The 456,132-nt window shown below is 72.3% G+C and carries 371 protein-coding genes, 5 tRNA genes, 3 rRNA genes and 48 pseudogenes (1 of these 427 only partly in view); 294 read left to right on the top strand and 133 right to left on the bottom strand.

The genetic code is table 11. The features are described from left to right. Positions 1-618 carry the 5' portion of a Crp/Fnr family transcriptional regulator gene (locus ACOBQU_RS17475; RefSeq protein WP_006382668.1) on the bottom strand. It extends 57 nt beyond the left edge of the window, so 618 of the gene's 675 nt are visible here — the first part of the coding sequence; it begins with the start codon at positions 616-618; its stop codon lies off the left edge, out of view. 524 nt (positions 619-1,142) lie between these two features. Between ACOBQU_RS17475 and nth the strand changes: the two genes are divergently transcribed. From nth to ACOBQU_RS17460, 3 genes are all read left to right on the top strand, one after another. Then, positions 1,143-2,219 carry an endonuclease III gene (nth, locus tag ACOBQU_RS17470; RefSeq protein ID WP_423628045.1) on the top strand — a complete coding sequence of 359 codons (1,077 nt, stop codon included), beginning with the start codon at positions 1,143-1,145 and terminating at the stop codon, positions 2,217-2,219. Between the two features lie 73 nt (positions 2,220-2,292). Then, positions 2,293-3,111 (top strand): NUDIX hydrolase, encoded by an 819-nt coding sequence (locus ACOBQU_RS17465; protein ID WP_423628043.1) that lies wholly within the window; start codon positions 2,293-2,295, stop codon positions 3,109-3,111. A 104-nt stretch (positions 3,112-3,215) separates the two neighbouring features. Next, positions 3,216-4,418 carry a MarP family serine protease gene (locus ACOBQU_RS17460; protein ID WP_423628041.1) on the top strand — a complete coding sequence of 401 codons (1,203 nt, stop codon included), beginning with the start codon at positions 3,216-3,218 and terminating at the stop codon, positions 4,416-4,418. A gap of 38 nt (positions 4,419-4,456) precedes the next feature. Here ACOBQU_RS17460 and ACOBQU_RS17455 read toward each other — a convergent pair whose 3' ends face one another. From ACOBQU_RS17455 to ACOBQU_RS17430, 6 genes are all read right to left on the bottom strand, one after another. Further along, complete coding sequence (locus ACOBQU_RS17455; protein ID WP_423628039.1) at positions 4,457-4,642, bottom strand: hypothetical protein; 186 nt, start codon at positions 4,640-4,642, stop codon at positions 4,457-4,459. A 283-nt stretch (positions 4,643-4,925) separates the two neighbouring features. After that, positions 4,926-5,873 carry an alpha/beta fold hydrolase gene (locus ACOBQU_RS17450; protein ID WP_423628037.1) on the bottom strand — a complete coding sequence of 316 codons (948 nt, stop codon included), beginning with the start codon at positions 5,871-5,873 and terminating at the stop codon, positions 4,926-4,928. Continuing rightward, entirely contained in the window at positions 5,870-6,370 is a 501-nt protein-coding gene (locus ACOBQU_RS17445; protein ID WP_423628035.1) for a phage holin family protein, read from the bottom strand. The genes ACOBQU_RS17450 and ACOBQU_RS17445 overlap by 4 nt, the downstream gene beginning before the upstream one ends. A gap of 198 nt (positions 6,371-6,568) precedes the next feature. Next, a complete protein-coding gene (gene nhaA, locus ACOBQU_RS17440; protein WP_423628033.1) occupies positions 6,569-7,966 on the bottom strand; it encodes a Na+/H+ antiporter NhaA in 1,398 nt (465 codons plus the stop codon). Between the two features lie 367 nt (positions 7,967-8,333). Next, the gene (gene acs, locus ACOBQU_RS17435) at positions 8,334-10,337 is read right to left on the bottom strand and encodes an acetate--CoA ligase (protein WP_423628031.1); all 2,004 of its coding nucleotides are present in this window, start codon (positions 10,335-10,337) and stop codon (positions 8,334-8,336) included. A gap of 49 nt (positions 10,338-10,386) precedes the next feature. Further along, positions 10,387-13,026, bottom strand: coding sequence for a SulP family inorganic anion transporter (locus ACOBQU_RS17430; RefSeq protein WP_423628029.1), 2,640 nt, complete (start codon positions 13,024-13,026; stop codon positions 10,387-10,389). A gap of 317 nt (positions 13,027-13,343) precedes the next feature. Between ACOBQU_RS17430 and ACOBQU_RS17425 the strand changes: the two genes are divergently transcribed. Next, a complete protein-coding gene (locus ACOBQU_RS17425; protein ID WP_423628027.1) occupies positions 13,344-14,726 on the top strand; it encodes a hypothetical protein in 1,383 nt (460 codons plus the stop codon). 159 nt (positions 14,727-14,885) lie between these two features. Here the strand turns inward: ACOBQU_RS17425 and ACOBQU_RS17420 are convergent, their stop codons facing one another. Next, entirely contained in the window at positions 14,886-15,866 is a 981-nt protein-coding gene (locus ACOBQU_RS17420; RefSeq protein WP_423628026.1) for an ATP-binding protein, read from the bottom strand. A gap of 101 nt (positions 15,867-15,967) precedes the next feature. On the opposite strand from ACOBQU_RS17420, the gene ACOBQU_RS17415 reads away from it, so the two are divergent. After that, the gene (locus tag ACOBQU_RS17415) at positions 15,968-16,780 is read left to right on the top strand and encodes an oxidoreductase (protein WP_423628024.1); all 813 of its coding nucleotides are present in this window, start codon (positions 15,968-15,970) and stop codon (positions 16,778-16,780) included. 507 nt (positions 16,781-17,287) lie between these two features. Here ACOBQU_RS17415 and ACOBQU_RS17410 read toward each other — a convergent pair. Continuing rightward, positions 17,288-18,112 (bottom strand): HAD family hydrolase, encoded by an 825-nt coding sequence (locus tag ACOBQU_RS17410; RefSeq protein WP_423628022.1) that lies wholly within the window; start codon positions 18,110-18,112, stop codon positions 17,288-17,290. 522 nt (positions 18,113-18,634) lie between these two features. On the opposite strand from ACOBQU_RS17410, the gene ssd reads away from it, so the two are divergent. The 7 genes and pseudogenes from ssd to ACOBQU_RS17375 all read left to right on the top strand — a co-directional run. Then, on the top strand, positions 18,635-19,771 hold the full coding sequence (gene ssd, locus ACOBQU_RS17405; RefSeq protein WP_423628020.1) for a septum site-determining protein Ssd: 1,137 nt from the start codon (positions 18,635-18,637) through the stop codon (positions 19,769-19,771). Continuing rightward, the gene (locus tag ACOBQU_RS17400; RefSeq protein WP_423628018.1) at positions 19,768-20,937 is read left to right on the top strand and encodes a TadA family conjugal transfer-associated ATPase; all 1,170 of its coding nucleotides are present in this window, start codon (positions 19,768-19,770) and stop codon (positions 20,935-20,937) included. The genes ssd and ACOBQU_RS17400 overlap by 4 nt, the downstream gene beginning before the upstream one ends. Further along, positions 20,934-21,833: a type II secretion system F family protein gene (locus tag ACOBQU_RS17395; RefSeq protein ID WP_423628016.1), complete on the top strand. Its 900-nt coding sequence runs from the start codon at positions 20,934-20,936 to the stop codon at positions 21,831-21,833. Before ACOBQU_RS17400 ends, ACOBQU_RS17395 begins: the two co-directional genes overlap by 4 nt. Beyond that, positions 21,830-22,642 carry a type II secretion system F family protein gene (locus ACOBQU_RS17390; RefSeq protein WP_423628014.1) on the top strand — a complete coding sequence of 271 codons (813 nt, stop codon included), beginning with the start codon at positions 21,830-21,832 and terminating at the stop codon, positions 22,640-22,642. The genes ACOBQU_RS17395 and ACOBQU_RS17390 overlap by 4 nt, the downstream gene beginning before the upstream one ends. A gap of 278 nt (positions 22,643-22,920) precedes the next feature. Continuing rightward, positions 22,921-23,109 (top strand): DUF4244 domain-containing protein, encoded by a 189-nt coding sequence (locus ACOBQU_RS17385; RefSeq protein WP_423628012.1) that lies wholly within the window; start codon positions 22,921-22,923, stop codon positions 23,107-23,109. A 100-nt stretch (positions 23,110-23,209) separates the two neighbouring features. Continuing rightward, the gene (locus ACOBQU_RS17380; RefSeq protein ID WP_423628010.1) at positions 23,210-23,545 is read left to right on the top strand and encodes a TadE family type IV pilus minor pilin; all 336 of its coding nucleotides are present in this window, start codon (positions 23,210-23,212) and stop codon (positions 23,543-23,545) included. A 47-nt stretch (positions 23,546-23,592) separates the two neighbouring features. Further along, positions 23,593-23,961 (top strand): annotated as a pseudogene (locus ACOBQU_RS17375) (Rv3654c family TadE-like protein); the annotation flags it as partial. Positions 23,962-24,183: 222 nt separating this feature from the next. Here the strand turns inward: ACOBQU_RS17375 and ACOBQU_RS17370 are convergent. Continuing rightward, a pseudogene (locus ACOBQU_RS17370) lies at positions 24,184-26,836 on the bottom strand (DEAD/DEAH box helicase). An 81-nt stretch (positions 26,837-26,917) separates the two neighbouring features. On the opposite strand from ACOBQU_RS17370, the gene bldG reads away from it, so the two are divergent. Together bldG and ACOBQU_RS17360 are read left to right on the top strand one after the other, a co-directional pair. Beyond that, a complete protein-coding gene (gene bldG, locus ACOBQU_RS17365; protein WP_423628009.1) occupies positions 26,918-27,259 on the top strand; it encodes an anti-sigma factor antagonist BldG in 342 nt (113 codons plus the stop codon). A 138-nt stretch (positions 27,260-27,397) separates the two neighbouring features. Continuing rightward, a pseudogene (locus tag ACOBQU_RS17360) lies at positions 27,398-27,840 on the top strand (ATP-binding protein). Between the two features lie 177 nt (positions 27,841-28,017). Here ACOBQU_RS17360 and ACOBQU_RS17355 read toward each other — a convergent pair. Next, positions 28,018-28,800: an NAD(P)H-dependent oxidoreductase gene (locus ACOBQU_RS17355; RefSeq protein WP_423628007.1), complete on the bottom strand. Its 783-nt coding sequence runs from the start codon at positions 28,798-28,800 to the stop codon at positions 28,018-28,020. 98 nt (positions 28,801-28,898) lie between these two features. Between ACOBQU_RS17355 and ACOBQU_RS17350 the strand changes: the two genes are divergently transcribed. From ACOBQU_RS17350 to ACOBQU_RS17300, 11 genes are all read left to right on the top strand, one after another. After that, entirely contained in the window at positions 28,899-29,717 is an 819-nt protein-coding gene (locus ACOBQU_RS17350; RefSeq protein WP_423628006.1) for a helix-turn-helix domain-containing protein, read from the top strand. Between the two features lie 391 nt (positions 29,718-30,108). After that, positions 30,109-32,511: a sodium-translocating pyrophosphatase gene (locus tag ACOBQU_RS17345; RefSeq protein ID WP_423628004.1), complete on the top strand. Its 2,403-nt coding sequence runs from the start codon at positions 30,109-30,111 to the stop codon at positions 32,509-32,511. A gap of 368 nt (positions 32,512-32,879) precedes the next feature. Then, on the top strand, positions 32,880-33,470 hold the full coding sequence (locus tag ACOBQU_RS17340; protein ID WP_423628002.1) for a small secreted protein: 591 nt from the start codon (positions 32,880-32,882) through the stop codon (positions 33,468-33,470). A 941-nt stretch (positions 33,471-34,411) separates the two neighbouring features. Then, positions 34,412-35,908, top strand: a complete 1,497-nt coding sequence (locus ACOBQU_RS17335) for a DUF7059 domain-containing protein (RefSeq protein WP_423634558.1) — start codon at positions 34,412-34,414, stop codon at positions 35,906-35,908. 370 nt (positions 35,909-36,278) lie between these two features. Continuing rightward, the gene (locus ACOBQU_RS17330) at positions 36,279-36,476 is read left to right on the top strand and encodes a hypothetical protein (RefSeq protein ID WP_423628000.1); all 198 of its coding nucleotides are present in this window, start codon (positions 36,279-36,281) and stop codon (positions 36,474-36,476) included. A gap of 546 nt (positions 36,477-37,022) precedes the next feature. Continuing rightward, positions 37,023-39,869 carry a type I DNA topoisomerase gene (gene topA, locus ACOBQU_RS17325; protein ID WP_423627999.1) on the top strand — a complete coding sequence of 949 codons (2,847 nt, stop codon included), beginning with the start codon at positions 37,023-37,025 and terminating at the stop codon, positions 39,867-39,869. Between the two features lie 221 nt (positions 39,870-40,090). Beyond that, positions 40,091-43,441 carry a dTMP kinase gene (gene tmk, locus ACOBQU_RS17320; protein WP_423627997.1) on the top strand — a complete coding sequence of 1,117 codons (3,351 nt, stop codon included), beginning with the start codon at positions 40,091-40,093 and terminating at the stop codon, positions 43,439-43,441. 181 nt (positions 43,442-43,622) lie between these two features. Beyond that, positions 43,623-44,828, top strand: a complete 1,206-nt coding sequence (locus ACOBQU_RS17315; protein WP_423627995.1) for a DNA polymerase III subunit delta' — start codon at positions 43,623-43,625, stop codon at positions 44,826-44,828. 157 nt (positions 44,829-44,985) lie between these two features. After that, positions 44,986-46,566, top strand: coding sequence for an alpha/beta hydrolase (locus tag ACOBQU_RS17310; RefSeq protein ID WP_423627993.1), 1,581 nt, complete (start codon positions 44,986-44,988; stop codon positions 46,564-46,566). Between the two features lie 99 nt (positions 46,567-46,665). Further along, positions 46,666-46,739, top strand: a tRNA-Thr gene (locus ACOBQU_RS17305). Positions 46,740-46,786: 47 nt separating this feature from the next. Further along, entirely contained in the window at positions 46,787-48,367 is a 1,581-nt protein-coding gene (locus tag ACOBQU_RS17300; RefSeq protein WP_423627992.1) for an AMP-binding protein, read from the top strand. 193 nt (positions 48,368-48,560) lie between these two features. On the opposite strand, the gene ACOBQU_RS17295 is transcribed toward ACOBQU_RS17300, so the two are convergent. Further along, positions 48,561-49,352 (bottom strand): TetR family transcriptional regulator, encoded by a 792-nt coding sequence (locus ACOBQU_RS17295; RefSeq protein WP_423627990.1) that lies wholly within the window; start codon positions 49,350-49,352, stop codon positions 48,561-48,563. Between the two features lie 15 nt (positions 49,353-49,367). On the opposite strand from ACOBQU_RS17295, the gene ACOBQU_RS17290 reads away from it, so the two are divergent. From ACOBQU_RS17290 to ACOBQU_RS17280, 3 genes are all read left to right on the top strand, one after another. Further along, the gene (locus ACOBQU_RS17290; protein WP_423627989.1) at positions 49,368-49,574 is read left to right on the top strand and encodes a hypothetical protein; all 207 of its coding nucleotides are present in this window, start codon (positions 49,368-49,370) and stop codon (positions 49,572-49,574) included. A 409-nt stretch (positions 49,575-49,983) separates the two neighbouring features. Further along, the gene (locus tag ACOBQU_RS17285; RefSeq protein WP_423627987.1) at positions 49,984-50,139 is read left to right on the top strand and encodes a hypothetical protein; all 156 of its coding nucleotides are present in this window, start codon (positions 49,984-49,986) and stop codon (positions 50,137-50,139) included. Between the two features lie 101 nt (positions 50,140-50,240). Beyond that, positions 50,241-50,945 carry a class I SAM-dependent DNA methyltransferase gene (locus ACOBQU_RS17280; RefSeq protein WP_423627985.1) on the top strand — a complete coding sequence of 235 codons (705 nt, stop codon included), beginning with the start codon at positions 50,241-50,243 and terminating at the stop codon, positions 50,943-50,945. A 56-nt stretch (positions 50,946-51,001) separates the two neighbouring features. Here the strand turns inward: ACOBQU_RS17280 and ACOBQU_RS17275 are convergent, their stop codons facing one another. Together ACOBQU_RS17275 and ACOBQU_RS17270 are read right to left on the bottom strand one after the other, a co-directional pair. Further along, positions 51,002-51,454: a hypothetical protein gene (locus ACOBQU_RS17275; protein ID WP_423627984.1), complete on the bottom strand. Its 453-nt coding sequence runs from the start codon at positions 51,452-51,454 to the stop codon at positions 51,002-51,004. 136 nt (positions 51,455-51,590) lie between these two features. Then, positions 51,591-52,508: an alpha/beta fold hydrolase gene (locus tag ACOBQU_RS17270; RefSeq protein WP_423627982.1), complete on the bottom strand. Its 918-nt coding sequence runs from the start codon at positions 52,506-52,508 to the stop codon at positions 51,591-51,593. Between the two features lie 239 nt (positions 52,509-52,747). Between ACOBQU_RS17270 and ACOBQU_RS17265 the strand changes: the two genes are divergently transcribed. From ACOBQU_RS17265 to ACOBQU_RS17250, 4 genes and pseudogenes are all read left to right on the top strand, one after another. Next, positions 52,748-56,314: a BTAD domain-containing putative transcriptional regulator gene (locus ACOBQU_RS17265; RefSeq protein ID WP_423627980.1), complete on the top strand. Its 3,567-nt coding sequence runs from the start codon at positions 52,748-52,750 to the stop codon at positions 56,312-56,314. Beyond that, positions 56,307-56,720, top strand: coding sequence for a hypothetical protein (locus ACOBQU_RS17260; protein WP_423627978.1), 414 nt, complete (start codon positions 56,307-56,309; stop codon positions 56,718-56,720). Before ACOBQU_RS17265 ends, ACOBQU_RS17260 begins: the two co-directional genes overlap by 8 nt. 91 nt (positions 56,721-56,811) lie before the next feature. Beyond that, a complete protein-coding gene (locus ACOBQU_RS17255; protein ID WP_423627976.1) occupies positions 56,812-57,618 on the top strand; it encodes a response regulator transcription factor in 807 nt (268 codons plus the stop codon). Then, positions 57,608-59,607: pseudogene (locus ACOBQU_RS17250) on the top strand (sensor histidine kinase). Before ACOBQU_RS17255 ends, ACOBQU_RS17250 begins: the two are co-directional and overlap by 11 nt. A gap of 91 nt (positions 59,608-59,698) precedes the next feature. Here ACOBQU_RS17250 and ACOBQU_RS17245 read toward each other — a convergent pair. The 4 genes from ACOBQU_RS17245 to ACOBQU_RS17230 form a co-directional block, all read right to left on the bottom strand. Continuing rightward, on the bottom strand, positions 59,699-59,953 hold the full coding sequence (locus ACOBQU_RS17245; RefSeq protein WP_423627974.1) for a hypothetical protein: 255 nt from the start codon (positions 59,951-59,953) through the stop codon (positions 59,699-59,701). Beyond that, positions 59,920-61,458, bottom strand: a complete 1,539-nt coding sequence (locus tag ACOBQU_RS17240; RefSeq protein WP_423627972.1) for a bifunctional 3'-5' exonuclease/DNA polymerase — start codon at positions 61,456-61,458, stop codon at positions 59,920-59,922. Before ACOBQU_RS17240 ends, ACOBQU_RS17245 begins: the two co-directional genes overlap by 34 nt. A 725-nt stretch (positions 61,459-62,183) precedes the next feature. Further along, on the bottom strand, positions 62,184-62,642 hold the full coding sequence (locus tag ACOBQU_RS17235) for an NUDIX domain-containing protein (protein ID WP_423627971.1): 459 nt from the start codon (positions 62,640-62,642) through the stop codon (positions 62,184-62,186). Positions 62,643-63,601: 959 nt separating this feature from the next. Continuing rightward, positions 63,602-63,811 carry a hypothetical protein gene (locus ACOBQU_RS17230; protein ID WP_423627969.1) on the bottom strand — a complete coding sequence of 70 codons (210 nt, stop codon included), beginning with the start codon at positions 63,809-63,811 and terminating at the stop codon, positions 63,602-63,604. 171 nt (positions 63,812-63,982) lie between these two features. Here ACOBQU_RS17230 and ACOBQU_RS17225 point away from each other — a divergent pair, with 171 nt between their 5' ends. Both ACOBQU_RS17225 and ACOBQU_RS17220 read left to right on the top strand, forming a co-directional pair. After that, positions 63,983-64,720: a DUF6879 family protein gene (locus ACOBQU_RS17225; protein WP_423627967.1), complete on the top strand. Its 738-nt coding sequence runs from the start codon at positions 63,983-63,985 to the stop codon at positions 64,718-64,720. Positions 64,721-64,733: 13 nt separating this feature from the next. Then, entirely contained in the window at positions 64,734-65,582 is an 849-nt protein-coding gene (locus ACOBQU_RS17220) for a helix-turn-helix domain-containing protein (RefSeq protein ID WP_423627965.1), read from the top strand. 2 nt (positions 65,583-65,584) lie between these two features. On the opposite strand, the gene ACOBQU_RS17215 is transcribed toward ACOBQU_RS17220, so the two are convergent. Next, positions 65,585-65,797, bottom strand: coding sequence for a hypothetical protein (locus ACOBQU_RS17215; protein ID WP_423627963.1), 213 nt, complete (start codon positions 65,795-65,797; stop codon positions 65,585-65,587). 81 nt (positions 65,798-65,878) lie between these two features. Between ACOBQU_RS17215 and ACOBQU_RS17210 the strand changes: the two genes are divergently transcribed. After that, positions 65,879-66,367 carry a hypothetical protein gene (locus ACOBQU_RS17210; protein ID WP_423627961.1) on the top strand — a complete coding sequence of 163 codons (489 nt, stop codon included), beginning with the start codon at positions 65,879-65,881 and terminating at the stop codon, positions 66,365-66,367. 259 nt (positions 66,368-66,626) lie between these two features. On the opposite strand, the gene ACOBQU_RS17205 is transcribed toward ACOBQU_RS17210, so the two are convergent. Then, a complete protein-coding gene (locus tag ACOBQU_RS17205; RefSeq protein WP_423627959.1) occupies positions 66,627-68,813 on the bottom strand; it encodes an FtsX-like permease family protein in 2,187 nt (728 codons plus the stop codon). A 226-nt stretch (positions 68,814-69,039) separates the two neighbouring features. Between ACOBQU_RS17205 and ACOBQU_RS17200 the strand changes: the two genes are divergently transcribed. From ACOBQU_RS17200 to ACOBQU_RS17190, 3 genes are all read left to right on the top strand, one after another. Continuing rightward, positions 69,040-70,206, top strand: coding sequence for a DUF2786 domain-containing protein (locus tag ACOBQU_RS17200; protein WP_423627957.1), 1,167 nt, complete (start codon positions 69,040-69,042; stop codon positions 70,204-70,206). Between the two features lie 49 nt (positions 70,207-70,255). Then, on the top strand, positions 70,256-70,642 hold the full coding sequence (locus ACOBQU_RS17195) for a MerR family transcriptional regulator (RefSeq protein WP_423627955.1): 387 nt from the start codon (positions 70,256-70,258) through the stop codon (positions 70,640-70,642). A 102-nt stretch (positions 70,643-70,744) separates the two neighbouring features. Further along, on the top strand, positions 70,745-73,066 hold the full coding sequence (locus tag ACOBQU_RS17190; RefSeq protein WP_423627953.1) for an FUSC family protein: 2,322 nt from the start codon (positions 70,745-70,747) through the stop codon (positions 73,064-73,066). A 177-nt stretch (positions 73,067-73,243) separates the two neighbouring features. Here ACOBQU_RS17190 and ACOBQU_RS17185 read toward each other — a convergent pair whose 3' ends face one another. The 5 genes from ACOBQU_RS17185 to rpmB form a co-directional block, all read right to left on the bottom strand. Then, positions 73,244-73,426: a hypothetical protein gene (locus tag ACOBQU_RS17185; protein WP_423627951.1), complete on the bottom strand. Its 183-nt coding sequence runs from the start codon at positions 73,424-73,426 to the stop codon at positions 73,244-73,246. 433 nt (positions 73,427-73,859) lie between these two features. Beyond that, a complete protein-coding gene (locus tag ACOBQU_RS17180) occupies positions 73,860-74,132 on the bottom strand; it encodes an SgcJ/EcaC family oxidoreductase (protein WP_423627950.1) in 273 nt (90 codons plus the stop codon). Positions 74,133-74,470: 338 nt separating this feature from the next. Beyond that, positions 74,471-74,647, bottom strand: coding sequence for a hypothetical protein (locus ACOBQU_RS17175; RefSeq protein ID WP_423627948.1), 177 nt, complete (start codon positions 74,645-74,647; stop codon positions 74,471-74,473). Positions 74,648-75,211: 564 nt separating this feature from the next. After that, on the bottom strand, positions 75,212-75,517 hold the full coding sequence (gene rpsN / locus ACOBQU_RS17170; RefSeq protein WP_423627946.1) for a 30S ribosomal protein S14: 306 nt from the start codon (positions 75,515-75,517) through the stop codon (positions 75,212-75,214). Next, complete coding sequence (rpmB, locus tag ACOBQU_RS17165) at positions 75,517-75,753, bottom strand: 50S ribosomal protein L28 (protein WP_423627944.1); 237 nt, start codon at positions 75,751-75,753, stop codon at positions 75,517-75,519. The genes rpsN and rpmB overlap by 1 nt, the downstream gene beginning before the upstream one ends. A gap of 75 nt (positions 75,754-75,828) precedes the next feature. On the opposite strand from rpmB, the gene rpmG (ACOBQU_RS17160) reads away from it, so the two are divergent. From rpmG (ACOBQU_RS17160) to ACOBQU_RS17145, 4 genes are all read left to right on the top strand, one after another. Further along, positions 75,829-75,993, top strand: coding sequence for a 50S ribosomal protein L33 (gene rpmG / locus ACOBQU_RS17160; RefSeq protein WP_423627942.1), 165 nt, complete (start codon positions 75,829-75,831; stop codon positions 75,991-75,993). A 5-nt stretch (positions 75,994-75,998) separates the two neighbouring features. Continuing rightward, the gene (locus ACOBQU_RS17155) at positions 75,999-76,259 is read left to right on the top strand and encodes a type B 50S ribosomal protein L31 (protein ID WP_423627940.1); all 261 of its coding nucleotides are present in this window, start codon (positions 75,999-76,001) and stop codon (positions 76,257-76,259) included. Next, complete coding sequence (locus ACOBQU_RS17150; RefSeq protein WP_423627939.1) at positions 76,259-77,401, top strand: CobW family GTP-binding protein; 1,143 nt, start codon at positions 76,259-76,261, stop codon at positions 77,399-77,401. Before ACOBQU_RS17155 ends, ACOBQU_RS17150 begins: the two co-directional genes overlap by 1 nt. Before the next feature lie 456 nt (positions 77,402-77,857). Beyond that, on the top strand, positions 77,858-78,076 hold the full coding sequence (locus ACOBQU_RS17145; protein WP_423634556.1) for a DUF397 domain-containing protein: 219 nt from the start codon (positions 77,858-77,860) through the stop codon (positions 78,074-78,076). 295 nt (positions 78,077-78,371) lie between these two features. On the opposite strand, the pseudogene ACOBQU_RS17140 reads toward ACOBQU_RS17145, so the two are convergent. Further along, positions 78,372-78,874: pseudogene (locus tag ACOBQU_RS17140) on the bottom strand (ATP-binding protein). A gap of 328 nt (positions 78,875-79,202) precedes the next feature. Here ACOBQU_RS17140 and ACOBQU_RS17135 point away from each other — a divergent pair. The 6 genes from ACOBQU_RS17135 to ACOBQU_RS17110 all read left to right on the top strand — a co-directional run bounded on the left by ACOBQU_RS17135 (position 79,203) and on the right by ACOBQU_RS17110 (position 84,937). Next, positions 79,203-80,114 carry a helix-turn-helix domain-containing protein gene (locus ACOBQU_RS17135; protein ID WP_423627937.1) on the top strand — a complete coding sequence of 304 codons (912 nt, stop codon included), beginning with the start codon at positions 79,203-79,205 and terminating at the stop codon, positions 80,112-80,114. A 59-nt stretch (positions 80,115-80,173) separates the two neighbouring features. Continuing rightward, entirely contained in the window at positions 80,174-81,631 is a 1,458-nt protein-coding gene (locus ACOBQU_RS17130) for an aldehyde dehydrogenase family protein (RefSeq protein WP_423627936.1), read from the top strand. A 200-nt stretch (positions 81,632-81,831) separates the two neighbouring features. After that, positions 81,832-82,383 (top strand): DinB family protein, encoded by a 552-nt coding sequence (locus ACOBQU_RS17125; RefSeq protein ID WP_423627934.1) that lies wholly within the window; start codon positions 81,832-81,834, stop codon positions 82,381-82,383. A gap of 25 nt (positions 82,384-82,408) precedes the next feature. After that, on the top strand, positions 82,409-83,056 hold the full coding sequence (locus ACOBQU_RS17120; protein WP_423627933.1) for a PadR family transcriptional regulator: 648 nt from the start codon (positions 82,409-82,411) through the stop codon (positions 83,054-83,056). A gap of 127 nt (positions 83,057-83,183) precedes the next feature. Next, positions 83,184-84,134: an ATP-binding cassette domain-containing protein gene (locus ACOBQU_RS17115; RefSeq protein WP_423627931.1), complete on the top strand. Its 951-nt coding sequence runs from the start codon at positions 83,184-83,186 to the stop codon at positions 84,132-84,134. Then, positions 84,131-84,937, top strand: a complete 807-nt coding sequence (locus tag ACOBQU_RS17110; RefSeq protein WP_423627929.1) for an ABC transporter permease — start codon at positions 84,131-84,133, stop codon at positions 84,935-84,937. The genes ACOBQU_RS17115 and ACOBQU_RS17110 overlap by 4 nt, the downstream gene beginning before the upstream one ends. 239 nt (positions 84,938-85,176) lie before the next feature. Here ACOBQU_RS17110 and ACOBQU_RS17105 read toward each other — a convergent pair whose 3' ends face one another. Continuing rightward, complete coding sequence (locus tag ACOBQU_RS17105; protein ID WP_423627928.1) at positions 85,177-86,592, bottom strand: glutamate decarboxylase; 1,416 nt, start codon at positions 86,590-86,592, stop codon at positions 85,177-85,179. A gap of 154 nt (positions 86,593-86,746) precedes the next feature. Here ACOBQU_RS17105 and ACOBQU_RS17100 point away from each other — a divergent pair, with 154 nt between their 5' ends. Together ACOBQU_RS17100 and ACOBQU_RS17095 are read left to right on the top strand one after the other, a co-directional pair. Further along, on the top strand, positions 86,747-87,508 hold the full coding sequence (locus tag ACOBQU_RS17100; protein ID WP_423627926.1) for a MerR family transcriptional regulator: 762 nt from the start codon (positions 86,747-86,749) through the stop codon (positions 87,506-87,508). Positions 87,509-87,656: 148 nt separating this feature from the next. Further along, on the top strand, positions 87,657-88,871 hold the full coding sequence (locus tag ACOBQU_RS17095) for a DedA family protein (RefSeq protein ID WP_423627925.1): 1,215 nt from the start codon (positions 87,657-87,659) through the stop codon (positions 88,869-88,871). Between the two features lie 52 nt (positions 88,872-88,923). Here ACOBQU_RS17095 and ACOBQU_RS17090 read toward each other — a convergent pair whose 3' ends face one another. Then, entirely contained in the window at positions 88,924-90,600 is a 1,677-nt protein-coding gene (locus tag ACOBQU_RS17090) for a threonine/serine ThrE exporter family protein (protein ID WP_423627924.1), read from the bottom strand. Positions 90,601-90,744: 144 nt separating this feature from the next. Then, a complete protein-coding gene (locus tag ACOBQU_RS17085; RefSeq protein ID WP_423634555.1) occupies positions 90,745-91,236 on the bottom strand; it encodes an inorganic diphosphatase in 492 nt (163 codons plus the stop codon). 124 nt (positions 91,237-91,360) lie between these two features. On the opposite strand from ACOBQU_RS17085, the pseudogene dacB reads away from it, so the two are divergent. The 6 genes and pseudogenes from dacB (at position 91,361) to folE (ending at position 99,572) form a co-directional block, all read left to right on the top strand. Continuing rightward, positions 91,361-92,829 (top strand): annotated as a pseudogene (gene dacB, locus ACOBQU_RS17080) (D-alanyl-D-alanine carboxypeptidase/D-alanyl-D-alanine endopeptidase). 538 nt (positions 92,830-93,367) lie between these two features. Then, positions 93,368-94,489, top strand: coding sequence for a zinc-dependent metalloprotease (locus ACOBQU_RS17075; protein ID WP_423627923.1), 1,122 nt, complete (start codon positions 93,368-93,370; stop codon positions 94,487-94,489). A 229-nt stretch (positions 94,490-94,718) separates the two neighbouring features. After that, positions 94,719-95,954 carry a tRNA lysidine(34) synthetase TilS gene (gene tilS / locus ACOBQU_RS17070; protein WP_423627921.1) on the top strand — a complete coding sequence of 412 codons (1,236 nt, stop codon included), beginning with the start codon at positions 94,719-94,721 and terminating at the stop codon, positions 95,952-95,954. Between the two features lie 86 nt (positions 95,955-96,040). Continuing rightward, positions 96,041-96,601, top strand: a complete 561-nt coding sequence (hpt, locus tag ACOBQU_RS17065) for a hypoxanthine phosphoribosyltransferase (protein ID WP_423634553.1) — start codon at positions 96,041-96,043, stop codon at positions 96,599-96,601. Positions 96,602-96,825: 224 nt separating this feature from the next. Then, the gene (gene ftsH / locus ACOBQU_RS17060; RefSeq protein ID WP_423627919.1) at positions 96,826-98,856 is read left to right on the top strand and encodes an ATP-dependent zinc metalloprotease FtsH; all 2,031 of its coding nucleotides are present in this window, start codon (positions 96,826-96,828) and stop codon (positions 98,854-98,856) included. Between the two features lie 110 nt (positions 98,857-98,966). After that, positions 98,967-99,572 (top strand): GTP cyclohydrolase I FolE, encoded by a 606-nt coding sequence (gene folE, locus ACOBQU_RS17055; protein ID WP_423627918.1) that lies wholly within the window; start codon positions 98,967-98,969, stop codon positions 99,570-99,572. Positions 99,573-99,697: 125 nt separating this feature from the next. Here the strand turns inward: folE and ACOBQU_RS17050 are convergent, their stop codons facing one another. The 6 genes and pseudogenes from ACOBQU_RS17050 to ACOBQU_RS17025 all read right to left on the bottom strand — a co-directional run bounded on the left by ACOBQU_RS17050 (position 99,698) and on the right by ACOBQU_RS17025 (position 104,772). Beyond that, positions 99,698-100,186, bottom strand: coding sequence for a DUF3180 domain-containing protein (locus ACOBQU_RS17050; protein ID WP_423627916.1), 489 nt, complete (start codon positions 100,184-100,186; stop codon positions 99,698-99,700). A gap of 56 nt (positions 100,187-100,242) precedes the next feature. Next, positions 100,243-100,837, bottom strand: a pseudogene (folK, locus tag ACOBQU_RS17045) (2-amino-4-hydroxy-6-hydroxymethyldihydropteridine diphosphokinase). Further along, positions 100,834-101,193: a dihydroneopterin aldolase gene (gene folB, locus ACOBQU_RS17040; RefSeq protein ID WP_423627914.1), complete on the bottom strand. Its 360-nt coding sequence runs from the start codon at positions 101,191-101,193 to the stop codon at positions 100,834-100,836. Before folB ends, folK begins: the two are co-directional and overlap by 4 nt. 187 nt (positions 101,194-101,380) lie before the next feature. Continuing rightward, entirely contained in the window at positions 101,381-102,025 is a 645-nt protein-coding gene (locus ACOBQU_RS17035; RefSeq protein ID WP_423627912.1) for a nuclear transport factor 2 family protein, read from the bottom strand. After that, positions 102,022-102,927, bottom strand: a complete 906-nt coding sequence (folP, locus tag ACOBQU_RS17030; protein ID WP_423627910.1) for a dihydropteroate synthase — start codon at positions 102,925-102,927, stop codon at positions 102,022-102,024. The genes ACOBQU_RS17035 and folP overlap by 4 nt, the downstream gene beginning before the upstream one ends. Before the next feature lie 30 nt (positions 102,928-102,957). Continuing rightward, the gene (locus ACOBQU_RS17025; RefSeq protein ID WP_423627908.1) at positions 102,958-104,772 is read right to left on the bottom strand and encodes a phosphatidylglycerol lysyltransferase domain-containing protein; all 1,815 of its coding nucleotides are present in this window, start codon (positions 104,770-104,772) and stop codon (positions 102,958-102,960) included. Positions 104,773-105,068: 296 nt separating this feature from the next. On the opposite strand from ACOBQU_RS17025, the pseudogene ACOBQU_RS17020 reads away from it, so the two are divergent. Then, positions 105,069-106,198, top strand: a pseudogene (locus ACOBQU_RS17020) (alpha/beta hydrolase). Between the two features lie 279 nt (positions 106,199-106,477). Here the strand turns inward: ACOBQU_RS17020 and ACOBQU_RS17015 are convergent. Then, the gene (locus tag ACOBQU_RS17015; RefSeq protein WP_423627906.1) at positions 106,478-107,635 is read right to left on the bottom strand and encodes an ABC transporter ATP-binding protein; all 1,158 of its coding nucleotides are present in this window, start codon (positions 107,633-107,635) and stop codon (positions 106,478-106,480) included. 173 nt (positions 107,636-107,808) lie between these two features. On the opposite strand from ACOBQU_RS17015, the gene ACOBQU_RS17010 reads away from it, so the two are divergent. The 4 genes and pseudogenes from ACOBQU_RS17010 (at position 107,809) to ACOBQU_RS16995 (ending at position 111,988) form a co-directional block, all read left to right on the top strand. Beyond that, complete coding sequence (locus tag ACOBQU_RS17010; protein WP_423627905.1) at positions 107,809-108,549, top strand: ABC transporter permease; 741 nt, start codon at positions 107,809-107,811, stop codon at positions 108,547-108,549. Continuing rightward, positions 108,546-109,219 (top strand): annotated as a pseudogene (locus tag ACOBQU_RS17005) (ABC transporter permease). The gene ACOBQU_RS17010 and the pseudogene ACOBQU_RS17005 overlap by 4 nt, the downstream one beginning before the upstream one ends. A gap of 396 nt (positions 109,220-109,615) precedes the next feature. After that, on the top strand, positions 109,616-110,578 hold the full coding sequence (locus ACOBQU_RS17000; RefSeq protein ID WP_423627903.1) for an ABC transporter substrate-binding protein: 963 nt from the start codon (positions 109,616-109,618) through the stop codon (positions 110,576-110,578). 252 nt (positions 110,579-110,830) lie between these two features. Beyond that, the gene (locus tag ACOBQU_RS16995) at positions 110,831-111,988 is read left to right on the top strand and encodes a hypothetical protein (RefSeq protein ID WP_423627902.1); all 1,158 of its coding nucleotides are present in this window, start codon (positions 110,831-110,833) and stop codon (positions 111,986-111,988) included. 277 nt (positions 111,989-112,265) lie between these two features. Here ACOBQU_RS16995 and ACOBQU_RS16990 read toward each other — a convergent pair whose 3' ends face one another. After that, positions 112,266-113,693 carry a PH domain-containing protein gene (locus ACOBQU_RS16990; RefSeq protein ID WP_423627900.1) on the bottom strand — a complete coding sequence of 476 codons (1,428 nt, stop codon included), beginning with the start codon at positions 113,691-113,693 and terminating at the stop codon, positions 112,266-112,268. A gap of 200 nt (positions 113,694-113,893) precedes the next feature. Then, positions 113,894-114,478, bottom strand: a complete 585-nt coding sequence (locus ACOBQU_RS16985; RefSeq protein WP_423627898.1) for a PH domain-containing protein — start codon at positions 114,476-114,478, stop codon at positions 113,894-113,896. A gap of 165 nt (positions 114,479-114,643) precedes the next feature. Here ACOBQU_RS16985 and ACOBQU_RS16980 point away from each other — a divergent pair, with 165 nt between their 5' ends. Continuing rightward, the gene (locus tag ACOBQU_RS16980) at positions 114,644-115,738 is read left to right on the top strand and encodes an NADH-quinone oxidoreductase subunit D (RefSeq protein WP_423634551.1); all 1,095 of its coding nucleotides are present in this window, start codon (positions 114,644-114,646) and stop codon (positions 115,736-115,738) included. Here the strand turns inward: ACOBQU_RS16980 and ACOBQU_RS16975 are convergent. Further along, entirely contained in the window at positions 115,703-116,740 is a 1,038-nt protein-coding gene (locus ACOBQU_RS16975) for an SAM-dependent methyltransferase (protein ID WP_423627896.1), read from the bottom strand. The two genes, ACOBQU_RS16980 and ACOBQU_RS16975, sit on opposite strands and share 36 nt — an antisense overlap. Before the next feature lie 106 nt (positions 116,741-116,846). On the opposite strand from ACOBQU_RS16975, the gene ACOBQU_RS16970 reads away from it, so the two are divergent. Next, positions 116,847-118,049, top strand: a complete 1,203-nt coding sequence (locus tag ACOBQU_RS16970) for a sensor histidine kinase (protein ID WP_423627894.1) — start codon at positions 116,847-116,849, stop codon at positions 118,047-118,049. A gap of 169 nt (positions 118,050-118,218) precedes the next feature. Beyond that, the gene (locus ACOBQU_RS16965) at positions 118,219-118,935 is read left to right on the top strand and encodes a response regulator (RefSeq protein ID WP_423627892.1); all 717 of its coding nucleotides are present in this window, start codon (positions 118,219-118,221) and stop codon (positions 118,933-118,935) included. An 85-nt stretch (positions 118,936-119,020) separates the two neighbouring features. Here the strand turns inward: ACOBQU_RS16965 and ACOBQU_RS16960 are convergent, their stop codons facing one another. Next, positions 119,021-120,130: a DUF5937 family protein gene (locus ACOBQU_RS16960; protein WP_423627890.1), complete on the bottom strand. Its 1,110-nt coding sequence runs from the start codon at positions 120,128-120,130 to the stop codon at positions 119,021-119,023. A gap of 292 nt (positions 120,131-120,422) precedes the next feature. Between ACOBQU_RS16960 and ACOBQU_RS16955 the strand changes: the two genes are divergently transcribed. Then, positions 120,423-120,659 carry a hypothetical protein gene (locus ACOBQU_RS16955; RefSeq protein ID WP_423627888.1) on the top strand — a complete coding sequence of 79 codons (237 nt, stop codon included), beginning with the start codon at positions 120,423-120,425 and terminating at the stop codon, positions 120,657-120,659. On the opposite strand, the gene ACOBQU_RS16950 is transcribed toward ACOBQU_RS16955, so the two are convergent. Then, entirely contained in the window at positions 120,619-121,857 is a 1,239-nt protein-coding gene (locus tag ACOBQU_RS16950; protein ID WP_423627886.1) for a threonine aldolase family protein, read from the bottom strand. The genes ACOBQU_RS16955 and ACOBQU_RS16950 overlap by 41 nt on opposite strands. Before the next feature lie 81 nt (positions 121,858-121,938). Here ACOBQU_RS16950 and ACOBQU_RS16945 point away from each other — a divergent pair, with 81 nt between their 5' ends. The 10 genes and pseudogenes from ACOBQU_RS16945 to ACOBQU_RS16900 all read left to right on the top strand — a co-directional run bounded on the left by ACOBQU_RS16945 (position 121,939) and on the right by ACOBQU_RS16900 (position 130,898). Beyond that, positions 121,939-122,994, top strand: a complete 1,056-nt coding sequence (locus tag ACOBQU_RS16945) for a Rossmann-like and DUF2520 domain-containing protein (RefSeq protein WP_423627885.1) — start codon at positions 121,939-121,941, stop codon at positions 122,992-122,994. Beyond that, positions 122,991-123,988 (top strand): annotated as a pseudogene (panC, locus tag ACOBQU_RS16940) (pantoate--beta-alanine ligase). The gene ACOBQU_RS16945 and the pseudogene panC overlap by 4 nt, the downstream one beginning before the upstream one ends. 31 nt (positions 123,989-124,019) lie before the next feature. Continuing rightward, positions 124,020-125,721 (top strand): annotated as a pseudogene (locus ACOBQU_RS16935) (L-aspartate oxidase). 85 nt (positions 125,722-125,806) lie between these two features. Further along, positions 125,807-126,733: a carboxylating nicotinate-nucleotide diphosphorylase gene (nadC, locus tag ACOBQU_RS16930; RefSeq protein WP_423627882.1), complete on the top strand. Its 927-nt coding sequence runs from the start codon at positions 125,807-125,809 to the stop codon at positions 126,731-126,733. A gap of 6 nt (positions 126,734-126,739) precedes the next feature. Next, the gene (locus ACOBQU_RS16925; protein WP_423627880.1) at positions 126,740-127,546 is read left to right on the top strand and encodes a type III pantothenate kinase; all 807 of its coding nucleotides are present in this window, start codon (positions 126,740-126,742) and stop codon (positions 127,544-127,546) included. Positions 127,547-128,260: 714 nt separating this feature from the next. Further along, positions 128,261-128,887, top strand: coding sequence for a hypothetical protein (locus ACOBQU_RS16920; RefSeq protein ID WP_423634550.1), 627 nt, complete (start codon positions 128,261-128,263; stop codon positions 128,885-128,887). A gap of 49 nt (positions 128,888-128,936) precedes the next feature. Continuing rightward, on the top strand, positions 128,937-129,080 hold the full coding sequence (locus ACOBQU_RS16915; RefSeq protein ID WP_423635029.1) for a hypothetical protein: 144 nt from the start codon (positions 128,937-128,939) through the stop codon (positions 129,078-129,080). Between the two features lie 225 nt (positions 129,081-129,305). Further along, positions 129,306-129,743 carry a BlaI/MecI/CopY family transcriptional regulator gene (locus tag ACOBQU_RS16910; RefSeq protein ID WP_423634548.1) on the top strand — a complete coding sequence of 146 codons (438 nt, stop codon included), beginning with the start codon at positions 129,306-129,308 and terminating at the stop codon, positions 129,741-129,743. A gap of 9 nt (positions 129,744-129,752) precedes the next feature. Further along, a complete protein-coding gene (locus ACOBQU_RS16905) occupies positions 129,753-130,337 on the top strand; it encodes an amino-acid N-acetyltransferase (RefSeq protein ID WP_423627878.1) in 585 nt (194 codons plus the stop codon). A 225-nt stretch (positions 130,338-130,562) separates the two neighbouring features. Next, on the top strand, positions 130,563-130,898 hold the full coding sequence (locus tag ACOBQU_RS16900) for a histone-like nucleoid-structuring protein Lsr2 (protein WP_423627876.1): 336 nt from the start codon (positions 130,563-130,565) through the stop codon (positions 130,896-130,898). Here ACOBQU_RS16900 and ACOBQU_RS16895 read toward each other — a convergent pair. Next, a pseudogene (locus ACOBQU_RS16895) lies at positions 130,877-131,520 on the bottom strand (SCO3374 family protein). The gene ACOBQU_RS16900 and the pseudogene ACOBQU_RS16895 sit on opposite strands and share 22 nt — an antisense overlap. Before the next feature lie 465 nt (positions 131,521-131,985). Here ACOBQU_RS16895 and ACOBQU_RS16890 point away from each other — a divergent pair. Continuing rightward, a pseudogene (locus ACOBQU_RS16890) lies at positions 131,986-134,510 on the top strand (ATP-dependent Clp protease ATP-binding subunit). A 126-nt stretch (positions 134,511-134,636) separates the two neighbouring features. Here ACOBQU_RS16890 and ACOBQU_RS16885 read toward each other — a convergent pair. From ACOBQU_RS16885 to ACOBQU_RS16870, 4 genes and pseudogenes are all read right to left on the bottom strand, one after another. After that, positions 134,637-137,707: pseudogene (locus ACOBQU_RS16885) on the bottom strand (NACHT domain-containing protein). A gap of 46 nt (positions 137,708-137,753) precedes the next feature. Next, the gene (locus tag ACOBQU_RS16880; protein WP_423627874.1) at positions 137,754-138,740 is read right to left on the bottom strand and encodes a PDDEXK nuclease domain-containing protein; all 987 of its coding nucleotides are present in this window, start codon (positions 138,738-138,740) and stop codon (positions 137,754-137,756) included. 205 nt (positions 138,741-138,945) lie between these two features. After that, on the bottom strand, positions 138,946-139,389 hold the full coding sequence (locus ACOBQU_RS16875; RefSeq protein ID WP_423627872.1) for an RICIN domain-containing protein: 444 nt from the start codon (positions 139,387-139,389) through the stop codon (positions 138,946-138,948). A 91-nt stretch (positions 139,390-139,480) separates the two neighbouring features. Then, positions 139,481-142,338, bottom strand: a pseudogene (locus ACOBQU_RS16870) (NACHT domain-containing protein). A gap of 337 nt (positions 142,339-142,675) precedes the next feature. Here ACOBQU_RS16870 and ACOBQU_RS16865 point away from each other — a divergent pair. After that, positions 142,676-143,230, top strand: coding sequence for a M23 family metallopeptidase (locus ACOBQU_RS16865; protein WP_423627870.1), 555 nt, complete (start codon positions 142,676-142,678; stop codon positions 143,228-143,230). Positions 143,231-143,425: 195 nt separating this feature from the next. Here the strand turns inward: ACOBQU_RS16865 and ACOBQU_RS16860 are convergent, their stop codons facing one another. Then, positions 143,426-144,007, bottom strand: a complete 582-nt coding sequence (locus ACOBQU_RS16860) for a TetR/AcrR family transcriptional regulator (RefSeq protein WP_423627868.1) — start codon at positions 144,005-144,007, stop codon at positions 143,426-143,428. Between the two features lie 188 nt (positions 144,008-144,195). Here ACOBQU_RS16860 and ACOBQU_RS16855 point away from each other — a divergent pair, with 188 nt between their 5' ends. From ACOBQU_RS16855 to ACOBQU_RS16845, 3 genes and pseudogenes are all read left to right on the top strand, one after another. After that, complete coding sequence (locus ACOBQU_RS16855) at positions 144,196-145,803, top strand: MDR family MFS transporter (protein WP_423627866.1); 1,608 nt, start codon at positions 144,196-144,198, stop codon at positions 145,801-145,803. 127 nt (positions 145,804-145,930) lie between these two features. Then, positions 145,931-146,314, top strand: a pseudogene (locus ACOBQU_RS16850) (helix-turn-helix transcriptional regulator); the annotation flags it as partial. 200 nt (positions 146,315-146,514) lie between these two features. Next, positions 146,515-146,958, top strand: a complete 444-nt coding sequence (locus tag ACOBQU_RS16845; protein ID WP_423627864.1) for a VOC family protein — start codon at positions 146,515-146,517, stop codon at positions 146,956-146,958. 87 nt (positions 146,959-147,045) lie between these two features. On the opposite strand, the pseudogene cseC reads toward ACOBQU_RS16845, so the two are convergent. From cseC to ACOBQU_RS16820, 5 genes and pseudogenes are all read right to left on the bottom strand, one after another. Next, a pseudogene (cseC, locus tag ACOBQU_RS16840) lies at positions 147,046-148,613 on the bottom strand (two-component system sensor histidine kinase CseC). Between the two features lie 116 nt (positions 148,614-148,729). Continuing rightward, positions 148,730-149,443: a two-component system response regulator CseB gene (gene cseB, locus ACOBQU_RS16835; RefSeq protein ID WP_423627862.1), complete on the bottom strand. Its 714-nt coding sequence runs from the start codon at positions 149,441-149,443 to the stop codon at positions 148,730-148,732. A 161-nt stretch (positions 149,444-149,604) separates the two neighbouring features. Further along, positions 149,605-150,252: a hypothetical protein gene (locus tag ACOBQU_RS16830; protein WP_423627860.1), complete on the bottom strand. Its 648-nt coding sequence runs from the start codon at positions 150,250-150,252 to the stop codon at positions 149,605-149,607. 74 nt (positions 150,253-150,326) lie between these two features. Beyond that, on the bottom strand, positions 150,327-150,884 hold the full coding sequence (locus ACOBQU_RS16825; protein ID WP_423627858.1) for a SigE family RNA polymerase sigma factor: 558 nt from the start codon (positions 150,882-150,884) through the stop codon (positions 150,327-150,329). Positions 150,885-151,175: 291 nt separating this feature from the next. Further along, complete coding sequence (locus ACOBQU_RS16820) at positions 151,176-152,102, bottom strand: A/G-specific adenine glycosylase (protein ID WP_423627856.1); 927 nt, start codon at positions 152,100-152,102, stop codon at positions 151,176-151,178. A gap of 511 nt (positions 152,103-152,613) precedes the next feature. Between ACOBQU_RS16820 and ACOBQU_RS16815 the strand changes: the two genes are divergently transcribed. Beyond that, on the top strand, positions 152,614-154,188 hold the full coding sequence (locus ACOBQU_RS16815) for a sensor histidine kinase (protein ID WP_423627854.1): 1,575 nt from the start codon (positions 152,614-152,616) through the stop codon (positions 154,186-154,188). After that, the gene (locus ACOBQU_RS16810) at positions 154,185-154,859 is read left to right on the top strand and encodes a response regulator transcription factor (RefSeq protein ID WP_423627852.1); all 675 of its coding nucleotides are present in this window, start codon (positions 154,185-154,187) and stop codon (positions 154,857-154,859) included. Before ACOBQU_RS16815 ends, ACOBQU_RS16810 begins: the two co-directional genes overlap by 4 nt. Positions 154,860-155,138: 279 nt before the next feature. Here ACOBQU_RS16810 and ACOBQU_RS16805 read toward each other — a convergent pair. After that, a pseudogene (locus ACOBQU_RS16805) lies at positions 155,139-155,744 on the bottom strand (phosphatase PAP2 family protein); the annotation flags it as partial. Positions 155,745-155,941: 197 nt separating this feature from the next. Here ACOBQU_RS16805 and ACOBQU_RS16800 point away from each other — a divergent pair. Next, positions 155,942-156,778 carry a hypothetical protein gene (locus ACOBQU_RS16800; protein ID WP_423627850.1) on the top strand — a complete coding sequence of 279 codons (837 nt, stop codon included), beginning with the start codon at positions 155,942-155,944 and terminating at the stop codon, positions 156,776-156,778. Positions 156,779-156,951: 173 nt separating this feature from the next. Here the strand turns inward: ACOBQU_RS16800 and disA are convergent, their stop codons facing one another. Together disA and radA are read right to left on the bottom strand one after the other, a co-directional pair. Next, positions 156,952-158,076 carry a DNA integrity scanning diadenylate cyclase DisA gene (disA, locus tag ACOBQU_RS16795; RefSeq protein WP_423627848.1) on the bottom strand — a complete coding sequence of 375 codons (1,125 nt, stop codon included), beginning with the start codon at positions 158,074-158,076 and terminating at the stop codon, positions 156,952-156,954. A gap of 91 nt (positions 158,077-158,167) precedes the next feature. Next, on the bottom strand, positions 158,168-159,577 hold the full coding sequence (gene radA, locus ACOBQU_RS16790) for a DNA repair protein RadA (protein WP_423627846.1): 1,410 nt from the start codon (positions 159,575-159,577) through the stop codon (positions 158,168-158,170). Between the two features lie 381 nt (positions 159,578-159,958). Between radA and ACOBQU_RS16785 the strand changes: the two are divergent. Continuing rightward, positions 159,959-161,724, top strand: a pseudogene (locus tag ACOBQU_RS16785) (BACON domain-containing protein); the annotation flags it as partial. A 23-nt stretch (positions 161,725-161,747) separates the two neighbouring features. Here the strand turns inward: ACOBQU_RS16785 and ACOBQU_RS16780 are convergent. Next, positions 161,748-162,485: a hypothetical protein gene (locus ACOBQU_RS16780; RefSeq protein ID WP_423634547.1), complete on the bottom strand. Its 738-nt coding sequence runs from the start codon at positions 162,483-162,485 to the stop codon at positions 161,748-161,750. A 257-nt stretch (positions 162,486-162,742) separates the two neighbouring features. On the opposite strand from ACOBQU_RS16780, the gene ACOBQU_RS16775 reads away from it, so the two are divergent. The 5 genes from ACOBQU_RS16775 to ACOBQU_RS16755 all read left to right on the top strand — a co-directional run bounded on the left by ACOBQU_RS16775 (position 162,743) and on the right by ACOBQU_RS16755 (position 167,988). After that, the gene (locus ACOBQU_RS16775; RefSeq protein WP_423627844.1) at positions 162,743-163,675 is read left to right on the top strand and encodes a Ppx/GppA family phosphatase; all 933 of its coding nucleotides are present in this window, start codon (positions 162,743-162,745) and stop codon (positions 163,673-163,675) included. A 248-nt stretch (positions 163,676-163,923) separates the two neighbouring features. After that, complete coding sequence (locus tag ACOBQU_RS16770; RefSeq protein ID WP_423627842.1) at positions 163,924-164,748, top strand: sugar phosphate isomerase/epimerase family protein; 825 nt, start codon at positions 163,924-163,926, stop codon at positions 164,746-164,748. Further along, positions 164,745-165,374, top strand: a complete 630-nt coding sequence (locus ACOBQU_RS16765; RefSeq protein WP_423627840.1) for a TetR family transcriptional regulator — start codon at positions 164,745-164,747, stop codon at positions 165,372-165,374. The genes ACOBQU_RS16770 and ACOBQU_RS16765 overlap by 4 nt, the downstream gene beginning before the upstream one ends. A 192-nt stretch (positions 165,375-165,566) precedes the next feature. Continuing rightward, complete coding sequence (ilvD, locus tag ACOBQU_RS16760; RefSeq protein WP_423627838.1) at positions 165,567-167,420, top strand: dihydroxy-acid dehydratase; 1,854 nt, start codon at positions 165,567-165,569, stop codon at positions 167,418-167,420. Between the two features lie 193 nt (positions 167,421-167,613). After that, the gene (locus tag ACOBQU_RS16755) at positions 167,614-167,988 is read left to right on the top strand and encodes an SH3 domain-containing protein (protein ID WP_423627836.1); all 375 of its coding nucleotides are present in this window, start codon (positions 167,614-167,616) and stop codon (positions 167,986-167,988) included. Between the two features lie 167 nt (positions 167,989-168,155). Here the strand turns inward: ACOBQU_RS16755 and ACOBQU_RS16750 are convergent, their stop codons facing one another. Continuing rightward, on the bottom strand, positions 168,156-170,501 hold the full coding sequence (locus ACOBQU_RS16750; RefSeq protein ID WP_423627834.1) for a serine/threonine-protein kinase: 2,346 nt from the start codon (positions 170,499-170,501) through the stop codon (positions 168,156-168,158). A gap of 231 nt (positions 170,502-170,732) precedes the next feature. Here ACOBQU_RS16750 and ACOBQU_RS16745 point away from each other — a divergent pair, with 231 nt between their 5' ends. From ACOBQU_RS16745 to proC, 5 genes and pseudogenes are all read left to right on the top strand, one after another. Further along, positions 170,733-171,245, top strand: a complete 513-nt coding sequence (locus ACOBQU_RS16745) for an EamA/RhaT family transporter (protein WP_423627832.1) — start codon at positions 170,733-170,735, stop codon at positions 171,243-171,245. Between the two features lie 269 nt (positions 171,246-171,514). Next, the gene (locus tag ACOBQU_RS16740) at positions 171,515-172,357 is read left to right on the top strand and encodes a class I SAM-dependent methyltransferase (protein ID WP_423627830.1); all 843 of its coding nucleotides are present in this window, start codon (positions 171,515-171,517) and stop codon (positions 172,355-172,357) included. 226 nt (positions 172,358-172,583) lie between these two features. Continuing rightward, a pseudogene (locus tag ACOBQU_RS16735) lies at positions 172,584-173,378 on the top strand (ABC transporter ATP-binding protein); the annotation flags it as partial. A gap of 82 nt (positions 173,379-173,460) precedes the next feature. Further along, positions 173,461-174,198, top strand: coding sequence for an ABC transporter permease (locus ACOBQU_RS16730; protein ID WP_423627828.1), 738 nt, complete (start codon positions 173,461-173,463; stop codon positions 174,196-174,198). Between the two features lie 108 nt (positions 174,199-174,306). Further along, complete coding sequence (proC, locus tag ACOBQU_RS16725) at positions 174,307-175,149, top strand: pyrroline-5-carboxylate reductase (protein WP_423627826.1); 843 nt, start codon at positions 174,307-174,309, stop codon at positions 175,147-175,149. Positions 175,150-175,376: 227 nt separating this feature from the next. On the opposite strand, the gene ACOBQU_RS16720 is transcribed toward proC, so the two are convergent. Beyond that, positions 175,377-175,967, bottom strand: coding sequence for a cysteine hydrolase family protein (locus ACOBQU_RS16720; protein WP_423627824.1), 591 nt, complete (start codon positions 175,965-175,967; stop codon positions 175,377-175,379). Between the two features lie 74 nt (positions 175,968-176,041). On the opposite strand from ACOBQU_RS16720, the gene ACOBQU_RS16715 reads away from it, so the two are divergent. Beyond that, positions 176,042-177,061: a GlxA family transcriptional regulator gene (locus ACOBQU_RS16715; protein ID WP_423627822.1), complete on the top strand. Its 1,020-nt coding sequence runs from the start codon at positions 176,042-176,044 to the stop codon at positions 177,059-177,061. Here ACOBQU_RS16715 and trpS read toward each other — a convergent pair. Next, a complete protein-coding gene (trpS, locus tag ACOBQU_RS16710) occupies positions 176,989-178,026 on the bottom strand; it encodes a tryptophan--tRNA ligase (RefSeq protein WP_423627820.1) in 1,038 nt (345 codons plus the stop codon). The genes ACOBQU_RS16715 and trpS overlap by 73 nt on opposite strands. Before the next feature lie 886 nt (positions 178,027-178,912). Here trpS and ACOBQU_RS16705 point away from each other — a divergent pair. The 11 genes and pseudogenes from ACOBQU_RS16705 to ACOBQU_RS16655 all read left to right on the top strand — a co-directional run bounded on the left by ACOBQU_RS16705 (position 178,913) and on the right by ACOBQU_RS16655 (position 191,590). Continuing rightward, positions 178,913-180,443: ribosomal RNA gene (locus tag ACOBQU_RS16705) — 16S ribosomal RNA — on the top strand. Between the two features lie 312 nt (positions 180,444-180,755). Then, a 23S ribosomal RNA gene (locus ACOBQU_RS16700) occupies positions 180,756-183,881 on the top strand. An 86-nt stretch (positions 183,882-183,967) separates the two neighbouring features. Next, positions 183,968-184,084: ribosomal RNA gene (rrf, locus tag ACOBQU_RS16695) — 5S ribosomal RNA — on the top strand. The 16S, 23S and 5S rRNA genes sit together here, the layout of an rRNA operon. Before the next feature lie 61 nt (positions 184,085-184,145). Continuing rightward, positions 184,146-184,790, top strand: a complete 645-nt coding sequence (locus ACOBQU_RS16690) for an HAD family hydrolase (protein ID WP_423627818.1) — start codon at positions 184,146-184,148, stop codon at positions 184,788-184,790. A 43-nt stretch (positions 184,791-184,833) separates the two neighbouring features. Continuing rightward, positions 184,834-186,085, top strand: a pseudogene (locus tag ACOBQU_RS16685) (MFS transporter). Further along, the gene (locus tag ACOBQU_RS16680) at positions 186,036-187,208 is read left to right on the top strand and encodes an acetoin utilization protein AcuC (protein WP_423627816.1); all 1,173 of its coding nucleotides are present in this window, start codon (positions 186,036-186,038) and stop codon (positions 187,206-187,208) included. Before ACOBQU_RS16685 ends, ACOBQU_RS16680 begins: the two are co-directional and overlap by 50 nt. A 273-nt stretch (positions 187,209-187,481) precedes the next feature. Then, positions 187,482-188,297 carry a phosphatase gene (locus ACOBQU_RS16675; RefSeq protein WP_423627815.1) on the top strand — a complete coding sequence of 272 codons (816 nt, stop codon included), beginning with the start codon at positions 187,482-187,484 and terminating at the stop codon, positions 188,295-188,297. Between the two features lie 129 nt (positions 188,298-188,426). Beyond that, complete coding sequence (locus ACOBQU_RS16670) at positions 188,427-188,636, top strand: helix-turn-helix domain-containing protein (protein ID WP_157164103.1); 210 nt, start codon at positions 188,427-188,429, stop codon at positions 188,634-188,636. Positions 188,637-188,768: 132 nt separating this feature from the next. Continuing rightward, positions 188,769-188,867 carry a 30S ribosomal protein bS22 gene (locus tag ACOBQU_RS16665; RefSeq protein WP_003948845.1) on the top strand — a complete coding sequence of 33 codons (99 nt, stop codon included), beginning with the start codon at positions 188,769-188,771 and terminating at the stop codon, positions 188,865-188,867. A 448-nt stretch (positions 188,868-189,315) separates the two neighbouring features. Continuing rightward, positions 189,316-190,407 carry an NAD-dependent epimerase/dehydratase family protein gene (locus ACOBQU_RS16660; protein ID WP_423627813.1) on the top strand — a complete coding sequence of 364 codons (1,092 nt, stop codon included), beginning with the start codon at positions 189,316-189,318 and terminating at the stop codon, positions 190,405-190,407. Between the two features lie 14 nt (positions 190,408-190,421). Next, positions 190,422-191,590, top strand: a pseudogene (locus ACOBQU_RS16655) (lysophospholipid acyltransferase family protein). A gap of 227 nt (positions 191,591-191,817) precedes the next feature. Here the strand turns inward: ACOBQU_RS16655 and ACOBQU_RS16650 are convergent. The 3 genes from ACOBQU_RS16650 to ACOBQU_RS16640 all read right to left on the bottom strand — a co-directional run bounded on the left by ACOBQU_RS16650 (position 191,818) and on the right by ACOBQU_RS16640 (position 195,597). Continuing rightward, the gene (locus tag ACOBQU_RS16650) at positions 191,818-192,996 is read right to left on the bottom strand and encodes a DUF5667 domain-containing protein (RefSeq protein ID WP_423627811.1); all 1,179 of its coding nucleotides are present in this window, start codon (positions 192,994-192,996) and stop codon (positions 191,818-191,820) included. Positions 192,997-193,373: 377 nt separating this feature from the next. Next, positions 193,374-194,153, bottom strand: a complete 780-nt coding sequence (locus ACOBQU_RS16645; RefSeq protein WP_423627809.1) for an ECF subfamily RNA polymerase sigma factor, BldN family — start codon at positions 194,151-194,153, stop codon at positions 193,374-193,376. A gap of 475 nt (positions 194,154-194,628) precedes the next feature. After that, positions 194,629-195,597, bottom strand: coding sequence for an HAD family hydrolase (locus ACOBQU_RS16640; protein ID WP_423627807.1), 969 nt, complete (start codon positions 195,595-195,597; stop codon positions 194,629-194,631). A 131-nt stretch (positions 195,598-195,728) separates the two neighbouring features. Between ACOBQU_RS16640 and ACOBQU_RS16635 the strand changes: the two genes are divergently transcribed. From ACOBQU_RS16635 to ACOBQU_RS16605, 7 genes and pseudogenes are all read left to right on the top strand, one after another. After that, positions 195,729-196,010, top strand: a complete 282-nt coding sequence (locus ACOBQU_RS16635; protein ID WP_423627805.1) for a glutaredoxin family protein — start codon at positions 195,729-195,731, stop codon at positions 196,008-196,010. 339 nt (positions 196,011-196,349) lie between these two features. Beyond that, the gene (locus ACOBQU_RS16630; RefSeq protein WP_423627803.1) at positions 196,350-197,105 is read left to right on the top strand and encodes a redox-sensing transcriptional repressor Rex; all 756 of its coding nucleotides are present in this window, start codon (positions 196,350-196,352) and stop codon (positions 197,103-197,105) included. Next, positions 197,102-198,739, top strand: a complete 1,638-nt coding sequence (locus tag ACOBQU_RS16625; protein WP_423627801.1) for a glutamyl-tRNA reductase — start codon at positions 197,102-197,104, stop codon at positions 198,737-198,739. Before ACOBQU_RS16630 ends, ACOBQU_RS16625 begins: the two co-directional genes overlap by 4 nt. Further along, positions 198,736-199,695, top strand: a complete 960-nt coding sequence (gene hemC, locus ACOBQU_RS16620) for a hydroxymethylbilane synthase (RefSeq protein ID WP_423627799.1) — start codon at positions 198,736-198,738, stop codon at positions 199,693-199,695. Before ACOBQU_RS16625 ends, hemC begins: the two co-directional genes overlap by 4 nt. Continuing rightward, positions 199,692-201,370, top strand: a pseudogene (locus ACOBQU_RS16615) (uroporphyrinogen-III synthase). The gene hemC and the pseudogene ACOBQU_RS16615 overlap by 4 nt, the downstream one beginning before the upstream one ends. Before the next feature lie 131 nt (positions 201,371-201,501). Next, positions 201,502-202,491: a porphobilinogen synthase gene (gene hemB, locus ACOBQU_RS16610; RefSeq protein ID WP_423627797.1), complete on the top strand. Its 990-nt coding sequence runs from the start codon at positions 201,502-201,504 to the stop codon at positions 202,489-202,491. Positions 202,492-202,583: 92 nt separating this feature from the next. Next, a complete protein-coding gene (locus ACOBQU_RS16605; protein ID WP_423627795.1) occupies positions 202,584-203,546 on the top strand; it encodes a zinc-binding dehydrogenase in 963 nt (320 codons plus the stop codon). A 4-nt stretch (positions 203,547-203,550) separates the two neighbouring features. Here the strand turns inward: ACOBQU_RS16605 and ACOBQU_RS16600 are convergent, their stop codons facing one another. The 3 genes from ACOBQU_RS16600 to ACOBQU_RS16590 all read right to left on the bottom strand — a co-directional run bounded on the left by ACOBQU_RS16600 (position 203,551) and on the right by ACOBQU_RS16590 (position 205,921). Then, positions 203,551-204,423 (bottom strand): NAD(P)-dependent oxidoreductase, encoded by an 873-nt coding sequence (locus ACOBQU_RS16600; RefSeq protein WP_423627793.1) that lies wholly within the window; start codon positions 204,421-204,423, stop codon positions 203,551-203,553. Between the two features lie 164 nt (positions 204,424-204,587). Then, on the bottom strand, positions 204,588-205,121 hold the full coding sequence (locus ACOBQU_RS16595; RefSeq protein WP_423627792.1) for a DUF4232 domain-containing protein: 534 nt from the start codon (positions 205,119-205,121) through the stop codon (positions 204,588-204,590). 98 nt (positions 205,122-205,219) lie between these two features. Continuing rightward, positions 205,220-205,921 carry a DUF4232 domain-containing protein gene (locus ACOBQU_RS16590; protein ID WP_423627790.1) on the bottom strand — a complete coding sequence of 234 codons (702 nt, stop codon included), beginning with the start codon at positions 205,919-205,921 and terminating at the stop codon, positions 205,220-205,222. Positions 205,922-206,153: 232 nt separating this feature from the next. Between ACOBQU_RS16590 and ACOBQU_RS16585 the strand changes: the two genes are divergently transcribed. Further along, positions 206,154-207,971, top strand: coding sequence for a helix-turn-helix domain-containing protein (locus tag ACOBQU_RS16585; RefSeq protein WP_423627788.1), 1,818 nt, complete (start codon positions 206,154-206,156; stop codon positions 207,969-207,971). A gap of 109 nt (positions 207,972-208,080) precedes the next feature. Further along, complete coding sequence (locus ACOBQU_RS16580) at positions 208,081-209,286, top strand: PLP-dependent aminotransferase family protein (RefSeq protein WP_423627786.1); 1,206 nt, start codon at positions 208,081-208,083, stop codon at positions 209,284-209,286. Positions 209,287-209,368: 82 nt separating this feature from the next. Here ACOBQU_RS16580 and argS read toward each other — a convergent pair whose 3' ends face one another. Then, a complete protein-coding gene (gene argS, locus ACOBQU_RS16575; RefSeq protein ID WP_423634545.1) occupies positions 209,369-211,126 on the bottom strand; it encodes an arginine--tRNA ligase in 1,758 nt (585 codons plus the stop codon). A 319-nt stretch (positions 211,127-211,445) separates the two neighbouring features. Here argS and lysS point away from each other — a divergent pair, with 319 nt between their 5' ends. Together lysS and ACOBQU_RS16565 are read left to right on the top strand one after the other, a co-directional pair. Continuing rightward, a complete protein-coding gene (gene lysS, locus ACOBQU_RS16570; protein ID WP_423627784.1) occupies positions 211,446-213,248 on the top strand; it encodes a lysine--tRNA ligase in 1,803 nt (600 codons plus the stop codon). 165 nt (positions 213,249-213,413) lie between these two features. Next, positions 213,414-213,617, top strand: coding sequence for a hypothetical protein (locus tag ACOBQU_RS16565; protein ID WP_423627783.1), 204 nt, complete (start codon positions 213,414-213,416; stop codon positions 213,615-213,617). 10 nt (positions 213,618-213,627) lie between these two features. Here ACOBQU_RS16565 and ACOBQU_RS16560 read toward each other — a convergent pair whose 3' ends face one another. From ACOBQU_RS16560 to ACOBQU_RS16550, 3 genes are all read right to left on the bottom strand, one after another. Next, positions 213,628-215,181 carry a DUF2637 domain-containing protein gene (locus tag ACOBQU_RS16560; RefSeq protein WP_423627781.1) on the bottom strand — a complete coding sequence of 518 codons (1,554 nt, stop codon included), beginning with the start codon at positions 215,179-215,181 and terminating at the stop codon, positions 213,628-213,630. 203 nt (positions 215,182-215,384) lie between these two features. After that, a complete protein-coding gene (locus ACOBQU_RS16555; protein ID WP_423627780.1) occupies positions 215,385-216,287 on the bottom strand; it encodes a DUF3558 domain-containing protein in 903 nt (300 codons plus the stop codon). Between the two features lie 130 nt (positions 216,288-216,417). After that, complete coding sequence (locus tag ACOBQU_RS16550; protein ID WP_423627778.1) at positions 216,418-217,470, bottom strand: DUF3558 domain-containing protein; 1,053 nt, start codon at positions 217,468-217,470, stop codon at positions 216,418-216,420. Positions 217,471-217,684: 214 nt separating this feature from the next. Here ACOBQU_RS16550 and ACOBQU_RS16545 point away from each other — a divergent pair, with 214 nt between their 5' ends. Beyond that, positions 217,685-218,878, top strand: coding sequence for an RtcB family protein (locus ACOBQU_RS16545; protein WP_423627776.1), 1,194 nt, complete (start codon positions 217,685-217,687; stop codon positions 218,876-218,878). A 51-nt stretch (positions 218,879-218,929) separates the two neighbouring features. On the opposite strand, the gene ACOBQU_RS16540 is transcribed toward ACOBQU_RS16545, so the two are convergent. The 3 genes from ACOBQU_RS16540 to ACOBQU_RS16530 form a co-directional block, all read right to left on the bottom strand. Next, entirely contained in the window at positions 218,930-219,646 is a 717-nt protein-coding gene (locus ACOBQU_RS16540) for an LAGLIDADG family homing endonuclease (RefSeq protein WP_423627774.1), read from the bottom strand. A gap of 255 nt (positions 219,647-219,901) precedes the next feature. Beyond that, positions 219,902-220,681 (bottom strand): SDR family NAD(P)-dependent oxidoreductase, encoded by a 780-nt coding sequence (locus ACOBQU_RS16535; protein WP_423627772.1) that lies wholly within the window; start codon positions 220,679-220,681, stop codon positions 219,902-219,904. A 64-nt stretch (positions 220,682-220,745) separates the two neighbouring features. Then, positions 220,746-221,081 (bottom strand): YnfA family protein, encoded by a 336-nt coding sequence (locus tag ACOBQU_RS16530; protein ID WP_423634543.1) that lies wholly within the window; start codon positions 221,079-221,081, stop codon positions 220,746-220,748. 172 nt (positions 221,082-221,253) lie between these two features. On the opposite strand from ACOBQU_RS16530, the gene ACOBQU_RS16525 reads away from it, so the two are divergent. Beyond that, entirely contained in the window at positions 221,254-221,850 is a 597-nt protein-coding gene (locus ACOBQU_RS16525) for a hypothetical protein (RefSeq protein ID WP_423627770.1), read from the top strand. 43 nt (positions 221,851-221,893) lie between these two features. Here ACOBQU_RS16525 and ACOBQU_RS16520 read toward each other — a convergent pair whose 3' ends face one another. Beyond that, on the bottom strand, positions 221,894-222,463 hold the full coding sequence (locus tag ACOBQU_RS16520) for a GNAT family N-acetyltransferase (RefSeq protein WP_423627768.1): 570 nt from the start codon (positions 222,461-222,463) through the stop codon (positions 221,894-221,896). A gap of 39 nt (positions 222,464-222,502) precedes the next feature. Next, positions 222,503-223,315 carry a DUF6597 domain-containing transcriptional factor gene (locus ACOBQU_RS16515; RefSeq protein ID WP_423627766.1) on the bottom strand — a complete coding sequence of 271 codons (813 nt, stop codon included), beginning with the start codon at positions 223,313-223,315 and terminating at the stop codon, positions 222,503-222,505. Between the two features lie 94 nt (positions 223,316-223,409). Here ACOBQU_RS16515 and ACOBQU_RS16510 point away from each other — a divergent pair, with 94 nt between their 5' ends. Continuing rightward, on the top strand, positions 223,410-224,084 hold the full coding sequence (locus ACOBQU_RS16510; RefSeq protein ID WP_423627764.1) for a TIGR03086 family metal-binding protein: 675 nt from the start codon (positions 223,410-223,412) through the stop codon (positions 224,082-224,084). Between the two features lie 85 nt (positions 224,085-224,169). Here the strand turns inward: ACOBQU_RS16510 and ACOBQU_RS16505 are convergent, their stop codons facing one another. Continuing rightward, entirely contained in the window at positions 224,170-224,607 is a 438-nt protein-coding gene (locus tag ACOBQU_RS16505) for a hypothetical protein (RefSeq protein WP_016640275.1), read from the bottom strand. A gap of 367 nt (positions 224,608-224,974) precedes the next feature. Here ACOBQU_RS16505 and hemL point away from each other — a divergent pair, with 367 nt between their 5' ends. The 10 genes from hemL (at position 224,975) to ACOBQU_RS16455 (ending at position 235,392) form a co-directional block, all read left to right on the top strand. Further along, positions 224,975-226,300 (top strand): glutamate-1-semialdehyde 2,1-aminomutase, encoded by a 1,326-nt coding sequence (hemL, locus tag ACOBQU_RS16500; protein ID WP_423627762.1) that lies wholly within the window; start codon positions 224,975-224,977, stop codon positions 226,298-226,300. Positions 226,301-226,386: 86 nt separating this feature from the next. After that, positions 226,387-227,034 carry a histidine phosphatase family protein gene (locus ACOBQU_RS16495; protein ID WP_423634541.1) on the top strand — a complete coding sequence of 216 codons (648 nt, stop codon included), beginning with the start codon at positions 226,387-226,389 and terminating at the stop codon, positions 227,032-227,034. 220 nt (positions 227,035-227,254) lie between these two features. Next, a complete protein-coding gene (locus ACOBQU_RS16490; RefSeq protein WP_423627760.1) occupies positions 227,255-228,592 on the top strand; it encodes a hypothetical protein in 1,338 nt (445 codons plus the stop codon). 99 nt (positions 228,593-228,691) lie between these two features. Then, positions 228,692-229,327, top strand: coding sequence for a TlpA family protein disulfide reductase (locus ACOBQU_RS16485; RefSeq protein ID WP_423627758.1), 636 nt, complete (start codon positions 228,692-228,694; stop codon positions 229,325-229,327). 1 nt (position 229,328) lies between these two features. Next, a complete protein-coding gene (locus ACOBQU_RS16480; protein ID WP_423627756.1) occupies positions 229,329-230,096 on the top strand; it encodes a cytochrome c biogenesis CcdA family protein in 768 nt (255 codons plus the stop codon). Between the two features lie 4 nt (positions 230,097-230,100). Continuing rightward, positions 230,101-232,026, top strand: a complete 1,926-nt coding sequence (resB, locus tag ACOBQU_RS16475) for a cytochrome c biogenesis protein ResB (RefSeq protein WP_423627755.1) — start codon at positions 230,101-230,103, stop codon at positions 232,024-232,026. After that, positions 232,023-233,171 (top strand): c-type cytochrome biogenesis protein CcsB, encoded by a 1,149-nt coding sequence (gene ccsB / locus ACOBQU_RS16470; protein ID WP_423627753.1) that lies wholly within the window; start codon positions 232,023-232,025, stop codon positions 233,169-233,171. Before resB ends, ccsB begins: the two co-directional genes overlap by 4 nt. 80 nt (positions 233,172-233,251) lie before the next feature. Then, positions 233,252-233,887, top strand: a complete 636-nt coding sequence (locus ACOBQU_RS16465) for an RNA polymerase sigma factor (protein WP_423627751.1) — start codon at positions 233,252-233,254, stop codon at positions 233,885-233,887. Then, entirely contained in the window at positions 233,884-234,846 is a 963-nt protein-coding gene (locus ACOBQU_RS16460) for a CU044_5270 family protein (protein ID WP_423627750.1), read from the top strand. Before ACOBQU_RS16465 ends, ACOBQU_RS16460 begins: the two co-directional genes overlap by 4 nt. A 42-nt stretch (positions 234,847-234,888) precedes the next feature. After that, positions 234,889-235,392, top strand: a complete 504-nt coding sequence (locus tag ACOBQU_RS16455) for an SRPBCC domain-containing protein (protein WP_423627748.1) — start codon at positions 234,889-234,891, stop codon at positions 235,390-235,392. Here ACOBQU_RS16455 and ACOBQU_RS16450 read toward each other — a convergent pair. Then, positions 235,389-236,363, bottom strand: coding sequence for a quinone oxidoreductase family protein (locus ACOBQU_RS16450; RefSeq protein WP_423627746.1), 975 nt, complete (start codon positions 236,361-236,363; stop codon positions 235,389-235,391). The two genes, ACOBQU_RS16455 and ACOBQU_RS16450, sit on opposite strands and share 4 nt — an antisense overlap. Before the next feature lie 110 nt (positions 236,364-236,473). Between ACOBQU_RS16450 and ACOBQU_RS16445 the strand changes: the two genes are divergently transcribed. Beyond that, a complete protein-coding gene (locus ACOBQU_RS16445) occupies positions 236,474-236,800 on the top strand; it encodes an ArsR/SmtB family transcription factor (protein WP_423627745.1) in 327 nt (108 codons plus the stop codon). Between the two features lie 194 nt (positions 236,801-236,994). Here the strand turns inward: ACOBQU_RS16445 and ACOBQU_RS16440 are convergent, their stop codons facing one another. Continuing rightward, positions 236,995-237,282 (bottom strand): PLDc N-terminal domain-containing protein, encoded by a 288-nt coding sequence (locus ACOBQU_RS16440; RefSeq protein WP_423627743.1) that lies wholly within the window; start codon positions 237,280-237,282, stop codon positions 236,995-236,997. 88 nt (positions 237,283-237,370) lie between these two features. On the opposite strand from ACOBQU_RS16440, the gene ACOBQU_RS16435 reads away from it, so the two are divergent. Genes ACOBQU_RS16435 through ACOBQU_RS16425 form a run of 3 tightly spaced genes read left to right on the top strand, consistent with a single transcriptional unit; the run spans position 237,371 to position 240,439 of the window. Continuing rightward, positions 237,371-238,822 (top strand): menaquinone biosynthesis decarboxylase, encoded by a 1,452-nt coding sequence (locus tag ACOBQU_RS16435; protein ID WP_423627741.1) that lies wholly within the window; start codon positions 237,371-237,373, stop codon positions 238,820-238,822. Then, entirely contained in the window at positions 238,819-239,721 is a 903-nt protein-coding gene (gene mqnP, locus ACOBQU_RS16430) for a menaquinone biosynthesis prenyltransferase MqnP (protein WP_423627739.1), read from the top strand. Before ACOBQU_RS16435 ends, mqnP begins: the two co-directional genes overlap by 4 nt. Positions 239,722-239,746: 25 nt before the next feature. Continuing rightward, entirely contained in the window at positions 239,747-240,439 is a 693-nt protein-coding gene (locus ACOBQU_RS16425) for a UbiX family flavin prenyltransferase (RefSeq protein ID WP_423627737.1), read from the top strand. Here ACOBQU_RS16425 and ACOBQU_RS16420 read toward each other — a convergent pair. Continuing rightward, positions 240,436-240,567, bottom strand: a complete 132-nt coding sequence (locus ACOBQU_RS16420; protein WP_423635027.1) for a hypothetical protein — start codon at positions 240,565-240,567, stop codon at positions 240,436-240,438. The two genes, ACOBQU_RS16425 and ACOBQU_RS16420, sit on opposite strands and share 4 nt — an antisense overlap. Positions 240,568-240,706: 139 nt before the next feature. On the opposite strand from ACOBQU_RS16420, the gene ACOBQU_RS16415 reads away from it, so the two are divergent. From ACOBQU_RS16415 to ACOBQU_RS16395, 5 genes and pseudogenes are all read left to right on the top strand, one after another. Continuing rightward, complete coding sequence (locus ACOBQU_RS16415; protein ID WP_030685400.1) at positions 240,707-241,162, top strand: Lrp/AsnC family transcriptional regulator; 456 nt, start codon at positions 240,707-240,709, stop codon at positions 241,160-241,162. Positions 241,163-241,258: 96 nt separating this feature from the next. Beyond that, positions 241,259-242,410, top strand: a pseudogene (gene mqnE, locus ACOBQU_RS16410) (aminofutalosine synthase MqnE); the annotation flags it as partial. Between the two features lie 123 nt (positions 242,411-242,533). Beyond that, entirely contained in the window at positions 242,534-242,827 is a 294-nt protein-coding gene (locus tag ACOBQU_RS16405) for a DUF4229 domain-containing protein (RefSeq protein ID WP_423634539.1), read from the top strand. A 395-nt stretch (positions 242,828-243,222) separates the two neighbouring features. Further along, positions 243,223-244,551, top strand: coding sequence for a dicarboxylate/amino acid:cation symporter (locus ACOBQU_RS16400; protein ID WP_423627735.1), 1,329 nt, complete (start codon positions 243,223-243,225; stop codon positions 244,549-244,551). A 216-nt stretch (positions 244,552-244,767) separates the two neighbouring features. Continuing rightward, positions 244,768-245,385 (top strand): TetR/AcrR family transcriptional regulator, encoded by a 618-nt coding sequence (locus ACOBQU_RS16395; protein WP_423634537.1) that lies wholly within the window; start codon positions 244,768-244,770, stop codon positions 245,383-245,385. Here ACOBQU_RS16395 and ACOBQU_RS16390 read toward each other — a convergent pair. Next, positions 245,371-246,230, bottom strand: a pseudogene (locus tag ACOBQU_RS16390) (MaoC family dehydratase). The gene ACOBQU_RS16395 and the pseudogene ACOBQU_RS16390 overlap by 15 nt on opposite strands. Positions 246,231-246,307: 77 nt before the next feature. Continuing rightward, positions 246,308-247,660 carry a 3-oxoacyl-ACP reductase gene (locus tag ACOBQU_RS16385; protein WP_423627733.1) on the bottom strand — a complete coding sequence of 451 codons (1,353 nt, stop codon included), beginning with the start codon at positions 247,658-247,660 and terminating at the stop codon, positions 246,308-246,310. A gap of 293 nt (positions 247,661-247,953) precedes the next feature. Here ACOBQU_RS16385 and ACOBQU_RS16380 point away from each other — a divergent pair, with 293 nt between their 5' ends. Beyond that, complete coding sequence (locus tag ACOBQU_RS16380; RefSeq protein ID WP_423627731.1) at positions 247,954-249,525, top strand: alpha/beta hydrolase; 1,572 nt, start codon at positions 247,954-247,956, stop codon at positions 249,523-249,525. Between the two features lie 3 nt (positions 249,526-249,528). Here the strand turns inward: ACOBQU_RS16380 and ACOBQU_RS16375 are convergent, their stop codons facing one another. Continuing rightward, positions 249,529-250,386 (bottom strand): helix-turn-helix domain-containing protein, encoded by an 858-nt coding sequence (locus ACOBQU_RS16375; protein WP_423627729.1) that lies wholly within the window; start codon positions 250,384-250,386, stop codon positions 249,529-249,531. A gap of 168 nt (positions 250,387-250,554) precedes the next feature. Between ACOBQU_RS16375 and ACOBQU_RS16370 the strand changes: the two genes are divergently transcribed. Next, complete coding sequence (locus ACOBQU_RS16370; RefSeq protein ID WP_423627728.1) at positions 250,555-251,976, top strand: MFS transporter; 1,422 nt, start codon at positions 250,555-250,557, stop codon at positions 251,974-251,976. 86 nt (positions 251,977-252,062) lie between these two features. On the opposite strand, the gene ACOBQU_RS16365 is transcribed toward ACOBQU_RS16370, so the two are convergent. The 4 genes and pseudogenes from ACOBQU_RS16365 to ACOBQU_RS16350 form a co-directional block, all read right to left on the bottom strand. Beyond that, positions 252,063-252,542: a cupin domain-containing protein gene (locus ACOBQU_RS16365; RefSeq protein ID WP_423627726.1), complete on the bottom strand. Its 480-nt coding sequence runs from the start codon at positions 252,540-252,542 to the stop codon at positions 252,063-252,065. A 195-nt stretch (positions 252,543-252,737) separates the two neighbouring features. Then, on the bottom strand, positions 252,738-253,745 hold the full coding sequence (locus ACOBQU_RS16360; protein WP_423627724.1) for an AraC family transcriptional regulator: 1,008 nt from the start codon (positions 253,743-253,745) through the stop codon (positions 252,738-252,740). Between the two features lie 90 nt (positions 253,746-253,835). After that, positions 253,836-254,150 (bottom strand): AzlD domain-containing protein, encoded by a 315-nt coding sequence (locus ACOBQU_RS16355; RefSeq protein ID WP_423627722.1) that lies wholly within the window; start codon positions 254,148-254,150, stop codon positions 253,836-253,838. A 146-nt stretch (positions 254,151-254,296) separates the two neighbouring features. Continuing rightward, positions 254,297-255,121: pseudogene (locus ACOBQU_RS16350) on the bottom strand (AzlC family ABC transporter permease); the annotation flags it as partial. Positions 255,122-255,200: 79 nt separating this feature from the next. Between ACOBQU_RS16350 and ACOBQU_RS16345 the strand changes: the two are divergent. Beyond that, positions 255,201-255,779, top strand: a complete 579-nt coding sequence (locus ACOBQU_RS16345) for a helix-turn-helix domain-containing protein (RefSeq protein ID WP_423627720.1) — start codon at positions 255,201-255,203, stop codon at positions 255,777-255,779. A gap of 265 nt (positions 255,780-256,044) precedes the next feature. Here ACOBQU_RS16345 and ACOBQU_RS16340 read toward each other — a convergent pair whose 3' ends face one another. Continuing rightward, a complete protein-coding gene (locus ACOBQU_RS16340; RefSeq protein WP_423627718.1) occupies positions 256,045-256,890 on the bottom strand; it encodes a MurR/RpiR family transcriptional regulator in 846 nt (281 codons plus the stop codon). A 422-nt stretch (positions 256,891-257,312) separates the two neighbouring features. Between ACOBQU_RS16340 and ACOBQU_RS16335 the strand changes: the two are divergent. The 6 genes and pseudogenes from ACOBQU_RS16335 (at position 257,313) to ACOBQU_RS16310 (ending at position 263,660) form a co-directional block, all read left to right on the top strand. Beyond that, positions 257,313-258,502: pseudogene (locus tag ACOBQU_RS16335) on the top strand (C45 family autoproteolytic acyltransferase/hydolase). Beyond that, the gene (locus ACOBQU_RS16330; protein WP_423627716.1) at positions 258,499-260,163 is read left to right on the top strand and encodes an ABC transporter substrate-binding protein; all 1,665 of its coding nucleotides are present in this window, start codon (positions 258,499-258,501) and stop codon (positions 260,161-260,163) included. Before ACOBQU_RS16335 ends, ACOBQU_RS16330 begins: the two are co-directional and overlap by 4 nt. A gap of 5 nt (positions 260,164-260,168) precedes the next feature. Next, positions 260,169-261,116, top strand: coding sequence for an ABC transporter permease (locus ACOBQU_RS16325; RefSeq protein WP_423627714.1), 948 nt, complete (start codon positions 260,169-260,171; stop codon positions 261,114-261,116). After that, complete coding sequence (locus tag ACOBQU_RS16320) at positions 261,113-261,955, top strand: ABC transporter permease (RefSeq protein ID WP_423627712.1); 843 nt, start codon at positions 261,113-261,115, stop codon at positions 261,953-261,955. Before ACOBQU_RS16325 ends, ACOBQU_RS16320 begins: the two co-directional genes overlap by 4 nt. Continuing rightward, complete coding sequence (locus tag ACOBQU_RS16315; protein WP_423627711.1) at positions 261,955-262,890, top strand: ABC transporter ATP-binding protein; 936 nt, start codon at positions 261,955-261,957, stop codon at positions 262,888-262,890. The genes ACOBQU_RS16320 and ACOBQU_RS16315 overlap by 1 nt, the downstream gene beginning before the upstream one ends. Further along, positions 262,887-263,660 carry an ABC transporter ATP-binding protein gene (locus tag ACOBQU_RS16310; protein ID WP_423627709.1) on the top strand — a complete coding sequence of 258 codons (774 nt, stop codon included), beginning with the start codon at positions 262,887-262,889 and terminating at the stop codon, positions 263,658-263,660. The genes ACOBQU_RS16315 and ACOBQU_RS16310 overlap by 4 nt, the downstream gene beginning before the upstream one ends. Positions 263,661-263,805: 145 nt before the next feature. Here the strand turns inward: ACOBQU_RS16310 and ACOBQU_RS16305 are convergent, their stop codons facing one another. Continuing rightward, positions 263,806-264,009, bottom strand: coding sequence for a cold-shock protein (locus tag ACOBQU_RS16305; protein WP_108954893.1), 204 nt, complete (start codon positions 264,007-264,009; stop codon positions 263,806-263,808). Positions 264,010-264,411: 402 nt separating this feature from the next. Between ACOBQU_RS16305 and ACOBQU_RS16300 the strand changes: the two genes are divergently transcribed. The 4 genes from ACOBQU_RS16300 to ACOBQU_RS16285 all read left to right on the top strand — a co-directional run bounded on the left by ACOBQU_RS16300 (position 264,412) and on the right by ACOBQU_RS16285 (position 272,251). After that, a complete protein-coding gene (locus ACOBQU_RS16300; RefSeq protein ID WP_423634535.1) occupies positions 264,412-265,224 on the top strand; it encodes a menaquinone biosynthetic enzyme MqnA/MqnD family protein in 813 nt (270 codons plus the stop codon). 351 nt (positions 265,225-265,575) lie between these two features. After that, positions 265,576-267,318 carry a protein kinase domain-containing protein gene (locus ACOBQU_RS16295; protein ID WP_423634533.1) on the top strand — a complete coding sequence of 581 codons (1,743 nt, stop codon included), beginning with the start codon at positions 265,576-265,578 and terminating at the stop codon, positions 267,316-267,318. Positions 267,319-267,334: 16 nt separating this feature from the next. Then, positions 267,335-267,787 (top strand): hypothetical protein, encoded by a 453-nt coding sequence (locus tag ACOBQU_RS16290; RefSeq protein WP_423627707.1) that lies wholly within the window; start codon positions 267,335-267,337, stop codon positions 267,785-267,787. 33 nt (positions 267,788-267,820) lie between these two features. Further along, positions 267,821-272,251: an FtsK/SpoIIIE domain-containing protein gene (locus tag ACOBQU_RS16285; protein ID WP_423634531.1), complete on the top strand. Its 4,431-nt coding sequence runs from the start codon at positions 267,821-267,823 to the stop codon at positions 272,249-272,251. A 224-nt stretch (positions 272,252-272,475) separates the two neighbouring features. Here ACOBQU_RS16285 and ACOBQU_RS16280 read toward each other — a convergent pair whose 3' ends face one another. The 7 genes from ACOBQU_RS16280 to ACOBQU_RS16250 form a co-directional block, all read right to left on the bottom strand. After that, positions 272,476-272,742, bottom strand: coding sequence for a WXG100 family type VII secretion target (locus ACOBQU_RS16280; protein WP_190136665.1), 267 nt, complete (start codon positions 272,740-272,742; stop codon positions 272,476-272,478). 243 nt (positions 272,743-272,985) lie between these two features. After that, entirely contained in the window at positions 272,986-273,513 is a 528-nt protein-coding gene (locus ACOBQU_RS16275) for an RDD family protein (protein ID WP_423627704.1), read from the bottom strand. Between the two features lie 13 nt (positions 273,514-273,526). Further along, complete coding sequence (locus tag ACOBQU_RS16270) at positions 273,527-273,793, bottom strand: hypothetical protein (protein WP_423627702.1); 267 nt, start codon at positions 273,791-273,793, stop codon at positions 273,527-273,529. Positions 273,794-273,803: 10 nt separating this feature from the next. Then, positions 273,804-274,655, bottom strand: a complete 852-nt coding sequence (locus tag ACOBQU_RS16265) for a hypothetical protein (protein ID WP_423627701.1) — start codon at positions 274,653-274,655, stop codon at positions 273,804-273,806. Between the two features lie 26 nt (positions 274,656-274,681). After that, the gene (locus ACOBQU_RS16260; protein ID WP_423627699.1) at positions 274,682-275,722 is read right to left on the bottom strand and encodes a hypothetical protein; all 1,041 of its coding nucleotides are present in this window, start codon (positions 275,720-275,722) and stop codon (positions 274,682-274,684) included. 243 nt (positions 275,723-275,965) lie between these two features. Beyond that, positions 275,966-277,009, bottom strand: coding sequence for a hypothetical protein (locus tag ACOBQU_RS16255; protein ID WP_423627697.1), 1,044 nt, complete (start codon positions 277,007-277,009; stop codon positions 275,966-275,968). Continuing rightward, complete coding sequence (locus ACOBQU_RS16250) at positions 277,006-277,683, bottom strand: hypothetical protein (RefSeq protein WP_423627696.1); 678 nt, start codon at positions 277,681-277,683, stop codon at positions 277,006-277,008. Before ACOBQU_RS16250 ends, ACOBQU_RS16255 begins: the two co-directional genes overlap by 4 nt. Before the next feature lie 146 nt (positions 277,684-277,829). Here ACOBQU_RS16250 and ACOBQU_RS16245 point away from each other — a divergent pair, with 146 nt between their 5' ends. From ACOBQU_RS16245 to ACOBQU_RS16170, 16 genes and pseudogenes are all read left to right on the top strand, one after another. Further along, positions 277,830-278,483 carry an ATP-binding protein gene (locus tag ACOBQU_RS16245; protein ID WP_423627694.1) on the top strand — a complete coding sequence of 218 codons (654 nt, stop codon included), beginning with the start codon at positions 277,830-277,832 and terminating at the stop codon, positions 278,481-278,483. Positions 278,484-279,075: 592 nt separating this feature from the next. After that, entirely contained in the window at positions 279,076-279,792 is a 717-nt protein-coding gene (locus ACOBQU_RS16240) for a hypothetical protein (protein WP_423627692.1), read from the top strand. A 13-nt stretch (positions 279,793-279,805) separates the two neighbouring features. Continuing rightward, entirely contained in the window at positions 279,806-280,642 is an 837-nt protein-coding gene (locus ACOBQU_RS16235) for a hypothetical protein (protein ID WP_423627690.1), read from the top strand. Continuing rightward, positions 280,639-281,946 carry a CpaF family protein gene (locus ACOBQU_RS16230; RefSeq protein WP_423627688.1) on the top strand — a complete coding sequence of 436 codons (1,308 nt, stop codon included), beginning with the start codon at positions 280,639-280,641 and terminating at the stop codon, positions 281,944-281,946. Before ACOBQU_RS16235 ends, ACOBQU_RS16230 begins: the two co-directional genes overlap by 4 nt. A gap of 23 nt (positions 281,947-281,969) precedes the next feature. Then, the gene (locus ACOBQU_RS16225) at positions 281,970-282,992 is read left to right on the top strand and encodes a type II secretion system F family protein (protein WP_423634529.1); all 1,023 of its coding nucleotides are present in this window, start codon (positions 281,970-281,972) and stop codon (positions 282,990-282,992) included. Positions 282,993-283,023: 31 nt separating this feature from the next. Next, the gene (locus tag ACOBQU_RS16220; RefSeq protein WP_423627687.1) at positions 283,024-283,953 is read left to right on the top strand and encodes a type II secretion system F family protein; all 930 of its coding nucleotides are present in this window, start codon (positions 283,024-283,026) and stop codon (positions 283,951-283,953) included. Between the two features lie 64 nt (positions 283,954-284,017). Next, on the top strand, positions 284,018-284,269 hold the full coding sequence (locus tag ACOBQU_RS16215; protein ID WP_423627685.1) for a hypothetical protein: 252 nt from the start codon (positions 284,018-284,020) through the stop codon (positions 284,267-284,269). An 8-nt stretch (positions 284,270-284,277) separates the two neighbouring features. Next, a complete protein-coding gene (locus ACOBQU_RS16210; protein WP_423627683.1) occupies positions 284,278-284,760 on the top strand; it encodes a TadE family protein in 483 nt (160 codons plus the stop codon). After that, the gene (locus tag ACOBQU_RS16205) at positions 284,757-285,200 is read left to right on the top strand and encodes a TadE/TadG family type IV pilus assembly protein (protein WP_423627682.1); all 444 of its coding nucleotides are present in this window, start codon (positions 284,757-284,759) and stop codon (positions 285,198-285,200) included. The genes ACOBQU_RS16210 and ACOBQU_RS16205 overlap by 4 nt, the downstream gene beginning before the upstream one ends. Positions 285,201-285,337: 137 nt before the next feature. Beyond that, entirely contained in the window at positions 285,338-285,796 is a 459-nt protein-coding gene (locus tag ACOBQU_RS16200; protein ID WP_423627680.1) for a TadE/TadG family type IV pilus assembly protein, read from the top strand. A 267-nt stretch (positions 285,797-286,063) separates the two neighbouring features. Next, positions 286,064-289,219 (top strand): BTAD domain-containing putative transcriptional regulator, encoded by a 3,156-nt coding sequence (locus ACOBQU_RS16195; protein ID WP_423627679.1) that lies wholly within the window; start codon positions 286,064-286,066, stop codon positions 289,217-289,219. 12 nt (positions 289,220-289,231) lie between these two features. Then, positions 289,232-289,954 (top strand): prepilin peptidase, encoded by a 723-nt coding sequence (locus ACOBQU_RS16190; RefSeq protein WP_423627677.1) that lies wholly within the window; start codon positions 289,232-289,234, stop codon positions 289,952-289,954. Between the two features lie 170 nt (positions 289,955-290,124). Then, entirely contained in the window at positions 290,125-291,339 is a 1,215-nt protein-coding gene (gene mqnC / locus ACOBQU_RS16185; RefSeq protein ID WP_423627676.1) for a cyclic dehypoxanthinyl futalosine synthase, read from the top strand. 7 nt (positions 291,340-291,346) lie between these two features. Beyond that, positions 291,347-291,852: pseudogene (locus tag ACOBQU_RS16180) on the top strand (imidazolonepropionase-like domain-containing protein). A gap of 197 nt (positions 291,853-292,049) precedes the next feature. After that, positions 292,050-292,745 carry a demethylmenaquinone methyltransferase gene (locus tag ACOBQU_RS16175; RefSeq protein WP_423627674.1) on the top strand — a complete coding sequence of 232 codons (696 nt, stop codon included), beginning with the start codon at positions 292,050-292,052 and terminating at the stop codon, positions 292,743-292,745. A gap of 151 nt (positions 292,746-292,896) precedes the next feature. Then, the gene (locus ACOBQU_RS16170) at positions 292,897-295,824 is read left to right on the top strand and encodes a hypothetical protein (RefSeq protein ID WP_423627673.1); all 2,928 of its coding nucleotides are present in this window, start codon (positions 292,897-292,899) and stop codon (positions 295,822-295,824) included. A gap of 22 nt (positions 295,825-295,846) precedes the next feature. Here ACOBQU_RS16170 and ACOBQU_RS16165 read toward each other — a convergent pair whose 3' ends face one another. After that, positions 295,847-296,209 carry a PASTA domain-containing protein gene (locus ACOBQU_RS16165; RefSeq protein ID WP_423627671.1) on the bottom strand — a complete coding sequence of 121 codons (363 nt, stop codon included), beginning with the start codon at positions 296,207-296,209 and terminating at the stop codon, positions 295,847-295,849. Positions 296,210-296,278: 69 nt separating this feature from the next. Beyond that, on the bottom strand, positions 296,279-296,803 hold the full coding sequence (locus ACOBQU_RS16160; protein WP_423627669.1) for a GNAT family N-acetyltransferase: 525 nt from the start codon (positions 296,801-296,803) through the stop codon (positions 296,279-296,281). 97 nt (positions 296,804-296,900) lie between these two features. On the opposite strand from ACOBQU_RS16160, the gene ACOBQU_RS16155 reads away from it, so the two are divergent. Further along, the gene (locus tag ACOBQU_RS16155; protein ID WP_423627668.1) at positions 296,901-298,193 is read left to right on the top strand and encodes a geranylgeranyl reductase family protein; all 1,293 of its coding nucleotides are present in this window, start codon (positions 296,901-296,903) and stop codon (positions 298,191-298,193) included. 161 nt (positions 298,194-298,354) lie between these two features. Here ACOBQU_RS16155 and ACOBQU_RS16150 read toward each other — a convergent pair whose 3' ends face one another. Next, a complete protein-coding gene (locus ACOBQU_RS16150; RefSeq protein WP_423627666.1) occupies positions 298,355-299,215 on the bottom strand; it encodes a C40 family peptidase in 861 nt (286 codons plus the stop codon). A gap of 945 nt (positions 299,216-300,160) precedes the next feature. Here ACOBQU_RS16150 and ACOBQU_RS16145 point away from each other — a divergent pair. The 14 genes and pseudogenes from ACOBQU_RS16145 (at position 300,161) to nuoN (ending at position 316,368) form a co-directional block, all read left to right on the top strand. Then, positions 300,161-300,520 carry an NADH-quinone oxidoreductase subunit A gene (locus tag ACOBQU_RS16145; RefSeq protein WP_030678082.1) on the top strand — a complete coding sequence of 120 codons (360 nt, stop codon included), beginning with the start codon at positions 300,161-300,163 and terminating at the stop codon, positions 300,518-300,520. Positions 300,521-300,551: 31 nt separating this feature from the next. After that, entirely contained in the window at positions 300,552-301,106 is a 555-nt protein-coding gene (locus ACOBQU_RS16140; protein ID WP_423627664.1) for a NuoB/complex I 20 kDa subunit family protein, read from the top strand. Beyond that, positions 301,103-301,852, top strand: coding sequence for an NADH-quinone oxidoreductase subunit C (locus ACOBQU_RS16135; RefSeq protein WP_423627662.1), 750 nt, complete (start codon positions 301,103-301,105; stop codon positions 301,850-301,852). Before ACOBQU_RS16140 ends, ACOBQU_RS16135 begins: the two co-directional genes overlap by 4 nt. Further along, positions 301,852-303,186: an NADH-quinone oxidoreductase subunit D gene (locus ACOBQU_RS16130; protein WP_423627660.1), complete on the top strand. Its 1,335-nt coding sequence runs from the start codon at positions 301,852-301,854 to the stop codon at positions 303,184-303,186. The genes ACOBQU_RS16135 and ACOBQU_RS16130 overlap by 1 nt, the downstream gene beginning before the upstream one ends. Continuing rightward, positions 303,183-304,049: an NADH-quinone oxidoreductase subunit NuoE gene (gene nuoE, locus ACOBQU_RS16125; protein ID WP_423627658.1), complete on the top strand. Its 867-nt coding sequence runs from the start codon at positions 303,183-303,185 to the stop codon at positions 304,047-304,049. Before ACOBQU_RS16130 ends, nuoE begins: the two co-directional genes overlap by 4 nt. A gap of 76 nt (positions 304,050-304,125) precedes the next feature. Next, positions 304,126-305,442 carry an NADH-quinone oxidoreductase subunit NuoF gene (gene nuoF, locus ACOBQU_RS16120; RefSeq protein ID WP_423634527.1) on the top strand — a complete coding sequence of 439 codons (1,317 nt, stop codon included), beginning with the start codon at positions 304,126-304,128 and terminating at the stop codon, positions 305,440-305,442. Continuing rightward, positions 305,439-307,949 (top strand): NADH-quinone oxidoreductase subunit G, encoded by a 2,511-nt coding sequence (locus ACOBQU_RS16115; protein ID WP_423627656.1) that lies wholly within the window; start codon positions 305,439-305,441, stop codon positions 307,947-307,949. The genes nuoF and ACOBQU_RS16115 overlap by 4 nt, the downstream gene beginning before the upstream one ends. Further along, positions 307,946-309,310 carry an NADH-quinone oxidoreductase subunit NuoH gene (gene nuoH, locus ACOBQU_RS16110; RefSeq protein WP_423627655.1) on the top strand — a complete coding sequence of 455 codons (1,365 nt, stop codon included), beginning with the start codon at positions 307,946-307,948 and terminating at the stop codon, positions 309,308-309,310. Before ACOBQU_RS16115 ends, nuoH begins: the two co-directional genes overlap by 4 nt. Continuing rightward, on the top strand, positions 309,303-309,992 hold the full coding sequence (gene nuoI / locus ACOBQU_RS16105) for an NADH-quinone oxidoreductase subunit NuoI (RefSeq protein ID WP_423627653.1): 690 nt from the start codon (positions 309,303-309,305) through the stop codon (positions 309,990-309,992). Before nuoH ends, nuoI begins: the two co-directional genes overlap by 8 nt. Next, positions 309,989-310,855: an NADH-quinone oxidoreductase subunit J gene (locus ACOBQU_RS16100; protein ID WP_423627651.1), complete on the top strand. Its 867-nt coding sequence runs from the start codon at positions 309,989-309,991 to the stop codon at positions 310,853-310,855. The genes nuoI and ACOBQU_RS16100 overlap by 4 nt, the downstream gene beginning before the upstream one ends. Next, positions 310,852-311,151 (top strand): NADH-quinone oxidoreductase subunit NuoK, encoded by a 300-nt coding sequence (gene nuoK, locus ACOBQU_RS16095; RefSeq protein ID WP_384795440.1) that lies wholly within the window; start codon positions 310,852-310,854, stop codon positions 311,149-311,151. The genes ACOBQU_RS16100 and nuoK (ACOBQU_RS16095) overlap by 4 nt, the downstream gene beginning before the upstream one ends. A gap of 14 nt (positions 311,152-311,165) precedes the next feature. After that, positions 311,166-313,120 (top strand): annotated as a pseudogene (gene nuoL, locus ACOBQU_RS16090) (NADH-quinone oxidoreductase subunit L). Positions 313,121-313,125: 5 nt separating this feature from the next. After that, positions 313,126-314,723, top strand: a pseudogene (locus ACOBQU_RS16085) (NADH-quinone oxidoreductase subunit M). Further along, positions 314,720-316,368, top strand: a pseudogene (gene nuoN / locus ACOBQU_RS16080) (NADH-quinone oxidoreductase subunit NuoN). Before ACOBQU_RS16085 ends, nuoN begins: the two co-directional pseudogenes overlap by 4 nt. Before the next feature lie 59 nt (positions 316,369-316,427). Here the strand turns inward: nuoN and ACOBQU_RS16075 are convergent. After that, on the bottom strand, positions 316,428-316,976 hold the full coding sequence (locus ACOBQU_RS16075; protein WP_423627649.1) for a hypothetical protein: 549 nt from the start codon (positions 316,974-316,976) through the stop codon (positions 316,428-316,430). A gap of 275 nt (positions 316,977-317,251) precedes the next feature. On the opposite strand from ACOBQU_RS16075, the pseudogene recQ reads away from it, so the two are divergent. After that, positions 317,252-319,127, top strand: a pseudogene (gene recQ / locus ACOBQU_RS16070) (DNA helicase RecQ); the annotation flags it as partial. Between the two features lie 131 nt (positions 319,128-319,258). On the opposite strand, the pseudogene fahA reads toward recQ, so the two are convergent. Next, positions 319,259-320,531, bottom strand: a pseudogene (gene fahA, locus ACOBQU_RS16065) (fumarylacetoacetase). Positions 320,532-320,722: 191 nt separating this feature from the next. On the opposite strand from fahA, the gene ACOBQU_RS16060 reads away from it, so the two are divergent. Both ACOBQU_RS16060 and ACOBQU_RS16055 read left to right on the top strand, forming a co-directional pair. Then, complete coding sequence (locus ACOBQU_RS16060) at positions 320,723-321,994, top strand: ATP-grasp domain-containing protein (RefSeq protein ID WP_423627647.1); 1,272 nt, start codon at positions 320,723-320,725, stop codon at positions 321,992-321,994. A gap of 208 nt (positions 321,995-322,202) precedes the next feature. Beyond that, complete coding sequence (locus ACOBQU_RS16055; protein WP_423627645.1) at positions 322,203-323,402, top strand: FAD-dependent oxidoreductase; 1,200 nt, start codon at positions 322,203-322,205, stop codon at positions 323,400-323,402. Between the two features lie 24 nt (positions 323,403-323,426). On the opposite strand, the gene ACOBQU_RS16050 is transcribed toward ACOBQU_RS16055, so the two are convergent. Further along, on the bottom strand, positions 323,427-323,684 hold the full coding sequence (locus ACOBQU_RS16050; RefSeq protein WP_423627643.1) for a hypothetical protein: 258 nt from the start codon (positions 323,682-323,684) through the stop codon (positions 323,427-323,429). 504 nt (positions 323,685-324,188) lie between these two features. Here ACOBQU_RS16050 and ACOBQU_RS16045 point away from each other — a divergent pair. The 5 genes from ACOBQU_RS16045 to ACOBQU_RS16025 all read left to right on the top strand — a co-directional run bounded on the left by ACOBQU_RS16045 (position 324,189) and on the right by ACOBQU_RS16025 (position 330,867). Next, positions 324,189-325,031: an HAD family hydrolase gene (locus ACOBQU_RS16045; RefSeq protein WP_423627641.1), complete on the top strand. Its 843-nt coding sequence runs from the start codon at positions 324,189-324,191 to the stop codon at positions 325,029-325,031. Between the two features lie 375 nt (positions 325,032-325,406). Continuing rightward, positions 325,407-326,417 carry a polyprenyl synthetase family protein gene (locus ACOBQU_RS16040; RefSeq protein WP_423627639.1) on the top strand — a complete coding sequence of 337 codons (1,011 nt, stop codon included), beginning with the start codon at positions 325,407-325,409 and terminating at the stop codon, positions 326,415-326,417. A 1,008-nt stretch (positions 326,418-327,425) separates the two neighbouring features. Beyond that, positions 327,426-328,724 carry a LolA family protein gene (locus tag ACOBQU_RS16035; protein ID WP_423627638.1) on the top strand — a complete coding sequence of 433 codons (1,299 nt, stop codon included), beginning with the start codon at positions 327,426-327,428 and terminating at the stop codon, positions 328,722-328,724. Positions 328,725-328,830: 106 nt separating this feature from the next. Next, positions 328,831-329,796, top strand: a complete 966-nt coding sequence (locus ACOBQU_RS16030; RefSeq protein ID WP_423627636.1) for an ABC transporter ATP-binding protein — start codon at positions 328,831-328,833, stop codon at positions 329,794-329,796. A gap of 159 nt (positions 329,797-329,955) precedes the next feature. Further along, positions 329,956-330,867 carry an ABC transporter permease gene (locus ACOBQU_RS16025; RefSeq protein WP_423634525.1) on the top strand — a complete coding sequence of 304 codons (912 nt, stop codon included), beginning with the start codon at positions 329,956-329,958 and terminating at the stop codon, positions 330,865-330,867. A gap of 7 nt (positions 330,868-330,874) precedes the next feature. Here the strand turns inward: ACOBQU_RS16025 and ACOBQU_RS16020 are convergent, their stop codons facing one another. From ACOBQU_RS16020 to ACOBQU_RS16010, 3 genes are all read right to left on the bottom strand, one after another. Beyond that, complete coding sequence (locus ACOBQU_RS16020) at positions 330,875-331,471, bottom strand: flavodoxin family protein (protein ID WP_423627634.1); 597 nt, start codon at positions 331,469-331,471, stop codon at positions 330,875-330,877. A gap of 127 nt (positions 331,472-331,598) precedes the next feature. Continuing rightward, positions 331,599-332,552 carry a M28 family metallopeptidase gene (locus ACOBQU_RS16015; RefSeq protein WP_423627632.1) on the bottom strand — a complete coding sequence of 318 codons (954 nt, stop codon included), beginning with the start codon at positions 332,550-332,552 and terminating at the stop codon, positions 331,599-331,601. A gap of 142 nt (positions 332,553-332,694) precedes the next feature. Beyond that, complete coding sequence (locus ACOBQU_RS16010) at positions 332,695-334,272, bottom strand: hypothetical protein (RefSeq protein WP_423627630.1); 1,578 nt, start codon at positions 334,270-334,272, stop codon at positions 332,695-332,697. Positions 334,273-334,447: 175 nt separating this feature from the next. Here ACOBQU_RS16010 and ACOBQU_RS16005 point away from each other — a divergent pair. Together ACOBQU_RS16005 and rarD are read left to right on the top strand one after the other, a co-directional pair. Further along, a pseudogene (locus ACOBQU_RS16005) lies at positions 334,448-335,328 on the top strand (TIGR03619 family F420-dependent LLM class oxidoreductase). 159 nt (positions 335,329-335,487) lie between these two features. Further along, on the top strand, positions 335,488-336,459 hold the full coding sequence (rarD, locus tag ACOBQU_RS16000; protein WP_423627628.1) for an EamA family transporter RarD: 972 nt from the start codon (positions 335,488-335,490) through the stop codon (positions 336,457-336,459). 81 nt (positions 336,460-336,540) lie between these two features. Here the strand turns inward: rarD and ACOBQU_RS15995 are convergent, their stop codons facing one another. Next, positions 336,541-337,395: an NAD(P)H-binding protein gene (locus ACOBQU_RS15995; protein WP_423627627.1), complete on the bottom strand. Its 855-nt coding sequence runs from the start codon at positions 337,393-337,395 to the stop codon at positions 336,541-336,543. 101 nt (positions 337,396-337,496) lie between these two features. Between ACOBQU_RS15995 and ACOBQU_RS15990 the strand changes: the two genes are divergently transcribed. Then, positions 337,497-338,345, top strand: coding sequence for an AraC family transcriptional regulator (locus tag ACOBQU_RS15990; protein ID WP_423627626.1), 849 nt, complete (start codon positions 337,497-337,499; stop codon positions 338,343-338,345). Here ACOBQU_RS15990 and ACOBQU_RS15985 read toward each other — a convergent pair. Next, positions 338,282-339,730, bottom strand: a complete 1,449-nt coding sequence (locus ACOBQU_RS15985) for an MFS transporter (RefSeq protein WP_423627625.1) — start codon at positions 339,728-339,730, stop codon at positions 338,282-338,284. The genes ACOBQU_RS15990 and ACOBQU_RS15985 overlap by 64 nt on opposite strands. Positions 339,731-339,819: 89 nt before the next feature. On the opposite strand from ACOBQU_RS15985, the gene ACOBQU_RS15980 reads away from it, so the two are divergent. Then, on the top strand, positions 339,820-340,299 hold the full coding sequence (locus ACOBQU_RS15980; RefSeq protein ID WP_423627624.1) for a winged helix-turn-helix transcriptional regulator: 480 nt from the start codon (positions 339,820-339,822) through the stop codon (positions 340,297-340,299). A gap of 55 nt (positions 340,300-340,354) precedes the next feature. Here ACOBQU_RS15980 and ACOBQU_RS15975 read toward each other — a convergent pair whose 3' ends face one another. After that, positions 340,355-340,945: a CGNR zinc finger domain-containing protein gene (locus ACOBQU_RS15975; protein ID WP_423634523.1), complete on the bottom strand. Its 591-nt coding sequence runs from the start codon at positions 340,943-340,945 to the stop codon at positions 340,355-340,357. Positions 340,946-341,032: 87 nt separating this feature from the next. On the opposite strand from ACOBQU_RS15975, the gene ACOBQU_RS15970 reads away from it, so the two are divergent. Further along, on the top strand, positions 341,033-341,482 hold the full coding sequence (locus ACOBQU_RS15970) for a VOC family protein (protein WP_423627622.1): 450 nt from the start codon (positions 341,033-341,035) through the stop codon (positions 341,480-341,482). A 19-nt stretch (positions 341,483-341,501) separates the two neighbouring features. On the opposite strand, the gene ACOBQU_RS15965 is transcribed toward ACOBQU_RS15970, so the two are convergent. Continuing rightward, positions 341,502-341,918: a cupin domain-containing protein gene (locus tag ACOBQU_RS15965; RefSeq protein WP_423627620.1), complete on the bottom strand. Its 417-nt coding sequence runs from the start codon at positions 341,916-341,918 to the stop codon at positions 341,502-341,504. 291 nt (positions 341,919-342,209) lie between these two features. Here ACOBQU_RS15965 and ACOBQU_RS15960 point away from each other — a divergent pair, with 291 nt between their 5' ends. Continuing rightward, entirely contained in the window at positions 342,210-343,115 is a 906-nt protein-coding gene (locus ACOBQU_RS15960; RefSeq protein WP_423634521.1) for a helix-turn-helix domain-containing protein, read from the top strand. A 703-nt stretch (positions 343,116-343,818) separates the two neighbouring features. Here the strand turns inward: ACOBQU_RS15960 and ACOBQU_RS15955 are convergent. Beyond that, positions 343,819-344,685, bottom strand: coding sequence for an SDR family oxidoreductase (locus tag ACOBQU_RS15955; RefSeq protein ID WP_423627619.1), 867 nt, complete (start codon positions 344,683-344,685; stop codon positions 343,819-343,821). A gap of 142 nt (positions 344,686-344,827) precedes the next feature. Between ACOBQU_RS15955 and ACOBQU_RS15950 the strand changes: the two genes are divergently transcribed. Next, positions 344,828-345,244 (top strand): winged helix-turn-helix transcriptional regulator, encoded by a 417-nt coding sequence (locus ACOBQU_RS15950; protein ID WP_423627617.1) that lies wholly within the window; start codon positions 344,828-344,830, stop codon positions 345,242-345,244. 59 nt (positions 345,245-345,303) lie between these two features. Here the strand turns inward: ACOBQU_RS15950 and ACOBQU_RS15945 are convergent, their stop codons facing one another. From ACOBQU_RS15945 to ACOBQU_RS15925, 5 genes and pseudogenes are all read right to left on the bottom strand, one after another. Continuing rightward, entirely contained in the window at positions 345,304-346,386 is a 1,083-nt protein-coding gene (locus ACOBQU_RS15945; protein ID WP_423627615.1) for a 2-oxoacid:ferredoxin oxidoreductase subunit beta, read from the bottom strand. After that, entirely contained in the window at positions 346,379-348,310 is a 1,932-nt protein-coding gene (locus ACOBQU_RS15940) for a 2-oxoacid:acceptor oxidoreductase subunit alpha (RefSeq protein ID WP_423627613.1), read from the bottom strand. The genes ACOBQU_RS15945 and ACOBQU_RS15940 overlap by 8 nt, the downstream gene beginning before the upstream one ends. Before the next feature lie 512 nt (positions 348,311-348,822). Then, complete coding sequence (locus tag ACOBQU_RS15935; protein ID WP_423634519.1) at positions 348,823-349,482, bottom strand: LuxR C-terminal-related transcriptional regulator; 660 nt, start codon at positions 349,480-349,482, stop codon at positions 348,823-348,825. A 238-nt stretch (positions 349,483-349,720) separates the two neighbouring features. Beyond that, entirely contained in the window at positions 349,721-351,061 is a 1,341-nt protein-coding gene (locus ACOBQU_RS15930; protein WP_423627612.1) for a sensor histidine kinase, read from the bottom strand. A gap of 257 nt (positions 351,062-351,318) precedes the next feature. After that, positions 351,319-352,498: pseudogene (locus ACOBQU_RS15925) on the bottom strand (sensor histidine kinase). Between the two features lie 155 nt (positions 352,499-352,653). Between ACOBQU_RS15925 and ACOBQU_RS15920 the strand changes: the two are divergent. The 13 genes and pseudogenes from ACOBQU_RS15920 (at position 352,654) to ACOBQU_RS15860 (ending at position 364,657) form a co-directional block, all read left to right on the top strand. Further along, positions 352,654-353,046, top strand: a complete 393-nt coding sequence (locus ACOBQU_RS15920) for an NADH-quinone oxidoreductase subunit A (RefSeq protein ID WP_423627610.1) — start codon at positions 352,654-352,656, stop codon at positions 353,044-353,046. Further along, positions 353,037-353,725: pseudogene (locus tag ACOBQU_RS15915) on the top strand (NADH-quinone oxidoreductase subunit B). Before ACOBQU_RS15920 ends, ACOBQU_RS15915 begins: the two are co-directional and overlap by 10 nt. Next, positions 353,722-355,101 (top strand): NADH-quinone oxidoreductase subunit C, encoded by a 1,380-nt coding sequence (locus ACOBQU_RS15910; RefSeq protein ID WP_423627608.1) that lies wholly within the window; start codon positions 353,722-353,724, stop codon positions 355,099-355,101. The pseudogene ACOBQU_RS15915 and the gene ACOBQU_RS15910 overlap by 4 nt, the downstream one beginning before the upstream one ends. Beyond that, positions 355,098-356,066, top strand: coding sequence for a complex I subunit 1/NuoH family protein (locus ACOBQU_RS15905; RefSeq protein WP_423627606.1), 969 nt, complete (start codon positions 355,098-355,100; stop codon positions 356,064-356,066). Before ACOBQU_RS15910 ends, ACOBQU_RS15905 begins: the two co-directional genes overlap by 4 nt. Beyond that, positions 356,066-356,641, top strand: a complete 576-nt coding sequence (locus tag ACOBQU_RS15900) for a NuoI/complex I 23 kDa subunit family protein (RefSeq protein ID WP_423627604.1) — start codon at positions 356,066-356,068, stop codon at positions 356,639-356,641. The genes ACOBQU_RS15905 and ACOBQU_RS15900 overlap by 1 nt, the downstream gene beginning before the upstream one ends. Beyond that, the gene (locus ACOBQU_RS15895) at positions 356,638-357,243 is read left to right on the top strand and encodes an NADH-quinone oxidoreductase subunit J (protein ID WP_423627602.1); all 606 of its coding nucleotides are present in this window, start codon (positions 356,638-356,640) and stop codon (positions 357,241-357,243) included. The genes ACOBQU_RS15900 and ACOBQU_RS15895 overlap by 4 nt, the downstream gene beginning before the upstream one ends. Continuing rightward, on the top strand, positions 357,243-357,659 hold the full coding sequence (nuoK, locus tag ACOBQU_RS15890) for an NADH-quinone oxidoreductase subunit NuoK (protein ID WP_423627600.1): 417 nt from the start codon (positions 357,243-357,245) through the stop codon (positions 357,657-357,659). The genes ACOBQU_RS15895 and nuoK (ACOBQU_RS15890) overlap by 1 nt, the downstream gene beginning before the upstream one ends. Then, a pseudogene (locus ACOBQU_RS15885) lies at positions 357,656-359,649 on the top strand (NADH-quinone oxidoreductase subunit L). Before nuoK (ACOBQU_RS15890) ends, ACOBQU_RS15885 begins: the two are co-directional and overlap by 4 nt. Positions 359,650-359,655: 6 nt before the next feature. Next, positions 359,656-361,232: pseudogene (locus ACOBQU_RS15880) on the top strand (NADH-quinone oxidoreductase subunit M). After that, positions 361,229-362,773 carry an NADH-quinone oxidoreductase subunit N gene (locus ACOBQU_RS15875; protein ID WP_423627598.1) on the top strand — a complete coding sequence of 515 codons (1,545 nt, stop codon included), beginning with the start codon at positions 361,229-361,231 and terminating at the stop codon, positions 362,771-362,773. Before ACOBQU_RS15880 ends, ACOBQU_RS15875 begins: the two are co-directional and overlap by 4 nt. A 183-nt stretch (positions 362,774-362,956) precedes the next feature. After that, positions 362,957-363,818, top strand: a pseudogene (gene htpX, locus ACOBQU_RS15870) (zinc metalloprotease HtpX). Beyond that, the gene (locus tag ACOBQU_RS15865; RefSeq protein ID WP_423627596.1) at positions 363,815-364,276 is read left to right on the top strand and encodes a YccF domain-containing protein; all 462 of its coding nucleotides are present in this window, start codon (positions 363,815-363,817) and stop codon (positions 364,274-364,276) included. Before htpX ends, ACOBQU_RS15865 begins: the two are co-directional and overlap by 4 nt. A 114-nt stretch (positions 364,277-364,390) precedes the next feature. Further along, on the top strand, positions 364,391-364,657 hold the full coding sequence (locus ACOBQU_RS15860; RefSeq protein WP_423627595.1) for a GlsB/YeaQ/YmgE family stress response membrane protein: 267 nt from the start codon (positions 364,391-364,393) through the stop codon (positions 364,655-364,657). A 165-nt stretch (positions 364,658-364,822) separates the two neighbouring features. On the opposite strand, the gene ACOBQU_RS15855 is transcribed toward ACOBQU_RS15860, so the two are convergent. Continuing rightward, positions 364,823-365,311 (bottom strand): YajQ family cyclic di-GMP-binding protein, encoded by a 489-nt coding sequence (locus ACOBQU_RS15855; RefSeq protein ID WP_423627593.1) that lies wholly within the window; start codon positions 365,309-365,311, stop codon positions 364,823-364,825. A gap of 199 nt (positions 365,312-365,510) precedes the next feature. On the opposite strand from ACOBQU_RS15855, the gene ACOBQU_RS15850 reads away from it, so the two are divergent. After that, positions 365,511-365,592, top strand: a tRNA-Tyr gene (locus ACOBQU_RS15850). 76 nt (positions 365,593-365,668) lie between these two features. Here the strand turns inward: ACOBQU_RS15850 and ACOBQU_RS15845 are convergent. Together ACOBQU_RS15845 and ACOBQU_RS15840 are read right to left on the bottom strand one after the other, a co-directional pair. Continuing rightward, the gene (locus ACOBQU_RS15845) at positions 365,669-366,760 is read right to left on the bottom strand and encodes a hypothetical protein (RefSeq protein ID WP_423627592.1); all 1,092 of its coding nucleotides are present in this window, start codon (positions 366,758-366,760) and stop codon (positions 365,669-365,671) included. Then, positions 366,757-369,657 (bottom strand): hypothetical protein, encoded by a 2,901-nt coding sequence (locus ACOBQU_RS15840; protein WP_423627590.1) that lies wholly within the window; start codon positions 369,655-369,657, stop codon positions 366,757-366,759. Before ACOBQU_RS15840 ends, ACOBQU_RS15845 begins: the two co-directional genes overlap by 4 nt. A 365-nt stretch (positions 369,658-370,022) precedes the next feature. On the opposite strand from ACOBQU_RS15840, the gene ACOBQU_RS15835 reads away from it, so the two are divergent. Continuing rightward, positions 370,023-370,247, top strand: coding sequence for a hypothetical protein (locus ACOBQU_RS15835; protein ID WP_423627588.1), 225 nt, complete (start codon positions 370,023-370,025; stop codon positions 370,245-370,247). A gap of 93 nt (positions 370,248-370,340) precedes the next feature. Here the strand turns inward: ACOBQU_RS15835 and ACOBQU_RS15830 are convergent, their stop codons facing one another. Continuing rightward, entirely contained in the window at positions 370,341-370,997 is a 657-nt protein-coding gene (locus ACOBQU_RS15830) for an SDR family oxidoreductase (RefSeq protein WP_423627586.1), read from the bottom strand. Positions 370,998-371,119: 122 nt separating this feature from the next. Continuing rightward, positions 371,120-372,280: pseudogene (locus ACOBQU_RS15825) on the bottom strand (amidohydrolase family protein); the annotation flags it as partial. Between ACOBQU_RS15825 and ACOBQU_RS15820 the strand changes: the two are divergent. From ACOBQU_RS15820 to ACOBQU_RS15780, 9 genes are all read left to right on the top strand, one after another. Next, positions 372,201-372,446: a hypothetical protein gene (locus ACOBQU_RS15820; protein WP_423627584.1), complete on the top strand. Its 246-nt coding sequence runs from the start codon at positions 372,201-372,203 to the stop codon at positions 372,444-372,446. The pseudogene ACOBQU_RS15825 and the gene ACOBQU_RS15820 sit on opposite strands and share 80 nt — an antisense overlap. Before the next feature lie 290 nt (positions 372,447-372,736). After that, positions 372,737-372,809, top strand: a tRNA-Thr gene (locus ACOBQU_RS15815). A gap of 49 nt (positions 372,810-372,858) precedes the next feature. Then, positions 372,859-372,931: transfer RNA gene (locus tag ACOBQU_RS15810), tRNA-Met, on the top strand. A gap of 89 nt (positions 372,932-373,020) precedes the next feature. After that, the gene (rpmG, locus tag ACOBQU_RS15805) at positions 373,021-373,185 is read left to right on the top strand and encodes a 50S ribosomal protein L33 (RefSeq protein WP_003956487.1); all 165 of its coding nucleotides are present in this window, start codon (positions 373,021-373,023) and stop codon (positions 373,183-373,185) included. Positions 373,186-373,273: 88 nt separating this feature from the next. Continuing rightward, positions 373,274-373,732, top strand: coding sequence for an FAS1-like dehydratase domain-containing protein (locus ACOBQU_RS15800; RefSeq protein WP_423627581.1), 459 nt, complete (start codon positions 373,274-373,276; stop codon positions 373,730-373,732). Between the two features lie 4 nt (positions 373,733-373,736). Continuing rightward, positions 373,737-374,165, top strand: a complete 429-nt coding sequence (locus tag ACOBQU_RS15795) for a MaoC family dehydratase (protein ID WP_423627579.1) — start codon at positions 373,737-373,739, stop codon at positions 374,163-374,165. Between the two features lie 156 nt (positions 374,166-374,321). Further along, entirely contained in the window at positions 374,322-374,936 is a 615-nt protein-coding gene (locus tag ACOBQU_RS15790) for a TetR/AcrR family transcriptional regulator (protein ID WP_423627577.1), read from the top strand. 111 nt (positions 374,937-375,047) lie between these two features. Beyond that, positions 375,048-376,724, top strand: coding sequence for an MFS transporter (locus tag ACOBQU_RS15785; protein WP_423627575.1), 1,677 nt, complete (start codon positions 375,048-375,050; stop codon positions 376,722-376,724). 796 nt (positions 376,725-377,520) lie between these two features. After that, positions 377,521-378,576: a UDP-N-acetylmuramate dehydrogenase gene (locus tag ACOBQU_RS15780; protein ID WP_423627573.1), complete on the top strand. Its 1,056-nt coding sequence runs from the start codon at positions 377,521-377,523 to the stop codon at positions 378,574-378,576. 19 nt (positions 378,577-378,595) lie between these two features. Here ACOBQU_RS15780 and ACOBQU_RS15775 read toward each other — a convergent pair whose 3' ends face one another. After that, positions 378,596-379,243 carry an NAD(P)-dependent oxidoreductase gene (locus ACOBQU_RS15775; protein ID WP_423627571.1) on the bottom strand — a complete coding sequence of 216 codons (648 nt, stop codon included), beginning with the start codon at positions 379,241-379,243 and terminating at the stop codon, positions 378,596-378,598. Between the two features lie 88 nt (positions 379,244-379,331). On the opposite strand from ACOBQU_RS15775, the gene ACOBQU_RS15770 reads away from it, so the two are divergent. Continuing rightward, positions 379,332-379,928, top strand: coding sequence for a TetR/AcrR family transcriptional regulator (locus tag ACOBQU_RS15770; protein WP_423627570.1), 597 nt, complete (start codon positions 379,332-379,334; stop codon positions 379,926-379,928). A gap of 22 nt (positions 379,929-379,950) precedes the next feature. Here the strand turns inward: ACOBQU_RS15770 and ACOBQU_RS15765 are convergent, their stop codons facing one another. After that, complete coding sequence (locus tag ACOBQU_RS15765) at positions 379,951-380,970, bottom strand: adenosine deaminase (protein ID WP_423627569.1); 1,020 nt, start codon at positions 380,968-380,970, stop codon at positions 379,951-379,953. A gap of 127 nt (positions 380,971-381,097) precedes the next feature. Next, entirely contained in the window at positions 381,098-382,324 is a 1,227-nt protein-coding gene (locus ACOBQU_RS15760) for a pyridoxal phosphate-dependent aminotransferase (protein WP_423627567.1), read from the bottom strand. A gap of 325 nt (positions 382,325-382,649) precedes the next feature. Here ACOBQU_RS15760 and ACOBQU_RS15755 point away from each other — a divergent pair. The 48 genes and pseudogenes from ACOBQU_RS15755 to truA all read left to right on the top strand — a co-directional run bounded on the left by ACOBQU_RS15755 (position 382,650) and on the right by truA (position 421,242). Continuing rightward, a tRNA-Trp gene (locus ACOBQU_RS15755) sits at positions 382,650-382,722 on the top strand. 108 nt (positions 382,723-382,830) lie between these two features. Next, complete coding sequence (gene secE, locus ACOBQU_RS15750; protein WP_423627565.1) at positions 382,831-383,118, top strand: preprotein translocase subunit SecE; 288 nt, start codon at positions 382,831-382,833, stop codon at positions 383,116-383,118. A 77-nt stretch (positions 383,119-383,195) separates the two neighbouring features. After that, a complete protein-coding gene (gene nusG, locus ACOBQU_RS15745; protein WP_423627563.1) occupies positions 383,196-384,107 on the top strand; it encodes a transcription termination/antitermination protein NusG in 912 nt (303 codons plus the stop codon). A 311-nt stretch (positions 384,108-384,418) separates the two neighbouring features. Next, the gene (locus ACOBQU_RS15740) at positions 384,419-384,940 is read left to right on the top strand and encodes a hypothetical protein (RefSeq protein WP_423627561.1); all 522 of its coding nucleotides are present in this window, start codon (positions 384,419-384,421) and stop codon (positions 384,938-384,940) included. A gap of 236 nt (positions 384,941-385,176) precedes the next feature. Further along, positions 385,177-385,611, top strand: a complete 435-nt coding sequence (rplK, locus tag ACOBQU_RS15735; RefSeq protein WP_016645192.1) for a 50S ribosomal protein L11 — start codon at positions 385,177-385,179, stop codon at positions 385,609-385,611. A 107-nt stretch (positions 385,612-385,718) separates the two neighbouring features. Beyond that, complete coding sequence (gene rplA, locus ACOBQU_RS15730; RefSeq protein WP_190134838.1) at positions 385,719-386,441, top strand: 50S ribosomal protein L1; 723 nt, start codon at positions 385,719-385,721, stop codon at positions 386,439-386,441. A gap of 195 nt (positions 386,442-386,636) precedes the next feature. Beyond that, positions 386,637-387,539, top strand: a complete 903-nt coding sequence (locus tag ACOBQU_RS15725) for a hypothetical protein (RefSeq protein WP_423627558.1) — start codon at positions 386,637-386,639, stop codon at positions 387,537-387,539. A gap of 145 nt (positions 387,540-387,684) precedes the next feature. Further along, positions 387,685-388,518 (top strand): DUF1396 domain-containing protein, encoded by an 834-nt coding sequence (locus ACOBQU_RS15720; RefSeq protein ID WP_423627556.1) that lies wholly within the window; start codon positions 387,685-387,687, stop codon positions 388,516-388,518. Between the two features lie 312 nt (positions 388,519-388,830). Then, a complete protein-coding gene (gene rplJ / locus ACOBQU_RS15715) occupies positions 388,831-389,358 on the top strand; it encodes a 50S ribosomal protein L10 (protein WP_423627554.1) in 528 nt (175 codons plus the stop codon). Between the two features lie 137 nt (positions 389,359-389,495). Continuing rightward, the gene (rplL, locus tag ACOBQU_RS15710; RefSeq protein ID WP_423627553.1) at positions 389,496-389,885 is read left to right on the top strand and encodes a 50S ribosomal protein L7/L12; all 390 of its coding nucleotides are present in this window, start codon (positions 389,496-389,498) and stop codon (positions 389,883-389,885) included. 616 nt (positions 389,886-390,501) lie between these two features. Beyond that, positions 390,502-393,986 (top strand): annotated as a pseudogene (rpoB, locus tag ACOBQU_RS15705) (DNA-directed RNA polymerase subunit beta). Between the two features lie 95 nt (positions 393,987-394,081). Next, on the top strand, positions 394,082-397,981 hold the full coding sequence (locus tag ACOBQU_RS15700) for a DNA-directed RNA polymerase subunit beta' (protein ID WP_423627551.1): 3,900 nt from the start codon (positions 394,082-394,084) through the stop codon (positions 397,979-397,981). Positions 397,982-398,117: 136 nt separating this feature from the next. Next, positions 398,118-398,636: a DUF1707 and DUF4190 domain-containing protein gene (locus ACOBQU_RS15695; protein WP_423627549.1), complete on the top strand. Its 519-nt coding sequence runs from the start codon at positions 398,118-398,120 to the stop codon at positions 398,634-398,636. 276 nt (positions 398,637-398,912) lie between these two features. Next, positions 398,913-399,284, top strand: coding sequence for a 30S ribosomal protein S12 (rpsL, locus tag ACOBQU_RS15690; RefSeq protein WP_003948652.1), 372 nt, complete (start codon positions 398,913-398,915; stop codon positions 399,282-399,284). 2 nt (positions 399,285-399,286) lie between these two features. After that, on the top strand, positions 399,287-399,757 hold the full coding sequence (gene rpsG / locus ACOBQU_RS15685; RefSeq protein WP_423627548.1) for a 30S ribosomal protein S7: 471 nt from the start codon (positions 399,287-399,289) through the stop codon (positions 399,755-399,757). Positions 399,758-399,796: 39 nt separating this feature from the next. After that, positions 399,797-401,922: pseudogene (gene fusA / locus ACOBQU_RS15680) on the top strand (elongation factor G). 153 nt (positions 401,923-402,075) lie between these two features. Further along, entirely contained in the window at positions 402,076-403,269 is a 1,194-nt protein-coding gene (gene tuf / locus ACOBQU_RS15675; protein ID WP_423627546.1) for an elongation factor Tu, read from the top strand. A gap of 550 nt (positions 403,270-403,819) precedes the next feature. Beyond that, positions 403,820-404,128 carry a 30S ribosomal protein S10 gene (gene rpsJ, locus ACOBQU_RS15670; RefSeq protein ID WP_003948644.1) on the top strand — a complete coding sequence of 103 codons (309 nt, stop codon included), beginning with the start codon at positions 403,820-403,822 and terminating at the stop codon, positions 404,126-404,128. A gap of 16 nt (positions 404,129-404,144) precedes the next feature. Beyond that, positions 404,145-404,789 carry a 50S ribosomal protein L3 gene (gene rplC, locus ACOBQU_RS15665; RefSeq protein ID WP_423627544.1) on the top strand — a complete coding sequence of 215 codons (645 nt, stop codon included), beginning with the start codon at positions 404,145-404,147 and terminating at the stop codon, positions 404,787-404,789. Between the two features lie 8 nt (positions 404,790-404,797). Beyond that, a complete protein-coding gene (gene rplD / locus ACOBQU_RS15660) occupies positions 404,798-405,460 on the top strand; it encodes a 50S ribosomal protein L4 (protein ID WP_423627543.1) in 663 nt (220 codons plus the stop codon). After that, positions 405,460-405,876, top strand: coding sequence for a 50S ribosomal protein L23 (gene rplW, locus ACOBQU_RS15655; RefSeq protein ID WP_423627541.1), 417 nt, complete (start codon positions 405,460-405,462; stop codon positions 405,874-405,876). Before rplD ends, rplW begins: the two co-directional genes overlap by 1 nt. Before the next feature lie 38 nt (positions 405,877-405,914). Further along, positions 405,915-406,751, top strand: a complete 837-nt coding sequence (gene rplB / locus ACOBQU_RS15650; RefSeq protein ID WP_423627539.1) for a 50S ribosomal protein L2 — start codon at positions 405,915-405,917, stop codon at positions 406,749-406,751. Between the two features lie 12 nt (positions 406,752-406,763). Further along, positions 406,764-407,045: a 30S ribosomal protein S19 gene (gene rpsS, locus ACOBQU_RS15645; protein WP_004984529.1), complete on the top strand. Its 282-nt coding sequence runs from the start codon at positions 406,764-406,766 to the stop codon at positions 407,043-407,045. Between the two features lie 42 nt (positions 407,046-407,087). Continuing rightward, on the top strand, positions 407,088-407,435 hold the full coding sequence (gene rplV, locus ACOBQU_RS15640; RefSeq protein WP_030685471.1) for a 50S ribosomal protein L22: 348 nt from the start codon (positions 407,088-407,090) through the stop codon (positions 407,433-407,435). After that, the gene (gene rpsC / locus ACOBQU_RS15635; RefSeq protein WP_190134826.1) at positions 407,435-408,271 is read left to right on the top strand and encodes a 30S ribosomal protein S3; all 837 of its coding nucleotides are present in this window, start codon (positions 407,435-407,437) and stop codon (positions 408,269-408,271) included. Before rplV ends, rpsC begins: the two co-directional genes overlap by 1 nt. Positions 408,272-408,276: 5 nt before the next feature. Continuing rightward, on the top strand, positions 408,277-408,696 hold the full coding sequence (rplP, locus tag ACOBQU_RS15630; protein WP_423627537.1) for a 50S ribosomal protein L16: 420 nt from the start codon (positions 408,277-408,279) through the stop codon (positions 408,694-408,696). Further along, positions 408,696-408,920, top strand: coding sequence for a 50S ribosomal protein L29 (gene rpmC, locus ACOBQU_RS15625; RefSeq protein ID WP_010036720.1), 225 nt, complete (start codon positions 408,696-408,698; stop codon positions 408,918-408,920). Before rplP ends, rpmC begins: the two co-directional genes overlap by 1 nt. After that, the gene (gene rpsQ / locus ACOBQU_RS15620) at positions 408,920-409,207 is read left to right on the top strand and encodes a 30S ribosomal protein S17 (protein WP_030039759.1); all 288 of its coding nucleotides are present in this window, start codon (positions 408,920-408,922) and stop codon (positions 409,205-409,207) included. The genes rpmC and rpsQ overlap by 1 nt, the downstream gene beginning before the upstream one ends. Positions 409,208-409,298: 91 nt before the next feature. Continuing rightward, positions 409,299-409,667: a 50S ribosomal protein L14 gene (gene rplN / locus ACOBQU_RS15615; RefSeq protein WP_003974257.1), complete on the top strand. Its 369-nt coding sequence runs from the start codon at positions 409,299-409,301 to the stop codon at positions 409,665-409,667. Positions 409,668-409,669: 2 nt separating this feature from the next. After that, positions 409,670-409,993: a 50S ribosomal protein L24 gene (gene rplX, locus ACOBQU_RS15610; RefSeq protein WP_423627535.1), complete on the top strand. Its 324-nt coding sequence runs from the start codon at positions 409,670-409,672 to the stop codon at positions 409,991-409,993. Next, a complete protein-coding gene (rplE, locus tag ACOBQU_RS15605) occupies positions 409,993-410,550 on the top strand; it encodes a 50S ribosomal protein L5 (RefSeq protein ID WP_423627533.1) in 558 nt (185 codons plus the stop codon). The genes rplX and rplE overlap by 1 nt, the downstream gene beginning before the upstream one ends. 5 nt (positions 410,551-410,555) lie before the next feature. Beyond that, entirely contained in the window at positions 410,556-410,741 is a 186-nt protein-coding gene (locus tag ACOBQU_RS15600) for a type Z 30S ribosomal protein S14 (RefSeq protein ID WP_003956452.1), read from the top strand. 211 nt (positions 410,742-410,952) lie between these two features. Beyond that, positions 410,953-411,351, top strand: a complete 399-nt coding sequence (rpsH, locus tag ACOBQU_RS15595; RefSeq protein WP_019888762.1) for a 30S ribosomal protein S8 — start codon at positions 410,953-410,955, stop codon at positions 411,349-411,351. Positions 411,352-411,375: 24 nt separating this feature from the next. After that, positions 411,376-411,915, top strand: coding sequence for a 50S ribosomal protein L6 (gene rplF / locus ACOBQU_RS15590; protein ID WP_423627531.1), 540 nt, complete (start codon positions 411,376-411,378; stop codon positions 411,913-411,915). A gap of 3 nt (positions 411,916-411,918) precedes the next feature. Then, the gene (gene rplR / locus ACOBQU_RS15585; RefSeq protein ID WP_423627529.1) at positions 411,919-412,302 is read left to right on the top strand and encodes a 50S ribosomal protein L18; all 384 of its coding nucleotides are present in this window, start codon (positions 411,919-411,921) and stop codon (positions 412,300-412,302) included. Between the two features lie 37 nt (positions 412,303-412,339). After that, the gene (gene rpsE, locus ACOBQU_RS15580) at positions 412,340-412,945 is read left to right on the top strand and encodes a 30S ribosomal protein S5 (protein ID WP_423627528.1); all 606 of its coding nucleotides are present in this window, start codon (positions 412,340-412,342) and stop codon (positions 412,943-412,945) included. Then, a complete protein-coding gene (gene rpmD, locus ACOBQU_RS15575; RefSeq protein WP_004984515.1) occupies positions 412,945-413,127 on the top strand; it encodes a 50S ribosomal protein L30 in 183 nt (60 codons plus the stop codon). The genes rpsE and rpmD overlap by 1 nt, the downstream gene beginning before the upstream one ends. A 2-nt stretch (positions 413,128-413,129) precedes the next feature. After that, the gene (rplO, locus tag ACOBQU_RS15570) at positions 413,130-413,585 is read left to right on the top strand and encodes a 50S ribosomal protein L15 (RefSeq protein ID WP_055493178.1); all 456 of its coding nucleotides are present in this window, start codon (positions 413,130-413,132) and stop codon (positions 413,583-413,585) included. A gap of 248 nt (positions 413,586-413,833) precedes the next feature. Further along, positions 413,834-415,147: a preprotein translocase subunit SecY gene (gene secY / locus ACOBQU_RS15565; protein ID WP_423627526.1), complete on the top strand. Its 1,314-nt coding sequence runs from the start codon at positions 413,834-413,836 to the stop codon at positions 415,145-415,147. Next, positions 415,147-415,803 (top strand): adenylate kinase, encoded by a 657-nt coding sequence (locus tag ACOBQU_RS15560; RefSeq protein ID WP_423627524.1) that lies wholly within the window; start codon positions 415,147-415,149, stop codon positions 415,801-415,803. The genes secY and ACOBQU_RS15560 overlap by 1 nt, the downstream gene beginning before the upstream one ends. Before the next feature lie 221 nt (positions 415,804-416,024). Continuing rightward, the gene (gene map / locus ACOBQU_RS15555) at positions 416,025-416,861 is read left to right on the top strand and encodes a type I methionyl aminopeptidase (RefSeq protein WP_423627522.1); all 837 of its coding nucleotides are present in this window, start codon (positions 416,025-416,027) and stop codon (positions 416,859-416,861) included. 170 nt (positions 416,862-417,031) lie between these two features. Then, complete coding sequence (gene infA / locus ACOBQU_RS15550) at positions 417,032-417,253, top strand: translation initiation factor IF-1 (protein ID WP_003948620.1); 222 nt, start codon at positions 417,032-417,034, stop codon at positions 417,251-417,253. Between the two features lie 59 nt (positions 417,254-417,312). Beyond that, positions 417,313-417,426 carry a 50S ribosomal protein L36 gene (gene rpmJ, locus ACOBQU_RS15545; RefSeq protein WP_003948619.1) on the top strand — a complete coding sequence of 38 codons (114 nt, stop codon included), beginning with the start codon at positions 417,313-417,315 and terminating at the stop codon, positions 417,424-417,426. Between the two features lie 203 nt (positions 417,427-417,629). After that, positions 417,630-418,010, top strand: coding sequence for a 30S ribosomal protein S13 (gene rpsM, locus ACOBQU_RS15540; RefSeq protein ID WP_190134814.1), 381 nt, complete (start codon positions 417,630-417,632; stop codon positions 418,008-418,010). Between the two features lie 66 nt (positions 418,011-418,076). After that, a complete protein-coding gene (rpsK, locus tag ACOBQU_RS15535; protein ID WP_003948617.1) occupies positions 418,077-418,481 on the top strand; it encodes a 30S ribosomal protein S11 in 405 nt (134 codons plus the stop codon). Between the two features lie 178 nt (positions 418,482-418,659). Next, positions 418,660-419,681: pseudogene (locus ACOBQU_RS15530) on the top strand (DNA-directed RNA polymerase subunit alpha). Between the two features lie 80 nt (positions 419,682-419,761). Beyond that, positions 419,762-420,250, top strand: coding sequence for a 50S ribosomal protein L17 (gene rplQ, locus ACOBQU_RS15525; protein WP_423627519.1), 489 nt, complete (start codon positions 419,762-419,764; stop codon positions 420,248-420,250). Positions 420,251-420,387: 137 nt separating this feature from the next. Continuing rightward, on the top strand, positions 420,388-421,242 hold the full coding sequence (gene truA, locus ACOBQU_RS15520) for a tRNA pseudouridine(38-40) synthase TruA (RefSeq protein WP_423627517.1): 855 nt from the start codon (positions 420,388-420,390) through the stop codon (positions 421,240-421,242). 4 nt (positions 421,243-421,246) lie between these two features. Here the strand turns inward: truA and ACOBQU_RS15515 are convergent. Further along, positions 421,247-422,094, bottom strand: a pseudogene (locus ACOBQU_RS15515) (hypothetical protein). Between the two features lie 74 nt (positions 422,095-422,168). On the opposite strand from ACOBQU_RS15515, the pseudogene ACOBQU_RS15510 reads away from it, so the two are divergent. The 4 genes and pseudogenes from ACOBQU_RS15510 to glmM all read left to right on the top strand — a co-directional run. Next, a pseudogene (locus ACOBQU_RS15510) lies at positions 422,169-423,374 on the top strand (glycosyltransferase 87 family protein); the annotation flags it as partial. Positions 423,375-423,866: 492 nt separating this feature from the next. Beyond that, positions 423,867-424,310, top strand: coding sequence for a 50S ribosomal protein L13 (rplM, locus tag ACOBQU_RS15505; protein ID WP_019329618.1), 444 nt, complete (start codon positions 423,867-423,869; stop codon positions 424,308-424,310). A 41-nt stretch (positions 424,311-424,351) separates the two neighbouring features. Further along, positions 424,352-424,867, top strand: a complete 516-nt coding sequence (gene rpsI, locus ACOBQU_RS15500; RefSeq protein WP_423627515.1) for a 30S ribosomal protein S9 — start codon at positions 424,352-424,354, stop codon at positions 424,865-424,867. A 127-nt stretch (positions 424,868-424,994) separates the two neighbouring features. Beyond that, entirely contained in the window at positions 424,995-426,353 is a 1,359-nt protein-coding gene (glmM, locus tag ACOBQU_RS15495; protein ID WP_423627513.1) for a phosphoglucosamine mutase, read from the top strand. Here the strand turns inward: glmM and ACOBQU_RS15490 are convergent. Both ACOBQU_RS15490 and coaA read right to left on the bottom strand, forming a co-directional pair. Beyond that, complete coding sequence (locus ACOBQU_RS15490) at positions 426,350-427,300, bottom strand: DUF389 domain-containing protein (protein ID WP_423627511.1); 951 nt, start codon at positions 427,298-427,300, stop codon at positions 426,350-426,352. The two genes, glmM and ACOBQU_RS15490, sit on opposite strands and share 4 nt — an antisense overlap. Before the next feature lie 33 nt (positions 427,301-427,333). Then, the gene (coaA, locus tag ACOBQU_RS15485) at positions 427,334-428,332 is read right to left on the bottom strand and encodes a type I pantothenate kinase (protein ID WP_423627509.1); all 999 of its coding nucleotides are present in this window, start codon (positions 428,330-428,332) and stop codon (positions 427,334-427,336) included. 62 nt (positions 428,333-428,394) lie between these two features. On the opposite strand from coaA, the gene ACOBQU_RS15480 reads away from it, so the two are divergent. The 6 genes and pseudogenes from ACOBQU_RS15480 to ACOBQU_RS15455 all read left to right on the top strand — a co-directional run bounded on the left by ACOBQU_RS15480 (position 428,395) and on the right by ACOBQU_RS15455 (position 433,745). After that, positions 428,395-428,763 (top strand): holo-ACP synthase, encoded by a 369-nt coding sequence (locus ACOBQU_RS15480; RefSeq protein ID WP_423627508.1) that lies wholly within the window; start codon positions 428,395-428,397, stop codon positions 428,761-428,763. Between the two features lie 137 nt (positions 428,764-428,900). After that, on the top strand, positions 428,901-430,346 hold the full coding sequence (locus tag ACOBQU_RS15475) for an NAD(P)H-hydrate dehydratase (protein ID WP_423627506.1): 1,446 nt from the start codon (positions 428,901-428,903) through the stop codon (positions 430,344-430,346). Between the two features lie 118 nt (positions 430,347-430,464). After that, positions 430,465-431,604: an alanine racemase gene (alr, locus tag ACOBQU_RS15470; protein ID WP_423627504.1), complete on the top strand. Its 1,140-nt coding sequence runs from the start codon at positions 430,465-430,467 to the stop codon at positions 431,602-431,604. A gap of 55 nt (positions 431,605-431,659) precedes the next feature. Continuing rightward, positions 431,660-432,894: pseudogene (locus tag ACOBQU_RS15465) on the top strand (alpha/beta fold hydrolase). Between the two features lie 69 nt (positions 432,895-432,963). Next, a complete protein-coding gene (gene tsaE, locus ACOBQU_RS15460) occupies positions 432,964-433,440 on the top strand; it encodes a tRNA (adenosine(37)-N6)-threonylcarbamoyltransferase complex ATPase subunit type 1 TsaE (protein ID WP_423634517.1) in 477 nt (158 codons plus the stop codon). A gap of 137 nt (positions 433,441-433,577) precedes the next feature. Beyond that, a complete protein-coding gene (locus ACOBQU_RS15455) occupies positions 433,578-433,745 on the top strand; it encodes a hypothetical protein (protein ID WP_423627502.1) in 168 nt (55 codons plus the stop codon). Positions 433,746-433,963: 218 nt separating this feature from the next. Here the strand turns inward: ACOBQU_RS15455 and ACOBQU_RS15450 are convergent, their stop codons facing one another. Further along, a complete protein-coding gene (locus ACOBQU_RS15450) occupies positions 433,964-434,512 on the bottom strand; it encodes a hypothetical protein (RefSeq protein ID WP_423627500.1) in 549 nt (182 codons plus the stop codon). A 102-nt stretch (positions 434,513-434,614) separates the two neighbouring features. Between ACOBQU_RS15450 and tsaB the strand changes: the two genes are divergently transcribed. The 4 genes from tsaB to ACOBQU_RS15430 are packed head-to-tail and all read left to right on the top strand — an operon-like array spanning position 434,615 to position 437,262. Beyond that, the gene (gene tsaB / locus ACOBQU_RS15445) at positions 434,615-435,271 is read left to right on the top strand and encodes a tRNA (adenosine(37)-N6)-threonylcarbamoyltransferase complex dimerization subunit type 1 TsaB (protein WP_423627498.1); all 657 of its coding nucleotides are present in this window, start codon (positions 434,615-434,617) and stop codon (positions 435,269-435,271) included. Between the two features lie 47 nt (positions 435,272-435,318). Further along, on the top strand, positions 435,319-435,888 hold the full coding sequence (rimI, locus tag ACOBQU_RS15440; protein WP_423634515.1) for a ribosomal protein S18-alanine N-acetyltransferase: 570 nt from the start codon (positions 435,319-435,321) through the stop codon (positions 435,886-435,888). Further along, positions 435,881-437,008: a tRNA (adenosine(37)-N6)-threonylcarbamoyltransferase complex transferase subunit TsaD gene (tsaD, locus tag ACOBQU_RS15435; protein ID WP_423627496.1), complete on the top strand. Its 1,128-nt coding sequence runs from the start codon at positions 435,881-435,883 to the stop codon at positions 437,006-437,008. Before rimI ends, tsaD begins: the two co-directional genes overlap by 8 nt. After that, positions 437,005-437,262 carry a hypothetical protein gene (locus ACOBQU_RS15430; protein WP_423627494.1) on the top strand — a complete coding sequence of 86 codons (258 nt, stop codon included), beginning with the start codon at positions 437,005-437,007 and terminating at the stop codon, positions 437,260-437,262. Before tsaD ends, ACOBQU_RS15430 begins: the two co-directional genes overlap by 4 nt. Before the next feature lie 24 nt (positions 437,263-437,286). Here the strand turns inward: ACOBQU_RS15430 and ACOBQU_RS15425 are convergent, their stop codons facing one another. Together ACOBQU_RS15425 and ACOBQU_RS15420 are read right to left on the bottom strand one after the other, a co-directional pair. Then, a complete protein-coding gene (locus ACOBQU_RS15425; RefSeq protein WP_423627492.1) occupies positions 437,287-438,366 on the bottom strand; it encodes a hypothetical protein in 1,080 nt (359 codons plus the stop codon). Between the two features lie 104 nt (positions 438,367-438,470). Beyond that, the gene (locus ACOBQU_RS15420; RefSeq protein WP_423627490.1) at positions 438,471-439,226 is read right to left on the bottom strand and encodes a TetR/AcrR family transcriptional regulator; all 756 of its coding nucleotides are present in this window, start codon (positions 439,224-439,226) and stop codon (positions 438,471-438,473) included. Positions 439,227-439,365: 139 nt separating this feature from the next. On the opposite strand from ACOBQU_RS15420, the gene ACOBQU_RS15415 reads away from it, so the two are divergent. Beyond that, complete coding sequence (locus ACOBQU_RS15415) at positions 439,366-440,865, top strand: MFS transporter (protein ID WP_423627488.1); 1,500 nt, start codon at positions 439,366-439,368, stop codon at positions 440,863-440,865. 125 nt (positions 440,866-440,990) lie between these two features. On the opposite strand, the gene ACOBQU_RS15410 is transcribed toward ACOBQU_RS15415, so the two are convergent. Further along, positions 440,991-442,196, bottom strand: coding sequence for a class I SAM-dependent methyltransferase (locus ACOBQU_RS15410; RefSeq protein ID WP_423627486.1), 1,206 nt, complete (start codon positions 442,194-442,196; stop codon positions 440,991-440,993). A 90-nt stretch (positions 442,197-442,286) separates the two neighbouring features. Here ACOBQU_RS15410 and ACOBQU_RS15405 point away from each other — a divergent pair, with 90 nt between their 5' ends. The 3 genes from ACOBQU_RS15405 (at position 442,287) to groL (ending at position 445,856) form a co-directional block, all read left to right on the top strand. Next, complete coding sequence (locus ACOBQU_RS15405; protein ID WP_423627485.1) at positions 442,287-443,294, top strand: polysaccharide deacetylase family protein; 1,008 nt, start codon at positions 442,287-442,289, stop codon at positions 443,292-443,294. Between the two features lie 466 nt (positions 443,295-443,760). Then, positions 443,761-444,069: a co-chaperone GroES gene (gene groES / locus ACOBQU_RS15400; RefSeq protein WP_004955293.1), complete on the top strand. Its 309-nt coding sequence runs from the start codon at positions 443,761-443,763 to the stop codon at positions 444,067-444,069. A gap of 158 nt (positions 444,070-444,227) precedes the next feature. Then, positions 444,228-445,856 carry a chaperonin GroEL gene (groL, locus tag ACOBQU_RS15395; RefSeq protein ID WP_423627483.1) on the top strand — a complete coding sequence of 543 codons (1,629 nt, stop codon included), beginning with the start codon at positions 444,228-444,230 and terminating at the stop codon, positions 445,854-445,856. A 167-nt stretch (positions 445,857-446,023) separates the two neighbouring features. Here groL and ACOBQU_RS15390 read toward each other — a convergent pair whose 3' ends face one another. Both ACOBQU_RS15390 and ACOBQU_RS15385 read right to left on the bottom strand, forming a co-directional pair. Further along, positions 446,024-446,809 carry an SDR family NAD(P)-dependent oxidoreductase gene (locus tag ACOBQU_RS15390; protein ID WP_423627481.1) on the bottom strand — a complete coding sequence of 262 codons (786 nt, stop codon included), beginning with the start codon at positions 446,807-446,809 and terminating at the stop codon, positions 446,024-446,026. A gap of 79 nt (positions 446,810-446,888) precedes the next feature. Beyond that, positions 446,889-447,556: pseudogene (locus tag ACOBQU_RS15385) on the bottom strand (MOSC domain-containing protein). An 80-nt stretch (positions 447,557-447,636) separates the two neighbouring features. Between ACOBQU_RS15385 and ACOBQU_RS15380 the strand changes: the two are divergent. Beyond that, a pseudogene (locus ACOBQU_RS15380) lies at positions 447,637-448,532 on the top strand (LysR family transcriptional regulator). A gap of 79 nt (positions 448,533-448,611) precedes the next feature. On the opposite strand, the gene ACOBQU_RS15375 reads toward ACOBQU_RS15380, so the two are convergent. Continuing rightward, on the bottom strand, positions 448,612-448,926 hold the full coding sequence (locus tag ACOBQU_RS15375; protein ID WP_423627479.1) for a WhiB family transcriptional regulator: 315 nt from the start codon (positions 448,924-448,926) through the stop codon (positions 448,612-448,614). A gap of 516 nt (positions 448,927-449,442) precedes the next feature. On the opposite strand from ACOBQU_RS15375, the gene ACOBQU_RS15370 reads away from it, so the two are divergent. The 4 genes from ACOBQU_RS15370 (at position 449,443) to ACOBQU_RS15355 (ending at position 454,100) form a co-directional block, all read left to right on the top strand. Next, a complete protein-coding gene (locus ACOBQU_RS15370) occupies positions 449,443-450,054 on the top strand; it encodes a response regulator transcription factor (protein ID WP_003948568.1) in 612 nt (203 codons plus the stop codon). A gap of 116 nt (positions 450,055-450,170) precedes the next feature. Then, the gene (locus tag ACOBQU_RS15365) at positions 450,171-450,899 is read left to right on the top strand and encodes a sigma-70 family RNA polymerase sigma factor (RefSeq protein WP_423634513.1); all 729 of its coding nucleotides are present in this window, start codon (positions 450,171-450,173) and stop codon (positions 450,897-450,899) included. A gap of 435 nt (positions 450,900-451,334) precedes the next feature. Next, positions 451,335-452,843, top strand: a complete 1,509-nt coding sequence (guaB, locus tag ACOBQU_RS15360; RefSeq protein WP_423627478.1) for an IMP dehydrogenase — start codon at positions 451,335-451,337, stop codon at positions 452,841-452,843. A gap of 132 nt (positions 452,844-452,975) precedes the next feature. Continuing rightward, complete coding sequence (locus ACOBQU_RS15355) at positions 452,976-454,100, top strand: GuaB3 family IMP dehydrogenase-related protein (protein ID WP_423627476.1); 1,125 nt, start codon at positions 452,976-452,978, stop codon at positions 454,098-454,100. A 105-nt stretch (positions 454,101-454,205) separates the two neighbouring features. On the opposite strand, the gene ACOBQU_RS15350 is transcribed toward ACOBQU_RS15355, so the two are convergent. Further along, positions 454,206-454,766 (bottom strand): hypothetical protein, encoded by a 561-nt coding sequence (locus tag ACOBQU_RS15350; RefSeq protein WP_423627474.1) that lies wholly within the window; start codon positions 454,764-454,766, stop codon positions 454,206-454,208. A gap of 103 nt (positions 454,767-454,869) precedes the next feature. Next, positions 454,870-456,123 carry a nucleotide sugar dehydrogenase gene (locus ACOBQU_RS15345; protein WP_423627472.1) on the bottom strand — a complete coding sequence of 418 codons (1,254 nt, stop codon included), beginning with the start codon at positions 456,121-456,123 and terminating at the stop codon, positions 454,870-454,872. Between the last annotated feature and the right edge of the window lie 9 nt (positions 456,124-456,132).

Raw genomic sequence — 456,132 nt, 5'->3', positions numbered from 1 at the left:
CAGGCGCAGCCAGCCGCGGCCCGCGAAGTCGGCGAGGGCCTTGTTGACGGTCTCCCGGGAGGCACCGACGAGCTGGGCCAGCTCCTCCTGGGTGAGGTCGTGCACCACGTGGATGCCCTCTTCGGACTGCACGCCGAAGCGGCGCGACAGGTCGAGCAGGGCGCGGGCCACGCGGCCGGGGACGTCCGAGAAGACGAGGTCGGACATCTGGTCGTTGGTCTTGCGCAGGCGCCGGGCGACGGCGCGCAGCAGGGCGGCGGCCACCTCGGGGCGGGCGTTCAGCCAGGGCTGGAGGTCGCCGTGGCCGAGGCCGAGCAGCTTGACCTCGGTGAGCGCGGTGGCGGTGGCCGTGCGCGGGCCCGGGTCGAACAGCGACAGCTCGCCGATCAGCTCGCCGGGGCCGAGCACCGCGAGCATGTTCTCGCGGCCGTCGGGGGACGTGCGGTGGAGCTTCACCTTGCCCTCGGTGACCACGTAGAGGCGGTCTCCGGGGTCGCCCTCATGGAAAAGAGCGTCTCCGCGCGCGAGCGTCACCTCACTCATGGAGGCGCGGAGCTCCGCGGCCTGCTCGTCATCGAGCGCCGCGAAGAGCGGGGCGCGCCGCAGAACGTCGTCCACGAGTTCTCTCCTTGTCGACCTGCATCAGGGGACGGTTCCCCCAGTTTGCCGGACGGTTCAAACAGTGTGATCAGTCACTCAAGTCTGCCGCACTTGTGACGGAGGCAATGCGGAAGGGGGCCAATTGGGGGCCGATCTGGGGGACCGGCGGGGTACGCGGCTGTCCGGCCGCGGGCCGGACAGCCGCCGCACGGCCCGTGAGAGCACAGGCCACGGCGGCGGCGAGCACGGTTGTCCGGCACGATTCTGCTGTGGGCGAACACGTTTCCGCCACCCCTGAGAATCGGGCAAATCGGGCGGCTTGGGGGTGTGTGGGGGTCGTACGGGGGTCGTGCGACGGGTGCGCGGGGAGCGTGCGACGGGTGTACGGGGGGAGTGTGACGGGGCGTGCGCGAGGGCTCACATCGGGTGAGTGCCGGGGTGGTGCGGGGTGCGCGCCGGGGCCTTCGGGGCGCGGGCCCGCAGGCCGGTGACAAGTGCGGATCCGGGCCGTCCGTGTCAGTGGCGGCCCGTACGCTGACGGCATGGCGAAACGAGGCGCTGGGCGGGCCGCGAGGCCGACGGACGAGACGCGTGCCGACGACGCGGCCGCCGCTCCCGGGACACCGGCGGCGAAGAAGACGGCCCCGAGAAGGACGACGACGCCCAAGAAGGCGACGACGCCCAAGAAGGCGACGACGGCGGCCCCGAACACGACAGCGGCTACGAAGAAGACGGCCGCTACGAAGAAGACAGCGGCCCCGAAGAAGGCAGCCGCTACGAAGAAGTCGGCCGCCACCAAGAAGGCCCCGGCCAAGACGGCCGCCCCCGCCAAGAAGGCCCCGGCCCCGCCGCCCAAGCCCTCCACCGCCCTCGTGCGCCGTGCCCGCCGCATCAACCGCGAGCTGGCGGAGGTGTACTACTACGCCCACCCGGAGCTGGACTTCGAGAACCCCTTCCAGCTGCTCGTCGCCACCGTCCTGTCGGCCCAGACGACGGACCTGCGGGTCAACCAGACCACGCCCGCCCTCTTCGCGGCGTACCCGACCCCGGAGGACCTCGCCGCGGCCAACCCCGAGGTGGTGGAGGAGCTGATCCGCCCCACCGGGTTCTTCCGCGCCAAGACGCGGTCGATCATCGGCCTGTCGGCGGCCCTGCGGGACGACTTCGGGGGCGAGGTGCCGGGCCGCCTGGAGGACCTGGTGAAACTGCCCGGCGTGGGCCGCAAGACGGCCTTCGTGGTGCTCGGCAACGCCTACGGCCAGCCGGGCATCACCGTGGACACCCACTTCGGCCGCCTCGTGCGCCGCTGGAAGTGGACGGACGAGACGGACCCGGACAAGGTCGAGGCCGCCGTGGGCGCGCTGTTCCCGAAGAGCGAGTGGACCATGCTCTCGCACCGGGTGATCTTCCACGGCCGCCGCGTCTGCCACTCCCGCAAGCCCGCGTGCGGCGCCTGCCCGATCGCCGCGCTCTGCCCGTCGTACGGGGAGGGCGAGACGGACCCCGAGAAGGCGAAGAAGCTCCTGAAGTACGAGATGGGGGGCCTGCCCGGGCAGCGCCTCAAGCCGCCGCCGGACTACCCCGGCAAGGCCGCGCCGCCGCTGGGCGCCGCCGGGTGATCCTGGAACCATCCGCGGGGCCCTCGGCGTTGTGCAAGGACGGACGGGGGTGCCGATGACGCACGCGAGTGACATGCACACAGGCGAGACGCACGAGGCGCAGATGACCGACGACCCGCGCCGGGCGGTCCCCGCGCCGTCCCCCGAGCCCCCGCCCGCGCCGGTGACCCCCCACCCCGACGGCCCCCATGAGGTCACCGACGGCCCCCTGGAGGTCACCGCCAGCCCCCTGGAGGTCACCACCGACGGGCTGCCCGCCTGGCTCACGCCGGTGGCGCGGGCCGCCGCCGACGTGCGCCCCGACCAGCTCAGCCGGTTCCTGCCGCCCGAGGACGGGGCGGGGCGGCAGTCCGCCGTGCTCGTGCTCTTCGGGGAGGGCGAGCGCGGGCCCGAGCTGCTGCTGATGGAGCGGGCCAGCTCCCTGCGGTCGCACGCGGGGCAGCCGTCGTTCCCGGGCGGCGCCCTCGACCCGGAGGACGGCGACCCGGCGGCGGACGGCCCGCTGCGGGCCGCGCTCAGGGAGGCCGAGGAGGAGACCGGCCTCGACCCCCGGGGCGTCCAGCTCTTCGGCGTGCTGCCCAGCCTGTTCATCCCCGTGAGCGGCTTCGTCGTCACGCCCGTGCTCGGCTGGTGGCGCGCCCCCAGCCCCGTGCGCGTGGTGGACCCCGCCGAGACGGCCCGCGTGTTCACGGTCCCCGTGGCCGACCTCACGGACCCGGCGAACCGCGCGATGGCCGTGCACCCCCGGGGCCACCGGGGCCCGGCGTTCCTCGTCGAGTCCGCCCTGGTGTGGGGCTTCACGGCCGGGCTCATCGACCGGATCCTGCACTTCGCGGGCTGGGAGCGGCCCTGGGACCGGGACCGCCAGGTCCCACTCGACTGGGGCGCGTGACGAGCATGGCAAGGTGGCGGTGACCGGGCCGCGGGCGCCGCGGCGCGCGTGGCCGACCGCGCGGTGAGCAAGGCGGGCAATGATGCGAGGCGAGGACTGAATCGGTGAACGTGCTGGACATCCTGCTGCTGCTCGCCGCGGTGTGGTTCGCGATCGTCGGGTACCGCCAGGGCTTCGTCGTCGGCATCCTCTCGGTGATCGGCTTCCTCGGCGGCGGCCTCGTCGCCGTGTACCTGCTGCCCGTCGTCTGGGACGCGATGAACGACGAGCGCGCCAAGGTCAGCACGACCGCGGCCGTCGTCGCCGTCGTGGTGGTGATCGTCTGCGCCTCCGTGGGCCAGGCCCTCACCACCCACCTGGGCAACAAGCTCCGCAGGTACATCACCTGGCAGCCCGCCAGAGCCCTCGACGCCACCGGCGGCGCCCTGGTCAACGTGGTCGCCATGCTCCTCGTGGCGTGGCTGATCGGCTCCCTGCTCGCGGGCACGACGCTGCCGACGCTCGGCAAGGAGGTCCGCAACTCCAAGGTGCTGCTCGGCGTCGACCGCGCCCTGCCCGGCCAGGCCGACACCTGGTTCACGGACTTCTCCTCGGTCCTCGCGCGCAACGGCTTCCCCCAGGTCTTCAGCCCGTTCTCGAACGAGCCGATCAAGGAGGTCGACCCGCCGGACCCGAAGCTCGCCCGCAGCGAGGTCGCCGTCACCGCCAAGCGCTCCATCGTGAAGGTCAGCGGCGACGCGCACAGCTGCGGCAAGGCCCTCGAAGGCACCGGCTTCGTCTTCGCGCCCCGCCGCGTCATGACCAACGCCCACGTGGTCGGCGGTGTCGACGAGCCGCGGGTGCAGATAGGCGGCGAGGCCGAGAAGTACGACGCCAAGGTCGTGCTCTACGACTGGGAGCGCGACATCGCCGTCCTGGACGTGCCCGCGCTGCCCGCGCCCGCCCTGGAGTTCGCCTCGGGGGACGCCGTGAGCGGCCAGAGCGCCATCGTGGCGGGCTTCCCCGAGGACGGCCCCTACGACGTCCGGCCCGCGCGTGTGCGCGGCCGCATCACGGCCAAGGGCCCCGACATCTACCACCGCGGCACGGTCCGCCGCGACGTGTACTCGCTGTACGCGACGGTCCGTCAGGGCAACTCCGGCGGCCCGCTGCTCACCCCGGACGGCAAGGTCTACGGCGTCGTGTTCGCCAAGTCCCTCGACGACCCGGACACGGGGTACGCGCTGACCGCGGACGAGGTGCGCGAGGACATCGAACGCGGCCGCACGGCGAACCAGGAGGTCGACAGCCAGGGGTGCGCGCTGTGAGCCGGGCGGTCCCGAAGCGCCCCGAAGGGGCGGAACGCCTAGTCGCGGGTGTGCCGCAACCGCGCCGAGACCCAGCGGGCCCGGCGCCGCAGGATGCGGGGAATGCCGATGGCCTGCGCGGATGCCGAGGGCCCCGGACGGCCCTGGCCGCGCGGGACGCCGCCCACCTCGGTGGCTGCCCGGCGCTTGCGTGCTACGTCACTGTAGTCGTGCGTCCAGCCCATACTCGGACGTCTGCCCGGGCCTCAAGGTCGGTAACCTCGCACAAGAGCCCCAATCGGCCTATGCGCCGGGCAAGTGGCGTTCGTAGCACTGGCGTTCCGGCAGCGGGGTGACGCCCCGTCGCCGTACGGGCGACGCCCCGTCGTCGTACGCCTGACGGGACCCCGTCGCCGTACGCCTGACGGCGCCTCATCGCCGTACGGCGGACAGGCGGCCCGGCGCCGTGCGACGGACACGGACGCGCGCCCCCTGCCCTGTCGTGAGGGCGTGTCAGCGGTAGGCGTGTCAGCGGTCCGGCTCGGGGTCGCGGAGCCAGCCCACCAGCTCGTGGGAGAACGCCACCGGGTCCTCCTCGTGGGGGAAGTGGCCGAGCCCGTCGAAGAGCCGCCAGCGGTAGGGCGCCTCGACATACTCGCCGGAACCGGCGGCGCTGCGCGTGCGCATCACCGGGTCGAGGGAGCCGTGCAGGTGCAGCGTCGGCACCCGCACCGGCCGCTTCATGCGCCGGTAGAACTGGATGCCGTCGGGGCGCGCCATGGACCGCACCAGCCAGCGGTACGGCTCGATGGAGCAGTGCGCCGTGGAGGGGATGCACATCGCGCGGCGGTAGGTCTCCACCGCCTCGTCGTCCGGCAGGCGCGGGCCCGACCAGTCCCGGATCAACCGGCCGACCAGCGCCCCGTCGTCCGCGACGAGCTGACGCTCCGGCAGCCAGGGCCGCTGGAAACCCCACACGTACGACCCGGCCGCGGTCTGCTTGGTGTCCCGCAGCATCGCCGACCGCCAGCGCCGCGGGTGCGGCATGGAGGACACCACGAGGCGGCGGACCAGCTTGGGCCGCATCACGGCGGCCGTCCAGGCGAGGTAGCCGCCCAGGTCGTGGCCGACGAGCGCGGCGTCGGGCTCGCCGAGGCTGCGGACGACGCCGGTGATGTCGAGGGCGAGGTTGGCCGGGTCGTAGCCGCGCGGGGTGCGGTCGCTGCCGCCGACGCCGCGCAGGTCCATGGCCACCGCGCGGAAGCCCGCGTCGGCGAGCGCGGTCAGCTGGTGCCGCCAGGTCCACCAGAACTGCGGGAAGCCGTGCAGGAACAGCACGAGGGGGCCCTCGCCGAGCTCGGCGATGTGGAAGCGGGCGCCGTTCGCGGCGACGTCCCGGTGCGTCCAGGGGCCCTCGATCCGTACGGCCGCTTCGGTCGTCGACCCGTGCTGGGGGGAAGTGGCGGGGTCCGTCATGAAGACGAGCGTGCCACAGCCTTGGCGCCCTGACCGGCTTCCAGCTCAGGGGCACCCGAGGGGCTCACGGCACGGGGGTGCGGCTTGACGTTGGACAGGACCGCGGCGGTCTCCTTGGCCGCGGCGGCCGCCTTCTGCGGGCCCTTGCCCTTCGCGGCCTTCTTCGCGTAGATCACGCCGATCCAGGCGAGCACCCCGGCCACCAGGACGTTCGCGGCGAAGGACAGGACGAAGCAGATCGCCATGTTCCAGCCGCTCCAGGTGCGGATGCCGTAGGCGAGCGCGAAGTTCAGCATCGGCAGCGAGAAGATGAGCACGGAGATGGCCGCGATGAACGCGGCGCTGCCGATCGCGCCGCGCTTGATGTCCTGGGTGACCTGGGCCTTGACCAGCGCGATCTCGTCGTGCACCAGCTCCGACATCTCCTTGCTCGCCGCGGAGACGAGCTGGCCGAGGCTGCGTTCGGTGCCGACGGGAGCGTCGGGTGCGCTGCTCATCGCGTACTCCTCAATTCTGTGACTGCCGGTTCGTGGACCGCCGGTTGGCTGACCGCCGCTCCGCGGGGAGCCGGTGCGCAGGGTCAGGCCGTACGGGAGTCCGTCCGTGCCGAGCCTGTCCACTGGACGGCGGTCCACACGGCGCGGGGCGCGCGGCCTGTCTGCGCGAAACGGATCCGCGCGGAAGTTCTGGTCAGATCATGCCGGACCGTGGCCCCCGTCGCTCGTCCCGGATGCCAGTTGCGCACGCCTGCGGTGCTCGGCGGCCTTCTTCTCGTAGATCGCGGCCATCCGCAGGTGGTACTCCGGATTGTCCTGTTCGTAGATGTCCGGAATGCCGTCGAGGTCCTCGTCGCGCTCCTCGTCCTCCCACATCGCCCGGTACTTCGCGTTCCGCATCTTCAGCAGGATTCCGGACACCACGGCCGCCGTGAGGGAGCCGACCAGGACGGCCGCCTTGACCTCGTCGGTGAGCGCCGGGTCCTCGCTGAAGGCCAGCTCGCCGATGAGCAGCGACACCGTGAAGCCGATCCCGGCGAGCGAGGCGACGGCGAAGACGTCCGGCCAGGCCAGGTCCTCGTTCAGCTCGGCCTTGGTGAAGCGCGCGGCGAGCCAGGTCCCGCCGAAGATGCCGACCGCCTTGCCGACCACCAGGCCGAGCACCACGCCGAGGGTCTCCGGCTGCGTGAAGACATCGCCGAGCGCGCCCCCGGAGACCGCCACTCCGGCGCTGAACAGCGCGAACAGCGGCACCGCGAGGCCTGCCGACAGCGGGCGCACCAGGTGCTCGATGTGCTCGCCGGGGGCGTGCCGCTCGCCCTCCTGCCGGTGGCAGCGCAGCATCAGGCCCATGGCGACACCGGCGATGGTGGCGTGGACGCCGCTGTTGTACATCAGGCCCCAGATGACCAGGCCGAGCGGCACATAGACGTACCAGCCGCGTACGCCCTTGCGCAGCAGCAGCCAGAAGACGGCGAGGCCGATGACGGCGCCGCCGAGCGCCGCGAAGTTCAGGTCGCTGGTGAAGAAGATCGCGATGATCATGATCGCGAAGAGGTCGTCGACCACGGCGAGCGTCAGCAGGAAGGCGCGCAGCGCCGAGGGCAGCGAGGTGCCGATGACCGCGAGGACCGCGAGCGCGAAGGCGATGTCGGTGGCGGTCGGCACGGCCCAGCCGTCCAGGGAGCCGCCGCCCGCGGTGTTCACCAGCGTGTAGACCAGCGCGGGTACGGCCATGCCGCAGATCGCGGCGATGACGGGCAGGGCGGCGGCTTTGGGGTCGCGCAGGTCGCCCGCGACCAGCTCGCGCTTGAGCTCGATCCCGGCGACGAAGAAGAAGACGGCGAGCAGTCCGTCGGCCGCCCAGTGCTGGAGCGACAGGTCCAGGCCGAGCGCGCCGGGGCCTATGTGGAAGTCCCGTACGGTCTCGTAGCTGTCCTTGAGCGGGGTGTTCGCCCAGATCAGCGCGGCGATGGCGGCGACGAGGAGCAGGACGCCGCCGACTGTCTCGGTGCGCAGGGCGTCCGCCACGAACGTGCGCTCGGGCAGGGAGAGGCGTCCGAGCACCTTGCGCTTGCTGTCGGTGGGCGCGACCACGGGGTGACCTCCGGTCGGGTAGGCAGGGCTGAGCACATGCCGACCAGACTTCCCGGCGCACCTCGGTGACTTCTTATCGCGTTGTTGACGTTGATCCTTAGCTTACCTAATCGCTTGGGTGTGCGCCCGACGGGTGCGCGACAGGGGTGCGGCGGGCGGATGGTGGGGGTGCGACAGGCGGGCTGTGGGGGTCCGGCGGGCGTGCTGGGTCCGGCGGGCGGATGGTGGGGGTGCGGCCGGGGGAATCCGTCTCGGCTTCACTCTAGGCAGGACAAAGGCACCCGGCGCGTCGAGCGCCGGGTGCCTTCGTCGGTCCTGCGGGGTGGGGTGGCCGCCCGGGTTCCTTCCGCCCGGGGCCGGGCCCGGGTCAGTCCTCGCTGGGCGCGGCCGGGAGCTTGGACTGGATGAGGTCCATCACGGAGGAGTCCGTGAGCGTGGTGACGTCGCCGAGCGCGCGGTTCTCCGCGACGTCCCGCAGCAGGCGCCGCATGATCTTCCCGGAGCGGGTCTTGGGCAGCTCCGCGACCGGCAGGATCCGCTTCGGCTTGGCGATCGGCCCGAGCGTGGCGCCCACGTGGTTGCGCAGCTCGCCGACGAGGTCGTCGGTCTCCGCCGCCGTGCCCCGCAGGATCACGAAGGCCACGATGGCCTGGCCGGTGGTCTCGTCCTTGGCGCCGACCACGGCCGCCTCGGCCACGGCCGGGTGCGAGACGAGCGCCGACTCGACCTCGGTGGTGGAGATGTTGTGCCCGGAGACCAGCATCACGTCGTCGACCCGGCCGAGCAGCCAGATGTCGCCGTCCTCGTCCTTCTTGGCGCCGTCCCCGGCGAAGTACTTGCCCTCGAAGCGCGACCAGTAGGTGTCGATGAACCGCTGGTCGTCGCCCCAGATGGTGCGCAGCATCGACGGCCACGGCTCGCTGAGGACGAGATAGCCGCCGCCCCCGTTGGGGACCTCCTCGGCCTGGCTGTCCACCACGGTCGCGGAGATGCCCGGCAGCGGGCGCTGGGCGGAGCCCGGCTTGGTCTCCGTGACGCCCGGCAGCGGCGAGATCATCATCGCGCCGGTCTCGGTCTGCCACCAGGTGTCCACGATGGGGCACTTGTCCGCGCCGATGTGCTTGCGGTACCAGACCCACGCCTCGGGGTTGATCGGCTCGCCGACCGAGCCGAGCACGCGCAGGCTGCTCAGGTCGAACTTGGCGGGGATGTCGTCGCCCCACTTCATGAACGTGCGGATCGCCGTCGGCGCCGTGTACAGGATCGTCACCCCGTACTTCTGCACGATCTCCCAGAAGCGGCCCTGGTGCGGGGTGTCCGGGGTGCCCTCGTAGATCACCTGGGTGGCGCCGTTCGCCAGCGGGCCGTACGTGATGTACGAGTGGCCGGTGACCCAGCCGATGTCGGCCGTGCACCAGTACACGTCGGTCTCGGGCTTGAGGTCGAACACGGCGTGGTGCGTGTACGCCGTCTGGGTGAGATAGCCGCCGGAGGTGTGCAGGATGCCCTTGGGCTTCCCCGTCGTACCCGATGTGTACAGGATGAACAGCGGCTCCTCGGCCTCGAACGCCTCCGGCGCGTGCTCGGCCGACTGGCGGCCCACCACGTCGTGCCACCACAGGTCGCGGCCCTCGGTCCAGGCCACGTCCTGCTCGGTGCGGCGGACGACGAGGACCTTCTCCACGCCCTGGACGTCCTCGCGGGCGAGCGCGTCGTCGACGGCGGGCTTCAGGGCGGACGGCTTGCCCCGGCGGTAGCCGCCGTCGGCGGTGATGACCAGCTTGGCGTCGGCGTCCTTGATGCGCGCGGCGATCGCGTCGGCGGAGAAGCCGCCGAACACCACCGAGTGCGTGGCGCCGATGCGGGCGCAGGCCAGCATGGACACGACCGCCTCGGGGATCATCGGCAGGTAGACGGCGACCCGGTCGCCCTTGGTGATCCCCAGCTCCGTCAGGGCGTTGGCCGCGCGGCTGACCTCGTCCTTGAGCTCGGCGTAGGTGATGGCCCGGCTGTCGCCGGGCTCACCCTCGAAGTGGATGGCCACACGGTCGCCGTTGCCCGCCTCGACGTGCCGGTCCACGCAGTTGTACGCGACGTTGAGCGTGCCGTCCTTGAACCACTTGGCGAACGGCGGGTTCGACCAGTCGAGCGTCTCGGTCGGTTCGGTGGCCCAGGTCAGCCGACGGGCCTGCGCGGCCCAGAAGCCGAGCCTGTCAGCCTTGGCCTGTTCATACGCCTCCGCGGTGACGTTGGCGTGCGCCGCCAGGTCGGCCGGCGGCGCGAACCTGCGGTCCTCCTTGAGCAGGTTGGCCAGGCTTTCGTTGCTCACGACATCTCCCTTTCCCAGGGTGTCCGTTGTGTCCCAAGCCACAGCTCATCAGACACCCGGCCCCGGTGACAAGGGCTTGCCGATAATTGGTTTAGACCTCTACCTGGTGGGCGGGTGTGACCTGGCTGAATACGTCATCGGGTCCCTTCCGTAGGGGTGTGCCGCCTGGACTTGCGGAGCTTTTCGTGCTGGCGGGGTGGTCGGGGTGCTGGGGGTGTCCGGTGTGGCCGGTGTGGTCGGGGTGCCCGGGAGGGTCGGGGTGCCCGCTGCCCTCGGGGTACTCGGGGTGCTCGGCGCGCTCGGGGTCGCTCTGTGGGGCGCGGTCCTGGCCCGGCGTCGTGCCGCTCGCCCCGTCCGGGGCCGGACGTCCGGGGCGGTCGCCCTCGGTGAGCAGATACGCCTGTGCCTCGCCCACGTGGAAGTACATCCCGTGCAGTTCGAGCGTGCCCTCGGCGAGCCGCCGCGCGACCGCCTCGTGGGCCCGCAGGTGCTCCAGCTGCTGCACCACGTTGGTCAGGCACAGCTGCTCCACGGCGTCGGCGGGCTCGCGCCCCGCGAGTCGCGGCGCCATCCGCTCCGGCGCCGCGCCCGGCGGCGACCCCGCGCCGTCCGGCCGCGCCCGTGCCCCGTACCCGGCCATCCGCTCCAGGCTCGGCAGCCCGTGCCGCAGCCAGCGCTTCAGCGGCGTCTGCGCTCCGGTCGGCGGCGAGTTGAGCAGTGCCTGCATGGCACCGCACCCCGAATGCCCGCAGACGGTGATGGACTTGACCTTCAGTACGTCCACCGCGTACTCGATCGCGGCCCCCACCGAGTCGTCGCCGCTCTCGGCGCCGGGCAGCGGCACCAGGTTGCCCACGTTGCGTACGACGAAGAGGTCGCCGGGGCCGCTGGACGTGATCATCGAGGTGACCACGCGGGAGTCGGCGCAGGTGAGGAAGAGCTGCGCGGGGCGCTGCCCCTCCCGGGCCAGCCGGGCCAGCTCGTCGCGCACATGGGGCGCCGTGTTCTGCTGGAACGCGCTGATGCCGCGGGCCAGTTGGTGCGCGGCGCCCTGGCGTGCGCCGTCCTCGTCGTGGGGCGCGCTGGCGGTGGCGGGGTCGTGGGGGCGTACGCAGTGGTGGTTGCGCCAGGGTGTCCAGGGCTTGCAGTGGCAGTGGGCCGCGCCCGCGGGCTCGGTGATGGGGCGGCCGCCGCGGCCGGTCAGCTCGACCGTGCCGCCGCGCGCGAGGTGGGCGTCCTGCCAGCTCTGGAGGGTCTCGTACGCCGCGTGGTCCATGAAGGAGCCGTCCAGCTCCACGACGGCCTCGGCGGCGTGCGGCACCTGGTGCAGGGTGCGGCTGAGCCGGGGCACGGCGAGGAAGGTCAACTGCCCCCGGACGTGGATGTGGTGGGTGCCTCCTTCGTCTTCGGTGTGGGTGATGCGGGTGCGGGCCAGGCGGTGCAGGGCGACGGCCACGGCGACGGCGACGCCGAGGGCCACGCCTTCGAGGACGCCGAACAGGACCACGCCGAGGGTGGTGACGACGTAGACCAGGATCTCGCGGTGACGCGTGACCGTGCGGATGTGGTTGAGGCTGACCATCTGGATGCCGACGGCCATGACGAGGGCGGCGAGCGCGGGGAGCGGGATCAGTTCCAGGACGGGCACGAGGAGCAGGGCGGCTACTACTACCCAAACGCCGTGCAGCATCGTGGAGTTCCTGCTGACCGCGCCCGCGTTCACATTGGCCGCGCTGCGCACCGCGACCCCGGCGACCGGCAGCCCGCCGAGCGCCCCGGACACGATGTTCGCGGCGCCCTGGCCGCGCAGTTCGCGGTCGAGGTCGGAGCGGGGCGCCAGTGGCGGGCCGCCCGGGCGGGCGGCGGCGAGCTTGTCGACGGCGACGGCCCCGAGCAGCGACTGCACCCCGCACACCAGCGTGGTGGTCAGCACGGCCGCGACGAGGCCGAGTGCGGGTCCCTCGGGCAGCCCGGCGAGCGCGTGGCTGCGCCAGGACGGCAGGTCGACCTTGTCCATGCGCAGCGCGGCGGCGGCGGTGAGCCCCGTGGCCGCGGAGACCGCGACGAGCGGCGCGGGCAGGCGTCGCAGCGCGCGCCCGGCCCGCCCCGGGATCCGGGGCCAGACGAACAGGACGGCCAGCGTGAGCAGGCTTATCGAGACGGCGGCCGGGTGCAGGTCGGCCAACTGGGCGGGCAGCGCGCCGAGGTTGGCGAGGACGGAGCTCTGGGGGGTGCCGCCGAGCACGATGTGGAGCTGGGCCACGGCGATGGTGATGCCGATGCCCGCGAGCATGCCGTGGACCACGGCGGGGCTGACGGCGAGGGCCGTGCGGGCCACGCGCAGACAGCCGAGGCCGAGCTGGGCGAGCCCGGCGAGGACGGTGATGGCGCAGGTGGTCCGCCAGCCGTACCGCTGGATGAGGTCGGCGGTGACGACCGTGAGTCCGGCGGCGGGGCCGCTGACCTGGAGCGGGGAGCCGCCGAGGCGTCCGGCGACGATGCCGCCGACGGCGGCGGCCACGAGGCCCGCCTGGAGCGGCGCGCCGGTGGCGAGCGCGATGCCCAGGGACAGCGGCAGCGCGATCAGGAAGACGGCGATGGAGGCCGAGAGGTCGGCGCCGGAGATCCGCGGCGACCGGAGCGAGGGCCTCCGGGGCGGCGGGGCGTGTGGCCCTTTGCCGCGTGGGGTGGGGGCCGAGTCGTCAGGGGCGGCTGGGACGCAGGCAGGCATGATTCCCGTCTCCTCCGGGGCGGCGCGGTCGCGGAACAAGGGGTCCTCCGGCGCGGGGGCGCGGAGGGCGGGTCGCGGCCGTGGGTCACGGCGTTGCAGCGGCGGGATGACTCAACTCGCGGGATGACTCAACTCTCGGTAAACGGATCGTAATGCAGAGTAAAGGTCGTGGCAGGATTTTCGGTGCAAATGGGGCAAGCAATCACTCCAACGTATGAATAAAGATGTTCATCGGCTTGTCGTTACGCCGCTTCTGTTCCGCCATGCGAGGTTTCTGGCGATCTGTCCAGACGTGCACGGAAGTAGGTGGGCGGGCGATGGCCGCCACTCAGAGAACCGCCGCGGGTCGGCGGGGCGCCGGTCACTGGCGGGGCGCCGTTCGTCGCGGGGGCGCTGCCCGGCGGTCCGTCGCGGGCCTGGCCGCCCTGCTGGTCTGCGGTGTGGCCCTGGCGGGCTGCTCGGACGGCTCCGACGCGAACGGCGGGGCCGGTGGGGCCGGTGGGGGCCGGGGGAACGGCGCGAAGGAGGGGGCACCCGGCGCGAAGCGTCCCGCGGGCGCCGCCGCGCCGAAGTCCGCGATCCGGCTGATCGGCGACGGCTCCACCGCGGTCACCGGCAAGCAGCCGCTGCTGCCGCGGCCGGAGCGGCTGCGGCCGGGTCAGCGGCCGCCGCAGTTCGTGGTCTTCTCCTGGGACGGCGCGGGCGAGGACGGCCAGAAGCTGTTCTCGCACTTCCGCAAGGTCGCCAAGCGGAACAACGCCACGATGACGTACTTCCTCAGCGGCGTGTACATGCTCCCCGAGGAGAAGCGGGCGCTCTACAAGCCGCCGCAGCATATGTCCGGCAGCTCGGACATCGGCTTCAACGACCGCCAGGGGATCAAGGACACCGTGGAGCAGCTCCGCGGCGCCTGGCTGGAGGGCAACGAGGTCGGCACGCACTTCAACGGCCACTTCTGCGGCAAGGGCCGGGGCGTCGGCGAGTGGTCCGTAGCCGATTGGAAGAGCGAGATCCAGCAGGCCAAGTCCTTTGTGAAGGCGTGGAAGACGAACACGGGCCTCAAGGGCGCGCCACCGCTGCCGTTCGACTACGACAAGGAGCTGATCGGCGCCCGCACGCCCTGCCTGGAGGGCCGCGACAACTTCCTGCGCGCGGCGCGCGAGCTGGGCTTCCGCTATGACACCAGCGGCGTCAACAACCAGGTCTGGCCCAAGAAGAAGCAGGGCCTGTGGGACCTGTCGATGCAGCTCGTCCCGGTCCCCGGCCGCGGCTTCGAGACGCTCACCATGGACTACAACTTCATGGTGAACCAGTCGGGTTCGACGTCGCACGGCGACCCGGCCAAGCACGAGTACTGGGGCGACCAGATGCGCGACGGCCTGCTGAAGGGCTTCGACCGCGCCTATCACGGCAACCGCGCGCCGCTGATCATCGGCAACCACTTCGAGTCCTGGAACGGCGGCACGTACATGCGCGCCGTCGAGGAGACCATCGAGCGGGTCTGCGCGCGGCGCGAGGTGCGCTGCGTGTCCTTCCGGCAGCTGGCCGACTGGCTGGACGCCCAGGATCCGCAGGTCCTCGCCAAGCTGACCCGGCTCGGCGTCGGCGAGGCCCCGAAGGAGGGCTGGCCCGCGTTCCTCGCGGCCCGCCCGGCACCGGCGCCCAAGGGGGTTCCGGGGGCGGAACCGGCCAAGAAGTAGCGCGGGGCGGGGGCGCGCCGCCGGGTGGAGCCCCGCCGGGCCGGGGCGCCCCTGTGTCCGAGGAGCCCCGGGCCGGGGTGACGCCGGGTGGGAGACCCGCCGGGCCGGGGTGGCTCCGGGGCGGGCGCGGCGGGCCGGTGGTGGTGTCGCCGTGGCCGGTCAGGCCGTGGCGACCGCCTCCTCGCGCAGGACGAAGTCGGGGTCGACCTGGGACGCCAGGTCGGCACCGGTCTTCTCGTTGCCCCAGCTCTGGGCGTTCTTCAGGTGGAAGTGGACCATCTGGCGCGTGTACCGCTCCCAGTCGCGGTGTTCGTACGTGGCGTCGGCGGCGTCCTTGAGTGCTTGCAGGGCTTGGCGGTTGGGCTCCTCCAGGAGGTCGAACCGGGGCGGACGGCCCTTCTCCATGGAGCGCACCCAGTCCGAGTGCCCGACGGTCACCAGGAGGTCGTCGCCGACCTGCTCGCGCAGGAAGTCGATGTCGTCCTGGCCCTGCACCTTGTTGCCGACGACCTTGAGGGCGACGCCGAAGTCGCGTGCGTAGTCCTTGTACTGGCGATAGACGGAGACTCCCTTCCTGGTGGGCTCGGCGACGAGGAACGTCATGTCGAACCGGGTGAACATCCCGGAGGCGAAGGAGTCCGAACCGGCGGTCATGTCGACGACCGCGTACTCGTCGGGGCCGTCGACGAGGTGGTTCAGGCACAGCTCCACCGCTCCGGTCTTGGAGTGGTAGCAGGCGACACCGAGGTCGGCTTCGGTGAACGGCCCGGTGACCATCAAACGCACGACGGCGCCGTCGAGTTCCACGGCCCGCGCACAGGCTTCGTACACCGGATTGTCCTCGCGGACCCGCAGCAGCCGGGAGCCCTCGCCGGGCGGCGTCGTCTTGATCATCGTCTCGGCGGAGGCGATCCGCGGGTTGGTGCCGCGCAGATAGTCCTTGATCAGCGGCAGCCGCGCCCCCATGCCGGGCAGTTCGGCCGCCTGCTCCTCGTCGAGGCCGAGAGCGGCGCCCAGGTGCTGGTTGATGTCGGCGTCCACCGCGATGACGGGCGCTCCGGCGGCGGCGAGGTGTCGGATGAAGAGCGAGGACAGCGTCGTCTTGCCGCTGCCGCCCTTCCCCACGAAAGCGATCTTCATGTTCATCTAGCGTAGTGGTGAGATCACCGCCGGATGCGGGCTTGAGTGAAGAAGACCACTCCTTCGTGGGGTGTGGGCCCGGAGTGCGTAGGGTCTTACTCATGAGTACGACAGATCCGCTGGCGCCCTTGGGCGCGCTGCCCGGCGCCGTCGACGCCGTGGCCTCCGTGCGCAAGGCCGTCGACCGCGTCTACGGGCACCGGATCATGCGGCGGCGCAGCACGGAGGTCACCGCGGAGGCCGCGCTGCGCGGCGCGCGCGGGTCGGCCGCACTGTCCGGGGCGGAGTGGGCGCTCGAAGAGGTGCGCAGGCGCAGCGACTTCGGGGGTGACGCCGAGGCGCGCGTGGTGGGCGCGGCGCTGCGCCTGAGCGCGGAGGCGGGTCAGCTGCTGAGCATCTGGCGGCAGTCGCCGCTGCGGGTCCTCGCGCGGCTGCACCTGGTGGCGGCGGCCGACTCCGATGAGGCTGCGGGCCGTCCGCGCCTCGCGGGCGAGGGGGTCGACGAGCCGCTGGTCGAGCTTCCGCTGCCGGACGCGGACGAGGTGGCGGGGCGCCTGGAGGGGCTTTCGCGGCTGATCGTGGCGGGCAGTTCCGCTCCCGCGCTGGTGACGGCGGCCGTGGTGCACGGGGAGCTGGCGGTGCTGCGTCCGTTCGGGTCGTACAACGGCCTGGTGGCGCGGGCCGCCGAGCGGATCGTCCTGGTGGGCAGCGGCCTCGACCCGAAGGCGATCTGCCCGGCTGAGGCGGGCCACGCCGAGCTGGGCCGCGCGGACTACGTGGCGGGCCTCGAAGGCTATGCCTCCGGCACTCCGGAGGGCATGGCGGCGTGGATCGCCCACTGCGGCAGGGCGGTCGAGCTGGGGGCCCGGGAGTCGACGGCGGTGTGCGAGGCGCTTCAGCGGGGGGCCGCGTAGGCGTGCCCGTGGCCGACGTCTTCGGAGAGGCGGCCGTGTCTCCGTAGGGGCGAGGGCTGGCTCTGCGGTGGGGAACCGCCCTGGTGGGGAACCGCCCTGAACAGGGTTGCGGCGGTACGAGCATGCGTACCGCCGCTGGCACGTTCACCGAGTTACCAAGCGTCCTCGAATCATGTGCCCATCAGGTCGGGAACTTTGCCCGTCACCTGGTGCGGCTGGCCCGTAATCGACGGGTCGACGTCGCGTGGGTGCTCGGTGTCCATGCTTCGGTCCGTGGGGCCAATCACTGCGGTTGAAGGTAATCCTCTCGGATGTCCTTGGTCTCGCGGGCCGTTGACTCCTTTGTACTCCTGTCCTCCGGAGAGCGGAAGCCCTGGCCGCACTTCTTTACTTTTAGGTTCAAACAAGGGTGAATCGGACGCTCCGCTTCGGTCGCCCCCGGGGGCGGGTCGACACTCGGCTGGCGCGCCGCCGTCGCTCCCGGTCGGCTCGGGGCGTCGCCCCAGGTCAGCTCGCGGCCGTCCGGCGGCGGCTGGCGAACCAGACCAGGCCCGCGGTGGCGGCCGCCGCCCCCACCGCGGCCGCCGCGACGAGCGCGGGGCGCGGGGGCGCGGACAGCCGCTGCTTGAGCCGTACGGGGCGGTGGAAGTCCAGAATCGGCCACTCGCGCGCGACCGCTTCCCGGCGCAGCGCCCGGTCGGGGTTCACGGCGTGAGGGTGGCCGACCGCTTCGAGCATCGGCAGGTCCGTGACCGAGTCGCTGTAGGCGTAGCAGCGCTCCAGGTCGTACCCCTCCGAAGCGGCGAGCTCCTTGATGGCCTCCGCCTTGGTCGGCCCGTACGCGTAGTACTCCACCTCTCCGGTGAAGCAGCCGTCGTCGCCGACCACCATGCGCGTCGCCACCACCCGGTCCGCGCCCAGGAGTTCGCCGATCGGCTCGACCACCTCGGCGCCCGAGGTGGAGACGATGACGACGTCGCGGCCCGCGGTGTGGTGCTCCTCGATGAGGGAGGCGGCCTCGTCGTAGATGATCGGGTCGATCAGGTCGTGCAGGGTCTCGGCGACGATCTCCTTGACCTGCTGCACGTTCCACCCCCGGCACAGCGCGGACAGGTACGCGCGCATGCGCTCCATCTGATCGTGATCCGCGCCACCGGCGAGGAACACGAACTGGGCATATGCGGTCCGCAGTACCGCCCGGCGGTTGATCAGGCCGCCTTGGTAGAACGACTTGCTGAAGGTGAGCGTGCTCGACTTCGCAATGACCGTCTTGTCCAGGTCAAAGAAGGCAGCCGTGCGGGGCAAGGAGTGGTTTTCCACGAGGTTGAGCATAGGCGCCCACCATTCGGCGTAAGCTGAGGCGCGTGGGTTTGCCTGAGAAGGCTCTCGGGTACACCATGGAAGTCACGGATCGTTCGCGACCGTGCTAACCCGGTCTGGCTCCTCCCCCCGAGTCGGACCGAGGGGACGACCCCCGCTCTCCCCCGGCGGGGGTCGTCGCATGTCCGGGTGGGTTTTTCCTTCCGCTTTCCAGCCCCCGTCCGATCGCCGGGCCCCGTCGTGGGCCGCGCGGGCGGCGGAGTGGCATGTTCAAGATTCGTCACTGAGCGTAGCCGTGGGGCTGCTCTGTGGAAGTCGTTCGGGTCGTCACCGGTATGGGTGACGGAGTTATTCACAGCCAACGTCTTCTCCACAGTTATTGACCAAGATCCACACGATTTCCCGGGATCGCCGCACGCTGATTCCGCTCGCGCAGTTCATGGCCGGATTCCACTGGCCGGACTGCCCGGGCGCGGATCCGGATGCGCACGGACGCGCATTCGGCGGACTTGCAGCGCGAGGGGGCTGGAGATCGTGAACGGAGTCATTGCGTACGAGTCGGCGCCGCCGCCCGACGAACCGACCGGCGGACCGCTGATCGTCACGGAGGACGTCGACCTGCTGGATGACCTGCTGCGGCTGTGCGCCGCGGCGGGCGCGCGGCCCGAGGTGCACCACGGAGTGCCCGAGCGCCGGGGCGGCTGGGAGGCGCCGCCGCTCGTCCTGGTCGGGGACGACGCGGTGGGCCGGGTGCGCGGGGCGGCGCGGCGCCGGGGCGTCGTCCTGGTTGGGCGGGATCAGGACGATCCCGACGTATGGCGGCGCGCGGTGGAGATCGGCGCGGAGGACGTCCTCGTCCTGCCGGACGGCGAGCAGTGGCTCGTGGACCGCATCGCCGACGTCGTCGAGAGCGTGGGAAAGCCCGCGCTGACCGTCGGCGTCATCGGCGGCCGGGGCGGCGCGGGCGCTTCCACACTGGCCTGCGCCCTCGCCGTCACGGCGGCGCGCGACCGGCGGCGCACCCTGCTGGTCGACGCCGACCCGCTGGGCGGCGGCCTGGACGTGCTGCTCGGCGGCGAGCGCGCCGAGGGGCTGCGCTGGCCCGCCTTCGCGCAGTCGCGCGGCAGGGTCGGCAGCGGCGCCCTGGAGGAGTCGCTGCCCGAGCTGCACGACCTGCGGGTGCTGAGCTGGGACCGGGGCGACACGGTCGCGGTCGCGCCGCAGGCCATGCGCGCCGTCCTCGCCGCGGCCCGCAGGCGCGGCGGCGTGGTGGTCGTGGACCTGCCGCGCCGCGTGGACGAGGCGGCGGCGGAGGCCCTCGCGCAGGTGGACCTGGGCGTCCTGGTGGTGCCGAAGGAGCTGCGGGCCGTCGCCGGGGCGCGGCGCGTGGCCTCCGCCGCGGGCATGGTCCTGCGGGACCTGCGGGTCGTCGTCGCGGCCGGTCGGGCCGGAGCGCGGCCGCCCGGCGGCGCCGACGGGCTCGACGCGGACGAGATCGCCCGCCTCCTCGGCCTCCCGCTGATCGGCGAGCTGCCCTGGGAGCACGGCCTGACGGCGGCCCAGACCCGGGCCCGTCCGCCGGGCGGCACGGCCCGCGGCCCGCTCGCCCGGTTCTGCGCCGCCTTCTGGGAGCGGCTTCCGGCCGACGACTCCGTGGGAGGGCGCGTATGAGCGCGGTCGTGGGCGCGCGGTTGCTGGACGACGTCCGCCAGTGGCTCGCCGCGAACGGCACCGACCCGACCCCGGCCCGCGTCGCCGAGGCCCTGCGCGCACAGGCCCGTGTCCTGGGCGACGCGGAGGTCCTGGGCGCGGCCGAGCAGCTGCGGTCGGAGATGGTGGGCGCGGGCCCGCTGGAGCCGCTGCTCGCCGACCCGACGGTGACGGACGTGCTGGTGTCCGCGCCGGACCGCGTGTGGGTCGACCGCGGCGGCGGCCTGGAGCTGACGGACGTGACCTTCCGGGACGCGGCGGCGGTGCGGAAGCTCGCCCAGCGGCTCGCGGCCGTCGCCGGACGCCGCCTGGACGACGCGCGGCCCTGGGCGGACGCCCGCCTGCCGGACGGCACCCGGCTGCACGCCGTCCTGCCGCCGGTCGCCGTCGGCTCGGCGTATCTGTCGCTGCGGGTCGTCCGGCCCCGGGCCTTCACGCTCGCGGAGCTGGTGGCCGCGGGCACGGTGCCGCCCGGCGGGGAGCGGATGCTGCGCGCGCTGCTCGACGCCCGCCTGTCGTATCTCATCAGCGGCGGCACGGGCAGCGGCAAGACCACCCTCCTGAGCACCCTGCTCGGCCTGGTGGGCTCCGCAGAGCGGATCGTGCTCGCCGAGGACTCCGCCGAGCTGCGCCCCGACCATCCGCACGTGGTGCGCCTCGAGGCCCGCCCGGCGAACCAGGAGGGCGCGGGTCTGGTCGGCCTTGACGACCTGGTGCGCCAGGCCCTGCGGATGCGGCCCGACCGGCTCGTCGTGGGCGAGGTCAGGGGCGCCGAGGTGGTCCACCTGCTGGCCGCGCTGAACACGGGCCATGAGGGCGGCTGCGGCACGGTCCACGCGAACGCCGCGGCGGACGTCCCGGCCCGCCTGGAGGCCCTGGGCACGGCCGCCGGGCTCGACCGGACGGCCCTGCACAGCCAGCTCGCGGCCGCCCTGTCGGTGGTGATCCATCTCGTCCGGGACCGGACCGGCCGCCGCCGGATCGCCGAGGTGCACGTCCTGGAGCGCGCCCCCTCAGGGCTGGTGGCGACGGTGCCCGCGCTGCGGTGGGGCGCCGAGGGGTTCGCTCAGGAGCGCGGTTGGCCCCGCCTTGAGGCCCTGCTGGAGAGCCGGGGTGCGGGGCGATGAGCGTGGTGGCGGTGTGGAGTACGGCGCTGTGCGTGGGCGGCTCGGTGTGGCTGCTCGGCGGCCGGGCGCAGGGCCGGGCGCTGCGGCGGGCGCGGTCGGTGCTCGCCCCGGGCCGGGGCGTGGCGCGGGAGCCGGTGGCGCGGCGGGCGGTCGCGTGGGCGCGCGGTCGCGCGAGGCCCGAACTGTGGGTCCTGGTGGGCGGGTTGGTGGTGGCGCTCTTCGGGGAGTCCGTGCTGCCGCTCGTCGCGGGCGTGGTCGGCGTGCCTCTCGCGGGGCGGCTGCGCAGGGCCCGGGACGCCCGCCGGGAGCGGGAGCGGCGGGCGGACGCGGTGATCGCCCTGTGCGGCGCGCTGGCGGGTGAGGTCCGTGCGGGGCGGCAGCCGGGGGACGCGCTGCGGATCGCCCTGGAGGCGGCCCCGGAGGCAGCTTCGGAGGCTGGGGGTGCCGGTGCGGCCGTCGACAGCGGGCTCGGCGGGGCGCGGGACGGGATCCTCGCGGCGGCGCGGTTCGGCGGGGACGTGCCCGGCGCGCTGCGCGAGGCAGCGCGGGAGCCGGGTGCCGAGGGGCTGCTCGGGCTCGCCGCCTGCTGGCGGGTCGCGGTCGACCGGGGCGCGGGCCTCGCGACGGGACTTGAGCGGCTGGAGGGCGCCCTGCGGGCCGAGCGGGACCAGCGGTCGGACCTGAGGGCGCAGTTGGCGGGCGCCCGCTCGACGGCCCTGATGCTCGCCGGGCTGCCCGCCCTGGGCCTGCTGATGGGCACCGCGCTCGGAGCCCGGCCGCTGCGGGTGCTGCTGCACACGGGGCCGGGGCTTGGCTGCCTGCTGGTGGGGGCGCTGCTTGAGGCGGCGGGCGCGTGGTGGGCGGTGTCGATCATGCGGCGGGCGGAGGAGCGATGAGCGAGGCGGAAGTTATCCACAGCCTGGGGGTGGCGGTGTGGGTGGCCGTGCTCGGGGTGTGGATGGTCATGACGGCGCTGGCCGTCCGGTGTGAACGAGCGGCCAGAGCGCGGGTGTCGCTCACGCTGGACGGCGGGCCGCCACGGGGTGAGAGCGGCCCCGGGCCCAGGTGGCGCGGATGGTGGGGCGGCGGCTCGTCCGGGCGCCGGGACACGCTGCGCCGCGGGATGGCGGTGGCCGGGGCGGTCGGCGCCGGGTGGGCGCTGATCGGCGGGGTCGCGGGGCTCGTGGCCGGGGTGGGCGCCGGGTGCCTCGTGGGGCGGATACGGCGCGAGGTGCGGCCCAAGGGCGCGTACGACGAGGGGGAGGCGGCCCGGCAACTGCCCCTGGCGGCCGACCTGCTGGCCGCCTGCGTGGCAGCGGGCGCGGGCCCGGTCGCGGCGGCGCGGGCCGTCGGCGAGTCGCTGCGCGGCCCGGTGGGGGAGCGGCTGGCGTGGGGAGCGGCGCAGATGCGGCTCGGCAGCGAACCGGCCGCCGCCTGGCGGCAACTCGCCGAGATGCCGCACGCCGGTGCGCTGGCCCGCCAGTTGGAGCGGGCCGGGGAGTCGGGGGCGCCCGCCGCAGGACCGGTGGCCCGGCTCGCCGCGGACTGCCGGGCCGAGCGGAGCCGCCAGGCGACGGCCCGGGCACGGAAGGCGGCGGTGTCGATGACGGCGCCGGTCGGGCTGTGCTTCCTGCCCGCGTTCATCGTGGTCGGCGTGGTGCCGGTGGTCATCGGACTCGCGGGCGAACTGACCGGCGGCGGCTGAGGCGCCGGTCGGCTGAGCGAATCAGGCAGCTGGCGGGGCTGGCGCGACGGCACGGGACTGCCGGGAGGTCTCCCGGCAGGTGGGGGTCTCGCGGCAGGTGGGGGTCTCACGGCAGGCGGGAGACCTCGCGGCGGCCGGGAGGTCTCGCGGCGGCTGGGAGGTCTCGCGGCGGGTGGGGGTCTCTCCCCAGGCGGGAGGGCTCTCGGCAGGTGAAGAAGCAAGCGATGGAAATCGGACAACTTTTGGGGGACAGCATGTGGGGACGGAAGTGGGCGCGGATGGCAGCGCGACGACTGCGCCGGAGCGCCAAGAACGCCAGGGACGCGGGCATGGCCACGTCGGAGTACGCGATGGGGCTGGTGGCAGCGGTGGGGTTCGCCGGGGTGCTCTACAAGGTGGTGACGAGCGGCCCGGTCAGGTCGGAGCTCCAGGCGCTCGTGGAGAGGGCGCTCCATGTCCAGTTCTGACCGCTCTGAGCGCCATGCGGGTGGCGCGGCGGACTCCGGAAGGGGCGGCCCTGCGCGGGCCGCCCCGGACGGGGCCGGTGATCGGCGCGATGCGGGGTTCGTGACGGCGGAGGCCGCCGTGGTGCTGCCGACGCTGGTGCTGTTCACGATGGCGCTCGTGTGGGCCCTGCTGGCCGCGTCCGCGCAGATCCAGTGCGTGGACGCGGCCCGGGCCGGGGCCCGCGCGATGGCCCGGCAGGACCCGCCGGGCACGGCTGTGGCGGCGGCCAGGCAGGCGGCGCCGCGCGGGGCGCGGGTGGCCGTCAGCAGGGACGGCGACCTGGTGCGGGTCGAGGTGGTCGCACCGGCGCCCGGGCCGGAGGCGCTGGGGCTCGGCCTGCGGCTGCGCGCGGAGGCCGTGGCCCTGGCGGAGGAGACGGTGGGGGTGGGGCCGTGAGCGGGGGCGCGTGCGCGCGGCGGGGCGGGCCGAGGGCTCGCTGCCGGGTGGGCGATGGGCGCGGTGGTGCCGGTGGGGGTGCCGGTGGGGGCGGGGACCGGGGGGCCGCCACCGTGTGGGCCGTGGTCGTCATGGCCGCGCTCTGCGCGATCACCGGTGCCGTCCTCGCCATGGGCCAGGCGATGGTGGCGCGCCACCAGGCGGGCGGTGCGGCCGACCTGGCGGCGCTCGCCGCGGCGGACCACTGGTCGGACGGCGGCGCGGGGGCCTGCGCGCGGGCCGGGCGGGTGGCGCGTGCGCAGGGCACGCGGATCGTGCGGTGCGAGGTGCGGGGCGCGATCTCGGACGTGACGGCGGCGGCGGACTTCGGGCCGTTCACGGCGGAGGTGAGGGCACGGGCGGGGCCTGCGGGGGCCGGTGCTGGGGGCCTCGGGGCTGATGGCGGGGGCTTCGGGGCCGGGGGCGGCGGGGCTGCCTCTGGCGCCGGGGGTGAGGCGTCCGATGCCGGAGGGGACGCGTCCGGGGCGGGGAGCGCCGCGTCCGGTGCCGGTGGCGGCGCGTCCGGCGCTGGGGCTGCCGTGCACGATGCCGGGAGTGCAGCCGTGCCTGGCGTCCGGGGCGCCCTGCCGCGAGTGCCGTCAGCCCGCGTGGGAGCCGGTTCCGGTATCGGCGTGCGGGCCGGTGGTGGCGTGCGGGCCGGTGGTGGCGTCGGAGCCCATGTCGCCGACGGGGCCGGTGCCGCCCGCAGCAGCGGTGCCTCCCCCGGAGCCAGAGGAATCAGCGGCGCCCATGGTGCCGACAGAGCCCGGGGTGTCGGAGGTGCCCGTGTCCCCGTCCCCGGCGGGCGGGGGCGCGTCCTTCAGGAGGGTGGTGAGCAGGCGGACCGCGCCGCGCTTGTGCAGGGGTTCGTTGCCGTTGCCGCACTTGGGGGACTGGATGCAGGAGGGGCAGCCCGCGTCGCACTCGCAGGAGGCGATGGCCTCGCGGGTGGCGGTGAGCCACTCGCGGGCGGTGTGGAAGGCGCGCTCGGCGAACCCGGCGCCGCCCGGGTGGCCGTCGTAGACGAAGACCGTGGGCAGCAGGGTGTCCGGGTGCAGGGGCACGGAGACGCCGCCGATGTCCCAGCGGTCGCACGTGGCGAACAGCGGCAGCATGCCGATGGACGCGTGCTCGGCGGCGTGCAGGGCGCCGCCGAGGATCTCCGGGTTGACGCGGGCGGCGTCGAGCTGGTCCTCGGTGACCGTCCACCACACGGCGCGGGTGCGCAGGGTGCGGGGCGGCAGGTCGAGCTTGGTCTCACCGAGGACCTCGCCGGTGATGAGCTTGCGGCGCAGGAAGGAGACGACCTGGTTGGTGACCTCGACGGAGCCGTAGCAGAGGCGGCCGGGGCCCCACGGGATCTCGGTGTCGGTGTCGAGGACGGCGATGGCGGTGGTGTCGCGGGCGGTCGTCGAGTAGGGCGGGGCGGCCTCCTCGACGAGCGCGACGGAGTCCTCCAGGTCCAGGCGCCGCACGAGATACGTACGGCCCTGGTGGAGGTGGACCGCGCCTTCGTGGACGGTGGTGTGGGCGGCCGAGGCGTCGACGGTGCCGAGCAGGCGGCCGGTGGCCTCCTCGACGACCTGGACGGGTCTGCCGCCCTCGCCGCGGATGTCCGCGAGGTCGGCGGCGCGCTCGCGGCGGGTCCAGTGCCAGGCCTTCGTGCGGCGGCGCAGCAGCTTCGCGGCCTCCAGCTGCGGCAGCAGCTCCTCGGTGGCGGGGCCGAAGAGCGGGAAGTCGGCGTCGGTGAGGGGGAGTTCCGCGGCGGCGGCGCACAGGTGGGGCGCGAGGACGTACGGGTTGTCGGGGTCGAGGACGGTCGACTCGACGGGCTGCTGGAACAACGCCTCGGGGTGGTGGACGAGATACGTGTCCAGCGGGTCGTCGCGGGCCACGAGCACCGCGAGCGCGCCCTGCCCGGAGCGCCCGGCGCGGCCCGCCTGCTGCCACAGGGAGGCGCGGGTGCCCGGATATCCGGCGATGAGGACGGCGTCCAAGCCGGAGACGTCCACGCCGAGTTCGAGGGCGGTGGTGGCGGCGAGGCCGAGGAGTTCACCGGAGTGCAGGGCCTGCTCCAGGGCGCGGCGCTCCTCCGGGAGGTAGCCGCCGCGGTAGGCGGCGACGCGGCGGGCGAGGGAGCGGTCGACCTCCGCGAGGCGCTCCTGGGCGATCACGGAGATCAGCTCGGCGCCGCGCCGGGAGCGCACGAAGGCGACGGAGCGGACGCCCTGGACGGTCAGGTCGGTGAGCAGGTCGGCCGTCTCGGCGGTGGCGGTGCGGCGGACCGGGGCGCCTTTCTCGCCGTGGAGTTCGGTGAGCGGCGGCTCCCAGAGGGCGAAGACGACCTCACCGCGGGGAGAGGCGTCGTCGGCGACCTCGACGACGGGCAGCCCGGTGAGGCGCTCGGCGGCGACGGCCGGGTCGGCGGCCGTGGCGGAGGCGAGGAGGAAGACGGGATCGGAGCCGTAGCGGGCGCACAAGCGCCGCAGGCGGCGCAGGACTTGGGCGACGTGGGAGCCGAAGACGCCGCGGTAGGTGTGGCACTCGTCGATGACGACGTAGCGCAGGGCGCGCAGGAAGGAGGACCAGCGGGGGTGGGAGGAAGCATCCCCGGTGCAGCATGTCCGGGTTGGTCAGGACGTAGTTGGCGTACTGGCGCACCCACTCGCGTTCCTCGACGGGCGTGTCGCCGTCGTACACGGCGGGCCGCACGGCGGTGCCGAGCGGCTTCGCGAGGGCCCGCACGGCGCGGCGCTGGTCGGTGGCGAGGGCCTTGGTGGGGGCCAGGTACAGGGCGGTGGCGCCGCGGCCGTTCGGAGCCTCGGAGCCGTCGAGGAGCGCGGAGAGCACGGGTGTGAGATACGCCAAGGACTTGCCGGATGCGGTGCCGGTGGCGACGACGACGGAATCGCCGTCCACCGCGTGTTCGGCGGCGCGTGCCTGGTGGGCCCAGGGGTGCTCGATTCCGGCCGACCGCACGGCGGCGATCACCTCGGAGCGGATGCGATCGGGCCAGACGGCATACCGGGGCTCGCGCGGGGGCAGGTGCTCCGTATGAGTGACGCGCGCAGCCCGGCTCGGCCCCGAGGTCAGCCGGTCCAGGACCGTCCGCGGGGCGACGCGGGCCGGGGTGCCCGCCGAGGGTCCTCCGGAAGGGGAAATCTTGGCCATCGGCATCGAGTGTGTCACTGGCGGGATGGACAATGGTCCGAAGGCGTCGTGCACGCCTGCCGGTAAGTGATTGAATGCCATCGCGGCTGGCGATCCGTCCTGGGGGCGTGGGCCGATGTGTCCCGAGGGGCGACCGCTCGATAGCAAGGTGCTGGAGGATCCGTGGACCTGTCTCTGTCGACCCGTACCGTCGGCGATCGTACGGTCGTCGAGGTCGGTGGCGAAATCGATGTTTATACCGCGCCCAAGCTGCGCGAGCAGTTGGTCGAGTTGGTGAACGACGGCAGTTTCCACCTGGTCGTCGACATGGAGCGGGTGGACTTCCTCGACTCCACCGGACTCGGCGTGCTGGTCGGTGGCTTGAAGCGGGTGCGGGCCCACGAGGGCTCGCTGCGCCTGGTGTGCAACCAGGAGCGCATTCTCAAGATCTTCCGTATCACCGGCCTGACCAAGGTCTTCCCGATCCACACGTCGGTCGACGAGGCGGTTTCGGCCACCGACTGAGCTGGAATCCGGCCGTGAGGCCGGACCTCCCGGGCCTGGTCCCGGGTCCGGGCACGAGTCCCGGAGTGGCAGTACGGCGGGGGGCCGGGCCGACGGTCCGGCCCCCCGGTAGCACGCGTGTATGTCCGAGGGGGATGCATGGCCACCGTTGAGCTCCGCTTCAGCGCGCTGCCCGAGCACGTCAGGACCGCCCGCCTGGTGGCGGCCGCGGTGGCACGGCGGGCCGGAGTGGACGAGGCCGTCCTCGACGAGGTCAGGCTCGCGGTCGGTGAGGCCTGCACCCGCGCCGTCGGGCTGCACCAGGCGGCCGGTGTGCCGTCCCCGGTGCGGGTCGCGCTGATCGAGGAGGAGAAGCAGTTCTCCATCGAGGTCGGCGACGAGGCGCCCCGCTCGGTGCCCGGCGGGGTGAACGGCGCGCGGCCGGGCCGCGGCGATGACCCGGAGGCCGAGGGCGAGGACGAGATGGGTCTCGCCGTCATCAGTGGGCTCGTGGACGACGTGGAGGTCACGGCCAGTGAGACGGGGGGCTCATTCGGATGAGCTGGCCCACGGTTTCGCTGGGCGCTGTGCCTGAGCGGTGAGTTCGGTGCCCCCTCCCGGGGGCTGGGGTTTGGCTTCGCCGGGGGTGTTTTGTCCCACCCGCCCGCCCTTTCCCGGGGCTCCGCCCCGGACCCCGTATCGGCGCCTCGCGCCTCGCCCTCAAACGCCGGGCGGGCTGGATTCTTGTGCTCGCCCCCTGCCGTTCGGTGCTGGGTGGGTTACCTCCTATGGAGGGACAGGCCCGTCGTGCCTGGGGGTTCTGTGTGGGGGAGTAGGCGCATGGCGTGGTCGTAGTCGCCGCCTGTCAGGGTGCGGTAGGGGATGGGGGGTGCGGTGAAGAGGGTGTCGAGGCGGTGGGCGTACTGCTCGCGGGCCGTGGCGTAGTGGTCCTGGGGGAGGGCGTTGGCGTGGGGGATCGCGAAGGGGGCCAGTGGGGCCATGCCCGTGAACCAGAACAGGCCGTGCTGAAGAGGGTGCAGCACGTCAGGGAGGTGGCCGTGGATGCCCCGGTCGGAGAAGGCCGTCTCCCGGGCGCCGTACGTCACTGACACCAGGGCGCGGCGGCCCGCCAGAGGGCCCTCGCTGTAGGGCGGGGCGACCGTCGGGCCGTAGGCGAAACCGGCGGTGAAGACCCGGTCGATCCAGCCCTTCAGGATCGCGGGCACCGAGAACCACCACAGCGGGAACTGGAGGATCAGCGCGTCCGACCACAGGACCTTCTCCTGCTCGGCCGCCACGTCCGCCGACAGGCGCCCGGCCAGGGTGGCCTCCTCGGAGGCGGCCATCACGTGCAGCCGCCGGTCCGCGGGGTGGTCGGGGAAGTCGTCCGCGTCGACCGTCGCCTTCCACTTCATCGCGTACAGATCGGACACCCGTACCTCGTGTCCGGCCGCGCGCAGGTGGTCGGCCGCGAAGGTGGTCAGGGAGGCGTTCAGGGAGCGGGGGTCGGGGTGGGCGCTGACGATGAGGATCTTCTTGGGGGACGGGGTCGCTGCTGTCATGGGGCCACGCTCTCCCGGGGGCGAGCGGGCAGCCAGTACCCCCTGTGACCTGAGGAACGCCGATCCTGGTACGGGGAGTCCCCCTCATACTGGAACGCGTGAACGGGGCGAGCGGTGGTGGAGAGGGCGGCGAGGTCGGGGAGCCGCGGCGGGCGCTCGGCCGGTTCCTGCGGGCCCGGCGGGGGCGGGTCGCGCCCGAGCACGTCGGGATCGCCGGGGGCCGACGGCGCCGGGTGCGGGGGCTGCGCCGCGAGGAGCTGGCCCAGCTCGCCGGGATCAGCGTGGACTACTACGTGCGCCTCGAACAAGGGCGGGCCACCCAGCCGTCCCCCGAGGTCCTGGACGCGCTCGCCGGGGCGCTCGGGCTCGACACGGCGGAGCGGCGGCACCTGGCCACGCTGGCCTCGGGCCGCCGCGACCCCGCGCCCGAGGCCCGGGTCAGCCCCCTGCTGCGGCGGCTGCTCGACTCCCTCGACGGCTTCCCCGCCTTCGTCACCGACCACCGGCTCGACGTGGTGGCCTGCAACCCGCCGGGCGCGGAGCTGATCGGCGGCCTGGACGAGCCCGGGCGGCGCGACCGGAACCAGGCGCGGTACCTCTTCCTCGACCCCGCCGCCCGGAACGTCTTCCTGGACTGGCGGGACCGGGCCGCCGAGGCCGTGGGACAGCTGCGGGTCGCCGCCGGGCGCTACCCCGACGACGCGGAACTCGCCGCGCTGATCGGTGAACTGTCCGCACGGAGCGAGGAGTTCCGGCAGATCTGGGACACCGGCGAAGTCGTGATGTGCGCCGCCGGACGCAAACGGCTGCGGCACCCCGTGCGCGGGGTGCTCACCCTCGACTACGAGACGCTGCACGTCCCGGCGGGGCCGGGCGAGCAGGGGCTCGTCGTGCACGTCTTCAGCCCGGGGACCTGAGCGGGAGCCCGGGGGCCTGAGCGGGAGCCCGGGGACCTGAGCGAAGCCCGGGGACCTGAGCGAGTCGGCCACCGGAAATCCAGCCGCCTTTGATCGCCCCGCGCGTGATCGCCCCGCGCGATCGTCGGCGAACGCCGGACGGTCCTGATTTTCCTGCGCCCCGTGTGCCGCCAGTACACGCATGAGCTGCAAATTCCTTTAGTGCGATCAGCGTCAACGCCGACGTCAATGCTTTTGGGGCATTACCGCTTTCGGGGCCAATCCGGGAACGCGATCATTTGCGGGCCCGCACTTGCACGCCAATTCCGTTTGCGGCGCTCTGTTTTGATCAGGTCCGGCTCCCTACAATCCGTCCACATCTTGAGCTCAGCCCAAGCGTCAAGGAGGACGAATGGCGGGGCTTTCTACCCCTCATCAGCTTGACCACCCCTCAATCCTCGCGGAAGCGTCACTGACCGACGACAACCGGCTCATCGTGATGGTCATCGCGGCCGTCGCGGTCGCGGCCCTGGCCGTCGCGTGGGTGCTGGTACGACAGGTACTCGCGGCGGGCGAGGGCACCGACAGCATGAAGAAGATCGCGGCGGCGGTCCAGGAAGGCGCGAATGCCTATCTGTGGCGGCAGTTGCGGACCCTCGGCGTATTCGCGGTCGTGGTGTTCTTCCTGCTCATGCTGCTGCCCGCGGACGACTGGAATCAGCGCATCGGCCGCTCGGTGTTCTTCCTGATCGGCGCGGCGTTCTCGGCGGCCACCGGCTATATCGGTATGTGGCTCGCCGTGCGCAGCAATGTCCGCGTGGCCGCCGCGGCCCGCGAAGCGACGCCCGCGGAAGGAGAGCCGGAAAAGGATCTCACCGCCGTCTCGCACAAAGCCATGAAGATCGCTTTCCGTACGGGCGGCGTCGTCGGCATGTTCACGGTGGGCCTCGGTCTCCTTGGCGCGGCGTGCGTCGTGCTCGTGTACGCGGCCGACGCGCCGAAGGTCCTGGAGGGCTTCGGCCTCGGGGCCGCGCTGATCGCGATGTTCATGCGTGTCGGAGGCGGCATCTTCACCAAGGCCGCCGACGTCGGCGCCGACCTGGTCGGCAAGGTCGAACAGGGCATTCCGGAGGACGATCCGCGCAATGCCGCGACCATCGCCGACAACGTGGGCGACAACGTCGGCGACTGCGCCGGAATGGCCGCCGACCTCTTCGAGTCGTACGCCGTCACGCTGGTCGCCGCGCTGATCCTCGGCAAGGCCGCCTTCGGCGACGCCGGGCTCGCCTTCCCGCTGATCGTCCCCGCCATCGGCGTACTCACCGCCATGATCGGGATCTTCGCGGTGGCGCCCCGGCGCTCCGACCGCAGCGGCATGACCGCTATCAACCGCGGCTTCTTCATCTCCGCGGTGATCTCGCTCGCGCTCGTGGCCACGGCCGTGTTCGTCTACCTTCCGTCCTCGTACGCGGACTTGGACGGCGTCACCGACCAGGAGATCCTCGCCAAGTCCGGCGACCCGCGGCTGCTCGCCCTGGTGGCGGTGGCCATCGGCATCGTCCTGGCCGCGCTGATCCAGCAGCTCACCGGCTACTTCACCGAGACCACCAGGCGCCCGGTCCGGGACATCGGCAAGACGTCCCTGACGGGACCCGCGACGGTGGTGCTCGCGGGCATCTCCGTGGGCCTCGAATCGGCCGTCTACACCGCCCTGTTGATCGGTCTCGGCGTGTACGGGGCGTTCCTGCTCGGCGGTGCCTCGATCATGCTGGCGCTGTTCGCGGTGGCGCTCGCCGGAACCGGACTGCTCACCACCGTCGGAGTCATCGTCGCCATGGACACGTTCGGTCCGGTGTCCGACAACGCGCAGGGCATCGCCGAGATGTCCGGCGACGTCGAGGGCGCGGGCGCACAGGTCCTCACCGACCTGGACGCCGTCGGCAACACCACCAAGGCCATCACCAAGGGCATCGCCATCGCCACGGCCGTCCTCGCCGCGTCCGCGCTCTTCGGCTCGTACCGGGACGCGATCGCGGAGGCCGCCAAGGACGTCGGGCAGAAGCTCGGCGACGGCGCGCCCATGAACCTGGTCATGGACATCTCCCAGCCCAACAACCTGGTCGGCCTGGTCCTGGGCGCCGCGGTCGTCTTCCTCTTCTCGGGGCTCGCGATCAACGCGGTGTCGCGGTCCGCGGGGGCCGTGGTCTACGAGGTGCGGCGGCAGTTCCGCGAGCGCCCCGGGATCATGGACTACACGGAGAAGCCGGAGTACGGGCGCGTCGTCGACATCTGCACCAAGGACGCGCTGCGCGAGCTGGCCACGCCCGGTCTGATCGCCGTGCTCACGCCCATCGCGGTGGGCTTCACCTTCGGCGTCGGCGCGCTCGGCGCGTTCCTCGCGGGCGCCATCGGCACCGGCACGCTGATGGCGGTGTTCCTCGCCAACTCCGGTGGCGCGTGGGACAACGCGAAGAAGCTCGTCGAGGACGGCCACCACGGCGGCAAGGGCAGCGAGGCCCACGCCGCGACCGTCATCGGCGACACGGTCGGCGACCCGTTCAAGGACACCGCGGGCCCGGCCATCAACCCGCTCCTGAAGGTGATGAACCTGGTGGCGCTGCTCATCGCGCCCGCGGTCATCAAGTTCTCCTACGGCGAGGACAAGAGCGTCGCGATGCGCGTCCTGATCGCCGCGCTGTCCATCGCGGTCATCGTCGGCGCGGTGTACGTGTCCAAGCGGCGCGGGATCGCCGTGGGCGACGAGGACAACCCGGGGACGGCGGTCAAGTCGGCCGACCCGGCGGTGGTTTCGTAGCTCGGTCCTTCGGTCCAACACGCGGGCGGGCGGCGCGGATTGACGTGCCGTCCGCCTGTGGCGCGTACGGGGGCCGGGCCGCGGGCCGGGCCTTGCGTGGGGTTCTGGGCGGGACCCTTGAGCGAGGCCTGGAGCGAGGCCTGGAGCGAGGCCTGGAGCGAGGCTTGGAGCGAGGCCTTGAGCGGGGTCGCGCAGGGCGCCGGGAGGGGCGTGGAGGGTCCGGGAGGGGTGCCGTGAGGGGTGGCGTCCGCCCGTGAGCCTTCTCTCGCCTCGCGCGCCTTGGTGCAAATGGCTGCAATAGGGGTGGTACCGGGCCCCTGGCATGCGGTCGCCATCCGCGTGGCGTGTAAGTTCCGGGGCCGAGAGCCATGGAAGGGACCAATCCGGTGAACAAGAAGCTCGCGGCCGCACTGTCCGGCGGTGCGGTACTGGTACTGGCGCTGTCGGGATGCAGCAGTGACGACGACGGCGACAAGAAGCTCGACGACTGGGCCAAGAAGGTCTGCGACACCGCCGTGCAGGCGCAGTCGAAGAAGATCGCGGACGCCAACGCCGCCATCAAGAAGCAGACCGCGGACAACAGCTCGCCGGAGGAAGTGAAGAAGACCGACTCCCAGGCGTTCCAGGACATCTCCGACGCCTACAACGAGCGCAGCGCCGCCCTGAAGAAGGCGGGCGCGCCGCCGGTCGACGACGGCGAGAAGAAGCTGACCGACGCGACCAAGGAACTCGACGGCCTCTCCAAGTCGTACGCGGACCTCAAGACGCAGACCGACAAGCTCGACACCAAGGACCAGGCCGCCTTCGCGGACGACCTCGCGAAGGTCGCGGAGGAGCTGGGGAAGCTCAGCAAGAGCGAGAACGCGGCGCAGAAGCGGCTTGAGGCCGGGGACGTCGGCAAGGCGATGCGGGAGCAGGACAGCTGCAAGTCCACGGGGGGCTCGCCTTCGGCGTCTTGACGGTTCTGGGGCCCTCCTCTGGCCCCTGGGCCTTGCTTCGGTGGGGGCCCTCTTCGCCGGGCGGGCCGCGGGCTGGGGGCGGTCCTTTTCGCTGGGGGCGTGCCCTGGGCTGGGGGCGCCCCTTTGCGTAGGGGGAGCTTCTTGCTTGGGGGTGTCCCTCTTGCTTGGGGATGTCCGTCTTGCTTAGGGGTGCGTCCTTTGCTGAGGGGGTGCTTGTCGGTATGGGGTGCGGTTCGTGGGTAGGGGGTGGGGCTGTGGTTGGGGCTGTGGCTGTGGCTGTGGTTGGGGGTGCGGCTGTGGCTGGGGAGTGGGGCCGTCGCTACGGAGTGCGGCTGTGGCTGGGGAGTGGGGCCTTCACTACGGTGTGTCCCTCTTGCTAGGGGGAGCGCTCGCTGCTGGGGGGAGTGCCTGTCACTGGAGGGTGCGTCTATTGCTGGGGGAAGTGCCTGTCACTGGGGGAAGCGCTCGTTGCCAGGGATAGGCCCTATCACTGAGGGGTGCCCTTGGTGCTAGGGGAAGTGCCCGTCACTGAGGGGAACGCCCGCTGCCGGGGGACGCGCCTGTCACCGAGGGGAACGCCCGTCGCTAGGGATAGAGCCCGTCGCTGAGGGGAGCCGTCGTGGCCAGGGGAAGCGCCCGTCACTGAGGAGTGCCGTCGTCGCCCGGGAAGGCGCCCGTCACTACGGTGTGCCCCCGTCGCTACGGTGTGACCCTGTCACTACCGGGCGCCCTCCTCGCCAGGGGGTGCCCCTCTCGCCAGGGGGTGCCCCTCTCACCAAGGGGTGCCCCTCTCACCAAAGCGGCACCCCTTCGCCAAAGGGCTACCTCTTCCCCAAAGGGCCACCCCCTCGCCAAAGCCGCACCCTTTCGCCGAGGCAGGTAGGGGTCGCCGTACGGCCGGGCGCGGCGGGCCGGGTCACAATGGTCCGGTGAGTCATGGCCTGCCTTTGTCTGATCGTTCCGAAGTCTCCGCGCGCCTGCGGGAGGCCCTCCTGGGGGCCGACTTCACCGCCGACGGGCTGCTCGAACTGCTCGGGGCACCCGCCTACGCGGCGCTCGCCCGCAGCGAGACCGTGCCCGCGCTGCGCGCCACCCGGGGCGACGGCGACCTGGAAGCGCTCGTCCGCCTCTTCCTGCTCCAGCGCCCCGTGCCGCGCGCACGCGTGGAGCGGGTGCTGCCCGTGCGGTCCCTCCTGGAGGCGGGGTGGCTCACCGAGGAGGGCGACGGGCAGCTCAGGGCGACCGTCGACGTGCGGCCGTACGGCGGGCCCGACGGGGAGGACTGGTTCATCGTCTCCGACCTGGGGTGCGCCGTCGGTGGTGCCGGGGGCATCGGCAGCCGCGAGGAAGGCGTGGTGCTCGGCGTCGGCGGCGCGTCCACGACGCTCGCCGGGATCACCGTGCGGACGCCCGTGCGCAGCGCCCTGGACGTCGGCACCGGCTCCGGAATCCAGGCGCTGCACGCGGCGCAGCACGCCACCCGGGTCACCGCCACCGACCTCAACCCGCGTGCCCTGCACTGCGCGCGCCTGACCCTCGCCCTCTCCGGAGCGCCGGAGGCCGACCTGCGCGAGGGGTCGCTGTACGAGCCGGTGGAGGGTGAGACGTACGACCTGATCGTGTCCAACCCGCCGTTCGTCATCTCGCCCGGCGCCCGGCTCACTTACCGGGACGGCGGCATGGGCGGGGACGATCTGTGCCGGTCGATCGTTCAGCAGGCGGGGGACAGGCTGAACGAAGGGGGGTACGCGCAGTTCCTCGCCAACTGGCAGCACGTGGAGGGCGAGGAGTGGACGGAGCGGGTCCGCTCCTGGGTGCCGCGGGGCTGTGACGCGTGGATCGTGCAGCGCGAGGTTCAGGACGTCACGCAGTACGCGGAGCTGTGGCTGCGCGACGCCGGTGACCACCGCACCGACCCGGCGGAGTACGCGGCGCGGTACGACGCGTGGCTCGACGAGTTCGAGGCCCGCAAGACCCGCGGTGTCGGCTTCGGGTGGATCACCCTGCGCAAGTCCGGGGCCGCCGAGCCGTCCGTGACCATCGAGGAGTGGCCGCACCCGGTCGAGCAGCCCCTCGGCGCCACGGTACGGGCCCACTTCGCCCGCCAGGACTATCTGCGCGGGCACGACGACGCCGCGCTGCTCGCCGCGCACTTCAAGCTCGCCGGTGAGGTGGTGCAGGAGCAGGTCGGCCTCCCCGGGGCTGAGGACCCGGAGCACGTGGTGCTGCGCCAGCACCGCGGGATGCGGCGGGCCACGCAGGTGGACACGGTGGGCGCGGGCTTCGCGGGCGTGTGTGACGGCACGCTCAGCGCGGGCCGCATCCTGGACGCCATCGCCCAGCTCATGGGCGAGGACCCCGTGCTGCTGCGGGACCGCACGCCCGCGCAGATCCGGCTCCTGGTGGAGCAGGGGTTCCTGGAGCCGGTCGGCGAGTAGCCGGTGGGCGAGTGGCCCGTGGGCGAGTGGCTGGTGGGCGCGCAGCCGGTGAGCGAGTAGCCGGTCGGCGAGTGGCTGGTGGGCGAGTAGCCGGTCGGCGAGTGGCTGGTGAGCGAGTGGCTGGTGGGCGCGTAGGGGCGGGGCCGGGGGGCGCGGAGTCCGGAGCGCTCGGAAGCCGCGTAACCCGTCCCATGCGCCCGGAGTCAGCCCTTCCAGGAGGGTTTCCGGCCATTGTCGGCTCCTGTTGGCCGCCTGTCGTTCACCCGTGAGTTCACCCCGATTTCGCGTGTCGGTCGCACAGGCGTGCCAGCCTCCGCAGCCGGGGCACCCGAAGGGCGCCGAGGGCGGGACGACAGGGGGAGGCCACGCCATGGAGAGCGGACCAGCGATCTTCGCCGGGGCGGTGTTCGCGCTGTTCGGCGCCGGGCTGCTGCTGTGGACCGGGGTGCGGGTCGCCCACGGGGAGCCGGTGGCCCAGGGGGTGCGCCCGGCGGCCGCCGCGACGTTCACCGCGCTGGCCGGGACCGGGGCGCTGGCGCTCGCGGTGTGGTGCTTCACACGCGTGTGACCCCTCGCGGGGCGCCCCAGACCCGCCCCTTCGCCGAAACCAGGGGGCCAACCCCCTGGCACCCCCGTTGATCGCCGCTCCGGGCCTCGTCCTCAAACGCCGGACGGGCTTGTTCTCCCCGTCCACCCGCCCCAAAAAGGCGGGTGGACGGGGAAGAATCCGCCGCGAAGCGGCGGAGCACCACGCCGAGAGCGGCAGAGAACCACAAGCCTGCGCGGCAGAACTCAGCCCGTCCGGCGCTTGAGGACGAGCCGTCCGGCGCGTGAGGACGAGCGCGCAGCGCGAGGGACGGCGCCCAAGGCCACGGACAGGGCGCACCCCCGGGGCACCGGCACCGCTCAGGGCCCAGGGGCCAGCCCAGGCGGCAGGAATGCCGGTAGTCGGGTTACCGTTCGAGTGGCCGTTGCGGGCTTTTCCCGTTTGACACGGGGGCGGGATGTACCGTCACACTCCGCAGCGACAGCGCAACCGCAAGCGCAGTCAGGTCGCCCCCAGGGCGCCACCAGGGCACTGCCAACCGAGCGTCGACCGGAGAGAAGAGCGAAGTTGTCCCCGACCAGCGAGACCGCACAGGGCGGCCGCCGACTCGTCATCGTCGAGTCGCCTGCCAAGGCGAAGACGATCAAGGGCTACCTCGGCCCCGGCTACACCGTCGAGGCGAGCGTCGGGCACATCCGCGACCTTCCCAACGGGGCCGCGGAGGTCCCCGAGAAGTACACGGGCGAGGTGCGCCGCCTCGGCGTGGACGTCGAGCATGACTTCCAGCCGATCTACGTCGTCAACGCCGACAAGAAAGCCCAGGTCAAGAAGCTCAAGGACCTGCTGAAGGAGTCCGACGAACTCCTGCTCGCCACCGATGAGGACCGCGAGGGCGAGGCCATCGCGTGGCACCTCCTGGAGGTCCTCAAGCCCAAGGTCCCGGTCAAGCGCATGGTGTTCCACGAGATCACCAAGGACGCGATCCAGGGCGCCGTGCGCAACCCGCGCGAGCTGAACAAGCGCATGGTCGACGCCCAGGAGACCCGCCGCATCCTCGACCGCCTCTACGGCTACGAGGTCTCGCCGGTGCTGTGGAAGAAGGTCATGCCGCGCCTGTCGGCGGGCCGCGTGCAGTCCGTCGCGACCCGGCTCGTCGTCGAGCGGGAGCGCGAGCGCATGGCGTTCCGCTCCGCCGAGTACTGGGACCTGACCGGCACCTTCGGCACCGGCCGCGCCGGTGACCCGAGCGACCCCTCGCAGCTCGTCGCCCGCCTCACCACGGTCGACGGCAAGCGCGTCGCCCAGGGCCGCGACTTCGACTCGCTCGGCCAGCTGAAGAGCCAGAACACGCTCCACCTGGACGAGGCCAACGCCCGCGCGCTGGCCGCCGCCCTGGAGCAGACCCGGTTCTCGGTGCGCTCGGTCGAGTCCAAGCCGTACCGCCGCTCCCCCTACGCCCCGTTCCGTACGACGACGATGCAGCAGGAGGCCTCGCGCAAGCTGGGCCTCGGCGCGAAGGCCACCATGCAGGTCGCGCAGAAGCTGTACGAGAACGGCTTCATCACCTACATGCGTACGGACTCCACGACGCTGTCCGACACGGCGGTCGCGGCGGCCCGCGCGCAGGTCACGCAGCTCTACGGCGGCGACTACCTGCCGGACAAGCCGCGCACGTACGCCGGGAAGGTCAAGAACGCGCAGGAGGCGCACGAGGCGATCCGCCCCTCGGGTGATCGTTTCCGCACGCCCGCCGAGACCGGTCTGACCGGTGACCAGTTCCGGCTCTACGAACTGATCTGGAAGCGGACCGTCGCCTCCCAGATGAAGGACGCCACCGGCAACTCCGTCACCGTGAAGATCGGCGGCCGGGCCGCCGACGGCCGGGACGCCGAGTTCAGCGCGTCCGGCAAGACCATCACCTTCCACGGCTTCCTCAAGGCGTACGTCGAGGGCGCCGACGACCCGAACGCCGAGCTGGACGACCGCGAGCGCCGCCTGCCGCAGGTCACCGAGGGCGACGCGCTGTCCGCCGACGAGATGTCCGTCGACGGCCACGCCACCAAGCCCCCGGCCCGCTACACCGAGGCCTCCCTGGTCAAGGAGCTGGAAGAGCGCGAGATCGGCCGCCCGTCGACGTACGCGTCGATCATCGGCACGATCCTCGACCGCGGCTACGTCTTCAAGAAGGGCACGGCCCTGGTGCCGTCCTTCCTCTCCTTCGCCGTGGTGAACCTCCTGGAGAAGCACTTCGGGCGGCTCGTCGACTACGACTTCACCGCCCGCATGGAGGACGACCTCGACCGCATCGCGCGCGGCGAGGCGCAGGCCGTGCCGTGGCTGAAGCGGTTCTACTTCGGTGAGGGCGGCCCCTCCGGAGGCGCGGCCGACGCCGGGAACGGCGACGGCGACCACCTCGGCGGCCTCAAGGAGCTCGTCACCGACCTGGGCGCCATCGACGCCCGCGAGGTGTCGTCGTTCCCCGTGGGCGACGGCATCGTGCTGCGCGTCGGCCGCTACGGCCCGTACATCGAGCGCGGCGAGAAGGACTCCGAGAACCACCAGCGCGCCGACATCCCCGACGACCTGGCGCCGGACGAGCTGACCGTCGCGTACGCGGAGGAACTCCTTGCCAAGCCGAGCGGCGACTTCCAGCTGGGCACCGACCCGGAGACGGGCCGCGAGATCGTCGCCAAGGACGGCCGCTACGGCCCGTACGTCACCGAAGTGCTCCCCGAGGGCACCCCGAAGACCGGCAAGAACGCGGTGAAGCCGCGCACGGCCTCGCTGTTCAAGTCGATGTCCCTGGACACCGTCACCCTGGAGGACGCGCTCAAGCTGATGTCGCTGCCGCGCGTCGTCGGCACCGACGCCGAGGGCGTGGAGATCACCGCGCAGAACGGCCGCTACGGCCCGTACCTGAAGAAGGGCACGGACTCGCGCTCCCTGGAGAGCGAGGAGCAGCTGTTCTCCATCACCCTCGAAGAGGCCCTGGAGATCTACTCCAAGCCCAAGCAGCGCGGGCGCGCCGCCGCCAAGCCGCCGCTGAAGGAGCTGGGCGAGGACCCGGTCAGCGGCAAGCCCGTCGTCGTCAAGGACGGCCGCTTCGGCCCGTACGTGACCGACGGCGAGACCAACGCGACACTGCGGGCGGCCGACTCCGTGGAGGAGATCACCCCGGAGCGCGGTTTCGAGCTGCTCGCGGAGAAGCGCGCGAAGGGCCCGGCCAAGAAGACGGCGAAGAAGGCCGCCAAGAAGGCACCCGCGAAGAAGACCGCCACCAAGGCCACCGCCAAGACCGCGGCCAAGAAGACGACGGCCAAGAAGACCGCCGCCAAGAAGACGACGGCGAAGAAGACCGCCACTACGAAGAAGGCGGCCGCGAAGACGACGGCCGCCGCCGAGCCGACCGACTGACGGCCCCGCGACGGCCGCGCCCCCCGGGGGTGACCTCCGTGGGCTCCCCGGGAGCGGCCGTCGCCCAGGGGGACGGGCTCCTCGGGAGCGGCCGTCGCCCACGGGGGCCGGCTCCCGGGAGTGGCCGTCGCCCAGGGGGACGCCCGTATGGCCGCCCAGGGGGACGCCCGTATGTTCGGGCGTCGCCCCAGGGAAGGGGGCCGTCCAGATAGGCTGGACGGATGACGCGTGCCGAGCAGACACCCGCCATGACCACGGCCCCCGACAACGCCCTGGTGGCGGACTCCCGAGAGCGGGCCGTGCGCGCCCTGCTGCGGGTGCCGCCCCTGAAGCGGCTGTGGAGCGCCCACCTGGTCAGCAGCACCGGCGACGCGCTCGCGCTGCTCGTCCTGGTCATGCTCGGGCTCCAGGCGGCCATCGCGAACGGCTCGTTCGGCGGCGGCTACCGCGGGGTCGCGATCGCCGTGACCGCCGTCTTCGGAGCGCGGATCCTCGCGACGCTGCTCTTCGGAGCGGTGCTGCTCGGCCCTCTGACGTCCCTCACCGCGCCCGACGGCCCCCTGGACCGCCGCTGGACCATGGTCGGCGCGGACGGCGTGCGCGCCGCGCTGCTGATCTGCGCGCCCCTGTGGATCGACTGGACGCCGGACAACGCGCTCGCGGTGCTGCTCGTCACGTCCTTCGTGGTCGGCGTCGCCGAGCGCTTCTGGACCGTCGCACGGGAGAGCGCCGCCCCGGCGCTGCTGCCCGCCCCGCCCCTGGAGGGCGCCGCCGTGCGCCCCCTGCCCGACCACCTGGACGCGCTGCGCCGCCTGACGCTGCGTACGAGCTTCGTGGCGCTGCCGTTCGCAGCCGTCGCGCTCGTCGCCGTGGCCCTCGTCAACAACCTGCTCGGCTCCGGCGTCGACTGGTTCGAGCAGCACCAGGCGGGCCTGCCCGCGTTCGTCGCGGCCGGGCTCTTCGCCGCCTCCGCCTCCGTCCTGTACCTGCTGCGGCTCCCCGGAGCGCACACGCCGCGCCCCCGCAGCCCCCTGGAGGGCCTGCGCAGGCCGCGCACCGCGGGCGGCACCGACAAGGGCCGCACCAGCGCCATCCCGCTGCTCGTCACCGCCTGCGCGGCCGTCGCCGGGGCGATCGCCGGGGCCGTCGCCGTCGCCGTGCTGCACGCCAAGGACCTCCAGGGCGGGCCCGTCACGTACGGCCTGTTCGTCGCCGCGCTGACCGGTGGCACGGTCGCCGGGATCCGGCTCGCGCCCACGCTGCTGCCGTCGCTGTCGCGCCGCCGCCTGTTCGCCCTCGCCATCGCCGTCACCGGCGTCGCGCTGCTCGCGGCGGGGCTGGTGCCCGACGTGACGTCGGTGCTGCTGATCCTGGCGCTCTCCGGAGTGGCGGCCGGGGTCGCCGCCCACACCGGGCACGCGCTCCTCGACCAGGAGGTCGAGGACTACCGCAGGACCCGCACCACCGAGCACCTCCAGGCCGTCGTACGGCTCGTCGTCGCCCTGTGCGCCCTGGTGGCGCCGCTGCTCGCCGCGGTCATCGGGCCGCACCGCATGGTCAACGGCAAGTTCGTCTTCGACCACGGCGGCGCCGCCTTCACGCTGATGCTGGTCGGCGCGCTGCTCCTGCCGGTGGCCGCGCTCGTCCTGGCCAAGGCCGACGACCGGCAGGGCGTGCCCCTGCGCCACGACCTGCGCGACGCGCTGCGCGGCGGCGACGACCCCGTGCAGGCGCCCGCGCCCACCGGCTTCTTCATCGCCCTGGAGGGCGGCGACGGGGCAGGCAAGTCCACGCAGGCCGAGGCGCTCGCCGAGTGGATCCGCGGCAAGGGCCACGAAGTCGTCGTCACCCGCGAGCCGGGCGCCACGCCGGTCGGCAAGCGGCTGCGCTCGATCCTCCTGGACGTGTCGTCGGCGGGCCTGTCGCACCGCGCGGAGGCGCTGCTGTACGCCGCCGACCGCGCCGAGCACGTCGACACCGTGGTGCGCCCCGCCCTGGCGCGCGGCGCCGTGGTGATCTCCGACCGGTACATCGACTCGTCCGTGGCCTACCAGGGCGCGGGCCGCGACCTGTCGCCGACGGAGGTCGCGCGCATCAACCGCTGGGCGACCGGTGGCCTCGTACCGCATCTGACGGTGCTGCTCGACGTGGCGCCCGAGGCGGCCCGCGAGCGCTTCACGGAGGCGCCGGACCGCCTTGAGTCCGAGCCCGCCGAGTTCCACCAGCGGGTGCGCTCCGGCTTCCTCACGCTCGCCGCCGCCGACCCCGGCCGCTACCTGGTCGTCGACGCCGCCCAGGAGCCGGAGGCCGTCACCACGGTCATCCGGCGCCGCCTGGACGTCGTGCTGCCCCTCTCCGAAGCGGAGCTGAAGGCCCAGGAGGAGGCCCGCAAGGCCGCCGAGGAGGAGGCGCGGCGGCGTGCGGAGGAAGAGGCCCGGCGCAAGGCCGAGGAGGAGCGCCTGGAGCGCGAGCGCCAGGAGCAGCTCGCCAAGCTCCGCGCCGAAGAGGAGGAGCGCAAGCGCCGCGAGCTGGAGGAGGCCCAGCGCCGCGAGGCCGAACGGCAGGCGGAGGAGGCCCGGCAGCGCGCCGAGGAGGCCCGCCGCAAGGCCGAGGAGGAGGCGCGGCGGCGCGCCGAGGAGGACGCCCGGCGCAAGGCCGAGGAAGAGGCCCGGCGGCGCGCGGAGGAAGAGGCCCGGCGCAAGGCCGAGGAGGAGGCCCGGCTGCGCGCCGAGGCCGAGGCGCGACGCCTGGAGAAGCAGCGCAGGGCGGAGGAGGCGCTGCGGCGGGCGGAGGAGGCGCGGCGCCTCGCGGAGGCAGCGGCGGCCGCGACGGCGGCGGCCGCGGTGCCACCGCCTCCGGCGGCGCCGCCCGCGCAGGCGCCGACCGAGGCCCCCGTGCCCGCCGAGCCCTCCCGGTCGGCCGGGTCCGCCGGGTCCGCCGCGTCCTCTGGGGCCGCCCAGGGCGCGCCGACCACCCCGGACAACGAGACGACCGTGCCGACCCCGATCGTGGACCCGGCCGCCCTGGGCGCCGTCGATGAGACGGCGAAGCTGCCGCGCGCTACGGAGGCGCGGCCCGCCGAAGGCACGGCCCCGGGGTCCGGCGACGAGACCGCCGTGCTTCCGCAGGTGCCGGTGCCGGGGGCGGCGGACGAGACGACGGTGCTTCCGGCGGTGCGGGACGACGCTTCGGTACGGGACGACGCTTCGGTACGGGATGACGCCGCCGTACGCGGTGACGCCGCCGCACGGGACGAGGCAGCCGTACGGGAGGACGCGTCCGCGCGCGGTGCCCGTGACCTCGCGGACAAGGTGCCGCCGGGCTACTTCCGCGACGAGCGCCCCTCGGACGACGTCGGCCCCAACGACCGTACGCGGGAGCTCCCGCAGGTCACCGAGGACGGCACCCCGCGGCACCGCACCCGCCCCGCGTGGGCGGAGGAGACGCCGATGGACGACCTGCCGTCGCTGGCGGACGAACTGCTGGGCGCGCACGACGACCACGACGACCACGACGACCACGCGGACCGCGCGGACGACGCGGGCGAGGGCCGCGGGCGGCGGCGACGCTGACGGACGGAGGCTCTCCGCTGGTCGACCCGGCGGATTTCCGCAGGTCAGCCCGGCCGTGGGCGGCGTTGTCAGTGCCGTGCCCCACAATGAACTCCGACAGCGCGACGTGAGCTGAGCGACCAGTGCGACGGCCGCGGCGCGGGGCAAGGCGACGCGGGCAAGGCGAAGGCGGTGTGGACCCATGCCGGTATGGGACGACCTGGTGGGCCAGGAGAAGGTGAGCGACCAGCTCGCCGCGGCCGCCCGTGACGCTGACGCGCTGGTCACCGCGGTCGACGCGGCGACCCCGCTGCCCGAGTCGTCGAAGATGACCCACGCCTGGCTGTTCACGGGCCCGCCCGGCTCCGGCCGGGCCGACGCCGCCCGTGCCTTCGCCGCCGCCCTGCAGTGCGTGAGCCCGGACCGCGCGCTCGGCGGCGAGCCCGGCTGCGGCTTCTGCGACGGCTGCCACACCAGCCTGGTCGGCACGCACGCGGACGTGGAGGTGATCCGCACCGACCTGCTGTCCATCGGCGTCAAGGAGACCCGGGAGCTGGTCCGCCGCGCCCAGATGTCGCCCGCCGGAGGCCGCTGGCAGGTCATCGTCCTGGAGGACGCGGACCGCCTCACCGAAGGCGCGGGGAACGTCCTGCTGAAGGCCGTGGAGGAGCCCGCGCCCCGCACCGTGTGGCTGCTCTGCGCCCCCTCCCTGGAGGACGTGCTGCCCACGATCCGCTCCCGCTGCCGCCACCTCACGCTGCGCACGCCCGCCGTGGACGCCGTCGCCGACATGCTGGTGCGCCGCGACGGCATCGAGCCGGACGCCGCCCGCGCCGCCGCCCGTGCCACCCAGGGGCACATCGACCGGGCCCGCCGCCTCGCGACCGACGAGCGCGCCCGCCAGCGCCGCGCCGCCGTGCTCAAGCTGCCGCTGCGCGTCGAGGAGATCGGCGGCTGCCTCAGGGCCGCGCAGGAGCTGATCGACACGGCGGCGGAGGAGGCCAAGCAGGTCGCCGAGGACGTCGACGTCAAGGAGACCGAGGAGCTGAAGACCGCCCTCGGCGCGGCGCAGGGCGGCCGGATGCCGCGCGGCACGGCGGGCGTGATGAAGGAGCTGGAGGACAAGCAGAAGCGCCGCAGGACCCGCACCCAGCGCGACAGCCTGGACCTGGCCCTCGTCGACCTGACCGGGGTCTACCGGGACGTGCTGGCCCTCCAGTTGGGCTCCCGGGTGGCCCTCGCGAACACGGAGGTGCAGGACATGCTGGAGCGCATAGCGCGGAGCACGTCTCCGGAGTCGACGCTCCGCCGCATCGAGGCGATCAGAGCGTGCCGCACGGCCCTCGACCGGAACGTGGCGCCGCTGCTCGCGGTGGAGGCGATGACGGTGGCACTGCGCGCGGGATAACCGGCGCGCGGGATGGCCGACGCGCGGCGAGGGCAGCCGGGTCACACCGGAGGGCACCCCACACGACCGGAACACATGCCCCGTACGACGACCGGAACACGTCACCCGTACGAGAACGCATGGTGATCATCCGGAAGCCGAGAGTTACCCTCGCGGAATGGAACCCTCCCGCCGCTCCCGTCGCCCCCGCCCCGGCGGCCTCGCGCTGAAGGCCACCGGACTGCTCTGCGCGGGACTGCTCGTCTCCGGCTGCTCGTCGGGCGGCTCGTCGACGGACGTCAGCATGGCCGGGCCGTCCAGCGCCACGCCGAAGCAACTGGAGCGGTACTACGGCCAGAAGCCGCGCTGGCGCGAGTGCGGCGCGCCCGGCTTCGAGTGCGCCACGCTGAAGGCGCCCCGGGACTACGCGAAGCCGGACGCGGGCGACGTGCGCCTCGCGGTGTCCCGCAAGCGGGCCACGGGCGGCGAGCGGCACCGCATCGGCTCCCTCCTGGTCAACCCGGGCGGCCCGGGCGGCTCGGCGGTCGACTACCTCCAGTCGTACGCGGCGCTCGGCTATCCGGGCGAGATCCGCGCCCGGTACGACATGGTCGCGGTCGACCCGCGCGGCGTGGCCCGCAGCGAGCCCGTGACCTGCCTCGACGACCGCCGCATGGACGCGTACACGCAGACGGACACCACCCCCGACGACGCCCGCGAGAAGACGGCCCTCGTCACGGCCTACAAGGGCTTCGCGAAGGGCTGCGAGAAGCGGGCGAGGGCGCTGCTGCCCCATGTGTCCACGGTCGAGGCGGCGCGGGACATGGACATCGCGCGGGCGGTCCTCGGCGACGAGAAGCTGACGTACGTGGGCGCGTCGTACGGCACGTTCCTGGGCGCCACCTACGCGGAGCTGTTCCCCGGCCGCGTGGGCCGCCTCGTCCTGGACGGCGCGATGGACCCGTCGCTGTCGGCCCGCCGGATGAACCTCGACCAGACGGCGGGTTTCGAGACGGCCTTCCAGTCGTTCGCGAAGGACTGCGTGCGCCGCGCGGACTGCCCCCTGGGCCGCAAGAGCCCCGCGGACGCGGGCAAGCGCCTGAAGGCGTTCTTCACCTCCCTCGACCGCGCCCCGATCCCCGCGGGCGACCCCGGCCCCGCGGGCGGCCGCAAGCTCGGCGAGGCGCTCGCCACGACGGGCGTGATCGCCGCGATGTACGACGAGTCGGCGTGGCCGCAGCTGCGGGACGCGCTGTCCTCCGCCATGCGCCAACAGGACGGCTCGTCCCTCCTGGCGCTCTCCGACAGCTACTACGAGCGCGACGGCGACGGCCGGTACGCGAACCTCATGTACGCCAACGCCGCCGTGAACTGCCTGGACCTGCCGCCGTCGTTCCGCGGCCCGAGGGACGTCGAAGCGGACCTGCCCGCCTTCCGCAAGGCCTCCCCCGTCTTCGGCGAGGGCCTGGCCTGGTCGGCGCTGAACTGCGCGTACTGGCCCGTGAAGGCCACGGGCAGGCCCCACCGCATCAAGGCCGAGGGCGCCGCCCCCATCATCGTCACCGGCACCACCCGCGACCCCGCCACCCCCTACCGCTGGGCCAAGGGCCTCGCCTCCCAGCTGGCCTCCGCCCGCCTCCTCACCTACGACGGCGACGGCCACACCGCGTACGGCCGCGGCAGCACCTGCGTCGACCGCACGATCAACGCCTACCTGCTCCACGGAAAGACCCCCAAGACCGCCAAGCGCTGCTCATAACCCCAGCTCACCCCCCTCCCCGGAGGGGTGTGCGGAGCACCCTCAGAAACTGTGTAGACTTGCTGACGTTGCTGATCGCACCATGGGTGCGGGACGCGCGCCGCCTTAGCTCAGATGGCCAGAGCAACGCACTCGTAATGCGTAGGTCTCGGGTTCGAATCCCGAAGGCGGCTCATCTGGAACCCCAGGTCAGACTCTTCTGGCCTGGGGTTTTTCGTTCGTGGGTGGTCGTGGGCGGAAGTGGGTGAGGGGTCCCGTGGGTGGAGGGGGCGGGCGGGTGGCCGTGGGGTTCGCGGAAGTGGTTGCTGATCATCCTGAGCGGGTGGCGCTCGTTGAGCCCGGTGGGGGTGGGATGACGTACGGGGAGCTTGGGGAGCGGGTGGGGCGGCTCGGGCGGGCGTTGTACGGGCTGGGGGTGCGGGCCGGGGACACTGTGGCGGCGATGGTGCCGAACAGCCGGGTGTTCTTCGAGTTGCGGCTTGCTACCGGGTGTTCGGGGGTGTACTTCACGCCGTTCAGTCACCACTTCACCACCGACGAGGTGGCGTACGTCGTGGCGGACAGCGAGGCGCGGGTGGTGGTCGTCGACGCCGACCTGCTGGACGTGGCCGGGCCCGCGCTGGATGCCGCCGGGGTGCCCGCCGAGCGGCGCGTGGTGTGGCGGGGGCGGCGGGAGGGGTGGGTCGGGTACGAGGACCTGCTGGCGGGGGTCGCGGAGGGCGGTCCGGCGCCGCGGCCGCGCGCGGGCGGCACCCTGCTCTACACCTCCGGCACCACCGGCCGCCCCAAGGCCGTCCGCAGGGCGCTGGCCGACGCGCCGCCCGGGCCGAGCGCGTACGAACGCGACTTCATGGCGCGCGTCGGCGTACGCCCGGGCCCCTACGTGCAGTTGAGCGCCGCGCCGCTGTACCACGCGGCACCGGGGCTGTTCGCGAACATGGCGATGCAGTTCGGCCACACCGTGGTCCTGGCCGAGCGGCCCGGCCCGGAGGACTGGCTGCGGCTCGTCGACCGGCACCGCGTGCAGGTCGCGTTCGCGGTGCCGACCGTGCTGCACCGGCTGCTGCGCCTGCCCGCCGAGACCCGGCGGCGCTACGACACCTCCAGCCTGACCGCCCTCGTGCACGGCGCCGCGCCCTGCCCCGAGGCCGTCAAACGGGCCGCGATCGACTGGCTCGGACCGGTCCTGTACGAGTTCTACGCCGCCACGGAGGGCGGGGTCACCGCCGCCAGCAGCGCCGACTGGCTGGCCAGGCCCGGCACCGTGGGGCGGCCCATGGCCGGGGTCGACGTGCGGATCCTCGACGACGACGGGGAGCCGGTGGGCGTCGGCGAGACCGGCGCCGTGTACTTCACGCCCGCCGTGCCCTTCACCTACTTCAAGGACCCCGAGAAGACCGAACGGTCCCTGCGCGGCGCCCACTTCACCGCCGGTGACCACGGCTACCTCGACGCCGACGGCTGGCTCTACCTGCGGGACCGGCGCACCGACCTGATCATCTCGGGCGGCGTGAACGTGTACCCGGCCGAGGTCGAGGCCGCCCTCATCGCCCACCCCGACGTCGCGGACGTCGCCGTCGTCGGGGTCCCGGACGAGGAGTGGGGGCAGCGGGTGGTGGCCGTCGTGCAGGTGGAGGACGGGGTGCGGGCGGGGGACGCGCTGGCCGAGCGGCTGGTCGCGCACTGCCGGGGGGTGCTCGCGGGGTTCAAGGTGCCGCGGAGCGTGGTGTTCCGGGAGACGGTGCCGCGGTCCCCTGCGGGGAAGGTGCTGCGGCGGGAGGTTCGGGGGACGGTGGGGTAGGCGGACCTCGCGGGGGCCCAGGGCCTCGCGGGGGCCCAGGGCCTCGCGGGGGGGCCGGGTCCTCGCGGGGGCGCCCCAGGCCCGCCCCTTTCCCGAAACCCGAAACAAGGGGGCCAGCCCCCCGGACCCCCGCTCATCGCGCTTCGCGCTCGTCCTCAAGCGCCGGGCGGGCTGAAGATCCGCACCAGGTCCGTCAGTTCGTCCCGGTAGAGGCGCTCCGGGTCCGCGATCTGCGGGCGCAGCAGGCCGTCGATCTCCAGGGTGACCAGGCCGTGCAGGCGGCCCCACAGGCGCAGGGAGAGGGCCAGGGTCCCGGGGGTGAGGTGGGGAAGGCGGCTCGGGCCGTCTCCGTGAAGGACGGGTTGAAGTCCTCCCAGGTGTAGGCGGAGCCTTCGCAGGCGCGGGCGGTCGTCGCCAGTTCGACGATGCCCAGGCACAGCTCGTACTCCGCCCGCCTGCTGTCCGCCGTGGCCGTGCGCGGGGCGCCGCCCCGGTCGCTGAACAGGAGGCGGAACTCCTGGGGGTGTGCGAGGGCCCACTCGCGGTACGCCAACCCGTGCGCGAGGGCGCGCTCGGCGGGCTCGCGCACGGTGTCGCGGGCCGCGCGCAGGTGCGCCGCCAGGGCCCGGTACGTGTCGGCGGCGAGCGCCGCGAGCAGTGCCTCGCGGGTGTCGAAGTACGTGTAGAACGTGCCCGGCGCCATGCCCATGTCGCGGGCGATGCCGCGCAGCGCGACGGCGTCCACGCCGCCCTCCGCCAAGTGCTTCAGCGCGGTCGCCTTGATCTCGGCGGTGGTCTGCGCGCGGTGGCGGGCCCGGCGGCTCGCCCCTTCCTTCGGAGGGGCGGCCGTCCCCGGGCGGCCTTCTTCGGGGGTGTCATGCGCTCCATGGTACGGCGAGCAAAGATTGAACGGTGTTTGGAAATTGATCGCTGTTCGGTTTACGGTCGTGGTGCGCGCCCGGCGCTGGGCGCGCTCACCGCACACCCAAGGAGCAGCGGCATGACCACGCACGCGTACGGACCCGGGCCGATCGAGGGCTACGGAGTCGGGCCGATCCCCATGGAGGCGGCCTTCACCTCGGACTTCCCGCTGGCGCCGGGCGTCGGCGTGCAGGACATCGTCGACAAGCAGGAGGTGGAGCGCCGTGAGATGGACGTCCGCCCGGCATGTACGCGAAGTACATGCCGAGCCGCTTCGACGAGGTGAGCGGCGCGCACTACACCGGGGGCCGGTACCTCTTCGAGAGCTGGGCCGACGTATGCGACTACGAGCGGTTCACCAGCGAGGAGCTGGAGTTCGAGCCTGGCGTGCCGTTCTGGAGCCGCCCGTTCTTCCTGGACGTGCGGCGGTACGCGTGGCGGGTCGCCGGGGCGCACAACCTGGCGCCGCTCGACACCCACCGGGCGAGCCGCTTCGAGCGGTTCCGGTACGAGGAGGGGGACGCGGCCGGTGCCGGGGCCGCGCTGGAGCGGGCGTTCGCGGCGATACGGGACGAGGCCGGGGCCCGTGGGCACGGCGGGGTCTGGCTGCTGCACCGGCCCGAGCAGCGGCTCGTCGGTCTGCACACGGTCGGGGCGGGGGTGGGGAACTCGAAGGGCCCTCCCTGGGCGCGCTGTTGCCTGCCCGGCTGCGGGCCGAGCCGGTCTTCGACCGCGTCAGCGCGATCCTCTCCCTGTGGCTGCCGAAGTCCCGCCTCGCGGGCGGCGCCCCGTCCGCGTACCCGATGTCGCCCCCGCTGCCGCTGCCGACGGTCGCCCCGCAGGAGGTGTAGCGGTGCGACGGCCGGGCGCGGTCAGGGAGTTGCCCCTGATCAGAGGGTGATGGGCGGGCGGTCGGCGGGCGTTGTCAGTGCCTCGCGCTACGTTCGTCAGCGTGACAGACGTGACAGCCGCGACCGCCGCGACCGGCAAGACGCATCCGCAACCGCCCTCGGACCCGTACCGGAACGGGACCCGGGCGTCGTACGACGCCCTCGCCGCCGAGTACCACGACTACTTCCGGGAGGAGTTGAAGTCCTGGACCCTGGGCCGCGCCATCCTCGCCGCGTACGCCGAACTCGTGCGCGGCAAGGGCCCCGTCCTGGACGTGGGCTGCGGCACCGGAGGGGCCACCGCTCAGCTGCACGACCTCGGGGTGCCCATCCGGGGCATCGACCTGTCGCCCGGCATGGTCGAGAGCGCCCGTACCCACCACCCCCATCTGCGCTTCGACGTCGGCGACATGACGGCGCCGCTCGACGTGCCGGACGCCTCCCTCGGCGGCGTCGTCGCCTGGTACTCGACGATCCACGTCCGCCCCGCCGACCTGCCGGGCGTGTTCGCCGAGTTCCACCGCGTGCTCGCCCCGGGCGGCCAGCTCCTGCTCGGCTTCCAAGTGGGCGACGACGTGCGCCATATGACCGAGGCGCTCGGCCACGAGGTGGACCTGCACTTCCACCGGTGGCAGCCCGCCCGCGTCACGGAGCAGCTCCGGGAGGTGGGTTTCACCTCGCTCGCGCACTTGGTGCGCGACCCGTACGAGGGGGAGCGCACGCCGCACGCCCATCTGCTCGCGGCGAAGCCGCAGGGCGCGGCCTGACCGCCGCCTGACGGTTCGGGGGAGCGGGGAGGTGGTTCAGGGGCAGGGGCAGGGGCTCACCTCGCGCTGCGCGCGGGGTCGCCCTCGCGTTCTCGGGGGCCCCACCACTGGCTGCCGTACCGCTCGGCTTTGGCGCGCAGCCAGGCCGTGAGCTCCGCGCGCTCCTGCTCGTTGGCGGGGCGCAGGTCGGCAGCGCGCACGGTGGCCACGAAGTGGATGAACCGGACGCGGCGGTAGTCACCGTCCACGGCGAGGACCTTGCCGGGGCCGTAGACGTCGGTGACGTCGCTGCCCGCGTGGGCGACGTAGGCGTTCCGGCCGTAGGGGTGGGCGTCGTGGTCGTGGCCGTCGTGGTCGTGGATGTCGTGGTCGCGGAGGACGTGATCGTGGAGGTCGTGATCGTGGGCGTGGGCGTCATGGTCGTAGGTGTGGTCGTGGGTGTGGTCGCGTCGGCCGTAGGGGGCGTACTGGTCGCGGGTGGGGACGCTCTGGTCGTGGGGGGTCGCCATCACGCTTCCTCTCTGCGTGTTCACCTGATTACAGAGTGAGGTCAACTGGGGGATCCCGCCAGAGGCTGGAAGTGACACGTGCGAGGGAGTCCCGCGCTGTGGGGGTGGGGTGGCGGGGGGTGGCGCGGCGTCCGGGTCAGCGGCGCAGCAGCTCCCGCAGGGCCTCGGTGACCGTGGCCGGGGCCTCCTCCGGCATGAAGTGGCCGCAGCTGACGGTCCGGTGGGTGAGGTCGGGCGCCCAGGCCCGCCACAGGGCGGCCGCGTCGAAGCCGAGGGCGGCGCCCCAGTCCTGCTGGAGGACGCCGACCGGCATGGACAGGGTGCGGCCCGCCGCCCGGTCGGCCTCGTCGTGTGCCGCGTCGGCGTGCGCGGAGGCCCGGAAGTCGGCGACGATCGAGGGGACCGCCGCGCGGGACGCCGCCAGGTACGCGGCGCGGACGTCCGCCGGGATCGCGTCCGGCGCCTTCGCCCAGACGTCGAGGAAGTGCCCGAAGTAGACGTCCGGTGCCGCCGAGATCAGCCGCTCCGGCAGCCCCGGGGGCTGCGCCATCAGGAACAGGTGGAACGCCACCGCCGCCGACCGGCCGCGCAGGATGTCCCACGAGTCGAGGATCGGCAGCACGTCGAGGATCCCGAGGTGCGTCACCGCGTCCGGGTGGTCGAGCCCGGCGCGGTACGCCACCAGCGCGCCCCGGTCGTGCCCCGCGAGCGCGAACCGCTCGTGCCCGAGCGCACGGGCCAGCGCCACGATGTCCGCCGCCATGGTCCGCTTCGCGTACGCCGTGCCGTCGGCGGACTCGACAGGCTTGTCGCTCTCCCCGTAGCCGCGCAGGTCAGGGCAGATGACGGTGTGCTCGTCAGCGAGCGCGGCCGCCACGTGGCGCCACATGAGGTGGGTCTGCGGGAAGCCGTGCAGCAGCACCACGGGGGAACCGGATCCGGCTACGGCGACGTTCAGGCGCACGCCGTCGGCGACGGGGACGCGGTGGTAGGCGAAGCCCTCGATGCGGGGGTGGTGGGCGGGGTCTGTCCTGTGGGGGTCGGTGTGTGTCATGACGCCAGCGTCCTGGAGGCGGATCAGCGGCGGATCAGCGGTGGATCAGCGACGGATCAGCGGTGGGGCGGCGACGGATCGGGGATGGGGTGGCGACGGATCGGGGGTGAGGCGGCGGTGGGTCGGCGGTGGGGCGGTCGTGGGGCGGTCGTGGGGCGGCTTTGGGCGGGCCTCTGGGGCGGTCTTGGGGGCAGCGCCCGGCTGAGCGGGTGGTGCGGCGGCGCGGGTACGTTGAAGGGGTGGCGGAGGAGGAAAGGGCGACGTCAGAGGCGGTGACGTTCCAGGTGCTCGGGCCCTTCGGGGCGCGGGGCGCGGACGGGCGCCCCCTCGACCTGAAGGGCCCCCGCCACCGGGCCGTCCTCGCCCGGCTGCTCGTGGCCCGCCGCCGCACCGTCCCGGTGAGCTGGCTCGTCGACGACCTGTGGGAGGACCCGCCGCCGACCGCCGTCGGCACCATCCGCACGTTCGTCGGCGCCCTGCGCAAGGCCCTGGAACCGGCCCGTCCGCGCCGGGCGCCCGCGCGGCTCCTGGTGACCAGCGGCCCCGGGTACGCGCTGCTCGCCGGACCCGGCGCGGTCGACGCGTGGCGGTTCGAGGAGGCCGTACGGGAGGCCGGTCGGCTCCTCCAAGCCGACCGGCCCGAACGCGTGCCGCCGCTGCTCGACGACGCCCTCGCCCTGTGGCGCGGCCCCGCGTACGCGGAGTGGGGCGACGCCGACTGGGCGCGGGCCGAGGTCACCCGGCTCGACGGGCTCCGGCTGCTCGCCGTCGAGCGCCGCGCTGACGCCGCGCTGGCCCTGGGGCGGGCCGAGGAGGCCGTCCTCGACCTGGAGCCGCACGTCGACCGGCATCCCTGGCGGGAGGACGCCTGGCGGCTGCTCGCGCTCGCGCTGTACCGGGCGGGGCGGCAGGGGGATGCGCTGGCCGTGTTGCGGCGGGCCCGGGAGCGGCTGCTGGAGGAGTTGGGGGTGGATCCGGGGGAGGGGTTGCGGCGGGTGGAGGGAGTGATCCTGGGGCGGGGGGTTGAGGCCTCGCGGGGCGCCCCAGGCCCGCCCCTTCACCGAAACCAGGGGATGCCGCCCCTGGCACCCCGCTCCATCGGCCTCCGGCCTCGTCCTCAAACGCCGGACGGGCTGGGTGGTGCCTCGCGTCCCCAAGGGGCGGGCGGGCCCGAACCGCTGCTGGGGCGTGACGAGGAGCTTGCCGCGCTGGGCGCCGTCGCGCACGCTGTCGTGCGGAGCGGGCGGCCAGCGCTCGCCCTGGTGCGCGGTGACGCCGGGGCGGGCAAGACGGCGCTGGTCCGGGAGGCGGCGCGGCGGCTCGCGGCGGACGGCTGGACGACCGCCTGGGGGCGGGCACCGGAGGGCGGCGGCTTCCCGGCGGGGTGGCCGTGGACCGAGATCCTCACCCACCTGGGGTTCCCCGAGCCCGAGCCCGAGTCCGCGCCCGAACCCAAGCCCGGGGCCGATTCCACCCTCCACCCCACCCCCCACCCCACCCCCCAACACGACCCCGCCACCGCCCGCTTTCGCTGGCAGCGGTACGTCGTCGGGCGGCTCGGTGCCGTCGTCGGTCGTGGGCGGCCGGTGCTTCTCGTCCTCGACGACCTGCACTGGGCGGGCGAGGAGACCCTTGACCTGCTCGCCTCGCTGGTGGACGAGGGGCTGCCGGGGCCGGTCCTCGTCGTCGCCACGCACCGCGAGACCGAAGTGCCGCCCGCACTGCGGGAGTTCCTCGGCCGCGTCGCCCGCCGGGAACCCGCGCGGGTGCGGCTCGCCGGGCTGGCCGAGGACGCCGTGGGCGCCCTCGTCCGCGCCGTGACGCGGCTGCCCGTCGACGCCGCCACGGCCCGCGCCGTGCACCGTCGCAGCGGCGGCAACCCCTTCTTCGTACGCGAGATCGCCCGCCTCTACGCCACGGACGGTGCCGTCGCGCTGTCCCGTGTCCCCGACGGCGTACGGGACGTCGTGCGGCGGCGCCTCGGCCGTCTGCCCGCCGGGGCCCGTGCCGTGCTGCGCCAGGCCGCCGTGGTCGGGCCCGTCGCCGACCTCGATGTCCTCGTGGCGCTCGCGGGGGACGAGGAGGCGGTGCTGGAGGGGGTGGAGTGCGCGATCGGGGCGGGGTTCCTCGCGGAGGAGTTCGCGGAGGAGTTCGCGGAGGAGTCCGTGGAGGAGGTCGCGGAGGAGTTCGTTGGGGAGGGCGCCGGGGGTGAGCGGGTGCGGTTCGCGCACGCGCTGGTGCACGAGACCGTGTACCGGGACCTGTCCCGGCCGCGCCGCGCCCGGCTGCACACCGCCGTCGCCGAAGCCCTCACGGCCCTGCGGCCCGACGCGGTCGACGCCATCGCCCACCACTACCTCACCGCCGAGACGCGCCCGACGGCACGCCCGGCCCTGGCCTACGCCGTCGCCGCCGCGCGCCGCGCCGAGTCCGCCGGGGCCCCGCACCGCGCGGTGCGGCTGTGGGAGGGGGCGCTGGAGGCGCTGGGGCGGGTCGAGGGCGCCGGTGGGGGCGTGCCGGGTGGCCGTGGGGGCCCGGCGGAGACGGACGGTGTGCTCGATGTCCTTCGGTGGGGAGCCGGGGCTGATGAGGAGGGCGCGGGGCGGGTGCGGCTCGGGCTGCTGATGGGCCTCGTACGGAACCTCGCTGTCGGCGGGCGGCTCGCCGAGGCGCGGCGGCGGCGCGGTGACGCCCTCGCCGACGCCGAACGCGTCGGCGACCCCGCGCTGCTCGCCCGCGTCATCGGCGCCTTCGACGTCCCCGGCGTCTGGGCCCGCAACGACGACGAGGACCTGTCCCGGCGCGTCGTCACCGCCGCCGAACGCGCCCTGGGCGCCCTCCCCGACGACGGCACCCCCGACCGCCGCGCCACCCGGTGCCGTCTGCTCGCCACCATCGCCATGGAGACGCGGGGCCAGCCGCCCGGCCGGGGTGCCGACGCGGCCCGCGAAGCCGAGGCCCTGGCCCGCGCGCTCGGCGCCGACGCGCACCCCGCCCTGCTGGCCTTCGCCCTCAACGGCCGCTTCCTGCACGCCTTCCACCGCGCCGGGCTCGCCCCCGAACGCGTCCGCGTCGGCACCGAACTGACCGCCCTCGCCGCCCGCCACGGCCTCGTCACCTTCGAGGTCCTCGGCCACCTCATGCTCCTCCAGGCCCATGGCGCCCTCGCCGACTTCCCCCGCGCCGACGCCCACGCCTCGGCGGCCGACGCGCTCGCCGAGCGGTACGGGCTGCCGCTGGTCGGGGTGTTCACGGACTGGTACGGGGCGCTGCGCGCGGCCGTCGCCGGGCGGGTGGGCGAGGCGGAGGCGGCGTACCGGGGCGCGGCCGCGCGGCTGCGGGGCACGGGGATGACCGGGATGGACCGTGGCGGGGAACTGCTGGGGGCGGCCCTGCTGTGCCTCGGGGTGGAGGACGGCGGTGGCGGGGTGCTGGGGCGGCTGGTCGAGGAGGAGCGGGCGGACCACCTGCTGGAGCTGCGGCTGTGCCTGCGGGCACGCGAAGTGCTGAGCGGCGCCGACGTCGACGCCGGGGAGGCCGCCTCCCTGTACCGGGCGTTGCTTCCGGCCTGCGGTGAACTGGGCGGCGCGGGCAGCGGGTTGCTGACGCTGGGGCCCGTCGCTCAGTACGCCGGTGACCTCGCGGTCGCGCTGGGGCGTCCGGCGGTGGCGCGGGACCACTACCGGCAGGCGCTTGCCGTCGCCGAGCGGGCCGGGGCGCGGCGGTGGGCGGACGCGGCGCGGGGCGCGCTGCGGGGCACGCCGTACAGCGCGCTGCGGGCCGTGCGAGGATGCCCGGATGACTGATCCGGTCGGCAGTGCGGTGGACGGGGTGGCGGCGGGGGCGTACGTGCGGTTCGAGTCGCCCGTGCCGCTGGCGGACGGCGGTCGGCCGGGGGTGTTCTTCCTCGCCAACTCCCTTGCGCGGGAGGGCAGGCTGACGGCGGAGCAGTGGGCCTTCTGGCGGGCCGGGAACGACTGGTTCGACGCGGCGTACCCGACGCCGGACGCCGCCGTGTACCGGCAGGCCGGGGCGGTGGCCTGGTTCAAGGCGTCCGCGACGCACCTCATCGAGCGGGTGCCGGGCTACCTGCGGCTCCTCGCCGCGCACGGGGTGGAGTGCCGGGAGGTGTGGACGGACGACCCCGGGCGGGTGGTGTACGAGGACGCGGTGCAGGTGGTCGCCGTGCCGGACGGCGCCGCCCGGGGGTGAGCGGGGGCGCGGGCGGGGAGTTATGAGGATCCTGTCAGGGGCGCCGAGGGGACACCGGAGGGACAGGAGTGGCGCGCTTATCCTCGGGGGCATGTGCGCATTCGTGCTGGTCGCCGAGGACGACGAGAAGCAGGCCGACTTGATCCGCCGCTACTTGGAGCGCGAGGGGCACACCGTCGGCGTCGTACACGACGGGCGCGCCGCGCTCGACGAGGTGCGCCGCCGCGACCCGGACCTGCTGATCCTGGACTGGATGATGCCGGGCGTCGACGGCCTGGGGGTGACACGTGTCCTGCGCTCGGACACCCGGCCGGGCGGGGCGTCGCTGCCGATCCTGATGCTGACGGCCCGTTCGACGGAGGACGACCTGCTGCTCGGCCTGGACCTGGGGGCGGACGACTACCTGACGAAGCCGTACAGCCCCCGCGAGCTGATGGCCCGCGTCCGGACGCTGCTGCGGCGCGCCAGTGGGGCCGCGCACCGGCCGCCGCCCCCGTCGTCGGACGCGGAGGGGCGGGTGCTGCGGGCGGGCGGCCTGGTGGTGGACGCGCTGCGGCACGAGGTGACGGTGGACGGCCGCCCGGTGGAGTGCACGCCGGGCGAGTTCGAACTGCTGACGGCGATGGCGGCGGAGCCGGACCGGGTGTTCACGCGGCCCCAGCTCCTGGACCGCATCCACGGGTCGTCGGGCTACATATCGGCGCGCACGGTCGACGTACACGTACTGAACCTGCGCAAGAAGATCGAGGCGAACCCGCGTGCGCCGCGCCGCCTGGTGACGGTGTTCGGCGTGGGCTACAAGCTGGTGGCCCGTCATGAGCCGGGCGGGGGCGCGGCGGACACGGCGGCTGGCAGGGCGGCTGGCTCGGCGGCGGTGACGGCCCGGCATGGGGCGTGACCAGGGGCTCCGTACGCGCGTCCCGGTCCGCAAGAGCCTGCTGACGCGGCTGCTCGCGGTGTCCGTGCTGGTGTCGGTGCTGTCGATCGCCGCGACGGCGTGGCTCGCCGCGCAGACCACGTCGGGGGCGATCCGGCAGGAGCAGGGACAGGTGCTCGCCGACGACGCGCGGATCTACGACCACCTCCTCGGCCTCGCCGCGACCACCCCGGGCTGGCGCGGTGCCGACCGCGCCGTGCGGCGGCTGGCCGATGACACGGGCCGCCGCATCGCCCTGACCACCGAGGACCGCGAGGTCATCGCCGACTCGGCGGGCCGGGCCGGGGAGCGCGGGGCGCGGCTGCCCGCGCGGGCGTCGGCGGTCGTCGACCCGCTGGCCGTCGACACGACGCTGACGCCGGGCAAGGGCGGCGACTCCACGGCCGACCTGAGCCTCGGCAGCGGCTTCGGCGGCGGCTCCGCCTCCGCGGGCCTCGGCAACGGCACGGGCGGCGTGGACCGGATCGACCCGCGGGCCGTGGGGCCGTTCCGGCTGCCGGGCCCGGAGCGGCGCGAGCTGCGGGCCGCCGCCGAGAAGTACGTGAGCTGCATGCGGGACGCGGGGCTGCGGGCGAAGACGGTGGAGGGGCCGAGCGGCCGCCCGTACGTCGAGCCGCTCGACGAGGGCGCCGAGGACGCCGTCGGCTACCGGTGCGGCAGCGGCTATCTGGACGGCCCGACGCGGACCGAGCTGAAGGCGCTCGCCCGGGTCAACAAGCTGGCCGAGGACTGCATGCGCCGCAAGGGCTCCAAGCCGGTGAAGCTGGGCCTGACGATGTCGCCCGGCGGCGTGCCGAAGCTGTACGCGGCGGTCTCGCCGGTGCCGTCGGAGTCGCCGGTGCCGCCGGTGCCGACGCCCGCCGACGCGGAGGCCGAGCCCCGGCCGGTGACGCCGTCGGGCGGCACGACGGCCGCCGACGCGCTCGCCACGAGCTGCGTGGACAGCGCGCGCCGCGAGCAGCTCGCCCCCTACGTGTCGTCCCCCGCGCTGCTCTTCATCACCAGCCAGGACGGCTCCCGGCCCTCCGAGAGCGGCTTTCGGCTGTCCGGGGCGAACACCGCGCGGCTCGTGGGGCTCGCCGCGGCGATCCTGGCCGTGACGGTCGCCGTGACGGCGTTCGCCGCGACCCGGCTCACCCGGCCGCTGCGCGCGCTGACCACCGCGACGCAGCGCCTGAAGACCGGCGAGGACACCGAGCCCGTACCGGCCCGCTCCGCGGGCGAGATCAGCGCGCTCGCCGCCGCGTTCAACGACATGGCGGCGCACCGGCGTGCCCTGGAGGAGCAGCGCAAGGCGATGGTCAGCGACGTCGCGCACGAGCTGCGTACGCCGCTGTCCAACATCCGCGGCTGGCTCGAAGCGGCCGAGGACGGGGTCGTCGCCACCGACCCGGAGCTGGTCACCTCCCTGCTGGAGGAGGCGCTGCTGCTCCAGCACATCGTCAACGACCTCCAGGACCTGGCCGCCGCCGACGCGGGCACGCTGCGGCTGCACCGCGAGCCGGTGCGCGCCGCCGAGCTGGCCGAGCAGGTGGTGGCCGCGCACCAGGCGCGGGCGGACGCGGAGGGCGTGCGGCTGCGGGCGCGCGCCGAGGGGGATCCATGGCTGACCGCCGACCCGCTGCGGGTGCGGCAGGCCATCGGGAACCTCGTCTCCAACGCGATCCGGCACACCCCGTCCGGGGGGTGCGTCACCGTCACCTGCCGGGGCGCGGGCGACGAGGTCGCCTTCGAGGTCGCCGACACCGGGACGGGGATCCCCGCGGCGGATCTGCCGCACGTCTTCGACCGGTTCTGGCGCGCGGACAAGTCGCGGACGCGGGCCACCGGGGGAGCGGTCTCGGGCTGGCCATCGTGCGGAACCTCGTGCGGGCGCACGGGGGTGAGGTGGGGGTGCGCAGTGAGGTGGGGAAGGGGGCGGTGTTCACGGTGACGCTGCCGGTTACGTGACGCTGCCGGTGGCGTGGCGTGGCGACGTCGCGGGGGCGCGTGGGCGTGGGCGTGGGGGGGGCCTTCGCCGCTTTCCGCTGTTTCGCGTTGGCTACTTCGCGTCGGCGTAGCACTGGACCACCGCCGTGGTGAACGGGAAGCGGACGGGGGTGTCGCCGAACGCGATCCGGCCTGCCAGGTCCCCGGCCTCCCGTACCGCCGCCACGACGGCGTCGGCCTCGTCCTGCGGGCAGTGCACGATGACCTCGTCGTGCTGGAAGAAGACCAGCTCGGCCTTCAGGTCCGCGATGCCCTGGCGCAGCGCGGCCAGCATCAGGAGCGCCCAGTCGGCGGCGCTGCCCTGCACGACGAAGTTGCGGGTGAAGCGGCCGCGGGCACGGGCGCTGGCGGACCCCTGGCCTCCTTGGGTTCCTTGGGGGTCTGTGGGGTCCTGGGCCTCCTGGGGGAGGCCCGCCTCGTCGGCCCAGTCGTCCTCGTGGTCGCCCGGGCCCGTCGCGGGCGGGCTGGTGCGGCCGAGCCAGGTGCGTACGAGGCGTCCCTCCTCGCCCGCCCTCGCCGCGTCGTCGACGTACGCCACCGCTTGGGGAAGCGGCGGCGCAGGGCCGCGAGGTTCTTCAGGCCGTCGCCGGACGTCTGGCCGTAGACCGCGCCGAGCAGGGCGAGCTTGGCGTGTTCGCGGTCGCCGGAGAAGGCGCGGTCCGACAGGCGCGTGTACAGGTCGTCGGGGCTGGCCGCGACGTCCATCAGGCCCCGGTCGCGGGAGATCGCCGCGAGCACGCGCGGTTCGAGCTGGTCGGCGTCGGCGACGACGAGGCGCCAGCCCGGGTCGGCAACCACCGCGCGGCGGATGACCTTGGGGATCTGGAGGGCGCCGCCGCCGTTGGTCGTCCAGCGGCCCGACACGGAGCCGCCCGGCGTGTACTGGGGCCGGAAGCGGCCGTCGCGCACCCAGTCCTGGAGCCAGGACCAGCCGTGCGCGGTCCACACGCGGTACAGCGACTTGTACGTCAGCAGCGGGGCCACCGCCGGGTGGTCGACCTCCTCCAGCTCCCAGCGCCGCGTCGACCGCAGCCTGATCCCGGCCCGCGCGAACGCCTTCACCACGTCCGCGGGCAGGTCCGGACGCACGCGGTGCCCGAACGCGGCGGACACCTCGTCGGCCAGCTCGGCGAGCCTGCGGGGCTCGCCGCTGCCGCCGTACCGCTCGCCGAGGAGTTCGGTGAGGACGTCCCGGTGCACGTCCGCGCGCCACGGCAGGCCCGTCTCGTTCATCTCCGCCGCGATCAGCGTGCCCGCCGACTCGGCGGCCGTGAGCAGCCGCATGCGGCCCGGGTGGGCGGTCGCGCCGTGCCGTCGCAGCTGCTCCGCGTACACCTCCAGGAGCGCTTCGAAGGGGAGGGGCGCCGCCGGGGCCGGGTCGAACAGGGAGTCCTGCGCGCCGGGCTCCGCGGCGCGCTGCGGCGGGTCCGGGGGACGGGTCTTCGGTGCAGGCGCGCCCAGGCGGCCGCCGCCGAGCGGGGCTCGCCGAGCCTGCCCTCGTGGGCGAGGAGGAGGGCCTCGGCGGCCTCGATGTCGTAGCAGCGCGGTACGCGGATGCCCGCGGCCAACAGGCGGGGGTACAGGGTGGCCGTGGAGCGCCAGACCCAGCGGTGCACTCCGGGGCGGCTGCGGATCGCTTCCGCGAGGTCGGGCTCTTGGCGGACGGGGCCTGCCGGGGTGCCGTCCTCGGTGAGCGGCACGAGCAGGGCACCGCCGCCCTTGGGGGTGCCGCGGGGGTTGTCCCCAGGGGTGGGGGTGCCCCTGGGGTTGTCCCCGGGGTTGCCCCTGTCGTTGGCCTCCGCGATGGCCCACCGCCCGCTCTCCATCCCCCGACCATCGCACCCGGCACTGACAATGCCCCTCACCCACCCGCCCGCCCGTGGCCGTCTCGCGTCGGGTGGTCGCCCCCGGTGCCCCTTGCTCACCGTCGGCGTCCGCGGCCCGGTGGGGCGTTGAGCTTTCCCGCCCGCCCGCCCGTGGCTGTCTTGCGATGCGTGGTCGCCCCCGGTGCCCCTTGCTCGCCGTCGGCGTCCGCGGCCCGGTGGGGCGTTGAGCTTTCCCGCCCGCCCGCCCGTGGCTGTCTTGCGATGGGTGGTCGCCCCCGGCGCCTCTTGCTCGCCGTCGGCGTCCGCGGCCCGGTGGGGCGACTCTCCTCCTACCCGCCTGGGGGACGGCGCAGGAGGACGCACAGGGCGCACAGGACGCCAGCGGGACTCAGGACGCCAGTGGGGCTCAGGGACAGATGCCGACCTCACCGACACCGCCCTTCGCCCCGCTGCGCCCACCACGCCCGGTGCGCTGTGATGAGCAGACGGGCGCGGGCTTACGGGGTCAGGACGACGACTTCGCGACGTAGCGCTTGCCGGGGCCGCACTCACGGCAGCGGAACGCGCCCAGGTCGCCCTTCTCTGGGTAAAGCGGTACTGCCCGGTGTCGCGGGCACCGGGGCGCTTTGGGGTGCTCTGCCATCCAATCCGCCTCCTCCATTTCCCGGAGCACGGGGTAGCGAATGCCCGTCTCACCGACGCTGTGGCCACTCACGTCAGAGTGAGGGTCGCGCTGCCGGTCACGTGGACGACTTCCCCTTGCACTAGATACTGGGCGCCCTCTCCCTCTTCGAGGACGCGCAGGGCCGTGCGGATTCGTCGGCACTGATAGGGGTGCGTGCGATGCGAGAGGTCTTCCCGCGCCACCCAGTGCACTCCGCGGAGTTCTTCTGGGTCGGTCAGGATTGGCGCTTCGGGCCCTACTACGCCCATGAAGAAGACGAAGCTGATGCCTTCCCTGGGGTCTCGCTCCCGATTTTCCGGGAAGCAGTCGACGACGAGGAGCCGCAGAGGGCGAAGCTCCAGTCCGACTTCCTCATGTACCTCCCGCGTAACGGCAACATGGGGGAGCTCGTTCGCTAGGGCGCTTCCCCCGGGCAGAATGAAGCCGTCCTTATACACGGGGTCGACGAGGAGCACCCGGCCCGCGTCGTCGAGAATGAGGCCCACCCCGCTCAGTCTGCGACGTGGCGGCGCGGAGACATTCACGCCCTTGTGCATCTGCCCTCTTCTCTCTGCGTCGGCTGCTGCCCCAGTTCGACGGTGACGAAGGTGGTCCTCGTGTGCCAGAAAGTGCAGTGCCGCGTCTCGGCAGCGTGTCGCTTACATGCCGCGTCGACCTTCTCCGCCGTGGCGTTCTGCGGCGCCCGCCATCCGCAGTCGGGGCGCACGCACACGGCACCGACGTACGGATCGGAGTACGGCACGATCCGGGCGTCAGGGATGGTCCGTTCCCCCATCGGCCGTCCTCTCGTGCTGGGGGTCGGCGGGCGGGATGACGTGAATACTCTCGCCCCACGACCGGCGATATTCCCTGTGGTCGGTGTCTCGGAAATGCGCGCCCACCGCCCCGTCAAGGCCATCAGCCTCCGGCGCCTTCGTCGAGGCGGCCCACCCGCACCCCGGATGCTTGCACCGGACCCGTATCGTGCGAGTCGACCCCGGGCTACGCCGCGTGCTGCACTGAGCCGCTGCGAGATCAGCCTTCATGACTTCCTCGTGACGTGGTCACATTCGCGGATCTCACGCGCACGGGAAGCAGCAGCGTCGAAGTCCCCCTTCTTCAGGGCGTCTTTGACCTGACGCTCAAGGGCCTTGCACACGTCGCACCCTCGTCCGAGAGGGGCGAGACGCGGAAGTCGTCTACCAAGGCAAGGCGCCCACCCCCGTTCATGACGCACTCCCCGGGGCCCGGTGGTCGACGTGGACGGGAGCAGCGGCGTCCGTGGTCGGGTCCACCTTCGGGTGTGCCTCGATCCGACGAGAGCAGTCCTCCACCGCCCTCGCATCACCCGCGCCGCGTGCGATCTCCCGCGACGCCGCTGCTACGCCGCACGTACCGCACCCTTCGACGGGCACGGGTTCAAGTTGCGCGGCCTGACGGCCGACTTCGACTCTTGTTGCGTTCCTCACGCAAGCCCGCCTCCTCTGCGGATGACGTCTGCAAGGCGTACGACCACTTCGGCTCGCACGCGTCCCAGGTCCACCAGCCCGGGGCTGAACGAGGCCGCGTCGACGCCCAACGACGGGAGCACGATGCCCGCGTCGGACAGTGCCGCCCGCAGGGCTTCAACTGCCGCGTGTGCGTCGTCCTCTGAGTTGCGCGGCGCTGTGGTCATGCGCAGAACGCTAGAGACAGCGCCGTCCTACCGAGGCCCTTCTTTCTGGAACTTTCGCCAAGCACCTCTTGCCTTTCTTGATATTTCTCATCAAGGTGCTAACGAGCACTAGTTGATGCCTCCCGTGCCTGTGAGCCTGAAGCCGACGCTGATCGAACGAGAGGGGCCGACATGCGCCGACGTCTCCGCTTCAACGGCACGGGATCTGGTGAAGGAGGGTGCCCGGCGGTGCACGAGGATCTGGCCACGGGGGAGGTCATCGTGCACGGTCCGCCAGTCCAGGACCCTGCGGACCTCGCTCGGCTGAAGCATCTTGGGGACGGAGAGGTAGCGATCGTCGTCCCCCGCAACACCCTCGCGGACTTCGGGCCGCGGGACGAGGCGCCGCAGATCATCGACCTCGACGCCTTTGGCCGACTGTTCGAGAACTTCTCGTATACGGCCTGGAGGCTCGAAACGCGCCGCCGGTACGCGTCGGATGAGAAGACCCCCGCCTACGCACAGTTCCTCGCCGGAGAGCGCCCATCATGGGACTACTCGTCTTCCTGGTGCCGCACCATCAGCGAGAAGACGCGTACCGGTGCGCGGGTGGCGCGCGTGCGCGTCGTCGATGCCCCTCCGACCGTCGGCCAGCGGTACCTCCTTGCACACGCCGAGAAGAACGCCGCGCTCGGCGAGGAGATCCGCTTGGTGCGCCGCGACAGGGCGGAGGCGCAGCTCCTGGGCGAGGAAGATTTTTGGATCTTTGACTCCAGGCTCGTCGCTCTGCTCAACTTCGACGAGGACGACGACTTCATCAGCGCGGAGTTGATCACGGAGCCCGCCCGAGTCAACCGGTATGTGCAGCTACGTGACGCCGCGTGGCACTACGCGAAGCCGTACGAGGAGTTCCCCCTTTCCGATGGATAGACGAGCGTGACCGGTGAGCACTGACTATCAGCAAGCGCGTGAGGCTCTGGGACAGCGACTTCGTGAACTGCGGTTCAATCACCCTGCGGGCAAGCTCACCGGTCACCAACTCGCACAAGTCCTGGGTTGGCCTCCGTCCAAGATTTCCAAGCTGGAGAACGGACGTCAGACCGCGACCCCCGACGATCTACGCATGTGGGCGGATGCGACAGGGCAGCCTGACGCGTACGACGAACTCCGCGCCCGTCTGGCGGGCTTTGAGTCGCACATCAGGTCGTGGCGACGGCAGTTGGCGTCGGGCCACCGTGCTTCACAGGAGATCCACAACTCCGTACAGGCGCACGCGTCCGTCCTATGCGCGTGGGAATCGTCGTGGGTTGTGGGCATCCTTCAGACGCCGGACTACGCACGATCAATATTCACCGGGCTCACAGACCTTCACCGGTCTCCGCGGGACATCGAGGAAGCAGTCCGGGCGCGGATGAAACGTCAAGAGCTGCTCTACAGCGGGGACCGACAGTACCGAATCCTCCTGGCTGAGAGCGTCCTACGCTCCCTTGTCTGCCCCCCGGCGGTACTAGCAGCCCAGCTGGACACGCTCTATAACGTGGTGGCGCTGGACACCGTGGAACTCGGCATCGTGCCATTCGGAGCCCCACTGAAGCTGCCTCCTGGAGCCGGTTTCTGGATCTACGACGGCCGACAGGTCGTCACGGAAACCTGGCACTCAGAACTATGGATAGAGGATGCGGACACCGTCTCGTTGTACTCGCGCGTCTGGTCAACCCTCCGCGAATCCGCGGTGTACGGTGCCGACGCACGAAGCGTGATCATCTCGGCGCAGCGTGCGATCTCGCACTGACCTCACTCCGCCGAGTACTCGTGCGCTCGCCCACCCCGCCACTCCACCCACCGGACGGCGTCGAGCAACTCCTCCGCACGTTCGACGCCGACGCCACGCAGGAACCCGGCGGCGTCCGCGTCCGAGTGCGCGAGGCCGAGTACGTCCCCGCGGGCGGGGACCCGACGGACTCCTGTGGGACTGACGCGGTGCACGACGATCGGGGCGGGAGGCACGGCTCCAGGGTGCGGCGTCACGGCCGCTACCGCGCGGGATAGGGTTCGCGGCCTGTTGGCGAGGTGACGAGAGGGGCAGACGTGACGACATACGCCGTTACCGGACACATGGATCTGACCGAGGGCACCGTCGGCCTCGTACGGCAGGCGTTGCGTGACGTGTTCGCGGCGCACACCGAGGGCGACCTCGTCGGCGTCTCATGCATCGCGACGGGCGCCGACACAGTGTTCGCCGAGGAACTGCTCGCCGCGGGCGGCCGCTTGGTCGTCGTCGTGCCGTCGCAGGACTACCGGCAGGCGAAGGTCAAGCCCGAGCACGCCGCGGTTTTCGATCACCTCGTCGAGTCCGCCGCCGAGGTCGTCGTCATGCCGCACGAGACCGCGAACCGGCAGGCGTACGAGTCCGCGAACAGCGAGTTGCTGCGCCGTGGAGACCGTCTCGTCGCGGTGTGGGACGGTACGCCGCCCTCGGGCAAGGGAGGTGGTACGGCCGACACAGTCGAGCAGGCGCGGGCCGAAGGTCTTGCCGTCGACATCGTGTGGCCAGAGGGCGCGGCTCGCCGAGGCTAGCGGCCCAAGAGCGAAGGGCCCCCTCCCGCCCGAAGGGCGCATTCCAGGGGGCTGCCCAGCTTCGGGCTTCGGTCTCCCCGCGGGAGTGCACGGCGCGCGCCCGGTGGCGCGCCTTGCGGATGACCGACACCGAAACGGGGCCCTTGGGCCCCGGCGGCCACCGTTCGATGCCGTACAGCGGGTGCGCCAGTCGAACGTCAACGGGGCAGTGAGCCTCGGGTCCTGGCAGCGGCGGCCCGGGCCCGCCGACGCCCGCTCGTCACCGCTCCTCCCGCCCCTTCAGAAGGGCGCCCACCCCCACCCCCACCACCCCGCACACCCCCGCGCACACCCCCACCGCCCCCCACGGCACCACCACCGTCACCGGCGCCGACAGGCGGGCGAGGGCGGCGGCCTGGGCGGTGAGGCCGACGGCGGTGATCGCGAGGCCGAGCAGCGTGCCGGTGGCGACGGCCAGCGCGGCCTCGCCCGCGGCGACGACGCGGAGCTGGGCGCGGGTGGCGCCCGCGAGGCGCAGGGCGCGGAGTTCGGGGCCCCGGACCGGCGCGGACATCAGGAGCGTCGCCGCGATGGAGAGGGCCGAGTAGACGAGGCAGAGGGCGAGGAGCATCAGGAGGCCGAGCCGGGTCTGCCGCGGCACCCCGGGGTACTCCGCGGCCAGCCACCGCTCGGCGGACCGCACCTGCCCGCCGGTCGCGGCCAGCGCCCGCGTGACGGCCGCGCGGTCGGCGTCGGCGCGCAGCCGCACGTCGAGGCGGTCGACGACGGCGCCCGCGGCGTTCCGCGCGGTGACGTACACGCCGTTGTCCCCGGTGCCGCGGGCCAGCACGGCGGCGATCCGCAGCCGCGCCCGGCGGCCGTCGCCTAGCCACACCGTGACGCGGTCGCCGACGCGGCGCCGCTGCCACTCCTCGGTGACGACGATCGAGCGGTCGTCGAGGTCGCGTACGTCACCGGCCACCACCGGCAGCCGGGTGACCGCCGCGAACGCCCGGGGGTCGGACACGGCCCGCCCGCCGAAGCGCACCAGCGCGCTGCCGCCGTCCTCCCGGACGTGGACGGCGGTCTCGGCGGACGCGGCCACCGTGGCCCCCGGCACCCGAGGGGCCCACCCGGCCCTCGTCCCGCCCGTCACCACCAGGTCGGCCCGCGTCCGCTCCCGCGCCTCCGCGGCCTTCGCCGCGCCCACCGTCTGCGCCGATCCCAGCAGGGTGCCCGCGAGCGCGACGGTGACCAGGACGGGGGCGGCGACGGCGGCGGTGCGGCGCACGGACGTGGCGGCGCCCGCACGGGCCACGCGGGCGAGGGCGGCGGCCGGACGGAGCCGCGCGGGCCAGCCCCCGGCGGGGCGCAGGGGGCCCGGCCAGCGGAAGAGGGCCACGACACGGCGTACGAGGAGCGGGGCGAGCGCGGCGACGGCCGTCGCGAGGATCATCGGCTGGGTCGTGTACGTCTTGCGCTTCAGCAGGTCGGAGGGGTCGCTCCAGAGCGTCCAGGCGAGCAGGCCGAGCGCACCGGCGAGCAGCGCCGCGCCGACGGCACGGCGGCCGTACGGCATCACCGCGGTGTCGAGGGACGCCTCCCGCAGCGCCTCCACGGGGCTGACCCGGCCCGCGCGCCGGGCGGCGGCCCACGCTCCGCCGAGCGCCACGAGCAGCCCGGTCCAGAAGGCGAGCTGGTACGGCCACCAGGTCGGCGACAGGCCCTGGGTGACCGTGAACCACGGCGGCGCCACCTCCGCGTCCACCAGGGCCCGCGCGAGCACCGGCGCCGCCCACGCGCCCGCCGCGCAGCCGGTCGCCGACGCCGCCGCGCCCACCACGGTCGCCTCGCCGAGCAGCCACCGCCGCACCTGTCCGCGCCCGGCGCCCGCCGCCCTGAGCAGCCCGAACTCCCGCCGCCGCAGGGCCACCACGAACGCGAACGTCGACGCCGTGACGAACGCCGACACGAACGCGGCAACGCCGCCCGCCGTGCCCAGGAACGCGTTCACCGCCACCAGCGCCTCGGCGTCCCGCTCCGCCGCCGGGTCGACGCGGCGGCGGTCGTCGCCGGTGAGCACGCGGGCGCCGGTGCCGGACGCGGTGACGGCGGCGCGGACCTCGGCGAGGGGCGCGGTCACGCCCACCGCGTCGGGCGAGCCGTCCCGTCGTACGGTGCCCAGGCGGCGCAGGGCGCGCAGGAGTTCGTTGTCCACAGGGTGTGGATGAGTGAGGCGTTCCGTCACGGTGTCCGTCTCCGGGCCGCGCCGCACCGGCACCGCCAGGGTGTCCCGCCCCGCCACGACCACCGGCGAGGAGGCGAACCGGCCCGGTTCCCGCTCGGGCGGGTCCAGGCTCGCCGCGAGCCCCACACCCATCGCGGCGGTCAGGGCCACCCCGAGGGCGACGGCGACGAACGCGCCGAGGAAACAGGTCCAGCGGGAGCGCAGCGAGGAAAGGATCATCCCCCAAGCGAACCGTCCCGCTCGCCGCGACTCACACCCACCAAGGGGCGAACAAGGGGTAGGCCCAGCACTACCGTCCAAGCCCGTCCGGCGTGTGAGGACGAGCCGCGAAGCGGCGATGAAGGGCGGGGGTGTCGGGGGGCGGCAGCCCCCTGGTTTCGGTGCGGGGGCGGGCCTGGGGCGCACCGCGAGGCCCCACCCCACCCGCCCCGCCTACCCTTCCCCCATGGACTCGGCGATCGACAAGGCACTCGCGACAGCGCTGTACGCGGACACAGGCGACCCCAGCGACGACGCCCTGGACACCGCCGCCTCCCTCCTCGCCACGGCCACCGCCGACCCCACCGCCGCCGCCGAACTCCGCGCCCGCGGTGAGGACCTGCTCCGCCGCGCCTGGTCACGCGGCTGGCAGCCCGCCGACGTCGTCCGCCTGGTGCGCCGCGACCTCGACGACCCGCACGTACGCCTGGCCGCCGACCTCATCCGCACCGAGACCGCCCGCTACGGCGACCGCCTGCCCGCCCGCTGGCCCGCGCAGCTCGTCGCCCTCGACGCGTACGCCCCCTGGCGGGCCCCGGACCGGTTCGCGCACGCCACGGCGGTGCTCACCCTCTACCGGTTCCTGCTGCGGCTGCCCCCGATCGAGCCGATCGGACCGGCGCCGGGCGCCCCCGTCCACGTACCACCGCCGCACGCGGGCGACGAGCCGCGCGCGCTCGCCCGCATCCGCGCCCTGCTCGCGAAGGCGGAGGCGACCGGCTTCCCCGAGGAGGCGGAGGCGCTCACCGCGAAGGCGCAGGAGCTGATGGCCCGGCACAGCGTCGACGAGGCGCTGCTGTCGGCCCGTAGCCACGCGAAGGACCAGCCCGGGGCGTGCCGCGTCGGCGTCGACGCGCCGTACGAGACGGCGAAGGCGATCCTCCTGGACGCGGTCGCCACCGCGAACCGCTGCCGCGCCGTGTGGAACGAGCCCTTCGCCTTCACCACCGTCGTCGGCTTCGAACCCGACCTGGAGGCCGTCGAGTTGCTCTACACCTCGCTCCTCGTCCAGGGCACCGCCGCCATGACCCGGGCGGAGGCCGGGCAGCGCGCGGGCGGCCGCAAGCGGACCAAGACGTTCCGGCAGGCTTTCCTCATGGCGTACGCCCAGCGCGTCGGCGCCCGCCTGGAGGCCGCCGCCCGCCAGGCGACGGGGGAGGAGACCACGGCCGAGCTGCTGCCGGTCCTGGCCTCCCGGGAGGTGGCCGTCGCCGACCGGGCGGAGCGGATGTTCCCCGAGACCAGCACGGCGCGGGTGCGGGGCGTGCGCGACGGCGAGGGCTGGGCGCAGGGCGCGGCGGCGGCCGACCGGGCCCGGATGGGCGGCCCGGGGAAGACGCCGCTCACCCGCTAGCGTTCACCCCTTGGCACGCCGCACTCTTCCCGACCGTCGAGGTGAACGCATGCGCATCGGTGAGCTGTCGGAACGCACCGGCACGTCCCGCAGACTGCTGCGCTACTACGAAGAGCAGGGTCTGATCGTCGCCGACCGCGCCCCGAACGGCTACCGCGACTACGACGAGTTCTACGTGGACCGCGTCCTCCAGATCCGCGGCCTCCTGGACGCGGGCCTGCCCACCCGCCTCATCAAGCAGATCCTGCCCTGCCTGAACAAGCCCCGCGTCATCCACTTCCCCGACGCCACTCCGGAGATGCTGGCCACCCTGGAGCGCGAACTCGACAGCATGAACCGGCGCGTCGAGTGCCTGACCCGCAACCGGGACGCGATCGCGGAGTACCTGGAGGAGGTGCGGGCGATCCGCGACGGCCGCCGCCCCGCGGCCGCCTGACCACCGCGAACCCGCACGCCCCTGTGCATCCGGATAAGCCCCTGTGCACACCTGTAGCCCCCGTACGCCCCTTTCCTCCCATAGGCCCCGTACCATCGCAGAATGACCTGGTGGCGAGCCCTGCGACAGACCGCGGGGGCGGGCCTTGCCGTGGAGCGCCGCCGCCTGGAACCCCTCGTCGCGCTGCGCGGCGCGGCCGGGCTCGCGATCGTGATCGGGGCGGGGCTCGCGCTGTTCGGCCCGGCGGTGGCGGCCAGTTCCGCGTTCGGCGCGTTCCAGGCGGCGATCGCCACGTTCCAGCGGAGCTGGCGCCCCCGCCCCGAGCTGGCCATCGCCTCCGGTACGAGCCTCGCCGTCTCGACGTTCCTCGGGTACGTCTCCGGGGGCCATCCCCTGCTGTTCCTCGCCCTCCTCGTGACGTGGACGTTCCTCGCGGGCCTGAGCTGGGCGGCGGGCCCCACGATCGGCCTGATCGCCACGTCCAACGTGGCGATCATGCTGGTGACGGTCACGCTCCCCACGTCGGTCGCCGAGGCGGCGGGCCACGCGGCGATGATGGTGGCGGGCGGCCTGGTGCAGGCCGCGCTGATCGTCCTGTTCCCGGTACGCCGCTGGGGCGCCCACCGCGACGCGCTCGCGGACGCCCTGGCCGCCGAGGCGGACTACGCGCGGCGGCTGCGCCACGACCCGGTGGCGCCGTTCGACCCGGCGCCGCTGATGGCGGCGCGCGACGCGGCCACCATCACCCCGCGCCAGGCCCGCACCCGCCCCGCCGAACTCCACGGCGCCCGCGGCCTCGCCGAGCGCATCCGCCCCGTCCTCGCCTCCCTCGCCGACCCCGCGGTCGGCGTCCCCGAAGACGGCCCCGCACGCGACCGCGCCCGTGAACTCCTGGCCGCCGCGGCCAGCATCCTCGACGCGGCGGCCCGCGCCATCCGCAACGGCACCCCGGTGGACCTCCCCGCCGGATCGGTCGCCGCCTTCCAGACCCCCGACACCGAAACCGTCCTCGCCCCCTCGCCCCACAGGTCGGCCACCCGCCTGGGAGCCCTCCTGAGGGATGTGGTGGAGGTGGCGGGCGGCGACAGCGGCCAGCATCCCGTCAGCACCACCAAGGCCACCAAGGCCGTCAAGGCCATCAAGAGCTTCAAGCCCGTCCGGCGTGGGAGGACGAGCCGCGGAGCGGCGCTGGGGCGGGGGCGCCAGGGGCGGCAGCCCCCGCCCCACCTCCTCCGCCCCACCCTCACGACCCTCCTCCCCGCCGCCTGCAAGGCGATGCGCGACGAACTCCGCAAGCCCTCCCCGGTACGGCGCCACGCCACCCGCGTCACCGCGGTCGCCGCCACCGGCTACCTCCTGGGCACCTGGCTCCCCTTGGGCCACGGCTACTGGGCCCCCATGGCCTCCGTCATGGTGATGCGCCCCGACTTCTCGCAGACCTACTCCCGCGCGGTGGCCCGCTTCGCGGGCACCCTCGTCGGCGTGGCCCTGGCCACGGGCCTGCTCCAGCTCACCCACCCGGGCACGGCCCTGTCGGGGACGCTGGCGGTGGCCTCCGCGGGCCTGATGTACCTCCTGATGCGTACGGGGCAGATCGCCGCCCAGGCGTGCGTGGCGGCGTACGTCGTGTTCCTGCTCGGCATGGGCGGCGAACAGTGGACGCAGACGGTGCCCGAGCGCGTGGTGCTGACCCTGCTGGGCGGCGTCCTCGCGATGCTCGCGTACGCGGCGTACCCCGCCTGGGAGACCCCGCGCCTGCGCACCCGGCTCGCCGACTGGCTGACGGCGGACGGCCGGTACGCGGCGGCGGTCGTCGGCCACTACGCCGCCCCCGCGGGCCGGGCCTGCGGGGACGTCCGCGAGGCGCTGCTGGCCGCGCGCGACGCCCGTATCGCCTGGCAGGACGCGGTGGAGCGGGCCCGGCACGAGCCCGTACGCCACCGCGGCCTGTCCCGCGCCGCCGCCACGGACGCCGAACACGCCCTGGTCCAACTCGGCCGCGTCGGCATGCTCCTGGAGGCCCACCTGCCGGACCGCGGCGCACCCCCGGTCCCGGCCGCCGCCCGCCTCGCCGAGGCCCTGCGCACCGCGACCGAGCAGGGCGCGAAGGCGGTACGGGAGCGCCGGGTGCCCACGTGGGCCCCGGTCCGCGAGGCCCTGGACGCCTGGGACAGCGCGGGCGCCCCCGACCGCGTCGTCCGCCGCGGCGCCCGCCTCCTCCTGGCGGCCCTGGACGACCTCTCCGAAGCCCTGTCCACCACACCCCCGCCGATGCTGGTGGACGGCACGGACAGCACACGGCAACCACACGAGCCACCCCGGGAAACCGGCCCGAGCCCCCGGCCCGATCCCGCCGCCCCGCACGAGCCCGTCGAGCTGGACCGGCAGGGCAGGCCGCGTGATCAGGGCGAGCGGAGCGAGTGACCTGAACGAGCAGGGTGCACCGAGCAGGCCCGGGGGGCAGGCCGAGCGACTTGCGCAGGTTGGATGAGCCGGGTGAGCTGAGGGGGTGGGGCGGGCCGAAACCAGCGGTGCGGACTGACGACCTTGGGAGCGATTGAGGTGGGGGCGTGCTCGCCTGGCGAGTCGGTTGATGGGTGATCAGCAGGCGGCTTGCCGGGCGGGCACCAGTCCGGTGCTGGGTTCGCGGTGGGGCGCCCGCCGGGCGGAGCGGTCCGCGACCAGCCCGGCGATCGCGAGGCGGGTCACGGCGTAGGTCTCGTGACGGCCGGTACACCGCTGAAGTGGGCGCCACTGCTTGTACTCGGCGTTGGTGTGCTCCACGCAGATCCGAACGGAGGACTGGCGGCGTCGCTGTTCACACCAGGCGTGGTGCTCACTCAGCGGCGCGTCGCCCTTCGGCGGTCTGATCACGCATCCGGCCGGGCCGTACGACGCCGCTGAACGGGGTGCAGCCCTAGCCGTCGCTGAAGGTAGTGGTCTTGCCCCGGACACGAACGCCTTGCAGCCGGGACGGCCCGCGCTCGGGCGGCGGACCTGCACCTCGGCGCTGCGCCAGCGCCGGGACGGTGACCGACAGCGCACCGCGGGCGCTGGCCCAGGCGGCGCCTGGTGTTTATGGACCGGTTCCTGGTCACGCTCGTGCATCTGCACGCACTGGAGGACCCGGGGAGATGCCCGACAGCCAGGCTGGGAGCAGGCCGCACGGGTCCAGGCTTGTCTCACAACTCGCCCGGCCCGTGCGGCCCTTCTCAGGTCACTGGACGAACACTTCCGTGTTCTGGCAGGCGACCAGACGTCGTTGCCCGTGCTCCTTGGCCATGACGTAGAGCGGGGTACCCGGGTTCCAGTACTGCGCGTGAGCGTTGACCGCGGCGACGTCGGGGCGGATGAACAGCACGTCCACCACCTCGTACGTGGCCGTCGAGTCCTTCATGGCGCCCGGCAGCACCTGGTGGGTGAAGGCCGATATCTCATCGCGGTCGGTGAGGCGCTTGCCGTGGTCCGTCGTCCAGATAGGAGTACTCAAGCGTGGCGATCCCCTCAACTGGCCTTGAGATCAAGCCCGAACCCAGATCAATCGATGCCCAACTCGTAAGCGGTCGATGGAGGCCAGGCATGCGGGGCGAGTGAGCTGGCCGAGTGGTGCGGGCTGCACGGGCCGAGTGAGCCGGGCAAGCCCGACGATCCGAGTGCGCCGAACAGGCCCAAAGAACCAGGCCAGCACAGCGAACCGGGCCAAGCCGCCGAGCCGGTTAGCCGACCGAGCGGGTTCAGCCACCGAACGGTTCAGCCGACCGAGCTGGTCAGCCCACCGCCCCGGCACCCCCTGAAGCCCCGGCCCGGCAAACGGCCACGGCACCCGCCTCAGGCCCCCGGCACCTGCGTCGTCGGCAGCCCCTCAGGCAGTTGCCCGCCCTTCGCCTTGACGAACTCGTCCGTGCCGGAGCCCTCCCAGGCGACCCTGAGGGTGGTGGCGGTGACGGACTTCACGCGCCCCTCGGCGCGGTCCGAACTGCCGTCGCTGCACTTCAGCCTGATCATCCGCGGAGCCGCCCCGTCACCGGCGGTGCCGTTGCACACGCGACCGGCGCCGATGAGCGAGGCCCGCTTGCCGGTGATGACGAGGCCGACGGGCTTGCCCCCGGACTGCGCGACCCAACTCCCGTCCAGCTCCCCACCCTTGGACCCCGCAGACCCGCCAGACCCGCCAGACCCACCAGCCCCACTAGAGCCATGCGACCCGCTGGACCCACTCGATCTACCCGATCCACCGGAACTACCAGAACTGTCAGAACCACCAGAGCTGCTCGACCCGCCAGCCCCACCGGACCCCTTACGCCCCTTGCCGCTCCCACCCTCACTGCACCCCGTCAGAACAAGCACGGCAGCAAGCCCCGCCACCGCCGCACCCACCGACACCCTGCGCACACGCCAACGCACCGAAGCCCCCCGTACAGAGCCGGACGAAACCGAAACCGAGCCGAAGCCAAGAGCCGAGCCACAACCAAGCCCCGCAGCCAAGAGCCGAACCGAAGTGAACGGAACCGAACCCCGCCCCCAGCCAAGCACCCGCCCAAGGCCGAGCGGCCAGCAACCGGCGTCAAATTACCAGGACGCCTTCCGCACCCCCGGCAGGAATCCGGCGTGCCCCAGCTCCCGCAGCCGTACCCGTGACAGGCCGAACGCGCCGACGTAGCCGCGCGGACGGCCGTCGACGCTGTCGCGGTTGCGTACGCGGGTGGCGCTGGCGTCACGTGGCTGGCGGGCCAACTCCCGCTGGGCGGCGAGCCGTTCGGGCTCGGGCGTGGAGGGGTGGCGGATGACCTCCTTCAGCTGGGCCCGCCGCACGGCGTACCGCGCGACGGTCGCGCGCCGCTGCTCGTTCTTCGCGATCTTGCTCTTCTTGGCCATCAGACCTTCACCCCGCGCGCACGGATCCTGGCCACGGCGGCCTCGACGCCGATGGTGTCCACGGTCTTGATCCCCTTCGCGCTCAGGCGCAGCCGCACGTACCGGCCCTCGCTCGGCAGCCAGTAGCGCTTGCGCTGGACGTTCGGGTCGAAGCGGCGCGGGGAGCGCCGGTGGGAGTGGGAGACGTTCTTGCCGAAGCCGGGCGCGGCGCCGGTGAGCTGGCAGTGGGCGGACATGGGAGTGACGCACCTCTCTCGCGGGACCCGCCTCCTCCATTTGGAAACGGGATTCATTTTCATATACTAGCGGTCATGGCTCGCAACGAACTCCGCCCGGTCATCAAGCTCCGCTCCACCGCGGGCACCGGCTACACGTACGTCACCCGCAAGAACCGCCGGAACGACCCCGACCGCCTGACCCTGCGCAAGTACGACCCGAAGGTCGGCCGCCACGTCGACTTCCGAGAGGAGCGCTGATCCCCGTGCGACCCGGCATCCACCCGCCGTACGGCCCCGTCGTCTTCCGTGACAAGGCCGCGGGCTTCGCCTTCCTCACGCGCTCCACGGCCACCAGCGACCGGACGGTCGCCTGGGAGGACGGGCGGACGTACCCCGTCATCGACGTCGAGGTCTCCTCGGCGAGCCACCCCTTCTACACCGGACAGCGGCGCGTCCTCGACACCGCGGGCCGAGTGGAGCGCTTCCAGCGCCGCTACGGCTCCGCCGGGTCCGGGGGCCGCTGATGGGCCCCCGCATGGACGTGGTCCTCGTGGCGGGGCTGCACGCCGAGGCCAGGTCGGCGGCCGTGACCCGGCTGCTGGCCACCGTGCCGGGCAGCGTCGCCCTGCACCACGACCTCGCCACGGCCGCGACCGGCGCGGTCACCCGCACCACGCGCGACGCGCACGGCCCGCTCACCACCGGCGAGGCCCCCCTCGTCAACGACTGCGCCTGCTGCGCGCTCCGCGAGGACCTCGTGCCGGAGCTGGAGCGCCTCGCCGCCTCCGGACTGACCCGCCTGGCCGTGGTCGACCTGTGGGACTCCGTGGAGCCGAAGGCCATGGCCGAACTGGTCGCCGCGCACGGCTCGGCCGCGCTGCGCCTGAGCGGCGTCCTGACGGCCGTCGACCCGGGCCTCGTCCTGCCCTCCCTGGGCAACGGCGACGACCTCGCCGACGCCGGACTCGCCGCGGCCGCCTCCGACCAGCGCACGGTCGCCGACACCTGGGCGCGCCAGCTGGAGTACGCGCCCGTCCTCGCCGTACTGGAGTCGGCGGACGCCGACGCCGAGGACCGCGCGCTGCTCGCCCAGCTCCACCCGACGGCCCGGCGGGTCCCGATCGGCCACGGCGACCTGGCGGGCGCGGCGCGCGCGGGCTTCGACGTCGAGGCGGCCGCCGCCGCGCAGCACCCCGCCTGCGCGCTGCTGCCCGCCGAGGCCGAGGAGCACGGGGTGGCCACGCTGGTCTGGCACCGCGACCGCCCCTTCCACCCCGAGCGGCTGTACGCGGCCCTGGAGGAGCTGACCTGCGCCGCGGTCCGCAGCCGGGGCCGCTTCTGGCTCGCCGACCGGCCGGACACGCTGCTGGCGTGGGACGCGGCGGGCGGCGCGCTGTGCGTGGAGAGCGCCGGGCCGTGGCTGGCGGCGCTGCCGGACGCCGCGTGGGAGCTGGTGCCGCCGCCGCGGCGCGCCGCCGCGGCCCTCGACTGGCACCCGCGGCACGGCGACCGCTGCCAGCACCTGGTCTTCACGTCCCCCGGCCTGGACCGGGCGGCTCTGGAGCGGGTCCTGGAGTCCTGCCTCCTGACGGACCGCGAGTACGCGGCGGGCCCCGAGGGCTGGAAGGCCCTCCCGCCCGCGTTCGCCGCCCTCCTCAACCCCTGATCCGCCCCGCCCGCTCCGTCCGCCCGGTCCACTCCGTCCGCCCGGTCCACTCCGACCGCTCGCGTCCACTCCGACCGCTCGCGTCCACTCCGCCCGCTCCGTGCGCTCGCGCCCGCCACCCCACGGTCAAAGTGGACTGGACCATTTCCCGGCCCCAGGGAGCCAGAGGGCCCCGTCCTGCGTCTCTCCCTGTGCAGAAGGGAATCGATCCGGACAACCCGGCACGGAGGACGGCGCGGGGGACCGCGGAAGATCACGTACGGGGGCTGGCGTTCGCATGTCATGCGGGCACGGGAGCAGGTGCTGGAAACGCTGTAACCAGATCACCACGGCACGTGCACGTGCATCTGCCCATGCATCGGCACATGAACACGGCTATGATCCGGGACAGTTGACGGCTACAACAACAGCCACGGCACCACCGGGGAGCGACCTGTGCACGACGTGTTCAACGGCATGGCGGCCACGGATCTTCACGGGGTGGTCTGGCAGAAGAGCAGGCACAGCAACTCGCAGGGGTCCTGCGTGGAGTTCGCGAAGCTGCCGGGCGGCGATGTCGCCGTCCGGAACTCGCGGTTCCCCGACGGACCCGCGCTCGTCTACACCCGTGCCGAGATAGAGGCCATGCTGCTCGGCATGAAGGACGGCGAGTTCGACCACCTGATCAGCGGCTGACTACTCCTGATCCGATCCTGATCCGATCCTGATCCGACCAGCCCTGACGGTGCGTACCACGCGTACGACCGCCAGAAGGAACCAGCAGAAACGATCGTCCACGCGGCTGTCCGCGGCGGCCGGTCGTCCACGGGGACCGTGGCCAGCGGCACGCGCGGGGGCCACGGACGGGGAACGCGGCGCGACGGCCGCGGGAAACGGGGGCATCGGGGGAGCTGTTCCGGCCGGTCGGCGCCCGGCGGCGGCCGCCGTCAACTGCCAGCAACCGCCATGATCTGCCAAGGTCCCTGGTCGGTCAGGCCAGTTGGAACAGCGCCCAGACCACCTTGCCGCTCAGCGCGCCCGCGAGCGGGTGCCAGCCCCAGCCGTCGCTGAAGGAGTCGACGAGGAAGAGCCCCCGGCCCGACTCGGCCGCGAAGTCGTCGAGGATGCTCTCGGCGGTGGCGGTGTCCGGTGCGACGGGACTTTCGTCGCTGGGATCGCGCACCGCGCACACCAGCCGTGACGTCCACCGCATCATGTGCAGACGCACGGGCGCCTCCTCGCCGACCACGCACGCCACTTCGGGGTGCGGGGGCGCGGCGGGCAGGGCGTGTCTGAGGGCGTTGGTGACGAGTTCGGAGACGACCAGGGCTATGTCGTCGAAGCGGTCGTCGAGCTCCCAGGAGCTGAGCGTCTTGCGGGTGAACTGCCGTGCGCTGCCGACCGCTTCGTAGCGGGCGGGCAGGGCGCAGGAGGCCGCGCTGGAGACCGCGGAGGGGTCGAGTGGGGAAGGCCCTGCCGTAACGGCTGGAGCATGGTTGATCCATTCGTCCCCATGCGAGGCACTCCCCGGTTTCGCGGTACAGAGCGATCGAGCGGTGGCGCGGTCGGTACAGCCGGTCGGTACAGCAATGGCACAGCAGTGACGCGTCGACCATGGTTCCGAATGCGTACAGCAGATGCAAGGGCAGATGCACGTGCACGCGCCGGACTTGACCGCTCTCCAGCCGGTTGCCGCCCATTTCTTCCTACGGTTTCTTGCGGAGAGCTTCCGTACGCTTTCCCTTTCCGTGACCGAACGAGTACTGCGCGAAGCGTTTAATGGCAGACTGCGAGTCTCACACCTTGGGGAGGACTGAGCGAAGTGACCGCTGGGGAGTCAAGCGGCTCGGTGGTACGGCGCATCCTGCTGGGCTCGCAGTTGAGGCGTCTGAGGGAGGCGCGCGGCATCACCCGCGAAGCGGCCGGATACTCGATCCGCGCGTCCGAATCGAAGATCAGCCGCATGGAGTTGGGACGGGTGAGCTTCAAGTCGAGAGACGTCGAGGACCTCCTGACGCTCTACGGCGTCACGGACGAGAAGGAGCGCGGCGCACTCCTCTCCCTCGCCAAGGAGGCCAACCTCACGGGCTGGTGGCACAGTTACTCCGACGTGCTGCCCGGCTGGTTCCAGACATATATCGGTCTTGAAGGCGCCGCCTCACTCATCCGGGTCTACGAGGTCCAGTTCATCAACGGCCTGCTCCAGACGGAGGCGTACGCGCACGCCGTCGTCGAGCGCGGTATGAAGGCCGCCGCGGGCAAGGCGGCAGGTCGCAGCCGGTCCGGCCGGGCCGTGCGGGTCAGTCAGGCCGACGTCGACCGCCGGGTGGCGCTGCGCCTGGAGCGGCAGAAGCTGCTGGTGTCCGAGCGGGCCCCGGTGTTCCAGTGCGTCCTCGACGAGGCGGCCCTGCGACGGCCGTACGGCGACCGGGAGGTGATGCGCGGTCAGATCCAGCACCTGATCGACATCTCGGAGCGGCCGAACGTGACGCTCCAGGTCATGCCGTTCACCTTCGGTGGTCACGCGGGCGAGAGCGGCGCGTTCACGATGCTGAGCTTCCCGGAGTCGGACCTGTCCGACGTCGTCTACCTGGAGCAGCTCACCGGGGCGCTGTATCTGGACAAGCGCGAGGAAGTCGCCCAGTACGAGCGGGTGATGGCCGAGCTGCAGGGGGACTGTCCGAATCCGGCCGACAGCCGCGACCTTCTGCGTGGTCTACTCCAACTGACCTGAATCGTCAGTAGTATGACGTGAATTCAGGCGTCAGCTTCCGCGGCAAGGGGTCTTGTCTCATGTCCTTCTTCACCGATCTGGCTCACCAGTACATCGACGGTGAGTGGAAGGCCGGCTCCGGTTCCTGGGACATCATCGACTTCAATCCGTACAACGGGGAGAAGCTGGCGTCGATCACGGTCGCCACGGCGAACGAGATCGACCAGGCGTACCGATCGGCCGAGCGCGCGCAGCAGACCTGGGGCACGACCAATCCGTACGCGCGCCGCCTGGTGTTCGAGCGCGCCCTGCGGATCGTCGAGGAGCGCGAGGCCGAGATCACCGAGGCCATCGTCGCCGAGCTGGGCGGCACGCTGGTCAAGGCCGCCTTCGAGCTGCACCTGGCCAAGGAGTTCCTGCGCGAGGCGATACACCTGGCCCTCGCTCCCGAGGGCCGCATCCTGCCGTCGCCCGACGACACCAAGGAGAACCGCCTCTACCGCGTCCCGGTCGGGGTCGTCGGCGTCATCAGCCCGTTCAACTTCCCGTTCCTGCTGTCGATCAAGTCGGTCGCCCCGGCGATCGCGCTGGGCAACGCGGTGGTCCTCAAGCCGCACCAGAACGCCCCGGTGCTCGGCGGCGCCCTGGTCGCCAAGATCTTCGAGGAGGCGGGGCTCCCGCCCGGCGTGCTGAACGTGGTCATCACGGACATCGCCGAGATCGGCGACGCGCTCCTGGAGCACCCGGTGCCCGCCGTGATCTCCTTCACCGGCTCGGACGCGGTGGGACGGCACGTGGCGACGGTCTGCGCGCAGCACTTCAAGCGCTGCATCCTGGAGCTGGGCGGCAACAGCGCCCTGATCGTCCTGGACGACGCGGACATCGACTACGCCGTGGACGCCGCCGTCTTCAGCCGCTTCGTGCACCAGGGCCAGGTGTGCATGGCCGCGAACCGCATCCTGGTGGACCGCTCCGTCCTGGAGGAGTTCACCGAGAAGTTCGTCGCCAAGGTCAAGACCCTGAAGGTCGGCGACCCCGCCTCTCCGGAGACGCACATCGGCCCGCTCATCAACTCCTCGCAGGCCGAAGGCGTCTCCTCGCTGGTCACCCAGACCGTGCAGGCGGGCGCCACGGCCCTGCTGCACGGCGGCACGGAGGGGAACCTGGTCTCCCCGTCCATCCTCACGGACCTGCCCGAGGACGCCCCGGTGCTGCGCCAGGAGCTGTTCGGCCCGGTGGCGCTGATCCTGCCCTTCGACGGCGAGGACGACGCCGTCCGCATCGCCAACGACACTCCGTACGGCCTGAGCGGCGCCGTCCACACGGGCGACACCGAGCGCGGAGTGCGGCTCGCCCGGCGGGTCAGGACCGGCATGATGCACATCAACGACGGCACGGTGCACGACGAGCCGATCGTGCCGTTCGGCGGCGAGAAGCACTCCGGAGTGGGCCGCCTCAACGGCGAGTCCACCGTCGAGGCCTTCACGTCGCACCGGTGGATCTCCATCCAGTACGGCCGCTCGCGCTTCCCCTTCTGAGAGCGGTCACCTCTGAGAGCGGTCCCTGCTGGGGGCCTGAGAACGGTCCCTAAGGGGAGCGGCCCCCTCTGATCGCAGTCGGACTCTTCCGCCGCGCGGCCCCTTGCGGACAGCAGCTGTCCGCAAGGGGCCGTAGCGTCTGTGGTGTCGGAAAGCCCGGGAGGCGCTCCCGGGGGCAGGACCCCAGAGAGGCGGACACCATGGTCACCCACGTCAACGCGGAAGCCCACGGCGACGAGCGCGGCGCACTCCTCGCCTTCGTGGAGGCCCAGCGCGGCGGCGTCCGCCGCTCGGTGCTCGGCCTGGACGACGAGCAGGCCAAGGCCCGCCCGAGCGCCAGCGAGCTGACCCTCGGCGGCCTGGTCAAGCACGTCGCGGAGGTCGAGCTGAACTGGCTGCGCATGGCCCAGCAGAAGCCCAACGAGCGCCAGCGCACCGAGGAGACCTGGGCCGAGGGCTTCCGGCTCGTCGAGGGCGAGACCCTCGCCGACGTCCTCGCCTTCTGGGCGGAGGTGGCCGCCGAGACCGAGGAGTTCATCCGCTCCGTGCCGAGCCTGAACGACACCTTCCCGCTGCCCGAGGCGCCCTGGTTTCCCAAGGACGAGGCCGTGTCGATGCGCTGGCTGATGCTGCACCTGGTCGAGGAGATCGGGCGGCACGCGGGCCACGCCGACATCATCAGGGAGTCCCTCGACGGCAAGACCGCCTTCGAGCTGGTGGCGCTGGAGCAGGGCTACCCTAGTCAAAGTTGATGAATGTGACGGAAGGGTGCGGTCAATGTCGGCGATCCGGCTGCTGGTCCTCGGGGCCGTCCGCATGCACGGGCGGGCGCACGGCTACCAGGTGCGCAACGACCTGGAGTTCTGGGGCGCCCACGAGTGGTCCAACGCCAAGCCGGGCTCGATCTACCACGCGCTGCGGCAGATGGCGAAGCAGGGCCTGCTCGTCGAGCACGAGACCGCACCCTCCACGGCGGGCGGCCCGCCCCGCACGGAGTACGAGATCACCCAGAAGGGCACCGACGAGTACCGCGCCCTGCTCCGCGCGGCGCTGACCACCGTCGCCCACGACCAGAAGTCCGACGTGCTCTCGGCGGGGATCGGCTTCATGGTCGACCTGCCGCGCGAGGAGGTCGTCTCCCTCCTCAAGGAGCGCGTCAGCGCCCTGGAGGACTGGCGCCACTCCGTCACTGAGTACTACATCCCCGAGGACGGCCCCGAACAGCTCGGGCACATCGGCGAGATCATGAACCTCTGGGTGCACTCCGCCGACGCGGGCAAGGAGTGGACCAAGGCCCTCATCGAGCGGATCGAGAACGGCGCGTACGTGTTCTCCGGAGAGGGCGAGCCGTTCGTCGGCGTGCTGGCCGACGACGAGGAGAACCCCTTCGCGACCGGGGAGAAGCACCCCGGCGACGACCGCTGACCACACCCCCTAGGCGTGCCCGCCACCGTGAGCACTCACTGATCAAGTTTGACTAACCGCACTCCCGGGCAGTAGCGTCCTCGCCTAGTCAAACTTGACTACAGGTGTGCGGGCTGGAGGGAGCCGGATGACGGACGCGATCGTCCTCGCGGGCGTACGGAAGCGGTACGGCGACAAGGACGCCCTGGACGGGCTCGACCTGGTGGCCGGGCGCGGCACGGTGCACGGCGTGCTCGGCCCGAACGGCGCGGGCAAGACGACGGCGGTGCGGATCATGTCCACGCTGCTCAGGGCGGACGAGGGCCGCGTGGAGATCGCCGGGCGCGACGCCCGGCGCGAGGCCGACGCGGTGCGCCGCCGCATCGGTCTGCTCGGCCAGCACGCGGCGGTCGACGAGGAGCTGAGCGGCTGGCAGAACCTGGAGATGTTCGGGCGGCTCCACCACCTGGGCGCCCGGCGGGCGCGCGAGCGGGCGGACGAGCTGCTGGCCCGCTTCGGCCTCGCCGACACGGGCCGCAAGGCGGTCAGGCAGTACAGCGGCGGCATGCGGCGCCGCCTGGACCTCGCGGCGTCGCTCATCACGGAACCGGAGGTGCTGTTCCTGGACGAGCCCACGACCGGCCTCGACCCACGCGGCCGCGCGGAGGTGTGGGAGGCGGTCCGCTCCCTGGTCGGCGGCGGCACCACGGTGCTCCTGACCACGCAGTACCTGGAGGAGGCCGACCAGCTGGCCGACCGCATCTCGCTGGTCGACCAGGGCCGGGTCATCGCGGACGGCACGGCGGACGAGCTGAAGGCGCGCACCGGCGGCGACCGCATCGACGTGGTGGTGCGGGACGCCGCCCACCTGGTGCGGGCGGCGCGGCTGCTGCCCGGCCCGCCGGGCGACGTGACGGTGGACGCCGACCGCCGCCTGGCCAGCGCGCCCGTCACTGACCGCATGGCGGCCCTCACCCGGGTCGTACGGGCCCTGGAGGAGGAGGGCATCGAGGCGGAGGACGTCGCGCTGCGCAGGCCGACGCTCGACGAGGTGTTCCTGAGCCTGACCGGACGCGTGAAGGAGGCCGTAGCGGCATGAGCGCCACCACGAGCGGTACGTCGGTGAGCTGGGCGCTGGCCGACTCCTGGACCATGACCCGGCGCGAACTCGCCCACTGGGCGCGGCAGCCCGTGCAGGTCCTGGTGGGTCTCGTCTTCCCCGTGATGATGCTGCTGATGTTCAACTACCTGATCGGCGGCGGCAAGGGCATCCAAGGTGACTACGCCGAGTTCCTGGTCCCCGGCATGTTCGCGCTGACCATGGTGTTCGGCCTGGACGCCACGATGGTGGCGGTCACCACCGACCTCAACAAGGGGGTCGTGGACCGCTTCCGGTCGCTGCCGATGACCAACGGCGCCGTCCTGGTGGGCCGTTCGGTCGCGGACATGCTCCAGTCCTTCGTGTCGCTGCTCGTCATGATGGGCGTGGGCCTCACGATCGGCTGGCGCTGGCACGGGTCCCTCGCCGGGGTGGCCGGGGCCGTGGGGCTGCTGATGCTCCTGCGGTTCGCGATGCTGTGGCTCGGCATCTACCTGGCGATGGTCGCGGGCAGGCCGGAGCTGGTCACGGCCGTGCAGATCCTGGTGTGGCCGGTGGGCTTCCTCTCCAACGCGTTCACCGTGCCGCAGAACATGCCGGGGTGGCTGGGCGCGACCGTGGAGTGGAACCCGATGTCGGCGACCGCCACGGCCGTCCGGGACCTCTTCGGCAACGACCCCGGGGTCACGGGCACGTCCTGGGCCGCCGAGCACGCCCCCGCCCTCGCCCTCACCTGGCCGATCCTCCTGACCGCCCTGTTCCTCCCCCTGGCAGTACGCCGCTTCACGGCCCTGAGCCACTAGGGGGCAACCCTCGCGGGGGGCGCCCCAGACCCGCCCCTTCCCCGAAACCATGGGGCTCCGCCCCCTGGCACCCCCGAAGATCGGCCTGGCGGCCTCGTCCTCAAACGCCGGACGGGCTGAAACTCTGCCGCGACCGGCAGAATCCAGCCCGTCCGGCGTTTGAGGACGAGGCGCGGAGCGCCAATCAAGCGGCGCCGGGCGCCCACGCCAGGAAAGGGCGCCCCCCCCGCGAGGGCCCCCTAGTGGTGGAACCCCGTCGCCGCCCCCCGGTCCCGCGTCAGCGGACGCGGCTGGCGCCGCAGCTCCGGCAGCAACCGCCCCAGGTCCTCGAGGAACAGCGCGGCGAGGTCCGAGGAGAACCCGTTGCGGCACACCACCCGCAGTACGGCGAGGTCCTCCCGATGCGCCGGAAAGGCGTACGCGGGCACCAGCCACCCCCGCTCCCGCAACCGCCGGGACACGTCGAAGACGTCGTACGCCGTCACGTCCGACGCCGTGGTGAACGCGAACACCGGCAGCTCGTCGCCCCGCGTGAGCAGCCGGAAGTCCCCGAGCGCCTCGATCCGCCCGGCGAGCGTCCGGGCCACGTCCCGGGACGCCCGCTGCACCGCCCGGTAGCCCTCGCGGCCGAGCCGCAGGAACGTGTAGTACTGGGCGACGACCTGCGCGCCGGGCCGGGAGAAGTTCAGGGCGAACGTCGGCAGGTCACCGCCCAGGTAGTTCACCCGGAACACCAGCTCCTCCGGCAGCTCCGCGGGCGAGCGCCACAGCGCCCAGCCGACGCCCGGGTAGACGAGCCCGTACTTGTGCCCCGAGGTGTTGATCGACGCCACCCGCGGCAGCCGGAAGTCCCACACCAGGTCCTCGTCCAGGAAGGGCGCGACCATCCCTCCGGAGGCGCCGTCGACGTGCACGGGGACGTCGAGGCCGGTGCGCTCCTGGAGGGCGTCCAGGGCGGCGCAGACGTCCGCCACGGGCTCGTACGAACCGTCGTACGTCGACCCGAGGACCGCGACGACCCCGATCGTGTTCTCGTCGCACAGCGCGGCCGCCGCCTCCGCGGAGAGGTGGAACCGCTCGCCCTCCATGGGCACCTGCCGCGCCTCCACCTCCCAGAAGTCGCAGAACTTCTCCCAGCACACCTGCACGTTCACGCCCATCACCAGGTTGGGCCGGGCCTCGCGCGAGGGGTAGCGGTCGGCGTTGCGCCGCGCCCAGCGCCGCTTGAGGGCCATCCCCGCGAGCATGCACGCCTCGCTGGAGCCGGTCGTGGAGCAGCCGACGGCCGCCGCCGGGTCCGGCGCGTGCCACAGGTCGGCGAGCATCGCCACGCAGCGCCGCTCCAGCTCGGCGGTGCGCGGGTACTCGTCCTTGTCGATCATGTTCTTGTCCCGGCACTCCGCCATCAGCACGCCCGCCTGCGGCTCCATCCACGTGGTGACGAAGGTGGCGAGGTTCAGCCGCGAGTTCCCGTCGAGCATCAGCTCGTCGTGGACCAGCTGGTACGCCGTCGCAGGCGGCAGCGGGTCCTTCGGCATGCGGTGCTTGGGCGGGGCCTCGGTCATGCCGCCGACCGGGTTGGCCTCTCCGAAGAAGGGGTTCACGGACAGCGGACGCTCGTCACGGCGGTCGTCCGCGCCACGGTGCAGCGCCATGGCGGTGCCTCCGGGTCGCTCGGGGCTCTCCCGGTCACCGTAGGCGGGCACCACGGACACGGCACCCCGGGAGAGGGGGCTTGCACCTCACGCGACGTGAGGACGCACGCTGGTCCACGTCAGGGAGAGGAAAAGGAAAGGAAAGGTGACGGCGGTGAGCTACTCCGTCGGACAGGTGGCGCGCCTGGCCAAGGTCACGGTGCGCGCCCTGCACCACTACGACGAGATCGGGCTCCTCGAGCCCAGCGAGCGCAGCCACGCCGGACACCGCCGCTACAGCGACACCGACCTGGACCGCCTCCAGCAGATCCGCTTCTACAGGGAGCTGGGCTTCCCCCTGGAGGAGATCGCCGTGCTGCTCGACGACCCCGCGGCCGACCCGCGGGAGCACCTGCGGCGCCAGCACGGGCTGCTCACCGAGCGCATCACCAAGTTGCAGGAGATGGCCGCGGCCGTCCAGACCGCCATGGAGGCGAGACGCATGGGCATCGACCTCACGCCCGAGGAGAAGTTCGAGGTCTTCGGAGACTTCGACCCCGACCAGTACGAGGAGGAGGCGCGGCGCCGCTGGGGCGACACGGAGGCGTACGCCGAGTCGCGCCGCCGCACCGCCGCGTACACCAAGGACGACTGGCAGCGGATCAGCACCGCCATGGACGCCCTGCACGCCCGCATGGCGGACCTCCTGGATGCGGGGGCGCCCGCCGCGTCCCCGGAGGCGATGGACGTCGCCGAGGAGCACCGGCTGCTGATCACCGGCAGCTCCTACGACTGCTCGCACGAGATGCACGCCTGCCTCGGCGACATGTACGTGGCCGACCCGCGCTTCACCGCCACCTACGAGGCGATCCGCCCGGGCCTCGCCGTGTACCTGCGGGACGCGATCGCGGCGAACGCGGCGCGGCACGGGGCGTAGCCGCCGCGCGAGGGGAAAGCCGCCGCGCGAGGGGGAAGCCGGGGAGGCCGGGAGGGAACCTGTGCCGCGCACCTCGCGTTGATAACTTTGGGCGGCGGCCGAAGGGCGGCACCCCGCATCCCCCTCACACCCACAGGAGCCCGGAACCGTGCAGACGCTTGCGCTCGGACCAAGCTGGTTGGATCCGGACTACCTCCTCAACGAGTTCGGCCTGTGGGGCCTGCTGCTCATCGTGTTCGCCGAGTCGGGCCTGCTCATCGGCTTCTTCCTGCCCGGCGACTCGCTGCTGTTCACCACGGGCCTGCTGATCACCACGGACAAGCTGGACGTCCCGCTGTGGCTGGCCTGCGTGCTGATCTCCCTGTCGGCGATCCTCGGTGACCAGGCGGGGTATCTCTTCGGCAAGAAGGTCGGCCCATCTCTGTTCAGGCGCCCGGACTCGCGCCTGTTCAAGCAGGAGAACGTGACCAAAGCGCACGAGTTCTTCGAGAAGCACGGCCCGAAGTCCCTGGTCCTGGCCCGCTTCGTGCCGATCGTGCGGACGTTCACGCCGATCATCGCGGGCGTCAGCGGCATGCGGTACCGCTCGTTCATCACGTTCAACATCATCGGCGGCATCCTGTGGGGCGCGGGCGTCACGCTGCTCGGCGCCTGGCTCGGCAAGCACGAGTTCGTCCACAAGAACATCGAGGCGATCCTGATCCTGATCGTCCTCATCTCGGTGGTGCCGATCATCATCGAGTTCCTGCGGGCCCGCTCCCAGAAGAAGAAGGCGAACGCCCAGGCCCCGGCGGCTCCGGCGGCCCAGACGCCCCAGGACGACGCCCCCGAGGCCGCCCACCAGTACCAGCAGCGGCACCCCCAGCAGTCCCCGTCCCAGCAGTCTCCGTACCCCGGCCAGCAGCAGTCCCCGTACCCGGGCCAGTACCCCGACCAGCCCCAGTACCAGTCCCAGCAGCCGCAGTACCAGTCCCCGCAGTACCAGCAGCAGTACCAGCACCCGTACCCGGGCCAGCAGCCCCAGCACCAGCAGTACGGCGGCCGCCCCGACACCCAGCAGTACGCGCCGCAGTACGAGGGCCAGCAGCAGTACGAGGGCCAGCAGTACGACCCCCAGTACCAGCCCCAGTCCCCGTACCCCCACGACAACCAGTACGACGGGCAGTACGGAAACCAGTACGGCAACCAGTACGAGGGCCAGTACGAGGGCCAGTACGGCGCGACCAGCCAGCAGCACCAGGGCCAGCAGCCGTATCCGTACCAGCAGGCCCCGTACCAGGGCCAGCCGGGGCAGCAGGGCCAGCACCCGCAGGGCCAGCGCCCCCAGCACCCCGACCAGCACCCCGAAGAGCCCCGGTACTGAACGGCTGACTGGACGGCTGGCTGAACGGCTGGCTGACCGGCCCCAAGGGCTGCTAGAAGCCGCGCGTCCGCTTGGCCGCGCGGCGCCCCTGCGGCGACGACTGCCGCGGCGCCTTCAGGAAGAGCCGGGACAGCTCACCGCCGAGGTTCACGCCGATGGCGATGGCGAGGGCCAGCGCGGCGGCCTTGGACAGCGAGGCGAGCCCGGGGTTGAGGTTGTTCCGGGCGATCTCCAGGAGCCCGAAGTACGTGGCGCTACCGGGCAGCAGCGGCCCGATCGCCGCCGTCACGTACGGCAGCGCGGACGCGAACCGGTAGCGCGACAGGAGCTGGCCGAACAGGCCCACCAGGCCCGCCGCGACCGCCGTGGCCGCCACCGGCGAGATGTCCCCGGCCCGCGCGAGCGCCCCGAAGACGACCCAGGCGACCCCGCCGTTGAGCGTCACGAGCAGCACAGTGGAACGTTCCTGCTGGAGCAGGATCGCGAACGCCAGGCTCAGCGCCATGGACGCGACGATCTGCACCACCGGCCGGTCCGTGGAGTGGATCGACGTCTCCGGGTTCAGACCCGCGTCGAGCTGCACGCCCAGATAGAGCACCATCAGCACGCCGCAGACGATCCCGACGATCAGATACCCGACCTCCAGGAGCCGGGCGGCGGCGGTGATGTAGTAGCCGGTCAGGCCGTCCTGCACGCCCGCCACCAGCGCCCGCCCGGGGATCAGCGCGAAGAGCCCACCGGTGATCACCGCGGAGGCCCGTACGTCCGGCAGGTCGAGCAGGCTGATCGCCACGCCCATCGCGGCGGGCGGCATCGCCGCCACCACGAACTGGTAGAACTCCGGCAGCCCGCGCCCCGCGCACAGCCACGCGAGCCGGTCCCCGAGCATCGCGCCCACGGCGGCCGCCACGAACACCACCAGGCCACCGCCGACCAGCACGGACGCCGCGCCCGCGAGCAGCCCGCCCGCGGCCGTGAGCGCCCACCCGGGGTAGGGGTGCCGGTTGCGGCGGATCTCGGCGAGGCGCCGGTAGGCCTCCTCCAGGGAGACGTCGACCTCTTCGGAGCTGATGTCGTCGACGAGCTGGTAGACGGCCTGGAGGCGCGTGTAGTCGGTGCCCCGGCGGCGCACCGTGCGCGACGCCGACACGGGGTCGTCGACCAGCGACGGCTGGTACGAGATCGCGATCAGCGTGAACGTGACGTTCGGCTCGCAGCGGTCGAGGCCGTACGAGTGGGTGACGGCGAACATCGCCGCCTCCACGTCCTCCGCGCCCTCGCCGCCCGCGAGCAGCAGCTCCCCGATGCGCAGCGTCAGGTCCAGGACGCGCGGCACCGCGGGCCCGGCGTCGTCCTCGTGCCGCTGCGTCGGCTCGGGCGCGGGGCGCTCGGCGACCGGTGTGCGCAGCATGGTGCGCATCCGGTCCTGCCAGGGCGCCTCCTTGGTGAGGCGGACGATGGGCACGCCGCCGGGCGGAGTGAAGGCGGGCGGCGCCTGCTTCGCCGTGTACGTCTGCGGGGGTGTGAACGCCGAGGACTCCTTGGTGTCCTCCGGCGTCGGCGGCAGCGTCAGACCCGTCGGAATGGTGAACTCCGACGACGGGTGGTCATCCTCCGGCACGGTCGCCTGGTCCACGCCGCCCACCGGTGCGAAGGCGCTGCGCGCCTCGTCCGACAGCGGCTTGCGGTCTTCCTCCTCCGGTTCCGCCACGATCCCAGCCTCGCTCATGTGTACGTACGTCTCGTGCGCACCTTACGTACGTCAGTATGCGCAGTGACGCACGAGCGAACACATGAGCGGGCCGCGTGACCCGGAGAAGGTCACGCGGCCCGCTCACGCCCGCGGCCCCGCTCAGGGGCCGGGCGTCGTCGCTCAGTGGCCGCCCTGGGCCTCGAAGCGCTTGTACGAGGCCTCGATCTCGGCCTCGGCGTCGGCGCGGCCCACCCAGTCGGCGCCCTCGACGGACTTGCCGGGCTCCAGGTCCTTGTAGACCTCGAAGAAGTGCTGGATCTCCAGGCGGTCGAACTCGGACACGTGGTGGATGTCACGCAGGTGCTCCACGCGCGGGTCGGAGGCCGGGACGCACAGCAGCTTGTCGTCGCCGCCCGCCTCGTCCGTCATCCGGAACATGCCGATGGCGCGGCACTTGATGAGGCAGCCGGGGAAGGTCGGCTCGTCCAGGATGACCAGGGCGTCCAGCGGGTCGCCGTCCTCGCCCAGGGTGTTCTCCACGAAGCCGTAGTCCGCCGGGTAGCTGGTGGACGTGAAGAGTCGACGGTCCAGGCGGATGCGGCCGGTCTCGTGGTCGACCTCGTACTTGTTCCGCGAACCCTTCGGAATCTCGATGGTGACGTCGAACTCCACGGGTGGCTCCTCCATGATCAGCACATACTTCGGGTGATTAAGTGTCCCTCACGCAGATGTGTGATCGCGAAAGGGGCAGGTCGTCGTGGACGAGCGCAAGCCTTGGCAGCGGCCTCGACGGCTGCTGCGGCGCCTGGGGCGGCTTGTCGTCAAGCCTCCCGCGCACCTCAGGACCTGGCAGGTCACGGCGGGCTCCGCCGCCACGGGCCTCGCCGTCGCGGCGGTGGCGGTCGTCGCGGCGGGACCCTGGGACTCCTCGGGTCAGCGTACGGCGGAGCGGGACCGGGCGGTTGCCCTGGACAGTGGGGGTGGCGCAGATCACGTAGGCGGAGCCGGGGGCGGGCGCCCCGCGCCCCCGCCGTCCTCGCCGGGCTCAAGCTGGGCAAGGGCGGTCCCGAGGGGGCCGCCGCGCCCGGCCGCGAGGCCCTCGCGGACGCCCTCGCGCCGATCCTCAAGGAGCCCGCGCTGGGCCCCGAGCGCTCCGCCGTCGTCGTCGACGCGGCCACCGGCAGGCGCCTGTACGGCAGGGGCGCGGACGACGCCCTGACGCCCGCCTCCACCACGAAGATCGCCACGGCGGTCGCGGTGCTCGCCGCCGTCGGACCCGACCACCGCCTCACCACCAAGGCCGTCGTCGAGCCCGGCTCCCGGGACGTGGTCCTCGTCGGTGGCGGCGACCCGACCCTCACCGCCCGCAGGACGGGCCGCTACGTGGAGAGCGCCGCGAGCCTGCGCGACCTCGCCGACGACACCGCCCGCGCCCTGAAGAAGCGCGACACGGGCCCCGTGACGCTGTCGTACGACACCTCCCGGTACTCCGGGCCGCCCCGGCACCCCATCGGGCCCAACGAGAACATCACGCCCGTCAGCGCCCTCATGGCCGACGAGGGCCGCCTCGACGACTCCTCCTCGGGCCCGGCGCCGCGCACCGACGACCCCGCGGGCGACGCCGCCCGGAAGTTCGCCGACCTGCTGCGGGACCGGGGCGTCGACGTCAAGCGCGACCTCGGCCCCGGCAAGGCGTCGGACCGCGCCCGCACCCTCGCCACGACCGCGTCGCCGCCGGTGTCCGCCCTCGTCGAGCGCATGCTGACGCACAGCGACAACGACATCGCGGAGGCCCTGGCCCGCGAGACGGCGTACGCCGATGGCGAACCCGCCAGCTTCGACGGCGCCTCCCGGGCCATCCGGGCCCGCCTGGGCAAGCTCGGACTGCCGCTGCGGGGCGCGGAGTTCGCCGACGGCAGCGGGCTCGACCGGGACGACCGGCTGACCCCGCGGCTGCTCGCCGCGCTCCTGGCCCGCGCCGCCGACCCCGACCACCCCGAGCTGCGCCCGGTCCTCACCGGCCTGCCCGTCGCGGGCTTCACGGGCACCCTCGTCAACCGCTACCCGAAGGGGTCGCCCGGCACCGGGGTCGTCCGCGCCAAGACCGGCACGCTCACCGGCGTCAACACCCTGGCCGGGACCGTCGTCACCGCCGACGGGCGGCTGCTGGCGTTCGCCTTCATGACCACCGGCACGACGGATGCCCACGGGGCGCAGGCCGCCCTCGACGCCATGGCCTCGGCGACGGCCACCGCCGACCGCTGACCCGCCCCTCGCCCACCCGCCCGCCCGTGACCGTCTCGCGCGGGGCCCAGGCCCCTGGCGGGGGTCCGCCGCCGTTGGCGCCTGCGGGTGTGTGGGTGGTGTTCCTTGCCCACCCGCCCGCCCGTGACTGTCGCGTGTGGGGTCGGGGCCCCTGGCGGGGGTGCGCCGCCGTTGGCGCCTGCGGGTGTGTGGGTGGTGTTCCTTGCCCACCCGCCCGCCCGTGGCTGTCTCGTGTGGGGTCGGGGCCCCTGGCGGGGGTCCGCCGCCGTTGGCGTCTGCGGGTGTGTGGGGGGGGCTTTCCCGCCCACCCGCCCCTGTACCCGCACCCGCCCACGGCGGCGTACCCCCGTCAGGGGCGGCCCCCTCGTGTCGGGGGTACGGGTGGGCGGGTGGGAAAAGGAACTCCCACGGAGCCGCGGGCGCCGACGGTGGGTCACCCCCACGAGGGGCGTCCACGTCCCCGGTGGGCGGTGCCGGGCGGGCGGGTGGGCGAGCAACCCCATAACGCAGGCGCAGCCAACCACGTACCGTTGACGGCATGACGAGCCTCGGTGGTGCGGAGATGGTCGACTGGAATCTCGCGGTGGCGACCGCGACCCGGCTCGTGCGGCCGGGCCCGGAGGTGAGCCGGGACGAGGCCCGCGCGGTCGTCGCGGAGCTGCGACGGCACGCCAAGTCCTCGGAGGAGCACGTCCGTTCGTTCACCAGAATGGGGACGGACGAGATCCACGACACCCCCGTCCTGGTGGTGGACCGCGCGGGCTGGGTCCGCGCGAACGTGGCGGGCTTCCGCGCGGTGCTGAAGCCGCTGCTGGAGAAGATGAAGGACCGCCGCGGCAGCGGCCCCGGCGGCGCCGTCCTGGGCGCGGTCGGCGGCAAGGTGACGGGCGTGGAGCTGGGCATGCTCCTGTCGTTCCTGGCGTCCCGCGTCCTCGGCCAGTACGAGACGTTCGCCCCGGCGACCCGCGACCTGCCCGCGGGCGCCAACGGCGGCGGCCGCCTCCTCCTCGTAGCACCGAACATCGTGCACGTGGAGCGCGAACTCGACGTGGACCCGCACGACTTCCGGCTGTGGGTGTGCCTGCACGAGGAGGCGCACCGCACGCAGTTCTCCTCCGTGCCGTGGCTGCGCGACCACCTGGAGAGCGAGATCCAGGCGTTCCTGGGGGAGACCGACGTCGACCCGATGACGGTCCTCGAACGCGTCCGCGAGGCCGCCCAGAGCCTCGCGGGCGGCCGCCCCGAGGCCGAGGAGGACGACGGCGGCCGCTCCTTCGTGGACCTGGTGCAGACCCCGACGCAGCGCGAGATCCTGGCCCGCCTGACGGCCGTCATGTCCCTCCTGGAGGGCCACGCGGACTACGTGATGGACGGCGTCGGCCCCGGTGTCGTGCCGTCGGTCGGCGAGATCCGGGAGAAGTTCAAGGAGCGCCGCCAGCGCGGCGCGAGCCGACTCGACCAGGCGCTGCGCAAGCTGCTCGGCCTGGACGCCAAGCTGCGGCAGTACCGCGACGGGGAGCGCTTCGTGCGCGCCGTCGTGGACGAGGTCGGCATGGACGGCTTCAACCGCGTGTGGACCTCTCCGAACACACTGCCCACCAAGGCGGAGATCGCCAAACCAGCGGACTGGGTCGCGCGGGTGCACCGTAGGGCAGACTGAGCGAGGGGATGCGGCAGGCGGCAGGAGAACGCCCCCGCTATCACCCGTCCGAGGGACCGTGAGCCATGGGTAGGCGTGCAATGCTCGGGTAACGGCTCGGTTCTGTCACCATCGACACACTCTCAGTGACCGAACTCGTGAGGTTCAAGTGAACGGGAGCCACGCGAGAGGCCGCTGACTGACTGACCCGACGCTCACCCCCCGAACTTCACGAAGGGAACCAACCGGAATGGGTCCCCATCCTGCGGTCGCGGCGATACGCCTGGCGGTGCGCCGCGTACTCCACGACGTCCTGACCGACCTGGCCGCCCAGAGCGACCTCGCCGCCCCCCGGACCGCACACCCCCCACTGCCCCCACACCCCGCCCTCACCGCGCAGGCCCCCCAGGCCCTCCAGGCCTCCCGGGCCTCCCAGGCCCGCCAGCTCCACGCCACGCGGCCCGCTGAGCCCCCGCAAGCCCCCAGGACCCCTCAGCAGGCGCGCCCCGACCAGGCCCGCCCCGTACGCGAGCGGCAACGCGAGCAGCAGCCCCCCGCGCCGCTCGGGCCCCCCGCGCCGCTCGTGCTCGTCGCGTGCTCCGGCGGTGCCGACTCGATGGCGCTCGCCTCCGCCCTCGCCTTCGAGGCCCCCAAGCTGGGCCTGCGCGCCGGAGCCGTCACCGTCGACCACGGCCTGCAGCCCGGCTCCGACCTGCGCGCCGCCGAGGTCATCGCGCGCATGACCACCCTCGGCCTCGACCCGGTCGAGTCGCTCGCGGTGTCCGTGGGCCGCGACGGCGGCCCGGAAGCCGCCGCCCGCGACGCGCGGTACGCCGCGCTGGACGCCGCGGCGGACCGCCACGGCGCGGCCGCCGTGCTCCTCGGGCACACCCGCGACGACCAGGCCGAGACGGTCCTGCTCGGCCTCGCCCGCGGCTCCGGCATCCGCTCCCTGTCCGGCATGGCCGCCGTCTCCGGCCGCGGCGGCCGCTACCGCCGCCCCTTCCTGCACATCGACCGCCAGACCGCCCGCAAGGCCTGCATGGTGCAGTCCCTGCCGGTCTGGGACGACCCGCACAACGCCGACCCGGCCTACACCCGCTCCCGCCTGCGCCACGAGGGCCTGCCCGCCCTGGAGAAGGCGCTCGGCAAGGGCGTCGTGGAGGCGCTGGCGCGCACCGCGCAGCTCTCCCGGGACGACGCCGACGCCCTGGACACCTGGGCCGCCCAGGCGGAGGCCTCCGTGCGGGACGCGTCCGGGCGCCTGGAGTGCGACAAGCTGTTCGCGCTGCCGCCCGCCGTGCGCCGCCGCATCGTGCGCCGCGTGGCCATCGAGGCGGGTGCCCCGGCGGGCGCGCTGTTCGCCCGGCACATCGAGGAAGTCGACCGTCTGATCACCGGCTGGCGCGGCCAGGGGGCCATCAATCTCCCGGGCAAAGTCGTCGCGCAGCGGCAGGGTGGCAGACTGGTGATCCGGCAAGGCTGACGCGGGACACCGTGCGGAGACGGTTCGAAGACCGTTTCCAACCGTTTCCGACCGTTTTCCGCGGGCCGGTGGGACGACCGAAAGTGATGCGGGTGGACGCGAAAGACATGGGCACCGACCTCCAGTCGGTGCTCATCACCAAGGAAGAGATCGACGCGAAGCTGGCCGAGCTGGCCGCGAAGATCGACACGGAGTACGCGGGCAAGGACCTGCTCATCGTGGGCGTCCTCAAGGGCGCTGTGATGGTCATGGCGGACCTGGCGCGCGCCCTGTCCACCCCCGTCACCATGGACTGGATGGCGGTGTCGTCGTACGGCGCGGGCACCCAGTCCTCCGGCGTGGTCCGCATCCTCAAGGACCTGGACACCGACATCAAGGGCAAGCACGTCCTGATCGTCGAGGACATCATCGACTCCGGCCTGACCCTGTCGTGGCTGCTCTCCAACCTCGGCTCGCGCGAGCCCGCCTCCCTGAAGGTGTGCACGCTGCTGCGCAAGCCGGAGGCAGCGAAGGTCGCCATCGACGTGGAGTGGGTCGGCTTCGACATCCCGAACGAGTTCGTCGTCGGCTACGGCCTGGACTACGCCGAGAAGTACCGCAACCTCCCCTTCGTCGGCACCCTCGCCCCGCACGTCTACGGGGGCTGACGCCCGTCCGCGGGCGGCTGCCGCCGCGGCGGACGGCGGGCGCGGACGGGGCAGACGGCGGACGCCCGGGAACCCCCGGCCGTTTCCTGCCGTTGGAGCATGCGAAGGCGGGATTGCCAGCCGTCCCGTGCGGCTTCGGGTGACAATGCTGGGGTACCGTCCGAAGAACAGTCTTTATCAAACTCACTATGGCAGGAGGTACGGGGCGGCATCGCTCCGTGTGGATGGACGTGAAGCGATACTTCCGTGGGCCAGTCATGTGGATCGTGCTGGCCGTCCTTGCCGTGGTCGTGTTGATGCAGGTCGTCGGTTCGGGCGGCGGCTACAAGACGGTGGACACCGGCCAGGTCGTGCAGGCCATCGACGACAACAAGGTCGAGTCGGCCAAGCTCACGACCGGTGACGATCACACCATCAAGGTCGAGCTCAAGGACGGCCAGAAGGTCAAGGGCAGCAGCAAGATCCAGGCGAGCTACATCGGCGACCAGGGCGTCGAGATCGCCAAGATGCTGCAGGCCAAGTTCGAGGACAAGCAGATCCCCGACGGTTACACCGTCTCGCCGTCGAAGCAGAACCCGTTCGTCGGCATCCTGCTGTCCCTCCTCCCCTTCGTCCTGATCGTCGTCGTCTTCCTGTTCCTGATGAATCAGATGCAGGGCGGCGGCAGCCGGGTCATGAACTTCGGCAAGTCCAAGGCGAAGCTCATCACCAAGGACACCCCCAAGACGACGTTCGCCGACGTCGCGGGCTCCGACGAGGCGGTCGAGGAGCTCCACGAGATCAAGGAGTTCCTCCAGGAGCCCGCCAAGTTCCAGGCCGTCGGCGCCAAGATCCCCAAGGGCGTGCTGCTCTACGGCCCGCCCGGCACGGGCAAGACGCTGCTGGCGCGTGCCGTCGCGGGCGAGGCGGGCGTCCCGTTCTACTCGATCTCGGGTTCCGATTTCGTCGAGATGTTCGTCGGTGTCGGTGCCTCCCGTGTCCGTGACCTGTTCGAGCAGGCCAAGGCGAACGCCCCGGCGATCGTCTTCGTCGACGAGATCGACGCCGTCGGCCGCCACCGCGGCGCCGGGCTCGGCGGCGGTCACGACGAGCGCGAGCAGACGCTCAACCAGCTCCTGGTCGAGATGGACGGCTTCGACGTGAAGGGCGGCGTCATCCTGATCGCCGCCACGAACCGCCCGGACATCCTCGACCCGGCCCTCCTGCGCCCCGGCCGCTTCGACCGGCAGATCGCCGTCGACCGCCCGGACATGCAGGGCCGTCTGGAGATCCTCAAGGTCCACCAGAAGGGCAAGCCGGTCGCTCCGGACGTCGACCTCGCGGCGGTCGCCCGCCGCACCCCGGGCTTCACCGGCGCGGACCTGAGCAACGTCCTCAACGAGGCCGCCCTGCTCACGGCCCGCAGCGACAAGAAGCTCATCGACAACCACATGCTCGACGAGGCCATCGACCGCGTCGTGGCGGGCCCGCAGAAGCGGACCCGGATCATGTCCGACAAGGAGAAGAAGATCACCGCGTACCACGAGGGCGGACACGCCCTGGTCGCGGCGGCCTCACCGAACTCGGACCCGGTCCACAAGATCACGATCCTGTCCCGTGGCCGCGCCCTGGGCTACACCATGGTCCTGCCGGACGAGGACAAGTACTCCACCACGCGCAACGAGATGCTTGACCAGCTGGCGTACATGCTGGGCGGCCGTGCCGCGGAGGAGCTGGTCTTCCACGACCCGACCACGGGCGCCGCGAACGACATCGAGAAGGCGACCGCGACCGCCCGCGCCATGGTCACGCAGTACGGCATGACCGAGCGCCTTGGCGCGATCAAGTTCGGCGGTGACAACACGGAGCCGTTCCTCGGCCGTGAGATGGCGCACCAGCGCGACTACTCGGAAGAGGTCGCGGCGCTCGTCGACGAGGAGGTCAAGAAGCTCATCGAGACGGCGCACAACGAAGCCTGGGAGATCCTCGTCGAGAACCGCGACGTCCTCGACAACCTGGTGCTCCAGCTCCTGGAGAAGGAGACGCTCGGCAAGGAGGAGATCGCCGAGATCTTCGCCCCGATCGTCAAGCGTCCGGCCCGCCCGGCCTGGACGGGCTCCACGCGGCGCACGCCGTCGACCCGTCCGCCGGTGCTCTCCCCGAAGGAGCTGGCCCTGACGAACGGCGCGAACGGAGCGGGTCCCGCGGTCACCGCGGGCGAGTCCGAGGGCTCGTCGTCGATCGAGGTGGCCCCGGAGGACCGCCCCGAGAGCTGACCCCGCCGGTCTCATCAGGCCCGGAATGGATGCCGTGCCCCCCTGGTTCTAGCCTGGGGGCGCGGCTGTTTCGGCCGTTCGCAGGCACCAGAACCAGGAACGAGGCATACATGACCGACCCCGTGACGCTGGACGGCGAGGGCTCGATCGGCGAGTTCGACGAGAAGCGGGCCGAGAACGCCGTGCGGGAGCTGCTGATCGCGGTCGGCGAGGACCCTGACCGGGAGGGCCTGAAGGAGACCCCGGGCCGGGTGGCGCGCGCGTACAAGGAGATATTCGCGGGCCTGTGGCAGAAGCCCGAGGACGTCCTGACGACGACGTTCGACCTGGGCCACGACGAGATGGTCCTGGTGAAGGACATCGAGGTGCTGAGTTCCTGCGAGCACCACCTGGTGCCGTTCGTGGGCGTCGCCCACGTCGGCTACATCCCGTCCACGGACGGCAAGATCACCGGCCTGTCGAAGCTCGCCCGGCTGGTGGACGTCTACGCCCGCCGCCCGCAGGTCCAGGAGCGGCTGACCACGCAGATCGCGGACTCCCTGATGGAGATACTGGAGCCGCGCGGCGTGATCGTGGTCGTCGAGTGCGAGCACATGTGCATGACCATGCGGGGCGTACGGAAGCCCGGGGCGAAGACGATCACCTCCGCGGTCCGGGGTCAGCTGCGGGATTCCGCTACGCGGAACGAGGCGATGAGCCTGATCATGGCGCGGTAGCCCCCTGCGGGGTTCATCGCGCTGGCGCGCTCGTCCTCACGCGCCGGACGGGCTTCTTCCTCCCGCCCACCCGCCCCTAGAAGGCGCGGGTGGGCGGGCAAGCGAGGCACCGACCGCGGGGACCGCTAGGCGGCGGGCGCGGCCCCGCCGTGTTCGTCGTCGCCGTTCTCCGGCAGCTTGCAGACCCGTTCCAGGAAGAACGCCGCCGCTATCACGGCGATGCCCGCGAGGACCGAGAAGCCCGCGTAGTACGCCTGGTCGCGGCGGGCCGGGACGTCCAGGAACTCCAGCATGAACACGCCCACGCCGCCGTACATCCCGCAGACGAGGGCGGCGACCAGGGCGCTGGCCTGGCCGAAGACGACCGCGCGGGCCGCCATCAGCGGCTCCACGCCCTTCGCGCCGGGGCGCCGCTCGCGCTGGGCGCGCAGCCGGGCCCGCAGCGAGATCGCCGTGGCGAGCAGCACCACGGCGATCAGGGCGAGGACGATGGGCGCGGCCAGCGGGACGCGCGGCAGCGTGCCCAGGGAGTCCCACAGGCGGGCGCCCGCCCAGGACAGCACTCCGGCGACGACGAAGAGGCCGGCCAGCGTCCTCACGCGCAGTTGCTTCATTGCGGGGGTCGCCCCTTGTTCCTGTTATGTGCGGCGGGTGGTCATCGGGCCAACGTCTACTCGGGCAGCCTGAGTTCCAGGTCGGCGCGGGGGGTGACGCCCTCGCGGGTGACCTCGGCGAGCAGGTCGGCGACCGGGCCGCGGCCGGTGAGCTTGGCCTCCGGCTCCAGGTCGTACCAGGGGGCGAGCACGAAGGCGCGCTCGTGCGCGCGCGGGTGGGGGAGGGTGAGCACCGGGTCGTCGGAGACCACGTCGGCGTACGCGACGATGTCGACGTCGATGGTGCGCGGGCCCCAGCGCTCGTCCCGGACGCGGTGGAAGGCCTCCTCGACCGCGTGCGCCCGCTCCAGGAGGGAGGACGGGGAGCGTGGTCTTCACGACCACGACCGCGTTGAAGTACGAGGGCTGGCTGCCCGGCTCGACGCCCCAGGGCTCCGTCTCGTACACCGGGGAGACCGCTTTGACGCGCAGGCCCGGGGTGTCCTCCAGGGCGTCGACGGCGCCCTGGAGGGTCTCCAGGCGGTTGCCCTGGTTCGACCCGAGGGAGAGGACGGCTCGCTGGGGGTTGGAGAGGGTGGTGTCGGCGGCGTCCACCTGCTCCACGACGGAGGCGGGCACCGGCTGGACGGTGGGGTCGCTCTGGGGGGTCATACGCGGCTCCGGGTGATCGTGACGGTCACGTCGTCGAACGGGACGGTGATCGGGGCGTCCGGTTTGTGCACCGTGACCTCGACTTCCAGGACCCCCTCGTGCTTCAGGCAGGTCTGGGCGATGCGCTCGGAGAGCGTCTCGATGAGGTTCACCGGCTCGCCCTCGACCACGGCCACGACCTCCTCCGCCACGATGCCGTAGTGCACGGTCTTCGCCAGGTCGTCGTCGGCCGCGGCCGCTCGGGTGTCCAGACCCAGGACCAGGTCCACGATGAAGGTCTGGCCCTCCTCGCGCTCCCGCGGGTAGACACCGTGGTGCCCGCGGGCCTTCAGGCCGCGCAGCGCGACACGATCCACGCGAATCACTCCTGACTGTCGTCGGTATGGCCGGTTCCCGCCGAGTGCGGTCGGCACACCAGCCTCAGTCGAATCTACCTGCGAGCACCGACAGTGTTCGCCCACGGGGGCCGCCGCGGGCGGGGGCACGGCCCGTCCACGGGGGTTCCCGGTGCCCCTACCCACCGTGGCGGCGGCCGCCACCCACTCATGCGGGTGTCTCGCCGTCCTCGTCGTCACCGGACTCGGCGAGCACGGGGGACGCGTGGTGTGACCACAGCTTCCAGCCGTCGGGGGTGCGGCGGAACACGTTCGTGGCGACCACCAGCTGGCCGACGAGCGGCCCCAGCTCGTCGCCGCCGTCGGGCGCGGGGCCGCCGCTGAGGATGTTCTCCGTGCAGGTCACCAGGGCCGTGTCGGCCATGACGCTGACGCGCACGTCGGTGAGGAAGAACTGGATGTACTCCGTGTTCGCCATGATCAGGGCGTACGACCTGAGGACCTCGCCGCGGCCCGTGAGCACCGGCCAGCCCGGGTGGACGCAGGAGATCGCGGGCCCCTGGTCGGCGGAGTCCTCGCCGTCACCCTCGGCGTCCCCGGCCTCCCCGGTGTCCGCGGCCTCCCCGGTGTCCGCGGTGTCCGCCGCGTCTACGGAGTCACCGGTGCCGACGGCGGCCGCGCCCCCGGAGGCGCGGCGCACGCGGTCCGGCGTCTCGCCGGGGGCGGCGTCGGCGAGGTCCGCGGCGTCCAGCCACAGGTCGGACAGCTCGTCGAAGTCGCCCCGCTCCAGCGCTTCGTAGAAGGCGGTGTTGGCCAGCTCGACCTGTTCGACGTCCGTACGGGCCCGGGTCACCGCACCGCCGCCGCTCCACCGGCACCGGCCGGGCCCGCGTCGCCCGCCGCCTGGGTGACGGCCCGCGCGACGCGCACCGCGTCCGCCGTGGCCCGCACCTCGTGGACGCGGACGGCCCAGGCGCCCTGGTGGGCGGCGATCGCGGAGATCGCGGCCGTAGCGGCGTCCCGCTCGCGCGCGGGCGGCGGAGAGCCCTCGGGGCCCGCCAGGACCCGCCCGAGGAACCGCTTGCGGGACGCGGCGACCAGCAGCGGGCGGCCGAGCGAGCGCAGCCGGTCGAGGCGGGCCACGAGCGCCAGGTCGTGCTCGGCGTCCTTGGAGAAGCCGAGGCCCGGGTCGACGACGATCCGCTCGGGCGCGATGCCGCCCGCGACGGCCGCCTCCACGCGCGCGTGCAGCTCGTCCACCACTTCGGAGACGACGTCCTCGTACACGGGCCTGGCGTGCAGGTCGGTGAGGAAGCCGCGCCAGTGCATCACCACGAACGGCGCTCGCGCGGCGGCCACCACCGGCACCATGTCGGGGTCGGCGAGCCCTCCGGAGACGTCGTTCACCAGGACCGCGCCCGCGGCGAGGGCCTGCTGGGCCACGGAGGCCCGCATCGTGTCCACCGACACCGTGACGCCCTCCGCGGCCAGGCCCCGTACGACGGGGACGACGCGCCGCAGCTCCTCGTCCTCGTCCACGCGGGTGGCGCCGGGGCGCGTCGACTCGCCGCCGACGTCGACCAGGTCGGCGCCCTGGGCGACCAGGTCGATGCCGTGCTTGACGGCGGCCGCGGTGTCGAACCAGCGACCGCCGTCGGAGAAGGAGTCAGGGGTGACGTTCACCACGCCCATGACCGCGCAGCGGTCCCACTGCGGCAGTCCCTCGACGATTCCCCGCCCGCGCAACGTACTCATGCCTCAAGCGTAGGCCCGCGCGGGAGCCCGCTACGCCGCCCGCACCTCGTGCTCGGCGGCCTTGGCCGTCTGGTGCGGGCAGGGGCGGGGTCCGGCGGCCCTGCGGCGCAGGAACCGCGGCAGGGCCAGCGTCACGAAGCCCTCGGCCTGCATCGCGGCGAAGCCGATGCGGGGCAGGTCGCTGCTGGCGCGGTAGACCACGAAGCGGGGCTCCCAGCGCGGCTGGAACTTGGCGTTGAACTTGTACAGCGACTCGATCTGGAACCAGCGCGACAGGAAGACCAGCAGGCCGCGCCAGGCGCGCAGGACCGGGCCCGCGCCCAGCTTCTCGCCGCGCGCGAGGGCGGCGCGGAACATCGCGAAGTTCAGCGAGACCTGCTTGATGCCCAGCTTCGGCGCGGCCTGGAGCGCGGCCACGATCAGGAGTTCGTTCATGCCCGGGTCGGCCGAGCGGTCGCGGCGCATCAGGTCGAGGGAGACCCCGTCCTTGCCCCACGGCACGAAGTGCAGGACGGCCTTCAGGTCCCCGTAGGGGCCGGGCGCCTCGTCGGCCTTGTGGGCGGTGGCGATCAGACAGTCGCCGTCGGCCGGGTCGCCGATGCGGCCGAGCGCCATGGAGAAGCCGCGCTCGGTGTCGGTGCCCCGCCAGTCGTCCGCGGCGCGCTGGATCCGCTCCAGCTCCTGCTCGCCGAGGTCACGGATGCGCCGTACGCGCGTCTCGTACCCATTGCGCTCGATCCGCTTGACCATCTGGCGCACGTTGCGCATCGCGCGCCCGGACAGGGAGAAATCCGCGACGTCCACCACCGCCTCGTCCCCCAGCTCCAGGGCGTCGAGGCCGGTCTCGCGGGTCCAGACGTGCCCGCCGGTCTCGGAGCAGCCCATGACGGCCGGGGTCCAGGAGTGGGCCTTGGCCTCGTCCATGAAGCGCTCGATGGCGCCCGGCCAGGCCTCGACGTCGCCGATCGGGTCGCCTGAGGCGAGCATCACACCGGAGACGACGCGGTAGGTGACGGCGGCCTTGCCGCTGGGCGAGAAGACCACGCCCTTGTCGCGGCGCAGCGCGAAGTGGCCGAGGGAGTCGCGGGCGCCGTGCTTGGCGAGCAGCTCGCGCAGCCGGGTCTCGTCGTCCTCGGTGAGCCGCGCGGCCGGGTGCTCGGGGCGGAACGCCAGGTAGATGGTGGTCAGGGCGGTGAGCAGGCCGAGCGCGCCGAGCGAGTAGCCGACGGTCCAGGGGGTGCGGCCGGTGTAGTCGACGGGGCCCTCGACTCCGAAGAGGCCGTACAGGACGTGCATCAGGCGCTCGGAGATGCTGGGGTCGCCGACGACCTTGTCCGGGTGGACGCTGACGATCACCAGGCCGAGCGCGATGGACCCGGCGCCGAGGACCACGAAGTTGGCGAGCGCCCGCCAGCGGCTGCGCGGGTCGGGCAGGGCCGCGAACTCGCCGCGGTGGCGCAGCAGCAGCGCGAGCAGCGCCAGCGAGATGACCGCGCCGATGATCGAGTGCCGGTAGGCGAACTGCGCGACGGCGCCCGCGGGGAGCAGCACGACGGCGGCCCGCCAGGCGCGCCGCTTGTGGCGCCGGAGGCCGTGTGCGAGCAGGAGCAGCAGGACGCCGCAGCTCAGCGAGAGGGCCGCCGCGAACGGCCCGAAGGTGCCGGGCAGGATCTCGGCGACGGTGTGCAGCTTGCTGTGCCGGAAGCGCGGGAACACGCCCGCGGCGATGTTCAGCAGGCCGACGAACGTACAGGCTCTCGCGACCAGGACGGGGACGGACTCGGGGCGGGGGCCGCGGAGGACACGGCGCAGCCTGCCGTCCTTACCTGGAACCGCATCCGACATTTCCCCATCTATCCTGACAGACATCGCATCCCGTAGTTCTGCGAGAGAGCTTGATCCGGTACCAAAACGGCAACCGGCGACATTGCGCCCTCTAGGACGGTCCTTCGGGAGGACGGGTTCACTCCAGAGCGGAAAACCGGCTCAAAGCTGGCGGAAAAGGCACGGCATAGGCAGGGCAAGAGCAGCAAAAAAGGCGCCTGCCCGCCGATCGCGGCTTCGGCCCCCCTGGACCCCGGAGCGAGCCCTTCCGGCCCCCCCGGGAACGAACAGGCAGAAAGCGCAGGCAGGATCATCCCATGGGTCTCACGAGCAACAAAGTGCTGGCACTTGCCGTCACGCTGGCCGTGCTGCTGTTCATCGGCACGGTCTGGCTGTGGCCGAGACTGTCACGACGCAGCTGGCAGGCGGTCACCGGTCGCGTCGGGCTGCTCCTCGGCACGCAGATCGCGATCTTCGCGTCGGTGGGGCTCTTCACCAACCAGACCTTCGGGTTCTACGCCACCTGGGCCGACCTCTTCGGCCAGGAGACCGCGCAGGGCGTCGTCGTCGACCACGACACGGCGGGCACCAAGGGCCCGGTGAAGGTCCTCGACACGCAGACCGTCGACGTGCCCGGCGGCGAGCGGCCAGCCGTCGGCGGCCAGATCCAGAAGGTCGACATCCAGGGCCACGCCTCGAAGATCGCCAGCCCCGCGTACGTGTACCTGCCCCCGGAGTACTTCCAGCCGCAGTACCGCCACCGCACCTTCCCCACCGCCGCCGTCCTGACCGGCTACCCCGGCACCACCGAGGCGCTGATCAAGGGCCTGCACTACCCGCAGACCGCGCACCAGCAGGCCAAGCAGGGCAAGATGCAGCCGATGATCCTGGTCATGCTGCGGCCGACGGTGGCGCCGCCGCGCGACACCGAGTGCGTGGACATCCCCGGCGGCCCGCAGGCGGAGACGTTCTTCGCCAGGGACCTGCCCGACGCGATCAGCGAGCACTACCGGGCGGGCAAGAAGCCCGACTCCTGGGGCATCATCGGCGACTCCACGGGCGGCTACTGCGCCCTGAAGCTCGCCATGCACCACCCCGACGTGTACGGGGCGGGGTGGGCCTCTCGGCCTACTACAAGGCGGCCCAGGACGTGACGACCGGCAACCTCTTCCACGGCGACAAGGACCTGGAGAACCAGGCCGACCTGATGTGGTACCTGGACCACATGCCGCCGCCGAAGACCTCCCTGCTCGTCACCACCAGCAAGAAGGGCGAGGGCAATTTCAAGGACACCAAGAAGTTCATCGCGAAGGTGAAAAGCCCCACACGTGTGTCCTCGATCACGCTCGACAGCGGCGGTCACAATTTCAACACGTGGCGCCGGGAGATTCCCGCCTCGCTGGTGTGGATGAGCGGCAGGCTGAGCGGGGGCTCGGACGTGCGGTGACCGCCGATGGGCGGTGACCGTCCGTGGACGGTTACCGGCTACCGGCTACCGGTAACCGGTGAACGTCGAAACGGCCGAGGCGTCCGGTCTGCGGCTCACAACGAATGAATAACGGCTGGCGGAGTGCGATTTCCGCCAGCCGTTATTCGTTGTCCGAATGTCGCCGGTGGTTGTCGCCAGGGGCGCTGCCGGTTCGCAGTCGGTGGCGCCGTCGGCGGCGTTGTCAGTGGCGGTGTCGGTGGCGCCCCGCTCCGCCCGTCGCCCGGTGGGCGCCCCGCGTCACCCGGCGGTCACCGAAGCCACCGTCTCCAGCTCCACGTCCCCGCGCGCGATGTCCCGCGCGTCCGCCGCCGTCGAGCGCCGCAGCGCCTCGTGCAGCCCGGCCGGGGTGAGCACCCCGAGGAACCGGCCCTCGCTGCGCTCGTCGATCACCGCGATCCACCCGGCGTCGTGCTGGAGCATCGTGGAGAACGCCTGCTTCAGGCTCGCCCCGACCGGCAGCCACGCCTCCATGCGCCGGGCGTGCTCGCGCACCGTGCCCTTGCCCAGGCGCGCGTGCTCCGCGGAGATCCAGCCGTGCAGGTTGTTCTCCCCGTCCAGGACGACGGCCCAGCGGGCGTCGAGCGTGGCGGGCAGCGGGTCGTCGAGGTGCACCACCGGCGGCTGCTCCAGGTCGCCCTCCTCGATCGGCGTGACCGACAGGCGCTTCAGGCCCCGGTCCGCGCCCACGAAGTCGGCGACGTACTCCGTGGCGGGCGTGCCGAGGACGGTCGAGGGGGTGTCGAACTGCTCGATGCGGCCGTGTCCGTAGACGGCGATGCGGTCGCCGAGCCGGACCGCCTCCTCGATGTCGTGCGTGACGAACAGCACGGTCTTGCGCACGGACTGCTGGAGGCGGAGGAACTCGTTCTGGAGGTGCTCGCGCACCACCGGGTCGACCGCGCCGAACGGCTCGTCCATCAGCAGCACCGGCGGGTCGGCCGCCAACGCCCGTGCCACGCCGACGCGTTGGCGCTGGCCTCCGGAGAGCTGCTCCGGGTAGCGGTCGCCGTACACCGACGGGTCGAGGCCGACGAGGTCGAGGAGCTCGGCGGCGCGCTCGCGGGCCTTGGCGCGCTTGACGCCGAGCAGGTGCGGGACGGTCGCCGTGTTGTCCAGGACCGTCTTGTGCGGGAAGAGGCCGACCTGCTGGATGACGTAGCCGATGCGGCGGCGCAGCTGGACGGGGTCGATGCCGGATATGTCGTCGCCGTCGAGCAGTATCCGGCCGCTGGTGGGCTCGATGAGCCGGTTCACCATCTTCATCGTCGTGGTCTTGCCGCAGCCCGAAGGGCCGACGAGCGTGACCAGTTCACCCTCGTCGACGTCGAAGGACAGGTCGTCGACGGCGGTCGTGCCGTCCGCGTACCGCTTGGTCACGTGCTCGAACCGGATCATGATTCCCCATTGTGGCGCGGGTTCTGTGAAGGCCGTATTGCGTCGGTCGTACGAGTCTCGGCGATTGTCAGTGCTCGGCGTTAGGGTCGCGGGACAGATGGACGAACGGACGTGTGTGCGCTGAAGCACATGTCCGGGCGGCATGACAACGGGGAAGCGGGGAGGCGGGGCGGGTGAGCAAGCGGAGCTGTCTCGTGACGAACGACTGGATCTGCGGCGAGTACGTCCGCTCGCGCGGCCAGGAGTTGATCGACGCGACGGTGGAGCACGTGGGCATCACGTTCGCCTCGGTGGCGATCGGGGTGGCGGTGTCGCTGCCGCTCGCGCTGCTCGCGCGGCGCTGGCGGTTCCTCGCGGCGCCGATCCTCGGCGTGACGACGGTGCTGTACTCGATCCCGTCCCTGGCGATGTTCTCGCTGCTGCTGCCGTTCTTCGGCCTGTCCGCGTCCCTGGTGGTCACCGGCCTGGTGCTGTACTCGCTGACGATCCTGGTGCGGAACATCCTCGCGGGCCTCCAGGCCGTCCCCGAGGAGGCCAGGGAGGCCGCCAAGGGCATGGGGTACGGCCCGCTGCGGATGCTGTGGGAGGTCGAGCTGCCCCTGGCGCTGCCCGCCCTGCTCGCCGGGGTGCGCATCACGACGGTGTCCACGGTCGCGCTCACCACCGTCGGCGCCATCGTCGACAAGGGCGGCCTCGGCACGATGATCCTCGACGGCCTCGACACCCAGTTCAAGGCGCAGGTCCTCACGGCCTCGGCGCTGTGCGTCGCCCTCGCGATCACCGCCGACCTGCTGCTGCTCGCGCTCCAGCGCTGGCTGACGCCCTGGACGCGGGTCCGTCGCATACGTACGAGCCGCTCCGCCCCCGCGGCGGACGCGGCCACCGGCCCGGTGAAGGTGGCGGAGCCCGTATGAACGCGCTATCCGGGGCCTACGACTGGCTGACCACGTCCGCCAACTGGCAGGGCGAGAAGGGGGTGTGGCACCGGCTCGCCGAGCACCTCTACTTCAGCGGGGTGTGCCTCGCCGCGGCCTGCCTGATCGCGCTGCCCATCGCGCTGTTCCTCGGCCACATCGGCAAGGGCGGCGCCCTCGCGGTCAACATCTCGAACGTGGGCCGCGCGGTGCCGACGCTCGCCGTCCTGATCCTCCTCACGCTCACGCCGCTCGGCGAGCACGGGGACGTGCCGACGCTGATCGCGCTGGTCCTCTTCGCCGTGCCGCCGCTGCTCACCAACACGTACATCGGCGTGCGCGAGGTGGACCGCTCGGTCGTGGAGGCCGCGCGCGGCATGGGCATGAGCGGGCGTCAGGTGTTCGCCCGGGTCGAGCTGCCGCTGGCGTACCCGCTGATCATGACGGGCGTGCGGTCGGCGGCGGTGCAGATCGTCGCCACGGCCACGCTCGCCGCGATGGCGGGGAGGGCGGCCTCGGGCGGATCATCACGCTCGGGTTCAACCTCCAGGACACGCCGCAGGTCGTCGCGGGCGCGTTCCTGGTGGCGGTGCTCGCCCTGGTCGTGGAGGGCGTGCTGGTGCTCCTCGGCCGCGCCTTCGACCCGATGCGGGGGCGGACCCGTGCGTGACCTGGCGGTGCGCCTTGGGGGTGCCGGGGGCGCCGGCTTGGCGCCTGGTGCCGCCGTGGCGTCCGGTGCGGGCCTGGCCTCCCGTGCCGTCATGGCATCCGGTGCCGTCTTGACGCCTGGTGCCGTCATGGCCTCCCGTGCCGTCATGGCGTCCGGTGCCGTCTTGGCGCCTGGAGCTGCCCTAGCCCTGGCCCCTGGCGTCGCCACGGCCTCCGGCGCGGTCATGGTGTCTGGTGCCCCTGCGGTTTCCGGCGTCGGCCCGGCGTGCGGTGCTGCTCCGGCGTGCGGTGTTGGCCCGGCGTGCGGCGCCGCCCCGGCCTCCGCGGCTCCTCCGATCCTCTGGTCCTCCGGCCGTCCGGCCCGGGGTCCTCGTCACTCTCGAATGGTGGTTCACCGATGAACAGCAAGGCGCGTCGCGCGCGACGGATGGCAGGGGCGGTCTCGGCCGTGGTGGCGCTGACCGCGGGGCTCACCGCGTGCGGCGGCGACAGCCTGGAGGACGACAAGGGGTCGGACGGCGGCAAGGGCGGCGTCGTGGTGGGCTCCGCGCGGTTCACCGAGCAGAAGGTGCTCGCCGAGCTGTACGCGGGCGTGCTGCGGGACGCCGGATACGACGCGTCGGTCAAGACCGTGCAGAACCGCGAGGTGTACGAGCCGCAGCTGAAGAAGGGCGCCATCGACGTGGCGCCCGAATACGCGGCGACGCTCGCCGAATTCCTCAACCTGAAGAAGAACGGCCCGAAGGCCAAGCCGGTCGCCTCAAGTGATCTTGAAGCGACGTATCAGGCGCTCACCAAGCTGGCCGAGGAGCGCGGCCTCAAGGCGCTCCCGGCGGGCGAGGCCGTCGACCAGAACGCGTTCGCGGTGAGCGCGGAATACGCCAGGAAGCACAAGCTCAAGACGCTTTCGGATCTCGGCAGGTCCGGCGAGAAGGTCCGCATCGCCGCCGGTGACGAATGCGACACGCGCCCGTTCTGCGCGCCCGGCCTGAAGTCGAAGTACGGCATCGACGTCGCCGGAATCGACCCCAAGGGCGTCGGCACCACCCAGTCCAAGCAGGCCGTGAAGAACGGTCAGGACCAGCTCGTCCTGACCACCACCACGGACGCCACGCTGAAGAACTTCGACCTGGTGATCCTCAAGGACGACAAGAAGCTCCAGAACGCCGACAACATCCTTCCGGTGGTGAACGCGGAGTCGGCCGGGGACAAGGGCATAGCCAAGGCGCTCGCCAAGCTCACCAAGACGCTCACGACGGACGACCTCATCGAACTGAACCGCAAGGTCGACGAGGAACGGCAGAAGGAAGCGGATGTCGCGAAGGACTATCTGGAGTCGAAGGGGCTGATCAAGAAGTAAGGGCCGCGGACGGGCCGAGTTCGCCCGGCCGGTGCCGAGGAAGGTTGCTGACCGGGGAACTCGGCGGCCCCTGAGACCGTCTGTAGGGGAAAGCGGAACTCACGCGCGCCGGGTTGCGGAATCCGCCCCGCGGGGGTGAGGTGACCGGGCGGGGAGAGAAGTCGCTCAGTACGGTGGGGAGTTGCTGTGGGGGAACGCGGATTTTGGCGGGCGGGGCACCAGACTTCGCCTACGCGCGGTAAGTTTCTGGCCATGCCACGTGGACGTCACCGCCATTCCCCACCACTGCACAGGCTGCTTCCCCCGTCGGCGGTCGCAGGCTTCTCCCTCGTCTGCGCCGGCGGCGCCTGGATGTTCGCGGAACCCGTCGTGCTCCGCGGCCTGGTCGCCGCCTCGGCTGCGAGCGCCGTCCTGGGCTCGGTCGTCATGCGCCGCTGGGACCGGGCGGCGGGCAAGCGGGTCGCCGAGCTGGGCCGTGCCCGCGCCAGCGACGAGTGGCGCTACGAGGAGCGGATAGCCGAGTGCGAGTCCGACCTCGAAGAGGCACGCGCGCTGCGGGCCAAGCTGGAGCAGAAGCTGCGCTCCAAGCGGGCGGAGCTGGCCAACCTGCGCAACGAACACGCCGCGCTCCTGCGCCGGTACGCGACCGCGGAGACCGAGCGCGCCAGCGCCCTCGAAGGGCGGCGCCTGCTCGCTATAGGGGCCACCGAACCGACGCGTGAGCTGCTCCCCGCCGAGACCCCGGAGGACACCGGCGCGGACGGCGAGCCGGGCACGGGCACGGGCCTCGCGCCGACGCTGTACGAGCAGGCCAGGGCGGCGCTCGCCCGCCTGGAGCGGGGCGGCTCCGCGACCGGCGCGGACGCGGACGCCGTGGACGCCGCAGACGCCCCGGAGGGCCGCGTCGCCGACGAGGCGGACGTGGCGGACCCCACCGGCGCGGAGGACGCGGACGGCGATGACGCGGCTGTCCGTGCGGAGGCCGACGCGGCCGCCGGTGGTGACGCCGACGCGGACGACGCCCAGGACGGGCCCCCGGCGAACGCCGGGCACGAGCGTGCCGCCGCCCGGCACTTCACGGTTCCCGCCGGGGCCGCCGCGGCCGTCGTGCCGCCCGCGCAGGTGCGGCGCCCCGTCACCGAAGGCGGCTTCGACTTCTTCGGCACGAAGGGCGGAGCGGCGAAGACCGCGGCCCCCGCCGCCCTCGACGAGGTGCAGAACGCGGACCTCGCCGACGTGGTGGGCGAGGAGGCCCTCGCCGTGCACAAGGCCGCGTCCGAGGCCGAGTTCAAGCCGTCCGACGCGGCGACCGACGCCGAGCGCGGCGTCGGCCAGGTCATCGACCTGACGGCGCACGACGAGACGGAGCAGATCGACGTCGAGGGCCTGCGGACGGCGCTCCAGGCATAGCCCTAGCCCTCGGCTCCCGGCGTAGCCCTAGCCCTCGGCTCCCGGCGCGGGCCCGCCCAGGGTTCCGGCGCGGACGCGGACGCCGCTTCGGGGAGGAACGGTCCTCCACGGAGCGGCGTTTCTCGTATGCCGTACGCGTCTCGTATGCCGTACGTGCCTCGTATGCCGTACGTGCCTTAAATCCCGTACGCACCTCGTACCCCGTGCGCACCGGGTGGCGGAGCCGCCGTGACCACCCACCGGCTGGGGCGTCCGGTGGCGGAGACAGGCCCCCGCCTCAGGCCATCCAGCGGTCCGGCCGCGCCTCCCGCCGCCCCGTGCGCGAGCGCTCCGCCTGGCTCTCCAGGAGGGCCGTCGCCTCAGGCGTGGGCCGCAGCCGCGCGGTCACCGTCTCGTTCGCCCCCGTGTCGACCTTCACGTCGGCCACGCCCTTGAACCGCTCCCAGGGCCCCTGCACCAGCCGTACGCTCTGCACCTTCGCGTGCGGCACCAGTGACAGGCGCCGCCGGAACAGGCCGTGCCGCGCCGCGAACACCGCGTCCGTGACGGCGAGCCCATGCCCCCGCCACCACAGCGGCACGCACCACGCGGCCCGCGTGGGCGGCGGCACGATCTCCTCCGCCGACGGCACCCGCACCCCCGGCAGCACCTGCGCGATCAGCGACTCGGCGACCGCGCGCGGGGCCACCGGCACCAGGACGCCGTTGGCCGACCCGGCCACGTCCAGCTCCACCCGCACCCAGCCCAGGCGCCGCCACAGCAGCGGCTCGACAAGGCTGACGGTCTGCACCCGGCCGGGCGGCACCGTCTCGTGCGCCTTGTCGAGCAGGCCGTGGTCGATGCGGAGCCCGTCCGGGGACTCGCCCACCGTCCAGTCGTACTCCGCGACGAACCGGCCGCCGCTGCTCGCGAAGGCGCCGCCCAGCATCGGCAGCGCGGTCGCGATGACGGTCCACGGGTTGTGCGTGGCGAACCACAGGACCGTCGGCACGGTGAGCGCGGCCAGGGTGAGCAGCCAGGGGGCGCCGGTGAGCAGCAGGGAGACGGCGAGCATGCGGGGCGGCACGTGCAGCAGGGTGCGCACGGGGGCCTCGCCCACCTCGTGGGCGGTCTCCGGGGCGAAACCGGCGGCCCGCGCGAGGAGTTCGGCGCGCAGCGCGGCGGCCTCCCGCTCGCCGAGATAGGCCAGTTCGTCCTTCTTGTCCGCGCCGACGACGTCCAGCTTGAGCTTGGTGACGCCGACGACGCGGGCCAGCAGGGGCTGCGTCATGTCGACGGCCTGGAGGCGGTCGAGCCGGATGTGCGCGGTGCGCCGGAACAGCAGGCCCGTACGGATGCGCAGCTCGGTGTCGGTGACCGCGAAGTGCGTGAACCACCAGCTCAGGAAGCCGTACAGGGCGCCGCCGACGACCACGGCCGTGGCGCCGAGCGCGAGCGTGGTCGCGGTCAGCTCGGAGAGCCTGCGCTGGGTGCCGTCCGGGTCGTGGAAGGCCCAGCCGACGAGTACGGCGATGGGGGCCCAGGCGCGGCGCAGCGGGGTGACGGGATGCAGCCGCCGCTCGCCCTGGCCGGGGGCCTTGACCGGCTGCCGGTCCGCCTCGGCTGTCGGGTTCCCCGGGCCCTGCTGCCCGGCACCGGCCGAACCGTCTCCCGCTGAGGGGCCCGTCCTAGCGGCGCCCGCCGCCGCTTCGGCGGGACGGGTCACTCCGGAGTGCCCCATGTCCCTGGAAGGACCCATGTCTCCGGAGGGCCCGATGTCCCCGGAGGGGCCCACGCCCCCGGAGGGGCCCACGCCCCCGGAGGGGCCCACGCCCCCGGAGGGACCCGCGTCCCCGGAGGGGCCCGCTCCTCCATGCCCGGCCCCGGCCCCGGTCCCCGCCCCAGGCCCAGGGGCCAGCCCCCCGTTCACAGCCCCGCCGATCGGGCCTCGCCGAGTTCGGTGAGGCGGTCGCGGAGGCGCTCGGCCTCCTGGGGGTCGAGGCCGGGGATGCGGGCGTCGGTGGCGGCGGCCGCCGTGTGGAGCTGGACTCCGGCGAGGCCGAAGTGCCGCTCCACGGGGCCGGAGGTGACCTCGACGAGCTGCATGCGGCCGTACGGCACGATCGTCTCCTCGCGCCACAGGACGCCGCGGCTGATGAGGAGGTCGTCGGCGCGCTCGGCGTACCGCCACGACTGCCAGTTCCGCTCCAGGAGGAACCAGCTCCAGGCCGCCGTGGCCAGCGGCAGCGCGGCGAACGCGGCCCACGCGGGCCCGACGAACAGCCAGAGCACCACGCCGAGCGCCCCCGCGAGCGGCACCAGCCACACCACGAGCAGCATCCGGCGCATGCGCAGCAGCCCCCGGGGCAGCCCGGTCCACACCGGCTCCCCCGCGAACGCCCCGGCCGCCCCGGCCGCCCCGGCCGCCCCTGACGTCCCGGGTCCCTCGGCCCGCTGCGGTCCCGGCGCCGTCCCCGACGCTCCCGTCGTCCCCGTCGTCCCCGTGTCCATGCGACAAGCCTACGTACGGCATCTGACAGTGGCGTGGCCGCGCGCGTGCGTCAGACTGTGCGCATGAGCCCCACGACGGAGCACACCGGCAAGACGCAGGCAGCGCGGCGTACGGGGTCGGCCGTGACGACGGTCGGCGTCGGCGGCGCGGCCGAGAGCACCGACATGGTGCTCAACATCGGCCCGCAGCACCCCTCGACGCACGGCGTGCTGCGCCTTCGGCTCGTCCTGGACGGCGAGCGCATCGAGCGCGCGGAGCCGGTCATCGGCTATATGCACCGCGGCGCGGAGAAGCTGTTCGAGGCGCGGGACTACCGGCAGATCGTGATGCTGGCCAACCGGCACGACTGGCTGTCGGCGTTCTCGAACGAGCTGGGCGTGGTCCTCGCCGTCGAGCGGATGCTCGGCATGGAGGTGCCCGAGCGCGCGGTGTGGACGCGCACGCTGCTCGCCGAGCTGAACCGGGTCCTGAACCACCTGATGTTCCTCGGGTCGTACCCGCTCGAACTGGGCGGCATCACCCCGGTCTTCTACGCGTTCCGGGAGCGCGAGGAGCTGCAGAACGTCATGGAGGAGATCTCCGGCGGCCGCATGCACTACATGTTCAACCGGGTCGGCGGCCTCAAGGAGGACCTGCCCGCCGGGTGGACCGCCCGCGCGCGTGCCGCCGTCGCCGCGGTGCGCTCCCGGATGGACGTGTACGACCGCCTGGTGCTCGGCAACGAGATCTTCCGGGGCCGCACCCGGGGCGTGGGCGTCCTCTCCGAAGAGGCGGTCCACGCCTACGGGGTGAGCGGTCCCATCGCCCGCGCCTCCGGAGTGGACTTCGACCTGCGCCGCGACGAGCCGTATCTGGCGTACGGGGAGCTGGGGGACGTCCTGAGGGTGGTGACCCGGCGGGAGGGCGACTGCCTGGCCCGCTTCGAGTGCCTCCTGGAGCAGACGCACAACGCCCTGGACCTCGCGGACGCCTGCCTCGACCGGATCGCGGAGCTGCCGCGGGGCCCCATCAACCAGCGCCTGCCGAAGGTCCTCAAGGCCCCGGAGGGCCACACGTACGCGTGGACGGAGAACCCGCTCGGCATCAACGGCTACTACCTGGTGTCCAAGGGCGAGAAGACGCCGTACCGGCTCAAGCTGCGCTCGGCCTCGTACAACAACATCCAGGCGCTCACGGAGCTGCTGCCGGGGCAGCTGGTCGCCGACATGGTGGCGATCCTCGGGTCACTGTTCTTCGTGGTCGGCGACATCGACAAGTAGCGGGTCCGCGATCCCCACCGGCTGGGTCAGCCAGCCGAAGTCGCCGAGCCCGCCGGGCGCCGTCAGCTCCGCGGCCTCGCCCGCGCGCGCGAGGAGGCGCACGTACGCGGCCGGGTCGCTGGAGGCCAGCGACAGCGGCGGGCGGCCGCCGTGGACGCCCAGGCAGCGCAGGGCCGCGCGCTGGGTGAGCAGCCGCGCCCCGGGCAGCGCGCACGCGTCCAGCGCCACATGGGCGGTGATGTCGCCGCTCCCGTCGGGCACGGGCGGCGTCTCGCGGCCCGCGCGGAAGCCGGTGAGGGTGCCGAAGGGCGGGCGTGCGGCGCGGGTGTGGGCGTAGTCCACGGCGACGGCCAGGCCCCGGGCGAGGGTCGCCACGGCGGCCGCCCAGGCCTCGTCCCGGGGGCGGCCGATCTCCGCGCGCAGGCCGGGCTCGGGCCCCACCGGCCACCACCGGGCGAGCCACTCGGCGTCCGGGCCGTCCACGGGGGCGCCCAGCTCCTCTGTGCCGTCGTCGTCTACGTAGACACGGCACAGGGTGCCGTCGGCGTCCCGCTCGACGACGTCCAGGGGCACGTTGTCCAGCCACTCGTTGGCGAAGAGGAGACCGGTGACGGGGGCGGGGGGCTCCGCGCGCCACAGGACGCGGGGGTCGGCGTCCCCGGGGCGCCGGGCGCGCTCCACGGCGTAGGCGCGCGTACGGTCGGCGACGGACTCCGGCAGGCGGTCCAGCACGGCGGCGGTCAGCTCGCCGCGGCCCGCCCCCATGTCGACGAACGCCAGCTCCTCGGGGTGCCCGAGAGCCGTGTCGACGCGGCACAGGAGGCGGGCCACGGCGTGCGCGAACAGGGGCGACGCGTGCACGGACGTACGGAAGTGACCGGCGGGCCCCTCCGGGCGCCGGTAGAAGCCGCGGGGCCCGTACAGCGCCTCCTCGGTGGCTTCCCGCCACCCGCGCGCGGCCCGGCGTACGCCACCCGCCGCGCTCTGTGCCTCATTCGTCACAGTGAGAAGGCTATGCGGGCCTCCACCTTGGGGAGTACGAGGCGGTCGCAGGGATCGCCCCTCCGGTTGACCCGAGGGGCCTGACACGTTGCCTACGCTGGGTTACGTGCAGCGTCTCTATGACTTTCTCCGCAGACACCCGACGGGAGTCGACGCCTTCTGGGCGCTCGTCCTGCTGGGCATCTCCGGCGTGAGCGCGCTGTCCATGGCGGAGACGCAGTACCGGGACCCGACGCCCTGGGTGATCCCCGTCATCGTCGGCTACAGCGTCGTGATCACGCTGCGCCGCCGGATGACGGAGAAGATGCTGCTGCTCGCGGCGGCCCTCGGGGTCCTGCAGCTCGTGTGCGACGTGGAGCAGCAGCCCGCGAACTTCGCCATGCTCGTGATCATCTACACGGCCGCGGCGGACGGCGCGAAGTGGGCCTCCCGGTTCGCGCTCGTGGGCGGCCTGGCGGCGGCCCCGCTGGCGCAGCTGCGCTGGCCCGAGGAGGAGGTCGGCGCCCTGGGCGGCATCCTCGTCACGCTCTTCACGGTCGTGCCGTTCGCCCTCGCCTGGGTGCTCGGCGACTCCATCCGCACCCGCCGCGCCTATCTGGCGCAGCTGGAGGAGCGGGCCGCGCGCCTGGAGAAGGAGCGCGAGGCGCAGGCCAAGGTCGCCGTCGCGGCTGAGCGGGCCCGCATCGCCCGCGAGCTGCACGACGTGGTCGCGCACAACGTCTCCGTGATGGTGGTCCAGGCCGACGGCGCCGCCTACGTCCTGGACGCCGCCCCCGACCAGGCCAAGCAGGCCCTCGCGACCATCTCCGGCACCGGCCGCCAGGCCCTGGCCGAGATGCGCCGCCTGCTCGGCGTGCTGCGCACGGGCGAGCCGGAGGAGAGCGGCGAGTACGTGCCGCAGCCGGACGTCGAGCAGCTCAACGAACTCATCGAGCAGGTGCGCGGCGCGGGCCTGCCCGTCGACTTCAAGGTGGAGGGCACCCCGCGCCCGCTGCCCAGCGGCGTCGAGCTGACGGCGTACCGCATCGTGCAGGAGGCGCTCACCAACACCCGCAAGCACGGCGGCGAGAACGCGGGCGCCAGCGTCCGCCTCGTCTACTTCGACGACGGCCTCGGCCTGCTCGTCGAGGACGACGGCAAGGGCGCCCCGCACGAGCTGTACGAGGACGGCGGCGCCGACGGCAGGGGGCACGGCCTGATCGGCATGCGCGAGCGCGTCGGCATGGTCGGAGGCACCCTGGACGCGGGGCCGCGGCCGGGCGGAGGATTCCGCATCAGCGCGCTGCTGCCCCTGAAACCCGCACACTGACACCTGTCACCCCGATGCCGACCCCACGCCGCCGCCACGCCGCCACGCCGCCCCGAAGTCCGCGACGACCCGCCCGGCCCCCGATCCGCCCCGCTCTCGCCCGTCCACGATCCGCTCGCATCACCTGGTCCTGACGACGACGGTGATCGCTCCCCGAAGGGACCGCTAGATGTCCATCCGCGTGATGCTCGTCGACGACCAGGTGCTGCTGCGCACCGGATTCCGGATGGTGCTCGCCGCCCAGCCGGACATGGAGGTCGTCGCCGAGGCGGGCGACGGCGTCGAGGCCCTTCAGGCGCTGCGCTCCACCGCGGTCGACGTGGTGCTGATGGATGTGCGCATGCCGAAGCTGGACGGCGTGGAGACGACGCGGCGCATCTGCTCGGACGCCAACCCTCCGAAGGTGCTCATCCTGACCACCTTCGACCTCGACGAGTACGCCTTCTCCGGCCTGAAGGCGGGCGCCTCCGGGTTCATGCTCAAGGACGTGCCGCCCGCCGAGCTGCTGGCCGCGATCCGGGCCGTGCACAGCGGTGACGCGGTGGTCGCGCCGTCCACGACGCGGCGCCTGCTGGACCGGTTCGCGCCGATGCTCCCGGGCACGGCCGGGCAGCCGCAGCACAAGGAGCTGGAGCGGCTCACGGACCGCGAGCGCGAGGTCATGGTGCTCGTCGCCCAGGGCCTGTCGAACGGCGAGATCGCGGCGCGCCTGGTGCTCTCCGAAGCGACGGTGAAGACGCACGTGGGGCGCATCCTGACCAAGCTGGGGCTGCGGGACCGGGTGCAGGTCGTGGTGCTGGCGTACGAGACGGGGCTGGTGCGGGCGGGCGGCGGCGGGGGTGACGCCCCCGAGGGGGTACGCCCCTGGCTGGCCTGGCGGGCCTGACGGGCCCGTGGCGTCGCTCCTGGGCGCCGGACGGGCCGACGGAGCCCAGGACGGGGCCGACGGAGCCCAGGACGGTCCGGGGAGCCTAGCGGAGCACCCCCTCGATGAACTCGCTGCCGAGGCGGGAGACCACGCCCAGGTCCAGCTGGTGCTGCACATAGCGCCCGCGGCGGCGGGTGGTGATCAGCTCGGCCTTCTTCAGGACGCTCAGGTGCCGGGATATCTCCGGGGCCGTCATGCCGTGCGCGTCGGCCAACTCGCCCGTGGTGTACGACCCGCGGGCCAGGTGGCGGCACAGGCGCATGCGCACCGGGTGGGAGAGCGCGGCCATGCGGCGGGTGAGCTGCTCCACGGAGGCGGGCTCGGTGAGCCCCGGGGACGTGATCGGGTACGTGATGGAGGACTGCCAGCCGTACCGGTGCAGGACCATCAGGTGGGGCCAGCCGAGGCTGGTGGGGACGAGCACCAGGCCGCCGTCGCCCGTCCTGGTGTGGCCCGAGGCCATCTTGTCGACCGTGATGCGGCGGGCTTCCTCGTCGAGCGTCACCGCGCGGGACATCGCGCTCAGCGCCTCGCGGAGGCCCTTGCGGCGCAGCAGCTCGGTCTTGTGCCGCGCGTCCGCGGCGAGCTGGTGGCTCAGGCGGCACCAGGTGTCCGCGAAGAACGCCTCGTCGCAGTCCTGCATCAGCTGCCGGAACCAGGCGCGCACGGCGGGCGGGTCGCTCAGGAGGCGCTGGGTGAACCGCACTTGGTGCTCGCCGCGGGCGGCGGCCAGGTCCAGGGCGTGGCGGCGCGTCACCGGGTCGTTCAACGGGTCCGTCACGCGGTTCCGGTCGTAGGCGAGCTGGCAGGTGAACTCCAGGGCGGCGTCCACGAACTGCTCGTCCGTCAGCTTGTCCAGCAGGTCCAGCTCCTCGGTGAGCGTCGCTCCGGGGAGGGCGCTCTTGCCGGGGATCCCGGCGAACGGCGCGAAGACGTCGGAGAACGTCGTCCGCCACAGGAAGTCCGCCTCGCACAGGCGGTCCGCGAGGCTGGGGTCGAGGCGCGCGGAGACGGCCGACGCCCAGCCCTGAAGCCCCGGGTGGTGACCGGGCTCGGACAGCGCGTGCAGCGCCATGCCCAGCTCGGCGAGGGGCGAGGGCACGACATGGACCCGCTCCGGCGTCAGGCCGGTGATGTCGATGCTCACGCTCATGACCCCATGGTGCACCCGGGCACTGACAACGCCGTCGTCGATTGACGACTGCCGTCAATCGACGGGACCTGGCCCCTGGGCCTTGTGCAGGGTGGAGTCACCGCCGACCTCCCGTCGGCACGGGGCGCCGATGCCGCCGCCCTCCCCGCGTGGGGTGCCGCCCCCGTCGGGGCGCCGCCTCTATGGGGCTTCGCCCCTTTCCCCTCTGTTGCCGCTTCGCGGCTCGTCCCCAAGCGCCGGACGGGCTTGCGTGCGCCTGATATGTCAGCTTTTACGTGAAAGGTCGTACGTCATGAGCGTCACCCAGCAGTACCTTCTCGACACCTACCGCGCCGCCCAGCACGGTGACCCGACGCCGCCCGCCCCGGGGGCCGACGACTGGCAGGCCGTGCGCGAGGTGCGCGACTACGGGCGCTTCGCCGCCGTGGTGCGGGAGCGGCCCGCGCGCGGGCGGGTGCGGGCCGCCCTGCGGCGGTTCGCGGGCGCCGTCAGGGGAGGCGGCGTACGAACTCCGCGACCGCTTCCCTGACGTCGTCCGCCGTCCACGCCAGGCCCGGCTCGTTGACCGTGACCTCGGTGACGGACAGACCCGGCGGCCCGTCAGCGAACCAGCGCCAGAAGAGCAGGGTCCCGGTCTCCTCGGCCTGGGCCAGCGCCGCCTCGTTCAGGGCGTCGGCCCCGTACGGCAGCCACACCTGGAACTGGTGGGTGTGCGGCGGGTCGGGGTGCACGCGCGACCAGGGCACCGGGCTCGACGCCAGCGCCTCGCGCAGCGCGTCCGCCACCACGCGCGCGTGGGCGACGTACGCGGGCAGCCGCGGCAGCACCCGCCGCAGGCCGAGCAGCGCGGCCAGAGCCGTGGGGAACTGCTGGAAGCCCAGGCCCCCGTAGCGGTGCCGCCAGGCGCGCGCCTCGTCGACGAGGGTGCCGGGACCGGCGAGCGCGGCCCCGGCGAGGCCTTCGAGGGACTTGTAGAACGACACGTAGACGCTGTCCGCGAGCGCCGCGATCTCGTCCAGGGGACGGCCGAAGTGGGGCGTGCACTCCCACAGGCGCGCCCCGTCGAAGTGCACGACGGCGTCCCGCTCGCGCGCCGCCGCCACGACGTCCTGGAGCTCCTCCCAGGAGGGCAGGACAAAACCGGGCTCCCTGAGCGGCAGTTCGAGCATCAGCGTCCCGAAGGGCTCTTCGAAGTCGCGTACGTCGTCGGCCGTGGGGGAGCGCGGCGCGTCCGTGGGGTGCACCGTGCGCAGGCCGCTCACTACGGAGAGGGCGCCGCGCTCGTGGACCTCCGGGTGGGCGCTCGGGTGCAGCGCCACCGTCGCGTTGCCGGTGCGGCCCGCCCAGGAGCGCAGGGCCGCCTGCTGGGCCTGGGTGCCCGTCGGGAAGAACACGGCGGCCTCCTTGCCCAGCAGCCGCGCCACCTCGTCCTCCAGGTCGGCGACGACCCCGTCCCCGTACAGGTCGACCGGCTGGTCCAGGTCCGCCACGGCGGCGGCCCCTTCGGTGAGGCCCGCCAGGCGCTCGCCGAGCGAGACGGTGGCCGGGGGCCGCGACAGCAGCTTCCGGGCGCCCCGGGCGGCCGCGATCCGCCGCGCCCGGTCGTCGTCCGGCCCGTGGTCCGGCCCGTGGTCCGGCCCGTCGTGTGGCCCGTCGCCCGGCCCGGCGTGTGGCCTGTCGTGTGGCGTCTCTTCCGGCACCCCGTGCGGCGCGTCGTGTGCGGTCATCCACAGATCATCGCGCGCGGTCGTACGAATGCCCACAGCCTGTGGACAGCCGACGGCGCGGCGCCCACCGATAGCGTTAGCATGACGAGAAATCGTCCGGTACCCCGAGCGGACTGGAACGGAAGGCGTCATCGCGTGAACGCACCTCACCGGCCGGAGCAGCACTCAGACCCCAGGGACCGCCCCGCCCGCCTCGCCGTCGGCGTCGTCGGCGCGGGCCGCGTCGGCCCCGCGCTGGCGGCCGCGCTGCAGCTCGCCGGGCACCGCCCCGTCGCCGTGTCCGGGGTCTCCGACAGCTCCGTGCGGCGCGCCGCCGCGATGCTGCCCGACGTGCCGCTCGTGCCGCCCGCCGACGTCCTGGCCCGCGCCGACCTGGTCCTGCTCACGGTGCCGGACGACGCGCTGCCCGGCCTCGTCGAAGGGCTCGCCGAGACCGGCGCCGTGCGCCCCGGCCAGCTCCTGGTGCACACCTCCGGGCGGTACAGCACCAAGGTCCTCGACCCCGCGCTGCGCGCCGGTGCGCTGCCGCTCGCGCTGCACCCGGCCATGACGTTCACCGGCACCCCCGTCGACGTCCAGCGGCTCGCCGGGTGCTCCTTCGGAGTGACCGCCCCCGACGAGCTGCGGCTCGCCGCGGAGGCGCTGGTCATCGAGATGGGCGGCGAACCCGAGTGGATCGCCGAAGAGTCCCGCCCGCTCTACCACGCGGCGCTCGCACTCGGCGCGAACCACCTGGTCACGCTGGTCGCCGAGGCCATGGAGCTGCTCCGGGAGGCAGGCGTCGCCGCCCCGGACCGCATGCTCGGCCCGCTCCTCGGCGCGGCCCTGGACAACGCCCTGCGCTCCGGAGACGCCGCCCTCACCGGCCCCGTCGCGCGCGGCGACGCGGGCACGGTCGCGGCGCACGTCGCCGAGCTGCGCAAGCACGCCCCGGGCACCGTCGCCGGATACCTGGCGATGGCCCGCGCCACCGCCGACCGCGCGCTCGCCCACGGCCTGCTCAAGCCGGAGCTCGCCGAGGACCTGCTCGGCGTCCTCGCGGGCGCCGTGCCCGGCACCGGCACCCCGGGCACCGGCGGCGGCCACGGCGACACCCCTGGCGGCCACGGCGACACCCCTGACGGAGGAGAGCGATGACCGGCCCGACGACCCTGCTGCACACGGCCGCCGAGCTGCGCGCCCGTACGCGGACCGGCCGCCGTGCCGTGGTCATGACCATGGGCGCCCTGCACGAGGGCCACGCCACGCTGATCCGCACCGCGCGCCAGACAGCGGGCCCGGACGGCGAGGTCGTCGTCACGGTCTTCGTGAACCCCCTCCAGTTCGGCGCGGGCGAGGACCTGGAGCGCTACCCGCGCACCCTGGAGGCGGACCTCAAGACCGCCGAGCAGGCGGGCGCGGACGTCGTGTTCGCCCCCTCCGTAGAGGAGGTCTACCCGGGCGGCGAGCCCCAGGTGCGGGTCACCGCCGGGCCCATGGGCCGGGTCCTGGAAGGCGCCACCCGCCCCGGCCACTTCGACGGCGTCCTCACCGTCGTCGCCAAGCTGCTGCACCTGACGGCGCCCGACGTGGCCCTGTTCGGCCAGAAGGACGCCCAGCAGCTCGCCGTGATCCGCCGCATGGTGCGGGACCTGAACTTCCCCGTGGAGATCGTCGGCGTGCCCACGGTCCGCGAGGAGGACGGCCTGGCCCGCTCCAGCCGCAACCGCTATCTGTCCCCCGAGGAGCGCCGCACCGCCCTCGCCCTGTCCCACGCCCTGTTCGCGGGCCGCGACCGGCACGCCGCCCAGGAGGCCCTGCGCGCCCGGGCCGCCCTCGCCCCCGCCACCCACGCGCGCGCGGACGCGCTGAACGCCCTGGGGGAGTCCCGCGCCGCCGCCGACGCGCACGCCGTCGCCCAGGCGGCGCCCGCCGGGCCCGACGCCGTGCGCGCCGCCGCCCGCCAGGTCCTCGACGAGGCGGCCCGGCTGCGCCCCCGCTGGTCCTCGACTACGTGGCGCTCGTCGACCCCGCCGACTTCCAGGAGATCGGCCCCGGCCACCGCGGCGAGGCGATCCTCGCCGTCGCCGCCAAGGTCGGCACCACCCGCCTCATCGACAACATCCCGCTGACCTTCGGAGCGACCGCGTGAAGGCCCGCCCGACCGCGAACGGAGCCTTCGCATGACCCCCACCGGCATACGGCTGCACGCCCCGCGCCCGGCTGGGCCCTCGACGCGGACGTCGTGGTCGTCGGCTCCGGAGTGGCCGGACTGACCGCGGCCCTGCGCTGCTCGGCGGCGGGCCTGAAGACCGTCGTCGTCACCAAGGCCCGCCTGGACGACGGCTCCACGCGCTGGGCGCAGGGCGGCATAGCGGCCGCCCTCGGCGACGGCGACACCCCTCAGCAGCACCTGGACGACACCCTGGTGGCGGGCGCGGGCCTGTGCGACGAGGAGGCGGTGCGCACTCTCGTCACCGAGGGCCCCGACGCCGTACGCCGCCTGATCGCGACCGGCGCCCGCTTCGACGAGTCCGCCGCCGGGGGCCTCGCCCTCACCCGCGAGGGCGGCCACCACCGCCGCCGCATCGCGCACGCGGGCGGCGACGCGACCGGCGCGGAGATCTCCCGCGCCCTGGTCGAGGCGGTCCGCGCCCAGGGCGTGCCGACCGTGGAGAACGCCCTGGTCCTTGACCTCCTGACGGACGCCGACGGGCGCACGGCGGGCGTCACCCTGCACGTCATGGGCGAGGGCCAGCACGACGGCGTGGGCGCCGTCCACGCGCCCGCCGTGGTGCTCGCCACCGGCGGCATGGGCCAGGTCTTCGCGGCGACGACGAACCCCTCGGTGTCCACGGGCGACGGCGTCGCGCTCGCCCTGCGCGCGGGCGCGGAGGTCTCCGACCTGGAGTTCGTGCAGTTCCACCCGACCGTGCTCTTCCTGGGCCCCGACGCGGAGGGGCAGCAGCCGCTGGTCTCCGAAGCCGTGCGCGGCGAGGGCGCGCACCTGGTGGACGCGGACGGCGTGCGCTTCATGGTGGGCGCCCACGAGCTGGCCGAGCTGGCCCCGCGCGACATCGTCGCCAAGGGCATCCTGCGCCGCATGCTGGAGCAGGGCGCCGAGCACATGTACCTGGACGCCCGCCACTTCGGCGCCGACATGTGGGCCACGCGCTTCCCGACGATCCTCGCCGCCTGCCGCGCCCACGGCATCGACCCCGTCACCGAGCCCATCCCGGTGGCCCCGGCGGCGCACTACGCCTCCGGGGGAGTCCGCACGGACGCGCACGGCCGCACCACGGTCGCGGGCCTGTACGCGTGCGGCGAGGTCGCCTGCACGGGCGTGCACGGGGCGAACCGGCTCGCCTCCAACTCCCTCCTGGAGGGCCTGGTCTACGCCGAGCGCATCGCCGCCGACATCGCCGCCCGGCACGCCGACGGCACCCTCCACGCGCGCGTACCGGCCCCCGTGGCCGCCCCGGAGCAGCCGTCCCACCCGCTGCTCCCCCGGAGGCCCGGTTCGCCATCCAGCGGATCATGACCGAGGGCGCCGGAGTGCTTCGCTCCGAGGCCTCGCTCGCCGAGGCCGCGGACCGGCTCGCCCGCGTCCACGCGGACGCGGCGGGCGCGCTCGCCGAGGACGGCAAGACCGCCGAGCCGGGCGTGGAGTCCTGGGAGGCCACCAACCTCCTGTGCGTGGCCCGCGTCCTGGTGGCGGCGGCGCGGCGGCGCGAGGAGACTCGTGGCTGCCACTGGCGCGAGGACCACGCGGACCGCGACGACGAGGCGTGGGGGCGCCACATCGTCGTACGCCTCGCTCCGGACCGGACCCTCGTGACCCGCACCACCGACAACGCACGCTTTCCCAGCACCCAGGAGCAGTGACCGACGTGAGCACCCCGATCTCCCCCTCGCCGACAGCGGTTGCGGCGACGCCTGCGGCTGCGGCGGCGACCCGGCCCACGACGCCGTGGAGTGCGGCCTCGACCCGGCGCTCGCGCGGATCCTGGCCGACGCCGGGCTCGACCCCGTCCAGGTCGAGGACATCGCGCACCTGGCGATCGCCGAGGACCTGGAGTTCTCCCCGGACGCCGTGGACGTCACGACGGTCGCCACGATCCCCGAGGACGCCGTCGCCACCGCCGACTTCACCGCCCGCCAGGCGGGCACCGTCGCGGGCCTGCGCGTCGCCGAGGCCGTCGTCTCCGTAGTGTGCGCCGACGAGTTCGAGGTGGAGCGGCACGCCGAGGACGGCGACCGCGTCGAGGCCGGGGACGTCCTGCTGAGCATCACCGCCCGCACCCGCGACCTGCTCACCGCCGAGCGCAGCGCGCTGAACATCCTGTGCCGCCTGTCCGGCATCGCCACCGCCACGCGCGCCTGGGCGGACGCCCTGGAGGGCACCAAGGCGAAGGTCCGCGACACCCGCAAGACCACGCCGGGCCTGCGCTCCCTGGAGAAGTACGCGGTCCGCATGGGCGGCGGCGTCAACCACCGCATGTCGCTCGCGGACGCCGCCCTGGTCAAGGACAACCACGTGGTCGCCGCGGGCGGCGTGGCGCGGGCCTTCCAGGCCGTGCGCGACCGGTTCCCCGACGTGCCCATCGAGGTCGAGGTCGACACCCTGCACCAGCTCCGCGAGGTCCTGGACGCGGGCGCCGACCTGATCCTCCTGGACAACTTCACGCCCCTGGAGACCGAGGAGGCCGTGGCGCTCGTCGACGGCCGCGCCCTCCTGGAGTCCTCCGGCCGCCTCACCCTGGAGAACGCGGCGGCGTACGCCAAGACGGGCGTCGACTTCCTCGCGGTGGGCGCCCTGACGCACTCCTCGCCGATCCTGGACATCGGCCTGGACCTCAGGGAGGCCGCCGAGGCCCCCGCGCGCGAGGCGGAGTGACCCGCCATGCTGCTGACCATCGACGTGGGCAACACCCACACCGTCCTCGGGCTCTTCGACGGTGAGGACATCGTCGAGCACTGGCGCATCTCCACCGACGCGCGCCGCACCGCCGACGAGCTGGCCGTGCTCCTCAACGGCCTGATGGGCATGCACCCGCTGCTCGGCGAGGAGCTGGGCGACGGCATCGACGGCATCGCCATCTGCTCCACGGTCCCCTCGGTCCTGCACGAGCTGCGCGAGGTCACCCGCCGCTACTACGGAGACGTGCCCGCCGTCCTCGTGGAGCCCGGCATCAAGACCGGCGTCCCCATCCTCATGGACAACCCCAAGGAGGTGGGCGCCGACCGCATCATCAACGCCGTCGCGGCGGTCGAGCTCTACGGAGGCCCGGCGATCGTCGTGGACTTCGGTACGGCGACGACGTTCGACGCGGTCTCCGCGCGCGGGGAGTACACGGGCGGCGTGATCGCCCCCGGCATCGAGATCTCCGTAGAGGCCCTCGGCGTGCGCGGCGCGCAGCTCCGCAAGATCGAGCTGGCCCGCCCGCGCAGCGTCATCGGCAAGAACACCGTGGAGGCCATGCAGTCGGGCATCCTGTACGGCTTCGCGGGCCAGGTCGACGGCGTCGTACGCCGCATGGCGCGCGAACTCGTGGGCCCGCAGGGCGATCCGCGCGACGTCACGGTCATCGCCACGGGGGGCCTCGCCCCCATGGTGCTGGGCGAGGCCTCGGTCATCGACGAGCACGAGCCGTGGCTGACCCTGATCGGCCTCCGCCTGGTGTACGAGCGCAACGTCTCCCGCGGCTGACACCCCGTCAACCCGCCTGCCCCGCGCCTTCGGAGCGGCGAGACAACCCTGGGCGCCCCCCAGGAGTCTTTGCCGGGAGGGGATCTGATTGGGTGTCCGACGACTGGTTCGGACACGGGTGTGGGCGCGGGTGTCGGATGAGCGTGGGGCGGATGGGACGCAGGGGGCGTTGGGGGAGACGGGTCGCTACGGCGGCCCTCGTGGCGGCACCGCTGGCGGGCCTCGCGGCCCCGGTGGCGGTCGCTTCCTCGGGGGCGGTCGGCTCCTCGGTGGGCGACGGGGTGGTGGTGCGGGATGCCGCGGGGGGCGGCGGCGCCGCCCCCGGTGGCGCCGAGCCGGAGGTGACCCCCGCGCCCTCGGGTGACCCCGCGCCGGGTGATCGCATGGCTGACACGGGGGCGGGGGTACTGCCGTGGCTTGCGGCGGGGGGTGCGGCGGCGCTCGGCGTGGGGGCCGTGGCCTTCGCTACGACCCGGCGCCGACCGGACTGACGCCGGGGGGTCTGCCCTCGCGGGGCGCCCCAGACCCGCCCCTTCACCGAAACCAGGGGCTGCCGCCCCTGGCACCCCGCCCTCATTGCCGCTCCGCGGCTCGTCCTCAAACGCCGGACGGGCTTGATTGTCGGGACGCCGCCCCGCCCCCCAAATAAGCGGATTTTGTCCCGTTTGAGCGTATCGTCGCCCCATGCCCACGCCCTACGGATCCCGCGGCGGAATGGCCTTCGGTGCCCAGGAGCTGCGCGTGCTGCGTCGCGCGCTGGCCCAGGCCCTGCATCCCAGTGCCGTCCGTGACCTCGACGACCAGACCGTCCAGGAGTGCGTCCGCCTCGCCGACGACATCGACGAGGTGGCGCGCGAGGGCGCCCGGCTGCGCGCCTTCCTGGTGGCGGACCTCGCCCGCTACCGGGCGGCGCTGCCGGGCACGGTCACCGGCTACCTGGCCCTGCTCGACGACGTGCTCGCCACCGGCTACCGGCCCACCCCCGACGACCTCGCCGCGCTCCGCGCCCTGCGCGGCAACCCGCGCGCCGCGGCCCTGCTCGACCGCTGCCGCCGTCTCGCCGAACAGGACGTCCGCACCCGCCTCGCCGCGGCCACGGCCGTGCCCCCGTCCCGCACCCGGCTGCTCGCCCTCCCCGGAGGACTAGCCGCGCACCAGGCCGCGGCCAAGGACCCGAAGAAACCGGCCCCCGCCACCCCCGCCCCACCCCGGGAGCGCCCCCGCCCCGTCCCCACGCCCGCCGAGGTGTTCCCGCCCAAGCGCCCGGCGCCGCCCGCCGCGCCGCCCGCCCCGCCCACCGCGCCGCCCTCCTCCCCGTCGCGGCGCCTCGCCGCGGGCTAGCTACGCTGGGGGGCATGGACTACGTCTCCGCGCTCCTGCCCCCGTAGTGATGGCCGTGTTCTTCGTCGGTCTCATCGTGACGATCGTCAAGACCCAGGGCGGCGCCAACAAGGCGAAGGAGGACGCCGCCGTCGACGCGGCCATCGCCCGCGCCGAGTCCGTCCGGCAGACCCCCAAGACCGGCGACGCCTGACCAGCGACGCCAGACCGAGGCCACGGGCCCGCCCCGCAGGTCACACGGGCCCGTCCCGCAGGTCAGCGGCCCCAGCCGCCCACCCCCGGCGTACGACGCGCTTTCGCGTCGTACGCCCTTTTTGCACATAAATGACCGCTATGCCACGTCCATCGCGAGATCGTGGCTCTCGCCCACTATTGTTCTGGTGTGCCTCGCCCCTTGGGAGAACTCGAAGACGCAGTGATGACACGGGTGTGGAAGTGGAACCGCCCCGTGACCGTTCGAGAAGTCCTGGAAGACCTACAGCAGGAACGGTCCATCGCGTACACCACGGTCATGACCGTTTTGGACAATCTCCATCAGAAGGGCTGGGTACGCCGCGAAGCGGAAGGCCGCGCCTATCGATATGAGGCGGTCTCCACCCGCGCCGCCTACGCGGCCGCACTGATGAACGAAGCCTGGTCGCAGAGCGACAACCCGGCGGCCGCTCTCGTCGCCTTCTTCGGGATGATGTCGCCGCAGCAGCGGGAAGCCCTCAGCGACGCCGTACGCATGGTGGAAGCCCACGAGATCCCGGCCCCGCCCGCTCCGGAGAACCCGGACCGGGCCGATCGGGCCGCCGAGAACACCGGCCGGGCCCCGGAGAACCCCGACGCCCAGGACGGCCCCGCCGGGCGATAGCGTCCGCTCATGCCAGCACAGCCCGACGAACTCCCGCCCGCCGAACGCCCCGAACTCCCCGCGCCCCGCCTCCTGGCGGCAAATGCGGTGTCGGTACGCAGGGCCCGTACCGCGGATGTCCCGGCAGTGCGCGCCCTGCTCGACGCGTACGTCCGCCGGGGCATCCTGCTCGACAAAGCGACCGTCACGCTTTACGAGGACATCCAGGAGTTCTGGGTCGCGGAACGCGACGACAACGCCGAGGTCGTGGGCTGCGGGGCGCTGCACGTGATGTGGGAAGACCTCGCCGAAGTGCGCACGCTGGCGGTGAATCCTCAGGTCAAGGGCGCGGGCGTGGGCCATCAGTTGCTCGGTAAGTTGCTCGGGACGGCCCGCTGGCTCGGGGTGCGGCGGGTTTTCTGCCTCACCTTCGAAGTCGACTTCTTCGCCAAGCACGGCTTCGTGGAGATCGGCGAGACGCCCGCCGATACGGTCGACACCGATGTCTACACCGAGCTGCTGCGTTCCTATGACGAGGGCGTCGCCGAGTTCCTCGGCCTCGAACGAGTGAAACCGAACACCTTGGGCAACACCCGGATGCTTCTGCATCTGTGATCGTGACGGGAGTATTCCGGGCAGTCACATGCCCCGGTTCCCTATGTCCGAAACGCGCATGTTTCCCGGGATCTCGTCGAGCCGGTCTCTCCCAGGGGTTTGTGTTTTTCCAAGAAAAGCGGTTTGCTTTCCGACGTACTGCAGTGCTGCATATAACAGGGGGCGGCGATTCGGCGGCCCACGCCGCATGGTCCGGCCCTGAAGTTATCGATGAAAGGAAATCCGGTGGCACAGAAGGTTCAGGTCCTTCTTGTCGATGACCTCGACGGCGGCGAGGCGGACGAGACCGTGACGTTCGCCCTCGACGGCAAGAGCTACGAGATCGATCTCACCACCGCCAACGCCGACAAGCTCCGCGGTCTCCTCGAGCCGTACCTGAAGGGCGGCCGTCGGACCGGAGGCCGTTCCAGCGGGCGTGGCAAGGGGCGCTCCGCCGCGTCGAGCGGCAGCCAGGACACCGCGCAGATCCGCGCGTGGGCGAAGGACAACGGCTTCGAGGTCAACGACCGCGGCCGCGTCCCCGCCTCGATCCGCGAGGCCTACGAGAAGGCCAACGGCTGACGGCTCGCGCGCCGCAGGCGGGCCCGGTGGCACTGCGTCGCCGCCGTGCTCACGAGCCGTACGAGATCACTGCCCGCGGCGGAGCCGGAATGGGGGTCGGTTCCGCTGCCGTCCGTCGCGAGCGCGGCCCGTGGCGCGAGGGACGGCAGGGCCGTGAGGGAGGGCAGCGTCCCCTCCACCTCACACCCGGGCTCGGGGGTCGCAGCCAGACGGCGGCTCCCCGTGACCCCGGCACCCCTGGCACCCCCGGTGGCGTCGGCGCGTCCATCAGACCGCCCGCGCCGAGCGCCGTGAGACCCAGGGGGATGTCCCCCCACTCCAGCCAGTCGAGCAGCCCCGGCAGCTCGTCCGCGCTGCCCGCGGCCACCAGCAGCCGCATCGTCTCGCCCCGCAGCGCCACCGGAGCCTTCGGGCCCAGGTGCCGCAGCGCGGCGAAGCCCGCCTCGGCCGGGAGTTCGAGGACGTCGAAGCGCACCCCCGTGACCAGCCGGACACCGGGGCCGGGCGCCACGGGCCACCCGAGGTCGTGCTCGTACCACCGCCGCACCGGCTCCCACTGCCACGCGCTGGCACGCTCGCGCTGATCGGCCGGCGGCCTGGGGTGAGGAACGGTGAGGGCCATGCCAGAGCAACCGTCCCGGGAGGACCGGGGTTACGCCCCGCGTCACGCTGGGTGGCGCTTCGGATGCGTACGGTGGTCATGGCGGGGGCGTGTGGGCGTACTCCACGGCGCAAGGTTGTTCGCCCGTAGCGGAGGGAACCGGTGTGCGCCGCATGGAGTGTCCGTGCATACGGGTAAGACATCCCTAGTGGGGAGGGGCGACACGCGGCGTTCAGGTGGCTCACGTTCGCCAACGGCGTACTAACGGTGAGGGTAACTGCCTGGCCTGCGGGAACATCGTCTCGCACCATCGGGTTGGAGCATGTGTCGGCGTATGAGTCAGGAAGCGTTCCCTACCGTAGTGAGGGTGATCCGGACGGGTGTCGGCAGTTGGAATGAGCGGTCCCCGCTTGCGGGACTAAGCTGCGGAAGGACAGGGAGGGGACCGACCCCTTACTGCCTGACCGCTCTGAGGAGCGATTAACGATGTTCGAGAGGTTCACCGACCGCGCGCGGCGGGTTGTCGTCCTGGCTCAGGAAGAAGCCCGGATGCTCAACCACAACTACATCGGCACCGAGCACATCCTCCTGGGCCTGATCCACGAGGGCGAAGGTGTCGCCGCAAAGGCCCTGGAGAGCCTCGGCATTTCGCTTGAGGCGGTCCGCCAGCAGGTGGAGGAGATCATCGGCCAGGGCCAGCAGGCCCCCTCCGGCCACATCCCCTTCACCCCCCGTGCCAAGAAGGTCCTGGAGCTGTCGCTCCGCGAGGCCCTTCAGCTGGGCCACAACTACATCGGCACGGAGCACATCCTGCTCGGCCTGATCCGCGAGGGCGAGGGCGTCGCCGCCCAGGTCCTGGTGAAGCTGGGCGCCGATCTCAACCGCGTCCGCCAGCAGGTCATCCAGCTGCTGTCGGGCTACCAGGGCAAGGAGACCGCCACCGCGGGCGGTCCTGCCGAGGGCACGCCCTCCACGTCCCTGGTCCTCGACCAGTTCGGCCGGAACCTCACCCAGGCCGCCCGCGAGTCCAAGCTCGACCCGGTCATCGGGCGCGAGAAGGAGATCGAGCGGGTCATGCAGGTGCTGTCCCGCCGTACGAAGAACAACCCCGTCCTCATCGGTGAGCCCGGCGTCGGCAAGACCGCCGTCGTCGAGGGCCTGGCCCAGGCCATCGTCAAGGGCGAGGTCCCCGAGACCCTGAAGGACAAGCACCTCTACACGCTCGACCTCGGCGCCCTCGTCGCCGGTTCGCGCTACCGGGGTGACTTCGAAGAGCGCCTGAAGAAGGTCCTCAAGGAGATCCGCACCCGCGGCGACATCATCCTGTTCATCGACGAGCTGCACACGCTCGTGGGTGCGGGTGCCGCCGAGGGCGCCATCGACGCGGCGAGCATCCTCAAGCCGATGCTGGCCCGCGGCGAGCTCCAGACCATCGGCGCCACCACGCTCGACGAGTACCGCAAGCACCTGGAGAAGGACGCGGCCCTGGAGCGCCGCTTCCAGCCCATCCAGGTCGCGGAGCCGTCGCTTCCGCACACCATCGAGATCCTCAAGGGCCTGCGCGACCGGTACGAGGCGCACCACCGCGTCTCCATCACGGACGAGGCCCTGGTCCAGGCCGCCACCCTGGCCGACCGGTACATCTCGGACCGCTTCCTGCCGGACAAGGCGATCGACCTGATCGACGAGGCCGGATCGCGGATGCGCATCCGCCGGATGACCGCGCCGCCGGACCTCCGCGAGTTCGACGAGAAGATCGCGGGCGTCCGCCGCGACAAGGAGTCCGCGATCGACTCGCAGGACTTCGAGAAGGCCGCCTCCCTGCGCGACAAGGAGAAGCAGCTCCTGGCCGCCAAGGCCAAGCGCGAGAAGGAGTGGAAGGCCGGTGACATGGACGTCGTCGCCGAGGTCGACGGCGAGCTGATCGCCGAGGTCCTCGCCACGGCCACGGGCATCCCGGTCTTCAAGCTGACCGAGGAGGAGTCCTCCGCCTGCTGCGCATGGAGGACGAGCTGCACAAGCGCGTCATCGGCCAGAAGGACGCAGTCAAGGCGCTCTCCAAGGCGATCCGGCGCACGCGTGCGGGCCTGAAGGACCCCAAGCGCCCCGGTGGCTCGTTCATCTTCGCGGGCCCGTCCGGCGTCGGTAAGACCGAGCTGTCCAAGGCGCTCGCCGAGTTCCTCTTCGGCGACGAGGACGCGCTGATCTCCCTCGACATGTCGGAGTTCAGCGAGAAGCACACGGTCTCGCGCCTCTTCGGCTCGCCCCCCGGCTACGTGGGGTACGAGGAGGGCGGTCAGCTCACCGAGAAGGTGCGCCGCAAGCCGTTCTCCGTCGTCCTCTTCGACGAGGTCGAGAAGGCCCACCCGGACATCTTCAACTCGCTGCTCCAGATCCTGGAGGACGGTCGCCTGACCGACTCCCAGGGCCGGGTCGTGGACTTCAAGAACACGGTCATCATCATGACGACCAACCTCGGCACGCGGGACATCTCCAAGGGCTTCAACCTGGGCTTCGCCGCCCAGGGCGACACGAAGACCAACTACGAGCGGATGAAGAACAAGGTCTCGGACGAGCTGAAGCAGCACTTCCGCCCCGAGTTCCTCAACCGCGTGGACGACGTCGTCGTCTTCCCGCAGCTGAGCCAGGACGACATCCTCCAGATCGTCGACCTGATGATCAGCAAGGTGGACGAGCGCCTGAAGGACCGGGACATGGGCATCGAGCTCTCCCAGTCCGCCAAGGAGCTCCTCGCCAAGAAGGGCTACGACCCCGTCCTGGGCGCCCGGCCGCTGCGCCGCACGATCCAGCGCGAGGTCGAGGACACGCTGTCGGAGAAGATCCTCTTCGGCGAGCTGCGTCCGGGCCACATCGTGGTCGTCGACACGGAGGGCGAGGGCGACGCCGCCACGTTCACCTTCCGCGGCGAGGAGAAGACCGCGCTGCCGGACGTGCCGCCGATCGAGTCGGCCGCCGGGGGCTCCGGTCCCAACCTGAGCAAGGAGGCGTAGCCCGCCGCGGCGCGCGCCTGGGGCTGCCCCGGACCGTTTCGTACGGTCCGGGGCAGCCCCGTTCTCGTCTCTGCGGGGCCTATGGGGCCGGGACGGCCCTATGGGGCCGTTCCTGTGGGGACGTTCCTATGGGGCCGGGATGTTCCAGAAGCCGTTGACGACCTCGACCTCGGCTTCGGGGAAGAGGCCTTCGTAGCGGTCGGCCAGGAAGTGGTGGCCGGTCGCGGGAGTGATGGCCACCTTGCGGGCGCGGGAGAAGACGCGGGCCAGGGCGGAGAGGTCCTCGTCTCCGTAGAGGGAGAACAGGCGCAGCGTTTTGATTCCGGGGAGTTCCGGCGCGTCCTGGAACTCCGGCAGTACGAGACGGTCGAGCCGGAGTTCGTCGAGTGCGGGGTGTCCGGCGATCTCCTGGAAGTCCCCGGCGGTGAGTTCGCACGCGCCTTTGTCCAGGGTGAGGTAGGTCAGGGCCGGCCAGTTCCCGAGCCCTCTCAGTCCGGTGGTGCCGAGTGCTCCCGTGAACAGGGCGAGGGTCTTCAGCGGAGCGCCCACGGGAAGCACATGGGTGAGGTCGTCGCCGTTCAAGGTGTAGCCGATGCCGAGTTGCCTGACCGCCGTCAGGTGTTCCACGCCGCGAATGGGGTGGGGATTGTTCGCGAGGCGCAGGTACAGCCAGTCGAGGCGCAATGCGCTCAGGGGGCTGACATCGGTCACCGAAGGGCAGTTGGACAGGGTGACACTGGTGAGGTGGGGCATGCGCCGGAACGCGGTCAGATCGGTGAGTTCCGGGTTGTCGAAGACGGTCAGGCGGGTGAGCGCGTCCGGGTCGACGAAGGTGAGCAGTTCGTCGGCCGAGTAGGCGCCCGAAATGCTGATGCGGGAGTGCGGGGCCACTCGGCGCAGGGTTTCGGCCTGGGCTCTGGTGCGCGCCGAGAAGAACACGTCGTGCGGCAGGACATGGGCGACGATTTCCTCGGCGAACTCGGCGGTGTCGAATTCGTCCCACGCCGAGAGGACCTGGCTGCGCACGCGCGGATCGGGGTGGTCGCGGAACCGCCGCAGCACCGGGAGCGCGAACTCCTGGCCCACCAGGCGGGCCGTGCAGACCACGCCCAGGGCTTCGTCGTCGGTGAGCCCGTCCGGGCCCGGCAGCAGTTCGAGCGCCAGCGGACCGGCGTCCGCCAGGGTGCGGGCCTCGGCTGCCGTGCGCGGCGGGATCAGGCCCGCCGCCCGGGCTTCGACCTCCGCGCGGACCTCCGGGTCCAGGGTCGTGGCGTCCTCCAGGCAGGCCAGGGCGAGCAGGCTCACGCGGGGGAGTCGTCGGCGGCCAGCAGCTGGCGCAGCAGGCGGCCGCGTTCGCGGGGGCGGGCGTGGGCCACGGCCATGCGGATGACGTCCTCCCACTGGGGGTCCCCGGCGTGGCTCACGAGGGCGTCCAGGTGGCCGTCGGCGACGGCGGCCCGCGCGCCCAGGTAGTCCTGGAAGGTGCGGTGCACGAAGTGGACGACGCCGGGCGCCGGTTCGCGCAGGAGGCCGCTGCGCAGCAGCAGGTGCTGGAAGACGTCCCGGGCGTCTCCCTGCGCGGCGGCGGACGCCACCATGGGCAGGGCGCGCTCCAGGAGGAGCAGGGCGCCGTCCTGGTCCATCTCGGTGCGGCCGCTGAGGATCAGGCTGTAGGCGAGGGACTGGAGGAGTTCGAGCCGCACCTCCTCGGTGAGTTCGATGCCGTCGGGGGCGCCCATGCCGCGCTCCCGGTCGCGCCGGGTGAGCAGCATGGACAGGGCGGCGTCGTACAGTTCCTTGCGGCCCTGTGGGAGGAAGCCGCGCCGCTCGCGGTGCAGGGCGCACATCAGGCCGCACATCAGCGGGTTGGTGGCCATGCGGGCCAGGTCGCGCTTGGTGCGCAGCGCGGCGAGGAGGGGTTCCTCGTACGCGTGCGCGTCGGCGGCGGCGTGCCAGCGGCGGACGAAGGTGGTGACGTCGGCGCGGCGCATGGGCGCGAGGGCCAGCTCGCGAAAGCCCCGGTCGGCGAGCCAGGTGGGGCGCACGGCGGTGGGGCGGGTGGTGACGAGCCACTGGTTGCCGGGGTGGGCGAGGACGAGGCCGAGGAGCCAGTCGCGGGTGCGGGCCCGGTCGGCGGCGGGCACCTCGTCGATGCCGTCGACCATGACGAGGGCGCGCCCGGCGCTCAGGACGCGCTCGGCCCAGCCGTCGGGCGGGGTGAGCGGGCAGCCGACGGCGCTGAGGAAGGCGCCGGGCGCGGGCAGGGCGGCGGCCCTGATGAGCGTGCGCAGCGGCAGCACGAAGGGGACGCGGCTGCCCTCGCGGGCGGCGGTGACCGCGAGCCACTGGACGAGGGTGGTCTTGCCGGAGCCCGCGTCGCCGCGCAGCAGGACGCGGGGGTGCTCGGCGAGGGCCGCGTCGGCGGGCAGCTGGACGGTGACGGGCCCGCCTCCGGAGCCGTCGTCGAGGTCGTCGTGCGGGGCGGTGGCGGCGCCGGTCGCCTCCAGGCTCAGATAGGCCACTTCGAGGGGCCAGCGGTCGGGGGACTCGCGCAGGTCGATGCCGTAGATGGTGATGCGGTTGTGCTGTTCGGCCAGGTAGGGCAGGTAGCGGCGCTCGAAGGAGGCGTCCCGGGAGTCGGGGCGTGGACTCCTGGTGATCAGCTCGTCAAGTTTGACGATGATGTCCCGCTGGGTGCGGCTCTGCTCCACCAGGGTGCGGGCCGTGAACGTGGTGCGCTGGGTGAAGAACTGGAGGATGTGGAGGCACGCCCACTCCGTGAGGGAGCCGAGGAACACGGTGGCGTCCGTGGACAGGCCGGTCGGGATGGGGCGCAGTGCCAGCAGTTCGCGGGCGAGGTCGCGGTGGCCGAGGCGCACGGCCTGCACGTCGTCCATGCGCAGCTCGCCGAGGGCGAGGAGGGTGTGCGCGAGGGCGTCGGCGACGGCCTCCTCCTCGTCGGCGGGGAAGGGCCGCTCGCCGGGTGACTCCACGGCCCCGCGCACCAGTCGCGCGGCGAGCTTGCGCACGTCGCCGTCGGTCAGGGTGCGCTTCTCGCCGCGGAAGGACACCAGGGCGGACAGGCGCACGGGCCGGTCGACGAGGCCCGCGCCGGGGCCCTCCCGCACGAAGAGCTTGCGGACGAGCGGAGCGACCGCGCTGGACGCGAGCCGGGTGCCGAGAACTGCCGGATCCAAGGTCGGGCCCCTTCGCCGTCTCAGGGTCGTGCGGTCCCGCTGTCGGTCACGCGGTTCCGTCGAACGAGGGTACGGGGTCCAGGGGGCCGGTGACGGCGTGGATGACCCGGCTCAAGTCCTCCTCGGACGGCAGGAGTTGCGCGTCGGGTAACGGCTGGGGCGCGTAGGTGGCGCGGCCGTGGCGGGCCTCGATGAGGACGCCGAGGGTGGTGCCGTCCCGCGCCGGGTCGCACAGCAGGTCGTCGATCACCTTGGTGTGTGCGGCGAGCTTGCCGAGCTGGGCGCCCCGGTCGCCCTTGACGTCGATGGCGAAGGCCACGTACCGGTGCAGCCGCAGATGGTAGAAGAGCAGGTCGACGACGTCCGGGCCGTGCGCGGCGGGCACGGGGTGGCGGCAGCCGACGAACGCGAAGCCGGTGCCGAGGCCGGTGAGGTAGCGGACGGTGCGGGCGGCGATGGCCTCCCCGTCGGCGCGGTCGACGCGCTCGTCGTCGTCCAGGCGCAGGAAGTCCAGGCGGTACGGGTCGCCCGCCAGCTCCTCCAGGGCGGGGGAGTCGTCGGGCAGGCGCACGTCGTGGGCGATCGGCGCGCTGCCCTGCGGCACGTGCAGGCGCTGGCGGATGGCGAGGTTCAGCTGCGCCCGCGACCAGCCGTTGCGGACAGCCTCGGTGGCGTAGAAGTCCCGCTCGGCGCGGGTGTCCAGCTTGTCGAGCAGCACCGTCACGTGCCGCCAGGGGAGTTGGGCCACCGGCCGGTGGGTGATCAGGGCGGGCCAGGTGTGGGCCATCTTCGGAGTGCGGACCAAGTTCCGGTACGAGAAGCCGCGTTGGTGGGGGAAGTGCGCCCCGAGGTCGGCGGCGAGCCGCGCCACGACGCCGGTGCCCCACCCTTCCTGGTGCTGGCGGGCCAGGATCAGCTTCCCGATGTGCCAGTACATCTGGACGAGTTCGGTGTTCACGGACCGCCGCGCCCGCACACGGGCCGCCTCGGCGGCGGTCCTGGCCTCGGCCAGGAGATCTTCGTACCTGTGCATGGGGGTGAGGCTGGCGCAGGGGGTGTACGACGGGTGGGGGATCTCCGTGGGGTCATCCGAACGGGCGAGGTCGGGGTTTCGCGGGGGTGCGGGGTGTGGTCGTACGGAGGCGGGGTGGCGCGCGGGGTTACGGGGAGGCCCCCGCCCGCCGGGTGGCGGACGGGGGCCTTGTGTGCCGCGTCGCGTGCTGAACGTGCTGAAGCGGTCAGCTCCAGCGCTGGCGCGGGCCGCCCGTGTCGGCCGTGGCGTTGATGGCCCCGCTGGGGTGCAGGCCGAGGGTGCGGCCGGTGGCCTTGTTCTTCAGCCGCCAGCCCGCGGAGGTGTTCGTCTCGATCCACTTCTGGTAGTTGCCGCCGTTGCAGGCGAGCAGGTAGACGGCGCCGTCGGCGTTGCTGTCGAGGCACTTCCCGGTGAGGTCGTGCTTCATCGTGTACGAGCCGTCGGACTGCTTGGACTCGGTCCACTTCATGCTGGCGCCGGTCGCGGAGGTCGTCCGCACCTTGCCGTTGAAGTACGCCAGGTACTGCCCGTTGCTCTTGTTCTTCCAGGTCACGGAACTGGCGGCGAAGGCCTGCCCGGTACCGGCGAACGCGATGACCGGGGCGAGGGCCACGGCGGCGGCGAAGGTGCCCATCGAGCGCTTCTTCATGGTGTTCCCCCTTGGTGAAAGATCGTTCGCACGCTATCTGGCGTGGGCATGGCGGGCAATGGGTTTGATCTTCGGAGGGGGAGGGTGGGGGTCAGCGGGGGAGGGGGCGGGGTTCGTAGCCGAGGGGGTCCTTGCCGGACCGTCCGGGTTCAAAGACGAGGGCGTGTGTCACATGCGGGAAGAGGCGCGCCGCCACAGGCGCCACCGACGTCCAGTCGGTGCCGACGACCACCCGCAACTCGGTCACATCGGGCAGGGTTAGACCGGCGGGTGCCCAGGCAAGGTCGCGTTCCAACAAGCCGAGGTGCCTGAGCCGGGGCAGCCGGGCCAGCGCCGTCCAGTCCGCTGCGGTTCGTGGCCCGCTGTCGTAGCCGAACACCACCTGCTCCAGCCCCTGCCATGCGTCCAGGAGAGACGGTTCGGTCCAGCCCTCAAGGTCTACGAGGGGGATGTCGAGCCACAGGTAGCTGGGCTCGCAGGCCTCGATCAACCACAAGGCCGCTTCTCCGGAGACACCGTCGCGCAGGTCCAGGTGCTTCGGGCGCAGCCCCAGCCGTTCCACCTCGTCGACCTGTTCGTCGTTGTGCAGCGTGAAGTGCGTGACGCCGTCGTCGAGATGGGCGATGACGTGCTCCGCGTACGGGCGGTACGCGAAACGGTGCCATCCCCACATGAGTTGTCTGCGCACGCGGAAGTCGGAGTGGCGGGCGAAGCGGGCGAGGAACCGGATGGCCGCGTCCGACTTGATGTGCGTGGCCGCGATCACGGTGCTCAGGGCCTCATCGTCTGTCAGGCCGTCCGGCCCCGGCAGCAGGTCAAGCGCCATGGGGCCGACCGTCCCCACCATCCGGGCGTCCTCGTAGGTGCGCGGCGGGATCAGCTCCGCCACGCGCCGCTCCACCGCCTCCCGCACCGCCGGGTCCAGCTCCGCCGCGTGCTCCAGGCAGGCCGCCGCCAGCAGGTGTGCCCGCAGGCGCCCCTGGCCCTGCGGGAGTTCATCCCCGTACGCGACCAGCCCCCGCAGCAGCTCCGCCCGCTCCCGAGGACGGCCCTGGGCCACCGCCATGCGGATGACGTCCTCCCACTGGTCGTCGGCCCCGTGCCGGGCCAGCAGGCCGAAGTCGCCCTCGTCGACCGCCGCCCGCGCCCCCAGGAAGTCCTGGAACGTGCGGTGGACGAACTCGACCGTGTCGGGGCCTGGTTCGCGGAGCAGGCCGCTGCGGTGGAGGAAGTGGGCGTACACGGCCTTCGCGTCGCCGAGGGCGGCCAGCTCCGGTACCGCCGGGAGGGCGTCCGCGATGATCGTGAGGGCGCGCGAACGGTCCAGCTCGGTGCGGCCGTTGCGGATCAGCCAGTAGGCGAGCCGCTGGAGGACCTGGAGCTGGGGCTCCTCGCGGACCTCGGGCGTGCCCATGTGGCGCTCGCGGTCGCGGCGCAGCAGCAGCATGGACAGGGCGGCGGTGTAGAGGTCCTTGCGGCCCAGCGGCAGGAAGCCCCGGCGGTCCCGGTGCAGGGCGCAGACCAGGCCGCACATCAGGGGGTTGGTGGCGAGGCGGCCCAGGTCGGGCTTGGACCGCACGGCGTCCAGGAGCTGGGTCTCGTACGAGGAGAGGTCGGCGTCCTCCCCGGGGGCGCCGGTGCGCGCGGCGGCGTGCCAGCGGCCGATGAACGCCGTCACCTCGGGGCCGCGCATCGGGGCGAGGGTCAGCTCGGTGAAGTCCTCGTCGGCGAGCCAGTCCTCCCGTACGGCGGAGGGGCGGGAGGTCACCAGCCAGCGGTTGCCGGGGTAGGCGGCCATCAGGTCGGCGAGCCAGGCGCGGGTGCGGGCGCGCTCGGCGTCCGGGACCTCGTCGATGCCGTCGACGAGGAGCAGGGCCCGGCGGGCGGCCAGGACGCGGGCCTCCCAGCCGCCGGGCTGGGTGCCCGCCAGGGGCAGCCCACGGACGGCAGGAAGTCCCCGGGCGCCGGAAGGCGCTCCCCGTGGCGGGTCAGGGTGCGCAGGGGCAGGACGTAGGGGACGTGGTCGTAGAGGTAGGCCATGCGCTCGTCCAGGTCCTGCCGGGCCGCCGAGACCGCGAGCCACTGCACGAGGGTGGTCTTGCCCGAGCCCGCCTCGCCGCGCAGCAGCACCCGCTCGTGGGCGGCGAGGGCCTGGTCGGCGGGGCGGGGTGCCGGGTCGAGCTGGGCCTCGTGGATCGGGAACCACTCGTCCTCGATGCGCACGTGCCCCAGGTGCCGCTCGCGGCCCGTCGCCGTGAGGCTCATGTACGCCGCGTCCAGCGGCCACTTTCCCGGGGAGTTGGCGAGGTCGATGCCGAAGATCGTCAGCTTGCCGTGCTTCTTCGCCACGTAGTCCAGGTACCGCTGCTCGAACGCCGCGTCCTCCGCGCCCGGAAGCGGCTCCCTGCGGATCAGCTCGTCAACTTTGGCTACCAGTTCCGCCTGGCGACGGGTCTGCCGTACGAGGGTGTGGGCGACAAAGGCGGAGCGCTGGGTGAAGAAGTTCAGGACGTGCAGACAGGTGGTGTCGAGGAGGCGCGTGTAGAAGAGCGCGGCGTCGGCCGACAGGTCGCGGGCCGGGTCACCGGCGGCCCGGCGCAGGCGGGCCGCGAGGTCGCGGTGGCCCAGCTCCACCGCCTCGACGTCGGTGAGCGTGAGGTCGCCCAGCGCGTGCAGGGTGTCGGTCAGGGCGTGGACGACCGCCTTCTCCTCGGCGGCGGGCACGGGCCGCTCGCCCGCCCGGACGGCCTGGCGCACCAGCTCTCCGGAGAGGCGGGCCAGGTCCTTCCGCGTCAGGCGCCGCTGCTCACCCCGGAAGGAGACCAGGGCGTCGACGCGCACGGGCCCGTCCACCAGGGCCGCCCCGGGGCCGGGGCGGGCGAACAGCTTCCGGATCAGGGGCGTGACCGCTCCGGACGCGAGGCGGATGCCGAGGGTCGCGGGTTCCATGCGCGGAGCGTAGCGCCGGTCACATGGGCCCCGGTCGTGGATCTTGTCGCCGGTGACATGGGGCACAGGGCATACGTCACATACGAGGGCGGATAGTGGCGCCGTCGGGCCACTCCGGGAGGACTTTCGACCCGGGACCCCGCCCCGGAGGTACGGCCGCCCCTAGTAGAGGGGCGTTTTGGGGCCCTGGGCGGGCGCGGGTTACCAAGGGGTGGCCGTCCGGCACGCATCTCCCCCTCGCGTGCCGGACGCCCTGTGTCTTGTACGTCCCCCGTGCCGCCGTCCTCCCCGTGCGGCGGCACCCACGGCACGCCTGTGCCCCGCTCCGGAGGTCCCCATGTCGAAGCGCTCCGCGTCCCGCCATCCCAAGCCGTCCCTGCGCCGTGCGCGGGTGGCCGTCGTCGCCGCCGGTGTCGGCGCGGTGACGGCGCTCGGAGCGGGTGTCGCGGGCGCCGCCCCCAAGGCCCCCGCCCCGTCCTGGCAGCACCCGGTGGACCACTACCGGCTCTCCGCGTCCTTCGGGCTCGGCGGCTCCATGTGGGCCCACAAGCACTCCGGCCAGGACTTCGCCGTGCCGACCGGCACCGTCGTCGAGGCCGTGCACGCGGGCACCGTCGTCAAGGCGGGCCCGAACGGCGCCGGTGACGGCCCCGCGTACGGCAACGCCGTCGTGATCAAGCACGCCAACGGCACGTACTCGCAGTACGCCCACCTGTCGCGCGTCGACGTCCGCGTCGGCCAGGCCGTCGGCACCGGCCAGCGCATCGCCCTGTCCGGCAACACGGGCAACTCCAGCGGCCCGCACCTGCACTTCGAGATCCGTACGACGCCGAACTACGGCTCGGCGATCGACCCGGTCTCCTTCCTCGGGCGGCAGGGCGTGCGCGTCTGACGCCCGCGCGTGCCGTGTTCGGCACCCGTGGCGCGTGTGCCGCGTTCGGCACCCGTGGCGCGCGTGGCGCGCGTTCGGCCCCCATGGCCTCTGCGGCGGGCCCGGCACCGCAGTCGGCCCAGCATCTGTGGCGCGCGGTGGCGCGCCCGGCACGAGCGGGGCGCGCGCGTGTGATCCCCGCGCGTGCGCCCCGGCTCAGGCGCCGTCGTGCGCCTGGGTCACCAGATCGATGGCGACCTCCAGGATGGCCCTGCGCTTCTCCTCGGGGTCGCCTTCGGCGTCCTTGAGCACGAACATCCCGCCGTGCATGGTGAACAGCGCGCTGAAGCAGCGCACCTGCACGGTCATCGGCGTCGCCGGGTCGTCGCCCTTGAGGATGTCCAGGAGCGACAGCATGCGGTCCTTGAAGCTCGCCCCCGTCTTCAGGTCACGCATCGTGGCCTGGTTCTCCTGCATGAAGCGGAACAGGGGCGCGGCGTCGGTGAGGATCTCGCTGTAGCGGGTCAGGATCTCCCGCTTGGTCTCCAGCGTGCGCGGCTGCTCCCCGCCCCACGCGATCAGCTCGTCGATGGGCCGGGTCAGGTCGTCGAAGATGCTGGTGAGGATGTCTTCCTTGGTCTTGAAGTGGTAGTAGAGCGCCGCCTTGGTGACCTCAAGGCGCTCCGCGATCTCCCGCAGCGATGTCTTCTCGTACCCCTGCTCGGCGAAGAGCTCCAGCGCGACGTCCTTGATGCGCTGGTGGGTGTCCCCCCTGCGCTGCTGCTTCCCTGTGCCCATGGGGTGATCCTCGCACTCCTCCACTGCTCCCAGGTGACGCGCCCTTTGCGATCCCTTGGGGTTGGCTTGATGCCTGCCCAACAAACTTACTTGACGCCCGGCTAGTTCGGGGTCTACCTTCCTCGACTGTAGTCAACTTGCCAGGCGGCAAGTAAGTAAGGGTTCGACCGTACGGGGAAGTGGGGACCGTGGCAGCCGTCAAACAGCAGCACCCGGAACAGCAGGCGGACACCGAGCCGCCGCAGCGCAGCGTGCGCGTGGTCGTGTTCGCGCTCATGGTCGCGATCCTCCTCGCGATGCTCGACAACATGATCGTGAGCCCCGCGATGCCCACGATCGTCGGCGACCTCGGGGGCCTGGAGCACCTGTCCTGGGTCGTCACCGCGTACACCCTCGCGACCGCCGCCTCCACCCCGATCTGGGGCAAGCTCGGCGACCTCTACGGCCGCAAGGGCGCCTTCCTCAGCTCCATCGTGATCTTCCTGATCGGCTCCGCGCTCAGCGGCCTCGCCCAGGACATGGGGCAGCTCATCGGCTTCCGGGCCATCCAGGGGCTCGGCGCGGGCGGTCTGATGGTCGGCGTCATGTCGATCATCGGCGAGCTGGTGCCGCCCCGGGAGCGCGGCAAGTACATGGGCATGATGACCGGCGTCATGGCGGTCGCGATGATCGGCGGCCCGCTCGTCGGCGGCACCCTCACCGACCACCTCGGCTGGCGCTGGGCGTTCTACATCAACCTGCCGCTCGGCGTGGTCGCCCTGTTCATGGTCAGCGCCGTGCTGCACCTGCCCAAGCGGCAGGCCCAGGGGCGGATCGACTACCTCGGCGCCGCGCTGCTCACCGTGGGCATCACCTCGTTCGTCCTGGTCACCACCTGGGGCGGCACGGAGTACGCCTGGGACTCGGCCGTGATCATGGAGCTGATCGGCCTCGGCGCGGCCGCGCTCGTCGGCTTCGTGTTCGTCCAGCAGAAGGTCGCCGAGCCGGTGCTCCCGCTGCGGATCTTCCGCAGCCGCAACTTCACCCTGATGTCGGTGATCGGCTTCCTGTCCGGCTTCGTGATGTTCGGCGCGATGCTGTTCCTGCCGCTCTACCAGCAGGCGGTCCAGGGCGCCTCGGCCACCAACTCCGGGCTGCTCCTGATGCCGATGCTGCTCGGCATGATGGCCGTCTCCATGGTCGCGGGCCGGGTCACCACCGCCACCGGCAAGTACAAGCTCTTCCCGATCGTCGGCAGCGTCCTGATGGGCGTCGGCCTGCTGCTGCTCGCCCAGATGGACACCGAGACCTCCCGCCTCACCTCCGGCGTCTACATGGCGGTCCTCGGCGCGGGCATGGGCTGCCTGATGCAGATCACCATGCTCGTCGCGCAGAACAGCGTCGAGATGAAGGACATGGGCGTCGCCTCCTCCTCGGCCACGCTGTTCCGCACGCTCGGCTCGTCGTTCGGCGTCGCCGTCATGGGCGCGCTGTTCAACGACCGGGTGCAGGAGGAGATGACCCGGCGCGCCGGTGCCGCGGGCGGCGAGTTCACCGAGAAGTCCGCACAGCTCGACGCGGAGAGCCTCGCCAAGCTCCCCGCGGTGATGCGGGACGCCTACCAGCACGCCGTGTCCTCCGGCACGCACGCGGCGTTCCTGCTGGGCTCCCTGATGGCGGTGGGCGCGCTGATCGCGGCCTTCTTCGTCAAGGAGACGCCGCTGCGGGGCGCCGCCCCCGGCGACAAGAAGCCGACCGGGGGCGCGGACGGGGACTCCGCGCGCGGGGCGGACCAGACGGTGGCAGAGGCCGTCTGAGCGGCCGCCCGCTCTCCCCGGTCCCCGACGGCCCCCGGCGCCTTGGCGCCGGGGGCCGTTGTCAGTGGTCCGTGTCAGCATCGGTGACGTGGAGAAACTGCGGCAGCTTCGCCTGGCGAAGGACGCGATGGACCGCGACTGGGCCGACCCCGACCTCGACCTGGCCGCGGTGGCCGCCTGCGCGGGCTACTCCCGGTATCACTTCCTCCGCGCCTTCAAGGAGGCGTACGGGGAGACACCCGGCCAGTACCTGTCGCGCCGCCGCATCGAGCGCGCCGAGGACATGCTGCGCTCGGCCGACCTGGCGGTCACGGAGGTGTGCCTGCTCGTGGGGTTCACCAGCCTCGGGACGTTCTCGTCGACCTTCAAGCGCCAGACCGGCCTCACCCCCAGCGAGTACCGGGCGAAGCACGTGGGCCGCGGCGCCGCGCTCATACCGGGCTGCTACGCACTGCTGTGGGCGGGCGGCTTCCCCGCAGACCGGACCGCACCCCCGGGACCCCAGGGACGCCAGGGACCCCCGACTCCTCGGACCGTGCCCCCGAAGCCCCCGAAGCCCCCGAAGCCCCCGAAGCCCCCGAAGCCCCCGAAGCAGCCCCCGAAGTGCCCGAACCCCCGGTCTCCGAGCGCCGCAATTCTCAAGAAGCGGAGTGAGTGAGCCGCTGCCTACCGTGACGTGGCAGGCAGGAACCCCCTCACCAGGAGCACACCATGATCAACGGCCTCTCCATCGCCACCGTCTGGGTCCTCGACCAGGACCGCGCCAAGGAGTTCTACACCCAGAAGCTGGGCCTCGAGGTCCGTACGGACATGACGCTCGGCGAGGGCGGCATGCGCTTCCTCACCGTGGGCGCCAAGGACCAGCCCGAGGTCATGCTGGCCCTGATGGTGCCCGGCGGCCAGGGCATGGACGCCGAGTCGGCCGAGGCGCTGCGCAAGCTGGTCAGCAAGGGCGTCCTGGGCGCCGCCCTGAGCACGGACGACATCCACGGGGACTACGAGAAGCTGAAGGCCCGCGGCGTCGAGTTCCTCCAGGAGCCCCAGGAGCGCCCGTACGGCACGGAGGCGATCTTCCGCGACGACTCGGGGAACTGGTTCTCCTTCACCCAGAAGCGGGAAGGAGGCCTCGACCTGGACAAGGACTGGGGCTGCTGACCCCGGGCCGACCGCTCAGTGGAGCCCGACTGCTCAGTCGAGCCCGACCGCTCAGTGGAGCCCGACCGCTCAGTGGAGCCCGACCGCTCAGTCGAGGTCCGGCAGCTGGAGCATCGGATAGCTCCCCGTGTTCGTCGGCGCGTGCTCCGGCAGCCACAGCACCGCCACCGCCCCCTCGGCGGGCTCGTCGGGCGCCGCGCCCGGCGCGCGCACATTGCGGAACGTCAGCCGGGCGCCGAGCACCCGCGCCTGACCGGCCGCGATGGTCAGGCCCAGGCCGTGCCCGCGGCCCGCGCGGTCCGCGGAGCCGGTGCGGAAGCGGCTCGGGCCCTCGGCGAGCAGCGCCTCGGGGAAGCCGGGACCATGGTCGCGCACGCGCACCACGCGGCCCTCGACGCTGACCTCGATCGGCGGCTTGCCGTGCTTGGCGGCGTTGAGCACCAGGTTGCCGATGATGCGCTCCAAGCGGCGCGGGTCGGTGGTGACTTCCGACTCGTGCACCACCGTCACCCGCACCTCGGTGTTGAGCAGCGCCATCCGGCGGCGGACGAACTCGCCGAGCATGATGTCCTGGAGCTCGGCCCGCTCCGACGCGGAGTCGAGCCGGGCCACTTCGAGCACGTCCTCGACGAGCGTCCGCATCGCCTGCGCCCGGTCCTTGACCAGCTCGGCGGGGCGGCCCGGCGGCAGCAGCTCGGCCGCCGTGAGCAGCCCGGTGACCGGGGTGCGCAGCTCGTGCGCGATGTCGGCGGTGACCCGGCGCTCGGCTTCGAGGCGCTGCTTGAGCGCGTCCGCCATGGCGTCCACGGCCTGCGCGAGGTCGTCGGTCTCGTCCCGCACGTACCCGCCGATGGCGTCCTGCACGGACACCTCGGTCTGGCCCTGGGCGACCTCGCCCGCGGCCGTCGCGGCCTTGCGCAGCCGCCGGGCGATGTGGCCGCCGATGAGCACGCCGATCGCGCAGCCGCCGAAGACGACCGCGATCGAGCCGATGACCAGGGCCTGGTCCAGGTCCTTCATGATCGTGGCGTTGCGGTCGGCGAACCGGCTGTGCACCGACAGGACCCGGCCGTCGTTGAGCGGCACGGCGCCCCAGATGTCGGGCACGCCCCCGTCGTGCTCCTGCACGTAGGTGGCGCGGCGCCCGGTGATGACCTTCTTGCGCAGCTCCGGGGGAGCTGCGGGTCGTCGATCTTGGTGCCGTAGATGGCGTTGGTGGTGCCGCGGGTCTCGTAGTTGCGCTGGGCGATCTGGACGCGCTCGTCCTGGAGGTCGCGCGCGTTGTCGAGCATGGACACGCGGGCGGCGTTGTGCACGACGAGGCTGAGCGCCACCGCGATGAGGGCGCCGACGAAGGCGATGGCCGCGGTGATCTTCCAGCGCACGCCGGTGCGCAGCCTGCTGCCGACGAGGGACAGCAGCCGCTCGCGCGCCGTGCCCCCACCCGGGCGCCCGCCCGGCCGTCCGAAGCCGCGGCGCCCGCCGGGGCGCGCGCCGCCGCCGGTCGGTACTCCGCCGCCGGGCCGCTTCCCGGAGCCGGTCGGCGCGCCGGGGCGCTTCCCGCCGCCGCTCGGTGCGCGGCCGTCGCGCGCGTCCGGGCCGGGCCGCCCGCCGCGCACCCTGGACCAGGTGATCCCCTTCATGCCCCCGCCCATGGCCGCCCCTCGTACTGACCGGTCAGCGGTGGCCGCTGCCGTCGCGTGCGTGCCCGCGCGCGGGGGCAGTTCTCCCGCCGCGCGCGCGGCGTCCGGTGTAGCCGCATGCCCCCAGCTCACGCCCTGAGCTTGTAGCCGAAGCCGCGGACCGTCTCGATCCGGTCCTGGCCCACCTTCGTCCGCAGCCGCTGCACGTGGACGTCGACGACGCGCGTGTCACCGCCCCAGCCGTAGTCCCAGACGCGCTCCAGGAGCTTGTCGCGGGACAGGACCGTGCCGGGCGCGGCGGAGAACTCCAGGAGGAGGCGCATCTCGGTCGGCGTCAGCGCGACGGGCGCGCCGCCGCGGCGCACCTCCATGCCCTCGGTGTCGATCTCCAGGTCGCCGAAGGTCAGCACGCCGCCGTCGGCCGGTCCCTGTTCCCGCGCCGCGGGCGCCGCCTGCCCGGAGCCGCTGGCGTGCCCGAAGCGCCGCAGGACGGCGCGGATGCGGGCGACCAGGACGGCGCCGTCGAACGGCTTGGTCACGTAGTCGTCGGCGCCCGCCTCCAGGCCGAGCACGACGTCGATGGAGTCGGCGCGCGCCGACAGCATGATGACCGGGACCGTGGACTCCTCGCGGATGCGGCGGCACAGCGACACGCCGTCCATGCCGGGCACCATCACGTCGAGCAGCGCGATGTCGGGCCGGTCGGCCCGGAACGCCTCCAGGCCGAGCAGCCCGTCGGGCATGGCGGTGACCACGAAGCCGTCGCGCTCCAGGGCGAGCTGCGTGGCCTCGCGGATGACGTCGTCGTCCTCGACGAACAGGACATGGGTGTGTTCTGCCATCGGGTGCTCTCAGTTCCGGGGTCTCGGTCGGGGCGTGGTCTTGGTCGGGGGCGTGCGCCGGAGGGGGGTGGGTCGGGTGCTGCCGGTTTGGCGGGGCGGCGGGGTGCTGGGCTGCCGGGGCGGACGGCGCGGTGGAAACGGGCCGTGGCCGTGGCTGCCCGTCAGTCCGCGTCCGCGTCCGGGCCCGCGCCCGTACCCGTACCCGTGTCCGTCTCCGCCTCCGGCTCGGCGGGCTGGCTGTCCACCGTGGTGTTGTAGTTGTTGCGCGTGCGGTCCTGCTCGGCGAAGTGGTTCGCCTTCCAGCGGTACGTGATGATCTCTTCGCCGGTCGGGTCGGCCACGGAGCTGTCCTTGTCGTACATCTGCTTGCTGACGACCAGCTCGCCCCGGTCTATCTCGGCGTAGACGGGCGGCTGCTCGTCCGTGAACACATTCTCGTACGTCTTGCCCTCGGGACGGTAGACGTAGCTCCCGATCCCCACCTTGTCGCCGCATGTCATGACGTTCACGACGATGTCGGACGACGCGGCCCTGGTCAGGTTGCCGTAGGACACGTCCACCGGGTAGTCGTCGGTGGTGCAGGGCTTCAGGTCGCGCTTGACGGCCAGGCTGACCTTCGGGTCGCCCTTGACGAGCCGGACCGCGTCGACGCTCTTCGGGGTCGGCGACGGGGACGCCGAGGGCGCGCTGGGGGGCACGGCGCCGACGCGCGCGGGCCCTTCGTCGCGGGTGCCGGAGCCGCCCGTGGAACAGCCGCCGAGCGCGAGCAGCAGGCCGAGGGCGGTGAGCCCGGCCCCTGCCGTGCTCACCGCCTTCCGCCTGCTGCCCAACGCGCCGGTCCCCTCAGGGGGCCGAGCCGAACCGGCCCGGCCGTCCCGTGCGCTCAAGCCGCGCAACGCTCCCGCTCCTCACGTCCGAACGCGCCTGCCGCGGGCGCCGTCGACTCGGCGGCGGCGCGGCTCTCCAGCTCCTGACGGAGCCGGGCCAGCGCCCGGTGCAGCGTGCTCTTGACCGTCCCGGCCGACATGCCGAGCGCGGCGGCCGTCTCCTCCGTGGACATCTGCTCCCAGTGTCGCAGCACCACGACGCTGCGCTGCTTGGGGGCGAGCACCTTCATGATGTCCATCAGCAGGGCGCGGTCCGCGTGCTGCTCGGTGGAGTCGTCCACGCAGGCGTCCGGCAGCTGCTCGGTCGGCACCTCTTCGAGCTTGCGGGCGCGCCACCACTCCGTACGCGTGTTGATCATGACGCGGCGCAGATAGGCGTCCGCGAGCCGCTTGTCGGCTATGCCGTCCCAGCGGCCGTACGTCCGCACGAGCGCCGTCTGGAGCAGGTCCTGCGCGTCGACCGGGTCCGGGACGAGCCGTCGGGCGCTGCGCAGCAGGGCGTCCTGCCGACTGCGGACGTACTCTTCGAATTCGAGCACCTCGCCGTGCGCCATTCCCAACCGCCTCCGTTCCCGTTCGTCCCCGGTTCGCTCGACCGCGATCCCTAGCCTGTGCGGTACGGGAAAGAAGCTACGGAGGCGTTGTCACGGCGTTGTGCGGAGCAGCGCGCGACGGGCGCACGGCTGTACGTCGGTTGTGTAACAGAAGTAGGGCGGACGTAAACCCGCAGCTGAGTGTGGGGGTGAATGCCCGTTTTGCCGCCGCGCTTCTGTTACGGAGACGGGGTTTGACCCCGTGAGGAACGGGATCGACCCCTCGGGAGACGGGGTGGGGCGGGGCGGGGGTCAGGTCAGGGGCAGCCGGTAGAGCCCGCCCGGCAGCGGCTCCACCAGGCCGTCGGCGACCAGCCCGTCGAGCGCGCGGGCCCGCTGCACCGGCTCGTCCCACACCCGGTCGAGCGCGGCCTGCGGCACCGGCGACACCGCTTCGCGCAGCACCGCGAGCAGCTTGCCGCGCACCTGCCGGTCGGTGCCCGCGTACGTCTGGCCGCGGCGGGCCGGGCCCTCGTGCGCGGGCTTGCCCGCCGCGAGCCAGGCGCACCGCGCGGCGATCGGGCAGCGCGCGCAGTCCTCGTTCTTGGCGGTGCACACCAGGGCGCCCAGCTCCATGGAGGCCGCCGCCCAGCGCGCGGCGGTGGCGTCGTCCTCGGGCAGCAGCGCACGGGCCAGCTTCCGCTCGGCGGCGGTGGTCGCGTTCGGCGGGTACTGCACGCCCGTCACGGCCCGCGCGAAGACCCTGCGCACGTTCGTGTCGAGCACCGCGTGCCGCTGCCCGTACGCGAAGGACGCCACGGCCGCCGCCGTGTACTCGCCGATGCCGGGCAGCGCGAGCAGCTGCGCGTGCTGCGCGGGTACGTCGCCGCCGTGCCGCTCCGTTATGGCGACGGCCGCGCCGTGCAGGCGCAGCGCGCGGCGCGGATAGCCGAGCCGCCCCCAGGCGCGCACGGCCTCGCCGGGCGCCTCCTTGGCCAGGTCGGCCGGGCGGGGCCAGCGGGCGAGCCACTGCTCGTACACGGGGAGCACCCGGCTCACCGGCGTCTGCTGGAGCATGAACTCGCTGACCATGACCCCCCAGGGACCGGCGTCCGGGCGACGCCACGGCAGGTCGCGGGCGTGGGCGTCGAACCAGGCGATGACGGGGGAGTGCAGTTGCTCGTGGCGGGCGCGGGCGTCGGCGGGGCCGACTCGGTCGGCGGCGAGTGCGGTCGGCATGCTTCCGATCCTGCCATGGGGGTGGTGGGGGCTGTGCCACCGGCACGGCCAGCGCCCCCTCGCGGGGGTGCGCCAGCTCCACCTCGGGGCCCCGCCCTTCCCCGGGGCTTGGCCCCGGCCCCCGCCTATTGCCGCTTCGCGGCTCGTCCTCAAACGCCGGACGGGCTTGTTCTCCCCACCCGCCCGCCCTTTTCCCGGGGCTCGGCCCCGGCCCCCGCCTCCTTGCCGCTTCGCGGCTCGTCCTCAAGCGCCGGACGGGCTTGATTTCTCCCGCCCGCCCTTTCCTTGGGGCTCCGCCCCCCGCCTTGCCGCTTCGCGGCTCGCTCGTGCCCGCCGGGTAGGTGTCCACCCGCCCCGAAAGGGGCGGGTGGGCGGGGAAAAAATCCGCCGCGGAGCGGTGGAGCACCACGGCGGGCGCGGCGGTGGAGGACGACCCCCCCCGGGGGGGCCAGGGGTGGACCTGACGATCGGCAGAGGCGGGGGGTGCCCGGCGCCGCGTAGCGTCGGGGGTGTGAGAACCCGACGCTACGCGGACGCCCTGCTCTGGCTGGCCCTGGCCACCCCCGCGGTGGCGGCCGACGCGATCGGCCTGAACGAACCCCGCGCCCCCTGGCAGTACGCCGCGGGCCTGGCCGCCCTCGCGGCGGCGGCCGCGGTCTGGCGCCGCCGCCCCACCGTCGCCTTCCTCCTCGCGGCCGCCACCGGCGAGGCCATGGCGGCGTCCCTGTTCACCGTCTCGTACGGCATGGCCCTGGCCGTCTTCGCGTTCCTGCTGGGCAGGCACGGCGCCCGCGCCCGCCCCGCCCTGCTGGCGTTCGCCGCCGTCGCGGCGACCGGCACCGCCAAGATCGCCGTACGCGACGTCGACCCGGTGGTGGAGTGGCTGGTCCTCATGGGCACGCTGCTGTTCGGCGCCGTCTTCCCCTGGCTCGCGGGCCGCTACTGGCGGCAGAGCCGCGCCCTGACGGTCGCCGCCCTGGCCCGCGCCGACCAGCTGGAGCGCGAGCAGCTGATCGTCGCCGACCGGGCGCGTCTGCGGGAGCGGGCCCGGATCGCCCAGGACATGCACGACTCGCTGGGCCACGAGCTGAGCCTGATCGCCGTGCGCGCGGGCGCCCTCCAGCTCGCCGCCGACCTGCCCGAACACCACCGGGCGGCCGCCTCCGACCTGCGCGCCGCCGCGGCGGAGGCCACCGACCGGCTGCGCGAGATCATCGGTGTGCTCCGCGAGGAGGGCGACGAGAGCGCGCCCCTCGGCCCGCCCGGCGAGACCGTCGCGCAACTGGTGGCGCGGGCCGCGGAGTCGGGCCTCGCCGTGCGGTACGAGACAGCCGACGGGACCGGCGAGGACACGACCGAGCCGGGACCCGCCGAGCGCCTCGCCTACCGCGTGGTCCAGGAGGCCCTGACCAACGCCGCCAAGTACGCGCCGGGCGCCCCCGTCACCGTACGCGCCGACCGCACCGGCACGCGGACGGCCATCACGGTCACCAACGAACCGCCCCCGCGGCGGAGTTCCCCACCGCCCGGCGGCGGTTCGGGCCTCGCCGACCTGCGCGCCCGCGTGACGGCGCTCGGCGGCACCCTGCACGCGGGCGCGCACGGCGCGGGCGGCTTCCGGGTGACCGCGCGCATCCCGGTCGTCCCGGAGCCGCGTCCCGCGCCCCCGGCGCACACCGGCGCCGTCCTCGCGTACGCGCGCCGCCGCACGGTCCTCGCCTTCGGCGCCGCGGCCGCCATCGGCGCGCTGCTGATCGCGGGCACCTTCGGCTGGTACGCGTACACCAAGACGCACTCCGTGCTCCCGCCCGACGACTTCGCGGCGCTGCGCGTCGGCGATCCGCAGGCGGACGTCGCGGCCGTCCTGCCGGACCGCAGCGTCGCCGACCCGCCCGTGGACCGCGCGCCGACCCCGCCGCCGCGCGGCGCGGACTGCCGCTACTACCGGGCGAGCGGCCAGCTGTTCACCTCGTCCGCGCACTTCAGGCTCTGCTTCGACGACGGAAGGCTGGTGGACAAGACGGTGATCCCCAACGCGGGCCCGCAGCGCGAGGAACACGGCGAGCGGAAGGAGTGGCTGCGGTGATCCGGGTCCTGCTGGCCGACGACGAGGCGATGATCCGCGCCGGGGTGCGCGCCATCCTCGCCGCGGGCGACGGCATCGAGGTGGTCGCCGAGGCCGCCGACGGCCGCGAGGCCATCGCCCTCGCCCAGGCCCACCGGCCCGACGTGGCGCTCCTCGACATCCGCATGCCCCGCCTGGACGGCCTGGCCGCGGGCGAGGAGATCGTCCGTACGCTGCCGGGCACGGCGGTCGCGATGCTCACCACGTTCTCCGAGGACGCGTACGTGGCGCGGGCGCTCGGCGGGGGCGCCACCGGCTTCCTGCTGAAGTCCGGCGACCCGCACGAACTCATCGCGGGCGTCACCGCCGTGGCGGGCGGCGCCGCCTTCCTGTCGCCGAAGGTCGCCCGGCACGTCATCGACGGCCTCGGCGCGCGCCGCATCGGGCGCGAGGCCACGGCCCGCGCGCGGGTGGCCGCCCTCACGCCCCGGGAGCGCGAGGTCCTCGGCCTGGTGGGCGCGGGCCTGTCCAACCCCGAGATCGCCGCCCGTCTGCACCTGGTGGAGGGCACCGTCAAGGCGTACGTGAGCGCGGTCCTCGACCGGCTCGAGGTCAAGAACCGCGTCCAGGCGGCGATCGTCGCGTACGAGGCCGGGCTCGTCGCGGACGACGGCGCGCCGCCCGCGCGCTGAACCGCCCGCTGAACCCTTCGCTCAGGGCCGGTGGGTGGGCGGCTGCTGGTAGGACCCGTCCTGCTGTCCGTACGAGGACCGGGCGCCCTGCGGCTGCCCGTACTGGCCGTGCTCGCCGTGCTGCCCGTACTGCCCGTACTGGTCGTGCTGTCCGTACTGCTGCTGGTGCGGGACGTGCGCGTTCGGGGACTGCCCGTAGGGGGTCTCCGTGGCGTACGGGGTGTACGGCTCGTACGTCGCGTACGGCGTCGCGGGGGCCTCCGGCGTGCGCGGAGCGGCGGCGCCCGGTCCCGCGAACCAGGTGACGAGCGACGACCGCGAGCCGCGCATCGCCTCCGTGACGCGGACCAGCGGCCGCGTGGCGAGCTTCACCGCGAGGAACGCCACGACCGCGCCGAGCACCAGGCCGACGGCCACGTCATGCGGGTAGTGCACGCCCACGAACACCCGCGAGAACGCCATGAGGACCGCCATCGGCAGCGTCAGGGCGGCGACGCGCGGCCAGAACAGGGCCAGGCCGACGGCCGCGGCGCCCGCGATCGTCGAGTGGTTGCTGGGGAAGGACCAGTCGCCGTGCGGCGGGCACTCGACGAGCGGCGTCAGCGCCCCGGACACCGCCCGGCAGGGCCGCTCCTCCTCGATCACGGACTTCACCGCCTCGCTGATCACATACGCGAGCGCCGTGCCCAGCGGGGCGAGCACCGCCACCGCGAACGCGCGCGGGTCCCCGCTCCGCGCCCGCCACCAGGCCACGACGAACAGCACGCCGAAGAGCAGCAGGCCGAGTTCGGTCCACACCTCGGCGAGATGCTGCACCCACGTCGGCGTGTCGTGGGCGAACTCGGTGATGTCGCGGTAAAGGCCGGAGGAATGCATGGTGTCCATGATTACGGACGGTACGAAGTGATCTCGAATCGTCACATCCAGCGATGGGCCGATACCGGACCTGACGAAAGACAGGGGCGGTGGCGGTGACGCGGGGCGGCACGGGCGGTGGCGGCCGGGATGATGATCCGCAAAAGTTGTGGCCCGAGGCGGCGGGTGGGGCAGGACAACGCCCGGTTCTCTCGTAAGGTTTGAGCGTGGGATCTCTGCGCAATCCGATCGGGCCGCTTCCCTCCTCCATCTACTGGCGCCGGAGGGCCATCCTGCTGTCCGTTGTCGGACTCCTCGTGCTCCTCGTCGTATGGGCGCTCGCCTCGGGCGGGGGCGACGACAACACCGGTGCTGACGGTCCGTCGGGCAAGGGTCCCGCGACCTCCATCACGCCCGGCCCGTCCGGCTCCGGGCCCGCCATCAGCGAACACCCCGGTGGGCGCGACGAGTCGGACGGCGGCTCGGGCGGCTCGGGTGGTTCCGGCGGCTCGGGTGGCTCGGGTGGCTCGGGTGGCGCCGACGGGTCCGGCGACTCGGGTGACGGTGGCTCAGACGGGGGCTCCGGCGGCTCCGGCTCCGGCTCGGACGACGGCGCCAAGGGCGGCGGCGGGTCCGGCAACCGGCTGCCCGCCGGGTCGACCATGGCCAACTGCACCGCCGGAGCGGTCAAGTTGAAGCTGCGCAGCGTCAAGAATTCGTATGAGGTCGGCGAGAAGCCGAAGCTGGAGCTGACCGCCGTCAACACCGGCGGCAAGGCCTGCAAGGTCGATCTCGGCGCCAAGGGCACGGTGTTGACGATCACTCAGTCCACAAGCGGCAAGGAGATCTGGTCCTCGGACGACTGCCCGTCCGGCGGGGCCAGCCTGCTGTTCCGGGTGCCGGGCGACGGGCGGGTCACGCACGCCGTGCAGTGGGACCGGAAGGCCAGCGCGCCGGGCTGCGCCACGCCTTCCGCTGGCGGGGCTGCCGCGGACACGTACCTGGTGGAGGCCAAGGCTCCGGGCCTGGGGGTGGCCCGCACGTCCTTCGTCCTGAAGGACTAGCCGCCCCCTCCGGGAGCTTCTCCCATCCGCCCACCCATGGCCCTCGCGCACGAGGCGGAGGCCCCTCGCGGTAGCGCGTGGGGTGGGTGGGCGGGGAGAACGCCGCCGCGCAGCGGCGGTACGGAGGCGTGGTGCCGGGTGCCGGGGGCGGTTGACCTGCGGCCCGCCGGTGGCTAGACGTAGCGCTCCAGGATCGAGGACTCCGCCAGGCGCGAGAGGCCCTCGCGGACGCTGCGGGCGCGGGCCTCGCCCACGCCGTCGACCGTCTGGAGGTCGTCCACGCTCGCGGCGAGCAGCTTCTGGAGGCCGCCGAAGTGCTCCACCAGGCGCTCGATGATGGCGCCGGGCAGCCGGGGCACCTTCGCGAGGAGGCGGAAGCCGCGCGGCGACACCGCCGAGTCAAGGGTCTCGGGCGAGCCCGTGTACCCCAACGCCCGCGCCACCGTGGACAGTTCGAGCAGCTCGGCGTGGGTCAGGGAGTCCAGCTCGGCGAGCGCCTCGTCGACCGTGCGGGAGCGCTTGGCGGTGGGCTCGGGCACGTAGTCCCGGACGACCAGCTCGCGCTCGGGCTCGACGCCCGCGATCAACTCGTCCAGCTGGAGGGCGAGGAGACGGCCGTCGGTGCCCAGCTCCACCACGTACTCGGCGATCTCCGTGGCGATGCGGCGGACCATCTCCAGGCGCTGCGCGACCGCCGTGACGTCCCGGACGGTCACCAGGTCCTCGATCTCCAGGGCGGAGAGCGTGCCCGCGACCTCGTCGAGGCGGAGCTTGTACCGCTCAAGGGTGGCCAGCGCCTGGTTGGCACGTGACAGGATCGCCGCGGAGTCCTCCAGGACGCGCCGCTGCCCGTCCACGTACAGCGCGATCAGGCGCATCGACTGGGACACCGACACGACGGGGAAGCCGACCTGCTTGCTGACGCGGTCCGCCGTGCGGTGCCGCGTGCCGGTCTCCTCGGTGGGGATCGTGGGGTCGGGGACGAGCTGCACACCCGCCCGCAGGATCTTCGACAGGTCCGAGGAGAGCACGATGCCGCCGTCGAGCTTGCACAGCTCGCGCAGGCGCGTGGCCGTGAACTCCACGTCGAGGACGAAGCCGCCCGTGCACATCGACTCGACGGTCTTGTCGGAGCCGAGGACGATGAGCCCGCCCGTGTTCCCCCTGAGGATGCGCTCCAGGCCGTCCCGCAGGGCCGTGCCCGGTGCGACCGCGCTCAGGGAGGCGCGCATCAGCCCATCGGCACCGGAGCTTCCACCGGGCTTGCCGGGAACCGCTCCCCGGTCGTTGGCTGCCACTGCACTCCTCCGGTCGCAGGTTGTCCGAGCGATCGGCCGACCCTCTGTCGCACGCCGTGCTTCGTACGGATGGGCGAGACCAGGGCAAAGTCTACCGGCGGTCCTCCTCCTCCCGTGGGGCCTCTCGGCGACGCGATCTCGGAAGGACGCGCAGCGCGTCGCCCATGTCGGCGACTTCGGTGACCTTCATACCGGGCGGGACCTTTCCCGGGTCGCCGGGGACCAGGGCGTGGGTGAAGCCCAGGCGGTGCGCCTCGGCGAGCCTGCGCTGCACGCCCGTGACGCGTCTGACCTCGCCCGCGAGGCCGACCTCGCCGATCGCGACCAGGTTCTTCGGCAGCGGGGTGTCGCTGGCGGCGCTGGCCAGGGCGAGCGCCACGGCGAGGTCCGCGGCGGGCTCGGACAGCTTCACGCCGCCGACCGTCGCGCTGTAGATGTCGCGCTTGCCGAGCGCCGCGATGCGGCCGCGCTGCTCCAGGACCGCGAGCATCATGGAGACGCGGGAGGTCTCCAGGCCGGACGTGGTGCGGCGCGGGGAGGGGATCTGGGAGTCGACCGTGAGCGCCTGGACCTCGGCGACCAGGGGGCGGCGGCCCTCCAGGGTGACGGTCAGACACGTGCCGGGCACGGGCTCGGCGCGGCGGGTGAGGAACAGGCCCGAGGGGTCGGCGAGTCCGGTGATGCCCTCGTCGTGCAGTTCGAAGCAGCCGACCTCGTCCGTCGCCCCGTACCTGTTCTTCACGCCCCGGACGAGGCGGAGGCGGGCGTGGCGGTCGCCTTCGAAGTGCAGCACCACGTCCACCAGGTGCTCCAGGAGGCGGGGGCCCGCGATCGCGCCGTCCTTGGTGACGTGGCCGACGAGGAGGGTGGACATGCCGCGCTCCTTGGAGGCGCGGATCAACGCCCCGGCGACCTCGCGGACCTGGGCCATGCCGCCGGGCGCGCCGTCGATCTCCGGGGAGGCGACCGTCTGCACCGAGTCCATGATCAGCAGGGACGGCTTGACCGCGTCCAGATGGCCGAGGACCGCGGCCAGGTCGGTCTCCGCCGCCAGGTACAGATGGTCGTTGAGCGCGCCGATGCGGTCGGCGCGCAGGCGGACTTGGCTGGCCGACTCCTCGCCGGTGACATAGAGCGTGCGGTGCTCGTCCGTGGCCGCCTTGGCCGCGACGTCGAGCAGCAGCGTGGACTTGCCGACGCCGGGCTCGCCCGCGAGCAGCACCACGGCGCCGGGCACCAGGCCGCCGCCGAGGACGCGGTCCAGCTCGGGCACGCCCGTGGAGCGCGCGGTGGCCTGGCGGCCGTCGACCTGGCCGATGGGCAGGGCGGAGGTGGTGACGCGGCCGGGGGTGGTCGTGCGCACAGCGGGCGCGCCGTACTCCTCGACCGTGCCCCAGGCCTGGCACTCGGGGCAGCGGCCGAGCCACTTGGCCGTCTGCCAGCCGCACTCCGTGCAGCGGTAGGACGGCCGGTCCTTGGCGGTTTTCGTACGGGCAGCCATGGAGGAACCGTAGCGGGCACCACTGACAGCGGCTCCGGGGGCGGCTCCGGCGGCGGCTCCGGCAGGGCGTCCACCGGCCACCCTGACAGGGGGACCTGTCGGCGGCACCTGCCGACGGCACGGTCGGCGTCCGGCGTCGAACAGGCAACGGAATCGTGGCTTCCTGTCCCCTTTTGAGGGATCTGTTCACCCGTAAGGATTAAATGTGCTCAAGGAGGAGGAAGCCCTCTGCATCATGCGCCTAACTTCGCACGGGTGATGAGCAGAAGTCCGGAAACTCCCTTGCACACCACCGGCGCGCACCGGGCGCACACGGGCGCGCGGCAGCATCCGGTGCCGCACGCGGCCCCGCAGACGCCGCCCGTGCGCTACGAACCCTTCCTGGACGGCCTGTTCACGTACTGCCTGTCGGTGCTGTGCGACCACGACGCCGCGACCGCCGCGCTCGGCGAGGTCCTCGTGCTCGCCGAGCGCCGCGGCGCCCCACCGGAAGGCGACACCCGCGCGTGGCTGTACGCGCTCGCCCGCTGGAAGTGCCTGCGCGCCCTCGCCGAGGCCCGCAAGGGCGGCCGCCAGGGGGCGCACGCGGCGGGCCACGCCACGAAGTCGCCCCCCGCGCCCCCGCGTGCCACCGATGCCCCCGTCCCCGTGGGCTCTGCCGTCGCTCCGGGGGCCGCCGGGTCCATGGGAGCCGCCGGTTCCACGGGGGCCCCGGGGCCGAGGGAGCCCCCACACCCCTGGGAGCCCCCACGCCCCTGGGAACGCCCGCACCCCAGGGAAACCCCGCACCCCCAGGAGCCGTGGCCACCGCTTCGCCCGCCTCTCCGGAGAGCGCCGCCGATGACGAGACCGCGCGCGCCCGCCGCCGCGAACTCGCCCAGCTCGCCTGGCCGGAGGCCGCCGGGACGACGCCCGAGCAGCGCGAGGCCCTGGAGCTGGCCGTACGGCACAAGCTGAGCCCTCAGGAGGTCGCCGCCGTCCTCGGCCTCGACCACGACGCCGCCCGCGAACTGCTCGCCTCCGCCGCCTGCGAGGTGGAGCGCACCCGCGCCGCGCTCGCCGTCGTGGAGACCGGCACCTGCCCCATCGTCGCCCGCCTCACCGGCGACAACCAGGTCCTGTTGGGCACGGCCCTGCGGACCGAGCTGGTCCGGCACGTCGACGACTGTCCGCGCTGCCGCCGCACCGCCGAGCGTGCCGGTTCCGCGGCCTGGCCCGGCACCGCCGTCACCCCGGCCGCGCTGCCCATCGTCACCGCCCCGCGCGCGGCCCTGCACCACGCCATGGCGCACGCCCCGCGCGCCCACCGCAAGGCCCGCGGCGGCCCCCGCTTCGACCGGCGCGGCTTCCCCATGGACCCGAAGGACCGCGCCGCACGGCGTGAGCGGCTGCGCGCGCGGGCCGTCACGACGACGGTCGTCGCCACCGTCGTCGCGGCCCCCGTGCTCGCCCTGTGGGCCGCCTACCGGAGCGCCCCGCTCATCGGCGAGGGCACCGACGGCCGCTCCTCCAGCGCCTCCGAGAGGGACGACGGCCCCGGCGGCCCCCGCGCGCGGGAGGACTACGAGAACGCGGGCAACGCCCGGACCACCCCCGGCCCCCACGACCGCTCGGGCCGCAAGGGGTCCGGTGTCTCCGCGGAGGTCACCAGCCCCGGAGCGTCGGCCCCGGGCGCCGGGCACCTCGCCGTCCAGGCCCGCTCCCGGGGAGGCGTCACCCTCATCACGCTCACGGCCTCCGGCCGCTCACCGGTCCGCTGGTCGGCGAGCACCGGAGCGCCCTGGCTGCTGCTGAGCCAGTCGTCGGGAACGCTCGCGCCGGGTGAGTCGTTCACGATCCGGGTGTACGTCGACGACGACCGCGAGCCGCCCGGCCACTGGAGCGCGCGCGTCACGATCGCGCCCACCGGAGCGGTCGTCTCCCTTGAGGGGTACGGCAGTTCCGAGCCCCCGCCGAGCGGTGGGCGCCCCCGCCCGACCGCCACCCGCCCGGCCCCCTCGAAGCCCGACCCGAAGCCCACGCCCAGCGCCCCGCAGCCCACCCAGACGACCCCGACCCCGGACCCGACCCCCACGCCCACGCCGACCCCGACCGCCCCGGACCCCACCACGACCCCGCCCGGCGACGGCGACCCGGGCCAGGGCTGAGCGCCTCCCGTCGCCTACTGCCGCTACTTCCGCGGCGGATCCGCGGGATGCGGTGCCAGCAGCGGCAGCTGCGACGCCAGCCGCGCCTCGCACAGCTCGACCAGGCGGTCGTATCCCGCCTTGCCCATCAGCTCGATCAGCTCCGGCCGATAGGAGACGTAGACCGGCTCACCCGCCCCGTGCGCCGAGGTCGCCGACGTGCACCACCAGTGCAGGTCGTGGCCGCCCGGACCCCAGCCCCTGCGGTCGTACTCACCGATGGACACCTGGAGCACTTTGGTGTCGTCCGGCCGCTCGATCCACTCGTAGGTGCGCCGCACCGGAAGCTGCCAGCAGACGTCCGGCTTCGTCTCCAGCGGCTCCCGGCCCTCCTTCAGGGCCAGGATGTGCAGCGAGCAGCCCGCGCCGCCCGCGAAGCCCGGCCGGTTCTGGAAGATGCACGAGCCGTCGTACGGCCGGGTCTGGCGATCGCCGTCCTCGTCCACCGACACCCAGCCGGTCTCCCGGCCCACGTCGTGGTGCTGCCAGATGTCGGGCGTGAGCCGGTCCACGAACCCCGCGACCCGCTTCTCGTCGTCCTCGTCCGAGAAGTGCGCGCCGAGCGTGCAGCAGCCGTCGTCGGCGCGGCCCGCCTTGATGCCCTGGCAGCCGCTGCCGAAGACGCAGGTCCAGCGGGACGTCAGCCACGTCAGGTCGCAGCGGAAGACCTGCTCGTCGTCCGCCGGATCCGGGAACTCCACCCAGGCGCGGGGGAAGTCCAGGCCCTTCTCGTCGGGCTCACCGGACGCGTCCCGCCGCTTCTGCTTCCGGACCTTCTGCTGGACCTCCTGCTGGGTCTGCTGGGCCTCCTGCTGCTGGGCCTGCTGCTTCTGGGCCTTCTGCTTCGCCTTGTCCTCGTCCTTCGCGCGCTGGGATTTGCCGGACTTAGCCTTTTTCGTCTTTGGCACGCTTCCAGGGTATGCGGGCCCGCGACGGCCCGGGGACCAGCGAGGGCCCCGCGCGCAGTAGCGTTCCGTATATGAGACTCGGTGTCCTCGACGTGGGTTCGAACACGGTGCATCTGCTGGTGGTGGACGCCCACCCCGGCGCGCGCCCGCTGCCCGCGCACTCCCACAAGGCCGAACTGCGCCTTGCCCAACTCCTCGACCCGGCGGGCGCGATCGGCCCCGACGGCGTGGACCGGCTCGTCGCCACCGTGCGCGACGCGCTCCAGGCGGCCGAGGACAAGGGCGTCGAGGACCTGCTGCCGTTCGCCACGTCCGCGGTGCGGGAGGCGACCAACGCCGACGACGTGCTCCGCCGGGTGCGCGAGGAGACCGGCGTCGACCTGGAGGTCCTCACCGGCGAGGAGGAGGCCCGGCTCACCTTCCTCGCCGCCCGCCGCTGGTTCGGCTGGTCCGCGGGCAAGCTGCTCGTCCTCGACATCGGCGGCGGCTCCCTGGAGATCGCGTACGGCATCGACGAGGAGCCGGACGCCGCCGTCAGCCTGCCGCTGGGCGCGGGGCGGCTGACCGCCGCGTGGCTGCCCACGGACCCGGCCGACCCGGCCGACGTGCGGGCGCTGCGGCGGCACGTACGGGCGCAGATCGCCCGTACGGTGGGGGAGTTCAGCCGCTTCGGGAACCCCGACCACGTCGTGGCCACCTCCAAGACCTTCAAGCAGCTCGCCCGGCTCGCGGGGGCGGCGCGGTCCGCCGACGGGCTGTATGTGCAGCGGGAGCTGAAGCGGAAGTCCCTGGAGGACTGGGTGCCGCGGCTCGCGGCGATGACCTCCGGGGAGCGGGCGGAGCTGCCCGGGGTGTCGGAGGGGCGGGCCGCGCAGCTGCTCGCCGGGGCGCTGGTCGCCGAGGGCGCGATGGACCTCTTCGGTGCCGAGTCGGTCGAGATCTGCCCCTGGGCCTTGCGGGAGGGCGTGATCCTGCGGCGGCTGGACCACCTGCCACCGGCGTGACCCCTCGCGGGGCGCCCCAGACCCGCCCCTTTCCCGAAACCAGGGGGCCCGCCCCTGGCACCCCCGTTCATTGCCGCTTCGCGGCTCGTCCTCAAACGCCGGACGGGCTGAAACTCCGCCGCACCGGCAGCATCCAGCCCAGCCTGCGAAGATCTAGCCCGTCCGGCGTTTGAGGACGAGGCGCGGAGCGCCGATAAGGGCGGTGCCGGGCGCCCACGCCAGAAGAGGGCCCGCGTACCCTGTCCCTCGTGGCAGAACCAGTCGTGCGCATCCCGGATGCGAAGGTCGCCCTGTCGACGGCCTCCGTCTACCCGGAGTCCACGGCGACGGCCTTCGAGATCGCCGCGCGCCTCGGCTACGACGGCGTGGAGGTCATGGTCTGGACGGACCCCGTCAGCCAGGACATCGAGGCCCTGCGCCGCCTGAGCGACTACCACCGGATCCCCATCCTCGCGGTGCACGCCCCCTGCCTCCTGATCACCCAGCGGGTGTGGTCCACGGACCCCTGGGTGAAGCTCCAGCGGGCCCGCGCCGCCGCGGAGAAGCTGGACGCGTCGACGGTCGTGGTGCACCCGCCGTTCCGCTGGCAGCGGGCGTACGCACGGGAGTTCGTCGAGGGCATCTGGCGAATGGCGGACGAGACGGACGTCCGCTTCGCCGTGGAGAACATGTACCCGTGGCGCTACCGCGACCGCGAGATGCTCGCCTACGCCCCCGACTGGGACGTCACCCGGGACGACTACCGCCACTTCACGATAGACCTGAGCCACACCGCCACCGCCCGCACGGACGCCCTGGAGATGGTCGACCGCATGGGCGACCGCCTCGGCCACGTCCACCTCGCCGACGGCAAGGGCTCCGCGAAGGACGAGCACCTGGTGCCGGGCCGCGGCACCCAGCCCTGCGCCGAGCTGCTCGAACGGCTCGCGACCACCGGCTACGACGGCCACGTGGTGATCGAGGTCAACACCCGGCGCGCCATGTCCAGCGCCGAGCGCGAGGCCGACCTCGCCGAGGCCCTGGCCTTCACGCGCCTGCACCTGGCATCGGCGGTGAAGGTGCCGCGCACATGACCGGCCAGGCGCCCGCCCCCACGCCCCGCCGCCGCGGCCGCCCCTCCCGCACGCAGGCCGAACAGGGGCCCGCCATGCGCGAGGTGATCCTGGAAGCGGCCCGCGTCCAGTTCTCCGAGCACGGGTACGAGAAGGCGTCGGTGCGCTCCATCGCCAAGGCCGCCGGGGTCGACTCGGCGCTCGTACACCACTACTTCGGCACCAAGGAGCAGGTCTTCGCCGCGGCCGTCGAGGTGCTCTTCGCGCCCGCCCTGCGGGCCCCGGACGCCATCGAGAGCGGGCCGCCGGAGGGCGTGGGCGAGCGCCTGGTCCGGTTCCTGTTCGGCGTCTGGGAGAACCCGGAGACGCGCGCCCCGCTGCTGGCGATCGTCCGCTCGGCCGTGAACAACGAGACGGCCGCCGCCGTCTTCCGCCGCCTCGTCGCCACCCAGGTCCTGGCCCGCATCGCCGACACCCTGGACCTGCCCGACGCGGAACTGCGCGCCGAGCTGGCGGCGGCCCAGATGGTGGGCGTCCTGATGCTCCGGTACGTCATCCGGGTCGAGCCCCTGGCGTCGGCGGACGTGGAGGAACTGGTCGCGCGGATCGCCCCGGTGGTGCAGGGCCACCTGGCGGGGTTCCCCTAGGGCGCCACCTGACGGGGTTCCCCCCAGGGCGCCACAGCCCCGGGGAAGTGAGACGCCCGTCCCGCCATCCGGACACCCTGTCCGGATCTTGGATCATCGGCGTACGCTCGGCCGTATCGACAGCCGTAGCCAGATCCGCGATCGCCGCGTCGGGCGCCGTATCGGGATCTGCCCCCTAAGGAGCGAGCGACGATGCCCGAGCTGAGGTCCCGCACAGTCACCCACGGCCGCAACATGGCGGGCGCGCGCGCCCTGATGCGGGCCTCCGGGGTACCGGGCGCGGACATCGGCCGGAAGCCGGTCATCGCCGTGGCCAACTCCTTCACCGAGTTCGTGCCCGGCCACACGCACCTGGCGCCGGTCGGCCGCATCGTCAGCGAGGCCGTGCGCGCGGCGGGCGGCATCCCGCGCGAGTTCAACACGATCGCCGTGGACGACGGCATCGCCATGGGCCACGGCGGCATGCTCTACAGCCTGCCCTCGCGCGACCTGATCGCCGACTCCGTCGAGTACATGGTCGAGGCGCACTGCGCCGACGCCCTGATCTGCGTCTCCAACTGCGACAAGATCACCCCCGGCATGCTGATGGCCGCGCTGCGCCTGAACATCCCGACGGTCTTCGTCTCCGGCGGCCCCATGGAGGCGGGCAAGACCACCCTCGTCAACGGCACGGTCCGCAAGCTCGACCTGATCGACGCCATGGTCGACGCCGCCAACGAGAACGTCTCGGACGAGGACGTGCTGCGCATCGAGGAGAACGCCTGCCCGACCTGCGGCTCCTGTTCCGGCATGTTCACGGCCAACTCCATGAACTGCCTGACCGAGGCCATCGGCCTCTCCCTGCCCGGCAACGGCTCGGTCCTCGCCACCCACACCGCCCGCCGCGCGCTGTACGAGCGGGCGGGCGCGACGGTCGTCGAGATCACCAGGCGCTACTACGACGAGGACGACGACTCCGTCCTGCCGCGCAGCATCGCCACCCACGCCGCGTTCGAGAACGCCATGGCCCTCGACATCGCCATGGGCGGCTCCACCAACACGATCCTGCACCTGCTCGCCGCCGCCCAGGAGGCCGGAGCGGGGTACGACCTGACGGACATCGACGCCGTCTCGCGCCGCGTCCCGTGCCTGGCCAAGGTCGCCCCGAACGTCGCCCCGCAGGGCACGTACTACATGGAGGACGTGCACCGCGCGGGCGGCATCCCCGCGATCCTCGGCGAGCTGTACCGCGGCGGGCTGCTCAACGAGGACGTGCGCACCGTCCACTCCGCCTCCATCAAGGAGTGGCTGGACGCCTGGGACGTTCGCGGCGGCTCGGCGTCGGCCGAGGCCGTGGAGCTGTGGCACGCGGCCCCCGGCTGCGTGCGCTCCGCCGAGGCCTTCTCGCAGTCCGAGCGCTGGGACACCCTCGACACGGACGCCGCGAACGGCTGCATCCGCGACGTCGCCCACGCCTACTCCAAGGACGGTGGCCTCGCCGTCCTCAAGGGCAACCTGGCCGTCGACGGCTGCGTGGTGAAGACGGCGGGCGTCGACGAGTCGATCTGGACCTTCGAGGGCCCGGCCGTCGTCTGCGAGTCGCAGGAGGAGGCCGTCGAGAAGATCCTGAACAAGCAGGTCAAGGAGGGTGACGTCGTCGTCATCCGGTACGAGGGCCCCAAGGGCGGCCCCGGCATGCAGGAGATGCTCTACCCCACCTCCTTCCTCAAGGGCCGCGGCCTCGGCAAGGCCTGCGCCCTGGTCACCGACGGCCGCTTCTCCGGCGGCACGTCGGGCCTGTCCATCGGCCATGTCTCCCCGGAGGCGGCGTCCGGCGGCACCATCGCCCTCGTCGAGGACGGCGACCGCGTCCGCGTCGACATCCCGGGCCGTGCCATCGAACTCCTCGTCGACGAGGGCGAACTGGCCCGCCGCCGCGAGGCCCTCGGCGGGGTGTACGCGCCGAAGTCCCGCGACCGCAAGGTCTCCGCGGCGCTGCGCGCGTACGCGGCGATGGCGACCAGCGCGGACAAGGGCGCGGTGCGGGACGTGTCGAAGCTGGGCTGAGCCGCCCGGCTCTCCGCGGATGATCCCCCTCGGGCCCCCTCGGGCCCCCTCGGGCCCCCTCGGGCCGCCCGAGACTGTCCTGATATGTCCTGCAACTGGTGCTGTGCGCGGGCGCGTCTATGGTGTGGAGTACATGCCACGGGCGGCCCGCGCCGCCCGTTGACGGGGGTTCTGAGGAAGACGGGGGATCACGATGAGCAGCGAAGAACTGACGATCACTGATGTGTCCGATGTGACGGACGAGGCCGTGGATGCGGCTGGTGTGATTGGCGCGGATGGTGTGGCTGGTACAGATGGTGCGGCTGGTGCGGATGTGACGGCGCTCGCCGCGCGCCGCTACCCGGTCGTCGCCGACGTCAACGTCCGCTCGGGCCCCGGCACCTCGTACGCCAAGGTGGGCCGCCTCAGCGCGGGCTCCCGCGTCACGATCGGCTGCCAGCGCCCCGGCGAGAAGGTCACCGGGCCGACCGGCACCTCGGACATCTGGGACCGCATCGGCAGCGGGCGCTACATCTCCGACACGTACGTCAGGACGGGCAGCGACGGCTATGTGGCACCGCGCTGCTGACGCCGGAGCGTGAGGGGCCTCGGGCGCCGTGAGCCGGGGGCTCGCGGAACCCGGGGGCCCGAGGAGCCCGGGGCCCGAGGAGCCCGGGGCCCGAGGAACCCGGGGCGCTGGGCGCAGGTGGGGGCGCCCCCTCGCACCACCCGCACCACAGCCGCCGCGGCCCCGCCTCACTCCGGCCGCGGCGGCTTCGCCGTGTCGAAGGCGAACAGCAGGTTGTCCGCCCCGGCCACCACGATCGCCCGGCCCACGAACGTCACCCGCGGCTCCATGCCGACGTCGGAGGTCCCGTTCGTCTTCGGGCCCGTCGACCACAGCCGCTCGCCGTCGCGCGCCGCGAGCGCGGCGACCCGGCCGCTCGCCGAGCTGAGGTACAGCGCCTCGCCCGGCCCCGCGACCGGCCCCGACGCGCCCTCGACGTCCGTCTGCCGGGTCCACGCCCGCTTGCCGGACACCGGGTCGACCGCGCTGACCGTGCCGTTCTGCTCGGTGAAGTACACCGTCCCGCCGACCAGTTCGGGCGTGCCGCCGTACCTCGTACCCAGCTCGGTCGTGGTGGCCCTGCCGCTGCGCGGGTCGACGCGGACCACGGCCTCGTACTCGATGACGCCGACCTCGCCCACCCGCCGCTTCGCCAGGACCAGCCGCCCGTCCGCCGCGCCCAGCGGCTCCACCGGCCCGGCCAGCGGGACCGACGCCCCGAACCTGCCGGAGACGGGGTCCACGGCGCGGATCGTGGCGTTCCGCACCTCGGACTCCGAGACCTGGCGGCCCGGCCCGCACATCACGTACGCCCGGCCGCCCGCGGCCAGCGGCGAGCAGTCCTGGCCCGCCGGGAACGGGCTGCGCCACAGGACCTTTCCGGAGCGGACCGCGTGGGACTCGACGCGGGTGCCGTCGGCGTCGACGGTCAGGACGGCCGAGCCGACGATCACCGCGTCCTGGCCGCGGCCGGTGACCGCCGTCGACAGGGCACCGGCGGAGGTGGACCACCGCTCCTCGCCCGTGGCGGCGTCGAGGGCGACGACGTCACCGGGGGCGTTGTCGTCGGCCGCCATGCGGTAGCCGAGCACGGTGTCACCGGCCACCCCGACGATGGAGGTGTTCTGTACGGGGATGCCGGGGCTGTGCACCGTCCACTCCCGGTGGCCGTCGGCGGCCCTGACGCGGGTGGCGACCACGCCACCGCCCCCGCAGAACAGCGCCTGGCCGCGCGGTACGCAGCGCAGCTCGTCCGTGATCTTCGCCTGGCCCGGGGGCACGCTCTGCCGCCAGGGCTTGAAGCCGTGGGGCAGGGCCGCGCCGGTCGCCGCCACCGTGCGGCCCTTGCCGGGCGGGGCGCCGTCGGCGCCGCCGTCCTTGCCGCCGGAGCCCGCCTGGAGCACCGCGACCCCGCCGCCGATCGCGGCGACGGCCACGGCGGCGGCCAGCACGGGGCGCCAGCGGCGGCGAAGGCGCCGGAAGGGCGTGGCGGGCGGCGCGGTGGGCGCGGCGGGCGCGGGGCTGCTGCCGGGAGGCGCCGTCTCGTGGGCCGGGTCGGTGCCCTTCCCCGCGGCGCCCGCGCCCCCGGCCCCGGCGCTCCCGGTTCCGCTCGCGCCCCCTGTGCCTCCGGTGCTCCCTGCGTTCCCGGTGCTGCCCGTGTCCCCGGCCAGGTGGTGCTGGGTCGCCGTGTCCCTGGTCCGGCTGCCGCCGCCTGGCGCCGCCGCGAGTTCCGTCGGCAGGTCCCGCAGGCGCACCAGGAGTTCGTCCACGGAGGGCCGGGCGGCCGGGTCCTTGGCGAGGCACGGCTCGACGACGGCCCGCAGCTCGGGCGGCACGGCACCGAGCGAGGGCGCCTCATGGACCACTTGATACGCCGTCATGTACGGGGAGTCCGCGTCGAACGGCCCCTGCCCGGTCGCCGCGTACACCAGCAACGTACCCAGCGAGAACACGTCCGACGACGGCCCGACGCCCCGCGGCGTCTGCAACTGCTCGGGAGACATGAACGGCGGCGTGCCGATGACCCGCCCCGTCATCGTCAGCGTCTGCTGGTCGGCGGCGCGGGAGATGCCGAAGTCGATGACGCGCGGGCCCTCGGGGGAGAGCACGACGTTGGACGGCTTCAGGTCGCGGTGCACGACGTCGGCGCGGTGGATGTCGCGCAGCGCCTCGGTGAGGCCGATGGCGAGGGTGCGCAGCTCGGCGCCGCCGATGGGGCCGCGCTCGGCGATGCGCTGGGCGAGCGTCGGCCCCTCTATATAGGTGGTGGCCATCCAGGGGTGCCGCGCCTCGGGGTCGGCGTCGACCACGGCGGCGGTGAACGCGCCGCTGACCCTGCGGGCCGCGGCGACCTCCTGCCGGAACCGGATCCGGAACTCGTCGTCGGCCGCGAACTGCTGGTGGATCAGCTTGATCGCCACCGGTCGGCCCGACGCCGTACGCGCGAGGAAGACGGTGCCCATGCCGCCCGAGCCGAGCCGCGACTCCAGCGGGTAACCGCCGATCTCCTCAGGGTCTCCCTCACGGAGCGCCACCTCTTCGACCTCCCCGTTCCGGCCATTCCCTGTGCCTGTTCCTGTCCGCACAAACTAACGGCCGGGTGGGGAGGAGGGGCAAGTCGGCGCCGCGTACCGGCGGCAAACGCGGGGCGCCCCTCCGCTTCCCCGGTGGGGGCGGGCGGCGGACAGGCGCGGTGGCCGGGCGGTGGTACGCGCCGCGGCCGGGCGTTCGGCAGGCGTGGCGACCGGGCGGCGATAATCGACGGTGTGAGCGAGGAACCGCGTACAGAGCAGACCCAGGGCACCCCGCCGGGCCCCCAGCCCGAGCCCCTCCGCTTCTTCGGGACGTCCTGGGTGGAGCACACCGACCGGTACGGGCTGCGCCGGGCCGGAGTCGCGGTCGGGTCGCTCGTCGCGGCCGCCGCGGGCTGCCTGGTGCTGCGCTTCGCGTACCAGGGCCTGGAGATCGCGGACGTGGGCGCGTTCGTGAACGTGCTGGTCGTGGTCATGTTCGCCCTCTGCAGCGCGATCGCGTTCCGGCGCACGTGGGAGGGTTTCGGCAAGCGCCACGACCCGCAGTCGGTGGCGTCGATGCGCGGCCTGATGACCATTGGCTTCATCGGCTCGCTGCTCGCCTACTTCTTCCGCTCCCTGACCGAGGCGCCGGGGGAGAAGCTGCACCGCGCGGAGTACGAGTCGGCGCGCGAGCAGTACGCGAAGCGCACACGGCGCCGCACCGGCAACCCCTCTAAGCGCGGGCGCCGCGACAGCGCCACGTAGCTACTCGGCCGAGTAGCCGCCCGGCCACGTAGTTGCTCGGCCGAGTGGTTACTCGACCGAAGTGGCCGAAGTGGCCGAGTGGCCGAAGCAGCCAAGCGGCGCGGCGCGCACGGGGGCGGACAGTTGGGTGTGCACCGGCAGTGGACAGCCGGGCGGGCACCGGCGGCGGACGGCCGGGCGGGCACCGGCGGCGGACGGCCGCGGGTAACGCCACGAGTAACGCCAGCAAACACCCGCGAACCCCGGCCGCCGCGCGCGAGGATGGCGCCATGGCTGAAGAAGAACTGGCACACCGCATCACGCCCACCGAGTTAGCCCTGTCCTTCGACTCCGTGGCGGCCCAGTACGCCACCGCCCGCCCCGGCTACCCGTCCGCGCTCTTCGACCTCGTCGAGGAACTGGCCGACGCCCCGTTCGCGGGTGCCACGGTCGTCGACGTCGGCGCGGGCACCGGCATAGCCACCCGGCTGCTGCGGGACCGGGGCGCCCAGGTCATCGCCGTCGAACCCGGCCCGGCGATGGGCGCGCGGCTGCGTGCGCAGCTCCCCGGCGTTCCGCTGCTGCGCGCCTCGGGCGACGTGCTGCCGCTGGCCGACGCCTCGGCGGACTTCGTCACCTACGCCCAGGCCTTCCACTGGACCGACCCGAGCCTGTCCGTGCCGGAGGCACTGCGCGTGCTGCGCCCGGGCGGCACCCTCGCCCTGTGGTGGAACGTGCCCGACCCCGACGTCCCCTGGGCCGCCGCCCAGGAGGCCCGCCTCAAGGCCCGGCTGCCCGGCTACCACGCGCACGGCACCACCGGCGACGCCGACCGCATCATCGACCGCCAGGTGCCGGGGCTCGGCCCGGTCCACCGCCGCCTCCACTGGACGCGCCGGGTGCCCCTGGACCTGCACCTCGCCCACCTGGGCAGCCGCTCCTACTTCGCCACCCTCGGCCCCGAACGCGCCGCCCCCGTCCTCGCCGACGAGCGCACCGCCCTCCTCGCCCACTTCCCGGACGGCACGGTCGAGGAGGCCTACGCCGTGGACCTCACGGTCGTCCGCAGCCCCCGCCCGCCAAGACCCCCAAGACCCCAAGACCCCGGGACATCTGAACCCCGGAACCCCTGAACCCCTGCCCCCGAACCCTGAAAACCCCCGACACCGAGGCGGGGCCCGCACACCCGGGCCCCGCCTCGGTGCCGCATCCGGGCGCGAAGCAACCCCGAGACGACCCCGAGACGACCCGGAAACGACCTCGCAGCAACCCCGGACGGCTCCCGAAACGCCCCCGAAGCGCCCCCGAAGCGCCCTCCGCCCTTGACGTCCACCACCTCCCGGCGCACATAATCATCACATGATGAATATCTCGACACCGCCCCGCGCCCCGGCCCCGCCGACCACCGCCGCCCCGGCCGTCCGCGCCCGCTCCCTCACCGTCGTACGAGGCCACCGCACCGTGCTGCGCGACCTCCGCTTCACCGTCCCGCGCGGCCAGATCACCGGGCTCCTCGGCCCCTCCGGCTGCGGCAAGTCCACGCTGATGCGCGCCGTCGTCGGCACCCAGGCCAAGGTCACCGGCACCCTGGACGTCCTCGACCGCCCCGCGGGCACCCCGGCCCTGCGCTCCCGCGTCGGGTACGTCACGCAGGACCCGTCCGTCTACGACGACCTGACGGTCCGCCAGAACCTGGAGTACTTCGCGGCGGTCCTCGCCCCCGGCCGCGGCGCCACGGCCGCCCGCCGCCGCGAGGACGTCACCCGCGCCATCGCCGACGTCGACCTCACCAGCCACGCCGACGCCCTCGCGGGCGCCCTCTCCGGCGGCCAGCGCAACCGCGTCTCCCTCGCGGTCGCCCTCCTCGGCGCCCCCGAACTGCTGGTCCTCGACGAACCCACCGTCGGCCTCGACCCCGTACTCCGCCGCGACCTGTGGCAGCTCTTCCACACCATCGCCGCCGACCGCGGCACCACGATCCTCGTCTCCTCCCACGTCATGGACGAGGCCGAGCGCTGCCACCGCCTGCTCCTCATGCGCGAGGGCGAGATCCTCGCCGACGACACCCCCGACGCCCTGCGCACCCGCACCGGCTCCACCACGGTCGAGGCGGCCTTCCTGCACCTGGTCGACGAGGCGAACGCCGCCCGCACCGCCCACCCCCAGCCCCCCGGGACCCCCGGACCCCCGAGGCATCCCAGACCCCCCGGCCACCCCAGACCCCCGGGAGCCCCCAGTGAACGCCTACCGCACCCTCGCCACCGCCGCCCGCTTCCTGCGCCAGCTCCGCCACGACCCGCGCTCCATCGCGCTGATGCTGCTCGTCCCCTGCCTGATGCTGCTGCTCCTGCGCTATGTCTTCGACGGCAGCCCGCGCACCTTCGACTCCATCGGCGCCTCCCTCCTCGGGATCTTCCCGCTCATCACGATGTTCCTGGTGACCTCCATCGCCACCCTGCGCGAACGCACCTCCGGCACCCTGGAGCGCCTCCTCGCCCTGCCGCTCGCCAAGGCCGACCTGATCGCGGGCTACGCCCTCGCCTTCGGCGCCCTCGCGATCGTCCAGTCCGCCCTCGCCACCGGCCTCGCCCTGTGGGCGCTCGGCCTGGACGTCACCGGCTCCGCCTGGCTGCTGCTCCTGGTCGCCCTGCTCGACGCGCTCCTCGGCACCGCGCTCGGCCTCTTCGTCTCGGCCTTCGCCGCCTCCGAGTTCCAGGCCGTCCAGTTCATGCCCGCCGTGATCTTCCCCCAACTCCTCCTCTGCGGCCTGTTCGCTCCCCGCGCCACCATGCAGCCCGTCCTCGAAGCCCTCTCCAACGCCCTCCCCATGTCGTACGCCGTCGACGGCATGAACGAAGTCCTCCGCCACCCCGACATCACCGGCGACTTCCTCCGCGACGCCGTGATCGTCGCCGCCTGCGCCGTCCTCGTCCTCGCCCTAGGCGCCGCCACCCTCCGCCGCCGCACGGCCTGACCACCCTGGTGCGTCCGCGCACCGTCCGCTCACCGGACACCCCGCCGCCAGCGCCCCACCCGATGCGAGGATGGCCCCCGAACGTCGCACCCCCGGGAGGCCCCCGCCATGAGCCAGACGCGCACGCCCCAACGGCAGGCCAGCCACAAGGTCGCCGTCCTCGGCACCGGAAAGATCGGCGAAGCCCTGCTCAGCGGCATGATCCGCGGCGGCTGGGCCCCCGCGGACCTCCTCGTCACCACCCGCCGCCAGGAACGCGCCGACGAACTCCGCACCCGCTACGGCGTCGAGCCCCTCACCAACGCCGAGGCCGCCAAGCGCGCCGACACCCTGATCCTCGCCTGCAAGCCGCAGGACATGGCCCGCCTGCTCGACGAACTCACCGCCCACGTCACCCCCGACACCCTCGTCATCAGCGCCGCCGCGGGCATCCCCACCTCCTTCATCGAGGAGCGCCTGGCCCCCGACGTCCCCGTCATCCGCGTCATGCCCAACACCCCCGTCCTCGTCGACGAAGGCATGTCCGTCATCTCCGGCGGCAGCCACGCCACCGCCACCCACCTGACCCACGCCGAGAGGATCTTCGGCGCCGTCGGCCAGACCCTCCGCGTCCCCGAGACCCAGCAGGACGCCTGCACGGCCCTGTCCGGCTCGGGCCCCGCGTACTTCTACTTCCTCGTCGAGGCCATGACCGACGCGGGCATCCTCCTCGGCCTGCCCCGCGACAAGGCCCACGACCTCATCGTGCAGGCCGCGATCGGCGCCGCCGTGATGCTCCGCGACAGCGGCGAACACCCGGTGAAGCTCCGCGAGAACGTCACCTCCCCGGCGGGCACCACCATCAACGCCATCCGCGAACTGGAGAACCACGGGGTGCGCGCCGCGCTGATCGCCGCGCTTGAGGCCGCCCGCGACCGCAGCCGGGAGCTTGCCTCTGGCAATGGGGGGTGACCGGGGGCGCCGTCCCGCTGCCGGGTGCCCGGCGGCTGAGGCTCGGGGGCTGCCGCCCCCGGGCCCCGCTCGTCGGCCCCCGGCCACCCCCCCATCGGCCTCCGGCCTCGTCCTCAAACGCCGGACGGGCTGGACATCCTGGCCGGGCTCCCATCCGGGTGAATGCCCCGGACGGGCTGGATACCCCCGCCGGGCCCCGCCCGGCTGACCACCCCGGCCCCCGGCGATCAGCGCGCCGCCGCGAGCACGCTTGCCGTCGTCACCACCCGCGCGAAACCACCCCCGTGCAACGACACCGCCGTCGCCCGGGCCAGCTCGTCCGCCGTCTGGCGCCAGCCGAACGGGCCCTCCAGGTCGAAGGTGTGCGTGGCATCCAGCGCGAACAGCACGTCGTAGCCGAGGTTCCCGCCCATCCGGGCCGTCGTCTCCGCGCACATGTTGGTCTGGATCCCGACCACCACGAACTGCGAGATCCCCGCCGCCTTGAACCAGGCGTCCAGATCCGGCGTTCCGTAGAAGGCCGAGTTCACGCTCTTCGTCACCAGCAGCTCGGCACCGGCCCCCTTCCCACGCCGCTGCTCGACGTACTCCTTGAACTCGTTGCCCGCGTACCCCGTCCGCAGCGGCGACCCCGGCTTGAGCGAATCGTGCCGTACGAACACGACCGGCCGCCCCGTCGCCTGCCACGCGTCGATGAGCGAAGCGATGTTGTCATCAGCCTCCGGATTGTTCCGCGCTCCCCAGTAGTCCTCGTACTCCTCCTCGAATCCCCTCTGTACGTCGACCACGACCAGTGCGGCGTTCTCTGCGATCTCCATGCCCTCGATGCTGCCGCCCGCGGCCCCGACACCCCAGAGCCACAAAAGCCAGCGATCGATGGTTTACTGCCACGGTGCCCTCGTCCTCCCAGCGCATCGCCCTGCTCGCCTTCCCCGGCGTCCGCGCCTTCGACGTCGCCGTGATCACCGAGGTCTGGGGCACCGACCGCACCGACCGCGGCGTACCCCCCTTCGACCTGCGCCGCGTCGCCGCCGCCCCCGAGCCCGTCCCCCTGCGCGGCGGTCTCAGCCTCACCCCTGACCGCACCCTGGCCTGGCTGACCCGGCTCACCGACACCGACCTGATCGTCGTCCCCGGCCTGGACGACCACCTGACCCCCGCACCACCTCCACTCCTCGAAGCCCTGCGCCGCGCCCACGCCCGCGGCATCCCCCTCGCCGCCCTGTGCGGCGGCGCCTTCACCCTCGCCCAGGCCGGACTGCTCGACGGCCGCCGCGCCATCACCCACTGGAACCTCGTCGACCTCCTGCGCACCCATCACCCCCTCGTCGACGTCGTGCCCGACGCCCTGTTCATCGAGGACGACAACATCTGGACCGCCGCGGGCACCGCCGCCGGGATCGACCTGTGCCTGCATCTGGTCCGCACGACACACGGCTCCGAGACCGCCGCGACGATCGCCCGCTCGATGGTCACCGCCCCCTTCCGCACCGGCGGCCAGGCGCAGTTCATCGAGCGCCCCACACCCCGCGCCGACCGCGACGCCGACGCCCTGGCCTCCGTCCTCGCCTACGCCCTGCACCACCTCCACGAACCGCTCACCGTCGCCGACCTCGCCGCCCGCGCGGGCATGTCGGCACGCTCCTTCGCCCGCCACTTCACGGCATCGACCGGCACCACACCCCTGCGCTGGCTCCTCGACCAGCGCGTCGCCGCCGCGCAGAAGCTCCTCGAACGCACCGACCTGCCCATGCCCGAGGTGGCACGCCGCGCGGGCTTCGGCAGCGAGGTCACGATGCGACAGCACTTCGCCTCGCGCCTCGCCACCAGCCCCCGCGCCTACCGCGCCGCGTTCACCGGCACCCCAGCGGGCACCGCGGGCGCGGCAGGCAGCAGCCCGATCGCCCGATAGGCGGCATCGACCGTCGGCCGCGCCATCTCCCGCGCCCGCGCGGCCCCGTCCCGCAACACCTCCTCCACGTACGCCGCATCCGCGACCAGCTCCTTGTGCCGCTCCCGCACGGGCCGCAGCAGCTCGACCACGGCGTCCGCGGTGGCCTTCTTCAACGCCCCGTACGACTCATATACACCGCTCAGGTCTTCCGGGTTCCCACCCTCGCAAGCCGCGAGGATCTCCAGCAGATTCGAGACCCCCGGCCGGGCCTCCCGGTCGTACACGACCTCGCTCCCGCTGTCCGTGACCGCCCGCACGATCTTCTTCCGCACCACGTCCGGCTCGTCCAGGAGATAGACGATCCCGGCCCCCGCCTCGTGGGACTTCCCCATCTTCGACGTGGGGTCCTGGAGGTCCATGACCCGCGCGGCCACCTCCGGCCGCGTCGCCCGCGGCACCACGAACGCCCCGCCGTACCGCTGGTTGAACCGCACCGCCAGATCCCGCGTCAGCTCCACGTGCTGCGTCTGGTCCTCGCCCACCGGCACCTCGTCGGCCCCGTACGCGAGGATGTCCGCCGCCATCAGCACCGGGTACGTGAGCAGCGACAGCCGCACGCTCCCACCCCGCGCCCGCTCGCGCGCGGACTTCTCCTTGTACTGGATCATCCGCCGCATCTCGCCGTCGCTCGCCACGCACTCGAGGAGGTACGAGAGCCGCGCGTGCTCGTCGACGTGGCTCTGTACGAAGAGGACACACCGCTCGGGATCGATGCCCGAGGCCAGCAGCAGCGTCGCCGCCTGCCGACTGAGCCTGCGCACCCGCCCGGGATCGTGCTCCACGGTCAGGGCGTGCAGGTCGACGACGCAGAACAACGCGTCGGCCCGGTGCTGATCGACCTCCGCCCAGCGCCGCACGGCCCCCAGGTAGTTCCCCAGCGTCAGGTGCCCGGTGGGCTTCACCCCACTGAAGATCCGCGTCATCTCAGCTCTCCTCTTCCAGAACGGGGCCACCGACCCGACGGCCGGGCTCAGGTCCTCCGGAGGGAGATACGCGAACGGCCGCCGAGGCGGCGGCCGTCGAGTGCATACGTGAGTACGGCCGCCGTCAGGCGGCCCACCACTGCTGGGTGCACGTACGCGTAGTCATGGCTCCACCGTACGCCGTCGAGGCTGGCCTGGACCAGAGTTGACACCCCTGGGCCCGGAACGTAGTGTTCTCCGAGTTGTCCGACGTGAGCGCCGACTCTGGTCGGTCCCCGGACAGCCATTCCGCAAGAACCACTCAAGCGATCGACGCGCGACTTCTCCGTTTCGACGGGGGTCTTGTCGTCGGCTCGTTTCGTGCGTTCTCGCGAAATGAGGAATCCACGTTCGAGAGAACGGCCCGGATTAGCCCGGGAGCCGAGATTCCGCTAAAGTCTCACTCGTCGGAACGGCCCGCCAACGGCCGGGAAGACAACCCGAGTTGACCGGGAATCAGGCCCGAAAGGATCTGATAGAGTCAACACCGCCGGAAGGCCGAAAGGCCGGAAAGCACCGAGGAAATCGGAACGGACCGGGAAGCCGGAAAGATCTGATAGAGTCGGAAACACGAAATACCGAAGGGAAGCGCCCGGAGGAAAGCCCGCGAGGGTGAGTACAAAGGAAGCGTCCGTTCCTTGAGAACTCAACAGCGTGCCAAAAGTCAACGCCAGATATGTTGATACCCCGTCTCCGGCCGGATCACCGGTTGGGGCGAGGTTCCTTTGAAAAAGTCCTTCCCCGCGAATCGTTGGGGGAGGCGCACAGCGAGGACGCTGTGAACGACCGGGATTATTCCTCCTGGTTGTTCCGCTCTCGTGGTGTTGCACCCGATTACGGGTTCACATTCACGGAGAGTTTGATCCTGGCTCAGGACGAACGCTGGCGGCGTGCTTAACACATGCAAGTCGAACGATGAAGCCCCTTCGGGGGTGGATTAGTGGCGAACGGGTGAGTAACACGTGGGCAATCTGCCCTGCACTCTGGGACAAGCCCTGGAAACGGGGTCTAATACCGGATACAACCACTGACCGCATGGTCTGGTGGTGGAAAGCTCCGGCGGTGCAGGATGAGCCCGCGGCCTATCAGCTTGTTGGTGAGGTAGTGGCTCACCAAGGCGACGACGGGTAGCCGGCCTGAGAGGGCGACCGGCCACACTGGGACTGAGACACGGCCCAGACTCCTACGGGAGGCAGCAGTGGGGAATATTGCACAATGGGCGAAAGCCTGATGCAGCGACGCCGCGTGAGGGATGACGGCCTTCGGGTTGTAAACCTCTTTCAGCAGGGAAGAAGCGCAAGTGACGGTACCTGCAGAAGAAGCGCCGGCTAACTACGTGCCAGCAGCCGCGGTAATACGTAGGGCGCGAGCGTTGTCCGGAATTATTGGGCGTAAAGAGCTCGTAGGCGGCTTGTCGCGTCGGTTGTGAAAGCCCGGGGCTTAACCCCGGGTCTGCAGTCGATACGGGCAGGCTAGAGTTCGGTAGGGGAGATCGGAATTCCTGGTGTAGCGGTGAAATGCGCAGATATCAGGAGGAACACCGGTGGCGAAGGCGGATCTCTGGGCCGATACTGACGCTGAGGAGCGAAAGCGTGGGGAGCGAACAGGATTAGATACCCTGGTAGTCCACGCCGTAAACGGTGGGCACTAGGTGTGGGCAACATTCCACGTTGTCCGTGCCGCAGCTAACGCATTAAGTGCCCCGCCTGGGGAGTACGGCCGCAAGGCTAAAACTCAAAGGAATTGACGGGGGCCCGCACAAGCGGCGGAGCATGTGGCTTAATTCGACGCAACGCGAAGAACCTTACCAAGGCTTGACATACACCGGAAACGGCCAGAGATGGTCGCCCCCTTGTGGTCGGTGTACAGGTGGTGCATGGCTGTCGTCAGCTCGTGTCGTGAGATGTTGGGTTAAGTCCCGCAACGAGCGCAACCCTTGTCCCGTGTTGCCAGCACGCCCCTTTGTGGGTGGTGGGGACTCACGGGAGACCGCCGGGGTCAACTCGGAGGAAGGTGGGGACGACGTCAAGTCATCATGCCCCTTATGTCTTGGGCTGCACACGTGCTACAATGGCCGGTACAATGAGCTGCGATACCGCGAGGTGGAGCGAATCTCAAAAAGCCGGTCTCAGTTCGGATTGGGGTCTGCAACTCGACCCCATGAAGTCGGAGTCGCTAGTAATCGCAGATCAGCATTGCTGCGGTGAATACGTTCCCGGGCCTTGTACACACCGCCCGTCACGTCACGAAAGTCGGTAACACCCGAAGCCGGTGGCCCAACCCCTTGTGGGAGGGAGCTGTCGAAGGTGGGACTGGCGATTGGGACGAAGTCGTAACAAGGTAGCCGTACCGGAAGGTGCGGCTGGATCACCTCCTTTCTAAGGAGCACTTCTTACCGACTCCCTTCGGGGTGAGGTCAGAGGCCAGTACATCAGCGAACGTCTGATGCTGGTTGCTCATGGGTGGAACGTTGACTACTCGGCACACTTGGTTTGCTTCTCTTCTTAGTACTGCTTCGGCGTGGAACGGAACGGGGAGAGGCTGAGGGTGTCGGGCACGCTGTTGGGTCCTGAAGGTATGGCCGTGAGGCTGCCTTCATGGATGCCGACCCCGGTGTAGGTCTGCTTTGGCAGGTTGTGACGGGTGGTTGGTCGTTGTTTGAGAACTGCACAGTGAACGCGAGCATCTGTGGCCAAGTTTTTAAGGGCGCACGGTGGATGCCTTGGCACCAGGAACCGATGAAGGACGTGGGAGGCCGCGATAGTCCCCGGGGAGTCGTCAACCAGGCTTTGATCCGGGGGTTTCCGAATGGGGAAACCCGGCAGTCGTCATGGGCTGTCACCCGCCGCTGAATATATAGGCGGTGTGGAGGGAACGCGGGGAAGTGAAACATCTCAGTACCCGCAGGAAGAGAAAACAACCGTGATTCCGGGAGTAGTGGCGAGCGAAACTGGATGAGGCCAAACCTTGTATGTGTGAGACCCGGCAGGGGTTGCATGCAGGGGGTTGTGGGATCTCACTTTCATGATCTGCCGGTCATGAGGCGAGTTATAAACCGTTGATGTAGGCGAAGGACATGCGAAAGGTCCGGCGTAGAGGGTAAGACCCCCGTAGTCGAAATGTCAGCGGCTTGCTTGTGAGACACCCAAGTAGCACGGGGCCCGAGAAATCCCGTGTGAATCTGGCGGGACCACCCGTTAAGCCTAAATATTCCCTGGTGACCGATAGCGGATAGTACCGTGAGGGAATGGTGAAAAGTACCGCGGGAGCGGAGTGAAATAGTACCTGAAACCGTGTGCCTACAAGCCGTGGGAGCGTCGCGTTGCATGCTTGCATGCAACGTCGTGACTGCGTGCCTTTTGAAGAATGAGCCTGCGAGTTTGCGGTGTGTTGCGAGGTTAACCCGTGTGGGGAAGCCGTAGCGAAAGCGAGTCCGAATAGGGCGATAGAGTAGCGCGCTCAAGACCCGAAGCGGAGTGATCTAGCCATGGGCAGGCTGAAGCGGCTGTAAGAGGTCGTGGAGGGCCGAACCCACCAGGGTTGAAAACCTGGGGGATGACCTGTGGTTAGGGGTGAAAGGCCAATCAAACTCCGTGATAGCTGGTTCTCCCCGAAATGCATTTAGGTGCAGCGTCGTGTGTTTCTTGCCGGAGGTAGAGCACTGGATAGGCGATGGGCCCTACCGGGTTACTGACCTTAGCCAAACTCCGAATGCCGGTAAGTGAGAGCGCGGCAGTGAGACTGTGGGGGATAAGCTCCATGGTCGAGAGGGAAACAGCCCAGAGCATCGACTAAGGCCCCTAAGCGTACGCTAAGTGGGAAAGGATGTGGAGTCGCAGAGACAACCAGGAGGTTGGCTTAGAAGCAGCCACCCTTGAAAGAGTGCGTAATAGCTCACTGGTCTAGTGATTCCGCGCCGACAATGTAGCGGGGCTCAAGCGTACCGCCGAAGTCGTGTCATTGCAGTATATACCTCTAACGGGGACTGTGATGGGTAGGGGAGCGTCGTGTGCCGGGTGAAGCTGCGCCGGAAGGCAGTGGTGGACGGTTCACGAGTGAGAATGCAGGCATGAGTAGCGATACATACGTGAGAAACGTGTGCGCCGATTGACTAAGGGTTCCTGGGTCAAGCTGATCTGCCCAGGGTAAGTCGGGACCTAAGGCGAGGCCGACAGGCGTAGTCGATGGATAACCGGTTGATATTCCGGTACCCGCTATGGAGCGCCAGACATCGAATCCAGTGATGCTAAGGCCGTGAAGCCGCCGGGTGATCCTTCGGGTGATCTCGGAGTGGTGGAGCCGCTGATCCAAGCTGGTAGTAGGTGAGTGATGGGGTGACGCAGGAAGGTAGTCCAGCCCGGGCGGTGGTTGTCCCGGGGTAAGGGTGTAGCCCGCGCGGTAGGTAAATCCGTCGCGCATGTGGGGTGAGACCTGATGCCGAGCCGATTGTGGTGAAGTGGATGATCCTATGCTGTCGAGAAAAGCCTCTAGCGAGTTTCATGGCGGCCCGTACCCTAAACCGACTCAGGTGGTCAGGTAGAGAATACCGAGGCGTTCGGGTGAACTATGGTTAAGGAACTCGGCAAAATGCCCCCGTAACTTCGGGAGAAGGGGGGCCACACCCGGTGATGGAGTTTACCTCTGGAGCTGGGGGTGGCCGCAGAGACCAGCGAGAAGCGACTGTTTACTAAAAACACAGGTCCGTGCGAAGCCGTAAGGCGATGTATACGGACTGACGCCTGCCCGGTGCTGGAACGTTAAGGGGACCGGTTAGCTCCATTTCGGTGGGGCGAAGCTGAGAACTTAAGCGCCAGTAAACGGCGGTGGTAACTATAACCATCCTAAGGTAGCGAAATTCCTTGTCGGGTAAGTTCCGACCTGCACGAATGGCGTAACGACTTCTCGACTGTCTCAACCATAGGCCCGGTGAAATTGCACTACGAGTAAAGATGCTCGTTTCGCGCAGCAGGACGGAAAGACCCCGGGACCTTTACTACAGTTTGATATTGGTGTTCGGTTCGGCTTGTGTAGGATAGGTGGGAGACTATGAAAGCGGCACGCCAGTGTCGTGGGAGTCGTCGTTGAAATACCACTCTGGTCGTGCTGGATGTCTAACCTGGGTCCGTGATCCGGATCAGGGACAGTGTCTGATGGGTAGTTTAACTGGGGCGGTTGCCTCCCAAAGGGTAACGGAGGCGCCCAAAGGTTCCCTCAGCCTGGTTGGTAATCAGGTGTTGAGTGTAAGTGCACAAGGGAGCTTGACTGTGAGACTGACGGGTCGAGCAGGGACGAAAGTCGGGACTAGTGATCCGGCGGTGGCTTGTGGAAGCGCCGTCGCTCAACGGATAAAAGGTACCCCGGGGATAACAGGCTGATCTTCCCCAAGAGTCCATATCGACGGGATGGTTTGGCACCTCGATGTCGGCTCGTCGCATCCTGGGGCTGGAGTCGGTCCCAAGGGTTGGGCTGTTCGCCCATTAAAGCGGTACGCGAGCTGGGTTTAGAACGTCGTGAGACAGTTCGGTCCCTATCCGCTGTGCGCGTAGGAGTCTTGAGAAGGGCTGTCCCTAGTACGAGAGGACCGGGACGGACGAACCTCTGGTGTGCCAGTTGTTCTGCCAAGGGCATGGCTGGTTGGCTACGTTCGGGAGGGATAACCGCTGAAAGCATCTAAGCGGGAAGCCTGCTTCGAGATGAGGGCTCCCACCCACTTGATGGGGTAAGGCTCCCAGTAGACGACTGGGTTGATAGGCCAGATATGGAAGCCTCGTGAGGGGTGGAGTTGACTGGTACTAATAGGCCGAGGGCTTGTCCTCAGTTGCTCGCGTTCACTGTGTTGGTTCTGAAACCACGAACAACCCCACACATGTGTGTGGTGCGGTAGTTCACAGTTTCATAGTGTTTCGGTGGTCATAGCGTGAGGGAAACGCCCGGTTACATTCCGAACCCGGAAGCTAAGCCTTACAGCGCCGATGGTACTGCAGGGGGGACCCTGTGGGAGAGTAGGACGCCGCCGAACTAAAATTGAGGGGAACCCCCGTGCCGTACGGCACGGGGGTTTCTGCGTTTAGGGTCGGGTCATGCGATACGACCTGATCATCTTCGACAATGACGGTGTCCTGGTGGACAGCGAGCCGATCTCCAACACGATCCTCGCCGCGTACCTGTCCGAGCTAGGCCACCCCACCTCGTACGAGGACTCCGTACGCACCTATATGGGCGCCGCGCTCCACCGCGTACACGACGTCGTACTCGAACAGTCGGGGCGGCGGCTGCCCGAGGACTTCGACGAAGTGTTCCACGCCCGGGTCTTCGCGGCCTTCGAAAAGGAGCTGGAGCCCATGGCGGGGGCTCCGGAATTGTTGGAGGGACTCGCCGCGGACGGAATCGCGTACTGCTTGGCGTCCTCCGGAAGTCACGAGCGGATTCGGGTGGGGCACCGGAAGACCGGGCTCGACAAGTGGTTCGACGAGAAGCGGGTGTTCAGCTCGCAGGACGTGGGCCGGGGGAAGCCCGCGCCCGATCTGTTCCTGTACGCGGCCGAGCGCATGGGCGTCGCGCCGGAGCGGTGTGCCGTGGTCGAGGACAGCCCGCTCGGAGTGCGCGCCGCAGTGGCGGCGGGGATGGACGTGTACGGGTTCACCGCCATGACGCCCGCTGAGCGGCTCCAGGGGGCCACGCGGCTGTTCCAGGACCTGCGGGAACTGCCCGAACTACTGGTGTGATCCATCTACCCACCGGTAGCGCGGAGTCCTACGCTACCCAGCCATGACAGAGACGCTGCGGCGCGGCAGGGCCGCGCTCGCGTTCGGCTTCCTGGCGCAGGGCGTCGCGTTCGCGCTCCTCGTGACGCGGATCCCCGCGCTTCAGGACCGGTACGGGATATCCGACGGCCTGCTGCCCGTCTTCCTCGCCGCCGTGCCGATCCTGGCCGGGGCGGGGAGCGTGGCCACCGAGCGGCTCGTCAAGCGGGTGCCGCCGAGCCGGGTGCTGCGGTGGTCCCAGCCCGTCGTGCTCCTGGCGCTGCTCGGGGCCGGAGCCGGAGACGCGGTGGGGGAACTGGCCGTCGCGCTGGGGGCGTTCGGCATCGCGGTCGGGGCGCTCGACGCGTCCATGAACATGCTGGGCGTGAGCCTCCAGCGGGCGTACGGGCGCAGCATCATGCTCGGGTTCCACGCCGCGTACAGCCTCGGCGGCATCGTGGGGGCCTCACTGGCCTGGGCCGGGGCTCACTGGGATCTGGCGCTATGGGTGTCGTATCTGCCCGTGGTGGGCCTGCTGTTGCCCGCGGTGCTCCTGGGGAGCCGGTGGTACGTCGACGCCAGCGCCAGCGACAACGTCGGTGACACCGGCAGTGCCGGTGACAGTGGCGGCGGCAGCGGCAGCGACGGTGAAGGGGGCGGAAGGGTCGCTTTCCGGGCGTTGTTGCCGCTGTGCCTGGTGATGACCTTCGCGTACATCGGGGACTCGACCGTGTCCAACTGGAGCGCGAAGTACCTGGAGGACGTGCTCGGGAGTTCGGAGCAGGCGGCGACCGTTCCTTACAACGTCTACATGGTGATGACCCTGGTGGGGCGGGGAGTCGGGGACCGGGGCGTGCGGCGGTTCGGGGCCGTGGCCGTGGTGCGGGCCGGGGCCGTGGTCGGGGCGGCCGGGTTCGGTGTGGTGGCGGTGGCGCCGGGAGTGTGGGCGGGGATCGTCGGGTTCACCCTCGTCGGGCTCGGGCTCTGCGTGATCGTGCCGCAGACGTTCGCGGCCGCCGGGCGGCTCTTCCCGGGCGACTCGGACGCTGCCGTGGCGCGGCTGAACGTCTTCAACTACGTGGGATTCCTGATCGGTTCACCGCTCGTGGGGGACTTGGGGAGCGTGGAACTATCGCGGGGCGATGGCCGTTCCCTTGGTGTTGGTGCTTGTGACGTTGTGGTACGCCCGGTCCTTCGCCCCCGGACCGGACCGATACGGTGACGGGCATGAGCGGCCGCGCGCAGTTGATGTGGGACGAGGCAGTAGCGGGCTATGACTTCGGTCCAGAGCACCCCATGGACCCGGTCCGGCTCAAGCTGACGAGGAGTCTGATCGGTGCCTTCGGGCTCGACCGCGAGATCGAGGTGGTCGCGGCCAAGCCCGCGGGCGAGTCGACGCTGGGCCTGGTGCACAGCGAGGACTACGTGGCGGCGGTGAAGGCGGCCTCCGCCGACCCCTCCGCGGCCCTCCAGGAGTACGGGATCGGCACGCCCGACGACCCGGCCTTCGCCGGGATGCACGAGGCGTCGGCGCTGATCGCCGGGCAGTCGATCGGCGCCGCCGAGGCCGTGTGGCGCGGAGACGTGCTGCACGCGGTGAACTTCGCGGGCGGGCTGCACCACGCGATGCCCGGCGCCGCCTCGGGGTTCTGCGTGTACAACGACGCGTCGCTGGCGATCGCCCGGCTCCTGGAGCTGGGCGCGGAGCGAGTGGCGTACGTGGACGTGGACGTGCACCACGGCGACGGGGTGCAGGCCACGTTCTGGGAGGACCCGCGGGTGCTCACGATCTCCCTGCACGAGCATCCGCGCACCCTGTTCCCGGGCACCGGCTGGCCCGAGGAGACAGGGGCGGAGTGCGCGGCGGGCAGTGCCGTGAACGTGGCGCTGCCCGCGGGGACCGGGGACGCGGGCTGGGTGCGGGCGTTCCACGCCGTGGTCCCGGAACTGCTCGCCGAGTTCCGGCCGCAGGTGATCGTCACCCAGCACGGGGCCGACACCCACTTCGAGGACCCGCTGGCGCACCTCGCGGTGTCGCTCGACGCGCAGCGGGCGGTGCAGGTCGCGTGCCACGAACTGGCCCACGAGTACGCGCAGGGCCGGTGGGTGGCGCTGGGCGGGGGCGGTTACGCCGTGGTGGACGTGGTGCCGCGGTCGTGGACGCATCTGGTCGCGATCGCGGCCGGGCGGGAGATCGAGCCGACGGCGGAGACGCCGGAGGAGTGGCGGCGGGAGGTGTTCGCGCGGGCTCGGGCGGTTGCGCCTGGGCGGATGACGGACGGGCGGTGGCCCGTGGGGTGGCGGGCTTGGGAGGACGGGTACGACCCCTCGGATCGGGTGGATCAGGCGGTGTTGGCTGTGCGGCGGGCGGCTTTTCCGTTGCGGGGGTTGTTGGCGTAGGTGGGGGGGTGCCGGTTGGGGTGGGTGCGGGCCCTCGCGGGACGCCCCAGGCCCGCCCCTTCACCGAAACCAGGGGGCTGCCGCCCCCTGGCACCCCCGCCTCATCGCCGCTTCGCGGCTCGTCCTCAAACGCCGGACGGGCTGAATCCCCGCGCTCCGCGCTCGCACCGAAAACGCCGGACGAGCTGAGATGGTGGCTGGGGCTTAGCCCAACTGTGCGGTGTTTCCGGGGTTTTCGGGGTTTCTTGTGTGGGGGTTTGGCAGCATCGGGGCGTGTTGAGCACCGGAGCGTTGCGTGCGCATTTGCTGGCGGCACGGCTGGCCGGGCCCGTGGCGACCTCGAGGGAGGAGAGCCTGCGGAGTTACCGGCTCTTCGCCGCCCGGGATCCGCGGATGCTGCTCGGTCTCGATCCCGAATGGACCTGGGGCGCCGGGGACTTGCTGCGGCTCATGGCGGACAAGTGCGGGGTCTCCGCCGACCCGGGGCACACCACGGGCGCCGATGTCATCGACCCCGAGCGGACGTTGGCGGCGCTCGACGCGTTCGCCGGGCGGGTCCGGGAGGCCGCCCGGCGGCGGGTTCCCGTGCTGCTCGGGACGGGACACCCGCATCGGCTCCTGGACTTCTACGCCGCGTTGGCCGAGGCCCTGTCGGCGGCGGGATGCCCGGTCCTCACTCCAGCGCAGGGCTGCCGTGTCGACATAACGACCCGGTTCGGCCTACGCACGTACAACCTTGACTACGTACAAGGTGTCGCGCTGGTGCGCGAACCCGGCGTGCGTCCCACCGGGAGTGAGACCGGCGCACATAGCCACTCACCGCTCCCGGTTCGCAGGGTGCTCACGGCCCAGGCCGAGGCTGGCGGGCCCCTGCCCGAGCTGGTCATCGGGGACCACGGATGGGTCTGCGGGGCAGGTCAGCTGGGGTTTGAGGCGATCGGTCTGGCGGATACGGACGATCCCGCGCTGTTCGTCGGAGAGGCGGAGGGGCGGGTGTCCGTGGCCGTTCCGCTTGATGACGCTGTGCGGTCTGATTACTACCGACCGCTTACTCGCTATGTACTCAATCGAGCGTGTCTGTCACAGTAAACGGCCGATGGTAGCTCCTCTTCCCCACTCGCATCACCCGCCCCTACTCTGGGGAGTGAGCGCACAGCGACGAGGAGTCACCGGAAGGGGAAGCCGGTGCGCGTCATGTGCGGAAGGTTCAGGTGTGTCATGGCTGCTGACCAGAGGCCTCTCAGCGAGGTTGCGTTCCTGACCGTGGCGGAGGTCGCCGCGGTAATGCGAGTCTCGAAGATGACCGTGTACCGGCTGGTGCACAGCGGTCATCTGCCCGCAATCCGGGTCGGAAGGTCCTTCCGAGTCCCGGAGAACGCGGTTCACGAGTACCTTCGCGACTCATACGTGGGGGTGGAGACGGCCTGATCGACATCCCTCGATTACGGGCTCGGAGCTAGGGCGGGTAGGCTTGGCCGACGTAGGTCGTGTGGGCCCAGACGCCCCGCACCAATATCCCCGCTGACGCGGGGGTGATCCGAGAAGTAAGCGAGGGTAGTCGTGGGCTCTGTTATCAAGAAGCGGCGCAAGCGGATGGCGAAGAAGAAGCACCGCAAGCTGCTGAAGCGCACGCGCGTTCAGCGTCGCAACAAGAAGTAAGCGACCGCTGGCGCGAGCGCGCCGCGTACGCACCGAAGCCCTCCCGTTGGACGACGGGAGGGCTTCGGCGTTGTCCGGGGGCTGTCCGGGGGCTCTTCGGGACTGTCCGCGATTCTTCGGGGACTGTCCGGGGACTTCGGAGGCTCTTCGGGGATTCTTCGGGGCGGCGATCTGGAGCGGCCGGGAGTGGTCGGGAGCCGTCGGGAGTATTCGTCGTCCGCGGGGTAACCGGAGGGGCGGTGTGGGATGAATGCGCCGTGGTCATTGCGGATTCATCTGTTCAAAACGGGGCGAACGGCTTGATCTTTGCGGAGCCGTGTGGCCGTCGTCACTTCGCGGGGCTCGCGGTCATCACACCGCAACATCGACCCGCTAGCGTGGGCCACGGATACTACGCGGTAAGTAGCGGGCCGGGGCAACGCGGAGCTGGGGAAAGGCGGCGCTGATCTTGGGCAAGGTCGTGCTCGTGACCGGGGTGGCCCGACAGCTGGGCGGCAGGTTCGTCCGGCGCGTCCAGCGTGATCCCGAGGTTGACCGGGTGGTCGCCGTCGACGCGGTCCCGCCCGAGCACCATCTGGGCGGCGCCGACTTCGTCCAGGCCGACATCCGGCAGCCGACGATCACCCGGGTCCTCGCCGAGCACTCCGTGGACACCGTCGTCCACATGGACGTCACGGGCACCGCCCTCGCCGGTGGCAGCCGCGGCTCGGTCAAGGAGACCAACGTCATCGGCACCATGCAGCTCCTCGGCGCCTGCCAGAAGTCGCCGACGGTGAAGCGCCTGGTGGTGAAGTCGAGTACGAACGTGTACGGCTCGGCGCCGCGCGACCCGGCGATCTTCACCGAGACCACGCCGCCCAAGTCCCTTCCCAGCGGCGGCTTCGCCAAGGACACCGTGGAGGTCGAGGGGTACGTACGGGGCTTCGCGCGCCGCCGCCCCGACGTCGCGGTGTGCGTGCTGCGGTTCGCGAACATCCTGGGCCCGGCGGCGGATTCACCGCTCGCCGAGTACTTCTCGCTGCCGGTGCTCCCCACGGTCTTCGGCTACGACCCGCGCCTGCAGTTCGTCCACGAGGACGACGTGATCGAGGTGCTGCGGCTCGCCGCGCACGAGCCGCGGCGCGGGACGCTCAACAGCGGCACGTTCAACATCGCCGGGGACGGACTGCTGCTGCTCTCGCAGTGCGCGCGCCGCCTGGGCCGCCCGACGCTGCCGGTGTTCCTGCCCGCGGTGACCTGGGTGGGTACGGCGCTGCGCACGCTGGGCGCCACGGACTTCTCGCCCGAGCAGATACGGCTGCTCACGCACGGCCGGGTCGTCGCCACCCGGCAGATGCGCGAGACCCTGGGTTTTCAGCCCAAGTACACGACCGCGGAGGCCTTCGCGGACTTCGTCCGCAGCCGGGGGCCGGGCCTGCTGCCTCCCGGGGTGCTCGCGGCGGCCGTCGACAGGGTCGCTGCGCTGCCCTTCGCGGGTGGCCGTACGAGGAGCGACGTCGTCGGCGCGGCCGACACCAGTGCCCACGACAGCGCGAACTGAGGAGATCGTCAACGATGGCGGACGCCAAGGTCATTCCGTTCGACGACGACCGGTCGCGGGGCGCGGGCCAGCGACCGCCGCGTCGCAGGTCCGCGCCGCGCCGCAAGGGCGACCCGGGCCGCACGCGTGAGGTCAGGGCGCTTCCGGACCGGGAGCCGGGCGGCGCCGACGCGGAGGGGGCAGTTCCGGACGACGTGCGTACGGACGACGTGCGTACGGGCGCGGGCCCGAGCGCGGGCGCTGACGCGGCTCCGGGCGGGACGGACTCCGGTTCCTCGGCGGCGGACCGGCACCCGTCGGGTGCCTCCGAGCGTGGCGCCGATGTTGCGCCGGGCGGCGGCGGGGGCGGCTGGGACCGCCGCATCGCCGGTGGCCTGGCGTTCCTGCGGCGGCGGCTGACGGGTGAGTACGACGTCGACGAGTTCGGGTACGACGAGGAGCTCACCGACCAGGTCCTGATGTCGGTGCTGCGGCCGATCTACGAGAAGTACTTCCGCGTCGAGGTGAGGGGCGTCGAGAACATCCCGAGCGACGGCGGGGCGCTGATCGTCGCCAACCACTCGGGGACGCTGCCGTGGGACGGTCTGATGATGCAGGTCGCCGTGCACGACCACCATCCGCAGGGGCGCCATCTGCGGCTGCTCGCCGCCGACTTGGTGTTCATGCTGCCGGTCGTCAACGAGCTGGCGCGCAAGGCCGGGCACACGCTGGCGTGCGCGGAGGACGCGGCGGCGCTGCTTGAGCGGGGGAGCTCGTCGGGGTGATGCCCGAGGGGTTCAAGGGGATCGGGAAGCCCTTCGGGGAGCGGTACAAGCTGCAGCGGTTCGGGCGGGGCGGGTTCGTGTCCACGGCGCTGCGGACGCGGTCGCCGATCGTGCCGTGCTCGATCGTGGGCGCGGAGGAGATCTACCCGATGATCGGCAACGCGAAGACGGTGGCCCGGGTGCTCGGGATTCCGTACTTTCCGTTGACGCCCACGTTTCCCTGGCTGGGGCCGTTGGGGATGGTGCCGTTGCCCACGAAGTGGACGATTCAGTTCGGGGAGCCGATTCCGACGGAGGAGTATCCGGCGGAGGCGGCGGAGGATCCCATGCTGATGTTCAATCTGACGGATCAGGTGCGGGAGCGGATTCAGCACACGTTGTACGAGTTGCTGGTGCGGCGGCGGTCCGTGTTCTTCTGAGGGGGGTGCTGCGGGGGGGCCTCGCGGGGGCGCCCCAGGCCCGCCCCTTCACCGAAACCAGGGGGCTGCCGCCCCCTGGTACCCCCGCCCTCATCGCCGCTTCGCGGCTCGTCCTCAAACGCCGGACGGGCTCTATCCGCCCGTCCGGCGTTTGCTGTTGCGCTACTTCGGGTCCTCGTTCTCGATGTCCAGCTCCGGGAGGAGGCCGGGGAGGAGCGGTGGAAGCGTCACTTCTGGCTTGCCCGGTTTGGCGGGCTGGGGGGATTCCTGGTGCTGGTCGGGGGTGGGGGCCGTGGGCGTGTCCTTCGCCGGGGGGCTGAGGACGCCGTCCGTGACGCCGGGGAGGAGGCTGTCCTGCTCGCCGCGGTGCGTGGGGGAGGACGGCTCGGGCTTGCTGCCGGGGGTGCGCTCGTGGGGGACTCGCCCGGCGTACGTGGTGCGGGGCGGTCCTCGCGCGGCGCGGCGGGCGCCTGGTGGCGGGGGCCGCGGTCGTCGTGGGCGCGCTGCTTGTCGCGGTGGCTGGGCAGCAGCGAGCGCAGCGGGCTGACCTCGTCCTCTATGGCGTCGAAGATCGAGCTGACGTCCTCGCCGACGTCGCCGAGCTGGAGGGGAAGCTGCTCGCGCAGGGCCTTCCAGCTGCCGCGGTGGGCCTGGGCGAAGGTGGACAGGGCCTGGATGGGGCCGAGGGAGCCGTCGCGTTCGTACGCCTCGTGGAGGAGGCGGTGGCCTTCGGCGGCGTCGTGGCGCATGCCGGAGAGGGCGCGGCGGATCTCGCTGACCGATTCGTGGTCGAGCTGGCCGGAGCGGGCGCGCTCCATCAGGCGGCGGGCCTCGTGCAGTCGGGTGGACGCCTGGTCCAGGTAGATCTGGCCGCGGTCGACGTCGTTGTCCGCCATGCCGAGCTTGAGGTCTTCCATGCCGCGCTTCAGGCCGTACAGCGAGTCGCCGGGGAGGGCGTCGTTGCTGGCGGCGGCGATGCCGCCGAAGGCTCCGGCGGCCACGCCCACGGTGAGGCCGCCGGCGGCGATGCCCTTGGAGAGCCGGGTGCGCGGCTTGAACTTGCGCAGGGCGCGGTGGGCGCCTTTGCGGGAGCGCTGGCGGGGCACGGCGGCCTCGCCGGTCGCGCCGTCGGCCAGCATGGCCTCCATGGCCGCGACCAGCTGGGCTCGCTGGACCACTTTGACCTCGGGGTCAAGCTCCGGTTTGGGGAGCTGGGCCAGGCTGTCGGCGAGCGCCAGCATCCGGTCGGGCGCGGCCGGTCCGGGCGCCGCGGCCTCGGCGTGGGCGGCCGCCGCGGGTGCGGCGGGATCTTCGGGCTGCTCAGCCGCCGGGTCCTGGCTGGAGTGCTCGTCCAGGGCCTGGGCGAAGGCGTTCGCCCGCCGGTGGGCCGATACGTTCGCGATCACTGGCGGCACCTCCTCTCGTCATGACGGTCGACTCCCCAGGGGGTCCTGAGGGTTGCATGTTCCTGAGCGCTTCCACACGATCGAGTGAGCGTGTGGTGCCTCCCCTGCTCAGGAAGAGCGTGGGGAAGGTCAGGATGCGAACACAGGGAGCCTGCATCTGGCACAACGAGCGTCGCGGCACTTGGGTTACGGACGAAAGATGATCGGACCGCGAAGGAACGATGAAGCGCCGTGACGGCCATCTGGCCGCCACGGACGGTGAGTTGACCGTCGCCCGGCGTTGTCGGCGTTAGCGGCGTTGTCGGCCCTTCCGGCGGGATCGGGGGGCTGGGCGGGTCGGGCGGGTCGGGCGGGTTCGGCGGGTCACGGCGGGCGGGTCAGCGGGCGTCGTCCGGGAGCAGTCGGGCGAGGGTGCGGACCGCCCGGTACTGGAGGGTTTTGATCGCGCCCTCGTTCTTGCCCATGACGCGGGCGGTCTCGGCGACCGACAGGCCCTGGAGGAAGCGCAGCGTGACGCACTCCTGCTGCTGGGGGTTGAGACGGCGGACGGCGTCGAGCAGGGCGGCGTTGGACAGGGACTCCAGGACCGAGTCCTCGGGGCTGCGCTCGACCTCGTTGGCGTCGAGCATCTCGCCGGTGGTCACTTCGAGGCGGAAGCGGCTCGACTTGAAGTGGTCGGCGACCAGGTTGCGGGCGATGGTGACGAGCCAGGCGCCGAAGTCCCGGCCCTGCCAGGTGAAGGTGCCGATCCGGCGCAGGGCGCGCAGGAAGGTCTCGCTGGTGAGGTCCTCGGCGGTCGCCTTGCCGCCGACGCGGTAGTAGATGTAGCGGTAGACCGTGTCGCTGTACTGGTCGTAGAGGCGGCCGAACGCGTCGGACTCGCCCGCCTGGGCGCGCTCGACGAGGTCCATCATGCGGGCGCTGTCGCTGTCCGCCGCGGGGCGGCGGACAGCGGTCGCGGATGCGGCGGCGCCGGAGCGCGCTCGTCTGCTGACTGCGGCACCGCCGTCCGCCAGGGCGTATGCCGGTCCGGCGGGGGCGGGGACGGCGAAGGCGGGGACGGCGTACGCGGTGGGGACGAAGCCGCGCAGGCGGTCGAGGACCGTTGCGCGGAGCGTAGCCAGGCCCGAGGCGTCAACCCCGACGTGTGGGTACACGGGACTCCCAGAGGCAGAGCTTCCATCACGTGCAGTGCGGGACCGTTCACCCGTCGTAGCGACGCGTCTGGTCCGGTATGCGTCTGAGGAGAATAACGCTTCGTACAGGCAGCGCTACACCCAGTTGCTCAAATCATCGATTACGTCGCTTCTGTTACCGATCAACGATGGGGCGAGTACCGCATATTGAGCGGTTGTTGATCGGATCGGCGCGCATTCGGGCGCGGCGCGGGGCGTGTTGTGGCCGAGTTGAACGAACGGGACTGGCGGGGGCCCTGTCGGGTAGAACAGAACGATTGCGCCCGCCCCGGGGGCACGCTCCCGCCGGTGACAGCGCGTAGGGAACGGGTCCGCCACCACGGCGTACTGACCCGGTCCGGCAGCCGAGGGCAGGCCCGCAGGGCGACGCGTCAAGCCCGTGCGGCGTTCGAGGGCGAGGCCGGAGGCCGATCCGAGGGTGCCCGAAGCCGGGGGGTCAGTGGCGGCGCCGGTGCAGGGCGACCGCGGCCGCCGCCCCGCCGGCGAGGGCGCCCACACCGGCGGCCGCCGGGATGCCGACCTTCGCCGCCTTCCGCCCGGTGCGGTAGTCCCGCAGCCGCCAGTCGCGGGCGCGGGCGTACTTGCGCAGCTTGGCGTCGGGGTTGATCGCGTACGGATGGCCGACGAGCGACAGCATCGGGATGTCGTTGTGCGAGTCGCTGTACGCGGCGCAGCGGGCCAGGTCCAGGCCCTCCGCGGCGGCCAGGGCGCGCACGGCCTCGGCCTTGGCGGGGCCGTGCAGGGGCTCGCCGACGAGCTTGCCCGTGTACACGCCGTGCACGGACTCGGCGACCGTGCCGAGGGCGCCGGTCAGGCCGAGGCGGCGGGCGATGATCGTGGCCATCTCGACCGGCGCGGCGGTGACCAGCCAGACCTTCTGGCCCGCGTCGAGGTGGGCCTGGGCGAGGGCGCGGGTGCCCGACCAGATGCGCTCGGCCAGGTAGTCGTCGTACACCGCCTCGCCGATGGAGATCAGCTCGGCGACGCGGTGGCCCTTGACGATGGACAGGGCGCTCTCGCGGGCGTCCGCCAGGTGCCCGGGGTCCTCGCCCGCGAGCCGGAACCAGGTCTGCTGCCAGATGAACCGGGCCAGCTCCTGGCGCTGGAAGAACTTGCGCTTGTACAGGCCGCGGCCGAAGTAGAAGAGGGCGGCGCCCTGGAGGACCGTGTTGTCCAGGTCGAAGAACGCGGCGGCCTTGTCGTCGCCGACGACCGGGAAGTCGGGGGCCTCCGGCTTCTTGGCCTCCGCCGACTCCTGGGACGGCTCCGGGGACGGCTCCGGTGGCAGTTCCTGGGACAGCTCCTGGGACGTCTTGCGGGCGGCCTCCGCCGAGGCCTCGCCTGCCAGGACGCTGCGCGCGGTCGCGAAGCGCCTACGGGGGTGGAGCCAACCCAGAGCGGCCATGCCGTCGAGCATAGCCACTCTGTTCGGTGCTGCCGTGAAGGTGAGGATGCCAACGGGTCAACGGTCCGTGTCGCGCTCCTCACAGTGGGGCGGGTGCGGGGGCGGGGCGCGCGCGTAGGAAGCTGGACCGCATGAGCCCGCTCTTCCGCAGGAAACAGAGGACGGCGCCCGGTGAGCGCCTGGTCACGCTGATCGGCAAGCCCGGCTGTCACTTGTGCGACGACGCCGAGGCCGTGGTCGCCGCGGTCTGCGGCGAGCTGGGCGTGCCCTGGGAGAAGAAGGACATCACCGAGGACGAGACGCTGCACCGGGAGTACTGGGAGCAGATCCCGGTGGTCCTGGTGGACGGGGAGCAGCACACCTTCTGGAAGGTGGATCCGGCCCGGCTGCGGCGGGCGCTGACCGGCGGGTGACCGGGCCGGAGGGGTCACGCTGCCGCCGTTGGCTGGTTATGACGTCCGGAGCTGTCCGGAAAGTCGTTTAGCATCGTGGGCGGTTTTGAGGTCTCGGGGGCGTGATCGTGAGGAGTGTGTGCGGTTTTGCCCCCGTCGGACAGAAGTCGTTCCTTGCCGTGCGCCGGTTCCACGAAAGTGCGCCGGGGGTGCGTGACCCCGGTCACGTTGGCCGGGCAAATCGGACACCATCTTTGTGCACGCGTTCACAAAGACATAGCCTGCTGTCGACGGGGCGGTCTCGGGACACGACGCGTGGCACCAGTCCGCCCGCAGCCCCGCTCTACCCGCAGGAGCACCGTGGCAACTGGCCGAACTCACCGACCGGCGACCCGTAGCCGAGGGATTCCCGAGGCCACCGTCGCCAGGCTTCCGCTGTACCTGAGGGCGCTGACCGCACTGTCGGAGCGCTCCGTGCCCACGGTCTCCTCCGAGGAGCTGGCGGCCGCCGCGGGGGTCAACTCCGCGAAGCTGCGCAAGGATTTCTCGTACCTCGGCTCGTACGGAACGCGCGGTGTGGGCTACGACGTCGAGTACCTCGTCTACCAGATCTCCCGCGAGCTCGGCCTGACCCAGGACTGGCCGGTTGTCATCGTCGGCATCGGCAACCTCGGCGCCGCGCTGGCCAATTACGGCGGGTTCGCCTCGCGCGGCTTCCGCGTGGCCGCGCTGATCGACGCCGATCCGGCGATGGCGGGCAAGCCCGTCGCGGGCATGCCGGTGCAGCACACCGACGACCTCGAGCGGATCATCACGGACAACGGTGTCTCCATCGGCGTCATCGCGACGCCCGCCGGGGCCGCCCAGCAGGTGTGCGACCGGCTCGTCGCCGCGGGCGTCACCTCCATCCTGAACTTCGCGCCGACCGTCCTGTCCGTCCCGGACGGCGTCGACGTGCGCAAGGTCGACCTCTCCATCGAACTCCAGATCCTCGCCTTCCACGAGCAGCGCAAGGCGGGCGAGGAGGGCGCCGAGGCCGGTGCCGCCGCGCCCGCCGCGGCCAAGGAGGAGCGCAAGGGGCCCGACGGGGACGTCCCCGCGGTGATGCCGGCATGAGTCTTCTCGTCGTAGGCCTCAGCCACCGCAGCGCCCCGGTGAGCGTCCTGGAGCGGGCCGCGCTCACGCCCGACGCCGGTGCCGCGCTGCTTCAGGACACGCTGGCCGCCGAGCCCGCCGCCGAGGCCGCGGTGCTCGCCACCTGCAACCGCATCGAGCTGTACGCGGACGTCGACAAGTTCCACGCGGGCGTCGCCGAGCTGTCGACGCTGCTCGCGCGGCACAGCGGCGTGAGCCTGGACGAGCTGACCCCCTATCTGTACGTGCACTACGAGGACCGGGCGGTTCACCACCTGTTCTCCGTGGCGTGCGGGCTTGACTCGATGGTCGTCGGCGAGGGCCAGATCCTCGGCCAGATCAAGGACGCGCTGGCCCGCGCGCAGGACCTGCACACCGCGGGCCGCCTGCTGAACGACCTGTTCCAGCAGGCGCTGCGGGTCGGCAAGCGGGCCCACTCGGAGACCGGCATCGACCGCGCCGGGCAGTCCCTGGTCACGTTCGGCCTGGAGCAGCTGGCCGGGCGCGAGCCGGTGGACGTGTGGGCCAAGGGCAAGCGGGCCCTGGTGATCGGCGCGGGCTCCATGTCCTCGCTCGCCGCCGCGACCCTCGCCCGCTGCGGCGTCGACGAGGTCGTCATCGCCAACCGCACCTTCGAGCGGGCCGAGCGGCTCGCCCAGATCCTCGCCGAGGGCGGCACGGGCGTGCGGGCCCGCGCGGTGCCGATGGACGCGGTGGCCGCCGAACTGACACGTGCCGACGTGGCCGTTTCCTGTACCGGCGCGACGGGGCTCGTGCTCACCGGCGCCGACGTGGCCGCGGCGGTCGCGGGCCGTCCCGCGCCCGGCGGCGACGCGTCGGAGGCCTGCGCGGACGACGCCTGCGTCATCCCGGCGCCCACCGCCGAGCCCGCCCCGGGCCCCGCGCACGAGGAGCACCGGCGGCAGGAGAGGGTCGGCGACGCCACGGCGTACGAGCAGCACGCCGCGCTCGTCGGGAACAGCCCGGCGGTCGGCGGCGGCCCCGTGCGGCACGGCGGCGGCACGGGGAGCGCCAGGGCGGCGCGGCCCGTCGCGCTCGCGCTGCTCGACCTGGCCATGCCCCGGGACATCGACGCGGCCGCGCACCGCGTGGAGCACGTCCGGCTCGTCGACATCGAGTCGCTCGCCGAGGCCTCCGCGGACGCGCCGATGGCCGCCGACGTGGACGCCGTACGCGGAATCGTCTCCGACGAGGTCGCCGCGTTCGGCGCCGCCCAGCGGGCCGCGCACGTCGCGCCGACCGTGGTGGCGCTGCGCACCATGGCCGCGTCCGTGGTGACCAGCGAGATCGCCCGGCTCGACGGGCGGCTTCCGGGGCTCGGCGACAAGGAGCGCGCGGAGATCACGCAGACCGTGAAGCGCGTCGTCGACAAGCTGCTGCACGCGCCGACGGTGCGGGTGAAGCAGCTGGCCAGCGAGCCCGGCGGCGCCGGGTACGCGGACGCGCTGCGCACGCTCTTCGACCTGGACCCGGAGACGGTCGCGGCCGTCTCCCGCGCCGACCTCCCCGGCGCCCGCAACCAGCCCGACCCCCAGCACGACCCCCGGCACGACCAGCAGTACGAGAACGACGAAGCGAAGCGAGGCCGCGCATGACCCAGAGCGCACTCCGGCTCGGGACCAGGCGCAGCAGGCTGGCCATGGCCCAGTCCGGCCAGGTGGCCGAGCAGGTCCGGCAGTTGACCGGCCGCGAGGTCGAGCTGGTCGAGATCACCACGTACGGCGACACCTCGCGCGAGCACCTGGCGCAGATCGGCGGCACCGGCGTGTTCGCCACCGCGCTGCGTGACGCGCTGCGGGCCGGTGAGGTCGACTTCGCGGTGCACTCGCTGAAGGACCTGCCGACGGCCCAGTCCCCGGACCTGGTGCTGGCCGCGGTGCCGGTGCGCGAGGACCCGCGGGACGTGCTGGTGGCGCGGGACGGTCTGACGTTCGCCGAGCTGCCCGCCGGGGCCCGTGTGGGCACCGGTTCGCCGCGGCGCATGGCGCAGCTCAACGCGTACGCCCGCGCTCACGGACTGTCCATAGAGACCGTGCCGATCCGCGGCAACATCGACACCCGCGTCGGATACGTCCGCGGCGGAGAGCTCGACGCCGTCGTCCTGGCCGCCGCGGGCCTCAGCCGCGTCGGCCGGATCGACGAGGTGACCGACTTCCTGTCGGTCGACGTGGTTCTGCCCGCCCCCGGCCAGGGGGCCCTGGCGATCGAGTGCGCCGCGTCCCGCGCGGACCTCGCCGCCACGCTCGCGGAGCTCGACGACCCGTTCACGCGGGTCGCCGTGACCGCCGAGCGGTCCCTGCTCGCCGCCCTGGAAGCCGGTTGCAGCGCGCCCGTGGGCGCGCTGGCCGACCTCCTGGCCGACGGGCAGATTGTCAAGGAAATGCGCCTGCGGGGCGTCGTCGGTGCCACCGACGGCTCGTCGCTGGTGTGCCTGTCCACCACCGGTCCCGTGCCCGAAACGGAAGACCAGGCGACAGCGCTCGGGCGGGAACTCGCCGCCGAGATGCTCGCCAAGGGCGCGGCCGGTCTGATGGGGGAGCGAGCACTTTGAGCCCCACCTCGAACCTTCCCGGCCTTCCCGCACACGGGCACGTCACCTTCCTCGGTGCCGGTCCCGGAGATCCGGGACTGCTGACCCTGCGCGCCGTCGAGGCGCTGGCCCGAGCGGACGTGCTGATCGCCGAGCCGGATGTCCTCGATGTCGTCCGGGTGCACGCGCGGGGGGTGTAGACACACCTCTCGCGCAGGACGGCAGCGCGCCTGACGACACGTCAGTCAGCGCCGAGGCGGCGGCGAAAGCCCCGTCCGAGGCTGCCGCCAATCTTGTCATGGAGGCCGCGCGGGGCGGCAGGCGGGTCGTGCGTGCGGTGGGCGGCGATCCGGGCCTGGACACGGACGCCGCCCAGGAGATGCTGGCCTGCGCCGCCGAGGGCATCCCCTTCGAGGTGGTGCCGGGCATCGCGGCCGCCGTCGGCGTGCCCGCCTACGCGGGGGTGCCGCTGCGCGACCCGCAGGGCACGGACGTGCGCTTCGTCGACGCCCGCACGGCGTCGGACCGCTGCTGGAGCGAGGTCGGCGCGTCCGACGGGACCGTGGTGGTGTCGACGTCCCTGGACGCGGTGGCCGCGGCCGCCGGTGAGCTGGTGACCGCGGGCCGCAAGCCCGACACGCCCCTGACGGTGACGGTCGCGGGCACCACGACGCGCCAGCGCACCTGGACGGCCACGCTCGGCAGCATCGCGCAGGTCCTCAAGCAGGCGAAGGTCCTCCCGTCGCCGGACGGGGGCCAGCCCGTCATAGCCGTGGTCGGTGAGCGCTCCGCCGCCGCCCAGCGCGACCAGCTCTCGTGGTTCGAGTCCAAGCCGCTCTTCGGGTGGCGGGTGCTCGTGCCGCGCACCAAGGAGCAGGCGGCGTCGCTCTCCGACCAGCTCCGTTCGTACGGCGCGGTGCCGCACGAGGTGCCGACGATCGCCGTCGAGCCGCCGCGCACGCCCCAGCAGATGGAGCGGGCCGTGAAGGGGCTCGTCACCGGCCGGTACGAGTGGATCGCCTTCACGTCGGTGAACGCGGTCAAGGCGGTGCGGGAGAAGTTCGAGGAGTACGGGCTCGACGCGCGCGCGTTCGCGGGCATCAAGGTCGCCGCCGTGGGCGAGCAGACCGCCGCCGCGCTCGTCGCCTTCGGCGTGAAGCCGGACCTGGTGCCCAGCGGGGAGCAGTCGGCGGCGGGGCTGCTTGAGGACTGGCCGCCTTATGACCCCGTTTTCGATCCCATCGACCGGGTCTTCCTGCCTCGGGCCGACATCGCCACCGAGACGCTGGTCGCCGGGCTGATCGACCTCGGCTGGGAGGTCGACGACGTCACCGCCTACCGGACCGTGCGGGCCTCGCCGCCGCCCGCGGAGACCCGGGAGGCCATCAAGGGCGGTGGCTTCGACGCCGTGCTCTTCACGTCCAGCAGCACGGTGCGCAACCTGGTCGGCATCGCCGGGAAGCCGCACAACGTGACCGTCATCGCCTGCATCGGGCCCGCCACCGCGAAGACCGCGGAGGAGCACGGGCTGCGGGTGGACGTCATGGCTCCGGAGCCGTCGGTGCACAAGCTGGCGGCGGCGCTCGCGGAGTTCGGGGCGCGGCGGCGGGCGGCGGCGCTTGAGGCCGGGGAGCCCGTGACGCGGCCGAGTGAGCGGCGGCCGGGGGCGCGGCGGCGGCGGGCGGCGGCGCCGTAGGGGCCCTGCCGGGGGCTCCCCAATCCCGCCCCTTCCCGAAACCAGGGGGCTGCCGCCCCTGGACCCCCGCCTTATTGCCGCTTCGCGGCTCGTCCTCACACGCCGGACGGGCTGAAATCTTGGAGGCAACAGTGAGTTCTTACGGTTCGTTTCCCGGGGCGCGGCCCCGTCGGCTGCGTACGACGCCCGCGATGCGCCGCATGGTCGCCGAGACGCGGCTGCATCCGGCCGATCTGATCCTGCCCGCGTTCGTGCGGGAGGGGATCAGTGAGCCCGTGCCGATCGCGTCCATGCCGGGCGTGGTGCAGCACACCCGGGACACGCTGAAGAAGGCGGCCGTGGAGGCCCTGGAGGCGGGGGTCTCCGGGATCATGCTCTTCGGGGTGCCGGAGGAGTCGAAGAAGGACGCCGTCGGCACGCCGGGCACTGACCCGGACGGGATCCTCCAGGTCGCGATCCGCGACGTGCGGGCCGAGGTCGGGGACGACCTCATCGTGATGTCCGACCTGTGCCTCGACGAGACGACGGATCACGGGCACTGCGGGGTGCTCGACGCTCAGGGCCGCGTCGACAACGACGCGACGCTTGAGCGGTACGCGGAGATGGCGCAGGTGCAGGCCGACGCGGGCGCGCACGTGGTGGGGCCGAGCGGCATGATGGACGGCCAGGTCGGCGTCATCCGTGACGCGCTGGACCAGACCGGGCACGAGGACGTGTCGGTGCTCGCGTACACCGTCAAGTACTCCTCCGCGTTCTTCGGGCCCTTCCGCGAGGCGGTCGGGTCGTCCCTGAAGGGCGACCGCAAGACCTACCAGCAGGACCCGGCCAACACCGCCGAGTCCCTGCGGGAGCTGGCGCTCGACCTGGAGGAGGGCGCCGACATGGTGATGGTGAAGCCCGCCGGGCCCTACCTCGACATCCTCGCGAAGGTCGCCCAGCACGCGGACGTGCCCGTCGCCGCGTACCAGATCTCCGGCGAGTACGCGATGATCGAGGCCGCCGCCGAGCGCGGGTGGATCGAGCGCGACAAGGCGATCATGGAGGCGCTGCTCGGCATCAAGCGCGCCGGGGCCGACATGATCCTCACCTACTGGGCCACCGAGGTGGCGCGGCAGCTCTGAGCCCGCTCCGGGCCGCGCTTGACCTCAACATTGGTTGAGGTCACAGGGTGGGGTGCGTCATGTCGTCCGTCGCCCACTCGGGGAGGCCCCAGATGCACGCCGTCGTACTGCGCGAGTTCGGTCCCGCTCGCAACCTTCGCTACGAGACCCTGCCGGACCCCGAACCGGGGCCCGGCCAGGTCCGGATCGCCGTACGGGCGGCCGGAGTCCACTTCATCGAGACCGTGATGCGGGCGGGCGCCGCCAGTGAGCTGGCGCCGCCGCTGCCCGAACTGCCCGCCGTCTTCGGCGGCGAGGTCGCCGGGGTCGTCGACGCGGTGGGCCCCGGCACCGACGGCGCCTGGCTCGGGCGGTCCGTGGTGACCGCCTTCGGCACGCCCGGCGGCTACGCCGAGCTGGCCGTCGCCGACGTCGGCCACGTCCACCCCCTGCCCGAGGGGCTCGGGTTCCAGGACGCCGTCGCCATGGTCGTCACCGGCGCCACCACGGTCGCCCTGCTCGACCTCGCCCGCCTCACCGCTGACGACGTGGTGCTGGTGACCTCCGCCGCCGGGGGTGTCGGGCGGCTCGTCGTCCAGCACGCGCTCGCCGTGGGGGCCACCGTGGTGGGGGCGGCGGGCGGTCCCGCCAAGGTCGCCGACGTACGGGGGCTCGGCGCCGACGCCGTCGACTACCGGAGGGGCGGCTGGGACGGGGCCGTGCGCGAACTCCTCGGCGCCGAGCGGCCGTTGAGCGCCGTCATCGACGGCGTCGGCGGTGACCCGGCGGCCCGCGCCTGCGCGCTGGTCCGGGACGGCGGGCGGTTCGTGTCCATCGGCTCCGCGTCCCAGGTCGAGTTCCGGCCCGACACGGACCGGGTCGCCTACGTCAACGCCCTGGAGGAGCTGCTCGCGCGGCCCGGCGACCGGCCCGGCCACGAGCGCCGCGCCCTGGACGCCGCCGCGCGCGGCGACCTCGTCCCGGCCGTCCAGTCCTTCCCGCTCGCCCACGCCGCCGAGGTCCACGCCGCCCTGGAGCGCAGGGAGACCACCGGCAAGGTCGTGCTCGTCCCCTGAACGGCTAGTCCCGCCGCAGGAGTTCGGCCAGCCGGGACAGGCCGTCGGCCCCGTGCCCCTCGGCCACCGCCCGGTCCAGGAGCGGCTGCACGCCCGCGAACAGCTCGTCGCTGACGCCCGCGTCCGCGAACGCCGCGAGCAGGTTCGGGAACGCCGCCTGGTTCACCTCCAGGCTGGACACGTCCGTCAGGTGCCGACCGGACTCCAGGGCCGCCGCCGTGCCGGGGACGTTGCCGTGGACCATCGCGATGATCCACTCGGACAGCAGCGGCGCGAACTCCTTCGGCGGCACGCCCGCCGCCCCGGTCATCGCGAACGCCTGCGCCACGCCCATGACCATCCCGTACATGCCGGTGAGCAGCGACAGGTCCCACAGCGCCGCGAGCCCCGCGTTCTCGCCGACCCACTTGGTGTCCGCCAGCGCGGCCAGGGTCTCGCGGTGCGTCTCGTACGCCGCCCGGTCGCCGCTGTAGAGGACGTACGCGCCCGGCGTCGCGATCATCGGGGGGATCGCCATGATCCCGGCGTCGACGTAACGGATGTCGTGCTTCGCCGCCCACGCCGCCAGCTCGCGCGCCTGCGCGGGGGTGCCGTTGGTGGTGTTCACCAGGGTGCGGCCGCGCAGCTCGGCGGCGAGCGGCTCGAAGAGGGCGCGGACGGTGTCGTTGTGCGTGAGGCAGGCGATCACCAGGGGGCTGGCGGTGACAGCGTCGGCGGCCGTCTCCGCCGGGGTCGCGCCCTGGGCCACCAGGGGGCCCGTCTTCGCGGCCGTGCGGTTCCAGACCGTGGTCGCGTGGCCCGCCCGGACGAGCGCGGCGGCCAGGGCGGTGCCCATGTTGCCGAGGCTGAGGACGGATACGGAGGACTTCGCGGACACGGGAGCTCCTTCGGAGGGGCTGTGGGGTGGGGTGCTGTCCTCGATCCTCCGATCGCACGGTGGGCCGGACAAGTACCGACTATTTAGTGCAGTACTTACAGAAAGGTGGGTACGTGTGTGCCCCGACGGCGGGTCGGGGCACACGGGGTGGTGTCAGGGCCGGGCTACCACTTCAGGGCGTCGGCCGCCGTGGACTGCCAGTAGGTGACGAAGGCCGAGCTGTCCACGTAGACGCCGCCCGCCGGGAGCTTCGGGTACGTCGTGGAGCCCGCGCCGCCGGTCATCGCCCGGTTGGAGAACAGCACGCCGAGGTTCTTGGCCTGGTGGCCGCCCGTGCCCTCCGGCGACGACGTGCCGATGGCCGCGTACGCGGACTGGCCCGGCTTCAGGGTGACGACGGCCTGCGGGACGCTCGCGTCGAGGACGCGGGTGGCGGACTGGGCCTGGTCGAAGCGCAGGAACGGGGCGTTGTACGCGACGCAGGTCTTCGTGCCGGTGTTCTTGGCCGTCAGGAGCAGGTGGTTGACCGGGCGGTCGACCTTCTTGACGGTGACCTTGGTGGTGGCGGCGGTGCAGGCGGCCGGTGCGGCGGCCTTCTTGGCGGGCGCGGCCGTCGCCGACGTACCGGCGAGGGCGGTCAGGGAGAGCGCGGCGGTGAGGGTGAGGAGGGCGGCGGTGGTGCGGCGGTTCTGGCGCATGTCGGTCCTGTTCCTTCTGTGGGTTCGGTGGTGCGGTGGTTCGGGTTCGGGTTCGGGTTCGGGTTCGGGACCGGCCGGGTGGCCGGTCGGGGTGGTGGTCAGTTGAGCGCGTCGGCCGGGCTGGTCAGCCAGTACGTGACGCGCAGCGAGTCGTCGATGTGCACGCCCTTGGCCGGGAGCGCGGCGTCCGCCATGCGGTCGCTGCCCTGGAAGCCGACCTGGAGGCTCCGCGCGGTGCGGCCCTCGCCGCCGCTGCCGTCGCCCGCCGACAGGATCGCGGCGGCGTAGCCCTTGGCGCCCGGCTTCAGCGTGGTGACCGCCTGCGGCTTGCTGTCCTCGACGACCGGCGGCACGGACTGGGCGCCCTCGAACTTGAGGACCGGGTGGCCCGCCAGGTCGCACAGCGCGGAGCCGGTGTTCGTGACGGTGATCAGCATGTGGTTCAGCGGGCGCTGGACCGGGGTCGCGGTGACCGAGGTGTTGTCGGCGGTGCAGGGCACGCGGTTGGCCGGGGCGCCCGGGTCCTTGGCGGCCCCGGGGTTCTTGGCGGCGGCCCCGTCCTTGCCGCCGCCGGACGCCGAGCCCTGCCCCTTGCCGCCGGTGGCGGTGGCGCTGCTGGAACCGCCGGTGCCCTGGGCGGCGCCGCCCGCCGCCCCGGCCGACTCCGAGGAGCCTGAGGCCGCCGAGGACTTCGTGGGCTTGGAGGCGCCTTCGTCCCGTACCCCGTCGTCCTTGCCGCACGCCGTGAGTGACAGCGCGGCGAGCGCGACAGCGGCGGCGGCGAACATGCGGGTGCGCATGGAAGGTCCCTTCGTGGGTGGGTGACATGGGATGTCATGGGAGGGGGCACGGGGGTGCAGCGAGCCGCCTGGCCAGGGGGCCGGGGCGGCGTGCTTGGATGGCTGAAGCATGGACGCCGTTGTGTCCCGGGGGCCAGCGTGCCGGGGGAGTACGGGACACTGGAACGGTCACAACGGCTCTGACCTGGGGAAACGTGCGGTGCCTGGAATGGCGGGGCGGGACGGAGGAACGGTGGGCGCGGCAGACTTCGCCGAGCTGCTGACGGAGCTCAAGCAGCGGTCGGGGCTCAGCTACGGGGTGCTGGCCAAGCGGCTGCACGTGAGTACGTCGACGCTGCACCGCTATGTGAACGGCACGGCCGTACCGACGGAGTTCGCCCCGGTGGAGCGGTTCGCCCGGCTGTGCAAGGCCACGCCGGACGAGATGGTGGAGCTGCACCGGCGGTGGATCCTGGCGGACGCGACGCGGGGGCGGAAGGCGGAGACCGGAGCGACCGGGGCCGGGGCGGCGGGGGCCGCGTCGGCCACGGCGGCGGAGGCCACGGCGGCAGGGGCCGAGCGCGGGCCGCAGCCGCCGTCGCAGCCGCAGTCGCCGTCGCAGCCTGAGGTCGGGGCCGCCGCCGAGCCGGAGTCACGGCCGGAGGCCGCAGCCGCAGCCGCAGCCGCCGCCGAGCCGGAGCCGGGTCGTCAGCCCGAGCCCCGCCCGGCGTCCGAGCCCCGCCCGGCGCCCGGGCCTCACCCGGCGTCCGAGCCCGGCCCGGCGTCTGACGTCAGCCCGGCCTCGGGGTCCCGCCGGACACCCGCGTCCCACCCGGCCCCCGAGCCCGGCCCGGCGTCCGGCTTCAAGCCCGCCTCCGAGCCCAGCCCGGCCTCCGCGTCCCACACCGCCTCCGCGCCTAGCCCGGCCTCCGGGCCCAGCCCGGCCTCCGGGTCCCACCCCGCCTCCGAGCCCCGCCCGGCCCCAGAGCCCAGCCCGGCCTCCGGGTCCCACCCGACACCAGAGAGCCCCACGCCCCCCGAACCCGAACCCGTACCCGAAGTCACCCGCCACCCCCGCCCAGCCGACACCCGCACCTCCCCCCGCAGGCGGCGGCTCGCCGTGGTCGGGGCCGTCGGGGTCGTTCTCGCGCTCGGGGGTACCGCCCTCGCCCTTCAGGGGGCCTCCGACGGGAAGGACGGCGGGCGCAAGCAGGTGGCCGAGGGGGCCGCGCCCTCCGCGCGGGGCGACGGGTCCGGTGCCGGGCGCGCCCCGCGGAAGGACCCGTCCGCCACGCCGTCCGCCAAGGACGAGCCCGGCAAGGCCGAGAAGGACGGCAAGGGCGGCAAGGGCGAGCGGTCGCGGGACGGCGGGGCGACGGGCGGCGGCAAGGGCGCCACTTCCTCCTCGGGCGGCGGACGCGCGGGCGCGGGCGCCCCGTCCGGCGCCGCACGGCCCGACAGCGGCACGCCCCCCGTCACGGCCCACGTCCGGCCCTTCCCCTACTACCCGAGCCCGTGCAGCCAGACGTTCCTGATCGACCGCGAGCCCGGCGCCGTCCTGCGGCCCCCCTCCGAGGCGGAGGCGCCGACCTGGGTCAAGGCCATGGGCGGCATCCAGGCGGGCGGCGGCTACATCGAGGTCACCCTCCAGGGCACCGGCAAGGACACCGTCGTACTGGAACGCCTCGACGTCGACGTACGCCGCAAGAGCGCGCCCCCCGCGTGGAACAGCTATGTGTCCGGCGAGGGCTGCGGCGGGCCCGTCGGCACGAAGTCCTTCGCCGTCGACCTCGACGCGGCGCAGCCCGTCGTCACCCCCAAGGGCGGCCAGCGGAACTTCCCCTACAAGGTCAGCGAGTCCGACCCCGAGGTCTTCTACATCGAGGTCAACACCACGAACTACGACGTGCTGTGGTCCCTCGACCTCCAGTGGTCCAGCGGCGGCCGCACCGGGACGCTGCCCATCGACGTCGCGGGCAAGCCGTTCCGCACCAGCTCCGCCGAGGGGCGGCCCACCTATGTGCGCCCGCCCGGCGCCACCAAGTGGCAGCCGCGCACGACCCAGCGGTGACGGGCCCCGCCGCCCGCCCCGGCCCGCCGTCCGCATCGCGAAAAGCCTGTCGCGGGCGGCGGTCACCTGCCTACCCTGCCCGGAGCCCACGGACCGAGAGGGAACCGCGATGACCGTCACCACCAGGCCCGCCACCGATGCCCCCACGCCGCCGCTCGCCGCGCGCGCCGCCGCCATCGGCGGCTCACCGGTACGGGACATCCTCGCGGTCACCGCCCGCCCCGAGGTCATCAACTTCGCGGGCGGCCTGCCCGCGCCCGAGTTCTTCGACAGCGCGGGCGTCGCCGCCGCGTACCAGGCCGTCCTCGCCGAACGGCCCGGCCAGGCCCTCCAGTACGCGACGACCGAGGGCGAGCCCGCGCTGCGCGCCGCCATAGCCGCCCGGTACAGCGCGCGCGGCCTGGCCACCGACGCCGACGACCTGCTCGTCACCACCGGCTCCCAGCAGGCGCTCTCGCTGCTCGCCACCGCCCTCGTCGAGCCCGGCGACACCGTGCTCGTGGAGAACCCCTGCTACCTGGCGGCGCTCCAGGTGTTCGCGTTCGCGGGCGCGCGCGTCGTGGCGGTGCCCGGCGACGAGCACGGCGTCGACCCCGCCGCCCTGGCCGCGCTCATCACCGAGCACCGGCCCAAGCTCCTGTACACGGTGCCCACGTTCCAGAACCCCACCGGCCGGACCATGCCCGCCGAGCGGCGCGCCGCCGTCGCCGAGGTCGCCGGGCGGCACGGCCTGTGGCTCGTCGAGGACGACCCGTACGGGGAGCTGCGCTTCGAGGGCGAGCGGGTGCCGTGGATCGCCGCGCACCCCGGCGCCGAGGACCGCACCGCGCTGCTCGGCAGCTTCTCCAAGGTCATGGCGCCGGGTCTGCGGCTCGGCTGGCTGCGCGCGCCCGCCGCGCTGCGGCGCGCCTGCGCCATCGCCAAGCAGGCCGCCGACCTGCACACGCCGACCGTCAACCAGCTCGCCGCCGCGTGGTACCTGGAGCGGTACGACCTGGACGCGCACGTGGCGCGGGTCGCCGCCGCGTACGGGGAGCGGCGTGACGCCATGCTCGCGGGGCTGCCCGGCGCGCTTCCCGAGGGCTCCATCTGGAACCGGCCCGAGGGCGGGATGTTCCTGTGGGTGCGGCTGCCGGACGGGTACGACGCCGCCGAGCGGCTGCGGGCCGTCGTCGCCCACGATGTGGCGTACGTGCCGGGGGCGCCGTTCTTCGCCGGGCCCGCCGACCCGGCGACCCTGCGCCTCTGCTTCGTGACGCAGACGCCCGACGAGATCGCGGAGGGGCTGCGCAGGCTTCGGCTGGGGCTGGGGTAGCGGTCGCCCACCAGCCGCCCGCGGCAGGGCGGGCGGCTGGTCCCAAGGCGTCAGCGTCAGCCAGAGGCGTCAGAGGCGTCCGTCAGAGGCGGTCGGGGGTCCTGATGCCCAGGAGGGCCATGCCCTGGTGGAGGGTGCGGGCCGTCAGGTCGCAGAGGAACAGGCGGTTCTCGACCTGGGCGGGGGTGTCCGCCTTCAGGACCGGGCACTTGTCGTAGAACGCCGTGTACAGCGACGCGAGCTGGTACAAGTACGCGGCCAGCTTGTGCGGGGCGTACTCCGCGGCGGCCTCGAAGACCGTGTCGCCGAACGCGTCCAGGTGCAGGCCGAGCGCCCGCTCCGCCGGGGCCAGCTCCAGCTCCGGGTGCGCGACCGGCTTCGCGTCGCCCGCCCGGCGCAGGATCGACTGGATACGGGCGTACGCGTACTGGAGGTAGACCGACGTGTCGCCGTTGAGCGACACCATCTGGTCCAGGTCGAACTTGTAGTCGCGGTTCGGCGACGTGGACAGGTCCGCGTACTTCACCGCGCCGATGCCGACCTGCGCGGCCCGCTCCTGGATCTCGTCCTCCGTGAGGTCCCGCGCCTTCTCGCGCACGACCTCGGCGGCGCGCTGCACCGCCTCGTCGAGCAGGTCCTGAAGCCGCACGGTCTCGCCCTCACGCGTCTTGAACGGCTTGCCGTCCGCGCCGAGGACCGTGCCGTAGCCCATGTTGTGCGCGGTGACGTCGTCGTTCAGCCAGCCCGCGCGCCGGGCCGTCTCGAAGACCATCCGGAAGTGCAGCGTCTGGCGCACGTCCACCACGTACAGCAGCGTCGTCGCGCCCAGGCCGAAGACGCGGTCGCGGATCGCCGACAGGTCGGAGGCCGCGTAGCCGAAGCCGCCGTCGGCCTTCTGCACGATCAGCGGGACCGGCTTGTCGTCCTTGCCCTTGATGTCGTCGAAGAACACGACGAGCGCGCCCTCGGAGCGGACCGCGACGCCCGACTCCTCAAGCATGCGGGCCGTCTCGGCCATCATGTCGTTGTACGCGGACTCGCCGACGATCTCCTCGTCGCGGATCTCCATGTCCAGCTTCTCGAAGACCGAGGAGAAGTAGACCTTCGACTCGTCCACGAACCGCTGCCACAGCTCCAGGGTCTCCTCGTCGCCGGACTGGAGGGCGACGACCCGCTTGCGGGCCCGCTCCTTGAAGTCCTCGTCCGCGTCGAAGACCGCGCGCGAGGCCTTGTAGATCCGGTTCAGGTTCGACATGGCCTGCTCGCCGTCGACCTCGTCGGCCGGGGCCAGCTCGCCCGGGTGCTCGATCAGGTACTGGATCAGCATGCCGAACTGCGTGCCCCAGTCGCCGATGTGGTGGCGGCCGACCGTCTTCTCGCCGGTGAAGTCGATCATGCCGCGCAGGGCGTCGCCGATGACCGCCGAGCGCAGGTGGCCGACGTGCATCTCCTTCGCCACGTTCGGCTGGGCGTAGTCGATGACCGTGACGCCCGGCTCGGCCTTCACGGGTACGCCGAGACGGTCGCCGTCGGCGGCGCGGGCGGCCAGCGTCCTGGTGATCGCCTCGTCCGTCACCGTGATGTTCAGGAAGCCGGGGCCGGAGACCTCGACGTCCTTCAGCAGGTCCGGCGCGTCGATCGCCGCGACCACCTGGGCGGCCAGGTCGCGGGGGTTGGCCTTCTGCTTCTTGGCCAGGGCGAGGATGCCGTTGGCCTGGTAGTCGGCTCGGTCGCTGCGTCGCAGCAGCGGGTCGGCGGGGGCTGCCTCCGGCAGGGCTGCCGTGAGGGCGTCCGCGAGGCGCTGGTGGACGGAGGCGGTGAGCGACTGGACCGAGGCCATGGAAGGGATGCCGTTCTCCTTGAGGGTGTGGATAGACACGGTCAGTATTTCACGGGGGGTCCAACGGTTTTTCCGGCCGCGGGTGGGGCCCTCGCGGGGCGCCCCAGACCCGCCCCTTCCCGAAACTGGGGGGCTCCGCCCCCAGGACCCCCGTTTATCGCCGCTCCGCGGCTCGTCCTCAAACGCCGGACGGGCTGGACATATGCGGCCTCGCCACCATCAAGCCCGTCCGGCGTTTGAGGACGAGGCCGAAGGCCGATCAAGGGCGGGCGGGCGGGGAAAGAAACACGTTTTCGCGGTTTCGAGGCTACCTGGGAGAATGGGCCAGTCCAGCGGTACGCCCGTACGTACCGGCATCCAAGGCAGGAAAAGAAGGGCGCCGATCGTGGCTCAGAGCACCGATACCACCGACTGGGTCTCCCGCTACGCGGACGAGGTCATCGCCGAGTCGGAGCGTCGTGCCCCGGGCAAACCGGTCGTGGTCGCCTCCGGCCTGTCCCCGTCCGGCCCCATCCACCTGGGGAACCTGCGCGAGGTCATGACCCCGCACCTCGTCGCCGACGAGATCCGCCGCCGCGGCCACCAGGTCCGGCACCTGATCTCCTGGGACGACTACGACCGCTACCGCAAGGTCCCCGCGGGCGTCCCCGGCGTCGACGAGTCCTGGGCGGAGCACATCGGCAAGCCCCTGACGTCCGTGCCCGCGCCCGCCGGGTCCTCGTACCCGAACTGGGCCGAGCACTTCAAGGCCGCGATGATCGCCGCGCTCGACGAGCTGGGCGTCGAGTTCGACGGCATCAGCCAGACCGAGCAGTACACGTCGGGCGCGTACCGCGAGCAGATCCTGCACGCCATGCGCCACCGCGCCGACATCGACGCGATCCTCGACCAGTACCGCACCAAGGACAAGGCCACCGGCAAGCCCAAGAAGCAGCAGCAGAAGCCCGTCGACGAGGCCGAGCTGGAGGCCGCCGAGGGCTCCGGCGCCGCCGCCGAGGACGACGGCAGCGGCGGCTCCGCCGGATACTTCCCGTACAAGCCGTACTGCGGCCAGTGCGGCAAGGACCTCACCACCGTCACCTCGTACGACGACGACACCACCGAGCTGGCGTACGACTGCACGGCGTGCGGCTTCGGCGAGACCGTGCGGCTGAGCGAGTTCAACCGCGGCAAGCTGGTCTGGAAGGTCGACTGGCCCATGCGCTGGGCCTATGAGGGCGTGGTCTTCGAGCCGAGCGGCGTGGACCACTCCTCGCCCGGGTCGTCGTTCGTCGTCGGCGGGCAGATCGTGCGGCAGATCTTCGACGGGGCGCAGCCGATCGGCCCGATGTACGCCTTCGTCGGGATCTCGGGGATGGCGAAGATGTCGTCCTCCCGCGGCGGCGTGCCCACCCCGGCCGACGCCCTGAAGATCATGGAGGCGCCGCTGCTGCGCTGGCTGTACGCGCGGCGGAAGCCCAACCAGTCCTTCAAGATCGCCTTCGACCAGGAGATCCAGCGGCTCTACGACGAGTGGGACAAGCTGGAGGCCAAGGTCGCCGACGGCAGCGCGCTGCCCGCCGACGCCGCCGCGCACTCCCGCGCCGTGCGCACCGCCGCCGGTGAGCTGCCGCGCACCCCGCGCGTCATGCCGTACCGCACGCTGGCGTCCGTCGCGGACATCACCGCCGGGGCCGAGGACCAGACCCTGCGCATCCTCAGCGAGCTGGACCCGGCCAACCCGCTGGCCGACCTCGACGAGGTCCGCCCGCGCCTCGACAAGGCCGAGAACTGGATCAGCACCTACGTGCCCGCCGACGCCCGCACCATCGTGCGCGCCGAGCCGGACACCGAACTGCTGTCCTCCCTCGACGACGAGGGCCGCGAGTCGCTGCGGCTGCTCCTGGAGGGCCTGGACACCCACTGGTCCCTCGACGGCCTCACCACGCTCGTCTACGGCGTGCCGAAGGTCATGGCCGGGCTCACCCCCGACGCCAAGCCCACCCCGGAGCTGAAGGTCGCCCAACGCGCCTTCTTCGCGCTCCTCTACCGGCTGCTCGTGACCCGCGAGACCGGGCCGCGCCTGCCCACGCTGCTGCTCGCCGTCGGCGCGGAGCGCGTGCGCAAGCTCCTCGGCGCCTGACGACGCCCCGCACGCACACGAGGCGGGCACCCCACGGCACGGGGCGCCCGCCTCACTTGCGTCCTCACCCGCGTCCTCACCTGCTTCCCACCTGCATCCTTCGGACTACCCGCCGTTCCGACCCGCGCACGACGATCCCGCGGGGCGCGGCGCCAGCATGGAGGCATGAAGGAAATCACCGCCGTCATCGGCTGGGTCGTCGGCATCCAGGGCGCGCTCGGCCTCGCCGGACGCCTCAGCGGCAACGACCCCTGGGGACTCCTCCAGAAGTGGTGGGACATCCCCACCGCCGGATACGCCGCGCTGCTCGTCCTCGGCTTCGTCCTCGCCGTCTACGGAGAGAAGGGCAAGAAGGCGGCCCGGCACTAGCCGCCCGCCGCTACGCGATGTGCTCCTCCGCGTCCAGGTCCTGCTGGTAGCGGTCCCGGAAGCCGCGCAGGTACGGGCGCAGCGTGCTCTCCGTCAGCGGACCGCCCGCCTGGCCCGTCACCCCGTACAGATCCATCAGGTACAGGCTGAACTGCCGGGCGTTCGGATAGTCGCCCATCTCGCTCACGTACTTCCGGAACGCGTTGAAGTACGCCTCCTCGCGCGTCATGTCGTCCGGCAGCCCCGGACCCTCGGCCGCCGCCGGTTCCGGCAGCGGCTCGGGCACCGGCTCCGGCTCGGGGGCCGGAGTGGGGACCTGGGCGGGGACCTGAGCGGGGGCCTGCTCCTCGCGCGGGCCCGGGACGAGGTGCCCGTTCGCCAGCGGACGCGTACGGCCGGGACCGGCCGGGACGGGGAACTCGGGCCCCTGCGGCTCCACGTACTGCTGGGGCTCCTCCGCGTACTCCTGCGGCTGCTGTGCGTGCTGTGTCTGCTGTGCCTGCTGTTCTGCGTACGCCCGCTGCTGCTCCATGGCCTCGTACGCCTCGTACGCCTGCTGCTGTTCGTACGCCTCGTGGGCCTGCTGCTCCTCGTACCACTCGTCGTACGGGGCCTCCGGGTCGTACGACACCGGGGACTGGCCCTGCTGCTGCGGGTGGGGCGCCTGCTGGGTCGCGAACCAGGGGCTGGTGTGGTCGACGGGGACCACCTCCTGCGGCTGCTCCCGCACCGGGGCCTGCGGCTCGGCCTGCGCCTGCGCCTGGGCCTTGGCCTTGGGCTCGGGCTCCTCCGGGGCGGCGGCGGGCGCCGGGGCGGGCGCCGGTTCCGGGGCCGCCGTCAGCTCCGGCTGCTGGGGCGCGGCCTGTACCGGCGGCAGCACCGCCGGTTCGATGCCCGCGGCGGCCAGGCCCGCCGGGGCCGTCTCGGCCAGCGGCACGCCGTACCGGGCCAGGCGCAGCGGCATCAGGGACTCCACCGGGGCCTTGTTGCGCCAGCGGCGGCCGAAGCGGGAGCGCAGGCGGGCCTGGTAGACGAGTCGTTCCTGCTCCAGCTTGATCACCTGGTCGTAGGAGCGCAGCTCCCACAGCTTCATCCGCCGCCACAGCAGGAACGTCGGCACCGGGGAGAGCAGCCAGCGCGTCATGCGCACGCCCTCCATGTGCTTGTCGGCCGTGATGTCCGCGATCCGCCCGACCGCGTGCCGCGCCGCCTCGACGGTCACCACGAACAGGATCGGGATGACCGCGTGCATGCCCACGCCCAGCGGGTCCGGCCAGGCCGCCGCGCCGTTGAACGCGATCGTCGCCGCGGTCAGCAGCCACGCGGTCTGGCGCAGCAGCGGGAACGGGATCCTGATCCAGGTCAGCAGCAGGTCGAGCGCCAGCAGCACGCAGATGCCCGCGTCGATGCCGATGGGGAAGACCAGCGAGAAGTCGCCGAAGCCCTTCTTCTCGGCCAGTTCGCGCACGGCCGCGTACGACCCGGCGAAGCCGATTCCGGCGATGACGAGCGCACCGAAGACGACGACACCGATGAGTATCCGGTGCGTGCGTGTCAGCTGCATCGCGGCCACCCGCGAACCCCTCCCTGCCTGTTTCCGCCCGCGTCCGTGCGGGGCGTTGCGAGCGACAGCGTTGCACATGTGTGCGGCGGGCCGTGTGCCGGTACGGCGAGGAGTCCGGCCGCGGGGGCGGCCGGACTCCTGAAATCGCTGCGGAGCGCGGGGGGTTGGCCCCCGCCCGTCTCCTCGCCCGCTCGGCTGCTCGGCTACTCGCCCTTGTTCTTCAGGTCCGCGCCCTGGCCCGACTTGTCGTCGGCCTTGCCGTCCGCGGTCTTGTCGCCCTCGGCCTTGGCGCCGTCGTCGTCCTTCGGCTTGCCGTCGTCGCCCTTCGGCTGGTCCGAAGTGGCGCCGCCGCCCCCGTTGTTCGCCTTGACGACCGCCGCGGCGGCCTCCTTGGCGGCCTTCTCCGCGGCCTTGGCGAGGTCGGCGGCGTCCGGCTCCTTGTCGCCCGCGAGGCCCGCGCCGTTGTAGTCGACCGTGACGACGGCGTTCTCCACGCGCGTGACCAGCGTCTGCTGCTTGAAGGTCTCCTTGTCCTTCGTCACGTCGTAGCTCACCAGCGTCGCCTGGTCGCCCGTGCCCTGCAGCGGCTTGGTCTTCACGGACTTGGCGCCCTTGACGGCCTGCGCGTCCGCGACCTGCTTGGTGAAGTTGACCCGGGCGCGCTTGTCGCCGCTGCCGAGGGACTGGTCGGAGTCGAAGCGGTTCAGGGAGACGCGCAGCCAGCGGAACTGGGAGCCGTCGACGCCGTTGTCGTCGAGGCTCTCCCAGGTGCAGTTGCCCCGCGTGGACACATCGTCCGACGTGCCCGTCTTGCCGGTCTTGTCCTTGGTGGCCGGGACCAGCTCGCCCAGCGTCTTCTTCGAGAGCACCTCGCAGGGCTCGGGAAGCTTGGCGAACGCGGCCTTCTCCACCGTCGGGGCCTCGCCGCCGGTGCCCTTGGAGGGTGACGCCGAGGACGAGGAGCCCGAGTCCTTCTTGGCGTCGTCCGAGCCGGAGCCGGAGTCGTCGCTGCTGCAGGCGGAGGCGAAGAGGATCACCGGTACGGCGGCCGCGCCCACAAGAACGCGGGTGAGTCGCTGACGCTGTCGCTGTGCGGGTCGGTGCATGGTTCCTTCACTCGTGTTCGCTCGGGGCGTCCGGGCGGGCCGGGCCCGATGGGTCCGTTGGGCCACCGTACGCGGTGGGCGACGCGGGTGACCCGGCTTCGCGGGAGTCGCTCCCGGGCCGCGAGGACCCTCAGCCGTCGAACCGGTCGCCGAGCTTTTCCGCCAGTTCGCGCGCGTTGTCCTGCATTTCCTTGGCGTCGGGGACCTCGGTGCGGCGGCCCGGCTGCTCGTCGTACTCGACCGTCACGATCACGTTCGACGTGCGGAAGACCACAGTCACGGTGCGCTGGCGGGCGGCCGAGGCGGCCGGGGCGAGCAGGTCGTCGAGGAAGGCCTCGTCGCCGAGGTCGTCCAGGGTGCGGGGCTCGTAGCCGTCGGGGGTCTCGGCGGCGCCGGTGGCTTCGCTGCCGGTGGTGTCGTCGCCGGTGGTGTCGTCGCCGTCGGGGGTGCCCTCGTCCGGGTCGCCCGACTCCTTCGGGTCGGGTTCGGCGTCGGCCGCGGCGCCGTCGCCCGCCTTGGCGCCCTTGGCGCCCTTGGCGTGCGCGGAGGGGCCGCCGTGCGGCTCGGGGGCGCCGGGGCGGGACGCGGAGGGGGAGGACGAGCCGCCCTTGCCCTTGCCGTCCCTGCCCTTGTCGTCCTTGTCGCCCGCCTTGGGGGACCCCGACTCCGCTGGCTCTTCCGGCTCTCCCGTCTCCTCCGTCTCCTCCGACTCCTCCGGTTCTTCCGTCTCCTCCGGTTCGGGGATGTCCGCCTCGCGCAGCTTCTTGCGGTACACCTCCTGCGCCCGGGTGTCGTCGCTGACCGCCCCGTCGTACGACACCACGCGCTCGAAGTCGATGCGCAGCCGGTGGGTGGCGTCCGTCGACTCGACCTTCCAGCGGCAGCCCACGCGCCGGTCGGTGTCGTACGTCACCGTCGCGGAACCCGCGTACGCCTTCTCGCGCTGCTGGGCGTCCTCGATGTCCTCAAGGCCGGGGAGCATCGAGTCCAGCGTGGACCGGTCGACGGTGCCGCAGGGCTCCGGCAGGGTGCGGTACTTGCCCGGCTCGGCGGCCTGCGTCGAGCCCCCCGCGTCACCGGACTTGCCGTCCTCCCCGCCCTCGGCTCCCGAGCCGCCGGTGCAGCCTGCGAGCAGCGCCGCGAGGAGTGCGGCGGTGCCCGGTACGTAGACCTTCCGCTGCACCGTACTGGCTCCTCTCGACGTGGGCGGGCGGGGCCGCCCGCTCCGGGCGGTCCGTCCTGCCTGGTTATTGGGTTGCAGCCGCCGGGCGGCCGGTGGACACAATGTGTATCGCACGCGCTGCCGTGGATGCCGGTCCGTTTTCCCATTCGTCGACCTTGGCACCGGCATTTGCGCTTCCGTACTTTTGTTTTTGTTTCGGGGGAATGAGGACGTTATGTCGTACACCGAGGTTCCCGGCGCGAACGTGCCGATCCGGATGTGGACGGACCCGTCGACGGTAGAGGACGCCGCGATGCAGCAGCTGCGCAACGTGGCCACGCTGCCGTGGATCAAGGGCCTGGCCGTCATGCCGGACGTGCACTACGGCAAGGGCGCGACGGTTGGCTCCGTGATCGCCATGAAGGACGCGGTGTGCCCGGCGGCGGTCGGCGTCGACATCGGCTGCGGCATGTCCGCGGTCCGCACGTCCCTCACGGCGAACGACCTCCCCGGTGACCTGTCCCGACTGCGCTCCAAGATCGAGCAGGCGATTCCGGTCGGGCGGGGGATGCATGACTCCCCGGTTGACCCGGGGCGCTTCCACGGCTTCGCCACGGCGGGGTGGGAGGGGTTCTGGGGGCGGTTCGACGGGGTTGCGGAGGCGGTGAAGTTCCGTCGGGAGCGGGCAATGGTGCAAATGGGGACACTCGGCGCGGGGAATCATCACTGTGAGGTGTCCGTGTCATCGGATGGTTCGGTCTGGCTCACGCTGCACTCCGGGTCCCGCAACATCGGCAAGGAACTCGCCGAGCACCACATCGGCGTCGCCCAGAAGCTCCCGCACAACCAGGGTCTGGTGGACCGCGACCTGGCGGTCTTCGTCTCGGACACCCCGCAGATGGCGGCGTACCGCAACGACCTCTACTGGGCGCAGGAGTACGCGAAGTACAACCGCTCGATCATGATGGCGCTCCTGAAGGACGTGATCCGCAAGGAGTTCAAGAAGGCCAGGCCGACGTTCGAGCCGGAGATCTCCTGCCACCACAACTACGTGGCGGAGGAGCGGTACGACGGCATGGACCTGCTGGTCACCCGCAAGGGCGCCATCCGGGCGAACTCCGGTGACCTCGGGATCATCCCGGGTTCCATGGGGACGGCGACGTACATCGTGAAGGGCCTCGGGAACGAGAAGGCGTTCAACTCGGCCTCGCACGGTGCCGGTCGGCGCATGAGCCGGAACGCGGCGAAGAAGCGGTTCACCGCGCGCGACTTGGAGGAGCAGACCCGGGGCGTGGAGTGCCGCAAGGACTCGGGTGTCGTGGATGAGATTCCGGCCGCTTACAAGCCGATCGAGCAGGTGATGGAGAACCAGCGTGACCTCGTCGAGGTCGTGGCGAAGCTCAAGCAGGTGGTGTGCGTGAAGGGTTGACAGCGCGCGGCGCCCGGGCTGGCCTCAGCCCGGGCCCCGGTATGCAGTGCGTCACTGTTCGGTTGGTGTCGGCACCTGCCCGTTGCGCAGTCGCCACAGGCGCATGGAGCAGCTCATCTCGCTGCGTCCGAGCAGGTCGGCCGCGGCCGCGCTGCTTCCGGCCCGCAGGAGTGCCTGGTCTTCCTCGGGCGTCCAGCGTCGGCGTGCGGGAGCCACCCTCATACCGGCGGGCCGAGTCCATGCGGCGAGCGCCTCTGTCTTGACCTGCCTGCGTTGCAGCGAGAGGCAGTCCGGGTAGTAGAGGTCGGCTGCCAGCGCCTGTGCGGCTTCCTTCGTGTAGAGGACGTTGTAGATGTCGTCCCGCGCGTTGCGTTTGATGGCTCGCTCGGCGCCGGTGAGGTCGCGCGCGTGGTCGCGGAAGAACGTGGCGATCGCGGTGCTCGCCGTCGTCAGCGAGACGAACGGAAAGCCTTGGCTCGTGTACCCGACGGAGCCGTCGGCGTCGACGATGCCCCGGAGGTAGTCACGTGCGCGGAGGGCGACCTGTGGTGGTGAGATGTCCTTGGACTTGCGGCCATAGGGCAGGCCGAGTGCGTTGATCCGGGTTCTGGCCTCCAGGGAGCACATCGACCACATCGCCGAGGTGTGGGTCTTGGCGAAGTTCGTCGATCGGGTGCGCTGGCCCGGCCGGGGGCCGTCTGTGTGATGTGTCGGATTGAGCCTAGGCAGGCCGGATGTCACGCAGGAATGGCGATAGAACGCGTTCACCTGGATAGGTGAACGCGTTCGAAGGTGGGGCGCTCGGGGTGCGGTGCCTACTTCGCGTGGGAGACCGCGTAGATCATGATGAAGGCCACGAGGTGGATGCCGAAGAGGAAGTAGGCCAGGTACCACCAGACCAGGCGTTCGTTCTTCTTCTCCTGGGCCAGGCGGCGGGACTCCTGTTCGTGGGTGAGGCGGGACAGGGGGTCCGGGGAGTCGGGGAGCCCGCCGGGGTGCCGGGGTCGTCGGAGGCCAGGGTCATCACAGTTCCCGGTGGACCTTGGTGTTGGAGGCCTGGGCGCGGGGGCGGACGACCAGGAGGTCGACGTTCACGTGCGGCGGGCGGGTGACCGCCCAGGTGACCGTGTCGGCGACGTCCTCGGCGGTGAGCGGCTCGGCCACGCCCGCGTAGACCTGGGCGGCCTTCTCCGCGTCGCCGCCGAAGCGGGTCAGGGCGAAGCCCTCCGTCCGCACCATGCCGGGGGCGATCTCGATGACGCGTACGGGCGTGCCGACGATCTCCAGGCGGAGGGTCTCGGCGAGGACATGCGCCCCGTGCTTGGCGGCGACGTAGCCCGCGCCGCCCTCGTAGGTGGCGTGGCCCGCGGTGGAGGAGATGACGACCACCGTGCCGTCGCCGCTGGCGGTGAGGGCGGGGAGCAGGGCCTGGGTGACGTTCAGGGTGCCGATGACGTTGGTCTCGTACATCTGGCGCCAGTCCGCGGGGTCGCCGGTGGCGACGGGGTCGGCGCCGAGCGCGCCGCCCGCGTTGTTGACCAGGACGGCGATCTTCTGGAAGGCCGTGGCGAAGGAGTCGACGGCCGCGCGGTCGGTGACGTCCAGGGCGTAGGCCGTGGCGTCGTGCCCGGCCTCGGCCAGTTCGGCGGCGAGGGCCTCGATACGGTCCTTGCGGCGGGCGGTGAGGACGACCCGGTATCCGGCCTCGGCGAGGCCGCGTGCCGTCGCGGCGCCGATGCCGCCGCTGGCGCCGGTGACGACGGCGATGCCGGGCTTGCGGTGCGGTGCGGCGGTGGTCGGCATGGGGGCTCCCTCGGGGCGGGCGGATGCGTGCGGACGGCCGTTCGGTCAGGATAGGCCGGGCGGCTCAGTCGCCCCGCGGCGCGTACATGATCAGGGCCATGCCCGCGAGGCAGACCAGCGCGCCGGTCACGTCCCACCGGTCGGGCCGGTAGCCGTCGGCGACCGCGCCCCAGGCGAGCGAGCCCGCGACGAAGACCCCGCCGTACGCCGCGAGGATGCGCCCGAAGTCGGCGTCGGGCTGGAGCGTGGCGACGAACCCGTACGCGCCGAGGGCGAGGACGCCCGCGCCGATCCACAGCCACCCGCGGTGCTCCCGCACCCCCTGCCAGACGAGCCAGGCGCCGCCGATCTCGAACAGCGCGGCGACGGCGAACAGGGCGGCGGAGCGGGCGATGAGCATGGTCATCAGGGTGGCATGCGGGGTCGGAGGGGGACGGCAGGGGCGAGGGGTGGCATAGGTGACTTCGGTGATCGGTCGCAGGCGGAGGTTCTGAGGGCTCCGAGGGCCCCCAGGGTTCCGAGGGCCCCGAGGATTCCCAAGGCTTTGAGGGTTCTGGTGGAGGTTGGAGGTTGTGGTGAAGGGTGCTGTGCGGCGGCTGCTCCGTACGAGGGCTCTGGGCGTGGGGGTGCTGGTCGTGGGGGTCGTGGGGGCCGTGGTGGGGTGGGGAAGCGGGGGCGCGGGGGCCGCTCCCGCGCGGGGCGGGGTGGGTGTGCCGGTGCCGGGCGCCGCGGGTCTGCCCGTGCCCGGTGCCGTGGGCGTGCCCGTGCCGGGTGCCCCCGGCCAGGGGGAGGCCGATCTCGCCTATCACGGGCGTGCCGCGCTGTCCGGCGGCCGTGTCCGCGTCGTGCTGACACCCGAGAACCACGGCCCGTGGGGCGTCGCGGACGCCACGCTGCGCGTGCGGGTGTCCGCGCCGCTCGGCCGGGGGGCGCGACTGCCGCAGGCGTGCGTGCGCAGCGGGGAGCGGGCCGTGCTGTGCCGTACGGGGCCGCTGGCCGCGGGCGCCCGGGGGGAGCCCCTGGAGCTGGTGCTGCCGCTCAGGGGCGGGGGCCGGGAGGTGACGGTGACCGTGGACACCGCGTGGGGCGGGGGCGCGGTGGACGGCAATCCGGCGAACGACCACCGGGTGGTGCTGGCCCTGGACACGGGAGACGCCTACTACTTCTGACCCCTGCTGGCCCCGCCGGTTCCGGCGGGGTCGGACGTCCGGCTCAGGCGCTCAGGTCGACCACCCAGTCGTTGCACGTGCGCCACCGCCCCTTGGGGTACTCGAAGTCTCCGGTGCCGCGCAGCGTGAAGCCCGCCTTGCGGCACACGGCGTTGGAGGCGGCGTTGTCCGCGTCCGGTATCGCGTGCAGTGCGCGGTGGCGGCCCGCGCGCTTCGCCTCGGCGATGACCAGTCTGGCCGCGGCGACCGCGAGGCCCCGGCCCTGGAACTCGGGCAGCACGCCCCAGCCGGTCTCCCAGGCGTCCTCGCCGCCGTGGGTGGTCTCCCAGCAGCCGATGAGGCCCGCGGCGGTCGCCCCGGGGCCCGTGACGATCTTGAACATGCGGTTGTGGCCGTCGAGGTTCACATATCTGCGGTGCCGGTCGCGCAGCTTCCCGTCGGTCTCGGGGCCGCCGAGGTGCTCGGTCATCTCGGGCGCGTTGTGCCGGACCAGCTGGCCGAAGTCGTCCTCGCCGTAGGGCACGAGGCGCACGCGGCGCGCGGGGTCCACGAGGCGCGCGGGGTCCACAAGGCGCGCGGGGTCCACGGAGGACGCCTGGGGTGTTCGCTCCATGTCCTCACGGTAGGCGGAGGGTCTGACAACGCCGTCGTCTCAGCGGTGCGCGTACGCCGTCGGCGGCACTCCCACGGTCGCGGTGAAGTCCCGTACGAGGTGGGCCTGGTCGGCGTAGCCGAGGTCGGCGGCGAGGCCCGCCCAATCGATCGCCGCCCGCGTCTCGGCGCGTTCGAGCGCCTCGTGGATGCGGTACCGCAGGATCACGAACTTGGGGCCGACGCCGACATACGTGGAGAACAGCCGTTGCAGGGCCCGCACCGACAGGCCCTCGGAGCGCGCGAAGTCGCTCACGCGCCGTACGGAGCGGTCGGTGCGGACGCGGTCGACCAGGCGCATGGCGAGGTCGGCCGCCGGGTCGGGTTCGGGGCCGAGGGCCAGCAGGAACCGGTCGAGGGCGGCCACGCGGGCGTGCTCGTCGTCGGGGCCGGTCACGTCCCGCGCCGCGGTCGGCGGCACGTCGGCGAAGACGTCGCCCGGCGGCACCTGCCGCCCGGTCAGCTCCGCCACGACGAGGCCCGGCGCGAACGGCCGGAAGCCGCCGGGCCGGAACTGGACCCCGCACACCCGGCCGCGCCCGGCCAGCTCCTTGCGGAACAGGCCGAGGCCGACCCCGGCCACCTCCGCGAACGGCTCGGCGTCGCCGAGGAGTTGGAAGACGACGTTGACCGACGGGTGCGGCACGACGTGGGAGACGTAGGGCTCGGGCAGGTCCCAGTCGATCAGCCAGTAGTGCTCCAGATAGGGCCGCAGCGGCCCGGCGGGCGCGTGCCGCCGGAAGCGGACGTGCCGCATCAGGCCGGAGGCGTCGACGATGCCGCGGGTGTCGCGGCGGGGGCTGGCGTCCGGCATGGCGGGATCGTAGGCGATGCCCGGGTTTGCGACGGCGCACCCGCTGTCGCGTTTCTTCAAGCCGCGGCGCGGTCGATCTTCGTACGGTCGTGACATGGACACACGCGATACGACGGAAACGGAAGCGGCGGCGCCGGAGACGACGGCGCGAGGTGCGGGCGGGCGGCAGCGGATCGGGGACCTCCTCGCGCTGGCCGCGGCCCGTGCGGTCCCGGTGGTGCGGGGCATCGGTGACGAGCGGCTGGCGGCCCCCACTCCGTGCGCGGAGTACGACGTCAGGGACCTGCTGAACCATCTCTTCCAGGTGGTGGAGCAGTTCCGGTCGCTCGCCGCCAAGGGGGACGCCGACTTCTCCTCGACCCCGGACCGGGTGGCCGAGGACCCCGGCTGGCGGGAGCGGTTCGCGAAGGAGACGGACGCGCTGGTCGCCGCCTGGTCCGCGCCCGGCGCCGACGAGGGCACGGCGGGCGCGATGGGCCTTCCGGCGGCGACGGTGGGCGGCATGGCGCTGCTCGACCTGACGGTGCACGCCTGGGACCTGGCGCGCGCCACCGGCCAGGAGTACCCGGTGGACGCCGGGCTGCTGCCGGTGGTGGAGGCGCTGCGCGCCACCGTCGCCGAGCTGGCGCCGATGGCCCGGTCGCGGGGGGTCTTCGGCGCTCCCGTACCGGTCGCCGCGGACGCGCCCGTGCTGGACAGGCTGCTGGCGGAGACGGGCCGCGACCCGCTCTGGGAGGGGGCGGGCCTGGGCCGGGCGGGCCGGGGCTAGGCGGGCCTGGGCCAGGCTGGCTCGGACACGGATGGGGACGCGGCTGGGGACGCGGCTGGGGCCACGGATGGGGACGCGGCTGGGGTCACGGCCACACCAGGCAGTACGCCTGGTGTCCGGCGTCGTGCAGCCGGTGGCTGAAGTCCTGCCACTCGTGCAGGAGTTGGTAGACGTTGAAGGCGTCGCGGGGGCCGCCGCGGTCGGGGACGGTGGACCAGATGAAGGCGGCGGCGCCGACGGACTCCTCGCCGATGCCGCGCAGCGGGTCGACGACCGTCATGGGGAGCTTCACGACCGCGTAGTCGGGGTGGAGGACGACCAGTTCGAGGGGCGGGACCTTGTGCAGGGGTATGCCCTCGATGCCGGTGAGGACCATCGCGGCCATCGTCTCCGGCTTGATCTTGGTGAACATGCCGCCCATGCCCAGCTCGTCACCGCCCAGCTCCTCGGGGCGCATGGAGATCGGAACGCGGGCCGCCGTCGCGCCGTCCGGGGCTCCGAAGTACTTGTAGGTCACCCCCACCCCGCCACTCCTGCTTCCCGGGCGCTCTCGCCGCACCCCGTCCGGCACCCGCTGCCCGGGGGCCGGGTTCGCCTCCGCATCTCGCCGGTGCTTGCCCCGCCGGGCACGCCGGGGGCCCAGGCCGTCGGTCCCCTCGCCCAGTCCGCCACCGCGCTGCATATCTCCACCCGACTGCTTTTCTAGGGCGCGCGGGCCGTGCCGCGCAACCCGATCATCGTGTCAGTGACCTCCCCCACGGTCACCCGCCGAAACGTGGGGTGAAACACCAGTCCACAGGATTTCCGCACAGCCGCCCCAAGGGAAGCGGAACCGAGCGGAAAGCCGTCGCACAGGAGGCCCGGTCACGATGTCCGGACGCTCTGACACCATGGTTCATGTGAGCTTCCCGTATAGCGCCCCAGTTTCGCAGACTCTCTTCGACCGCGCCTCGGCCGTGACGCCTGGCGGTGTGAACTCGCCGGTGCGCGCGTTCCGCGCCGTGGGCGGTACGCCCCGTTTCATGGTGTCCGGTACCGGTCCGTACCTGACGGACGCCGACGGCCGCGAGTACGTCGACCTCGTGTGTTCGTGGGGGCCCATGATCCTCGGGCACGCCCACCCCGAGGTCACCGCGGCCGTCCAGGACGCCGTCGCGCGCGGCACGTCGTTCGGCACGCCCGGCGAGGGCGAGGTCGCGCTCGCCGAGGAGATCGTGGCCCGCGTCGCCCCCGTCGAGCAGGTGCGGCTCGTCTCCAGCGGCACCGAGGCGACGATGTCCGCCATCCGGCTCGCCCGCGGGTTCACCGGGCGCGCCAAGGTGATCAAGTTCGCCGGGTGCTACCACGGGCACGTGGACGCGCTCCTCGCCGCCGCCGGGTCGGGCGTCGCGACCTTCGGCCTGCCGGACACCCCCGGGGTCACGGGCGCCCAGGCGGGCGACACCATCGTCCTTCCGTACAACGACATCGAGGCCGTGCACGAGGCCTTCCACACGTACCCCGGCGAGATCGCCTGCGTGATCACGGAGGCCTCGCCCGGCAACATGGGCGTGGTGCCGCCCGCCCCGGGCTTCAACCAGGGGCTGAAGGACGCCTGCGCGAAGAACGGCGCCCTGTTCATCTCCGACGAGGTCATGACGGGCTTCCGCACCAGCAGGGCCGGGTGGTTCGGGGTCGACGGCGTGGTGCCGGACCTGATGACCTTCGGCAAGGTCATGGGCGGCGGCTTCCCCGCCGCGGCGTTCGGCGGGCGCGCCGACGTGATGGGTCACCTGGCGCCCGCGGGCCCCGTCTACCAGGCGGGCACGCTGTCCGGGAACCCGGTGGCGACGGCCGCCGGGCTCGCCCAGCTGCGCCTGCTCGACGACGCGGCGTACGACACGGTGGACGCCGTCTCCGCGCAGGTGCGCGCCCTGGTGGCGGAGGCGCTCACCAAGGAGGGCGTGGCCCACCGGGTGCAGAGCGCGTCCAACATGTTCTCCGTGTTCTTCACCGACCGCGAGGTGCGGGACTACGCGGGCGCGAAGGCGCAGGAATCGTTCCGCTTCACCGCCTTCTTCCACTCGATGCTGGCGCAGGGCGTGTATCTGCCGCCGTCGGCCTTCGAGTCCTGGTTCGTCTCCACCGCCCACGACGAGCGGGCCATCGAGCGGATCGCCGCCGCGCTCCCGGCCGCCGCGCGCGCCGCCGCCGAGGCCGAGGAGGTCTCCGCGTGAGCCGCGAGCAGGAGGTGAGCCGCGAGCAGCGGGCGAGCCGGGACGGCGACGTGAGCCGCGACAGTGAGCTGACCGTCGTCCATCTGATGCGCCACGGCGAGGTGCACAACCCGGAGGGCATCCTCTACGGGCGGCTGCCGGGCTACCACCTCTCCGACCTCGGGCGGCGGATGGCCGACCGGGTCGCCGAGCACCTGTCCTCGCGGGACGTGACGCACGTCGTCGCCTCGCCGCTGGACCGCGCGCAGGAGACGGCGACGCCGATCGCCAAGGCGCACGGCCTGGACCTCGCCACGGACGCCCGCCTCATCGAGGCGGAGAACGTGTTCGAGGGCAAGACCTTCGGTGTCGGCGACGGCGCCCTGAAGAACCCCGACAACTGGAAGCACCTCGTCAACCCCTTCCGGCCGTCCTGGGGCGAGCCGTACATCGAGCAGGTCGTACGGATGATGGGCGCGCTCGACGCGGCGAAGGACGCGGCGCGCGGGCACGAGGCGGTGTGCGTCAGCCACCAGCTGCCGATCTGGATCGTGCGCAGCTTCGTGGAGAAGCGGCGCCTGTGGCACGACCCGCGCAAGCGGCAGTGCACGCTCGCCTCGCTCACGACGTTCACCTATCGCGGCGACAAGATCGTTTCAGTGGGTTATTCGGAACCGGCGCGTGATCTCGTACCGAGGCATTTGCTGGCGGGTGCGAAGCCGGTCAAGGGAAAGAGCAAGGCTTTCGGCGCGTGATCGCGCCCCCGTGTCGGCTGAGCGATACCCCTGGTCGGCTGAGCGATAGCTGTGCTTCCGCTGTGTGCAGCGGGTAATGGCCTCGCCACCCTATGGCACAAAATGTCCGCTCCTTGTCATAGGCCCCAAAAACATATGGGTTCTCCGGAACCCGCCTCCTCGTCGCGCCCTCTAAGTGGTTGTCCTTTGCACAACCGAGGGCGCGACGAATGGGGAAGTAATGCAGGACGACAGCCGGACGGACATAGGCGGCGGAGTACCGGCCACCAGCCGTGGTTCCCTCAGCCGCCGGGGCGCGATAGGCCTCGGCATGGGCGCCGCCGCGGCCATCGGCCTCACCGCCTGCGGTTCCGGTAAGGGCGACAAGGGCTCCGACGGGAACAAGGCGGGCGGTGGCGACGCCGCCAAGCCGGAGCGCCCGGCGAAGCCGATCGGTGACGGTTCCACGGCGTTCACGGGCAAGCAGCCGAAGCAGCCCGAGGCCCCCCGTCCCCTTGAGCCGGGCGAGACCCCGCCGCAGTTCGTCGTGTTCTCCTGGGACGGCGCCGGTGAGGTCGGCAACGGGCTGTTCCCGCGCTTTCTGAAGCTCGCCGAGGAACACGACGCCCGCATGACGTTCTTCCTCTCCGGGCTCTATCTGCTGCCCGAATCCAAGAAGCGGCTCTACCGCCCGCCGAACAATCCGGTCGGCGCCTCCGACATCGGTTATCTCACCGACGGCCACATCAAGGACACGCTGAAGTACGTGCGCCAGGCCTGGCTGGAGGGCCATGAGATCGGCACGCACTTCAACGGGCACTTCTGCGCGGGCAGCGGCTCCGTCGCCAACTGGACGCCCGCGCAGTGGCAGAGCGAGATCGACCAGGCCGTGTCGTTCGTGAAGAAGTGGCGCACGCACACCGGCTTCAAGGACCTGCCGCCGCTGCCCTTCGACTACGACAAGGAACTCGTCGGCGGCCGCACCCCCTGCCTGCTCGGCCAGGACAATCTGCTGCCGACCGCCAAGAAGCTCGGCTGGCGCTATGACGCCTCCTCCCCGGGCGGCCGCCAGAAGTGGCCGCAGAAGAAGCTGGGCGTGTGGGACCTGCCGCTCCAGGCGGTGCCGTTCCCGGGGCACTCCTTCGAGGTCCTGTCGATGGACTACAACATCCTCGCCAACCAGTCGAAGAACTCCACGAAGGCCCCCGCCCACAACTACCCGGGCTGGCGCAAGCAGGCCACCCAGGCCTACCTCAACGGCTTCAAGCGCGCCTACGAGTCCAACCGCGCCCCGTTCTTCATCGGCAACCACTTCGAGGAGTGGAACGGCGGCATCTACATGGACGCCGTCGAGGAGGCCCTGAAGCACATGGCGGGCAAGAAGGACGTCCGGCTCGTCTCCTTCCGCCAGTTCGTGGACTGGCTCGACGTGCAGAAGCCGGAGATCCTCGCCAAGCTCCAGGGCCTTGAGGTGGGCCAGCAGCCCGCGGGCGGCTGGAAGAGCTATCTGGCGGGCGCCGCCTCCGGCAGCCGCAAGGACGCCGAGAAGAGCGGGAACGGCACGGGCAGCGCCGCCTGAGCCGTCCGAAAAGCGGCCGGAAACCCTGTCTGAAATGGGGCTTTCCGCAACTGCGGGGGGTGTCGAAGATCCCTGGAACGGGCATGCGAAACTTTTCACATGAGTGCCGCCTGCCGCGCCCCCCGCAGCCAGAACCGCAGTGCCCGAAGCCGCCGCAGCCGCCTGCCCCTGCTGGCCGCTGGCGCCGCGGCCGCCGCGCTCACCCTGACGGCGTGCGGCTCGGGCGGCACCTCCGGGGGCTCCGGCAAGACCAACTTCGTCACCGGCTCCGACGGCATCGCCACCGTCAAGAAGGGCGACCGGCACGACGCCCCGAAGCTCGACGGCGAGACCCTGGACGGCGACAAGCTCGCCCTCGCCGACTTCAAGGACAAGGTCGTCGTCGTGAACGTCTGGGGCTCCTGGTGCCCGCCGTGCCGCGCCGAGGCCCCGAGCTTCGCGAAGGTGGCCAAGGACACCAAGCCCAAGGGCGTGGAGTTCCTCGGCATCAACGCCCGCGACCCCGAGAAGGGCCCGGCGATCGCCTTCGAGAAGGACAAGGGCGTGCCGTACCCGAGCCTGTACGACCCGATGGGCAAGCTGATGCTGCGCTTCCCGCGCGGCACGCTCAACCCGAACTTCATCCCCTCCACCCTCGTCATCGACAGGGAGGGGAAGATCGCCGCCCGCTCGCAGCAGCCCCTCAGCGAGGAGAAGCTGCGCAAGATGATCGACCCCTTGATCGCGGAGAAGTGACGTGTCCGCCGACACCGTCCTCGCCGCGTACGAGAACCAGACCGTCCTGAACGGAGCGCTGCTGCTCGCGATCCCCGTCGCGATGCTGGGCGGCCTCATCTCCTTCTTCTCGCCCTGCGTGCTGCCGCTCGTCCCCGGCTATCTCTCCTACGTCACCGGGGTCACCGGGCAGGACCTGGAGGAGGCCAAGCGGGGCCGGATGGTCGCGGGGGCCGGGCTCTTCGTGCTCGGGTTCACCGCGGTCTTCGTACCCGCCGGGATCTTCTTCGGCGCGCTCGGACAGACCCTGAGGGAGCACCAGAGCACCATCACGCACGTGCTCGGCGTGGTGATGATCCTGCTCGGCTTCTTCTTCATGGGGCTGATGCCCTGGCTCACCCAGCGTGAGTTCCGCTTCCACAAGAAGCCCGTCGCCGGGCTCGCCGGAGCCCCGATACTGGGTGCGCTGTTCGCCGTCGGCTGGACGCCGTGCATCGGTCCGACGCTCGCGGCCGTCAACACCCTGTCCTTCGAGGGCGCCAACCCGCAGCGCGGCGCGCTCCTCGGCGTCGCGTACTGTCTGGGCCTTGGCGTCCCGTTCATCGTCACGGCCGTCGTGTTCCGCAAGGCCCTCGGCGCCTTCAGCTGGGTGAAGAAGCACTACGTGTGGGTGATGCGCCTCGGCGGAGTGATGATGATCGCGACCGGTCTGCTCCTCGTCACCGGCGTGTGGGACAGCATGGTCCAGCAGATGCAGGTCTGGACCAACGGCTACTCGGTTGGGATCTGAACACATGAGCAAGACCACGACCAGTGCCGACCCGGAGACCCGGGACGACCTCGGGGCCGCGGGCGACCAGCTGACCACCGCGCCCCGCGAGGAGACCGCCCCGAGCGGCCCCGCGCTCGGCGTCATCGGCTGGATCCGCTGGTTCTGGCGGCAGCTCACCTCCATGCGGGTGGCGCTGCTGCTGCTCCTGCTGCTCTCGCTCGGCGCCATCCCCGGCTCGCTGATCCCGCAGCAGGGCACCGACGAGCTGAAGGTCCAGGACTTCAAGGACGCGCACACCACGCTCGCGCCGATCTACGAGAAGCTCGGCCTGTTCCACGTCTACAGCTCGGTGTGGTTCTCCGCGATCTACATCCTGCTGTTCGTCTCCCTCATCGGCTGCATCGTGCCGCGCACCTGGCAGTTCGTCGGCCAGCTGCGCGGCCGCCCGCCCGCCGCGCCGAAGCGCCTCACGCGCCTGCCCGCGTACACCACCTGGCGCACCGACGCCACACCCGAGCAGGTCAACGAGGCGGCGCTGGCCCTGCTCAAGCGGCGCCGCTTCCGCTCCCACGAGGTGGGCGGCGCCGTCTCCGCGGAGAAGGGCTATCTGCGCGAGGCCGGGAACCTGGTCTTCCATGTCGCGCTGATCGTGATGCTGATCGCGTTCGCCGCCGGGCAGCTGTTCAAGTCCGAGGGCGGCAAGCTGATCATCGAGGGCGACGGGTTCTCCAACACGCTCACGCAGTACGACGACTTCAAGTCCGGCAACCTCTTCGACACCGACGACCTGGAGCCGTTCAGCTTCAAGCTGGACGCCTTCGAGGGCAGTTACGAGGTCTCCGGACCCCAGCGCGGCACCGCCCGCACCTTCAAGGCGCACGTCACCTACAGCGAGGGCGCCCACGGCCCCGAGAAGAAGAAGGTCATCGAGGTCAACAAGCCGCTGGAGATCAACGGCACCAAGGTGTACCTGATCGGCCACGGGTACGCGCCCAAGGTCACCGTGCGCGACGGGCGCGGCAAGGTCGTCTACAGCGCGTCCGTGCCGCTGCTGCCCATCGACTCCATGGGCACCGCCACCGGCGCCATCAAGGTCCTCGACGGCTACCGCGACAAGAACGGAAAGAAGGAGCAGCTCGGCTTCAACGCGTTCTTCGTGCCGACGTTCGCGGGCGAGGGGCAGGGCACGATGTTCTCCCAGTTCCCCGCGCCCATCAATCCAAGGCTCGCGCTGACCGCGTACCACGGCAGCCTCGGCGTGGACTCCGGTGTCCCGCAGAACGTGTACCAGCTGGACACCCGGAAGCTGAAGCAGTTCAAGAACGCCAAGGGCGACGGTGTCCTGCGGGACCGGCTCAAGGTCGGCGAGACCATGAAGCTGCCGAACGGCGCCGGGTCGATCACCTTCGAGAAGGAGCTCAAGCAGTGGGCGACCTTCCAGATCTCCCAGGAGCCGGGCAGCGGCTGGGCGCTGGGCGGTGCGATCGCCGCGATCGCGGGCCTCGCCGGTTCGCTGTTCATCCAGCGCCGTCGTGTGTGGGTGCGGGCGGTGCCGGGCGCCGACGGCACCACGGTCGTGGAGATGGCGGGCCTCGGCCGCAGCGAGTCCGCCAAGGTGGCGGAGGAGCTGGCGGCGTTCGCGGCGGAGCTGCACGAGCGGGCGCCGTCCGCGGGTTCCTCGCCGGAGGCGGACGACGAGGGCGGGCCTGAGCCCGCCGAGGCCGCGCAGACCGCCGAGCCCGCCCAGGCCAAGCCCTCGGAGCCCGCAGTGGACCCCGCGAACCCTGCGGACCCCGTGGACCCCAAGGGGCCCAAGGCCCCCAAGGCCCCCAAGGCCCCCAAGGCCCCCAAGGACAAGCACCAGGGCCAGGGCGAGGGCGACGCCCCCGCTGCCGATGACCCCGACCCCACCCCCGATGTCGTTCCTGCCGAAGGGGCTGAGAAGTGAACGCCACCACCCTGGCCGCCGCGACCAACGAGAACCTCGCGCAGATCAGCAATGTGCTGATCTACTCCGCGATGGCCGTCTACCTCCTCGGCTTCTTCGCGCTGATGGCGGAGTGGCTGTTCGGCAGCCGCAGCAAGGTCGCCCGCACGGCCGCCGCGCTCACCGCGGACAGGGCCGCCGAGGCGGCCGAGCCCGACGGCGCCAAGGCGCCCGCCGTCACCGTGCGGTCCCAGGGCGGCACGGCCACCCTGGAGCGCCCCAAGGCCGCCGCGAAGACCGCCGCGAAGACCGGTGCCCCCAAGGTCGTCACCCGCGCCGCGGCGGGCAGCCGCGACGTGCCGGACGGCCCGGGTGCCGCCGCCGGTGACGAGCAGGGCGACCTCTACGGCCGTATCGCCATCTCCATGATCTTCCTCGGCTTCCTCGTCGAGGCCGGTGGTGTCCTCACCCGTGCGCTGTCCGTGGAGCGCGCGCCGTGGGGCAACATGTACGAGTTCAACATCACCTTCTCCACCGTCGCCGTCGGTGTCTTCCTGGGGCTGCTCGCGCTCAAGAAGAACGTGCGCTGGATCGGTCTCCCGCTGATCACCACGGTCCTCCTCGACCTCGGTCTCGCCGTCACCGTCTTGTACACCGACAGCGACCAGTTGGTTCCCGCCCTGCACTCGTACTGGCTGTGGATTCACGTCTCGACGGCGATCTTCTGCGGCGCCGCGTTCTACGTCGGTGCGGTCTCCACGGCGGCGTACCTCTTCAAGGACTCGTACGAGGCGAAGCTCCAGCGCGGCGGCACGCCGGGCCGGTTCGCGACGTCCGTGATGGAGCGGCTGCCCGCGTCGGCCTCGCTGGACAAGTTCACGTACCGCATGAACGCGGCGATCTTCCCGCTGTGGACGTTCACGATCATCGCGGGCGCGATCTGGGCGGGTGACGCCTGGGGCCGCTACTGGGGCTGGGACCCCAAGGAGGTCTGGTCCTTCATCACCTGGGTCGCCTACGCCTGCTACCTGCACGCGCGCGCGACGGCGGGCTGGAAGGGCCGCAAGGCCGCCTACCTGGCGCTGATCGCCTTCGGCTGCTGGCTGTTCAACTACTACGGCGTGAACATCTTCGTCAGCGGCAAGCACTCCTACGCCGGGGTCTGACCCGGGCGCGCCCCGCGAAGGCCGGTTCTCCGAGACACTGCTCGGGAACCGGCCTTCGTCGTACGGACAGACAACAGGGCGTGGAGACGAATCAGGGGGAACCAGCGGCACAGTGGCGGCGGTTGCGCGTCCGGATCAGGGGCTCCGACCCGGACGCCTTCGGTGAGCTCTTCGACGCCTACGCCCGTGCCGTCTACAACCACGCCTACCGCCTGACGGGGGACTGGCCGACCGCCGAGGACATCGTGTCGCTCACCTTCCTGGAGGCGTGGCGGCTGCGCGGCAGGGTCGAGGTGGACGGCGGCTCGCTGCGGCCGTGGCTGCTCGGTATCGCCACCAACGTGACCCGCAACCAGCGCCGGGCCGCGCGCCGCCACGCGGCCGCGATGGCCCGGCTGCCGCGCGACGAGTCCGTCGCCGACTTCGCCGACGAGGTCGCGCGGCGCATGGACGACGAGGAGCAGCTCGCCGTCGTCCGTGCCGCCCTGGCGAAGCTGCGCCGCGCCGAACGCGAGGTCCTCGCGCTGTGCGTGTGGTCGGGCCACAGCTACGAGGGCGCGGCGGCGGCGCTCGGCATCCCGGTCGGCACGGTCAGGTCCCGGCTCTCCCGGGCACGGGCAAAACTCGCGAAAGCACTGGAACCCCGCAAAGGGCGCGGACAGACAAGAGGTGACCGCACGAACGCGGTCGGGCCTATCAAGGAGGGCATCCGATGAAGTCGCACGACGAGGCAACGGACCTCGACGGCTTCCCCGCCCCGCGCGAGCGGGACCTTCCGCCGGGCCGCCACCTGCGTCTCAAGGAGCATCTGTTGAGCGAGATCCGGGAACACGAGAGCGAGACCGCCTCCGCCCCCGCGAAGGGGCGCCGCCGCTGGCTGCGGCCGTCCCTGGCCGCGGGCGCGGTCGCCGCGGCGGTCGCCGCCGGGCTCGTCGTCGCCCAGCCCTTCGGCGGCGACTCGGCCGAGGCCGGGCCGCCGTCGAAGGAGACGGTGGCGATGCTGGAGGAGATCGCGGCGGCGGCCAGGACGTCCGCGCCGGGGGAGATCCGGGACGACCAGTTCGTCTACATCAAGAGCAAGATCAGCTACCGGGAGCACACCGAGGACAGCTCCGGTACCCCGTCGTCCGAGCTGTCGGCCCCCCGTGGCCGGGAGATCTGGCTGTCCGTCGACGGCAAGGGCACCGATGTGCTGCACGAGCCGGAGAAGGGCCTGACGTACGAACCTCTGAAGCCCGAGGCGGTGGGCGAGTACGACGACCACTACCGCAGCCTCCAGAAGCTGCCCACCGATCCCGTCAACATGCTCGACTGGCTGAACAGGGTCGCCGGGGAGCAGACCAACGGGAAGCCCTTCGTACTGATCGGCGACCTGGCGCGCGAGTCGCTGATGCCGCCGAAGCAGGCCGCCGCCATGTACCTGGCCGCGACGAGGATCCCCGGCGTCGAGCTGGTCGACGACGCCGTGGACGCCGTGGGGCGGCACGGGGTCGCCGTCTCCTGGGAGGACGACGGGGAGCGCACCGACCTGATCTTCGACAGGAAGACCAAGCAGTTCCTGGGCGAGCGGACCGTCGAGACCGAGGGCAAGCCGGACGTCGACAAGGGCGAGGTGTCCGCGAACACCGCCGTCCTGGAGCGGACGGTCGTCGACAAGGCGGGGCAGCGCCCGTAGCGGGTGCGTGACCTGAGGCGGCGTGTGCGTGACCCTGGCCCCATGAGTGAGACAACCATCGCGCAGGGGACCAGCAGGACCGAGGGGGACACGCACACGCTGCACTGGGTGCTGCGGCTTCCGCACCCGGTGGCGGAGGTCTGGGCGGCGGTCGCCACCCCGGAGGGACTGCCGGGGTGGCTGGCCGCCGCCGACGTCTTCGAGCCGCGCCTCGGCGGAGCCGTCACGCTGCGCTGGCTCAACACGGACGACCCGGCGGTGGGCGTCCACTCCGGGCACATCACCGCCTGGGATCCGGACATCGTCGCCGAGTACACCATCGACCTGCACGGGCGGTGCCGGTTCCACCTGGAGCACGTCGGGGACACGGGGACGACGCTGCGGTTCACCAACGAGATGACCGGCGACGACTCCTTCCGCCTGGACTGCCTCGCCGGATGGCACCACCACTTCGAGTTCCTCGCGGACGCCCTGGCCGGGCGGCCCAAGGACTGGTCGACGTGGAACCTGGACCGCTGGCGCGAACTGCGCGCGGCCTACGCCTAGTCCTGGCCGACGCGCAGCAGCAGCTTGCCCGTCGTCGTCCGGCCGCCCAGCAGCGCGTGGGCCCGCGCGGCCTCCTCCAGGGCGAACTCGGCGGTGACGGGCAGCGTGACCGTGCCGTCGGCGACGAGCCGGAAGGCCCGCTCGGCGAGCGCGCGCAGCGCCCCCGGGTCCTCCTTGGCCAGCGTCAGGATGGAGAAGCCCGCCACGGACCGCGTGCCGGGGAACAGCTCGGCCTGGCCGACCCGCCACGGCTCGGCCGCGCTCGCGTTGCCGTAGGAGACCAGGCGGCCGAAGGTGGCCAGCGCGTCGAGGCTCGCGCGGAAGGTCTCGCCGCCGACCGGGTCGAGCGCGAGGTCGACGCCCCGGCCGCCGGTGGCCGCGCGGGCGCCCGCCGCGAAGTCGCCGACGAACACCTCGTCGTACCCGTACTGGCGCGCGTACCGGGCCTTCGCCGGGCTCGACACCACCCCGAGCGCCCGCGCCCCGGCCGCCTTCGCCAGCTGGCCGAGGACGGTGCCGACGCCGCCCGCCGCGCCCTGCACCAGGACGGTCTCGCCCGCGCGCAGGCGGCCGACCTCGTGCAGGAGGGCGTGCGCGGTGGGCAGGACGGTGGGGAGGGTGGCGGCGGTCCGCAGGCCGATGCCCGCCGGTACGGGGAAGACGGTCGCGGCGTCCGCGACGGCCACCTCGGCGTAGGCGCCGCCCGCCGTGAGCGCGGTGACCTCCTGGCCGACGGCGAGGCCGGTCACGCCCGCGCCGAGCGCCCGGACCCGGCCCGACACCTCAAGGCCCGGCACGAACGGCAGGCCCGGCACCCGGTAGCCCTCGGCGCGGGCCTTGAGGTCGGCGAAGTTCACGCCGGTGTACGCCACGTCGATCGCGGCCTGGCCGGGGCCGGGCGCCGGGGTGTCGGCGTCGACGGTCCGCAGGACCTCGGGGCCGCCGAACTCGGCGAACTGGACTGTGCGCATGGGGAGCCTCCGGGTGTTCGATCCGCATTGAACACTCGGGACTGTATGGTTCTCATCGAACACTCTGCAAGTGGGCAAGTGGGCAAGTGGGCAAGCGGGGAGGCGGTCACATGGCCGGACGCACCAGCCATCGCGCGGCGCCGGTGCACGCGCGGCTTGAGGACGTCGGCGTGCAGGAGGCGCTCGCGGCGCTCGCCGACCCGGTGCGGCTGCGCCTGGTGCGGGAGCTGGCGGGCTCGGCGGACTGGTCGCGGGCCTGCGGCAGCTTCGACGTGCCGGTGGGCAAGGCGGCGCTGAGCCACCACTTCGCGGTGCTGCGCGCGGCCGGGCTCGTCGAGCAGCGCGACGAGGGGCCGCGCAGGGTGAACCGGCTGCGGCGCGAGGAGTTCGACGCCCGCTTTCCCGGGCTGCTCGCCCTGGTGCTGCGCGGGGACTGACCGGGGGCCGGGCGGCCCGCGCGCCAGCGGCCGCCGGTCCATCGTGCCCGCGTGGGACGCCCCAGACCCGCCCCTTCCCGAACCGGGGGCTGCCGCCCCCGGGCCCCCGCCTTGATCGGCGCTCCGCGCCTCGTCCTCAAACGCCGGACGGGCTGGATTCCACGGCGGGACTGGGGCGCCCCCGCGAGGGACGTCTACTTGTCCCGGTCCCGGTCCTCGTCGAGCCCCTTGAGGAACTCGGGGTTGTCGTCGGGGGCGACCCACCCCCCGGACCGGCGCGGGGCGCCCCCGCCAGAAGCCCGCTTCTTGCCGGTCACGAACCACGCGATCGGCCCGAGCAGCACCTCGCCGAAGAGGAGCACGATGATGACCCACACCACCTTGGGCAGGTGGCGGACCTCCTTCTCCGGCGTGTTCAGGACGTCGATGAAGGCATAGATCCACACGGCCAGGACCAGCAGGAACGGCAGATACCTGAGCATGCGGTGAAGATCCCCCAGAGAGTGGAGCGCGGGCGCCGGGCGCACCCGGTGACGGGGCCAGGGTAGCCGGTGACCGATACTTGACCGCATGGCTTATGACGATCTCCGCTCTCTGCTGAGGGCACTGGAGCGCGAGGGCGATCTCAAGCGAATCAAGGCCGAGGTCGACCCGTATCTGGAGGTCGGCGAGATCGTCGACCGCGTGCAGAAGTCCGGCGGCCCGGCGCTCCTCTTCGAGAACGTCAAGGGCAGCGACCTGCCCCTCGCGATGAACGTGTTCGGCACCGACCGGCGCCTGCTGAAGGCCCTCGGCCTGAAGTCGTACGGCGACATCGGCGAGAAGATCGGCGGGCTGCTGAAGCCGGAGCTGCCGCACGGGTTCGTCGGCGTCCGCGAGGCCTTCGGCAAGCTCGGCGCGATGGCGCACGTACCGCCGAGGAAGGTCAAGGAAGCGCCGGTGCAGGAGGTCGTGCTCCGGGGCGAGGACGTGGACCTGGAGCGGCTCCCGGCCCTGTTCACCTGGCCCAAGGACGGCGGGTCCTTCTTCAACCTGGGGCTCACGCACACCAAGGACCCCGAGAGCGGGGTGCGCAACCTCGGGCTCTACCGGCTCCAGCGCCACGACAAGCGCACCATCGGCATGCACTGGCAGATCCACAAGGACAGCCGCAACCACTACCAGGTCGCGGCCCGCAGGGGCGAGAAGCTGCCCGTGGCCATCGCCTTCGGCTGCCCGCCCGCCGTGACGTACGCCTCGACCGCGCCGCTGCCCGGCGACATCGACGAGTACCTGTTCGCGGGCTTCCTCCAGGGCAAGCGGATCGAGATGGTCGACTGCAAGACGGTGCCGCTCCAGGTGCCCGCGCAGGCCGAGGTGGTCCTGGAGGGCTGGCTGGAGCCGGGCGAGATGCTGCCCGAGGGGCCGTTCGGGGACCACACCGGGTTCTACACGCCGCAGGAGCCGTTCCCCGCGCTGACCATCGACTGCGTGACCATGCGCAGGAGGCCGCTGCTCCAGTCCATCGTGGTCGGGCGCCCGCCGACGGAGGACGGGCCCCTCGGCCGGGCCACCGAGCGGTTCTTCCTGCCGCTGCTGAAGATCATCGTGCCGGACATCGTGGACTACCACCTGCCCGAGGCGGGCGGCTTCCACAACTGCGCGATCGTCTCGATCGACAAGAAGTACCCCAAGCACGCGCAGAAGGTCATGCACGCCATCTGGGGCGCGCACATGATGTCCCTGACCAAGCTGATCGTCGTGGTCGACTCCGACTGCGACGTGCACGACCTGCACGAGGTCGCCTGGCGCGCGCTCGGCAACACCGACTACGGGCGGGACCTGACCGTCGTGGAAGGACCCGTCGACCACCTCGACCACGCCTCCTACCAGCAGTTCTGGGGCGGCAAGGCGGGCATCGACGCAACGAAGAAGTGGCCCGAGGAGGGGTACACGCGCGACGGCGGCTGGCCCGACATGGTCGAGTCCGACCCGGACACGGCGGCGAAAGTGGACCGCCGCTGGAGGGAGTACGGCCTGTGAGTTCCGCTTCCGCCGCGCTGCCGCAGCCGGGGCGCACCAAGGCGTTCCTGCGGCTCGTGATGATCGAGCACTCGGTGTTCGCGCTGCCCTTCGCGTACATCGCCGCGCTGACCGCGATGTACGAGTGGGACGAGAACATCCACTGGGGGCGGCTGCTCCTGGTGACCATCTGCATGGTCGGCCTGCGCACCTTCGCCATGGCCGTGAACCGGATCATCGACCGCGAGATCGACGCCCGCAACCCCAGGACCGCCCACCGCGAGCTGGTCACCGGCGCCGTCTCCGTGAAGTCCGCGTGGACCGGCGCGCTCGTCGCCGTCGTGGTCTTCCTGGGCTCGGCGGCGCTGCTCAACCCGCTGTGCCTGGCGCTCGCGCCGGTCGCCGTGGTGCCGATGGTGGTCTACCCCTACGGCAAGCGGTTCACCAACTTCCCGCAGGCGATCCTCGGTATCGCGCAGGCCATCGGGCCGATCGGCGCCTGGCTCGCGATCACCGGCGCGTGGTCGTGGACGGCCGTGATCCTGGGCCTCGCGGTGGGCGTGTGGATCGGCGGCTTCGACCTGATCTACGCCTGCCAGGACGTGGAGACCGACCGGGAGGTCGGCGTGATGTCGGTGCCCGCGCGGTTCGGCGTCCCGGCGGCGATCTGGGGCGCGCGCGGCTGCCACGCGGTGACCACGGCGCTGCTGGCCTGGTACGCCGTCGTCATCGGCGCGGGCGCGTTCTTCTGGCTGGGCCTGCTGATCGTCGCGGGTGCGTTCGTGTACGAGCACACGATCGTGCGCCCGCACGACCTGTCCCGCCTCAACCGCGCCTTCTTCCAGGTCAACGGCTTCATCGGGATCGCCCTGTTCGTCTGCGCCCTGCTCGATCTGCTCGTGCGCGGGCTGACCGTCTGACCGGCCGCATGACGCAGGGGCAGGCATGGATAGGCTTCACAGCGTGAACGCAGGACATACAGAGCGTAGGCCTTGGATCGTGGGGGTGTCCGGTGCCTCCGGCACGCCGTACGCCGCCTCGGTGCTGCGGGCGCTGCTCGCGGCCGGGGAGAGCGTGGACCTGGTGGTCTCGCGGGCCTCGCGCCTGACGCTGCTCGACGAGACGGGCATCTCGTTCCGGGACGCGCACTGGCGCGCCGACCTGGAGGAGTGGCTGTCGCGGGGGGCCGACGGCAAGCCGGGCACCTTCGCGGTGCGCACGGACGACGTGCGGTACTGGGCGGCCGGTGACCTCGCGGCGGGGCCGTCGTCGGGCTCGTACGCGACGAAAGGGATGCTGATCGTGCCCGCGTCCACGGCGTGCGTGGCGGGGGTGGCGCTCGGTCTGTCGAAGGACCTGCTGCAGCGGGCGGCGAGCGTGACGCTCAAGGAGGGGCGGCGGCTCGTGGTCTGCGTGCGGGAGACCCCGCTGAACGGGCAGACCCTCAAGCACCTGGTGAGCCTGGACGAGGCGGGCGCGATCGTGCTGCCCGCCTCCCCGGCGTTCTACGCGGGGGCGACGCACATCCAGGATCTGGTGGACTTCGTCGCCGGGCGGACGCTGGACGCGGCGGGAGTGCCGCACACGCTGTACCGCCGGTGGGAAGGGGAGCTCGGGGGCGGCTCCCGTGAGGCCTAGCGCTTCTTGGCGGCGGCGCGCTTCTTCGGCTTGCGCGCGGCGGCGGTGGCGGGCTGATGGGCACGCGAGCGGTTGGCCATGTCCTGCAGCTCGCGCATACGGGCGTAGGCCATCTCGATCGTGTACACGGGGAACACTCCTGATGAATTCGAAGGATCGTCGTTGATCGGCTGAGTTCTCGAAAGATTCGCAGGGCGCCAACCCTGTTACGCCTTAGATTCTACACGTAGACTCGCGAAAACGCTAAATAATGAAAGGCTTCGACCTATGGATGCCGTGGACAGGCAGCTCATCCAGGCTCTGCGCGAGAACGGCCGTGCCTCCTACGCCGAGCTGGGGCGCCTCGTCGGTCTCTCCGGCCCCAGCGTCACCGACCGGATCAACCGCCTGGAGGCGGCCGGGGTCATCACCGGCTACCGCGCGACGGTCGACTCCGCCTCGCTCGGCCTCGGCGTCACCGCGCTGATCGGCATCTCCCTGTCCGACGCCGCCGACCACGAGGACGTGGCCCGCCGCCTGCGCGACCTGCACGAGATCGAGGACTGCTGGTTCATCGCGGGCGACGACTCGTACATGCTCAAGGTCCGCGCCTCCGACGTGGACGGCCTGGAGAAGACCATCCGCCGACTCAGCGGCACCAAGGGCGTCTCCCGGACGCGTACGACGATCGTGCTCTCCACGAAGTGGGAGAACCGGGTCGGGGAGCTGCCCGAGGAGGTGTAGGCGCGCGGCGCCGAAAGGGGGCACCGCCTGCCCGGAGGGCGGGGGAGTACCGTTGGTCCGGTCTGTCGCAGGTCGTTGAGGGATAGAGGTACGGCAATGGACGCAGGGCTCAAGCGCGACCTTGAGGAGAAGGTCCGCTCCGGGGAGCGGCTGACCCGCGAGGACGGCATCGCCCTGTACGAGTCCGACGACCTGGCCTGGCTCGGCGGCCTCGCGCACGAGGTCCGCACCCGCAAGAACGGCGACGTGGTGCACTTCAACGTCAACCGCCACCTCAACATGACGAACGTGTGCACCGCGTCCTGCGCCTACTGCTCCTTCCAGCGCAAGCCGGGCGAGAAGGACGCGTACACGATGCGCATCGAGGAGGCCGTCCGCCTCGCCAAGGCGATGGAGGGCGAGAACCTCACCGAGCTGCACATCGTCAACGGCCTGCACCCGAACCTGCCCTGGCGCTACTACCCGCGCTCGCTCAGGGAGCTGAAGGCCGCGCTGCCGGACGTCTCCCTGAAGGCCTTCACGGCCACCGAGATCCACCACTTCGAGACGATCTCCGGCCTGTCCGCGTCGGAGATCCTCGACGAGCTGATCGACGCCGGTCTGGAGTCGCTGACCGGCGGCGGCGCGGAGATCTTCGACTGGGAGGTCCGCCAGCACATCGTGGACCACCGCACCCACTGGGAGGACTGGTCCCGCATCCACCGCCTCGCGCACCAGAAGGGTCTGAAGACCCCGTGCACGATGCTGTACGGCCACATCGAGGAGCCGCGCCACCGCGTCGACCACGTCCTTCGGCTGCGCGAGCTGCAGGACGAGACCGGCGGCTTCCAGGTCTTCATCCCGCTGCGCTACCAGCACGACTTCGTGGACATGAAGGACGGCAAGGTCCGCAACCGCCTCCAGGCCCGCACGCGGATGGCGTCCGGCGTCGAGGCCCTGAAGACCTTCGCCGTCTCCCGGCTGCTCTTCGACAACGTCCCGCACGTCAAGGTCTTCTGGGTGATGCACGGCGTCGCCACCGCCCAGCTCGCCCTCCAGCACGGCGCGGACGACATGGACGGCTCGGTCGTCGAGTACAAGATCACGCACGACGCGGACAACTTCGGCACGCCGAACAAGCTGACCCGCGACGACCTCCTCGAACTGATCCGGGAGGCGGGCTTCCGCCCGGTCGAGCGCAACACCCGCTACGAGGTCATCCGCGAGTACCCGGGCCCCGACCGGGAGCTGCGGGAGTCCCCCAGCCCATGCGCCTCTGACCGCGGAGCCGGTGGCGGTCGGCGCGGAGAGCCCTCCGCACCCCCCTCCTGCCCGGGAGGGCCGCCGTGCTTCACTGGAGGGGCCTGTTTCGGAACGGAAGAGTGGAATGACATGCTCCGCTACACGCTGATGCGCCTCGGGATCTTCGCGGGCTGCTTCGTGGTCGTCTGGGGCCTCGTCTACTCCGGCGTCGTGCCGCGCGGCCTCGGCGGTTCCAACCTCCTGTGGGTGGCGCTGCTCGCCCTGGTGGTGTCCGCGCCCATCAGCTTCGTGGTGCTGCGCAAGGAGCGCGACCGGGCCTCGGAGAAGGTCGTCGCCAAGGTCGACGACGTCAAGGCCAGTCTGGAGCGCAACCGCACCCAGGAGGACCGCGCCGACGACGCCGCGCGCACCGCGCAGTCGTAGGCCGCGCGCGCCGAGCCGTCGTAGGCCGCGCGCACCGCGCGACCGTAAGGTTCGTCACAGACCCCGTCGTACGCAGGGAACCCCGGTACCGGAGCTTGCCGCTCCGCTACCGGGGTTCCGGCGTTTCTGGGACTCTTGGGGCCCCTCCTACCTCAAACAAGACCTTTGATGTCCTCAAAGTTCAAGTGTTAACGTGTTCGACATGAAGACAGCAGCCGCGCACCGCGACGCCATGAGCGTCCCGCTCGTGGCGCGCCTGCATGTCGATCTCTGCCGCTGCCTGTCCGCGGCCTGTCGCCGCGTCTGAATCCCCGCGCAGACATAAGCAGCGGTGCCCGCCGACCCCTCGCGGTCGCCGCTCCACCACGTCCCCCGTCTTCACCCGGAGTGTGTCCGTGTCCGCGAATTCCGCGTCCCCCACCGAGGAGCCGAAGCCCGGCTTCCGGATACCCGACTTCCTGAAGCTCCCCTTCTGGGCCCAGATCCTCGGCGGTCTGGTGCTCGGCGTGCTGCTCGGCTGGCTGGCCCGCAGCCAGGACATCAGCTGGCTGGTTACCACCCTGTCCAAGGTCGGCGACACCTTCATCGGCCTGCTGAAGCTGGCCGTCGCCCCGCTGGTGTTCTTCGCCATCCTGATCTCGATCACCAACCTGCGGAAGGTCAACAACGCCGCCCGGCTGGCGACCCGCACCCTCCTCTGGTTCATGATCACGTCGCTGATCGCGGTCGTCATCGGCCTCGTCATCGGCCTGGTCACCAACCCCGGCGCGGGCACCGGCCTGACCCCGAAGGACGGCGCCAAGCCCCAGCACGAGGGCTCCTGGATCGACTTCCTCACCGGCATCATCCCGAAGGACGTCATCACGCCCTTCACCCAGCTGAACGTCCTCCAGATCGTCTTCATGGCCGCCGTCGCGGGCATCGCCATCCTCAAGATCGGCGACGAGCGGGCCAAGCCGATCCTGGACCTCAGCGAGTCCGTCCTCGCGCTGCTCCAGAAGGCCCTGTGGTGGGTCATCAAGCTCTCCCCGATCGGCACCATCGGCCTCATCGGCTTCGCCATCGCCGACTACGGCTGGAACCTGATCAGCAAGTACGCCACGTTCACCGCGGACATCTACATCGGCTGCGCCCTGGTGATGTTCGGCGTCTACCCGCTGCTGCTCTCCACGGTTGCCAAGGTCAACCCGCTCCAGTTCTTCAAGGGCGCCTGGCCCGCCATCCAGCTGGCCTTCGTCTCCCGCTCCTCGGTCGGCACGATGCCGGTCACGCAGAAGGTCACCGAGCGCCTCGGAGTGCCGAAGGAGTACACGTCCTTCGCGGTGCCGTTCGGCGCCACCACCAAGATGGACGGCTGCGCCGCGATCTACCCGGCGATCGCCGCGATCTTCGTCGCGCAGATCTTCGACGTGAACATGGGCATCAAGGAGTACCTGCTGATCGCCTTCGTCTCCGTCGTCGGCTCGGCCGCCACGGCCGGTCTCACGGGCGCCACGGTCATGCTCACCCTGACCCTGTCCACGCTCGGCCTGCCCATGGAGGGCGTCGGCCTGCTCCTCGCCATCGACCCGGTCCTCGACATGATGCGCACCGCCACGAACGTCGCCGGGCAGGCGCTGGTGCCGGTCGTCGTCGCGGCCCGCGAGAAGATCCTGGACCGCGAGGCGTACGACAACGCGTCCGCTTCGCCGCTGGATGAGGGGCCGCTGCCCGCTACTGCGTAGGGCCTGGGGCGGGTGGGTGCCCACCGCTTCGCGGTGGATGGTCTCCCACCCGCCCACCCGTTTCTGCCGGGTGACATGGGCGAGGCCCCCTGTGGGGGTTCTTCGCCGTCGGCGGCTTTCCCTCGGCGCCGTAGGGTGCTCTGTGGACAGTCGGTGGGCTAGGGCGGGGCGGTCGGGGTGGGAGACGGGCAGGGTGGGGGCGTGCGGCAGAAGCGGATGCCGCGGGCCGTGCGGGAGCGGCAGATGCTGGACGCCGCGGTGCGGACGTTCGGGCGGCGCGGGTACCGGGCCGCGTCCATGGACGAGATCGCGGAGCTGGCCGGGGTGTCCAAGCCGCTGGTGTACCTCTATCTGAACTCCAAGGAAGAGCTGTTCACCGCCTGCATCCGGCGTGAGGCCGCCGCGCTCACCGCGGCCGTGCGCGCCGCCGTCCGCACCGACCTGCCCGCCGACCGGCAGCTCTGGGACGGCCTGCGGGCGTTCTTCGAGCACACCGCGAGCCACCCCGACGCCTGGGCCGTGCTGCACCGCCAGGCGCGGGCCGTCGGCGAGCCGTTCGTCGCCGAGGTGAACGAACTGCGCGCGGGCATCGCCGCCTTCGTGACCGCCCTGATAGCGGCCGCCGCCCGCGAGGCCCACCAGGACCCGGAGCTGCCCGACCGCGAGGTCGCGGGCCTCGCCCAGGCACTGGTCGGCGCCGCCGAGTCCCTCGCGGGCTGGGCCAACGACGACCCCACGGTGACCGCGAGGGAAGCGGCGGCCACCCTCATGAACTTCGCCTGGACCGGGCTCGGCGGCCTCATGGAGGGCCGCCGCTGGTCACCGCCCCGGTAGCCCGGGGCGTACCCGGCCCGTCAGGTGCAGCCGCCCGCGCGGGTCGCGCAGCTCGAAGGCCTCGCCCTTGGCCCCGTACACGACCGTCCCGGGCAGCGGCACCGGCGCCCTGAACTCGGCCGCCAGGTACCGGGGCTGGTCCGGGTCGTAGGCGTGGCCGCGCCCGTGCTCCGCCGCGCAGCGCGCCACCGTCCACATGCCGTGCGCGATCGGCTGGGGGAAGCCGAACGGGCGGGCCGTCGCCGGGTACAGGTGGATGGGGTTGCGGTCCCCGGACGCGGCGGCGTAGCGGCGGCCCAGGTCGTCGGGCAGGTGCCACTCGGTGTGCGCGGGCAGCGGGGGCGGCTCCTCGGCAGCTGGTGGGGGCGCGGCCGGTGCCGGGGTCCTGTGCCGCGCCAGGTACGTGCTGCGGGACTCCCACACCGTCTCACCGTCGGCGACGTCCACCCGGGTGGCGACGGTCGCCGCCGTGCCGCGCCGGTGGGGCGTCAACTTCTCCGCGTACGTGGTGAGTTCCAGCTCCTCGGACGGGCGCGGGGCGCGGTGGCTGACGATCTCCAGGGACGTGTGCACCAGGCCGAGCAGCGGCAGCGGGAAGCTCCTCGCGGCCATCAGCCGCACGGTCGCCGGGAAGGCCAGGACGTGCGGGTAGGTCAGGGGAAGCGGCTCGTCGGGGCCGCGCTCGGTGGCGAAGCCGCAGATGCGCTCGTACGCGATGAGGTGCCGTACGTCGACCCGGGTGCGGGCGGTGCGGGAGCCGACGGGGCGGTCGGTGGGGTGGGGGCGCTTGAGGGGGAGAGGGCCGCGCCCTTGAGGAGGGTGAGGGCGAGCGAGGGGGCAGGCATGGGGGGCCTTTCCGCAGGGGGGTGGCTGTGGGGGCGGGCGGGCAGGGGCCGTCGGCGGGACTGCGGGGAGGGCCCGCCTACGAACCCAGGAGGCTCTGGCCGCAGACCCTGACCACCTGCCCGTTCACCGGGCCGGTCGCCAGCCACGCCACGGCCTCCGCCACGTCGACCGGGCGGCCCGCCTGGCCCAGGGAGTTCAGACGGCGCCCGGCCTCGCGGATGAGCAGCGGGACGGCGGCCGTCATGCGGGTCTCGATGAAGCCGGGGGCGACGGCGTTGACGGTCACGCCGTGCTCGGCGAGGGCGCGGGGGGCCAGGGAGCGGACGAGGCCGACGACGCCCGCCTTGCTGGCGGCGTAGTTCGTCTGGCCCGCGTTGCCCGCGAGGCCCGCGACGGAGGCCGTGGTCACGATGGCGCCGCCGCGCCGCACGGTGCCGGTCTTCAGCAGGAAGTCGGTGGTGCGCAGCACGCTCGCCAGGTTGACCTCAAGGACCGCGCTCCAGCGGTCGGCGGCCATGGCGGCGAAGCGCCGGTCGCGGGTGATGCCCGCGTTGTGCACGAGGGCGTGCAGGCCGTCCGGCAGGGCGGCGGCGACGCGCTCGCCCGCGTCGTCGGCGGTGATGTCGACGGGCAGGGCGGTGCCGCCGACGCGCTCGGCGACCCGCGCGAGGTCCGGGGCGGCGGCGGGCACGTCCAGGGCGACGACATGGGCGCCGTCGCGCGCCAGGACGTGCGCGACCGCCTCGCCTATGCCGCGCGCCGCGCCGGTGACGAGGGCCGTGCGGCCCGCCAACGGGCGTATCGGATCCGGCAGTTCGGCCTCGGGCTTGGGCTTGGCCTCGGCCTCGGATTCCGGCTCGGGCTCGGGCTCGGTTTGGGCCTCGATCACCTGGCCGGTCACGTACGCCGACTTCGGCGACAGCAGGAAGCGCAGCACCGGCTCGGCGGCCGTGGCCGACGGCGCCCGCACCAGCGTCGCGGTCCTGCCCCGGCCCAACTCCTTGGCCAGCGAGCGGACGAACCCCTCCAGGGCCTGCTGGGCCGCCGCCTGGTGGTGGTCGGCGGGGGATGGCGGCGCGCCGACCACGACCACGCGGCCGCAGTCCCGCACCGAGCGGACCACCGGGTGCAGCGTGGCGTGCACGTCCGCGAGGCCCGTGACCGAGGCGACGGCGGTGGCGTCCAGGACCACGGCGGCCGGGCGCTGGGTGCCCAACGGGCCCGCGTGCGGCGGCAGTCCGGAGCGGGTCAGCGCCTCGTGCAGCCCCGGCAGGGGCGTGTCGCCCGCCGTCAGGTGGAGCAACGGGCCCTCCAGCGCGGGCCGTTCGGCCGACCAGCGGCACAGCGGGGCGGGCTGCGGGAGACCGAGTCTGCGGGTGACGAACCGGCCGGGGGCGGTGCGGGTGAACGACAGATAGCGGTCGGCCATGGTTCAGCTCCCAGCTCGGGCTTGACTGCTCGGCTTGTCTTTACTTTTCAGTAAGGTTACTGAAGGGTCAGGAGCTGGTCGAGAAGCTGCGCGGACATCCTTGAGCAGTGGTAGCGCGCGGGTTTCCCGTGCGCCCCGTGCGTCCCTCGGCCGCCGGATTCCCCTCGTGCAGGCGCTGTACGGGTGCTGTACGGGTGCTGTGCGCGCGCCGGGGCCGGGGCGCTGGACGGGCGAGGTGGAGCCGGGGCGCCTAGGGTGGCCGGGAGGGGGACCGGACCTCTGGGAGGTTGCCCGTGCGTAAGCCCACGGCGGTGCGCAGGCCCACGGTGCTCACCGGCGCCACGGCCCTCGCCCTGGCCCTCACGGCCCTCCCCGCGGCCGCCGCTCCCGCGCCCGCCCCTGCCCCCGCCCCTTCCGGTTCCGCGCAGCCCGACCTCACCCGCTTCTACACCCAGAAGGTCAGGTGGAAGCCGTGCGAGCCCGAGGTCCAGCTCCTCCCGGAGAGCGTCACCGACGACAAGGACGTCACCTGCGGCACGGTCACCGTCCCGCTGACGTACGCCGACCCCGGCCGCGGCACCCTCGACCTCGCCCTGATGAAGGTCAGGTCCAGCGGGAAGAAGCGCGGCTCGCTCCTGGTGAACTTCGGCGGCCCCGGCGGCGCGGGCGTGTCCGGACTCGCCGACGCCAAGAGGGACTTCGGGTACGTGGGCAAGGGGTACGACGTGGTCGGCTTCGACCCCCGCGGCGTAGGCCTGAGCGAGCCCGTGACCTGCGGCGGCGAGGCCGAGGACGAGCCGGACGTGGACCCGGACGACGCCGCGGCCGTCCTCGCGGAGCTGCGCCGGACCGCCGAGCGCTGCGCCGAGGAGTCCGGCCCCGTACTGCCGTACATGGGCACCGTGAACGTCTCCCGCGACCTGGACGTCATGCGCCAGGCGCTCGGCGACAAGAAGCTGAACTACCTGGGGTTCTCCTACGGCACGCGGCTCGGCGCGGTCTACGCGGCGCAGTTCCCGAAGAAGGTCGGCCGCATGGTGCTCGACGGCGTCGACACGCTGACCGAACCCGTCGACGAGCAGGCCCTGGTGGGCGCCGAGGGGCGGCAGACCGCGCTCGACAACTTCCTGCTGTGGTGCACCGGGAACCCCGGCTGCGTCTTCGGCGAGGACGCGCGCACCGCCCGCGAGGCCATGGTCCGGCTCGTCGAGGACCTGGACGCGATGCCGCTGCGGTCCGCGGAGGGCGAGGAGTTCACCGGGCAGGACGTCGTCGGGATCCTCGGCAGCGCCCTCTACAGCCGCCAGGCCTGGCCCGCCCTGTCGCAGGCGCTCGGCGCGCTCCTCGCGGACGGCGACCCGCGGGCGCTGCTGCGCATGGGCGGGGTGGTGGGCCAGGCGCGCGCCGCGGCCCCGACCGCGGTCCCCGAGGACAACGCGACGGCCGCGCTGATGGCCGTGAACTGCGCCGACGACCCCGACCGGCCCGACGCGCGGCGCGTGGAGAAGGAGATCGGCCGCCTCCGGGCCGAATTCGAGGAGGCCTCCCCGGTGTTCGGCAAGTCGATGCTGATGCCGGTCCTGCTCTGCTTCGGGCGGCCTCCCGGCACCTCGTACATCCGTGACGAGGTACGCGACGTGGACACCCCGAAGATGCTCCTCGTGGGCACCCGCGGTGACCCGGCGACCCCGTACCGCTGGGCGGTGGAGACCGCCGAGCGGCTCGGCCCGTCCGCCGTCGTCCTCGACAACAGGGGCGACGGGCACACGGGGTACTTCGGCTCCAAGTGCGTGCGCGGGAAGGTCGACGCCTTCCTGCTCTACCGGCAGCTGCCGAAGAACGGCAGTTCGTGCGCCGCGGAGTGAGCCTCACCGCCTCGCCGTGCGCCCCGCCGGGTCCAGGCGCAGCATGGCCTCCTCGTCCGCGCTGCCCGGCTCGGCCTGGTAGGTGATCAGGCGCTGGCCGCCGGTGCGGGCGAGGCGCATCACCTCGTACGTGAGCGTCATCAGGCCCGCCTTGGGGTGGGCGAAGGTCTTGGTGCCGCCGCTGCGCTCGCACACCTCGTACCGGTCCCACAGGCGGGCGAACTGCGGTGACTTCAGGACCAGTTCGCCGACCAGGGCGGCCAGGGCGGGGGAGTCGGGGTCGCGGCCGCCGACCGCGCGCAGGTGCGCGACGGACCGCGCGACGGTCTCCTCCCACGGCACGTACAGCTCGCGGCCGACCGGGTGCAGGAAGAGGTAGCGGGTGACGTTGCGCTCCTCGGCGGGCCAGTCCCACAGGCCGGGCATCAGACGGCGGCCGGGCGCGTTCGCGGCGAGCACGTGGTTGTACGGGCCGACGACGTACGCGGGCAGCGGGCGCAGCGCCTCCAGCATCCGCTGGACGGACTCGCGCACGGTGGACTCCGTGGTGGGGTGCGGTTCCGTGAGCCTGCCCGAGGCCAGCTCCGCCAGGTCGTGCAGCCGCTCGTGGGCGTCGCCCTTCAGGCGCAGGGCGCGCGCGAGGGCGTCGATCACGGCCGGGGACGGGTTGGTCTCGCGGCCGCGCTCCAGGCGCGTGTAGTAGTCCACGCTCACGCCCGCGAGCGTCGCCAGCTCCTCGCGGCGCAGGCCCGGCGTGCGGCGCAGGCCCGCGCCCGCGGGCAGGCCCACGTCCTCGGGGCGCACCTGCGCCCGCCGGGCCCGCAGATACCGCCCCAGCTCGGTCCCGCCACTGCTCTTCATGCCCTTCATTGTCCGTGGTCGGGGGCGGGCGTGGGGGGCCGTGTCAGGGCCAGGAACGGTGCGGCCTGCCGGGGCGGGGCGGGGTGGGGGAGCGTGGCCCTCGCGGCGCGCCCCCTCCCGAAACCTGGGGCTGCCGCCCCTGGCACCCCGCTTGAAAGGGCAGCATCCGTGTCCGTCACCTCCCCAACCTCCCCAACCTCCCGAACCCGCGTCCCGTCGGCGGCCGCGCGGGCCCGGCGGCCCGCGCCCGCGGGGCTCGCGCTGCTCGCCTCGCTCCTCGGGTTCACCGTCATCACCATCGACGTCTCCGCCGTGAACATCGCGCTGCCGGACATCCGGGCCTCGCTGCACGGCGGCATGACGGGCCTCCAGTGGGTCGTGGACGCGTACACGCTGATGTTCGCGGCGCTGATGATCTCCGCGGGGGCCCTCGCCGACCGGGCGGGCGCGCGGCGCGCGTACGCCTGGGGGACCGCGCTGTTCACCGCCGCCTCGCTGGCCTGCGCCCTCGCGCCCGGCATCGGGACGCTGGTCGCGGCACGCGTGGCGCAGGGCGCGGCGGCGGCCGTGGTGATGCCGTCGTCGCTGGCGCTGATCCGGCAGGCGTACGACGACGCGCGGCGCCGGGCCCGGGCCATCGCGCTGTGGACGGTGGGCGGCTCGGCCGCCATGGCCGGTGGGCCGGTGCTCGGCGGGCTGCTCACGCAGACGGTGGGCTGGCGCGCGGTGTTCCTGCTGAACCTGCCGGTGGGCGCCCTGATCCTGGCCCTCCTCACCCGGGTCGCGCCGTCGCCGCGCCGCCCGGCCCCGCTCGACGTGCCGGGCCAGCTCACCGCGGTGCTCGCGCTCGCCGGGCTCGCGTACGCCGTCATCGAGGGCGGCCACACGGGGTGGACGGACCCGGCGGTGCTCGGGGCGCTGGCGTGCGCGGTGCTCGCCGGGTTCGGCTTCCGCGCGGCCGAGCGGCGCCACCGGGCGCCGATGGTGCCGCTGCCGCTGCTGCGCCAGCGCGAGGTCGGGGTGTCGCTGGCCGTCGGCTTCGCGGTGAACGCGGGCTTCTACGGCGTGGTGTTCCTGCTCGGCCTGTACGCCCAGAAGCTGCTGGGCCTGTCGGGGCTCGCGACGGGCCTGCTGTTCGTGCCGCTCGGCGTGCTCATCACCACGTCGAACCTGGTGTCGGCCCGGGTCTCCGAGCGCCGGGGCCGCCGCCCGGTCATCGTGGCCGGTCAACTCGTCCTGGCGGTCGCCATGTTCGCGCTGCTTCCGCTGGACGCGGACACGCCCGTGTGGCTGGTGCTCCTGCTGCTCGCGCCGACGGGCGTCGGCGGCGCGCTCGCCGTCCCCGCGCTCACCGCCCAGCTGATGGACGCCGTCCCCGCCCACCGCGCGGGCACCGCGTCCGGCCTGCTCAACTCCCTGCGCCAGACCGGCGGCGCCCTGTCGGTGGCCCTGTTCGGCTCCCTCATCGGCGCGGACGGCGGCTTCTCGGTGAGCGGGATGCGGGCGGGGCTGCTGGTGGTGGGCGCGGTGCTGCTGGTGACGGCGGGGTTGTCGGGGTGGCTGCTGCCGAGGGGCCACGGCGGTCGGTGAGCGCGGCTGGCGAGGGGGAGCGACAGCCGCCGAGCCCTGCCGCCCGGCGGCGCCAGCACCAGCCCTGGCTCGCCCTCCTGCTCCAACTACTCCACGAAGAAGCTGTCGTGCTCCACGAGGAACCGCCCGAACTCCTCGCCCCCGCGCTGGGCCATCTCCGCCACGTTCTCGAAGTACCCCTCGCGCGGGGCCCCGGGCGAGAACAGCATCAGCATCGACATCGGCTTGTCGGACACGTTCTTGAAGGCGTGCAGCCCGCCGACGGGCACGTACAGGAAGTCACCGGGCCGCCCGGTGAACCACTTCTCGCCGTCGTACAGCTCCAGTTCGCCGTCGAGAATGTAGAACGACTCCGATATCCCCTTGTGGAAGTGCGTCCTTGGCCCGCCCGCCCGCGGCCCCATGTCGACCTTGTAGAGGCCGAACTCCCCCTGTGTGGTGAGGGCGGTGGCCAGGTAGTGGATGTCCTGCACCGGCGTGCTGTGGTCGGGCGGCGCGCCGGCCGGTCGGTAGACCGCGCTGACCTCGCCCTCGTCGCCGAAGTAGCGCGGGTCCGGGTACGACATGGCCGACTCCTCCTGCGTGCTCGACTGCCTCTCCGCGACCGCGCGGCGGCCCGCCCATGACGCGGGTCGGAATATCCTAACGGTGTATGGAAATTGCACCAGGGGGCGTGGAGCGGCCGTAGCGGCCCACCCGCGGGGGAGGGGGGCGTGGACGCTCGGGTTCGCTGGGCGTCCCGTCGGTCGCGTGGGGCGGGGTCAGGTGTGGCGTCCGGCGTCCCGGTACGTTCCGGGGGTGGTGCCCGTCCAGCGGCGGAACGCCCGGTGGAACGCGGTGTCCTCGGAGAAGCCGAGCCGTGCCGCGAGGTCCGCGATCGGCTCGTGGCCCTCGGCGAGGCCCGCGATCGCCGCGTCGCGCCGCACCGCGTCCTTCACCTCCTGGTACGACGTGGACTCCCGCGCCAGCCTGCGCCGCAGCGTCGACGGGCTGAGCGCCAGCCGCGCCGCCACCTCGCCCAGCGAGGGCAGCCGCGGCGACGTCCGCAGCGCCGTGACGAGGGCGCGCCGCACCTGCTCGGCGACCGTCGTGCCGTACTCCCGCCGCGACAGCAGGTCGAACGGCGCGCGCCGCAGCATCGCCGCGAGCGCCGCCTCGTCCCGCACCAGCGGCGCGTCCAGCCAGCGCGCGTCGAGCCCCGCGCCCGTGCGCTGCGCCCCGAAGCGCACCGGGCAGCCGAACAGCCCCGCGTACTCGTGCCCGTGCGGGGGCGGCGGATGGCCGAAGTCCGCCCACCGCAGCGGGATGCGGTGGCCGATCAGCCAGCCGCACAGCCGGTGCCAGACCATGACCAGGCACTCGGCGAGGAAGAAGTCCTGGTCCAGGTCGTTGCGTACGGTGAGGACGGCGGCGTCGCGCGACCGCGTGAGCGCCAGGTCGGGGCCCCCGGGGAACAGGCCGTAGAAGGTGACCCCGCGCTCCATCGCCGCCCCCAGGTCGCGGCAGCCGAGCGAGGCGTGGCACATCATCGCGAACGTGCCGGGCCTGCTCCGCGCCGAGCCGAGGCCGATGAACTCGTCCTGCGTGGCCCGGTACGACTCCCGGAACAGGCGGGCGAACTGGGCCGCCGTCACACGGGCCCGGTCGTCACCGAGCAGCGGCGGCGGGATCCGCGCGGCCCGCAGCAGCGGCACGGTGTCGACGCCGCCGCGCCGGGCGCCGCGCAGCACCGCCCGCACGTGGTGCACGGTGATCGTCGGCCTGGCCATGACCCCTGACGTTAGCCCCGGGCGCCCGCCGCACGAACCCGCCGGGGCGGGCGCGCGCCACGCTGGCCGGTATCCACCGGTCGTTCGGGGCTAGGTGAGGCCGGTCAGGCGGAGCAGGGCCGTGGTGGCCGCCGCCCCCAGGACGACCACGGCGAAGGGGGCCCGGCGCCAGGCCAGGGCGACGGCGACGAGGACGCCCGCGGGGCGGGACCAGCCCGCGAAGCCGTGGCCCTCGGTCAGGGCGCCGGTCGCGAGGAGCGCCACCAGCAGGACCGTGGCGCCGATGGTGAGCAGCTCCTGGACGCGGGCGGGTATCTCGACGCGGCCGTGCAGGGCGGGCCCGGCCAGGCGGAAGGCGTAGGTGCCCGCGGCGAGGACGAGGACGCAGGCGAGCTGGGCGTTCACGGGGTGCCTTTCTGGGGGCGGTGGGGGGTGTCGATCTCGGGGCCTGTCCGGGGGGTGGGGGAGGTGCCCTTCTCGGGGTGGGGGGAGGCGGCCGTTCCGGGGCTGGGGGAGGCGCCCGTCCCGGGGCTTGGGGAGGTGCCCGTCCCGGGGCGGGAGGAGGCGCCCTTCCCAGGGCGGCGCACGGTGGCCAGCAGGCCGAGGAGGGCCAGCAGGACCGGCAGCCCCGCGGGCAGCAGCGGCGTCGCGGCGAGCGCGAGCACCGCGCCGACCGCGGCGGCGCGCCGCGTGCCCCGGCCCGCGCCCGCGCCTCCGTCCCCGCCCTCGACTCGGCCCGCGCCGCCGCCTCCGTCCCCGTCCCCGTCAGGGCCCGCCTTCCCGTCGCCCGCCCGCAGCACCGGCAGGACCAGCGCGACCAGCACCGCGGGGAACGCGGCGTCAAGGCCGAACCGGGCCGTGTCGCCGAGCGCCGAACCCGCGAGCGCCCCGGCGAGGACGCCCAGGTTCCAGACGGCGAACTCCCCGATCCCGGTGATCCAGAACGCCGCCTTCCGCCGGGTCGCGTCGGGCTGGGCCATGGCGAACGCCGTCGTCTCGTCGGTGATGAGGTGGGCGCCCACCAGGCGCGCGGCCCAGGACCGGCCGAGGCTGCCGCCGACCGCCAGGCCGAACGCCGCCGTACGGGTGTTGAGCAGCAGTCCCGTCGCCGCCGCGGCCACGGGGCCGCCGCCCGCGGTGAGCACGGCGACCGCGCTGAACTGCGCGGCGCCCGCGTACACGAGCACCGACATGACCACCGGCACCCACAGGGGCAGGCCGCTGGCCACGGAGATGGCGCCGAAGGAAACGCCCACGGTGAGGTCGGCGACCCACAGCAGCGCGATGTCGCGCAGGACGCCCGGGGGCAGGTCGGAGAGGCGGACGACCCCGCGGGTTCGCTCTGCGGGTCCGGCCGTTCGGTGTGGCGAACGCATGCGTCGTAGGATGGGCAGATCGCGTCGCGTTCGTCAAGCCGAACGAGTGACCCGATGTAGCGAACAGGGAGCGCATGACATGACGACGACCGGGGGCGCGGGCGGCGCCTCGGGAACGCCCCGCGAGTGGGTCGCCGGGGCGCTGCGGCGGGAGCGGGTCCGGGCCGGGCTCTCCCTCTCCGAACTGGCCAAGCGTGCCGGGATCGCCAAGTCCACGCTGTCCCAGCTGGAGGCGGCGACCGGCAACCCGGGCATCGAGACGGTGTGGGCGCTCGCCGTGGCGCTCGGCGTGCCCTTCAGCGCGCTCACCGAGTCGCCCGCGCCCGCCGTGACCGTGATCCGGGCGGGGGAGGGGCCCACGATGTACGCCGAGCGGGCCTCGTACGCGGGGACGCTGCTGTCGGCGTGCCCCGCCGGGGTGCGGCGGGACATCTACCACGGGGCGATGGAGCCGGGGGCCGCGCGGGAGTCCGACGCCCATAATCCCGGGACGGTCGAGCATCTGGTCGTCAGCACGGGGCGGCTGCTCGCCGGGCCGCGGGACGAGACGGTGGAGCTGCTTCCGGGGGACTACATGTCGTACCGGGGTGATGTGCCGCATCTGTACGAGGCGTTGGTGCCGGGTACGACGTTCGTCCTGGTCATGCAGCACGTGTAGGGCCTCGCGGGGGGCGCCCCAGTCCCGCCCCTTCACCGAAACCATGGGCTGCCGCCCCTGGCACCCCGCATGATTGCCGCTTCGCGGCTCGTCCTCAAACGCCGGACGGGCTGAAAACCTGCCGCACCCGCAGAATCCAGCCCAGCCCGCACAATCCAGCCCGTCCGGCGTTTGAGGACGAGCGCGCCAGCGCGATGAACGGGGGTGCCAGGGGCGGAGCCCCATGGTTTCGGTGAAGGGGCGGGTATGGGGGCTCCCGGCCGGGTTACCCCTTCCGCGGTCTCGGGGCCAGCAACTGCTCCCGCAAGGCCGTGAGTTGGTGGGACGTGTCGACGGCCCGGGCCTCGTCGAGCGCGGTGAGCGCCAGCAGCAGCGCGTCCGCCACGACCAGCGCGGTCAGCGCCTCCGTGGTGATCCCCGTGGGTGTGTGCGGAGCCGTGAGCACCGCGTCCACCCGGCTTCCGAACCGCTCCGCCAGCTCGTCCGTCACGAGCAGCACCCGCGCTCCCACGGCCCGCGCCCGCTCGATGAGCACCGTCAGCTCCGGCAGTGCCCGGCCCGGCTGGAAGATGACCACGGCGTCGCCCTGCCGCAGGGCGAGCAGCGCGTCGGCGAGGGCGAAGCCGGTCGCGCCCACGTACCGGGCGCGGCGGCCGATGCGCCCCAGGGCCAACGCCAGGTGCCGCGCGGCGAGTTCGGACGCCGCGACCCCGTAGGCGTGGATCTCGCCCGCCTCCGCGAGGACGCCGACCGCCGTGCGCAGGGCGTCGTCCGGGGTGAGGCGGCGGGCGTGCTCGATGCGCTCGGCGGCCTCGTCGAAGACCTCGTCCCAGATGCCGCCGAGGTCCCGGCCGACGTGCGCGATGCGCTTGGCGAGCCGCACCTCGGGGGCGACGGCCGCCGTGAAGTCCGTGGCGAGGTCGCGCTTGAGGGCGGGCAGGCCCGCGTACCCGAGGCGCTGGAGGGCGCGGACGACCGTGGCGTTGCTGGTGCCGCTGGCCGTGCCCAGCTCCTGCGCTGAGGCGAAGAGCAGCGACTCGGCGGGGGCGCTCGCCAGGTACTGGGCGACGGCGCGCTCGGAGGCGGACAGCGTCTCCCACTGGCCGCGCACGGCGGCCCGCAACCGGGCCGCCCCGCCCTCGGCCCCTTCGGCCGCCCCCGGCCCCCCGTCCGCCTCGGCCTTCCCGGCGGCCTCGGTGGCCCCGGCAGCCGCCGCGCCCCGTACGGCCCCCGCGGCCCCGGACCCTTCGCCCGCCCCGGACCCTCCGGCGGCCTTGGCCGCCCCGGAGCGCCTGGGCGCGCCAGCCCTCCCGGCCGCCCCTGACCTCCCGGCGGCGGCCCCGGGCGCCCCCGGCCCCGCGGTCGCGCCGGGCCCCTCGGCGGACCCGCCCCGCCCACCGGACGCGCTCGCTCCGCCCCCCGACGGCTCTGAAATATTCATTACAGGTCTTGACTCCCGTGTGACGGCCGTTACTCTCCTGAGAAGCGCGTTCCAATCGGGACGCTGTTCGTAACCAACGTTACAGGAGAAGAATGGCGCCGCGCACCACTGCAGAACGGTCCGCCCGGATGCTTCCGCTCGTGGAGGTGTCCGGCGCGCCCCAGGAGCGCGGGCGGCAGTACGGGGAGGCGGTCCGGCCGCAGGTGCGGGCCGCCCTCGCGTACTACGAGGCCGCGTTCGGCCAGTCCGCGGGGCTGACCTGGGCGCAGGTGACGGCGCGCGCCGCCCGCTGGCTCACCCCCGTACGCGACTACGCGCCCCACCTGGTGGAGGAGATGGCGGGCATAGCCGAGGGCGCGGGCGTGGACCTGCTCGACGTCCTCGCGCTGAACGCGCGGGGGAGGTGATCTACGACCGGTCGTTCAAGCACATCCAGGAGGCCGCCCCGGACGGCGAGGCCGACGACGAGGCCGCCGATGGCTGCACCTCCTTCGCCGCCTACGGCCCCGCCAGCGGCGACGGCCACGTCTACGCCGGGCAGAACTGGGACTGGCGCGCCGGGGTCGCCGACACGGTCGTGATGCTGCGCATCGTCCAGCCCCCGAAGCCGACCCTGATCATGCAGGTCGAGGCGGGCCAGATCGGCCGCCAGGGCGCCAACTCCGCGGGCATCGCGCTGAACGCCAACGGCCTCGGCGGGCGCTTCAGCGACGCCGTCGGCCTGCCCCAGACCGTGGTCCGCCGCACGGTCCTGGACCAGCATGCCGTCACCGACGCCGTGACGGTGCTGTGCCGCACGCGCGCCCACATCGCGTCCAACGCGCTCCTGACCTGCCGCGAGGGCTTCGCGCTCGACCTGGAGACCACCCCCGCGGGCCACGGCTGGATGTACCCGACCAACGGGCTGCTCGTGCACGGCAACCACTACCAGGCGGGGGTGCCCGCCGCCCTCGCCCCGGGGTACCGCCCGATGTCCCCGGACTCCCTGGTCCGCGTCCCGCGCGCGGAGCAGGGCCTGCGGGCCCTGGCCGCCGCCACCGGACCCGACGAGTCACTCAAGATCATCAAGCAGGCCATGTCCGACCACCTCGGCCACCCCGAGTCCCTGTGCACCCACCCGGACCCGCGCCGCCCCGAGCTGAGGCGCTGGGCCACGCTGGTCTCCTCCTGCGTGGACCTGACGACCGGCGACTACCGCGTCACCGCGGGCACGCCCTGCGACCGCGACTACCAGCACCTCCCCTGGAACCTCTACGACGGCCCGTACGGAGACGCCGGATGACACCACCCACGAGCACCACGAGACGGGCGCGGGCCGCCGGGGCCGGGCTCGCCGCCGCCTGCCTGCTCGCCGCCGCGGGCTGCGCGGGCGCCGACACCAACGCCCTCGGCGGCGCCCCGGCCGACGCCGCGAAGCTGCGCCTCATGCCCCTGACCCCGGCCGCCCACGGCCGCCTCGACCAGGCCGACTGGCTCCTGGAGGACGAGCCCGACTCGCTCGACCTGGACCGGCAGGGCAGCAGCGCGGGCCGCGTCGTGCTCACCAACGTGTGCGAGCGGCTCTACCAGTTGCAGCCCGACATGAGCGTCAAGCCGTTCCTCGCCGAGAAGGCCCGCACCCCCGACGACCGCACGCTCGTCCTCACCGTCCGCGACGGCGTCACCTTCCACGACGGCTCGAAGCTCACCGCCGACGCCGTCCTGTGGAGCCTCAAGCGGCACGCGCGTGACGACATGGAGCAGTCCGACGAGTTCGGCAACGTGTCCTCGATGCGCAAGACCGGCGCCCGCGAGGTCACCATCCGCTTCAAGGCCCCCGACGCCCTGTTCACCAAGGCCCTCGCGGGCGACGCGGGCATCGTCTGGAACCCGCCCCAGGTGACCCGCGCGGGCAAGGAGTTCGGCACGCCCGGCCAGGCCGACGCCTGCTCGGGCCCGTACCGCCTGAAGAGCTGGAAGTCCGGCGACTCCCTCACCATCGAGGCGTACGACGGCTACTGGGGCGCGCGGCCCCTGACCCGGCGCGTCACGTTCCGCTGGGCCTCCGACAGCGCCCTGGTCAACGCCCTGAAGACGGGCGCCGCCGACGGCGCGTACGCCGAGTCGCCCAACACGGCGGCGGCCCTGCGCCGCGCCAGGAACCTGAAGCAGTACTACGGCCCGTCCACCGCCTCGCTCGTGCTCATCCCCACCGCCCGCGGCGGCCTGAAGGCCCCGGCGATCCGCCGCGCCCTGTCGCTCTCCCTGGACCGCAAGGGCATCGCCACCTCCGGCTACGGCGGGCTCGTCCAGCCGTGGGCCGCCCCCGTCGGCGCCGGAGCCTGGGGCTACGAGACGCGCCGGTTCGCCGCCGCGCAGAGGAAGCTGGGCGCCCTCGCCCCCGCGACGCCGACCGCCGACGACCTCGCCGAGGCCAGGGCACTCGTCAAGGAGGCGGGCGCCCCCGCCGACCCCGTCGTCATCGGCACCGACAGCAGCCAGGGCCGCACGGTCGTCGCCAACGCCACCCGCGCCGCCCTCCAGCGCATCGGCGTCACGGCGCGGATCAAGACCGTGCCGCCCGCGCAGTTCGAGGAGTTCTACAGCGACCCCGGCGCCCGCGACGGCATCGACGTCCTCGTCGGCGACTGGTACATCTCCAAGTCCGACCCCATGGGCTTCTACGACAACGGCCTGTCCGACTCGTCCAACAACTGGGTCGGCTTCAAGGACGCCGCCTACGACCGCCTCGTGCGCCGCGCCCTCGCCACCCTCGACGACGGCAAGCGGGCCCGGCTCACCACCGACGTCCAGCGCCGGTTCGTCGAGGCCGCCGTGTGGATCCCCGTGGCGCAGGTCCCCACCGCCCTGGTCCTCAGCGACCGCCTGACCGGACCGCCCGCCTCCCAGTCCTACCTCTACTACCCCTGGGCCGCGCGCCTGGGGCTCCGGAAGGCCGGGTGACCACCGTGGCCGTACGCGCACTGCGGCGCCTCGCGGGCGTCCTCGCCACGCTCTTCGCCGCGTCGTTCGTCATCTTCGCCGCCGTGTACGCCGCTCCGGGCGACCCCGCCGTGTTCCTCGCGGGCGGCCGCGACAAGCTCACCCCCGAGCGCCTGGCCCAGGTGCGCGCCGAGTACCACCTGGACGAGCCGCTGTTCGCCCAGTACGGCCGCTGGCTGTGGGACTGCCTCCACCTCGACCTCGGCCGCTCCTTCAAGTACAGCGACCAGGTGTCCGACCTGGTGGCCGCCCGCTTCCCGACGACCCTCCACCTCGTCCTGTACGCCACGGTCCTGTTCGTCGTCCTCGGCGTCGGCGCCGGAATCCTCGCCGCGGTGAAGCGGAACACCTGGGTCGACTCGGCGGTGGTGGGCGTGACCACGCTCGCCGCCTCGGTGCCGTCGTTCGTCGCGGCCATCGCCCTGGTGTCGTTCTTCGGGGTGCGCCTCGGCTGGTTCCCGGTGACCGGCGGCGGCTCCGGGTTCCTCGGCACCGTGCACCATCTGACGCTGCCCGCCCTGTCGCTGGCGCTCGGCGCGCTCGCCCTGGTCAGCCGGGTCACCCGGCAGGCCATGGCGGACGCGGCGGCCTCCGACCACGTGGAGGCGGCCCGCGCCTCCGGAGTGCCCGAGCGGGACATCGTCCGCCGCCACGTCCTGCGCAACGCGCTCGGCCCCATCGTCACCATGTGCGGCCTGGTCATGGCCGGGATGCTCGCCGGGACCGTCGTCGTGGAGACCGCCTTCGGCCTCAGCGGCATCGGCTCGCTGCTCGTCGGCGCCATCAACACCCATGACTTCCCGGTCGCGCAGGCCGTGCTGCTGCTCATGGTGACCGGCTACATCGCGGTGACGACGCTCGTCGACGCCGTGCACCCGCTGCTCGACCCCCGCGTCAAGGAGGTGCGGTCATGACGGCCACCGCCATCGCCCCGCTCCCCGCGGTACGGGCCCGCCGCCCCGTCGGCGTCCTCGTCGCCGCCACGGTCCTCGCCCTGGTGGTGCTCGCCGCGCTCTGCGCGCCGCTGCTCGCCCCCTACGCCCCGGACGCCATCGACCTGTCCGCGTCCCTCGTCGGCACCGGCCGCGAGCACCTCCTCGGCACCGACTCCTCCGGCCAGGACCTGCTGTCCCGCGCCCTGTACGGCGCCCGCGCCAGCCTCGTCGCCCCGCTGCTGCTGCTCGCCGTCGCGGGCGCGCTCGGCGTCACCCTCGGAGTGCTCGCGGCCTGGCGCGGCGGCTGGGTCGACGCCCTGGTCTCCCGGCTCACGGACGTGATGTACGCCTTCCCGGGGCTGCTGTTCACCGTCCTGATCATCGCGGTGTTCGGCGCGGGCATGACGACGTCCGTCCTCGCCCTCGGCCTTGCCTTCACGCCCACCATCGCCAAGTACACCCGCTCCCTGGCGCTCGCCGAGGCCCGCAAGCCGTACGTGGACGCCTACCGGATCCAGGGCATGGGCGGCGCCCGCATCTGCGCCCGCTATCTGGTGCCGAACCTGGGCCGGGCCGTCGTCGGCTATCTGGTGGTGCTCTTCGGAGAGGCCCTGATGTCCCTCGCCACCCTGTCGTACCTGGGCTTCGGCGCGCAGCCGCCCGCGTCCGACTGGGGCCTGATGGTGCAGGAGGGCCAGGCCGCGATCGTGCAGGGCGCGATGCTCCCGGCGCTGGTGCCCGGCACCGCCATCGCCCTGGTGGTGGTCTGTTTCAACGTCGTCGGCGTCTGGGCCGCCGACCGCCTGGGGAGGTCCTGATGACCCTGCTGGACATCGAGGAGCTGACGGTGCGCGTCCCGGGCGCCGCCCGCCCGCTGCTCGCGGCCGTGTCCCTGACCGTCGCCCCGGGCGAGGTCGTCGCCCTGGTGGGCGAGTCGGGCTCGGGCAAGTCGACCACCGCGAAGGCCGCGCTGGGCCTGCTCCCGGCCGGGTCCGAGGCCTCCGGTTCGGTGCGGTTCGACGGCACCGACGTGCTCGCGCTCACCGGCGAGAGCCTGCGCGCCCACCGCGCCGGGTCGGTCGCGATGGTCCACCAGGACCCGCGCGCCGCCCTGAACCCGGTGCGCCGCGTCGGCGACTTCCTCACCGAGCGCGGCGCGAGCCGCTCCGAGGCCGCCGAGCTGCTGGCCTCCGTCGGCCTCACCGAGCCCGCCCGCCGCCTGCGCCAGCGCCCGCACGAACTGTCCGGCGGCATGCTCCAGCGCGTCGTGATCGCCGGGGCCCTCGCCGCCCGCCCCCGGCTGCTCCTCGCCGACGAGGCCACCAGCGCCCTGGACGTCACCACCCAGGCCGACATCCTGGACCTGCTGCGCGCCCTGCGCGACGAGCACGGCCTGGGCCTGCTGCTCATCACCCACGACCTGCACCTCGCGGCGGCCTACTGCGACCGGGTGTACGTGATGTACGCGGGCCATGTGGTCGAGGCGCGCACCGCCGACGCCCTCTTCGAGACCCCCGCCCACCCCTACACCCGGGGCCTGCTGTCCTGCTCCCCGGCCCTCGGCGCCACCACCGGCCCGCCGCGCCCCATCCCGGGCCGCCCGCCGTCCCTCGCGGACGCCTTCGACGGCTGCCCGTTCGTGGACCGCTGCGGGGAGGCGGAGCCCGCGTGCGGCAGCTGGCGGCCCGTCCCGGCGCCGGTCCCCGGCGGAGGCACCGCCGCCTGCCTGAAGGAGAAGGCCCACCAGTCATGACGCTGCTGACCGCGGAGCACCTCACCAAGACGTACCGCCTGCCCGGCGGCGGCACCCACACGGCCGCCGACGACGTGTCCTTCACGATCCCCGAGGGCGGCGCCCTGGGCGTCGTCGGCGAGTCGGGCTCCGGCAAGACCACGGTGGCCCGGATGCTCGTCGGCCTGGTCCCGCCGGACCGGGGGACCGTCACGGTCGCGGGCCGCCGCCGCGAGCCCCGCGCGCCCCGGGGCCGGGCGGCCCGCCTGGCCCGCGCCAAGGAGATCCAGATGGTGTTCCAGGACCCCTACGTCTCCCTGGACCCGCGCCTGACCGCCACCCAGTGCCTGCGTACGGCCCTGCGCCTGCACGGCAGGGACGAGGCGCTCTCCCGCGACCTCCTGGACCGGGTGGGCCTCGGCGCCCGGGAGGCCGACGCCCGGCCCCGGGACCTGTCCGGCGGGCAGCGCCAGCGGCTCGCGATCGCCCGGGCCCTGGCCGTGGACCCGAGGATCCTCGTCCTGGACGAGGCGGTCGCCGCGCTCGACGTCTCCATCCAGGCGCAGATCCTGCACCTGCTCGCCGAGATCCGCCGCGACACGGGCGTGGCCCTGCTCTTCGTCAGCCACGACCTGGCGGTGGTCCAGCACGTCACGGACTCCGTCCTGGTGATGCGGCGGGGCCACCCCGTGGAGCACGGCCCGACCTCCCAGGTCCTGACGGCTCCCGAGCACGCGTACACCCAGAAGCTACTGGCCGCGGTACCAAGAAGAAGCCCGTCCGGCGTTTGAGGACGAGCGCGCAGCGCGATGAACCCCTGCCCAAGGCCCAGGGGCCAGAAAGGCAGGAGCCCCCACTGGTGTGGGGGCTCCTTGGGTACTGCTTCAGGTCCGGATCAGGCGACCCCGGAAGAGGGTCGGCTGGATCAAGCCACCCTTACTGGGGGGTGACGTTCTCCGCCTGCGGGCCCTTCGGGCCCTGCGTGACGTCGAAGGTGACCGCCTGGTTCTCCTCAAGGGAGCGGAAACCGCTGGCGTTGATCGCGGAGTAGTGAACGAAGACGTCGGGGCCGCCGCCTTCCTGGGCGATGAAGCCAAAGCCCTTTTCGGCGTTGAACCACTTCACGGTTCCGGTAGCCATAAGCCCTCCTTGGGCCAAAGGGTTGCCCTGCTCCAGAACCTGCGATTGTTTAAACAACTGCAAAAGTCTGAAAACGACGAGAGCCCGCGGGTCACATGCTCCGCAGGCTCTGTACTGCAAGGGAAACCAAACTGCAACTTGCGGCGAGCTTAGCACGCAAGCACCCCGAAGCAATAGGGATCAAGATCACGTCACTCGGAGGTTTGACACCGCCGCGAGGCGGCTTGACACCGGTCCGCGCGGGCCCGCCGGGGCGTCGCCGGGCCCCCGGCGCCCGGACCGTACCGCATGCGGGCTAGCCTCACCGATGTGGACAATTCTCCCGCTGACACCTCGGGCGGGGCCGCCGGAGCCGACCCGCTCCCCGCCTCCCGCCGCACCGCACGCCCGCGCGTCGGCCACATCCAGTTCCTGAACTGCCTGCCCCTGTACTGGGGCCTCGCGCGGACCGGCACGCTGCTCGACTTCGAGCTGACCAAGGACACCCCGGAGAAGCTCAGCGAGCAGCTGGTGCGCGGCGAGCTGGACGTCGCGCCGGTCACCCTGGTCGAGTTCCTGCGCAACGCCGACGACCTGGTGGCCTTCCCCGACCTGGCCGTGGGCTGCGACGGCCCGGTCATGTCCTGCGTCATCGTGTCGCAGGTGCCGCTTGACCGGCTCGACGGCGCCCGGGTGGCGCTCGGCTCGACCTCGCGCACCTCCGTGCGGCTCGCGCAGCTGCTCCTGGCCGAGCGGTACGGCGTACGGCCCGACTACTACACCTGCCCGCCCGACCTCGGCCTGATGATGCGCGAGGCGGAGGCGGCCGTCCTCATCGGGGACGCGGCGCTGCGGGCGAACCTGATCGACGCGCCCCGGCTCGGCCTTCAGGTCCACGACCTCGGGCAGATGTGGAAGGACTGGACGGGCCTGCCGTTCGTCTTCGCGGTGTGGGCGGCGCGGCGCGACTACCTGGCGCGCGAGCCGGAGGTGGTGCGCGAGGTGCACCAGGCCTTCCTCGCCTCGCGCGACCTCTCCCTCGAAGAGGTCACCAAGGTCGCCGAGCAGGCCGCGCGCTGGGAGTCCTTCGACGCGGGCGTCCTGGAGCGGTACTTCACGACGCTGGACTTCCGCTTCGGCGCCCCGCAGCTCGAAGGCGTCGCCGAGTTCGCCCGCCGGGTCGGGCCGACCACCGGCTTCCCCGACGACGTCCGCGTGGAACTGCTCACGCCCTGACCGGGGCCCGCGGGAATTCCCCTTCCCGGAACGGCCTCCGGGGGCGAGAACGGCCTCCGGGGGCGAGAACGGCCTCCGGGGTGAGAACGGTCTCCGGGGCGAGCGGAATAAGGGGAGTAAACGGAATAGCGGAATACGGTGTGTCGCCCGGGTGGAGTGGCGGCGACACGATGGCGAAGGGCGGCCCTTTTCCCCGTACGGCCGTTCGCCTCCCGCGCGTACGGCCGTTCTTCTTCCGTGCGTACGGCCGTTCGTCTCCCGTCGGCGGCCGAACCGGGCCCCGGAGGCCCCGGGCCGTAGGCTGAGCCGAGCAGGGGCATGCGCAGCGCACACCCGGGGGAGGCCTCCGCCATGCATCCGCTCGAACCGGACGAGCCCGCGGTGATCGGGCCCTACCGACTGCTCGGCCGCCTCGGCTCCGGTGGCATGGGCCGGGTCTACGTGGGCCGCAGCGCGGGCGGCCGCACCGTCGCCGTGAAGGTCGTCCACCCGCACTTCGCGCTCGACGACGAGTTCCGCGCCCGCTTCCGGCGCGAGGTCGAGGCGGCGCGGCGGGTCGGCGGCGACTGGACCGCGCCCGTCCTGGACGCCGACCCGGAGGCGCCCGTGCCCTGGGTGGCCACGGGCTACGCGGCGGGCCCCTCGCTCACGGAGGCCGTCCGCGACACCGGCCCGCTGCCCGAGCACTCGGCGCGCGTCCTGGTCGCGGGCCTCGCCGAGGCCCTGGCCCATGTGCACGGCCTCGGCCTGGTCCACCGCGACGTGAAGCCCTCCAACGTCCTGCTGACCCTGGACGGCCCCCGCCTCATCGACTTCGGCATCGCCCGCGCCACCGACGGCACCGCGTCCCTCACCTCCACGGGCGTCTCCATCGGCTCCCCCGGCTACATGGCGCCGGAGCAGATCCTCGGCAAGGGCGTCACGGGCGCCGCCGACGTCTTCTCCCTCGGCGCGGTCCTCGTCTTCGCCGCCACCGGCACCTCCCCCTTCCCCGGTGACTCCTCGGCCGCGCTGCTCTACAAGGTCGTCCACGAGCCCCCGGAACTCGGCGCCCTGACCGGCGAGTTGCGGGACGTCGCCGCGGCCTGCCTGGTCAAGGACGCCGACGCCCGCCCGGCGCCCGAGGACCTCGCCCGCCGCCTCGCCCCCGCCGGTGCCGCGCCCCTGGTGGCGGCGGGCTGGCTGCCGGGGGCCGTGGTGGAGCGGGTGAGCCGGGGCGCGGTGCGGCTGCTCGACCTGGACACCGGCGGCGGCGCCCCGGGGCCCGTGTCGGGGCCGGTGGCGTTCACGGGGGCGGGGGCGTTCGGGCCGCCGGATCCCTCGTACGCGGCGGGGCGTGCGGCGGAGCCGCCGTACGCGGCCGACCCGGCGGCGGAGCCCCCGGTACCGCGGGCGGAAGCGCCCGCCCAGGTGCCGCCGCCCCGCGACGCGCCCGGCACACCCCCGGCGCCCCCGGCGCCCCCGGCGCCCCCGGTGTCCCCGGCCCACGCCGCCCCCACCGCCCCCACCGCCCCCGGCAGGATCTCCCTCTCCGTCGCCGCCGACGCCGCGCCCGCCGGGCCCAACGGGCGGGGCCGCAGGGTCAGTTGCACCGTCGCGCTCGCCGTCGCCGGGGCGCTGGCGGCGGTCACGGTGGGGTCGGTGTTCGTCCTCGACCTGCTGCCGGGAAGCGGCGACGACGGCGCCAAGGACAGCGCGGGCCGCCCGCCGAGCGCCACCGGCGACGCGTCGCCCGGCGGGCGGGTGCCCGCCCGGTACGTCGGTAAGTGGAACGGCAAGGCGTTCCAGCGCGGCCAGCTCCCCATCGGCACCTTCGACGTCACCATCCGCCGGGCCGAGCGGCCGGGCGACCGCGTCGGCACCGTGACGCAGACCGACCTCATCGGCCGCACGTGCGTGGACGTCCTGACCCTGAAGTCCGCCACGGACAAGGAACTCGTCGCGACCGGCGCGGGCGCGAAGACCAACCACGGCCAGTGCTCCCAGGCCGCCCACACCGTGCGGCTGCGCCCCGTCGGCGCGGAACTCCAGTACACGTCACAGGACCCGGGGGCGGGCGATCCCGAGGCACGGCTGAAGCGCGTTTCCCGCTAGCGGCTACCATCCGGCCATGTCTGAAGACCCGTCCTCGGTCTACGAGGCCCGCTTCACCTGGACCCCGATGCAGCTGCTGAGCGGCGCGGCGACGAAGCGGCTCGTCGCGTTCCGCGTCGACGCGCACGGCGTGACCCTGGGCGGCGCGCCCGCCAAGTACGCCAAGCAGACGGCCGTCGTGCCGTGGGGGGACATCGAGGCCGTCGTGCTGTGGCAGCACGACGTCACCGGCGGGCTGACGCCCATGAGGTACGTGGGCCTGCGCCGCAGAGCGGGCGCCCCGCCGCTGCCCGGGCAGAACGCGGGCCTCAGCCCCGAGCAGACCCGCAAGCTCGCCCCGCACGTCGAGCACGACGTGTTCCTGGCGAGCCGCAGCATCAACCTGTGGACCCTCGACCGCGAGCGCCTCACCGCCGCCGTGCGGGCGTTCGCGCCCGGGGTTCCCGTCCAGGACATACCGAGCGCCTAGGCGCGAGCAGCGAGACGAAAGGGACGCATGCCCATGCGAGTGCGGGCGACCGTGGTCCGGGAAGGAGCCGCGCCGCGGACGGCGCTGATCAGCGTCGACGAGGGGACGACGGCGGGGGAGCTGGCCGCGGTCGTGGACCGGCTCGGCGGCGGCCCCGTGCCCTCCGCACCCGGCGTGGTGGTCCCGCTGGCCCCCAGAGCGCCCGCGGCGTCCGGCCTGTGGGTCAACGGCGCCTTCGTCCCCGCCGACAAGCCCGTCGGCGTCGAACTCAGGGACGGCGTGCGGCTCACCACCGACGACTCCGTCGGGCCGTTCATGACGGACGGCGAGCCGCCGGGACGGTACGAGATGGCGGTCAGCGGCGGGCCCGGAGCGGGCCGTGTGGCGCGGCTCGCCGCCGGGGTCAGCACGATCGGCTCGTCGCCCGCCGCCACGCTCACCGTCGAGGACCCCTCCCTGGCGCCGTTCGCCGCCCGCGTCACCGTCGACGTACAGGGGCGGGTGGAGGTCGCGCCGGGCGACGGCGCCACCCTCGCCCTCGATGACGAGCCGCTGGCCGGGCCGCGCGAGTGGCGGCCGGGGGAGCTGCTGGCGTGCGGCGCGTCGCTGTTCAGCCTCTCCGAGGTCGGCGCGCCCGACGCCCATCTGTCCGCCGCCGGTGAGGGCGGCCTCGCCTACAACCGGCCGCCCCGGCTCACCTCGCCGCGCGCCAAGCCGCGCCTGGTGGTGCCCGCGCCGCCGGTGAAGGAGGAGGCGCAGCGCTTCCAGCTGATCGCCGCGATCCTGCCGCTGTTCTTCGGCCTCGGCATGTACTTCGTCACCAAGACGATCTACATGCTGCTGTTCTGCCTGCTGTCGCCGCTGATGATGTTCGGCCAGTGGATCAGCGACCGGCGGCACGGCAAGAAGAAGTACCGGGCCGCCCTGAAGGAGTACAAGAAGGCGAAGGCCGACTGCGAGGCGGAGGTCCAGCGGCTCGGCGAGGCCGACCAGCGCCGCCGCCGCGAGGCCCACCCGGACCCGGGCCAGCTCCTGCTGTTCGCCACCGGCCCCCGGCGGCGCCTGTGGGAGCGGCGCATCACCGACCCCGACGCGCTGCACCTGCGGGTCGGCTTCGGCGACCTGCGCGCCGAGCTGGAACTGGTCAACGCCCGTACGGCCGCGCCCGACGCCGAGGAACCGGAGCCGCCGGTCATCACGAACGTGCCGCTGGCGCTGCCCTTCGTGGAGCTGGGCGTGGTCGGCGTCGCCGGGGACCGGGGGCGCGCGGCGGCCACCGCGCGCTGGCTGGCCGCGCAGGCCGCCGTGCTGCACAGCCCCCGCGACCTGTCGCTCGTCGTGCTGTCCTCCGCGAGGGACGCCGCCGAGCACTGGGGCTGGGCCCAGTGGCTGCCGCACACCGGCCCCCAGCAGGGCCAGAACTGCGTGGCGCTGCTCGGCACCGACGCGGAGTCCGTCTCGCGGCGCGTCACCGAACTCCTCACCGAGCTGGAGCGCCGCAAGGAGGCCGCCAAGGAGCACGGCGGCCTGAACGTGCTCCGCCCCGACCAGCACGTGCTGCTCGTCCTCGACGGCGCCCGCCTGCTGCGCCGCGTGCCCGGCGTGCCCCAACTCCTCCAGGAGGGACCGGGCCACGGGATCTTCGCGCTCTGCGTCGACGAGGACGAGCGGCTGCTGCCCGAGGAGTGCCGTACGGCGATCTGCTGGACGCCCCAGTCCGCGCACCGGGTGCACCTGCGCGGGTACGGGTACGAGGCCGTGGGCGAGATCCTCGCGGACCAGGTGGACACCGCCTGGTGCGAGCGGGTGGCCCGCGCGCTCGCCCCCGTACGCGACGTCAGCCGCGACGACGCCGACAGCGCGCTGCCGAGCGCCGCGCGGCTGCTGGGCCTGCTGGGGATGCCGGACCCGACCGGGCGGGACATCGCCGCGATCTGGCAGCGGGGCGGGGCGACCACGGCGGTGCCGATCGGGCTGGCCGCGGACGGGCCGTTCGTGCTCGACATCCGCCGCGACGGCCCGCACGCGCTGATCGCGGGCACCACGGGCGCCGGTAAGTCCGAACTGCTCCAGACGATCATCGCCTCGCTGGCCGTGGGGAACACGCCGGACGCCCTCAACTTCGTCCTCATCGACTACAAGGGCGGCAGCGCCTTCCAGGACTGCGCGCGCCTGCCGCACACCGTCGGCATGGTCAGCGACCTCGACGCCCACCTGACGGAGCGGGCGCTGGCCTCGCTCGCGGCGGAGCTGAAGCGCCGCGAGGAGATCCTGTTCGCCGCCGAGACCAAGGACATCGAGGACTACAACGACGCCCGCGCGCTCCGCCCCGGCCTGGAGCCGATGCCGCGGCTCGTGCTGATCATCGACGAGTTCGCCTCGCTGGTCGCGGAGTTGCCGGACTTCATCGCCGGTCTCGTCGACATCGCCCGGCGCGGCCGCTCGCTCGGCGTGCACCTGATGCTGGCCACCCAGCGCCCCGCGGGCGTGGTCAGCGCGGACATCCGGGCCAACACGAACCTGCGCATCGCCCTCAGGGTCACCAACGGCGAGGAGTCCCGGGACGTCATCGACGCGCCCGACTCGGCGGCCATCTCCAAGGCCACGCCGGGCCGCTGCTACGTACGCTCCGGAGCCCAGTCCCTGGTGGGCGTGCAGTCCGCGCGGATCGGTGGCCGCCGCCCGGGCGTCGGCAGCGCCCCCCAGGTCACCGTGCACCCGCTGGACTGGGTGGCGTACGGGCATCCGCCGCCGCGCGCCGCACAGGACGACGGCGACGACGGCACCATGGTCACCGACCTGGCGGTCCTGGTGGACGCCATCGCCGACGGCGCCCGCCAGCTGGGCTGCGCCACCCCGCGCAGCCCCTGGCTGCCGCCCATCCCCGCGCACGTCCAGACGCACGAGCTGCCCGCCCCGGCGCCGGGCGCCTCCGCCGACGACCCGGTGCGGCCGGTGGCGTTCGGCCTCACGGACCTGCCCGCCGAGCAGGCGCGGGCCGCGCTCGCGCTCGACCTCGCCGACGGCGAGCACCTGATGATCGCGGGCGGTCCCCGCTCCGGCCGCTCCACGGCGCTGCGCACCATCGCGGGCGCGCTCGCGTCCGCCTGCGACCCGAGCGACGTCCACCTGTACGGCATCGACTGCGGCGCCAACGCGCTGCTGCCGCTGGCGAAGCTGCCGCACTGCGGGGCCGTGGTGACCCGGGACCAGACCGCGCGCGTGGACCGCCTCCTCGGCCGCCTCCTCGCCGAGGTCGCCCGGCGGCAGCTGCTGCTCGCCGAGAAGGGCCAGTCCAGCGCGGCCGAGCAGCGGGCGGGGGCGGAGCCCGAGGACCGGCTTCCGTGGATGGTCGTCATGATCGACGGCTGGGACGCGTTCCGGGTGGCGTTCGAGAACTACGACTACGGGCGCCTCGTGGAGTCGGCGAAGCGGCTGTTCCGGGAGGGCGCCGCCGTCGGCGTCAAGGTGGTCATGGCCGTGGACCGCAGCGGCCTGACGGGGGAGATCTCCAGCTCCTTCGCCGAGCGGCTGGTGCTGCGCCTGGCCGACCCGGCGGACTACACGTTCGCGGGCATCTCCACCAAGGACGTGCCCAAGGAGGTGCCGCCGGGCCGCGCGCTGAAGGCGACCGACGACGGCGTGCGGGAGAGCCAGATCGCGCTGCTCGCCGAGAACCCGAACGGGCAGGCGCAGGTGGCCGCGCTCCAGGAGATCGCCCGCGCGGCGGCGGAGCGCGCGGGCAGGCCCCGGCCGGGCCAGAAGCCCATCCGCGTCGACGTGCTGCCCGCCCGCATCAAGGCGTCCGAAGCGGCGGCGCTGCAACCGGAGTTCACGGCGCCGTCGCCGCTGTGGACGTTCTTCGCGGTGGGCGGCGACGAACTCCAGCCGCTCGGCCTCGACCTGGAGGAGGCGGGCCCCGGCTTCGTCGTCTCCGGTCCGCCGAAGTCGGGCCGCTCCAGCACCCTGATCACGGCCGCCGCCGAACTGCTGCGGCGCGGCACCGAGGTGATCCTGGTGACGCCGCGCCGCTCGCCGCTGCGGGACCTGGCGGGAACGCCGGGCGTGCTCGGCCAGTTGGACGCCGAGAGTTCGTCCGACGACCTGGAGGCGCTGATGGAGAGCGCCAAGGGCCCGTACGCGATCGTCGTGGACGACGCGGAGCTGATCTACGACACGCCGCTCGACGAGGCGTTGGAGGAGGCCCTGCGGCGCGGCATGGACGGCGGGCTCGCGCTGATCGCGGCGGGCGCCGTGGACACGCTGTCCGCGCAGTACCGCGGCTTCGTCGTGGCCGCGCGCCGGTCGCGCAACGGCCTGCTCCTTTCGCCGCAGGGCTCGGCGGACGGCGAGATGTTCAACATCCGCCTGTCGTCGAACAGCGGCGGGGGCGGGCCCACCGGGCGCGGGCTGTTCGTGCGCGGCGGGGAGCCGGTGCCCGCGCAGGCGGTGCTGCCGGACTGAGGGCGGGGCCCGGGCCGCTGGGCGCCGGGGTGCTGGGTGCCGGGGTGCTGCCGGGCCGGGCGGGCGCCGGGCCGCCGGGGCCCCGGGCCCGGGGTACGGGTTCGCGCCCGAGGTGCGGGAACGCGGAGGGGCCGGGCAGCGTGTGCTGCCCGGCCCCTCCGCGTGTGCGTGACGCGCTGGCGACCGGCGCCGCCGGATGCCGGTGCCCGCGCGGCGGCCTTCGACTAGTCGTTGATCCGGTCGTTGGCGTCGGCCGCGTCGCTGGTCTCCTTGCGCGCGTTCTCCAGCGACGTGAGGAAGTTGGTGAGCTGCGGCTTCAGCTTCTCCCACTCGTCCCGGAAGCGGTTGGCGCGCGGGCCCTTCCAGAACTCCTCGCTGTTGCTGGTGCCCGAGGAGATGGCACGGATCAGGGAGTCCAGGTTCCCGTGCTGGGTCTTGAAGGTGGTGGAAAGAGTCCGGAGTCGAGTGGTGTCCGCGCCCTTGAGCGACATGACGATCCTCCCCGTGTGTCGAAAGCCAGACGAACCTTTCGTTCGCCGCGGTCGATGCTATCGCAATGACTTGTTTCCCGAAACCCGAAGTCGCGTATTTTCCAAGGGAATTAATGGAGCGGTCTTCAAAGGGGTGGTGAATTCTGCTTTCGGGAAACGGGAATTACCCCCACGGCCATTCCTCGGGCCGTGCGGGTGAAGGGAGGGAGGGGAGGCGGCGGGGTGCGCGGGCGTCGGGAGGGCCTACGCCGCCCGGCGTACCACCCGGAGCCCGACCGCGTCCTGCTGCTCCACGTCGCTGTCCGTCGCGACGTGCAGCGGCACGATGACCACCGCCCAGTAGAAGCCGAACAGCCAGCGGCCGCACAGCCGGGCAAGGCCCGGTCTGGCGCCGTCGGCGGCGCGCACCACGCGCAGGCCGGTGAGCAGCTTGCCGACGCTCGCCCGGCTGGCCCAGGTCAGCAGCACCTGGTTGACCAGGGAGAACGCCACGGCACCTGCGAGCGCCGCCACGCCGGTGGCGGGCGTGAGGCGCAGCTCGGCCACGCCGTCGACGACCTTGATCCCGGCGGCGGCCCCGGCCGCGGCGCCGCACACCAGGGCGAGCAGCGCGTCGACGGCGGCGCCGGTTATCCGGCGGCCGGTGGACGGGGCCGGGCCGGGCGCGGCGGCGGACCGGGTGCCGGACGGGGTGCCGGACGGGGCGCCGGACGGGCCCGGGCCCGACGGCGTGGGGGCGGTGGATGGGGGCGTCGGCTGCTGCTTCGTCATGGCGCGGCGGACCCTACTTGTCCTTGCCTTCCTTCTTCTTCTCGGCCTCTTCGCGCTCGACCCGCTTCAAGGCGTTGTCGATCGCCGTTCTGGCATTTGCGAGTGCGTCTTTGATCTGCTTCTTATGGGTGCCGAATTCGCTGCGGAAACGGTCGCTCTTCGGTCCCTTCCAGGTGTCGGTGCCGCTCAGTGTCTGCACGTTGTCCACCGAGCGCTCCAGCTCGTCCGCGTACCGCTTGAGCCTGCGTACGTCTTCCCGGCAGTCGCTCTCTCGTGACATGCGTCGCTCCTCAACTCGGCAGGATGAGCTGGGTGATCATCTTGCGCAGCGTGTTCGTGCCGACGGGCCGGGCCGTGATGCCGGAGACCGCCTGCGGCTTCTCGACGTGGACGGTCCACACCGAGTCCTCGGTCGCGTACGTCGTCAGGAGCGGGCCCGGCGCGTCGGCCAGGACGACCAGCTGGCCCACCACCAGCGCGCCGTTGATGGCGTCGTTCAGGGGGCGGCCCACGTCCTGCGCGTTGATCTGCTCGGCGGTGAGCTGCTGGGCGCGGCCGTCCTTGTCGGCGACCTCGAACGGGTCGACGGCGAGCCGCACCACGTCGGCGGCGTCGGCGGCGGAGCTGGCGAGGCTGAACATGTGCAGGCCACCGGAGGTGACGCGCTCCACCAGGAACAGGTCATCGGCGTGCACGTACACCAGGGTGTGGGCGACACCGGCGGAGGTGTGCTGCTCGACCGCGAGGGCCCGGTCGGCGGACCGCCGCAGGGTCAGGGCCAGGCTCACCTCGGGCGCGATGCGCAGGTCGACGTCGACGCCGGAGGGCTGCGACGCCGTCTCGGGCTGGGCGTCCGCCTTGCGCAGCAGCGCGTCCAGCTCGTCGATGTTGCCGACCTCCACGGCCTCGCGCGACACCAGGGAGCGCAGCGCCGTGGCGTACGCCCACTCGCGCTCCTGCTCGCTCAGCTCGCCGAGCCGGGGCGTCGGCGCGACGCAGTCGGTCAGCGAGTCCGGGTCGAGGACGGCGATCTCCTCGTCGGTGAGCCGCAGCAGGCGTTGGGAGCCGCCCTCGGCGAGGGCTTCCCCGAGGATGCCCCGGAACTCCTGGAGGTCCATGTCTATGTCGCGGTTCTGCATCATCAGCGTCCGACTCTCGCCTTGCTCGCTTACCAGAATTTGTACTTCTTGACGGCGTTGGGCACGAGGTTCGTGACGGCGCTCTTGGCCCCGTTCACGATCTCCTTGCCCTTGTCCTTGACGTCACCGGCCCACTCCTTGGTGTTCTTCCAGGCCGCCTTCGCTCCGGACTTGATGTCGTCGCCCCACTTGTCCCAGGCCCAACTGCCCAGGAAGTAGGCGCCGGTGACGCCGAGCGCCACCCAGCCGACCACCGGCACGGCCGCCGCCACGGTCGCGGAGGCGCCCAGCGCCGTGGCCAGGCTCGCGCCGCCGAGCACCGCGCCCGCGCCCGCCGCCTGGAGCCCGCCCATGCCGCGGTCCACCCAGCCCTGGGCGCCGCCGTGGGTCGGGAAGATCATCTCCTTGACGCCGGAGACGATGTTCAGCGGCAGCAGCACCTTCGTGGCGAGCTTGCCGACGCCCGGCGCGTTCTGGAACAGCTTCGAGGCGAAGGGGATCTTCAGGCGCATGGCGGTCCTGCGCACCGCCTGCTGCCACTTCCAGGGCTCCTTGTACCAGTTGCGGATCTTCTGGTCCTTGAGGAGTTCCCGCAGCAGTTCGCCGCGCTTGGCCTTGAGCCGGTCCGCCTCCACGCCGAAGTACTTGTTCAGCTCGTACACGGCGCGGGCACCGGCCACGTTCTGGCCCTGCGCCCAGCGCTTGTAGAGGTGGATGGACGCCTCGACCGCCGTGGGGATCTTGAGGATCTTCAGCGGCGTCTTGATGTCCTTGAGGGTGCCGTCCTTGAACTCCTGCCAGGTCTCCAGGGCACCGGAGAGGCTGGCGAAGGTGAGCACCGCCTCGGGGTCGTCCTTGATGCCGAGGCGGCGGCGGATGTCCTTGGCCTCGTCGGTCGCCCAGCTCGCCTTCTTGGGGAAGTCGGCGACGCCCTCGGCCTTGGCCTCCCACTTCGCGAGGATTCCGCTGATCAGTCCGCCCTGCACGGTGAGCGTGCCGCTCATGACGTCGACGGCGGCCGCCAGTTTGGGCGCCTGAACGGGGTCCATCCCCTTGAAGCCCACGGTCATGCTCCTTGGTCGTTCCACGGCGCGCGGTGGATGCGCCTGCTGGGATTTCGGGCGTACCCGGAGCCCTGTGGGACAAGGCTTCCCCCGGGCGAGTGACGGTAGTGGCGAGGTAGTTGACCACGCCACCGAAGAAATCGGGACAACCCACCAGGTCCCGGTCGGCTGTTGCCGGGTCGTGACGCGGCTGTCGCATTTCGGCCGCAACCCTTCGCGCGGCGGCGCGTCGCACCGCCGCGCCCGTCCTCATCGGTTGACGGCCTGGATCTCCTCGACCGTCACCGGCTGCTCGGCGCCGAACTCGCCGTCCGGCAGGTCAGCGCCCTCGGCGCCGGTGCCCTTCCAGGACACGTTCCAGGTGACGGTCGCCCTGAGGTCGTACGCGCCCTTGCCGGACGCACGCAGATACGTGAGGCCGCACGGTGGAATCCGGTCACCCTTGCCCTTGGCGTAGGGCTCGCCGACGGAGCCGTCGGCGTTCTTCGCGCAGACGCCGGACGCGGGGTGGGTGCGGGCGTCGCCGGTGCCGGGGTCGAGCTTGAGGGAGCCGGGGCGGGCCGTGGTGGTGGCCTGGATGCGCAGGCCGGGGAGGTCCACGGACGCGGTCGCCGACAGGGGCTTGAACGTGGCCTTGTCCAGCCACGCCCAGGTCGGCAGGTTCACCTTGGTGGTGCCCTTCGGCGCCAGCGACACCTCGGTGTCGGGCAGGCGCAGGCGGCCGTAGGCGAGCTGGGCGAGGAGTTCGGGGTCCAGGGCGTTGTCGACGGGCGGCCTGTCGCCGTTCTCCACCCAGAAGGGCTCCCGGTCGCAGGCCTGGGCCGCGTCCTCCATCCACCGGTCCTCGTCCTGGACGGCGACCCACCAGTTCCCCTTGTCCTTCTCCTTCAGGTTGTAGTCCTTGTACTCGCCGTCCTTGTACTTGTCGCGGAACATCCCGACGGCGGCCTTGGCGTAGCTGTGCTGGCCCGGCGTGTTCACGGTCCGCTCGTACTGGTCCTCGACGTAGTCGCGGAACTGCTCGGCGGTGCGCGGCTCGTACCAGCAGGCGGGCGGCGACCAGTCGCCGACGGGCTTCATGGCGCCCCCGCCCTTCGCGGTGCCGCCCCCGCCGACCGCGCCCGAGTAGCGCACCACGGAGACGATGTCCTGGCCCTCGCGGCCGCCGCCCGTGCTGGCGCCGCCCTGGGAGCCGCCTCCCGGGGACTTGTCGGCGTGCGCGGTCCCCGGCATCAGCAGCAGCGCGGCCGTCGCGGCGGCGCCCGCCACCGCCCACGACCTGCGCGTGATCATGGCGTGCACTTCGCGTTCCCTCTCTCGGAGCTGAGCATGGTGGTCTGCCAGACGCCTTGCTTGTTCTTGTCGAGACGGGTGTTGTACAGCACGTACGACTTGTCGGTGACCGGGGTTTTGTCGGTCTTTCCGGTCTTTCGGTCCTTGGTGTACGCCTTGCTTTCGTCGGCGCAGTAGCGAATGCCGAAGGACGCCTTGCCGTGCCGGGTGACCTCCGGTGCGTAATAGCGGGTCGTGCCCGTGATGGACAGGCCTTCCTTCGTGAATCCCGCGATCCATTCGGCGGCCCCGAGCAGGGCTTCTCCCTTGTAGTAGAAGGGAATCGCCTTCGATTCCGAGCGGCCGTTCGCGATGGCCGCGTCGGTCGCGTCGATGCGGCGCCGGGCGTCGGCGAGCGCCGCGTCCTTGGCCCGGTCACCGGTCTTCCAGCTCTCGTAGACGTTCTTCACGTCGGCGGGAAGCCGCACGTCGGGGCGGGGCACGGTGTCCTCGCCGCCCTGTGGACCGCCGCTCGGCGAGGGGGACTCGCCGGTCTCGCCGCCGCTCTGCCCGGCCCCGGCGATCTTGTCGTCGTCCCTTGCTCCGCCGTCGTCCTCGCCACCGCAGGCCGTCAGGGAAAGGGCCGCGGTCGCGGCGCATGCGACTACGGCGGACACGGTACGGCGCTTCACCATCGGCTCCTTATTGAGACGGGGGTGCGGTCAAGGGCCATGACGCTAACCGCGGGGTGTGTGGTTTCGCCAGAGTGAACTGTCTTACAGCCGGGAGAAAACCCAAGGAAAGGGGCGGAATTGAAGCGTCCCCCGCGTAATCTCGCCGCATGCTCCTCTGGCTCAACGGCCCCTTCGGCGGCGGCAAGACGCAGACCGCGTTCGACATCCGGCGGCGGCTGCCGGGCAGCGTGGTGTGCGATCCCGAGCACGTCGGGTTCGGCCTGCACCGGATGCTGCCCCCGGCGCTGCGCGGCGACTTCCAGGACCTGCCGGTGTGGCGGCGGGCCGTGTTCGACGTCCTCGACCTGGCCCTGACCCGGCATTCGGGCCCGCCGGGCGGCGGCCCCGGTGTCGTCATCGTCCCCATGACCGTGGTGGAACCGGCGTACTTCGAGGAGACCGTCGGCCGTCTGCGCGAGCGCGGCCACGACGTACGGCACTTCGCGCTCCTCGCCGACCGGCGCACCGTCCTGAGGCGGCTGCGCGACCGGGGGCTCGGGCGGGCCGTCGGCCTCGTCGCGGGGCCGGACGCCGCGCTGCGGCGCGAGGGCTTCGCCGTGCGGAAGCTCGACCTGTGCCTGGAGCGGCTGCGGGAGCCGCGGTTCGCCGAGCAGGTGTGGACGGACGGCCTGCCGGTGGGGCGGGTGGCGGAGCACGTGGCCCGGGCCGCGGGCCTGACCCTGGCGCCCGACCGGGACGGGGCCGTGCGGGGCCGGGCGCGGCGCGCCTGGACCAGCCTTCGGCACCTGCGGTTCGACTGACCACCGCCGCGCCCGCCCCCCCCGCGGTCGTTGCCGGGGCGAAGAGGGCGCGGCGCTTTGTCCGTGTTGTACGCGGGAAAGGGAAATTTCTGACGGGTGTTCTGATGGGGGCTGAAATTATCTTTTGTCGCGTGGATCGCCCCGCTATGCGCGGACGTTGGGGGCGGGCCCGTGGATTTCGGGGCGGGTGCCGGACAGTGAGAGGGTTCCGGGCGCGGGCGGGTTCACCGCCGGGAACCACTTCCGCCCCCTGAGGCGTCTGATGACCCGGCGCGAGTTGGCTGGTACATACCTGGTGAATTCGCAGAGCAGCAAAGGGATTTCGTTCGCGAATGCGCATCGAGGGGCGAGTTCAATTTGCTGGCGCAGGGGTGGAACCAGCAAGCCCACCTGGTGCGTGAGTACGGGTGAAGCGGCTGGGCTTCGCGTTCCATAACGCGCCTTGAGGGCCTTATGTGCTGCTGATACGGTGCGATGGCTTGACACCGCGCCTGTGGCTGACGGGCCAAGGGAACCCCGGCCGAGGTAATGCGAAGTGTCGCTTTGGTGTCCTGAACGACGGAAATTTCTTGGGTGTACGGGGAGCGGTTGCGTGAAGATCCAAGAGCGTACGGGGGCGGGCCACAACCGTTCCGGCGTACCGGCCGGTACCGGTGCCGGTGAGCGACTTCCCACGGCGCCTCGCGAGCGCAAACCGGCGCTGGCCGCGCTGGCCGTTCTGCTGATCCTGGTGGGCGCGCTCGGCGCCACCGTGCTGGTGCTGCGCGCGGGCGACCGCATCGAGGTCGTCAAGGTCAAGGACGGCGCGGAGATAGCCGCCGGTGAGTCCGTGACCCGCTCGAAGGTCGAGTCGGTGATGGTCGCCGCGGACACCTCCGTGAAGTACGTGAAGTGGAAGCAGCTCCCCGCGCTCCAGAAGCTGAAGGCGAAGAGCACCATCCCCGGCGGCGCCGTGGTCGTGGGCCAGATGTTCGCCGCGGACGGCGGCGTCCCCAGCGGCAAGTCCACCGTGGGCCTGTCCCTGAAGGAGGGCCAGTACCCCGCCACCCTCAAGGCGGGCGACACCGTCGCCGCCTATCGCGTGGCCGCGAACGGCTCGGGCGACAAGTCCGGCGGCGGCCGCACCGGCGGCACCCCGATCGTCGCCGACGCCCGCGTCAGCACCGTCAAGAGCGACAGCGACTCCACCATCAGCACCGGCAACCTCAGCGTCACCCTCCTCGTCGACAACGACGACGCCGCCGCGCTCACCAACGCCGCGTCCGCCGGTGAGGTGTCCCTGGTGATCGTCCCCAACTCCGGGAACTAGAGGGCGGATCCGCATGGCCCTCATCGCTCTCGCCGCCGACAAGGGTTCCCCCGGCGTCACCACCGCGGCCGTCGCGCTCGCCGCGGTCTGGCCCCGGCGGGTCCTGGTCGCGGAGACCGACCCGGCGGGCGGCGACCTGGTCTACCGCAGCGCCGCCGCGCACGGCGGACCCCTCAACCCCAACACCGGCATGCTGTCCATCGCCGCCACCGCGCGCCGCGGCCTCGTACCCGACCAGCTCTGGGACCACGCCCAGCCGCTGTCCGGCGGGCTCGACGTGCTCGTCGGGCTCGGCATCGCCGAGCAGGCCGCCGGGCTCGCCGGGATCTGGCCGACGCTCGGCCGGGCCTTCGCCCAGCTCGCCGACTCGCCGACCGCGCCCGCGGACGTCATCGCCGACTGCGGCCGGATCGCCGGGGACAGCCCCGTCGTGGAGCTGTTCCCGCACGCCGCCCTGGTCCTGCTCGTCGCCCGCACGGAGCCCGAGTCCCTCGCCCGGGTCCGCGACCGCGCCGCCGCCCTCGCCCACAAGCTGCACGGCGGGCCGCGCGGCGCCGCCGCCCTCGCCACCCCGCTGATCGGCGTGATCCTCGTCGCCGACCCCGGGAACTCCGCCAAGCTCGTCCAGCAGGTCAACGAGATGCTGATGGCCGCGGGCACCGGCGCCCGCGTCGTCGGCACCCTCGCCGACGACCCCACCGGCGCCGAGCAGTTGGCCGGGCGCAGGCGCGGACGCCTCGACAAGTCGATGCTGATCCGCTCCGCCCGCAAGGTCACCGCCGACGTCTACCAGCAGTACGGCACCGCCTGGGCCCACCCGGCGGCCGGAGCCCCGGGGGCCGGACGATGAGCGCCGTCGACCACCAGCTCGTCAAGCGGTTCCGGCAGGACGCCGGTGACCGCATCGCCGAGCAGCGCCGCCTGGACCAGATATCCGGCGTCACGCCGATGTCCAGCGAGGACGAGCGGCAGTACGCCCGCGCCGTGATCGCCCAGATCCTGGAGGAGCACGCCCGCCAGGAGATCAACGCCGGGCGCACCCCCCTCGACGCGGAGACCGAGGAGCAGTACGCGGCCGCCGTGCACGCCGCCCTCTTCGGCGTCGGGCGGCTCCAGCCGCTGCTCGACGACCCCGAGGTCGAGAACATCGACATCAACGGCTGCGACCAGGTCTTCGTCGGCTACGCCGACGGCCGCGAGGTCAGGGGCGAGCCCGTCGCCGAGACCGACGAGGAGCTGATCGAGCTGATCCAGGTCCTCGGCGCCTACTCCGGCCTCTCCTCCCGGCCCTTCGACTCCGCCAACCCGCAGCTCGACCTGCGCCTGCCCGACGGCTCCCGGCTCTCCGCCGTCATGGACGTGGCCCGCCGCCCGGCCCTGTCCATCCGCCGCGCCCGCATGGGCAAGGTCTTCATGTCCGACCTCGTCGGCAACGGCACCCTCACCCCCGAGGTCGCCCACTTCCTCGCCTGCGCCGTGCGGGCCCGCAAGAACATCATGATCGCGGGCGCCACCAACGCCGGAAAGACGACGCTGCTGCGCGCCCTCGCCAACGAGATCCCGCCGCACGAGCGCCTCATCACCGTCGAGCGCGCCCTGGAGCTGGGCCTGGACACCTTCACCGACCTGCACCCCAACGTGGTGGCCTTCGAGGAGCGGCTGCCCAACTCCGAGGGCCAGGGCGCCATCACCATGGCCGAGCTGGTGCGCCGCTCGCTGCGCATGAACCCCTCCCGCGTCATCGTCGGCGAGGTCCTCGGCGACGAGATCGTCACCATGCTCAACGCCATGTCGCAGGGCAACGACGGCTCGCTGTCCACGATCCACGCCAACAGCTCAAGCGAGGTCTTCAACAGGATCTCCACCTACGCGCTCCAGGCGGCCGAGCGGCTGCCGATCGAGGCCAGCCAGATGCTGGTCGCGGGCGCCGTGAACTTCGTCGTCTTCATCCAGCGGCGCAACGGCTACCAGTCCGGCGGCAGGCTCCAGCGCGTCGTCACCTCCGTACGCGAGGTCAACGGCGTCGACGGGCGCGTGCTGTCCAGCGAGGTCTTCGCCGAGACCCCGGACGGCCGGGTCGTGCCGCACGCGCCGATCGCCTGCCTGGACGACCTGACCGCCTTCGGGTACCGGCCCGCCGGACAGTGGGGGTGAGCCACGTGAACGCGCTGGGATCCATGGGCGGTCTGTTCTCGCTGACCGTTCTCTACGCCCTGGGGTGCGGCGTCGCCGTCGGCGGCGGGCTCGCCCTGCTCGCCGTCGCGCTGCGCGGCCTGCCCGCCAAGCCCGAGCACGAGAAGCGGCAGGCCAGCGAGCGGATGGCCGAGCTGGTCCGGTTCGCCGGGCAGCGCGGCTCGCTCGCCGTCGGCGTCGGCCTCGTCGTGCTGCTGCTCACCCGCTGGGCCGTGCTCGGCGTCGCCGCGGGCGTCCTCGTCTTCTTCTGGGACAAGCTGTTCGGCGGCGCCGCCGAGGAGCGGGCCCAGATGAAGCGCGTCGAGGCGCTCGCCGCGTGGACGGAGTCGCTGCGTGACACCATCGCGGGCGCCGTCGGCCTGGAGCAGGCCATTCCGGCGTCCGCGCGGGCCGCGGCGCCGGTGCTCAGGCCGCACCTGGACGCCCTCGTCGACCGGCTGCGCGCCCGCACCCCGCTGCCCGACGCGCTCCAGATGCTCGCCGACGAGATCGACGACGCCTCCGCCGACATCATCGTCGCCGCCCTGATCCTCAACGCCCGCCTGCGCGGCCCCGGCCTGCGCCAGGTCCTCGGCGCGCTCGCCAAGTCGGCGCGCGAGGAGGTCGACATGCGCCAGCGCGTGATGGCGCAGCGCGCCTCCACGCGCCGCTCGGTGCAGATCGTCGTCGCCGTCTCGATCGCCTTCGTCCTCGGCCTGTCCGTCTTCAACCGGGACTTCGTCTCGCCGTACGGCACGGCCGTCGGCCAGCTCGTCCTCGCCTGCGTCTGCGGCCTGTTCGCGCTCGGCTTCTGGTGGCTGCGCAAGCTGTCCACGGTCGAGACGCCGGACCGCTTCCTCGTACGGGACGAGCCGGGCGTGCGGTTCGTCCGGCCGCGCGCGGGGGCCGGGGCGACCTCCGGGGCCGGGGCGACCTCCGGGGCCGGGGCAGGCACCGGGGCCGGTGACGGCAAGCCGCAGACGCTGCCGCCGCACGCGCACACGCCCACCGAGGGGGTACGCCGATGAGCCGCACCTGTGAGCACATGGGGGTACGCCGATGAACCTGACCCTGCCGATCCTCATCGGCGCCACCCTCGGCCTCGGCGTCTTCGCCCTGATCCGCGCCCTGATGCCGAGCAGGCGCAGCGCCGTCGCCACCGTCGCCCGGATCGACGCGATGCGGGCGCGCGGCGCGGCGTACGAGTCGGCCCACCGCGCCCCCGAGGGGGAGGACACCGGCCGGTTCGCGACGCTGCGGGCGCGGGTGGGCGTCCGGGTCGCCGAGTTCTACGTACAGCAGGGCTGGGAACAGCGGTCCCTGCGGGCGGACCTCGCGGTGCTCGACCGGAGCTGGGAACGGTTCCTCGCGACGAAGGTGCTGCTGGCGGTGGCGGGCCTGTTCTTCGGGCCGTTCCTGTTCGCCGTCATCTGGACGATGGGCTTCGGCAGCAGCCCCGTCATCCCGGTCTGGCTGGCCCTGATGTTCGGCGTGCTGTTCTTCTTCCTGCCGGACCTCGAAGTGCGCCGGGACGCCGCGGACAAGCGGCGCGACCTGCGCCGGGTCATCGGCGCCTATCTGGACCTGGTGTCCATGAGCCTCGCGGGCGGGCGCGGCCTGCCCGAGGCGCTCATGGCCGCCGCGGAGGTCTCCGACGGCTGGGCGACCCAGCGCATCAAGAACGCCCTGGCAGACGCCCGCATCACCGGCAACAGCCAGTGGCAGGCGCTCGGTTCGCTCGGCGAGGAACTCGGCGTCGAGGAGCTGAAGGACCTCTCCGCGTCCCTGGCGCTGGTGGCGGACGACGGCGCGAAGGTGCGCGAGTCGCTGGCCTCCCGCGCCGAGACGATGCGCCACCGCGAACTCGCCGAGATCGAGGGCAGCGCGGGCGAGAAATCACAGTCGATGCTCGTGGCGCAGCTGCTGCTGTGCGCGGGATTCCTGGTCTTCCTCATCTTCCCGGCGGCGATGCGCGTGTTCCAGGTCTGACCCGCCCCGCCGCCACGACGCGAACGTCCCCCCACGATCCTGCTTCCTGAGAGGGCAACTCACCATGAACGAACGGAACTTCCGCACCGGCGTCCCCGCCGTCGATTTCCTCGTCACCTTCCTCCAGGCCCGGGTGCGGCGCGCCCGCTCCGGCGAGCTGGACCGCGGCGCCTCCGCCGTCGAGTGGGTGATCATCTCGGCGGTCGTCGTGGCGATCGTCGGCGTGGTCGCCGCCATCATCAACAACGCGCTCAAGGGCGGCGCCGACAAGGTCGGCGACTGCATCGAGGGCGCCGACGCGGGCAAGACCTGCTGAGCGACGGCATGTCGGGCGACGGGGGAGAGCGCGGGGCCGCGGGGAGCCGCGACCGCGTGCCGGGGTTCGTGCGCCGACGGGTGGAGGCCGCCTCCGCCCGCGGCGAATCCGGCCTGACCGCCATCGAGTTCGTGCTGCTCACACCGGTCCTCTTCTTCATGATCTTCGCGACGGTGCAGTTCGCGCTGTACTTCTTCGCCGACCACGTGGCGCAGGCCGCGGCCCAGGCAGGCGCCCGCAAGGCCCGCGCCACGGCCGACGAGAACCCCGGCGGCTGGCGCGGCGAGGCGGGCGACGTGGTCGACGCCTACATCCGCCAGCTCGGCCCCGAGCTGGTCCTCGGCCCCGACGTCAAGGCCATCCAGCCCGACGAGGGCACGGTCGGCGTGGAGATCACCGCCCATGTGCCGTCGGTCTTCCCGGGCCTGGACCTGACGGTGCACGCGCGGTCGGCGGGGCCGGTGGAGCGGTTCGTGGAGGAGGGCGGATGACGGCGTTCCGCTGGGTACGGGAGCGGGTACGGGAGCGGGCGGCCACCGGCGCCGACCGGGGCCTGTCCACCGTCGAGGTCGTCATCCTCGCGCCGGTGATGATCCTGTTCATCCTGGTCCTGGTGGCCTTCGGGCAGCTCGTCGACGGGCGCGGCGCGCTCGACGGCGCGGCCCGCGACGCGGCGCGCGCGGGCTCCATCCAGAAGGACCAGGGCACGGCGATGATCGAGGCGCGGCGGGCGGCGCGGGCCAACCTGGCGGACGTCTGCTCGGGCCCGGTCACGGTGACGAAGAAGAGCGCGGGCTTCGAGCCGGACACGCTCTTCACCGTCGAAGTCAGCTGTCAGGTGCGGGGACTCGCGATGCTCGGCCTGGACGTCCCGACCACCCTGAAGGCCAGCTTCAGCTCCCCGCTCGACCCGTACCGGAGGTCGGCGTGAGGGGCCTTGGATCCGTACGGCGGGAGGTCGGCGTGAGGCGCGTACGAAACCGTGTGCGGGACTGTGTGCGGGGTCGTGTGCGGAGCTGCGTACGAAGCTCTGTAGGAAGCCGTGTGCGAGGCCGCGTGCCAGGCCGCGTGCGGGGACGCGCACCGGGCTGGGTCCGGGAACGGCGGGCGCGGCTCGACGACCGGGGCTCGGGCGCGGGCGCCGTCATCGTCTTCGCGCTCGTCTTCCTGACGCTGTCCGCGTTCGTGATCGACGGCGGCCTGTCCATCTCCAAGCGCGAACGCGCCGCCGACATCGCGGAGCAGGCCGCCCGGTACGCGGCGCAGGACCTCGACACCGAGGGCCTGTACGAGGGTGCGAAGGGCGCGCCCATCAACTACGAGAACTGCGGTGCCCGGGCGCGGAAGTTCGCCCGCGAGATGGGCCTGACCGGCCCGGACGTGGCGGCCACCCGCTGTGTCACCGCCAACGCCCAACAGGTGGAGGTCGAGGTGCGGATGACGTACAGCCCCGTGTTCACGGGCATGTTCTTCGGCGGTGACGTGACCGTGCGCGGGCGGGCCGTCGCGGAGAACGAGGTGGGATAGACGGGCGCGCACCGGGCGCGCACCGGGGGCGCATCCAGGGTTATCCACAGGCTCTGCGTGACCTGCCGAGGCTTTCGTACGATCGCTGGAGCGCGCGGACTTGGGCCGTCGGCCCGCCGCGGGACCCAGCCCCCTGACCCTTACCGCCCGACCCTTGCCGACCGGCCCCTTTCCGACTCCGCCCAACCCTTCCCGACCGGGTCCTTCCCGACTCTGCCCGACTCTGCCCGACCCTTCCCTACAGGACCAGGAACCAGGACACCCGCCATGGCGCGACGCAACACCCGCTCCTCGACCGGCTCGTCGGGTACCCCGGCGACGCCGCGGAACCGGACGCCGCAGCCGCTGCCGGTGCGCCGCCGCACGGCCGGGGACTTCGTGAAGGCGTTCCTCGCCTTCGTCGCCCTCGCCGCGCTGCTCGTCGGCGTGCCCGGCGCCCTCGCGTACTTCGTGGGCTGGCCGCTGCCCGACGGCGCCCCGTCCATGGACTGGCTCCAGGAAGAGATCACGGTGAGCACGTTCGTGAACGTGCTCACGGTGGTGGTGTGGCTCGCCTGGGCCCAGTTCACCGCGTGCGTGCTCGTCGAGGTCAAGGCCGCCGTCTCCGGGGTCGGCATGCCGGGCCGGGTGCCCGGGGCCGGGCCCAGCCAGCTGCTCGCACGCCAGCTCGTGGCCGCGCTGCTGCTCGTCGGTGCCACGGCCGCCAGCTTCGCGCCGGGGCTCTCGCAGTTCGGCGCGTCCCTTGAGGGAAACCAGAAGCCCGCCGCGGCCACCGCGCAGCAGACCCCGGGTGTCTTCGGCCAGGAGGCGCAGACCGCGGGGGCGGCGGCGAGCGCCGTGGCCCAGCAGGCGGGCCAGGCCGCGGAGCGCGCGGGCACGGCGGACGACGGGGGCACGAAGTTCTACCGCATCCAGCCCCCCGAGGGCCGCCACCACGACTCCCTGTGGGAGATAGCCGAGCGCCACCTCGGCGACGGCCGCCGGTACAAGGAGATCTACCAGCTCAACAAGGACCGCGAGCAGCCCGACGGCTCCCGCCTGTCCGAGGCCAGCCTCATCCGCCCCGGCTGGATCATGGAGATGCCCGCCGACGCCCACGGCGGCGAGCTGGTCGAGATGCCCGACGACGCGCCCAAGGTGTCCAAGGAGGTCCGCGAGCAGATCGCCGACTACGGCAGGACCGGCGACCAGCGCCAGGGCGGCGGCGCCGAGCAGGGAGGCGGTGCCGGTCAGGGAGGCGCCGGGCACGGCGGCGAGCGCGGCGGTGGTTCCGTCGACCAGGACACGGCGCACATCACGCTGCCCGAGCAGCGCCCCGGCGGCAGCGGCAAGGGCGACGGTAGTGACGGCCGCGACGGCCGCGACGGTCAGGGGGACAAGGGCGGTGAGCGGGGTGACCGCACCCCCGCGGCTGAGGGCGGCGACTCCTCCGCCGGGTCCTCCACCAGCTCCTCCTTCGGCCTGCCCGAGGCGCTCATCGGCGCGCCGCTGCTCGCCGCCGGGCTGCTCGGCGCGCTCGGCAGGCGCCGCCGCCAGGCGCTGTGGCAGTCCGCCATGGGCACCGTCGGCCTGCGCCGCGCCATGGAGCCGCCGACGCCGACGGGCACGGCGGCCGACGCGCAGGACGCGCTGTTCGTGGGCGCCGACCCCGAGGGCGTGCGCCTGCTGGACCGCTCGCTGCGCGGCCTCGCCGCCGCGCTGACCGCCGAGTCCCGCCCGCTGCCCACGGTGTACGCGGCCTGGCTGAGCCATGGCGATCTGCACCTCCAGCTCGCCCAGCCCGCCGGGCGCCCGCCCGCGCCCTGGCGGCAGGGCCAGGACGAGACGTTCTGGCTGCTCGCCCGCACGGACGCCGCGCGGTACGCGACCGGCCCCGCCGACACCGACACCGACACCGACGTCGAGGCCGCCGCGCCGTACCCGGGCCTGGTCTGCCTCGGCACCATGGACGACTCGCGCCTGCTGCTCAACCTGGAGGCCGTGCCCGGCATCGTGTCGCTGCGGGGCGCCGCGGCCGACCGGGCGGCGGTGTTCGCGTCCGTCGCCGCCGAGCTGGCCACCAACGGCTGGTCGGACCGCATGACCATCACGCTCGTCGGCTTCGGCGCCGACCTCACACCGCTCGCGCCCAACCGCCTGCGGCACCTGGAAGACGTCGACGCGCTCATCGAGACGATGGACGCCGAGACCCGGCAGCGGCGCGGCGCGCTCGGCGCCGCGGGCCACGACTCGGTCCTCACCGGACGCACCGGCCCCGCCCGGCACACCCGCTGGGCGCCGCACCTGGTGCTGCTCGCCGAGCCGCCGAGCGCGGCCGACGCCGCCCGGCTCGCCGAGCTGGCCGCCGACTCCGGGCGCCTCGGCATCGGCTACCTCGTCGCCGCGGACTCCGGTGAACTGCCCGGCACCGCCTGGGAGATGGAGATCACCGGCGCGGGCACGCTGCGCGCCCCGCTGCTCGGGCTGGAACTGCGGGCGCAGCTGCTGCCGGAGGAGCTGCGGCGCGCCGTGGTCGAGCTGTTCGTGGCCGCCGACCCGCAGGGCGGTGGCGACGGCGACGGCGGCGACGGCTCGGACGGCGGCGCGGCCGCCGCGCCGCCCTTCCTGGTCGACGTCACCGAGCAGGGCCGCCCCGCGGTGTACGCGCGCCTGGTGGGCACGTACGAGATCATCGGCCTGGAGGCGCCGGACGGCGAGCGCAGCGCGCTGCTGCACGAGGCGCTCGCGCTGCTGCTGCTCCACCGCGAGGGCGTGCACCCGCGCGTGCTCGCCTCCGCGCTGTGGCCGCGCGGCGTCACCGAGGACGTCCGGGACGCCCTCGTCGACCGGCTCAGGGAGTGGCTCGGCAGCGACCCCGACGGCTCCCCGCGGCTCGCGGCCGACGCGACGGGACGGCTCACGCTGGCCCGGTCCGTGGTCTCCGACCTGGACGTGCTGCGCTCCCTCTACCACGAGGCCACACAGGGCCGCGGCGCGGGCAACCGCGCGGTGCGCGGGCGGCTGCTCACCGACGCGCTCGTCCTGGTCCGCGGCCCGCTCCTCGCCGACCGCCCGCAGGGGAGGTACGGCTGGCTCACGCACGAGATCGTCGACGCCCAGCTGCCGCTGCTCGTCGCGGACATCGGCCTCGCGCTCAGCGAGTTCCACCTGGAGAAGGACCGCGCGGAGAAGGCCATCGAGGCGCTGACCGCGGCGCTCGGCTCGGCGCCGACGGACGAGCGCCTGTGGCTTGAGCTGCTGCGCGCCACCTACGCCACCGGCGACGCGGCGCGCCTGGGGACGCTCGCCGCGGACCTCGTCGCGCGCAGCGGCGCCCGGGGGCTGCCGCCGCGCACCGAGGCCCTGCTCGACGAGCTGCACCCGGCCTGGCGGTCGGCGCTCACGTCCGCGTCCTCGGCGTCCTCGGCGTCCTCGGCGAGCTGACGGGACGACGCCGTGCTGCTGCTTCTGACCGCCGTGGGCGCCCTGTGGGGCGCGGCCACCGGCCTGTTCCTGCCCCGCGCCGCGTACCGCCTGTCGGTGCCGCCCGAAGAGCCGTGGGCCGCGCGCTGCCCGAGCGGGGCGCACGAGGTGACGGGCTGGCTCGGCCGCGCCCGGTGCGCGGACGGCGAGCGCTTCGGCCCGCACCCGCTGCTCCTCGCCGCCGCCACGGGCGTGGCCTGCGCGGCGCTCGCGGCGGCCACCGGCCCCCGCCCCGAGCTGGTGGCGTGGCTGCTGCTGACCCCGCCCGGGGTGCTGCTCGCCGTCGTGGACATGGCGGTGATGCGGCTGCCGGACGTGGTGACGCTGCCGCTGGCGGCGCTGGCCGTGGCGCTGCTCGGGGTGGCGGCGGCGCTGCCGGGGCACGCCGGTTCCTGGCCGGGGGCGCTGCTCGGCGCCCTCACGCTGAGCGCCGGTTTCTTCGTGCTCTTCCTGATCAACCCGGACGGCATGGCGTTCGGCGACGTCAAGCTGGCCCTGTGCCTGGGGACGGTCCTCGGCTGGTACGGCTGGGGCGTGGTGCTGCTCGGCACGTTCGCCGGTTTCGTCCTCGCCGCGCTGTACGGCGGCTGGCTGGTCGTCGTGCGCGGCGCGGGCCGCAGGACGTCCATAGCCTTCGGCCCGTTCCTCCTGGCGGGAGCGCTGACGGGCGTCCTGCTGGGCGCGCACACGGCCTGACGGCGACGCGAGGGGCCGCCGACCGGACCGCCCGCACGACCACCGGCCGGACCACCAGCCCGGCCGCCGACCGGCCCGCCCACCGACGGCGGCTCCGGGGGCCTGGCGTACGCTGAAGAACGATCTGCGCAGGATCTGCCCCCTTTATGGACCTTACGAAAGGGACCCCGGTGACCGAGAAGGCCGACCTCACGTCGTTTGATGTCACAGCCGTGCTCGACCGTGCCGCCGAGGGTGGGCGGATCACCCCCGAGGAAGCCCTCGTCCTGTACCGGGACGCTCCGCTGCACGCCCTTGGCGCGGCCGCCGACGCCGTCCGCCGCCGCCGCTACGCGGGCATCGAGCACATCGCGACGTACATCATCGAGCGGAACATCAACTACACGAACGTCTGCGTGACGGCGTGCAAGTTCTGCGCCTTCTACGCCGCGCCGAAGGACACCAAGAAGGGCTGGACCCGGGACCTCGACGACATCCTGCGCCGCTGCGCGGAGACCGTGGAGCTGGGCGGCACGCAGATCATGTTCCAGGGCGGCCACCACCCGGACTTCGGCGTGGAGTACTACGAGAAGCACTTCGCGGCCATCAAGAAGGAGTTCCCGCAGCTGGTCATCCACTCCCTCGGCGCGTCCGAGGTGGAGCACATGGCCCGCATCTCCAAGGTGTCCGTGGAGGAGGCCATCCAGCGGATCAACGCGGCGGGCCTCGACTCGTTCGCGGGCGCGGGCGCCGAGCTGCTCCCCGAGCGCCCCCGCAAGGCCATCGCGCCGCTGAAGGAGTCCGGCGAGCGCTGGCTCGAGATCATGGAGACCGCCCACAACCTGGGCGTGGAGTCCACCTCCACGATGCTGATGGGCACGGGCGAGACCAACGCCGAGCGCATCGAGCACCTGCGGATGATCCGCGACGTACAGGACCGGACGGGCGGCTTCCGCGCCTTCATCCCGTACACGTACCAGCCGGAGAACAACCACCTGAAGGGCCGCACGCAGGCCTCGCTCTTCGAGTACCTGCGGATGATCGCGATCGCGCGGATCTTCCTGGACAACGTCGCGCACATCCAGGGCTCCTGGCTCACCACCGGCAAGGAGGCGGGCCAGATGACGCTGCACTACGGCGCGGACGACCTGGGCTCGGTGATGCTGGAGGAGAACGTGGTCTCCTCGGCGGGCGCCAAGCACCGCTCCAACCTGCGCGAGATGATCGACATGATCCGCACGGCGGACCGCGTCCCGGCCCAGCGCGCCACCACGTACGAGCACCTCGTGGTGCACGACGACCCGGCGAACGACCCGGTCGACGACCGCGTCGCCTCGCACATCTCGTCCGTGGCCATCGAGGGCGGCACGGCCCACCCGGAGCTGAAGCTCCTCACCGCCAACTGAGGCGCCCGTGCTGACGCTGCACCGTGTGGACGGCGGGGCCGTGGTCGTGGACGGCCCGCGGTTCGCGGCGGTCGGCCCGTACGAGGAGCTGCGCGCGGCGTACGGTGACCGGGCCCGCGTCCGCGAGTGGGACGGGGCCCTGACCCCGGGCCGGTACGAGCCCGACGCCGTCGCCCTCCTGGAGCGCGCGTACTGGCCCGACCCCCGGGAGGCCGACGAACTCGGCACCGAGCCCCTGACCGGCGCGGCCCTCGCCGCCCTGGACATGACGGACACCCGCTGGGGCGCCAGCGCCCGCCGCGGCATCCAGCGCCTCCTCGCCACGGGCACCACGGCCCTGGCGGGCCCCTTCACCCACCCCGCCGTCCGCACGGCCGTCACCCGCTCCGGCCTGCGGGGGCACCCGGTGGCCCCGCCCGAGCCCGGGGAGAGGCCGACTTCGCCGTCGTCGACTCCGCCGGCACCTGCCTGACGACGGTGATCGGCGGCCGCCTGGTGTACCGGCGCAGATGAGCCGCCGGGCCTGGGGCCGTGCCCCGAAGGGGCGCGGGGAACCGCGCGAGCAACCCGAGCGAACCCGCGCTCGCCAGACCGCCCCCGGACCACCCGCAGAGGCACCCCGAACCGCGCTATGCCCGCCGCAGGCGAAGAGCCCGCCGCAGGCGAAGGCCACCGGCAGGGAAGAAGACCGGCCTGACACAATGGGCCGGGTGACCCGCGCATCCTTGGAAAAGCAGCCGCACGACGTCGCCTCCATGTTCGACGACGTCGCGGAACGGTACGACCTGACCAACGACGTGATCTCGCTCGGGCAGGCGCGCCTGTGGCGCAAGGAGGTCGCCAAGGCCGTCGACGCCCGCCCCGCGCAGAAGGTCCTCGACCTCGCCGCGGGCACCGCCACGTCGTCGCAGCCCTTCGCCCAGGCGGGCGCGTACGTCGTGCCCTGCGACTTCTCGCTCGGCATGCTGCGCGTCGGCAAGCAGCGCCACCCCTGGATGCCGTTCACGGCGGGGGACGCGACGAAGCTGCCGTTCAAGGACGACACCTTCGACGCCGTCACGATCTCCTTCGGCCTGCGCAACGTGCAGGACACCGACGCCGCGCTGCGCGAGATGCTGCGCGTGACCCGCCCCGGCGGCCGCGTGGTGATCTGCGAGTTCTCCGAGCCGACGTGGGGCCCGTTCCGCAAGGTCTACGTCGAGTACCTGATGCGCGCCCTGCCGCCGGTCGCGCGCACGGTCTGTTCCAACCCGGACGCGTACGTCTACCTCGCCGAGTCCATCCGCTCCTGGCCCAACCAGCCGCAGCTCGCCGCGAAGCTGTCCGACGCGGGCTGGTCGAGGGTCGCGTACCGCAACCTGACGGGCGGGGTCGTGGCGCTGCACCGAGGGTTCAAGAAGGCCTGAACGGTCTTCCCGGACGCACCGGTTGACGGGAACCGCACGCTGGGCAAGATGGGTCAGTCACTACGACCCGGCCACTTCGCGTGGCCGGGACGTAACGGTCGGCGCTCACCGGCCCGTCCCCTGGCTCATCTCCCGAAGACGGAGCGTTTCCATGGCTTCCAACTGCCCGCGCTGCGGGGCCGCATCGCCGGACGAGGCCCGTTTCTGCATGAGGTGCGGGCGCGAGCGGGTGCCGGAGCCGGGGGTGGACGGCGCGTCGGACGCCCCGGCCGACCGCTCCGTGGACGCCCCCGAGGACAGCCTGGCGGACGCCCCCGAGGACAGCGTGGCGGACGCCCCCACCGCCACCGCCGACGCCCCTGGCGAGAGCGGTGCCCAGGCCGAGCCCGAGGCCCCGACTCCCCACCCTCCCACGGCGGTTGACCACCGCCCGGCCCAGCCTCCCGTGCCCCCTCCCGCGAGCCCGCCACCCCCGGCCGCACCGCCCACCCCTGGGCCCCCGGCCCCGGCGGGCCCGCCCCCACCCGTGTACGTCCTGGCGCCCGCCCAGGCCCCGGCCGTGCCCGCCGCCACCCCCTCTCCCGTCGGCGCCTTCTTCGGGCGTACGGTGCGCGGGGACTGGGCCGGTTCCGCGCAGGCCGCGCTGTGGCCGCTCGCGACGCTGCTGATCGTGGCGGTGTCGTGCGCCATCCCCTCCTACGGCCAGGACGACGTGGACGCCGTCGGCTTCGGCGACCGGCTGCGGATCGCGCTCGCCTTCATCCTGCAAGCGGTCGGCGGCAGCCCGGAGCTGACGGGCCGCGAGGAGGGCGACACCTTCGGCTCGTCGTCGTCGGACCCGGTGGTCGAGGGCACGGTGTCCCCGCACCTGATCCCGCTGACGGTGACGGCGCTGTTCATCGGCGCGCTCGTGATCGGCGCGCGCGTCCTCAGGAATCGGCAGCGGGCGCGCGCCGCCGGGGCGCCCGGCGCGACCACAGGGCTCGAAGCGGCCGTCCGCGTCGCCGTCCTGACCGCCGCGGGCGTGCTGGTGCTGGCCCTCTACGGGCAGCCGGAGATCGAGGACGTCGAGCTGTCGTCGGGCCCGTTCCTCGCGCTGCTCGGCTCGTTCGTGCTCACGCTCGGCGTGTCCGCCGCCGTCCTCCAGCGCGACGAGCTGGCGCCGCGCCTGGCCGCCCGGCCCGGCGCGCAGGCGTTCGTACGCGCCACCGGCACCGCGCTGCGCGCCCTCCTGATCGTGCTGGTGCTGGCCTCGGTGACGGCGTATCTGAGCCTCACCCAGATCGATGACTTCGCCGACGCCGCCGACCTGCGCGACTCCGGGATCTCGCCGTACGTCCTCGCGCTGCTGGTGCTCCCGAACCTGGGCGTGGCGGCGCTCGGCCTCGGCTGGGGCGCGCCCCTGGAGTCCGAGGCGAGCCGCAGCAGCTCGTCGTACGGAGGCCGGAACGAGACCGGCACCTTCGACCTGGACAAGCTCGGTGACGTGCTCAACTCGGGCGCGGTCGTGGGCGCGTTGGCGCTCGGCCTGGTGGCGGCCCTGGTGGTCGGCGCGCTGACCGCGCGCCGGTGCGCGAACCGGGGGGAGCAGGTGCTCGGCGCGGGCCTCTTCTTCGCGGTGTACCTGCTGCTGGCGGCGGTCGGCGGCGTCAGCGTCGAGACGTCGGCGAGCGAGTCCGGCTACCGCGGCCGCACCGCGAGCAGCACCGTCGAGGCGGGCGTGAGCGTGCCGGACGTGCTGCTCTTCGGGCTGCTGTGGGTGGCCGGTGCGGTGGTGGTCGGGCCGTTCGTGCTGCGGATCGCGGGCCTGACGCCGTTCGCGGCGGGGGCGGGCGGTGCGGCGGGCGGGTTCGGGCCGGGCGGTCCGGGTGGCCCTGGTGGCCCCGGCGGCTGGGGCGGCTTCGGCGGCCCCGGCGGTTCAAGCGGCCCCGGCGGCCCCGGCGGCGCCCCGGCCCCGGCAGGCCCGCCGGGCGCCCCCGACACCGTGACCGCCGCGGGCGCCCCCACCCCCGGGTACGCCCCCACGCCCCCGGCGGTCCCCGCGGCTCCGCCCGCCCCGCCCGGCCTGGAGTCGGCCCCGACCCAGTCCGCGACCCCGCCCCAGGGCACCGCGTCGGCGGCCCCCGGGCAGGGCACGGCCCCCGCGGCGCAGCCCCAAGCCGCGGGCCAGCCCCCCACCCCCGGCACCCCCACCCCCGTACCGCACCTCGTCTACACCCCCACCCGCCCCGGCCACCTCGCCCCCACCGCGCAGCCCGGCGCCCCCGGCGACACGGGCGGCTCCCGCGGGCGCGCCGGGATCTGGGCCGCCACCCTCGCGGGCGCCCTGGTCATCGGCGGCGGCACCGCGGCAGGCGTCCTGCTCTGGCAGGAGAACGACGACGACAAGGCGGGCCACGAGGCCAGGAACGGCGCCCCCTCCGTCAGCCAGTCCGACGAGCCGCGCCAGGACCAGGCCGACCCCAAGGGCCCGGCCACCCCGGACGGCGCCGAATCGGGCGCGACGGACGGCACCACCGACGACGGCGAGGACAGCGGCGCCGACGGCGACCAGGACAGCGGCGCCGACGGCGGCGACGCCACCGAGGGCGGCACGGAACGCGGCCTCGACGACGCCTCCGTGCCCGCCGGTTCGCAGCGCGTCACCGACGAGAAGGGCTTCTCCTTCGCCGTCCCCACGGGCTGGACGCGGCAGACCAGCACCAACCCGACGCAGATCACGTACGCCGCCCCGAGGGGCCCGGAGAACTTCCAGATCGGCGTCATCCACAACGCCCCGTACACGTCGTACGACAACCTCGCCAACCTGGAGGTCCACGCCAAGAAGGACCCGAACAAGTCGTCCTACCAGCGCGTCCGCCTGGAGCGGAACGCCTTCCAGGGCCACGCGGGGGCGGTCTGGGAGTACACGTACACCGACCGCGCGGACCGTGTGATCCACGCCATCAACCAGAGCTATATCGCGGACGACGGCACCGAGTACGCCATCCAGCTCTCCTGGCGCGAGAACACCTGGCCGACGTCGAAGGGCGAGCGCACCCACCGCACGGCCCTGAACACCTGGCGCCTGATGGGCTGAACCCGGCGGGGGCGGGCGGGGGTCACCACCCGCTGACGCCCACCTCCGGCTCCTCGGGACGCCCCGGTTCCGCCAGCTCCCGCAGGAGGCCGCCGTCCGGTGGCCTCGGCCAGCGCGGCTCGCGCACGCCCGCGCCGCCCTCGTCGTCCTCCGGGCCGAGTTCGAACCACACCGTGACGACGGCGCCGCGCGGCACCTCGGTGCCCGGGACCGGGTACTGGCGCACCACGTACTCCAGGGCCGCCTCGTGGAACGCGGCCCGGTCACCCGCCTCGATGCGCACGCCGTGGGCGGCCGCCGCGTCACGCGCGTCCATCGCCATCAGCCCCAGGAGGCGCGGCACGCGCACCTCCGGCGGCCCGGCGTACCCCGGTGTCTGCGGCACAGGCGTCACCCCCCAGTGGTAGGGGCAGGGTAGCCCGCCGGGGCCGTCCCCGACCCCGGCGGAACGGGCCTACTCCAGGGCGAGCCGGAAGCAGTGCGCCTCGCGGCCCGAGTGGGGCGACACATAGGTCTCGCCGCGCTCCATGCCGAGGCGTCCGGCCACCGCGATGGACCGCTCGTTGCGCGTGTCGATCATCGCGACCACCGAGGCCACGCCCGCCGACCGCAGCCGGTCGAGGGTGGTGCGCGCCGCCGCCGTGACATAGCCGTGGCCCCACGCCGTCCGGGCAAGCCGCCAGCCGATCTCTATCTCGCCGATGGGGCCCCACTCCCAGGGCCAGGGCTGGGCGCCGGTGAGCCCGACCGGCTCGCCGTCGGGGCCGAGCACGGTCCACAGGCAGAAGCCCAACTCCGCGTCGTGCCGCCGCTGCCGCGCGGTCAACTCCTCGTACGCTGACAGCTCGGCGGGCCTGCCCGTGGTGGTGAACCGCATGACCTCCGGGTCGTCGAAGAGCCGGTGCCAGACGACGGCGTCCTCGTCGGTCGGGACGCGCAGTCGCACGTCCACGCGGCTCACGGCGTTCTGGTCGCTCACATGTGGCCCTTCGGCTGATGGGTCGGTACCGCCTCATAGACTGCCTCTATCCCGTGCCCGTCGGCACACTGATTTCGAGCCTTGGGGAGAACCCGCCGTGACCGAGCCGCTCTCCGACACCACCGCCAACTCCGCGGACGTCATCGTCGTCGGCGCCGGTCCGGCCGGTTCGACGACGGCGTACTACCTGGCGAAGGCCGGACTCGACGTGCTCCTGCTGGAGAAGACCGCCTTCCCCAGGGAGAAGGTCTGCGGCGACGGTCTGACCCCGCGCGCCACCAAGCAGTTGGTGGCCATGGGCATCGACATCTCCGAAGAGGCCGGATGGCTGCGGAACAAGGGCCTGCGCATCATCGGGGGCGGGGTGCGGCTCCAGCTCGACTGGCCGGATCTTGCCTCTTTCCCCGACTACGGCCTCGTACGCAAGCGCGACGACTTCGACGAGCAGCTCGCCCGGCAGGCCCAGAAGGCGGGCGCGCGGCTGTACGAGCGGTGCAACGTGGGCGCCCCGATCGTCGACGACCGCACCGGCCGCATCACCGGCGTGGAGGCGCGGCTCGGCGAGGAGAAGACGCCGGTCACCTTCCACGCGCCGCTGGTCGTGGCGGCCGACGGCAACTCCTCGCGGCTGTCCCTGGGGATGGGCCTGCACCGCCGTGAGGACCGCCCGATGGGCGTCGCCGTGCGGACGTACTTCACCTCGCCGCGGCACGACGACGACTACCTGGAGTCCTGGCTGGAGCTGTGGGACCGGCGCGGCGCCCAGGACCGGCTCCTTCCCGGCTACGGCTGGATCTTCGGCATGGGCGACGGCACGTCGAACGTCGGCCTGGGCGTCCTGAACACGTCCGCCGCCTTCAAGGAGCTGGACTGGCGCGAGATCCTCAAGGCCTGGTGCGCCTCCATGCCGGAGGACTGGGGGTACACCCCGGAGAACATGACGGGCCCGATCCGCGGCGCCGCCCTGCCGATGGCCTTCAACCGCCAGCCGCACTACACCAAGGGCCTGCTCCTCGTGGGCGACGCGGGCGGCCTGGTGAACCCGTTCAACGGCGAGGGCATCGCGTACGCCATGGAGTCCGGGCAGATCGCCGCCGAGGTCATGGTGCAGGCCGTGGCCCGCGCCACGCCCGCCCAGCGCGAACTGGCCCTGCGGAACTACCCGAAGACCCTCAAGGAGGTCTACGGCGGCTACTACACGCTCGGCCGGGCCTTCGTGAAGCTCATCGGCAACCCGAAGGTCATGCAGATCGCCACGCAGCGCGGCCTGACGCACCCGATGCTGATGCGGTTCACGCTGAAGATGCTCGCCAACCTCACCGACCCGACGGGCGGCGACGCGATGGACCGCATCATCAACGGCCTGAGCCGCGTGGCCCCCAAGGCCTGAGGCGGTGTCCCCGCGCCCGAAGGGGCGCGGGGAACTGCGCGACCAGCCACCACGCGCCAGCAGGTGGCACCACGGCAGCCAGCGGGCAGGAGAACGAAAGGGCCGCCGCTCCTCTTCGGAGCGGCGGCCCTTTCGCGTTCGGCTCAGAGCACTCGTACCGCTCAGAGCACTCGTACGGCTCCGGAGGCGGGGTAGCCGGAGAGGTCCTGGATCACGACGCCCTTGCTCGGGTTGGCCGCGTCGAGGTACTTGCCGCCGCCGATGTACACACCGACGTGGTACGCGGAGCCCGCGCCGCCCCAGTACAGGATGTCGCCGACCTGCACGTTGGACAGCGACACCGGGGTGCCCGCGGTCGACTGGGCCTGCGAGGTGCGCGGCAGGTTGATGTTGGCCTGCTTGAAGGCGGCCTGCACGAGTCCCGAGCAGTCCCACGAGTTCGGGCCCGTGCCGCCCATGACGTACGCGTCGCCGACCTGGGCCCGCAGGAAGCTGATGACCGCGCTGACGCTGCCGCTCGACGGCGCCGAGACGTTGCTGCTGTCGGACGCCGAGGAGTTCGAGCCCTGGTTGGCGGACGAGCCGCCGGAGGGCGCGGAGGACGTGCTGAGCGTGGTGCGCTCGGTGGACCGCGCGGCGCGCTCGGCGGCGGCCTTGCGCTTGGCCTCGGCCTCGGCCTTGGCCTTCTTGATGGCCTCCGCCTTCTTCTCCGCGGCCTTCTGGTCCTTGGCGGCCTGCTTGGCGGCCTTGGCGGCGGCGGCCTCCTGCTGGGCGCGCGCCTCGTAGCTGTCCGCGGTCTGCTGGGTGGCGTCCGCGGACTGGGCGATCTGGGCGGACAGATCGGCCGTGAGGGTGGGCAGCTCGACGGTCTCGGTCACCGGCTCGGCGGCGTTCGCCGTGCCAGCGGCGCCTGCCACTGCCAGGGTGCTGAGGACGCCACCGGCAACTCCGGCGCGCAGAGCCATCTTCGACGCGCTGCGACGGGGCTTCCGGTGGCTCGGTATGTGAGCGGTGTGGGACATGGGAACAACCGCTATCAGGGACACCGGGTTCCCTTCAAGAAACGTGTGCTGCGCCACAGTTGCGTGCGGCGGTCTCGAATCCCGGGCGTGTCGCCGCTTATTGACGCCGTAACGGGCAATGCGGACAGTCGTGATCACGCCTGTGATCATGGGTTTTCGGTATTACGTCCGAATTGCCCGTGGACTAGCACGCGTTGCTGCCGTTGGCCAAGCCCGGTTGTTTGGCCGGTCGTTCGAATGTGGCGCAGCTCACGTTCCGCCACTCGATCGCCCCGCGTTGCCCCTCCCTGAGATCACATCGAGACCACCCTGAGACCTCCCGGCGGTTTGGTCGCCCGCCCCTCTCCTTATATGTACGCGCGCGACCCTTCTGGCTCTGGGGACCCTGTCGCCCCAGCTGTCGCTTCCGTTGCTTCCGCTGCCGCCGCGCCTCCGTGGATGCCGGGCCGCCGCTCCGGTCCTCGCTGCCGTCGCGGCCTCCGCTCCCGCCCGTCGCGCCCGCACTCGTGAATCGATGCACACGTCCACCTTCGTCCACATCCCTGCCCCTCGGGTGTGAACGCGCCCCACTATCAAGTGATCCCGCCCAGCGCCAATTTGCCTGTAGTGGCCATCACTTGATAATGCAACCCCGCCTCGACCAGGCCCAACGTGCCAAGTTGTCACCTCTGGTGATCACTCAGGTGCTTCGCGTGTGAAGATCACCGCTCATCCGACTTCATGATCCTTCGTCAGGTGGTGGAGATCACAAAGCCGTTGTCGTACCCCGTGTCGCAGATCACAGACCGGCGGGCATAAGATGCGGGGAAGTTGGGCTTGTGACCTGCTTCACATGTAGGCGATCTTCGAGGGCTCCGGAAGCCCGCGGAAGACCGCCGCGGGAGGTGGCGAGCGAGGCCGACGCAACCGCCAGCAGTCAGTGCCGACTGAGAGGAGCGAGGAGCGGTGAACGCGTATGCGCCCATCCTCGTACTGGGAGCCCTCGGAGCAGGCTTTGCGATCTTCTCCGTGGTGATGGCCACGCTTGTCGGGCCGAAGCGGTACAACCGCGCGAAGCTCGAGGCCTACGAGTGCGGCATCGAGCCGACCCCCACGCCGGCCGGCGGCGGGCGCTTCCCCATCAAGTACTACCTGACGGCGATGCTGTTCATCGTCTTCGACATCGAGATCGTCTTCCTCTACCCCTGGGCCGTCACCTTCGACGCCCTGGGGATTTTCGGGCTCGTGGAGATGCTGCTCTTCGTGCTCACCGTCTTCGTCGCGTACGCGTACGTATGGCGGCGCGGCGGCCTGGAATGGGACTGACCCCCGGAAGGGGACAGAGGAGCCACTGAGCATGGGACTCGAAGAGAAACTGCCGAGCGGATTCCTGCTGACCACCGTCGAGCAGGCCGCCGGGTGGGTGCGCAAGGCATCCGTCTTTCCCGCCACCTTCGGTTTGGCCTGCTGCGCCATCGAGATGATGACGACGGGCGCCGGACGGTACGACCTCGCGCGCTTCGGCATGGAGGTCTTCCGCGGCTCCCCGCGGCAGGCGGACCTGATGATCGTCGCCGGGCGCGTGAGCCAGAAGATGGCGCCCGTCCTGCGGCAGGTCTACGACCAGATGCCCAACCCCAAGTGGGTCATCTCCATGGGGGTCTGCGCCTCTTCAGGCGGGATGTTCAACAACTACGCGATCGTCCAGGGCGTGGACCACATCGTCCCGGTCGACATCTATCTGCCCGGCTGTCCGCCCCGGCCCGAAATGCTGATGGACGCGATTCTCAAGCTGCACCACAAGATCCAGAACACCAAGCTCGGCGTGAACGCCGAGGAAGCGGCCCGCGAGGCGGAGGAGGCGGCCCTCAAGGCGCTCCCCACCATCGAGATGAAGGGGCTGCTGCGATGAGCGACGCACACGGCGACGCCACCAACGGCGTCAACCCCGAGAAGGACCTGGGCGCCGCCAACCTCCCCGGCCAGCGCGGCGACGGCGGCGAGGAGGTCCGCGTCCAGCGCGGCATGTTCGGCGCCAACAACGGCGGCGACACCTCCGGCTACGGCGGCCTCATCCGCTCCATCCGGCTCCCCGGCGCGTCCAGCCGCCCCTACGGCGGCTGGTTCGACGAGGTCGCCGACGAACTCGAAGGCGCCCTGGAGGAACAGGGAATCGTCCCCGAGAACGCCATCGAGAAGACCGTCGTCGACCGCGGCGAGCTGACCTTCCACATCGCCCGCGAGCACCTCGTCCGCGTGGCCCAGACCCTGCGCGACGACCCGGCGCTGCGCTTCGAGCTGTGCACCGGCGTCTCCGGAGTGCACTTCCCCGGCGACAAGGGCCGCGAGCTGCACGCCGTCTACCACCTGCGCTCGCTCACCCACAACCGGCTGATCCGCCTGGAAGTCAGCGCCCCCGACGCCGACCCGCACGTCCCGTCCCTGGTGGCGGTCTACCCGACCAACGACTGGCACGAGCGCGAGACGTACGACTTCTTCGGCCTGGTCTTCGACGGCCACCCCGCGCTCACGCGGATCATGATGCCGGACGACTGGCAGGGCTTCCCACAGCGCAAGGACTACCCCCTCGGCGGCATCCCCGTCGAGTACAAGGGCGCCCAGATCCCGGCTCCGGACCAGCGGAGGTCGTACAGCTGATGAGCACTCCTTCTGCCTCTGCCTCCGCCACGGCGCGCGAGACCACCGAAGGCACCGTCTACACGGTCACCGGCGGCGACTGGGACGAGGTCGCCCGCTCCGCCGCCCAGGCCGACGACGAGCGCATCGTCGTCAACATGGGCCCGCAGCACCCCTCCACGCACGGCGTGCTCCGGCTCATCCTGGAGATCGAGGGCGAGACGGTCTCCGAGGCCCGCTGCGGCATCGGCTATCTGCACACCGGCATCGAGAAGAACCTCGAATACCGCACATGGACGCAGGGCACCACGTTCGTGACGCGGATGGACTACCTCACGCCGTTCTTCAACGAGACGGCCTACTGCCTGGCCGTGGAGAAGCTCCTCGGCATCGAGGACCAGATCCCGGACCGCGCCACCATCCTGCGGGTGCTCCTGATGGAGCTGAACCGCATGTCCTCGCACCTGGTGTGCATCGCCACCGGCGGCATGGAACTCGGCGCGACCACGATCATGATCTACGGCTTCCGTGATCGTGAACTCATTCTCGACATCTACGAGTTGATCACCGGCCTGCGCATGAACCACGCGTACATCCGGCCCGGCGGACTCGCCCAGGACCTGCCGCCCGGCGCGGTGGACCAGATCCGCGAGTTCGTGAAGAAGATGAAGAAGAACCTCCCCGAGTACGACAAGCTCGCCACCGGGAACCCCATCTTCAAGGCCCGCATGCAGGACGTCGGCTACCTCGACCTCACCGGCTGCATGGCCCTCGGCGCCACCGGCCCCATCCTGCGCTCCGCCGGACTCCCGCACGACCTGCGCAAGACCGACCCGTACTGCGGCTACGAGACCTACGACTTCGACGTCCCGACCGCCGACACCTGCGACTCCTACGGCCGCTTCCTGATCCGCGTCGAGGAGATGCGCCAGTCGCTGCGCATCATCGAGCAGTGCCTGGACCGGCTGCGGCCCGGGCCCGTCATGGTCGCCGACAAGAAGATCGCCTGGCCCGCCCAGTTGGCCCTCGGCCCCGACGGCCTCGGCAACTCGCTCGACCACATCAAGAAGATCATGGGCACCTCCATGGAGGCCCTGATCCACCACTTCAAGCTGGTGACGGAGGGCTTCAGGGTCCCACCGGGCCAGGCCTACGCCGCCGTCGAGTCGCCCAAGGGCGAACTCGGGGTGCACGTCGTCTCCGACGGCGGCACCCGCCCCTACCGGGTCCACTTCCGCGACCCGTCCTTCACCAACCTGCAGACCATGGCGGCGATGTGTGAGGGCGGCCAGGTCGCCGACGTCATCGTCGCCGTCGCGTCCATCGACCCCGTGATGGGAGGCGTCGACCGGTGACCACCGCCGAATCCGAGGGCGTCAGCCTGGGCATGCCCCAACTGCCCCCTCCGGACTACCCGGCCGACGTCCGCGCACGCCTCGAAGCGGACGCGCGCGAGGTCGTCGCCCGCTACCCGGACTCCCGCTCGGCACTGCTGCCGCTGCTGCACCTGGTGCAGGCCGAGGAAGGGCATGTGACGCGCACCGGCATGCAGTTCTGCGCGGACGTGCTCGGCCTGACCACCGCCGAGGTGACGGCCGTCGCGACCTTCTACACCATGTACCGGCGCAAGCCCTCCGGCGACTACCAGGTCGGCGTCTGCACCAACACCCTGTGCGCCGTCATGGGCGGCGACGCCATCTTCGAGGCCCTCCAGGAGCACCTGGGCATCGGCAACGGCGAGACCACCGACGACGGCAAGGTGACGCTCGAACACATCGAGTGCAACGCCGCCTGCGACTTCGCGCCCGTCGTGATGGTCAACTGGGAGTTCTTCGACAACCAGACCCCGGGCAGCGCCAAGCGCCTCGTCGACGACCTGCGCGCGGGCGCCCCCGTCGCACCGACCCGCGGCGCCCCGCTGTGCACCTTCAAGGAGACCGCGCGGATCCTCGCGGGCTTCCCCGACGAGCGCCCCGGAGCCGTGGAGGCCACCGGCGGCGCGGGCCCCGCCTCGCTGGTCGGGCTGCGCCTGGCCAAGGGCGAGGCGCCCCCCGCGCGCGTGGTCCACCCGCGAGCGGGCGGACCGGAGGGCTCCCAGCCGCACGACCCGTCGCCCAGCGAGCACCTGAGCTCGCACGACGCACCGCAGAGGACCTCGGCGTCCGACCCGGCCCACCCCGCGGGCCCGGTCGACGCGGACCGTGAGGAGGGGGAGTGATGACCGTGGCAGCGGAGCAAGGGGGCACCGCCCGCCCGGGCGGAGCCGAGGGCGGGGAGAGACCAGCCCCGAGAAGCTGCTCGCACCGGTCCTTACGGCCTTCTGGGACGAGGAGAAGTCCTGGACCCTGGACGTCTACCGGAGGCACGACGGCTACGAGGGACTGCGCAAGGCGCTCGCGATGGCGCCCGACGACCTCATCGCCTACGTGAAGGACTCCGGACTGCGCGGCCGGGGCGGCGCGGGCTTCCCCACCGGGATGAAATGGCAGTTCATTCCGCAGGGAGACGGCAAACCGCACTATCTAGTTGTCAACGCCGACGAATCGGAGCCCGGGACCTGCAAGGACATCCCGCTCCTCTTCGCCAATCCGCACAGCCTCATCGAGGGCATCGTGATCGCCTGTTACGCGATCCGTTCGTCGCACGCGTTCATCTATCTGCGGGGCGAGGTCGTGCCCGTCCTGCGACGGCTGCACGAGGCCGTACGCGAGGCCTATGCGGCGGGCTACCTCGGCAAGGACATCCTGGGCAGCGGACTCGATCTGGAACTCACCGTGCACGCGGGCGCGGGCGCGTACATCTGCGGTGAGGAGACCGCGCTGCTCGACTCGCTCGAAGGCCGCCGTGGCCAGCCGCGACTCCGTCCCCCCTTCCCTGCGGTCGCGGGCCTCTACGCGTGCCCCACTGTTGTCAATAACGTCGAGTCCATCGCGTCGGTTCCCGCGATCCTGCATCGCGGAAAAGACTGGTTCAAGTCGATGGGCAGCGAGAAGTCCCCGGGCTTCACGCTGTACTCGCTCAGCGGCCACGTCGCCTCGCCCGGCCAGTACGAGGCTCCCCTCGGCATCACGCTGCGCCAACTGCTCGACATGAGCGGCGGCATGCGGCCAGGACACCGCCTCAAGTTCTGGACGCCGGGCGGCTCGTCGACGCCGATGTTCACCGACGAGCACCTCGACGTGCCGCTGGACTACGAGGGCGTGGGCGCCGCGGGGTCCATGCTCGGCACCAAGGCGCTCCAGTGCTTCGACGAGACCACCTGCGTCGTGCGGGCCGTCACCCGCTGGACCGAGTTCTACGCCCACGAGTCCTGCGGCAAGTGCACGCCCTGCCGCGAAGGCACCTACTGGCTCGTGCAGTTGCTGCGCGACATCGAGGCGGGCAAGGGCGTCATGGCCGACCTCGACAAGCTGAACGACATCGCCGACAACATCAACGGCAAGTCCTTCTGCGCCCTCGGCGACGGCGCCGCCTCGCCGATCTTCTCCTCGCTGAAGTACTTCCGCGAGGAGTACGAGCAGCACATCACCGGCAGGGGCTGCCCCTTCGACCCCGCCAAGTCCACCCTCTGGGCCGACCGGCCCGCGGCGAACACGGAGGTGAACGCATGACAGTGACCACCAGCGCTCCCTCCGGGGGCGGGGAGGCGGCGGTTCCGCCGGAGGACCTGGTCACGCTGACCATCGACGGCATCGAGATCAGCGTCCCCAAGGGCACCCTGGTGATCCGCGCCGCCGAACTCCTCGGCATCGAGATCCCCCGCTTCTGCGACCACCCGCTGCTCGACCCGGCCGGTGCCTGCCGCCAGTGCATCGTCGAGGTCGAGGGGCAGCGCAAGCCGATGGCCTCCTGCACCATCACCTGCACCGACGGCATGGTGGTCAAGAGCCACCTCACCTCGCCGGTCGCGGAGAAGGCCCAGAAGGGCGTGATGGAGCTCCTGCTCATCAACCACCCGCTGGACTGCCCGGTCTGCGACAAGGGCGGCGAGTGCCCGCTGCAGAACCAGGCCATGTCGCACGGCACCGCCGAGTCCCGCTTCGAGGGCAGGAAGCGCACCTACGAGAAGCCCGTGCCGATCTCCACCCAGGTGCTCCTGGACCGCGAGCGGTGCGTGCTGTGCGCCCGCTGCACCCGCTTCTCCAACCAGATCGCGGGCGACCCGATGATCGAGCTGCTCGAACGCGGCGCGCTCCAGCAGGTCGGCACCGGCGACGGCGACCCCTTCGAGTCGTACTTCTCCGGGAACACCATCCAGATCTGCCCGGTGGGCGCCCTCACCTCGCACGCCTACCGGTTCCGCTCCCGCCCCTTCGACCTGGTGTCCTCGCCGTCGGTCTGCGAGCACTGCGCGGGCGGCTGCGCCACCCGCACCGACCACCGGCGCGGCAAGGTCATGCGGCGCCTCGCGCAGGACGACCCCGAGGTCAACGAGGAGTGGATCTGCGACAAGGGCCGCTTCGGCTTCCGGTACGCCCAGCAGCCCGACCGCCTGACCACGCCCCTGGTGCGCAACGCCGACGGCGCCCTGGAGCCCGCGAGCTGGCCCGAGGCCCTTGAGGCCGCCGCCCGCGGCCTCGCCGCCGCGCGCGGCCGGGCCGGGGTCCTCACCGGCGGGCGGCTCACCCTGGAGGACGCCTACGCGTACAGCAAGTACGCGCGCGTGGCGCTCGACACCAACGACATCGACTTCAGGGCGCGGGTGCACTCCAGTGAGGAGGCCGACTTCCTGGCGGCCCGCGTCGCCGGGCGCGGCCGCGACCTGGACGGCACCGGAGTCACGTACACCTCCCTGGAGAAGGCGCCCGCCGTCCTGCTCGTCGGGATCGAGGCGGAGGAGGAGGCGCCCGGCGTCTTCCTGCGGCTGCGCAAGGCCTGGCGCAAGCACGGCCAGCGCACCTTCGCTCTCGCCACGTACGCCACCCGGGGCCTTCAGAAGGCGGGCGGCACGCTGCTGCCCGCCGCGCCCGGCACGGAGACGGAGTGGCTGGACGCCCTCGCCTCCGGAGTGGGCCTGGAGGACGACGGCGCCAAGGCCGCCGAGGCGCTGCGCTCCGAAGGGGCCGTGCTCGTCGTCGGCGAGCGGCTCGCGGCCGTGCCGGGCGGGCTCACCGCCGCCGTGCGGGCCGCGTCCGCCACCGGGGCGCACCTGGTGTGGATTCCCCGTCGCTCCGGAGAGCGGGCGGCCATCGAGGCGGGCGCCGTGCCGTCGCTGCTGCCGGGCGGGCGCCCGGCCACCGACCCGCGCGCCCGGGAGGAGGTCGCCGCCGCCTGGGGCGTGGCCGAACTCCCGCACCGCTACGGCCGCGACACCGGCCAGATCATCGAGGCCGCCGCGACCGGTGAACTCAGTGCCCTCCTGGTGGCGGGCGTCGAGGTCGCCGACCTGCCCGACCCGGCACGCGCGCGGGAGGCGCTGGACGCGGTCGGCTTCCTGGTCTCCCTGGAGCTGCGGCCGAGCGAGGTGACCGAGCGCGCCGACGTGGTCCTCCCGGTGGCCGCCGTCGCCGAGAAGCCGGGCACCTTCCTCAACTGGGAAGGCAGGGCCCGGCTCTTCGACGCGGCCCTGAAGCCGGACCAGATGACCCGCCGCCTGGCGCCCACCGACGCGCGCGTCCTGCACATGCTGGCCGACGCGGGCGACGTCCACCTGGGCCTGCCGGACCTGCTGACCACCCGGCGCGAGCTGGACCGCCTCGGCGGCTGGTCCGGGCCGCGCGCCACGGAACCCCTGGAGACCGGCGCCCAGCCGCCGCGTCCCGCCGCGGGCGAGGCCGTGCTCGCCGGGCACCGGCTGCTGCTCGACCAGGGCCGCCTCCAGGAGGGCGACGACGCGCTCGCCGGGACGCGGCACGCGGCGGTGGCCCGGCTCTCCCCGGCCACCGCGGCCGAGGCGGGCGTCAAGGACGGCGAGCCGCTCGCCGTCACCGGCACCGCGGGGCGCACCGAACTGCCGCTGAAGGTCACGGCGATGCCGGACCGCGTGGTGTGGCTGCCGCTGAACTCCGTGGGCGGCGGCGTCGCGTCGGACACGGGCGCGCGGCCGGGCGAGCTCGTCAGGATCGGCCCCGCTGTCCGCGTCGCGCCCGCCGAGGGCGCCCAGGAGGTGCAGTCATGACCCCCATGACCCAGCTCGCCGCCGAGGACCTGTCCATGTTCGGCCGCGACCCCTGGTGGCTGATCGGGCTCAAGGCGGTCTTCTGCTTCGCGTTCCTCGTGGTGTCCGTGCTGTTCGCCATCGTCTGGGAGCGCAAGGTCGTCGCCTGGATGCAGCTGCGCATCGGCCCCAACAGGAACGGCCCCTGGGGCTTCCTCCAGTCCCTCGCGGACGGCATCAAGCTGATGCTCAAAGAGGACCTGATCGTCAAGCGCGCTGACAAAGTCGTGTACATCCTCGCGCCCGTCGTCGCCGCGATCCCGGCCTTCATGGCGATCGCCGTGATCCCCTTCGGGCCCGCGGGCAACGAGGTGTCGATCTTCGGCCACCGCACCACGATGCAGCTCACCGACCTGCCGATCGCGATGCTGTACATCCTCGCGGTCGCCTCCGTGGGCATCTACGGCATCGTGCTCGCGGGTTGGAGTTCCGGATCCACCTATCCGCTGCTCGGCGGCCTGCGCTCGTGCGCGCAGATGATCTCGTACGAGATCGCGATGGGCGCCGCGTTCGCGTCGGTGTTCCTGTACTCCAACTCGATGTCGACGTCGGCGATCGTGGAGGCCCAGCAGGAGCGCTGGTACGTGCTGCTGCTGCCGGTGTCGTTCCTCATCTACATCGTGACGATGGTCGGTGAGACCAACCGCGCGCCGTTCGACATGCCGGAGTCCGAGGGCGACCTCGTCGGCGGCTTCAACACCGAGTACTCGTCGATCAAGTTCGCGATCTTCATGCTCGCCGAGTACATCAACATGATCACCGTCTCGGCGGTGGCCACGACGCTGTTCCTCGGGGGCTGGCGCGCCCCGTGGCCCATCAGCACCTTCTGGGAGGGCGCCAACCACGGCTGGTGGCCGATGGCCTGGTTCGTGCTCAAGGTGCAGCTGCTGCTGTTCTTCTTCATCTGGCTGCGCGGCACCCTGCCCCGCGTCCGCTACGACCAGCTGATGAAGCTCGGCTGGAAGGTCCTCATCCCCGTCTCCGTGGTGTGGCTGATGCTCGTCGCCACGGTCCGCGCGCTGCGCAACGAGGACTACGACTTCGCTCAGATCGCCCTCTACGTAGGCGGCGGAGTCCTCGCCCTGCTGTTGCTCTCCCTGGTGGCCGACCTCTTCCGCGACCGACGGGAGAAGGAGGAGGCGGCGGCGGGCGCCGCGGACGAGGCCGCCTTCGACCCGATGGCCGGTGGCTATCCGGTGCCCCCGCTGCCCGGCCAGACCCTGCCGCCGGTCCCGCGGCGACGCCCGCGCCACGAGCGGGAGTTGATTGTCAGTGGTGGGCCCGATACTCAAAGTGACGGAAAGGAGGCGTCCGATGGCTGAGCAGTCGAACAAGCCGGAGCGGCGGAACCAGCCGCACCCGCCCGAGCGGCGGGAAGCGGTCGACCCGCAGCAGTCGAACCAGTCGGACCAAGGGTTCCAGAACCCGGTCGCGGGCTTCGGCGTGACCTTCAAGGCCATGTTCAAGAAGCGGCTGACCGAGCAGTATCCGGAGCAGCAGAAGACCACCGCTCCCCGGTTCCACGGCCGGCACCAGCTCAACCGCCATCCGGACGGCCTGGAGAAGTGCGTCGGCTGCGAGCTGTGCGCCTGGGCCTGCCCGGCCGACGCGATCTACGTGGAGGGCGCGGACAACACGGAGGAGGAGCGCTACTCCCCGGGCGAGCGGTACGGGCGGGTCTACCAGATCAACTACGCCCGCTGCATCTTCTGTGGCCTGTGCATCGAGGCCTGTCCCACGCGCGCGCTGACGATGACGAACGAGTTCGAGCTCGCCGACAGCAGCCGCGCCAACCTGATCTTCACCAAGGACCAGCTGCTCGCGGGCCTTGAGGAGGGCATGGTCGACGCCCCGCACGCGATGTATCCCGGCACGGACGAGGGGGACTACTACCGCGGCCTGGTGACCCAGGCCGCGCCGGGCACCGAGCGCCAGGTCGCCGTCTCCAAGGGGGAGCAGCCCCCCTCCGCGGAGGCGGCCCGGGAGCAGGGGGTGGACGCATGACCTCCGTAGCGGCCTACACCACCTCCACCGGCGAGGCCGTCCAGTTCTGGGTGCTCGGCACGGTCGCGGTCATCGGCGCGCTGTGCACGATCCTCATGAGGAAGGCGGTGCACAGCGCCCTGTGCCTCGCCGGGACCATGATCATCCTGGCGGTGTTCTACCTCGCCAACGGCGCGTACTTCCTGGGCATCGTCCAGATCGTCGTCTACACCGGCGCGATCATGATGCTGTTCCTGTTCGTGGTCATGCTGGTCGGTGTCACCGCCGCCGACTCGCTGAAGGAGACCATCAAGGGCCAGCGCTGGCTGGCCCTGCTGTGCGGCCTCGGCTTCGCCATCCTGCTGTTCGCGGGGATCGGCAACGCCTCGCTGAAGGACTTCAGGGGCCTCGGCCGGGCCAACGAAGGCGGCAACGTGGAGGGCCTGGCGTCCCTCATCTTCACCAAGTACGTCTTCGCCTTCGAGATCACCGGCGCCCTGCTGATCACCGCCACGGTCGGCGCGATGGTGCTCACCCACCGCGAGCGCACGGAGCGCGCCAAGACCCAGCGCGAGCTGGCCGAGGAGCGGGTGCGCGCGGGCAAGCACCTGCCGCCGCTGCCCGCCCCCGGTGTGTACGCCCGGCACAACGCCGTGGACATCGCGGGCCTGCTGCCGGACGGCACGCCCTCGGAGCTGACGGTCAACAAGACGCTGCGCGAGCGCGGCCAGATCCGGGACGTCTCCACGGAGGCCCTGGACGACCTGCGGGCCCTGGAGCAGCGCTCCGCGGACCGCCTGGCCCGCCCCAACCTGCGCCGCACGGACCCGCGGCGCGACGGCGACGGCGACCGCGCCGCGCGGACCGAGGAGGCCTCCAAGTGAACCCGGTGAACTACCTGTACCTGGCGGCGCTGCTGTTCGCCATCGGCGCCACCGGCGTGCTGATCCGGCGGAACGCGATCGTGGTCTTCATGGGCATCGAGCTGATGCTCAACGCCTGCAACCTGGCGTTCGTCGCGTTCTCCCGGCTCCACGGCAACCTGGACGGCCAGATCATCGCCTTCTTCACGATGGTGGTGGCCGCGGCCGAGGTCGTGGTCGGGCTCGCGATCATCATCTCGCTGTTCCGCTCCCGTCACTCGGCCTCGGTCGACGACGCCAGCCTGATGAAGCTGTAAGGGGTCGCAGAATCGTGGAGAAAATGATTGCGCTGCTCGTCGCGGCGCCCCTGCTCGGAGCGGCCGTGCTGCTGTGCGGCGGCAAGCGGCTCGACCGCGTCGGCCACTGGCTCGGCACGCTCCTCGCGGCGGTCTCGTTCGTCGTCGGCCTCGCGCTCTTCAGCGACATGCTCGGCAAGGGCGCCGAGGACCGCGCGCTGCACCAGCACCTGTTCAGCTGGATCCCCGTCGAGGGCTTCCAGGCGGACGTCGCCTTCCAGCTCGACCAGCTGTCGATGACGTTCGTCCTGCTGATCACCGGCGTCGGCACCCTGATCCACCTGTACTCGATCGGGTACATGGAGCACGACGAGCGCCGCCGCCGCTTCTTCGGCTATCTGAACCTGTTCCTCGCGGCGATGCTGCTGCTCGTCCTCGCCGACAACTACCTGCTGCTGTACGTCGGCTGGGAGGGCGTCGGCCTCGCCTCGTACCTCCTGATCGGGTTCTGGCAGCACAAGCCCAGCGCGGCCACCGCGGCGAAGAAGGCCTTCCTGGTCAACCGCGTCGGCGACATGGGCCTGTCGATCGCGATCATGCTGATGTTCACCACCTTCGGGACGTTCGCCTTCGGGCCCGTCCTGGAGTCCACCGGTGAGACCAGCGAGGGCAAGCTGACGGCGATCGGCCTGATGCTGCTGCTCGCGGCGTGCGGCAAGTCCGCGCAGGTGCCGCTCCAGTCCTGGCTCGGGGACGCGATGGAGGGCCCGACCCCGGTCTCGGCCCTGATCCACGCGGCGACGATGGTGACCGCGGGCGTGTATCTGATCGTGCGCTCCGGGGAGATCTTCAACGCCGCGCCGGACGCGCAGCTGGCCGTCACCGTGGTCGGCGCCGTGACGCTGCTCTTCGGTGCGATCGTCGGTTGCGCGAAGGACGACATCAAGAAGGCCCTCGCCGGATCCACGATGTCGCAGATCGGGTACATGATCCTGGCCGCGGGCCTCGGCCCCATCGGCTATGTCTTCGCGATCATGCACCTGGTGACGCACGGCTTCTTCAAGGCCGGGCTCTTCCTCGGCGCCGGTTCGGTCATGCACGGCATGAACGACGAGGTGGACATGCGCAAGTACGGCGGCCTCAGGAAGTACATGCCGGTGACGTTCGTGACCTTCGGGCTCGGCTATCTGGCGATCATCGGCTTCCCGGGTCTGTCCGGCTTCTTCTCCAAGGACAAGATCATCGAGGCGGCGTTCGCCAAGGGCGGCACCGAGGGCTGGATCCTCGGCTCGGTGGCCCTGCTCGGCGCGGCCATCACGGCGTACTACATGACGCGGGTGATGCTCCTGACCTTCTTCGGAGAGGAGCGCTGGCGCCACCGGGCGACGGCCTCCCCCAGGAGCCGAGCGTGGAGCCCGCCGCCGAGACGCGCGGCGCGCACAGCGAGCACGCGGAGCCGCACCCGCACGAGTCGCCCAAGTCCATGACGATCCCGATGGTCCTGCTGGCCTTCGGCTCGGTCTTCGCGGGCGGGTTCTTCAGCGTCGGCGACCGCTTCCTGCACTGGCTGGAGCCGGTCACGCACCACGACCACGGCGACTCCCCGCTGAGCGCCGCCACGGTCACCGGCGCCACCATGGTGGTCCTGGTCATCGGCGTGACCCTGGCCTGGTTCCAGTACGGCCGGGGGCCGGTGCCGGTGGTGGCCCCGCGCGGCTCGCTGCTCACCCGCGCGGCCCGCCGCGACCTGCTCCAGGACGACTTCAACCACGTGGTCCTGGTGCGCGGCGGCGAGCACCTCACCCGCTCCCTGGTGTACGTCGACCACACCCTGGTCGACGGCGTGGTCAACGGCACGGCGGCCTCGGTCGGCGGGCTCTCCGGGCGCCTGCGCAAGCTCCAGAACGGCTACGCCCGCAGTTACGCGGTCTCGATGTTCGGCGGCGCGGCGGTCCTCATCGCCGCGACGCTGCTGATGAGGGCGGTCTGATACCGATGTCCTTTCCTCTGCTGACAGCGACGGCCGCGCTTCCCGCGGTGGGCGCCATCGCCACGGCGGCCGTCCCGGCCGCCCGGCGCACGGCGGCCAAGTGGCTCGCGCTGCTGTTCTCGGTGGCCACGCTCGGCCTCGCCGTCGCGGTCCTGGTCCGCTTCGACCCGGACGGCGACCGCTACCAACTCACCGAGTCGCACTCCTGGATCAAGGACTTCGGAGTGCGGTACGAACTGGGCGTCGACGGCATCGGGGTCGCCCTGATCGCGCTCACCGCCCTGCTGATGCCCTTCATCATCCTGGCGGGCTGGCACGACGCCGACCCTGAGGAGACGCAGAGCAAGCGTTGGCGACCGACGCAGGGCTACTTCGCCCTGATCCTCGCCGTCGAGGCGATGGTGATCCTCTCCTTCGAGGCCACCGATGTGTTCCTGTTCTACGTGTTCTTCGAAGCCATGCTCATCCCGATGTACTTCCTCATCGGCGGCTTCGGAGACCGCGCCGCCCCTGCTCGATATGCCGCTGCCGCGGCGGGGGCAGCGACGAGAACGCCTCGGCGCAGCGCAGCTACGCCGCGGTGAAGTTCCTCCTCTACAACCTGGTCGGCGGCCTGATCATGCTCGCCGCCGTGATCGGTCTCTACGTAGTGGCGGGGAACTTCTCGCTCCAGGAGATCGCCGAGGCGCGGGCCAACGGCTCGCTCGACATGGCGACCAACACGGAGCGGCTGCTGTTCCTCGGCTTCTTCTTCGCCTTCGCGGTGAAGGCCCCGCTGTGGCCGCTGCACACCTGGCTGCCGAACGCGATGGGCGAGGCCACCGCCCCGGTGGCGGTGCTGATCACGGCCGTCGTGGACAAGGTCGGCACGTTCGCGATGCTGCGCTTCTGCCTCCAGCTGTTCCCGGAGGCCTCGAAGTGGGCGACGCCCGTGATCCTCGTCCTCGCCCTGGTCTCCATCGTCTACGGGGCGCTGCTGGCGGTCGGCCAGCGCGACATCAAGCGCCTGGTGGCGTACGCGTCGATCTCGCACTTCGGGTTCATCATCCTCGGCATCTTCGCGATGACCTCCCAGGGGCAGTCCGGCGCGACGCTCTACATGGTCAACCACGGCCTGTCGACGGCCGCCCTGATGCTGGTCGCGGGCTTCCTGATCTCGCGCCGCGGCTCGCGTCTGATCGCGGACTACGGAGGCGTGCAGAAGGTCGCCCCGGTGCTCGCGGGCACGTTCCTCATCGGCGGTCTGGCCACGCTGTCGCTGCCGGGGCTCGCGCCGTTCGTCAGTGAGTTCCTGGTCCTGGTGGGCACGTTCGCGCGCTATCCGGCGGTCGGGATCATCGCGACCTTCGGCATCGTGCTCGCCGCGCTCTACACCCTCGTCCTCTACCAGCGGACGATGACGGGCCCGGTCAAGCCCGAGGTGGCGAGCATGCCCGACCTCAGGGTGCGCGAACTGGCCGTGGTGGCCCCGCTGATCGCCCTGCTGCTCTTCCTGGGCGTGTACCCGAAGCCGGTCACCGAGATGGTGAACCCGGCGGTGGAGCACACCATGTCCGACGTACAGAAGAAGGATCCCCGGCCCGACGTGGAGGCGGCGAAGTGAGTGCGACAGCCGTCCACAGCCTGTGGACAGTGGCGGCCGAGCCGGTCGACAAGATCGACGCTCCGAAGTTCGAGTACGGTCAGCTCGCGCCGACCCTGATCGTCATCGGCGCCGCCGTCATCGGGGTGCTCATCGAGGCCTTCGTGCCGCGCAGGTCCCGCTACTACGCCCAGCTCTTCGTGTCGGTCGTGGCGCTCGGTGCCGCCTTCGCCGCGGTCGTCGCCCTCGCCTCCGGGGGTACGGCACCACGAAGGCCAAGATCGCCGCCATGGGCGCGGTCGCGGTCGACGGGCCCGCGCTGTTCCTCCAGGGCACCATCCTCCTCGCGGGGCTGGTCGCGATCTTCACGTTCGCGGAGCGGCGCCTGGACCCGGCGGCGCACGGCAACCGCGTCGACTCCTTCGTCGCCCAGGCCGGATCCGTGCCCGGCGGCGCCGGTGAACAGGCCGCCGTGAAGGCCGGGTTCACCACCACCGAGGTGTTCCCGCTCGCCCTGTTCGCGATCGGCGGCATGCTCGTCTTCCCGGCGGCCAACGACCTCCTGACGCTGTTCATCGCCCTGGAGGTCTTCTCACTGCCGCTGTACCTGCTGTGCGCGCTGGCCCGCCGCAAGCGCCTGATGTCGCAGGAAGCCGCCGTGAAGTACTTCCTGCTCGGCGCCTTCGCCTCCGCGTTCACGCTGTTCGGCATCGCCCTGCTGTACGGCTACGCGGGCTCGGTGTCGTACGGCACCATCGCGCGGGTCGTCGACGGCACCGTCGAGACGGTCGACCCGGCGCTCGCCGACACCATGGGCAACGACGCGCTGCTCCTGATCGGCGCGGCGATGGTCGTCATGGGCCTGCTGTTCAAGGTCGGCGCGGTGCCGTTCCACATGTGGACGCCCGACGTCTACCAGGGCGCCCCGACGCCCGTCACCGGCTTCATGGCGGCGGCGACGAAGGTGGCCGCGTTCGGCGCGCTGCTGCGCCTGCTGTACGTGGTCCTGCCGGGCCTGCGCTGGGACTGGCGGCCGGTGATGTGGGGCGTCGCGGCGATCACGATGCTCGGCGGCGCGATCGTCGCGATCACGCAGACCGACATCAAGCGGCTCCTCGCGTACTCGTCGATCGCGCACGCGGGCTTCATCCTCGCCGGTGTCATCGCCACCACGGAGGACGGCGTCTCGTCGGTGCTGTTCTACCTGGGCGCGTACTCGTTCGTGACGATCGGCGCGTTCGCGGTGGTGACCCTGGTGCGGGACGCGGGCGGCGAGGCGACGCACCTGTCGAAGTGGGCGGGGCTCGGGCGCCGCTCGCCCCTGGTGGCGGCCGTTTTCGCCGTCTTCCTGCTGGCCTTCGCGGGCATCCCGCTGACCTCCGGGTTCTCCGGCAAGTTCGCGGTGTTCAAGGCGGCGGCGGACGGCGGCGCGGGCGCGCTGGTCGTGGTCGGCGTGATCTCGTCGGCGATCGCCGCGTTCTTCTACATCCGGGTGATCGTGCTGATGTTCTTCAGCGAGCCCAAGGCGGACGGCCCCTCGGTGGCCGTGCCGTCGCCGCTGACGACGGCGGCCATCGGGGTCGGCGTCGCCGTGACGCTGGTGCTCGGTGTGGCGCCGCAGTACTTCCTGGACCTCGCCGGTCAGGCGGGCGTGTTCGTGCGCTGACCTGGACGGTCCCGCGTGGGCCCCGGCTCCTTGAGGAGCCGGGGCCCACGCGCGTGCGGTCAGGGCTGCGCGGGGCAGTGGACGGCCGGGTTCCAGGGGGAGAGCCTGCCGCTCGGGTTGTCCTTGTACAGCCAGGCGTGCAGGTCGTAGTGGATGGGCATGCCCGGGAAGTGCCCGTCCATCGGCCCGTCGAAGGGCTGCCCGAACAGGGACGGGCGGTCGTCGTCGGTGCCCTTGTCCTGGTCGGCGTCGTAGACGATCCACTCGACGGCGACGAGCTTGCGCCTGCCGTCGGCGGTGTCCTCGTAGAGCAGCGCGGCGGGCTTCGCCGGGTCGACGGAGCCGATGTTCGCGGGGTTGACGTAGTGGTAGCCCATGCCGCCGAGGTCCGGGTCGGCGGCGCACTCGTCGGTGCGGGCGAAGCCGTCGTTGATCGCGAGCGGTTCGTACGCGTACTTGGCGGTCGCGGCGTAGACCTTGGCGAACTCCGCCTGCCGCGGGGGCGGCGGAGGTGCCGGGGCGGCCGCCAGCGCGGGCGCCGGGGCCAGGGCGAGACCGGAGGCCGCCGCCAGGGCCAGCGCGGCCTGGGCGGTACGGGACAGAGGCATGGAGGGGCTCCTCGGACGGGTGAGGCGCGCTGGGGCGCCGTGAGGGGCGGGCTCAGCCCCCGGGCCGCCGCAAGCAGCAGGATCACCCGGCGCGGGCCCGGCGGCCAGGACGGCTGGGCCATTGGGCTGACCGGGAACCGACCAGGAACCGACCGGGAACGGACCGGCAACCGACCGGGAAGCGTGCGACGGGCCTGTGGATAACTTCCCGGCCTGTCGGCGCGGGCGCCTATCGTGGAGTCAGTGGTCGAGGTGCGACGGGCGGAGGCACGGCGATGAGCGGGATCAGTGGGGTCGGCATGGCTGAGGTGGTGGAGAGCGACGCGCTGCGGACGCTCCACCGGGTGTTCGGGTACGACGCCTTCCGGGGCGAGCAAGAGGCGATCATCGAGCACGTGGTGGCGGGCGGTGACGCGGTCGTCCTCATGCCCACCGGCGGCGGCAAGTCGCTGTGCTACCAGATCCCGGCCCTGGTCAGACCCGGCACGGGCATCGTGGTGTCACCGCTGATCGCGCTGATGCAGGACCAGGTGGACGCGCTGCGGGCGCTCGGCGTGCGCGCGGGCTTCATCAACTCCACGCAGGACTTCGACGAGCGCAGGGTGGTCGAGGCCGAGCTGCTCGCGGGCGAGCTGGACGTGCTGTATCTGGCGCCGGAGCGGCTGCGCCTGGACACCACGCTCGACCTGCTGTCCCGGGCCAAGATCTCCGTCTTCGCGATCGACGAGGCGCACTGCGTGGCCCAGTGGGGCCATGACTTCCGGCCGGACTATCTGACGCTGTCCGTCCTCGGCGAGCGCTGGCCGGACGTCCCCCGCATCGCCCTGACGGCCACGGCCACCGACGCCACGCACCGCGAGATCACCCAGCGCCTGGCCATGCCCGACGCCCGGCACTTCGTGGCCAGCTTCGACCGGCCGAACATCCAGTACCGGATCGTGCCCAAGTCCGACCCGAAGAAGCAGCTGCTGACCTTCCTGAAGGAGGAGCACGAGGGCGACGCGGGCATCGTCTACTGCCTGTCGCGCAAGTCGGTGGAGCAGACCGCCGAGTTCCTCAGCGCCCACGGCATCGAGGCCGTGCCGTACCACGCGGGCCTGGACGGCGGCACGCGCGCCCGCCACCAGTCCCGCTTCCTGCGCGAGGAGGGCCTGGTCGTGGTCGCCACGATCGCGTTCGGCATGGGCATCGACAAGCCGGACGTCCGCTTCGTGGCCCACCTGGACCTGCCCAAGTCGGTCGAGGGGTACTACCAGGAGACGGGCCGCGCGGGCCGCGACGGCCTGCCGTCCACGGCCTGGATGGCGTACGGCCTCCAGGACGTCGTCCAGCAGCGCAAGCTGATCCAGTCCGGCGAGGGCGACGAGGCCTTCCGGCGCCGCTCGGCCGCCCACCTGGACGCGATGCTGGCGCTGTGCGAGACGGTCCAGTGCCGCCGCGCCCAGCTCCTGCGGTACTTCGGCCAGGACCCGACGGACGCCACGTGCGGGAACTGCGACACGTGCCTGCTCCCCCGGAGACCTGGGACGGCACGGTGGCCGCGCAGAAGGTGCTGTCCACGGTGGTGCGCCTCAAGCGCGAGCGCGGCCAGAAGTTCGGCACGGGCCAGATCGTGGACATCCTGCTCGGCCGCAAGACCGCCAAGGTCATCCAGTTCGACCACGACCAGCTCTCCGTGTACGGCATCGGCGGCGAGCTGAGCGAGGCCGAATGGCGGGGCGTCATCCGGCAGTTGCTCGCCCAGGGCCTCCTCGCCGTCGAGGGGGAGTACGGCACGCTGGTGCTCACCGACGAGAGCGCCTCCGTGCTGAACCGGCAGCGGGAGGTGCCGCTGCGCAAGGAGCCGAAGAAGCCCGCCGGGTCGGCGCGGTCCGCTCCACGGGGGAGCGCAAGGCCAAGGCCGCGGTGGCGGCGGCGGATCTGCCGGAGACCGCGGTGCCCGTCTTCGAGGCGCTGCGGGCGTGGCGGGCCGCGCAGGCCCGGGAGCAGGGGGTGCCCGCGTACGTCATCTTCCACGACGCGACGCTGCGGGAGATCGCGGTGGCGCGGCCCGCGTCCGTGGACGACCTCGGCGGGATCAGCGGCGTGGGGGAGAAGAAGCTGGCGACGTATGGGGAGGGGGTGCTGGAGGTGCTGGCGGAGGTGGACGGGTAGCTCTCGCGGGGCGCCCCGCGGTGTCCATGAGCGCGCTCCGCGCGCGGGCGCCCCGTTCCCGGTACCAGGGGGCGCGGGCCCCCTGGTACCCCCGTTCAGTGCCGCATCGCGACGGGACCCGTGGGAGGTCAGCGGGGCGGGGTCACGCGGCCCGTCACCTCGCCGAGACCGACCTTCGTGCCGCCGGGGCCGGGGGCCCACGCCGTGAGGGTGACCTCGTCGCCGTCCTCCAGGAACGTCCGCTTGCCGCTGGGGAGTTCGAGGGGGTCGCGGCCGTTCCAGGTCAGCTCGATGAGGGAGCCGCACTGGTGGCGGAGGGGCCGCTGACGGTGCCGGAGCCGTAGAGGTCGCCGGTGCGCAGGGAGGCGCCGTTGACGGTCATGTGGGCGAGCTGCTGGGCGGCGGTCCAGTAGACGGTGGAGAAGGGGGCTCGGAGATGACCTCGCCGTTGAGGGTGACGGTGATGCGCAGGTCGTAGCCGCTGGGCTCCTCGGCGGAGTCGTCCAGGTACGGAAGGAGCGGCTCGGTGCGCTCCGGCGGGGCGACCCGCGCCGACTCCAGCGCTTCCAGTGGCGTGACCCACGCCGAGACGGACGTGGCGAACGACTTGCCGAGGAACGGCCCGAGCGGGACGTACTCCCAGGCCTGGATGTCGCGGGCCGACCAGTCGTTGAGGAGGGTGAGGCCGAAGACGTGTTCGCGGAAGTCCCCGAGGGGCACGGGCGAGCCGAGCGCGGAGGGGGTGCCGACGACGAAGCCGACCTCCGCCTCGATGTCGAGCTTGGTGGTCGGGCCGAACACCGGCGCGGTGTCGGCGGGCGTCTTGCGCTGCCCGGTGGGGCGCACGATGTCCGTGCCGGAGACCACGACGGTGCCGGACCGGCCGTGGTAACCGATCGGCAGGTGCTTCCAGTTGGGGGTGAGCGGCGCCGGGGCGTCCGGGCGGAACATGCGGCCCAGGTTCGACGCGTGGTGCTCGGAGGCGTAGAAGTCGACGTAGTCGGCGACCTCGAACGGCAGGTGCAGGGTGACGTCGGACAGGGGGTGCAGCAGCGGGCGGATGACATCGCGGTGGGCCGGGACGGTCACCCAGGCGGTGAGGGCGCGGCGCACGTCGCGCCAGGCCGTGTGCCCGGCGGCGAGCAGCGGGTTGAGCGTGGGCCGGGCGAGCAGCGAGACATAGGGCGAGCCCAGGGCGGCCGCGGCGGCACCGGCGTCCAGGACGTGACCGCCGAGGCGGACGCCCACGCGGGGGCCTTCGGCCACGGCAGCGGAACCCGGCGCGGGGGCGGGCGCAGAACCGGACGGGCCCGACGCCGCCGGGGTGAAGACTCCGTAGGGAAGATTGTGCGGGCCGAAGGGGTCGCCCTCGGGGAGGTCGAGCGGGTTCTGCTCGGACATGCGTTCCTGCCTCGCTTTCAATCCGGGTGCCCCACACGTTACGTGGAAGCGTCCCGTTCGGGCAGTGTCTAAAGAGTTCGCAATGTCCGGATAAATCTCAGGTGGAGGGCTGGGTTCCGGGCCTAGGTTCCTCGCGGGGACGCGGACGGGGTGGGTCCGGGTCGGGGCTGAGGGGACGCGTGGGGGGACCCGTGACCAAGATCGGCGACGCGCTGCGGCCCGACCGCGAAGTGCCCGGCCTGATCGTGAAGTTCGGCGACTACCCGCTGCACCACGGCGGCGTCGGCGCGATACGCAGCCTCGGCCGTCTCGGCGTACCGATGTACGCCATCACGGAGGACCGGTACACGCCCGCCGCCGCCTCCCGCTACCTCACCCGCGCCTTCCCCTGGGCGACCACCGGCACGGAGGACCCGGGGTACCTGGTCGAGGGGCTGCTGCGGATCGGGCGGCGGATCGGGCGGCCCACGGTGCTCATCCCGACCGACGAGGAAGCGGCCGTACTGATCGCCGAGCACCAGCGGGAGCTGGCCGACGGCACCCGCTTCGGCGGCTTCCTCTTCCCGCGCGTCGAGGGCCCGCTGCCGCGCCGCCTGGCCAGCAAGCAGGGCCTGCACGAGCTGTGCGCGGAGCACGGCGTGACCACGCCGCGGTCGCTGAGCCCGCGCAGCCGCGCCGACGTCGAGGCGTTCGCCGCGAGCGCCCGCTTCCCCGTGGTGGCGAAGAACCGCGAGGCGTTCCAGCGCCGCGCGCGCCCCGCCGTCAACGGCACCACCCGGATCAACACCCCCGAATCCCTGCTCGGACTCGCGCGCGGCTGGGGCGAGCGGCCCGGGGTGATCCTCCAGGAGTACCTGCCGCGCGAGCAGGCCGAGGACTGGGTCGTGCACGCCTACTTCGACGAGAGCTGCACGCCGCTCGCGCTGTTCACCGGCGTGAAGGTCCGCTCCTGGCCGCCGCACGCGGGCATGACGGCGCTCGCGTACGTCGTCGACAACCCGGAACTCGCGGACAACGTCGCGCGTTTCATCAAACAGATCGGCTTCACCGGGATCGTCGACCTCGACATCCGCTTCGACCGCCGCGACAGCCGGTACAAACTGCTGGACTTCAACCCCCGCATGGGCGCCCAGTTCCGCCTCTTCGAGAGCGCCTCGGGCGTCGACGTCGTCCGAGCCATGCACCTGCACCTCACGGGCCGCCCCGTCCCGGAGGCCGAGCAGCGCGCGGGCCACCGCTACGTGGTCGAGAACATCGACCTGCCCGCCCTGATCGCGTACCACCGCAGCGGCTATGTGACGCCGCACGCGCCCGCCCGCGCGAGCGGCACGGAGCTGGCCTGGCTCGCCGCGGACGACCTGAAGCCGTTCTTCACCATGCTCGCGCGGTTCGTCCGGCCGGGGGCCAAGCACCTGTACGAGATGTGGCGCGCCCGCCGGGGCGCCGCCAGGACCGCCGGATAGCGCGATCCACACCACCCGCGCCATCCGCACGACCCGTACGACCCGCACCACTCGTGCCACCCGTACGACCCGCACCACTCGTGCCACCCGTACGACCCGCACCACTCGTGCCACCCGCACGAGCCGCATCACCCGCACCACCCGCGAAGTGACACCGTGTGCCGTGCGACGGCACGGCGCGCACGACGTCCTGGGGAGGGACTTCGTGATGGAACCAGTGGCAGTCATCGGGGCAGGCCCCTACGGCCTGTCCGCCGCGGCCCACCTGCGGGCCCGCGGCCTACCCGTCCGCGTCTTCGGCGACCCCATGGCGAGCTGGCGCTCCCGCATGCCCGCCGGGATGCTCCTGAAGTCGACGCCCGCCGCCTCGACCATCGACGCGCCGCAGCGCGGCCACACCCTCGCCGACTACTGCGTGGCGGCGGGCGTTCCGCGCCTGGTCAGGGACGAGGACCTGATCCCGGTGGAGACGTTCGTCGGGTACGGGCAGTGGTTCCAGGAGAAGCTCGTGCCCGACCTGGAGCGCGTGCGGGTCGTGTCCGTGGACCGCGGGGGCACCGGCGGCTTCGAGCTGAAGCTGGACTCGGGCGAGCAGTTCACGGCCCGCGCGGTCGTCGTCGCCACCGGCCTCACCGGCCTCGCGCAGCTCCCGCCCGTGCTCGCCGCCGCCGTGCCCGACGGCCCCGCCCCCGCGGCCCCGCTCTCGCACAGCGCCCAGCACCACGACCTCACGCGGTACGAGGGCGCGGACCTGCTGGTCGTCGGCGCGGGCCAGTCCGCCCTGGAGACCGCCGTGCTCGCCGCGGAGGCGGGGGCGCGGGTGCGGGTGGTGGCGCGCGGCAGGCGGGCCGTGGCGTTCGGCGGGCCGCCGTGGGAGCAGCCCCGGCTGCGCCCGGCGTCGCCGTTCGGCCGCGCCTGGTCGCTGTACGCGCTCAGCCGCCACGCCGACCTCTACCGCCACCTGCCGTCGGCCGTCCGGCACTTCCTCGCCCGCCGCGTCCTCGGCCCGCTCGGCGCGTGGTGGCTGCGTGAGCGCTACGAGGACCAGGTCGAGACACACGAGGTGCGGTGCGTCACCAGCGCCTGGGTCCGCGAGGGCCGACCGGTCCTGATGGTCGAGTCGCTCGGCGGGCGCCCCCGCGAGCTGACCGCCGACCACGTCATCGCCGCCACGGGCTACCGCGTCGACGTCGCCGCCCTCAGCTTCCTCGAACCGGGGCTGCGCGCCCGCATGGCCGTCAGCCGGGGCACGCCCCGGCTCGGCGCGGGGTACGCATCGTCGATCCCGGGCCTGTACTTCACGGGCATGCTGGCCGGGTCGTCGTACGGGCCGCTGATGCGGTTCGTGTGCGGTACGGAGTACGCGTCGCCGCGGATCGCGCGGCACATCGCGGCGGCCTACGACTGAAGGGGGCGCGCGGGGAGGGCCGGGCTACCGGTGGTCGGCGGGCATCGGGGCGGGCTTGGCGGCGCGCATCCGCTCCGGCGTCCAGTACTCGGCCGCCGAGGACGGCGCGTGCTCGATCCGCTTGCCGACCGAGACGTCCGGCTTGGCCCCCGGAGCGGGGCGGCCGCCCGCGTCCGAGTCCGCCGCCGACGCCTGCCAGGCGAGCCCCGCCGTGAGCAGCGCGACAGCGCTCGCGGTGCCGAGGGCGAGCGTGCGGGTCCGGCGGGTGCCAGGGAGTGCCATGTCGTTCCTTGTCGTCGTGTACGGGCCGTCGTGTACAGGTCGTCCGTGTACGGGACGTCGCGTACGGGGCGTGAGGCGCGGTGGCCGACGGCTGGCGGCTGTCGGCGGCTCCCGCGTACTCCTGGGACGTGGACGGACGCCGGAAGGTTCCAGGACGCACGGGACGCGGGCGGGGTGGATGTCAACGAGCCGCACACCCCGGGCAGTTCGGATTGACGGCCGCCACGGGGGGCCGCCGGGCCCGCTCGGGCCGCCCTGACCGGGGCGGAGCCGGTCCGCGGCCGCCGGTCCTGTGCCGGTGCCGCCCCCGCGCGCCCCGCCTCGTTCCGGTGAACCGGGAGCGGGCGGCGGCACCCAGCGCGCGACGGCACCTCCGGCGCGTATGAACGGGGCCCTGCCTCCGCACGACCAGCCGACCGCCGGTAGTGCGCCGGGCGCGACGGAACCGTCACAGCTCCTGTCACTCGGCTTACCGGCGGGGCTCGGATCCGTATTCTTCGGATCATGGCCGCTCCCCTCGCATATGCCCTCATCGCCACTGACCTGGACGGGACCTTGCTCCGCCACGACGACACCGTCTCCGACCGGTCGCGCAGGGCACTGGCCGCCGCGCGCGAGAGCGGAGCACGGCACCTCGTCGTCACCGGCCGCCCCGCGCCCCGCGTGCGCCCGCTCTTCGACGACCTCGGCTACGACGGCCTCGCGGTGTGCGGGCAGGGCGCCCAGGTCTACGACGCCGGGAGCGACCGCATGGTGTCGTCGGTGACCCTGGAGCGAGAGCTGGCGGAGGTCGCGCTCGGCAAGATCGAGGCGGAGGTCGGGCAGGTCTTCGCGGCCGTCGACCAGGACGGCGTCGACGGTCTGACGCTGATCGAGCCCGGGTACGAGATGCCGCACCCGACGCTGCCCGCCGTGCGCGTGCCCGGCCGGAGCGTGCTGTGGGAGGAGCCGATCAGCAAGGTGCTGCTGCGGCACCCCACGCTCGCCGACGACGAGTTGGCGGCGGTCGCCCGAGGCGTCGTGGGGCACCTCGCCACCGTGACCATGTCCGGGCCCGGCACCGTGGAGCTCCAGCCGTGCGGGGTCACCAAGGCCACCGGACTCGCCCTGGCGGCCGAGCGGCTCGGCCTGCGCGCCGAGGACACCCTGGCCTTCGGTGACATGCCCAACGACATCCCCATGTTCGCCTGGGCGCGGCGCGGTGTGGCCATGGCCAACGCCCACCGCGAACTCAAGGCCGTCGCGGACGAATTGACGGCGTCCAACGAGGAGGACGGGATCGCCGTGGTCCTGGAGCGCCTGCTCGCCGATGGCCGGATTTCGGCGGGTGCCGCGCGGCGCGCCTGAGGGTACCCGGCCTCGTACACCCCGACGGATGTCCTCGTACACCGTGACCGATGTCAGTGACTGATCTCTCACTCAGCGTGGCCTCGCGGCACACGCCGGGGTCGTGTGGTCCGCTCTCCGGGTGGACGGGACGTGGACGGGACACGGAATACGGGAACGGCATGTGGGACGCATGGTTCCCTGGGTGTTATTTCGGTCATTCCATGCCTATCGGGCAGGGTGGTCCCCTCTGGCCGGGCGGGCGCTGGCTGTGATCGAAAGGCGACCGGATACGCTGACTTGAGTGATGGCAGCGACACATCGACAAACCGTGTCATCGACGAATGATCGACCGAGTGATCGACTTGTGATCGTCAGCAGACAGGAGAACCCCTCGTGACCGTCGTCGGGCCCTTCGGGCTGAGCGTGCGGGACCAGGCTCTCGAAGCCGATGTCCAGGCCGGATTGGCGGCTGTCGAGGAGGGCCTGCTTGAGGCCACCAAGAGCGAGGTGCCGTTCATCACGGAGGCCGCGCAGCACCTGGTGCGCGCGGGTGGCAAACGTTTTCGGCCACTCCTCGTGATGCTGGCGGCCCAGTTCGGCGACCCGTACGCGCCGGGGATCGTGCCGTCCGCGGTGGTCGTGGAGCTCACGCACCTGGCGACGCTGTACCACGACGACGTGATGGACGAGGCCGACGTGCGCCGCGGCGTGCCCAGCGCCAACCAGCGCTGGGGCAACTCGGTGGCCGTCCTCACCGGCGACTTCCTGTTCGCCCGCGCCTCCCACATCCTGGCCGACCTCGGGCCCGAGGCCGTCCGCATCCAGGCCGAGGCCTTCGAGCGCCTGGTCACCGGGCAGATCCTGGAGACCGCGGGGCCGCGCGACGGGCGCGACCCGGTCGACCACTACCTGGAGGTCATCGGCGGCAAGACCGGCTCGCTGATCGCCGTCGCGGGCCGCTTCGGCGCGATGATGTCCGGGGCGGACGAGACGGTCGTCGACGTCCTCACCCAGTACGGCGAGCGGCTCGGCGTCGCCTTCCAGCTCGCCGACGACGTGCTCGACATCGCCTCCGACTCCACCGAGTCCGGCAAGACGCCGGGTACGGACCTGCGCGAGGGCATTCCCACGCTGCCGGTGCTGCGGCTGCGGGAGCGGGTGGCCCGGCTCGGGCTCGCCGAGGACATGGCGCTGTGCGAGCTGCTCGACTCCGACCTCACCGATGACGGGCGGCACGCGGAGGCGTTGGCGCGGCTGCGGGCGCATCCCGCGTTGGAGCAGGCTCGGCGGGATACCGTGCGGTATGCCGAGGAGGCTCGGGCCGCGTTGGCTCCCCTTCCTGAAGGGGAGGCCAAGGCCTCGCTGGTCGAGCTCTGTGACCTGGTGGTCCACCGCGCGGGCTGACCCCCCTGGCCGGGGGGTCGTGTTGCCGCCTTGGGGGGCCTCTCCCTTCCCACCCGCCCGCCCGTGACCGCCTGGCTGCGCGGGCGGGCGCCCCTTGCGGGGGGCTGATCGCCGTTGGCGTCTGCCGCTTCGTGGGTGGTTGCTTCTCCCACCCGCCCGCCCGTTGCTGTCTGGCTGTGCGGGTGGGCGCCCCTTGCGGGGGTTGATCGCCGTTGGCGTCTGCCGCTTCGTGGGTGGTTGCTTCTCCCACCCGCCCGCCCGTGACTGCCTGGCTGTGCGGGTGGGCGTCTCCTGTGGGGGTTGAGCGCCGTCGGCGGGTGCGGGGCTTGGCCGCGCGTGCCCGCAGGCGCCGACGGTGCTCAACCACCGGTAGGAGCGTCCACGTCTCGCGAGGGCGGTAACGGGCGGGCGGGTGGGAAAGAGGATGCCGCGCGGAGCGGTAGTCGCCGACGGTGCTCAGCCCCCGGGAGGGGCGGTCACGTCCTGCGAGGGCGGTGACGGGCGGGCGGGTGGGAAAGAGGATGCCGCGCGGAGCGGTAGTCGCCGACGGTGCTCAGCCACCGGGAGGGGCGGTCACGTCCTGCGAGGGCGGTGACGGGCGGGCGGGTGGGAAAGAGGATGCCGCGCGGAGCGGTAGTCGCCGACGGTGCTTAGCTCCCGGCAGGGGCGGTCACGTCCTGCGAGGGCAGTCACGGGCGGGCGGGTGGGAGAAGGCCGCCCACGGAGCGGTAGTCGTCGGCGGTGCTCTGGTTGACGGGTGGGGGGTGGCGTCCCCTACGGGATGGGGGAGGGGGTGGGGCCGGGGGTCATCCCGGAGGCGTACGCGGAGTTGCTTCCGGGGGCTGACGCTTCCGGCTGGCCGATTTGGTCGGATGGAGACAGTCGAAGTCCCGCGGGGACAACCACTCCTGACCAATTCGGGTGAGAATGGCGGCGAGGGGTGGACGAGTGCGCCGAGCACACGGTCAGATCGCGACGCCGCCGCCGACCACGGAGGTAAGGCACACCATGGCACCGTACGAACCGGAACAGGGCACCACCGAAGCCGGGGACCAGGACGTGGCCCGCCGCAAGGCGGCGCGTTACGTCGTCCCGTTCGCGGTGGCGGGGGTGGCGGCGGCGACCATCGGGCTCGTCCCGGCGCTCGCCTCATCGGGCGACCCGGATCTGCCGGACGTCACCGCTCAGGAACTCATCGAGAAGATCGCCGCGTCGGACACCGAGCAGCTGTCCGGCACCGTGAAGATCAACACCGACCTCGGCCTGCCGTCCTTCGCCTCCGGCGCGATCGGCGGCTTCGCCCCGGGCGCGGGCGGCGGCGCCGACCGCGGCGACGTAAACAAGGGGGACAAGGGCGGCAAGGGCTCCGCCGCGGACCCCAAGAGCCAGCTGATGCGCCTGGCGTCCGGCTCGCACACGCTGCGCGTCGCGGCCGACGGCCCGGACCGGCAGAAGCTCTCCGTCCTCGACGACGCCGCCGAGTACAGCCTGATCCACAACGGCGACGACGTGTGGGCGTACGACAGCGCCTCGAACGAGGCGTACCACGCGAAGGACGAGGGCCGGGACCAGCGCGAGGGCCACGGCAAGGCCAAGGGCGGGGACTTCCCCGCCACGCCGAGGGAGTTCGCGCGCCAGGCCCTGAAGGCCGCCGACGAGTCCGCCACGACCGTGAAGGTCGACGGCACCGCGCAGGTCGCGGGCCGCGACGCCTACCGCCTGGTGATCAAGCCGAAGGCCTCGGACAGCACGGTCGGCCAGATCACGGTCGCGGTCGACGAGAAGACCGGTACGCCGCTGAAGTTCACGCTGAGCCCGGCCGGTGGCGGCGCCGCGGTCCTCGACGCGGGCTTCACCAAGGTCGACTTCGGCAAGCCGTCCGGGGCCACCTTCGACTTCACGCCCCCGAAGGGCACCAAGGTCACCGAGGCGGACGGCGAGCGCGCGGGGCACGAGGGCAAGGACTTCAAGGGGCCCAAGGACTTCAAGGGTCCCAAGGACCTCAAGGGGCACAAGGGCTTCAAGGGCGAGGAGCCCAAGGTCAACGTCATCGGCGAAGGGTGGACGGCGATCGCCGAGGTGAAGGTGCCCGGCGGCCGGGGCCTGCCGACCGCCGGTTCCGGTGACGTCCCGGCGGACGCGCGGAAGTTCCTGGACTCCCTCGGGGACAAGGTCAGCGGCGAGTTCGGCTCGGGCACGGTCTTCAAGACCCGCCTGATCAACGCGCTGGTCACCGACGACGGCCGGGTGTACGCGGGCGCGGTCACCAAGGACGCCCTGGTCAAGGCCGCCAACGCGGCCAGCTGACGGTAACTCCGCGGCGGATCCGAGGTGCCGGGCCGGGCACCTCGGATCCGCCGCGGCGCTGACCGGCCGGACCGGCCGGTCAGCCGGACTACGGGAGGAAGTGCCGGTGCCGAGCACCAACGGGGACCCACGCGGCAGCGTGATCGAGACCTCCGCGCTGACCAAGCGCTACGGCAAGCACGCGGCCGTGGACAGCCTGAGCCTCACCGTGCCCCGCGGCAGCGTCTTCGGCTTCCTGGGTCCCAACGGCTCCGGCAAGACCACCACCATCCGCATGCTGATGGGGCTGATCGAGCCGACCTCGGGCCGGGCGACGGTCCTCGGCCGCCCCATGCCGCGCGCCCAGCGCGCCGTGCTGCCGCGGGTGGGCGCGCTCATCGAGGGCCCCGCCCTGTACGGCTTCCTGACCGGCCGGGAGAACCTGCTCCGCTTCGACGCCGCCGACCCGACGGCGGACCCGCGCACCCGCCGCGCCCGCGCCGAGGCCGCCCTGGACCGGGTGGGCCTGACGGCCGCCGCGGGCAAGAAGGCGAAGGCGTACTCGCTGGGCATGAAGCAGCGCCTGGGGCTCGCCGTGGCGCTGCTCCAGCCGCGTGAGCTGCTGGTCCTCGACGAGCCGACGAACGGCCTCGACCCGCAGGGCATGCGGGAGATCCGCGCCCTGGTGCGGGAGCTGGCCTCCGACGGCACGACGGTCTTCCTCTCCTCGCACCTGCTGGACGAGATCGAGCAGGTGTGCACGCACGCGGCGGTGATGGCGCGGGGCCGCCTGATCACGCAGGGCCCGGTCGAGGAGCTGGCGGCGGGCGCGCGCGGGCGGCTCGTCGTGACGACGCCGGACACCGCTGACGCCGCCCGCGTCCTGAAGGAGTGCGGGGTCGCGGACGTCGAGGCCGCTGAGGGCCGGGTCATGGGCGAGCCGCCCGCGTCCCAGGCGGTGCTCGACCTGGCCGACGTGAACGCGGCCCTCGTCAAGGCGGGCGTCCGCGTCCGCGGCTTCGGCGTCGAACGCGCCTCCCTGGAGGACGCGTTCGTGGCGCTGACGGGGGAGGGCTTCGATGTCGCGGGCTGAGCGGCGTACGACCGCGCCCCGGACCGCGGCGGCGGGGAACGGCATGGCGGTAGGCGAGGGCGCGAGGGCGAGGCGGCTGACGTGAGCGAGACGACCAGGACCCCCGAGGAGGCCGGGGCGACCCCCGAGGAGGCCGGGGCGAGCCCCCGGGCGGCCGGAGTGGCCGCCGGGGCGGGCGGCGCGGGTGGCGTCGGCGCCCCGGGCGGTGCCGGGAGCCGGGCGGCGAGCCCGCTGTGGTCCCTCGGCCTGTTCCGCAGCGAGCTGTCCGTGACGTTCCGCCGCTGGCGCACCCTCGCGCTGCTCGCGGTCCTCGCCGCCGTACCGATCGTGGTCGGCATCGCCGTGAAGATCGAGACGAGCGACGGCGGCTCGGTCAGCGCGGGCGGGCCGGACGGCGAGGGCCCGGCGTTCATCGCGCAGGTCACCAACAACGGCCTGTTCCTGGTCTTCACGGCGCTCGCGGCGACGCTGCCGTTCTTCCTGCCGATGGCGATCGGCGTCGTCGCGGGCGACGCGATCGCGGGCGAGGCGAGCGCGGGCACACTGCGCTACCTGCTGGTGGCGCCCGCGGGCCGCACCCGCCTGCTGCTCGCCAAGTACGCGACCACGCTGGCGTTCTGCCTGGTCGCCACCCTCGTCGTGGCCGCGTCCGCGCTCGCCGTCGGGGCGCTGCTCTTCCCGCTCGGCGAGGTCACGACGATCTCCGGGACGCGCATCAGCTTCGCCGAGGGGCTGCTGCGCGCGCTGCTGATCGCGCTGGTCGTCACGGCGTCGCTGATCGGCGTGGCCGCGCTCGGGATCTTCGTGTCGACGCTGACCAGCAGCGGCATCGCGGCGATGGCGACGACCGTGGGCCTGCTGATCACCGTCCAGATCGTCGACCAGATCCCGCAGCTGCACGCCATCCACCCGTATCTGTTCCCGCACTACTGGCTGTCCTTCGCGGACCTGATGCGCGATCCGGTCTACTGGGACGAGCTGGTGAAGAACCTGGGGCTCCAGGCGCTGTACGCGGGCGTGTTCGGCTCGGCGGCATGGGCGCGGTTCGGCGCGAAGGACATCGCCAGCTAGCGGCCGGTCACTGGGTGGCGAAGGGGAAGCGGGCGACCTCCGGTTCCCGGTGGAAGAAGGTCTTGGCGCGGGCCAGCGCGGCGTCGTCGTCCAGGACCTGGCCGGGCCGGGTGCCGTTGCCGAGCAGGACGCCGCCGAAGCGCATCGGGAAGTACGCGGCGGAGTAGCGCAGGGTGCCGATCAGCGGGTCCGCGGCCTCCTCCTCGGGGTGCGCGAGGGCGGTGACGCCCCACAGGGTGCGCTGCTGCATCTTCTCCTTGAAGTCCAGGCCGGGGACCTCCAGCCAGGCGTCCCAGAAGTCCAGGTAGCGCTTGGTGGTGGCCGACACCGAGTACCAGTACAGCGGGGACGCGAGGACGATGTCCGTGGCGGCGAGGGTGGCGTCCAGGAGCAGCGACTCGTGGGTGTTCTCCGGGACGACGCGGGCGCGGGCGTGGCGCTCGTCGTGGCGCAGGTCGTCGAAGTCGGGCAGCGGGTGGTCGTCCAGGTGCAGCCAGCGCTGCTCGGTGTCGGCGGGCAGCTGCTCGGCGGCCTTGCGGGCGAGCAGTTCGGTGTTGCCGTCCCGGCGGGAGCTGCCGAGGACGAACAGGAACGAGCGGGTCATGGGTCCCCCAGGGCGCGGTGCTGACGACGAACGCTTGCGCGTGCACTATATGCACGCGCAAGCATCGTCGTCCAGGGGCGCGGGGGGCGCGTGGCGTACGGGGCGCGCGCGGCGCCCGGCCCGTGTGCTACGCCGACAGGCCCCACACCGCGTACGCCAGCGCGTCGGCGCTGCGGTCCAGCGCGGTGGTGTTGATGTTCGTCGTGGTGTCGCACGACGAGTGGTAGCAGCGGTCGAAGGCCTGACCGGCCGTGCCGCCCCACTTCTGGGCCTGTGCGGCGGTCTTGGCGCTGCTCGCGCCGGTGCCGATGCCGCCGACGGGGATGCCCGCGCTCTTGAACGGGGCGTGGTCGGAGCGGCCGTCGCCCTCGCGCTCCGGCTCGGTGCTCACGCCGACGGTCGCGTAGTAGTCCTTGAAGGTCTTCTCGATGGCCGGGTTGTCGTCGTACACGAAGTAGCCCGCGTTCGGCGAGCCGACCATGTCGAGGTTGAGGTAGCCCTTGATCTTGGTGCGCTCGGCGGCGGGCAGGGTCGACACGTAGTTGCGCGAGCCGACCATGCCCAGCTCCTCCGCGCCCCACCAGGCGAACCGCAGGTGCTTGGTGGGCTTGTACTGCTCGCGGGCGACCGCGAGCGCGGTCTCCAGGACGGCCGCCGAGCCCGAGCCGTTGTCGTTGATGCCCGCGCCGCGGCTGACGCTGTCGAGGTGCGCGCCCGCCATGACGACCTGGTTGGCGTCGCCGCCGGGCCAGTCGGCGATCAGGTTGTAGCCGACCCGGCCGCTGGCGGTGAACTGCTTGACGCTGGTGGTGAATCCGGCGGCGTCCAGCTTGCCCTTGATGTAGTCGATCGAGGCGCGGTAGCCCGTGCTGCCGTGGGCGCGGTGGCCGCCGTTGGCGGAGGCGATGGACTGGAGCTGCGTCAGGTGCGCCTTGACGTTGGCCACCGGGATGTCGGGGGCGGCGGCGCGCGCGGGGGTGCCGGTTTCCGGCGACGCGGTGGAGACGGCGCTGGACGCGAGGAGTCCGGCGACGGCCAGGGCCGCGGCGGCGGCGCTGCGTGCGGGTACGGAGAGTCTCATGTGGGGGGCTCCGGCTTCCGTGAGTCAACGCTCGTACGGACGGCTCGTTCGGTCCCGAGCCGGACTCTGCGCGAGCCGAACCCCGAACGAGCCTTTCGAACGAGCCTGGAGTGCCTGATGGTGGAGCCCTGATGAGTTCACGTCAAGAGCGGGATCCGGACGGATGGTTCCGCATTCCGGTGAGAGGCGTCGGCGTCGGGCGGACGTACACGTTCCAGTCCGGGGCGTAGGTGTCGGGCACGCGGACGTGCCGCCAGGCCCGCGCCCAGGGCGGGGGCGGCGCCTCGCGCAGCACCAGGGCCGTGGGCCGCCGCCCGGCCTCGCGGCCCGCGGGTTCGCAGCCCGCCACGTACGCCAGCGGGATCTCGGAGGCGCTGGCGCGCAGCAGACAGGGCGCGCGCACGCCGTGGGCGCGCAGGACATCGGCCACACGCTCCCAGTCCTCGCGGGCCGAGCCCTGGACGCGGGCACTCCCGGCGGTGAGGACCACCTGGGCCAGCAGATGGCCGAACAGGGCGAGCCCGAGCAGCCCGCCGGTCAGCGCGGGCAGCCGCGCCCCGAGCCCGGCCGCGCGCCGCACCTCCCGCACCCCCTGAGCCCTCTGCACCTCCTGCGCCCCCTGAGCCCTCTGCGCCCCCCGCGCCCAGCGCGCCACCGCCAGCACCCCGAGCGCCGCCGGGACGGCCAGCAGGGCGTGCGCGGGCAGCAGGAAGCGCGGTGCCGCGTACGGCACGAACAGCACGTACGGCAGCGCGGCCGCCACCGCGGTCGCCACGGCGAGCAGGCCCGCCGCGGCCGTGCGCCGCGCCCCGCGCGCCGACCACAGCCCCACCGGGACCAGGACGGCGAGCAGCAGCCACCACTCCAGCGCGAACGGCCGCACCCCGTCGCCCGCGCAGGGGCGGCACAGCAGCGGCCCGTCGATGGTCGTGAACTGGTGCAGCGCCGAGTCCGTCAGACGCAGCCCGCCCTGTACGGCACTGGCCTCGTCCAACCGTTCGCGAACGCCACCGAAGCGGGCGTACGCCTCCACCGCCCACGGCACGAAACCCGCGCCGACGCCGCCCAGGACCGCGAGCGCGCGCCCCCAGGAGCGCCACGCCGGGACGAGCGCCGCGGCGAGCAGCAGCGGCAGGGCCACCGCGCCGCCGTCGTTGGGCCGCATCAGCGTGGCGACGGCGACGCCCGCGCCGACGCCGAGGCAGGCGCGCGGCCCGGGGCGCGCCCGCACGAAGAGGCCGACGGCAGCGGCGGCGCCCATGGCCGTGTAGTGGTTCGGCATCGCCGCGCTCGCGTAGAACAGGGCGATCCACAGGCCGCCGTACAGCCCGGCGGCCACGGCCGCGGCCTCCGGCGCGCGCGGCACCGCCCGCAGCCAGGGCCGGAAGCCCAGGTAGAGCGCGGCGGTCGCGAGCAGCGTCAGCCATGCCCGCAGCAGCACGACCGAGTCGCTCCAGGCGGCGACCGGCGCGAGCAGCAGCGGCACGCCCCGGGTCCTGGGCGCGCTGAACGGCACCCCCGGGCCGTCCGGCGCGAACGGGCCGAAGCGGCTCGCGTAGACGATCTCGTCCCAGCCGAGGCGCAGTCCGAGCGGTACGAGCGTGAGGGACGCCAGGGCGAACAGGGCGCACGCGGCGAGCAGCAGCCGGTGGGCGCGACGTTCGCGGTCGCGACGCGAGACGGTCCTGGGCTCCGCTTTCCGCTCGTTTGTACGGGACATCCTCCCACCGTAAGGAAGGCGACCGCCGACGCCGACAGGTTCCGTCCTGGCCCGGCGCGCCCCGCGCCCTTCCGCCACCCCGGCGGCCCCTGCGGCCCGGCCCCCGCCGTCCCGTGGCGCGCATCACAGCGCAAGCGCCGCGGCCCACGGCGGTGCCGCCCCCCAGGATGGCCGCATGCACATAGGTATCGCCCTGCCGCAGTACGGAAGCCACGCCCGCGCCGAGGCCATCGCGCCGTTCGCCCGGGACGCGGAGGCCGCCGGGTTCGACTCGCTGTGGGTCGGGGACCGCGCGCTCACGCCGGTCGCGCCCAGCGACCTCTACCCGGGCACACGCCCGACAACCCGTACCCGCCGGAGTACAAGACCTTCCTCGACCCGCTCACCGTGCTGACCGTCGCCGCCACCGCCACCACCCGTGCGCGCCTGGGCACCAGCACCCTCAACGCCCCCTGGTACCCGCCGCTGCTGCTCGCCCGCGCCCTCACCAGCCTCGACCAGGTCAGCGGCGGCCGCCTCGACGCCGGGCTCGGCATCGGCTGGATGCGCGACGAGTACACCGCCGTGGGCGCCGACTTCGGCAAGCGGGGCGCCCGCCTCGACGAAGCCCTGGACGTCCTGGAGGGCATCTGGACCGAGGAGACCTTCGGGCACGAGGGCCCGCACTGGACCATCCCCCGCGCCCACGTCGGCCTGCGCCCCGCGCAGACCCCGCACCCGCCCATCTACCTGGGCGGGTTCAGCCCCGCCGCGCTGGCCCGCGTGGGGCGGCGCGCCACCGGCTGGGTCGGCGTCACGCTGCCGCACGTCCAGGCCGGGCTCTGGGACGCCGCCCGCCGCGCGGCCGAGGACGCCGGGCGCGACCCCGACGCGCTGCGCCGCGAGATCCGCCACAACCCCCGGCCCGGCACCTCGGCCGACGCCGTCGCGGCCGTCCTGGACGGGGTGCGCGAGTCCGGCGCGGACGGCTGCTTCATCGACCTCCAGCAGTGCGTGGGCAGCCCCGAGGAGGCCCTTGACCTGGGCACCCAGGTCCTGGCGCGGGTACGCGGCTGACATACCGGGGGCGCGCGGAGCGCACGGCGGGGACCGCGCGGACGGTATGTCATGACCGTATGGCGATACGGGCATGACAGGCGGGGCGCGCGGGCGCTACCTTCGGGGAACCGTCGGAACTGCCGGAACCGCCGGAACCCGTCGTGCGAAGGAGGAGCCGTGGCAGCCGCGCAGGCGAGCAAAGAGGCCCGCGAGGCCCGCACAGGTCTGCTGAACGGCTTCGCCGCGTACGGGATGTGGGGCCTCGTGCCCCTCTTCTGGCCGCTGCTCAAGCCCGCCGGGGCCGGGGAGATCCTCGCCCACCGCATGGCCTGGTCCCTCGTCGTGGTCGCCGTCGCGCTGCTCGTGGTGCGGCGCTGGGCCTGGGCGGGCGAACTGCTCCGCCAGCCGCGCAGGCTGGGCCTGGTCGCGCTCGCCGCCTCGGTGATCACCCTCAACTGGGGCGTCTACATCTGGGCGGTGAACTCCGGGCACGTCGTGGAGGCCTCGCTCGGCTACTTCATCAACCCGCTGGTCACCATCGCCATCGGCGTGCTCCTCCTCGGCGAACGCCTGCGGCCGGTGCAGTGGGCGGCCGTCGGCGTCGGCCTCGCCGCCGTCCTCGTCCTGGCCTTCGGCTACGGCCGCCCGCCGTGGATCTCCCTCTGCCTGGCCTTCTCCTTCGCCACGTACGGCCTGGTCAAGAAGAAGGTCAACCTCGGCGGCCTGGAGTCCCTGGCCGCCGAGACCGCCGTGCAGTTCCTGCCCGCCGTCGCCTATCTGGTGTGGCTGGGCGCGCACGGCGACGCCGCGTTCGGCACGGAGGGCGCCGGGCACGCGGCGCTGCTCGCCGCCACCGGTCTGGTGACGGCGGCGCCGCTGGTCTGCTTCGGCGCCGCCGCGATCCGGGTGCCGCTGTCCACGCTGGGGCTGCTCCAGTACCTGGCGCCCGTGTTCCAGTTCCTGCTCGGCGTCCTGTACTTCCACGAGGAGATGCCGCCCGAGCGGTGGGCCGGGTTCGGCCTGGTGTGGCTGGCGCTGATCCTGCTGACCTTCGAAGCGTTTCGCGCCGCGCGGCGCAACGGGGTGCGGCTCGCCGCGATGCGGGCTGCCGCCGCGGCTCCGGAGGCTGAGCGGGCGCCCGTCGCCTGAGGGGTTTGTCGGCCTTCGGCCTCGTCCTCAATCGCCGGACGGGCTCTGTCTGTGCCGGGGCGGGCTCTTGTTCTGCGGGGGCTATGCGGTCGCGGTCCACGCGTTCGTCGCCGCCGTTGTCTTCACGTACTCGGTGAAGTCCCTGGGCTCGCGGCCCAGGACGTCCCGTACGCCCGTCGCCAGAGGGGAGAGATGGCCCTCGGAGACGAAGACGAAGAGGTGGGCGAGTTCCCGGGCGACCTCGGCGGGGACGCTCTGCTCGGTCAGCTCCGCCTGGAACTGCTCCGGGGTGATCGCCTCGAAGCGCAGCGGGCGGCCCGACGCCGCCGCGATCTCCGCGACCGCCTCCGCGTAGGTGAGGGCGCGCGGGCCCGAGAGGTCGTACACGCGGTGGGTGTGGCCGTCCTCGGTGAGCAGCGCGACCACGACGTCCGCGATGTCCTCGACGTCGACGAACGGCTCCGGTGTGTCGCCGACGGGCAGGGCGAGGCGGCCGGTGAGGAGCGCCGTGTGGAAGAAGTCCTCGGAGAAGTTCTGGGCGAAATTGTTGGGGCGGATCACCGTCCAGTCGACGCCGGACTCGCGCACGATCCGCTCGCTGTCCAGCATGCCGGTCAGGAAGGAGCGCCCCTCAGCCTGCTCCGCGCCGCGCCCGGACAGGACCACGAAGCGGCGCACCCCGGCCGCCTTGGCCTGGGCCACGAAGTCCGGGACGGGCTCCGGGTCCTCCGGCGCGACCAGGTAGAGGGCGCGGGCGCCGGACAGCGCCGGGGCCCAGGTGGCACGGTCCGTCCAGTCGAAGCGGGTCTCTCCGGAGCGGGACGCCGCCCGCACGGTGTGGCCCGCGGCGCGCAGCCGGGGCACGATCCGGCGGCCGGTCTTGCCGGTGGCGCCGAGGACGAGGACGGGGGCGTCGGTGTGGGGTGTCGTGGTCATGGGACCAGCCAACCCCCGTACGCGGCCTGGGGACATGGGCGTCCGTCTCGGCCCCATAGGCGTCCGTCTCGCGGGCGGGCGCGGCCGTTTACGGTGGGGGCATGGACGCTCTGGGGGATCTGCTGCGCGGGGTCCGCGCGGACGGCGCGCGCTTCGAGCGCACGGTGCTCAGCGGCGCGCGGGACGGCGCGCCCGCGCCGTTGACGCTGGTCATGGTGGTGAGCGGGCGGGCGCGGGTCTCGGCGGTGGGGGAGAGCCGCGTGCTCGGGGCGGGCGACGCCGCGGTCTGCGCGTCCGTGCCGTTCCGCCTGGCCGGGGACGACGCAGGCACCGAGGTCGTCACCGGCGCCTACCAGTGGGACGGCAGCGGCGGGCGGCGGCTGCTGAGCGCGCTGCCGTCGCTGCTGGCCGTGCCCGGCGGCCCGGAGTGCCTGACGGTGATCAACCTGATCGCGGACGAGGTGGCCGTCGAGCGGCCCGGACGGCAGTACGTGATGGACCGGATGCTCGACTGGCTGCTCGCCTGCACCCTGCGGGAGTGGTTCGTGCTGCCGGAGGCCTGCCCGCCCGCCTGGTACCGGGCGCTCGGCGACGACGTGGTCGGCCCGGCCCTGCGCGCCATGCACGACGAGCCGGGCCGGTCCTGGACGGTGGCGTCCCTCGCGGCGCGCGCCCAGGTGTCGCGCGCCGCCTTCGCGCGCAACTTCACCGACCTGGTGGGGCGCCCCCCGATGGCGTACCTCACCGAGTGGCGCATGGCGCTCGCCGCGGACCTGCTCGCGGAGCCGGGCGCGACGGTCGCGGCGGTGGCCGCGCGGGTGGGGTACGCCGACGGGTTCGGGTTCAGCGACGCCTTCAAGCGGATCCGGGGCGTCACGCCGAGCGGCTACCGCGCGTCGCTCGTCGCCGACAGGACGGCCGCCGAGCCGTCGCTGCGGGCGGTGGGCTGAGCGGCGCGCCGCCGCCGGACCACCCCAAACAGCGCGACGACGACACCGAGCGCGGCCATGCCCACCGGCACGGCGAGCGCGGCACGGAACGCGCCGAGGGTGTCCGCCGCGCCGTGTCCGCCGTGTCCGCCGGAGGCGAGGCCGTACACGGCCGTCACCGCCGAGATGCCGATGGCCGCGCCGAACTGCGTGGCGGTGTGCAGCAGGCCGCCCGCTAGGCCCTGCTCGGCCTCCGGGACGCCGTCCGTGGCGGCGATCATCAGCGGCCCGTACGCCAGCGCGAAGGCGCCGCCCGCGAGGAACAGCGTCGGCAGCATCGCCCCGTACGTCCAGTCCAGGCCGACCGGCAGGAACAGCGCGTACGCGGCCACGGCGAGCAGGAAGCCGCCGAGGATCACCCGGGCGTGGCCGAACCGGTTCACCAACAGCGGCGTCAGGGTCGGCGCGAGCACTACGTCGCAGCCCATCACGACCAGGGCGATCGCCGTCTGCCAGGACGACCAGCCGCGCAGTTCCTGGAGGTAGAGCGTGACGACGAACTGGAAGCCCATGAAGGCGCCGAGGAACAGCAGCGCGCCCAGCCCGGCCCGCACCACGGCCCCCGTACGGAAGATCCCGAGCCGCACCAGCGGCACGGCCGTGCGCCGCTCGATCGCCACGAACGCGGCGATGAGCAGCAGGCCGCCGACGAGCGCGGCGGCCGTCGACGGCCAGCCGTCCAGGCCGTGTTCGAGGCGGACGACGCCGTAGGCGAGCAGCAGCATGGCGCCCGCGGCGGTGGCGGCGCCCGGCAGGTCGAAGCCGCGCCCAGCGCCCCGCGCGGGCCGCTCCTGCCGGGGCACCAGGCGGGCGGCCGCCGCGAGGATCGCCGCCGCGAAGAACACCGGCGCGAAGAACACCCACCGCCAGCCCAGTTCGGTGAGGACGCCGCCGATGACCAGGCCGAGCGAGAAGCCGCCCGCGGAGGTCCCGGCGAAGACGAGCAGCGCCTTGTTGCGCTCGGGGCCCTCGGCGTACGAGGTGGTGATGAGGGACATGGCGGCGGGGGTCATGAACGCGGCGGCCACCCCCGTGACGAACCGCGCGCCGATCAGCGTCCAGCCCTCGGTGGCGAACCCGCCGAGCCCGGAGAAGACCAGGAACACGCCGAGCCAGGTGAGGAACATCCGCCGCCTGCCGAGCAGGTCGGCCGCGCGCCCGCCGAGCAGCGTGAAGCCCGCGTACCCGAGGACGTAGGAGCTGATCACCCAGGCGGCGGTGGCCGTCGACAGGTCCAGGTCGGACCGGATCGTGGGGATCGCTATCGCCAGCATGGCGATGTCGGCGCCCTCCAGGAAGATCGTTCCGCAGAGGACGAGCAGCAGTGCCCAGGCGCGGGCGCCCATGGTGTCTCCTCGGGTGCGGGCGTCGGTTACTCCACCGACTGCCGGTTCCTTCTTGTAACCAAGGGAATGGTGGGGCAGCATCGGCGGGTATGGAAGAAGGCACTTTGAAGTCACCGAGTAACTCCACGGGCACCGGCTATCGGGCCGAGCACGCCGACTACGGGGACGCCGACCCCTTCCAGTGGGACACGCGTGAGGACTGCCAGGTGCGGCAGATCCTGGACCGGGTGGCCGACAAGTGGTCGCTGCTGGTGATCGCGCTCCTGGAGCGGCGCTGCCTGCGCTTCACGGAGCTGCGGCGCGAGATCGACGGCATCAGCCAGCGCATGCTGACGGTGACGCTGCGTCAGCTGGAGCGCGACGGCCTGGTGCGGCGCACGGTGCACCCGGTGGTGCCGCCGCGCGTCGAGTACGAACTGACGCCGCTGGGCGGCACGTTGCACACGACGATCCAGGCCCTGGTCTCCTGGACGGAGGAGCACCAGGGGGAGATCGCGGCGGCGCGGTCCGCGTACGACGCACGCGAGACGGCGGAGGCCAAGGAGGCCAAGGGCGGCAAGGGGGCCTAGGGAGGCGGGAGCCCGTCCGGCGGGTGAGGGCGGGGCGCGGAGCGCCGGAATCCGCTCAGCTGGCGGGCCGTGCCCGGTGGGCGCGGACCTTGGCGCGGTTGCCGCAGCGCTCCATCGCGCACCAGCGGCGCCGCCCCGGGCGCGAGGTGTCCACGAACAGCAGGAAGCAGTCGTGCGCCGCGCACTCGCGGACGCGCTCGGCGTACGGCCCGGTGAACAGGTCGACGGCGTCGCGGGCCACCGTCGACAGGAGCTGGGTGCCGGTGGCGCCGGGCGCCCACGCGCGGGTGCCGTCGGGGGCGATGCGGGCGGTCAGCGGGGGAGCGGCCGCCGCGTCGTTGACCACGGCGAGGTGGCGGGGGTCCAGGGGGCGGCCGTGCGCGCGGTCGGCGGCGAGCAGGAACAGGGCGTCGCGCAGCGTCCGCGCGGCCGTCAACTCGTCCTCGGTCACGGTCGGTTCGAGCCCGGTGCCGCCCTCGGCCGCCGGGCCCGCGCGCAGGCGGCTCTCCGCCGCCCAGGCCACCAGGTCCGCGGGGGCCCGCAGCGTCTCGAACACCGCGAAGAGGCCGGGGCCGCCGGTCGCGGTCAGCTCCAGGCAGAGGGTGCCGGGGTCGAAGCGGTAGACCTGCCCGTCGGGCGGGCGCATGACCACGCCGGGCTCCTGCCCAGGCCTCCCGCCCGGCTTCCGCTGGGTGCGTTGCGACGACGTCATGTAACCACTATAACTAGTTACATGACCTTGCACTGGAAGCTCGTCATCGACGCCCGTGATCCCCACGCCCAGGCCGCCTTCTGGGGCGAGGCCCTGGGGTACGAGGTGGAGGACAACAGCGCCCTCATCGGGAAGCTGCTGGGCTTCGGAGCCCTGACGGAGGCCGACACGGTGGAGTTCCGGGGCCGCCGCGCCTTCCGGGACCTCATCGCCGTACGCCACCCGGACGACCCGTACGAGGAGGAGACCGGCACGGGGCTCGGACGGCGGCTGCTCTTCCAGCGCGTGCCGGAGGCGAAGACCGGCAAGAACCGCCTCCACCTCGACGTGCACACCGCGCCCGGCACCCGGGACGACGAGGTGACCCGCCTGAAGGAGCTGGGCGCGGCGGAGCAGCGGCACGTGAAGGAAGCTGGGGGCGAGTGGGTCGTGATGACGGACCCGGAGGGCAACGAGTTCTGCGTGCAGTGACGCCGCCGGGCGCCGCGGGCTACAGCCGCAGCGCGTGGCCCGTGGTCACGTCCACGTGGTCGGGGACCTCCTCGTGCCGGTCCCCGACCGTCAGGGTGCCGGTCGGCTCGAACACGAGGATCGCGGCGCCCCCGCGGGAGCTGGGCTTGTGCTCCGTGCCGCGCGGGACGGTGAACACCGAGCCCTTCGGCAGGGTGACGGTGCGCTCTCCGGACGGCCCGCGCAGCGCGATGTCCAGCTCGCCCGCCAGGACGAGGAAGAACTCGTCGGTGTCGTCGTGGACGTGCCAGACGTGTTCGCCCTCGACCTTGGCGACGCGTACGTCGTAGTCGTTGACGTGTGTGACGACGCGGGGGCTCCACAGCGCGTCGAAGGAGGCGAGGGCCTCGGCGAGGGCGACCGGCTCGCGCCGCTGAACTGCGGGTTCATGGGTCATGACGCCATCGTGGCCCTTGGCCGGACGGGGTACGAGTGCTAGAAATCGCATATGGCGAAAGGAAACTCTCACGGCGGGGGCGGGGGCGGGGGCCTTTGCTCCGAGGGGTCTTCGCGTGAGCAGGGGGCGGGTGGTCGTTCGTCGCGCCTTGGGCCGTCGCGCGGTGGGGCGCCTGGTGCGGGACCGGCGCGGGGAGGGCCTTCGGCTGGGCGGTCGGCGGGTGACGGGGCCGGGCGCGAGCGGGCGCACCGGGTCGTCGTCATCGTCGACGAGAACTCCAACCCCTTCGAACTGGGCTGTGTGACCGAGGTCTTCGGGCTCCAGCGGCCCGAACTCGGGCGCGCGCACCCGGCTCTGTACGACTTCGCGCTGTGCTCGCCCGAGCCGCGCACCCTGATGCGGGACGGCTTCTTCACGCTCACCGGCGTGGCCGGGCTCGACGCCGCGGACACCGCCGACACGCTGATCGTGCCGAACCGGCCCGACACCGAAGTGCCGCGCCGACCCGCCGTCCTGGACGCCGTGCGGCGCGCCCACGCGCGCGGCGCGCGGCTCGTCGGCTTCTGCAGCGGCGCCTTCACGCTCGCCGAGGCCGGGGTCCTGGACGGCCGCCGTGCCACCGCCCACTGGCAGTGGGCGGACGACTTCCGGGCCCGCTTCCCCGCCGTGCGGCTCGAACCGGACGTGCTGTTCGTCGACGACGGCGACATCCTCACCGCGGCCGGGAGCGCCGCCGCGCTCGACCTGGGGCTGCACATCGTGCGCCGGGACTTCGGCGCGGAGGTCGCGGTGTCCGTGTCGCGGCGGCTGGTGTTCGCCGCCCACCGGGACGGCGGGCAGCGGCAGTTCGTCGAGCGGCCGGTGCCCGAGGTGCCCGACGAGTCCCTGGCGCCGCTGCTCGCCTGGGCCCAGGAGCGGCTCGGGGAGCCGCTCACCGTGGCCGGGCTCGCCGCGCGCGCCGCGGTCAGCCCCGCGACGCTGCACCGGCGCTTCCGGGCGCAACTCGGTACGACGCCGCTGGCGTGGCTCGCCGCGGAGCGTACGGCGCTGGCCTGTCGGCTCATCGAGCGCGGCGAGGAGCGGCTGGACGTCGTCGCCTCGCGGAGCGGGTTGGGCAGTGCGGCCAACCTGCGGTTGTGGCTCCGCCGGGTTACGGGGTTGACGCCCTCGGAGTACCGCGCCCGCTTCGGCCCCTGACGGGGCCCCTCGCCCACCCGCCCGCCCGTGACCCCGTGGCTGCGGGGTGACCGCCCCTGCCGGTGGTCCGCCACCATCGGCGCCCGCGCCCCGGTGGCACGACATCTTCCCCACCCGCCCGCCCGTGACCCCGTGGTTGCGAGGTGACCGCCCCACGCGGGGGTCCCCCGCCATCGGCGACTGCGGCCCGGTGGCCCGGAACTCCTCCCACCCGCCCGCCCGTTCCTGCCTGGTGAGCAGGTGGAGGCCCCTCGTGGGGGTCCCCGCCGTCGGCGTCTGCGGGTCCGCCCGTGGCTCCCCGGCTGCGAGCCGGGTGGACCCGACCCCGAGGCCGCCGACGGCGATCAACCCCCACAGGGGGCGCCCACCTAACCACTAGGCAGCCACGGGCGGGTGGGTGGGAAAGGATCCGTGCCACCGGGCCGCAGTCGCCGATGGCGGGGGACCCCCGGCTGGGGCGTGGGCCTGTCCGCTAGGCGGTCACGGGCGGGCGGGTGGGAAAGGATCCGTGCCACCGGGGCGCGGGCGCCGATGGTGGGGGACCCCCGGCTGGGGCGTCGGCCTGTCCGCCAGGCGGTCACGGGTGGGCGGGTGGGGAAGGCCCCGTGCCACCGGGGCGCGGGCGCCGACGGCGGGGGACCCCCGCGAGGGGCGTCAGCCTGGACGCCAGGCAGGAACGGGCGGGCGGGTGGGCGAGGGCCGCTCAGGCCAGCGCCGAGCGGACCGCGTCGGCGAGCGGCGTGGTGGGCCGCCCGATGAGGGCGGCGAGCTCACCGCTGCCCCCCACGAGGCGCCCCCGCCCGATAGCCGCGTCGACGTCCACCAGCACCCGCGCCACCGCCTCCGGCAACCCCGCCCCCGTCAGCACCGCCACGTGCTCCTCCGGCGACACCTCGGCGTACCGCACCTCCTTGCCGGACTGCCGGGCGACCTCCGCCGCGTACTCGGGGAAGCTCCACGCCTCGTCCCCGCTCAGCTCGTAGGCGCGGCCCTCGTGCCCCTCGCCCGTGAGGACGGCGACGGCCGCCGCCGCGTAGTCGGCGCGGGACGCGGACCCGACGCGGGCCTCGGCACCGGTCCCGGCGCTGCCGACGACCGCGCCGTGCTCCAGGACGGGCGCGAGGTGCTCGGTGTAGTTCTCGTGGTACCAGCCGTTGCGCAGGAACGTGTACGGCAGGCCCGACTCCAGGATCGCCCGCTCGGTCTCCTTGTGCTCGGCGGCCAGCTCGAAGTCGGCGTCGGGCCCGCCGAGGATGCCGGTGTAGACGAGGTGGGCCACCCCGGCGGCCTTGGCGGCGTCGATGACCGCCCGGTGCTGCGGCACGCGCCTGCCGACCTCGCTGCCGGAGATCAGCAGCACCTTGTCGCCCGCCGCGAAGGCGCCCGCGAGGGTCTCGGGCGCGCTGTAGTCGGCGACCCGCAGGGTGACGCCGCGCGCGGCGAGGTCGGCGGCCTTGTCCTTGTCGCGGACGACGGCCACGACCTGTGCGGCGGGCACGCCCGCGTCGAGCAGACCGCTGACGACATGACGGCCGAGGTGCCCGGTGGCTCCGGTGACGACAATGCTCATGGGGTACACACTCCCGGAAGAAAGGATCGAGAACCACTGAAATCAGGTTGAACAAGGTGAACTCAGTGGAATCAGGTGCACCACTAACGCTAACGCTGGCGCTAACTTCTCGAAAGTACCCACTTCAAAGTAAGGTACTGATATGCCAGTAAGCCCCCGCCCGACCGCCAAAGCCACCACCGCGACCGCGACCGCCACCGCCGAAGAGATGTGCCCCCACCGCCTCGTCCTGGAGCACGTCACCAGCCGCTGGGGCGTCCTCGTCCTGATCGCCCTCGCCGAGCGCTCCCACCGCTTCAGCGAGCTGCGCCGCGAGATCGGCCGCCTCGGCAACCGCACCGTCAGCGAGAAGATGCTGACCCAGACCCTCCAGACCCTGGAGCGCGACGGCCTGGTCCACCGCGACGCCAAGCCGGTCATCCCGCCCCGCGTCGACTACTCGCTGACCGGCCTGGGCCGCGAGGCCGCCGAGCAGGTCAGGGCGCTGACCGAGTGGACGCAGCGGCGCCTGGACGACGTACTGCAGGCCCGCGAGAAGTACGACGAGGCCCGGGCCTGAGGGAGTGGACCCCGGGCCCGGGCCCCGGTCGTGAACGCGCGCGCGAGCGCGGTGGGCGGCTAGCCGACGACCGTCCAGGTGTCGCCCCCGGCGAGCAGCGCCGCGAGGTCGCCCTTGCCGCGCTGCTCGATGGCCGTGTCGAGCTGGTCGGCCATCAGCGTGTCGTAGACCGGCCGGTCCACGTCGCGGAAGACACCGATCGGCGTGTGGTGCAGCGTGTCCGGGTCGGCCAGGCGGGACAGCGCGAAGGCCGTGGTCGGGGACGCGGCGTGGGCGTCGTGGACGAGGAGGTCGCCCTCGGTCTGGGGCGTCACGGGGACGACCTTGAGGTCGCCGGTGGCCGGGTCGCGGACGACGCCCTTGGAGCCGTCGGTGCCGAAGCGGATCGGCGCCCCGTGCTCCAGGCGGATCACGGCCTCCTCGGCCTGCTGCTTGTCCTTGAGGACCTCGAACGCGCCGTCGTTGAAGATGTTGCAGTTCTGGTAGATCTCCACCAGGGCCGTGCCGTTGTGGGCGGCGGCCTGGCGCAGCACCTCCGTGAGGTGCTTGCGGTCGGAGTCGACCGTGCGGGCCACGAAGGACGCCTCCGCGCCGATCGCCAGCGACACCGGGTTGAAGGGCGCGTCGAGCGACCCCATCGGCGTCGACTTGGTGATCTTGCCGACCTCGGAGGTCGGGGAGTACTGGCCCTTGGTGAGGCCGTAGATCCGGTTGTTGAAGAGCAGGATCTTCAGGTTCACATTGCGGCGCAGGGCGTGGATCAGGTGGTTGCCGCCGATGGAGAGCGCGTCGCCGTCGCCGGTGACGACCCAGACGGACAGGTCGCGGCGCGAGGAGGCGAGGCCGGTGGCGATCGCGGGGGCGCGGCCGTGGATGGAGTGCATCCCGTACGTGTTCATGTAGTACGGGAAGCGGGAGGAGCAGCCGATGCCGGAGACGAAGACGATGTTCTCCTTGGCGAGGCCGAGCTCGGGCATGAAGCCCTGGACGGCCGCCAGGACCGCGTAGTCGCCGCAGCCGGGACACCAGCGCACTTCCTGGTCGGACTTGAAGTCCTTCATCGACTGCTTGGCCTCGGCCTTGGGCACGAGCTTCAGCAGCGTCTCGGAGCCGGTGGGCCCCTCGATCGTGGTGTCAGCCATCGATGGCCTCCTTGAGAGCCGCAGCGAGCTGCTCGGCCTTGAACGGCATGCCGTTGACCTGGTTGTACGAGACCGCGTCCACGAGGTACTTGGCGCGGATCAGCGTGGCGAGCTGGCCGAGGTTCATCTCGGGGATCACCACCTTGTCGTAACGCTTCAGAACCTCGCCGAGGTTCCTCGGGAACGGGTTGAGGTGGCGCAGATGCGCCTGCGCGACGCTCTGCCCGGCCGCGCGCAGACGGCGCACGGCGGCCGTGATCGGCCCGTATGTGGAGCCCCAGCCGAGGACGAGCAGCCGGGCGTCGCCGCCCGCGTCGTCGACCTCCAGGTCGGGCACGTCGATGCCGTCGACCTTGGCCTGACGGGTGCGGACCATCAGGTCGTGGTTGGCCGGGTCGTACGAGATGTTGCCCGTGCCGTCCTGCTTCTCGATGCCGCCGATGCGGTGTTCGAGGCCCGGCGTGCCGGGGATCGCCCAGGGCCGGGCCAGGGTCTGCGGGTCGCGCAGATACGGCCAGAAGACCTCGGTGCCGTCCTCCAGGGTGTGGTTGGCGCCGGTGGCGAACTGCACGCGCAGGTCGGGGAGTTCGTCGGTCTCCGGGATGCGCCACGGCTCGGAGCCGTTGGCCAGGTAGCCGTCGCTCAGCAGGAAGACCGGCGTCCGGTACGTCAGCGCGATGCGCGCCGCCTCCAGGGCCGCGTCGAAGCAGTCGGCGGGGGTGCGCGGGGCGACCACCGGGACCGGGGCCTCGCCGTTGCGCCCGTACATCGCCTGGAGCAGGTCGGCCTGCTCGGTCTTGGTCGGCAGGCCGGTCGACGGGCCGCCGCGCTGGATGTCCACGATGAGCAGCGGCAGCTCCAGGCTCACCGCGAGGCCGATCGTCTCCGACTTCAGGGCCACGCCGGGGCCCGAGGTGGTCGTCACCGCGAGGGAGCCGCCGAAAGCGGCGCCGAGGGCGGCGCCGATGCCCGCGATCTCGTCCTCGGCCTGGAAGGTGCGCACGCCGAAGTTCTTGTGCTTGCTCAGCTCGTGCAGGATGTCCGACGCGGGCGTGATCGGGTACGAGCCCAGGTACAGCGGCAGGTCGGCCTGCCGGGACGCGGCGATCAGGCCGTACGACAGGGCCAGGTTCCCGGAGATGTTGCGGTACGTGCCGGTGGGGAAGGCCGTCGCGGCGGGCGCCACCTCGTAGGAGACGGCGAAGTCCTCGGTGGTCTCGCCGAAGTTCCAGCCCGCGTGGAACGCCGCGATGTTCGCCTCGGCGATCTCCGGCTTCTTGGCGAACTTGGTCCTGAGGAACCTCTCCGTGCCCTCGGTCGGCCGGTGGTACATCCACGACAGCAGGCCGAGCGCGAACATGTTCTTGCTGCGGCCCGCGTCCTTGCGCGACAGGTCGAAGTCCTTCAGGGCCTCGACGGTCAGCGTGGTCAGGGGGACCGGGTGCACCTGGTAGCCGTCCAGGGAGCCGTCCTCCAGCGGCGAGGTCTCGTACCCCACCTTCTGCATGGCCCGCTTGGTGAACTCGTCCGTGTTCACGATGACTTCGGCGCCGCGCGGCACGTCCCCGATGTTGGCCTTCAGGGCGGCCGGGTTCATCGCCACCAGCACGTTCGGCGCGTCGCCCGGGGTGAGGATGTCGTGGTCGGCGAAGTGCAGCTGGAACGACGACACGCCGGGCAGCGTCCCGGCGGGGGCGCGGATCTCGGCGGGGAAGTTCGGCAGCGTCGACAGGTCGTTGCCGAAGGACGCCGTCTCCGAGGTGAACCGGTCGCCCGTGAGCTGCATGCCGTCGCCGGAGTCACCCGCGAACCGAATGATGACCCGGTCGAGACGGCGAACGCTCTTCTCGCCCGCAGGTTTGCGCTGCTCCCCGACGACGGCTTCGTCGGCCTGCTCGGCCGGGCTGCTGACCTGGCTGGTCACTGAACTGGACCTCCCTTGAGGCGGGTGTGCGGGAGCCGCAGGCCGCCCTGCGATCCCATGGCCCACCCTACGTCCGCAAGGGCCTCATTCTGGGGGCCGCTCGCATGATGGACGGGTTTTTGAGATGGCTGAATGCCCTGATCTGTCATGGTCTGACTCGCCCCCCGGGCCTTTCGCGAAGACGCCTTCCGCTCATCCTTTGGGTCTAGGACCTGGTGCCAGGACTTGTTCCGGCGGCTCCTCCTGCTGGCTGCTGCTGGCTGCGTGCGCACTGCTTCCGGACTGCTTCCGGACTGCTTCTGGGCTGCTTCCGGACTGCTGCTGCGACTGTCTCTGGGACCTTCTGGGCCCCGGTAGCACTGTTCCTGATGACGCGGCCGTCCGTGGTGGTGTTGTCCCGCTGTCGGGACAGCCGCCGCTGAGGGTGTCCCGCTGCCGGGACGGTCCTTGCCGCGCTCCCGGGTACCCCTGACGCGTACGGGTCACGGCCTCGGGGGAGCGCGGCGCGGACGTCAGGAGTTCAGATAGGTGAGGACGGCGAGCACGCGCCGGTGGTCGCCGTCGCTCGGCGACAGGCCGAGCTTCAGGAAGATGTTGCTGACGTGCTTCTCCACGGCGCCGTCGCTGACGACGAGCTGCCGGGCGATCGCGGAGTTCGTCCGCCCCTCGGCCATCAGCCCGAGGACCTCCCGCTCCCTGGGGGTGAGCCCCGCGAGCACGTCCTGCTTGCGGCTGCGCCCGAGCAGCTGCGCCACGACCTCCGGGTCCAGCGCCGTCCCGCCCCGCGCCACCCGCACCACGGCGTCCACGAACTCCCGCACCTCGGCGACCCGGTCCTTCAGCAGATACCCCACGCCCCGGCTCGACCCGGCGAGCAACTCCGTCGCGTACTGCTCCTCCACGTACTGCGACAGCACCAGCACCCCGAGCCCCGGATGCCGCTGCCGCAACCGCACGGCCGCGCGCACCCCTTCGTCCGTGTGCGTCGGCGGCATCCGCACGTCCGCCACCACCACGTCGGGCAGCGCGTCCTGCCCCGCGAGATCCGTGATCGTCTTGATCAGCGCGTCGGCGTCCCCGACGCCCGCGACGACGTCGTGCCCGCGGTCGGTCAGCAGCCGGGTCAGCCCCTCCCTGAGCAGCACTGAATCCTCGGCGATGACCACCCGCACCTTGTCCTCCACGATGTTCCGTCCCCCACAGCCCGTCCCCACCCATTGACAGGCTCCAGCATCCCAGCATTCGGATGCTCACGGGGCCGGTAGGCCGCCAGGCTTTCAGTCCGTCCGGCGTTCGAGGACGAGGCGCGAAGCGCCGCAAAGGGGGGGCCAGGGGGCGGAGCCCCTTGGTTTCGGGAAGGGGCGGGGCTGGGGCGCCCCCGCTTTTCGAGAAGGGGCGCCCCCGCGAGGCTCACCCCCGCCAGGGCAGCTCCGCGGTCACCATCGTCGGCCCCCCGGCGGGAGACTCGACCACGAGGATCCCGTCCACCGCGTCGAGCCGCTCGGCCAGCCCCGCGAGCCCGGACCCGGCCGTCACGTCCGCCCCGCCCCGCCCGTCGTCGGTCACCTGGAGCATCAGCCGGTCCGCCGCCCGCCACACGTCCACGTTCGCCGACCGGGCCCCGCTGTGCTTGCTGATGTTCTGGAGGAGTTCGGACACGGTGAAGTACGCGATGCCCTCGATGGCGGCGGCGGGCCGGGACGGCAGGTCGACCTCGACGTCCACCGGCACGGTGCAGCGCGCGGCAAGCGCGGAGAGCGCCGCGTCGAGCCCGCGGTCGGTGAGCACGGCCGGGTGGATGCCCCGGGCCAGGTCCCGCAGCTCCTGGAGGGCGATCTTCACCTCGCCGTGCGCCTCGTCGACCATGCGGGCCGCGGCCTGAGGGTCCTCGGCCAGCTTCTCCTTGGCGAGGCCGAGGTCCATGGCGAGGGCGACGAGCCGGGCCTGGGCGCCGTCGTGCAGGTCCCGCTCGATGCGCCGCAGGTCGGCCGCGGCGGTGTCCACGACGACCCCCCGGTCGGACTCCAGCTCGACGACACGTGACACCAGGCGCGAGGGCCCGAGGAGGCCGTGGACCAGGCCGCGGTCGACGGTGGTCAGGGCGCGGACGACCCAGGGCGTGGCGAGGGTGACGAGCAGTCCGGAGAGGGAGGCGAGCCCGATTTCGAAGGGGTTGTCCACATAGACGCCGTGGTCCCGGTCCCCGTACAGCTGCATGCCGTCCTGCTCGCCGTACACGGGGAAGAGCCAGAACCACAGCGGGTACGTCAGCATCGCCCAGCCGTACGTCCAGAAGACCACCGACACCGCGAAGGAGAAGACCGCCCACGGCATGTGCAGAACGGTGTACAGCAGGTGCCGCCAGGAGACGCCGCTCTTGAGGACGGCGCCCATCCACGCCATGAACCCCCTGTCGCGCGGCTGGAGCGGGTGCGGGTCGCGCACCTGCACGCCGAGCAGCACCCGCGCCCGCGTCCGCTCCAGGGCACCGAAGCCGCGGCAGGCGGTCAGCCCGAGGGCGAGCAGCGGCACGCCGATGAACGTGACCAGGAGGCCCGCGCCCACGGACACCATCACGACGGCGAAGACGAAGGTGACGATGCTGATGGGCAGGGAGAGCAGGACGTAGACGAACTCGCGCAGGGCCCGCCCCTCGACCGGCGCGCGCAGCGCCGTGGGCAGCCGGTGCCGACGCGCCGCGCCGTCGGGCCGACTGACGTCTCCGTACCCCTGTCCGTGATCCGTGGCCATCGTGCCGTCCGTTTCTGCTAGGTCCGCGTCACCGCGATACATCACGCGATGCCTCAAGGGTGCGCGCCGCGCGCCGCCGGAACCATGGAGCGAGTAACCGTCTTGGACCGGGGGTTTTCCCTACCCTCCGGGAGGTGCCGAGCCCGCCCGGCGCTCGGGGACGAGCCGCGAAGCGGCGATTCCCGGGGGTGCCAGGGGCCTCTGGTTCCGGTGCAGGGGCGGGCCCGGGGCGCCCCCGCGAGAGCACCTGCCGCGCCTCACTCCACCCGGTCCCGCCACGGCAGCTCCGCGGTGATCGTCGTGGGCCCCCCGACGGGCGAGTCGATCACGAAGAGCCCGTCCACGGCCCCGAGCCGGTCCGCGAGCCCCGCCATCCCCGACCCGCCGTCGAGGTTCGCCCCGCCCCGCCCGTCGTCCGTGACCTGGATGAGCAGCCGCTGCTCGGAGCGCCACACCTCGACGCTCGCCGACCGCGCCCCGCTGTGCTTGCTCACGTTCTGGAGCAGCTCCGACACGGTGAAGTACGCGATGCCCTCGATGGCGGCGGCGGGCCGGGACGGCAGGTCGGCGGTGACCTTCACCGGCACCGTGCAGCGCGAGGCGACCGACGACAGGGCGGCGTCGAGCCCGCGGTCGGTGAGCACGGCCGGGTGGATGCCGCGGGCCAGGTCCCGCAGCTCCTGGAGCGCCAGCTTCACCTCGCCGTGCGCCTCGTCGACCATCGCCGCCGCGGCGTCGGGGTCCTCCAGGAGCTTCTCCTTGGCGAGGCCGAGCCCCATCGCGAGGGCGACGAGCCGGGCCTGGGCGCCGTCGTGCAGGTCCCGCTCGATGCGCCGCAGGTCGGCCGCGGCGGTGTCCACGACGACCCCCCGGTCCGACTCCAGCTCGGCGATGCGCCGCTCCAGCTCGGAGGACGGCGAGAGCAGGCCCCTGACCATCGCCCGGTCGGCGTTGGCGAGCAGCCGCACGAGGAACGGCAGCACCGGCCACAGGAAGATCAGCCCGAAGAACGTGATCATGAACGTGGCCATGCCCCACGGCAGCCGCAGGAAGCCGTAGAGCATGGTCCGCCAGCCCACCGGGTCCTTCAGCGTGGACCACAGCCAGGCCAGGAAGCCGCCCCGCGCCGCGACCTCAGCGGCATCGGGCTCGGCTCGTCGATCCGCACCCCGAGGAGCAGCCGCGCCCGCCCCGCTCGAACTTCCCGAACAGCCGCGCCCCGAAGAGCGCGAGCGCCAGCAGCGGCAGGCCGACGACCGTCACCGACAGAAAGCTGCCGACGGCCAGCGACACCACCACGTACATGAATGCGACGAATCCGGTCGGAAGGTTCACCAGGAGGTGCAGGATCTCCTTCCACGTGTACACGTCGTAGGCGAAGCGGGCAGGCGGCGGTGCCTCCGGCGCGGCCTGCGAAGACGTGGTGCTCGCGGTCATACGCGCAAGGGTGCCCCGGCGGGCCCGCCGCGCGCCATCCGGGTGACCTCCGAACCTGGCTGGGGGTAACCCCACCTCGTCCCTGACTGTCTGCTTACCTCGCCTTTAGCAGGCCCTAGACTCCCGTGCGTACAGATCGTCGAACGAGGTCGGGAGTGAGGGCTGACGTGTTCGTGGCGAGCGGATACTTCGCGTCGTACTCCGTCGTCGGACTGCTCGCCGTCGTCGGCGTGCTGTTCGTCGCCGTCGCCTTCGGCGCGGGCCGCCTGCTGCGGCCCGTGGTGCCGACCCCGGAGAAGCTGCTCACCTACGAGTGCGGCGTCGACCCGGTGGGCGAGGGCTGGGCCCACACCCAGGTCCGCTACTACGTCTACGCGTTCCTCTACGTGATCTTCGCCGTCGACTCGATCTTCCTCTTCCCCTGGGCGACGGTCTTCGCCGCGCCCGGCTACGGGGCCACGACCCTCGTCGAGATGTTCATCTTCCTCGGCTTCCTCGCCGTAGGACTGCTGTACGCCTACAAGAAGGGCGTCCTCACATGGACGTGAACCAGGAGCCGGAGCGGCCGACCGAGCCCGTGCTCCTCCCGGAGCCGAAGCGGCTCGGCGTGCTCTCCGCCTCGCCCCCGAACCGATGAAGGTGGTCCTGAACTGGGGCCGCCGCTACAGCCTGTGGGTCTTCAACTTCGGCCTCGCCTGCTGCGCCATCGAGTTCATCGCCACCTCCATGTCGCGGCACGACTTCATCCGCTTCGGCGTGATCCCCTTCGCGCCGGGCCCCCGCCAGGCCGACCTGATGGTGGTCTCCGGCACGGTCACGGACAAGATGGCGCCCGCCGTGAAGCGCCTGTACGAGCAGATGCCCGAGCCGAAGTACGTCATCTCCTTCGGCGCCTGCTCCAACTGCGGCGGCCCCTACTGGGACTCGTACTCCGTCACCAAGGGCGTCGACCAGATCATCCCCGTCGACGTCTACGTCCCCGGCTGCCCGCCCCGCCCGGAGGCGCTGCTCCAGGGCATCCTCAAGCTCCAGGAGAAGATCGCCCGCGAGTCGCTCGGGGAGCGCTACGGGAGCGCGAACGGGGCGCGCCCGTCGACGGCCGCGCTCCGCAGTGACCTGGTGACCGCGCCCACGCCCGCGGCGTCCGCGGAGGGGACCACGGCGTCCGCGGAGGGGACCACGGCGTCCGCGGAGGGGACCACGGCGTCCGCGGAGGAAGCGAGATGACCGGCTGGCTGCCCGCTCCCGTCGAGGAGCTCTTCGGTACGGAGGCCACGGCCGAGGAGGCGTACGACGTCCTGACCGTCGACGTCCCCGCCGCCTCCTGGACCGCCGCCCTGCTCGCCGCCCGTGACCGGCTCGGCTGCACCTACTTCGACTGGCTGAGCGCCGTCGACGAGCCCGGCACGGGCTTCCTGGTGAGCGCCCACGTGGTGGCGCTCGCGCCGGTGCGGCGGCTGCTCGTGCGCACGACGGTGCCGCACGAGGCGCCCGCCCTGCCGTCCGCCGTCGACGTGTACGCGGGCGCGGCCTGGCACGAGCGCGAGACCCACGAAATGTTCGGCGTCCACTTCGAAGGCCACCCGCACCTGGTGCCGCTGCTCCTGCCGGACGGCTTCGAAGGCCACCCGCTGCGCAAGGACTTCGTCCTGGCGGCGCGCGTCGCGAAGGCGTGGCCCGGCGCCAAGGAGCCGGGCGAGTCGGAGCACGGCGGTCCGAAGCGGCGCCAGATGCTGCCGCCCGGCGTCCCCGACCCCAACGAGTGGGGCCCGCTGAAGGGCCAGCTCCCGGCGGCTCCGGCGCGGCCCGCCCGGGGAGCCGGGCGCGCGGCGGGTGCCGCGGGGCGCGCGGCGGGCGCGGCAGGCGCGGGGGAGCGGCCGGTGCGGCGTACGCGGTCGGCGAGCGAGGGCTCGGCCAGCCAGGCGGGGCGACCGGAACCGTCGGGGCCGTCCGGCCAGGCGGAGGCGTCCACGGCGGCACCGGCCCCGCGCCGTATGCGCAGCGCGGCGGACGGCTCCGCCAGCCAGGCCGCGGCCGCCGGTACCCCGCAGGCCCCCGGCCCGTCGGCGGCGGCCCCGCGCCCCCGCCGCAACCGCAGCGCCAGCCAGGGCTCGGCCTCGCAGCGCCCGGAGGCCACGGGCCCGGCCGAGCCGCCCGCGTCGGCCCCGCCCGCCGCCTCCGCCCAGGACCGGCCGAAGCCCGCCCCGCGCAGCTCGGACGCCCCGTGGCACCACGCCCGCCCGGCCTTCGACACACCGGAAGCGACGCCGGAGCCCGCGCCTGAGCCGAAGCCGGGGGCCACCCCTGAGCCGACGCCGGAGCCCGCGCCGGGCCCCGAGCCCGCGACCGCCCCGGATGCCGAGCCCGAGGCCAAGCCCGCGCTCGCGCCGAAGCCCGAGCCCGAAGCCAAGCCCGCGCTCGCGCCGAAGCCCGAGCCCGAAGCCAAGCCCGCGGCCGCGCCGAAGCCCGAGGCCAAGCCCGCGCCCGGGTCGGCCCCGGCCCCGGAGGACGGCACCGACACCTCAGGCGCCCCAGAAACCCCAAGCCACCCAGACACCCCAGACACCCCAAGCCACCCAGACACCCCAGGAGGCCCGCAGTGAACGACGCCCTCGACGTCGCCCTGCGACTCCTCCTCGTCCTCGTCGCCTTCCTCGCCCTGCCCCTGATCGTCGGCCAGACCGAGCACAAGGTGATGGCGCACATGCAGGGCCGCCTCGGCCCGATGTACGCGGGCGGCTTCCACGGCTGGGCCCAGCTCGTCGCCGACGGCGTGAAGTTCGCCCAGAAGGAAGACGTCGTCCCCGCCGACGCCGACCGCCGGGTCTTCCAGCTCGCCCCGGCCGTCGCGCTGCTGCCCTACCTCCTGGTGCTCATCGCCCTCCCCATCGGCCCGGGCGAGGGCGCCGTCGGCGAGGTCGTCGACGCGGGCGTCTTCTTCGTCCTCGCGGTCATGGGCGTCGGCGTCCTCGGCTCCCTGATGGCGGGCTGGGCGTCGGCCAACAAGTTCTCCCTGCTCGGCGGCCTGCGCACCGCCGCGCAACTGCTCGCCTACGAGCTGCCGATGCTGCTCGCCGCCGCCTCGGTGGCGATGGCCGCGGGCACGGTCTCGCTGCCCGGCATCCTCGACGCGTTCGAGTGGTGGTGGCTGCCGTGGCAGATCGTCGGCGCCCTGGTCTTCTTCGTGGCCGGGCTCGCCGAACTCCAGCGCCCGCCGTTCGACATGCCGGTCGCCGACTCGGAGATTATCTTCGGCGCGTACACCGAGTACACCGGGCTGCGCTTCGCCCTCTTCCTGCTCGCCGAGTACGCCGGGATCGTCGTCCTGTGCGGCCTGACCACCGTCCTGTTCCTCGGCGGCTGGCACGGCCCCTGGGGCGCCGACGGGCTCGGCTGGGTGTGGACCCTGCTGAAGACCGGCGTCCTCGCCTTCGTCGTCATCTGGCTGCGCGTCAGCTACCCCCGCCTCCGCGAGGACCAGCTCCAGAAGCTCTCCTGGACCCTCCTCGTCCCGCTCGCCCTGGCGCAGATCGCGCTCACCGGAATCGTGAAGGTGGCGATCAACTGATGCCTCCGGTCCCTGGCTCGGGCCTGGCGAAAGGCCTCGCCGTCACCCTCCGCACGATGACGCGGAAGTCCGTCACCGAGCAGTACCCCGACGTCCAGCCCGACCTGCCGCCCCGCACCCGCGGGGTCATCGGCCTGTTCGAGGAGAACTGCACGGTCTGCATGCTGTGCGCCCGCGAGTGCCCCGACTGGTGCATCTACATCGACTCCCACAAGGAGACGGTGCCCGCCGCCACGCCCGGCGGCCGCGAGCGCAGCCGCAACGTCCTCGACCGCTTCGCCATCGACTTCTCCCTGTGCATGTACTGCGGCATCTGCATCGAGGTCTGCCCCTTCGACGCGCTCTTCTGGTCCCCGGAGTTCGAGTACGCCGAGACCGACATCCGCGAGCTGACCCACGAGCGCGACAAGCTCCGCGAGTGGATGTGGACCGTCCCGGCCCCACCCGCCCTCGACCCGGCCGCCGAGGAACCCAAGGAACTCGCCGCCGCCCGCAAGACCGCCGACAAGCTGGCCGCCGAGCAGACGGCCGACCAGGCCGCCGGGCAGGGCGCCGCCCCCGAGGGGGACGCGTGAACCTCACCGTCGCCGCCGACGCCCCCCAGGGCTTCCTGTCCCCGATCGGCGTCGAGATCGCCTTCGTCCTCGTCGGTCTCGTCACCCTGGGCGCCGCCGTCGTCACCGTCACCACCCGGCAGCTCGTGCACGCCGCGCTCTGGCTGGTCGTCGCCCTCGGCGGCCTCGCCGTCGAGTACCTGCTGCTCACCGCCGAGTTCATCGCCTGGGTGCAGGTCCTCATCTACGTGGGCTCCGTGGTCGTCCTCCTCCTGTTCGGCCTGATGCTCACCAAGGCCCCCATCGGCCGCTCCCCGGACGCCGACTCCGGCAACCGCTGGGTGGCGCTCGCCGTCGCCCTCGCCGCGGCCACCGCCCTGGTGTGGGTCGTCGTGGACGCCTTCCGTACGACGTGGATCGACCTGGACGGCGCGGCCCAGGGCTCCACCGACGTGACCGGTGCGATCCTCTTCCGGCACTGGGTGCTGCCCTTCGAGGCCCTGTCCGTGCTGCTCCTGGCCGCCCTCGTCGGCGCGATCGTGCTGTCCCGCAGGAACGCCGCGCGCGACGGTGCCGACCCGGGCGCCCCGACCGCCGCCGAGCACCGGGAGGAGAACCGCTGATGCACCTCGCCTACCCCGCCGTCCTCGCCGCCCTCCTGTTCTGCGTCGGCCTCTACGGCGTGCTCGCCCGGCGCAACGCGATCCTCGTCCTGATGTCCGTCGAGCTGATGCTCAACGCCGTCAACCTGAACCTCGTCGCCTTCGACGTCTGGCTCCGCGACAAGCTGCACTCCGGCCAGGCCCTGACCCTGTTCACCATCGCCATCGCCGCCGCCGAGATCGGCATCGGCCTCGCGATCGTCCTCGCCGTCTACCGCAACCGCGGCACCTCCGCCGTCGACGACCTCCGCGACACCGCCGAACGCCCTGACGACGACGGCGATGACGGCGGCTCCCCGGAAGCCGCCGACGAGCCCGCCCCCGACGAGCAGCCGCGGCCGCCGCGGACGTCCCAGAAGGCCGAGGCCACCGCGTGAACACCACCACCCTCGCCGTCCTCGTCCCCCTCCTGCCGTTCCTCGGCGCCGCCGCGGGCCTGCTCCTCGGCCGCACCGCCCCCGGCCTGGTGCGGCCCCTCGCGGTACTGCCCACGCTGACGTCGCTGGCCCTCGCCGCCGTCGTGGCTTCACGCCAGGGCGGCGACGCCGCCGTCGACGCGGCCACCCAGCTCACGCCCACCGGCTCGGTCCCCATCGACCTGGCCCTGCACATCGACGGCTTCGCGGCCCTGACCGCCGTCCTCGTCGGCCTCGTCGCCTCCTGCGTACAGCTCTACTCCACGGGCTATCTGCGCGACGACCCGCGCTACCCCTCGTACGCCGCCCTCGTCTCGCTGTTCACCTCCGCCATGCTGCTCGTCGTCTACTCCGGCGACCTGATGGTGCTGCTTGTCGGCTGGGAGGTCATGGGCATCTGCTCGTACTTCCTGGTCGGCCACTACTGGGAGACCCCCGAGGCCCGCGCCGCCTCGATCAAGGCCTTCCTGGTCACCAAGCTCGGCGACGTCCCCTTCCTGATCGGTCTGTTCGCCCTCGCCGTCGACGCGGGCTCGTTCCGGATCACCGCCGTCCTCGGCGCCGTCGCCGACGGCGGCCTCGACCATCCGACGCTGATCGCGCTGCTGCTCCTCGCGGGCGTGGCGGGCAAGTCCGCGCAGTTCCCGCTGCACACCTGGCTGCCCGACGCGATGGCGGGCCCCACCCCCGTCTCCGCGCTGATCCACGCCGCGACGATGGTCGCCGCCGGTGTCTACTTCGTCGCCCGGCTCCTCCCGGTCTTCGCCGCCTCCTCGGCGGCCCTGGTCGTCCTCGCCGTCATGGCCGCCGTCACGATGGCCGCGTCGGCGCTCGCCGCGCTCGCGCAGGACGACATCAAGCGCGTCCTCGCGTACTCGACGATCGGTCAGCTCGGCTACATGACCGGCGCGCTCGCCGTCGGCGACCGCGGCGCCGCCGTCTTCCACCTCCTGTCCCACGGCGCCTTCAAGGCGCTGCTCTTCCTCGCCGCGGGCGTGATCATCCACGCGGCGGGCACCAACTCGCTGGCCGCGATGTCCCGCATGGGGAACCTGCGCGCCCGCGTCCCCGACGCCTACTGGACGATGACCGTGGCGCTGCTCGCGCTCGCCGCGATCCCGCCGTTCAGCGGCTTCTTCTCCAAGGAGGCCGTCCTCGGCGCCGCCGAGCACACGGCCACCGGCCACACCGACGCCGTCCCCGAGGCGGCAGGCTGGATCGTCCTCGTCGCCGGTCTGCTCACCGCCCTCCTCACCGCCGCGTACGCGACCCGCCTGTGGCTACTGGCCTTTAACGGCAGGGGAGCGGAAGCCCCCGACCACGGCAGACAGCCCCTCACCATGACCGCCGTGCTCTGGGTGCTCGCCGTCCCCTCGCTCGCCTTCGGCGTGACCGTCGGCGCGCTGCCCGACTGGTTCGACGGCCACAAGCTCGCCCCGACGCTCACCACCTCCGTCCTCGGCACGGGCTTCGCCCTCGTCGGCGCCCTCGTCACGTACGGCGCCTGGCGGCACGTCACGGCCCTCGCCGCCCGCGTCCCGATCGGCGCTGTCGCCGCGCACCCGGACGGCGACGCGGGCCGGGTCGAGGCCGAGGCCATCGCCACCCACACCCCCGCGTACGGGGATGTGGCGAGCGCCCCGACCCGGCGGACCCGGGCCGCCTCCTCCTCGGCCCGCTGCACCGCCACGCCGCCGTCGGCTTCCACCTCGACGCCCTCTACGCGGCCCTGTTCGTCCGCCCCGTCCAGGCGGGCGCCCGCCTCGTGCGCTTCCTCGACCGCGAGGTCGTCGAGACCTACGTGCGCGGCGCCGCCACCACGCCCCGCCTGCTCGGCGCGGCCGTCCGCCGCGCGCAGACCGGCAACGTGCAGACCTATCTGAGCGCGCTGCTCGCGGGCACCGTCGTCCTGGCGGTCGCCGCCGTCCTCGTCGCCACCGCGGGAGCGTGAGCAGCCGTGATCGGTATCAGTGAGTCAGTGATGCAGTTCCTTCTCGCGTTGATCGTCGTCGGGCCGCTCATCGGCGCCGTGGCCGCGCTCCTCCCGGCGCCCCCCGGGCTGAAGGGGAAGTCCCCTGACCAGGCCGTGCTGCGCCACGGCGTGACCGTGACCGGCGCCGTGCTCATCGCGGCGATCGTCCTCGCGCTCGGCTTCGACCACGACCACCCGTCGAAGATCCAGGCCACGACCGACATCAGCTGGATCCCCGCACTCGACGTGCGGATCCACCTCGGCGTCGACGGCATCTCCCTCCCCCTCCTGGTCCTGACCGCGCTGCTGACCTTCCTCTGCGCGCTGTACAGCTACTTCAAGATGCCCGCGGGCCCGTCCCCCGGGCGTTCGTCGCCCTCGTCCTCGTCCTGGAGTCCGGCACCCTCGCGACCTTCGCCGTCCTCGACCTGCTGCTGTTCTTCCTCGCGTTCGAGATGGTCCTCATCCCGATGTACTTCCTCATCGCGCGCTGGGGCGGCGCCCACCGCGCCCGTGCCGCCTGGAAGTTCATCCTCTACACGCTGCTCGGCTCGGTCGTGATGCTGCTGGGCCTCCTCCTCATCGGCCTGAAGTCCGGCACGTTCGACATGGTGGCACTCGCCACTGACAATCACCCCGAGCTGACCAAGTCCGTGCAGGTCATCGCCGTACTGGCGATCGGGATCGGGCTCGCGGTCAAGACGCCGATGTGGCCGCTGCACAGCTGGCTGCCGGACGCCCACACCGCCGCGCCCACCGTCGGCTCGGTGCTCCTCGCCGGTGTCCTGCTGAAGATGGGCACGTACGGGTTCGTCCGGATCCTGCTGCCGATCGCGCCCGACGGCATGGCGACGTTCGCGCCCTACCTCGCCGCGTTCGCCGTCGTCGGGATCGTCTACGGGTCCCTCGCCTGCCTCGCGCTCGCCAGGCCCGGCGCCAAGGGCGACCTCAAGCGCCTCGTCGCGTACTCCTCCGTCGGCCACATGGGCTTCGTACTCCTCGGCATCGCCACGATGAGCCCCACCGGCGTGAACGGCGCGCTCTTCGCGAACATCGCCCACGGCCTCATCACCGGCCTGCTGTTCTTCCTCGTCGGCGCCCTCAAGGACCGCACCGGCACCAGCGACCTCGACGCCCTCGCCGAGGGCTCCGGCGCCGCCCTGTACGGCAGGGCGCCGCGCCTCGGCGGGCTGCTCGCCTTCGGCGCCGTCGCCTCGCTCGGCCTGCCCGGACTCGCCGGGTTCTGGGGCGAGATGCTCGCCCTGTTCGGGGCGTTCAGGCCCGCGGACGACCTCAGCCGCCCCGCGTTCCTCACGTTCATGGCGATCGCCGCCTTCGGCACCCTGCTCACGGCCGCGTACCTGCTCGTCGTCGTACGCCGCGTCTGCATGGGCCCGGCCGCCGAGCCCGGCGCGCCGCGCCTCGCCGACGTCCACGGCTACGAGTTCGCTGCCTGGACCCCGCTCGTCGCCCTCACCGTCCTCGCCGGACTCTGGCCCGCGGCCCTCCTCGGCCTCACGGACCCGGCCGTGCAGCAGCTCCTCGCGGGAGGAAAGTCGTGACCGTGGCCCCCACCGAGAGCGCGGCGAACGTCGTCCAGTCCGTCGACTGGCTGGCCGTCGCGCCGCCCACCATCGTGGCCGTCGTCGGTCTCGCCGTGCTCGTCACCGACCTCTTCGTGGACGCGCGGCACAAGGCGCTGCTCGGCTGGGTCTCCCTCGCGGGCCTGGCCGCCGCGGGCCTGGCCCTGCTGCCCATCCTGGACGCCGACCGCGCCACGTTCTGCGTGGTCGGGCGCGGCGACACGATGTGCAGCTACACCGTCGACGAGTTCACCCTGGTCATCCAGCTGCTCGTCATCGGCGGCGCCCTCCTCACGGCGCTGCTCTCCCTGAGCACCCTGAAGGACGCGCGGGCCGCGGGCAGGGAGATCCCCGAAGGGGAGTTCTGGTTCCTGCTGCTGTCCTCGGCGGCGGGCGCCGCCCTGCTGCCCGCCGCACGCGACCTCGCCACCCTCGTCGTCGCCCTGGAGGTGGCCTCGCTGCCCGCCTTCGCCCTCGTGGGCCTCAAGCGCGGCGACAAGCGCTCCTCCGAAGGCGCCCTGAAGTTCTTCCTGTCCTCGGTCACCGCGACCGCCGTGACCCTCCTCGGCGTGAGCTTCGTCTACGCCGCCACGGGCACCCTGCACCTCACGGAGATCGGCGCCAAGCTCGGCGAGGTCGACGGCGACCTGCGCACCCTGGCGCGCGCCGGTGTCGTCCTCACCCTGGTCGGCTTCGCCTTCAAGGTGGCGGCCGTCCCCTTCCACTTCTGGGTGCCCGACACCTACGTAGGCGCGCCCCTGCCCGTCGCCGCCTACCTGTCGGTCGTCGGCAAGGCGGTCGGCTTCACCGGCCTCATCCTGGTCCTCGTCGTCGCCTTCCAGGAGTACGACGACGTCTGGGGACCGGCCCTGGCCGTTCTCGCCGCGCTCACCATGACGGCGGGCAACGCGGCCGCCCTGCGCCAGCGGCCCACCCGCGCGCACAGCGCGGTCCGGCTGCTCGCCTGGTCCTCCGTCGGCCAGGCGGGCTACCTCCTGGTGCCGATCGCGGCGGCGGGGTACGCCGACCGGGCGTCCGACGCCGGAAAGGCCATCGGGGCCACGGTGGCGTACGCCCTGATGTACGCGGCCGTGAACCTCGGGGCGTTCGCCGTGGCCGCCCTGGTGGGCCGATCGAGGGCCCGCAACCGCGTCAGCGACTACCGCGGCCTCTACGCCCGCAGCCCGCTGTCGGCCCTCACCCTCGCGTTCTTCCTGCTCTGCCTCGCGGGCCTGCCGCCCGGGATCATCGGCCTGTTCGCGAAGGTCACCGTCTTCTCGGCGGCGGTCGACGCGGGCCTCGGCTGGCTCGCCGTGATCATGGCGGTCAACGTGGTGATCGCCCTGTACTACTACCTCCAGTGGACGGCGCTGCTGTTCCGCGCCCCCGAGGGCGAGGCCGCCCGCCACCGCGTCCCCGCCCCGCTCACCGCCGCGATCGCGGTCACCGCCGTCCTGGCGGTCGCCCTCTCCGGAGCGCCCCAGCTCGTCCTCAGGTTCTCCGAGGCCAGCCCGTTCTGACGGGCACCGGCCGCCCCCGGGGGACGGGCGGTGGGACCCGTCACCCGGGCGGCCCACGCCGTCCTGCGCGCGCACAAGGGAACTAGCTCCTCCCGCCTGGCGTTGACCAGTGAGGGAGGGTCCACTGAACAGTGGAAGACCAGCAAGCAGAGGGTTCCCCGCGCACCACCAGGAGGGCGTACCGTGCACCGCCGTACCAACGGGCTGAAGACCGCCGTACTCCTCGGGGACTGTCCGCACTCATCCTCGTCATCGGCAGTTTCTTCGGGCGTACGGGCCTGGTGATCGCCCTCTTCGTAGCCATCGGCACGAACGCGTACGCGTACTGGAACAGCGACAAGCTGGCCCTGCGCGCCATGCGCGCCCGCCCGGTGAGCGAGTTCGAGGCCCCCGAGCTGTACCGCATGGTGCGCGAGCTCTCCACCCAGGCCCGCCAGCCCATGCCCCGCCTGTACATCTCCCCGACGGAGGCGCCGAACGCCTTCGCGACCGGCCGCAACCCGCGCAACGCCGCCGTGTGCTGCACGGACGGGATCCTGCGCATCCTCGACGAGCGCGAGCTGCGCGGTGTGATCGGGCACGAGCTGAGCCACGTCTACAACCGCGACATCCTGATCTCGTCGGTCGCCGGTGCGCTCGCCTCCGTCATCATGTTTCTGGTCAACTTCGCCTGGCTGATTCCGGTCGGCCGCTCGAACGACAACGAGGGACCCGGCATCTTCGGCATGCTCCTGATCATGCTGCTCGGCCCGCTGGCCGCGTCGATCATCCAGCTCGCCATCAGCCGCTCCAGGGAGTACGAGGCCGACGCCTCCGGAGCGCAGCTCACCGGAGACCCGCTGGCCCTCGCCAGCGCCCTGCGCAAACTGGACGCCGGGACGAAGCAGCTGCCGCTTCCCCCGAGCCACGGCTTGAGACGGCCAGCCACATGATGATTGCCAATCCCTTCCGGCCGGGCCAGGGTATGTCGAAGTTGTTCTCTACTCACCCGCCGATGGCGGAGCGCATCGCCCGGCTTGAGCGGATGGCAGGTCGCCAGCAGTGAAGATCGTCCTCAACATCATCTGGCTCGTCCTCTGCGGCTTCTGGATGTGTCTCGCCTACCTGTTCGCGGGCGCGGTGCTCTGCGTCACGATCATCGGCATCCCGTTCGGCCTCGCGGCGTTCCGCATCGGCCTGTTCGCCCTGTGGCCCTTCGGCCGCAAGGCGGTCGAGCGCCCGGACGCGGGCGCGCCGTCCCTGATCGGCAACGTGATCTGGCTGCTCCTCGCCGGGTGGTGGCTGGCCCTCGGGCATGTCTTCACCGGCGTGCTCCTGTGCCTGACGATCATCGGCATCCCGCTGGGCCTCGCCAACTTCAAGCTGATCCCGGTCTCGCTGCTGCCGCTGGGCCGCGAGATCGTGCCCACGGACGAGCCGTTCGCCGCGGGCGCGGGCTTCCGGCCCGCTCCCGCCGCGCCGGGCGGCCCGTCGCAGGGCCCGGGGGAGCCGCGCGCCTGGTAGGCCCCGCCCCTGTGGCCTGCGCCGCACCCCGCCACCGAGCGGAACCAGCCGCGCCACGCGGTACGTCCTACCAGGACAACACCGTACGAAACGGCACGAAAGGCAGGTCACCGCGTGGGCATCATCGGCTGGATCGTCCTAGGCCTCCTCGCTGGCGCCACCGCCAAGCTCCTGCTGCCGGGCCGCGACCCGGGCGGCTTCATCGGCACGACCGTGATCGGCATCGCGGGCGCCTTCGTGGGCGGCTGGATCTCCGCCCGCTTCCTCGACCACCCCGTGGCCGACCACTTCTACGACGGCGCGACCTGGCTGGCGGCCATCGGCGGCTCGCTTGTCCTGCTGATCGCCTACCGCCTCCTGTTCGGCCACTCCCGCCGCTGACCGGCCTGTGCGCCACCGGCGGCCCCGAAGACCGCGCCCAGCACCGAGGGCGGGCACCCGACCCGGGTGCCCGCCCTCTTCCATGCGCCTCGGGCGCGTACGCCTCTTCCGTACGCCGCAGGCGCGTACGCCTCGGCCTCGTACGCCGCTGCCGCGTGCCGGTGCTTACCGGTAGTTCACGAACTGCAGCGCGAAGTCGAAGTCCTTGCCCTTCAGCAGGGCGATCACGGTCTGGAGGTCGTCCCGGCTCTTGGAGCTGACCCGCAGCTCGTCGCCCTGCACCTGCGCCTTGACGCCCTTCGGGCCCTCGTCGCGGATGATCTTCGCGACCTTCTTCGCGTTGTCCTGGGAGATGCCCTCCTCGATCGACGCGAAGATCTTGTACTCCTTGCCGGAGAGCTGCGGCTCACCCGCGTCCAGGGACTTCAGCGAGATGCCCCGCTTGATCAGCTTGGACTGGAAGACGTCGAGGATCGCCTTGACCCGGTCCTCGCCGCTCGCCTCCATCAGGATCTTGTCGCCGGACCACGAGATCGAGGCGCCCGTGCCCTTGAAGTCGTAGCGCTGCGAGATCTCCTTGGCCGTCTGGTTGAGGGCGTTGTCGACCTCCTGCCGCTCGACCTTCGAGACGATGTCGAAACTGGAGTCGGCCATGTCCTGTGGCTCCTTGTACTCGGTATGTGCGAACTCAGCGGGTGCACGGCCTTCAGTCGCCGACCGCATCCGCAAAGCCTAGCCACTGCCCTGGCGTGGGGTGCCGATCAATCGGGTGGCGAAGCACCCCCGCACATCAGGTATCGTTTACGTCGTTGCCACGGAGCACCGCGAACAGCGGTTCTAAGGCAGCGACCCCGGCGGTGTGCCCGAGCGGCCAAAGGGAGCAGACTGTAAATCTGCCGGCTCAGCCTTCCCAGGTTCGAATCCTGGCGCCGCCACGCTGAGGGAGACCCCCTCCGACCTGTGAGAGCAGGTCGGAGGGGGTTTCTTCGTGTATGCCGGGCGGGCCCGGAGCTAGGGCCGCGGGCAGGACGTCCCCGGCGGGAAGAGCATGTACCCGTGCCCCTCGGGGTCGAAGGCGCGGCCGAGGTGGACGCGGTAGAAGCGGGCGTGCGGCGCGTGGCCCGGGGCCACCCGCATCAGCAGCCCCGGCCCCTCGTACTCCGCCCCCGTGCCCAGCGGCGCCGCGAAGGTGCGGGTCCGGGCGGCCGTCGCGATGGCGGCGGCGTACGTCGCCTGGTTGGCCAGGCACAGGAAGTGCTTGATCTCCCCGAACCGCAGCGTGACCGCGCGCGGATCCGGGAACTCCCCGACGACCGGCCTCAGGTACCACTGGAGGTAGGTGATCTCCCGCTCCGTCAGGTCCGTGAACGTGAACGGCGTCTCGTCGGGAAGCGGCGAGGCCCGGTAGGCCCGGTGGCGCTCGACCTTGGACAGCAGCCGGTCCACCTCCACAGGGTGCGCGCAGCCCCACAGCCAGATCACCGCCTCCTTGGCGAACGCCTTGCGGAACGCGGCGAGCGCGGCCTCGTCCATCGTCGGCGCCACGAAGTCCAGCGCGGGCCGCGGATCCTTGTCGTCCGGATCGCGCATGGTCGGCGGGACCGCGATGTCCTCCTCCCTGGGGGCGCCGGGCACCCCGTCCCGCACGTACCGCCGCGCCGTCCGGTCGTCGTCGCTGTTGACGAGGATCGGACCGTTCTCCCAGCCGTGCGAGAACACCGAGAACTCCGCCAGCGTGCCCGGCTCCCGCTCGCCGATGCCCCGGATGGCCCCGTACACGTCGGTGATCGACATGACACCGGTCTGGCCGTTCTTGAAGCGGTGCCGGACCGGGCGGCCCGGCGCCGCGCGCCGCTCGAAGCTGGCGGCGGTCACCCGGGAGAACGGCCGCTCCCGGGTGGTCGTCTCCCGCGCGCGCCCGCCCTCGTACGTCACCCGGGTCACCGCCACCTCACCGGCCTGGAGGTCGAACGTGGTGAACACCAGCGGCACCCGCGCGCTGTTCGCCGCCGTGAGCCGCCTCCTGCGGTTGTCGCACAGCACCCGGAACGTGACGCCCTCGCCCTTGTAGTCCGCCCCCGAAAGGAGCACGTACTGCTTCACGCCGCCCCCTCAGTTCGTGGGCTGCCACTCGTCGCCGACCTTCTTCCAGGCGGGCAGATCACCCGCGGCGCGCAGCCGCACCAGCGTCGTCGGCACCCGCACCAGCCACGGCTCGCCCTGCGCCGTCTCGGTGCCCGGCGCGCCCGTGGCCTCCTGGATCTCCTTGATGATCGGCACGTACAGCGGGCTGGTGAGGTCCGGGGCGCCCCGCCGTTCCACACCTCGCCCGTCTCCAGGAAGTGCACCACCGCCGACTCGAAGCCCGGCCGCACGGGGAACACCACCCGGGCCGCGCCCGCCCGCAGGAAGTCCGCGAAGTCCGGATCGGCGTCGTCGAGCAGCATCCGGCCCTGCCAGCCGGACTTGGCGCCCCAGAAGTACGGGTAGCAGAAGTACGCCAGGTTCTCCCACTCGAACGCCTGCTCGAAGAAGCGGACGTACGGCATCTGCTCGGCGCTGCGCCCCAGATCGGGCTGCGGATGCCCCTCCGCCGACTCCTCGACCGCCCCGAACCCGTCGAAGTGCTGGCCCGTGAGCAGCATCAGGCACTGCTTGCGCAGCTCCGTGGCGACCAGCTTGCGGTTTAGGCCCGGGTTGCCGCCGGGCACCGGCGTGCCCGCGGCGGCGCGCGCCTCGGCGAGCGCCTGTTCGTACGCCTTGACCTTGGCCAGGTACCCCTGGGTGAGCTTGCCGTGCGTCCTGAGCTGCCAGGCCCGCAGCGCCCGCTCGGTCCGCTCGCAGAACACCTCGAGGGACAGCGCGAACGCCGCGAGGTTGCGCGAGAAGTACGCCACGGGCAGCGTGCCCGTCTCGCCGTCCAGGTCGAAGGGCGGCACGGGCTGGTTGGTCAGGTCGTGCTGCTTCTTGCCCGCGACGATCCACAGGTCGACGTCCGTGCCCTTGACGGCGGTGCCGAAGCTGCCCTGGAGGTACTTGGCCCGGTAGCCGTCCTCGATCGCCAGGTCGTGGGTGCCGGAGCTGAGCAGCGGCTCCTGGGGGAGCGCGGCGGTCACGGACTTGCCGCTGAAGCGGTACGCCGGGGGCGGCGCCTCCAGGTCCGTCACGTCGTAGAGGTGCCCCCACACCAGGTAGTTGCCCTCGTCGACCTCGTCCGCCCGCAGCGGGAACTCCGGCGGCTTCACCAGCGTCTGCGACTGACGGCCGCGCAGGCGCTGCGCGGCGAGGTACGCGGCGGCGGGCTCCGGCAGCGTCACGTCGAACAGCTGCCGCTTGCCGTAGTTGTAGACCTGCGTGTGCACGACCTTGTCGACCCACTGGTAGACGCCGGTCACGTGCTGGCTGCCCGCCGTGTTGTCCAGGCCGTGGGCGTACTTCTCCTCGAACTCCTCGACGGTGGTCACCGACCGGCGCTCCAGGACCCGCTCGACGACCCGCGACACCGAGCGGTTCACCAGGTCCTTGCCGAACTCCACGGACTGCCGGGTCGAGGACTCGCTCGCCGTCCGCGTCGCGTGGTCGGCGTGCGCCTTCACCTCGATGAACGGCCCGTACCTGGCGGTGACCGCGACACCCGCCTTGAACTCCGCGTCTCGCTTGACCGTGTCGGACGCCTCGCGCCGGAGCGAGAACCGGTCGGTGGTCTGCTGGTCGCGCTCCTCGGTGCGGGTGGTCTCGCTCTCCTGTACGAGCGTCGCCTCGGTCCGCGCGAGGCGTCTGGTCTCGCGGCTGAGCCGCTCGCGCGCCAGGACGTTCTCCACGTGGGCGAGTTCACCGCCCTCGTAGCGCAGGGTGTGCTGCTTCACCACGAGCAGGTCGCCCACGCCCGCGGGGCGGATGTTGCCCCGCGTCCTCGGCAGGTCCATGTCCCCCGCGGCCGCCGCCGTGTCGCCGTCGGCCTCCCACTCCACCACGGACTGCCCCAGGACATGGGCCCGCACCGGCGTGGGCAGGCGTGCGAGCGCCGCCGCGCGCAACGCCTCGGCCCGAGCGCCGTGCACGGCGTCCAGGAGCGCGGGCAGCGGGGTGTGCGCCGGGTCCGCGCCCAGGTGCGCCAGGGTCCGGCGCACCTCGCCGGGCAGCGCGCCGAGCGCCTCCTCGGTCAGCGTCCAGGGCCGCTCCGTACGCAGATGAGTGAGCGTCAGCTCCTGTTGGTCGGCCGGTGCGTGGGTGGTCCGCACGGGGCCGTGGAAGCTGTCGGCCCGCAGAGCGCCGAGGGCGGCGAGCGCGGCGTCGAGGTCGCGCAGCGGGGCGGGGTCGGAGCCGGGGGCGGCCGGGGTGCGGGCCGGGTCGGCGGCGGGCGCGGGCCGCTCGGCGCCGCGGTCACCGCGGTCCGGGGGGTCGCCCTCGCCCCTGTCCTTGCCGGGGCCCGGCTCCCGCGCGGCGGCGGTCCCCGACTGCTCCGGTGCCGCTCGCGGGACGGCGAACCCCGGCTCCCGCGCGGCCGCCTGGGGATCGGCGAACCCCGGCTGCACCAGCGGCCGCAGCCGCACGCACTCGCCGGGCCCGGCCGCCGCGCGGATCGCGTCGTAGCCCCGGGCCAGCTCGGCGAGCCCCGGCGCGTCCGCGCCCGACGAGTCGGAGAGCAGCTTCATCGCCACCAGAGAGTCGGCGAGCAGTTCCTCCTCCGCCGCGAACCGGGGGTCGGCCACCACCTGGTCCGCGGGCTTGCCCGCGTGGTCGCGCACCACGTCCCGCACGTGGTCGGCCTCCAGCGGCCTCGGCGCGAGCAGCGCGGCCACGGCGCGCGCCGCGGCGGCGTACTTCAGCGGGTCCGGCGTCCGCAGGAACCGCTCCGACGCGACCAGCGCCAGGGCCTTGCCGACCGCCGTGGGCCGGTCGGCGCCGGGCGGGACGAAGGCCGGGCGCAGCGGCTTCACCTCGCTGGTCTCCGGCTGCTGGGCCGGGCGTTGCAGTACGAACCGTACGAGCTCATCCACAGGAGTTCCCCCTCGTGCTCGGCCTGGCGGTCAGTCAGCCAAGCGCCGTCTCACGACGGGCACGCACGGCCCCGCACGCCCCCGTCGGCGTCCCGAGCCTGGTTCTCGCACGGTGTACGGGCCACTCGCGTTCCGCTGAGCGGAACGGCGGCGGGGCGCTTCGGGGTGGGGCGGAGGGCGGCCTCACGCGGGGGTGCCGCGGGCTTCGTACGCGAGTTGGGCGGGGCGTCGCGGGGCTGCGCCGCAGGGTGTGGCGGGGGCTCGTCGGGATTCGTACGCCGGTACGCGGGGCTGTGCGCGGGCCGTACGTGGGCCGTGCGCGGGCCGTGCGCGGCGCGGGCGCGCGGCGGGGGCAGACTGGGGGCATGTCGTCGACCAGCTCGTCCCGCCGCAGGCGCTGCCCGGAGTGCCGCCGCGACATCGCCGTCGTCGGCGGGCGGTTCGCCCGCCACGACCCGCCGGGCCCGCGGGGCGGCGCGGACCTGGTCTCGTGCCCCGGATCCCGCCGGTACGCCCACGCGGACGCCACGCAGCCCGCGCTCGACGGGTACGCGGTGCCCGAGTTCCCTGGGCAACTGCCGCTCTTCTAGGGCTGCTTCCGGCGCCCGGCCCCGGCGCCCGGCCCCGGCGCCCGGCCCCGGCGCCCGGCCCCGGCGCCCGGCCCCGGCTCTCGTACGGGGGTCTCAGTTCCCGGCGACCGACTTGACCGCCACGGACACCGGCGTGGACCCGCTGATCAGCTCCAGGGTCAGGCCCGCCGTCGCCGACGTCTCCACCAGCTCCGCGAGCACCGCCGCCACGTCGTCGCGTGGGACGGGCCCGCGCCCCGTGGCGGCCTCCAGGCGGACCAGGCCCGTGCCCGCGTCGTTGGTGAGCATGCCGGGCCGCAGGATCGTCCAGTCCAGGGCGGTCCGCCCGCGCACGTACGCGTCGGCCGCGCCCTTGGCCCGCAGGTACGCGTCGAAGACCTCGTCGCCCGGGTGGTCCGGGTCCGCGCCCATCGACGACACCACCACGTACCGGCGCACCCCGGCCCGCTCCGCCGCGTCCGCGAACAGCACGGCGGCGCCACGGTCCACGGTGTCCTTGCGGTCCGCGCCGCTGCCGGGCCCCGCGCCCGCGGCGAAGACGACCGCGTCCGCGCCCTCCAGGTGCCCCGCGACCTCGTCGACGGACGCCGACTCCAGGTCGCACAGCACCGGTTCGGCACCGGCGTCCCGCACGTCGGCCTCGTGCGCGGCGTTGCGGACGATGCCCGCGACCTCGTCACCGCGCGCGGCGAGCAACCGCTCAAGCCGGAGCGCGATCTGTCCATGACCTCCAGCGATGACAATGCGCATGCTCCGACCGTACGCCAGCGGGAGCCCGGCCGCGCGGCCCGGCGACAGCCGGAGGGCGGGCTGGTGCGACGGGGGGCGCGAGGGCCCGCCTCACACGCCCGGCGCCGCCCCCGGAGCCGGGCGCCCCGCCCCTGCCGGGGCAGGTCCAGGGCCGCCGCGGCGGCGGAGTCGCAGTACTCCCGCACCGCGCTCGTCCGCGCCACCACGCGCCCCGCGTGAATGACGACCCGGCTGTACGCCAGCGACAGCGTGCCCGCGAGCGTGTCGCCGCGCACCGCGAGGAGTTCGGCGGGAAAGCCCGCCTCCACCCGCACCGGAGGCAGCCCGAGCGCCGCCCGCGCCGCCGAACTGACCGCGTCGTACGCCTCCTCGGGGCCGAGGCCCGCACGGGACGCGAGGAGGTAGGCCGCCTCCAGGGGGTCCCCCCGGCCCACCGGGTTCGCCGCGTCCCGCAGCGCCCCGCTGCCCGCCGCGACCCGCACCCCTGCGGCCCGCAGCAGCCGCACCGGAGCCGTGCCCCGCTCCTGAGTGCCCGCGCAGCCGCCCTGCGGCACGCACACCACCGTCACCCCGGCCGCCGCCAGTTGCTCCGCGGACCGCGCGGCCACGTCCGACGGCAGCCGCCCGAGCCCGCCGCAAGGGCCCATCGCCACGCCGGGCCGCAGTCCGCCCGCCATCGCGCACAGCCGGGCCAGGCGCGCCGGATCCCCGGCGTCCGTGTGCAGGTCGACCGGGCAGCCGTGCTCGGCCGCGAGGTCCAGGACCGTCTCCGCGTACCCCGCCGGGTCCGGGTCCAGGTCCGGGCAGCCGCCCACCACGGCGGCGCCCATCCGCAGTGCGTCCCGCAGCAGGGCGCGCGCGTCCGCGCCCGCGGCCCCGGTCAGCAGCCGCGGCACCGCCACCACGGACAGGTCCACAAGGCCGCGCAGCGACCGCCGCGCCTGGAGCACCGCCTCCAGGCGGCCGAGGCCCTGGACGTCACCGATCCGCACGTGCGCCCGCAGCGCCGTCGCGCCGTGCCCGAGCTGGAGCAGGGCCGCCTCCGTGGCGCGGCGCTGCACGTCCGGGACGTCGTAGGGGAGCGGCCCTTCGGAGAGGGCGGACAGGGCGGTGTCGCTGTGGGCGTGCGGCTCCGCGGCCGCCGGGAGCAGCAGATAGCCGCCGAGGTCCACGCGGGCGCCGTGCGCGGTGAGGCTGCCCGCCGTGCCGACGGCCTCGATGCGCCCGGCGCCGAGCCGGACGTCCACGGTCCTGCCGTCCGTGAGCCGCGCCCCGCACAGCAGCAGGGCGCCGGACGCGGCGGCGGACTCGGCGGGCTGGGGCTGCTGCGGCTGGCTGTCGGGCATCGGTCTCCTGGGGCTCGGGGCGGCGGGAGGCGGCTCGAAGCGCCAGGGGACACGGCCCGGGCGCGTCCGGCACGCGGCGCGGCGCGGAACGCGCGGAGGGTGACGGCGAGGCGCACAAGATCACGCGGTGGAGCCGAGCCTAGGACGGCGGCGGGCCCGCTTCCGGGAGGAGCGCAATAGTCGTACTGATGTGGTGCGCACGCGCCGTACGGGCGTGGTGCGCGGGTGCGGTGACGCTCCGCGGGAGGCCCTGTGAGGCGTACGGGACGGGCCTGCCGGGGTCCGGTGAGGCGTGCGGGACGGGCCTGCCGGGGCCCGTGCGTTGCCCAGGGACGGGCCTCGCGAAACGGATTTGGGTGAACGGCTGCCGAGCGTGTAATGTCTTCATCGCTCGCCCCAATAGCTCAGTCGGCAGAGCGTCTCCATGGTAAGGAGAAGGTCAACGGTTCGATTCCGTTTTGGGGCTCTGATGTGAGGGTCTTCCTGTCTTCGGACGGGGGGCCGGATCACATCGCAGCGGTGTAGCTCAGTCGGTAGAGCAAGCGGCTCATAATCGCTGTGTCACCGGTTCAAGTCCGGTCACCGCTACTCACAGTAGCCGATTGCGGGGTCGGTCCTTCGATCGGCTACTCTTTCTTGCGTTCATCTGTCCATCCGTCCGTCATAGGAGCACTCACGTGGCTGCCACCGACGTCCGCCCGAAGATCACGCTGGCCTGCGTGGAGTGCAAGGAGCGGAACTACATCACCAAGAAGAACCGGCGCAACAACCCGGACCGTCTTGAGATGAAGAAGCACTGCCCGCGTTGCAACTCGCACACCGCGCACCGCGAGACGCGATAAACACAGGCTCGTACTAGAGGCCGCCCCCAGGCTTTGGGGGCGGCCTCTAGTCGTTCGCAGAGAAACCAGATGCAGGAGGTACCGGGCCATGGCGCTCGACCAGTCCTTCGTCGGGCGGACCTATCCGCCCACCGACCCGTATGAGGTCGGCCGCGAGAAGATCCGCGAATTCGCGGTAGCGGTGGGCGACGCCAACCCCGCCTACACCGACCCCGAGGCGGCCAGGGAACTGGGCCACCGCGATGTGCTCGCGCCGCCGACGTTCGTGTTCGCCATCACGTACAAGGCCGCGGGCCAGGTCATCTCCGACCCGCAGCTCGGGCTCGACTACAGCCGCGTGGTGCACGGCGACCAGAAGTTCGCGTACACCCGCCCCGTGTACGCGGGCGACCGGCTCACGGTCACCTCGACCATCGAGGCGATCAAGTCGATGGCGGGCAACGACATCCTGGACATCCGCGGCGAGGTCCGCGACGAGGCGGGCGAGCACGTGGTGACCGCCTGGACCAAGCTCGTCGCGCGCGCGGCCGGGACCGAGGAGGCGTGAGGCGATGACGGCGAAGATCGCATACGACGACGTCGAGGTCGGCACCGAGCTGCCCGCCCAGAGCTTCCCGGTGACGCGCGCCACGCTCGTGCAGTACGCGGGCGCCTCCGGGGACTTCAACCCGATCCACTGGAACGAGAAGTTCGCGGTCGAGGTCGGGCTGCCCGACGTCATCGCGCACGGCATGTTCACCATGGCCGAGGCGATCCGGGTCGTGACGGACTGGACGGGCGACCCGGGGGCCGTCGTCGAGTACGGCGTGCGCTTCACCAAGCCCGTCGTCGTGCCCAACGACGACAAGGGCGCCACGATCGAGGTCAGCGGCAAGGTCGCGGCCAAGCTCGACGACCAGCGCGTACGGGTCGACCTGGTCGCCAAGAGCGGCGAGCAGAAGGTGCTCGGGATGTCCCGGGCGGTCGTGCGCCTGGCGTAGCCGCGGACGCAGGTGTAGGTAAGGGGCGCCCTCCATGGTGGGGCGCCCCTTACGCGTTCCTGTGGGTCCCTGGGGGCGAGGGGTACGGCGGCGGGCCGCGACGGGCCGCTGCGGGACCCGTTGACGTAGTTAGTGATTAAGTACTAACTTACTTGCATGGTCAGGATGAGTGCGGAGGAGCGGCGCGAGAGCGTCGTCCGCGCGGCGGTGAGCGAGTTCGCGCGCGGGGGCTATCACGGGACGTCGACCGAGGCGATCGCCAAGCGGGTCGGGGTCTCGCAGCCGTATCTCTTCCGGCTCTTCCCGGGCAAGAAGGCGATCTTCCTCGCGGCGTCGGCCCGCTGCATGGAGGAGACCCGCCGCGTGTTCGTCCGGGCGAGCGAGGGCCTGCACGGCGAGGACGCGCTGCACGCGATGGCGCGGGCGTACGTCGACCTCATCGCGCAGGACCCCGACAAGCTCCAGATGCAGCTCCAGATGTACGTGGCCGTGGCGGCCGCCGAGGCCGCCGGGGACCACGAGTTCGGCGAGATGGTGCGTGCCGAGTGGATGAGCCTGTGGGACACCGTGCACCTGCCGCTCGGGGCCGACGAGCAGGAGACGGCGACGTTCATGGCGCACGGGATGCTCATCAACGTCCTGGCGGCCATGGGCTTCCCTCCGGAGCACCGCGTCTGGTCGGGCTTGTATGACTCGACGCGGCCTGAGGGAGCCGGGGGCGCCGAGAGCGCCGAGGGTGCGGGGAGAGTTGAGGAGGCCGAGGGGGAGTAGTGCCCCGCTGGGGGGCGGGGCGTCCGGGCGAAGCTCGGGTCCCTCCGCTCCCCGGCCTTTTCACGCCCATGAAAGTTAGTCATCAATTACTTACTAACCGGGTGGTCCGTCATGTCAGAGCAGATGTCCCAGCGCCCCGCGAAGCCACAGCGACCCGCGAAGCCGCAGCGAACAGCGCGCTCCGGAGGGACCGTCTGGGCCCTCGTCATCACCAGCGCCGCCGGATTCATGGCCGCCCTGGACAACCTCGTCGTCACCACCGCGCTGCCCTCCATCCGCGAGGACCTCGGCGGCGCCCTCGAAGACCTGGAGTGGACGGTCAGCGCGTACACCCTCACCTTCGCCGTGCTGCTGATGTTCGGCGCGGCCCTGGGGGACCGGTTCGGGCGCCGCAGGCTCTTCGGGGTCGGGCTCTCGATCTTCACCGCCGCCTCCGGAGCCGCGGCCCTCGCCCCCGGCATCGGCACGCTGATCGCCGCCCGCGCCGTCCAGGGCGTCGGCGCGGCCGTCATGATGCCGCTCACCCTGACGCTGCTCACGGCCGCCGTACCGGCCGCCAAACGCGGCATGGCGTACGGGATCTGGGGCGCCGTCAACGGCCTGGCCATCGCCAGCGGGCCCCTCATCGGGGGTGCCCTGACCGAACACGTCTCCTGGCAGTGGATCTTCTGGCTGAACGTGCCGCTCGGCCTCGCCCTGCTGCCGCTCGCCCGGCTGCGCCTCGCGGAGTCCCACGGCACCGGCGCCCGCCTCGACGCCGTCGGCACCCTCCTCGCCAGCGGCGGCCTCTTCGGCATCGTCTACGCCCTGATCCGCGGCAACGTCGACGGCTGGACCAGCGCGCCCGTGCTCGGCGGCCTCGTCGGCGGCGGTGCGCTGCTCGTCGCCTTCGTCGTGCACGGGATCCGCGCCGCCGCCCCGATGCTGCCCATGCGGCTCTTCCGCAGCCGCGCCTTCGCCGCGATCAACACCGCCAGCCTGCTGATGTTCGTCGGCATGTTCGGCTCGATCTTCCTGCTCAGCCAGTTCCTCCAGAGCGTGGTCGGCTACTCGCCCACCGAGGCGGGCCTGCGCATGCTGCCCTGGACCGGCATGCCGATGATCGTCGCGCCGGTCGCGGGCTACCTCTCCGACCGGATCGGCGGCCGCCCCGTCGTCACCGTCGGCCTCGCCCTCCAGGCCGTCGGCCTCGGCTGGTTCGCGGCCGTCGTGGCCACGGACGTGTCGTACGCCGCCCTGCTGCCCGCGCTGATCATCAGCGGCACCGGTATGGCCCTGTACTTCGCCCCGGCCGCCAACCTGGTCATGTCCAGCGTCCGGCCCGTCGAACAGGGCATCGCCTCCGGCGCCAACAACGCCCTGCGCGAGGTCGGCGGCGCCCTCGGCATCGCCGTCCTGGCGTCCGTCTTCTCCGCCCGGGGCGGCTACGAGTCGCCGCGGGCGTTCGCGGACGGCCTCGCGCCCGCGCTGTGGGTGGGGGCGGGGGCCGTGGGCCTGGCGGCCGTCTCCGCGGCGCTGTCGCCTGGGCGGCGGGCCCGGCGGGTGGGGGTGCTTCGGTGCCGGTGGAGGAGAAGGTGCCGGTCTCCTCTTGACGCGGGGGATCGGCGCTCCGCGCCTCGTCCTCAAACGCCGGACGGGCTGAAACGTTCCGCTTGCCCGCCGTCGTCGGCTCTCCGTGATCCACCGCTACCGCGGCGGATTTCCCCGCCCACCCGCCCCTACCGGGGCGGGTGGCCCACAGCGAGCCGATCCCACCCCCCCGCCAGGCGTTCGGCGGCGAGCCCGTAGCCGCGACGGATCCATCCAACCCGCCAGGCAGCTGGCGACGAGCCCGCAGCGCGACGGATCCACCCTGCCCGGTGTTCGAGGACGAGCGCGTCAGCGTGTTGATCCGGTCCGGTCCTGCCTGCCCGGCGTCTGACGACGGGCGCGCGGCGCGACGGATTCACCCCGCCCTGCGTTGGGCGACGGCCGCGTGGCGCGACGCTCCAGCCCGTACGGGGTTCAAGGGCGAGCCCGCAGCGCGTGCATCCCCGCCCGCCCGACGCTCTGTGACGAGCCCCGGCACCACCTCCCAGCCCGTCCGGCGCTTGAGGACAAGCGCGTCAGCGCGATGACCCCGCGCTCGGCGCTCGGCGCAGTAGACGAGCGGGTAGCACCACTCTCCAACCCGCCCGGCGTGCGGCACCGGGTGCCCAGCGCGACAGATTCAGCCCGCCTGACCGCCTGATGTGTGGTGAGGGGCGGACAGCGCGCCGGATTCTGCTGGCCTGGTGTGTGGCGCCGGGCGCGCCCAGCGCCACGGACTCAGCCCACCGGGACGTGTGACGACGAGCCCGCAGCGTCACGAACTCAGCCCGCCCGGCGTTTGAGGGCGAGCGCGGCAGCGCGGTGAATCAGCCCGTCCGGCGTTTGAGGACGAGGCGCGGAGCGGCGATGAGGGGGAGAGGGGCGCAGCCCCAGACGAGTGCGGTAGGGGGGCGGGCGGGCAGGTGGGGAGACCCCGGCCGGACCCCCGCTGGGCGCCCCGCCCGATACGGCGCTGGGCGCCCCGCCCGAAACGGCTCCGCATACCCTGGTGTGCGTGCAGGTACTTCATGACGCCCCGCTCGCCCCCCTGACCACCCTCCGGCTAGGAGGCCCCGCGGTGACCCTGATCACCGCGACCACCGACGCCGAGGTGATCGCCGCCGTCCGCGAGGCCGACGACTCCGGCACGCCGCTGCTGCTCATCGGCGGCGGCAGCAACCTGGTCATCGGCGACGACGGCTTCGCCGGAACCGCCCTGCGCATCGCCACCACCGGCTTCGCGCTCGACGGCACCACGCTGGAGCTGGCGGCGGGCGAGGTCTGGACGGACGCCGTCGAACGGACCGTCGACGCGGGCCTCGCGGGCATCGAATGCCTCGCCGGAATCCCCGGCTCCGCGGGCGCGACGCCGATCCAGAACGTGGGCGCGTACGGCCAGGAGGTCTCCCAGACGATCACCGAAGTGGTCGCCTACGACCGCCGCACCCGCGAGACGGTCACCCTGGAGAACGCCGACTGCGCCTTCTCGTACCGCCACAGCCGCTTCAAGGCCGACCCCGAGCGCTATGTGGTCCTGCGCGTCCGCTTCGCCCTGGAGGACGCGGACGGCATGAGCGCCCCGATCCGGTACGCGGAGACGGCCCGGACGCTCGGCGTCGAGGTCGGCGAGCGGGTCCCCGCCGCCACCGCCCGCGACACTGTCCTGAAGCTGCGCGCCGGGAAGGGCATGGTGCTCGACCCCGAGGACCACGACAGCTGGTCCGCCGGGTCGTTCTTCACCAACCCGATCCTCTCCGAAGAGGCGTACGCCGCCTTCCGCGCGCGCGTGGCGGAGCGGCTCGGCCCGGACACCGCCCCGCCCGCCTTCCCCACCGGCGACGGCCGCGTGAAGACCTCCGCCGCCTGGCTGATCGACAAGGCGGGCTTCACCAAGGGCTACGGCCAGGGCCCCGCCCGCATCTCCAGCAAGCACACGCTGGCCCTCACCAACCGCGGCGGCGCCACCACCGAGGACCTGCTCGCCCTGGCCCGCGAGGTCGTCGCGGGCGTCCGGGACGCCTTCGGGGTCACGCTCGTCAACGAGCCCGTGACCGTGGGCGTCAGCCTGTGACAGCGGGAGGCGGCAGGCGTCAGTAGGCGACGCCCACGCCCTGCTTCACCGTCGCCGGATCGTCGACCATCGTCAGCATCGCGTGCGCCACGTCGGCGCGCGCGATGGTCCGCGCGCTGCGCGGGTTGCGCCCCACGGCCGTGCGGTAGGAGCCGGTCAGCGGCTTGTCGAGGAGCCGCGGCGGGCGCACCGACGTCCAGTCCGTCGCGCTGCGCGCCAGCTCCGCCTCCATGACCCGCAGGTCCTCGTACACCGGCTTGAGCACCCGGCCCACCGCGGCCAGCATCAGGCGGTCGGCCAGCGGCTCCCGCTCCACCACCGGCGCCAGCGGCGCCGCGCTGACCACGAGCAGGCGGCGCACGCCCTCCGCCTCAAGGGCCCGCACCACGCTCCGCGTGAGCCGCGCCGCGACCCCCGCCCGCGCGTCCTTCAGGCCGCGCGCCCCAAGGCCGGACAGCACCGCGTCCCGCCCCGCCACGGCCCCGCGCAGCGCCCCGGCGTCCCCGGGGTCCGTCAGGCTCGCCCGCACCACCTCAAGGCCCGGCCCGCGCGCCGACAGCCGCGCCGGGTCGCGCACCACCGCCGTCACCCGGTGGCCCGCGGCGAGCCCCTGCCGCACGACCTCCTGGCCGATGCCTCCGGTGGCACCGAACACCGTCAGCCTCATCACACACCGCCTCTCGAGTGGGTGAGTATTCACTCACCTTTAGGGTGAGTGGGCACTCACCCCCACGTCAAGGCTGGTTGGAGCATCCATGGAGCAGAGGCCCACACGCGTCCGGATCCTGACGGCGGCCAAGGAGCTGATGGGGACCATCGGGCTCGCCCGCACCACCACCAAGGAGATCGCCAAGGCCGCGGGCTGCTCCGAAGCGGCGCTCTACAAGTACTTCGCGAACAAGGAGGAGCTGTTCGTGACGGTGCTCAGCGAGCGCCTGCCCGGCCTCGGCGCCCTCCTGGAGCGGCTCACCGCCGACCCCGGCGGCGCCACCGTCGAGGAGAACCTCACCGACATCGCCCGGCACGCCGCGCTCTTCTACGAGCAGACCTTCCCGATGGCCGCGTCCCTCTACGCCGAGCCCCAGCTCAAGCGCCGCCACGAAGACGCCATGCGCGCCCTCGGCACCGGCCCGCACCTGCCCCTGGAGGGCCTGGACGGCTATCTGCGCGCCGAACAGCGCGCGGGCCGCGTCCGCCCCGACGCCGACACCTACGCGGCCGCCTCGCTGCTCCTGGGCGCCTGCGCCCAGCGCGCCTTCGCCTACGACATGACCGCCACCGGCGAGCCCCCGCAGCCCCTCGACGCCTTCGCCGCGGGCCTCGCCCGCACCCTGCTCGGCGGCATCGGCTAGCGGCCCCGCGGCACCGGCGGCATCACCCGGCCAGCCACGCGTCCACTCCGGACAGCAACTCCTCCCGCACGGCCGCCGGGGCCGCCGAACCCCGCACCGACTGCCGCGCCAGCTCGGCCAGTTCGGCGTCCGTGAAGCCGTGGTGCTCCCGCGCGATCTCGTACTGCGCGGCCAGCCGCGAGCCGAAGAGCAGCGGGTCGTCGGCCCCGAGCGCCATCGGCACCCCGGCCTCGTACAGCGTCCGCAGCGGCACGTCCCCCGGCTTGTCGTAGACGCCGAGCGCGACGTTCGACGCCGGGCACACCTCGCAGGTCACGCCGCGCTCCGCGAGCCGCCTGAGCAGCCTCGGGTCCTCGGCCGCCCGCACCCCGTGCCCGATGCGCCGCGCGTGCAGGTCGTCCAGGCAGTCCCGCACCGACGCGGGCCCGGTCAGCTCCCCGCCGTGCGGCGCCGCGAGCAGCCCGCCCTCGCGCGCGATGTGGAAGGCCCGGTCGAAGTCCCGCGCCATGCCCCGCCGTTCGTCGTTGGAGAGCCCGAAGCCGACGATGCCCCGGTCCGCGTACCGCACCGCGAGGCGCGCGAGCGTACGGGCGTCCAGCGGGTGCTTCATCCGGTTCGCGGCGACCAGGACGCGCATCCCCAGGCCGGTCTCGCGCGAGGCGCTGTCGACGGCGTCCAGGATGATCTCCAGGGCGGGGATCAGCCCGCCGAGCCGGGGCGCGTACGACGTCGGGTCGACCTGGATCTCCAGCCACCCCGAGCCGTCCCGAAGGTCCTCCTCGGCCGCCTCCCGCACCAGGCGCCGGATGTCGTCGGGCTCCCGCAGGCACGAGCGCGCGATGTCGTAGAGCCGCTGGAAGCGGAACCAGCCCCGCTCGTCCGTGGCGCGCAGCTTAGGCGGCTTCCCGCCGGTCAGCGCCTCCGGCAGGTGCACGCCGTACTTGTCGGCCAGCTCAAGGAGTGTCGAGGGGCGCATCGACCCGGTGAAGTGCAGGTGCAGATGGGCCTTGGGCAGTTCTCTTACGTCACGTACGCGCTCCATTCCAGGATCTTGCCGTACGCGCCCCGCCTCCCGGTAGCGGCTTCTTCCCACGGGGGATGCGCCTGAACAAAGAAGCGGGCCGGGCAGCGCACCACATGGTGCACTGCCCGGCCCGCTTCCGCGGACGTCAGTCCCGCGCCTCGGCCAGCAGCTTCTGGATGCGCGAGACGCCCTCGACGAGGTCCTCGTCCCCCAGGGCGTACGAAAGCCGCAGGTACCCCGGCGTGCCGAAGGCCTCGCCCGGGACGACCGCGACCTCGACCTCGTCCAGGATCAGCGCGGCCAGCTCGACGCTGTTCCGCGGGCGCTTGCCGCGGATCTCCTTGCCGATCAGGGCCTTCACCGACGGGTAGGCGTAGAACGCGCCCTCCGGCTCCGGGCAGACCACGCCGTCGATCTCGTTGAGCATCCGCACGATCGTCCTGCGGCGCCGGTCGAAGGCCTCGCGCATCTTCTCCACGGCCGTCAGGTCACCGGAGACGGCGGCGATGGCGGCGGCCTGCGCCACGTTGGAGACGTTGGACGTGGCGTGCGACTGGAGGTTCGTCGCGGCCTTCACCACGTCCTTCGGGCCGATGATCCACCCCACGCGCCAGCCGGTCATCGCGTACGTCTTCGCGACGCCGTTCACCACGACGCACTTGTCGCGCAGCTCCGGCAGGAGCGCGGGCAGGGACGTGAACTCCGCGTCCCCGTAGACCAGGTGCTCGTAGATCTCGTCCGTCAGCACCCACAGGCCGTGCTCGTGCGCCCAGCGGCCGATGGCCTCCGCGTCGGCGCGGCTGTAGACCGCGCCCGTCGGGTTCGACGGCGACACGAAGAGCACGACCTTCGTCCGCTCCGTGCGCGCGGCCTCCAGCTGCTCCACGGAGACGCGGTAGCCGGTGGTCTCGTCGGCGACGACCTCGACCGGCACGCCGCCCGCGAGGCGGATCGACTCCGGGTACGTCGTCCAGTACGGCGCGGGCACGATGACCTCGTCGCCCGGGTCGAGGATCGCGGCGAACGCCTCGTAGATGGCCTGCTTGCCGCCGTTGGTCACCAGGATCTCGGCGGCCTCGGGCTCGTACCCCGAGTCACGCAGCGTCTTCGCGGCGATCGCGGCCTTCAGCTCGGGCAGGCCGCCCGCGGGCGTGTACCGGTGGTACTTGGGGTTCTTGCAGGCCTCGACGGCCGCCTCGACGATGTAGTCCGGCGTCGGGAAGTCCGGCTCGCCCGCGCCGAAACCGATCACCGGGCGCCCGGCGGCCTTGAGGGCCTTGGCCTTGGCGTCGACGGCGAGGGTCGCGGACTCGGAGATCGCGCCGATGCGGGCGGAGACCCGGCGCTCGGTGGGAGGAGTGACAGCGCTCATGCCCCCATCGTTCCAGAACCGGTTCGGCCCGGGCACACAGGATTCCCCTGTTCTCCCCTGTGACCGGATCGGCCTTCTCCCGCGCCTTGATCGGCTTTCCCACGTGCCTTGATCCGCGTTTGATCCGTGCTTGATCCGTGCTTGTTCCGTGCCCCGACCGGCCTTCCCGCGCGTTTCCCGCGCGACTGGATCGGCCCACGAGCCCGTTGTCGTTCGACGGGGCGCCGCTGAGCACGTACACTCTCTGGTCGTTGGCCCTCACCGGCCGCACCTTCCAACCGCACTCGGTGCACCTGGTCGGATGCTGTAGGTTGGGGGAATCCAAAGGGTCGTAGCTCAATTGGTAGAGCACTGGTCTCCAAAACCAGCGGTTGGGGGTTCAAGTCCCTCCGGCCCTGCTACACACACCTTCGCCAGGATGTGTGCGCATGTACGTACTGCAATGCACCGCCGTGCGGCTCAACCGGGCGCGGCACGGCCACGACCCGGAAATCAGGTGAGGACGAGTGACGGACGCCGTGGGCTCCATCGACATGCCTGATGCCCAGGACGAGGCGCCGGAGTCCAAGAAGAAGGCCCGCAAGGGCGGCAAGCGCGGCAAGAAGGGCCCCTTCGGCCGTCTCGCGCTGTTCTACCGGCAGATCGTCGCCGAGCTCCGCAAGGTTGTCTGGCCCACCCGCAGCCAGCTCACGACGTACACCACCGTCGTGATCGTCTTCGTCGTCATCATGATCGGCCTCGTGACCGTGATTGACTATGGGTTCAGCCACCTCGTCAAGTACGTCTTCGGCTGATCCGCAAGCGAAGGGCGCCGGGACCGGCGCCCCTTTCGCGTGTTCCACCCCTAAGTAGCCAGGAAGAAGCAGCCACCGTGTCTGACCCGAACCTGAACGACGACGCCATCGAGTCGGCGGAGTCCGTGGAGGACCAGATCGACATCGTCGAGGCTGCGGACGCCGTGGACCCGGACGAGGCCGAGGCTGCCGACGCCGTCGCGGGCGAGCCCGCCGAGGAGGCGGCGCTGCACGAGGAGTCCGACGACGCCGAGGCCGCCGCGGACGACGAGGACGCCTCCGACGACGAGGACGCCTCCGGCACCGAAGAGGCCGAGGCCGCCGCTGAGGAGTCCGACGAGTCCGCGGACGACGAGGAGCCCGCCGAGCCCGTCGACCCCATCGCCGCCCTGCGCGAGGAACTCCGCGGCCTGCCCGGCGAGTGGTACGTGATCCACACGTACGCCGGTTACGAGAACCGCGTGAAGACCAACCTGGAGCAGCGCGCCGTCTCGCTGAACGTCGAGGACTACATCTTCCAGGCCGAGGTGCCCCAGGAAGAGGTCGTCCAGATCAAGAACGGCGACCGCAAGACCATCCGCCAGAACAAGCTCCCCGGCTACGTCCTGGTGCGTATGGACCTGACCAACGAGTCCTGGGGCGTCGTCCGCAACACCCCGGGCGTCACCGGCTTCGTCGGCAACGCCTACGACCCGTACCCGCTGACCCTGGACGAGATCGTCAAGATGCTCGCCCCGGAGGCCGAGGAGAAGGCCGCCCGCGAGGCCGCCGAGGCCGAGGGCAAGCCCGCCCCGCAGCGCAAGGTCGAGGTCCAGGTCCTGGACTTCGAGGTCGGCGACTCGGTCACCGTCACCGACGGCCCGTTCGCCACGCTCCAGGCCACGATCAACGAGATCAACGCCGACTCGAAGAAGGTCAAGGGCCTCGTCGAGATCTTCGGCCGCGAGACCCCGGTCGAGCTGAGCTTCGACCAGATCCAGAAGAACTAGCCAGCTTGCGACAGAGCCCCTGACCAGCGGGAAACCGCTGGTCAGGGGCTCTGTCGTGCGCCCGCCGACATAGGCGGCACAGCTGTGTCCGGGTAAATGTGTCCGACACCACAACCATCGGGCACCCCGGGCTGTCTGACCTGGTAGACGGAAACCTCCCGGCCTTCCCTCCGCGCTCCACTCCACTCCACTTCACGCCACTCCGCACCAAGGGGCCCCTGCGGCCTCGGCGCGGCGATTTGTGGTGCTCTGTGGTGCCCTGCGGAGGTATGGCCGGGCGGGCTCATCCACCACGAGCAAGGGGACACCTCATGAGAGCTCGTAAGACCGCGATAGCCGCCTCCGCCTGCGCCTTCGTCCTGCTCGGCGCCGGATCCGCCCTCGCGGGCACCGGCCCCGCCCCCGCCCCCGACGCGCGGAAGACCCAGTCGACCGCGCCCTCACCGGACGGCAACCCGAACAGCACCCGGGCACGGGCCGCGGGGGTCTGTGCCGACGCCTACCAGATCGGGACCACCGCCTACATCGACCGGGGCGGCGCCCACGCGGCGTCCGTCAAGCAGTTCTACTCGCCCTCGTGCAAGGAGAACTACGGCTACGTGTGGGTGTGGAAGAGCTTCCGCGACAAGGTCAAGGACTACGACGTCTCCACCGGCGTCTACAGCTACTCCCGCGACGAGATCGTCGGTCAGGACTGGTGGAGCCAGACGAACAGCGCCGAGTTCTGGTCCTACCCCGCGGACACCGCCGACGAGTGCACCTCGGCGATCGGGATGCTGCGCGCGCCCGGCGACGCGCTGCCGGGCCAGGCCAAGACCTCCAAGCGCTGCTGAGCACCCCCGAGGGCCGCTGAACGCCGCTGAGTGCCTGCTGAGGTGCCGCTGAGCGCGCGGCCGGGCGGCCCGGTGCGGTGGGGCCTGCCGGAATACCGGTTTGGGCCCCGCCGCGTTACCCGTTATCGTAGGGCGGTATGCCTCCATCCGAATGATCCGGACGCTCCTGCCCAGGACCGCCCGACGATCTTGTACGGGATGGGGCTCAACACTCTCACTAGGACCCGGAGAGAGCAATGCCTCCCAAGAAGAAGAAGGTCACGGGGCTGATCAAGCTCCAGATCCAGGCCGGTGCCGCCAACCCGGCCCCGCCCGTCGGCCCCGCGCTGGGTCAGCACGGCGTGAACATCATGGAGTTCTGCAAGGCCTACAACGCCGCGACCGAGTCGCAGCGCGGCTGGGTCATCCCGGTGGAGATCACGGTCTACGAGGACCGTTCCTTCACCTTCATCACCAAGACCCCGCCGGCCGCGAAGATGATCCTCAAGGCCGCGGGCGTGGAGAAGGGCTCCGGCGAGCCGCACAAGACCAAGGTCGCCAAGATCACCGAGGCGCAGGTCCGCGAGATCGCCACCACCAAGATGCCCGACCTCAACGCCAACGACCTCGACGCCGCGTCGAAGATCATCGCTGGCACCGCCCGCTCCATGGGCATCACGGTCGAGGGCTGACCCCAGCCCTCGCGTGACGGCGCCGCACGACCGGCACCGTGACCTCAAGTGGCAGGGCCAGCGCTGGCCCGGACCACGAACTCCATACCTGAACCTCAGGAGTAGAAGTGAAGCGCAGCAAGACTCTCCGCGCTGCGGACGCCAAGATCGACCGGGACAAGCTGTACGCCCCGCTCGAGGCCGTCCGTCTCGCCAAGGAGACCTCCGCGACCAAGTTCGACGGCACCGTCGAGGTCGCCTTCCGCCTGGGTGTCGACCCGCGCAAGGCCGACCAGATGGTGCGTGGCACCGTGAACCTCCCGCACGGCACCGGTAAGACCGCCCGGGTCCTGGTCTTCGCGACCGGTGACCGTGCTGCGGCCGCGGAGGCCGCTGGCGCCGACATCGTCGGCGCCGACGAGCTGATCGACGAGGTCTCCAAGGGCCGCCTGGACTTCGACGCCGTCGTCGCCACGCCGGACCTCATGGGCAAGGTCGGCCGCCTCGGCCGCGTGCTCGGTCCGCGTGGTCTGATGCCGAACCCGAAGACCGGCACCGTGACCCCCGACGTCGCCAAGGCCGTCAACGACATCAAGGGCGGCAAGATCGAGTTCCGTGTCGACAAGCACGCGAACCTGCACTTCATCATCGGCAAGGCGTCCTTCGACGACACCAAGCTGGTGGAGAACTACGGCGCGGCCCTGGAGGAGATCCTCCGTCTGAAGCCGTCCGCCGCCAAGGGCCGCTACATCAAGAAGGCCGCCATCACCACCACGATGGGCCCCGGCATTCCGGTCGACCCCAACCGCACCCGCAACCTCCTCGTCGAGGAGGACCCGGCCGCCGTCTGACACTGACACCGGCCGCGCGTCTGGCGCGTATCCGACGGGTCCCGCAACCATCCGTGGTGCGGGACCCGTCCCGTTGTTCGGGTAGATGCTCGGGGAACGAGCTTTCCCGGAACGTGATTTCGACCATGTACGAGACACGAGGGGGCGGCCCGCGCTAGCGTGCTGGTCCTCCATGGACGCAAGGGGTGGGACGACATGAACGGCACGACAGCGCGCCGCGTGGCACTGGCGATCGCGGCCGCGGCGGCTCTGACTTCGGTGACCGCCTGCGGCTCCTCCGACGGCTCGGACGACTCCAAGGGCTCGTCGGTCAAGGCCAAGGACAAGGGCGGCCTCAGCGTCAGCCCGATCGCGGCCCTGCGCACCATCGAGAGCACCACCGACAAGGCCGACTCCGCCAAGGTCGAGTCGCAGACCACCATGGGCTCCAAGCTGTCCATGAACGCCAAGGGGGTCCTCGGCTGGTCCGACGGCCTCAAGGGCACCATGACCATCACGTACACCGGCGGCCAGATGGCCGAGACGATGCGCCAGACCGGCAGCACCAGCATGGAGGCCCGGTACCTGCCCGACGCCTACTACGCCAAGATGGGCGAGCAGTTCGCGGCCCAGGCGGGCGGCAAGCACTGGGTGAAGTACCCGTACGCGTTCCTGGAGCAGGTCGGCGGTGCCTCGGGCGCGTACATGAAGGACGCGATGCAGAACAGCACGCCGCACCAGTCGGTGAAGATGCTGCTCGCCTCCGGCGACGTGAAGAAGGTCGGCGAGGAGAAGGTCCGGGGCGTGAACACCACGCGCTACTCGGGCACGGTCGACGTCGCCGAACTCGCCGAGCGGTCCTCCGGCCTCAGCGAGACCCAGCTCAAGGAGATGAAGACCCAGCTCGAACAGGCCGGGATCACCACCGAGACCATCGACATCTGGGTCAACGACGAGAACCTGCTGGTCAAGAAGGTCGAGAAGGGCCAGATGAACACCGGCGAACTCTCGGCCACCGCCTACTACAGCGACTACGGCACCGAGGTCTCGGCGGAGGAGCCCCCCGCCGACGACACCACGGACGTCAAGGAGCTGATGAACAAGCAGCCCACGACCTGACCGCCCACGACCTGACCGCGGCGACATCCGGGAGGAGACCCGCTCGTACGGTCGGGTAATCTCGCCCCACCACAGGACGTGGATCAAATGTTCCTTTAGGGGTGGGGTCTTGAGCATTTCCGTACGTACCGGGCGTCGCAGAGTCGTGACCGCCGCGCTGGCGGCCGCCTTGCTGGCCGGCGGCGCGGTGGCCTGCGGCTCGGAGAAGGGCGGGAAGGGCGACAAGGCCGGGGACGACCTGTCGCCCGCCGCGGCCGTCAAGAAGGCCGCCCGGAACAGCGAGGAGCTGAAGTCCTTCAGCTTCCGCATGAAGGGCCAGGCGCCCGAGGACGGCGCCTTCCAGGGCGAGGCGTCGATGAACGTCGAGCCGCTCGCGATGCGCATGAAGCTGAGCGCCCCCAAGCAGGGCCCCGACAAGGTCGAGATGCGCCTGGTCGACGGCGGCCTCTACCTCGGCGGCGGCAAGCCCAGCCCCGAGGCCGACGGCAAGAGCTGGATCAAGTTCGACGCCAAGACCCTCGGCAAGGGCGCGCCCAACAAGCCCGCCCCCACCTCCGCCACCGGCACGGCCGAGCAGAACCCGGCCGCCGAGTCCGCCCTGCTCAGCGGCGCCGACGACGTGGAGAAGGTCGGCGAGGAGACGATCGAGGGCGTCGAGACCACCCACTACCGGGGCACGGTCACGCTGGACCAGATGCGCGCGGAGCTGAAGGAGAAGGACGCCAAGACCCGCGAGCGCCAGGAGAAGAACATCGAGAAGTACGAGGGCATGGGCCTCGACAAGCTCTCCATGGACATCTGGATCGACGGCGACCAGCACACCAAGCGCTTCCGCACCCAGGGCAAGGCCGACAAGGGCAAGCTCGACATGACGATCACGTTCTTCGACGTGAACAAGCCGGTGACGGTCACGGCGCCGCCGAAGAAGGAGGTCATGGACCTCGCCGGGATGATGAAGGACGCGGGCGGCACCCGCTGACCCGATTTGCTTGACGCCGACTGCTTCGCGTAGCCTTCCACAGAAGCCAAAGACCGCTGGTCGTTGTCGTGTGCTCGCAAGAGGGCGCGGCGGCCGAAGGATCCGCTTGAACTGCGGACGACCCGCGCAGGTGACTGTGGAAGTGCTCCTGGGCATGGTCGTGCCCGGTCGAGCTCACGCCCCGTGCGCCTGCGCCGGGGCGTTTCGTTTTGCAGAGCCCCTTCCTCGTGTGCCTGATGCAGGCGGTCCGGCGACGCGCGGCTGATCGACAGGTCAGTCGAGGATCATCACCCCGGAAGGAGGCCGAGGCTCATGGCGACGTCCGACAAGGTCGCAGCCGTCGAGGAGATCACGCAGAAGCTGCGCGACTCCAACGCTGCTGTTGTGACTTCCTACACCGGACTGAGCGTGGCGCAGCTCAAGCAGCTCCGCCGTTCTCTCGGCGACAACGCTCAGTACCGTGTGGTGAAGAACACGCTGACCAAGATCGCGGCCAACGAGGCCGGGATTCAGCTCGACGAGCACCTCAAGGGCTCGACGGCTGTCGCCTTCGTGACCGGTGACCCGGTCGAGGCGGCGAAGGGTCTGCGTGACTTCGCCAAGGACAACCCCGCCCTCGTCATCAAGGGCGGCGTCCTTGACGGCAAGGCGATGTCCGCGGACGACATCAAGAAGCTTGCGGACCTTGAGTCCCGCGAGGTTCTGCTCAGCAAGCTGGCCGGTGCCTTCAAGGCGAAGCAGTCCCAGGCTGCCTCCGTCTTCCAGGCGCTGCCGTCGAAGCTCGTCCGCACCGTGGACGCGCTGCGCGCCAAGCAGGCCGAGCAGGGCGGTGCCGAGTAACTCGGCTCGCACATTGACCGCCGCTGCCTGAGGCGACGGTCACAGCGGGCCAGACGTCAACGCAGTAACGCCGCAAGGCGCACGCCCGCCACACCAGTACATCCGGCACCTGCCGATTGAGTGGAAGGACCGCCATCATGGCGAAGCTCACCAAGGACGAGCTGCTCGAGCAGTTCGAAGGCATGACCCTCATCGAGCTCTCCGAGTTCGTCTCCGCCTTCGAGGAGAAGTTCGACGTCACCGCCGCCGCTGCCGCGCCGGTCGTCGTCGCCGGTGGTGCCGCTGGCGGCGCCGCCGCCGAGGCCGCCGAGGAGAAGGACGAGTTCGACGTCATCCTCACCGGCGCCGGCGACAAGAAGATCCAGGTCATCAAGGTCGTGCGTGAGCTGACCTCCCTGGGTCTGAAGGAGGCCAAGGACCTCGTCGACGGCACCCCGAAGCCGGTCCTCGAGAAGGTCGCCAAGGACGCCGCGGACAAGGCCAAGGAGGCCCTCGAGGGCGCCGGCGCCTCCGTCGAGGTCAAGTAAGACCTCACGGGTCGTCCACGCGACTCCCTGAGCCCGCGGCCCCCTGAGGACCGCACGGCTCCCGCGCTGTAACGCGCACGTACCGAAGGGCGATCACCCAACTGGGTGGTCGCCCTTCGGCATGTTCGTGACGGCTGCCTTGCACTGGCGGCACCGGCGAGTATGGTGATCTTCGTTGTGCCCCCGAGCGGCCCGGACGGCTCCGCGGCCGGTGCCCCTCAGGGCAGGGGGGCCTTGACGAACCGCACGCAGCGCGCAATTCTCAGGACGCGTCGTCACAAGGAACGGCAGCCGATCCGAATCCGAGGCATGGATTGGCGGCGAAGAGGGCAGTATCGATGTGCGCTGAGGACGTGGCTTGCCGCAGGTGTTGAGAACAACGAGGGTCTCCCAAAACCCGCACTGGACATCAGTGGGCCAGGTGGCTACACTGACCCTTTGCGCTGCCTGTTAGCTGCCTCCTGCCCGTCACCAGGGGCATGCCCTCGCTTGAGCACCGTGGATTGAACCGGCCCTGACCTGGCCTTCTCCGGCCGATCCGGGAAACGACTGTCGCTGTGTCCAGCTGGGGACCGGTACGCGCGTAGTGAGTCCGAGCCCTCGGAAGGACCCCCTCTTGGCCGCCTCGCGCACTGCCTCGACCGCGAATACGAACAACGGCGCCAGCACCGCCCCGCTGCGCATCTCCTTTGCAAAGATCAAGGAGCCCCTTGAGGTTCCGAACCTTCTCGCGTTGCAAACCGAGAGCTTTGACTGGCTGCTCGGCAACGACGCGTGGAAGGCTCGTGTCGAGGCGGCTCTGGAGTCCGGACAGGACGTCCCCACCAAGTCCGGTCTGGAGGAGATCTTCGAGGAGATCTCCCCGATCGAGGACTTCTCCGGGTCGATGTCGCTGACCTTCCGCGACCACCGCTTCGAGCCTCCCAAGAACTCGATCGACGAGTGCAAGGAGCGCGACTTCACCTACGCCGCGCCGCTCTTCGTCACCGCCGAGTTCACGAACAACGAGACCGGCGAGATCAAGTCCCAGACGGTCTTCATGGGCGACTTCCCGCTCATGACCAACAAGGGCACCTTCGTGATCAACGGCACCGAGCGTGTCGTGGTCTCGCAGCTCGTCCGTTCCCCCGGCGTCTACTTCGACTCCTCCATCGACAAGACGTCCGACAAGGACATCTTCTCCGCCAAGATCATCCCCTCCCGGGGTGCCTGGCTGGAGATGGAGATCGACAAGCGCGACATGGTCGGCGTCCGCATCGACCGCAAGCGCAAGCAGTCCGTCACCGTCCTCCTGAAGGCGCTCGGCTGGACCACCGAGCAGATCCTGGAGGAGTTCGGCGAGTACGAGTCGATGCGCGCCACCCTGGAGAAGGACCACACCCAGGGCCAGGACGACGCGCTGCTCGACATCTACCGCAAGCTGCGCCCGGGCGAGCCGCCCACGCGCGAGGCCGCGCAGACGCTGCTCGAGAACCTCTACTTCAACCCGAAGCGCTACGACCTCGCGAAGGTCGGCCGCTACAAGGTCAACAAGAAGCTGGGCGCCGACGCCCCGCTGGACGCCGGGATCCTGACCGTCGAGGACATCATCTCGACGATCAAGTACCTGGTGAAGCTGCACGCCGGTGAGACCGAGACCGTCGGGGACAACGGCAGCCAGATCGTCGTCGAGACCGACGACATCGACCACTTCGGCAACCGCCGCCTGCGCAACGTCGGCGAGCTGATCCAGAACCAGGTCCGCACGGGTCTCGCCCGTATGGAGCGCGTCGTGCGCGAGCGCATGACCACCCAGGACGTCGAGGCGATCACGCCGCAGACCCTGATCAACATCCGGCCGGTCGTCGCCTCCATCAAGGAGTTCTTCGGCACCAGCCAGCTGTCCCAGTTCATGGACCAGAACAACCCGCTGTCCGGCCTGACGCACAAGCGGCGTCTGTCCGCGCTCGGCCCGGGTGGTCTCTCCCGTGAGCGGGCGGGCTTCGAGGTCCGCGACGTGCACCCGTCGCACTACGGCCGCATGTGCCCGATCGAGACGCCCGAAGGCCCGAACATCGGTCTGATCGGTTCGCTCGCCTCGTACGGCCGCGTCAACGCGTTCGGGTTCGTCGAGACGCCGTACCGCAAGGTCGTCGACGGCCAGGTCACCGACGAGGTCGACTACCTGACGGCCGACGAAGAGGACCGATTCGTCATCGCCCAGGCCAACGCGCCGCTGACGGACGAGCTCCGCTTCGCCGAGAACCGCGTCCTGGTCCGCCGCCGCGGCGGCGAGGTCGACTACGTCGCGCCCGACGACGTGGACTACATGGACGTCTCCCCGCGCCAGATGGTGTCGGTCGCGACCGCCATGATCCCCTTCCTCGAGCACGACGACGCCAACCGCGCGCTCATGGGCGCGAACATGATGCGCCAGGCCGTGCCGCTGATCACCGCCGAGGCCCCCCTCGTCGGTACGGGCATGGAGTACCGCTGCGCCGTCGACGCCGGTGACGTCATCAAGGCCGAGAAGGCCGGTGTGGTCCAGGAGGTCTCCGCGGACTACATCACCGTCACCAACGACGACGGCACGTACACCACGTACCGCGTCGCCAAGTTCTCCCGCTCCAACCAGGGCACCTCGGTCAACCAGAAGGTCGTCGTCGAGGAGGGCCAGCGCGTCATCGAGGGCCAGGTCCTCGCCGACGGCCCGGCCACCCAGGAAGGCGAGATGGCCCTGGGCAAGAACCTGCTCGTGGCCTTCATGCCGTGGGAGGGCCACAACTACGAGGACGCGATCATCCTGTCGCAGCGCCTCGTGCAGGACGACGTCCTCTCCTCGATCCACATCGAGGAGCACGAGGTCGACGCCCGTGACACCAAGCTCGGCCCCGAGGAGATCACCCGGGACATCCCGAACGTCTCCGAGGAGGTCCTCGCCGACCTCGACGAGCGCGGCATCATCCGCATCGGCGCCGAGGTCATCGCCGGTGACATCCTCGTCGGCAAGGTCACCCCGAAGGGCGAGACCGAGCTGACGCCGGAGGAGCGCCTGCTCCGCGCGATCTTCGGTGAGAAGGCCCGCGAGGTCCGCGACACCTCCCTGAAGGTGCCGCACGGCGAGACCGGCAAGGTCATCGGCGTACGCGTCTTCGACCGCGAGGAGGGCGACGAGCTGCCCCGGGCGTCAACCAGCTCGTCCGCGTCTACGTGGCGCAGAAGCGCAAGATCACCGACGGTGACAAGCTCGCCGGACGCCACGGCAACAAGGGTGTCATCTCCAAGATCCTGCCGATCGAGGACATGCCGTTCCTGGAGGACGGCACCCCGGTCGACATCATCCTCAACCCGCTGGGCGTCCCGTCCCGAATGAACCCGGGACAGGTCCTGGAGATCCACCTCGGCTGGCTCGCCAGCCAGGGCTGGGACGTCTCCGGCCTCGGCGACGAGTGGGCCAAGCGCCTCCAGGCGATCGGCGCCGACGACGTCGCCCCGCGGACGAACGTCGCGACCCCGGTCTTCGACGGCGCCCGCGAGGACGAGCTGGCGGGTCTGCTGGAGAACACCCGCCCGAACCGCGACGGCGACCGCATGGTCCTGCCGTCCGGCAAGGCCCGGCTGTTCGACGGCCGCTCCGGCGAGCCGTTCCCGGACCCGATCTCGGTCGGGTACATGTACATCCTCAAGCTGCACCACCTGGTCGACGACAAGCTGCACGCCCGCTCGACCGGTCCGTACTCGATGATCACCCAGCAGCCGCTGGGTGGTAAGGCCCAGTTCGGTGGTCAGCGCTTCGGTGAGATGGAGGTGTGGGCCCTCGAGGCCTACGGCGCCGCGTACGCCCTCCAGGAGCTGCTGACCATCAAGTCCGACGACGTCACCGGCCGCGTGAAGGTCTACGAGGCCATCGTCAAGGGCGAGAACATCCCCGAGCCCGGCATTCCTGAGTCCTTCAAGGTGCTCATCAAGGAAATGCAGTCGCTGTGCCTCAATGTGGAGGTGCTGTCCTCGGACGGCATGTCCATCGAGATGCGCGACACGGACGAGGACGTCTTCCGCGCCGCGGAGGAGCTCGGCATCGACCTGTCCCGGCGCGAGCCGAGCAGCGTCGAAGAGGTCTGACGGGTCCCCCGCGACCCCAGGCTCGCCTGGGGTTGCGGGCCCCGGACCCGTACAGACCATGATTGAGACACGACCCTGAGAGGGATTGACGCATAGTGCTCGACGTCAACTTCTTCGACGAGCTCCGGATCGGCCTGGCCACCGCTGACGACATCCGTCAGTGGAGCCACGGCGAGGTCAAGAAGCCCGAAACCATCAACTACCGCACCCTCAAGCCGGAAAAGGACGGTCTCTTCTGCGAGAAGATCTTCGGTCCGACCCGGGACTGGGAGTGCTACTGCGGCAAGTACAAGCGCGTCCGCTTCAAGGGCATCATCTGTGAGCGCTGTGGCGTCGAGGTCACGCGCGCCAAGGTGCGCCGTGAGCGGATGGGCCACATCGAGCTGGCCGCGCCCGTCACGCACATCTGGTACTTCAAGGGCGTCCCGTCGCGCCTCGGCTACCTGCTCGACCTCGCGCCGAAGGACCTCGAGAAGGTCATCTACTTCGCCGCGTACATGATCACGTTCGTGGACGAGGAGCGCCGCACCCGCGACCTGCCCTCCCTGGAGGCGCACGTCTCCGTGGAGCGCCAGCAGATCGAGAACCGCCGCGACGCCGACCTCGAGGCCCGCGCCAAGAAGCTCGAGACCGACCTGGCCGAGCTGGAGGCCGAGGGCGCCAAGGCCGACGTGCGCCGCAAGGTGCGCGAGGGCGCCGAGCGCGAGATGAAGCAGCTCCGCGACCGCGCCCAGCGCGAGATCGACCGCCTCGACGAGGTGTGGAACCGCTTCAAGAACCTCAAGGTCCAGGACCTCGAGGGCGACGAGCTGCTCTACCGCGAGCTGCGCGACCGCTTCGGCACCTACTTCGACGGCTCCATGGGCGCCGCGGCGCTCCAGAAGCGCCTGGAGTCCTTCGACCTCGACGAGGAGGCCGAGCGCCTCCGCGAGATCATCCGCACCGGCAAGGGCCAGAAGAAGACCCGTGCGCTGAAGCGGCTGAAGGTCGTGTCTGCCTTCCTGCAGACGTCCAACAGCCCCAAGGGCATGGTCCTGGACTGCGTCCCGGTCATCCCGCCGGACCTGCGTCCGATGGTGCAGCTCGACGGTGGCCGCTTCGCGACCTCCGACCTGAACGACCTGTACCGCCGCGTCATCAACCGCAACAACCGCCTGAAGCGGCTTCTCGACCTCGGCGCGCCCGAGATCATCGTGAACAACGAGAAGCGCATGCTCCAGGAGGCCGTGGACGCGCTCTTCGACAACGGCCGCCGCGGCCGCCCGGTCACGGGCCCCGGCAACCGACCGCTGAAGTCGCTGTCCGACATGCTCAAGGGCAAGCAGGGCCGCTTCCGCCAGAACCTGCTCGGCAAGCGAGTCGACTACTCGGCGCGTTCCGTGATCGTCGTCGGCCCGCAGCTGAAGCTGCACCAGTGCGGTCTGCCCAAGGCCATGGCCCTGGAGCTGTTCAAGCCGTTCGTGATGAAGCGCCTGGTCGACCTGAACCACGCGCAGAACATCAAGTCGGCCAAGCGCATGGTCGAGCGCGGCCGCACGGTCGTGTACGACGTCCTCGAAGAGGTCATCGCCGAGCACCCGGTCCTGCTGAACCGTGCGCCGACGCTGCACCGCCTCGGCATCCAGGCCTTCGAGCCGCAGCTGGTCGAGGGCAAGGCCATCCAGATCCACCCGCTCGTCTGCACCGCCTTCAACGCGGACTTCGACGGTGACCAGATGGCCGTGCACCTGCCGCTGTCCGCGGAGGCGCAGGCCGAGGCCCGCATCCTGATGCTGTCCTCGAACAACATCCTCAAGCCCGCCGACGGCCGTCCGGTGACGATGCCGACGCAGGACATGGTCCTGGGTCTGTTCTTCCTCACCACCGACGGCGAGGGCCGCGGGGTCAAGGGCGAGGACCGCTCCTTCGGCTCCACCGCCGAGGCGATCATGGCGTTCGACGCGGGCGAGCTGTCGCTCCAGGCGAAGGTCGACATCCGCTTCCCGGTGGGCACCATCCCGCCGCGCGGCTGGACGCCTCCGGCCGCCGAGGAGGGCGAGCAGGAGTACCAGCAGGGCGACAGCTTCCGCCTTCGGACGACCCTGGGCCGCGCGCTCTTCAACGAGCTGCTGCCCGAGGACTACCCGTTCGTCGACTACGAGGTCGGCAAGAAGCAGCTCTCCGAGATCGTCAACGACCTCGCCGAGCGCTACCCCAAGGTCATCGTGGCGGCGACGCTCGACAACCTGAAGGCGGCGGGCTTCTACTGGGCGACCCGCTCCGGCGTCACCGTGGCCATCTCCGACGTCGTCGTCCCCGAGGCGAAGAAGGAGATCGTCGCGGGCTACGAGGCGCAGGACGAGAAGGTCCAGAAGCAGTACGAGCGCGGTCTGATCACCAAGGAAGAGCGCACGCAGGAGCTCATCGCGATCTGGACCAAGGCGACCAACGAGGTCGCCGAGGCGATGAACGCGAACTTCCCCAAGACCAACCCCATCTTCATGATGGTTGACTCGGGTGCCCGAGGAAACATGATGCAGATGCGGCAGATCGCCGGTATGCGCGGTCTGGTGTCGAACGCGAAGAACGAGACCATCCCGCGTCCGATCAAGGCGTCCTTCCGCGAGGGTCTGTCCGTACTGGAGTACTTCATCTCCACGCACGGTGCCCGTAAGGGTCTGGCGGACACCGCTCTGCGTACCGCCGACTCCGGTTACCTCACCCGTCGTCTGGTCGACGTCTCCCAGGACGTCATCATTCGCGAGGAGGACTGCGGCACCGAGCGCGGCCTCAAGCTGCGCATCGCGGACCGCGGCGCCGACGGCGTGCTGCGCAAGACGGACAACGTCGAGACGTCCGTCTACGCCCGCATGCTGGCCGAGGACGTCGTCGTGGACGGCAAGGTCATCGCCCCGGCCAACGTCGACCTGGGTGACGTGCTCATCGACGCCCTGGTCGCCAACGGCGTCGAGGAGGTCAAGACCCGCTCGGTCCTGACCTGTGAGTCGGCGGTCGGCACCTGCGCCTTCTGCTACGGCCGCTCCCTGGCCACCGGCAAGCTGGTCGACATCGGTGAGGCGGTCGGCATCATCGCCGCCCAGTCCATCGGTGAGCCCGGCACGCAGCTGACGATGCGTACCTTCCACACCGGTGGTGTGGCCGGTGACGACATCACCCAGGGTCTGCCCCGTGTCGTCGAGCTCTTCGAGGCCCGTACGCCGAAGGGTGTCGCCCCGATCTCCGAGGCCGCGGGCCGTGTCCGCATCGAGGAGACCGAGAAGACCAAGAAGATCGTCGTCACCCCGGACGACGGCAGCGACGAGACGGCCTACCCGATCTCGAAGCGCGCCCGTCTGCTGGTGGGCGAGGGCGACCACGTCGAGGTGGGCCAGAAGCTCACCGTGGGTGCCACCAACCCGCACGACGTGCTCCGCATCCTCGGCCAGCGCGCCGTCCAGGTCCACCTGGTCGGCGAGGTCCAGAAGGTCTACAACTCGCAGGGCGTGTCGATCCACGACAAGCACATCGAGATCATCATCCGGCAGATGCTCCGCCGCGTGACGATCATCGAGTCCGGCGACGCCGAGCTGCTGCCCGGCGAGCTGGTCGAGCGCTCCAAGTTCGAGACCGAGAACCGTCGGGTCGTGACGGAGGGTGGCCACCCGGCCTCCGGCCGTCCGCAGCTGATGGGTATCACCAAGGCCTCGCTGGCGACGGAGTCCTGGCTGTCGGCCGCCTCCTTCCAGGAGACGACCCGAGTCCTGACGGACGCGGCGATCAACGCCAAGTCCGACAGCCTCATCGGCCTCAAGGAGAACGTCATCATCGGTAAGCTCATCCCGGCCGGTACGGGCCTGTCCCGCTACCGCAACATCCGGGTCGAGCCGACCGAGGAGGCCAAGGCCGCGATGTACTCGGCCGTCGGCTACGACGACATCGACTACTCGCCGTTCGGCACCGGCTCCGGCCAGGCCGTTCCGCTGGAGGACTACGACTACGGGCCCTACAACCAGTAGGCGCCGCCAGCAGTCCTCGCTCTCCGCAGCGAGTCATCCGCCGCAGGGCGGCCACCCGGTCTCGTGCCGGGTGGCCGCCCTGCGGCGCTTTGCCGCATCATGGAGGGCAGACGTCGTGTGGGGGAGTGTGCGTCTCGTGACGAATCCGTCGTGGCAGCCGGCGCCGTGGCCGGGACAGCAGGGTCAGCAGCCGTCGATGCTGGCGGGCCACTCCGACCGGGAGCGCGCGGTGGACGTGCTGCGCGCGGGGTTCGCCGAGGGGCGGCTCCAGCAGCAGGAGTACGAGCGGCGCGTGGAGCGCGCGTACCAGGCGCGCACGGTGGGGGAGCTGGGCCTGCTCGTCGCCGACCTGCCGCAGGGCCCGACCGGCTTCCAGCAGGCCCCCGCGCCGATGGCCGTCCCCGCCACGTTCCTGCCCGCTCCGGCGCCCACGAACTCCAAGGCCACGGCGGCCATGGTGTGCGGGATCGCGACCTTCCTCACGTTCGGGGCGACGGCGGTCCCCGCGGTCATCCTCGGCCACATCGCCCGCGGCGAGATCCGCCACACCCACGAGTCCGGCGACGGCCAGGCGGTCGCGGGCCTGGTCCTGGGCTGGCTCTCCATCGCGGGATGGGTACTGCTCCTGCTGTTGGTGGTGGCGGCGTCGAACTGACCGGGAGGGGCGGGAGCGGGCGTGTCGGGGTTGTCCGGCGCGGGGTATTTGTTTTGACCGCAGCCAATGAGGTAGGTACGCTCAGACCTTGTGCCTGGGGTGTGCCCGGGCTCGCGTGCGTGTCCTCAACCGCACGGCGGGTCTGAAACCGGCCACCGTAATCTGCGCCCTCCTCGCCCTTAGGCGGGAGTCCGCAGCATTCGACACACCCGACCGCGTGGGTCGGCAACGTTCCAGGTTAGCTTTACTACTCGGCACACAGAAACCGGAGAAGTAGTGCCTACGATCCAGCAGCTGGTCCGCAAGGGCCGGCAGGACAAGGTCGAGAAGAACAAGACGCCCGCACTCGAGGGTTCGCCCCAGCGCCGCGGCGTCTGCACGCGTGTGTTCACGACCACCCCGAAGAAGCCGAACTCGGCCCTGCGGAAGGTCGCGCGTGTGCGTCTGACCTCCGGGATCGAGGTCACGGCCTACATTCCGGGTGAGGGACACAACCTGCAGGAGCACTCCATCGTGCTCGTGCGCGGCGGCCGTGTGAAGGACCTGCCGGGTGTTCGCTACAAGATCATCCGCGGCTCCCTCGACACCCAGGGTGTCAAGAACCGCAAGCAGGCCCGCAGCCGCTACGGCGCCAAGAAGGAGAAGTAAGAATGCCTCGTAAGGGCCCCGCCCCGAAGCGCCCGGTCCACGTCGACCCGGTGTACGGCTCTCCTCTGGTGACCTCCCTCATCAACAAGGTGCTGCTGAACGGCAAGCGCTCCACCGCCGAGCGCATCGTCTACGGCGCCATGGAGGGCCTGCGCGAGAAGACCGGCAACGACCCGGTCATCACGCTGAAGCGCGCGCTTGAGAACATCAAGCCGACCCTCGAGGTCAAGTCCCGCCGCGTCGGTGGCGCCACCTACCAGGTGCCGATCGAGGTCAAGCCCGGTCGCGCCAACACGCTGGCCCTGCGCTGGCTGGTGGGCTACTCCCGCGCCCGTCGCGAGAAGACCATGACCGAGCGTCTGCTCAACGAGCTCCTCGACGCCTCCAACGGCCTCGGCGCCGCTGTGAAGAAGCGCGAGGACACGCACAAGATGGCCGAGTCCAACAAGGCCTTCGCGCACTACCGCTGGTAGTCGCTACCCACATCGAGAACCGAGAGAAGACTGAGCCTCATGGCTACCACTTCGCTTGACCTGGCCAAGGTGCGCAACATCGGCATCATGGCCCACATCGACGCGGGCAAGACGACGACCACCGAGCGGATCCTGTACTACACCGGTGTCTCGTACAAGATCGGTGAGGTCCACGACGGTGCTGCCACGATGGACTGGATGGAGCAGGAGCAGGAGCGTGGCATCACGATCACCTCTGCTGCCACCACCTGTCACTGGCCGCTGGAGGACGTCGACCACACCATCAACATCATCGACACCCCGGGGCACGTCGACTTCACCGTAGAGGTGGAGCGTTCGCTGCGTGTCCTCGACGGTGCCGTCACGGTGTTCGACGGTGTCGCCGGTGTTGAGCCGCAGTCCGAGACCGTGTGGCGTCAGGCCGACCGCTACGGCGTGCCGCGCATCTGCTTCGTCAACAAGCTCGACCGCACCGGCGCGGAGTTCCACCGCTGCGTCGACATGATCACGGACCGCCTGGGTGCGCAGCCGCTGGTCATGCAGCTGCCGATCGGCGCCGAGGCCGACTTCAAGGGCGTCGTGGACCTGGTCCGCATGAAGGCCCTGGTCTGGTCCGCCGACACCAAGCTGGGCGAGGCGTACGACGTCGTCGACATCCCGGACACCCACGCCGAGGCCGCCGAGGAGTACCGCGGCAAGCTGCTCGAGGCCGTGGCCGAGAACGACGAAGAGATCATGGAGCTGTACCTGGAGGGCCAGGAGCCCACCGAGGAGCAGCTGTACGCCGCGATCCGTCGTATCACCATCGCCTCCGGCAAGGGCGGCGACACCACCGTCACCCCCGTGTTCTGCGGCACCGCGTTCAAGAACAAGGGCGTGCAGCCCCTGCTCGACGCCGTCGTGCGCTACCTCCCCTCCCCCTGGACGTCGAGGCCATCGAGGGCCACGGCGTGAAGGACCCGGAGGAGGTCGTCAAGCGCAAGCCGTCGGACGACGAGCCGCTGGCCGCGCTGGCGTTCAAGATCGCCTCCGACCCGCACCTGGGCAAGCTCACCTTCGTCCGGATCTACTCCGGCCGCCTGGAGTCCGGCACCGCCGTGCTGAACTCGGTCAAGGGCAAGAAGGAGCGCATCGGCAAGATCTACCGCATGCACGCGAACAAGCGTGAGGAGATCGAGTCGGTGGGCGCGGGCGACATCATCGCCGTCATGGGTCTGAAGCAGACCACGACCGGTGAGACGCTGTGCGACGAGAAGAACCCGGTCATCCTGGAGTCCATGGACTTCCCGGCGCCGGTCATCGAGGTCGCCATCGAGCCCAAGTCCAAGGGTGACCAGGAGAAGCTGGGTGTCGCCATCCAGCGTCTCGCGGAGGAGGACCCCTCCTTCCAGGTGCACACCAACGAGGAGACCGGCCAGACCGTCATCGGCGGTATGGGCGAGCTTCACCTCGAGGTGCTCGTCGACCGCATGAAGCGCGAGTTCAAGGTCGAGGCCAACGTCGGCAAGCCGCAGGTCGCGTACCGCGAGACCATCCGCAAGACGGTCGAGAAGGTCGACTACACGCACAAGAAGCAGACCGGTGGTACCGGTCAGTTCGCCAAGGTGCAGATCTCGATCGAGCCGATCGAGGGTGGCGACGCCTCGTACGAGTTCGTGAACAAGGTCACCGGTGGTCGCATCCCGAAGGAGTACATCCCTTCGGTCGACGCCGGCTGCCAGGAGGCCATGCAGTTCGGCATCCTCGCCGGTTACGAGATGACCGGCGTCCGCGTCACGCTGCTCGACGGCGCCTACCACGAGGTCGACTCCTCCGAGCTCGCCTTCAAGATCGCCGGTTCGCAGGCGTTCAAGGAGGCCGCGCGCAAGGCCAGCCCCGTGCTGCTCGAGCCGATGATGGCCGTCGAGGTCACCACGCCCGAGGACTACATGGGCGATGTCATCGGCGACATCAACTCCCGCCGTGGCCAGATCCAGGCCATGGAGGAGCGCAGTGGCGCCCGGGTCGTCAAGGGCCTGGTTCCGCTGTCGGAGATGTTCGGCTACGTCGGAGACCTCCGCAGCAAGACGTCGGGTCGCGCAAGCTACTCGATGCAGTTCGACTCCTACGCCGAGGTTCCGCGGAACGTCGCCGAGGAGATCATCGCGAAGGCCAAGGGCGAGTAACTCACTCGTTTCACGCTTTAGGCTTGACTCCGGAGCATCCGGGGCATTCCCGCCCTCACCGGGGCGGGGTGTCCCGGGCCCCGGGCACCCCAGCAAAGATCACCTGGCGCCGATGAAGTAAGGCGTACAGAACCACTCCACAGGAGGACCCCAGTGGCGAAGGCGAAGTTCGAGCGGACTAAGCCGCACGTCAACATCGGCACCATCGGTCACATTGACCACGGTAAGACGACCCTCACGGCCGCCATTACCAAGGTGCTGCACGACGCGTACCCGGACCTGAACGAGGCCTCGGCCTTCGACCAGATCGACAAGGCTCCCGAGGAGCGCCAGCGCGGTATCACCATCTCCATCGCGCACGTCGAGTACCAGACCGAGACGCGTCACTACGCCCACGTCGACTGCCCCGGTCACGCGGACTACATCAAGAACATGATCACCGGTGCCGCGCAGATGGACGGCGCCATCCTCGTGGTCGCCGCCACCGACGGCCCGATGCCGCAGACCAAGGAGCACGTGCTCCTGGCCCGCCAGGTCGGCGTTCCGTACATCGTCGTCGCCCTGAACAAGGCCGACATGGTGGACGACGAGGAGATCCTGGAGCTCGTCGAGCTCGAGGTCCGCGAGCTGCTCTCCGAGTACGAGTTCCCGGGCGACGAGGTTCCGGTCGTCAAGGTCTCCGCGCTCAAGGCCCTCGAGGGCGACGCCGAGTGGGGCAAGTCCGTCCTCGACCTGATGAAGGCCGTCGACGAGTCCATCCCGCAGCCGGAGCGCGACGTCGACAAGCCGTTCCTGATGCCGATCGAGGACGTCTTCACCATCACCGGCCGTGGCACCGTCGTCACCGGTCGTATTGAGCGCGGTGTGCTCAAGGTGAACGAAGAGGTCGAGATCATCGGCATCAAGGAAGAGAAGACCAAGACCACGGTCACGGGCATCGAGATGTTCCGTAAGCTCCTCGACGAGGGCCAGGCCGGTGAGAACGTCGGTCTGCTCCTCCGCGGCATCAAGCGCGAGGACGTCGAGCGCGGCCAGGTCATCATCAAGCCGGGCACCGTCACCCCGCACACCGAGTTCGAGGCGCAGGCCTACATCCTGTCCAAGGACGAGGGTGGCCGCCACACGCCGTTCTTCAACAACTACCGTCCGCAGTTCTACTTCCGTACGACGGACGTGACGGGCGTTGTGACCCTCCCCGAGGGCACCGAGATGGTCATGCCGGGCGACAACACCGAGATGTCCGTCCAGCTGATCCAGCCGGTCGCCATGGAGGAGGGCCTGAAGTTCGCCATCCGCGAGGGTGGCCGGACCGTCGGCGCCGGCCAGGTCACCAAGATCGTCAAGTAAGCTCCGCGCTTATCTGACGCTCGGGGAGACCCGGCAGCTCGTACAGAGCTCCTGAGAAGCCCCGCTCACCGCTCGGTGGGCGGGGCTTTTCGCATGAGCTTTGACCGGGCTTCCGCCTGGCTCCCGCCGGGCTTCCCGGGTGCGAACGCGCGGGCGGGGCGGCTTGACAAGGAACTCGATTGGCGTCCGGCATGCCCCGTATGGCAGACTGTCGGGGTTGCTCGGTTGAGTGCCGATGCTGTGCGCCTCCCGCCGGGAGGACTGGAAGCGAGTCCCACGGTACTCGTCGCCCCATCTGTCGTGAGGCAGCGCTGTGGCGGACGTACGGGAATCTTTCGGGAAGTGCGGTGCGGTCGCTCGGCCAGGCGCCCGGTGGGTTTCTTCCCCCGGACCCGCGGTCATCCAGGGCCGCAGCCCCTAGCAGGGAAATCCCTTCGGGATATCCGTGTCAGCGGGACTGCGACACGCCCGACCGCGTGGGTCGGAGGAAGTAGAAAAGAGGGCCTCCCGGGGGCCAGAGCGTTTCGAGACAAAGGACTACTAAGTAGCCATGGCGGGACAGAAGATCCGCATCCGGCTCAAGGCCTACGACCACGAGGTCATCGACTCCTCGGCGAAGAAGATCGTCGAGACGGTGACCCGCACTGGTGCGTCGGTCGCGGGCCCGGTGCCGCTGCCCACTGAGAAGAACGTGTACTGCGTCATCAAGTCGCCGCACAAGTACAAGGACTCGCGCGAGCACTTCGAGATGCGCACGCACAAGCGCCTGATCGACATCCTCGACCCGACCCCCAAGACCGTTGACTCTCTGATGCGACTCGACCTCCCGGCCGGTGTCGACATCGAGATCAAGCTCTGAGGCCGGTGATCTGAGAATGGCTAAGCAGATCAAGGGCATCCTGGGCGAGAAGCTCGGCATGACGCAGGTGTGGGACGAGAACAACCGCGTTGTTCCCGTCACCGTCGTCAAGGCCGGGCCCTGCGTCGTTACCCAGGTCCGTACGAATGACAGCGACGGCTACGAGTCGGTCCAGATCGCCTTCGGCGAGATCGACCCGCGCAAGGTGAACAAGCCCCTCAAGGGCCACTTCGCCAAGGCCGACGTGACCCCGCGCCGCCACCTCGTCGAGATCCGTACCGCTGACGCCAGCGAGTACACCCTCGGCCAGGAGCTCACCGCCGAGACCTTCGAGTCCGGCGCCAAGGTCGACGTGACCGGCAAGAGCAAGGGCAAGGGCTTCGCCGGTGTCATGAAGCGCCACAACTTCGGTGGCCTCGGCTCCAGCCACGGCACCCAGCGCAAGCACCGCTCGCCCGGCTCCATCGGTGGCTGCGCCACCCCGGGCCGTGTGTTCAAGGGCCTCCGCATGGCGGGCCGCATGGGCAACGAGCGGGTCACCACCCAGAACCTGACCGTCCACGCCGTTGACGCGGAGAAGGGTCTGCTGCTCATCAAGGGCGCGGTTCCCGGTCCGAACGGCGGCCTCGTCCTGGTCCGCACCGCGGCCAAGGGGGCCTGAGGTAACCGATGAGCACTGTTGACATCCTTTCGCCGGCAGGCGACAAGGCCGGTACCGTCGAGCTCCCCGCGGAGATCTTCGACGCCAAGGTCAGCGTTCCGCTGATCCACCAGGTCGTCGTCGCGCAGCTGGCCGCGGCCCGCCAGGGCACGCACAAGACCAAGACCCGCGGCGAGGTCCGTGGTGGTGGCAAGAAGCCCTACCGCCAGAAGGGCACCGGCCGCGCCCGCCAGGGTTCGACCCGCGCGCCGCAGTTCGCCGGTGGTGGCGTCGTGCACGGTCCCGTGCCGCGTGACTACTCGCAGCGGACCCCGAAGAAGATGAAGGCCGCCGCCCTGCGCGGTGCCCTCACCGACCGGGCCCGCAACAGCCGCATCCACGTCGTCACCGACGTGGTCGCGGGCGACATCTCCACCAAGGCCGCCAAGGCTCTCCTCGGCAAGATCAGCGAGCGCAAGAACGTGCTCCTGGTCGTCGAGCGCGAGAACGAGAAGGCCGTGCTGTCCGCCCGCAACCTGCCCCAGGTCCACATCCTGGAGCCGGGCCAGCTGAACACGTACGACGTTCTCGTCTCGGACGACGTGGTCTTCACCCAGGCCGCGTTCGAGTCCTTCGTGTCGGGCGCGCCCAGTGCTGCGCGGATCAATGACACCGAAGGGAGCGAGGCCTGATGGCTATCCGTCACCCCGCTATCGCCTCGAAGGCCGCCAAGGCCGCCAAGGCCGCGCGCGTCGCCAAGGCGAAGCGCCACGCCACCGAGGGCAAGAACACCGTCGAGACGCCGCTGAGCAAGTCCTTCACGGACCCCCGTGACGTGCTCGTCAAGCCGGTCGTCTCGGAGAAGAGCTACGCGCTGCTCGACGAGAACAAGTACACGTTCATCGTCGACCCGCGGGCCAACAAGACCCAGATCAAGCAGGCCGTGGAGTCGGTCTTCGAGGTCAAGGTCACCGGGGTCAACACGATCAACCGGCAGGGCAAGCGCAAGCGCACCCGCACGGGCTTCGGCAAGCGCGCCAACACCAAGCGCGCGATCGTGACCCTCGCTGAGGGCGACCGTATCGACATCTTCGGCCAGGCCTCCTAACGGAGACCCTGGTCCGAATATCGGACGAGGACTGAGAAATGGGAATCCGCAAGTACAAGCCGACGACGCCGGGCCGCCGTGGCTCCTCCGTCGCCGACTTCGTCGAGGTCACGCGGTCCACGCCGGAGAAGTCGCTGGTCCGCCCGCTGCACAGCAAGGGCGGCCGTAACAACGCCGGTCGTGTGACCGTTCGCCACCAGGGTGGCGGACACAAGCGCGCCTACCGCGTGATCGACTTCCGTCGTCACGACAAGGACGGCGTGCCGGCGAAGGTCGCGCACATCGAGTACGACCCGAACCGCACCGCGCGCATCGCCCTGCTGCACTACGCAGACGGCGAGAAGCGCTACATCATCGCTCCGCGCGGTCTGTCGCAGGGTGACCGGGTGGAGAACGGCCCTGGCGCCGACATCAAGCCCGGCAACAACCTGGCCCTGCGCAACATCCCGGTCGGTACCACGATCCACGCGATCGAGCTCCGTCCGGGCGGCGGCGCCAAGTTCGCCCGCTCCGCGGGCGCCTCGGTGCAGCTCCTCGCGAAGGAGGGCTCCATGGCCCACCTGCGCATGCCGTCGGGCGAGATCCGCCTGGTCGACGTCCGCTGCCGCGCCACCATCGGCGAGGTCGGCAACGCCGAGCAGTCGAACATCAACTGGGGCAAGGCCGGCCGTATGCGCTGGAAGGGCGTCCGCCCGACCGTGCGCGGTGTCGTCATGAACCCGGTTGACCACCCGCACGGTGGTGGTGAGGGCAAGACCTCCGGTGGTCGCCACCCGGTCTCCCCGTGGGGTCAGAAGGAGGGTCGTACTCGTTCGCCCAAGAAGGCGTCGAACAAGTACATCGTCCGCCGCCGCAAGACGAACAAGAAGCGCTAGGAGCGGGTTTAGATGCCGCGCAGTCTCAAGAAGGGGCCCTTCGTCGACGACCACCTGATCAAGAAGGTGGACGCCCAGAACGAAGCCGGCACCAAGAACGTCATCAAGACCTGGTCCCGCCGCTCGATGATCGTCCCGGCCATGCTCGGCCACACGATCGCGGTGCACAACGGCAAGACCCACATCCCGGTGTTCGTCACCGAGTCGATGGTCGGCCACAAGCTCGGCGAGTTCTCGCCGACCCGCACCTTCCGGGGCCACGTCAAGGAAGACCGGAAGTCGAAGCGCCGCTAAGGCGGGGTGGAACGACTCATGACCAACATCGAAGGGACAACCATGGAAGCCAGGGCCCAGGCGCGGTACATCCGCGTCACGCCCATGAAGGCCCGCCGCGTGGTGGACCTCATCCGTGGCATGGACGCCACGGAGGCTCAGGCGGTCCTGCGTTTCGCCCCGCAGGCCGCGAGCGTGCCGGTCGGCAAGGTGCTGGACAGCGCCATCGCCAACGCCGCGCACAACTACGACCACACGGACGCCTCGTCGCTGTACATCAGCGAGGCGTACGTGGACGAGGGCCCGACCCTGAAGCGGTTCCGTCCGCGTGCCCAGGGCCGTGCCTACCGGATCCGTAAGCGGACCAGCCACATCACCGTGGTCGTCAGCAGCAAGGAAGGAACCCGGTAATGGGCCAGAAGGTAAACCCGCACGGGTTCCGGCTCGGTGTCACGACCGACTTCAAGTCGCGTTGGTACGCCGACAAGCTGTACAAGGACTACGTCAAGGAAGACGTCGCCATCCGTCGGATGATGACGTCCGGCATGGAGCGCGCCGGTATCTCGAAGGTGGAGATCGAGCGCACCCGTGACCGCGTCCGTGTGGACATCCACACCGCGCGCCCGGGCATCGTCATCGGCCGCCGCGGCGCCGAGGCCGACCGCATCCGCGGTGACCTGGAGAAGCTGACCGGCAAGCAGGTCCAGCTGAACATCCTCGAGGTCAAGAACCCGGAGACGGACGCCCAGCTGGTGGCCCAGGCCGTCGCCGAGCAGCTGTCCTCCCGCGTCTCCTTCCGCCGCGCCATGCGCAAGAGCATGCAGTCGGCCATGAAGGCGGGCGCCAAGGGCATCAAGATCCAGTGCGGTGGCCGTCTCGGCGGCGCCGAGATGTCCCGCTCGGAGTTCTACCGCGAGGGCCGCGTGCCCCTGCACACGCTCCGCGCGAACGTGGACTACGGCTTCTTCGAGGCCAAGACGACCTTCGGCCGCATCGGCGTGAAGGTCTGGATCTACAAGGGCGACGTCAAGAACATCGCCGAGGTCCGCGCCGAGAACGCCGCTGCCCGCGCCGGCAACCGCCCGGCCCGTGGTGGCAACGACCGCCCGGCCCGTGGTGGCCGCGGTGGCGAGCGTGGCGGTCGCGGTCGCAAGCCGCAGCAGCAGTCGGCTCCGGCCGCCGAGGCCCCCAAGGCCGAGGCGCCCGCCGCTGCCGCTCCGGCTGAGAGCACCGGAACGGAGGCCTGACCGACATGCTGATCCCCCGTAGGGTCAAGCACCGCAAGCAGCACCACCCGAAGCGCAACGGTATGTCCAAGGGTGGTACGCAGGTTGCGTTCGGCGAGTACGGCATCCAGGCCATGGGCCCGGCGTACGTCACCAACCGTCAGATCGAGGCCGCGCGTATCGCGATGACCCGCCACATCAAGCGTGGCGGCAAGGTCTGGATCAACATCTACCCGGACCGCCCGCTCACGAAGAAGCCCGCCGAGACCCGCATGGGTTCCGGTAAGGGTTCCCCGGAGTGGTGGGTCGCGAACGTCAAGCCCGGTCGCGTGATGTTCGAGCTGTCCTACCCCAACGAGAAGATCGCCCGTGAGGCTCTGACTCGTGCGGCCCACAAGCTGCCGATGAAGTGCCGGATCGTCAAGCGCGAGGCAGGTGAAGCGTGATGTCGGCCGGTACCAAGGCGTCCGAGCTGCGCGAGCTGGGCAACGAGGAGCTGCTTAACAAGCTCCGCGAGGCCAAGGAAGAGCTGTTCAACCTCCGCTTCCAGGCGGCGACGGGCCAGCTCGAGAACCACGGCCGTCTGAAGGCGGTCCGTAAGGACATCGCCCGGATCTACACCCTGATGCGTGAGCGTGAGCTGGGCATCGAGACGGTGGAGAGCGCCTGATGAGCGAGAGCAACGTGACTGAAGAGACGAAGGCCGCGCGCGGTTTCCGCAAGACCCGTGAGGGTCTGGTCGTCAGCGACAAGATGGACAAGACCGTCGTCGTCGCCGTCGAGGACCGCGTCAAGCACGCGCTGTACGGCAAGGTCATCCGCCGTACGAACAAGCTCAAGGCGCACGACGAGCAGAACGCCGCGGGCGTCGGCGACCGCGTCCTCCTCATGGAGACCCGGCCGCTGTCCGCGACGAAGCGCTGGCGCGTCGTCGAGATCCTCGAGAAGGCCAAGTAAGTTCCGAGGGGTTTCCCTCGGATCAGTTCCGCCAGGCTCCGGGGGCCGTTGACCGGCCCCCGGGGAACCGGCAGACACACAGGAGATAGACGTGATCCAGCAGGAGTCGCGACTTCGGGTCGCCGACAACACGGGTGCGAAGGAGATCCTCACCATCCGTGTTCTCGGTGGCTCGGGTCGCCGCTACGCGGGCATCGGTGACGTCATCGTCGCCACCGTCAAGGACGCGATCCCCGGTGGCAACGTGAAGAAGGGTGACGTCGTCAAGGCGGTCATCGTTCGCACCGTCAAGGAGCGCCGCCGTCCGGACGGCTCGTACATCCGCTTCGACGAGAACGCCGCCGTCATTCTGAAGAACGACGGCGACCCTCGTGGCACCCGCATCTTCGGCCCGGTCGGCCGTGAGCTGCGCGAGAAGAAGTTCATGAAGATCATCTCGCTCGCGCCGGAGGTGCTGTAAGCATGAAGATCAAGAAGGGCGACCTGGTCCAGGTCATCACCGGCAAGGACAAGGGCAAGCAGGGCAAGGTCATTGCCGCTTACCCGCGCCAGGAGCGCGTCCTCGTCGAGGGTGTCAACCGGGTCAAGAAGCACACCAAGGCCGGTCCGACCGCCTCCGGCTCCCAGGCCGGCGGCATCGTGACGACCGAGGCCCCCATCCACGTCAGCAACGTGCAGCTCGTCGTGGAGAAGGACGGCAAGAAGGTCGTTACCCGCGTCGGCTACCGCTTTGACGACGAGGGCAACAAGATCCGCGTTGCCAAGCGGACGGGTGAGGACATCTGATGACGACCACCACCACTCCGCGTCTCAAGCAGAAGTACCGCGACGAGATCAAGGCGAAGCTGCAGGAGGAGTTCTCCTACGAGAACGTCATGCAGATCCCCGGTCTCGTCAAGATCGTGGTGAACATGGGTGTCGGCGACGCCGCCCGTGACTCCAAGCTCATGGACGGTGCCGTCCGTGACCTGACCACGATCACCGGTCAGAAGCCGGCCGTCACCAAGGCCCGCAAGTCCATCGCGCAGTTCAAGCTGCGCGAGGGTCAGCCGATCGGTGCCCACGTCACGCTCCGTGGCGACCGCATGTGGGAGTTCCTGGACCGCACCCTGTCGCTCGCGCTGCCGCGCATCCGCGACTTCCGCGGTCTGTCCCCCAAGCAGTTCGACGGCCGTGGCAACTACACCTTCGGTCTCACGGAGCAGGTCATGTTCCACGAGATCGACCAGGACAAGATCGACCGCGTCCGGGGTATGGACATCACCGTGGTCACCACGGCGACCAACGACGCTGAGGGCCGCGCGCTCCTTCGTCACCTCGGCTTCCCGTTCAAGGAGGCGTGAGCGAGATGGCGAAGAAGGCTCTGATCGCTAAGGCTGCTCGCAAGCCCAAGTTCGGTGTGCGTGCGTACACCCGCTGCCAGCGCTGCGGCCGCCCGCACTCCGTGTACCGCAAGTTCGGCCTGTGCCGCGTGTGCCTCCGTGAGATGGCTCACCGTGGCGAGCTGCCGGGCGTGACCAAGAGCTCCTGGTAGTCCCCTAGTTGGGATGACTGGAAGCTCTCGGTAAGCAATGAGGCTGGTGGGTGGCCCACCGCACATGCCTTAGGCTTGTGTGGTTGGGCGCCCGCCGCCCTCGTACGACTTACTACGCCGTAGGTCCCCGCGCCGCACCCGTCCCGCCCATGAGTGGGGAGAGGGATGGCGCATACAGGAAACCCCGGCGAGAGAGGCCGAAGGCCAATTCATGACCATGACTGATCCGATCGCAGACATGCTCACGCGTCTGCGGAACGCGAACTCGGCGTACCACGACTCGGTGTCGATGCCGCACTCCAAGATCAAGTCGCACATCGCGGAGATCCTCCAGCAGGAGGGCTTCATCACCGGCTGGAAGGTCGAGGACGCCGAGGTCGGCAAGAACCTCGTCCTCGAGCTCAAGTTCGGGCCGAACCGTGAGCGCTCCATCGCGGGCATCAAGCGGATCTCGAAGCCTGGTCTGCGTGTGTACGCGAAGTCCACCAACCTGCCGAAGGTGCTCGGCGGCCTGGGCGTGGCCATCATCTCCACGTCCCACGGCCTGCTCACGGGCCAGCAGGCGCAGAAGAAGGGCGTGGGTGGGGAAGTCCTCGCCTACGTCTGGTAGCGGAAGGGAACGGAGGAAACAGCTATGTCGCGTATTGGCAAGCTCCCCATCACGGTTCCCGCCGGCGTGGACGTCACCATCGATGGCCGGACGGTCTCGGTGAAGGGCCCCAAGGGTTCCCTGAGCCACACCGTTGTGTCGCCGATCGAGATCGCTAAGGGTGAGGACGGCGTCCTGAACGTCACCCGCCCGAACGACGAGCGTCAGAACAAGGCCCTGCACGGCCTGTCCCGCACGCTGGTGGCGAACATGATCACCGGTGTGACCCAGGGTTACGTGAAGAAGCTCGAGATCAGCGGTGTCGGTTACCGCGTCCAGGCGAAGGGCTCCAACCTGGAGTTCTCGCTCGGCTACAGCCACCCGATCCTGGTCGAGGCTCCCGAGGGCATCAAGTTCAACGTGGAGTCGCCGACCAAGTTCTCGGTCGAGGGCATCGACAAGCAGAAGGTCGGCGAGGTTGCGGCCAACATCCGCAAGCTGCGCAAGCCCGACCCGTACAAGGCCAAGGGCGTCAAGTACGAGGGCGAAGTCATCCGCCGCAAGGTCGGAAAGGCGGGTAAGTAAGCCATGGCATACGGTACGAAGATCGCCAAGGGTGACGCCTACAAGCGCGCCGCGATCAAGCGCCGCCACATCCGGGTCCGCAAGAAGGTCTCCGGTACGGCCGAGCGTCCCCGTCTCGTCGTGACGCGCTCGAACCGCCACATCGTGGCCCAGGTCATCGACGACATCAAGGGTCACACCCTGGCGTCGGCGTCGACCCTGGACACCTCGATCCGTGGTGGCGAGGGCGACAAGTCCGCGCAGGCCAAGCAGGTCGGCGCCCTGGTCGCCGAGCGCGCCAAGGCCGCCGGTGTCGAGGCCGTCGTGTTCGACCGTGGTGGCAACCAGTACGCCGGGCGCATCGCCGCCCTGGCGGACGCCGCCCGCGAGGCCGGGCTCAAGTTCTGAGCCGCCGTAGCTAGCGGAAAAAGAGAGAGGTAATCCAATGGCTGGACCCCAGCGCCGCGGCAGCGGTGCCGGTGGCGGCGAGCGGCGGGACCGGAAGGGCCGTGACGGCGGCGCTGCTGCCGCCGAGAAGACCGCGTACGTTGAGCGCGTTGTCGCGATCAACCGCGTCGCCAAGGTTGTGAAGGGTGGTCGTCGCTTCAGCTTCACCGCGCTGGTCGTGGTGGGCGACGGTGACGGCACCGTGGGTGTCGGTTACGGCAAGGCCAAGGAGGTGCCGGCCGCCATCGCCAAGGGCGTTGAGGAGGCCAAGAAGCACTTCTTCAAGGTCCCGCGCATCGCCGGCACCATCCCTCACCCCGTTCAGGGTGAGAAGGCCGCGGGCATCGTCCTGCTCAAGCCGGCTTCGCCGGGTACCGGTGTTATCGCCGGTGGTCCCGTGCGTGCCGTCCTGGAGTGCGCCGGTGTCCACGACATCCTGTCGAAGTCCCTGGGCTCCGACAACGCGATCAACATCGTGCACGCGACCGTGGCGGCCCTCAAGGGCCTGCAGCGTCCCGAGGAGATCGCGGCCCGCCGCGGTCTGCCGCTCGAGGACGTCGCCCCCGCGGCCCTGCTGCGTGCGCGTGCCGGGGCTGGTGCGTAATGGCTCAGCTCAAGATCACGCAGGTTAAGTCGTACATCGGCAGCAAGCAGAACCACCGTGACACCCTGCGCTCGCTTGGCCTGAAGAAGGTCAACGACGTGGTCGTCAAGGAGGACCGCCCCGAGTTCCGCGGCATGGTGCACACCGTCCGCCACCTCGTGACGGTCGAGGAGGTCGACTGATCATGGCGGAGCAGAACCCGCTGAAGATCCACAACCTCCGTCCGGCCCCCGGCGCCAAGACCGCCAAGACCCGTGTCGGTCGTGGTGAGGCGTCGAAGGGTAAGACGGCCGGTCGTGGTACCAAGGGCACCAAGGCCCGCTACCAGGTTCCGGAGCGCTTCGAGGGTGGCCAGATGCCGCTCCACATGCGCCTCCCGAAGCTGAAGGGCTTCAAGAACCCGTTCAAGACCGAGTACCAGGTCGTCAACCTGGACAAGCTCGCGGCCCTCTACCCCGAGGGTGGCGAGGTCACGGTGGCCGACCTGGTCGCCAAGGGCGCCGTTCGCAAGAACAGCCTTGTCAAGGTCCTCGGCCAGGGCGAGATCTCCGTGGCGCTGCAGGTGACGGTCGACGCCGTCTCCGGCTCCGCCAAGGAGAAGATCACCGCCGCCGGCGGTACCGTCACCGAGCTCGTCTGAGTCCTTCAGGCGTCTCGATGACTTGAGCGATCCCGACCGGGGATGCCCCACAAAAGGGGCATCCCCGGTTGGTCGTTCCAAGGGGGGCACGGTCGCCGGTAAGGTGGCGTGCACTGTTACTTTCCGCGCGGTCTGTCCTCGCGACCGGCCGGGCGGTTCTTGGCTTATTTGCCTGTACACAGGTAGTTATCCGTCGGACTCACCACCGTCACCTCTGACGCAGTAGCGCGGGGGTCGCAGGAGGCACCGTGCTCACCGCGTTCGCCCGGGCGTTCAAGACGCCCGACCTGCGCAAGAAGCTGCTCTTCACGCTCGGCATCATCGTGATCTACCGGCTCGGGACACATGTCCCGATCCCGGGCATCGACTACAAGAACGTCCAGACCTGTATCGACGCGGCCAATGCCAACCAGGGCCTGTTCGGTCTGGTCAACATGTTCAGCGGTGGCGCACTGCTTCAGATCACGATCTTCGCGCTCGGCATCATGCCGTACATCACGGCGAGCATCATCCTCCAGCTCTTGACCGTGGTGATCCCGCGCCTGGAAGCCCTCAAGAAGGAGGGCCAGGCCGGAACGGCGAAGATCACGCAGTACACGCGCTATCTGACCATCGCGCTCGCCATCCTCCAGGGCACCGGCCTGGTGGCCACCGCCCGCACCGGCACCCTGTTCCAGGGCTGCCCGGTCGCCTCGGAGATCGTCCCCGACCAGTCGATCTTCGTCACCATCACCATGGTGATCACCATGACCGCCGGTACGGCCACGGTCATGTGGCTCGGTGAGCTGATCACCGACCGCGGCATCGGCAACGGCATGTCGATCCTGATGTTCATCTCGATCGCCGCGACCTTCCCCGCCGCCCTGTGGGGCATCAAGAAGTCGGGTGACCTGGCGAACGGCTGGATCGAGTTCTTCACCGTGATCCTCGTCGGCCTGTTCATGGTCGGCCTGGTGGTCTTCGTCGAGCAGGCGCAGCGCCGCATCCCGGTCCAGTACGCGAAGCGCATGATCGGCCGCCGGTCCTACGGGGGCACGTCGACGTACATTCCGCTGAAGGTCAACCAGGCGGGCATCATCCCTGTGATCTTCGCCTCGTCGCTGCTCTACATCCCGGCCCTGGTCGCCCAGTTCGCGGGCGGGCAGTCCAGCTGGAAGACCTGGATCGAGCAGAACCTGACCAAGGGTGACCACCCGATTTACATCGTCACCTACTTCGTCCTGATCGTGTTCTTCGCCTTCTTCTACGTGGCGATCTCCTTCAACCCGGAGGAAGTCGCGGACAACATGAAGAAGTATGGTGGCTTCATCCCGGGCATCCGGGCTGGCCGACCGACCGCTGAGTATCTGAGCTACGTGCTCAACCGGATCACCTGGCCGGGCTCGCTGTATCTGGGTCTGATCGCTCTCGTGCCAACGATGGCGTTGGTGGGCTTCCAGGCGAACCAGAACTTCCCCTTCGGTGGAACGAGCATCCTCATCATCGTGGGTGTGGGTCTGGAGACCGTGAAGCAGATCGAGAGCCAGCTCCAGCAGCGCAACTACGAAGGGTTCCTCCGCTGATGCGAATCGTCCTAGTCGGACCGCCCGGTGCGGGCAAGGGGACGCAGGCCGCGTACCTTGCCAAGAACCTGTCGATCCCGCACATCTCCACGGGCGACCTCTTCCGGGCCAACATCAGCCAGCAGACGGAGCTCGGCAAGCTGGCGAAGTCCTACATGGACGCCGGGAACCTCGTTCCGGACGAGGTGACCATCGGCATGGCCCAGGACCGCATGGCGCAGCCGGACGCGGAGAACGGCTTCCTGCTGGACGGCTTCCCGCGCAATGTGTCGCAGGCCGAGTCCCTGGACGAGGCGCTGAAGGCGGACGGCCAGAAGCTGGACGCGGTCCTGGACCTGGAGGTCCCCGAGGACGAGGTGGTCAAGCGCATCGCGGGCCGCCGCATCTGCCGGAACGACTCCGCGCACGTCTTCCACGTGACGTACAGCCCGCCAAAGCGCGACGGCGTCTGCGACGTCTGCGGCGGCGAGCTGTACCAGCGCGGCGACGACAAGGAAGAGACCGTGCGCAAGCGGCTCGACGTCTACCACCGCGAGACCGAGCCGATCATCGACCACTACAAGGCGCAGGGCCTGGTGGTCACGATCTCGGCCCTCGGCAAGGTGGACGAGGTCACCCAGCGCGCGATGGCCGCGCTCTCGGGCGACGACGCCTGACGCAGTCGTGACCGGCCGCGGCACCCCGGGTGGGTGCCGCGGCCGAGTCGTGGGCGGGGCGCGCGGGGGCCCGGGGCGGCCGTATCGTGGGGGGTGCCCCGTGTTCCGCAGGCCGCCCGCCGTGGCTGCGGGGGCGCTCCGCGCGGGCCGTGCCCGTCGCCCGTACGTACAGGCCGGTTCGTCGGTTCAGATTCGTAGGTTCAGAAAGGCTCAGGCCGGACATGGTGCAGATCAAGACTCCCGAGCAGATCGCCAAGATGCGTGCGGCGGGGCTTGTCGTCGCCGCCATCCACCAGGCCACGCGTGCGGCGGCCGTGCCGGGGGCGACCACCAAGGACCTGGACGACGTGGCCCGCAAGGTGCTCGCCGAGCACGGGGCGAAGTCCAACTTCCTCGGGTACGGCGGCTTCCCCGCGACGATCTGCACCTCGAAGAACGAGGTCGTCGTGCACGGCATCCCGAGCGACGACGTCGTCCTGGAGGACGGCGACATCATCTCCATCGACGCGGGCGCCATCGTCGACGGCTGGCACGGCGACGCGGCCTTCACCGCCTTCGTGGGCGGCGGTCACGCTCCGGAGCTGGTGGAGCTGTCCCGGGTGACCGAGGAGTCGATGTGGGCCGGGATCGCGGCCATGAAGCAGGGCAACCGCCTGGTGGACATCTCCCGCGCCATCGAGACCTACATCCGCCGCCAGCCGCGCCCCGCGTCCGGCAAGTACGGGATCGTCGAGGACTACGGCGGGCACGGCATCGGCACCGAGATGCACATGGACCCGCACCTGCTGAACTACGTGGAGCGGCGCCGCGGCCGGGGCCCGAAGCTGGTGCCCGGCTTCTGCCTGGCGATCGAGCCGATGGTGTCCCTCGGCACCCCGAAGACCGAGGTCCTCGAGGACGACTGGACGGTCATCACCACGGACGGCACCTGGTCCTCGCACTGGGAGCACTCCGTGGCCCTGACCGAGCAGGGCCCGCTGGTCCTGACCGCCCCCGACGGCGGCAAGGCGAAGCTCGCCGAGTACGGGATCACGGCGGCGCCGGACCCGCTGGGCTAGGTCCTGGGCGTCCCGGGCCCCGTCGGAGTAAGGATCTCCCTGGTGGGGCAGACTTCTCGATTCGTCTTTCCGGGTGTACTGACGTAGACTGACGCGTCGGCTCTCGTGCACCCGCATGTCCGCGTGTGCGCTCAGGAGTCGATCAAGGTAGTCGATTCGAAGGGCGAAGCGTGGCCAAGAAGCAAGGTGCCATCGAGATCGAGGGCACTGTCGTCGAGTCTCTGCCGAACGCCATGTTCAAGGTCGAGCTCCAGAACGGCCACCAGGTCCTGGCACACATCAGCGGCAAGATGCGCATGCACTACATCCGCATCCTCCCTGACGACCGGGTCGTGGTGGAGCTTTCTCCGTACGACCTGACGCGTGGCCGGATCGTCTACCGGTACAAGTAGATCTTGCCCGTATCCCGCTCCGGCGGGGTGGTGGCACTGACCCGGAGAACCTCACACCCATGAAGGTCAAGCCGAGCGTCAAGAAGATCTGCGACAAGTGCAGGGTGATCCGCCGTCACGGCCGGGTCATGATCATTTGCGACAACCCGCGCCACAAGCAGCGCCAGGGCTGACGCACGCACTCGCAGATTTTCGCGCGACGCACGTAACAGCACATATGCAGGACCCGTCCCTCTTCAGGTCCATCAGGTAATGGAGGGCGACACCCCCGGTCGGAGGCCGGGGACCCTGTCCGTACCAACCCTTCTCACGCAGGAGGGGACGGCGGCTGGGAGCGGTTCTGCTGAAGACCTCCGAAGATTCACAGGAGCCATGAATGGCACGCGTTGAAGGTGTTGACCTCCCGCGCGACAAGCGCATCGAGGTCGCCCTCACCTACGTGTTCGGCATCGGCCGGACGCTGTCCCAGCAGACGCTGGACGCCACCGGTGTCGACCGCAACACCCGTGTTCGCGACCTGACCGAGGACGACCTCGTCAAGATCCGCGAGTACGTGGACCAGAACATCAAGACCGAGGGTGACCTCCGTCGCGAGATCCAGGCCGACATCCGCCGCAAGGTCGAGATCGGCTGCTACCAGGGTCTGCGTCACCGCCGTGGCCTGCCCGTCCGCGGTCAGCGCACCAGCACCAACGCCCGCACCCGCAAGGGCCCGCGTCGCGCCATCGCCGGTAAGAAGAAGCCGGGCAAGAAGTAGTCCTCGCTCAGCGGTCTAACGACAGCTGACGCTGCTAGGACCGACCACCTCCCGTAGGAGTTAGAGATGCCCCCCAAGGGTCGTCAGGGCGCTGCCAAGAAGGTGCGCCGCAAGGAAAAGAAGAACGTTGCTCACGGCCACGCGCACATCAAGAGCACGTTCAACAACACGATCGTGTCCATCACGGACCCGACCGGCAACGTGATCTCCTGGGCCTCCGCGGGCCACGTCGGCTTCAAGGGCTCCCGCAAGTCCACGCCGTTCGCCGCGCAGATGGCCGCCGAGTCGGCTGCCCGCCGCGCGCAGGAGCACGGCATGCGCAAGGTCGACGTCTTCGTGAAGGGTCCGGGCTCCGGCCGCGAGACCGCGATCCGTTCGCTCCAGGCCACGGGCCTGGAGGTCGGCTCCATCCAGGACGTCACGCCGACCCCGCACAACGGCTGCCGTCCGCCCAAGCGCCGCCGCGTCTGACGCCGTTCGGTGCGCCCTCCGCGCGAGCGGAGGTGTTCCGCGCCGTCGCGTCCGGCGTTCGTACGTCGCTTGACCTGAGGTTTCCGGGCGGTACGGCTCTTTCGGGCCGTGCCGCCCGTACCCTTGGTAACTAGTCGGGCATCAAATAGCGGGTGCCCCTGACTGAAGGAAACACTTCATGCTGATCGCTCAGCGTCCCTCGTTGACCGAAGAGGTCGTCGACGAGTTCCGCTCCCGGTTCGTCATCGAGCCGCTGGAGCCGGGCTTCGGCTACACCCTCGGCAACTCCCTGCGTCGGACCCTCCTGTCCTCGATCCCGGGTGCGGCGGTCACGTCCATCCGCATCGACGGTGTCCTGCACGAGTTCACCACCGTGCCGGGCGTCAAGGAGGACGTCACCGACCTCATCCTCAACATCAAGCAGCTGGTCGTGTCCAGCGAGCACGACGAGCCCGTCGTGATGTACCTGCGCAAGCAGGGCCCGGGCCTCGTGACCGCCGCGGACATCGCCCCGCCCGCCGGTGTCGAGGTGCACAACCCCGACCTGGTCCTCGCCACGCTCAACGGCAAGGGCAAGCTGGAGATGGAGCTGACCGTCGAGCGCGGTCGCGGCTATGTCTCCGCCGTGCAGAACAAGCAGGTCGGCCAGGAGATCGGCCGCATCCCGGTCGACTCCATCTACTCGCCGGTCCTCAAGGTCACGTACAAGGTCGAGGCCACGCGTGTCGAGCAGCGCACCGACTTCGACAAGCTGATCGTCGACGTCGAGACCAAGCAGGCCATGCGCCCGCGCGACGCCATGGCGTCCGCCGGTAAGACCCTGGTCGAGCTGTTCGGTCTCGCCCGCGAGCTGAACATCGACGCCGAGGGCATCGACATGGGCCCGTCCCCGACGGACGCCGCCCTCGCCGCGGACCTGGCGCTGCCGATCGAGGAGCTGGAGCTCACCGTTCGGTCGTACAACTGCCTCAAGCGTGAGGGCATCCACTCCGTGGGTGAGCTCGTCGCCCGCTCCGAGGCGGACCTGCTCGACATCCGCAACTTCGGTGCGAAGTCGATCGACGAGGTCAAGATGAAGCTCAACGGGATGGGCCTCGCGCTGAAGGACTCGCCCCCGGCTTCGACCCGACCGCCGCCGCGGACGCCTTCGGCGCGGATGACGACGCGGACGCCGGGTTCGTCGAGACCGAGCAGTACTGATAGCTGCCCGGGGGCGTCCGCCCTCGGGGTCCTGACCCCGGTACCTGATACGGCCGGGGCAGATCACTAGGAGAAACACCATGCCGAAGCCCACCAAGGGTGCCCGTCTGGGCGGCAGCGCCGCGCACGAGAAGCTGATGCTGGCGAACCTCGCCAAGGATCTCTTCGAGCACGGCCGCATCACGACGACCGAGGCCAAGGCTCGCCGCCTGCGCCCGTTCGCCGAGCGTCTGGTCACCAAGGCGAAGAAGGGCGACCTTCACAACCGCCGCCAGGTGCTCCAGGTCATCACGGACAAGAGCGTCGTCCACACGCTCTTCGCCGAGATCGGCCCGCGCTACGAGAACCGCCCGGGTGGCTACACCCGCATCACCAAGATCGGTAACCGCCGTGGCGACAACGCGCCCATGGCCGTCATCGAGCTGGTGGAGGCCCTGACCGTGGCCCAGCAGGCCACGGGTGAGGCCGAGGCGGCGACCAAGCGCGCCGCTAAGGACGCCGAGGTTTCTGAGGCCAAGGTCGACACGACCAAGGGCGATGAGGCTGCCGAGGAGTCGAAGGACGCGTAAGCGTTCTGCCGGGGACTGTGTGTCGTCGGCTGCGGGATCGTGGTTGATCGCGCAGTTCCCCGCGCCCCTTACGGGGCGCTGCGGGTCCGCCCCTTACGGGGCGGGCCCGCTTTTGTGTTGTCTGAGAGGATCCACGGGTGAGTGATGAGGTGGAGCCCGGGTACGTCCGGGTGCGGTTGGATCTTTCGTACGACGGCCGGGACTTCTCCGGGTGGGCGCGGCAGCGCGAGGGGCAGCGGACCGTCCAGGGGGAGATCGAGGACGCGCTGCGTACGGTGACGCGGTCCGCGGAGACGTACGAGCTGACCGTGGCCGGGCGGACCGACAGCGGGGTGCACGCCCGGGGGCAGGTGGCGCACGTCGACCTGCCGGAGGGCGTGTGGGCCGAGCACCGGGAGAAGCTGCTGCGGCGGCTCGCCGGGCGGCTGCCGCACGACGTGCGGGTGTGGAAGGCGGAGGAGGCGCCCCCCGGGTTCAACGCGCGGTTCTCGGCGATCTGGCGGCGGTACGCGTACCGCGTGACCGACCACCCCGGCGGCGTCGACCCGCTGCTGCGCGGGCACGTGCTGTGGCACGACTGGACGCTCGACGTGGACGCCATGAACGAGGCCGCGCGGGCGCTCGTCGGGGAGCACGACTTCGCCGCGTACTGCAAGCGGCGCGAGGGCGCGACGACCATTCGTACGCTGCAGGAGCTGCGCTGGGAGCGGCGGCCGGACGGGATCCTGGAGGCGACCGTGCGGGCCGACGCCTTCTGCCACAACATGGTGCGGTCCCTGGTGGGCGCCATGCTGTTCGTGGGCGACGGGCACCGGCCGCCCGACTGGCCGGGGAAGGTGCTCGCGGCGGGCGTGCGGGACTCGGCGGTGCATGTGGTGCGGCCGCACGGGCTGACGCTCGAAGAGGTCGGCTACCCGGCGGACGAGCTGCTCGCGGCGCGCAGCGCTCAGGCGCGGAACAAGCGGACGCTGCCCGCCGCCGGGTGCTGCTGACCGGCTACTCGGGGTTGTTGGCGGCGGCGGACGCCTGGGCCTCGCCGCGCCGGTTGATCTGGTGGAAGGCGAAGCGGGCCAGGTCGTCGCCGACCCGGTAGGCCTTGCGGTCCCGCGTCGTGACGTCCTTGCCGTTGAGGAAGCCGGTGGTGGTGAAGTACGCGTAGCGCCCGTACGCGTTGTACGTGCCGCGGCACACCGACGTGCGGCAGAACGTGCCGACGCCCTTGCCGGGCAGCGAGGTGATCAGGCCCTTCTCGGCCTGCTTCTTGACCCGGGCGGCCTGGGCCTCGGTGTCGAAGACGGCGACGCCGACGGTGACCGCGATGCCCTTGCGGGCGTAGGTGGCGCGCAGGACCTCGGTGCACTTGTTCCGTACGAGGAGGGTGGCGAGGACCGGCTGGGCGACGGAGGCGCACTTGGCGCTGTCGTCCGTCGCGCCCTTCTTGTAGACGCGGTCGCCGGAGGTCAGCTTGGTGCCGGGGAACAGGATGTCCGCGCTGAGCGGGGCCTTGTCCTTCTTGGCGCTGGAGATGTAGTCCTTCGGGTCCGGCGGGGGCGGGGGCGTGGTCGCCTCGAAGGACGGCTCCGGGGCCTCGCTGGTGCCGGGGATGTCCGGGGACGTGGGCAGCTCGCTGGCGGGCTTGTTGGACGCGGACGCGTCGTCGCTGTTGGCCGAGACGACGCCGATGGCGACGGCGGCGGCCACGCCCGCGGTGGCGAGGGCGCCGCCGCCGATGAGGAGCCACTTGCGGCGGCGGGCGCGCTTCTCGGAGGCTTCGGCGAGCGCCGCCCAGTCCGGGGTGCCCGAGCCCCCGGACCCCACTGAGGTCCCCCTTGCCCAAAGCTCATGGGCCGCATCTTAGACGGGCGGGTGCGGATGTTGAGCCCGGGTCGCGGCGGGTTCTCGCCCTAGCCTGACCGGCATGTACTCGGGCAAAAGGGATGTCTCTGGTGGCGGGGTCGAGGGGTGGCTGCTGCGGCCCGCCCCCTGGCAGGCGTGGCTGGCGCTGAGCGGGGTCCTGGCCGCGCTCGTGCTGCGCATGGCCTGGCGGGTTCCGGACGGCGGCATGGACAACGCGATCGTGGTGCGGGCGGCGCGGGCCTGGCTCGACGGGCGCTCCCCGTACGACGACCGGCACTTCCTCTACCTGCCGGGCGCGGTGCTCGCGGCCGTGCCGCAGGCCGTGCTGCCGGGGGCGCTGGTGCGGGTGCTGGTGCCGGTCGGGGTGGTGGGGGCGCTCGCGGGCGGGTGGGCGTGCGCGCTGCGGGTGTACGGGGTGCCGTGGCGCAGCCGGTACGCGGTGCTCGGGTTGCTCGGCCTCGCCCTCGGCTTCGCGCCGTTCGCGCACCTCGTGGAGCTGGGCAACTGGACCGTGGCCTCGGCGCTCGCGCTGCCGCTGGCGCTGCTGTGCGCGTGCCGGGGGCGGTGGGGGGCGGCCGGGGCGGTCGTCGGGGCCGCCGTGGCCGTGAAGCCGTTGCTCCTGCCTGTCCTGCTGCTCTTCGTCCTCGCGCGGCGGTGGCGGGGGCTGGCGCTCGCCGTGGGCGTGCCGGTGGTGGTCTCCGTGGCGTCGGCGCTGGTGCTGCCGGATCCCGCCGGGTTCCTCACTCGGACCCTGCCGTTCCTGCTGCGCGGCGACGACCGCTTCGTACGGCTCTACGAGGCCTCGCCGGGGGTGCTGCTGGCGCGGCTCGGGGTGCCGGAGGCGGCGGCGTCGCTGCTCGCGGGGGTGGGGGCGCTGGTGGGGGTGGGGTGCGCGGTGGCGCGGTGGCGGCGGGGCGATGACGGGGTGTGCCGGGTGGTGGAGACAGGGGTCGCGCTGATGCTGGCGGCGTTCCTGGTGTCGCGGCCGTCGTACGACCACTATCTGCTGGTCGTGCTGCCGCTGCTGCTGGCCGGGGGCCTGGGGGAGGGGGCGGTGGTGCGGTCGGGGTGGTTCTGGGGGGTGCTGGTGCCGCAGGTGCCGGGGTTTGTGTGGCCGGGGCTTGAGCCGCTGACGCGGCGGGCCTTCCGGGACGGGGTGACGCTGTGCGGGGTGGCGGTGCTGGTGTTCCGGCGCGGGGTGGGCGTGGGCCCTCGCGGGGGGCGCCCAGGCCCGCCCCTTTCCCGAAACCATGGGGCTCCGCCCCCTGGCACCCCCGTTCATCGCCGCTCCGCGGCTCGTCCTCAAACGCCGGACGGGCTTGATTTCGCGCTGCGCGCTCGTCCTCAAGCGCCGGGCGGGCTTGATGGTCGCGCTCCGCGCTCGTCCTCAAACGCCGGGCGGGGGCGTGGAGAGTCGACGACGGTGAGTGAGGCAGGTTCAGCCTGCCCGGCGCTTGAGGGCGAGGTGCGGAGCGGCGATGAGGGCGGTGCGGGGCGCCCGCGCCAGGGGACCGTTTTGACCCGGCTGGGGGACCCCCGGTATCCTGCCTGTTCGTTATGTGTATGGCCTTCTCAAACTCACGTGAGGGGCCTTGCACCGGCCCACCGGGCCGATGACCAGCGGTAGGACTAGGTTGCGTCGCCGACGTCCGCCAAGGCTGTCGTCCATCGTCCGAGGTGGCCTTGTCAGGACCCTTCCCCTCCGGTCCCGCGGGACCGTATGGGAAACCCACCTCTGAAGAAGCGAAGGCTACGAACCGTGCGTACGTACAGCCCCAAGCCCGGCGATGTCACGCGCCAGTGGCACGTCATCGACGCCCAGGACGTCGTCCTGGGACGCCTGGCCACCACTGCCGCCACCCTCCTGCGCGGCAAGCACAAGCCGATCTACGCGCCGCACGTCGACGCTGGTGACTTCGTCATCATCATCAACGCCGACAAGGTGCACCTGTCCGGCAACAAGCGGACCCAGAAGATGGCGTACCGCCACTCCGGCTACCCGGGTGGTCTGCGCTCCGTCCGCTACGACGAGCTGCTCGACAAGAACCCCGAGAAGGCCATCGAGAAGGCCGTCAAGGGCATGCTCCCGAAGAACTCGCTGGGCCGTCAGATGCTCTCGAAGCTGAAGGTCTACAAGGGTGACCAGCACCCGCACGGCGCGCAGCAGCCGCAGCCGTTCGAGATCACCCAGGTCGCGCAGTAAGTCCGGCCACCCCCTAAGACGAAGAGAATCTGAGGAGCATCGTGGCCGAGACCACCCCTGAGCAGCCGATCGACGAGACCGTCGACATCGAGCACTACACCACCGAGTCCGAGGCGCCCATCGAGGGCGAGTACACCTCGGAGTCGAACGCCGCGCGCTTCGGCGACCCGCAGCCCGCCGCGGGCCTGGGCCGCCGCAAGAACGCCATCGCCCGCGTCCGGATCGTCCCGGGCACCGGCAAGTGGAAGATCAACGGTCGCACCCTTGAGGACTACTTCCCGAACAAGGTGCACCAGCAGGAAGTCAACGAGCCCTTCAAGGTGCTCGAGCTCGACGACCGCTACGACGTGGTCGCCCGCATCGCGGGTGGCGGCGTCTCCGGTCAGGCCGGTGCGCTCCGTCTCGGTGTCGCCCGCGCCCTGAACGAGGCCGACGTCGACAACAACCGCGGCCCGCTCAAGAAGGCCGGTTTCCTCCGCCGCGACGACCGTGCGGTCGAGCGCAAGAAGGCCGGTCTCAAGAAGGCCCGCAAGGCCCCGCAGTACAGCAAGCGCTAATCGCTGCCTGTTTGTACTTCTCGTTCGCCCCGGCGGCACCTGTGTGCTGCCGGGGCGTTCATCGTTAAGGCACCGCCCGTGGCGGGCGCCCGGGGCGGCGCCCGCTGGAACGCAATGGAGGACAGCAGTGGGACGACTCTTCGGCACGGACGGCGTGCGCGGTGTCGCCAACGCGGACCTGACGGCGGAGCTGGCGCTCGGCCTCTCGGTCGCCGCGGCGCATGTGCTCGCCGAAGCGGGGACCTTCGAGGGCCATCGCCCCAAGGCGGTGGTCGGACGGGACCCGCGGGCGTCCGGGGAGTTCCTGGAGGCCGCGGTCGTCGCGGGCCTCGCCAGTGCCGGTGTGGACGTCCTGCGCGTCGGTGTGCTGCCCACCCCCGCGGTGGCCCATCTCACCGCCGCGCTGGGCGCCGACCTCGGCGTGATGCTGTCCGCCAGCCACAACGCCATGCCGGACAACGGCGTCAAGTTCTTCGCCCGCGGCGGCCACAAGCTCGCCGACGACCTTGAGGACCGCATCGAGGCCGTGTACGAGGAGCACCGGACGGGGGCTCCCTGGGAGCGCCCCACGGGTGCGGGCGTCGGCCGCGTGACGACGTACGACCAGGGCCTCGACCAGTACGTCGCGCACCTTATCGGCGTCCTGCCCAACCGCCTCGACGGCTTGAAGATCGTCCTGGACGAGGCGCACGGCGCCGCGTCCCGGGTGTCCCCGGAGGCCTTCGCGCGGGCCGGGGCGGAGATCATCACGATCGGCGCCGAGCCGGACGGCCTGAACATCAACGACGGCTGCGGCTCCACGCACCTGGAGCAGCTCCAGGCCGCCGTCGTCGAGCACGGCGCCGACCTCGGCATCGCGCACGACGGGGACGCCGACCGCTGCCTGGCCGTGGACCACACGGGCGCGGAGGTCGACGGCGACCAGATCCTCGCCGTGCTCGCCCTCGGCATGCGCGAGCGGGGCGTGCTGCGCCACGACACGGTGGTCGCCACGGTCATGTCGAACCTCGGCTTCAAGCTCGCCATGGAGCGCGAGGGGCTGCGGCTGGTGCAGACGGCCGTGGGCGACCGGTACGTCCTGGAGGAGATGAAGGCCCAGGGGTACGCGCTCGGCGGCGAGCAGTCCGGGCACGTCATCGCCCTGGACCACGCCACGACCGGCGACGGCACGCTGACCGGCCTGCTGCTCGCGGCGCGCGTCGCCGAGACCGGGCGGAACCTGAGGGACCTGGCGTCCGTGATGGAGCGCCTGCCGCAGGTCCTGATCAACGTGCCCGACGTCGACAAGTCCCGAGTGAAGACCTCCCCGGAGCTGGCCGCCGCCGTCGCCGACGCCGAGCGCCAGCTGGGCGAGACCGGCCGGGTGCTGCTTCGGCCCTCCGGCACCGAGCCGCTGGTGCGCGTCATGGTCGAGGCCGCCGACCTGGAGCAGGCCCGTGCCGTGGCCGAGCACCTCGCCGACGCGGTCAAGGCCGCCCTCGGCTAGGACGCGCCGAGCCCCTTCGCGGTGCGCTCGCGCTGCCGCGCCCAGAGCAGCTTCTGGGCGAGCAGCGTGAGCGTGCCGGCGAGGACGATGCCGAGCAGGTTCAGCAGCAGCTGCTCGGTGGAGCCCCAGGCCTGGCGGTACTCGTCGTAGCTGAAGGCGACCGCCGCGTTCGCCGCCGCCGGGACCGTCGTCACCGAGATCGCGACGCCGACGAGCGCGCCCGACTTCGCCGAGGTCAGCGACAGCGTGCCCGCGGCGCCCGCGAGGACGGCCACGACGAAGGAGAACCAGTCGGGCCGGTAGATGAAGTTGGTGTTGGGCCGCTTGGCCTCCAGGGCCTCCCGGTCGAAGAGGTCCACGGCGTCCATGAAGAAGCTGAAGCCCACCGTCACCGCCATGGCCACGGCGAAGCCCGCGACGAGGGCGATCAGCGAGCGCAGCGCCAGGCGCGGGGCGCGCTGCACCAGCGCCGTGCAGAAGCCCGCGAGCGGCCCGAACTCCGGGCCCACCGCCATCGCGCCGACGATCAGGATCGCGTTGTCCAGGACCACGCCGCAGGCGGCGATCATCGTGGCGAGCGTGATGAAGGCGACGTACGTGACGGAGAGCGTGGACTCCTCGTGCGTGGCGTCCGCCAGGTGCTCCCACAGGACCGCGTCCGCGCCCTCGCCCGGCGCCTCGTGCTCCGCCTTGTCGGCACGCAGCGAGAGCGACAGGTCGATGTTCTCCAGGGCGATCGAGCCGAGCCGGTCGATCTCCAGGGCGCGCAGGCCGCCGAGGAGTTCGTCGCCCGCCTCCCGGGCGACGTCGCACAGGACGATGTCGCCCGCCGGGTTGCGGGCGGCGCCCGGCACCACGGCGAGGTGGGTGGTGCCCGGGGTCGACTCGATCAGCCGCACCACGGCGTCCGTCCGGTCCGCCGGGGTGATCAGGCGCAGATGGAGCATGCCCGCACCCTAACGCCCCGCTGACGGGCGGGCTCAGAGCTTGCGCAGGCTCAGGCGGCGCACCTTGTGGTCGGGGCCCTTGCGGATGATGAGCGTGGCGCGGCCGCGGGTGGGCGCCACGTTCTCCACCAGGTTCGGCTTGTTGATGGTCCGCCAGGTGGTGCGGGCGTAGTCGAGGGCCTCCTCCTCGGAGACCTGCGTGTACTTGCGGAAGTACGAGGACGGGTTCTGGAAGGCCGTCGCGCGCAGCTTGCGGAAGCGGTTCAGGTACCAGCGCTCGATGTCCTCGGTGCGGGCGTCGACGTACACGGAGAAGTCGAAGTAGTCGGCGAGGCCCACGCGGGTGCGGCCGTCCTTGCCGGGCTGGGCGGGCTGGAGCACGTTCAGGCCCTCGACGATCAGGATGTCGGGGCGGCGGACGGTGAGGCGCTGGCCGGGGACGATGTCGTAGATGAGGTGGGAGTAGACGGGCGCCGTCACCTCGTCCTTGCCCGCCTTGATGTCGGCGACGAAGCGGGTCAGGGCGCGGCGGTCGTACGACTCGGGGAAGCCCTTGCGGGACATCAGGCCGCGGGCTTCCAGCTCCTTGGTGGGCAGCAGGAAGCCGTCGGTGGTGACCAGCTCCACGCGCGGGTGCTCCGGCCAGCGGGAGAGCAGGGCCTGGAGGAGGCGGGCGACGGTGGACTTGCCGACGGCGACGGACCCCGCGACGCCTATGACGAACGGCGTGCCGGACTGCGAGGCCTTGCCGCCGGTCTCGCCGAGGAAGGTGTTCAGGGCGCCGCGCAGGCCGTCGGTGGCGCCCACGTACAGGTTGAGCAGCCGGGACAGCGGCAGGTAGATGTCGCGCACCTCGTCGAGGTCGATGACGTCGCCGAGGCCGCGCAGCTTCTCCACCTCCTCCGCGGTGAGCGGCAGCGGCGTCTTCTCGCGCAGCGCGCTCCACTCGTCGCGGGTGAGGTCGACGTACGGGGTCGCCTCCGGCTTGTGCCGGTGGGCGCCCTTGGGAGGCAGTGAGACCGGTGAGATCACAGTCCATTGTTACGGCTGTTTGAACAGGCGTGCGGGTGGGGTGTGTCACGTACTCTTCCGGCGTGATTATTGGCGTGGGTATCGATGTGGCCGAGATCGACCGGTTCGCCGCGTCGCTGGAGCGGACGCCGGGCCTCGCCGGGCGGCTCTTCTGCGAGGGGGAGCTGCGGCTGCCGAGCGGCGAGCGGCGCGGGCCCGCCTCGCTCGCGGCGCGGTTCGCGGCGAAGGAGGCGGTGGCCAAGGCGCTGGGGGCGCCGCCCGGGCTGCGGTGGCTGGACGCCGAGGTGTACGTGGAGGAGTCGGGGCAGCCGCGGCTGCGGGTGACGGGCACGGTGGCCGCGCGGGCGGAGGCGCTGGGGGTGCGGGGGTTTCATGTGTCCCTGAGCCACGATGCCGGGGTCGCGTCCGCGGTGGTGGTGGCGGAGGGGTAGCGCCGTTCGCGACTGCGGGTTCGTGGGGGGCCTTCCTTCCCACCCGCCCGCCCGTGGCTCCCAGGTTGCGAGGTGGGCGCTCCTCGTCGGGGATCGTCGCCGTTGGCGGGTGCGGGTGGGTGCGGGAGACTTGGGGGATGCGTACTGCGTACTTCGTGGGGGACGTGCGGGCCGCCGAAGGGCGGCTGATGGCTCGGGTGCCGGAGGGGGCGCTGATGCAGCGCGCCGCCGCCGGGCTCGCCGCGACCTGCGCGCGCCTGCTCGGCCGGACGTACGGCGCCCGCGTCGCCCTCCTCGTCGGCAGCGGCGACAACGGCGGGGACGCCCTGTACGCGGGCGCCCGCCTCGCCCGCAGGGGCGCGGGCGTGACCGCCGTGCTCCTGGCGCCGGAGCGCACGCACCAGGGCGGCCTCGCGGCCCTGCGCCGCGCGGGCGGCCGCACCCTCGACGCCGCGTCCCCGGACGCGACGGCGGTCGTCGCCGCCGCCCGCCTCGTCGTGGACGGCGTCGTCGGCATCGGCGGCAAGGGCGGCCTGCGCCCCCGCGCCGCCGAGCTGGCCCGCGCCGCCGAGGGGTCCGGGGCGACCGTCGTGGCCGTCGACCTGCCGAGCGGCGTGGACGCCGACACGGGCGAGGTGCGCGGCGAGGCGGTGCGCGCGGACGTGACGGTGACGTTCGGAACGTACAAGCCGGGCCTGCTGATCGATCCGGCGCGGGCGTACGCGGGCTCGGTGCACCTCGTCGACATCGGGCTCGGCCCCGAACTGGCCGCCAGCGGGCCCGCGGTCCAGGCCCTTCAGTACGCCGACGTGGAGCGGCTGCTTCCGCTGCCGGGCGCCGAGAGCGACAAGTACCGCCGCGGCGTCGTCGGCGTCGTCGCCGGGTCCGCCCGCTACCCGGGCGCCGCCGTCCTCGCGGTCGCGGGCGCGCTGCGCGGCGGCGCCGGGGCGGTCCGGTACGTGGGGCCCGCCGCCGACGCGGTCATCGCCCGCTTCCCCGAGGCGCTGGTGTCCGCCGGGCCCCCGGCGAAGGCGGGCCGCGTGCAGGCGTGGGTGGCCGGGCCGGGCCTCGGGGACGACGGGGACCGCCTCGCGGACGTGGTGGCCGCCGACGTGCCGGTGCTCATCGACGCCGACGGGCTGCGGCTCGCCGACGCGGCGGCGGTGCGGCGGCGCACGGCACCCACCCTGCTGACCCCGCACGCGGGCGAGGCCGCCGCGCTGCTCGGCGCCGCCCGCGACGAGGTCGAGGCCGCCCGCCTGGACGCCGCCCGCGAGCTGGCGCGGCGGTACGCGGCCACGGTGCTGCTCAAGGGGTCCACCACCCTGGTCGCCGGGCCCGACGGCGGCGCGGCGCGGGTCAACGCCACGGGCACCTCCTGGCTGGCCACCGCGGGCAGCGGCGACGTCCTCTCGGGCCTCGCCGGGTCGCTGCTCGCGGCGGGGCTCGGGGCGCTGGACGCCGGGTCGACGGCCGCGTTCCTGCACGGGCTCGCCGCGCGGCACGCGGCGGACGGGGCGCCGGTGGCGGCGCAGGACGTGGCGGACGCGATTCCCGCGGCGTGGCGGGACGTACGCGGTTGAGCACGTGCCCCGCCACGCGGTCGTTCCCGCACGGGCTCGCCGCCCGGCCCAGCGCGCGGGCAAGCGTGGAGCGTAGGCGGGCCGGGGTCGGCCGGGGTCTCTGAGAGACTGGGCTGCGATGACTGAGACAGCACTGCCGCGCGTGCGCGCCGAGATCGACCTCGCCGCCCTCCGTGCCAATGTGCGCACGCTGCGCGCCCACGCGCCCGGCGCCGCGTTCATGGCCGTGGTCAAGGCGGACGGATACGGGCACGGAATGGTCCCGTCCGCGCGAGCCGCGCTCGACGCGGGCGCCACCTGGGTGGGCACGGCCACGCCCGAGGAGGCCCTCGCGCTGCGGGCGGCCGGTGTCGGCGGCCGCGTCATGTGCTGGCTGTGGACGCCCGGCGGGCCCTGGCGGGAGGCCATCGAGGCGGACGTCGACGTGTCGGTGAGCGGCATGTGGGCGCTGCGCGAGGCCCTGGCCGCCGCGCGGGCCGCGGGCCGTACCGCCCGCGTCCAGCTCAAGGCCGACACCGGCCTCGGGCGCAACGGCTGCATGCCCGCCGACTGGCCCGAGCTGATCGCCGCCGCGCTGCGCGCCGAGGCCGAGGGCCTGCTCTCCGTCACCGGCCTGTGGTCGCACTTCGCGTGCGCCGACGAGCCGGGGCACCCTTCGATCGCCGCCCAGCTCGGCGTGTTCCGCGACATGGTGGCGTACGCCGAGGACCAGGGCATACGCCCCGAGGTGCGGCACATCGCGAACTCCCCGGCGGCCCTGACGCTCCCCGAGGCCCACTTCGACCTGGTCCGCCCCGGCATCGCCATGTACGGCGTCTCGCCGAGCCCCGAGATCGGCGTGCCCCAGGACTTCGGCCTGCGCCCGGTCATGACGGTCGCCGCGTCCCTCGCCCACGTCAAGCACGCCCCCGCGGGCCACGGCGTGAGCTACGGCCACCACTACACCACCCCCGGCGAGACCACCCTCGGCCTCGTCCCCGCCGGGTACGGCGACGGCATCCCCCGGCACGCCTCCGGCGCGGGCCCGGTCCTCGTCGACGGCAAGTGGCGCACGGCCGCCGGGCGGATCGCGATGGACCAGTTCGTGGTCGACCTCGGCGGCGACGAGCCGCCCGTCGGCAGCGAGGCGATCCTCTTCGGCCCCGGCGACCGGGGCGAGCCGACCGCCGACGACTGGGCGCGCGTGGCGGGCACCATCGCGTACGAGATCGTCACCCGCATCGGCGCCCGCGTGCCGCGCGTCTACCTGAACGAGTAGCCGCGGGGGCAGCGGCACCGGCGACCGACGACGGACGACGGAAGGGGAGCGGCACGTGGGTGAGGTCAGCACGGGGGCGGCCGCCGCGGAGGCGGTGGCCGAAGCGGGCGGCACGGTGACCCGCTGGCGGCGGGCCGGGCTCGCGGGCGCCGCCCTGGGCGTGGTCGCGGCGGGCGCCGCCGCCGGGGTCGCCATCGAACGGCTGACCGTCGGGCGCGCCATGCGCCGCCGGGCCCGCCTCGCCCTCGACGCCTCCGGCCCGTTCGGCTCACTGCGCGGCATGCCGGGGAAGGCGTACGCGGACGACGGCACGGAGCTGTCGTACGAGGTCGACGAGGCCGACGAGGCCGACGAGACCGAGGAGACCGGGCAGGCCGGTGCGGGGGCGCCGCCGGGGCCGGGGCGTCCGCGCCCGTCACCGTCGTCTTCAGCCACGGCTACTGCCTCAGCCAGGACTCCTGGCACTTCCAGCGCGCCGCGCTGCGCGGCGTGGTCCGGGCCGTGTACTGGGACCAGCGCAGCCATGGCCGCTCGGGCCGCGGCATGGCCCAGCTCCACGACCGCGAGCCCGTCTCCATCGACCGGCTCGGCCGGGACCTGAAGGCCGTCATCGACGCCGCCGCGCCCAAGGGGCCGCTGGTGCTCGTCGGGCACTCCATGGGCGGCATGACGATGATGGCGCTCGCCGCGCAGTTCCCCGACCTGATCCGGGAGCGGGTCGTCGGCGTCGCGCTCGTCGGTACGTCGTCGGGGCGGCTCGGCGAGGTGAACTACGGGCTTCCGGTGGCCGGGGTGAACGCCGTGCGGCGCGTGCTGCCCGGGGTGCTGCGGGCCCTCGGTACGCAGGCCGAGCTGGTGGAGCGGGGGCGGCGGGCCACGGCCGACCTGTTCGCGGGGGTCATCAAGCGCTACTCGTTCTCGTCGAAGGACGTCGACCCGGGGGTCGCGCGGTTCGCCGAGCGGATGATCGAGTCCACGCCGATCGACGTGGTCGCGGAGTTCTACCCGGCGTTCGCCGAGCACGACAAGGCGGACGCGCTCAAGTACTTCGCGGACGTGCCGGTCCTTGTGCTCGCCGGGGAGCGGGACCTGGTCACGCCCAGCGAGCACAGCGAGGTCATCGCCGGGCTGCTGCCGGGGGCGGAGCTGGCGCTCGTGCCGGACGCCGGGCACCTGGTGATGCTGGAGCACCCCGACGCGGTGACGGACCGCCTTGGGGAGCTGCTGGAGCGGGCGGGGGCCTCGCGGGGGCGCCCCAGGCCCGCCCCTTCCCGGAACGTAGGGGGCTGAAGCCCCCCGGCACCCCGTTACCGTTGGCGGTATGGAAGCACCGCACAGCACCGTTCCCCCGGCAGCCCCCTGAAGATCCGGGTCGACTCTCCCGAGCGGATGGGGGAGTTGGGGCGCCGCCTCGCCAAGGTCCTGCGTCCGGGGGACCTCGTCATGCTCACCGGTGAGCTGGGCGCGGGGAAGACCACGCTGACCCGCGGGCTCGGCGAGGGGCTCGGGGTGCGGGGCGCCGTGACGTCCCCGACGTTCGTCATCGCCCGCGTCCACCCCTCCCTCGTCGGCGGCCCGGCGCTGGTGCACGTCGACGCGTACCGCCTGGGCGGCGGGCTCGACGAGATGGAGGACCTGGACCTGGACGTGTCGCTGCCGGACTCGGTGGTCGTCGTCGAGTGGGGCGACGGCAAGGTCGAGGATCTCTCCGACGACCGGCTGCACGTCGTCATCGACCGCGCGGTCGGGGACACGGCGGACGAGGGGCGCGAGGTGACGCTGCGGGGCGTGGGGGCGCGCTGGCAGGACACGGACCTGACGGTGCTCGCGGCCTGAGCGGTCCCGGCCGCCCGTATTTCCCGACAGGCCGTCGGCAAGATGTTGCGCGGCGGGCGCCGGGCGTGGTCACATGGATACCGGTCCTGGTTAGGCCTGCCTAACCACGTCTGCCCCCGAAGCCCCAGGAGGCGTCCATGTCGGCTTCAGAACGTGACGCGCAGCCCCGTGCGGCGCAGCCGTCGGACGGCTGCTCGATGAGCGACCTCCTGGCGTCCTGCGCCGCCGCCACAGCCATCTCCACGCCTCCCCCGGCCCCCGCCACCACGACCCCGGAACCCCCGTCAGAACGCGAGGCGGCCTGACAGGGAAAGAGCCCGTCCGGCGTTTGAGGACGAGGCGCGAAGCGCCAACGCGGGGGAAAGGGGCGCAGCCCCATCCGAACGGCCCCGGCCGAGCCGTGCCAGCACGACGGCCAAGCCCGTCCGGCGTTTGAGGACGAGCGCGTCAGCGCGATGAAGGGCGGGCGGGTGGGGGAGGGAAGAGCCGGTCCGGCGCGTGAGGACGAGCCGCGGAGCGGCGACTACCGGACGACGACGACCTTCGTGCCGATGATCGCGAAGTCCCACATCGCGTTGCCGTCCTCGCGGGACGACCGCACGCCGCCCGTCTTCTTGCCCGGATCGGGCTTCTCCGTGGAGCCGTCGAGCGCCGCGCTGAACCCTATGGCGACGCCGTCGACGCTGGTGAAGCGGACGACGTGCTCGATCTGGACGCCGTCGGAGCCGGTGACCTGACCGGAGCGGGACGTCACCGTGTACTGCCCGACCGAGGGGTCGACCGTGCTCGGCGTGACCTTGTACGTGCGCTTGGCCTTGCCGGATTCGCCGACCAGCCAGACGCGGTCGGCGCCCAGGGAGTACACGACGCGCTTGCCGCTGCCGGAGCCGCCCGGCAGCACCAGCGGGTCGCGCTTGTCGCCGGGGTCGCGCGTGGGGGCGGTCGGGGACTTGTCGGGGCGCGCGTTCAGGTCGTCCGGCGCGCTGGCGGAGGCCTGGTAGGCGAGGAAGCCGACCACGGCGAGCGCCGCCGCGGTGAGCCCGGCCACGAATCCCGAGCTGCTCCTGGACATGCCCCACCTCATTCCACGTACGGCTATGAGGTGACGGTAGCAGCAGGCGCGTGCCCGGCCGGGGCGGCCGTGCGCGGGGCCGCGGAGCCGTAGGCTGTTCGCGTGCTCTTGCTCGCTCTGGATACCGCAACCCCCGCCGTCACCGTCGCCCTGCACGACGGGACCGCTGTCGTCGCCGAGTCGCGTCAGGTCGACGCCCGCCGCCACGGTGAGCTGCTGCTGCCCGCCGTCGACCGCGTTCTCGCCGACGCGGGCGTGAGACTCGACGCGGTCACCGCCGTCGTCGTCGGAGTGGGCCCGGGGCCGTACACCGGCCTGCGGGTGGGCCTGATGACCGCCGACACCTTCGGCCTCGCGCTCGGCGTGCCGGTGTACGGGGTGTGCACCCTCGACGGCCTGGCGTACGCGTCGGGCATCGAGTCCGGCCCCTTCGTCGTCGCCACGGACGCCCGGCGCAAGGAGGTCTACTGGGCGCGGTACGAGGACCCGCGGACGCGCGTCGGCGGGCCCGCCGTGGACCGGCCCGCGGACATCGCCGAGCAGGTCGCGGGGCTCCCCGCGGTCGGCGCGGGCGCCACGCTCTACCCGGACGCCTTCGGGGACGCCCGCGGCCCCGAGCACGTGTCGGCCGCCGCCCTCGCCGCGCTCGCCGCGGAGCGCCTCGCCGCCGGTGAGGAACTGCTCGAACCGCGCCCGCTGTACCTGCGCCGCCCCGACGCGCAGGTGCCCAAGAACTACAAGGTGGTCACCCCGAAGTGACCGCGGAGACCACCGTGACGAGCCCCGACGCCGCCGTCCTGCGCGAGATGCGCTGGTGGGACATCGACCCCGTGCTCGCCCTCGAGAAGGAGCTGTTCCCGGAGGACGCCTGGTCGCGCGGCATGTTCTGGTCCGAGCTTGCGCACGCGCGCGGCCCCGGCTCCACCCGCCGCTATCTGGTGGCGTACGAGGGCGAGCGCCTCGTCGGCTACGGCGGGCTCGCGGTCGCGGGCACCGACTCCGAGGGCGGTGACGCGGTCGCCGCCGACGTGCAGACCATCGCCGTGGCCCGCGACCACTGGGGCACCGGGCTCGGCTCCCGGCTGCTCACCGAGCTGCTGCGGCACGCGCAGGCCTTCGAGGCCACCGAGGTGATGCTGGAGGTGCGCGTCGACAACACGCGCGCGCAGAAGCTCTACGAGCGCTTCGGCTTCGAGCCCATCGGCTTCAGGCGCGGCTACTACCAGCCGGGCAACGTGGACGCGCTGGTGATGCGCCTGTCCGACCCGGCCGCCGCCCCGGCGGCCCCCGCGGCACCCACGGCCCCCGACAGCTCCCCGAACGGCCCCGGCGACGGGCCCGCGAACGGCGTACAAGGAACCGAGATCCATGGCTGACCCCCGCTCCCGCACCGGCGACGAGCCCCTCGTCCTCGGCATCGAGACCTCCTGCGACGAGACCGGCGTCGGCGTCGTGCGCGGCACCACGCTGCTCGCCGACGCCGTCGCCTCCAGCGTCGACGAGCACGCGCGGTTCGGCGGCGTCGTGCCCGAGGTCGCCTCGCGCGCGCACCTGGAGGCGATGGTCCCGACGATCCAGCGGGCCCTGAAGGACGCCGGGGTGAGCGCGCGGGACCTCGACGGGATCGCCGTCACCGCCGGGCCCGGCCTCGCGGGCGCGCTGCTCGTGGGCGTCTCGGCCGCCAAGGCGTACGCGTACGCGCTGGGCAAGCCGCTGTACGGCGTGAACCACCTGGCCTCGCACATCTGCGTGGACCAGCTGGAGCACGGCTCGCTGCCGGAGCCGACGATGGCGCTGCTGGTGTCGGGCGGGCACTCGTCGCTGCTGCTGTCCACGGACATCACCTCCGACGTCCGTCCGCTGGGCGCGACCATCGACGACGCGGCGGGCGAGGCCTTCGACAAGATCGCCCGGGTGCTGAACCTGGGCTTCCCCGGCGGCCCGGTCATCGACCGGTACGCGCGCGAGGGCGACCCGGAGGCGATCGCGTTCCCGCGCGGGCTCACCGGGCCGCGCGACCCGGCGTACGACTTCTCCTTCTCCGGTCTGAAGACGGCCGTGGCCCGCTGGATCGAGGCCAAGCGGGCCGCGGGCGAGGACGTGCCGGTGCGGGACGTCGCCGCGTCCTTCCAGGAGGCGGTCGTGGACGTGCTGACCCGCAAGGCCGTGAAGGCCTGCAAGGACGAGGGCGTCGACCACCTGATGATCGGCGGTGGCGTGGCCGCCAACACCCGGCTGCGGGCGCTCGCCGAGGAGCGGTGCGAGCGGGCGGGCATCCGGCTGCGGGTGCCGCGGCCCAAGCTGTGCACGGACAACGGCGCGATGGTCGCCGCGCTCGGCGCGGAGATGGTGGCCCGCAACCGGCCGTCGTCGGACCTGGGGCTGTCGGCGGACTCGTCGCTGCCGGTGACCGAGCCGCACGTACCCGGCGCGCACACCCACACCCACGACCACGACCACGTGCACGAGGTCAGCAAGGACAACCTGTACTCATGAGCGTCGCGCTGATGTGGGAGGCCCGCGCCGCCGAGGGGCGCGGGCCCGAACTGCTCGACTGGGCGCGGGCGCAGGCCCTGGCGGGCGAGCCGCTGCGCCGCGAGACGTTCCGGGCGCCGCAGGACCGGGTCCTCGTCATCACCTGGTGGGACGCGGCCCCCGACGCCGCGCTGCCCGAACTGCCCGAGCCGCCGGGGGAGTTGGTGACCCGGCCGCCGCACCGGTGGCGGTTCGAGTCGCTGGGCGAGGGCTGACGCGCCGTCACCGGCCGGGGCGGGCTACTCGGTGCGCGTGCTGAGCAGCGCCAGCGCCGCGACCGCCCCCAGCAGGATCGTGGCGGCCGACGTCCACAGGGCCCAGGTGCCGACCGTCGTGTTGACGTACGGGTCGAAGCCGTCGTCGAAGCCCGGGACCAGGCCGCGCAGGTCGAGGTAGACCAGGACCAGCGCCAGCACCACCCCGGCGCCGCGCGCCGCGCGGTGCCCGCCGAGCAGCAGGGCGCCGACCGCCAGCGGCAGGACGATCACGGCCAGGTAGTAGAAGGTGTACGGGAGCGGGTGGCCGTGGGAGGCGTCGAACGCGGTCCGGAAGAATTCCCCCGCGTCGTTGTCCTGGCCGTAGCCGCCGCTCAGGCCGATGAAGTAGATCTCGTCCCGGGTGAGGGTGTAGATCAGCCAGCCCAGGCCGTTGACGCCGCACAGCAGCAGCGCGAGGCCCGCCACCACCGGGCCGGGCCGCACCGGGCGGGGGCCGCCGCCGTGCGGCGGGGCGCCGTAGGGGCCGTGTGACGGGTACGGCGGGTACGTCGGGTACGGGGCGTACGCGGGCGGCGGCGGGGCGTCGGCGGGGTGTCCCGCGGCGGCCGGGTAGGGCGGCCGGGGCGGCGCGGCCGGGTGGGCCGGGGCGCCGCCCGCCGCCTGGCGGGTGCGGGCGACGGCCGCCCACAGCAGGCAGGCCAGGACCAGGCCCGCGATCCGGAAGGTGAGCAGGGCCTTGCCGTAGCCGATCTCGGTGATCATGTCGCGGTAGCGGTCCGAGGCCATGAGCCCGATCAGCTCCCGGACGCCCAGGCCGAGCAGGACCGCGGCGAGCAGCGCGAGGGCGCCGCGCGCCGCCCGCAGCCGCCCCAGCGCGAGCGCGCCGACGACCGCGGCCGCCGCCAGGAACGCCCAGTCGTACTGGGTCTGCGCCTGGAGCGGCAGCAACTGCCGCGGGTCGTACAGGGCCTTGAAGGAGACGCGCTCGTCGGTGTCGGCGATGTCCTGGGTCTCGTACACGATCCAGCTCACGGCGGCGAGCGCGTACAACAGGACGCCCGCGCCCGCGAGTTGGAGCGTCGGCGCGTGGTGCGGTGCCACCCGTCCCGGTATGCCGTGTCCGGCCTGGACCTGGCCTGGCATGGCCATCCGTGCCCCCCGTCTCCGTCGGTGTGCCCTATGTACTGCTCATGTCACCACGCTGTCTACGGTGCGTCCGGTTGCGGTCCGGTGTCCTCGGCGCGCCGGGGGCCGGTGGCGCGGCCGAGGAGGCCGTCAACGACCGCCTCCAGCTGGCGGGTCACGTCGTAGGCGGCGGTCAGCTCCGTCCAGCGGTCGGCGAGCGCGGCCAGGTAGGGCAGTTCGGCGGCGTCGGCGTCGGTGAGCATGTCGGGGAAGTGCCGGGTGCGCGGGGGGTCCTCGGCGCGGTGGGCGAGGGCGCGGCGGAAGACCAGGCTGCCGTACACGCAGTGCCACAGGGTGCCGTAGGCGTGCACGGCCTCGGCGGGGGTCAGGCCGCAGGCGATCGCGGAGCCGACGATCTCGTCGACCATCCACAGCGCGCCCGGGTCGGTGAGCCCGCCGAGCCGCAGCACCTCGACCACCCAGGGCAGTTCGTCCAGGACGGCGTGCATGTGGACGGCGACGGCGACCATCCGGTCGCGCGGGTCCTCGGGCAGTTCGGGGCGGGGCAGGGTGGCCGCCGTGCCGGACAGGGCGAGCATCAGCAGCTCGTCCTTGTCGCGGACGTGGTGGTAGAGGGCCATGGGGGTGGCCCCGACCTCCTTGGCGACGCGCCGCATGCTCAGGGCCGCGACGCCCTCCTCCCGCAGGACGCGCCGCGCGACGTCGACGATCGCGTCCGGGTCGATGCGCCGGGGCCGCCCGACGCCGCGCTTCTTCGCCGCCGGGCGGGTGTTCCCGCTGCCGCCCGGCCGTTCCGCTTCTGCTTCCGCTGCCACGCCCCCATTGTCCCGTCCGCGCTCCGGCCGCCCCTGGCGGAGGGGCGGGGCGGGCCGCCGGGCGCGGGGGCGGTCGTGGGGGACGGTCGCGGGGACAGCTCCCGATGGATTTCTATACGCGTATAGTAATCTGCGGAGCATGACGAACTCACCCCCACGGCACCGCTCCCCGCGGCACGGCTCCCCGCCGCCTGGCTCCCCTTCGCACGACGCCCCGCCGCATGGCGCCCTGCTGCTGCCCGTCCTGCTCACCGTGCAGTTCCTCGTCTCCCTCGACATGTCCGTCGTCAACATCGCCCTGCCGGACATGGGCACCGACCTGGGCTTCGCGCCCGAGTCGCTGACCTGGGTCGTCAACGCCTACGCGCTCGCGTTCGGCGGGCTGCTGATGCTCGGCGGGCGCCTCGCCGACCTGATGGGGCGCCGCCGCACGCTGGTCGTCGGCTTCGTGGTCTTCGGCGTCGCGAGCCTCGCGGGCGGGCTCGCGCAGAGCCCGGGGCAGCTCGTCGCGGCCCGCGCGGTGCAGGGCGCCGGGGCGGCCGCGCTCGCGCCCGTGGCGCTCGCCCTGATCACCGTCCACTACCCGGCGGGGCCCGCCCGGGCCAGGGCGCTCGGCCTGTGGGGCGCGTCGGGCGCGCTCGGCGGCGCCGTCGGGATCATGGCGGGCGGGCTGCTCACCGACTGGGTGGGCTGGCGCTCGGTGATGCTGGTCAACGTGCCGGTGGTGCTGGCCGCGCTCGCCGCCACCCGGCCCGGCGTCCCCGCCGACCACCGGACGACGGGCGCCCCCCGCCTGGACGTCGCCGGGGCGCTCCTGGTCACCGCGGGCACCTCGGCCCTCGTCCTCGGCCTGGTGCGCACCGAGTCCCACGGCTGGGCCTCGGCGAGCACCCTCGCCACCCTCGCGGCGGCGGCCGTGCTCCTCGCCGCCTTCTGCGCCGTCGAGATACGCGGGGCGCGGCGCGCGCGGCAGCCGCTGCTGCGGCTCGGACTGCTGGCCCACCGCCCGGTGGCGTCCGCGAACGTGTTCGCGCTGCTGATGTCCTCGGGCCAGTTCGCCGCGTTCTACTTCACCTCGCTCTACCTCCAGCAGGTCCTGGCGTACGCGCCCACGCGCGCCGGGGCCGCCTTCCTGCCGTTCTGCGCGGGCGTCGTCGCGGGCACCGCGGTCGCCACCCGCGCGGTCGGCCGGGTCGGCGAGCGGGCGCTGCTGGTGGCGGGCGGGCTGCTCGGCGCGGCCGGGTTCGCCTGGTTCGCGGCGACCGTCGAGGCGGGCGGCACCTTCGTCGGCTCGATCCTCGGGCCCTCGCTGGTGGCGAGCGTCGGCATCGGCCTGTGCTTCGTGCCGCTGGGGGCGGCGGCCACGTCCGGGGTCGCCCCGGAGGAGACCGGCATGGCGTCGGGCCTGCTCAACAGCTCGCGGCAGCTGGGCGGTTCGATCGGGCTCGCGGTCCTGGTGACGGTCGCGGCCAGCGCCACGGGCCCGGGGCGCGGGGTGGCGGCCCTCGCGGACGGGTACGCGGCCGCGTTCGCGGTGGCGTCGGGGCTGCTGGTGGCGGCGGCGCTGGCGACGGCGGTGCTGCACGGCGGCCGCCGGGCCCTCGCGGGGGCGCCCCGGACCCGCCCCTCCCCGAACTAGGGGCCAGCCCCTAGAACCCCGACAAGCATCGGCCTGGCGGCCTCGTCCTCAAACGCCGGACGGGCTGAATCTGTCGCGCTGCGCGCTCGCCCTCAAACGCCGGGCGGGCTGAAACCGTCCGGCGCTCAGCGGACGGGGTGGGCCAGGAGCATCGTGGGGGCGCCCGCCACGCGGGTGAGGATGACCGTGGCGGACCCGGGCCCCCGGGGCTTCACCTTGCGGCGGAGTTCCTCCGGCTCCACCGCCGACCCCCGCTTCTTCACCGTCAGGACGCCGACCTCCCGCTCCCGCAGCAATGCCTTCAACTTCTTCACGTTGAAGGGGAGTTCATCCGTGACCTCGTACGCGGTGGCGTACGGCGTGGGGACGGCGGCGTCGGACGTGACGTACGCGATGGTCTCGTCGATGAGCCCGCCCTCGACCCGCGCGGCCACCTCCGCCACCAGATGGGCCCGGATGACGGCCCCGTCCGGCTCGTACAGATAGCGTCCGACCGGCCGGACCGGAGGGTCGGGAAGCATGGCGGCGCGCGGGGCGCACACCGTGGCGCCCGAGGGGAGCAGCGTCGCCCGGTGCGCGCCGGGCGCGTCCCCGCCGAACCACAGCACCGCCTCCTTCACGTCCCCGCCGTCGGAGATCCACTCGGCCTCGGCCTCGTCGGGGACGGCCTCGTGCGGGATGCCGGGTGCGATCTTCAGGGCGGCGCGGGGGGCCTCGCGGGCGGCGGCCACGGCCCAGGACAGCGGCGGCGAGTACGCCTCGGGGTCGAAGATCCGGCCGCGCCCGCCGCGCCGGGCGGGGTCCACGAAGACGGCGTCGTACCCGGCGGTGTCCACCTCCGTCACATCCGCCTCGCGCACCTCGATGAGGTCGTCCAGGCCGAGGGCTGCGGCGTTGGCGCGCGCGACGGCGCAGGTCAGCGGGTCATGGTCGACGGCGAGCACGGCGATTCCGGCGCGCGCGAGGGCGATCGCGTCACCGCCGACGCCGCAGCACAGGTCGGCGACCCGGCGCACGCCGAGGTCCGTGAAGCGCCGCGCCCGGTACGTCGCCACGGACGTGCGCGTGGACTGCTCGACGCCGTGCGGCGTGAAGAACATCCGCGCGGCGTCCGCCACGCCGAACTTCGCCACCGCCCGCTGCCGCAGCCGCGCCTGCGCGAGCGCCGCCGAGACCAGGTCGGCGGGGTGCTCGCGGCGCAGCCGGGTCGCGACCGCCAGCTCGTCGGCCGGTGCGACGTCGCGGACGGCGTCGAGCAGGGCGGCGCCCTCGGCGGTGAGGAGCGCGGCGAAGGCGGTCACGGAGGGCTGCGGATCGTGCGGAGCGTTCACCGGCCCATTGTGGGCCAGTCGGAGGAAGGTGCGCGTCCGGCGGCGGTGTCGGCCCCGTACCAGGCCCGTGAGCTGCGAAGATCCGGCGCCATGCGACTAGTAGGACAAAAGGCACAATCAGCCGCACGAGGGATCGCGGAGCGGGCCGGGGCGCGGACCGCGCGGCGGGGCGCGCGAGGGACCGCGAGGCGCGGGCGGCGCACGCTCCTCGCGGGCGCCGCGCTCCTCGCCACCGCCGTGGCCTCCGGCTGCGCGTCGGAGAGCGGAGGCGGAGGCGGTGGCGGCGGGGACGAGGGCGCCCCCGCCGCGCACGGCCAGCAGCCCCGGCTCGCCCCGCCCGCCCAGGCCCTGCGCGAGTACGCCCGGGACCTGCGGGCCAGCCACGCCGCCCGGGCCGCCGCCGCGAAGCGCTGGGGCCTGGCGAAGGTGCCCCTGACGCCCCCCGCGCCGCCCGCCGTCAAGCCGCCCCTGACCACCCGCGAGGGCTTCGAGGTCCAGGGCCAGGCGGAGCTGCCGCCGGTGTTCACCACCGTCCCCACCAAGGACCGGGTGGTCTTCCTGACCGTCGACGACGGCGCCGAGAAGGACCCGGCGTTCCTGCGCATGATGACCGAGCTGAAGATCCCGTACACCGCGTTCCTCAGCGACTACCTCGTCAAGGAGGACTACGGGTACTTCAAGCGGATGCAGGGCCGGGGCGTCGTACTGAACAACCACACCCTCAACCACCGCTTCCTGCCCGGGCTCTCGTACGAGGCGCAGCGGCGCGAGATCTGCGGCATGCAGGACGTCATCGAGCGCCGCTACGGCAAGCGGCCCGAGCTGTTCCGGCCGCCGTACGGCAACTACAACCGCGACACCCTGCGCGCCGCCAAGTCCTGCGGGGTCCGGGCGGTGCCGCTGTGGGCGGCGGAGGCGTTCGCCGACCATATGGAGTGGCGCGAGTGGGACCGCGACCTGCACCCCGGCGACATCGTCCTCACGCACTTCCGGGGCCGCGGCGACTGGAAGGGAACGATGCCGGACATGATCCGCACGTTCCTGAAGACGGCCACCGACAGGGGGTACGCCGTGGCCCGCCTGGAGGACTACCTGTGAGGCGGTACGCGGGCGCGGCGCTCCTGGCGGTGCTCCTGACGGGCTGTGCCCCGTCGGTTGACCCGATCGAGCGGCTCGGGCGGAAGGCGGCCGAGAAGATCTCACCCGGGCCGACCCGGCCCAGTTGCGGGCCGCCGTCCCGCGCGGCGAGCGGGGCCTTGGACGCCGGACCGCCCCGCGCCGGGGCCCCCGGCGCGCCCGGCGCGGAACCCACCCCCGACGAGGAACGTTGCCCACGACAGGGCGCCCGCACGGCGCCGGGCACCGGAACCCGCTGAGCCGACGGCGGTCGATTGGCACTCCGCTTGACCGAGTGCTAACCGCCGTCCTAGTCTCGCACCTGGCACTCCCGCATGGAGAGTGCCAGAAGCGACGGGCAGGTCCGGCACCCGCGACGACGGATCGACCTGGTCGCCACCTCTAGATCAGTTAACCCCGCGAGATCTCCGAAGGGGGAGGTCGGATCGTGACGACCGCCAGCTCCAAGGTTGCCATCAAGCCGCTCGAGGACCGCATCGTGGTCCAGCCGCTGGACGCCGAGCAGACCACGGCCTCTGGCCTGGTCATCCCGGACACCGCGAAGGAGAAGCCCCAGGAGGGCGCCGTCCTCGCCGTGGGCCCGGGCCGTTTCGAGAACGGCGAGCGCCTGCCGCTCGACGTGAAGGTCGGCGACGTCGTGCTCTACAGCAAGTACGGCGGCACCGAGGTGAAGTACAACGGCGACGAGTACCTGGTGCTCTCCGCCCGCGACGTGCTCGCGATCATCGAGAAGTGATCGAGCGCTAGTCGCCCCTGCTTCATCCAGCAGATTTGCTTCGCGCCGCGCCCCTGGTCACCCCGCTGATTGCCGGGCGGCGAGGGGCGCGGTCCGTTGCCGCATCCTTCCCGGGGTTCCCCGGACCCATGAGTTTCCGAGAGGGCTGAATCGCTGCCATGGCGAAGATCCTGAAGTTCGACGAGGACGCCCGTCGCGCCCTTGAGCGCGGCGTCAACAAGCTGGCCGACACGGTCAAGGTGACGATCGGCCCCAAGGGCCGCAACGTCGTCATCGACAAGAAGTTCGGCGCCCCCACCATCACCAACGACGGCGTCACCATCGCCCGCGAGGTCGAGGTCGAGGACCCGTACGAGAACCTCGGCGCCCAGCTGGTGAAGGAGGTGGCGACCAAGACCAACGACATCGCTGGTGACGGCACCACCACCGCCACCGTGCTCGCCCAGGCCCTGGTCAAGGAGGGTCTGCGCAACGTCGCCGCGGGTGCCTCCCCGGCCGCCCTGAAGAAGGGCATCGACGCCGCGGTCAAGGCCGTCTCCGACGAGCTGCTCGCCACCGCGCGCCCGATCGACGACAAGTCCGACATCGCCGCCGTGGCCGGGCTCTCCGCCCAGGACACCCAGGTCGGCGAGCTGATCGCCGAGGCGATGGACAAGGTCGGCAAGGACGGTGTCATCACCGTCGAGGAGTCCAACACCTTCGGCCTTGAGCTGGACTTCACCGAGGGCATGGCCTTCGACAAGGGCTACCTGTCGCCGTACTTCGTGACGGACCAGGAGCGCATGGAGGCCGTCCTGGAGGACCCGTACATCCTCATCCACCAGGGCAAGATCTCCTCCATCCAGGATCTGCTGCCGCTGCTTGAGAAGGTCATCCAGGCCGGTTCCTCGAAGCCGCTGCTGATCATCGCCGAGGACGTCGAGGGCGAGGCCCTCTCCACCCTCGTCGTGAACAAGATCCGCGGCACGTTCAACGCCGTCGCGGTGAAGGCCCCCGGCTTCGGCGACCGCCGCAAGGCGATGCTCGGCGACATGGCCACGCTCACCGGCGGCACCGTCGTCGCCGAGGAGGTCGGCCTCAAGCTCGACCAGGTCGGCCTGGACGTGCTCGGCACCGCCCGCCGCGTGACGATCACCAAGGACGACACCACGATCGTCGACGGCGGCGGCAACGCGGCCGACGTCGAGGGCCGCGTCGCCCAGATCAAGGCCGAGATCGAGGCCACGGACTCCGACTGGGACCGCGAGAAGCTCCAGGAGCGCCTCGCGAAGCTGGCCGGTGGCGTGTGCGTCATCCGCGTCGGCGCCGCCACCGAGGTGGAGCTGAAGGAGAAGAAGCACCGTCTGGAGGACGCCATCTCCGCGACCCGCGCCGCGGTCGAGGAGGGCATCGTCTCCGGTGGTGGCTCCGCGCTCGTCCACGCCGTCAAGGTCCTGGAGGGCAACCTCGACAAGACCGGCGACGAGGCCACTGGTGTCGCCGTCGTGCGCAACGCCGCCGTCGAGCCGCTGCGCTGGATCGCCGAGAACGCGGGCCTCGAGGGCTACGTCATCACCTCGAAGGTGGCGGAGCTGGACAAGGGCTTCGGCTTCAACGCCGCGACCGGCGAGTATGTCGACCTGGTCAAGGCCGGTGTCATCGACCCGGTGAAGGTCACGCGCTCCGCCCTGGAGAACGCCGCGTCCATCGCCTCCCTGCTGCTCACGACCGAGACCCTGGTCGTCGAGAAGCCCGCGGAGGAGGAGGCCGAGGCGGGTCACGGCCATGGGCATGGCCACGCTCACTGAGGCCTGACCAGAGGCCCGGCACCCCTTGCGGTGCCGGGCCTCAGGTTTTTCGGCTTCTCGTCTGCCGGGTTGGGGTGCGTTGCCGGGTGCGGGTCGGGGTCCGTCCTCGCGCCCACGCGGCGGAGCCGCACATGAACACAGCCCCGCGCCCCTTCGGGGCGCGCCCGCTACCGCGCGCCGTACTTCGGGCCGTACTTGCGGCCCGTGCGGGAGGAGACTCCGCCGAGGAGTGACTGCGGCGTCAGCTTCATCACGCCCATGATCGCCTTGTAGCGGGGGTCCGGCACCGAGAGGGTCTTGCCGCGCGACAGGTCCGCCAGGGCCGTCGCGACCACGCGGTCCGCGTCCAGCCACATCCACTTGGGGATGTTGTCCGTGCCCATCCCGGCCCGCTGGTGGAACTCCGTCCGTACGAAGCCGGGGCACAGCGCCATCAGCCGCACCCCCGAGCCCGCCAGGTCCTTCGCCGCGCCCTGCGTGAACTGCACCACCCACGCCTTGGACGCCCCGTACGTGCCGCGCGGCACGAACGCCGCGACCGACGCCACGTTCACCACGCCACCGCGGCCGCGCTCCCGCATCGGCTCCGCCGCCGCCGAGGTCAGCCGGAGCACCGCCTCGCAGTGCACCTTCAGCATGGCCAGCTCGTCGGCCATCGGGACGTCCAGGTAGCTGCCCTTGTGGCCGAACCCGGCGTTGTTGACCAGCAGGTCGACCGGGTCCTTGCGGCGGCCGAGGCGCTCCTCGACGGCGGCGATGCCGTCGTCCGTGGCGAGGTCCGCGGGCAGCACCTCCACCTCCACGCGGTGCCGGTCGTGCAGCTCGGTGGCCTGTTCCCGCATCCGCTCGGCGTCGCGCGACACCAGGACGAGGTTGTGCCCGTCGGCGGCCAGGCGGCGCGCGAAGGCGGCGCCGATGCCCGCGGTCGTACCCGTGATGAGAGCCGTAGTCATGGGCCAAGGCTAGTGAGGCGCGCGGGCCCGGCGCGCCACCAGCCAGGCCCGGCCGACCCTCTGTCAGGGTGAGGGGGCGTCAACTCCCGTGCTGCTCCGCGTACTTGAGCGCCTGGCGCCGCGCCTCTGGATGCAGGGCGTCCCCGGCCGCGAGCAGCCCGGGCAGCAGCTCCCGCTCCAGGGTCGTGGCCCGGAAGTGGAGCGCGACGGTGACGTCGTGGTCGGGGCGGTGTGCGATCTCGACGGCGTCGCCCACCCGGATCTCGCCCGGCTCCAGGACCCGCAGATAGGCGCCGGGCAGTGCCTTCTGGGTGAACCGCCGGATCCAGCTCGGCTCGCCCAGGTGGCCCTGGAAGGTGCGGCAGGGGATCCGCGACGAGCTGACCTCAAGCAGCAGCTCCGCCCCGACGCGCCAGCGCTCGCCTATCCGCGCGCCGTTCAGGTCGACGCCGAGCGTGGTCAGGTTCTCGCCGAAGACGCCGTTGGGCAGCTCCCGGCCGAGGATCGCGGCCCACTCGTCGAGGTCCTCGCGCGCGAAGGCGTACACCGCCTGGTCGTTTCCACCGTGGTTGCGCAGGTCGCAGACGGCGTCTCCGGCGAGGCCGCTGCCGCCGGTCCCCTTCGGGCCGGGGGCCGTCACCCGAACGGGCCCGTCCGTCGGCTGCTTGTCGATGCCGGTGACGCCCCCGGGGAGCTGGTGTAGTCGACGGCCTTGGGGCGGCCCACGTTCACGGAGAGAAGCTTCATCCGGTCAGACTAGGCCGCCGGCGGTCAAAGTAGCTACGCAATATTGTGCGCCACACCCAAGGTTCGCTTATGCTCGGGTCATGATCGAGGCCCGTCATCTCCGTGTGCTGCGCGCCGTGGCCGCCACCGGGTCCTTCTCCGCGGCGGCCCGCGAGCTGGGCTGCACCCAGCCTGCCGTCAGCCAGCAGATGAAAGCCCTCGAAGCGTCGGCGGGCACGCCGCTGCTGATCCGCACGGGCCGCGAGATGCGGCTCACCCAGGCGGGCGAGGCCCTGGTCCGGCACGCCGCGGGCATCCTCGCCGGGCTCACCGCCGCCGAGGAGGAGGTGGCCGCGATCGCGGGCCTGCGCGCGGGCCGGGTCCGGCTCGTCTCCTTCCCCAGCGGCTCCTCCACGCTCGTGCCGGGCGCGCTCGCGGCCCTGCGCGCCGCCCACCCCGGCACGCGCGTGTCCCTGGAGGAGGCCGAGCCGCCGCGCTCGGTGGAGCTGCTGCGCGCGGGCGACTGCGACGTGGCGCTCGCCTTCCGGTACGAGGGCGCCGGTGCCGCCGAGGAGTGGGACGACCTCGTCGTACGCCCCCTGCTCGCCGACCGGCTCGTCGGCCTCGTACCGGAGGGGCACCGCCTGGCGAAGGCGGACACCGTCGCCATCGGCGAGCTGGCCGACGAGTCGTGGATCGCGGGCTGCCCGCGCTGCCGCCGCCAGCTCGTCGAGGTCTGCCGGGGGAGGGCTTCGAGCCGCGCATCGACTTCGCCACGGACGACTACCCGGCGGTGGTCGGCCTGGTCGGGGCGGGCCTCGGCGTGGCGGTCCTGCCGGGGCTCGCCCTGGAGTCCGTACGGGCCAAGGGGGCCCGCGCGGTCGCGGTGGAGCCCGCGGTGCGCCGCGAGATCGTCGCGCTCACGCTGCCGGACCTGGCGCAGGTGCCCGCGGTCGCGGCGACGCTCGACCACCTGGCGCGGGCGGCGACGCGCTGAGGGCGGGGCGCTGAGGGCGGGGCGCCCGCCCCGCAGAAACGTTCCTTCACGTCGCGGGCCGCCGGTCCTGACCGCTCCGTCAGGTCGTGCTCGCGCTGCCCGTCGTGACCAGGCGGTTGCGGGCGCGGCCCATCAGCTCCTCGCGCTCGTCCTCGGTGAGGCCGCCCCACACGCCGTACGGCTCGCGGACCGCGAGCGCGTGCGCCGCGCACTCCGCGCGCACCGGGCACCGCATGCAGACCTCCTTGGCCGAGTTCTCGCGCGCGCTGCGCGCCGCGCCGCGCTCGCCCTCCGGGTGGAAGAAGAGCGAGCTGTCCACCCCACGGCAGGCCGCGAGGAGCTGCCAGTCCCACAGATCCGCGTTCGGTCCGGGAAGGCGGGAGAAATCTGCCATTGCTTGTCTCCTGGTTGCCGTGGTGACGGGGCCTGGTGACGGCCGAGAGCGCCGATGGCACGGGTGCCACGGATGACGCGGGCGACACGGGTGTCACAGGTGACACGGGCGCCGCGGATCACGCGGGGCGACGCTCGCTCACCGGGGAGTGACGCCCCTGACCGTACATGTCCTGTGTAAGGAGATGAAAATATGACTCATTGCGAATCTAGCCACAGACACCGCGAAAAGGGAAGAAAAGCCGCTAAATGGGGCATAGGGATCTTCGAAGGAGGCCTCGGAGGGGCCTTCGGGGGCGCCCGCGCCCGCGCCGCCTGTGCCGTGTCCGAGCCCTCACGTAGAGTGCCGAAGGTGGCAGTCTGACCCGTAACTCTTTCGAGTGACCGTCGTTGAGAGTGCGGAGGCGGTTGAATCAAGAAGCGCTCGGGCAGATGTCCGAGAGCGTCAACCGCTCAGGTGACGACTTGTACCAGCCTGGAGGCTCAAGGTGACGCGCATCAGCCCCGGAGGACGGCCATGACATCCGTCCTCGTCTGCGACGACTCCCCGCTCGCCCGAGAGGCGCTGCGCCGCGCGGTCGCGACCGTGCCCGGCGTCGAGCGCGTGACGACAGCGGCCAACGGCGAGGAAGTCCTCCGCCGCTGGGGCGCCGACCGCTCGGACCTGATCCTGATGGACGTACGCATGCCGGGTCTCGGCGGCGTCGAGACCGTGCGGCGGCTGCTCTCCGCCGACCCCGGTGCGCGGATCATCATGCTCACGGTCGCCGAGGACCTGGACGGCGTGGCCCTCGCGGTCGCCGCCGGTGCCCGGGGCTATCTGCACAAGGACGCCTCGCGCGCCGAGCTGCGCGCGACCGTCACGCAGGCCCTCGCCGACCCGACCTGGCGGCTCGCCCCGCGCCGCCTCCGCTCGGCCGAGATGGGCGCCGCGCCCACGCTCACCGCGCGGGAGATCCAGGTCCTGGAGGGCATGAGCCACGGCCGGTCCAACGCGGAGATCGGACGCGAGCTGTTCCTCTCCGAAGACACGGTGAAAACGCACGCCAGGCGCCTGTTCAAGAAGCTCGGCGCCTCGGACCGCGCGCACGCGGTGGCGCTCGGCTTCCGCTGGGGCCTGGTCCGCTAAGTGACCACTCGCGGGGGAACGGAGATCCCCGCCCGCCCTGCGGCGGGCGGGGCCACGGACGCCCGCCGCGAACCCCCGCTCGGGAGCGGCTTGTGGCGCTTCGCCGCCGATGCCGCATCCTTGAAGGTGTGGAGTTCCCTGGGGACGAGTCGGCCGAGCGGGAGGGGAGGGCGCGGGGGATGAGTTTCGGCGCACCCACTCATAACGCTTCGGTGCACAACTACGGACGCGGTGCCACGGATCAACCGGCGTCAAGGCACCATGGACCGATGCGCGATGACAAGACGACGGTGATCGGTGCCCTCGTCCTTCGCGCGGTGGAGGGCGACGAGCAGGCCACGCACGACCTGCTGGCGCACGTCCACCCCCTCGCGCTGCGGTACTGCCGCACCCGGCTCTCCCGGCTCCCGGGGGACGCGCGGCACTTCGTGGAGGACCTCGCGCAGGAAGTGTGCGTCGCCGTCCTGCTCGCGCTGCCGCGGTACCGGGACACCGGGCGGCCCTTCGAGGCCTTCGTCTTCGCCATCGCCGCGCACAAGGTCGCCGACCTGCAGCGCGCCGCGATGCGGCACCCCGGTTCCACCGCCGTGCCGTCCGACGAGATGCCGGAGCGGCCCGACGACTCGCTCGGGCCCGAGGAGCGGGCGCTGCTCAGCAGTGACGCCGAGTGGGCCAAGAAGCTGCTCGCCAATCTGCCGGAGAACCAGCGGGAGCTGCTGCTGCTGCGGGTTGCCGTGGGGCTGACCGCGGAGGAGACCGGGCAGATGCTCGGGATGTCGCCCGGGGCGGTGCGGGTGGCCCAGCATCGGGCCCTCAGCCGTCTGCGTGCGCTGGCTGAGCAGTAGTTCTCCCCACCCCGCCCCTTCCCGAACCAGGTGCTGCCGCCCCTGGCACCCCGCCCTCCATTGGCGCTGCGCGCCTCGTCCTCAAGCGCCGGACGGGCTGGATTGTCGCGCTGCGCGCTCGTCCTCAAACGCCGGACGGGCTAGGTCGTTGCGCTGCGCGCTTGTCCTCAGGCGCTGAGCGGGCTCGATGGTCGCGCTGTGGGCTTGCTCTCAGGTGCCGGGTGCGGGGGGTTTCAGCCTGTCCGGCGTTTGAGGACGAGGCGCGGAGCGCCAATGGAGGGCGGGTGGGTGGGGGAGAGACGGCCGCCGGACCCCGCCGGGGGGGCCTGTGGGAACGTACGAAGCCCCGGGGCACCCGGCATCGTGGAATGAGAGAGCCATGGTTCCCGTTAGCATGGACATCCGCACCGATCAAGGCCATTTGGGGAAGGTGTCATGACTGCCAACGTCGACGGAGTGCCCGAGAAATTCGCGACACTCGGGCTGACCTACGACGACGTGCTGCTGCTCCCGGGCGCGTCGGACATGGCGCCCGACGAGATCGACACCTCTTCGTACGTCTCGAAGAACGTGAAGGTGAACATCCCGCTGCTCTCCGCGGCGATGGACAAGGTCACCGAGTCCCGGATGGCCATCGCCATGGCCCGCCAGGGCGGCGTCGGCGTGCTGCACCGCAACCTGTCGATCGCCGACCAGGCCAACCAGGTCGACCTGGTGAAGCGCTCCGAGTCCGGCATGGTCACCGACCCGATCACGGTGCACCCGGACGCCACGCTCGCCGAGGCCGACGCGATCTGCGCCAAGTTCCGCATCAGCGGCGTCCCGGTCACCGACCCGGCGGGCAAGCTGCTCGGCATCGTCACCAACCGCGACATGGCCTTCGAGAGCGACCGCTCGCGCCAGGTGCGCGAGGTCATGACGCCGATGCCGCTGGTCACCGGCAAGGTCGGCATCTCCGGCGTGGACGCCATGGAGCTGCTGCGCCGCCACAAGATCGAGAAGCTGCCGCTGGTCGACGACGACGGCGTCCTCAAGGGCCTGATCACGGTCAAGGACTTCGTGAAGGCCGAGCAGTACCCGAACGCGGCCAAGGACGCCGAGGGCCGCCTCATCGTCGGCGCCGCCGTCGGCGTCGCCGGGGACGCCTTCGACCGCGCGCAGGCGCTGATCGAGGCGGGCGTCGACTTCATCGTCGTAGACACCGCGCACGGCCACTCCCGCCTGGTCGGCGACATGGTCGCCAAGATCAAGTCGAACGCGTCCGGCGTCGACGTCATCGGCGGCAACATCGCCACCCGCGACGGCGCGCAGGCCCTCATCGACGCCGGTGTCGACGGCATCAAGGTCGGCGTCGGCCCCGGCTCCATCTGCACCACCCGCGTCGTCGCCGGTATCGGCGTACCGCAGGTGACGGCCATCTACGAGGCGTCGCTCGCCGCCAAGGAGGCCGGGGTCCCGGTCATCGGCGACGGCGGCCTGCAGTACTCGGGCGACATCGCGAAGGCCCTGGTCGCGGGCGCCGACACGGTGATGCTGGGCTCGCTGCTCGCGGGCTGCGAGGAGTCCCCGGGCGAGCTGCTCTTCATCAACGGCAAGCAGTTCAAGTCGTACCGCGGCATGGGCTCGCTCGGCGCCATGCAGTCCCGCGGCGACCAGCGCTCCTTCTCCAAGGACCGGTACTTCCAGGAGGGCGTGGCCTCCGACGAGAAGCTGGTGCCCGAGGGCATCGAGGGCCAGGTGCCCTACCGCGGTCCGCTGTCGGCGGTCGTGCACCAGCTCGTGGGCGGTCTGCGCCAGTCGATGTTCTACGTCGGCGGCAAGACGGTGCCCGCGCTCCAGGCGGGCGGCCGCTTCGTGCGGATCACGTCGGCGGGCCTCAAGGAGAGCCACCCGCACGACATCCAGATGACCGTCGAGGCGCCGAACTACAGCAGCAAGAAGTAGTCGGCGGACGGCACGCGCACGTGCGTGGGGGCGGCCCGGGCATCCCGGGGCCGCCCCCACGCGCGCGTGTCGGGGATACTGGAACGGCACAGGAGAGCCGTAGTGCCGTAGGAAAGCTGAAGGGCCACACACGTGACTGAGATCGAGATCGGGCGCGGCAAGCGCGGCCGCCGGGCGTACGCCTTCGACGACATCGCCGTCGTACCGAGTCGGCGCACCCGCGACCCGAAGGAGGTCTCGATCGCCTGGCAGATCGACGCCTACCGCTTCGAGCTGCCCTTCCTCGCGGCGCCCATGGACTCCGTGGTGTCGCCCGCGACCGCCATCCGCATCGGCGAGCTGGGCGGCCTCGGCGTGCTGAACCTGGAGGGCCTCTGGACGCGGTACGAGGACCCGCAGCCGCTGCTCGACGAGATCGCGGAGCTGCCCGCCGAGGCCGCCACCCGCCGCCTCCAGGAGATCTACGCCGCGCCCATCAAGGAGGAGCTGATCGGGCAGCGCATCAAGGAGGTGCGCGACTCCGGCGTCGTCACCGCCGCCGCGCTCTCCCCGCAGCGCACCGCGCAGTTCTCCAAGGCCGTCGTGGACGCGGGCGTGGACATCTTCGTGATCCGCGGTACGACGGTGTCGGCCGAGCACGTCTCCGGTGCCGCCGAGCCGCTGAACCTGAAGCAGTTCATCTACGAGCTGGACGTCCCGGTCATCGTCGGCGGCTGCGCCACGTACACGGCCGCGCTGCACCTGATGCGCACCGGCGCGGCCGGTGTCCTCGTCGGCTTCGGCGGCGGCGCCGCGCACACCACGCGCAACGTCCTCGGCATCCAGGTGCCCATGGCCACCGCCGTCGCCGACGTCGCCGCCGCCCGCCGCGACTACATGGACGAGTCCGGCGGCCGCTACGTCCACGTGATCGCCGACGGCGGCGTGGGCTGGTCGGGCGACCTGCCGAAGGCCATCGCCTGCGGCGCGGACGCCGTGATGATGGGCTCCCCGCTGGCGCGCGCCACGGACGCGCCCGGCAAGGGCCACCACTGGGGCATGGAGGCCGTCCACGAGGACGTGCCGCGCGGCAAGAAGGTCGACCTGGGCACGGTCGGCACCACGGAGGAGATCCTCACCGGCCCGTCGCACATCCCGGACGGCTCGATGAACTTCTTCGGCGCCCTGCGCCGCGCGATGGCCACGACCGGCTACAGCGAGCTGAAGGAGTTCCAGCGGGTCGAGGTGACGGTGGCGGACTCGCAGCACAAGCGGTGACGTCGCACTGGGCCTGAGCAGGTACGACCTGAGCAGGTACGACCTGAGCAGGTACGAAGGGGCCCGGGCCGCCTGGTGGCGGTCCGGGCCCCTTCGTGTGTCCGGCTAGCGCGCCGCGCGCTGCGCGCCGCCGAAGGCGGCCACCGCGGCGACGATGAAGAACACGAACGTCATCGCGTCCGCGTCCTCCTTCCACCCTTCCTGGACCAGGTCGAAGTGGTCGATGAACAGCGTCTTGAAGCTGATGTTGAGCTTGTCCGCGGCGACCATGGCACCGCCGACGAGCTGGCCCATGTAGACGGCGCCGAGCGACAGCGCGGCGGCGATCACCGCGAGCGCCGGGTTGTGGCCGCCCGCCTTGCCCGCGGCCAGGCCCACCAGGAAGCCGACGCCGATCGCGGCCCAGCCGATCTCGTGCTCCGTGGCGCCGATCACCGCCCCGTAGACACCGGCGGCGACGACGGCGGCACCGAAGGCGGCCACGATGCCCAGGCCCACGTTGTCCCGGCGCGCCGGAGCGGGCGGCGGCACCGGGAAGCCGCCGTGCTGCTGCGGCGGGAAGGGGGCGTACGGCTGCTGCTGCGGGTAGCCGTAACCCGGCTGGCCGTACGGCTGCTGCTGGTGCGGATGGCCGTACGGCTGGCCTGGAGGCGTGGGCTGCGTCATCTGGATTCCCCCTGGGACATAAGAGCGCACTGGTGTGCGGTAAATGGCTGGATCCGCACGGTAGCAGCAGTGACGGACGGGTCCCAGGGGGTTGGGGAGGCGGTCAGAGGCGGTGGGCCGCCCCGGCGGGGGTGGCGCCCCGGGTGTCGAGCAGCAGTTGGGCCTTCACGGCCAGGCCCTGGAGGTCGTAGGTGCGGTGGTGCTGGAGCAGGATCGTGAGGTCGGCGTCGGCCGCCGCTTCGTAGAGGCTGTCCGCGCGGGGCACCGGGTGGCCGAGAACGTTCCAGTGCGCGATGTACGGGTCGTGGTAGCTGACGGCGGCGCCCAGCTCCATCAGGCGGACGGCGATCTCCTGGGCGGGGGCGCCCTGCTGGTCGGCGACGTCGGGCTTGTAGGTGACGCCGAGGAGCAGCACGCGGGCGCCGCGCGCGGACTTGCCGTGCTCGTTGAGCAGGGTCGCGGCCCGCTGGATCACATAGCGGGGCATGCGGTCGTTGACCTCCTGCGCGAGTTCCACCATGCGCAGGGGGCGGGCGCCGCGGGACGGGCTCGGTACGTCGAGGGGGGCGCCGTGGCCGCCGACGCCGGGGCCGGGGCGGAAGGCGTGGAAGCCGAAGGGCTTGGTCTCGGCGCAGCGGATGACGTCCCACAGGTCGATGCCGAGGTCGTGGCAGAGCACGGCCATCTCGTTGACCAGGGCCATGTTCACGTGCCGGTAGTTGGTCTCCAGGAGGTGCACGGTCTCGGCCTCCCGGGGGCCGCGGGCGCGGACGACCTTGTCGGTGAGGCGGCCGTAGAAGGCGGCGGCGGACTCGGTGCAGGCGGGGGTGAGGCCGCCGATGACCTTGGGGGTGGTCGCGTAGCCGTGGGTGCGGCTGCCGGGGTCGAGGCGGCTCGGGGAGTAGGCGAGGTGGAAGTCGCGTCCGGCGCGGAGCCCCGAGCCCTCCTCCAGGAGGGGGCGCAGGAATTCCTCCGTGGTTCCCGGGTACGCGGGGGACTCCAGGATGACCGTGGTGTGCGGGCGCAGGCGCGCGGCCAGGGCGCGGGCGGCCTCCGCGACCGGGCCGAGGTCCAGGGTGTGGTCCGCCGTCCGGGGAGTGGGGGCGCAGATGACGGCGGTGCGGACGCGGCCGAGCTCGGCGGGGTCGGTGGTCGGCCGGAAGCCGCCGGAGAGCATCCGGCGGACGTCGGCGGCGGTGAGGGCGCCGTCGGCGCCGTCGGCGGGAAGGCGGCCGCTCGCCAGCTCGGGGGCGCGGCCGGGGTCGTAGCCGATGGTGGCGATGGAGCCTGCGGTGGCGGCCTGCGCGAGGGGCAGGCCGAGGTGGCCGAGGCCGATGACGGCGAGGTCTGCGGGCATGGAGCCGTC

The sequence above is a fragment of the Streptomyces sp. G45 genome, assembly GCF_049542095.1.
In the GTDB taxonomy this organism is placed as follows: domain Bacteria; phylum Actinomycetota; class Actinomycetes; order Streptomycetales; family Streptomycetaceae; genus Streptomyces.
This window is presented reverse-complemented; position numbering and strand designations above follow the sequence as displayed.

Bases quoted from the DNA above. Each gene is read 5' to 3' on its own strand.
- ACOBQU_RS15375 (WP_423627479.1), bottom strand. From the start codon at position 448,926: ATGGCAGATTTCTCCCGCCTTCCCGGACCGAACGCGGATCTGTGGGAC.
- ACOBQU_RS15900 (WP_423627604.1), top strand. From the start codon at position 356,066: ATGCCTCCGGTCCCTGGCTCGGGCCTGGCGAAAGGCCTCGCCGTCACC.
- ACOBQU_RS15835 (WP_423627588.1), top strand. From the start codon at position 370,023: ATGTCGTCGACCAGCTCGTCCCGCCGCAGGCGCTGCCCGGAGTGCCGC.
- ACOBQU_RS15830 (WP_423627586.1), bottom strand. From the start codon at position 370,997: ATGCGCATTGTCATCGCTGGAGGTCATGGACAGATCGCGCTCCGGCTT.
- ACOBQU_RS16265 (WP_423627701.1), bottom strand. From the start codon at position 274,655: ATGATGCAGAACCGCGACATAGACATGGACCTCCAGGAGTTCCGGGGC.
- ACOBQU_RS17420 (WP_423628026.1), bottom strand. From the start codon at position 15,866: ATGAAGATCGCTTTCGTGGGGAAGGGCGGCAGCGGCAAGACGACGCTG.
- ACOBQU_RS15785 (WP_423627575.1), top strand. From the start codon at position 375,048: ATGTCAGAGCAGATGTCCCAGCGCCCCGCGAAGCCACAGCGACCCGCG.
- ACOBQU_RS16775 (WP_423627844.1), top strand. From the start codon at position 162,743: ATGAGACTCGGTGTCCTCGACGTGGGTTCGAACACGGTGCATCTGCTG.
- ACOBQU_RS15415 (WP_423627488.1), top strand. From the start codon at position 439,366: ATGACGAACTCACCCCCACGGCACCGCTCCCCGCGGCACGGCTCCCCG.
- ACOBQU_RS17430 (WP_423628029.1), bottom strand. From the start codon at position 13,026: ATGCCTGCCTGCGTCCCAGCCGCCCCTGACGACTCGGCCCCCACCCCA.
- ACOBQU_RS16820 (WP_423627856.1), bottom strand. From the start codon at position 152,102: ATGCCGACCGCACTCGCCGCCGACCGAGTCGGCCCCGCCGACGCCCGC.
- rplK (WP_016645192.1), top strand. From the start codon at position 385,177: ATGCCTCCCAAGAAGAAGAAGGTCACGGGGCTGATCAAGCTCCAGATC.
- ACOBQU_RS16305 (WP_108954893.1), bottom strand. From the start codon at position 264,009: ATGGCTACCGGAACCGTGAAGTGGTTCAACGCCGAAAAGGGCTTTGGC.
- rplJ (WP_423627554.1), top strand. From the start codon at position 388,831: ATGGCGACGTCCGACAAGGTCGCAGCCGTCGAGGAGATCACGCAGAAG.
- ACOBQU_RS16395 (WP_423634537.1), top strand. From the start codon at position 244,768: ATGCCGCGGGCCGTGCGGGAGCGGCAGATGCTGGACGCCGCGGTGCGG.
- alr (WP_423627504.1), top strand. From the start codon at position 430,465: ATGACTGAGACAGCACTGCCGCGCGTGCGCGCCGAGATCGACCTCGCC.
- ACOBQU_RS15800 (WP_423627581.1), top strand. From the start codon at position 373,274: ATGGCGCTCGACCAGTCCTTCGTCGGGCGGACCTATCCGCCCACCGAC.
- rpsN (WP_423627946.1), bottom strand. From the start codon at position 75,517: ATGGCCAAGAAGAGCAAGATCGCGAAGAACGAGCAGCGGCGCGCGACC.
- ACOBQU_RS17225 (WP_423627967.1), top strand. From the start codon at position 63,983: ATGCGCCGACGTCTCCGCTTCAACGGCACGGGATCTGGTGAAGGAGGG.
- nuoH (WP_423627655.1), top strand. From the start codon at position 307,946: ATGACCCCCATGACCCAGCTCGCCGCCGAGGACCTGTCCATGTTCGGC.
- ACOBQU_RS16115 (WP_423627656.1), top strand. From the start codon at position 305,439: ATGACAGTGACCACCAGCGCTCCCTCCGGGGGCGGGGAGGCGGCGGTT.
- ACOBQU_RS17270 (WP_423627982.1), bottom strand. From the start codon at position 52,508: ATGACACACACCGACCCCCACAGGACAGACCCCGCCCACCACCCCCGC.
- ACOBQU_RS16670 (WP_157164103.1), top strand. From the start codon at position 188,427: ATGGCTGCTGACCAGAGGCCTCTCAGCGAGGTTGCGTTCCTGACCGTG.
- ACOBQU_RS15980 (WP_423627624.1), top strand. From the start codon at position 339,820: ATGGAAGAAGGCACTTTGAAGTCACCGAGTAACTCCACGGGCACCGGC.
- ACOBQU_RS17125 (WP_423627934.1), top strand. From the start codon at position 81,832: ATGGTCACCCACGTCAACGCGGAAGCCCACGGCGACGAGCGCGGCGCA.
- ACOBQU_RS17190 (WP_423627953.1), top strand. From the start codon at position 70,745: ATGACCTGGTGGCGAGCCCTGCGACAGACCGCGGGGGCGGGCCTTGCC.
- ACOBQU_RS16135 (WP_423627662.1), top strand. From the start codon at position 301,103: ATGAGCGACGCACACGGCGACGCCACCAACGGCGTCAACCCCGAGAAG.
- ACOBQU_RS16720 (WP_423627824.1), bottom strand. From the start codon at position 175,967: ATGGAGATCGCAGAGAACGCCGCACTGGTCGTGGTCGACGTACAGAGG.
- ACOBQU_RS16330 (WP_423627716.1), top strand. From the start codon at position 258,499: ATGACACCACCCACGAGCACCACGAGACGGGCGCGGGCCGCCGGGGCC.
- rpsS (WP_004984529.1), top strand. From the start codon at position 406,764: ATGCCGCGCAGTCTCAAGAAGGGGCCCTTCGTCGACGACCACCTGATC.
- ACOBQU_RS15775 (WP_423627571.1), bottom strand. From the start codon at position 379,243: ATGAGGCTGACGGTGTTCGGTGCCACCGGAGGCATCGGCCAGGAGGTC.
- tmk (WP_423627997.1), top strand. From the start codon at position 40,091: ATGACGCGTGCCGAGCAGACACCCGCCATGACCACGGCCCCCGACAAC.
- ACOBQU_RS16845 (WP_423627864.1), top strand. From the start codon at position 146,515: ATGATCAACGGCCTCTCCATCGCCACCGTCTGGGTCCTCGACCAGGAC.
- ACOBQU_RS16535 (WP_423627772.1), bottom strand. From the start codon at position 220,681: ATGCCGACCACCGCCGCACCGCACCGCAAGCCCGGCATCGCCGTCGTC.
- ACOBQU_RS16860 (WP_423627868.1), bottom strand. From the start codon at position 144,007: ATGGGCACAGGGAAGCAGCAGCGCAGGGGGGACACCCACCAGCGCATC.
- ACOBQU_RS16035 (WP_423627638.1), top strand. From the start codon at position 327,426: ATGGCACCGTACGAACCGGAACAGGGCACCACCGAAGCCGGGGACCAG.
- ACOBQU_RS17455 (WP_423628039.1), bottom strand. From the start codon at position 4,642: ATGGGCTGGACGCACGACTACAGTGACGTAGCACGCAAGCGCCGGGCA.
- ACOBQU_RS16605 (WP_423627795.1), top strand. From the start codon at position 202,584: ATGCACGCCGTCGTACTGCGCGAGTTCGGTCCCGCTCGCAACCTTCGC.
- ACOBQU_RS17255 (WP_423627976.1), top strand. From the start codon at position 56,812: ATGTGCGCATTCGTGCTGGTCGCCGAGGACGACGAGAAGCAGGCCGAC.
- ACOBQU_RS17120 (WP_423627933.1), top strand. From the start codon at position 82,409: ATGTCGGCGATCCGGCTGCTGGTCCTCGGGGCCGTCCGCATGCACGGG.
- ACOBQU_RS17315 (WP_423627995.1), top strand. From the start codon at position 43,623: ATGCCGGTATGGGACGACCTGGTGGGCCAGGAGAAGGTGAGCGACCAG.
- ACOBQU_RS17275 (WP_423627984.1), bottom strand. From the start codon at position 51,454: ATGGCGACCCCCCACGACCAGAGCGTCCCCACCCGCGACCAGTACGCC.
- rpmJ (WP_003948619.1), top strand. From the start codon at position 417,313: ATGAAGGTCAAGCCGAGCGTCAAGAAGATCTGCGACAAGTGCAGGGTG.
- rpmD (WP_004984515.1), top strand. From the start codon at position 412,945: ATGGCTCAGCTCAAGATCACGCAGGTTAAGTCGTACATCGGCAGCAAG.
- rpsE (WP_423627528.1), top strand. From the start codon at position 412,340: ATGGCTGGACCCCAGCGCCGCGGCAGCGGTGCCGGTGGCGGCGAGCGG.
- ACOBQU_RS17340 (WP_423628002.1), top strand. From the start codon at position 32,880: ATGGAAGGGACCAATCCGGTGAACAAGAAGCTCGCGGCCGCACTGTCC.
- map (WP_423627522.1), top strand. From the start codon at position 416,025: ATGGTGCAGATCAAGACTCCCGAGCAGATCGCCAAGATGCGTGCGGCG.
- ACOBQU_RS16255 (WP_423627697.1), bottom strand. From the start codon at position 277,009: ATGATCACGCGCAGGTCGTGGGCGGTGGCGGGCGCCGCCGCGACGGCC.
- ACOBQU_RS15475 (WP_423627506.1), top strand. From the start codon at position 428,901: ATGCGTACTGCGTACTTCGTGGGGGACGTGCGGGCCGCCGAAGGGCGG.
- hemL (WP_423627762.1), top strand. From the start codon at position 224,975: ATGGTTCATGTGAGCTTCCCGTATAGCGCCCCAGTTTCGCAGACTCTC.
- folP (WP_423627910.1), bottom strand. From the start codon at position 102,927: ATGAGTACGTTGCGCGGGCGGGGAATCGTCGAGGGACTGCCGCAGTGG.
- ACOBQU_RS16415 (WP_030685400.1), top strand. From the start codon at position 240,707: ATGGATGCCGTGGACAGGCAGCTCATCCAGGCTCTGCGCGAGAACGGC.
- ACOBQU_RS17000 (WP_423627903.1), top strand. From the start codon at position 109,616: ATGAACAGCAAGGCGCGTCGCGCGCGACGGATGGCAGGGGCGGTCTCG.
- ACOBQU_RS15765 (WP_423627569.1), bottom strand. From the start codon at position 380,970: ATGGAGCGCGTACGTGACGTAAGAGAACTGCCCAAGGCCCATCTGCAC.
- ACOBQU_RS16595 (WP_423627792.1), bottom strand. From the start codon at position 205,121: ATGCGCCAGAACCGCCGCACCACCGCCGCCCTCCTCACCCTCACCGCC.
- tilS (WP_423627921.1), top strand. From the start codon at position 94,719: ATGGGTCCCCATCCTGCGGTCGCGGCGATACGCCTGGCGGTGCGCCGC.
- rplV (WP_030685471.1), top strand. From the start codon at position 407,088: ATGGAAGCCAGGGCCCAGGCGCGGTACATCCGCGTCACGCCCATGAAG.
- ACOBQU_RS17445 (WP_423628035.1), bottom strand. From the start codon at position 6,370: ATGAGCAGCGCACCCGACGCTCCCGTCGGCACCGAACGCAGCCTCGGC.
- ACOBQU_RS15490 (WP_423627511.1), bottom strand. From the start codon at position 427,300: ATGCTCCATCTGCGCCTGATCACCCCGGCGGACCGGACGGACGCCGTG.
- ACOBQU_RS15995 (WP_423627627.1), bottom strand. From the start codon at position 337,395: ATGACCACGACACCCCACACCGACGCCCCCGTCCTCGTCCTCGGCGCC.
- ACOBQU_RS16365 (WP_423627726.1), bottom strand. From the start codon at position 252,542: ATGTCGTACCCGGACCCGCGCTACTTCGGCGACGAGGGCGAGGTCAGC.
- ACOBQU_RS17130 (WP_423627936.1), top strand. From the start codon at position 80,174: ATGTCCTTCTTCACCGATCTGGCTCACCAGTACATCGACGGTGAGTGG.
- ACOBQU_RS16765 (WP_423627840.1), top strand. From the start codon at position 164,745: ATGACCGGCCAGGCGCCCGCCCCCACGCCCCGCCGCCGCGGCCGCCCC.
- rimI (WP_423634515.1), top strand. From the start codon at position 435,319: ATGCGCTGGTGGGACATCGACCCCGTGCTCGCCCTCGAGAAGGAGCTG.
- ACOBQU_RS16995 (WP_423627902.1), top strand. From the start codon at position 110,831: ATGCCACGTGGACGTCACCGCCATTCCCCACCACTGCACAGGCTGCTT.
- ACOBQU_RS16130 (WP_423627660.1), top strand. From the start codon at position 301,852: ATGAGCACTCCTTCTGCCTCTGCCTCCGCCACGGCGCGCGAGACCACC.
- ACOBQU_RS16015 (WP_423627632.1), bottom strand. From the start codon at position 332,552: ATGAGACTCTCCGTACCCGCACGCAGCGCCGCCGCCGCGGCCCTGGCC.
- ACOBQU_RS16915 (WP_423635029.1), top strand. From the start codon at position 128,937: ATGGCCGTGTTCTTCGTCGGTCTCATCGTGACGATCGTCAAGACCCAG.
- ACOBQU_RS16455 (WP_423627748.1), top strand. From the start codon at position 234,889: ATGAGTGAGACAACCATCGCGCAGGGGACCAGCAGGACCGAGGGGGAC.
- rpmC (WP_010036720.1), top strand. From the start codon at position 408,696: ATGTCGGCCGGTACCAAGGCGTCCGAGCTGCGCGAGCTGGGCAACGAG.
- ACOBQU_RS15560 (WP_423627524.1), top strand. From the start codon at position 415,147: ATGCGAATCGTCCTAGTCGGACCGCCCGGTGCGGGCAAGGGGACGCAG.
- ACOBQU_RS16320 (WP_423627712.1), top strand. From the start codon at position 261,113: ATGACGGCCACCGCCATCGCCCCGCTCCCCGCGGTACGGGCCCGCCGC.
- ACOBQU_RS16910 (WP_423634548.1), top strand. From the start codon at position 129,306: ATGACACGGGTGTGGAAGTGGAACCGCCCCGTGACCGTTCGAGAAGTC.
- ACOBQU_RS17075 (WP_423627923.1), top strand. From the start codon at position 93,368: ATGACGAGCCTCGGTGGTGCGGAGATGGTCGACTGGAATCTCGCGGTG.
- nuoI (WP_423627653.1), top strand. From the start codon at position 309,303: ATGGCTGAGCAGTCGAACAAGCCGGAGCGGCGGAACCAGCCGCACCCG.
- ACOBQU_RS16285 (WP_423634531.1), top strand. From the start codon at position 267,821: ATGCGAGTGCGGGCGACCGTGGTCCGGGAAGGAGCCGCGCCGCGGACG.
- ACOBQU_RS16050 (WP_423627643.1), bottom strand. From the start codon at position 323,684: ATGGCACTCCCTGGCACCCGCCGGACCCGCACGCTCGCCCTCGGCACC.
- ACOBQU_RS16055 (WP_423627645.1), top strand. From the start codon at position 322,203: ATGGAACCAGTGGCAGTCATCGGGGCAGGCCCCTACGGCCTGTCCGCC.
- ACOBQU_RS16905 (WP_423627878.1), top strand. From the start codon at position 129,753: ATGCCAGCACAGCCCGACGAACTCCCGCCCGCCGAACGCCCCGAACTC.
- ACOBQU_RS16385 (WP_423627733.1), bottom strand. From the start codon at position 247,660: ATGGCCGACCGCTATCTGTCGTTCACCCGCACCGCCCCCGGCCGGTTC.
- ACOBQU_RS16020 (WP_423627634.1), bottom strand. From the start codon at position 331,471: ATGACCCGCTCGTTCCTGTTCGTCCTCGGCAGCTCCCGCCGGGACGGC.
- ACOBQU_RS16755 (WP_423627836.1), top strand. From the start codon at position 167,614: ATGAGCAGCGAAGAACTGACGATCACTGATGTGTCCGATGTGACGGAC.
- ACOBQU_RS16010 (WP_423627630.1), bottom strand. From the start codon at position 334,272: ATGTCCCGTACAAACGAGCGGAAAGCGGAGCCCAGGACCGTCTCGCGT.
- ACOBQU_RS16985 (WP_423627898.1), bottom strand. From the start codon at position 114,478: ATGGACACGGGGACGACGGGGACGACGGGAGCGTCGGGGACGGCGCCG.
- ACOBQU_RS16225 (WP_423634529.1), top strand. From the start codon at position 281,970: ATGGGCGGTCTGTTCTCGCTGACCGTTCTCTACGCCCTGGGGTGCGGC.
- ACOBQU_RS16250 (WP_423627696.1), bottom strand. From the start codon at position 277,683: ATGGTGAAGCGCCGTACCGTGTCCGCCGTAGTCGCATGCGCCGCGACC.
- rpsH (WP_019888762.1), top strand. From the start codon at position 410,953: ATGACCATGACTGATCCGATCGCAGACATGCTCACGCGTCTGCGGAAC.
- ACOBQU_RS17395 (WP_423628016.1), top strand. From the start codon at position 20,934: ATGAGCGTGGTGGCGGTGTGGAGTACGGCGCTGTGCGTGGGCGGCTCG.
- ACOBQU_RS17145 (WP_423634556.1), top strand. From the start codon at position 77,858: ATGGCGGCCACGGATCTTCACGGGGTGGTCTGGCAGAAGAGCAGGCAC.
- ACOBQU_RS16195 (WP_423627679.1), top strand. From the start codon at position 286,064: ATGGCGCGACGCAACACCCGCTCCTCGACCGGCTCGTCGGGTACCCCG.
- ACOBQU_RS16530 (WP_423634543.1), bottom strand. From the start codon at position 221,081: ATGCTCATCGCCCGCTCCGCCGCCCTGTTCGCCGTCGCCGCGCTGTTC.
- rplB (WP_423627539.1), top strand. From the start codon at position 405,915: ATGGGAATCCGCAAGTACAAGCCGACGACGCCGGGCCGCCGTGGCTCC.
- ACOBQU_RS16100 (WP_423627651.1), top strand. From the start codon at position 309,989: ATGACCTCCGTAGCGGCCTACACCACCTCCACCGGCGAGGCCGTCCAG.
- ACOBQU_RS16460 (WP_423627750.1), top strand. From the start codon at position 233,884: ATGAAGTCGCACGACGAGGCAACGGACCTCGACGGCTTCCCCGCCCCG.
- ACOBQU_RS16230 (WP_423627688.1), top strand. From the start codon at position 280,639: ATGAGCGCCGTCGACCACCAGCTCGTCAAGCGGTTCCGGCAGGACGCC.
- rplE (WP_423627533.1), top strand. From the start codon at position 409,993: ATGACGACCACCACCACTCCGCGTCTCAAGCAGAAGTACCGCGACGAG.
- ACOBQU_RS16245 (WP_423627694.1), top strand. From the start codon at position 277,830: ATGCTCCTCTGGCTCAACGGCCCCTTCGGCGGCGGCAAGACGCAGACC.
- cseB (WP_423627862.1), bottom strand. From the start codon at position 149,443: ATGGCAGAACACACCCATGTCCTGTTCGTCGAGGACGACGACGTCATC.
- ACOBQU_RS16875 (WP_423627872.1), bottom strand. From the start codon at position 139,389: ATGAAGAAGCGCTCGATGGGCACCTTCGCCGCCGCCGTGGCCCTCGCC.
- ACOBQU_RS16545 (WP_423627776.1), top strand. From the start codon at position 217,685: ATGTCGTACACCGAGGTTCCCGGCGCGAACGTGCCGATCCGGATGTGG.
- ACOBQU_RS15930 (WP_423627612.1), bottom strand. From the start codon at position 351,061: ATGGCCACGGATCACGGACAGGGGTACGGAGACGTCAGTCGGCCCGAC.
- ACOBQU_RS16310 (WP_423627709.1), top strand. From the start codon at position 262,887: ATGACGCTGCTGACCGCGGAGCACCTCACCAAGACGTACCGCCTGCCC.
- ACOBQU_RS17150 (WP_423627939.1), top strand. From the start codon at position 76,259: ATGGGCCCCCGCATGGACGTGGTCCTCGTGGCGGGGCTGCACGCCGAG.
- ACOBQU_RS16220 (WP_423627687.1), top strand. From the start codon at position 283,024: ATGAACCTGACCCTGCCGATCCTCATCGGCGCCACCCTCGGCCTCGGC.
- ACOBQU_RS15450 (WP_423627500.1), bottom strand. From the start codon at position 434,512: ATGTCCAGGAGCAGCTCGGGATTCGTGGCCGGGCTCACCGCGGCGGCG.
- ACOBQU_RS17385 (WP_423628012.1), top strand. From the start codon at position 22,921: ATGGCAGCGCGACGACTGCGCCGGAGCGCCAAGAACGCCAGGGACGCG.
- ACOBQU_RS15370 (WP_003948568.1), top strand. From the start codon at position 449,443: ATGACATCCGTCCTCGTCTGCGACGACTCCCCGCTCGCCCGAGAGGCG.
- ACOBQU_RS15350 (WP_423627474.1), bottom strand. From the start codon at position 454,766: ATGACGCAGCCCACGCCTCCAGGCCAGCCGTACGGCCATCCGCACCAG.
- ACOBQU_RS17105 (WP_423627928.1), bottom strand. From the start codon at position 86,592: ATGGCGCTGCACCGTGGCGCGGACGACCGCCGTGACGAGCGTCCGCTG.
- ilvD (WP_423627838.1), top strand. From the start codon at position 165,567: ATGCCCGAGCTGAGGTCCCGCACAGTCACCCACGGCCGCAACATGGCG.
- rplP (WP_423627537.1), top strand. From the start codon at position 408,277: ATGCTGATCCCCCGTAGGGTCAAGCACCGCAAGCAGCACCACCCGAAG.
- ACOBQU_RS16625 (WP_423627801.1), top strand. From the start codon at position 197,102: ATGAGTCTTCTCGTCGTAGGCCTCAGCCACCGCAGCGCCCCGGTGAGC.
- ACOBQU_RS17200 (WP_423627957.1), top strand. From the start codon at position 69,040: ATGGACTCGGCGATCGACAAGGCACTCGCGACAGCGCTGTACGCGGAC.
- rplR (WP_423627529.1), top strand. From the start codon at position 411,919: ATGGCATACGGTACGAAGATCGCCAAGGGTGACGCCTACAAGCGCGCC.
- rplL (WP_423627553.1), top strand. From the start codon at position 389,496: ATGGCGAAGCTCACCAAGGACGAGCTGCTCGAGCAGTTCGAAGGCATG.
- rpmG (WP_423627942.1), top strand. From the start codon at position 75,829: ATGGCTCGCAACGAACTCCGCCCGGTCATCAAGCTCCGCTCCACCGCG.
- ACOBQU_RS17310 (WP_423627993.1), top strand. From the start codon at position 44,986: ATGGAACCCTCCCGCCGCTCCCGTCGCCCCCGCCCCGGCGGCCTCGCG.
- ACOBQU_RS16210 (WP_423627683.1), top strand. From the start codon at position 284,278: ATGTCGGGCGACGGGGGAGAGCGCGGGGCCGCGGGGAGCCGCGACCGC.
- ftsH (WP_423627919.1), top strand. From the start codon at position 96,826: ATGGACGTGAAGCGATACTTCCGTGGGCCAGTCATGTGGATCGTGCTG.
- argS (WP_423634545.1), bottom strand. From the start codon at position 211,126: ATGGCCTCGGTCCAGTCGCTCACCGCCTCCGTCCACCAGCGCCTCGCG.
- ACOBQU_RS17230 (WP_423627969.1), bottom strand. From the start codon at position 63,811: ATGACCACAGCGCCGCGCAACTCAGAGGACGACGCACACGCGGCAGTT.
- ACOBQU_RS15950 (WP_423627617.1), top strand. From the start codon at position 344,828: ATGCCAGTAAGCCCCCGCCCGACCGCCAAAGCCACCACCGCGACCGCG.
- ACOBQU_RS15600 (WP_003956452.1), top strand. From the start codon at position 410,556: ATGGCGAAGAAGGCTCTGATCGCTAAGGCTGCTCGCAAGCCCAAGTTC.
- rplF (WP_423627531.1), top strand. From the start codon at position 411,376: ATGTCGCGTATTGGCAAGCTCCCCATCACGGTTCCCGCCGGCGTGGAC.
- ACOBQU_RS16950 (WP_423627886.1), bottom strand. From the start codon at position 121,857: ATGACCGCACACGACGCGCCGCACGGGGTGCCGGAAGAGACGCCACAC.
- ACOBQU_RS16590 (WP_423627790.1), bottom strand. From the start codon at position 205,921: ATGCGCACCCGCATGTTCGCCGCCGCCGCTGTCGCGCTCGCCGCGCTG.
- radA (WP_423627846.1), bottom strand. From the start codon at position 159,577: ATGGCTGCCCGTACGAAAACCGCCAAGGACCGGCCGTCCTACCGCTGC.
- ACOBQU_RS16555 (WP_423627780.1), bottom strand. From the start codon at position 216,287: ATGCACCGACCCGCACAGCGACAGCGTCAGCGACTCACCCGCGTTCTT.
- ACOBQU_RS17205 (WP_423627959.1), bottom strand. From the start codon at position 68,813: ATGATCCTTTCCTCGCTGCGCTCCCGCTGGACCTGTTTCCTCGGCGCG.
- rplW (WP_423627541.1), top strand. From the start codon at position 405,460: ATGGCTATCCGTCACCCCGCTATCGCCTCGAAGGCCGCCAAGGCCGCC.
- ACOBQU_RS16925 (WP_423627880.1), top strand. From the start codon at position 126,740: ATGCTGCTGACCATCGACGTGGGCAACACCCACACCGTCCTCGGGCTC.
- tsaD (WP_423627496.1), top strand. From the start codon at position 435,881: ATGGCTGACCCCCGCTCCCGCACCGGCGACGAGCCCCTCGTCCTCGGC.
- ACOBQU_RS17090 (WP_423627924.1), bottom strand. From the start codon at position 90,600: ATGAGCGAGGCTGGGATCGTGGCGGAACCGGAGGAGGAAGACCGCAAG.
- rplQ (WP_423627519.1), top strand. From the start codon at position 419,762: ATGCCGAAGCCCACCAAGGGTGCCCGTCTGGGCGGCAGCGCCGCGCAC.
- ACOBQU_RS17450 (WP_423628037.1), bottom strand. From the start codon at position 5,873: ATGACGGACCCCGCCACTTCCCCCCAGCACGGGTCGACGACCGAAGCG.
- ACOBQU_RS16315 (WP_423627711.1), top strand. From the start codon at position 261,955: ATGACCCTGCTGGACATCGAGGAGCTGACGGTGCGCGTCCCGGGCGCC.
- ACOBQU_RS16485 (WP_423627758.1), top strand. From the start codon at position 228,692: ATGAGTGCCGCCTGCCGCGCCCCCCGCAGCCAGAACCGCAGTGCCCGA.
- ACOBQU_RS16690 (WP_423627818.1), top strand. From the start codon at position 184,146: ATGCGATACGACCTGATCATCTTCGACAATGACGGTGTCCTGGTGGAC.
- ACOBQU_RS17330 (WP_423628000.1), top strand. From the start codon at position 36,279: ATGGAGAGCGGACCAGCGATCTTCGCCGGGGCGGTGTTCGCGCTGTTC.
- resB (WP_423627755.1), top strand. From the start codon at position 230,101: ATGAGCAAGACCACGACCAGTGCCGACCCGGAGACCCGGGACGACCTC.
- nth (WP_423628045.1), top strand. From the start codon at position 1,143: ATGGCGAAACGAGGCGCTGGGCGGGCCGCGAGGCCGACGGACGAGACG.
- ACOBQU_RS15945 (WP_423627615.1), bottom strand. From the start codon at position 346,386: ATGGCTGACACCACGATCGAGGGGCCCACCGGCTCCGAGACGCTGCTG.
- guaB (WP_423627478.1), top strand. From the start codon at position 451,335: ATGACTGCCAACGTCGACGGAGTGCCCGAGAAATTCGCGACACTCGGG.
- rplC (WP_423627544.1), top strand. From the start codon at position 404,145: ATGGCTAAGCAGATCAAGGGCATCCTGGGCGAGAAGCTCGGCATGACG.
- ACOBQU_RS17110 (WP_423627929.1), top strand. From the start codon at position 84,131: ATGAGCGCCACCACGAGCGGTACGTCGGTGAGCTGGGCGCTGGCCGAC.
- ACOBQU_RS15795 (WP_423627579.1), top strand. From the start codon at position 373,737: ATGACGGCGAAGATCGCATACGACGACGTCGAGGTCGGCACCGAGCTG.
- ACOBQU_RS15985 (WP_423627625.1), bottom strand. From the start codon at position 339,730: ATGGGCGCCCGCGCCTGGGCACTGCTGCTCGTCCTCTGCGGAACGATC.
- ACOBQU_RS15790 (WP_423627577.1), top strand. From the start codon at position 374,322: ATGGTCAGGATGAGTGCGGAGGAGCGGCGCGAGAGCGTCGTCCGCGCG.
- ACOBQU_RS17465 (WP_423628043.1), top strand. From the start codon at position 2,293: ATGCACACAGGCGAGACGCACGAGGCGCAGATGACCGACGACCCGCGC.
- ACOBQU_RS15740 (WP_423627561.1), top strand. From the start codon at position 384,419: ATGAGAGCTCGTAAGACCGCGATAGCCGCCTCCGCCTGCGCCTTCGTC.
- ACOBQU_RS15955 (WP_423627619.1), bottom strand. From the start codon at position 344,685: ATGAGCATTGTCGTCACCGGAGCCACCGGGCACCTCGGCCGTCATGTC.
- ACOBQU_RS17425 (WP_423628027.1), top strand. From the start codon at position 13,344: ATGGCCGCCACTCAGAGAACCGCCGCGGGTCGGCGGGGCGCCGGTCAC.
- ACOBQU_RS17400 (WP_423628018.1), top strand. From the start codon at position 19,768: ATGAGCGCGGTCGTGGGCGCGCGGTTGCTGGACGACGTCCGCCAGTGG.
- ACOBQU_RS17050 (WP_423627916.1), bottom strand. From the start codon at position 100,186: ATGAAGCAACTGCGCGTGAGGACGCTGGCCGGCCTCTTCGTCGTCGCC.
- ACOBQU_RS15405 (WP_423627485.1), top strand. From the start codon at position 442,287: ATGCGACTAGTAGGACAAAAGGCACAATCAGCCGCACGAGGGATCGCG.
- ACOBQU_RS17025 (WP_423627908.1), bottom strand. From the start codon at position 104,772: ATGTCGGATGCGGTTCCAGGTAAGGACGGCAGGCTGCGCCGTGTCCTC.
- ACOBQU_RS17015 (WP_423627906.1), bottom strand. From the start codon at position 107,635: ATGATCCGGTTCGAGCACGTGACCAAGCGGTACGCGGACGGCACGACC.
- ACOBQU_RS16440 (WP_423627743.1), bottom strand. From the start codon at position 237,282: ATGCTCAGGTATCTGCCGTTCCTGCTGGTCCTGGCCGTGTGGATCTAT.
- ACOBQU_RS16640 (WP_423627807.1), bottom strand. From the start codon at position 195,597: ATGGCCGCTCTGGGTTGGCTCCACCCCCGTAGGCGCTTCGCGACCGCG.
- ACOBQU_RS16445 (WP_423627745.1), top strand. From the start codon at position 236,474: ATGGCCGGACGCACCAGCCATCGCGCGGCGCCGGTGCACGCGCGGCTT.
- ACOBQU_RS16360 (WP_423627724.1), bottom strand. From the start codon at position 253,745: ATGGCCAGGCCGACGATCACCGTGCACCACGTGCGGGCGGTGCTGCGC.
- ACOBQU_RS16980 (WP_423634551.1), top strand. From the start codon at position 114,644: ATGGTGCTCAACATCGGCCCGCAGCACCCCTCGACGCACGGCGTGCTG.
- ACOBQU_RS16170 (WP_423627673.1), top strand. From the start codon at position 292,897: ATGGCTTCCAACTGCCCGCGCTGCGGGGCCGCATCGCCGGACGAGGCC.
- ACOBQU_RS16260 (WP_423627699.1), bottom strand. From the start codon at position 275,722: ATGACCGTGGGCTTCAAGGGGATGGACCCCGTTCAGGCGCCCAAACTG.
- ACOBQU_RS15345 (WP_423627472.1), bottom strand. From the start codon at position 456,123: ATGCCCGCAGACCTCGCCGTCATCGGCCTCGGCCACCTCGGCCTGCCC.
- ACOBQU_RS16740 (WP_423627830.1), top strand. From the start codon at position 171,515: ATGGCTGAAGAAGAACTGGCACACCGCATCACGCCCACCGAGTTAGCC.
- ACOBQU_RS16565 (WP_423627783.1), top strand. From the start codon at position 213,414: ATGAAGGAAATCACCGCCGTCATCGGCTGGGTCGTCGGCATCCAGGGC.
- hemC (WP_423627799.1), top strand. From the start codon at position 198,736: ATGACCCAGAGCGCACTCCGGCTCGGGACCAGGCGCAGCAGGCTGGCC.
- ACOBQU_RS17410 (WP_423628022.1), bottom strand. From the start codon at position 18,112: ATGCTCAACCTCGTGGAAAACCACTCCTTGCCCCGCACGGCTGCCTTC.
- ACOBQU_RS16235 (WP_423627690.1), top strand. From the start codon at position 279,806: ATGGCCCTCATCGCTCTCGCCGCCGACAAGGGTTCCCCCGGCGTCACC.
- proC (WP_423627826.1), top strand. From the start codon at position 174,307: ATGAGCCAGACGCGCACGCCCCAACGGCAGGCCAGCCACAAGGTCGCC.
- ACOBQU_RS16580 (WP_423627786.1), top strand. From the start codon at position 208,081: ATGACCGTCACCACCAGGCCCGCCACCGATGCCCCCACGCCGCCGCTC.
- ACOBQU_RS16680 (WP_423627816.1), top strand. From the start codon at position 186,036: ATGAGCGGCCGCGCGCAGTTGATGTGGGACGAGGCAGTAGCGGGCTAT.
- ACOBQU_RS15970 (WP_423627622.1), top strand. From the start codon at position 341,033: ATGACCTTGCACTGGAAGCTCGTCATCGACGCCCGTGATCCCCACGCC.
- ACOBQU_RS16635 (WP_423627805.1), top strand. From the start codon at position 195,729: ATGAGCCCGCTCTTCCGCAGGAAACAGAGGACGGCGCCCGGTGAGCGC.
- ACOBQU_RS15760 (WP_423627567.1), bottom strand. From the start codon at position 382,324: ATGAGCGCTGTCACTCCTCCCACCGAGCGCCGGGTCTCCGCCCGCATC.
- ACOBQU_RS16920 (WP_423634550.1), top strand. From the start codon at position 128,261: ATGGCCTTCGGTGCCCAGGAGCTGCGCGTGCTGCGTCGCGCGCTGGCC.
- ACOBQU_RS17345 (WP_423628004.1), top strand. From the start codon at position 30,109: ATGGCGGGGCTTTCTACCCCTCATCAGCTTGACCACCCCTCAATCCTC.
- folE (WP_423627918.1), top strand. From the start codon at position 98,967: ATGACCGACCCCGTGACGCTGGACGGCGAGGGCTCGATCGGCGAGTTC.
- ACOBQU_RS16965 (WP_423627892.1), top strand. From the start codon at position 118,219: ATGTCCATCCGCGTGATGCTCGTCGACGACCAGGTGCTGCTGCGCACC.
- ACOBQU_RS16865 (WP_423627870.1), top strand. From the start codon at position 142,676: ATGTCGAAGCGCTCCGCGTCCCGCCATCCCAAGCCGTCCCTGCGCCGT.
- ACOBQU_RS16140 (WP_423627664.1), top strand. From the start codon at position 300,552: ATGGGACTCGAAGAGAAACTGCCGAGCGGATTCCTGCTGACCACCGTC.
- ACOBQU_RS16435 (WP_423627741.1), top strand. From the start codon at position 237,371: ATGGCTTATGACGATCTCCGCTCTCTGCTGAGGGCACTGGAGCGCGAG.
- rplD (WP_423627543.1), top strand. From the start codon at position 404,798: ATGAGCACTGTTGACATCCTTTCGCCGGCAGGCGACAAGGCCGGTACC.
- ACOBQU_RS16290 (WP_423627707.1), top strand. From the start codon at position 267,335: ATGTCTGAAGACCCGTCCTCGGTCTACGAGGCCCGCTTCACCTGGACC.
- rpsK (WP_003948617.1), top strand. From the start codon at position 418,077: ATGCCCCCCAAGGGTCGTCAGGGCGCTGCCAAGAAGGTGCGCCGCAAG.
- rpsM (WP_190134814.1), top strand. From the start codon at position 417,630: ATGGCACGCGTTGAAGGTGTTGACCTCCCGCGCGACAAGCGCATCGAG.
- ACOBQU_RS16520 (WP_423627768.1), bottom strand. From the start codon at position 222,463: ATGGAGCGAACACCCCAGGCGTCCTCCGTGGACCCCGCGCGCCTTGTG.
- ACOBQU_RS15770 (WP_423627570.1), top strand. From the start codon at position 379,332: ATGGAGCAGAGGCCCACACGCGTCCGGATCCTGACGGCGGCCAAGGAG.
- ACOBQU_RS17290 (WP_423627989.1), top strand. From the start codon at position 49,368: ATGACCACGCACGCGTACGGACCCGGGCCGATCGAGGGCTACGGAGTC.
- rpsG (WP_423627548.1), top strand. From the start codon at position 399,287: ATGCCTCGTAAGGGCCCCGCCCCGAAGCGCCCGGTCCACGTCGACCCG.
- ACOBQU_RS15975 (WP_423634523.1), bottom strand. From the start codon at position 340,945: ATGCGCCCGCCCGACGGGCAGGTCTACCGCTTCGACCCCGGCACCCTC.
- rpsJ (WP_003948644.1), top strand. From the start codon at position 403,820: ATGGCGGGACAGAAGATCCGCATCCGGCTCAAGGCCTACGACCACGAG.
- rpsQ (WP_030039759.1), top strand. From the start codon at position 408,920: ATGAGCGAGAGCAACGTGACTGAAGAGACGAAGGCCGCGCGCGGTTTC.
- hpt (WP_423634553.1), top strand. From the start codon at position 96,041: ATGCGGGTGGACGCGAAAGACATGGGCACCGACCTCCAGTCGGTGCTC.
- ACOBQU_RS17115 (WP_423627931.1), top strand. From the start codon at position 83,184: ATGACGGACGCGATCGTCCTCGCGGGCGTACGGAAGCGGTACGGCGAC.
- ACOBQU_RS16955 (WP_423627888.1), top strand. From the start codon at position 120,423: ATGAGCGTCACCCAGCAGTACCTTCTCGACACCTACCGCGCCGCCCAG.
- trpS (WP_423627820.1), bottom strand. From the start codon at position 178,026: ATGACGCGGATCTTCAGTGGGGTGAAGCCCACCGGGCACCTGACGCTG.
- ACOBQU_RS17390 (WP_423628014.1), top strand. From the start codon at position 21,830: ATGAGCGAGGCGGAAGTTATCCACAGCCTGGGGGTGGCGGTGTGGGTG.
- ACOBQU_RS17195 (WP_423627955.1), top strand. From the start codon at position 70,256: ATGCGCATCGGTGAGCTGTCGGAACGCACCGGCACGTCCCGCAGACTG.
- ACOBQU_RS16825 (WP_423627858.1), bottom strand. From the start codon at position 150,884: ATGGCGCACGGCGAGGTGCTCGAATTCGAAGAGTACGTCCGCAGTCGG.
- ACOBQU_RS16510 (WP_423627764.1), top strand. From the start codon at position 223,410: ATGGACACACGCGATACGACGGAAACGGAAGCGGCGGCGCCGGAGACG.
- ACOBQU_RS16960 (WP_423627890.1), bottom strand. From the start codon at position 120,130: ATGAGCGTGAGCATCGACATCACCGGCCTGACGCCGGAGCGGGTCCAT.
- nuoK (WP_423627600.1), top strand. From the start codon at position 357,243: ATGCACCTCGCCTACCCCGCCGTCCTCGCCGCCCTCCTGTTCTGCGTC.
- rpsC (WP_190134826.1), top strand. From the start codon at position 407,435: ATGGGCCAGAAGGTAAACCCGCACGGGTTCCGGCTCGGTGTCACGACC.
- ACOBQU_RS15910 (WP_423627608.1), top strand. From the start codon at position 353,722: ATGACCGGCTGGCTGCCCGCTCCCGTCGAGGAGCTCTTCGGTACGGAG.
- ACOBQU_RS16215 (WP_423627685.1), top strand. From the start codon at position 284,018: ATGAACGAACGGAACTTCCGCACCGGCGTCCCCGCCGTCGATTTCCTC.
- ACOBQU_RS15430 (WP_423627494.1), top strand. From the start codon at position 437,005: ATGAGCGTCGCGCTGATGTGGGAGGCCCGCGCCGCCGAGGGGCGCGGG.
- ACOBQU_RS16450 (WP_423627746.1), bottom strand. From the start codon at position 236,363: ATGCGCACAGTCCAGTTCGCCGAGTTCGGCGGCCCCGAGGTCCTGCGG.
- rpmB (WP_423627944.1), bottom strand. From the start codon at position 75,753: ATGTCCGCCCACTGCCAGCTCACCGGCGCCGCGCCCGGCTTCGGCAAG.
- ACOBQU_RS16280 (WP_190136665.1), bottom strand. From the start codon at position 272,742: ATGTCGCTCAAGGGCGCGGACACCACTCGACTCCGGACTCTTTCCACC.
- ACOBQU_RS17260 (WP_423627978.1), top strand. From the start codon at position 56,307: ATGACTGATCCGGTCGGCAGTGCGGTGGACGGGGTGGCGGCGGGGGCG.
- ACOBQU_RS15965 (WP_423627620.1), bottom strand. From the start codon at position 341,918: ATGACCCATGAACCCGCAGTTCAGCGGCGCGAGCCGGTCGCCCTCGCC.
- lysS (WP_423627784.1), top strand. From the start codon at position 211,446: ATGGGCCAGTCCAGCGGTACGCCCGTACGTACCGGCATCCAAGGCAGG.
- ACOBQU_RS16275 (WP_423627704.1), bottom strand. From the start codon at position 273,513: ATGACGAAGCAGCAGCCGACGCCCCCATCCACCGCCCCCACGCCGTCG.
- ACOBQU_RS16515 (WP_423627766.1), bottom strand. From the start codon at position 223,315: ATGCCGGACGCCAGCCCCCGCCGCGACACCCGCGGCATCGTCGACGCC.
- ACOBQU_RS17175 (WP_423627948.1), bottom strand. From the start codon at position 74,647: ATGATCAGGCTGAAGTGCAGCGACGGCAGTTCGGACCGCGCCGAGGGG.
- groL (WP_423627483.1), top strand. From the start codon at position 444,228: ATGGCGAAGATCCTGAAGTTCGACGAGGACGCCCGTCGCGCCCTTGAG.
- ACOBQU_RS16075 (WP_423627649.1), bottom strand. From the start codon at position 316,976: ATGCCTCTGTCCCGTACCGCCCAGGCCGCGCTGGCCCTGGCGGCGGCC.
- ACOBQU_RS15990 (WP_423627626.1), top strand. From the start codon at position 337,497: ATGGACGCTCTGGGGGATCTGCTGCGCGGGGTCCGCGCGGACGGCGCG.
- rplX (WP_423627535.1), top strand. From the start codon at position 409,670: ATGAAGATCAAGAAGGGCGACCTGGTCCAGGTCATCACCGGCAAGGAC.
- ACOBQU_RS17355 (WP_423628007.1), bottom strand. From the start codon at position 28,800: ATGACAGCAGCGACCCCGTCCCCCAAGAAGATCCTCATCGTCAGCGCC.
- ACOBQU_RS17415 (WP_423628024.1), top strand. From the start codon at position 15,968: ATGAGTACGACAGATCCGCTGGCGCCCTTGGGCGCGCTGCCCGGCGCC.
- ACOBQU_RS15855 (WP_423627593.1), bottom strand. From the start codon at position 365,311: ATGGCCGACTCCAGTTTCGACATCGTCTCGAAGGTCGAGCGGCAGGAG.
- ACOBQU_RS16425 (WP_423627737.1), top strand. From the start codon at position 239,747: ATGGATAGGCTTCACAGCGTGAACGCAGGACATACAGAGCGTAGGCCT.
- ACOBQU_RS16345 (WP_423627720.1), top strand. From the start codon at position 255,201: ATGACGACGACCGGGGGCGCGGGCGGCGCCTCGGGAACGCCCCGCGAG.
- ACOBQU_RS16495 (WP_423634541.1), top strand. From the start codon at position 226,387: ATGCGCCACGGCGAGGTGCACAACCCGGAGGGCATCCTCTACGGGCGG.
- ACOBQU_RS15390 (WP_423627481.1), bottom strand. From the start codon at position 446,809: ATGACTACGGCTCTCATCACGGGTACGACCGCGGGCATCGGCGCCGCC.
- ACOBQU_RS15455 (WP_423627502.1), top strand. From the start codon at position 433,578: ATGTCGGCTTCAGAACGTGACGCGCAGCCCCGTGCGGCGCAGCCGTCG.
- ACOBQU_RS16405 (WP_423634539.1), top strand. From the start codon at position 242,534: ATGCTCCGCTACACGCTGATGCGCCTCGGGATCTTCGCGGGCTGCTTC.
- ACOBQU_RS16045 (WP_423627641.1), top strand. From the start codon at position 324,189: ATGGCCGCTCCCCTCGCATATGCCCTCATCGCCACTGACCTGGACGGG.
- ACOBQU_RS16270 (WP_423627702.1), bottom strand. From the start codon at position 273,793: ATGTCACGAGAGAGCGACTGCCGGGAAGACGTACGCAGGCTCAAGCGG.
- ACOBQU_RS16375 (WP_423627729.1), bottom strand. From the start codon at position 250,386: ATGAAGAGCAGTGGCGGGACCGAGCTGGGGCGGTATCTGCGGGCCCGG.
- ACOBQU_RS16150 (WP_423627666.1), bottom strand. From the start codon at position 299,215: ATGTCCCACACCGCTCACATACCGAGCCACCGGAAGCCCCGTCGCAGC.
- ACOBQU_RS15725 (WP_423627558.1), top strand. From the start codon at position 386,637: ATGAACGGCACGACAGCGCGCCGCGTGGCACTGGCGATCGCGGCCGCG.
- ACOBQU_RS16880 (WP_423627874.1), bottom strand. From the start codon at position 138,740: ATGCACAGGTACGAAGATCTCCTGGCCGAGGCCAGGACCGCCGCCGAG.
- ACOBQU_RS16945 (WP_423627885.1), top strand. From the start codon at position 121,939: ATGACGAGAAATCGTCCGGTACCCCGAGCGGACTGGAACGGAAGGCGT.
- ACOBQU_RS16295 (WP_423634533.1), top strand. From the start codon at position 265,576: ATGCATCCGCTCGAACCGGACGAGCCCGCGGTGATCGGGCCCTACCGA.
- rplO (WP_055493178.1), top strand. From the start codon at position 413,130: ATGGCGGAGCAGAACCCGCTGAAGATCCACAACCTCCGTCCGGCCCCC.
- ACOBQU_RS16490 (WP_423627760.1), top strand. From the start codon at position 227,255: ATGCAGGACGACAGCCGGACGGACATAGGCGGCGGAGTACCGGCCACC.
- ACOBQU_RS16205 (WP_423627682.1), top strand. From the start codon at position 284,757: ATGACGGCGTTCCGCTGGGTACGGGAGCGGGTACGGGAGCGGGCGGCC.
- ACOBQU_RS16560 (WP_423627781.1), bottom strand. From the start codon at position 215,181: ATGCAGCTGACACGCACGCACCGGATACTCATCGGTGTCGTCGTCTTC.